Origin of the sequence: Rhizorhabdus dicambivorans, from assembly GCF_002355275.1 — a bacterium.
GTDB lineage: Bacteria > Pseudomonadota > Alphaproteobacteria > Sphingomonadales > Sphingomonadaceae > Rhizorhabdus > Rhizorhabdus dicambivorans.
On record NZ_CP023449.1, the window covers coordinates 3462426 to 3916380 of the forward strand.

Below are 453955 nucleotides of genomic sequence, written 5' to 3' on the forward strand. Positions count from 1 at the left end.
CAGGTCAAGACATCGGTTCTGTCCAACACAATGTCTAGAACATATCGTCGTCGATTGCCGGCTTCTTCGGATCGCCCGAGTTATTGGCTTTGTCCGCCTCCATCTTGGCCGCAACCTGCTCCAACTGATCGCCTGCAACGTTGTTGAAGAACCGCAAGGAGTCGGACTTGCCGGGGCAATGTTCCCCACGAATCGACATGCGACCTGCGTCCCACCACCGATAGGTGCAGCCCTTCTCGCTCGACCGTTCGGAACGGCCATACTCGGCATCGAGCAGCCCAATGAAGCGTTCATAATCGGCTGTCGATTCAAGGATGTAATCCGCCCGCAGCAAATGCCGGACGAAACCTTCGATGACGACTTCCCTGACGCCGCCAAGACCGACGGGCGGGGACAGCGTCCATTTGGGGAAGGATTCGCCGGTATCGTTGCTCGCAAGCACAGCGGAGCCGCGCCCCTCGAAGGCAGCCACGATGCCATACACATCGGTCGAGATCGGGCTGACGCCCGCGAGCTTCACGCCGGTCGATGGATAGTCGACCACGGTAATGCCATAAAGACCGTTCCACAGGCCCTTGACCCTGTCGTCCTCCCCGAAACTCTTGGTGTCACTGACGATGGCCGCCATTCCCTTGTCCAGGATCGAGGTGAGCGTCAGGCGCGGGCCGGTGAAGCCGAAGCTGATCCTGTCACGGTAGGCCACGTTGCCCGCCGAAAACTTCTCTCCGTCGCGAAGATCGCGCAAGCCGCACCGTCGCAGCACGTTGAGATCGGTCATCCCGAGCGAGAGCACCAGCAGGTGAATGCCCTGCCCTGGCTCCCGGATGAAATGGATGTGAACTGTCTCGAACTTGTCAGGCGTCGCGGGATCGTCTTCGCACACCCATTTGGCGCGGTGGGCGCTGTCGGTAGACTGGCGCGCGCAGCCGGTGAGCGCGGCGACCGTTGGCGCGAGCTTTTCGAAATCGCTTTCGAACCGGGGCGTGATTTGCGGCAGGCTGCACCAGTTCATGGCCTGCGCAGGCACCGCCGATACCGCCGCTGCCAGACCAACCAACGACAAAAACGCGCCCCTCATCCCCATTCACTCCTGCAACTCAATCCCGGATATCCGCATCGGGTTGCCCGGCCATCAGCGCGTTGATCCACAGCAGCGCCAGTTCGGGGCTGCGGTATCGGCCTGAATAACGGGCGCGCTCTTCACGCTCGACAGTCGGGAAGGTCGAATAGATGTAGCGAATATCTTCGCGCGATTTGACCGGGTTCGCGGCATCCCAGACGCCGTAGAGAATGAAGTAGAGCGCATCGAGCTTCGCCCGGAGCATGCAGCGGCGTTCCTCGTCCCACGCAAACGGTGGCTTCACCTGCCCAGCGCCATCCACGTGCCCGAGATCACGGGCGAAGGGTGCCAGATCATGGGCCGTGTATGACAATTCGAGCACCGCCTGACGCACGATGTCCGATGCGGATTTATCGCCAATCTGGCGCACATATGCGTCGGGCGGAATAACCGGTATCTGGGCTACAATGTACTTACTCAGGTGGCGGCTCTGGATCTTCTGCCTTGCGAGATAATCGGCAAAAATCGACGCCAAGTTACCTTGCAGAAGCGCCAATAAGTTAACGTCTGCGCTCTTCCCAGAAAGCAAAGGTAGTGTGTTGCCGTAAGCACCGCGAGGTACAATTGCACTTATCAGGCTACGATAATTATTTGTATTGCAGACATCATTGAATCCAATTGCGTAGTCAAATTCTGGATCGGCATCTTCTTCAAGAATCCAGTATCTTGGAACCGGAAGAAAATCCGGGTCTTGGAGTTGCTCGTCGCTACTGTGGACGGGGACACCCTGACCGCTAATGGATGTGGTCTGCCCCCGAACCCCTGCATAGCGGTGATTGTAGATTGAGACCATTTTGCCTTCGCAAAGTCGCAACCAACGGCCCTTTGCAGATTGATACTCCCCGGCATCGATTGGCCAAGCACCCTCTTCCTCGACCAGCATGTTCGCTGTCCGAAAGCCCCTGCTTCGGCTCGTCATGTTGACCATCTGTTGATACTTGAATGGGTAGACTGATCGCTCGGTTCGGCCCTGACCTTCGATGAGAATAGGAAATTGATCGTAGGCCTTTGTCAGCAGTCGAAGTCCATCTGTGGTCCGAAGGATTGGCATAGTTCCGGTGTTCGGGTTCAGCCGCTTCAACGTCGCCTTTGAGAACTGCACTGGCTGCGGCGCATTTTCATCCGTCGGAAGTTGGTGCAGCTTCACCGCATACTCGAATTTCGTGAACGACCTCGCGTCTCCACCGACAACGAAGACAGTTGGCTGGTCCTCAGCGTGGACATCTTCAAACAGCCAATGGCGACGATTTTCGAACGCAATGAAAGCGCGCAAATGGTCTGCGTCAGTAACCCGTTGAATGAATTCTGATACATTGTGATCGGTGCCGATGCCGATAGGAGTAAGGACTCCCACCATACCTTTACTTCCGATCATCTGGAGAGAACGCTCAACGAAAACCTTGTAAATGTTGAGTTTCCCAGAGTTCAACTCGGAATATATCTTGCCCGTCCGAACGACTCGGGATGCCTGCTGCCGCCGCTCCTGCGCCTCATTGTATTGACGCAGAAGATCAGGCCGTAGCTCCTTCAGCGCAGCGATCATGTCTTCTCGCTTGGCCTTTAGCGGCTCGCGAGCAATTTCAGGATCACGTGCCGCAAACCAAGGGACTTCCTCGAATTCGAATCTATCCCAGGGCGGATTGCCGACGATGGCATCAAAGCCGCCCTTGCGTTCCCCGCTGGCCCAGTCCTGCCACACGCCCGGAAAGGCAATCTGCCAGTTGAGAAACCGCTCTTCCTCGATCAGTTGGCGGGCGTTGCGCCATATTTCGGTGAAGGCTTCGACTTCTGCCGGGCGTGCCTTGCCGCCTTCCGGTTCCTTGCGACCGCGCGCAATGGGGATGGCATCGCCGAAGCGGCCATCGAGCCACAAGCGCACTAGCGCCTTCCCGTCCTTGTCGAGATTGAGCCAGTCCAGCGCGTGCATGAAGCTGACGAAGCCATCCAGCTCGCCCGTCATCAGCTCGACATCCTGCCACATGGCAGCGGAGCGGTGAGCCTCGGCAATCTCGGCGTCGGTCAGCGCTTCGATGGTCTTCATCGCCTCGGCACTGCGCTGGGCATTGCGCAGCGCCTCGTTCCAGAGCAGCTCGCCACCCAGCTTTGCCGCCTTGTCGATGGCATCGCGGACCCACAGGCCGAACAGGCTGTCACCGCACCGCAGGTGATGGTCAATGAAGGATAGGGGCGCGCCGACGGTGAAGGTGTGCAGCCACAGCGCGACCTTGGCCAGTTCCACCGCCATCGGGTTCTTGTCCACGCCATAGACGCAGCGCTTCAGCACCATGCGGCGCACGATGTGGCGATCATCGAGCTGGGATTCGTCAATCGCCCAGCCCTCTTCACGGGCGTTCTTCAGGATGGTGCGGCGGATTTCGCCGATCCTGTCAGCCAGTGGGCTGGCGTAATCAATACCTGCCTGTTCCGCCGCAGCCGAGGCTTCGGCCATGGCTTCCAGCACCTTGTCGGCCATGAGATCGACAAGACTGACCAGAAAGTGCCCGGACCCCATCGCAGGGTCGCAGACACGCAGCCGCAGGATGGCTTGTGCCGGATCGGCATCGCCCAGTTCGGCCCGGACATAATCTTCCGCATCGCCCTTCCTGATCCGGCCAATCGCCGCCACGAAACCGGCGTTCGCATCGGCGAACAACGGCTCAAGCGTCTTTTCCAGGATCAGGGTGACCAGTTCGTCGGGTGTGTAGTAGCTGCCGCTGTTCTTTCGCGCGAAGGCATTAGGCCGGACAGCGATTACGTCGTCCTCGCGAACCACCTCATGCTCCAGCAGTCGCTCGTAAATCGATCCGAGCTGCTGGACGGTAAGGTCGCGATAATTGATGTAGCGCCGATCACTGCCTTGCCGTTCGAACGAAAGCTTGTCGATGACCGGGGCAAGGACGCTGTCCGGCAATCGAACCTGGTCAAGCAGCGGGGTATTGGCGGGCGCGAACAGGCCGCCGTTGTAAGGCGGAATGCCGATGGAAGCATCACCCCGATCAACGATCCGGGACAGGTCGGCAATCCGGCTCCAAATCTGCGATGCAGTTAGGGAGAACGCATCGCCGCGCCCCATGCGGTCGCCGACTTCGAGCCGCTTTGGCCGAAGCGCATAATCATCATAGCCGTCGGAGTTGACCGGCAGCAGATCACGATCTTCGGCATAAAGGAGAAACAGCAAGCGATAGAGCAGGACCAGGGAAGCGTCGCGCACTTCCTCCAGCGGCGTCTGGGGCGATGCCCCCGCAACCGCCGTGGTCAGCGCAGGGAAGATTTCATCGAAAACGAGCTTGGACAGCGACTTGGCGACGCGCTCTTCATAGAACGCAGCCTCGGCCCGAGCGCGTTCGTGAAAGGAGCGGCCATCGGCACCGGTCTTGGCGAACGCGGTGCGCGAAAACACTGCCGCGAAGACTCGCAGGGCATGGTCGCGCGCATCATCATCGCTGGCGGTTTCGTCGCGGACATCGAGCGCAAGTGCACCAGCGAGATCGACCTCCAGAAACTCTTCACTGACTGACCGCGCGCCCGCCCAGTAGAGCCGCCAGCGTGAGCCATTGGTGAGGATGCCCCAACGTAAACCATGCTCGCTGTTGTCACCGATGCGGCGGAGATAGCGCAGCATCTGGGTGGAAGGCGCGACCGCATCTTCGCGTCCCACCGCACGATCCAGCGGCCTTGCCCAGCGCTTGCTCTCGACAACGGCAGCGCCATGTTCGTAGCGACGCCATTCCTCCGGCTGGGCATTGGCGCGATCCTTGGCGTCATCGTCAATGAACAACAGGCCATCGGGAACGTCGAGTCTGCCACCAGCGGAGAGATTCTGTTGCCTCAGGCTCTCCGACCAACCCAATTCGGCAAGAATTGGCCAGATGAAATCATCTTCCGTCTGGCTTTCGTTGGGCGATGATTCTCGCGGGAATCGGTCCGCGATAGCGATCAGGGCAGATCGAAGCGCATCAACATCAACCGCCCGGTATTCGGTCGATTGCCGGATGGCTTCTTCAAGATAATCAGTCGTTAGGAACGATCCGGCGAACAAATGCATCAGGACGGACTAGCAGCCAATTCCGTGTCGTTCCACGAAAGGTTTTCCACCAGTGCGCCTATGAGCTGCTTTCTGCTTCGAACGCTCGCTTGCCCTTCCGCTTCCACAGCAGCAGCGCCTGATCCCGTTCTTCGCCCCGGAGCTTGGCTGCGACCGTGAGAAACGCGCCGTAGAGCGTGGCACGATCATCGTCCGCGAGTTCGACCAGTCCCGCCTTCACGACCAGGCCGCCCAGTTCGATCAGTTGCCGCGTCCGTTCTCGCCGCTTGACCTGCCATTCGCGCATGTCGGTTCGTGCCTTCGCTGCCTCAAGCCGATGCCGCGCCGCCGTCAAGCGGGAGAGTGCCATCCGGCTGGCCTTGAGGTCCATCGCCACGCTTGCGCGCCTTGCTCTGAAAGAAGGCCGCGCCCCGCTTGCGCCACGCCTCCTTCCGTTGGGCTTCGCTGGTTTCCGCGACGACCAGCAGCGCTCCGGCCAGCGTTTCCGCATCGGTCGCATCGGCCCCGGTAGCGATCACCAGTTCGCCGAGCTGCTGCACGCGGCGTTCCTTCAGTTGCTTCGCCTTGTCGGCGAGCGCCTTCAGTTCCGAATCAAAGTCTCGTGGTTTGCGCATCGAAGTTCTCCATTGAGAGGCGATGCGCTGATGATAATATCGATGCTCTCCCAATGCTGTAGAGTCGTCGAGACGGCCTGACACTGGATAGTCCCGAGCAGGATTTTATCATGGGAGGGCGCGCTTATACGTCGTGCCGACGTCGCGCTCATGGCGTAGATGGATTGCCGTCATGGCGATCTTCCACCTCTCCGTCAAAGTCATCAGCCGGTCGAGCGGGCGCAGCGCCGTGGCGGCAGCGGCCTATCGCGGGGCCGAGCGGCTGCACGACGAACGGCTCAACCGTGACCATGACTTCACCAACAAGGACGGCGTCGTCCATTCCGAAGTGCTGCTGCCGGAAGGCGCGCCAGAGGAATTTGCCGACCGCGAAAAGCTCTGGAATGCCGTCGAGGCTGCGGAGAAACGCAATGACGCGCAGCTTGCCCGCGAGGTCGAATTCGCCATTCCGCGCGAGCTCACCAAGGAACAGGGAATCGAGTTGGCGCGCGAGTTTGCCGAGGCCGAGTTCGTCGAAAAGGGCATGATCGCCGACCTCAATGTCCATTGGGATATTGGCGCGGACGGCCAGCCCAAGCCCCACGCCCATGTCATGCTCACCATGCGCGAAGTCGGCAAAGACGGGTTCGGCGCGAAGGTGCGCGACTGGAACAAGGCCGAACTGGTCGAGCAGTGGCGCGAACGCTGGGCCGAGCATGTCAACCAGCGCCTGGCAGAACTCGATATCGACGCGCGGATCGATCACCGCAGCCTGGAGGCGCAGGGCATAGCGCTGGAGCCGCAGGACAAGATCGGCCCCGCCGCATCGCGCATGGGCGTGCGCGGGCTTGAGGCAGAGCGGATCGAGGAACACCGCGCCGTCGCGCAGCGTAATGGCGAGCGGATTATCGCCAATCCCAACGTCGCGCTCGACGCGATCACGCACAGCCAGGCCACCTTCACGGGCCGCGATCTGGCGATGTTTGTGCATCGACACAGCGACGGGAAAGAGCAGTTCGATTTGGCGATGAGCGCGGTTCGCGGATCATCCGACCTGATCGCACTGGGCAAGGACGGACGCGGCGAGGAGCGGTTCACATCGCGCCAGATGATCGAAACCGAGCAGCGGCTCGGTCGCGCATCGGAATTGCTGGCAGAACGCGAGCGGCATCAGGTCGAAGATCGTGGCCGGGAAGGAGCGCTGGCGCGGGCAGCGGAACGCGGCTTGATGCTGTCCGGCGAGCAGCGTGCGGCGTTCGAGCATGTGACCGACGGGCGCGGCCTCAGCGTTGTCGTCGGCTATGCCGGGACCGGCAAGAGCGGGATGCTGGGCGTGGCGCGCGAGGCGTGGGAAGGCGCAGGGTATACCGTTCGCGGTGCAGCGCTGTCTGGCATCGCCGCCGAGGGGCTGGAGCACGGTTCGGGCATTGCCTCGCGCACCATTGCCAGCCTTGAGCACCAGTGGGGCCAAGGCCGCGAATTACTCACGTCCCGTGACGTGCTGGTGATCGATGAGGCAGGCATGGTCGGCACACGCCAGATGGAGCGCGTCCTCTCCCATGCCGCCGATGCGGGTGCGAAAGTTGTCCTGGTTGGCGACCCGCAGCAGCTCCAGGCCATCGAAGCAGGCGCTGCGTTCCGGTCGATCCACGAACGGCACGGCGGCGTCGAAATCAGCGAGGTTCGCCGCCAGCATGACGGCTGGCAGCAGGACGCCACGCGGCACCTTGCTACCGGGCGCACCGGTTTTGCCATTCAGGCCTACGACGAACGCGGCATGGTGCACGCCGCCGAAACGCGGGAGGCCGCACGCGGCGAACTGATCGAGCGCTGGGATCGTGACCGGCAGGCCAGCCCCGGCGATACGCGAATCATCCTCACCCATACCAACGACGAAGTGCGGGAGCTCAATGACGCGGCACGAGAAAAGTTGCGAGCCAGTGGCGAGCTGGGCAACGACGTGTCGATCAGCGCGACACGCGGAGAGCGTCAGTTCGCCAGCGGCGACCGCATCATGTTCCTGCGCAATGAGCGGGGCCTGGGCGTCAAAAACGGCACACTCGGCACTGTAGAACAGGTGACGCCGCAGCGCATGGCCGTGCGCACCGACGATGGCCGCAACGTGGCTTTCGACACCAAGGATTATGCGCATATCGATCATGGCTACGCCGCCACGATCCACAAGGCGCAGGGCATGACCGTGGACCAGGTGCATGTGCTGGCGACACCGGGCATGGACAGCCACGGTGCCTATGTCGCGATGTCCCGCCACCGTGACGGCCTCGCCCTACATTATGGGCGCAACGATTTTGCCGATCAGTCGAAACTTGTCCGTACGCTGAGCCGCGAGCGTGGCAAGGACATGGCCTGCGACTACAAGCCCGAGCAGCAGTTTGCCGAACGGCGCGGGATCACCTTCCGCAAGCGTATCGTGGAGATTGCGAGGCAGTTGCCGGAGCGCGCGAAGTCGATCTTTGCTGGCTTCCGCCCTCAGGCCAACCGGCTCGAACCGCTGCCCACCGAACAGGCTGGCCTGTCCGATCAGCGGCGGGCGGTCGAACGCTATGCGCGTGCCGCCGCTGACATCGGGCAGATGCGCGAGCAAGGATTGCCGGTCCTGCCACATCAGAGCGACGCGCTGGAGAAGGCCGGAAAGGCGCTCGACGCGATCCGGCCCCATGGCACAGCCGACCTCGCCAGCGCCTTGCAGCGCCAGCCCTCGCTCGCCCGTGAGGCCGCCGATGGTCGCAGCCAGGGTGCAATCCGCGCCATGCAGCTCGAAGCCGAAATCCGCGTCGATCCCGCGCAGCGTGCAGACCGCTTTGTCAGCGACTGGCAGCGGCTTGGGCAGGCGCGCCAGGTCATGCAGCGCGATGGCGACAGCAAGGGCGCGCAGAGGCTCACCAACCGCATGACGGATTTGGTGAAGGGGCTGGAGCGCGACGCGCAGGTCGAATCCCTGCTGCGCAGTCGCACCCGCGAGCTTGGCATCAAGACAGAACTCGGTCGCGATCTGGCCCGCGACCTTGCCGCCTCCATCTCGATGGAGCGGAGCCGGTCAATCGGCATGGGCCTGTAGGAGAAACGCGATGGATACCGATACCGATGACGTAGAGCTGCCGCTCGACCTTGAGCCGGAGCCGGAACCCGACCCGGCCACCCTGGATACCGCTGGCGATCCCGCCGCCGAGGCGTTTGCCCGCCTTGAGGGCGAGATGGCCCTGATGCGCCGGGCGGTGCAGCACCTTGCCGCCGAGCGCGCAGACATTGTCATTCCCGACTACGGCGCGACCCTCACCGACCTGGCCAAGCGGATGGGCGCGATCAGCGAGAGCCTGAAGGGCATGGCCGGTCATCCGGCGATGCAGATGACCCCTGACAGCATTAGCCAGCGGATTGTCGCCGCAGCCGAGGCAGCGCGGCGCAGCGATCAGGACAGGATCACTCAGGCCCGGAGCGACTTGAGCCACGCCGCTCAGGAGATGCGCAGCGTCACGGCCCATGCGCGCACCGCCGCCGAGCAGCGTCAGCAGCTTAACCAGGTGGCAGGCGGGGCTTTGCTGGCTGGGATACTGCTTTGGTCCTTCCTTCCCGGCACCATTGCACGTGCCATGCCCGAAAGCTGGCACTGGCCGGAGCGCATGGCGGCGCGGATGGTCGGCGCATCCTCCCGCTGGAACGCGGGTGCACGGCTGATGCAAAGCGATAGCCCTGAGGCATGGAATGCACTGGTGCAGACCGCTGACATCCAGCGCGACAACCGCGATGCCATTGACACTTGCCGGAAGACCGCTGCTACATCGCAGCAGCCAGTGCGATGCAGCGTCAAGATTCGTCCAAGCAGTCAAGAAGGGGAAACAGCCGCAACGCCAGCGGGGACCGCGAAACGGTCCCAGAGAGGGGCATAACAGCCCATCCGGCTCGCACAAATTGTGGGAACGAATGTGGTTTCGATTTTCCGGAAAAGTCATTTTATCCTTTGAAAACAAAGCGATAAATGACTTGAATGGTAGCGGAGGAGGGACTCGAACCCTCGGCCCTGGGACCGCCTTTTCACGTCGCCGCGATGAGCTCTCGGACGACCGAATATGGCTCGAGGCGCAGACCTTCCAAAAGCCTACAGCGCCGCCCCTCGCAGACCGCCACGGGGAAGAATTACGAGTGAGAACTCAATCGCGGGAGCTCGAGGCTCGACTATTGAGCCGCTCACCGTCCGCATACCCATGGCCATACAGCTCACCGGATTGAGCCGGTCGCGCCTCTATCGGCTGATCCAGTCTGGCGAGATCAAGGTCATCAAGATCGGGCGATCGACGCTCATTTCGTTCGAAAGTCTCAAGAAGCTGGTCGAGAGGTGAAAGCAGCATGAGAGATATTGCGCCAACCGCAGCGGCATCATCGCCTTTCCTGTCGAACGACGAAGCGGCCTCCTTTCTGAGATTGTCACCTCGGACACTCGAGAAATTTCGAGTAACAGGTGGAGGTCCGAAGTTCCGAAAATTCCGACGCCGCGTTCTCTATGCCCTTACCGATCTCCGTGACTGGGCGGACCGACGAATCTCCGACTAGCCGGATTTCATCAAACACATCGGCTACGAATCTGAGGGTCGGACGTTCGAAATTCGTACCCTGTGTTTGCCGAGGGGGCTGAGGCGTAGCTGGGCGTATTGACCTTCAGATATCCAGTCTGAGTGTCAAAGCCGTGATCAGGCGGCCCGATTTGGGCATGTCAAGTTACGCTCCGAACCATGCCGGAAAACCGCCGCAGTGCTTTTAGCGGAGGATCATCGTTCTCATGGCGTCAGCGCCCCTGCCCTGCTCCATGTCTCAGGGTTTCTAATGACTTGGTCGGGTTTACCAGTGCGGGGTAAGAACCCGCATGAGCTAAAGACGCGGGAACTAGACTTACTCTGAGTTAAAGACTGATGCGTTGCCGCGCGATCCAACAACTGCAGATCGAGACCCGATAATATCGACCATTCGAAACCCGGTCGGCAATCTTGACCGGCGAAAATCATCAGTTCGCGAACAGCTCAGCGACCGACCCCGCATACTGATAGTCTTGACGATGGGGCGATTTCCTTACACGGTCAGGTTCGACCTCTGCGCGGCGTAATCCCGACGGCCGATAATGGTAGCCCCGGGATCGAACTGGCGCTCATCGCGCCGTTCAGACCTGGCCAATCCAGACAGTTCTGGAAATACTCGCTCCATTGATCTTCCGCCGGATCGCCGGCGGCGACGGGCTGTACGGCCCCATCGGGCTGCAGCCGGCAGGGCACCACGCTCACCGCATCGATGCCATCAGAGCCGACCGTCGCAAACGCGACCATCGTCAGCCTCATATCCTCATGCATCGGCAAATAAGGCCATCCATCGCGCGGCCCTACGACATAGGGCGCATCCCACAGGTCGCCGCGCGAAAGCTGCATTTTGAAAGCTTCGAGCTGATCGGGGGTGAGATTCAGGCGGAAGTCGAAAACGAAATGACCGAGGCCGTAGAGGATCGGCTTGCCGCAATACCATTCGATACCACGCATCGCATGATGGTGATGCCCGATCACCATGTCGGCGCCATGATCGATGCAGAAGCGCGCCGTCCGGGTCTCATGATCGGTCAGATGGAACGGTCGCGACTGGTCGCCCCAATGGAAGCTGGTGATGACGATGTCCGCGTCCTTGCGGGCACGGGCGATATCCTCGACGAGATTGGCGAGATCGCGTTCGTCGGGCACCGTCGACGCGATCGGCCTCGCCCCGGGCATGTGGAGATTGAAGAAAGCCGGCCGCCAATGGTCATAGGCTCGTATCGGCACGAGGCCCGGAATAGTCGCATAGGCCTCGTAACCGAACGGGAAAACGCTCGCATAGCCGAGATAAGCGAAGCGGATGCCGCCGCGATCGACGAGAGCCGGAGCCCTCGCATCTTCGAGGTCTGAACCGGCCCCGCAGGTTGCGACACCCATTGCCGCCAGGCGGGCGCGATTCTCCAGCATGGCCTCCGTGCCGACGTCGAGGATGTGATTGTTGGCCAATGACAACACGTGAAAGCCGGCGCGGCCTAGCGCCGCAAGGTTCGCTGCCTTTCCGCTGATCATGTCGAGCTGGCCGGGCGCCACATGCGGCGTATCGGTGTAGGCGCCCTCCATATTGCCGAACAGAATGTCGGCCTGGCCGAGCAACTCGCGCACGGGTACGAAGGGTGCGTCAGGGTCACTCCTGTTCACCAGTAGGTCGCCGACGAACCCCAGCAGAATATCCGCCATGAATACTTCCTTGTCAGCGCCAGCAGGCGCGGGCGATGCGCAACCAGTTGCCGCCCAGGATGCCGCTGATCTCGGCGTCGCTCAGTCCGTCGCGGATCAGACCTTCGGCAATCTGTGGGATGGCCTCCGGCGGGACCATTGCTATTGTGCCGTCCAGGTCCGTCGGAAACAGCGACGGATTGGCCCGGACGAAATCGTCGAGCTCCGTCCGGTCGAACACGAAATCGAGACCAAGTCCGACATACTCGGGGCCGACGAGATCTACGACATAGCGGATGTGACGGAGCAGCGCCGCCACGGGATCGGACGACACCCCCAGAAACGGACCGATGCCGCTCAGCCCGATCACCCCGCCCTTGGCGGCACAGGCGCGCATCACCGCATCATCGACATTCCGCGGGTGTGCCGTCGCTCCCGCCGGGTTCGAATGCGAGAAGATCGGCGGATTGCGCGCATGTTCGATGGCATCGAGCACGGTTCGGGCGCTCGAATGGCTGAGGCACAGCACCATGCCCACTCTTTCCATCTCATCGATGATCGCGCGACCGAGCGGGGTCAGCCCGCCGTCCTCGCCCATACATCCGCCGCCGGCCTGATTATCCTGATTATAGGCAATCAGCATCCAGCGGACGCCAAGTTCGTACAGTTCCGCCACGCGCTCGAGACTATGCTCGATCGGCAGCATGCCCTCCACATCGAACGAGATGCCGAGCCGCCCGGTGGCTTTTGCGAGAGCGACGTCCTCCGCCGTCGCAATCATATGATAGCGCTCCGGACGGGCCAGCACATATTGCCGGAAATGGCGGGCCATGCCGACATGGTCGGCCCAGCTCATCAACCCGTAACCGATGTTGATCGACGCGACCGTCGCCCCGGCGGCGCTATAGCGATCGAGCTGCGGTAGAAGCTCTTCGTCCGCGCGCATCGGCATACAACCGTGATTGTCCCACACGATCGATGCGGAGAGGATATCTCGCGCGCGCGGCGATACCGGGGTGATAATCATTGCCGGTCTAGCAGGGAGGCCAGCGCCTGTCCGGCTGGGATCGGCAGCAGGACATGCGAGGGATGATCGGGATCGCAGTATATGCTTTGCCGGGCGATGATCGGCTCACCCAGCTTCCCACCTAGATTGGCGTTGCGTTCGAAGCGGGGGAAGTCCGCCGAAGCGATATCGATCCGGATCCTATGCCCGACCTTGAACCGGTTCGCGGTGGCCCACATGTCGATCTCCAGCGGATATATCTCGCCCGGCTCGATCAGGGATGGAATATCGCCGCGGTGCCGCGCGCGCAGCATGCCGGACTGGAGCTGTATCGCCCTGCCGTCGGGAAAGACGTCGGTCAGACGCACGGTGAAATCGGTATCCGTGGCCGAGGAGGACGCAAAGAGGCGCATCGTCACCGGCCCGACCACGTCGAGATCTGCAGCCAGCGGCGGCGAGGTGAAGCACACGACATCGTCGCGTGCCTGTGCCGCCTGCACGTCCACGCTCCCCGGGCTGATGACGCTGGACAATATACTTCCACCCATGGTGGGCGTGGGATCGCGCGGATCATAAGCATAGCTTACCGCCCCGCCTTCCCTCGGCGCTTCGGCAGTCAGCGTTCCATCGGCGCCCAGATACAAGGGGGTGGGCGCATATCCGGGGGCGGGCCAATCGGCGGCGGTGCGCCATTCATTGGCACCCATCAGGTAATAGCTGACCCGCGCCAATCCGCCGGTGGCACCGGCGCGCACGGCCTCATACCATTCGAGCAGAAGCCCCGGGATCATCTCGGACCGGTAGGGTCGGCGCAACTCGGGATGATCACTCATGCCCTCGCGATAGCCGATGCTGCCGTGCGAGCCGGGGCCGATGACGAGACGGCTGCCTTCCGCCACTTCGGGCTGCGCCTCGCTCCGCAACAGGGCCCATGTCGCAAGCGCGTCGGGCAAGCCCCAATCATACCAGCCCGTCACCATCAGCGCCGGCGCCATGATCGCGCGCGCCATGGCGGCTCGGTTGGCATAGGGGATGGTGTGCGCGTCATGCGCGATCGACTGGCCGAATATGGCGGGAAGCGCCTCGATCTCGGCGATCGACACCCCTTCGACATCGAACAGCTCTCGAATGAAACGCGCCCGATCGATCGAAGGCATATCTGCATAAAGCTGCCATAACCGGATGCGTGCGGCCGAGGGCGCGAATTGGGCAAGTTCGGGGAAACGCGCGATCACCGTGTCGGGCAGAGCCGGATCGAGCGGCGCGTTGAACAGGCCGGTCGCCAACGTCTCGGCGAACATCCGACGTTCCAGCTCGCCATGTGAAACCGCTTGCTTGGTCGCGCCCTTGCCGACCGACCGCGCATAGCTGTTGATGAACAGATGAAGCGCGACGGTGTTCTGGGCGACGCCGAGGCCGCTGACTTCCGGGGCGATCGCCCCCATCTTCTTATGGGTCGCCATGCACCATTGGGTCTGGCCGTCATAGGAGCCGCCGAAGCTGGCGACGAACCCATCGCACCAGTCCTGCCCAGCAATCCAGTCGACGAGATCCGGGCTATCCTCGGATTCGAAGACATAATAATCCCAGCTTGCGGGCTCGCTTTCGCCGGTGCCCCGGCAATCCTGCAGCACGACAGCATAGCCGCGGCGAGCGAACGCCATGGCCAGGTTGACACGCTTGTCCGCCATCCGCCCATAGGGCGTTCGGGTCACGATAACCGGTGCCGGCAGGATCGGGGGAAGATAGACGTCGGTGGCAAGCCGCGTACCATCGCGCATCGCCACCCACTGCGTGCGGACCCCGATCTGCGCAGGGGCGTGGCGCGCCGGCGGCATGTCGCCGCTCAGACGAGCAGGCAGACCGGGTTGACGGAGCCCCTCAACCGCCATCGGAGCTTCTCTCCTCGAGAATCGCATTGAGCGCGACCAGTCCGCTGCCAAGCTGGACTCTGGCGAGCCTGTCATAGGGGATCGCCTCGAAGGCGTCGAAGTCGACATGGGCGGCAATCCCCGCCAGCGCTTCATCGAACGCGGCTTCAAGTCGAGGGATAGCCTGCACGATCGCCGGTGTCTGCTCGGACGCTTTGAGCAGGCGGACGAGTTGATAGCTGTGGCACAGGAACCAGAAGCCGCCTTCAACCATGCACGCCTGGAACCGGTCCGCTTCCTTCATTGGCCGGTCATAGAGGCTGTTGAACAGCAAATCCTCGGTCGGGTGCATCGCCATCGGCCGGCCGCCGAGGTTGAGATTTTCGCGGGTCGGGATGACGCCTCCGCCGATCACCGCGGCGTAGATCGGGTTATTCTGATCGACATCGTCCTTCACTCGCTCCCACACCTCGATCAGCAGCGAGGCGAGATATTTGCTGTCTGCATCGATGCGCAGCTTGAAGCGCCGGAGATTCTCGCCCGTATCGCGCTCGGAACCGTCGAGCGGATGGAGCACATAGCCGAGTTCGGTCGCCATACTGACCGCTTCGGGCTTGATCTGCTCCAGATAGTCCCAGCTCTGATTGCCGAAGGGGAAGACCCGCTCGGGCGCGTCCATCCGGGGCTCGAGATAGTCATAATGCTTTCGGACGGACCAGGTCTCCATGATCCCCTCGCCATATTGCTCGCAAATCCCCTGCCACATCGGCCGACGCTGCAGGGGAAAGGCTTCGTCGTCCAGCAGCGCATAGAGGCTGTCTCGGCAATCGGGGCCCATATCGCGATTAAAATAGTAGAAGGCGCCGCCGACCCAGGCATTGTGCAGGGAGTAGTAAAAGTCAGGACGTAGCCGATCGAGCAAGTCCTTTAGTATCTGTGCCTCGGGCGATGGCTGGTCCCAACGAAGCCTCTTGTGGTCGATCGGAAAGGAGCCGTCGACCTGGCTGGTGAGGGGCTGGACATAGAAGCTGCGCATGTAGCGCTCCATGTCGACCGGCTCCAACGACCAGCCCTCGTTGAGCAAGGCACCGTCGGGGTCGATGCAGGGAATGATATGCCATTCGACGCCGGTTGCGACGAGATCGATCGCGTCATGTTCGAGAAGATGGAGCAGCCCGGCGATGGTGAGGCTGCAGATCGGCTCCTTGCAATGGGGGAAACCAACCACAAGTGCCGTCACGGTGCCTGTTCCACAGGCAATATCGTAGATCGGCACGCCATTGGGGCTCGCACCGATCACCTCAACCGAGAAGCGCGGATCGGCGCGCAGCCGTTCGGAAAGTGCGTTCAGTTCCGCGACCGAACGGAAGCGATCGAAATGCGGAAGGGCGGCCAGTACGGCCCTGACGTCGATCATGCGGGCAGTCCCTCATTTTCAAGAGCGACATCGGATGCTACCGTGCGGCTGGCCCGCCACAAATGCCACGATGCCCAGAGATAGCCCGGGCAAAGCGCGAGCAACGCATAGCGCAAGGCCTCATCGCCATAACCGGGCGTCAACATATCGCTCAGGAAGCCGACCGCCAGCGGGCCCAGGCCCACCCCGATCAGATTAGTGAAGAGATAGGTGGTCGCCACCGCGACCGAGCGCGACCCCGCGGGCACGACGCTCTGGATCGTCGCGAACAGCGGGCCGGCGGTGCCATAATTGGCCATCGCGATCAGCAGCACGAAGCCGAAGGCGACATAGGGCGAGGTGACCAGGTAGATCGCCGCGCCGAAGATGCCGGACAGCAGGAAGACCGACGTTATCGCCTTGATCTGCAGCGCTTCGTTATGCGCGGCCCGGCGCGATGCCCATTCGCCTGCGGCGAGCGATCCGACGACACCGCCGACACCCCAGATCAGCGCAAACCATATCCCGAGCTCTGCGGTGCTGAAACCATAGCTGCGGATGAAGAAGGTCGGCAGCCACTGGATCACGCCGATCCCGAAAAAGGTCAGCAGCGAATAGCCGATGACGAGATGACGATAGGTGCGGTTGGACCATAGCAGCCGAGCCGTGCTCGCGCGCGGATGTTGCGGCGCCGCGGGCTTCGCCATCGGTCCGGCCGGCGCAGCGGCCGTTATCCGATCGCGCACCGTCAGGAAGAGGATGGCGGCAAGCAACAGACCCGGCGCCCCGAGCAGCACGAAGGTCGTCCGCCAACCGACCAGGTCATTCAGCCACCCGCCCAGAAAATAGCCGGCAATCGCACTGAGCGGATAGCCGAGCATGAACATCGAGGTAGCGCGTGGCCGACTCTTGCGGTCGAAGCGATCGGCGATGAGAGCGTTGGCCGGTGCGACGCAACCCGCCTCGCCGACCGCCACACCGATCCGGATGACGAGCAGCTGTGCGAAGTTCGACGCGAGCCCGGACAGGGCTAGGGCACCGCATTGCAGCGCGGTGGTGAACGAGATGATCCCCACGCGATTGCCGCGATCCGCGGCTCGCCCGATCGGCACGCCCAGCGTTGCATAGAACAGGGTGAAGGCGATGCCGGTGAGAAGGCCGAGCTGGGTGTCACTGAGCTTCAGGTCCGTCTTGATGTCCTGCATCATGACGCCGAGCGCCGCATGCTCCACCTTGTTGAAGACCAGCGTGAGCAGAAGGATAGCGATCAGATAGGATTTGCTGTTCTTCAACATGGATGACCTTTGCGTCGTGTCGGTCACTTGAGCAGAAGCAATGCGGCCCGGTCGATCCATATAACCGGGCCGCATCCGCTTTGTGCTATCGGGTCAGCTAGCCGCCAAATTTGTAATCGAGACGGATTCCCAAGGTCCGGGGCCGCAGGCGATAGCCGTAGAAGGCAGGCACGTTGACCGAGGTACCACGCGAGGCAAACGTATCCTCGTCGAACAGGTTACGCACGAAGAGATTGACACCAAGCCCCTTCAGCGTCGTCCCCGCCGACAGGTCAATCTTCACATAGTCGCTGGTCTTGATGCTGGGCCGGTTGACGATGTCGCCGTAGGTCGAGCCGACATAGATCGTGTCGACACGGAGGTAGCTGGAATTGCCGCCGATCGGGAAATCATACTGCAGACCCAGATTGGCATTGACCTTCGCCGAGCCGGGCAACTGGTTGCCCGCCATGGCGCCCAGCGAGGGGACATCGTCGACGATCCGCGCATTGGTGTAGGAAACCCCCGCGAGCGCGCGGAAGCCACCACCGAACTTCACCGCGCCGGAAAACTCGACACCGTCGGATTTCGCGTTGCCGGCATTGGCCTGATAGGACAGCAGGCAACCGGTCGGTGGCGGCGGTGCCAGGACGCGCACGGGAACACCCGCCCATTCCATGTGGAACACCGCGACGTCGGCCGACACTGCGCCGCCCAGGAAGCTGCCCTTCACGCCCGCCTCATAGCTCTTGATCTTGTCCGAGCTCAGCCGACCCGTCTCCGCGAGCGTGACGTTCGTGCCGTCGACGAGACCATCATTGTTGACGTCACAGCGCGATGCCGGGAGCTGCGCCTGTGGCGTACCGAGGCGGAAACCCTGTGAATAGCTTGCATAGACCAGCACGTCCTTGCTGGGCTTCGCGCTGACGCTGAAGCGCGGATTGACGCCATCCGACTTGACCGTGCCCCGGAAATTCGACGTGCCCGTGAAAGGTCCTACCCGAATATCGGAAAAGCGGCGCGTATAGTCATAGTAGCGGGCACCGGCGCTGAGCGTCAGCCAGTCGAACGGCTTCGCGAAGGCTTCGCCATAGACCGCTTTCTGGGTGAGCCGGCGGACGATGTCGGCATTGCCGATCTTGTCGAGGCTGCCGGGCGTGAAGCTGTTGGTTGCGGCCGATCCCAGCCAGTAGAAAGAGATATTGGCATCGTCGGTCAGCCGCTCGGCAAAGGCGCCCACGACCAGATTGATCGGCCCGTCGAGCTTCGTGGTCACGCGAAGTTCGCCGACATGCTCCTTGTGATGGCTCGGCTGGCCCTGCGAAATGGGCAGCGCCGAACCGAACACGCCGAAGGCCTGAGCATTGGCGGACCCGCTCTTCATGAACGAGTAGCTGGCGACCAGATCGGCCCAGCCGAGATCATATTCCGCGGTCGGATTGACGATCCCGACATATTGGTCGGAGAAGCCGTAGCGCTGCCCGCGGCGCACCTGGCGATCGTCGACGCGGTACAGATTCTGATCGAACTTGCCACTATTGGCCAGCGCGACGCCGTTCTGATGATTCTCTTGATAGAGGGCGTTCAGATTCAGCGTCAGTTGGTCGCTAGGTTCGAAGCGGAGCGCGGCCCGGCCTCCCCAGGTGCGGACCGCCCCGATATTGCCCTTGTCCCCGGTGCTGCGCTGGGCCTGGAATTGCGTCACCGGCCCGGCCTGGAAAGCGGCGTCGGAGCCCGACCGGTTCCGATAGTGGCCGCTCTCATAGCTGCCATAAGCGACCAGGCGGACTGCCGCCATGTCGCCCAGCGGCAGGTTGATCACGCTCTGCAGGTCGTAATTGCTCGAGCCTGGGCCACCGGTGTGACTGAAGGCGCCCGCCACCCGCCCTTCGGTCCGGCCGAGCTTCGGCGCATTGGGAATGATGCGGACCGCGCCGCCCAGTGAGGCGTCGCCGAAGGAGGTGCCCTGCGGCCCGCGCAGCACCTCGACCCGGTTGATGTCGACCGATTTGATGTCGATGCTGGTGCCGCCGGTAACGCCCGCGCTGTTGGTCGTCGGCGTCTCGCCAAAATAGCTCGCATAGGTCGGGCCGATGCCGAAATTCTGGGCGGAAGGCACCGTCTCGATCCCGCGGATGACGATCGATTGGCCGCTGTTGTAGCTCGTCGCCGACTGATTCACGCCGGGGATGCCGCGCAGATAGTCCTCGCTGTTGACCGCGCCGCGGTTGGTGAGATCACTGCCGCTTAGCGCCGAGATGCTGAGCGGCACGTCCAGCAATCGCTCTTCGCGCCGCCGGGCGGTGACGATGATCTCGCCGTCGCCGGCCACATCCTCCGCAGCGGCGGGCGCGCCCCTGGCCGCCGCCGCATTGCCCGACTGCGCCGCCAGGGGCGACGCAAAGGCTCCGACACAGGCTGTCGTCACCAGCAACACAAATCTTCCCGACCGCTTCATTTTTTTCCCTTTGTTGATCTCAGGATTATGACCGAAGTGACTAATGGATATTTTATCCAATCTCAATGGGCAAAATTTTGGACCTGATCTCGGTCGCCGCCGCAAGCAGCAATTGCGCGACCGCAAGATCGGCCATGCCAACCCCAACCGACTTGAACGCTATGATATCGCGGAGCTTTTCCTCGGCTGGCGTGCCGCCCCTCACCAGTTCGCCAAGGTCCTTGACCGGCCCCAGCAGCCCCGCCTGATACGGGCCGATCAGGTCCCCGCTCTCGCGCAACGCGTCAGGCGTATCGACGACGAGTCGTGCGCGCTCCATGAGTGCGTCATCGGTTTCCCGCATGTCGGGCGCGAAGCTTCCGATCAGCGAGACATAGCTGCCCGGCGTGACCCAGGCTCCGCGAACCAGCGGCTGGCTGCTGTTGGTGGCGCTGCAGACGATATGGGAGGACGACACGCCACGCTCCAGGTCCGCGATTACCTCGACGCGTGGCACCACGCCGCCGAGCCTGGTCGCGACCGCTTCCGCCTTCCTGCCGTCGCGGCCCCATATGAAGACCCGCTCCAACGGTCGGACCGCCGCATGCGAGCGCACAAGCGGCTCGGCCAGCGCCCCGGTCCCGATCATCAGCATGGTTCGCGCATCCGGCGGCGCGAGCAGCGACGCCGCGAGTGCCCCCACTGCCGCAGTACGGACGACGGTCAACGCGGCCGCGTCCAGCAGGGCGACCGTATCGCCCGTTTCCGCGTCAAGCAGGACATAGAGTCCATTTACCGAAGGGTGGCCCGTCCGGCCCCGTCCCGGCGCCACGGTGATCAGCTTCACGCCAACCTGCCGCTGGTCGACGCTCGGCATGACGAGCAGAACATTGCCTGGTTGAGGTAAGTCGTAATGTGCGCGGGACAGTTGCAGTGCCACGCTACCGAAAGCCTTCTTCAGCGCCGCCAGAAGCGCGGCCTGATCCGACAATCGCCCGATCGCATTCGCATCGAGATAGATCATAGAATTCCTATGTTAAGCCTAGACTTATGCCGTCTTCATCGCGGGAAGGCCGTCACCGTCCTGCTGGCTGTCGAGGAGCTCGAGAAGATCCAGCCGCGCCCTCTGGATATGGTCGCGCGTCAACGCCACCGCCTGGTTGACCGAGCGCTTGCGGCAAAGGTCGAGCAGCCCGCCATGATCGTCCTTGGCCTGCTCGACACCGGTGCCGAGAGTCAGGACGAGACGGGTGTAGCGGTCCGTATTGACCAGCAACCCCCTGATGATCTCGAGCGTCCGCTTGCGTCCGGACGGCGCGTATAGCGCCATGTGGTAGCGCAGGTTGAACTCGCCCCACATGCCGATATCGGCGGCATCGATCTCGCGGTTATACTCATCGAGCACGGCCTCCGCGGTCCGCAGATCGCCTTCGGTCATGGCGGGGATTGCGACCCGCAACAGCTCGGGCTCGAGTTGGGCGCGCAGGTCGAAAAGCTCTTCGATTTCCGCGCGGGACAAGGCCGTGACCACATATCCGCGATGCGGATAGCTCGCCGCCAGTCCTTCGCGCTCGAGGCGCGACAGCGCCTCGCGGACCGGAATGCGGCTGACGCCCAGCCGCTCGGCCAGCGCATCCTGTCGCAGAGGCACCCCGTCCGACAACTCGCCCGAGATGATCAGCTGCCGTAACTCATCGGTAACCGTGTCGGCTATGGTGGCCCTCGCCGGCGTATCGCCCCGCTTCATCACTCGGCCAGTCTCGCGGTTACTCACCTTGCGTCCCCTTGCTGCTGCTGCCGACATAGCGGGCCAACACCCACCTTGCAATTGGATAAAATGTCCAATAGCTCCGCACTGCTAATCGGTCTTGATAGGCCGTGGAAACCGGGAATGGCTCCCCGAAAGGCATGCTGACTCATGAAGGTGATCATATTGGGCGCTGGCGTAATTGGCGTCACCAGCGCTTATTTCCTCGCCGAACAGGGCTGCGACGTCACGGTGCTCGACAGCCAGCCCGGACCGGGCCTCGGAACGAGCTTCGCCAATGCGGGGGAGATCACGCCCGCCGCGGCCGCGCCCTGGGCGTCACCGGGCATCGTCGGCCAACTTGCCCGCTGGTTGATGAGCGAGCGTTCGCCGGTCGCGATCAGGCCGTCGCTGGATCCTGGCCTCCTGCGCTGGGTCGGCGCGTTCCTCGGACAATGCAATGCGGCAAGCTTCCAGCGGAATCGCGCGACGATGGTGGCGCTGTCGCGCTACAGCCGCGAGCAGCTCGGCGAACTCCGCGAGCGCACGGGAATCGCCTACGACCATGGGACGGGAGGCTCGCTCCACCTGTTCCGAACGGCGGAGGAACTGGATCGCGGCACGTCCGACCTCGAATCGCTGCGCCAACTGGGTCTTGCAGCCGAAATACTCGACCCCGCCCAATGTCTCCTCGTCGAGCCCGGACTGGCCAAAGGGTCCGCGGCCATGGCCGGCGGGGTTCGCTTCGCCGAAGACGAGACGGGTGACTGCTATCTGTTCACATGCGCGCTGGCGGAGCTGGCCGCGACCAAGGGCGCGCAGTTCCTATATGGTAAGAAAGTCGAACGTCTGTGCCGCGATGGCGCCTCGATTTCGGCGGTCGTGGCGAATGGGGAGCATCATACCGCAGATGCCTATGTCGTCTGCCTGGGCAGCCATAGCCCGGCCCTGCTCGGCACCATCGGGCGATCGCCGCTGATCTATCCCGTAAAGGGCTATTCGCTGTCTATCGACGCACGCCGCGCCGCGGCCGCACCACGGTCGACGATCATGGACGGACGCTTCAAGGTGGCCGTCACCCGGCTCGGCGACCGGATACGCATCGGCGGGATCGCCGCACTGTGCGGGTTCGACATGAGCCTGCCCGAGCGGTTCAGGAAAAGCCTCATCGCAACCTATCAGGAACTGTTCGGGCCAGCCGACTTCGCGGATGCCCGGCTATGGAGCGGACTGCGGCCCAGCACACCCTCGGGATGCCCGGAGATAGGGCGGTTCGCGGCAGACAACCTCTATATCAACGCAGGCCATGGAACACTTGGCTGGACGATGGCCTGCGGTGCGGGTCGCCTGCTGACCAGCATCATGACCGGCGCGGCATATCCGAAATCGCTGGATGCGGTGGTGAGGCGATGAGTCCTTTGCAGACCCCGACCGCATAATCATGGCGAATGAAAAGCCTGGCATGATAGGCATTGCGCATGAGCAGCGACGATCTGGAAGAGCCGCATAAATTGGGCCTGTTCCTTACCCGGGGACATGCATTGATGTCCTATGCGTCGGTGCTGGAGCCTTTTCGCGTGGCGAACGACTTCGCCCGCAAGCCGCTCTATCAATGGCGCCATATCTCGGTGGACGGCCAGCCCGTGCTCGGCTCGCACGGGACATCCACGGTGGTGGACTCATCGATCCAGGACGCCTTCGAATATGATACCGTCTTCGTCTTTGCCGGCGGCGATCCGTTCCTGTTCGACGACCGTGCTGCATTCGGCTGGCTTCGTCGCCAGGCCCGCTCGCGGGTCAGGATGGCGGGCGTATCAGGAGGGTCGGTTCTTCTCGCCAAGGCTGGTCTGCTTGATGGATATCGAGCGACCGTCCACTGGGAGCACGAAGCCATGTTTCAGGAATTTTTTCCGAGCGTAATGCTGGAGCCAGGCCTTTTCGCAATGGATCGCCGCCGTATGACCTGCGCCGGTGGCATCGCCGGGCTGGATTTTGCAATCGATCTGGTCGAGCGTGACTATGGGGTGACGCTCGCAAAAACGATCAGCGACTGGTTCATCCGTACCGATCCTCGCCATGCCGATCACCCGCAGCGGATGAGCTTGGGCGACCGCTACGGCGTACTCAACGACAAAGTCGTCCGGGTGCTGGCGGAGATGGAGGCCAATGTCGAAGAGCCCCGCAGCCGGGAAAGGCTGGCACGGATCGCCGGGGTATCGCTGCGGCAACTGGAGCGCTTGTTCGCGAAAAACCTCGGACGATCGATTGAGCAGACCTATCTCGCCATCCGGCTGGAGCAGGCCTTCCATCTGGTCCGTAGCACCGGCATGTCGGTGACCGAGATTTCGGTGGCTTGCGGATTCGGCAATGCCAGTCACTTCACGCGGAGCTTTCGGGGGCAGTTTGGGCTTTCCCCCTCGGCCGTCCGGAAGACGAGGATCGCGGTCGACACCCGACGCTGACGTGAAGGGGAACCAGACGCGATGTCGCTGTGAGTCTGATACCCGTCTTCCTCAGCACGGCACGCTGCCGAATCTTTAATTAGGCAATCCCCCTTCCGATCAGTCAGGATGAAGGGGGAAATGATGCGGTCGATATCTAAATGCCAGGACGGCTCGTCCGGTTCTGTGATCTTGCTGGCAACGGCTTCAGCACTAGCGATCATCGCCCTGGCGGCACCCGCTTCGGCGCAGAACCGTTCCGCCGCGGCGAACGCGAACGAGGGCGAGATCATCGTCACGGCGCAACGTCGAGAGCAGCGCCTAAGCGATGTACCTCTCAGCGTATCGGCGGTAACCGCCACCGACATAGCGCGGCGCGGCCTTGTCAGCCAGGGCGACTATCTCCGCTCGCTCCCGGGAGTGAACCAGATCGAAGCCGGAGCGGCCAACAGCTCGATCATCATTCGCGGTGTCGCTGCCAGTCCCCAGAACACCGATCGCGGGGCGAAGGCGACCGTCGGCTATTATCTGAACGACATTCCGTTGACCGGCTACGTCCTGCGCGGGGGCGCCGACGTCAAGCTGGTCGATCTGGAACGGGTCGAGGTCATTCGCGGGCCGCAGGGTACGCTGTTCGGCAGCGGCTCGCTCGGCGGCACCGTGCGCAATATCGCCCGGGCTCCCAATCCGGAAAGGCTGGAGGGCCATCTGCGCGGCACCATCTCGCAAACCGGCCGCGCCGGTAGCGACAATGAAGCCGTGGAAGCGGTCGTCAACGTTCCGATCATCGAGAACAAGGTCGCCCTGCGTGCCGTCGGCTATCTGTTCGAGAATAGCGGCTTCGTGGACAATGTGGCGGCGAGCACGCCCGCGGCCGTCGCCCGCGCCAATCTTTACGGTATCCCCGAACTTGCCCGCAACGACAAGGGCGTCGGCCGGGACCGCTATATCGGCGGCCGTATCGCCCTACTGGCGAAACCCACCGAGGATCTGAAGGGCACGATCACCTATCTGCGCCAGGATATCACTCAACATGGCCTGCCGGACGCCGAGCCTGCTATCGGCAAATTCCGCCAAGCCCGCCTCGGGCTGAGCGACAATGTGGGCGGGGGGAGCGAGCGCCTTGAGGATGTTCTCAAGATCCTCAACGCAACGCTGGATTACAGCTTCGACTGGGGCGCGCTCACATCCTCATCATCGCTCGTGAAAGAAACCTATCTCGAGAAGCGTGAGATCGGCACCTTCTTTGCCAACCAGCCGCCGGTCGCTCAGCGCAACGTGGCCGATACCGAGGCGTTCATCCAGGAATTGCGGTTTGCGTCAAAGTTCGCGGGCCCCTTTCAGCTCCTGACCGGCCTTTATTACGAGAATATCGACCGCGATTTCCTCAATCAAAATCTCTTCGGCGGGCGCACTAACCTCGCGCTGTCGGGCTTTCCGAGCGCGACGATCACGAACAATTTCGAAAAGAACAGCGTCACCCAGAAGGCGGTCTTTGGAGAGGCATCGCTCGAGCTCAGCCAGTTCAAGCTGACTGTCGGCGCCCGCCATTTCGATTATGACGACCGCACGATCACGACCAATCGGGTGTCGGGCGCGGTGACCCGGCTATCGGGCAGCAACAGCGGGACAACCTATAAGGCGAATATGTCGTGGCAGCCGAAACAGGATCTGCTGCTTTACGGGCAGTTTTCCCAAGGCTTCCGGCTTGGCAGTCCGGTGGCGCCGGCAATCGCGACGTGCGATCGGGATGGAAACGGAGTCATCGACGGCACCACGATTTCGGCCGGCCCTCGAACACTGGATCCCGACAAGCTGGAATCCTTTGAAGCGGGCGCCAAATTCACTACCGCCGGTGGCGCCCTCACTGTCAATGCCGCCGCTTATCACAACAAGTGGAAGGGCGTGCCGATCAATGTGATCGTGCCGTGTGGCGCAAACGTCGCGGACAATGCCGGCGAAGCCCGCACGCAAGGCATTGAGTTTTCGGCGGAGGCGAGGCCGGCCCGCGGGCTGCAGCTGAGCTTTTCGGCTGCCTATACTGATGCCGAACTCTCCAAGGACGCCCCGCGCATCAACGGCCTGAAGGGCGACCGTCTTCCCGGGTCGCCGCGCTATACGGCATTTCTCGGTGTCGGATATGAATTCGAGCTGGGGGGCCGGAAGAGTTTCGTCCGGGCCGACTACAGTTGGATCGGGGGCTTCTTCAACAATCTCAAGCAGACGGGCATCGAAGCGGGCGACTACAGCATCATCGGAGCGCGCATCGGCACGCGGTTCGGGCCGCTCGGGGTCGAAGCGTTCGTGAGCAATCTCACCAACTCGGCAAAGCCGACCTGGGTCGACTCCACCTTCACCGGACCGATCCAGCGCCTCTACCGGCTTCGCCCCCGCACCATCGGCCTGACCGGGCAGTTCAGCTTCTGAAATGGCCATCCTGATAGAGAATGCGACGGTCATAGACGGCGTCGCCGACACCGCCCGGGAGAATTGCTCGATCCTGATCGAAGGCGAGCGCATCGTGCAGGTCGGCGACGTCGATTGCGAGAAGCTTCCCGCCGGCCTCGAACGTATCGACGCGCGCGGCCGGTTCATCATCCCCGGCTTGATGAACGCCAATGTCCATCTGTTCATGGCGGTCAATCTCGAAAGCCTGTCGCGCTACTGGGACCGCTATGAGGATATCATCCTCGAAGCGTCCCAGGTGGCGCTCAAGCACGGCCTGACCACCGTGTTCGATACCTGGGGCCCACGGCGTTTCCTGATCGCAGCCAGAGATCGTATTGCCAGCGGCGAGACGGTCGGCGCGCGCTTCTTCTGTGCGGGAAACATCGTCGGTCTAGACGGCCTCTTCTCGCCCGACTTCTTCAGCCGGGCACAGGAGGTGGCCAGCGCGGTCATGACCCGGCGGATCAACGCGATCTGGGCCGAGGATATGGGCCGCCATCTGATGTGGAAAACGCCCGGGCAGGTGAGCGCGGCGATCGACGCCTATCTTGGCCGAGGCATCGATTTCATCAAATATGCTTCCAACGAACATTATCCGGGCGCCTTCTTGGCCTTCTCGCCCGATCAGCAGCGTGCGATCGTCGATGCAGCGCATGCCCGCGGCAAAACCGCCCAGGCGCACAGCATGTCGGTCGAGGGGCTTCGCATCGCCGTGGAGGCCGGATGCGACCTCATCCAGCATTGCAACAAGACCGGCCCCGTGCCGATACCCGGCGATACGCTCGACTTGATGGCGCGACGGAATACGGGAGCTGTCGTCTTTCCCCAGACCGACGCCGGACTCGCCTGGCTGCTCGAAAATCTTCCCGAAGAACAGCAGGAAAGCTGGCGGGTATCGCACCGCAATGCCTGCAATCTCGTCTCGGCGGGGGTCAAACTCCTGCTCGCCAATGACGGTGCAATCATGCCACCCGAATGGCCGACCGATCCGCAATGGGGCAAGAGCTGGGTCACCGCACCCGAGGCCTTCAACCTCGCCAAACTCACCACCGGCCATTTCGTGTGGTTCGAAGCCATGGCGGAGAAGGGCTGTCCGCCGATGGCGATGCTCCACGCGGCGACTCGCAATATCGCCGAAGCCTATGGCATGGCCGACGATCTTGGTACGATCGCCGCGGGAAAATATGCCGATCTGCTGATCTTGGAAAAGAACCCACTGCTCGATGCAAAAAATTATCGCACCATCCTCAGCGTTATGAAATCGGGCAAGATTATCGACCGCGAGGCGCTACCCGAACACCGGCTGATGAGCCGCGACATCGAAGCGCCGTGCGAAGAGGAAGGGCGCCACATACCCTTCCTCGGCAGCGGCGGTCGTTTCCCGTTCAGCTGCTGCTGATGCCATGAGCCGCAGCTCGCCAAACCACACCTTGCTGCTGCTGCTCATGCTCGGCCTGGCCTTCAACCAAGTCGACCGGCTCGCGCTTGGGTTGCTGCTGCAGGACATCAAGCACGAACTGTTGCTGTCGGACACCCAGCTGGGCCTTCTCAGCGGGATCGCCTTCGCCCTGTTCTATTCGATCATGGGGATCCCGATCGCCCGCTGGGCCGACCGGGGCGACCGGGTGACGATCATCTCGCTGACCGCCGCGATCTGGAGTCTCGCGGTCGCCCTATGCGGTATCGCCACGAGTTTCGCCCAGCTGTTGCTGATCCGTATCGGCGTCGCGATCGGCGAAGCTGGCTATATGCCACCCGCCAACTCGCTGATCGCCGACAGCTTTGGCCGGGACCAACGCCCCCGCGCCACCGCGATCTTCCTGCTCGGCGCCCCGGTCGGGGCGATCCTCGGCTATTTCGTCGCGGGCTGGCTCAACGAACTTGTCGGTTGGCGGATGACCTTCGTGCTATTGGGAGCACCCGGGCTGGCCTTCGCGATACTGTTCCGGTCGGTCCTTCGCGATCCGAGAAGCTCGGCGCGGTCGGCATCCCTACCAGCGGGTTTGTCCGAGCCCAGTCACAAGCCATCCATCCTCGCGGCATTCACAGTCCTGTCCCGCAATCGCACCTTCCTTCATTTGCTGATCGGCTATTCGATCATGTGCTTTTTCAGCCATGGCATCGGGTTGTGGAAATCGGCGTTTTTCATCCGCAGCCATGGGCTTTCAACCGGCGAACTCGGCACATGGTTCGCGCTCATCTACGGCGTGGGCGGCATCGCCGGGACAGCGCTCGGCGGCGAACTCGCGTCGCGCAGAGCCGCCGGCGATGAAGCGCTTCAGCTGCGGACGATGGCGCTGGTCACCCTCGCCTTCGGCGCGCTCTCCGCCCTCGTCTACCTGGCGCCGGACCGTTACATCGCCTTCGGCCTGCTGTTCGTCGGCGTCGTCGGCGTCAACACGGCCATCGCGCCGCTGTTCGCCACGATCCAGACGCTGGTGCCCCCGCACATGCGCGCCATGGCGATCGCAATCGTCTATCTGTTCGCCAATCTGATCGGGATGGGCCTGGGCCCGCTCGCCGCCGGGATGCTGAGCGACCTACTGACGGCGAGCCTGGGAAGCGAGGCGCTGCGCTACGCGCTGCTCTGCCTGTGCCCGGGCTATGCCTGGTGCGCCGCGCATCTCTGGCGCGCCAGCCACACCGTGCTCGCCGATATCACGCGCCAACAGCACGGCACCCATGGCGACGCGATATGACCGGTGCGATGCTGGCGCCCGCTGCATCCGGGGATCCGGCTGAGGATATCTTCGGTTCGCTGCGACACGAGGGCGAGCGGCTATATATCGCCGCCGCCTGGCCGGGAACCGGACGTTTCCACGATGCGGCCGAACTGGACGTTGCACCCGGCGGCGACTTCGTCCTGTTCACGGCCACCTTCTTGGATGATCGGGAGAGTCCAAAACGCACCGACCTCTGCGAGCTTCGCATCGACGACGGGGAACTCTCCCGCCTCTCCCCTTGCGAAACGGGATCGCGAAAGTCGGGAGCCTATGGCCCGTGCGGAACGATCATAGCCTGTCTCCGCGACTGGCAAGGCGACGGACATTGGCAGCTCGAACTGCTCGACCGGACCCACGGCCAATCGGTGCGTCCGCCCGCACTGCCGGGCTCCGTCGAATATCTCCGATGGTCGCCCTGCGGACGGAAGCTGCTGGTCGGCACGGTCGGTCCGGGCGGGGACCGGTCGAGTGTGGAAGGCGCCGTCCGCCGAACCGCCGAAGCGGCTTGTGCCCAGCCGTGGGAACCACGGATCGACCGCGGTTACGATGACGCGGCGTGGCGGCGCCTCCTGATATACTCGCTGGACACGGAAAGCTGGGAGCCGGCCATTAACGGCCCCGTCACGGTGTGGGAGGCTGATTGGTGCGGTGATCACGCAATCGCCGCGATCGTCTCGGACGACCAGGGCGAAGGTGCGTGGTTCGATGCGCGGCTTGAGCTATTTGCCCTCGGTGCGTCGGGCGGTCTTCGGCCGTCCGGCACCCTCGATCAGCTAGGCTGGGTTCGCGGCTCGGCCGACGGAAAATGGATCGCGATCGTCGACGCCGTGTGCAGCGACCGCTGGGTGGTTGCGGGCGACCTGATCCTGATCGAAGCAGGGAGCAATTCGGTACATCGCATCGATTGCGGCTTCGACGTCACCCATGTCGAATGGCGCGGCGCTGACCATCTGCTCGTCGCTGGCGTGGATGGCCTGGAGAGCGTCGCAGCCATGGTCACCCCGTCCTCGCGACAAACGTCCGAACTGTGGCGGAGCCAGGCGACTTCGGTTGCCGGACATAGCGTCAAGATCGCCGGGCGGGGTGACAGTGGTGATTTCGTTCTGGCCGGTGAAGGCTTTGCCCAAGCTCCCGAGATCGCACTGGTCAGCCAGGGTCTCTATCGCTGCCTCTTCTGCCTGTACGCGGACCAGCCGGGCGTCCTTCCGGCATTCGATGTCCGCGCCATGGAGTGGCGAGCCGGCGATGGATTGAACATCGAGGGCTGGCTGCTCACGCCAGCTGCTCCGCCACCCTGGCCGCTCGTCGTCCAGGTGCATGGCGGACCGGTCGCGCATTGGCGCCCTGCCTGGCTGGGGAGGCGCATCCCGTCCGCGCTTCTGTTGTCCCGTGGCTTTGCGGTGCTGCTCGCCAATCCGCGCGGCAGTTCCGGAAGGGGCCGCGCATTCGCCGGGGCCGTGCGCGGCGATATGGGAGGCGCGGATGCGGAGGATCTGGTCTCAGGTGTCGAAGAACTGATTGCAGCGGGATTGGTGGATCCCGCCCGCATCGGCATCACCGGCGTCAGCTATGGCGGGTTCATGACGGCCTGGCTTCTCACGCAAAGCCGACGCTTCGCCGCCGGCGTTTCAGTGGCGCCCATCATCAACCACCAGACTCACCGCTTGCTTTCCAACATTTCCCGCTTTTCGGAGCTGTTCGTGGGAGCACCGGAGCAATTCCCCGACGGGCCGTGGCGCGAACGCAGCCCGCTGTTCTTCGCCCGGCAGGTGCAGGTGCCGACCCTCACGATCTGCGGCGCGCTCGATCGATGCACCCCGCCCATCGAGGCTGAGCAATTTCACGCCGCGTTGCGCTGCGCAGGCGCCGTGTCCGAACTCGTCACTTATCCGCTCGAGGGCCACGGCATTCGCGGATTTCCTGCCGTAATCGACTATGCGGCCAGGCTCGTCGCCTGGTTCGTCGCGCACATGCCCGCCCAATCGTTCGCATATTCCGGGCACAGCCGGCGATGATCGTAGTGGATGCAGACCGGATCGAGGGCCTGTTGCCCATGGAGCAGCTGGTGGAGGCCTTGCACCGGGCCTTCGCGACCGAGGTTCGAGCCTATGAGCGAACGCAGGTGCCGGTGCCCGGCGGAGTGGATGAGCGCCTCTTGCGGACCATGCCGGCTTTCGGCCCGGACGGCCGTGTTATGGTGAAGTTGGCCACGGTGTTCCCGGGCAATCGCGACGCGGGCCTGCCAACGATCCAGGGCGCGCTTCTGATCTTCGATGCGCATGGGCGGCCGACCGCCCTGCTCGATGCCGCAGCGGTGACGCGGCGCCGCACCGCCGCAGCCTCGGCGCTCGCCTCCCGCTTTCTGTCGCGCCGCGACAGCCGTCGGCTACTGATCATCGGGACGGGTTGCCTGGCGCCCTATCTGGCATTGGCCCATGCGACGGTTCGGCCGATCGAAGACGTAATCGAGACCCAGCCCGACATGGGCGGGACCGACCAGATCAATGGCACAGCGAAGCTGCATCACTAAATTACCCACCGGATCCCCGTCACCTAGGAAAGGCCCGAAGCCGCTCAGCCCGATCACACCTCCCTTGTCGGCACAAGCGCGCAGCAATTGATCGGGCACGTTGCGCGGACGATCGAGCGCGCCCGCCGGGCTCGAATGCCAAAAGATCGGCGGATTGCGAGCATAATCGATCGCTTCGCTCACCGTCGTGTGCCCGCATGGGTCAGGCACAGCACCATACCGTCCCGCTCCATCTCGTCGATGATGGCGCGCCCCGCCGGGGTGAGGCCGGGATCGAGATCGAGACAGCCACCGCCGGCCGCATTGTTGCGATTATAGGCGATCAGCATCCAGCGGACACCTAGCGTATGGAAGCTCCGGACAAGGTCCGGCCGGTCGACGACGGGGTCCATGCCTTCGATATCGAAGCTGATTGCCAGCAGCCTCGCGGCGCGCGCTTCGACGATGTCATCGACACTTGCCACGAGCCGATAGCGATGCGGTCGCTCGCCGATCCATGCCCGCATGGCGAAAACGACGCGGATCTGCTCGGCCCAGCCAATCGGCCCGAAGCCGATGTTGAGTGAGACAATGTCGAACCCGCAGCATAGCGGTCGAGTTGGGGAAGACATTCGGTGTCGATGCGCAGCGGCATGCAGCCGTGATTGTCCCAGATCAGGGATGACCGGATCAGGCGGGACGCACGCGTCTGGACGGTCATAGCATTGCCCCGTGCCCCCGCTGATCGGGGCGCGATACCGGCATGTGATCGTCGAACCAGCACGAGAGACGGGCGGTGAAGTCGATTATTGCCGGAAAGCCGTGCACGCCATGGCCTTCCTCGGGATAGATGACGAGGGTCGACGGCCTGCCGCAGCGCACCAGCGCATCGTGGAATTGGCGGGCCTCTTCGGGTGGCGTGCACCGGTCGAGCGCGCCACAGATGCTCAGCATGGGCGTCCGCACGGCGGCGGCACGCGTCACCGGGCTTCGGTTGGTGCAGAGCCGGGGATCGGCCAAGGCGTTGGCAAGGAATAGTTCGACGAACTCGGGAATATTGGAGAGCGCCTGCTGGGTGTGGAGGTTGGCGATTGGTGAGACTGCTACAGCCGCTGAAAAACGATCGTCGACCGTCACCAGATGATAGCTCTGCATTCCGCCATAGCTGGTCCCGGTAACCCCGAGACGATCGGGATCGGCGATGCCGCTCTCGATCAGCAGGTCGAGCCCCGACCGGCAATCCTCGGCGTCAGCCCCACAGAGATCACCCAGCACCCGTTCGGCGAATCCCTGCCCCTTACCGTTGCTCCCACGCGGATTTGGAAAGAAGAGCGCATAGCCCGCGCGAGACAGCGCCAGAAGATACGGACTCCTTCCCAGCCAACGTGGCCGCGATTGCCAGATCGGGCCACCATGGACGACCATGATCAGCGGATGCGGCCCGTCGCCCGGCGGGCGGATCAGCCAGCCGTCGATCGCAAGGCCATCGCTCGCGGTCCATTCGACCAGTATCGCCTCCGGCAATGGCGGAACAGCGCTGCCACCGAGGTCGAGCGAGACGATGACGCGATAGCGGCCATCCTCGATGATCGCGATCTCGGGCGGGGTGAAGAAGCCTTCACCCACCAGCACGCAGTCGCCGCTTTCGCCAAAGGGCGCGATGGCCGGATAATAGCCGCCGGTCGAGAGCCGGTCGCTCGACCATCGCTCATCCCAGACACCACTATCTGGATCGAGCCTGGCGACGACAGTCTCGGCGCCGCGCTGCCCGGCGACGATCATCGCTCCGTCCGGCCGCCAGGCGATCTGCCCGACGTCGACCCCATGGGTGCCGACGGAGCGTATCGCGCCCGTCAGGTCGTCGCGAATATGGAGATCACCCGCGATGATCTTGCGGTCGCTGCACAGCGCCTCGACAAAGGCGAGCGAGCGCCCTTCGAGTGAGCCGGCAAGGCAGCCGATCTGGCGCACAGGCCGATGGAGTTCCCGGGTCGGGGCGCCATCGAGCGGGACGAGGGTCAGACCGGCGGAATACCACAGCCCCTCCCCCGCCCCCGGCGAAGCGACGACGGCCAACGCCTCCCCGCCGAGCCAGTCCAACTCCCAGATATTGAGGTCATCCGGGCCAACAGGATTGGATCGCCTCCCATCGCATTCATGAATCCAGGCGCGGCGCCAGCGCCAAGGCTCGATTTCGGTCTCGATGCGGGGCGCCCAGCTGGCAGGCGGCGCCTCAGCGCGAAGGGTCGCTATGGCGCCGTCGGCACCGGCCCGGTCCGCGCCATGCCCCGCCACGACCATCGCGATCCGCGTCCCATCGGGCGACCAGCGGAAATCCTCGACCCAGCCGGGCACGACCGGCGTCGCGGCCACGACACCCGAGGCCGCATCGCCGACGACGAGTTGATAGTTCCCGGAGCCCGCCGCATCGGCGAGATAGGCAAAGCGCTTCCCGTCCGGCGAATAGCGCGGAAGGCGCTCCGCGGCGGGACGGTCGCCGACCGGCTTGCTGACGCCCGATTGCAGGTCGATTTCATATATCCGCGCGACGAGATGCCCATCGTACAGAGCCATGACCCCGGCAAACAACGCCCTGCGCCCCCCGGGATGGACGCTGAACTCCCGGGCATCGCTGATCCGCGCCGCTCCAGGCCCACGAAGGTCGCGATAGAGATCCATGGTCGCCGCATAGGCACGCTCCAGGCGGTCACCGCGAAAGAGCCCGTCAGCTGCACCGGGTCGACGATCATCCACAGCTCATCTCAGCCTTCGTTCAGCATGTCGGCTGCGGCGAAGATTGCCTCCATCTGGATCGCGGTCATCGTCTCGACCGGCACCGGCTGCATATCGCCGAGCCTTTCGAGCTCCTCGAAAATGGCCTCGGCACGCGTTGCGCCATCGGTCTTTGCCGCAAGCGCCAACCCTTCCCGATCGCGGCCCGCCTCGACGATCATATCGGCAAGCCGCGCCACCATCGAATAGCCTCGCGCCGGCACGAGCCGGTGGAAGATGCCGTTGGGGAAATAGTCGCGCATCGACAACGACCGATCCGCATCGGCCGCGGCCTCACGCTCTTGGAAATAGGACGGATAATGCCCGCCCCACAGCACCATGTCGCCGACTGCCGCCAGAAGTTCCTTCTCATCGGGCGAAGCGACCAGTCGCCCGAGCGCATCGAGGTGGCGATCGAAGAAGGCCCCGAGCGCGATGAACTGCCGTCGAGCCTCGGCCGCCTGCTCACGGGCGGTATAGCCCGAGGGGCTCTCGTCGCGAAGGCGTGCATCGTCCCACAGCGGCACCTCGGTGACGATAGTCAGGGTTCCGAAACGATCCTCGCCATAGCCCGAACTCATCTCACCATAAGGCCAGACCTCGGCCGCGGCCTGACCCTTTTCCATGCCGGCGGCGATGATCTGTCGTGCCGAAGGATACAGCATCACGCTGGGGCTCACCCAGTCGATCGGCCAGCCCGCAATGTCGAAATCGCTGAAGCTGGTGAGACCATGATCCGCGATAATCCGGTCGAGAACCGGCGTCAGCCTGGGCTCCGCGCGGCTGAGCGCGTGCCAGGCTCCGCCGAAATCGCAATGATGAAGCGAGGCGTGGAGGATGGGACGGGTAAGCGCGAAAGCCTTTTGCCATGCGACGTTCTCGGGCGTCGATGCTTCGAAAACATGGCCGGGGCAATCGATCGGAAAGGTCGCATCGGGTTGCCGGTCGAGCGCGGGGCGAAAGACGTTGGCGTTGTAGTTCCGAAGCGTTCGGGGCTGCCTGAGCCAGGCGTCGTTGAGCCGCAGACCTTCGACATCGATCGCCTTGATGAAGTGCCACGCGAAACCGCGCCGTTCCCTTTCGCCATGGGGACCCAGCAGACGGGCGATCATCCGCTCGACGGTGACCGCGCCGGCCGGCTCGTTGGGGTGCGGCACCCCCACCACCAGCACGTTGCGATCGCCCTCGCCGATGCTGATCATCTCGATCGGGCGACCATTCCAGCTCTCGCCAAGCCGGGTGATGCGAACCTGGCCGCCGGCCTCGCGCTCCAGCCGGCGCGTGTTCGCGTCGAGTTCGTCAATGCCGAGAAGGGTATCGAACATCGGTCACTTCACTCCATTGGCTGTCGAACCGGACGCGCCATCACCGCCGCCTTGTCCAAGGGCGTCGCGCAAGCTGCCCGCCGTTACCGACAGCATGATATGCGAGGGGCGCGCGATATCGCGGAACACCCGCTGCTCCGCATCCAGCGGCGGGCCCGGATCGGCCCGGTTGGCATGACGGTCGAAACGCGGGAAATCGGCCGAAGCAATGTCGACACGCAACCGATGGCCCGCGGCGAAGCGCATCGCCGTCGCCCACATGTCGATCTCGAAGCGATAGGCGCGGCCGGGCTTCAGCGGTTCCGGCCGGTCCGGCCCGTCGCGATAGCGGGCGCGCAACACGCCATTCTGGATCTGGATCACGCGGCCATCGGGGTGCACGTCGCTCAGGCGCACGGCGAAATCGGTGTCGATCGCGCTCGAACTTGCATGGATCACCGCGCGGAGCGGACCGACAACGTCAAGATCTCGCGACAGCACGGCGCTTGTATAAACCAGCACGTCGCCGCGATCATGGAGTTCGGCGATGTCGATACTCCCGGGCGGACTAACATAGGAGACGATACTTCCGCCCAAGGTCGGCGTCGGCGCCTCCGGTTGATAGACATAATCGTCGGCTGCCAGCGTCTCGCCCGGAGGATCGAGCCCGAGCACGCCCTCCTCACGCAGGTAGAGCGGTTCGGCATGGCCGCGTCCGGGGGGCCAGGCCTCGGCGTGCCGCCATTCATCGGCCCCCATCAGATAATAGATCACCCGTGGCCACTGCGACAGCGCGTCGGCCGATGCGGCGCGGCACCAGGCATCGATCAGCGGCACGATCTCGGATGTCCGAAACGTGCGCCGCAGGGCCGGTTGCTGATCAGCGCCTTCATGATAGCCGGGCATATTGTGTGCGCTCGGTGTTATGATCAGACGGCTGTCACGCATGGGTGCGAGATGCTGATACCGCTGGACCGCGCCGAAGGTGGCGAGCGCATCGACGAGCCCCCAGTCATACCATCCGGTCACCATCAGCGCGGGGGCGTGGATCGCCTCCATTAGCGCCTTCTCGCCGGCCGCCGGCAAGCTGTGCGCATCATGTGCCACATTCTGGCCGAAGATCGCGGGCAACGCCTCCATCTCGACGATCGTGATCGCCTCGCTTCCGGTCGCGACCTTGATCAGCGCGGCCCGGTCGGCACAGGATGCGTCCGCATAGATCGACCATAGCTCCCGGCGCGCGGCGGCGTTGTCCAGCGATCGAAGCTCGGGATAGCGGGACAATAGCGCAGCAGGGAGCGGCGGGTCGAACGGTTCGCAGAACAGCCCTGTCGCCAGTGTCTCGTCGCGCATCTGCCGTTCGAGTTCGTCATAGCCGATGTCCAGCTTCTCCGCCCCCTTGCCCACTGATCGAGCATAGGCATCGAGAAACATGTGCAACCGCGTGGTCGGACAGGCAAAGCCGAGCCCGCTGACCTCGGGAATGATCGCGCCCATGCCGGGGTGCGTCGCCATGCACCATTGGACCTGCGCCGAGTAGGACGAGCCGCAGGCGCCGACGAAACCATCGCACCAAGGCTGTGCCAGGATCCAGGATATCGTGTCGAACCCGTCTTCCGGTTCCCTGACATAATAGTCCCAATGATCGGGCTCGCTGTCGCCGGTGCCACGGCAATCCTGCGCGATCGCGACATAGCCGCGCGCGGCCAGTTCGCCGCAGGTCCGCCGTACGCGCTCGCTGGTCCGGTCATAGGGTGTGCGGTGGACGACGACGGGCGCCACGGCCTGCACAGGCCGGTAGATGTCGGTCGCGAGGTGGATGCCATCGCGCATCGTCACCCTGACTGTTTCGGGCAGCGGAGATTCGCGGGTGACGGCATTTTCGGTCCGCGAAATGTCGTCGAGCAATTGGCGCAGCGCTGCGATATCGATGGTGGATGCTGTGGTCATGCGGGTTGTCCACCGGGAATGGCGGCTTCGATCGCCTCGACCTCGGCGCGAACCGACCGGCTCGCCCGCCAGGCGTGCCAGGCACCCCAGAAATAGCCGGGAGACAGGAACATCAGGGCATAGCGCAGCGACTCCTCCCCCAGCGCCGGCCGCAACCCATCGCTGATCGCGCCGGCGGCCAGCGGCCCGAGCCCCATGCCGATGAGATTGCCGAACAGATACAGGATCGCGATCGAGATCGCGCGCATCTCGGGCCGGACGAGCGTCTGGATCGTGGCGAACATCGGGCCTGCGATCGTGTAGGATCCGAGCGTCGCGAGTGCCATCAGGGTCAGCGCGACATAGCGGTCGGTCGAAAGATAGAGGGCGATCGAGAACAGGCCGAACGCCGCGTACATCGACGCGACGACGCGAAGCTGGAAGTCCTCCCTGCCCGCCGCCCGGCGCGACGCCCATTCCCCCCCGCCAATGTGCCGACCAGCCCGCCCCCACCCCAGACGAGCGCAAACCAGCCGCCCAGTTCGCCGCTCTGAAAACCGAAGCTGCGCATGAAAAAGGCGGGCTGCCACTGCAGCAGACCGTAACCGAAAAACGAAATGACCGAGAAACAGACGAGCAGATGGCGGAAGGCATGGCTCGACCACAGAACCCGTAACACCGCCACCATCGACGGCTCCGTTCCTGCACCGGTCTTGGACATCGCTCGCGCGACGGCTCCGCGCCGCGGCTCGCGCAAGGTCAGGAAGGCGAGGATGGCAAGTGCGAGCCCGGGTACGCCAAGCAGTATGAACGTCGTGCGCCACCCGTAAAGCTCGTTCAGCCAGCCGGCGCCCAGATTGCCGATCACCAGGGCCAGCGGCGCCCCCAGCATGTAGATCGCCACCGCGCGCGGCCGCGAAGCCCGATCGAAATGATCGGCGATGAGCGAATGGGCCGGCGGAATGCAGCCCGCCTCACCGATCGCGACGCCCACACGGATCAGGACGAGCTGAACGAAACTGGTGGCCGTTCCGCACAGCGCCACCATGACGCTCCACAGGGCCGCCGTGATCGTGATGATGACGACCCGGTCGCCACGATCCGCCCAGCGGGCGATGGGAATGCCCATCACTGCATAAAAGGCCGCGAAGGCGATGCCGCTGAGCAATCCGAGCTGGGTATCGCTCAAGGCGAGATCGGTCTTGATATCCTGCAGCAGCAAGCCGAGCGCAAGGCGATCGACATAGTTGAACGCGAGGATCACCAGCAGGAGACCCAGCAGATAATGGCGATAGGATAGCTGGGTCATCTACGGGCCTGGGAAATGCGGCAGTCGGCGGAACGGTGCGAGACGGGCGATGTGATCGGCCCCGCACCGATCGCATCGCCCGTTCCCCGGACCCGCACGATTGTTCGGGCCGGGGATTTCGTGATGAGAGCCATGCCGGTCATGATGGGCAAGAATGCCAGAATGGGCCGCTCGTGTAAGGCCGGATCACAATTTCGTGCGAAGGCTCACGCCCATGGTCTGCGGCTGAGAGATCGACGGCATCGCGGTGCCGCGCCAGTTGAAGGCAGACAACTGCCCACGCGTGTCGAGCAGGTTGCGGACATAGAGCTGGACGTCCACCGCCGAGAAGGAGACGCCTGCCCGCAGATCGATCGAGACATAGTCCGGCAGCCGATATTGAAGATAGGTCGGTGCGGCGTCGAAGCTCGCCGTGCGCTCGTCGACGAAACGCAATGTCCCCCCGATGGTAGGCCGCAACGGACTATCCACCAACGTATAGTCGGCCAGCAACGACGCGGTAAACCGGGGCACGTTGGGCAATGCCTCCCCCTTGACGCCACCCAGGCTGGGTTCGTTGCGCTTGAGTTCGCCATCCTGCAAGGCGAAGGCGCCGGTGATCTCCAGCCCCCGGGTCGGACGTGCCCTCAGGTTGAGTTCGCCGCCCTTGATCTTCGATCCCCCGGCCGCGTTTCCGATCGCCGAGAAGCCGCCATTGGTGACCGAGACATGCATGTCAGCCCAGTCGATATAATAGGCCGACAGCTCGATGCCGAAGGTCCGACCCGCGGTTTCGCCCTTGAACCCGATTTCATAGCTGGTGAGGCTATCGGACTCGAAGCTCAGCGGCGCGAACGGCTGGCCGGTTCCGGGGTTCACCGCCACGACATTGGGGCCGCCGGGGCGATAGCCGGTGGCAACCCGCGCATAGGCCATCGCCCTGTCGGTGAAGCGGTAGCGGACATTGGCCATCCAGGTGACGACGCTCTCGCTGGATTTCGTCGTCGGAGCGGACAAGCCCAAAAAGCCGGATCCGTCCTGCTTGTATCGCTGGTTGTTGCGCGCATATCGCAGCCCGCCCGACAGGTCGAATTTATCGGTCAGATGCCAGGTGGCGTTGCCGAACGCGGCAACCTCTTCGAACACCGAATTGTTGGTCGAGGTCAGCACGACATTCGGCGTCGGGTTGCCCGCCGTATCGAGCAACAGCAGCGGTTGCGTGAAGAACGACTTCTCATGCGTGTAGAAGCCACCGACCTGCCATTCGAGTTTCTGTTCGCCCTGCGAAGACAGCCTCACTTCCTGCGTGAATTTCTTGACCGACGCGGCGGTGTCGGCAGCAAAGCCGCCATAGACCAGCCCGAAGGACGCGAAGAGCGGCACGTAGAGCGGCGAAATATCCTGCACATAGCCGAGGCTGGTCTTCTGGTAGCTCGATATCGATGTCAGCTCGGCCCCGCCCAGATCATAGGTCGCCGTCCCACTGAGGAGTCGGAAGTTCTGCCGATAGGGCTCGTTGAAGATGCGGAACTGATCGAGCGGCCCGAACAGGGGGGCGCCCGAAAACTGATAGTCGACCGTGCCCTCACCATCGCGCCGGATATTCTGGGCGAAGCCCGTCAGTCGGAAACTGAACCGTTCGGTGGGTGACAGAAGCAGATCGAGGCGGCCCCCGTAGATATCCGCCGAGTTTACGTCGCTTTTGCCGAAGGCGACATTGTCGATATAGCCGCCGTCACGCGAATAGAAGGCGCTGGCCCTGACCGCCGCCTTGTCGGCTGCGATCGGCAGGTTCAGAGCGGCGCTGCCATCATAGTTCGTGCCGCCATGTCGCGTGTTCGACAGACCGACCCGGATATCCGCGGACAGGCTATCGGTATCGGGCCGCTTGCTCACATATTTGAGGACGCCACCCAGCGCGGCGGCACCGTAAAGCGTGCCCTGAGGACCGCGCAGCACCTCGATCCGATCGACATCGAACAGCCCGACGTCCAGCGTATGCTGGGATGCGCCCCCGAACACCGAACTCGAGCCATAGGGAACATCGTCGACATATATTCCGACGGTCTGGCCGACATCGACGCCCGAAGTCACGCCCCGGATCGATATCTGCGAATAGCCGGCACCGGCCGTGGAGAAGTTGAGCCCGGGCACCGCATTGGCGAAATCGCGAAACTGGGTGACGCCTTGGCTCGCCAGGCCATCCGCGGAAATCGCGGTTATCGACTGCGGGACGTCGATCAATCGCTCCTCGCGCTTCTGCGCGGTCACGATGATCTCGCCGCCTTCGGCCATTTCTTCGTCCGATGCCAGCACCGGGTGAGCGGTGACCAGAACGGCCACCGTCACCAACAGTTTACCCCGAAGCCTCGTTCGCGTTCTCATCTTGACCCCTGTTTTTGTCGCAGCCAGTGGGCACCCCACTTCTGATGTTGCGACATTATGACGCCCCAACTTCACGGGAAGGTGCGAAGAGATGAGAGATGGTGCTTTGAGATCACCATTTGTGCGGATTGGAGATAGTCAGAGCAGTTCGGCGACCTGTCGCCGAAGGAAAGTCCGCAGTGCGGCCAGAACCGGTGCGGACCAGCGGTCTTCCCTGGCAACCAGCACATATCCACCCAATATCTGCGGCCGCATCCCAGGCAGCGGGACTTCCACCAGATTCCCCTGGGCGAGGTCCTCGCCGACGAGAAAGCGACTTGCCAGGGCTATACCCCTGCCCTGCCGCGCGGCAGCCAACGCGAGGTGGGCATGATAGCAAAGCGGGCCGGGCAAACGTTCGGGAGGCTCTACTCCATTGAGCCTGATCCACGCCCGCCATTCAAGGTCGTTCTCTTCATGCAGGAGGGGGAGGGAAAGAACATCGGGTGTTATGGCGGCCGACAAGGAAGAGACAAGCTGCGGACTGGCCACGGCCATTACCTCGGGACGTGCCAGATCAAAACCGCGCAGGCCTCTAACCTCGCCGCGCGCTCGATCGCCATCCCGATAATAGCGAATGTCCGCATCGGCCTCATGGACCATCAGATTGGGCGAAACGTCGCTCGGTTTGAGCTCGATCCGCGAACCGGGATGGGTTCGCTCGAATATCGCGAGTTGACCCGACAGCCACTGGATCGCCAGCCCCGGTATGCACCAGAGGCGGAGCGGGGCATCATTGCGAAGGCCCGCCAGTTCCTCCGTCGCGATAGTGATTTCGGCGAAAGCCGCCGAAATTCTGGCATGGTAGCGCGCACCCGGCTCGGTCAAGCAGAGGCGATGGCCGCTACGCTCGACAAGTGGCAGGCCGAACCATTCCTCGATCAGCTTGATGTGGCGACTGACAACCGCGTGATTGACCCCCAGATGCACGGCCGCCTTGCGAATCCCGCCCAGCCTGAACACCGCTTCGAAGGCACGCAATGAAGCGAACGGCGGTGTCGCGATTGAGCCGGATTCCGCCATCAGCCGGCTTAGCCTCGGAAGCTCAGGGAAGGAAAAGGTGATAGCCAATCCATGATAGGACGGTGCCCCCACAGCACCATGCTGTCAATCTAGGCGACTTCTTCGAACGCTGGCCTTGGGGAACAGAGTGAGCACCGGGTCGCAGCGACTTGGAGAAACCGGGGGCACGGCAGCTTTTGACCAAAATCGCGCATGAACTGTTGATCGCCAGGGATCGGCAGCACCTCATCCATTCCGCGGTGCCGTGGTCGATGCACGAAGAGCGTGGCGCCACCATATTGAAATCCGGTGCGGGAATTTTCCTGACCGACGCGGATGGGCACCGGGTGCTCGACGGATTCTCCGGGCTCTGGTGCGTCAATATCGGTTACGGGCAGCAAAGCGTCGTGGCCGCGGCCGCTGAACAGATGGCCCGGCTGCCCTACGCCACTGGCTATTTTCATTTCTCCAACGAGCCTGCCATCGAGTTGGCCGCTAAGCTGGCGGACCGCGCACCCGGCGACCTGAAGCACGTTTTCTTCAGCCAGGGCGGTTCGGATGCGATCGACAGCGCGATCCGGCTCATCCGATATTATTTCAACATCACGGGCAGACCTTCCAAAAAGCACATGATCGCGGTCGATCGCGGTTATCACGGATCGAGCAGCATCGGAGCGGGAATCACCGGCCTCCCGGCGTTCCACGCGAACTTCGATGCTCCTGAGCCGACCCAGCACCACATTCCGGCCGCTTATCCCTATCGCTTCGACGGAGACGACGCGTCACTCATCTCGCGATCGGTCCGCGATCTGCAAACCATGGTCGAGACGCTCGGACCGGATAATGTCGCAGCCTTCTTCGCCGAACCGGTTATAGGGTCGGGAGGCGTCATCATTCCACCGGATGGCTGGTACCGCGCCATGGCCGCCACATGCCGCGACCTCGATATCCTCTTCGTTGCGGATGAGGTCATCACCGCCTTCGGTCGAACGGGGCCATTGTTCGGTTCGAACCATGACGATGTCGCACCTGATCTGATGACGCTGGCAAAGGGGCTCACCTCGGGTTACGCGCCGATGGGCGCGTTGCTGGTCTCGGACCGCATCTATCGCGCTATCGCCGATCGAACGCCGTCCGGAGCGATCATCGGGCATGGCCAGACTTATTCGGGCCACCCGGTGAGCGCCGCCGTGGGGCTCGAAGTCCTGCGGCTCTACGAGGAAGGCGGGATCATCGCGAACGGACGAAGCAGCGGCGAATATCTGGCCAGGGCGCTCGCCCCATTGCGTTCGCATCCGCTCGTCGGCAATCTTCGGCTTCGCGGCCTGCTGGCCGGTATCGAGATCGTCACCGACAAGCGCACCAAGACCCGGCCCGACCCGTCGCTGGGCCTGCCTGAAGCGCTGGCCAGGATCGGCTATGCCAATGGGCTCGTCTTTCGGGCATTTGGTGATGCGATGATCGGCATCGCTCCGCCGCTGATCATCACCACCGCGGAAATCGATATTTTGGTGGAGCGCCTCTCGCGCACTCTCGATGCCGCGCTGGAGATTGCCGAGGTGCGCGCCGCGCTCGACAGCCGACCAAGGTAAACGGTTGCCTCCGGTATCACTGTCCGAAAGGGTCGGACACTACCTCTTGCTCAGCTTCAGCCTGCGAGTTGCTCGGGCGCACCGGAGCCGTCCAGATACCCATTCTCCATTCGTTTCGCCTAGCGGGTGGCTTTCGCGAGATCCCTGCGCGCGCGGAGCTTAGGCTTATCAGGGCCGTTTCGGCCGCAGCACAGTCCGCAGAAGACCGCCTCTTGCCAGCGAGTCAGGACCACCATATGGTGCTTTTTGACGGGTTTCGTCGGAATGAAGTCGAATGATATCAGGTGCTTGCGGGTGCTTGGCAGTCCTCTGCCTGAGCACCATTTGTTCTTCTCAGAACATTTCATCCCAATCGACAAAACAGCGAAAATCTGCCATAATAAGGCTATCGCTCATCCCGGGATGTTCCATCGGATTTCATACCATCCGGTGCCACGAGCGGGGCCATAATGGCCCCACCGGAATTTTGATGGCACCACGGCTCTGCTGCACGTGATCTCGGAGCTGCTCCGGCGGAAGCCGAGGAGATTCGCACGTGCCCCTCAAGGAGGTACAGATCCGCAACCTCCGCCCGAAGGCGGCCATCTTCCAATACACAGATGAGAGAGGGTTGTATCTGGAGGTGCATCCCAATGCGCTAGGTCACTACCCGGAAATCAGCCTTGCTGAGGCGCGACATCGGGGAATTGAGCCTCGGCGTACAGCGGACGGACTATCGCAAGACCATCGATTGCCCGACATCGCGCCCGATGCCGAGCGACGCGACCGGTCTTGGTTGTTCAATATTGCAGCCGCTGGCTATGTCTCCGATCGGCTCGCCGTCTACGCTGGCTATACCCGAGGGCTGGAGGAAAGCGGGATAGCGCCGATCAACGCAGCCAACCGTAACGAGGCGCTGCCGGCGATCCGGTGGACAGCGTCAGCCTCATCGCAGGCTCGGTGCTGATGCGGCCGGCCGTCACTGGGCAGGGCGTCGAATTGGGGCGCGTCGGCGAGATCCCGCTCAATCAACCGGTACGCGTGCTGCGCGCCAATGGTGAGTGGCGCCCCAGCTTTCTGCCCGGCTTTTCAGTCGACGGCGCAATCGCCAACTTCGGCCGGCGCTCCGCCTCGCGTGAGAACACGATGTTCGTGCCGAGCTATACGCTGGTCGATCTGGGTGTCCGCTATCGCTTCAAGATCGGGGATGCTTTGGCAACCCTACGGTTCCAGGTCGCCAATGTGACGAACACGTTTTCGTGGAACATTGTCGATAGCAACAGCTACGGCCTTGCGGACAAGTGGCGGATGCTCCTTTTTCTGGCTGCCGATTTCTAGCCCCCTCTCAGACGATCAGGCGAAGCCCCGAAAAAATCGCTTTGCACTACGGGATTTATATGCGCGGCGATCATCCTTGGACTCGAAACCATATGCGGACAGGGTTAGCTGGAGTGGCTGAGGTGAATCATGATCTCTCGGCAGTCCCCGTCGAATCCAACGGCCGCACCGCATTCCGGAACGCCCCGCGCTCCAATAGCGCACCGTCGGGCTATCGCAGCCTATCCACGCTGGTTGAAGGACATCGGCATACGCTGCGGCGGGCTGATGCTCCTGCTGGTTTCCGCTCTCGCATTCAGCTGGCTATACCGCCTCGTTCATGTCGTTCCGCGCAGCGAAGGGACGCTCGGTCAATACGGGATCGCCGCCGTCGCGTTCCTGAGCGCCAGTGTCGGGCTGGGTTTGGTTGCACTCGGATATAGCATTCACGATCCCGTCGAGATTTCCGATCGCTGGCGCTCCCGCCTTTAAAAACATACGCGAAACATATGCGTTAGGCGGACCTCCATCTCGAAAACAAACGCTCTTGTCGCGCAAGTGATTTGGTTTGCGTCCCGGGTCGGCGCGCAGTTGTGAGGCGCGGTAATGGCGAGTGGGTCTGAATCAGGGCACGAGCACGGCGGGCATGCGCCCAGGGAGGGCTTCGCCGCGCTCGCGGTCGGCGCCATCGGCGTTGTCTTTGGCGATATCGGCACCTCTCCGCTTTATGCGCTCAAGGAAACCTTCGTCGGCCACCACCCGCTCGCCGTCGACCAAGCGCATATCCTTGGCGTCCTGAGTCTCGTCTTCTGGACGATGATGCTCATCGTCACGATCAAATATGTGCTTGTCGTGCTGCGTGCCGACAATCGCGGCGAAGGTGGCAGCCTAGCCCTCCTCGCCCTGATTGCCAGCAAGACCGAAGGGAGCCGCTGGGCACCGGCGCTGGTTATGATGGGCGTGATCGCCTCGGCACTGTTTTACGGCGACGCGATCATAACGCCCGCCATTTCGGTACTGTCCGCGGTTGAAGGGCTGTCGGTGGTCAACCCCGGCTTCACCCAATGGGTGCTGCCAATCGCTGTTGGCATCCTGATCGGCCTGTTCGTTGTCCAATCCAAGGGTACCGCGAAGGTCGGTATCGTCTTCGGCCCGATCATGCTGCTTTATTTCGCGACCATCGCGGTGCTCGGCTTGCTTGAGGTTGCCGAGAATCCCGCCATCGTCGCCGCGCTCAATCCCTGGTGGGCGTTCAACTTCTTCCTCCTCGACCCAAAACTGGCGTTTCTCGCGCTCGGCTCGGTCGTTCTGTCGGTGACGGGTGCCGAGGCGCTGTACGCCGACATGGGCCATTTCGGGCGCAAGCCGATCTCGGCGTCCTGGCTCTATCTCGTCTTCCCCTGTCTGATGCTGAACTATCTCGGGCAGGGATCGCTGTTGCTCTCCAATCCCGATGCCGCGCAAAATCCGTTCTTCATGCTGGTGGACGAAGCATGGCGGCTGCCGCTGGTGATCCTCGCGACACTGGCGACGATCATTGCGAGCCAGGCGGTGATATCCGGCGCCTATTCGGTCACCCGGCAGGCGGTCCAGCTCGGCTTCCTGCCTCGGTTCCACATCGCCCACACCAGCGCCAAGGCCGCGGGGCAAATTTACATGCCATCGGTCAACTGGCTGCTGCTGATCCTTGTCCTGATCCTGGTTCTCATCTTCCGCAACTCGAGCAACCTTGCCGCCGCCTATGGCATCGCGGTCACCGGCACGATGCTCATCACCGCCTGCATGGTCGGCGTGCTGACCTTTACCGTGTGGCGATGGAACCGTTGGCTAGCCGGCGGCGTCACCGCGCTCTTCCTGCTCGTCGATGGCGCCTATTTCGCTTCGAACGTCACCAAGATCCCCGATGGCGGCTGGTTCCCGCTCGTGGTCGCGGCGGTGATCTTCACCTTCCTCACGACCTGGGCGACCGGGCGGCGGCTCGTGCGTGCGCGCTTGCAGGAGGGAGCGATGCCGGTCGGAATCTTCATCAAATCCACGGCCCATCTTCAGCGCGTCAGCGGCACTGCCGTCTATATGTCGGCCTCCCCCGAAGGCGTGCCACCCTCGCTGCTCCACAATGTGAAGCACAACCGCGTCCTCCATGAGCGCAACGTGCTGCTCACGATCAGCATCGCGGACGTGCCTGTCGTCGAGGAAACCGATCGCACGGAAGTTCGGCCACTCGGGCCCGACTTCTATAGGATTACTCTGCACTACGGCTTCATGCAGGAGATCGACGTGCCGGCCGATCTGGCGGCAGTCGACATCTGCGGCACGCCGTTCAAGACGGTGGACGTCAGCTATTTCCTAAGCCGTCAGACACTGATCGCGACCGAGCATCCGGGGATGGCGCTGTGGCGGGAGAAGCTGTTCTCGTGGATGATGCGTAACTCGGAAACGGCGATGGAATTCTTCAAGCTTCCGAGCAATCGCGTGGTCGAATTGGGGAGCCAGGTCGAAATCTAAGTCTCAGCGCAGGACTTCGGCGAGATATGCGGCGATGCCGATGATCGCACATATGCCGGCAATCAGATTGAGCGGCTTCGTGGCGCCCAGGAAATCGATGATCCTGTCGTACGACTCATGCGCGACGCGCTTCGTCGCACTGTGGGCTCGTCCATCTCCAGGATCAGCGCATCGTCTTCGTCGTCCTTTTGCATGATCGGACCATGCGCGCGTTCAGCGTTGCATTGCCAGATCGCGGACCGAGCTTTCGCATAATGTCCGCATATGATCGCATCATCCCTTATGCGAACGATATGGAAAGCGATCTGCCTCGATCTCGAATCCCTATCCCGCGATCCTTAAAATCGAGGCTGGCGGCGCAACCCTGCCGCAATACTCTCTGGAGCAACAATGCCCACTCAATATGATGTCGGTTCCGCCCCATGCCTTGTCGTCGGGAGGGATCGCGCGGGCCACTGGCTCGTGCGCGAGATCCACGGCCTGCTCGGCGGAATTTTCGTTTCGCGTGAAGCGGCACTGCATTTCGCGCGACAAGAAGGATCGGCGCTGCCCGGCGCGACGATCCGCCTCAGTCGTGGGCACGTTGCGGCCTTCGAAACCGGCATATTGGAGAAAGCGGCATGAGGCGCCTCGTCAAACCAACCTCCAAACTGGCTGCGCCGCCGATTGACCCGGCCCCACGCTCACGGATTCCAGGGCGACTTTCGATGCAGGCTTTCTGGCGTGCGATCGATCCCGATCACGAGCCTGCCGACCCGCAACCTCAGCCGTCGGCCCCCAACAATCGATAGCCGACGCCCAACTCGTTGACGATGATGCGAGGCCGGCTCAGGTCGGCCTCGACCTTCTGGCGCAGGTTGCGGATCACAACGCGCAGATATTCGACATGCCGCTCATATTCATTGGGCCAGACGCTCTTGAGGATCTGGTCATGGGTGATCACCCGTCCGGGAAAACGGGCAAGCTCGGCCAGGACGCCGAATTCCTTGGGCGTCAGGTGCAGTTCCTCGCCATCGCGCCGGATTACCCGGTTGAGCAGGTCGATCTCCAGACTGCCGATCACCACCCTTAGTTGGGCACCGTCGGCGCTCTTGCGATTCCGGAAAGCGGCGCGCATCCGGGCAAGCAATTCCTCCGTATCGAACGGCTTCGTAACATAGTCGTCCGCGCCGAGATCGAGCGCGGCCACCTTCTGGTCGGTGGCTTCGCGCGCCGACACGACCAGCAAGGTCGCCTTCGACCGCTGGCGGATTATCGGCACCAGCTCCAAGCCATCGCGATCGGGAAGCCCCAGATCAAGCAGCACGATATCGGGATGCGCGCTGCCGAGCCGCTCGAGCCCCTCGCGTGCGCTGCCGGCTTCCACCACCTCATAGTCGGTGCGTTCCAAGGTCGTGCGCAGCAGACGCCGGATATGGGGCTCATCATCGACGATGAGGACTTTCGCGCGGCTCAAGTAACATTCTCCTGATCGATCTCGCGGACAAGCGCTTGTTCGGGAAAGATGATATCAAACCGGGCGCCGGACAATTCGGTGCGGTTGGACGCCCTGACCTGCAGGCCCATCGCCTCGGCGAACGCCTTGACGATGGCAAGGCCGAGCCCGCTGCCCCCCTTCGATCGATCCGACCCCTCGAAGCGCTGGAAGGTCTGGAAAACATCAGCTTCCCGTCCGACAGGGAGGCCAGGCCCCTGGTCCATCACAGACAAGACGAGTTCGCCGGGCGTACGCTCAGCCACGACATGGATCGGGCTATCCGGATCGGCATAGCGCCCGGCATTGTCGAACAGGTTGATCAACACATGATGGAAGAGCTGTGGATCGACACGGACCAGCGGCAGGCCCGGTGCCACGGCCAAGTCAATCTCGTGACCGACGAGCGCGGCGCGGGTATCGTGAACGGCGCTGGCAATCGCGTCGGTCAGGTCGGTCGATTCAAGATTGAGGCGCATCACCCCCGCCTCGACCCGGGCCATGTCGAGCAGATTAGCGACAAATCTGTTGAGCCGCTGCGCCTCTGCCTCGACGGTATCGACCAGGGGGGATGGCCGCTCGGCGCGCAGCATGTTCGCCGCCGCGAGGATAGCGGTCAACGGCGTCTTGAGATCGTGACTTACCGAGGACAGAAGCGCGGCTCGCAGCCGGTCCGTTTCCTTCAGTTGGGCGACATCGCGCATCTCGTCCTCGAACTGCATACGCTCGATCACCAGCGCCGACTGGTCGGTCAGGCTGAGGAGCAGCGAGGTCTTGTCGGCCGGGACCGGCATTGCGCCATCATCGCGCGTCAACCCAACGACGCCGACCACCCCGCGCGACGTCTTCAGCGGATAAAAAAGCCAATCCGAGCCGGTCAACGTATCGGAGCCCCGCCCGGTCGCGGTCCCCTTGTCCATCGCCCATTGCGCGGCGGCATGTTCCATCGTGTCGAGCTTGTCCTCGGGCGGCCAGGCGGCTCGCAGGGCGGGACCATCGGGGGAGGCGGTCAGCACGCAGACCCGCGCATCGAACAATCGCGCTAGCTCGGCGCAGATCGCCTGCATGAGTTCCTCGTCATTGCCGATCGTCGTCAGTTGTCGGGAGAAGCCCGCAAGGGCGGCATTGAGCCGTGCGCTGGAGGTTGCAAGGTCGGCCTGGGACCTTATCCGCGCCGCGAATTGGCTGGTCACCAGCGCGACGCCAAGGAGGACGACGATGGTGACGACATTTTCAGGATTGCTGATCGTCAGCGTGCCCGTGGGCGGCAAGAAGAAGAAATTATAGGCGAGCGAGGACGCGAAACCGGCGAACACGCCGGCGCGGAGGCCATAGAGGCTGGCAGCCGCCATCACCGGCAAAAGATAGAGCAGCGCGATGTTCGTGATATTGAGCGTCGTTCCCAACCCCAATCCCGCCGCGGTGACTAGCGCGACGACCAGGAGCGAGACGATATAGTCGCTCGGCTTGCCCCAATGTCCGGCCGGTCGTCGCCGATGGCGGACCGTCGCATCGTGCTGGTCGCCTGGCAGGACATGCACCGCCACGTCGGTCAGCCCGCGGACGAGTTGATCGACCACCGACCCGTGGCGCATCTCGAACCACCAGGGCCGCGCCGATTTGCCGATGACGATCTGGGTCGCACGTGCCTCGCGCGCATAGGAGATCAGACCATCGACCACACGCACCGCCGGGATGGTAGCGGTGGCGCCGCCCAGTTGTGCTGCAAGCGCCATCGCCTGATTAAGCCGCTTGCGTTCCTCATCGCCAAGCTGTGCTGTGCGCGGACTTTCGATGTGCAAGGCGGTCCATGGAGCGCCCAGCGCATCGGCAAGTCGCTTGGCAGCCCGCACCAGTTCCTGCGCGCTCGGCTGCTCGCTCACCGCGACGATCACCCGCTCGCCCGCAGCGAAGCTGCCCGCCAGAGCATGGGCGCGGACATAGTCGAGCATCTGCGCATCCACGGCCTGCGCGGCGCGACGCAGCGCGAGTTCGCGCAGGGCCGACAGGTTCGACTTGGAGAAAAAATGGTTGAGCGCGCGGCTCGCTTCGTCGGGGATATAGACCTTCCCCTCCTTCAACCGCTCGATCAGTTCATCGGGCGGAATATCGACCACCTCGATGTCGGCGGTCTCGAGGATGCGGTCGGGCACCGTTTCACGCACCCGCACCTTGGTGAAGGAGGCGACGACGTCGTTCAGGCTTTCGATATGCTGGATGTTGATCGTGGAATAGACGTCGATCCCGGCTGCCAGCAGCTCCTCGACATCCTGATAGCGCTTCGGATGCCGGGAGCCCGCCGCATTGGTGTGGGCAAGTTCGTCGACGAGGACGAGCGCGGGCCGACGGGCGAGGATACCGTCAATGTCCATTTCGGCCAGGGTGCGGCCCTGATAGGCGATGTCGATCCGAGGCAGGATCTCGTGCCCCCGGGTCAGCGCCTCGGTTTCGACGCGGCCATGGGTCTCAACGACACCGACGACGACATCGACACCCGCCTTCCGCTTCTGCATCCCCTCGCTCAGCATCTCGTAGGTCTTGCCGACGCCGGGGGCCGCGCCGAGGAACACCTTCAGACGGCCGCGACCCTCCTGCGCGGCGGCGCGCAGGAGGGCCTGAGGATCGGGTCGGTCGTCGCGGTCGTTCACCGCGACGGTTTTGCGCCGATTTGATCGAGCTGTCGATTGAGTGCGAAGACATTCACCCGCGGCTCACCGAGCAAGCCGAGCAGCGGTTCCTCCGTCGACGCCTCGACCAGGGAACGAAGCTGCGCCTTCGGCAAGCCACGCGCCCTGGCCACGCGCGACACCTGGGCAAGAGCGGCGGCAGGCGACAGATCAGGATCGAGCCCCGACCCCGAGGCCGTGACGAGATCGCCCGGAATGGGGCCGTTCACACCGGCCCCGCGCGCCTTCTCCACGTCGGCCTTGACGCGGTCGACGAGCGCCTGGCTGGTCGGGCCATAGTTGGACCCGGACGAAGAGAGACCGTCATAGCCCTTGCCGGCCGCGGAGGGGCGGGTCTGGAAATAGCGGTCGTTCGTGAACGCCTGGCCAATGACGGTCGATCCGACGATCTTGTCGCCATCGCGGACGAGGCGGCCATTGGCCTGGCTCGGGAAGATCGTCTGTCCGATGCCGAGCACCGCCATCGGATAGGCAACGCAGAGCAGGATCGCGAACAGGACCGTCATGACGATCGCCGGCCGCAGCGCGGATGTGAAATCATTGCCCATGGCGGGATACTCCTATGCGAGGCCGAGGCCGTTGACGGCCAGATCGATCAGCTTGATGCCGATGAACGGCGCGATCAGGCCGCCAAGGCCGTAGATGGCGAGATTGCGGGCGAGCAGCGGCCCGGCGCCGATCGGGCGATAGGTCACGCCCTTGAGCGCGAGCGGCACCAACAGCGGGATGATCAGCGCGTTGAAGATGATCGCCGAGAGGATCGCCGATTGCGGCGTCCCCAGCCCCATCACATTGAGCACCCCGAGATCGGGATAGAGCACGATGAACATCGCCGGGATGATCGCGAAATATTTGGCGACGTCGTTGGCGACCGAAAAGGTCGTAAGCGCGCCCCGCGTCATCAGCAGCTGCTTGCCGAGGCCGACCACCTCGATCAGCTTGGTCGGATCGCTGTCGAGATCGACCATGTTGCCGGCCTCGCGCGCGGCCTGGGTGCCGGTGTTCATCGCGACGCCGACATCGGCCTGAGCCAGCGCCGGAGCGTCGTTCGTCCCATCGCCGCACATCGCGACGAGTTTGCCGCCTGCCTGCTCCTTGCGGATCAGCTCCAGCTTGTCTTCGGGCGTCGCCTGGGCAAGGAAGTCGTCGACCCCTGCTTCGGCCGCGATCGATGCGGCGGTAAGGGGATTGTCGCCGGTGATCATCACCGTGCGGATCCCCATCTTGCGCAGCTCGCCGAAGCGTTCGCGAATGCCGGCCTTGACGATATCCTTCAGCGCGACCGTGCCGAGCAGCCGACCGTCCCGCGACACCGCGAGAGGGGTCATGCCGGCGCGAGCGATGTCGTCGGAAACCCGACGCAGCTCGGTTGCGACCGGGCCTTCGCCCGTGCCAGGGTTCGCGCGGAAAATCGAGTCGACCGCGCCCTTCTGGATGACCGAGCCTTCGGCCCTCACTCCCGAGATTCGCGTCTGCGCGGTGAACGGGATGATTTCCGAGCCCTTCGGAAGCTCGGCCTTGGTGACGCCGAATTTCTCGCGGGCCAGGATGACGATCGAGCGCCCCTCGGGCGTCTCGTCTGCAAGGCTCGCGAGCAGGGCCGCTTCGGCCAGCTCGCCGACTGATACCCCGCCCACCGGCCGGAACTCCGTCGCCTGGCGGTCGCCGATCGTGATCGTGCCAGTCTTGTCGAGCAGCAGCGTATCGATGTCGCCCGCCGCTTCGACCGCGCGGCCCGACTTGGCGAGCACGTTGAAGCGAACGAGTCGGTCCATGCCTGCGATACCGATCGCCGACAGAAGCGCCGCGATCGTCGTGGGGATGAGGGTGATCAGCAGGGCCGCCAAGATAGCAACGGGAATGCTGCCGCCCGCATAGCTGGCGAAGCCGGGGATCGTGCCGACCGCGATCAGGAAGATGATCGTGAGACCGACGAGGAGAATCGTCAGCGCGATCTCGTTCGGGGTCTTCTGCCGCTCGGCGCCTTCGACGAGCGCGATCATGCGATCGAGGAAGCCCTGGCCCGGCTCGGCGGTGACGCGAACCTTGATCTCGTCGGAGATCACCCGCGTGCCCGCGGTCACCGCCGAGCGGTCACCGCCCGCTTCGCGGATCACGGGTGCGCTCTCGCCGGTGATCGCCGCTTCGTTGACCGAGGCGACGCCGACGATAACCTCGCCGTCGGCGGGGATCAGTTCGCCGGTGGTGACCACCACCACATCGCCGGCGTGAAGCTGGCTTGCGGCGACCTTGCTGCCGTCTTCCCTGGTGGCGGTCAGTTCCGCCTTGGTGGCACGCAGCGAGGCGGCTTGCGCCTTGCCGCGTCCCTCGGCCAGCGCTTCGGCAAAGGTGCCGAACAGGACCGTCAGCCACAGCCAGATAACCAGCTGGAGCTTGAAGCCCGTGGTAAGCCCGTCATGGCCGACCACCAGCAGCACGGTCAGCAGCAAGGCGACGACCGCCGTCGTGAACATCACCGGATTGCGGATCAGTTCCTTCGGGTTGAGCTTGCGGAAGGCGTCGCCCACCGCCGGCCCGAGCAGCTCGGGCGTGAACATCGATGCGGATTTGGTTGCGGTTTTGCTCATGGCAAGTCCGATCAGAAGAGTTGACCGCGGATCATCGCGAGATGATCGGCGATGGGCCCGAGCGCGAGGCTGGGCAGGAAGGTGAGACCACCGACGATCAGCACGATCCCGACAAGCAAGCCGATCCAGAGCGGCCCGGTGGTCGGGAAGGAGCCGGCGGTTTCCGGCGTATATTTCTTCGCTGCGAGCGAGCCGGCGATCGCCAGCATCGGGACGATGATAAAGAAGCGCCCGATCCACATCGCGATGCCGAGCATCGCATTATAATAGGGCGTATTCGCCGTCAGGCCGGCAAAGGCCGAGCCGTTATTCCCCACCGCGCTGGTGAAGGCGTAGAGGATCTCAGAGAAGCCGTGCGGCCCCTTGTTGAGCGGCCCCGCCAATCCCTGCTCCAGCACCGAGCTGATCGCCGTGAAGCCCAGGATGATCAGCGGCAGCACCGCGATCGCCAGCACCGCGAGCTTTACCTCGCGGCTCTCGATCTTCTTGCCGACATATTCGGGCGTCCGGCCCACCATCAGCCCGGCGACGAAAACCGCCAATATAGCGAACAGCAGGAAGCCGTAGATGCCCGCGCCGACGCCGCCGATGACGACCTCGCCGAGCTGGATATTGAAGAGCGGGATCATGCCACCGAGCGCCGTGAAGCTGTCATGCATCGCATTGACTGCCCCACAGGACGCCGCCGTCGTTATGACCGAGAAGAGCGACGAGGCGGCGATGCCGAAGCGAACCTCCTTGCCCTCCATATTGCCGCCGGGGACTCCAAGGCCGTGGAGCACCGGGTTGCCGGCCGCTTCCTGCCAATAGGTGACGGTGACGCCAGCGAGGAACAGGATCACCATTGCCGACAGGATGGCCCAGCCCTGGCGGGTGTTGCCGACGGCCTTGCCGAAGGTCCAGGTCAGGCCGAAGCCGATCAGGAAGATCGACAGCATCTGCACCAGGTTGGTGATCGCGTTCGGATTCTCGAAGGGATGCGCGGAATTGGAGTTGAAGAAGCCGCCGCCGTTGGTTCCGAGCATCTTGATCGCTTCCTGGGTCGCGACCGGCCCGAGGGCGAGCGTCTGCTTGGCGCCTTCGAGTGTCGTTACGTCGACCGAGGCCGCAAGCGTCTGTGGGACGCCGTTCGCGACCAGGAAGATCGCGTAGACGAAGCAGATCGGCAGGAGCAGGTAGAGCGTGATGCGGGTGATGTCGGCCCAGAAATTGCCGATCGTCCCCGCCTGCCGCCGCGCGAAGCCGCGGAAGAAGGCGAACGCCAGCGCGATGCCAGTGCCCGCCGACAGGAAATTGTGGATGGTGAGGCCGACCATCTGGCTGAAGTTCGACAGGGTCGATTCTCCGCCATAGCTTTGCCAGTTTGTATTTGTGGTGAAGCTCGTCGCCGTGTTGAAAGCCAGATGGCCGCTCGCGCCCGAATAGCCCAGCGGGTTGAGCGGCAGGACGCCCTGCAGGCGAAGGATCGCATAGGTGAAAACCAGCAGCACGGCGTTGAAGATGAGCATGTGGACGGCGTAGCGCCGCCAGCTCTGCTCGGCCGACGGGTCGATGCCGGCAAGCTTGTAGAAGCCCGTTTCGATGGGACCGAGCACGGTGTGCAGCGGTGTGCGCCGGCCTTCGTAGAGCGCGAACAGCCACATACCTATCGGCTTGGTCAGCGCGAGGAGGATGGCAATGAATATGGCGATGAGGATCCAGCCCTGGATGGTCATGGGGCTCTCCGATCAGAAACGTTCGGGCCGGACGAGCACGGCTACGAGATAGAGAAGAAGCCCGCCTGCGGTGATCGCGGCGAGCCAGAGATCGATGGTCATGCGGCGCTCCTTACGCTTTTTCGCAGAGCCGGACGTAAGCCAGCGTCGCCATGAGCAATGTGAATATAAGAATGATCCACGGCAGATCTTCCATCGCCGCCTCCTGAAAGATTGACACTAGGCCGTAGACTCATAAGCGCGCAGCCTAGGGTGGAGGCATTAGGCATCTTCTGCATTGATTTTCGAGACGCGGGCAGCATCGATCGCATAAGTTTGACGTAAGTTTTTGCGGCAAGGCGTGATCCGCTGCCGGTTGGACCGATCGCAACCGCACGAGCATATCTTTTTTACTACGCGGAAGCGCGTTGCGAGCCGTAGAGTTCAAATGCCGGCCGGCCGATATAGGGGTCATCGAACGCGTTTTATCGAGACGCCTCAAATGCACGAATCACCCTTGTCGGGTCCATCGGAGCCCGTTTCTCTCTGCGAGCTCACTGCCGCTGCCTATGATGCCTACAGTGCCGCCTTCCTGAACCAGGTCGATGGTGAGCCCTGCAGCTTGCGCCTCGCCGGTCGCGGCAGTGGCGAAGTCGATCGCCAGATCTGGGCGCGCATCGACGGCGAACTCGTCGCCATGCGCTCGGCCGGCATAACCAGCGTCCGCATCCTCGATGCGGGATCCGGCCCTGGCCTGTGGCTGATCCAGACCGTGCAGCGCGCTCGGCAGCTCGGCTTCACTATGATCGAGGGCGAGGGCTTCGACATCTCACCCGAAATGATCGTGCAGGCCCACCGCCTCGCGATCGACCTGATCGACGATCATATCGCGCTTCGCTTCCACGTAGCGGATATCGCAAGCGCGAGGCGGAGCCTGCTGAACGGCAGCTTCGATGTGACGCTGTGCCTCTACAATGTTCTCAATCATCTGCCCGCGGACTTGCACGAAGGTGTCGCGCGCGAACTCAGCCGGATAACGAAACGCGCCGTGATCGCCACTGTCCGCACCATCAAGGGGCCGCCGACCATCTATGTCCAACCCATCGATCGCGCGCGCGCTTTCCAACAGGATAATCTTGCAGGCCGCATGGATGTCGTGATGGCGGACGGTCGCCACCTATCGATGGCATCGCATCTCTTCTCGTCGGATGAGCTGCGCCGTCTTTTCGCGCCCTATGTGTCGATTGCCGAGCTTTCCGGTCTCGACATCTTCCGGCAGCGTTTCGCTCCGCATCCGAACTGGGGCGCTGCGACGACATCCTCGGGCAAGCCGGATACTACACTCGACGTGCTCGAGCGCCGCTACGCGTCCGATCCCGCCTTCGTGGACCAGGCGGTCCACCTCCTCCTCGTCGGCCTGCCACACGCTCGCATCCCCGCTCGCTGACTACCGACCTCGCAGCTGACAACCGTTCCTCCCAGACTGCGGGCCCTGGGCGGGTGAGGCTCGTCCTCACCCGCTCCTTTTTATCTCGTGCGCGGCGGCGACGCGGCGCTGGCGCGCAGCGAGAAGACGCTCCAGCCTAGCACGAAAGCTATCGTCGGTTGACTGACGTTGGGCCGTTGCTGACTGGCAGCTCCTAGCGCAGAACTGGTCGAAACTGCCGTGCTAAGGTTGGGCTATCGCATGCTAATCCAGCGGCCTGACGGTCCGCTGGCGCAGCTCTGAGCGAGCGCAGTTCCGATGTGTGACGCGCGGGCGCTAACCCGAGACCTAGAAACTGGCGCGCGCCGTGACGCGGAAATCGCGCCCCGCGAGCGGTGCGAAATCCTTCAGGAAGGAGGCATGGCGGCGGGCATTCACATCGAAGATGTTGTTGGCCGAAAGCGCAAAGCTGAGCGGGCGGTCATTCCCCCAGGGACGGATGTTCACCTCGGCGTTGACCAGGGTGAAGCTGTCGGTTCGGGTCTCGAAAGCAGTGACGCGCCGCTGCTGATCGGTCCATTCGACCTCGATGCGGCCGTCAATCTTGGGCGAACGCGCAGTCAATCCGCCGAGCAGCCGCAGTGGTGGGATACGCGGCACCGGCCCGATATTGACGATATTGGCGTGGACATAATCGGCCAAGGCATCGGCGACGATCGTCGTTTCGCCGAACTTGGCGAGGTCGAGCGTTCCCTGGACCTCGAAACCGTAGAAGCGCGTCTTGCCCTGGTTGAACTGGTAGACGGGAAGGCCATCCTCGACCGCCCCGGTCAGGTCCTCATAGATGTAATTGGAGAACCAGCTGTGATAGGCTGAGGCTTCCAGTGTGTAGCCAGCGCCGCGACCGCGCAGCACCGCCTCGACACCATAGGAACGTTCCTTCGCGAAGTCCGGATTGCCGATCTCGAAGGCCTGCGTACCGGCGTGCGGCCCGTTGGCGAACAGCTCCTCGCCGGAGGGCGCGCGGACGGTGCGGGAAAGATTCACACCGAAACGCCAATCGCCAGCGAAACCGTAGGACGCTCCGATCGATCCCGAGACCGCATCGAACGTGCGGCGGCCATCGAAGAATTGCGGCTGGTTGATCGGCTTTGCTTCCAGCGAACTATATTCGTAGCGCCCACCCGCCTCGAGCTTCAGCGCGCCATAATCGAGCTGCTGCAGGGTAAAAACGCCGATCTGCATCGTCGAGTTCTTCGGAAGAAAGGCCTCGTCGCCGATCACATTGAAATCGCGCGAGTAATATTGGACGCCAGTAGCGCCCTTCCAAGCACCATGATCGGCCTGAACCAGCTCGATCCGGCCTTCCATGCCCTTATTGTAGAAAGCTGTGCCGACCGAGCCGTCCTCTTCGAGCTCGAAATGGCGATAGGAGGCATAGGCAGCCCGCGACTTGATCGCCTTGAGGATCGAGCCGCCTGTCTCAACCTCGGCGCGGAAGTCGAGCCGGTTCTGTTTGAGATCGATACGCGGCGCTTCCTGTTCCTGTCCGGGCAGGGTCGCATAGCGGACCGGCACGCCGTAGAGGCTGTCATAATGGCTATAGGCAAAGCCGAGCTGCCCCGTCTCGGTGATCAGCGCCGCGCCGACGCCCGCGGTCCACGTCTTCGACGCGCTGTTCGGCAGCTTGCCCTTGATTCCCGCATTCGCGGCGAAATCGATCGGCTCCTCGTCATCGGCATCGGGATCGGGCGGCAACAGGCTGCTCGCCAGCGCCTGGGCGCGGCCGGCCTGGGTCAACGCGTGCCCGCCGATGCGCAGATCATCGGTCTTCAGATAGCTGCCATCGGCATGGACGACGAACTTGTCGCCCAGCGGCACGGCAATCGCGGCACCGCCTGATCGCTCATTGGCCGCCGATCCATAGCTCGCCATGGCATCGACATGCACGGGTTCGTCCGGGATGCTGCGGGGAATGCGGGTGTCGATGACGTTGACGACGCCACCGATCGCGGAGGACCCATATAGCAGCGCCGCAGGACCGCGCAGCACCTCGATGCGCTCGGCGAGGAGCGGATTGACCACCACGGCGTGATCGACGCTGGTGTTCGATACGTCGATGGACCCGATGCCGTCAGTCAAAACGCGGACACGCTCACCCTGCAACCCGCGGAGAACGGGGCGCGAGGCGTTGGGGCCGAAGGAGGTGGCGGACACACCCGGCGTCTTGGCGATCGTCTCGCCGACCGTCGGACGAACCGACTGGGTCAGCTCTTCACCCTGCAGCACCGCGACACCAGACAACACATCGCGGCGATCACGCTGGAACGGGGCGGTGACGATGATGTCGGAGGACCGATCGCCATGATATCCGTCCTTCGCATCGCTTTGGGCCCAGGCGGGCGAAATCAGCATCGTAAGAAGCGAACTGGAGCAAAGGAGTCTGGAGAGCCGCATGAAATTGCCCTTTAGATAACGATATATCACCGCATCCGACATATACTGTCGTGACGGCGAGCCACGTCCATACCGCCACCCGATGCAAGATACAATATAACATTGCATGGAAGGTGGAACTTCGTTAGACGTCGGTCCCGCCGGGCGATTGCCAAGCCCCTAGCGGCACGCCGTACGTTCTATGATGGCCTGTCGGCCAAGATCACAATTCCTACATAAGTGAGGTCGAGCGCGACGAAGCATTCGATGACCAGCGCATGCGCAGTGCCAGCATCCACTTGCATTATATCGTCGGGCGCATCCAGGAATATGCGGATCGTCTGTAAGAGATGACCGTGCGCCGGCAACAAGCGGCCACTGCGACAGTGGTTGGATCGGAGGCCCGCGCGACATTTGAATCATGGCGGAGCGGGACAGCTGGCAGCCAAAAATATCGGCGAAGGGACTCGAACCTCATGGCCAAAAAATCTTAGGGCATCGAAGAGGGTATCGGCTCGCGGCATCCAAAATATGACTGTATTTCAACTCACTATAGCAGTTTTCGAGTCCTCTCTTGGCACCAACATCGCGGCAAACGATCGAACCGAGCCATTGGCAGAGGGACTGTCTTAGCATTTTCAGGCTCAGGCAGAGATAGCCGACGAGCTGATTCCGGTCGGGATGCCTCTGGTTCAGATGTTACGTCGGATCGCCGCAAATGGCCGCACCAACTGCTCAACAATCCGCGCCGGCTTTGGCGATGTTACCTTGTCGACGGCCCCCGGATTTACCGCTCGCCCGAAGGTACCGGCGCTAGCAGAGGGTCCGCGGATGGTGGTGCGAAGTCGGCGCTCGCGTCGCTTTCCCCGCGTGAGATCACCACGGCCGCAACGAGATCTCCTGTCACGTTGAGCGCCGTGCGGCACATGTCCAGAAAGCGGTCGACACCCAGGACGAGGCCGACACCCTCCGCAGGCACCCCGACCATGCCGAGGACCAGCGCTACCACAGGCAATGACCCTCCAGGCACACCCACCGCCCCAATCCCGCCCAGCGTGCAAACCAACAATACGACGAACTGCTGGAAAAGCCCGAGCTCGACTCCGAAGAACTGCGCCAGGAATAGGACAGTCACGCCTTCAAAGATCGCGGTTCCATTCTGATTGGCCGTCGATCCAATGGTGAGTACAAAGCGCGCGACACGCGGCGGAAGCAGCAGTTTGTGCTCGGCGACGCGGATCGAGGTCGGCAGGGTGGCATTCGACGATGCGGTCGAGAAGGCCATCACCATCGCTTCCTGGCTCTGACGGAAAAAATGGAGCGGCGACATTTTGCCCAAGGCCCGCACCATGAGCGGGTAGACCAGGAACATGTGGACTGAGAGCGCCAGCAGCACGACGCCAACATAGGCGCCGAGCCGCTCGAGCAATGCCCAGCCGAACAAAGCCGCCAGGTTGAACATGAAGCAGGCGACAGCAATGGGGGCCAGCCGGATCACCAGCCCGATCAGCCGCATCGTCACCTCGAACATGCCCTGTATAACGGTGCCAAGCTGATCTGATGCTGGGCTCTGTACCAGGACGATGCCGATGCCGAAGAACAGGGCGAAGAACATCACCGCCAATATATCGTTCGCGGCCGCAGCAGCGATTATGTTGGACGGCACGATCCCGACCAGCGCGGCCATTCCGTCCGGCCTGTCGCGCACGCCTGTCAAAATCGACTGCGCGCCATCCCTGGCATTGGCAAGCAGCGCTTGAGCCAGCGCCGGATCGCCCCCTTCGCCCGGGCGGAATAGGTTGACCACGGCAAGCGCGATCAGCACGGCAATGCAAGAGATGCTGATGGTGAATAGCAGCGTCTTCAGGCCGATACGCCTCAACGAACCAAGATCGCCCATCTCGGCGATGCCCATCACCAGTGCCGAGAAGAGCAGCGGTATCACCAGCATGAACAACAAGCGCAGGAATATCTGCCCGATCGGTTGGGTAATATAGATCGTCACCGTCCTCAGCCATGCCGCATCGGCGGCGGTGGCGTGGACGATAAGCCCGGCGGTCAGGCCGACCGCGAAGGCCACCAGCATCTTGCTCTGGAGAGAATAGCCCAACTTGCCGCCGCTCATGCTTATTACCCGCTTCTGCCGTCGGTCGCCAATGCCGCGCCTCACGACCGCTCGAACTCGTTTTCGAAATATTTCGGATATGGTCCCATCAGCAGCAACAGCAGTCCGCCGCCGGCGACGAGTGCAACCGATCCGATCTGCAGTATCAGCGAGTAGGTGCCGCTTTTATCGAAAGCATAGCCGTACAGGACCGTTCCCAGTCCGCCACCGATAATCGATACGGCGAAGAAGCCGCCGTAGAGAGTGCCGAACTGACGCTGACCGAAATAGCGGCTGACCAGATATGCGATCAGATCGAGTTCGAAGCCTGTCCCAAAGCCGATAGCCGCTACCCCCACCCACGCTTCCCATTCGCTTACCACCGGACGTGCCAGCAAAAGGCCTCCGGCGGCAGGCAGCAGGAAGATCATCATGCCGCAGAGCGGCGCCCATAATCGATCGAGCAACCATCCCCCCATCAGGCGGCCGGCCATGAGGGCGCCACCGAACATCGCTGCGATCCGCGCCACGGTAGGAAGATCAAACTTCAGCGACCGCAACATATTTTCCAGATTGGGCAGCGGCGCGGTCAAGGCGAAGGACAGGAGCAGGATCGCTACGATCATCACGCTGAACTGTCGGGTGGATGCCGCTTGCCGAACCGTCAGCCCGGGTCGCGAAACAATCGCAGGAGCCGTGATTGCGGGGTCCGCAGCCATGGTCGGGGAGGCTTCGCGAAACAGCAGGGCGACCAGCGGCACGCCGATGACGATGGGAATTGCGCCGATCGCCAAAAACGCTGTTTGCCAGCCAAAGGATTGCAGCAGCCAGGCGGTAAGGGGCTTGATGATCACGCCGGTTAGCCCCGGCCCCGCGCTGGCGATGCCGAGCGCCAGTCCGCGGTTGCGGTCGAACCAGCCGGTGACGCCATGGGCCCACGTGACCGTCAGCGTGCCAAGGCCTGCGATCGTCATCACCACCCATTGCAGGTAGAAGATCCAGATCGAGCCGGGGGTGAAAGCAAGGCTCGCATAGCAGATACCGAATAGCGCCAGCGAGACGAGGCCTACGGGCCGCGCGCCGTATCGGTCCACCAGCACTCCGGCCGCGGGGGCCGTCACGCCAAGGATGGCCGATTGGATCGCCACCACCGACATAAGCGAGACGAAGCTCCAACCGAACGCATCCGACAGGATCGGCGCGAACATGCCGATCGTGTATATCGGTATGGGGCCGACGCTTACGGAGATGCCAAGCGTCGCCCCTGCGGCGACCAGCCAGCCCCGCCTCGAATCTTTCCCTTCGGCCTGCACGTCAGCGGCCATCCCCCTGCCCCTCGATCTTCGCGACCGCTTGCTGCATGCGCTCTTCCCACGCCGTCATGAGACGATCATGGAAGGTCACATCTCTTCGGGGGCCAGTGGTGAATTCAATGATCCGCGCGCCGTCAGGCCCGACCACAAAGGCATAAGGTTCGTTCTTACGGGTCAAAAAGCCCTCGCCGGGGCCAATCTCCCGATTGCCCATCAGAAGCGATCCACGTTCGACATAGTAGACGCAGTCATCGGAATGGCTGTGGAGGGGCGTGCTGAGTCCCGCCGCCCATTCGAAAATGCCGATGTGCATGCCGGTGTCTTCGAAGTCGAACGACGCCGTCTTCATATGGCGCGCCACCAGCGCGCTGCCGCGCCTCAGGCTGTCCCGCTCTTCGTCGGTCTTGAAGCCGGTGATCGTCACATTCTCGACCTTCGCACCCTTCGCCTCGTCAGGGAGGTCATCGAGGTTTCTGGCGGAGAAGAACTCGCGCTTCCTGCGTGCTGGCGACATAATGGTCTCCTTCGCATCCTGTCGGGATCAGCTGTGAGTTGGTGACGCCGTCCTGACCGCTGCAAGCGCCACAGCCGGTTCGAGCCGGGTCGAAAAATCGCTATCGACATGGGCGAGCAGAATCGTCCCGTCACTGTCCACCACGTAGACGGCGGGGATGGGAAGGACCCATTCAGCACCGGAATTGATCGCGGGAAGATCGGTACCGGATCGCTCGTGAACCTGTATGACGTCTGCGGGAAGCTCGAAGCTGATACCCAATGCTTTGGCAAAGCCATTGCCGGGATCGGTCAGCACCGGAAATTTCAGCTGGTTTTTTTCGGCGGTCGAAAGCGAAGCGTCGGGATTTTGCGGGCTTACCGCGATCAACTGGGCGCCGGCTGCTTCGATCTCACCGAGTATGTTCTGGTACGCCCTGAGCTCCAGGTTGCACAGCGGACACCATCCCCCTCGATAGAAATTGATGATCATTGGCCCCTTTCGGCCGAGTTCGGCGATGCTTACTGGCTCGCCGAACGGATCGATAAGCGTCGCATCGGGCAGGGTGTCGCCGGCTTTCAGGGCGTTGTTCCCTATTCCGGCGGCCTCAAGGTCCCCGATCAGCTTGCGCATGACGGCGACCGCTTCAGCTGGCCCACCGGCCACAAGCCCCTCGATCAGCTCGGTTAGCATTTGACCCAATGACATAGAGTGTCCTTTCGGCGCAGGCGCCTTGGAGCGATCTCCAAGCGGACTGAAACATCCGCCAACTCGGAAATCACGTTAAAACAATGACCTAGGGCGACAGATCGGATGCAATTGGATCGTAGATCGCTCTAGCGCCCAGATTAATTCGCCCTCTTTCGGCCGCCCCGTCGGGGCGGTCGAGGATGGCAGAAACCGGTGTTCGGATCAGAAGGATACGCCGATTTTGGCGCCCCAGAGACGAGGCTCGCCGGTCTGCGCAATCAAAGATCCCGCCGAAAAGGTAGTCTCGTTCAAATTGGCGAAGTAATCCTTGGAGAACGCGTTGGTCACGAACAGCTGTGCGTTGTATTTCCGGTCCTCGGATTCCCACATGACGCGGAAATTAACGAGGCCGTAGGATGGCACATCCACGATGGGATCGTTGTTCAACACGAAATTCTGCTTCGCTTGGGCGCGTGCTTCGGCCTGGAGCGTGAACACGCCCATTCCGTCGACCGGGATATGATGCGCCAGCGTAGCGCTCATATTCCATTTCGGCGTCTGGGGGAGCGGTAGCCCTTCCAGCGGGATGACACCCAGCCGAGGACTGCTCAGGATCAAGGGCGTATCCGTGATCTTGGTGTGCAGCAGGCCACCCGACAGGGAGAAATCCCATCGGCGGCTCGGCGCATAACTCAGTTCGAGTTCCGCGCCATAAATTTCGGCTGTTCCGACGTTCAGGAAACGGCTGGTGGAGATGGGCACGCCGGTGCTCAGGTCCGCGACGCTCAGCAGTTCCTGCTTGCCGTCGAAAATATAATAGAAGGCCGAGGCGTTGAGCGTCAGCCTACGATCAAGGAAACGGTTTTTGCTGCCGATCTCAAACGCATCCACATGTTCCTGCCCCACCGGGCCGGTCAACGCGGCGTTGGCAGCGAGGGCGGCGGGCGATGGGTTGGAATAGAAGGTGCTGTAGGAGACGCTCTTCGCGCCGCGAGAATAGCTGGCGTAGATGCTGTTATCGCTCGTCGGCTCCCAGGTCAGGCTCAACCGGCCCGTTATATCCTTTGTGACCGGATCCGGGTCGCCGACCCGAGCCAGCACGTTCTGCGTCGGCAAAACGTTGAGCAGCGTGGCGTTGGCTATCTTGAGTTCGCGGTTCTCGACGGTGTAGCGCGCGCCGGCCGAGAGCGTGAACCGATCCGCGAATTCCCAGTCGGCCTGACCGAACACTGCACCGGACTTCGTGTCAACGCGGGCAACGGATTGAATGCGTTGAAGGGTCGCACCGGCATTGTTCCGCACGTTGATGAAGTTGTCGTTCGTCTTTCGGTCCTGATAATAGAAAAGCCCGACCACCCAGTTCAAACTGTTGGTCTCGCCCTGAATGCGCAGTTCATCGCTGAATTGCCGGGTACGATTGTTAAGCTGCACATAGACATTGCTACCGGCACGAGCACTGGGCGACGTCGATTGATCACCGTCAATTCCGATCCGGGACCGGAATTTCGAATAATTAGCGATGTTGATCAGTGACGCCGCGCCCAGCTCCGTTTCGAACTTCGCGGTAACCGACGTCAGGCCCTGAACGATCGCCAGTTCGTCGCGCGACAATTCGGTGATCGCATCCCCGGAATGGAATTTGCCTTGTGGGGGCTGGCCGCTCAGCACGACGGCGTCGACACATTTGCTACCGAAGATTTCCGAGCGGGAGCAGAGCGCCTTCGTAGCATCGCGCCATACGCCGAAACCGAAATTGGGCGTGGATTCCGAGTCTGTTTCCGATTTGGTTATCTGCAGGCGCAGCTTGGAAGTATCGCCCAGGTCGAAATCGGTGGTGCTGCGGATGCTCCAGACCTTCTTCGCCGCCAGCTTCTTCCGGATGCCGGGGATGGTGGCGAGATTCCTGTGATGGCCATCATGCCGTTCGAACTGGCCGGCGAGCCGTGTCCGAACATGATCGCCAAGCGGGCCGCTCACGGCAGCGTTGAGCGCGACCCAGTCGTCTGATCCATATAGCGCGCTGGCCTTGCCGGTGAACTCTGATGTGGGGACAGCGGACACGAACTGGACGAGGCCACCCGTCGTGTTCCGGCCGAACAGCGTGCCTTGTGGGCCGCGCAACACCTCGACCCGCTCCACATCGAAAATCTGGCCTGCAAGGCTCGTCTCGTCGCCCAGATATACATCGTCGACATAGACGGCGATCGAGCTTTCATTGAGGCGGCCGTTGGAGGCCACTCCGCGAATCCCGCGAATGGTCAGATCGGGCGTGGCATTGCTGCCGCGCGCATAGGTGATGTTGAAGTTTGGTGTCTGCTGCGCGACCGAGGTGAAGGTGGAAAGGTTGAGATTTTCAACCTGCTTCGCGTTGACCACGCTGACAGCGATAGGCACGTCGATGATCGCCTGCTCGCGCCGCTGGGCCGTCACCACGATTTCGCTGGTTTCCTGGCCGTAGGCCGCGCTGGCGCCTGGAATACAGGGCATGATAATTGCCGAATGGGCCAGCAATGTCGCCAGCGCCTTCCGCAAGAGGCTATTTGAACCAGCCTTTGGACAATTCGCGATCATAGGATTCCCCCCTTCCTGTGCGTCATTTGCAACGAGAAATCGCCGGTCGATCCCGTCAGATTGGCCGTTTTACGGGCGAGCAGATCAGGGTTCGGCCGAAGCCCGAAACGAAGAAACGATAAGATCCGCCGGATCGCTCGAACGGCACTCCGACTGTGGCGCCGGCCATCCGTTTGCCGTCGTCGATCCAGAACCGGCTCACCGGCTTCGCAGACTTGGGATCGATCCTCACGATCTGGGATGGCACCGGATTTTGGAAGGCACCGGTCTGAAGGTCGACCCGGCGTGATACCGCTTCCAGCACGAAGGTCATGAATTGTGGAAATGCCGCCACGAACACTTCGCCATCCGGCGATACACTGATGTTGTCAGGCGAGCCCGGCAGGTCATAATATCGCTCGAGCTTCAGCGCGCCGGAGCGGATATCGCGGCGATACTCGGCGACATTGTTCGCTGTCGTCTGGGCGACGTAGATCCGGCTGCCATCGGGCGACTGATAGATCCCATTCCCATGGGTGATCGGCTCTGCGACCGTGCGAAACTTCCGCCCATCGAAATAGACGATGCTGCCGGTGGCATTGCCCCCAGAAAGCGGAGCGCGCCGATGGGGTTCTTGTAGCGGGAGCCGCCCAGATGGGTCGAATTGACCACGTAAAACTGCCGCGAACCCACCGCCTGGATGTCGTTGGCGTCATATAAAAGCTCATCCCGGATATTTTCCTCCAGCGAGAGCTTCCCTTCCGGCGAAATGCCGAAGATCGTTATCTGATCATGACCTCCGCCATGATTGACGGCGAATAGTTTCCGCGGTCCTTTTTCTGGCGCATAGAGCGATATGCCGTGTCCGCGGAATGCTGTCGGTACGGGCATGTCGGGCGGGAGCAGTTTGACGGCCTCGCCGCCCCGGTCGATGTCATATCGCCTGAGGTCGCCGATGAGACCCCCAGATGAGATGAACGCCTGACGGTGCTTCCAGTCGACCGCTATGTCCTCACCGCCCTGCGTCCCGGGTACCGGAGCACATTCGAAGCCCCGGTCGGAAACGACGGTGTCGAAATGATTGTAGTGGTTGAGCAAGGACCAGGTCCAACCCCCGGCAATCACGAGGACCACGATCAATCCGGCCAGAATATATTTTGTCATTCTCCGCATCGATGGTGCTCCGCATGCCGCCATAACTCGCTCGGATGTGGCCGCCCGGTTCCGTCAGGAAGGATGCGACCGAAAGACTTCATTCGGCGAGAACGGCCGCCTGTTTGCGCGCATGTTCCGCCATCTTCCTCGCTCCCTCGGGGGTCCAGACGTCATACTCCACCAGTTCTCCCGTATCGGTGGGGATCAAGGCTGTGTGCGAACCATGATGGGTCGAGAATATCTCGAACGTCGTGCACCCTTCCGGCCCGGCTACACCCGGTCCGTAAACAACGCCGGGTTCCGAGATCATCACCGATCCTGGCCTGAGGACCCGCCCTTCCACGGTCAGGCTACCCTTGACGATGATCTCGAAGCGATGGCAGTCGTGGGCATGGCGAGGGAGCACGAAGCCGGGCTCCATACGCAGGCAGGTTACCGCTGGAGCATTGTCCTCGCGGCGGCCGAGCTCGAAGTAGGACACCCCCACTTCGCCATCACCCGCTTGGTCGAGGATTGCCCGGAACTCGTTGGGGATGCGGCCCCAGAAGTCGGCGTCGTCCACGGACAGAAACGGCATTGCTTTTCTCCTTGAGCATCGCGGATGTAGGCGCGCCGGGCAGATGCCCGCCGGGCGCTCCCCCGATCCACATCGGCTATGGCTGGGGAGCGATGTTCGCTCGCACGACCGATCCGCCCTTCATGACGAATTTGATGCGCTCCAGCTCGGTTATGTCGGCAAGAGGATCGTTCGCCGTCGCAACCAGATCGGCGTAGCGCCCCGGCTGGATCGTCCCGATATCTTCCGCAGCGCCGATCGCTTCAGCGGCCGAAGCCGTGGCGGTCTGGATCGCTTCCATCGGGGTGAGGCCGCTGCGTACGAGAAGCGCGAACCCCTGCGCATTCTGGCCATGCGGGACGACGCCGGCGTCGGTGCCGAAGGCGATCTTCACGCCGGCCTTGTGAGCCCGGCCCAGATTTTCCAGAAGCGGATCGATGGACAGAAGCTTGCTGGCGGCCGACGCACTGAACATCTCCGGTCGCGATCGAGCCACGTCGGCCTTGAACTTGGCAACCAGCGGCGTCGGTACGAACCAGGCCCCTTTCGCCTTCATCTCGTTGTAGTCGGCGGCATCCGCGAAGGTGCCATGTTCGATCGTGTCGACTCCCAACGCAGCGGCTCGTCCGATCGCACCGCGCGCCTGCACATGCGCGGCGACCTTCATGCCCAAAACATGAGCGGTATCCACCACAGCCTGAATTTCGGCGTCGCTCATCAATTGCGCGTGCGGATTGTCACCCTCGGTCGTCGTGCCTCCCGAGATGGTGATCTTGATAACGTCCGCCCCACCCTTGTGATGCTGGCGCACCGACTTCACAGCCTCGTCGGGGCCGTCGATTACCGCGTCGCGCCATTCGGCCTTCGATACCTGGGCATCGAAGCCGTTGCTGAGATCGCTATGCCCTCCCGTAGGACCAAGCGGCGTGCCCGAAATCCACATCCGGGGACCGGTTATGCCGCCGGATTTCACCGCGTTTTTAAGTGCCGCCATGGCCGGTGTGTAGCCCGCCACGTCCCGGACCGAAGTGAAGCCCGCCATCAACGTCCTACGGCCGCTTTCCACCGCCGTCAGCAACTCATCATAGCTGGATCGTTTGACGATCTGCAGCTGCGGCGGCAGCTTCACCGTGAACAAATCGAAGGACAGATGCACATGGCAGTCGATCAAGCCTGGCAGCACTGTTAGCCGCGAAAGGTCGACCACCTCGGCGCCCACTGGCGTAGTGAACCCCGGGGTTACCGAGATAATGCGATCGTCCCGGATCAATATCGTCATATTCGAACGCGGCGCTTTCGACACTCCGTCGATCAGACGTCCGGCGTGAACCGCAATATCCTTTGCCCAAAGCTGTGCGGGTGCGGCAAGCAGCAGCCCCATGATCAGGCCAGATCGGATGAGCTTACGCATCTTTCCCCCTCTCGGTTTTACACAGCTGTGTGATAACGACTCATGCCTTACACAGATGTGTAGTATTGTCAAACGCGGTATGATCGACGCGCCTTCTCAGCGCGCGCTGGGTTCAGGCGGCAGGGCTTTCAAAGCGGATCGGATTGGCTATCGACGTGATGGCGCCCCTGTGGGCGATGAAAAGCAGACGGCCGGCCTTATCGCCGCCGCCGGTTCATGCCGGAACGGCTGAAGATGATGTTGAAGCTCGTCTGCTCGCGGCGCTGAGCCGTTACGACGATTTCGTCAGGCGCTTGAGCGAGGCTGCGCCGGCGAACAGAATTGAAGGAACAACAATCGCAAAGCCCGCCAAAGCCGACAGCGCCTTTCGGGGCCAGCCACAGTTGGAGCTGGCCTCATAAGACTCATGAATCATTCAGGAATCTGGCGCTTACGCCCTTCTCCTCGCAATATTGCAAATACCTGTTTATAACTGCAGGACCGTCCACCACGCCGATAACCTGCAACGTTTCCGGATCGACGAACTCGGCCACCAGATCGCCGAAGAAAACCACCTCGGTTTCCTCAGGGCCGTTAAGGAACTGATGGACCACTCCAGGTGTCTCGAAAATGTAGGTGCCCGGTCTATAAAGATATTGATGGTCATGCCCCCAGGCGCCTCTCAACGTGAAGCCGCCAGTTCCTTTATTGATGGGATGCTTATGAAGCCCTGAGACACATCCAGGCTGGGCGCGAAGCTGCGTAACGTAAAAGTCATCTTTTACCCGCGCATGGAGGATGCGGATCTCCATGCCGGGAGCCGCAGGAATGTAAGGAATCTCCTCACTGTGGACATGGAGCGTTTTCTCCAGCTCCTTCATCATATCCAGCACGATCTTTTCCTCCTCCTGGCTTTATGGGAGATGCGGCTCTGTTACTTTGATTGAACCATCAACGCGGCGTGCATCATATTGAGTGCATCAACGAAAATCTCTTCTGCTTCGCCGAGGCCGCAGCGGAGATGGTCAATGAGGTGAAGCGCCGAATAGATCATATCGCTAACGATAAACAATCTATCGATCTTCGCCTGGCCGCTGCGCGTCGGGAGCGCCTTTCGCAGAAGCTCTCCGATCTCGGACGAAACAGGATAATCCTGCGCCAAGTTGAGACGAATATCTGCTCGATCGGCGCGCAAAAGGCTGGCTAGAAACGCTGCGTAGGAGCGCTCTCCTGCATCATTGGTTTGTTCGAGAAGCGGGCGATTAAGGCAGTCGAGCAAGTCCATGAGACCCACAGATCCTCGCTTTTGTGCCATTTCAAATAGTTCAGCACGACGTCGCTCGATCGCCGGCCCACGATATCTTATAATCTCCTCGACGAGGGCGTCCTTGGTGCCAAAATAATAGGTAACGATATTCGTATTGCTTGATCCGATCGTCGCACCGATTTGTCGAGTGCCCACGCTTTCTATTCCGAACCTGCCGAAAAGTGCCTCAGCCGTTTCGAGCAGCGCAACCCGCGTGGCCTCCCCTTGCAGGTTTGACCGCCGACGGCTCATATGAGCACGTCGCCCGCAAGAGCCCGATCCACGGCGCCACAGCCCACGAAACACTGAACTTCGTCACGACCGGACTTCGTAAAATATCGCATATGTCCAATCATTTTGACAAATTAACGCACTCGCCTTAATTGTCAAGTCCGCTTTTGCGCTTGGCCATCATCGATCCAGAACCGGCTCACCGGCTTGGCCGAGCCCCATAAGTCGGCGTCGTTTATGGATACGGCAGCCGTTCATGATGAACTTGATGCGCTCAAGTTCGGTGATGTCGGTGAGGGGATCGTTGCTCGTTGCGAATATATCGGCGTAGCGTTCCAGCTGGAGGGAGCCGATATCTTCGGGAGCTCCAATCAGTTCAGCCGATGAACTTGTCCCTGCCCTGCTGGCGAAGCATTTTCCCGCCTTAGGACGACAAGGCAAATATCTGGGCCCATTCCTGGCTGAATTGAATCAGCGCCTCATCGGCCCCGCCCGTAGCGACCGGTTGGCTGAACAGGGGCCCACTGCCCGCCCACTCGCGGCCGGCGCATAGTGCCACCATGGCGCCGACCATCATATGATAACGGTAAGCGATCCTGTCGGCTGGGATGCTCGGCGTCGATCGAGCGATTTCAGCGCAGAACCGGAGGTGGCTGTCGAGGAATTCCCCATGCATATATCTGGAGAAACCTTCATCCGGTTCGGCCATCGCTTCGCCGACAACCCGTAGGTAAATTTTGACGGTTTTCGCCAGCGGATGGTTTTCAAGCAGGAACGGCTCAGCGTAAATGCGGATCGTCTCGGCGGTCGGAATCAGGCCGCCGTGTCGCGCGAGCGATTTTTCCAGCGCCGCCAGACGCCAGGCGCAAATCTTCTGCGCGGCGGTGGACACCACCTCGCGAAGTAATGTCTCCTTGGGACCAAAATAATAGCCGAGCATGGCCGAATTCACATTGGCCGCGGTAGCGATCGCGCGAACGGACGACGGTCTCAGACCACGTTCTGCGCAATGCTTCTCGGCAGCCTTAAGTATCGCGGCCCGGGCCAGATCGCCCGCCTCAGGTTTCTTGCGCTTAGCCATCACACCTACTTGCAGAAAGCGCGGCGCTTCTCAAACGGCTGTCCCGTCCGGCGCCGGAGGGCCTCTAAGCAGCCGAGCCCCCGCTCTGTCAAGGATTTGGGAAAGCCTGGGCGCGCTTACGACTCTTGTGCAGGTACTGCTCATGGCTCGCCGCGCAAGATCACCACTGCGGCCGCGGGATCTCCCGTACATTGAGCGCTGTGCGGCACATGTCGAGAAACCGGTCCACGCCGAGCACAAGCCCAATCCCCTCGGGCGGCGCCGCGACGATTCCCAGGATCAGCGCCACAACCGGCGGGGCTCGGGCCGGGACGCACGCGCCCCCGATTCACGCTAGGCTGTAGTGACATTTTAGGGATTTACGCCGACGAAGGTTTCTGATTCAACGCTGGCTTTTGGAGGCTGGTGTGGAAGGCGAGGTTCTTCGAGACGATCAATGGGACCGTCTGCGAGAGTTCGTGCCGGGTGGTCGCAAGGGACGGAGAGGCCCACGCAGCGACGGCCGTCGCTTTCTAAATGCCCTTTTGTGGCTGGCGCGTTCAGGCGGTCGCTGGCGCGATCTTCCAGAGAGGTTCGGCCCCTACCAGACCGCCAAGCGGCGCTATTATCGTTGGGTCGAGCAGGGGGTGATCGACCGGATATTCGAAGCCGTGTCGGATGATCCCGATATTGAATGGCTGGCAATCGATGCGACGGTGATCCGCGCTCAAGCCCAAGCGGCTGGGGCAAGGGTAAAAAGGGGGGCGCTCAAGCCCAGGCTCTTGGGCGATCCAGAGGCGGGTTTGGCACCAAAATCCACGCCGTAGTCGATGCCCTTGGCTTGCCGATCCGCTTCATCCTCGGCCCTGGACAGCAAAACGACATGGCACCGGCCTGCGATCTGATCCGAGGCATTCCAGCTGAAAGAGTGCTGGCGGATCGTGCCTACGACGCCGACAGCTTGCATGACCTCATCTACGAGCAAGGCGGCGAGCCGATCATTCCGCCTCGCCGCCATCGCAAATATCAGCACCACTATGATCGCATTGCCTACAAGCAGCGCTGGGGCATCGAGGGCTTCTTCGCAAAGCTCAAGCAGTGGCGGCGCATCGCCACACGCTACGACAAAATTGCCAGAAACTTCCTCGGCTTCGTTAAACTCGCCAGCATCATGCTGTGGCTCAAATGATTAAATCGTCACCACAGCCTAGAACGTAAACCAGCAGAACCATGAACTGCTGGAAAAGTCCAAGCTCGACGCCGCAGAACTGTGCGAGAAAATTATGCTCACGCCTTCGAAGATCGCTGTCCCGTGCTGGTTGTGGATGTGAGCCGCTCCGCATGGCCACACTCGGTTTCCGATCGCGTTCTGCGAACACCAAGCGCCTTATTGCTTGTCTGAACGATACGATCCGAGGCGAACAATTCAACGCCACTTGCTGGCGAAATTCGGCCGTCCGGACGTTAAGCCATGGAGGTCGAAGGAGACCCCGTTCCATGTCACCGGCGGACACCCCGGCACTCCGCCAGAGTGTCCGCCAGCGAACCATATCGTCCGATCAGAACCAGGCGCGCAGACCGATGACGAAAGCCAGGCTATCGGCCTTCTCACCATCCGCCCGCCTGCTATCGGCAGTCTTGCCGAAGGCACGCTCATATTCGAGCCCCAGATAGGGCGCGAATTCGGGTACGACCTCGTAGCGCAGCCGCAATCCCGCCTCGATCGTGGACAGCCCCGCACTGATGCCGACCGACGGCACGTTCTGCGCCGACAGCTCGATCTCGGCACTCGGCTGAAGGATCAGCCGGTTGGTGATCCGCTGATCATATTCGGCCTCCAGCCGCGCGGTCAGGTCACCGCGGTCGGACAGGAAGGCTGCGACATCGACCTCGAACCAATAAGGCGCGAGGCCCTGAACCCCCATAGCCAGATGCGCCCGGTCGGGCCTGGGCCGGAAATCATAGCGCAGGCCGGTCTGCAGGTTGAACCAAGGGCCGATCGCCCGGCTCCACAAGGCCTGGACCTCGGCCGACTCGATCGCGCCACCGAAGCCGCCCTCGCCCTCCGTCTTGACCCAGAGGCGGTCGTAATCCCCGCCATACCAGCCTTCGCCTTCCCAGGCATATCCGTCACGGCCGTCCACCGAACGGTGTTCGAGCCGGTCGATCAACAGCTTGCTGCCGCGGAAGGCGCCATGTTCGGTGTAGACGGCCTTGCGAACCGGAGCCATCACATCCGCTCCCCATACCCCATCGGCGGCATATTCGGGACCGCTCGACGCCGCGGCAGACGGCCCGGCCGAAGGTGGCGCCGGCGGCGTGGGGACGGCGCCTGACGAAGATGGGGCGGTGGGTTCACAATGGCCCATCGCGGCATGTTCTGGCGGGCAGGACGGATCAACGGCGGGCCGCACCGGCGCGGCGGCTGCGGGCGCAGGCTTGCAATGGCCCATCGCCGCATGTTCGGGCGTACAACTCGGCGCGGCGTCCGACGCCGGCATCGCATGGCCCATATGGCCCGTGTGCCCCGTATGATCGGCATGCTGGGCAGCGGCAGGCGTGGCGGCGGCGAGCAGGCTCGCCGCGAAGAGGGTGCGGATCATGCCGCGCCTCCATCGTCGAGCGGTCGCACCTTCACGACGTTCATCATCCCGGCGTGCATGTGATACAGCAGATGGCAGTGGAAGGCCCAATCGCCCGGTGCGTCAGCCGTCAGGTCGAAACTCGCCTTGCCCCCCGGCATCACGTTCACCGTATGCTTGACCGGATGGCCGTGCGCCTGGCCGGTCACCAGTTCGAAGAAATGCCCATGGATGTGGATCGGATGGTTCATCATCGAATTGTTGATGAGGTTCACCCGCACCCGTTCATTGCGCTCGAAGCGGATCGGCTCGGCACCTTCGTTCATCTTCCGGCCGTCGAGCGACCACATGAACCGCTCCATATTGCCGGTGAGGTGGATATCGACGCTTCGCGCGGGCGGACGCGTATCGTGAAATGGCACCAGCGGCGCCAGATCATGATAGGTCAGCACGCGATGCGGCTCTTTCTCGAGCCCGAGCGGCCGATCCCCGGTACGATCGACCGGCATCGGCGCGATCATATCGACGCCCACGCCGACATCGACGCTGGCCGGGACCGATGCCTTGTCGCGCATGCTGTGCTGCATTGCCGCCGCGGGCTGGCCCGGCGTGCAGTGGCCCATGGCGGCATGTTCAGGTGCGCAGGTTCCGCCGCCGCCCATATCCATGCCGCCCATGCCCATGTCGCGCATCGACAAGGTCGGACGCGGGCGCAGCGCAGGCACCGGCGCGACCATCCCCAGCCGGGGAGCCAGCGTCGCCCGCGCCATCCCGGAGCGGTCGATCGTCTCGGCGATCAGCGCAAAGGCCTGGTCGGCAGTGGGCGTGACGATCACGTCATAGGTCTCGGCGACCGATATCTGGAACTCGTCGGTCTCGACCGGACGGACATGCTGCCCGTCGGCCTGGACGACCGTCATCGGCAAGCCGGGGATGCGGATGTTGAAGATCGTCATGGCCGACGCGTTGATGAAGCGCAGCCGCACGCGTTCGCCGGGCCGGAACAGCCCGGTCCAGTTCTCCGCCGGGCCATGGCCGTTGATCAGGAAGCTGTAGGTCGATCCGTTGACATCGGCGATATCGGCCGGATCCATCCGCATCCTGCCCCAGTTCGCCCGCTCGGCCGCGGTCATGGTACCGTCGAGCAGGGTTTGCTTCTGCCGGTTGAAATAGCCGCCCTTCTGCTTGAGCTTCACCATCACCTGATGCGGGTGCAGGAAGGTCCAGTCCGACAGGACGATCACATGCTCGCGATCATAAGGCGCCGGCTCGGCACCCGCCGGATCGATGACCAGCGGGCCATAATGGCCGATCTGCTCCTGCAGCCCCGAATGCGAATGATACCAATATGTACCCGACTGCTTGACGGGGAACTCATAGGTAAAGGTCGTACCCGGCTTGATGCCCGGGAAGCTGATGCCCGGCACGCCGTCCATATGGAAAGGCAGGATCAGCCCGTGCCAGTGGATCGATGTGTCCTCATCAAGGGCATTCTCGACATGCAACCGGACATTCTGTCCCTCGCGCAGACGGATCAGGGGCGCGGGCAGCACGCCATTGATCGTGATCGCATGGCCGGCACGCCCGCCGACCTTGAACATGTCATGGGCGATCCGCAGCCGGATATCCTGTCCGGTGAGTGTGGGCAGCTCTGCGCGCAGGCCGTGCGATCCGCTATGCGCCCAGGCGGGAAATATCGACTGGACGCCGAGGCCCAGCAGCCCGGCGGCGCCGGCGCGCAGCACGCCGCGTCGCCTCATCGTCATATGGGTCATGAATCTATCCTGTAATATCGGCACAGGCCGTTGGCGAGCGCCATCGGCTCACCCTTGTTCGATCATCGAGAACCGCGGAGCGGCCCAGTTCACGCCGATCGAATCAACGCGGAGGCGGCGTGTCGAAATCCAGGACGGTGCGTGGCAGCGAAGATATGCTTGCGGTGGGCGCCAGCGCCGGACGGGCGATGAAAGGAACGGACAAGCAGGCGATATCCACTCGACCGCGGAACAATTGCCGGTGCAACGTGCGGATTTCGCGAGCTCGCGCTGCTCTGCCCCGCCTGGCGCGCCGTGACAGGAAGTTGCTGCGGCGGGTTGATGCGCATAGGCCGGCATCATGACGATCGGCGCGGCGACCAGCCCACACCCTGCTCGCGGTATTGGCAGGAAAGTGAGGCTTCCCGTGGGCAGAATGGCATCGCTCGGCGACCGTGCTGACCGGTCGGCGGCGTCGGATCTTCGAGATCACCAGACAAGATCGAGATTGTCGATTCCCATGGTCTGGCTCTTGCGCACCACCGCCACATAGCCAGGCGCGGTGCGGAACGCGGGAATCGCGGCCAGCCACTCCTCCAGGCAGACCCGCAGCTCCAGCCGTGCAAGATGGATACCCGCGCAGGCATGCGGGCCTGTGTTGAAAGCGAAATGCCCGCGCGCGTCGCGATCGAAATCGACCTTCATCGGATCGGGCCATTGCCCCGGGTCGTTGCTCGCCGAGGGTAGCGCACCCAGCACATGATCGCCCTTGCGCAGCTGCACGCCGCCGAGCACCACATCCTCCATCACCCGCCGCCCGGTCAGAACGAAGGAAAAGCGCCGCAGCATCTCCTCGATAGCCTGCGGGATCTTCGCCGGATCATCGCGGAGCTGTTGCTGATGCGCCGGATTTTCTGCAAGGAACCGGGTGATGAAGGTCAGCGCGTTGGTGACGGTGTCGAGCCCTGCGGTGAACAGCAGGTTACAGATGTCGAGCACCATCTGCCGCGACAGCCGCTTTCCGTCTACCTCGGCGTTCAGCAGGAAGCTGATCGGGTCATCGCCCGGATGAATCGCGCGTTCGTCGGCGAGCGTGCCCTGATAGGCGTAGAGCTCCTCCATCACCTTGCCCCGGTCACCCGCGGAATAATGACCGATGATGACATGGACCCAGTTGATGATCTCCCGCCGCCGCGAGAAATCCATGTTCATGATCGCCATCCAGATGCCGACCGGCAGGCGCGACGAGAATTGCTCCACATATTCGCAGGCCGAGCCCTGGGCGACGATGTCGCGGATCAGCTCGCGCGCATAATCGCGGATGGTGCTTTCCATGCGGCGTACCACCGATGGCGCCAGGAATTTGTTGAGCAGTGCCCGGATCTTGCGATGGTCGGGATCGTCCATATCAAGTGGCGGAAAGGGCACGGCCAGCTCAGGCGGCGGCGCTGGGACGGCGATGCCAGTGCTGGAGAATATCTTCGGCGACAGCATCATCTCGCGCACGACATCGTGGCCGGTGGCGATCCAGTGGCCACCGTTGCGGCGGGTATAGAAAAGCGGCGGCGCGGCACCGTGCAGGCCAATATAGCCGTCGTGCAGATCATGATCGAGCGTCGGGTCCCGATGCAGATCGAAGTCATGGATCAGCTCGGGCGGCACATGCTCGGGCACATCCATCGTCTCGATCACCTGCGTCACGAAATCCTCCCCGTTCCTGTCTTGTCGAACAGGCGAAGCATAGGTCCGGGCCGGAAAGCGCCCAACGGCAAAGGCTTTTGCTTTTTAGCCTTCTATCGGCATTGCGTGCCCAGCCCGAGCATGCGGCGCGCCTCGGCAGTCGAGGCGACAGGCCGGCCGGCGATCTCCGCCAGTTGACACACCCGGCCGACCAGATCGGCATTGGTTGGCGCACCAAAGCGACTCTGTTCGCAATCGCCGAGACCGATGGCGATATGCCCTCCCATCAGCATTATGGTGCCGGCGAGCGGCAGCAGATCGCCGCCCGTGCAGAATACCGACCAGCCCTCCCCCGGCGGCAGGGCCGCCACCAGGGCCTGCAGCGCGGCGATGCCCGGCGCGGCGGCGATTGGCAGCACAGCGCCGCTGAACACAAGCTCCCAATGGATCGCCCTGGGCAACAGGCCCATGTCGCGATAGCGCAGGCCGGTGCGGATCGCACCGATGTCGGGGCAGGCGAGGGTGAAGGGCACACCCAGCGCGTTGGCATGGGCGATCACGTCCATCACATGGCCGCGCGTGTTGGCGTAGATCGCGTCGGTGGTCTTGAACCGGGCGCTCGCATTGTCCCAATAATCGGCGTTGGCCGTGAAATTGTCGATCGGGACTATGTCGACATAGGAACGATCGGCGGCCACCATCGCATCGATATGCGCCATCCGCGCGGCAGCACTGTCGCGGTTGAAGCCGAGCGTCGGCTTCAGGATGATGTCCGAGCTTTCGCGGATCGCGCCGGCTACCGCGATGAAAGACTGGATGTCGTCGACCGGCCTGTTGCTGACGGGATCGCGCGCATGCCAATGATAGACGCTCGCCCCCGCTGCCGCGCAGGCGCGCATGTCCGCGACGATCTCGTCAGGCGTGATCGGTACATTCGGTGCGAGCGCGCGCGGCATGCCCTCATTGCCGCGTATCTCGATGATCAGCGGCGTCATTGGTCCGCCTCAGATCTGAACGAAGGGCTGGCGCTCACCGCTGGCGGCGGCGCGCTCGATCGTCGCGAGCTGCTCGTGCCGTAGCACGCCGTGATCGAAATCGAGAGGGCCGGGCCGGTCTTCGAACAGCGCCCGGGCGAAATCCTGATACATCTGTGCGACATTGAGCGGCTGGGTGTCCGGCGTATCGTCCGGCGCCGTGCGATAGCGCGCCGGAATGGCTAGCGGCTCGAAGGACCCGCCGAGCCGATCGGTGCCGTAGATCAGATAATCGTTGGGCACGCCCGGATGCCGCTCGCTGGGATCGAGATCGCCATCGGTGGTGATGATGATCGCGCCCTTCGATCCGCTGATCTCCAGATGGAAGGGCTTATAGGTCGGCGAATTCTGCTTCATCACGACCGATGCGACCGCGCCATTTTCCAGCCGCCCCTGCACCAGGATATGGTCGCGGTGCGTCATCGGTACCACCGCGCCGGTGTCGATGCGGATCTCCTTCATGCCGATCTCCATATAGGCTTGGAGATCGGCGAACTCGCCGACATAGGCAGCGAGCGTGTCGAGCGCGTGGCCGCCCATGATCCTGAGGCCCGCATTGGCATGTTCGAGGAAATCGACATAGGCTTGGCTGACCGACATGCGCGCGGTCTGGTCGTTGGCACGATCGAAGTTGACCGACCAGAGCGTGCCGACATAGCCTTGCCCGATCAGGTCGCGCACGAAGGCAACAATCGGCGCGCAGCGGTTCTGCAGCCCGACCAGCGAGCGCACGCCCCGCGCCTTCGCGGCGTCCCGCATCTCGACCGCCTGCTGCATGCTGGTGCCGAACGGCCATTCGCAGAAGACATGCTTACCCGCCGCGATCGCCGGCATCACGAACTCATGATGATGCGCCGAGCTGGTGCTGACGATGATCATGTCGAGATCGGGCTGGGCCAGCATCTGGTGATAGTCGCCATAGGCGCGCGGGATGCCATGTTTGGCGGCCGCAGCATCGGCATTCTCCTGGTTGCGCGAGGCGACCGCGACCAGCTCATATTCAGGCAACGAGCGGAGCGCCGGGATATGTGCCGCGCTGGCCCAGGCAAACGGATTGGCGCTGGCACCCAAAATGCCCAGCCTGATCATCCTGCCCATCCCGCTCTCCTCTCCTCGACTGATGCCGCGAGCTTAGGCCGCGGCCACCAATAGGCCAGCGTTCCGGCGATAGAGATTGCGAGCAAGATTTTCGAAGGCTGAGCGTCAGCGGAGCGGATGGCCGGGAAGCTCGGCCAGCACTTTCATCTCGGTGAAGGTTTCGACCGAGGCGGTGGCGTTGAAGGCGACCGCGCTGAACGGCCCCTCGGGCGCCAGTTCCGCCAGCGGATCGAGTTCGAGCGAACCGAATTCGATCGACGCATCCTCCACCGCCCAGGCGCGCACCACCTGGTTGCTGCTGTCAGTGGGCGAGATGCACACCGAGCGATCCACGAAGCCCGTATATGTGACATCGGGTATCTCGCGCACCGTCAGCGTCCTGGTGCCGTCCCGATTAATCGCGGCGACCGCTGCCGTATCCATTTCGGCGCCGATCCGCATCCGCATCGTGATCAACCGCTGGCCGCGACGGCTGACGGTGACCTCGAATGCGTCGACGCTGGTCGGCACGAAGCGGATGTCCCCCAACTTCTTGAGCATGCCGAAATAGACCCCCCACGGACCCATGATGTCGATGTTGGTCTTATCGCCGTCGAGCGCGTCGATATATTCCCAGCCCGCGACCCCCCTCACGCCGTCATGCTGGGTGTGCGCCCGGAACTGGAAGCCGTGATAGGGCGTCACCCGGCCATCCATCGGCAGGGTGTTGCGGCTGGTGAAATACCAAGCATGCACCTCGGGCGGGCGCGACCGGTCCACCTTCAGCGGCGGCGGCAGGATCAGCTTCTCGATCGCTTCATAGCTGCTGCGGAAGGTGATCATATAGACGGCCATGTCGGGGAAGCTGAGGCCGGAATAGCGGAAAGCCTCACCGGGGCGGACCCCGGTAAGGTTGAGGACACCGCCTGTGAAGGGGCGATCCGACTGGTTCCCCGACATCAGAAGGAAAACAGCAGATCGAGACCGTAGGTGCGCGGAGCGCCGGGCATGGCCGAACTGCCGCGCGCGCCATCGCTCTGGATCTGCGCGACATAATATTTCTCGCGCGTTAAGTTCTTAGCCCAGGCGCGGATCGCGAAGCGATCGTACCGGCCCGGCAGGGTGTATTTCAGCTGCGCGTCGAGCAGCCCGTAGGACGACTGCCGCAGCGCATTGTCGGCATCCCAGGCGAAACCGTCATTATAGGCATAGTTTATGTCGAAATCGAACTTACCCGCGCTGGTTTCGATTCCATAGTTCAGGCCGATGTTGAACGTCCATTTTGGCACGCGGACCATATCGTTGCCGCTGGCGTCGAGCGGTGCGAAGCCGTTCACATAGCCCCCGACCGGGCCCAGCGCCGGATTGGTGTTGAGATTGGCCACCGGGGTCTGTGCGTTCGGGAAATCGGTATATTTGGAGTTCAGCCAGCCACCGCCGAAGCGCACGGTCAACCCGTCCGCCAGCGCCGCCTGCGCCTCCAGTTCCGCGCCGTAGATACGCGCCTTGGGCGCGTTGATGATCACCACGGTCGGCCCGCGGAACTGCTGGAACTGGGCATTCTTGAAGCTGTAGTGAAAGCCCGCGCCGTTGAGGCGCAGGCGCCGGTCGAACAATTCCGATTTGAAGCCCACCTCGCTGGCGTCGAGGATTTCGGGCTTGGCGGCGGTCGGCAGGAAGGGCAGTGTGTTGAACAGTCCCGCCTTGTAGCCCCGGCTCTGCGACGCATAGACCATCACATCGTCGCTGATCTTGTAATCGAGCGAACCCTTATAGGTGAACTTCTTGAAGGTATCGCGGCCGGTAATGGTCGGCGCGGGGATCACCGGGCTACCGACCAGATAGAAATCGCCCCGCCCTGCCCCGCTCAGCTTGTCCTGCGTGTAGCGGGCGCCGACCGTGAGGTCGAGCTTGTCGGTGAGGTGGACGGTCGCCTGACCATAGGCCGCGGCGGATTTGGTGCTGGAACGGCCATAGGTGTCGCTAACCGCGGGCAAGCCGCCAGCCGCGAAGTCGATCGCGAGGCCCGTGAAGCGGGAGGGCACATAGGCCGAGCGCGAGTTGAGATAGAAAGCGCCGAGCAGCCAGTCGAAACTCGACCCCGCCCGCGAAGCCAGCTGCAATTCCTGCGAGACCTGGCGCACCCGGCCGTAGAGATCGGCGCGGAGCAGATTGCTGCGGCCGAAGTCGGAATCGAACACGATATAGCTCTTGTCGCGCCGATAGGCGGTGATCGACGTCAAGGTCGCGAAGGACAGGTCATGTTCGATTCTGGCGGAAACGCCCCAGTTGCGGCTGCGGCTGACCGGGGTGTCGTTCGCCTCGATATCGTAGAAAGGCAGCTTGGGCTGCAACCCGAAGGGCGGCAGATCATAGCCGCGCTGGATGCCCGGCAGATACTGGCTCTGCGCTATGAAGTCGTTGTCCGAGCGGTTATAGTCGCCGGTCAGGGTGACGGTGGTGGTCTCGGACTTCCAGCGCAGCTTGCCGCGCACCGCCTTGGTGTTCTCGCGACCCCAGTCGCGCCCGGTGACGACGTTCTTGCCCCAGCCGTCACCCTGATCGATCAGCAGGCCGGTGACGTCGAAGGCCAGCCCCTCGGCGATTCCGGCCGATGCGTAGGCGCTGACGCGGATCATATTGTAATTGCCGTAACCGATGCTGCCCTCGGCCGTGGGCGTCTCGCTCGGATCGCGGGTGATGATGTGGATCAGGCCGCCGCTGGCGTTGCGGCCGAACAGCGTGCCCTGCGGCCCTTTCAGTACCTCGACCCGCGCGATGCTGTTGAGCTGCAACAGGGTGCTCGGCACGCGGACGAGGTAGACGCCATCGATATAGACCGCATTGCTCGCCTCGTTGCCGACCAGCGAGCCCGGATTGCCGATACCGCGCAGAAAGGGCTGTACCGATCCCGAGGTGGCGAAGATCGTCAGCGAGGGGACGATGCGGCCGAGATCGTTGGCGCTGGTGATGTTGGCCGAGGCCAGGGTGCCGCTGTCGACCGCACTGACCGCCACCGGCACTTCCTGCAGGTTCTGGCTGCGCTTCTGAGCGGTGACGACGATCTCCTGTAAGCCTTCGCTGTTATCGTCAGCGGCGGTCGCCTGCGCCCGGCCGGCGGCGGGCAGTACCAGGGCAACCCCGGCCAGGCTCAGCGCGATGCGGCGGCGGATTCCGAAAGCTGTGCGCATATCGTCTCTCTCCCTATTGCCGGGCGGCCGGTGCGATGCCGGCGCGCTCCTGCCCTGAGGTATGCGGGCGTTGATGATGTGACACGTTCCTTAGTCGTCACTTTTCGGCCGACAATCGAACCCGCACGATCACAAATGGAAAAGTCCAAATTCGAAAGTCGCTCTCTGCGGGTTTGGAACAGGACGCCACAACAATACGCGTTTCGCTACAATCGCGGCGATTGCGCTGGTATATCGAAGGGCTTCATAGGAAGCTGCCCGATCTGCCGGCAGGCTCATCGCGGACAATAAAGCGAGAACTGGTAAACCGGACGAATCGAGGCTGGGGTGTCGCTATGCAGACCGTTATCGAGAAATGCCCGTCGCGGGTAATCGCCGAACGTGTGCTGGACGAAGCCGAGGTGGGCATTGTCGACTATCACTGGAAAGAGTCCTTCATTTACCAGGACAAGGACAACAGCATCCACTATCGGCTGATGCCCTTCCATCTCGACATCCACGGCGCCTTCAATGGCGGATCGGGGCACCATATGGGCAATGTCTCGCTGCTGCCCGCCGGATCGGCACTGCGCGTATTTGCCGATGGCCGGCAACCCTATCGGGCGCGCACGCTGAAATGCAGCTTCGCACCAAGCTGGATCGAGCGGCTGCTGGGCCAGAGGTTCGACGCCAGCGGGTTGGAAATAGACAATTTTCTGGGGCTCAAGAACAGTAATGCCCGTGCCTGTCTGCATCGCATCGCGCTGGAACTGCTGGAGCCCGGCCTCGCCTCCAGCGCGCTGATCGAGTCCCTGCTACAGACTGCCGTCATCGAAATCATCCGCGATACGGGCCGCTTGTCGGCGGCATCTTTCGATGGGCCACGGTCCAACTCGACGCGGCTTTCGTCGGCACAGCTCGACCGGATCGCTGCGATGGTGGAGGATGGCCATGGCCGCATTCCCAGCGCCGCCGCCCTAGCGCACGAACTGGGCATGAGCGTATCGCATTTCCGCCGCCGCTTCCGCGCGACGACCGGCCAATCCGTGCACGAGTTCATCTCGGCCTCGGTGGTCGAGCATGCCAAGAGCCTGCTCGCCAACAGCCATCTATCGATGAAGGAGATCTCCTACCGGCTGGGCTTCACCTCACCCAGCAGCTTCTCAGTGGCATTCAAGCGGGTGGTGGGCTGCTCGCCCAGTTGGTTCCGCCTGCAGGCCCAGGCCTGACCGCTCAATCCTCCGGCAGTTCACGCATCAGCCGGCGCCCGCCGAGGAACAGCAGCGCCATGACCGGGAAGGACAATGCGCTGATCAGCGCGATCGACGTGCCCACAGCAAACGGATCGCGCATCACATAATCGGTCACGAGCGCCGTGGACACGGGCCCAAGGCCCGATCCGACGATAGCGCCAATCAGCACATAGGCGGCGGTCACCCGGCCGCGCACCGCACGGGGGGCGATCTTCTGCCAGGTCGAATATGAGCCAGCGGAGATGGCCCCGAACATGATCAGCCCGCCGCACAGCATCGCCAGCGCCACCGCCGGGGAAGCCACGAAATAGGCCCCGGCGAACAGCGGCGTAGCGATCAGTGAGGCGATGCCGGCGACCAGGAAATAGGCATCGGTGTGACCCCGGCGATAGATGCGATCCATCACCACCCCGCCGAAGAAAGCGCCGAATGCACCTGCCAGGCCGATGATCAAACCATAGGTCCAGCCCACATCGGTCGCCGTCCATTTGAACACGCGGATGAAATAGGTCGGCGTCCAGGCCGTGATAGCGTAGCTGACGAAGGCGGCGATCCCGAAGCCGCCATAGGCGATCGAGACGACCTTCCATCGTTCCCTGAGAAAGGCCGATACGCTGGCTTGCGCCGGTTGGGCGCGGATGGCGCGCAGATGCTCATTCGATCGCGGTTCATAGATCGCGAAGGCCAGCAGCGCGACCACGACGCCAGGAAGGCCGGTGGCAATCAGCACGGCCTGCCAGGGCGCCACCTGTCCCACGATCGGCAGCAGGACCGAAGGCCGGCCCGCGAACAGGCTGACCACCCATCCGCCGACGGTGAGCGCCACCCCGCCGCCGATATAGAAGCCGGCCGAATAGACACCGAGGGGCGTCGCCACCTTGTCGCGGGGGAACAGATCGCTGATCAGCGACACAGCGGTGGGCGCCATGCTGGCTTCGCCGATGCCGACAAAGGTGCGGCCGACGAACATCTGCCAGAAATTGCGCGCCAGCCCGCAGGAAGCCGAGGCGATCGACCAGATGGTTATGCCCAAGAACAGGATGATTCGGCGCGGATAGCGATCCGCTGCCCAGCCGATGGGCAGGCCGGCGACCGCATAGAGCAACGCGAAAGCGAGCCCCTGCAGCAGGCCCAGCTGGGTATCGGTCAGGCCCAGATCGGCTTTGATCGGATCGACCAGCAACGCAATGATCTGCCGATCGAGGAAGGAGAAGAGCGAAAAGATCAGCAATATGCCGACCGAGCCCCAAGCCGCGACAGGCCGATATGCCATCACCTCGCCGGGATCGGCCGAAACCGCCTTCACGCGGGCTGCCCCTTCGGAAAGATCGGACTGCTCGGGCGGCGCCGGTTCGGCCATCCTCATTCGACCTCATGCTCCAGATAAAGGAGGGCCGCCGGACGATAGTCGTCCGGCGGCCCGATCGTCACGTCAGAACTTGTACGATACGGTCGCACCGTAGGTCGCCGGCATGCCTGGGAACCGGACGATGACGTCGGACACGCGGATCACGTTGGTCCAGTAATATTTGTTGAAGAGGTTCTTGCCCCACAGGAACGCCTTCCAGCGCCCGTCGCCGCCGCTTACGCCGATCTGCCCATCAACCAGGGTGTATTTGTCGATCGCGAAGGGAGCGAGGTTCGGCTGCGGCGCATTCTGCGGCACGAACACCGCCGAGGTGGCACTGCGATAGGAGACGTTGACGCCAAAGAAGCCGTCGAGATCGGCGGTCAGGGGGCGCTCATAGTTCAGGTCGCCATTCAGGCTCCACTTGGGAGTGAAGTTGAACGGTGAGCCCGACTGGTCCTGCGAGATGCCGTCCACGGTCTGGCCGATATAACGCAGGATCTTGCTCTTGATATAGGTGCCGCTGCCGGTCAGTGTCAGCCCTTCAACCGGACGCAGGGTGGCCGAGGCCTCGAAGCCCTTCAGGCGCGATTTGGGGATCGTGTCCTGAGCGTTGATGTTGCCGAAAGGCGGGCCGACAAAGACGCGGGCGCGCAGCTGCTTGTTGATATAGTCATAGCGAAACGCGGCCGCCTCGAAGCTGAACATACGGCCCATGCGGAAACGGCCGCCCAGCTCGTAGGCCGTCAGCTTCTCCTGGACCACCGGGTTGTACGCGACGTGATCGGTGGTGTTAAGGGTGGAGAAATTGCCCGCCTTGAAGCCGCGGCTTACCCTCGCGTAGATCAGCGAACTCTGGGTCGGCTTGAAGTTCAGGTTGACGTTCCAGGGAACATTGTCCTGCTTCAGTGTACGGTTTGCAAAGCCCGGGGTCAGCAGCGGCAGACCAGCGGTGTCGTTCTGCTGGACTGCCGCGGTCGTATAAATCGCATAGCACTGACCGGCCGCCAGTTGCGGAATGGGCGGTAGGCCCGCCGGGGTGCGGAAGGCGTTGATGAGCGCGGTGTAGGCCGGAGTGGAGAAGCTATCGATCGGCGCGCCACAGCCGCGGAACTTGCGGGTGTCCTCACTCAGGCGGATGCCGCCGGAAAGGGTCAGCTGTTCTGTCAGTTCGGCATCGATGCTGGTGAAGATCGCCCAGTTCTTGATACGCTGGCTCGCCAGAATACGGCCACCGTTCGATGGGAAACCGAAAATATTCTGCACCGCCGAAGCATTGCGAAGGAACTGGGTCACGTCGTCATTGGTACGATCACGACCGTAATTTGCACCCACGAGCCAGTGGATATTGGCGAAATCGGCTGTCATGCGAACTTCCTGCGCGAACGACTTGATCTCGCCCTTTTGGAAGTTGCGCAGATTCTCTGAAGCCGCCGTACCGTCAAACTCCGAATTCTGGTCGCGCTTCAGATGCGCATAGGAGGTGATCGATGTCAGCGCGACCTGATCGTTGAGTTGCCATTCGGCGCGCACCGAACCCTGCCAGAACTTGTCGTCGCGATCGAAATTCTGTCCAGGATCCCAATCGGCGCGACGAGCGTTGCGGCCGGGCAGCAGATTGGGCCGGGTGATCACGGTGTTGTTCGCGGCGGTAACGCGGGTGCCGGTCGCAGCGTTGATCGGGCAGCCCGGCAGGCGGCCCGCCGGAGCGCTGCAGCTGGCGGAATTTACAGTATCGAGCACCACGAGATTGCGATCGACGTTGAAGGCATTCCCCGGGAAGACCGACACGAGTTGAGGCGCAACAGTATCGGACTTGTCCACCCAGCCGTTGAAGTTGAAAGACGCCTTGAAATTCTCGGTGGCCTCCCAATCGACGATGGCACGACCGGTGAAGTTCTTGACCTTCCCGAGCTTGTCGTTACGCGTGATGCTCTGCTGCCAGCCGTTGCCGAAACTGCCGCGCACGGCGACACGCGCCTTCAGGGTCGGCGCCAGCGGACCGCTGATGAAGCCTTCAACATTGCCGCGCATGAAGCGGCCGAGCGTCGCCGAGATGCCTGCCGAGAATTCGTCGGTCGGCTTGTTGGCGATGTAGTTGATGGCACCGCCGGTGGAGTTCTGGCCGTAGAGAGTGCCCTGCGGACCCTTCAGCACTTCGACGCGCTGCAGGTCCAGGGTGGTGCCTTGCGTCATCACCGGATAGGCGAGCGGGACTTCGTCGACATAGATGGCAACCGAAGAGCTGGAACCGATCGACGGCTCGTTAATGCCCACGCCGCGCAACGTGTAAATCGGGGTCGAGAAACCGCTGTCGCTGACCGACAGGCCGGGCACCAGCTTCGACAGGTCCGAAACATCGGTGAAGTTGCGGGTCTTGAGCGCTTCGCCGTTGATCGCGCTGATCGACATGCCGACGTCGGACAGGGCCTGTTCGCGGCGCTGCGCGGTAACAACGATCTCGCCGACGTCTACATCGTCAGCGGCGGCCTGCGGAGTCGCGTTCTGCGCGAAAGCGGCAACCGGCATCGCGATCATTGCGGAAGCCGTCAGCAGCAATATCTTTCTGGAAATCATCTTTCCGTCCCCTCTCTTGGCTTCGCCAGGCATTCTTCGGCCCGACGGCTCCGCCAGGGTGCATTATGAACCCGGCCATGCTGTCTTAGACCACCCCGACTATTTGACAGTGCCGTTTCGATTTTTGGATGAGAGCTTCATTTTGTATTTCGGTGCATAATGGCCCGATCCGCGCATGCCCTCATTATCCGGCAGGAAAATCGGCGGTTTTCCGCGGCTGCGGCACCTTGTCGGTATGCTGCACATCCATGGTCTGGTTGAGCACGGTGCGCCCGCCGTCGACGAAGATCGTCTGCCCGGTGATGTAGCTGGCATCGTCGCTGGCGAGGAAGGCGACCGCCGCCGCCTGCTCGTCGGGCCGGGCATAACGGCCGAGCGGGGTGCGCGCCAGCATCGGCCCCTTCATATCGGGATGCTCGAGCACCGGCTCCCCCGCCGGGGTGAGCGTCGATCCCGGCGCCACCGCATTGACCCTGATGCCATGGGGCGCCAGCGCCACCGCCATCGCGCGGGTCAGCCCGGCAAGCCCCGACTTCGACGCCGAATAGGCCACCTGCGCACCGGCCGCCAGTTCGGCGGCGACGGAGGTGATGTTGATGATCGACCCCTCGGCCTCGCGCTCGACCAGATGGCGGGCAACCCGCTGGCCCAGATAGAAGGGCCCCTTCAGGTTGACCTCCAGCTCACTCGCGAACATCGCGCTGGTCAGATCGAAGAAATTGACGAGCTGGATCTTCGCCGCCGAGTTGACGACGATGTCGGCCTTGCCGAAACGGTCGATCGTCTGCCGCACCAGCGCGTCGACCGCCGCCTCATCGGATATGTCACAGACGGTGAAGGCCGCCTCCCCGCCCGCGTCCCGGATCGCCGCCGCCGCGGCTTCGCCCGCCGCGCGCTGGAGATCGCACAACATCACGGCGGCGCCCTCCAGCGCCAGCCGTTCCGCACAGGCGAGGCCGATGCCGCTCGCCGCGCCGGTGACGATCGCCACCCGCCCCTCGAACCGCCTCATTTGACGGCGTGCGCCCCGAACAGGATACGGCGCTCATCCTCGTCCATCATGCCGTGGTTCTTCACCACCGGGCTTCCGGTGAAGGCGAACATGGTATCATAGGCACGCTTGACCGCCGGACGTTCGCGGATCGATAGGAACCAGCGCTTGAGATCGGGCAGGGATTCGAGATCGATCTGGTCGCGCCGGGCATGCGCGAAGATCCAGGGGAAGCAGGCCATGTCGGCGATCGAATAATCCCCGGCGATATAGTCACGGCCCTTCAGCCGGCTATCGAGCACCTTGAGCAGCCGGTCGTTCTCCGCACCGTAACGCTTCAGCGGATAGTCCATCGGCTCAGGCGCGTAGTTGCGGAAGTGGACGACCTGCCCACCGATCGGCCCGAGCCCGGCAACCTGCCAGATCAGCCATTGCAGCGCCTCCAACCGGACGAGCGGATCAGCCGACAGGTGGCGCCCGTATTTCTCGGCAAGATAGATCAGGATCGCACCCGATTCGAAGATGCTCACCGGCTTGTCCGATATCGCGGGCGCATGATCGATGATCGTCGGCAGCCGGCTGTTCGGCGAAATCTTCACGAAGTCGGGCGCATATTGCTCGCCCTTGCCGACATTGAGCGGCGTCAGCTTATGCTCGATGCCATTCTCCTCCAGGAAGATCAGTACCTTCTGTGCATTGGCCGACGTCCAGTAGAATAATTCGATCACCTTGCCCCTCTCCCGTTGCGATCGGATGGGACCATGCACACCGGATGGCCCGCTGGCGCAAGGCCAGGCTGCCGGAATGGGAAAGCTTTGCGCCTAAAAGCTAAGCCTATTTGCCTGCCGCGCCGGCACGCGCGGACTAATCACGGTGCGAGACCAGCCCAACGGAGGATCATCGCGGTGAAATTCGGCCTTTCCATCCCCACCCTCACCGGCTTTCCCCGCGCCAGCGAACCGGCGGGCGGCTGGAAGACGCGCTGGGAGCGCACCTATGAGCTGGCCGGGATGGCGGAGGAATTCGGCTTCGATTTCGGCACCGTCGGCCATCACCGTTTCACCCCGGAGCGGATCGATTCCCCGCAGCCGATGGTGGCGCTGGCGGCGCTCGCCGCGCGCACGTCGACGCTGCGACTGTGCACCAACATCTGCATCCTGCCCCTCCACGATCCGCTCGACATCGCCGAGCAGGTGGCGATGGTCGACGAGATTTCGGACGGCCGCATCATCCTCGGCGCCGCGATCGGCTATCGACCCTATGAGTTCGACCAGATCGGCCTCGACTACAAGAAGCGCGTCAGCCGCTTCGAGGAGGCGATCGAGGTGGTGCGCCGCGCCTGGAGCGACCAGCCGGTTCAATTCGAAGGGCAGCATTTCAGGGTCAACGGCGCCAATGTCTCGCCCAAGCCGGTGCAGAAGCCCTCGCCCCCGATCTGGATCGGCGCGCAGGTCGACGGCGCGATCGCGCGCGCCGCGCGGCTGGGCGATGGCTGGCTCACCGACAATATCGAGAGCGCAGCCTCGCTGGGCCCCAAGATCGCGCGCTTTCGGGCTGAGGCCCACGCCAATGGCCGGGCGGGCACGGTGGCGCTCAACCGTAAGATAGGCATCGGCGTCAACCGCCGGCAGGTCGAGGAGCAGTGGCTGCCACCGATCCTCGACGTCTATCGCGACTATGTCCGGCTGGGCGTGCCGTTCGACCAGCCTTTCATCGACAAGCTCGCCTCGGGCGACCGTCTAGGCCTTGCCGATCTACCCGCCGACCAGATCATCGGCGGCACCCCCGAGGATTGCATCGCGGCGCTCCAATCCTGTTTCCAGGCGACCGACAGCGACTATATCATCGTCGATTTCGGCCGCGGCGCCCATGGCGAGGACTATGAGCGGCTGCGCGCCCAGATCGACCTGTTCGGCCGCGAAGTGATGCCGGCCTTCCGATAGAAGGCACGGAGCCGGCGATCAGGCTGGCTCCATCGCGACGACCGGAATGCGGCGGGTCGTGCTGTTCTGGTAGGTGGTATATTGCGGGGTCTTTGTCTCGGCAAAGGCCCATAGCCGGGCATATTCGTCGGTGCCATGCTCGACGAAACGGGCCGACCGCATCGAGGTCTGCCGATCGATGATCAGCCGGGCACGAGGATTGGCGCGCAGATTCTCCATCCACAGCGGATCCCTCGGCTTTGCGCCATTCGAGCCGATCAGGTAGACGGTCCCGTCCATCTCGACATAGGGCATCACAGTCGAGCGTTCCTCGCCGCTCTTGCGGCCGATCGTGTAGATCATCAGCACCGGCATAGGCGGAAAGCCGACCATCGCCGAGAAGGTCTTCATCAGCAACGAAAAGCCCGTCGTCCGAACGAGAAATTTGTCGATCTTCTTGCCGGTGTTGCCGCGCATGAACTGCACGAACTGCCGCCCCGGCCTGGTCCTGATCATGGTCGACAACATTGGGAAAGCCCCATTTTCAGTCTCTGTTGGCCTGCGCTATCATGGCTGCGGAGGCGCGCGCCATTCCGGGCCGGGGCTTTTGATCGATCCCCAAACAAGTCGCCACTTCGCTTAAGACAGCGGCGCCCGCATTGGAGGCAGGTGCGATATCGGAAGGGCGACGCCATTTTGTGGAGACCGCCATGACGGGCGACCCGACGCATCGACCCAATGAGATTGACCGCCAGCTGACCGATCCCGAATTCTTCGCATCGGGCGGCCACCATGATCTGTTTCGCCGGCTGCGCGCCGATGAGCCGGTGCGCTGGACCAACGGCAGTGCTGCCCGCCCCTTCTGGTCGGTCAGCCGCCATGCCGATTGCGTCCACATATTGCGCGACCCGCATACGTTCAGTTCGCGTCTGGGCGGGCTTCTGCCGCTGAGCGCTGAGGAACCCGACGAGCACCAGCTGATCGCGGGCGGCTATGGCTCGATCCCGACCCACACCGACCCGCCCCATCACATGACCCTGCGCCGCCCGTTCAACAAATTCTTCTCCGCCCCGACGCTCGCGCCGATGCTCGGGCGGGTGCAGGCCTGCGTTGACCGGATCATGGACGAGATATTACCGCGCGGCGAATGCGATCTGGTCGATGACGTCGCCGCCCAGCTGCCGACCCGCATCGTCTGCGAGATGATGGGCGTGCCGCAGCAGGACCAGGCCCGCATCCGCCATTATTGCGCCGCCTTCATGGGCGCGCAGGATCCGGTCTACCAGATCGACGGCGATCCTCTGAAGACCCAGCAGACCAACATGCGTGCGCTGTTCGACTATATGTTCGAGCTGGCGATGCGGCGGCGCGGCACGCCGACCGACGACTTCACCAGCGTGATCGGTAATCTCGAGATCGACGGCGAGAAGCTGAGCGAGCGCGATGTGGGATGGTGGTGCTTCTCGATCGTCGCCGCCGGACTGGAGACCACCCGCGACACCGTGTCGGTCGGCATGCTCGAACTGCTCAACCAGCCGGCCGAGATGGCGCGGCTGCGCGCCGAGCCCGAACTGATGAACCTGGCGATCGACGAGATCGTCCGCTGGGTGAATCCGGCGATGCACAAATTCCGCATCGCCACCCGCGACGTGGAGCTGGGTGGCAAGACCATCCGCAAGGGTGACTGGGTGGTCGCCTGGCTGGTCTCCGCCAATCGCGATGAGGAAGCGTTCGACGAACCATATCGCTTTGATGTCGGCCGCAAGCCCAACGCGCATCTCGGCTTCGGCGTGGGCGAGCACAGCTGCATCGGTCGCCACCTCGCTCGCATGGAGATGCAGGCGATGATCACCGCACTGATCGAACGCACCCCCGACATGGCGTTGGCAGGCGAATGCGAATGGCTGGTGTCGAACAAGCACACCGTGCTCAAGCACATGCCGGTACGCTTCACCCCGCGTCCGCGAATGGCCGCCTGAGGAAGGAAGAACCATGGCCCTGTTGGAAGCCCGCAACCGCCTGAAAGCGATGATCGCGCGCGGCGAGCAGCCCTTCGGCATCTTCGTCTCGTCGCTCGATGCCGCGTCGACCGACATCATGGCCGATGCCGGCTTCGATTTCGTGATGCTCGACGGCGAGCATGGCCGGCTCGACCGGATCGCGGTTGAGCAGCATGTCCGCGCCGCCCGCGCCGGCGGGGTGATTGCCTTCGTGCGCGTGCTCGACAATGCGCCGACCCTCATCCAGTCCATGCTCGACGTCGGCGCCGATGGGGTGATGGTGCCGCATATCGACACCGCCGAGCAGGCACGCGCCGCGGTCGCCGCGAGCCGCTACGCGCCGCAGGGCAAGCGCGGCATGTGCCCGGCCTGTCGCGCCGGCCGCTACACGCTCGACGGCTGGCCCGAGCATGTCCACGCCTCGAACGAGAATGTGATGGTGATCCCGATCCTCGAATCCCGCCAGGCGATCGAGAATGTCGATGAGATACTCGCCGTCGACGGGATCGACCTGGTGATGTTCGGCCCCGGCGATCTGTCCGCCGACATGGCGATCGACTTCTCGAAGGACGGCCACCGCATGGAAGCCGCGTGGCGCCGCGCGCTCGACGCCACCCGCGCGGCGGGCAAGCATATGCTGGCCCCGGCGGGCTTCACCTATGACGAGGCCGACATGCTGATCGTCGAGATGGAACTGATGCTGCTGCGGCGCACGGTCGCGCGCCTGGTCGCCGACCATCGCACTGCCCGGGCCGGCCGCCGCGCCGCCGAATGAGGATGGAAAAGACGATGCCCCAGCCCTTCCGCGTCGCGCCCCTGCGCGACGATCTGCCGTTCGGCGCCGAGATCGCCGGGCTCGATCCCGCCACCCTGTCCGATCCCGCCGTCCGCCAGGCGCTGCGCGACATATGGACCGACAAGGGCGTGCTGGTGTTCCGGGGGCTGGAGGGGGAGCAGGTCCATCTCGATCTCAGCCGGGTGTTCGGCACGCTGGTCCAGCACCCGACCCGCGAGGCGCGGGCCGAGCATCCCGAGCTGATGACGGTGCGCTACAAGCCCGAAAGCGGCTGGCTGATCGCCGTCGACGGCGAGATGCGCGGAACCTGGCTGCCCTGGCATTCGGACCTGATCTATGTCGACCGGATCAACCGGGGCGGCATATTGCGGCCGATCGTGCTGCCCAGCCAGCTCGGCCAGACCGGCTTCATCGACAAGATCGGCGCCTGGCGCACCCTGCCCGACCGGCTGAAGCAGCGCATCGAAGGGCTCAGCGTCATCTACAAATATGATCTCGACGCCGCCCACCAGCGCTTCGGCCGCACCGCCGACGTCCATATGGCGCGGGTCAGCCCCGACGTCGCCAGCATCCAGGCGCGGCTCGACGATTTCCCGCGCGTCATCCACCCGATGGTCTACCAACAGCGAGAGACCGGCCGCAAGGTACTCAACGTCTCGCCCTGGTTCGCTGTCGGCATCCAGGGGATGGAGAATGCGGAAGGCGACGCACTGCTCGCCGAGGTCGCCGACCACATCGTCCACAGTGAGGAAGTCTATCTCCACGACTGGGCAATGGGCGACATGGTGCTGTGGGACAATTGGCGCGTGCTGCACAGCGCCACCGGCTGCCCACCCGATGAGGAACGCTGGATGCTGCGCACCACGATCGAGGGCGATTATGGCCTGGGCCGCACCGAAGCCGACGCGGCGATCGACCGCAGCGACTATATCACCGTCTGATTTCCGGAGAACCAATATGGCGAGCGTCCTCATCACCGGGGGCACCGGCCTGATCGGCTGGTGCGCCGTCGAAGCACTGATCGAACAGGGCCACGGGGTCGTGGTCTATGACCTGAAGCCGAACATGGAGAACATCGCCCATCTCGGCAACCGGGTGAGCGTGGTCGCGGGCGACGTCACCGATCTGCCCAAGCTGCTCAACACGATGCGGCTTCACGGCGTCGACCATGTCCTGCACCTCGCCGCCTTCATCACCGATCAGGCGAAGCTCGATCCGGCGGGCGCGTTCAAGGTCAACGCGGTCGGCACCGCCAACATCTTCGATGCGGCGCTGGCACTGGGCGTGCGCCGGGTGGTGTGGACGAGCAGCGTCGTCGCGCTCGGCGTCGGGCCGGGCTATGACGGCACGCCGGTCGACGAGAGCTACAGCGTCGTCTCGCGCTCGCCCTATGGCGCCTCCAAATGGGGCTGCGAGGTGATCGCCGAAGGCTATCGCGATCTGGGGCTCGATATCGTCGGCATCCGCCCCGCGCTCAGCTATGGGCTCGGCCGGCTGACCGGCGGCACCGGCGTGTTCAACAGCGCGATCCGCGCCGTCGCACTCGGGCAGCCAGCCGGAATCATGGGATCGCCGAGCGGATTGCATCAGCCGATGTATAATCGCGACATGGCGGGGCTGCTGATCGAGGCGATGCTCGGCCCAAAACCCGAACACGGCATCTTCAACGTCCCTGCCGAGCGCGATTACAGCGACGAAGATGTCCTCGCCATCCTGCGCCGCGTCTGCCCCGGAGCCGTCGTCCACACCGATCCGGTGCCCGCCTACATCCCTGCGATCCCGATGGTCGACGGCCGCCGCGCGCGCCGCGAGATCGCGTACACGCCGCGCTACACGCTGGAGGACGGGATCCGCGAAATGGTGGAGGCGTTCCGCCGGGAGGAGTGATGCCCTGCCCGCCCCTCACTTCACCTGGGTCTTCTCCGCCCCATAGTCGACGGGCACGTTGTAATAGTCGCCCTTGTAGAGCGTGAGGGTCTCCTCGCTCAGATTCTCCATACCGACCAGCCGCGCCCGCTTCACCGCCGGCCGCGCGCCCATCGCGTGGAACCAGCGCGCGACGTTCGGGAAATCGTCGAGCGACTGGGCGTGCATCTGATGGAACCAGACCCACCCCCAGCAGGCCATGTCGGCAATCCCATAGTCCTCGCCCGCCACCCACGCGCGCTCGGCGAGGTTGCGGTCGAGGACGCCATAGAGGCGCGCGCTTTCCTTCACATAGCGCTCGATCGCATAGCCATTGCCCTCGGGCGCGTAGCGGCGGAAATGGTGGGTCTGGCCGGCCATCGGCCCCAGCCCGCCCATCTGCCAGAACAGCCATTCGAGCGCGCGCACCCGTGCCGGGCCCGATGGCGCCAGGAAGCGCCCGGTCTTCTCGGCCAGATAGACGAGGATCGCGCCGGACTCGAACACCGGCTGCGGCTCCCCCGGTACGTCGTGGTCGACGATCGCGGGCACCCGGTTGTTGGGGCTGATCCTCAGGAAGTCCGGTGCGAATTGCTCGCTCTTGGTGATGTCGATCCGCTTCACGGCATAGGGAAGTCCCAGTTCCTCCAGCATGATCGACACCTTCCAGGTGTTCGGCGTCGGGAAATAATAGAGATCGATCATGGCTCAGAACTCCAGCGGCAAGCCGATATGGCGGCGATAGATCATGTCGCGGTGCGCGATGAGGATGGGATCGAGCGCCGCCGCGACCTCCGACCCCGCATCGGCATAGCGTTCGTGCAGCGCGGGCGGCATCGGCGCATCCTCCAGCGGCAGCGGCGCGATCATGTTCGAGAAACAGGCCCAATACAGGTCGCAGGCGCCGAGCCGGTCACCGACCAGATAATCGGAGCCCGCCGCGCGCTGGAGGTGGAGCCGATCGGCGAGCATGCCCATGATTGCAACCATGCGACCCGTCGCCGCTTCGGCCGCCGCGCCCGAATAGCCATATTGGCGACACATGTGCAGCACATGCGCGGGCGCCGCGGGCGAGACGTCCCCGGGGCCGTAAAGCCCCTGGAACATCACAAGGCGCCGCGACCAGCCGAAGCCGCCGGGCGCGCAGATCTCAGCGGAAATGCCTATCGACAGCGCGCGATCGAGCGGCGCCTCGGGCAGCAGCGAAGGACCGGTTCCTATTCGCTCGGCCAGCATCAACTGATCTAGCCAGTTGCTGACCGGCGGATCGGCATCGAGCATCGCGATCGGCGCGTTGCGTGAGCCGGTCCACGCCACCAGTTCCTCATTGGGTTCCAATATCTTCTGCTCGACCGGCCGGAAGCCTACCCCACGAGCCTTGAACACGGCCTTGGCGGATTCGCCCCATGGGCCCGGCACATGGGCCGACAACACCAGCCGCAGGCCGGTGAGATCGCGGGCCTCGGCGACGCTCAGATATTGCATGATGGGGCTCCCTCCCGATCCGTGTCCTGTCCGTCAATCTGAGGCGCCCACCGAAGATTTTCCACCGCCGCCGGGGCTATTGTTCCGATTGAACAACAGACGATCGAAATCCCCAACCGCCGGACGCTGCCGTGGGGCGGCGGGTGCCATAGAGCTAGGCTGACATCGGCACGAAGGCCGCAGCCCAGGAGAGACAGGTGAAGAACCTAAAGGACAAGATCGTGCTGATCACCGGCGGCGGGGCCGGATTCGGCAAGGCCATCGCCGCGCGTTTCGTCGCTGAAGGCTCGAAGGTGGTGATCGCCGATATTGACGTTAAGGCGGGCCAGACCACCGCCGACGCGCTGGGCGGCCATTTCATCCGTACCGATGTCTCCGATGCCGATTCGGTCCAGGCAGCGGTGGCGTTCACGGTGGAAACACATGGGCGGCTCGATGTGATGGTCAACAACGCCGGGGTCGAATCCGCGCAGGCGCCGATCCATGCCTGCTCGATGGAAAACTGGAATCGCGTCGTCGCCGTCAACCTGAACGGCGTGTTCTACGGGATGAAATATGCGCTCGCCCAGTTCGTGAAGCAGGGCAGCGGCAATATCGTGAACATCTCCTCGGTCGGCGGGATGATCGCCTTCCCGGGCCTGCCGGCCTATTCGGCGGCCAAAGGGGGCGTGTCCAACCTCACCCGCGGCGGCGCACTCGAATATGCCGCGCAGGGCATCCGCGTGAATGCAATCGCGCCGACCGCGGTCATGACCGAGATGAACGAACGGATGAAGCGCGACGCCGAGGATCCCGAAGGCTTCGTCGCCTATCTCAACGCGATGAATCCGATGCCCGGCACCCCCACAGCCGAGGATATCGCCGCCGCCGCCGCCTTCCTGGCGAGCGACGACGCTGCCTTCATCACAGGCGTCATCCTGCCGATCGACGGCGGCTTCACCGCGCAGTGAAACGAACAAGGCCGGCGGAGTTCAGGCTTCGTCCGGCCCGCGCATCGCCATGATGAAGCGCGTATGCGCCGAGGCATGGCGGAAGGGGATGCATCGGCCGTAGTCGGCCGATGCCATGAAGGCCTTCGCCCGGTCGAGCGAAGGGAATTTCAGGATGAACAGGTGGTTCGCGGGCGCTTGCCCCTCGAACAGGAAGGGGCAGTCGTCCCCCGACACCAGCTCAACGTCGCCCAGTGCGGCAATCAGCGGCAGCGCGCCCTGCCGATAGCGGGCATAGCCCGCATCGTCATGGACGTCGATCGCGCCGACCAGATAGGCGGCCATCGGTCAGAGCGTCGCGGTATAGCGCTGCTCCAGCGCGACATACTCGTCGAGCCGGGCCGCCCGCATCAGCTCCAGCGGATTATGATAGGGGCCGGGATGGGCGGCGAGATAATGCTCGTCGGTCCCCTTCTCGCGGATGTCGCGGAACACCTCCGCCACCGCATTGGCCGCCGCGCCCAGCGCGGTGCTGGCGAACATGGTGAAGGCATAGCCGGCATCGGCCAGATCGGCGGTTGTGTAGCCCGGCGGCGGGCTGCCGCCCATGTTCATCACCGGGCCGTCGACCTGCGATATCAGCTTGCGCGCCCACTCCATCTGCTCGGCTGGCGGCAGGCTGAAATAGGATTTGCCTTCGATCTGCATGATGATCGGCATCACCATGTCGGCGCCTGCCTCCAGGAACAGGTTGCAGCGCGCGACCACCTCCTCGAAGGAGATGGTGTCGCCGTCGGTGCGCGCGACGATCACGAAGTCGGGGTCGGTGCGGGCGTCGACCATCGCCTTCACCCGGTCGATCGCCTCTGCCCGGCTCACCACCTTGCGGCCGGCGAGCAGCGGACAATGCTTGGGCAGCGCCTGATCCTCGAGATGGACGCCGGCGACCCCGGCGCGCTCCATCTCCTGGATCGTCCGGCCGATGTTGAGCACGCCGCCGAAGCCGGTGTCGATATCGGCCAGGATCGGGATCGTCACCGCCTGCGCCATGCGCGCGGCATGCTGGACGATCTCGCTCATCGACATGAGACCCAGATCGGGCGCGCCAAGCTGGGCCGCCTCGACGCCGAGGCCGGTCATGTGGATCGCCTGGAACCCCGCGAGCTGGGCCAGCCGCGCCGACAGCGCGTCATAGCAGCTCGGCGCGACGACGAGGCCCTTGGCCAGCTCGGCGCGAAGCTTGGTGGACATGCGCATGTCGATATTCCCTTCCGGATCAGGCGGCCGCGACGCGGTGGAGCGCCCAGTCCAGGCTTCCCCCCGCACCGATGATGTCGAGGATGATCGGCGAGACCGGCTCGAAATCCCGGGTGGTGCCGCTGCTGTGGTTGATCGCCTTGCCGGTCGCCAGATCGATCTCGATCCGGTCGCCGGTCTCGGCGAAGTCGCTGATACCCGGGAACGCCCAGGTCAGCAGGCCGAGGTCGATCGAGGCGCGCTGGTAGAGCGCGTTGACCCCGTCGCACAGCAGCGCGGCGATGCCGGCTTCCTTGCAGGCCATCACCGATGCCGTGTAATAATGGGCATGCCCCCGGCCGAGATTGCGGCCGGCGATGACGATGTCTCCCCGCGCCACCGCCTCGCTGAAGCCGGGATCGACATCCTCCATCAGATGCTTGCGGCACTCGGCCCAGTCATGGGTCATGCCCAGCTTGTCATATTTGGCCGAGACGATGTCGGTGGCACCCAGGCCGTCGCCGAACAGCCAGGCCTTGCCTTCAAGCTTCATGGGCTGCCTCCATCGCGCGCGCCAGATAGGGGGTGGGATCGGCGATGCGCCCTTCGATCGCCGAGGCGGCGACCACCGCCGCGTTGGCCAGCATCACCTCGGACTCCTGGCTGCCCATGCGGCCGCGAAGCGTCTCGACCGAGGTCGAGATGCAACGCTCCCCGTCGCCGAGCTTGAGCGGCGAGAGATTGCCACTGTAGCAGGCGCCGCAACCGGGCTGGGTGACGGTGGCGCCGGCGTCGAGGAACACCTCCAGCAGCCCGGCCTTCGCCGCCTCTCTATGGGTGTCGGCCGAGATCGGCGTCACCACCAGCCGAACGCCCGGGTGGAGCTTGCGGCCGCGCAGCACATCGGCCGCCAGCGCCAGATCGGACAGCCGCCCGCTGGAGCAGGAGCCGATGTTCGCGGCGGTGACCTCCAGCCCTTCGACCTGGCCGAGCGGGCGGACCAGCTCGATGTCGTGGGGGCCCGCCACCAGCGTCTCGAAGCGTGACAGGTCGTAATCGTAGGTCGCGACATAATCGGCGTCGGCATCGGCCGCGACCGGCTCGAAAGCCTCGCGCGCGCGACCTTCCAGATAGTCTTCCAGCACCTGATCATAAGGGAAAATGATGGTCAGCGCGCCGATCTGAACCGATCCGTTGGCGATCGCCAGACGGAAGTCCATCGGCAGGCTGGCGACTCCCGGCCCCGCGAATTCGATCACCTTGCCGCCCACCGTCTCGCCCAGGTCCTGGATCAGGCGGTAGACGACGTCCTTGCCGTTCAGGCCCGGCGGCAGGCTTCCGGTCAGGGTGATGCGGACGCATTCGGGGACGATCATCCAGATATCGCCGGTCAGGATGATCGGATCGACCCCGAACAGCGCCGGCAGCGCGAAGCAGTTGGCCGCGCCCATCGTCGAGCTCTGCGTGTCCGCGCCGATGCACACCGCGCCAGGCAGCGCCCACCCCTGTTCGACCGGGATGTGGTGCGAGATGCCGTTGCGGCCGACATCATAGACATTCTCCGCCGGAACGCCCTGTTCCTTCGCGAACGCCTTGATCTTGGGGTGCTCCTTGCCGGCCTGCTGGGGGAACCAGTCGGGCTGGAAGAAATGATCGAAGCAGAAGATCAGCCGGCTGGGATCCCACACCTTCAGGCCGCGCTCGCGGAAGGTGTCGATGAAGGTCGTGCCGTCGAGACAGGTCATCAGGCTGACCTTGGCGAGCACGGCGCTGCCCGTTTCCGCGCGTTCCACGCCCGCGGCGCGCGCCAATATCCTGGCGGCCATCGTTGATCCCATGACGCGATCATCCCTCCTCAGGCCATCCTGTACCGTCGGGATGGCGATTTCCACCGGCTATCCTGTTTGCGTCGGGCAAGGGAGGGCGGACGGCTTGCGAAATCGGGGGATCGTTTTGGAGCGCTGATCCTGATCGGCGCCGGGCCGCAAAAAGCCAAACAATAGCCCGTTATCGCAAAGGCCGCGCGGTTGCGCCGCGCCCCCGCCCTGCCATGCTGGCCGGAAATCCTGGAAAAAGGGAGGATGGCCCGGCATGGCGGCAGAGGACAGATGGGCGGCGATGGAACGGACGCTGGATCGGATCGAGGCCCGGCAGGCAATCCACGACCTGCTGATGCGCTATTGCCGCGGGGTCGACCGGCTCGATCGCGACATGATCCTGTCGGTCTATCATCCCGATGCCTGGGACGATCATGGCTCGTTCAAGGGATCACCGGTCGAGTTCGCCGACTGGGTGATGTCCAGCCATCGCGGCAAGGTCATCAGCTGCACCCATTTCCTGGCGAACAGCCTGGTCAGCTTCGAGAGCGACGACGTCGCCCATGGCGAATCCTATGTCATCGCCGTCCATCGGCACATGCGCGACGGTGCGCTGCACGACATGATGGGCGCGGGCCGCTACATCGACCGGTTCGAGCGGCGCGGCGGTGAATGGCGCCTGTCCAGCCGAATCGTGATCGGCGATTGGGACCGGCTCGATCCGGTCGAACGGCAGGTGGCCGGCCCGCTGACCGAGGCGCTGGCGCAGCCCAGCCGCACGCCCAGCGATCCGTCCTATGCGTCGGGAAGGATCGGCGCATGATCGACAGGCGCCGATCGTCGCGGATTCGCCCCCGGCTCGCGGCGCTGCTGGAGATGCTGCCCCTCCCCGCGCTGATGGCGGCGAGCGAGACGCTGACCCTCGAAGGGCATGGCACGACGGTCACCTATTCGCCCAGCGTCCGGCTGCGGCTGGCGAGCGTCGACCGCGACCCGTGCCATTGCTGCCCCTCGACGAAACCGCCGCGCGACGCGCTGCTGAAGCTCGCCCGGGACGGCGCGGCGCTCGGCTGCCGGGAGGCGCTGCTGACCCTGGACGGGCGGCAGACCGCGCCGGGCGGCATCCCACGGCCGGCGCCAGTCGAGTTCGATCAGGCGACCAGCCTCTCCCATCTCGCCGAAATGGCGCGGGTGGTGCTCGACGAGACCGCGCTGCTGCCCCATCTCGATCCGGGCCTGCTCACCGCAGCCGACTATGTCAGGCTGCGGCCGCACGCGGCATCGATGCGGATCATGCTCGAAAGCGGCGCGGACCGGCTGTGCGATCCGGGTGGGCCCCATCATGGCTCACCCGACAAGGGGCCGGCCCGCCGCCTCGCCGCGATCCGGGCCGCCGGCCGCGCCCGGGTGCCGCTGGCCACCGGGCTACCGATTGGGATCGGCGAAACCCGGAGCGAGCGCATCGAGGCGCTGGCCGCGATCCGCGATATCCACCGCCGCCACGGCCATATCCAGCAGGTCGCCATCCACGACGCCCGGCCCGATGCCCCGGCGGAGGAGCATCTCTGGACGATCGCCGCGGCGCGGCTGATCCTGGGGCCACAGATGACGATACAGGCGCCCCCTGACCTGCGCACTCCGGACGCGCTCGGCATGCAGCTGCGCGCCGGCGTCAACGACTGGGGCAGTGTCCATCCCGACGCGGCCGAGCCGGCGCATCCCGAGGCGCCCTGGGCGCATCGCAACCTGCTCGAACAGCGGACCCGCGCTGCGGGCCGCCGACTGGTCGAGCGGCTGGCGATCGGACCGCGCCACGCGCTGGACGCCGACAAATGGGTCGATCCGGCGCTGGCGCCGCGCATCGGCCGAGCGATCGACGCGCGCGGCCTGCCCCGGCGGCGGCGTGCGCATCTGGTCGCCGTGACCTGACGGCTTCCCCAAGCCTTCGTCCGCAAAACCTAAAAGACAATGGCCCGCACGATGCCTCGCGCGGTTATCGTGCATCGATCGATGGAAAGGACTGGCATGGCCGCGACCGAACTCAAGCGCTATCAGATAACGCCCGACGGCTGGGAGGAATTCCTGGAGGTCTGGCGCCGCATCGTCGCGGTCCGCCGCCGGCACGGCTTTGGCATATTGTTCGCCTTCGCCGATCGCGAGCAGAACATGTTTACCTGGGCGATCAACCATGACGGCGATTTCGATGCCGCCGCCAAGGGCTATTATGAGGATCCCGAACGGGTTGAGCTGGAGATCGTCGGCAATTACGTGACCGGCTACGAGATCCGCAAGGTCGAGGTGCTCGACCTGCCCTGACCGGCCCTGCCCCGCCCCCACGAATGCTCCCGCTGGCGCACATTTTGGACAAAAGAGCGCCGCTATCGACATTTGACGCCTTGGCCCCCGCCACGCATGATTGTCCCATCATCCCCGCATCGCGGGCAAGGCAATGCAGCGGCTGACCGGGCGGCAGATGCCGGCGGCTGCTTGGCGAGAGGATCGAGCCATGATGGCGGCACAGGCCCAGCGGGGCGGCAAGGGCTATAACCAGCATGTCTTCGTCGAGCGCGCCACGACCGGCGCCTCGATCGAGATCGTGGACTATGAGTTCGACGGAAGCGAGCTCTCGGGCTGCGAGGATCGCTCGTTGCTGCGCTGGCGGCTGGCACCCGATTATTTCAGCTCCTCCTGGCGGCTCGCCCGCCAGCCCGAGTTCGTGAAGCTCGGCAAGCTGATGTTCCTGCCGGGGCGCGTCCCGTTCCGCGCCCAGCCCTCCAATCCGCTGCGCTCCAGCCGCAACCTCGTCTGTCATTTCCAGCCCGAGCTGGAGCAGCAGATCATGGGCGATCCCGATGACTGGAGCCCGGAGCAGCTGGCCGAATGCCAGGATATACGCTGCGGACGGATCGAGCTGACCCTGCGCCGGATGTGGCAGGAGATGATGCATCCGGGCTTCGCGAACGAATTGCTGCTCGATGGACTGCTGGCGACCCTCGCGGTCGATATCAGCCGCTATTTCCGCCGGATCGGGCCAGTCGGGGACGATAGTCCCAAACGGGCCAGCGCGCTGTCCAAGGCCGACCTGCAGCGGATCATCGACTTCATCCATAGCGCGCGGGGCGGCTGCCCGACGGCGAGCCAGCTCGCCAGCGTGTGCGGCATGAACCTGTCGAGCTTCCGCAACCGCTTCAAGATGACCACCGGCACCAGCGTCCACAGCTTCGTCGAGGACATCCAGCTCGAGCGCGCCAAGGGCCTGCTCGTGAACAGCGGCATGCTGATGAAGGAGATCGCCTATGAGCTGGGCTTCACCCACCAGGCGACCTTCACCTCCAGCTTCCGCCGCCTCGTCGGCATGTCGCCCAGCGAGTATCGGACGGCCCACCTCAACTGAGGCGGACAGGCGTCAATAAAGCTCGCGGGTGGCCTCGACCGTATAGGGCTTGAACGGCTCGCCGGTGCGCGCCCGCACTGCCCAGGCGGGATCGGCGATCAGCGAGCGGCCGACGCCGGCCAGATCGAACTCGCCACCTTCCATCCGGGCCATCACCCGCTCCAGCCCGCTTGCCGCGATGCCCTCTCTCGTCGAGGGGCGCTCGTACAGGTCCTTGCTCAGCCCGATGCTGCCGACCGCCATGGTCGGCCTGCCGGTAAGCTTGCGCGTCCAGCCGGCCAGGCTGAGATCCGACCCCTCGAAGGCCGGCGCGTCGAACATGCGGGTGCTGGCGTCGAGGATATCGACCCCGGCCTCGACCAGCAGGCCCAGCCATTCGCCCAGTTGATCGGGCGTGTCGGCGATTCGCGCATCGAAATCCTGCTGCTTCCATTGCGAGAAGCGGAACATGATCGGCAGTGCCGGCCCGACCTCGCGGCGGATCGCGCGGATCACCTCGATCGCGAAGCGAGCGCGCCCGGCCATGTCGCCGCCGAAGCGATCGTCGCGCAAATTGGTCTCGGCCCAGAAGAATACGTCGAACAGATAGCCATGGCCACCGTGCAGCGCGATCCCGTCGAACCCCGCCGCCTTCGCGTTGCGGGCGCTCCGCGCGAAGGAGTCGATCACATCGGCGATCTCGCCGTCGCTCATCGGCCGGGTCGGCGGCAGCATCGCCTCGACATAGTCCGCCGCGGAGGAGGTGCGGCGGCCCGCCGGCCCCCATATCCCCGAGGGACGCATCGATTCCGCCTCGGGATAGCGTCCGCTATTGGCCAGCCGCATCACGCCCTGGTGCCAGAGCTGCGGGAAGATCGTGCCACCCGCCTGGTGGACGCCATCGACGATGCGCTTCCAGGCGGCGAGCGGCGCCTCACCGAACATCTCGGGCACCGCCGATTCCCGCAAACCCGCATTGCCCACCGCCGATGGATGGTCGATGGCGACGCCCTCGGTGACGATCAGGCCGACGTCATTCTCCGCCCGGCGGCGATAATAGGCTGCGACATCCTCGCCCGGCACGCCGTCGGGCGATCGGTTGCGCGTCATCGAGGCCATCACGATCCGGTTGCGCAGCGTCACCGCGTCGTTGATCCGCAGCGGTTCGAACAAGGGGCTGGTATCGACTGGCATGGAATGTTCCGTCTTCAATCGACGCGGCGCGGCTGGGCGTGGACGGCGAGGCGCAGGCGCGACAGCCGGACCGAGGCGAACAGCCACTTGCCGCCGCGGCGGACATAGGTCTCGTGATAATGGCCCGCGCCATAGATCTCGCTGGCCCCGGCCAGGCCGCGCGTGCCGGGCGGGAAATGGAGCGCGTCCTGCATCGCCCAGATCGCGCGGGCATTGTCCTCGTCGAGTATCTCGATCTCGGGCGCCATCACATGATGGGCGGTGACGCCACCCTCCAGCGCGGGGCCGACGCCCTGCATGAAATCGCCGATCGTCGTGGCGCGGTCGTAATTCTCGGGGAAGAACAGGGTAGCGTCGTCGGCGAACAGCGCCCGGAAGGCCGGCCAGTCCTGGGTATCGACGAAGCGGCAATAACGCGCCTTGAGGACCTTGATCTCCTCGATGGCCATCAGGCGGCGGATATCCTCCATGGCGGAACTCCCTCTCTCTGGCCTCGTCTTTGCCGCAAAGCCGTGACGACACCAAAGCAGCCGCGTGTGCCATTTCAAGCAGCTTGTTGATTTTCCGGACAATCGCGGCTCCGGCTTACGCGAAAAAGCAAGATCACGGCGGCAAACCCAATCAACCGCCGTTGATCGCGTCGCCACGCCCTCCCAAGCTGCGGCCGACAGAGACTGGAGAGATACTTTGACCGAAGTTCGACTGGACGGGCGCGTCGCGCTGGTGACGGGGGCGGGCCGTGGACTGGGCCGCGCGCATGCGCGGCTGCTGGCGGCGCATGGCGCCCGGGTGGTGGTGAACGACCCCGGCGTTGGGCTAGGCGGCGAAGGCGGCGACCAAGCCCCGGCGCGCGACGTGGTGGCCGAGATCGAGGCGGCCGGCGGCAGCGCCGTCGCCAATTTCGACACGGTGGCGACCGAGGATGGCGCCCGGGCGATGATCCGGCAGGCGATCGACAGCTTCGGCCGGATCGACATCGTCGTGAACAATGCGGGCAATTTCTACACCCGCCACGGCTTCGACGAGACCAGCCCGGAAAGCTTCGCCCATATCTGGCAGGTCCATGTGATCGGCAGCGTCAACGTGATCCGCGCCGCCTGGCCGCACATGGTCGCTCAGAAATATGGCCGGATCATCAACACCGCATCGCACACCGGCTATCTCGGGTCGCGCAACAATCTCGAATATTCGGCGGCGAAGGCCGCGATCCATGGCATCACCCGCACTCTGTCGCTGGAGGCTGGCGACCATAATATCGCGGTCAACGCGATCGCACCGGGCGCTGTCACCCGGCCGGTCAGGCTGATCCCCGGAATATTGGACATGATGCCCGCCGGTGCGTTCGAACCCGAGCTGGTGGCGCCCACCGTCGTCTGGCTCGCGCATGAAGATTGCAAGGTGACCGGCGAGATCTTCGGCGTGATGGCCGGCACCACCACCCGCATCAAGGTGGTCGAGACGCCGGGCTATTGCTCGCGCAACCCCACCCCCGAAGCGATCCGCGACGCCTTCGAGGATGTGATCCTCGACCAGCGGCGCTTCGACGCCGCGGGGCTGGTGATCGGCAAGGAAGCCGAGCTGCGCGGCATGGACCTCGTCGAGCGCTTCACGGCATCGTGAGGGCACCCGGCGAGCTCACAGTGTCGACCATGTAGAGGGCGAGCGAGGCGCGATCGAGGAAGTTCTCCTCGTCGCGCCGGATCGGATCGCCGATCGTCGGATCGGTCAGCGCGTCGAGCATGCGCTGATAATCCGCCACGCTGGCGAAGCTGATTTCGGTCACCACATCGAAGGTCGGCCCGGCGAACCGCTCCTCGACATGGGCGGGCGAGAAGCTGTAGCCCGAATTGAGATAATTGCGCTCATAAGCGGTGAAGAACGGCAGCAGCCGCGAGATCAGCGGCACATGATTGGCCTCATAATAGTCGCGGAATTCCTGATGCGTCATTCCGGCCTTGCGCGTCAGCAGGCATAGCAGCTTCATGCCGCCTCTCCTTCATTATCGGTTATGGTGAGCAGCTCGAGCAGATTGCCGTCGGGATCGCGGAAATAGATTGAAAGACCTGCGACGCCATTGCAGGCATGGCGCTCGCCCGGCCCTTCGATGATGTCGATGCCCTTGCTGTCCAGCAGCGCGATCGCCTGGGCGATCGGGCCTTCCCAGCGGAAGCAGATGTCGGCCGATCCCGGCGTCGGCTTGCCCGCTACGATCGGATGCCCGTGCCCGGCCTGATGAATGTTGAGCATAGCCCCACCGAGATGAAACTGCCGGATCATCACCCGCCCCTCCAACTCATATTCGCGGATCTGCACCGCGGCGAGCACGTCGATGTAGAAACGGGTCGCGCAATCGAGATCGGCGACGGTGATGGCGATATGGTCGATGCGGCTGATCGGATGGGTCATGGGCGCCTCCCTCATCCATCGGGATAGCCGTCCGGCCTGCCGCCGGCCAAACCCCGTGGCTTAGGAAAGCGATCAGTCTTTTGGCCCGCTGGTCATCCGTGCCCGCCGCGCTTGCGCCGCTGTGAAAGCGGGTCCAATCCGGCCGCGTCAAACGAAGGAAGGCCGCATGAAACATCGTCGTCTCGGACCCAGTCTCTCGGTATCGGCGCTGGGCATCGGCTGCATGCCGATGTCGGGCAATTCGGTCGGCAATTACGGCGCCGCCGACGAGGCGGAAGCGATCCGCACCATCCACCGCGCCATCGATCTGGGCGTCACCTTCTTCGACACCGCCGAGGCCTATGGCCCCATCGCCAACGAGGCGCTGCTCGGCCGCGCGGTCGCGGGCCGCCGGGATGAGCTGGTGCTCGCCACCAAATATTCGATGCGCTTCGACGAGGCCGGCACCGTGCTGGGCGGTTTCGACGGCAGCCCGGCCAACGCCCGCCGCTCCTGCGAGGCGGCGCTGCGCCGGTTCGGCACCGACCATATCGATCTCTTCTACCTCCACCGCGTCGATCCCGACGTGCCGATCGAGGAGAGCGTCGGCGGCATGGCCGAACTGGTAAAGGAGGGCAAGGTGCTCCACCTCGGCCTGTCGGAGGCGGCGCCCGAGACGATCCGCCGCGCGCATGCGGTGCATCCGATCGCCGCGCTCCAGTCCGAATATTCGCTGTGGGAGCGCGAGGTGGAGGACGACATCCTGCCGGTGACGCGCGAACTGGGCATCGGCTTCGTACCCTTCTCCCCGCTCGGCCGTGGTTTCCTGACGGGATCGATCGCCTCGCGCCAGGATCTCGGCGAGGGCGACTATCGGCTGCACAACGATCCGCGCTACGCCGAGGGCAATTTCGACCGCAACCTGCTGCTGCTCGACAAGGTCCGGCAGGTCGCCGCGCGCCACGGAATCTCGCCCGCGCGCATCGCGCTCGCCTGGCTGCTCGCCCAGGGGGAGGACATCGTGCCGATCCCCGGCGCCAAGCGTCGCGTGACGATGGAGGACAGCGTCGCGGCGATCGATGTGGCGCTGTCGGCGGCCGATCTCGCCGAACTCGCCGAAGCCGCGCCGGTCGGCGCGGCCGCCGGTGATCGCTATCTCACGGCCGGCATGCAGATGGTGCGCCTCTGATCCGGTGAACGGGGCCCGGCGCCGAGGCCGCCGCGCCGGGCCGACGTTGCTACTGCGCGGCGAGCAGCTCGGCCGGCGTCGCCGCGCTGAGCGGCGCCTCGCCCAGCGCGGTGCTGTCGTCGACGGTGGCGACCCGGCGCATCTCGCGGCGCTCGCTCATGTCGAAGCGGCGGCCGCGATGCAGGACCGATCGGTTATCGTACATGACGACGTCATTGGGCTGCCAAACATGCGCATAGACCCGCTCGCGCTGCCCGATATGCTCGATCAGTTCATGCGCCAGCGCACGGCCCTCGGGGATCGACATGCCGGAAATCTCGCAGACCTTGCTGTCGCACCACAGCACCTTGCGCCCCGATCCGGGGTGCGTTCGGACCATCGGCCAGCGCACCGGCGGGAAGACCCTGCGGTCCTCCGGCCGGTCCTCGATGCCGAGCCACTGGCGGGTGAAGTGCGAATAGAAGGTCGCGGTGCGATCGGCGATCAGCGCCTTGGTGTCGTCGTCCAGCGCGTCATAGGCGGCACGCAGGTCCGCATATTCGGTGGCGCCGCCCTTGCTCGCGGCGGTCTTCGCGGTGAGGATCGAATAGCGGTAGGGGTGGCGATCATAGGATGAATCGCTGTGCCAGAAGCGATTGCCGACGTTCATCACCGCCTGCTTGTGCCGCCGGTCGGCGACGTCGCCCGAGGCGGCGTCGACATTGGAGATGTCGCTGATCGCGGCGCTGGCATAGCGATCCTGCACCTTCTTCATCAGCTTTTCCTGCAGGCCGACGTCGAGCGGGCCGAAGGTGGCGCCGAAAGCGACGAGTTGCTCGTCGGTCAGCGGCTGATCGTGGAACACCAGCACCGCATAGTGGTCGCTCGCCTTGATGATGGCCTCGACCGTCGCCGGGTCGAGCGGCTTGCTCAGGTCGACACCGCGTATCTTCGCGACATAGTCGGCGCCGACGGGTTCAATCTGCAGACTCATGCTTTTCCTTCCTCGATGATCACGCCGGCAGGGCGACGCTCTGGAGCTTGCGGCGCCGGAATTTCCAGACGCCTTCGTGCCGGACATATTCGTCGGCATAGACGCCGACGAAGCCGACCCGCATATCGTCCGACCCGATCCGGAACTCGGTATAGACATGGCCCGTGGCGCGATCCTCGCCGTCCAGATCAATCACATGGTTATGGGTGAAGGGCCAGGGGTCCATCGCCTCGTTGTTACGGGCGAAGGTCTCCGCGATCGCGTCGCGGCCCGAACGCACCCCGCCCTCGGCCATCACCGCCGGCATGTCGAACACGCCGTCTGGCGTATAAAGGCCGACGATGTTGTCATGCCGCCGCTCGCGCACATAATGGCAATAGCGTGCGACGAGATCGCGGATCGCGTCGCGCGCCTCCAGCGCGGCGATGCGCGCGGCGAGATCGTCATTGGGCATAGTCGGGGTCCTTCCGGTCGAGCAGCCGCAGCAGCGCCGCCCATTCGAGCCCCGATCCGTTCTGGAAGCGCGGATCGCGCGCGACCGGCGGCACGGTGGAACACAGATCCTGCGGCGGCATCACCAGCGCGCCGCCGGCCATCGCGTCGACCTGGATGCGGCAGGCGCTTTCGAGCTGCCAGGCGGTCAGAAAGGCGCGCGGCACCGTGCGGCCGACCGTTACCGTGCCATGGTTGCGCAGCAGCATCACGTCATGCGCGCCGAGGTCCGCGACCAGCCGGCGCCGCTCGTCGAGGTTGACCGCCGGTCCCTCGAAATCATGGTAGCCGACCTCGCCATAGAAGAACATCGCACTCTGCGACAGCGGCAACAGGCCACATTTCATCGCCGAGACGGCGGTGGCGGCGCGCGAATGGGTATGGATCACGCAGCCCGCATCCTCGCGCCCGCCATGGATCGCGCTGTGGATCACATAGCCGGCCGGGTTGACCGCGAACTCGCCCGGCGCGCGCAGCACGTAATTCCCGTCCAGGTCGATCTTGTGCAGGTTCGACGCGGTCACCTCGTCATAGAGCAGGCCATAGCCGTTGATCAGGATATGCTCGCTGCCCGGCACCCGCGCGGTGATGTGGTTGTAGATGAGGTCGGTCATCCCGAAATGGGCGAACAGCCGGTAGCAGGCCGCGAGCTGGACCCGCGTCTCCCACTCCGCCGCGCTGACCTGGTCGCGCACCGATGCGTCCCTCACCATGCCCGGCTCCGAACCCATTTTCGCTCCTCCGGCACCCGATATGGGTCTGCCTGAAGAGCTATCCCGCTGCGACCCGAACTCAATCGGCAAGTCTTGGGAAAAGCATCACCTTATTGTTGATCTGCGGCGGCCGTGCCCGGCGGCAAGCTCAGATCGCTTAATCAATAGCCCGCTTTTAAAAAGGATCGCGGTGCCGCCGCCGCGCGCAATCCCCTAAAAATCATGCTCGAAGTACCGGCGCCCCTGCCGGATTTGGAGAGTTCGAGATGAGCGATACCCTGGCGGAGGCCCCTGCGACCGGCGGCAAGTGCCCGATCACCTTCACCGATCCGGACACCCGCAAATGCCCCTTTCCCGCCTATCACGCGCTGCGCGAGGAGCATCCGGTCTACAAGGACCCGGTGAGCGGCAATTATGTGCTGACCCGCTATGAGGACGTCCGCAAGGCGGTGATGAACAACAAGACGCTGTCGTGCAAGACGGGCATCATCCAGACCCGCAAGTCCAGCGTCAGCGAAGAAGTGGACCGCATCTTCCGCGAGACCGGCTATCTGCCGATGGACACGCTGGTCACCAACGATCCGCCCTCGCACAAGATGTACCGTACCCTGGTCGACAAGGCGTTCACCCGTGACAAGGTGCTCAGCCTCGAACCCAATATCGAGGTGACCGCCAACGCGCTGATCGACCGCTTCATCGACAAGCCCGAGGTTGAGTTCTTCGACGAATTCGCGATGCGCCTGCCGCTGACCGTGTTCACCGACATCCTCGGCGTCACCGATCGCGACATCGACAAGTTCAAGCGCTGGAACGACGTCTCGCTCGAAAGCAGCAATCCAGCGCTCGATCCGCAGCGCGAGCTGGAGATCGTGCCGCAGGTGACCGAGCTGCATCGCTATCTCGCCAAGAATGTCGAGCGGGTTCGCGCCGATCCCGACGACAGCCTGCTCAGCACCCTGGTCCATGCCGAGGTCGACGGTCGCAGCCTCGACATGCGCGAGCTGATCTCGATCCTGTTCCTGCTGTTCCTGGCAGGCGGCGAGACCACCGCCAACGCGCTGGCGGGCGGCATCAAGCTGCTGATCGACCGGCCCGAACTGGCCGACGAGATACGGAGCAGCGACGCCAAGCTCGACGCCTTCGTCGAGGAGACGCTGCGCATCATGGCGCCGGCCACGGTGATGTTCCGCCGCGTGACCGCCGATATGGAGATCGGCGGCGTGGCCATCCCGGAAGGATCGATCATCGAAACGCGCTTCGGCGCCGCCAACATCGATCCGTCGATGTTCCCCGATCCCGAGCAGGTCGACCTGGAGCGCCCCAACATGCGCAGCCACCTGACCTTCGGCGCAGGCATCCACATGTGCATCGGCAACCAGCTGGCGCGTGGCGAGATGCGGATCGCGTTCAAGGCGCTGGTCAACCGCATGAAGAACTTCCGCGCCACCCGGGGGGAGGACAGCTACGACTATACCACCACCTATGTGGCGTTCGGCCTCAAGCGGCTGTGGCTGGGCTTCGACAAGCGCTGACGGACGAAGCCGACATGGGAACGACCGAGCGGACGTGGACCCATGAGGTCGACGTGGTCGTCGTCGGATCGGGCAATGGCGGCATGTCCGCCGCCATCGCCGCGGCCCGCGCCGGGGCGCGGACCATGGTGGTCGAGATCGACAAGGTGACGGGGGGCAGCTCGGCGATGTCGGGCGGCGGCATCCGCATCGGCGGCGCGAACAGCTATGACGAATATCTGGCGGTAACGCACGGGATGCACGATCCCGCCTTCAGCCGGGTCTATTTCGAAAGCTATCTGCGCTACATCGACTGGCTCCGAACCATCGGCGCGGCGATCCGGCCGAGCCCGGACGGCGGCATCGACATATGGATGGGCACGGACCGGGACGGGGCGTCCGAGCCGCAATGCCGCGCATATTTCGACAGCCTGGAACGCATCTTCGCCGATGCCGGCGGCCTGCTGCTGCTCAGGGCACGGGCACGGCGGATACTGACCGGGGACGATGGCGCGATCGTCGGGCTGCGGGCGAAGCGATGGACCTCCTCCCCCTTCGACGACACCGGCGAGACCGTGACCATCAAGGCGCGCAACGTGATCCTCGCGGCGGGCGGCTTCCAGAACAACAAGGAATTGTGCGCACGCTACATCGGCCCAGAGGCCGACCTGATCTCGGCGGTAGGATCGCCCTTCCATCGTGGTGAGGGCATGATCCTGGCGCAGGAGATCGGCGCATCGCTGAGCGGATCGATGAGCGGCATCTACGGCAGCCATATGAGCGCCTTCCCGGCGAAGCGACCGATGGAGGACGTGCGGCAATGGCTGGAGTTCGGCGAGGCCGACAGGACGCGGCTGTTCAACCTGCTCTGGTTCAACACGCCGCCGGGCTTCATCGCGGTCAACCTGAACGGCAAGCGCTTCATCGACGAGGTGGAGATCCGCTATCGCGTCAGCCAGGCCGTCGCCCGGCAGCCGCGCGCCACGGGTATCATGCTGTTCGACCAGGCGATGTATGACGAGGTTGCCGATCTGCGCATGCTCAGTCCGGGCACCGGCGCGACCGAGGCGGAGAAATTCGAGGCGCGGACCGCGCTGGAAGGGCCGACCCTGCTGAAGGCCGACACGATCGAGGAACTGGCCGACAAATTGGCTGAGCCGGGGCCAAACAGCACCTACCGGCCCAATCTGATGAGGACGATCGCCGAGTGCCATCGCGCCGCCGACGCCAGGAATCCCGATCTGGACATCCGCCGGTCCGAGTTGCGCAAGCTGGAAAAGGGCCCCTTCTACGCCTGGCCGTTCACTGCCGGCGTCGTCTACACGATGGGCGGGCTGGCGATTAACACCAGCGCGCAGGTCCTCGACCAGCAGAAGCTGCCGATCCCGGGCCTCTATGCGAGTCCGCCCTGCGCCGGCGGCGTGTTCCGGGATTATTATGGCGGCTCGATCGCGAGCGCGGGAACCTTCGGCTGGATCGCGGGCCAGCACGCGGCTGCCCGATCCGCGTAACCCTGTGCGCTATTCCCCCGGCCTGGCCGGGTGCCACAGCCGCCGGTCGGTCTCCGCCTCATAGCCCTTGCCGTTCGGGAAGCTGACCAGCTCTAGCTGCATCCCCCAGGGCGACAGGAAATAGACCCAGCTCTGGCCCGCGCTGGGCCCGGCGGTGCGGACGGTCGGCGCGCCGAGGATGCGGATGCCGTGCGCGCGGAGATGGGCGAGTGCGGCATCGATATCGTCGACATAGAGCGCCAGATGATGGCCCCCGACATCGCTGTTGCACGGCGGTTCGCGCCGCTGGTCGGGCGCTTCATACTGGAACAGCTCGAAATTGGAGCCATGGCCGCAGCGCAGGAATTTCAGCCGGCGCATCACCGCGCGGGGGTGGACGGCGAGATGCTCCGCCATCCAGTCGTCGTCGGACTGGAACGGGCCCAGCTCGTAGAAAGGCTCGCAGCCCAATATGTCGACGAAGAAGGCGACCGCCTCGTCGATATCCGGCACGGTGAAGCCGATATGATCGGTGCCCCTCAGCCCCGGCAATCCGCCCATCCTACGCCTCCAGCCCGCTATCGTTGATGCCGACGCTGTAGCCACCGTCGACCTGGATGGTCTGGCCGGTGGTGTAGCCCGCCTGGGGATCGGCGAGGTAGAGCGCGGCGCGGGCGATCTCCCCCGCCTCGCCGAGCCGGCGGACGGCCGTCTTGCCCTCGAAATAGCGCAGCATCGCGGGATCCTCGACGAACGGCTGGGTCATCGGCGTCAGGATGGTGCCCGGCTGGATCATGTTCGCGGTGATCCCGTGGCGGCCCAGCTCGATCGCCAGGTTGAGCGTGAAGCCGGTCAGCGCATGCTTGCTGGCATTGTACGCGGCGAAGCCGGGATTGGTCAGCCGCACGCACACCGATCCGATGTTGATGATCCGTCCCGCTCCCGATGCCTTGAGCGACGGGATCGCCTTCAGGCACAGCTCGACCGGGCCGGTGACGTTCGTCGCGAAGGTCCGATCCCAATGGCCGCGGTCGATCTGCTCGACCGGGGCCATTTCGAACAGGCCGGCGGCGTTGACGAGGATGTCGATCCCGCCGAACGCGTCCCGCGCCGCCGCGACGATCCGCCCGGCGGCGTCCGGCGCGGCGATGTCGGCGGCAAAGGGGGTGATCGCCGGATGCCCATCCGCCCCGCCGCCGCGCGACACCGCGAGAACGCGGGCGCCTTCGGCCGCGAACAGGGCGGTGATCGCCCGCCCCATGCCGCTCGATGCCCCGGTGACGATCGCGGCGCGACCGGCGAGACGACCGGCGTCGCTCATGCGGACTGCTCGACCTCGACCGCGCACACCATCACCCGGCTGCTGTCGAGGAATTTCGCTTCGTCGGCGGCGACCTGCTCGAAAACGGCGGGATCGCGAAAGGCGCTGAACCAGCGCTCGCACGCAGCGCGGTCCTCGAACTCCATTTCGGTAACCACGTCGAAGCCGATCTGGTCGTCGTCGCGCTTGAAGGGTTCGTCGAAGTTCAGGAAATTGCGCCGATAGACCGCCATCTTCGGCGCCAGCCGGCCGACCAGCGGCGCATGCTGGCCTTCATAATATGCGCGGAATTCCTCGCGCGAAATGCCCGGCTTGCGGGACAGGAACGCCATCACCTTGTACATCCCCTCACCTCTTCCTGTTTGCCCGGCGGTTCAGAAGGTCACTTTCACCGCGGGCGAGCGGGCGATCGCCTGACACGCCAGGATCAGCCCCTCGGCCAGGTCGCGCGCGTCGAGCACCTGGTTCTGCTGCATGTCGACTTCGCCCGCGTCGAGCTGGCAGATGCAGGCCCCGCATGATCCGGAGCGGCACGAATAAGGCGGGCTGAACCCCGCCTCCTGCATCGCGTCGAGCATCAGCGTGCCACCGGCCCAGTCTATCGTCGCCGTCCTGCCGTCGAGGGTCAGCTCCAGGCGCGACGCCTCGGCGGCGGGTTGATCACGGCTGGGCACGCTCGTCACCGGCTGCGGGGCGGCGAAGACGAAGCGTTCGAGATGGACCTGGTGGCGATCGACCCCGAGATGGTCGAGCGCGGCCGCGACCGCATCCATATAGGGGGCCGGCCCGCAGATGAAATGCTCGCGCCCCGCCAGATGGGCCGCGTGTGCCGCCAGCAGCTTCGGGGTCGGCAGGCCCTGCACCGTCTCCAGCCAGTGGGTGACCGAGAAGCGATCGGGATAGTCGGCCGCCAGCTGGTTGAGTTCGGCCTTGAAGATCACCGAGCGTTCGTCGCGATTGGCGTAGAACAGCGCCACCTTGCCGGCGGGCTGGCGCAGCCGGTCCTTGGCCAGCGAGATGATCGGGGTGATGCCGCTTCCCGCCGCGAACAGCGACAGGTCGCGTGTCGCATCCCGCGCCACGAACACCCCGGCCGGGCGCATCACGGCAAGGCGGTCGCCAGTGCGCACCCTGTCGATCATCCAGTTGGAGACCGGGCCGAACGGCACCCGCTTCACCGTGATGCGCAGATGCTCGTCCACGCCGGGGACGCTCGACAGCGAATAGCAGCGCTCCAGTTGGCCTTCCTCGGTGGCGAGGCGCACCGTCAGGAACTGGCCAGAGCGATAGCCGAACTGGTCCGCCTTGTCCGGCGGCACGGCGAGGACGAAGGTCCGCGCATCGTCGATCTCCTCGACGACATCCACGACTTCGAGCGCATGATAATTGTCGCTCACCCCACGCCCGCTCCCACGCCTTTGATCGATGGCCGGATTGTCTCAGCGGGGGCGTTGCGGCGGAAGGCGCATAGCCTTGGCCAAGCTGCGCAGAGCATTGCCAATCCGCACGCGCGCGATCGGCACCGCCGGGCGTCAAGGCTCAAAACGCTCATGCAGTGATCGGTTTGTCACAAGCTTGCCCAATGCCGTCGCTGCGGCGGCGGATTAAGTTCTTCCTCAATCTGCGACGGCATCGCCCGAGGGGCATCGGCCGACGGCAAGGAAGGATGGAGCGTCTATGGTGGAGGCAGCTTTGAAGGTGGTAGAGGGCGATATTCCGTCCGCGGCGGAGTTGGTGGAGCGCGCCCGCAAGCTGATACCCGTGCTGCGCGAACGCGCAGCCGCGGGCGATGCGGCGGCCAATGTCGTGCCCGAGACCATCGAGGACATGAAGAAGGCGGGCCTGTTCCGCGTCCTCCAGCCCAAGCGCTGGGGCGGCTATGAGATGAGCCCCAAGACGTTCTACGACGTCCAGATGGCGCTGGCCGAGGGCGACATGTCGGTCGGCTGGATCTACGGCGTGATCGGCGTCCACAACTGGCAGATCGCCCTGTTCGATGACCGCGCCGCGCGCGAGGTGTTCGAGAACAACCCCGACGCGATCATCGCATCGACCTACATGCCAAAGGGCAAGACCGAGGCGGTGGAGGGCGGATATCGCTTCTCCGGCCGCTGGCAGTTCTCAAGCGGTTCCAAGCATGCCCAGTGGTTCTTCCTGGGTGGCCTGTTCCCCGGCGCGGGCGAGGGTGTGCCCAATATGGGCACCTTCCTGATCCCGCTTGAGGATGTCGAGATCGTCGAGACCTGGGACACCCATGGCCTGAAGGCGACCGGCAGCCATGACGTGATCGTCAAGGACGCCTTCGTCCCCGACTATCGCACCCACACCCATCGCCAGGGTTTCGAGATCGACAGCCCCGGCAATGCGGTGAACACCGGTCCGCTCTATCGCCTGCCCTTCGGCCAGGTGTTCCTGCGCTCGGTGTCGACCGCCTCGATCGGCGCCTTGCAGGCGCTGCTCAACGAGGTGATCGCCTTCGGCAGCGGCAAGCTGGGCTCGTTCGGCGGGCGGACCTCCGAGAACCCGTTCGCGCAGCTGGCGGTGGCCGAGGCGGCCGCGACGATCGCCGATCTCAAGAATACGCTCTACGCCAATTTCGACCATATGGAACGACATGCCGCCGCCGGCACCGTGCCCGCGATGGAGGACCGGCTGCGCTTCAAATATCAGTCGTCCGAGGTTGCGAGCCGGTGCGCGGGCGTCGCTGCCAAGCTGTTCCGCGTCGCGGGCGGCAGCGGCCTGTTCCTTGAGAAGCCGTTCGCGCGCATCCTGGCCAACATCGAATCCGGCGGCCAGCACCAGGCGAACAGCTACGAACTGTGGGGTGCCAATTTCGGCGCCTCGCTGTTCGGCGCGGAAAACCAGGACATCTTCCTCTGACAATCCCGATCGGCGCCCGCTTCGGCGGGCGCCGGCAGACTGACCATCCGGCCGCCGCTCGCGCGGCCCGCGAGAGGATCGACATGAGTTTCATCGTAGCCGATGCGTCCGAATATGATGTGGTCGTGGTGGGATCGGGCGCCGGCGGCCTGCTGGCGGCGATCCGCGCGCATGATCTGGGCCTGCGCCCGATCGTCATAGAGAAGTCCGATCGCTATGGCGGCACCTCGGCGGTTTCGGGCGGAGCGATCTGGATTCCCAACAACGCCTTCCTCGGCGATCAGGACAGCCCCGCCAAGGCCCTCGGCTATCTGGAGAAGGTGACCGAGGGCAGGGTGCCGACCGCCAAGCTGGAACGCTACGTCCAGATGGCGCCCGAGATGGTGGCCTATCTCAAGTCGCTGGGCATCGAATATTACACCAACCCCTATATGCCCTATCCCGACTATTATCCGTTCGTGAAGGGCTCGCTGCCCGGCGGCCGGACGATGCTGGTCAGGCCGATGGACGGCGGCGCGCTGGGCGAGGAGTTCTTCCGCCTGCGCGAGAGCTATCCCGAGTTCAAGATGTTCGACAAGATCGCGCTCGACCTGCTCGACGGCGGGATCATCCTCAACCGGGTCAAGGGCTGGCAGAAGGTCGTGCTGCGCACCCTGTGGCGCTACTGGACCGACCTGCCCTTCCGCCGCCGCACCCACCGCGACCGGCTGCTGACGATCGGCAACGCGCTGATCGGCGGCCTGCGCAAGGCGATGATCGATCGCGGCATCCCGCTGGCGCTCAACACCGCGATGACCGGGCTGGAGACCAGCGGCGGCAACGTCGTCGCGGTCCAGGCCAGCGCGCAGGGGCGGCCCGTGCGGATCGGCGCGGGCCGGGCGGTGATCCTCGCCTCGGGCGGCTATGAGCAGTCACAGCAGATGCGCAACGAGAATTTCCCGCAGGCGACCGACCCGAGCTGGAGCGCCACGCCGCGCGACAACAATGTCGGCGATGCGCTGACCGCCGTGCGCGAGATCGGCGCTGCGGTCGAGTTCCTCGACGAGGCCTGGTGGGCGCCGACCGTCAACATTCCTTATCGCCACGCGCCCAACATTCAGCGGCATCAGGCCCTGTTCTTCGAACGCGGCTATCCGCACAGCCTGGCGGTCAACCGCCTCGGCAGGCGCTTCACCAACGAGATCTGCTCCTATCACCAGTTCGGCAAGGCGATGCTGCGCGACAATGCGGAGACCGGCGCCAACCTGCCCTGCTGGCTGATCTTCGACGCTGACTATCGCGAGAAATATCCGCTCGGCGGCCTCCAGCCCGGCTGGAGCCTTCCCGATCGCAAGGTGCCCCCCGACTGGTTCGACACCTTCTTGTACAAGGCCGAAACCCTGGCCGGGCTTGCCGCCAAAATCGGCCTGCCCGTCGACACGCTGGCGGCCACGGTGAGCCGCTTCAACGAATATGCGCTGAAAGGCGAAGATCCCGATTTCGGGCGCGGCCAGAATGTCTACAATCAGTTCTTCGGCGATCCCAACCACCAGCCGAACCGCAATCTCGGCCCCATTGCAAAGGCCCCCTTTTACGCGGTGCGGATCGACCTGGGCGATCTCGGCTCGAAGGGCGGCCCGCGCACCGATGAGGAAGCACGCGTCCTGCGCGAGGACGGCACGCCGATCAGCGGGCTCTACGCGATCGGCAATTGTTCGGGCTCGGTGATGGGCCCGGCCTATCCCGGTGCGGGCGCGACGCTCGGTTCGGCGATGACCTTTGCCTACGCCGCCACCGCCAACATCGCCCGCAGGAACAGCGTTCCGGAGGCGGCCGAATAATGGCGACCCACGACGATCTGACCCCCATGGCCCCGTGGCGCGAGATTCGCGTTACCGACGCCGACTGGGATGCGGCCGATCCCGCCCTGCTCGGCACGATGCTGACCGATCTGCACCTGATCCGCGCCTTCGAGGAGAAGGTGCTGCAGCTGGCGGCGCAGGGGCTGGTACATGGCCCCGCTCATAGCTCGATCGGCCAGGAGGGCGGCGCGGTCGGCTCGATCCGGCCCTTGCGATCCTCGGACCATATCAACGGCTCGCATCGCGGCCACCACCAGTTCCTTGCCAAGTCGCTGGCCCACCTGGCCGATGCGATGTCGCCCCGCGCAGCGTTCGACGAGCCGGTACGCGAGTTGATGCAAAAGACACTGGCCGAGATTTGCGGCCTCGCTCAAGGCTATTGCAAGGGGCGCGGCGGATCGATGCATCTGCGCTGGCTGGAGGCCGGCAACCTGGGCACCAACGCGATTGTCGGCGGCGGTGCGCCGCTCGCGGCCGGATCGGCTTGGGCGCACCGCCATGCGGGCACCAGCGACGTCGCGGTCAACTATCTGGGCGATGGCGCGATCAACATCGGATCGGTGCTGGAATCGATGAACCTGGCGGCGGCATGGAAGCTGCCGCTCTGCTTCTTCATCGAGAATAACGTCTATGCCGTGTCGACCCATGTCGACGAAGTGACCGCCGAGCCGCGCCTGTCCTCGCGCGGCCTGGCTTTCGGCATCCCCTCGTGGAAAGTCGATGGCATGAACCCCCTCGCCGTTCATCTGGCGATGGAGGAAGCGCTCGATGTGATGCGCAATGGTGGCGGCCCGACCATCATCGAAGCCGATTGCTATCGCTTCTTCCACCAGAATGGCGCGCTGCCCGGCAGCGCCTTCGGTTATCGTTCCAAGGAGGAGGAAGCCGGCTGGCGCGCCCGCGATCCGCTGGACATGGTCGCCGCGAAGATGCAGCAGCGCCAGCTGATCGGCGAGGAGGAGGTCGCGGCTTTACGCCGCCGCTGCCTTGCGCTGATGGATGAAGTGGCAAGCACGCTGATCGAGGATGCGGGCAACGGCAAGAGTCGCATCGTCCCCACCCTGTGGCCGCCCGCCGAGTTTCGTGACGTCGGCATCCGCGGTGACCTGTCAGAGTTCGACGGAGTCCGTTTCGAGGAGCTGGAGAGCTTCACAGGCGCGATCATCCCGGACCAGAAATATATCACCACCGTGGCCGACGTGATGCAGCGACGGATGTCGCAGGATTCGCGCATCGTGATCATGGGCGAGGATATCCACCGGCTGAAAGGCGGCACCAACGGCGCCACCCGGGGTCTTGCCGATCAGTTTCCCGATCGGGTGCTCGGCACGCCGATCAGCGAGAACGCCTTCTGCGGCCTCGCCGGCGGCATCGCCATGGATGGCCGCTTCCTGCCCGTGGTCGAGCTGATGTACCCCGATTTCCTGTGGGTCGCGGCCGATCAGATCTTCAACCAGATCGCCAAGGCCCGCCACATGTTCGGCGGCGAAAGCGCGGTGCCGTTGGTGATGCGGATGAAGGTGGCAATGGGCACCGGCTATGGATCGCAGCATTCGATGGACCCGGCCGGCATCTTTGCGACATCGGTAGGCTGGCGCATCGTCGCGCCTTCGACGCCGTTCGACTATGTGGGCCTGATGAACAGCGCGCTGCTGTGCCGTGATCCGGTGCTCGTGATCGAGCATGTAGACTTGTACAACGGCAAGGGCCCGGCCCCGGCCGAGGATTTCGATTACTTCATCCCGCTGGGCAAGGCGAAGGTCGTCAGGCCGGGCAGCGCGATGACCATTCTCACCTATTCAGCGATGGTGGCCCCCACCCTCGCCGCGATCGAGGAATCGGGGATCGATGCCGAGGTGATCGACCTGCGCAGCCTTGACCGCGCCGGCCTCGACTGGGAGACCATCGAGGCGTCGGTCCGCAAGACCAACAATGTCCTGATCGTCGAGCAGGGCTCGATCGGCACCTCCTATGGCGGCATGCTGGCCGATGAGGCGCAGCGCCGGCTGTTCGACTGGCTCGACCAGCCGATCCAGCGCGTCCATGGCGGTGAGGCGTCGCCCAGCATCTCCAAGGCGCTCGAAGCGGCCGCCTGCGCGAACAAGGACGATGTCGCCGACGGCCTGCGCCGGGTGATGCGCGACCAAGGCCGCCTGCTCGCGGCGGAATGAAAAAGGGGCTTCCGGCACATACCGGAAGCCCCTCCCCTATTCCGACGTCATCGGCGCGATCAGGAGCGCGCTTCCTCGATCCAGCGCATCGAGGCGATCCTCCACCCCTGCGGCGTGCGCACCAGCCTGTCGGCATAGCGGCCATAGGCGCGTTCGATCACGTCCGATCCCTTGTCCTTCATCATCGCGACGATCGTCCAGCGCGCTTCGGCGCTGTCGCCGTCGACGGCGACGAACGGGGTGTGGATGGCGTGCCAGAGCCAGCTGCGCACCGGGCTGATGCCATCGACCAGGAAGCCGATGATCGCATCGCGCCCTTTAAGCAGGCCGGCGCCATAGTCCGCGGTCGCATCGGCCGTGAAGACCGCCATCAGCGCCTCGGCCGCGCGGACCGCGTCGATGGGGAGGAGGTCGGCGCCCTCGCAATACAGCGCCTTGAGCGACTGGATCGCCAGCACGTCGGCCACGGCGGCCTCCGCCATCATCCTTGCTCCGCCAGGAAGGCGAGGCAGGCGCTGTTGAACAGCTCGGCCTCCTCGATCATGAACCAATGGCCGGCCTGGTTCGATATGATCACCCGGCAATGCTCGATCTTCTCCTGCATGATGAAGGCGTGGTTCACCGACAGGAACTGGTCATGATAGCCCCAGAAGGCGAGCACCGGCACCTTGATCTCGTGCAGCCGCTCCCACACCGGACGGTGGATCGCGCGCGTGTATATCTCGATCGGCTGGCTCTGCGCGATCGGCAGGCGTTCGGAGATCACCTGATCGGTCAGGTGGCGCTCGTCCTTGACGATCAGCTTGAGCAGTTCGCGGAAGCTTTCCCGGGTGAAGTTCTGCGGGCCCTTGGCCACCGCCGCGACCATCGCCTGCAATCCGGGTGAGAACGGCCGGGTGCTTTCCTCATGGACGCCGCCCGGCGCCATCGAGATGATCTTCGGCACCTCGTTGGGATATGTGAGCGCATAGGCGTGGCCATAGAAACCGCCCAGTGAGTTTCCGACCGGGATGACCTGACTGACGCCCAATTGCTGCATCAGTTCATGCAGCATGGAGACCTGATTCTCGGTGCTGTAGTCGAAGTCGCGCGGCTTGTCCGAATGGCCATAGCCCAGATAATCGACCGCGATCACATGATATCCGGCCTCGGCCATCACCGGATAATTATGGCGGAAATTGCTGTAGCCGCTGGCGCCCGGCCCGCTGCCGTGCAGGAATAGCAGGCTGGGCCGGCCGTTCGGGCGGTTCAGCTCATGATAGTGGAGCCGATATTCGCCGTTCCACACCCGGGCGAACTTGCCTACCGGAAAGGCCGTGTCCAGCACGGGCGCCTCGGTCGCCATGCTGCTCACTTGTTCTTGAACTTGGCCTGGTCGGCCGCCCAGCGCTCGAGCGGCACGGTCAGGTCCATGTCGAGGTGGAAACGCTCGGTCATCTCCGGCTTCACGTCGGCGACGTCGACATAGAATTGCTCGTACCAGCGGCGCAGCTGGTAGATGGGTCCATCGAACTCCGACAGGATCGGATTGTCGACCCGCGTCTTGGCCTTCCACAGCTCGACATCCTGGAAGAAGGCGTCGACCGCGGCCTTGCCGAACGAGCGGCCCAGCGCGATGCTCTCCTCCTCCGAAACGCCCTCGACCCGCTTGGTGGTGACGCCGGCGTGCAGCATGAAGCTGTTGGGCGACACCGGGTAATGCGCGTTGATCAGGAACAGCTCGACCGGCTTGCCCAGGTAATCGGCGGTCTGGTTCACGATCATGTAGGCCGGGCCGTAATAGGTCGCGGTGCTGCGGAAGTCGAAATCGCTTTCGGAGGTCTCGACCTCGCCGAAATTGACGTCCTTGCGCGCTTCGAACCACGCGTTCTGGGTCGCCATGTGGCGGTCGAAAATATTCTCGAAGCGGTTCACGCTCCAGCCGTGGACATAATAGAAATGGGTCGCGTCGGCGGCGTTGTCGATCAGTTCGCGGCAGTTGGTCGGGATGTGGATGGTCTGCCATTCCCAGGGCAGCGTCTCGCCGTTCATCACCGCGTCGATCGCAGGGATGGCGACTTCGGGCGGGGGCGGATTGCCCTCCGGATCATTATAGATGAAGACCTGTTGGTTCTGCTCCATCACCGGATAATGCTTGATCCGGGCCTTGCGCGGGATGCGCGGCGAATAGGGGATGTGGGCGCATTCGCCCTGGCCGTTCCACTGCCAGCCATGGAAGGGGCAGGCGACATTGCCGTCGACCAGCGTGCCCGTTCCCAGATCAGCGCCCATATGCGGGCAATAGCCATCGAGGGCAGCCAGCGATCCATCGGCCTGCTGGAAGATCACCACCTTGCCGCCAAACGCCTGCAGCGTGTGCGGCTTGCCGTCCTTGAACGGTGCGGCGAGCCCCATGCAGTGCCAGCCCCTGGCGAAACGCTGGGGCGGCAGATCGCCCCCCGCCTGGCCGAAAATGGTCCCTTCGCTCTGGTAATTCATGCTCACCCTACACCCGCTGCGGTGGATCTCCGCAGGCGGAAACCGACGATGGCGTCGGCGCCGCTGCTGTAACCCCCGGTCCTAAAACTGCGATAAGACTAGCGGTTTTGGCGGGGCGCTACAGCGCGGGGGCTTTTAGCGATCGGTGCATATTGTGTGAAAATTGATCGGGGGACGTCCGATACGGCCGCCCCCCGACGGGATCACTGGCGGAAGCGGTAGCGGTAGCCGCTCGGCGTCTCGCCCGAACTCCGCTTGAAGGTCGAGGAGAAGGTACTCGAATCCGCGAAACCAAGCCTGTAGGAGATTTCCTTGAGCGGCAGATCGGTCTCGGCGAGCAGCGCCTGCGCCTTCTTCAGCCGCAGTTCCTCGACATATTCGTGAACGGTCTTGCCCGTCGTCTTCTTGAACGAGCGGCGCAGATGCGCTGCGCTGATGTCGCACAGGTCGGCGATATCCTCGATGCTCGGGCAGCGGTTGGAGAAGCTGTCGACATATTCGTAGATGCGGTTGAGATCGGCCTGCGACAGGCGGCCGTCGCGGGTACGGACGCGTAGCGGCTCCTTCATGTCGCCGAAGTAGCGGGCGATCTCGATTGCGATCACCGTGGCCAGAGATTCGACCATCAACGCGCTCGCAAAGCCCGGATCGGCCGCCTCGGCGCCAAGCCGTTGTATCGCCTGTTCGATGCGCAGATTGCGGATGTCGAAGCAGCGGGCCAGTTCCTCGTTGCTCCAGTCGGACGAACCCGTCCAGACCTTGCGGAACCAGCTGGCATTGAACCGGCACATGATGTTCCGCGTCAGTTCATTGTTGTTGGCGGATGCAGTCTTCACCTCGACATCGGCCGGAAAGAACATCAGCTGGCCGAAATTGTGGAGATCGCCCTCCGCCAGGCGCGCCGCCACGCTCACCTGCGCCGGAAACGGCCGGTAGCGCAGGATGAAGTCATGCTCCAGCTCGCGAATCTGCTCGCCGGCGCTCCAGCGATAATCGAGCACCTGGATATCGATACCCGGCACTTCCATATGCGCCGCCACGTTAAATGCTCGTGCGGACATTTCTCTCTCCCTCCAACGCGCGGCGACCGTTACGGCAGGGTTTTTATTATCTTATCGTCGTAAATCGTCTGCAGCTCGTCAAATCCGACAGCCACCGCTCGCTTCTATTGTCTGGGCCGTGACCCAACTGGCCTGTTCCGACGCCAGGAAAGCCACGACGTTGGCAATTTCTTCTACCGAACCTAATCTACCCAGCGCCGTGAGTCCATGGACATAGGCTTTGGTGTCCTCCGACAACCAGCTGGCGTTCATATCGGTATCGACGATGCCAGGCACCACCGTGTTGACCGTGATGCCGCGAGCGCCGAGTTGCTGGGCCAGGCCCAACGCCATGTTCTCGATGCCCGCCTTGGTGAGACCGTACACCGACACCTCGGGATATGCGACCCGCGTGCAGTTCGACGACAGGTTGATGATCCGGCCGCCTTTGCCCATCCGCTCGATCGCGTATTTGGTGACGAAATAGGTGCCGCGCAGATTGGTGGAGACCACCTGCTCGAACATCTCCTCGGTCGTATCCTGGATATGGGCGCTGATCAGCGTGGCGGCGTTGTTCACGAGGATGTCGACCTTGGCGTCGCGCGCGTCCAGCGCGGCGAACATTGCCTTGATATCGGCCATGCTGGAAAGATCGGCCTGCACTGGAAAGGCTTGGCCGCCCGCCGCTTTGATCGCGGCAACGGTCTCCTCGGCAGCCTTGGCGTCACGGCCGTAATGGATGGCCACGGTGGCACCGTCGCGGCCCAGCCGCTCGGCGATGCCACGCCCGATACCGCGGCTGGCACCCGTCACCAACGCGGCCTTGCCGCTCAATCCACTCATCCACTCCCCTCCGAGGTCCATTCAACTTCGCGCAGTCTACTCCTATGCGCAGGCGGAGCGAGCCGCCAGACTGGCTGCGCGCTCCGCCCATATGTTGCTCATTTTGCCAATATGCCAGCCATGTCTCGCCGGGCGCCACGGCCCTAAATCGAGCTCGAAGAACCGTGCATATCGGGATGAGGGCCATGGGAATCAGCGAACTGGGTTATATCGTCGTGCAGGCGGCCGACATCGGCAAGTGGCGCAGCTACGCCGAGCAGGTGGTGGGCATGCAGGCGGTCGATGCGCCCGGCGGCGGGCTCTACCTGAAGATCGACCGGCGCAACCACCGCATCCTGGTGATCCCCGGCGACCAGGACCGCTATGTCGCCTCGGGCTGGCTGCTGCGCGACCGGGCGGAACATGACGCGTTCCGCGCCCGGCTCGAAGGGTTCGGCGTCGCACTGACCGACGGGACTTCCGAGGAAAGCGCACTGCGCAAGGTGCAGGGCTTTTTCTACTTCACCGATCCCGGCGGCAACCGGCACGAAGCCGGATGGGGCCCGATCTCCAATTTCCAGCCCTTCGTATCGCCAATCGGCAGCGGCCCGTTCGTCACGGGCGAGTTGGGTCTTGGGCACACGGTGTTGCCCGCGCTCGACATCGAGGCGACCCTGGATTTCTGGACTCGGATCGTCGGCTTCGAAGCCTCGGACAAGTTACTCCAGCCGATCACCCCCGATCTGTCAGTCCAGCTCTATTTCCTCCACTGCCGCAACCCGCGCCAGCACAGCTTGGCGCTGGCGCAGATGCCGAGCGAGGTGGGCTGCGTGCACATCATGCTCGAATATGCCGATTTCGACGATGTCGGCCGCGCTCTGGACCGGCAGCAGGCCCATAATATTCCGCTCGCCATGACCCTGGGCAAGCATGTCAACGACGACATGATATCCTTTTACATGATGACCCCGGGTAAGTTCATCCTCGAGCTCGGCTGGGGCGCGCCGCCCAAGCAATGGGATGAGGAGATCTTCTTCGAGACGACTCTGGGGTCCCACTGGGGACACAAATGGGTGCTGCAGGATCCCGATTTTCAGCTCGATTGAGCGGCAGTGAAATCATGCGCCGAAATCGAAAGAGATCGCTCGAATATTAAAAATAAGGCTCGCCAATCCACGGCGACCTAACGCGCTGAACCAGGCTGTACGCGCTAGAACACGTCATGAGATCGAGCCGCCGCGTCGGCAAAGGAGAAGGATCATCATGAACGACGTTTCATCGAAGCGCCGCGCCCGCCAGGAGCTGGCCGAATACCGCGCCGCCCATGTTCCGCTGTTCAGCGCGCAGCCCCTGAAGTTCGGGGTGTTTTCGGTGAATTCCAATGGCTCGGTGTTCATGAGCGATCCGCCCAGTTCGTTCGAGGTAAGTTGGCCGCATAGTCTGGCAATCGCCGAACAGGTCGACCGGATGGGTTTCGAGCTGATCGTACCGGTCGCACGCTGGCAGGGCTTCGGCGGCACCACCAACTGGGCCGGCGAGAATTTCGAGACGCTGACCTATGCCGCCGGCCTGGCCGCGCGGACCAGCAATGTCATGACCTTCGCCACGGTCCACGCCTCGGTGGTCAACCCGGTCGCCGCCGCCAAGGCGATCACCACGATCGACCATATCTCCAACGGCCGGGCCGGGCTCAACGTTGTGATGGGATGGAACGAGGCTGAGATGGCCATGCTCGGCGTGACGATGCGCGAGCACGGCGACCGCTACAAACTCGGTGGCGAATGGCTGGAGATCGTGGACCGTCTCTGGACCGAGGAAAAGCCCTTCGATTTTGATGGCGACTATTTCCAGTTGAAGGGGCTGGAAGCGGCTCCCAAGCCAATCCAGCTGCGCCCGGTGGTGATCAACGCGGGCGGATCGCCGGCCGGCATCGATTTTTCGGCGCGCTATGCCGACGTGAACTATACCGTGTTCGTCAACGCCGAGCAGGCCGGAAGCTATTGCCGCACCATCCGGGCCAAGGCGCATGCGGATTATGGTCGCGACCTGCAGATGGTGACGATGGTGATCGTCTGCTGCCGCGATACCGAGGAGGAGGCCAGGGCCGCCTATCAGTCGATCCTCGACCATGGCGACTGGGAGGCCGCCGGCAACTTCGCGCGCGGGTTGAACATCCAGACCTTCGGCGAGCATCTGAAGCCCGAACTCCTCGCCAAGTTCGTCGCGGGCTCCGGCGGGCACGCGATCGTCGGCACCCCCGAGCAGGTGGTCGAAGGCCTTCAAGAGGTGAAGGCGGCCGGCATCGACGGCGTCTTCCTGGGGCTGATCGATTATGTCGAGGAGCTCAAATATTTCGAGGAGCGCGTGATGCCGCTGCTGAGGCAGGCCGGCCTTCGACTCTGATCATGATGGAATGGAGAGAGATATGCGGCACGAAGAAATCGACATCGCCGTGGAGGAACTGCTCGACCGCGAGAAAATCCGCCACAATCTCGCCCGCTACAGCCGCGGGATGGATCGGCAGGACGCCGATCTGATCGCATCGACCTACTGGCCGGAAGGCTGGGACGATCACGGTATGATCGCAGCCGATGGCCGCGCATGGGCCGACGGGATGAAGCCGATGTGGCCAACTCTTAAGATGGGCCACATGCTCGGACAGAGCTGCATCGAGATTCACGGCAATTTCGCCAATTGCGAGACCTACTTCTTCGCCTATCACCGCATGGGCGAAGGCACCGCCACCCGCGACGTCCATCTCGGCGGCCGCTACGCCGACCGGCTGGAGAAGCGGGAGGGCAAGTGGAAGTTCATTCACCGCGTCGCGATTTACGACTGGTCCCGAAGCGCCGGCCCCAGCGAGCCGTGGGACGATGTCCTGTTCCCGTTCAGCGCGATGCCGAGCCGGTCATACGGTGCGCAGGCGGACGACTATAGCTGGGAACTGTTCGCCAACGAGCCGTCCAAGAAGGGCACCGAATATCCCGTCGGCCCGGCGGGCCGCAAATGAGCCAGGGTAAGCTGGCCGGCAGGATCGCCCTCATCACCGGATCGTCGCGCGGCATCGGTGCCGGGATCGCGCTGCGCCTAGCTGCCGATGGGGCCACTGTGATGCTGCACGCCCGCGCCGACCCGCGCGAGGCCGATGCGGTGGCCAAGGTCATCCGGGATGGGGGCGGCACGGCCTCGGTGGTGCTGGGCGATCTTTCAACCGCCGAGGCGCCGATCGACATCGTTCGTGCCACCGTGGCGACGCATGGCGGGATCGATATCCTGGTCAACAATGCAGCGGTTTCCCAATATGGGCTGGTGCGGGATTTCGCCGTGGAAAGGCTCGATTTCGAGCTGGCCTTGAACCTGCGCGCCGTTTTGCTCGCGACCTCCGAATTCGCACGGCAGACAACCAGTCCCCACGGCCGGGTGATCAACATCTCCTCGGCGGCGGGCAAGCATCCCGCCCATGGCCGTTCGGTCTATTCGGCGACAAAGGGGGCGATGGAGGCCTTCACCCGATCGGCGGCGCAGGAGCTGGGCGAGCGCGGTATCACCGCCAACGCTGTCGCACCCGGCACCACGGTGACGGAGCTCTTCGAGGAGAATGAGCGCAAGGACCCGCGCGACTGGCGCGCGCTGTTTGCGCGCTGGACTGCGCTTGGGCGGGTCGGCCAGCCCGCCGACATCGCCGACATCGTCGCTTTCGTTGCCAGCGACGATGCCCGCTGGCTGACCGGCAACACGCTGTCCGCCGATGGTGGACTCGTCACCACGGGCGTCAACATCGCCCGCAACTCGATGAAGGAAGACAGTTGATGCGCAGAGTGATCACTGGCGTCGACGCGGACGGCAAATCGGCGGTCCTCTATGACGGGCCGCCCCAGTCGATCCACCATGTCACCAACACCAAGGTCGGGCAGTTGCAGATGCACCATGCAGCCGCTTTCCCGACCGAAGTGCCCGAGGGCCATTGCGTCGCGGTCGACATTTGGGAAACGAGCGGCCTTCCGCGCATGACCGATGCCGACCCGATGGGCGAGCCGAGGCCATTTGCCATCGAGCCCGATGGCCAGGGCCTGCGCGTCCGCTACCAGCAATGGGGTGCCAACGTCGATTCCTCCGCAATGCATGCCACCGACACGCTGGACGTGAATATCATCATAGAGGGCGAGGTGCTGCTGCTGCTGGAAGAAGGCCGTACCGTCACCCTGCGTAAGGGGGACGCGGTGGTCCTGCCCGGCAACGAACATGGCTGGAGAGCCGGGCCGCAAGGCGTGACGATGATCAACATCATGCAAAAACTGGGCTGACGGGGCGCTACAATGGGCGAGAACGGCAAGCCGCATTCCGCGATCGCGCGGCGCATCTATGCAGCGGTACTGGCGCTGACAGCGCTGCCATTGCTGGCGGGCGGCGCCTATCTGCTCTCGCTCGGGGGATCAGCTTATTATGTCCTGGCGGGCACCGCGACACTGGCTGCAGGCCTCTGGCTGTGGCGAGGCCGCACCGAAGGGGCCCTTGCCTATGCGCTGCTGCTGTTCGTTACCCTCGCCTGGGCCCTGTGGGAGGCCGGTTTCGACGGCTGGGCGCTGATGCCCCGACTGGTCGCTCCGGCGGTGCTCGGCATCCCCCTGCTCTTTCCGGCAATCCGGCGCGGCATCGCCAGCCCCAACCCCATCGTCATCCGACTGGCGCGCCCCGGCGCGCTGGCGGCCGGTGCCGCGGTGGCGCTGCTCGCGGGCATCGGCCTTGCCCAGGTCCGCACGCCCGATCCGGCCGATCCGATCTATCAGACCGGAATGTTCCGCGGCGCCATCCCGGCTGCCTCCACCGATACCGAGACCGATGGCGACTGGCTGCATTATGGCCGCGATCCGGGCGGTAGCCGCTACAGCCGGCTTGCCCAGATCACCCCCGCCAACGTCGCCAGGCTCAAACCCGCCTGGACCTTCCGGGTCGGCGACACCAACGGGCTGGAGGTGACCCCGATCAAGGTCGCCGACGCGCTTTATCTCTGCACCGCCTATAACGACGTAATAGCGCTGGATGCCGAGACCGGCCAGCAGCGCTGGCGCTTCAATGCCAACATCGTGAAGGCCAACGTCCCCTATAATGTCTGTCGCGGCGTCGCTTACTACCGCGCGCCCGGCCTCGTCGGGGACTGCGCCGAACGCATACTGACCAACACCACGGACGCTCGGCTGATCGCACTCGACGCGCACAGCGGCCGCCTCTGCGCCAACTTCGGCGACAAAGGCCAGGTCTCGTTGCTCACCGGGCTAAGCAAATCTCCGGTCGGCTATTATGCCGTCACCTCCGCGCCCACGATGGTGGGTGGCAAGGTGGTGCTCGGCGGCTGGGTCAGCGACGGCCAATATTGGGGCGAGCCGGCCGGCGTGGTGCGCGCCTTTGATGCGGTGACCGGCGAGCTCAGCTGGGCGTGGGATGTCGGCCGTCCCGACCGCCAGACCCTGCCGCCGCCTGGAGAAACCTATACCCCATCCACCCCCAATGCCTGGGCGCCGTTCAGCACGGACGAAAGCCTGGGCCTCGTCTATGTGCCGACCGGCAATCCCGCGATCGACTATTTCGGTGGGCGCCGTCGCCCATTCGACGAGAAATTCGGTTCTTCGGTGGTTGCTATCGAGGCGGCGACCGGCAGGACCCGCTGGGTATTCCAGACCGCGCACCATGATCTGTGGGACTGGGACGTCGCCTCGCAGCCGACCCTGGTCGACATCGCCTATCCGTCGGGCGTGCGTCACGCGCTGATCCAGCCGACCAAGCGCGGCGAGATCTTCGTGCTCGACCGTGCTACCGGCCAGCCGCTCAGCCCGGTCAGGGAACAGCCGGTGCCGCAGGCGGGCGCGGTGCCCGAGGAGCGGCTATCGCCGACCCAGCCTTTCTCGATCGGCATGCCCTCCTATCGCGGGCCCGATTTCACCGAGCGCTTCATGTGGGGCATCACCCCGCTCGACCAGCTATGGTGCCGCATTCGCTTCAGGGAATCGCGCTATGAGGGCACCGCGACTCCGCCGGGATTGCAGCCGACGCTCGCCTATCCGGGTTTCAACGGGGGCGTCGACTGGGGCAGCATTTCGGTCGATCCCGAGCGGCAGTTGCTGTTCGTCAATTCTAACCGTGTCGCCAATTACGATCGGCTGCTGACCCGCGCCGAGGCAGACGCCCGCGCCAAGCAGTTCGTCGCGCGTGAGGTGGGCGGGCCAGTGCGCCAAGGGAACACGCCCTATGCCGCGCATATACAGATCTTCCGCACGCCGCTGGGTATTCCCTGCAACCAGCCGCCTTACGGGATGATCTCGGCGGTTGACCTGCGCTCGGGCAAGCTGGTTTGGGCGCAGCGCTTCGGCAATGGTCGCGCGGCGGGCCCTTGGGGCATCCGCTCGATGCTGCCGATTCCGGTCGGCACGCCGAACAACGGCGGATCGCTGGCGACCCGCAGCGGCCTGCTGTTCATCGGCGCGACCCATGACGGCGATTTCCGCGCCTTCGACACCAGCAGCGGCAAGACGCTGTGGCACGTCCGCCTGCCGGCGGGCGGCCAAGCGACGCCCATGACCTATGTCTCGCCAAAGAGCGGCCGCCAGTTCGTGGTCATCGCGGCGGGCGGGCACCCGGCGCTGAAATCGGTGCTGGGCGACTACATCATCGGCTACGCACTGCCGAAATCGGATGGGAAGCCGTGACCGGTCATGTGGTTTACTTCCAGCCGGCGACCTCGGTGCCGAACACGCGCTGGCTGATCACGTCTCCGAAGATGAAGTAGGGATAGGCGGGCGGCGGCGCGCTCGCCCGATCGAGCCGGGCCAGCTGTTCGGGGCTGAGCCGTACATCGAGTGCTTCAAGATTCTGGTGGAGTTGATCGATGCTGCTGGCGCCGATCAGGACCGATCCCACGGCAGGCCGGGCCGCGACCCATGCAAGCGCCGTCTGCGCCATCGACACGCCCGCTTCCTCTGCCACCGCGCGCAAGCTGTCCAATATGCCCCAATTCCGATCGGTGAACTTGCTGTCACCGAGGGGATTCGGGCCATTCAGCCGGCCTTCCGTGGCGGCGACCTGATCGCGGCCATATTTGCCGGTGAGGAAGCCGCCATCCAGCGGGCTCCACGGCACCACGCCGAGCCCGAAACGACGGGCAGCAGGGACATGCTCTTGCTCGATTTCTCGCGTGGTGAGCGAATAGCCGAGCTGCAGGGCGATCGGCCCCGGCCGGCCGTGCTGCTGCGCCAGCATCGCCATTTCCGCGACATACCACGCCGGCACATTCGACAGGCCGAAATGAAGTATCTTCCCCGCCGCGACCAGCCGTGCCAGCGCGTCGAGCACTTCGGCGGCCGGCGTGACGGTGTCCCACACATGCAGCCAATATAGATCGATATAGTCGGTGCCGAGGCGACGGAGCGAGCCCTCAACGGCACGGGCGATGTTCTTTGCTCCATTGCCGCCGCTGATGGGGCTGCTGCCAGCCCGCCATCCGAATTTGGTGGCGATCACCACGTCGTCGCGCAGTTTCCGCTCGGCCACGAAGCGGCCGACAAGCTCCTCGCTGCGGCCCTCCGAATAGGTTTCGGCGGTGTCGATGAAGTTGCCGCCAGCATCGATATAGGCATCGAACACCGCGCGCGACACGTCGCTGTCGGTGCCCCACCGCTCCCGCCCGAATGTCATCGCCCCCAGCGCCATCGGGCTGACCACCAGGCCCGAATGGCCGAGCGTGCGGAATCTGCCGAGCGTCATCGTCCACCTCCTGTCGCGATCTCCAGCGGCGTGCGATCCTTGCCCAGGCGGATCACGAGGTCCGCCCGGCGGGGCATCTCGGTCAATATGTGACGGGTCAGCCGCTCGTAGAAGCGGATGAAGCGTTCGACCTCGGCATCGCTCATCACGCCTTTCGCACCGACGGCGGCGGTGCGCGCGAGGCCATGCTCCTGCTCGACCCGCCAGTCGCGTACCGCCTCGAAGCCAGGTGCGGCGAGCAGCACCAGCAGGTCGATCCGGCCGAACAGCGCCTGATAGTCGCCCGCCAGCGCGGCATTGGCGGCGCGGCGCCAACGCCCTTCACCATCCTCCTCGCGTTCGAGATGGTTCACCGGCTCCGCGAGCGCTACGTCCGTCTCGGGCAGTGCGCCGACGCACCAGCCTTCGAGGATCAGCAGCGCGGTATCGCCCGGCGCCTCGATCCAGGTCGCCTCGGGCGCGCGATCGTCCTGCGCCTTGTCGAAGCGGGGCAGCTTCGCCACCCGCCCCTCTTCCAGCGCCGCGACGATATCCAGACCTATTCCCACATCATGAGTGCCCGGCACCCCGCGTATGGCGAACAGCGGGTGCACATCTTGCGCGAGTGCCGCGCGAGCGGCCCTGGTCTTGTAGAGGTCGTCGATCGAAAGCACCGCCGTGTTCACACCGGCGGCGCGCATCCGCTGGGCCAAGGCCTCGGACAAAGTGGATTTGCCGCTGCCCTGCGCACCGCAGATGCCCAGCACGAAAGGACGCACCGGATTCCGATTCAATGCTTCGCACAGCGCCGCCTCGGTCGCGGTCAGCGCGGTACCGGGCTCAGACGACACGGTTGGGGGGTTCTCGGCCCTCGAGCAGTGCTTCGAGGTTGAGCATCGCCTGCTGCCCCATCGCCTTGCGCGTCTCCAGCGTGGCGCTGCCGAGATGCGGCAACAGCACGACGTTCGGCGCAGCGAGCAATGCGGGATGGACCGCCGGCTCACGCTCATAGACGTCGAGCCCCGCGCCGCCAATCCGCCTTTCGACGAGCGCCGCCGCCAGCGCCGCCTCGTCGACCACCGATCCGCGCGCGGTGTTTATCAGCACCGCGTCGGGCTTCATCCGCGCCAGCATCTCCGCGTCGATCAGATGGCGCGTCTCGGCACCGCCAGGGCAATGCAGCGAGACGATATCGACCTGTGCGACCAGATCGGCCGCCGACGCCACATAGCGCGCGCCGAGATCGTCGTCTGTCGCGGGACGACGGCTATGGTATGCAAGCTCGACGCCAAGCGCGGCCTGGGCGCGGCGGGCAGTCTCGCGGGCGATGCGGCCATAGCCGATCAGACCGAGCGTCCGTCCCTTCATCGATCGGCCGATCAGGTGGGTCGGCCGCCAGCCGGCCCAGCCGCCAGCGCGCAGTTCGCGCTCGCCCTCGCCGGCCCGGCGCGCGACCATCAGCATCAGCAGCACCGCCAATTCGGCGGTGGCGTCGGTCAACACATTGGGTGTGTTGGTGACGGTGATGCCCGCCGCCCGCGCGGCCGCCAGATCAATATGATCGATCCCCGCGCCATAATTGGCGAGGACTCTGGCCCGGCCTGCCTCGCCGATCACAGCCGCGTCGATCCGGTCCGATACGGTCGGGCAGACCACGTCGAAATCCCGCATCGCCTGGGCCAGTGCGGCCTGCGACATAGGAACATCGGTCTCGTTGAGATGCACTTCGTGCCGGGCCGACAGTTCAGCCTCTACCGAAGCGGGCCAGCGCCGTGTGAGCAATATCCTCGCCAACAGTCCGCTCCGTCAGCCGTGGCTTGCCCAGGTGAAGGCTTTCAGCCCGGACTCGAAACTCGCGCGATAGGAGCCGCTTCGGATATCCTCGATTACGTCGATGTGACGCGGCTGCCAGCCCAGTTCCTCAACTGCCCGCTTCGCGATCGACCGGCTGTTCACCGCCAGCGCCAGATCGACCCAGATATTGCCCCACAGCGCGCAGGCCTCTTCATAATCCAGGCTTCTGGTGCCGCAACCGACGACAGTCGCCACCGCTTCGGCGATCGCACGGAAGTTCACCTCGCCGCAGACGGTATGGTAGAGCGCGCCCGGCGTCCCCTTCTCGACCGCGAGGCAATAGGCCTCGGCGAGATCCTCGACATGGACCGCCGAATAGAGATTGAGGCCATGGCCCAGATAGCAGGCAGATCCGGTCTTGCGCGCGGATTCGAATATCTGCGGGATTTGGATGCTGCCGGCGTTGCCGTAGATCAGCGGGGGACGGATGACATAGGTGCTGAGCGTGTCGGTAGATCCTTCGCGCACCACCGCCTCGGTCTGTATCCGCACCTCGCGATTGTGCCGCGCCGGGAAAGTATAGGGATCGTCTTCGGCGAAGGTGTACTGGCTCCATGCGCCGTCCTTGGCCTCGATCGAGAGCACGCCGGTGCCCGAGGTGAACAGCAGGTGCCGCACCCCGCCCTGCTGGCAGGCGCGGACCATGCTGGTCATGATTGCCAGTTCGTCCTCGAACGGTACCATGGCCGCCATCGCCACCACGTCATGGCCTTCCACCGCTGCGGCCAGCGACGCGGCATCGTCGATCCGTCCCTCGCGCGCCGCAAGAGCAGCGGCGGCCAGCCGCTCGCTGGTATCGGCATTGCGCGCGAGGCCGGCGACCTCATGGCCACGCGCCGCAAAGGCCTTGGCGACATGAGAGCCGACATAGCCCGTCGCGCCGATCACCAGGATTTTCATGACTGCACCTCTCCACTCTTCCTGTCGAAGGTCACGCTACCGCAGCCGCCGTCTCAGTCCCACAGCCGGAAAGCGCTCGATGCGCGCATTATATGGTTCTTCCGCGCGCAGAGGCGCGGAGGCCGCTTTCGCAAAGGGATGACCGAAAATGGAAAGCCTTCGATCACCACGGCCCGCCCCGAAAGGCTATGGATGATCAGCCTCCCCAAGGAGACTCCGCCGCGATGCGCACCGGTAACCCGGTCGATGCACCCGGTTCGCACCGCGGCGGCGATAAGACGATGCCAGGAGACGGATGGTCGCCATGCACGCTGGTCTACGGCCATGCCATGTGAGGGTCCTCGCGGAGCATCGCTCCGACGACGCGACCGTCAGCCTCGTCGATTATGAATGGCCGCAGACCTTCATCTTCCAGGATCATTACAACAGCGTCCATTACCGGCTGATGCCGGTGAACCTGGGCCTGCGCGGCACCGTCGGGGGGCAGGCCGAGCGCGACCTGGGCAATATGTCGCTTCTGCCCGCCGGATCGTTGCTGAAGGTATCTGATCACGGAGCGGATCATCGGGCACGGGCGCTGCGGTGTCTGTTCGCACCCGCCTGGATCGAGCGGCTGCTGGGCCAGCCGCTCGGCGAGCTTATCCCCGACAGCGACCGCTACCTGGGCCTGCGCAACGGCAATGCTCGCAACTGCCTGCATCGCATCGCACTGGAACTGCTGGAGCCCGGCTTTGCCTCTGGCGCGCTGATCGAGTCGCTGATGCAGAGCGCGGTGCTGGAAATATTGCGTGACGTGCAGGATCAGTATCTGCCGGCCCGCGCCACCGAGGCCGTCGCCTCCGCCAAATTCTCCCATTCGCAGATGCACCGCATCGTGACTATGATCGAGGACAGCCGCCAGGGACCACCCAGCGTTGCGGCGCTGGCGGCCGAGCTGGGCTTCAGCATCTCGCATTTCCGCCGCCTGTTCCGGGCGACCACGGGGCAATCTGTGCACGAATTCGTGTCGGCGCTGACCGTCGAACAGGCCAAGAGCCTGCTCGCCAACAGCCGCCTGTCGATGAAGGAAATCACCTATCGGCTGGGCTTCACCTCACCGAGCAGTTTCTCGGTGGCGTTCCGCCGCACGGTCGGCTGTTCGCCCAGTCAGTTCCGCAGCAGGGCCCGCTCCTGACGGTCTGCCGAAAGAGACCTATGTTAGACCTGTTCTTCGCACCAGCACCAACGCCTGCAAGATCATCATCGCGCTGGGGGAGCGGGAGCTATCCTAACGGCTCTGGCTCATCGACATCAGCATGGGCGCGCTGGCTGGAGAGGAATATTCGGTGGCCGACATCGCCTGCTATCCTTGGGAGGGCATGCTCCAGAGCATGATCACGACATGAGGGAGGCCGAGGCAATCACTCCGTTTCGCATTTCCATCAGCGAGGCGGCGCTGGACGACTTGCGCGAGCGGCTAGCCCGCACGCGCTGGCCGGAGAGCGAGACCGTCGACGGCTGGACCCAGGGCGCCCCGCTGGAGCAGGTCCGCGCGCTGTGCGACTACTGGCGCACCGGCTATGATTGGCGCCGCTGCGAGGCCCAGCTGAACGGCTATGACCAGTTTCGGACGGTGATCGACGGGCTGGGCATCCACTTCCTGCATATCCGTTCACCCGAACCCGATGCGCTGCCCCTGATCATGACCCATGGCTGGCCCGGATCAGTGATCGAGTTCCTGAAGGTGATTGGCCCGCTGACCGATCCGGTAGCCCATGGCGGAAGGCCGGATCAGGCTTTCCACCTCGTCCTGCCGTCATTGCCCGGCTACGGCTTCTCCGACCGGCCCGATCGGGCCGGCTGGACGGTTGAGCGGATCGCGGCCGCCTGGATCGAGTTGATGCGGCGACTGGGCTATGACCGTTATGTCGCACAGGGCGGTGACTGGGGCGCGGGCGTCACCGCCGTGATCGGTCGGCTGGCCCCACCCGCCTGCGCCGCAATTCACCTCAATGTCGCGCTGACCGAACCGACCGGCGCGCTGCTTGAGAACCTCACCCCTGCCGAAGAGGCTGCGATCGCCGATCGGGACGCATTCTATCATCGGGGTTCGGGCTATGCGGCGATCCAGGGCACCCGCCCGCAGACGATCGGCTATGCGCTGGCCGATTCTCCTGCCGCGCAAGCCGCCTGGATCTACGAGAAGTTCCAGGCCTGGACCGACTGCAACGGCGCTCCGGAAACCATCCTGACCCGGGATGAAATGCTCGACGACATCAGCCTCTACTGGCTCACCGGCACAGGCGCATCCTCGGCGCGGCTCTATTGGGAGAGCATGACCACCGCCTTCGTGCCGCAGCCGATCGCGATGCCCATAGGGATCAGCATCTTCCCGCGCGAGCTGTTCCGCTCCTCGCGGCGCTGGGCGGACGCGCTCTATCCGAACATCATCCACTGGAACGAGCTGCCGCGCGGCGGCCACTTCGCCGCTTTCGAACAGCCGGGACTGTTCGTCGACGAGCTGCGCGCCTGTTTCTTGTCGATCCGATAGGATACGCCTTCATGCTCGATATCGACCGTCTGACAGTTGGGTTGGCCGACCCAGCCTTCTTCCTGTAGCCCGAGTTCGCGGCGCTGTTGCGCCATCTGCGCGATGACTTCTGCTCGATGGCCGCGCTGGCCAAAGCCGAAGGCGGGTCAATGTCGCATGCCGAGGCCGCGTGAAACCCCTGGGCGATGCTTGCGGCGGGGCCGCTGGTCGCCTGATCGAAGCCCCGCGGCCCAATCAGAAAAGCATTGGTCGCTTCTGGAAAGACTCTCGACTGGCCTCCCGGCGATGCCTGTCGGAGAGTAATGTCGATCGAAAATCCCATTCCCCTTCGGCGTCCCCATCCGCCCGCGCGTCCTGCGCAACGGCAGACGTCGCGGCACGGTCCCAAAACGAGGAGCGTGCGGGGCTTTCGACAGACCAGGAGACCCCAATGAACGAACAGAGTTCCATCATCCAGGCCCGCCCGGCCTTCCTGAACGGCAAGCCCAAGAAGCTGCTGATCGGCGGCAACTGGGTCGAGGCGCAGTCGGGCCAGACCTTCGGCTCCTTCAATCCCTCGACCGGCGAAGCGCTCGATCCCGTAGCGCTGGGCGCCAAAGCAGATGTCGACCTGGCGGTCGCGGCAGCGCGGCGTGCGTTCGAGGGGCCGTGGAGCAAGTTCAAGCCCGCCGATCGCCAGCGCGTGATCCTGAAGCTGGCCGACCTGATCGAGGCCAATTTCGACGAGCTGTTCCTGCTCGATTCGATCGACATGGGCGCGCCGATCATCATGCAGCCCTTCATCCAGCGCCTGGTGGTCGACACCTTCCGCTTCTGCGCGGGCATGGCGGTGGGCATCCAGGGCGAGACACTTCCTAATTCGGTGCCCGGCAACATCTTCTCCTACACGCTGCGTGAGCCGGTCGGTATCGTCGCCGGCATCGTTCCATGGAACGGCCCGGTGTTCAACGCGACGTGGAAGATCGCCCCCGCACTGGCCACCGGCTGCACGCTGGTTCTCAAGCCCGCCGAACAGGCCTCGCTCAGCCCGCTGCGGCTCGGCGAACTGTGCCTGGAGGCTGGCATCCCCGAAGGGGTGATCAACATTGTCACGGGCTACGGGGATGATGCGGGCGCAGCGCTGTCGGCGCATCTGGACGTGGACAAGGTAGCCTTCACCGGATCGTGCGAGACCGGCCAGCGGATCGTGCAGGCTTCTGCCGGCAACCTCAAGCGCCTGACCCTCGAACTGGGGGGTAAATCGCCCGACATCGTCTTCGCCGACGCCGATCTGGACGCGGCGGTGCCTGGTGCGGCGATGGCCGTCTACGGCAATTCGGGCCAGGTGTGCAGCGCCGGCAGCCGCCTGTTCGTCGAGCGCAAGGTCTATGACGAGTTCACCGAAAAGGTCGCCGCCTTCGCCAAGGGCCTCAAGGTCGGCAACAGCCTCGATCCGTCGACGATGATCGGCCCACTGGTCTCACAAGGCCAGCTCGAGCGGGTCAGCGGCTATCTCGATATCGGCGCGAAGGAAGGCGCGCGCGCGATGGCGGGCGGCGCCCGGCTGACCGACGGAGATCTGGCCAACGGCTATTTCGTCCCGCCGACGCTGTTCGCTGACGTGAACGACGATATGACGATCGCCAAGGAGGAGATTTTCGGCCCCGTCATCTCCGCCATCCCATTCGACGACATCGAGGAGGTGGTGAAGCGCGCCAACAAAACCGTCTTCGGCCTTGGCAGCGGCGTGTGGACCCGCGACGTGAAGAAGGCGCACAAGCTGGCCGGCCTGATCCGCGCCGGATCGGTGTGGGTCAACTGCTATCAGGCGATGGACCCGGCGGTGCCGTTCGGCGGGTACAAGATGAGCGGTTACGGCTCCGAGAGCGGCAAGCACCATATCGACGAGTATCTCAACACCAAGTCGGTGTGGATCAACGTCGACTGATCTCCGGTCTTCCACTCCCTACGGAAGACTGCCCCGTCCGTCGGCAAGCGGGCGGGGCATTTTTGTCTCCTGACACCAGGCGAACGGCGCTACTCAGCGCGGCGCCGTTTTTGCGTCCGGATCGCCGCGATCGACCAGCTTGCGCGCTTCCTGGAGCAGGTAGGCGCGAATATCCTCGGCCCGTTCGGGCGAGACATATTGCGCGAAACTCACCATGCCCTTCTGCTCGAAGGCGCCATCCAGCACCACACCACGAAATATATCCGCGTCCTTGATGGTCTCCGAGCGGCGCAGGTCGGCGGTGTAGCGGCCGGTGGCGCTGAAGCCGTGGCAGACCAGGCAGGTGTCGTTATACGCCGCCAGACCGCGCACCGGATCGCCCGCCGAACTGACACCGGCGACGTTGACCGGCACCGGCGCGGGGATGTCATAGGGCTTCGCCTTCGTCTTGCCCCCCAAAGCGAACACCATCAGCCGGCCGGGCAGGCGCGGCCGATAGGGTACGATCGTGCCGTACATCGCGGTCGGCCCGCCATAGCCGACCATCACCGCGACATATTGCCGGCCATCGAGCGCATAGCTGATCGGCGGCGCGACGATCCCGTTAACGGTTCGGTACGACCAGAGTCTCTCTCCGGTCGACGCGTCATAGGCGTTGAGGTGGCCCTCCGCATCGCCCTGGAAGACCAGGCCGCCCGCCGTCGCCAGCACCCCGCCGTTGAGCATCGACGGATGCTTCACCCGCCAGCGTATCTTGTGCTCGAACGGATCCCACGCGATCAGTTCGCCATAGATCGAGGCCTTCATCTGCGCGAGCAGGGCCGGATCGTCGGGCACCGCCAAAGTTCGCGTGTCGATCGCCACGTTCATATGGCCGGGCCGGTAGGTGAAATCCGTCGATCGCGCATAGAGCTGCGACATCACCTGGGTGGGAATATACATCAGCCGCGTCTGCGGGCTGTACGCCATCGGATGCCAGCTGTGCGCGCCGAGACCCGAGGGCGACTGCAGGAACGGCTTTTCCTGATAATGGGCACCGGGCACGATGTTCGGCCTGCCGGTCTTCATGTCGACGCCGTTCGCCCAGTTCACTTTGGCATAGGGTTCGGCGGAGAGCAGTTCGCCGGTTATCCGATCCAGAATGTAGAAGAACCCGTTCTTCGGAGCCTGGAGCAGCAGCTTGCGCGGCCTGCCCTTGAAATCGGCATCGAGCAGGGTGATCTGCTGCGTAGCGGTGAAATCCCAGCTGTCCTCGGGCGTCGTCTGGTAATGCCATAGATATTCGCCCGTCGCCGCCTTCACCGCGACGATCGACGACAGAAAGAGATTGTCGCCCTTGCCCTGCGAGCGGATATGCCAGTCATAGGGGCCGCCATTGCCGACACCGAAATAGAGGATGCCCGTCTCGGCATCATAAGCCATCGAATCCCACACGGTGCCGCCGCCGCCAGCCTTGCGCCAAACGTCGCCGAACCAGCCGGGTTCGGCCAGTTCCCGCAAGGGCTTGTCCGAAGGCTGGCCGTCCGGCTTCCCATCTGGATTTGGCACGGTGTAGAAGCGCCAGACCAGCCGGCCGGTGGCGCCGTCATAGGCGGAGAGGTAGCCGCGCACCCCATACTCGGCGCCGGCATTGCCGATCAAAACCAGCCTGCCCACCGTCATCGTGGCACCCGTGATCGTGTAGGGTTTCGACTGGTCGACGGTGACGACCGACCAGAGCTTGCGCCCCGTCGTGGCATCAAGCGCGATCAGCCGGCCGTCGAGCGTACCCACATAGACCCGGCCGTTCGCCACGGAGACGCCCCGGTTGATCGCGTCGCAGCACCCCTTGGGCAAGGTCGCGGGCGGCACTTCGGGATCGAAACCCCATAGCCGCTTGCCGGTGCGCGCATCGAAAGCGAACACCTTCGACCAGGCGGTGCTGACATAGAGCACACCGCCGACCATGATCGGGGTCGATTCCTGCCCGCGGTCGGTATCGAGCTGCTGATACCAGGCGAGGCCGAGCGAACCGACATTGGCCTTATCGATCTGATCGATGGGCGCGAAGCGCAGCGCCGCGTTGGTGCGTCCATAGACCGGCCACTCGATAGGCGGCGGAGCGGGCCGGGCCGACACCAAGAGTGCAGCCGCCAGCGCCACCGCCGAATATTTCGCCCCTGCCTTGACGGCCTTCATGCCCGCTCCTCCCATCTCTCCGGCAAGTGCCAGTTCGCCAATCGGTCGAACTATAGATGGGGCAACATAATTGCCTATTGCTCAAATCAAATTTAAGCCATTAACAAACAAAAACGCGATAATTCACAAGAACACTGTGTACATAGTGTAGTCCATTTGCGAAAATTACGATCGTATTTCGAAAATCTACAAAAGAGAAGATCATTTTTCTTAATCTATACGCGCTTATGCAAAATCGGCTCTGCATCCTGACTATCCCAGAGAAGGCATAACGTCCCTGCCTGCTGCTGAATATGGGAGCCGGGCCTCCGCGAATGACCGTCACCAATGAACGGTCGCACTTTTTGGAGAGGGGACAGATATGCGACATCATATACATTGGCTGCTTACATCCGCCTGCTGCGGCGCGCTGCTTCATCAACCGGCCCGGGCCCAGACGCCGGACGAGGTCACCGGCCCGCAGATCGAGGAAATCGTCGTTACTGCGCAGAAGCGCACGCAGAAGCTGCAAGACGTGCCGCTGGCCGTCACCGCCTTCACCGGCGATACGTTGAAGGCCCGGGGCATCACCAACGTCGGCGAACTGACCCTGAGCACGCCGGGCCTGCAGATCCAGCCGGGCGGCGGCGGATCGGTGATCCCTTTCCTGCGCGGCGTGGGCAGTACTGCCGCCGCCGTCGGCAATGAATCGAGCGTCGCGGTCTATCTCGACGGGGTCTATTATACCCGCCTGCCACCGGGTTTCCTGACCCTTAACAACATCGATCGGGTCGAGGTGCTGAAGGGCCCGCAAGGCACCCTGTTCGGGCGCAACTCCTCGGGCGGCGTCGTCAACATCGTCACCCCGGATCCCTCTCAAACATTCAAGGCGCAGGGCAGCATCGGCTATAGCCGGTTCAAAACCATCCATGGCGATGCCTATGTCACCGGGCCGCTCGGCGAAAATCTGTCGATGGACTTGTCGGTCGGCGGCACCAGGCAGGGCGACGGCTGGGGGCGGAACCTCGCTACCGGCAACAGGGTCGGCTTCGTGGACGATTATACGATCCGATCGAAGCTGCTGTTCGAGCCCGGCAACGCCACCAAGCTGCTCCTGTCGGGATTCTATTCCTATTCGAACTCGGGCAGCCAGGGGAACACCTTCCCCGGCTTCACGCGCGGTACCCGCACCATCCCCGGCCTGATCACCCTGCCGCTGGACGATTTCCAGGATCATAATTCGGATATCGACGGCCGGCTGCGGGCCAAATTCTGGGGTGTTTCGCTGCGCGCCGAACAGGATCTCGGTTTCGCCCGGCTCACCAGCATCAGCGCCTATACCCACGACAGCGAACGATCCAAAGGCGATGGCGACTATGGTCCGGTCGCCGATTTCATCTATTACCAGAAGGCGAAACTGAAGCAGTTCACCCAGGAACTGCAACTGGCGGCCAATGCCGGCAGCCGGCTGAACTGGATTCTTGGCTTGTTCTATTATGATACCAAGACGGCCTATCCAAATGATTTCTCAGGACTTCTGTTCGACGCGACCATCTTCCCCGGCGCGCACCTTTATCTTGAGAATTTCCAGCATGTGAAATCCTACGCTGCCTATGGCCAGGCGACGTATGAGATCGCTCCGGGCCTGAGTCTGACCGGCGGCCTGCGCTACACCCGCGACAAGCTGTCCGGGAACGGCATTCAAAACCTGGCCACCCAGAATGTCGTGCTCAACCCCGGCACCCCGCTGATCCCGGTCGGCACGGCCGCCGACCGCAAGACCTTCGAGAAGGTCACCTTCCGGGCGGCGATCGACTATAAATTCACTCCAGGAATATTGGGCTATGTCTCGTTCAGCCGCGGCTACAAGTCGGCGGGCTATAATCTGATCCCCTTCTCGGCCCCGCCGCAGCGCCCCGAAACGCTGGACGCCTATGAAGCCGGCTTCAAGATGGACCTGTTCGAGCGGCGCGTCCGGCTCAACAGCGCGGCCTTCTACTACAAGGTCCGGGACCCGCAGGTGCAGCTGCTCCAGAACGGATCGCTGGCGCTGTCCAACGCCGACGGATCGCGGGTCTATGGCCTCGAACTGGACGGACAGGCGGCGGTCACCGAGGCGCTGACGATGCGGGCCAGCTTCACCTGGCTCGATTCCAAATATACCAGCTATGGATCGATCGTCGGCGGAGTCTGCGTCCGCTGCGCGCCGAGCGGCCCGCCCTCGCCCACCGGGGGGGCGGTCTCCCCGCTGCGCGATATCGTGGCCAACGGCAACCGCACCCCGCTAGCGGCCAAGGCGACGTTCAATGTGGGCGCCGATTACGGCTTCGATGTGGGCAGCGGACGCGTCACCCTGAGCGCAGATTATTATCACAACAGCGGCTATTACTTCGAGCCCGACAACCTGCTCCACCAGCCCCATTATGATCTGGTCAACGCCCAGCTCAAGTTCGCGCCGAACGATCATCTGGCGGTCCGGCTATGGGGCAAGAACCTTCTCGACAAGGAATATGTGGCGCTGGCCCTGACTCAGGAAGGCGGTCCCGGCTATCCCTATCTGGCCGGTGCTCCGCTCAGCTATGGCGTGTCAGTCGACTTCAGATTCTGACCGAAACCCAAAAGGCAATGGCTCCGGCATCTTCGTGCCGGAGTCCTTTGCCCGGAGTCCTCCACGCTCCGGGCCGACATGTTGAGTCGCTGAACTCGTGAGGCTGGGAAATCTCGGCGGCGGGCGTAGAGAGCCTCTATCCTGCCCCTTACCCGTCACGGGACTTCCCGCTCTTCCCTCACTCTCGGAGCCGTTGCCAGGACGGAGCCGCCGCAAAAGGCTCTGCTGCGGCTTCGGCGCGGCGGGGATGGCGCTCCCCGCATCTCTGGAGGCTTTCCGTGCAACATTGAGCTATCGGAACATGGCGGAAATCCACCGAAATCCGCGCAGTTTCCTTCGTGCAGCCGGATTGACTGCTGTCACACGGCAATCCGCCCACATGCGGGCATGAGCATTTATTTGGAGGAATTAGCGCCTGGATGCCCCGTGAGGATTCGAACCTCAATTGACGGAGTCAGAGTCCGTAGTCTTACCTTTAGACGACGGGGCACCAAGGCAGAGCGGCGCAAATAGGAGCGGTCGTGCGGCCTGTCAACGGCTGGCGTGCGCCCTTGCTCCCCCGTCCAACTCGGATTAGGCTCATCTCCAGGTTCCATGCGGATGTTCCGCCGCGTGGTGAGAGACGAGACATGACATGCCGCACGGTCCAGACCCGGCCGCGCCGCGCCCACCGCGTGAAGGGGGGCGCCGCGCGCATTATTCCCCGCATCATGCCCAGCAGCACCAGGGGGCACCCCGCAACAGCTATGCCGCGCTCGATCTCGGCACCAACAATTGCCGCCTGTTGATCGCGCGGCCGTCGGATGACGGTTTCGTGGTGGTCGACGCCTTCTCGCGCATCGTGCGCCTGGGCGAGGGGCTGGCCGCGACCGGCCGGCTTTCGGAGGCGGCGATGGACCGGGCGGTCAGCGCCCTGTCGGTCTGTTCGGACAAGCTGAGGCGCCGCCGCGTCTCGCTGGTCCGCTCGGTCGCGACCGAGGCGTGCCGGCGTGCCGATAACGGGCGCGAGTTCGTCCAGCGCGTCTATCGGGAGACCGGCATCGCGCTGGAGATCATCAGTCCGGAGCAGGAGGCCCGGCTCGCCGTGCTCGGCTGCCACGCGCTGCTCGAACCTGGCGAGGGCAACGCGCTGGTCTTCGATATCGGCGGCGGCTCGACCGAACTGATCCTGATCGATGCCGACCACAGCCCGCCGCGCGTGATCGACTGGTTCTCCGCCCCCTGGGGCGTGGTCTCGCTGTCCGAGACGGAGCCGCATGTCGGCAGCGACCGGGAAGGCCTGCTCGGCAGCTATGCACGGATGCGCGCGCGCGTGGCCGAGGGCTTCGCCCAGTTCGCCGCGCGCCTGACGCCCGGCAGCCAGCCCGGCCGCCTGCTCGGCACCAGCGGCACCGTCACCACCCTCGCCTCGGTCCATCTCGATCTGCCGAGCTACGACCGGCGCCAGATCGACGGGCTGATCGTCCCCGTCACCGCGATGCGGGAGATCAGTTCGCGGCTCGCCGGCATGTCGGTGTCCGAACGCGCCGAACTGCCCTGCATCGGCCAGGAGCGTGCCGATCTCGTGGTCGCCGGCTGCGCGATCCTCGATGCGATCCTCGATATCTGGCCGGCCGAACGGCTCGGCGTCGCCGATCGCGGCATCCGCGAGGGCATCCTTCGCTCGCTGATGGCGCGCGACAGAGCAAAGGTTATGATGTGACGCGCGGGACCGGCAGCCGCCAGCGGATCAAGACCGCCAAGGGGCGCAGCGCCTCGTCGATCAAGTGGATCCAGCGCCAGCTCAACGATCCCTATGTCCGCAAGGCGCAGGCCGAGGGCTATCGCTCGCGCGCGGCCTACAAGCTGATCGAGCTGGACGAGCGCTTCCACTTCCTCAAGGGTGCGAAGCGGGTGATCGATCTCGGCATCGCGCCCGGCGGCTGGACCCAGGTGGTCCGCCGCGTCTGCCCGCAGGCGGCGGTGGTCGGCATCGATCTGCTGCCGACCGATCCGATCGACGGCGCCACCATCCTCCAGATGGATTTCATGAGCGACGAGGCCCCAGCCCTGCTCGCCGAGGCGCTGGGCGGCCCCGCCGACATCGTCCTGTCGGATATGGCCGCGAACACCGTCGGCCACCAGCAGACCGATCATCTGCGCACCATGGCGCTGGTCGAGGCCGGCTGCCTGTTCGCCAGCGAGGTGCTGCGCCCTGGCGGCGCCTATGTCGCCAAGGTCCTCGCGGGCGGCGCCGATCACAGCCTGGTCGCCGAGCTGAAGCGCCTGTTCACCACCGTCAAGCATGCCAAGCCCCCGGCCAGCCGCAAGGACTCGTCCGAATGGTATGTCATCGCGCAGGGATTCAAAGGGCGGCCCGACGGCGCCAGCGAGGCCGCGGCGGAAGACTGAGCCGTCGCCCCGCCCGGCGGTGGAACGGCCCCGTCAGCGCTGCTTCTTGACGATGTTCGCGGTGAAATCGGGGTCCTTGTTCGCTACCCAGTCGACGAACTTGCGCAGCTGGGGGTTGGCCAGCAGGCCCTCCACATCCATCCCGTGCCGCTGCAGTTCGGAATTGGTGAAATTGGCCATCAGCGTCTTCTGGCAGATCGGATGCATCGGCACGACATCGCGCCCGCCCCGGCTCTTGGGCACGGGATGATGCCAGACGATGGTCTGCCCCGTCGGCCGCCCGCACAGCCAGCAGACCACCACCTCGGCGGGAGCCTCCTCCTCGCGGTGCAGTTCCCCATAGGGATCTTTTCTCATCTGCCTGCGCGACATATTCCCACCTCGATCGCCTGAACCTGCCAGCCCCCTATATCGCCGGAGCGCGCATGGCCACAGGACCTTGAGCAAAGCGGCCGGGCTGTTGCCATTCCATCCAGAATGGCAGGAACGGTTGGGAAGCGGTTAGTCCGCTTTGGAGCTTGCTTGGCTGGATGGCAGACGATGGCAGTGTTACGTCGCGCTGATCAACTCGGGGATAAATCGTGGTCCAGCATACGCTATTTGTGATCGGCGGGCATGATGATGAGCAGATTACGTTGACCCAAAACGAAATTGATCGAACGTGTCGGTTGGCGTGCACCGTCCGGGGGGAAACGCACTCCGTTGACGAAAGAGATTTCTTCGAGGCTCTGCGACTAATCCGACGTCGCGTCTTGGAACCAAAGGGCCTGATACCAGCTTGTTACGGAGCTAGCCTCAAGGTGTGGCCTTCGGGAATGGCACGAGACATGGGCCGAGGCTTGAAAGCGTATAAGATCGAGATCGGGGAGCAAGCATCCGAACTGGTCAGCATATTCGATAGCGGTTCGGACGTAATTCCATCACGGGTTGCGGCCCAAGAGGAATACGCTCGTGATTGGATTGCATCCCTGCGTCGCTAACCCCGCCTTCGGTGAGTGCGGATCGTCTACAACCCGGCGCGACAGAGCGCCGCTCTAACGTCCGCAATTGGGTCGAAAGCTGCCACCTCTCAACATCGTCATCCCGGACTTGATCCGGGATCCCGCTTTTCTTGCCGAAGCCGGCTGAAGAAGCAGGGCCCCGATCAAGTCCGCGCTAACGATAAGCCTACCGTATCCGCACCACCTGTTCGGGCAGTGCCCCGCCCTGGTGCGCCGGGCAGGCGCGGCGGTGGAAGCCCTTGTCCAGGCACAGCCACACCTCCTCCAGCCAGCCGGTCTTGCCGATGTTCAGCCGCATCTGGTCCGGCGCCATGCCCGGATTTGCGTCGGCGAACAGCTTCTGGAATTCGGCCGCCTTCATCGTCCGGCCGCGATATTGTTCCATCTCGGGGAAGCGCAGCTCGGCGAACAGCGCGCCGCTCCGCCGGAAATAATCGGCGGGCGTCTTCGCCATGCAGGTGCCGTGCTTCTCCCATTCATGCTGGATCAACTGTGGCGATGGCGTGCTGCACAGATGCGCGCGGATCACCGGCTCGGGCACCAGCCGGGTCGGCGTGCAATATTGCGGCCATTGCGCCCCCTCCCCGTCCGGCCACAGGCCATGCAGGGTGAAGCCGAACGGCTTCTCCGCGCCACAGCGGATGCGGTCCTGCGGGCTGGAGGCGCGGTTGACGCAATATTCGGGGGTCCAGCTCACCGCCAGCGTATAGCCGCCGATCGGCAATATCCGGCGCGGCTCGTCGATGCTCGGCCCCTCCAGCATCGGCCGCGGCAGATCGGCGGGGATATCGCAGGCGGGCGCATCCTTCTTCGCGCAGGCGGAAAGGAGCGTGGCGGCGAGAAGGATGGGAAGCCGCCCGCGCATCACAGCGCCCGGAAATCCAGCCCGATATCGGCCGCCGGGGCAGACTGGGTCAGCCGCCCGACCGAGATATAGGTGACGCCCGTGCGGGCGATCTCCTTGATCGTGTCGAGCCGCACGCCGCCCGTCGCCTCGGTCGGCACCCGTCCGCCGATCAGGGTGACGGCGCCGCGCAGGGTCGGCGGGTCCATATTGTCGAGCATCAGATGGGTCGCGCCCGCCGCCAGCGCGGGTTCGATCTGGTCGATCCGGTCGACCTCGACCATGATCCGCGATATCCCGGCGACGACCGCGCGGCGCACCGCCTCGCCGATCCCGCCGGCCACCGCGACATGATTGTCCTTGATCATCGCCGCATCGTCGAGCCGCATGCGGTGGTTGGTGCCGCCGCCCATCCGCACCGCATATTTCTCCAGCACGCGCAGGCCGGGGATGGTCTTGCGGGTGTCGAGCAGGGTCGCGCCGGTGCCCGCGATCGCGTCGACATAGGCGCTGGTCAGCGTCGCCACGCCCGACAGGTGCTGGACGGTGTTGAGCGCCGACCGCTCGGCGGTCAGCATCGCCCGCGCCTTGCCCCTCAGCCGCATCAGTACGCCGCCCTTCGCCACGCGGTCACCGTCGCCGGCCAGCCGCTCGATCTCGACATCGGGGTCAAGCGCGCGGAAGAAGGCCTCCGCGATCGGCAGCCCGGCCAGGCTGATCGCGTCACGGCTCGCCATCTCGCCCTCGAACAGCGCATCGGCCGGGATCGTCGCGGCGGAGGTGACGTCCCCCCCCTGCCCCATATCCTCGGCAAGGGTCGATCGGACGAAGGCGTCGAGGTCGAAATCGGGAAGTTTAAACGTCATGTCCCACCCTCAGCCGTCACCCTAGCGAAGGCTGGGGTCCATGTCTCTCACCGGCCAGATGCCATCTGAGAAGGAGGCAGACATGTATGCCAGCCTTCGCTGGCATGACGGAGTTATAGTTCAGATCTTCGGCCGGCCCACATCGGGACCCGAAAGCCCCCCGGTCATCTCCAGCATCCGGTCCAGCGAGCGCTTGGCCTTCACCCGCGTCTCCTCGTCGACATGGATCTGCGGCTCCAGGTCGCGCAGCGCGATATAGAGCTTCTCCAGCGTGTTGAGCGCCATATAGGGGCACATGTTGCAGTTGCAGTTGCCGTCCGCGCCGGGCGCGCCGATGAAGGTCTTGTGCGGCGCCGCCTTCTCCATCTGGTGGATGATGTGCGGCTCGGTCGCGACGATGAAGGTCTCGGCGTCGCTGTTCAGTACATAGTCGAGGATGCCGCGGGTCGATCCGACATAATCGGCATGGTCGAGGATATGGACCGGGCACTCGGGATGCGCGGCGACGGGCGCGCCCGGATGCTGGGCCTTGAGCTTGAGCAGTTCGGTTTCCGAGAACGCCTCATGGACGATGCAGCTGCCCTCCCACAGCAGCATCTCGCGTCCGGTCGTCCGCGCGAAATAGCCGCCCAGATGCCGGTCGGGCGCGAAGATGATCTTCTGGTCCAGCGGGATCTGCGACAGGATGGTCGCCGCCGAGGAGGAGGTGACGATGATGTCGCTATGCGCCTTCACCGCCGCCGAGCAGTTGATGTAGGTCAGCGCCAGATGGTCGGGATGCGCGGCGCGGAACCGGGCGAATTCCTCGGGCGGGCAGCTGTCCTCCAGGCTGCACCCGGCGTCCATGTCGGGCAGGATCACGGTCTTCTCGGGCGACAATATCTTCGCCACCTCGGCCATGAAGCGCACCCCGCAGAAGGCGATCACCTCGGCGTCGGTGGCCGCCGCCTTGCGCGACAGGTCCAGGCTGTCGCCGACGAAATCGGCGAGATCCTGTATCTCCGGGGCCTGGTAATAATGGGCGAGGATCACGGCGTTGCGTTCCTTGCGCAGCCGATCGATCTCGGCGCGCAGGTCGATCCCCGTCAGATTCTCGGTAACCGCATTCATCGCTTCACTCTCCAAGCCCGTCACCCCGGGCTTCACCCGGGGTCCCACTTCCTCTTCCGACTTTGCAGGAGAAGCGGGATCCCGGATCACGTCCGGGATGACAAAAAGAAACAGAACACGGCCCTACGCCGCCAAACTCCATAGATCGTCATCATTGCGAACGATACCACGCATCTGCAGGTCGATCAGATGCGCCAGCACCGACAGGCCGGCCGCCCCGTGCAGGCGCGGATCGACGCCCGAATACATCTGCTTCACCATCTCGGGGATCGCGGCTACATCCTTCTCCAGCAGGCGCAATATCTGGCCCTCGCGCTGCTTGCGGTGGCCGATCAGGCCACGGACGAAGCGGTGCGGCCGCTCGATCGGATCGCCATGCGCGGAGAAATAGAGGCTGTCCTGCTCGCGGGCCATCAGCCGGTCGAGGCTCGCCAGATAGTCGCCCATATTGCCGTCCGGCGGGCTGATCACCGATGTCGACCAGCCCATCACATGGTCCCCGGTGAACAGCACCTGCGCCTCCGGCAGCGCGTAGCAGATATGGTTGGAGGTGTGGCCGGGGGTATGGACAGCCTCCAGCGTCCAGCCATCGCCCTCGATCCGGGCCTCGTCGGCCATCGCCTCGTCGGGAACATAGGTCCGATCGAACGCCGCGTCGGCGCGCGGGCCGCTGTCGTCCAGCACCAGCGGCGCGCAGCCGATGATCGGCGCACCGGTCCGCGCCTTCAGCTCGACGGCGGCCGGGCTGTGGTCGCGATGGGTATGGGTGCAGACGATCGCCTTCAGCGGCGCATCCCCGATCGCGGCCAGGATCGCATCGACATGTCCGGGAAGATCGGGGCCCGGATCGACCACCGCCACATCGCGCGTCCCGACCAGATAGGTCTGGGTGCCGCTATAGGTGAACGGCCCCGGGTTGCCGGCCAACAGCCGGCGCACCAGGGGATGCTGCATCTGGGCGACGCCGACGATCTGTTCGCTCATGCGGGCCCATGTGGCATCGGCGGCGGCGGTTGTGAAGGGCCTGCGAAGATCTGACTTCCCGTCACCCCAGCCCTTCGACTGCCTTGCAGGCGCTTAGGATAAACTTCGGCAAAGCCGAAGGCTGGGGTCCATGTCTCTCTCCGCTGACGGCGCCATCTGAGAAGGCGACAGACATGGATTCCTGCCTGCGCAGGAATGACGATCATCTTTCTGCCATATCCCGCGCCGCCACCGCCTCGGCGGGAAAATCGCTGAACAGCCCGTCCACGCCATAGCCCAGGAAGCGGCGATACTCCGCCGCCGCGTCGCCGCGCGCCGCCTGGTCCTCGCCGATCCGGTCGCCTGCGGCCAGGAAGATGTTCTCGCGGCGGAAGGTCCAGGCATGGACCTGCAGGCCCGCCGCGTGCGCGTCCGCCACGAGGGTCGTCGGCGGCAGCGCCTGCCCCGCCGCGTCGCGCGGCTCGATCAGCAGCTTGTACGGGCCGATCGCATCGGCATAGCCGGCGATCGCCTTCAGCCCGTCGGGGCTCACCATGTCGGCGACGGTCATGCCGCTGCCCGCCTCGGTCTGGTCCCAGGGCGGCTCGTCGCCGATCAGCTGCACGAGGCGCAGGCTGGTCATCGCGCGCAGCGCCTTGAGGTTCGTCACCTCGAACGACTGGAGGAACACCGGATCGTCGCGCCCGGTGAAGCCCGCCCGCGCCAGCGCCTCGACCAGCGCCTTCTCCATCGGCTTGCCGATCGACGCGAAATAGCTGGGATGCTTGGTCTCGGGATAGATGCCCACCCGGCGCTTCGTGCCCCGCAGCAGCGCCAGCGCCTCGTCCAGCGTGGCGATCCGCTCCTCCAGCCAGCCCATATTCGCCGGGCGGATCTGCGGCAGCCGCTCGCGCGCATGGAGCGTCTTCAATTCGGCAAGGGTGAAATCCTCGGTGAACCAGCCGACCACCGGCTTGCCGTCGATCGTCTTGGCCGTGCGGCGGTCGGCGAACTCGGGATGGTTCGCGACATCGGTCGTGCCCGAAATCTCGTTCTCATGGCGGATGACGAGGACATTGTCCTTCGTCATCACCAGATCGGGCTCGATATAGTCGGCGCCCTGCTCGATCGCGCGCTTATAGGCCGCCAGCGTATGCTCGGGCCGCTCGCCCGATGCGCCGCGATGGGCGATGATGATCGGCTTGGCGTCCAGGGGAGCGGTCATGACCAGCGCCGCGAGCGCGAGGAGGAGCCGCATCTTCCGGTCACCGGGTCCCCAAATGTGCCATCCTTATTTCGTCATCCCGGGCTTCACCCGGGATGACGGTACATAGGTTCAGGCGTGGGCGATGCCCTTCTGGTCGAGCAGTTCGAGCAGCTCACCGGCCTCGTACATCTCCATCATGATGTCCGATCCGCCGACGAACTCGCCGCCGACATAGAGCTGGGGGATGGTCGGCCAGTCCGAATATTCCTTGATCCCGGCGCGGATCGCCGGGTCCTGCAGCACATCGACGGTCGCATATTCGACGCCGAGATGGTCGAGGATGGCGATCGCGCGGCTGGAGAAGCCGCATTGCGGGAACAGCGGCGTGCCCTTCATGAACAGCAGCACATCGGCCGACTTGACCGCAGTCGCGATACGGGTCTGGGCGTCGTCACTCATTGTCTTTTCCTCAATCGGGCGTCGCGGTGGTCAGCTGGAGCGCGTGGAGCACGCCCCCCATCCGGCCACCCAGGGCTTCATAGACGCGCTGGTGCTGGCGGACGCGGGGAAGCCCGCGAAACGTCTCGCTGACTACGCGGGCCGCATAATGGTCGCCATCGCCGGCAAGATCGGTGATCTCGACCAGCGCATCGGGCAGCGCCGCCTTGATCATCGCCTCGATCTCGCTCGCTGCCATCGGCATGGCTTATTTGCCTTCCATCAGCTGGCGGCGCGCTTCGATCGTCTTCGCGTCGAGCGCGGCCCGGATGCGGGCATCGTCGATGTCGACGCCGGCCGTGGTCAGGTCGCCCAGCAGCTTGCGGATCACGTCCTCGTCGCCGGCTTCCTCGAAATCGGCCTGGACGACCGACTTGGCATAGCCGTCCGCCTCGGCGGCGGTCAGGTTCATCAGGCCGGCGGCCCACTGGCCGAGCAGCCGGTTCCGCCGCGCGGTGATGCGGAAGGCCATCTCCTGATCATGGGCGAACTTGTTCTCGAAGGCCTGTTCGCGATCGTCGAAGGTTGTCATTGCGTCCCCGTCTGCCGGATTGTTGGATTTCAGATAAGCATGGCGGCAGCGGCGCGCAACCGCCTTGGGCGTCCTCAGCCCAGCGACACCACCAGCTTGCCGATGGCGCCGCGCCCCTTCAGCCGGGCGATGCCCTCGGCCGCGCGCTCGAACGGCAGGGTTTCGGCGATGCGCGGCGCGATCAGCCCCTGTTCCAGCCAGGCGAACAGCCGCGCGGCATTCGCCCGGTTTCCCTCGGGATCGCGCACCGCCCAGGCGCCCCAGGCGACGCCGCGCACATCCGCGCTCTTGAGCAGCGGCAGGTTGAGCGGCAGCTTCGGGATGCCGGCGGTGAAGCCGAGCACCAGATAGCGCCCGTTCCAGCCCATCGCGCGGAAGGCCGGTTCGGCATAGTCGCCACCGACGGGATCGACGACGATGTCGGCCCCCTCGCCGCCCACCGCCGCCTTGAAGCGATCGGCCAGCGCGCGCGACTGGTCCCGGTCGAACGGTGCCGCGCCGTAGACCAGCGCGTCGTCGGCCCCGGCGGCCCGCGCCTCGGCGGCCTTCTCGTCGCTGGACACCGCTGCTATCACCCGCAGCCCCAGCGCCTTGCCGACCTGGATCGAGGCGATGCCGACGCCGCCCGCCGCGCCCAGCACCAGCAGCGTCTCGCCAGCCTTCGCCTGGCCGCGGTCGACCAGCGCGTGGATCGCCGTGCCATAGGTCAGCAGCAGCGCCGCCGCTTGTTCGAACGATTGCCCCGCCTGCAGGCGGAACGCCTCGTCTACAGGCACCGCGATCTTCTCCGCCAGCCCGCCGTGCAGGGTGACGGAGGCCAGAGCGTCGCCCGGCGCCCAGCCGGTCACGTCCTCGCCCACCGCCTCGACGACGCCCGCGATCTCGCTGCCGGGGGCGAAGGGGCGTGGCGGACGGATCTGATATTTATCCTCGATCACCAGCGCATCGGGGAAGTTCAGCCCGCAGGCCTTCACGCGGACCAGCAGCTGGCCCGGCCCCGCCACCGGATCGGGAAGCTCGCGCAGGACCAGGCTTTCCGGCCCGCCGGTCGCTGCCGAGACGAGCGCCCTCACAGCCAGGGCCGCTCCGCCGCCATCTTGCTTTCGAAGCCGGCGATGATCGCGTCCTGCGCCAGGGTCATGCCCACCTCGTCGAGGCCGTTGAGCAGGCAATGCTTGCGGAACGGATCGATCTCGAAGGTGAAGCGGTCCTGAAACGGCGTCGTCACCGTCTGATGCTCCAGGTCGATGCCGATCGGGTCGGTCTTGGCGACTTCGAGCAGCCGGTCGACCGCCTCCTGCGGCAGCACCACGGTCAATATGCCGTTCTTGAAGGCGTTGCCCGAGAAGATGTCGGAGAAGCTCGGCGCGATCACCGCGTCGATCCCCATGTCGTTGAGCGCCCAGGCGGCATGTTCGCGGCTCGACCCGCAGCCGAAATTATCACCCGCGATCAGGATGTTGGCGCCCGCATATCCGGGATCGTCGAAGATGTTGCCGGGCTGGGCGCGGATCGTCTCGAACGCACCCTTGCCGAGCCCCTTGCGGGTGATCGTCTTCAGATAATGCGCCGGGATGATCACGTCGGTATCGATATTTTTCAGGCCCAGCGGGATCGCCCGGCCCTCGACCTCGCGGATCGGCTTCATCATTCGGCTCCTTGGGGAAAGGCGGGCAGCTTGGCCACGTCGCGCGGATCATGCTGGATGATCGCGATCGCCTTCAGCGACCTGGCGAGCTTGCGGAAACGGTCCATCGCCGCCAGCGAATCGGCACGATCGGTGTTGAAGGTGGGCACGCCGTCGCTGTCGAGATTCTCGTGGAAATGGGCGACATCGCCCGACAGCAGCACGGCGCCGGTCTTCGGCAGCCGCACCAGCAGGCCGTGATGGCCGGGCGTGTGCCCCCGCAGGTCAATCATCGTCACGCTGCCGTCGCCGAACAGGTCCTTGTCGCCCTCAACGGCTTCCACCTTGGCGCCCTCGCCCATCCACGGGGCCAGCGCCTTGGCGGTCGGCTCATGCTTGCGCGCGGCCGCCAGGTCGCCCGCGCCGATCACCAGCTTGGCCTTCGGGAAGTCGGCGGCCTGGCCGATATGGTCGCCATGATAATGGCTGATCCCGATCAGGCCGATCTGCTCGGGCTTGACGCCCAGCGCCGCCAGCTGCTCGAGGATCGTCCTGTCCAGCGTCGCGCTGATCGGCTTCACCGCGTCGATCGGCGCGCCCTTCAGCGACACCGGATAGCCGCTGTCCCACAGCATATAGGCGTCGCCATCCTTGATCAGGTAGCAGCTGGCGACCAGTTCCCGGGTCTGGCCCGTATAGGCCTGCGTGTCCGAGAACAGGTTGAGCTGGTTGACCCGGCTGCGGCCGCAATCGAGCCGCCACAGCTTGTCGACCGTGCCCGGCACCGGCGCGGCGCTCGCCGCCGAAGCCGCGAGCAGCGCCGCCAGCCCTGCCGCGATCAGCCTCATCCGACCGGCTCCAGCGCGCGCACGTCGGCCAGATGGCCGGTCACCGCCGCCGCCGCCGCCATGGCGGGGCTGACGAGGTGGGTGCGCGCGCCCGGCCCCTGCCGGCCGACGAAATTGCGGTTGGAGGTGGAGGCACAGCGCTCGCCCGCCGGCACCTTGTCCGGGTTCATCGCCAGGCACATCGAGCAGCCCGGCTCGCGCCATTCGAAGCCCGCCTCGATGAAGATGCGGTCCAGCCCCTCGGCCTCGGCCTGGCGCTTGACCAGCCCGGAGCCGGGCACCACCAGCGCCTGGCGGACATTGGCAGCCACCTTGCGGCCGCGCGCGATCGCGGCGGCGGCGCGCAGGTCCTCGATCCGGCTGTTGGTGCAGCTGCCGATGAAGACATGCTCGACCGGCACCTCGTCCATGCGGGTGCCCGGCGTCAGCCCCATATAGTCGAGCGACTTCTGCGCCGCGACCTGCTTGGAAGGATCGGCGAAGCCCGCCGGATCGGGAACCACGCCGGTGATCGGCACCACGTCCTCAGGGCTGGTGCCCCAGGTCAGGCAGGGCGCGATGTCGGCGGCGTCGATGATGACGACCTTGTCATATTGCGCGCCGGCATCGGTCGGCAGCGTCTTCCACCAGGCGAGCGCCTTGTCCCATGCCTCGCCGGTCGGCGCCATCGGCCGTCCCTTCACATAGACGAAGGTCGCCTCGTCGGGCGCGATCAGGCCCGCCCGCGCGCCGGCCTCGATGGACATGTTGGAGACGGTCAGCCGCCCCTCGATCGACATCTCGCGGAACACGTTGCCGGTATATTCGATGACATAGCCGGTGCCGCCGGCCGCGCCGATCACGCCGATGATGTGCAGGATCACGTCCTTGGGGGTCACGCCCGCGCCCAGCGTGCCCTCGACGCGGATCTCCATCGACTTGGACTGCTTGAGCAGCAGCGTCTGGGTCGCCATGACATGCTCGATCTCGGACGTGCCGATGCCGAAGGCCAGTGCGCCCAGGCCGCCATGCGCGGCGGTGTGGCTGTCGCCGCAGACGATCGTCGTGCCTGGCAGCGAGAAGCCCTGCTCGGGCCCCACGACATGGACGATGCCCTGCTCGGGCGCGGTCGCGTCGATATAGGGCACGCCGAACTCGGGCGCGTTCTTCTCCAGCGCGGCAAGCTGGCTCGCCGATTCGGCATCCGCGATCGGGATGCGCGCGCCCTGCGCGTCGACCCGCGCGGTGGTAGGAAGGTTGTGGTCGGGCACCGCGAGCGTCAGGTCCGGCCGCCGGAGCTTGCGTCCCGCGACGCGGAGCGCCTCGAAGGCCTGGGGGCTGGTGACCTCATGGACGAGGTGGCGGTCGATATAGATCAGGCAGGTGCCGTCTTCACGGCGCTCGACGACATGCGCGTCCCAGATCTTCTCGTACAGGGTGCGGGGCTTGCTCGACATGCGCGCCGCTCTAATCGAGGTTCCGCCAATGTCAAAGGAGAGAGCGCATCGGCCGGTCAAGCTGTGCTTTCAGCGCGCGGCGGGATCGGCCTTCCGCAGGCGCGCGATCCCCGGTCCGCCGGGGCATGCAATCGTTCGCGGGCGCATTGCAGGCGCCGGGGATCGCGCCTATGGCGGGCCGACACGGTTTTGGGGGAAGCTGTGAAGAAACCGTCATTTGATGATGCGGATGGCCGTCGCCTGTCGGTCCTCGTCGTTGAGGATGAAGAAGATGTCCGCCAGTCGGCCGTCTTCGCGCTGGAGGAATTCGGCTATGAGGCGCTCCAGGCGCGCGATGGCCGTGAGGGCCTGGCCCTGCTCGAGGCGCGGCCCGACATCGATCTGCTGTTCACCGACGTCCGCATGCCCGGGGACATTGACGGGGTGGAGCTGGCCTTCACCGTGCGCAGCCGCTGGCCGGCGGTCGCGATCATCATCGTCTCGGGCTTCCTGGATCTGCGCGGATCGCGCCTGCCGGCCGGCGCCGCCTTCCTGCCCAAGCCCTATCGCTTCGCCGCGCTGAAGGCGCTGATCGAGCAGCAGCTCGCCCGCCGCCCGCACGCGGGGCAGCCCTGACGGCAGCCTGATCGCCGCTATTTGTCCAGTTCGGTCCAGTCCTTGAACGGCAGGTGATAGAGCATGTCCATCACCTCCAGCTGCATGCCGGTCGGCTCCACCGCGGTCGAGTTCCACAGCATCCCCACCCCGGCCTTCAGCAGCGGATCGAACAGGATCAGCGAGCGATAGCCGGCGACGGCACCGCGATGGCCGATCACCTGCCGGCCCTGATAATGCCAGATCCGCCAGCCCAGGCCGTAGCTCGCTTCCTTCAGCGACTGGTCCAGCTCGCGCTGGCGGTGGATCGAAAAGGTACGGATGCGGGGCGAATGAATCTCCTTCAGCAGCCGCTTCGACAGCACCCGCGGCGCCTCGCCCATCTGCGCACGCATCCAGATGCCTAGGTCGATGATCGAGCTGTTCACCCCGCCCGCCGCCGGCGTCCGGTAATAGGCCTCGGCCACCTTGAGCTCGCGCCGTCCCTCATGCGGCCGCGCCCAGTTGGGGGAGGACATCAGCCCCTCGCGCGTCGTCGTCGCCGATTGCATGCCCAGCGGCCCGAACAGTTCCTGCTGGGTCAGCTCGGCATAGCTCTTGCGCCCGGCATTCTCGGCCGCCTCGCTCGCCGCGTCATAGGCGATGTTCTGATAGCTGTAGCATTTGCCCGGCGGGCACAGCAGCGGGATCTGGTTCAGCCGCCCGCGTATCTCCTTGGGGTCGCGCCCGTCCTCCAGGTCCTGGTCATAGGCGTTCTTCCAGATGCCCAGGCTCTGCGACAGCAGGTTGTCGATCGTCGCGACCTCCTGCGCATTCTCCGGCAGCTTCAGCGACGGCGCCCAGCGCGACACCGGATCGCGCAGCGACAGCTTCTTCTCCTGGGCCATCTTGGCGAGCAGGGTCGCGGCGACGCCCTTGGACACCGATGCCCAGCGGAACACGGTGTGCGCATCCACCGGCCGCCCTTCCTCGCCGTCGGTGGTCACGCCATAGCCCTTGGCGAAGCTGATCTGCCCGTTCTCGATGGTGACGATGGCGACGCCCACCACCGATCGCTTGTCCGCCAGCTGGCGCATCCGCCGATCTAGCCGGCCATAGTCGATCCTCAGCGGGCCCGGCTTGCTGATCCCGATCCGGCTCAGGTCGACCGACAGGCGCTCGGCGCCGGGTTTCGGCGCGGCCTCCTGCGCGCGGCGCAGATACAGGCCGCCCGCCGCGATGAAGGCGATCAGCACCGCCACGATCACCACCGCCGCGACGACCAGGCCGCGTTCGATCTGGATGACGGTGGGAACGGGCCGTTCGCTCGGCGCGGTGAAATCGTTTCTTGGGTCGTTGTCGGGATTCACGGATCAGGATCGGACCACATTGGGAAGGGAAAGCGGGTTTAGCAGGTCGGGCGGAGAGCGCCCGCGCTGCGAAGCACCGCTCGGCCCGTCACATGCACCATCCGGCGCGGCACCGAAAGAGCCCCCGGCGGATATTTTCCGCGCGGCGCCGTTGCCCCCTTCCGCCGTTCAAATCCTGCCGCACCGCAGCATAAATAGCCGGAAATGCGCCATTATTGCCACAGCAAGTCGGTAATCTCCCGGATTATTCGCCCGGACCGGCGCGCCGGCCGTTGACCGCCCCCCGGCCATGCGACAGGACGGCCCGGAAGAGGAGCCGTGATGATCAAGGAACTTGCGGAAATCGACATCAAGCCCGGTTGTGAGCAGGCCTTCGAACAGGCCGCCGTCCAGGCTCGGGAGCTGTTCCTCGCCTCGAAGGGCTGCATCGCTTTCCGCCTCCATCGCTCGCTCGAACAGCCCAGCCGCTACCGGATGTTCGTCGAGTGGGAGACGATCGAGGATCACATGATCGAGTTCCGCAATTCGGACGCCTTCCTCGAATGGCGCAGGCTGTGCGGCCCCTATTTCCAGAGCCCACCCCGGGTCGAGCATCTCGTCATCATCGTCGAGGGCCGCAGCGAGGACGCGCCTGCCGACGTGCTGGCGGCGGAATAAGCGGCGCGCACCCTACCCCTCGGTGCATCCCGCACCCTCTCTTCGTCATTCCCGCACTCTCTCTTCGTCATTCCCGCGGAGGCGGGAATCCACCGGGCAACCATCTCCAGACCATGAGGCGTTCGGCCAAACCGCCGCGCGGATGGCCTCTGTAGAGAGATACCAGCGAGAGGCGGGCCGAAGCCCTCTCACCCTTTTTCTCCCTCACCCTTCCTCGGTATAGCGCGTCCCGTCGCGATGCCGGTAAAACCCCTCCCCGGCCCGCGCGACCATGTCGATATCCGGATAATCGCAGGCATCCTCATCGGGCCGCCGCGTCCCTACCTCCAGATAGACGGCCTCCCGCCCGCTCCGGTTCTGCAGATGGTGCGCCCGGGCGGGATCGCCCGCCTTCCACCCGATGCAGTCGCCTGCGCGCAGCACATGCTCGCCCGTCTCCTCGACCGCGACCACCTCGCCTTCCAGCACCATCACGAATTCGTCCTCGACCGTGTGCCAGTGCCGCTGGCTGGACCATTTGCCCGGCGGCAATCGCACCAGGTTCACCCCGAAATCACTCAGCCCCGCCGCATCCCCCAGCTTCCGCCAGGTCGCTCCGATGCAGATATCCCTGAACGGATGCGGATAGCTGCACCCGCTGCTCAACGGGATGGAGTCGAGATCGAGCTTGGGCATGACGGCACTCCTTCTCGGCATTGGGAAAGCGGGCATCCTCCCTCCGCCATCCCGGATGTGAAGGAAGGTGCCGCACTCTCCTCTTAACGCCGCGTCAACCACCAACCGCAAGCCGATGTTCACCCGCCGATGCGACGGTGGCCGTAACGACATGATCAGGATGGGTTTGCCGTGCGGAGATTGCTGACGCTGCTGGATGACATCAGGGGCCTGGCCGCCATCGAATATGGCCTCGGCCTCGCGCTGGTGGCGATCGTGTCGATCACCGCCTGGGGCGCGGTCGGCAGCCAGGGCACGCCGGAGCCGGCCCCGGCACACCGGGCAGCCTGATCGCCCACCGTCCCACCTCGCCATCATTCCGCCACCGTCACCCCGGGCCTGACCCGGGGTCCCGCCATTCCCTTCCGATCGCGGTACATAGTCGTTGCGGTGAGAGGGCAACGGGGCCAAACATTCCCTCAACCCCATCGAAGCTGTAATCATGTGGCATGGCCGCCGCAGACGATGACCGAAACTGAAAGCTATTTGCGCGCGCCTGCGCCATTTTGGCGGGTCAGGCAAATGGACACGCATTGCCGATAATTCGGAAATTGGCTTCTCGGAACTTCGCTCCCGCCATTACTGTGCTCAGCGACTATGTCAGCGATGGCAAAGCTATCGCGCTTCTCCGCAGGTCAGCGCGCCGGGGTGATGCTACATCGGCTTATAACCTGGCCATCACCCACCGAAACCGAGGTGACATGCTTGGATACCGGATCGGGCTGCGACACGCGGCAAGGCTCGACTCGGATGCGGCGCAGGAACTTCGCAACTTCAAGACGCGGTTCCCCGAAAAGGTGATGAGCAAATTCAACAGGCTCGCTCCGGAAAGCGAATGACGCTCCAGGATTTTACGTTTTCAGGATTTGGGTAGCGGGCGGCGCATTATCCACAAACTGCCTGCCGCCCATTGCCAGGCCTATGCCAAGTTCCTGCTCGCCCTACCGGTCGACAACCCACCTCTTGCCCGCCCAATATAGGGACATCGTCCCCTGCTGCTGGACGAAGCCACCCCCTTCATAGCTTATCCTGATCCGGCATCCGGATCGGGTGGCTCTCACGAACCTATACAGCGGCACGCCCTTCTGCATGACGTCGCCCCGTTGATAGGGCTGGCCCCTGTCGGCCATGACGTTTCCGATCGCCTCCACGACGCCCCGAGGAAGATCCGCCTTTCGCTGATAGCTCTGTTCGTCCTGCTTTCCGCAAATGCCTGCGGCGCTGCCGGGACCTGCTCCAGAACCGATCGGCAGGAACATCATCAAGGAAAGAACCCCTCGTCTCATCAGGCAACAATCTATCAGCGCAGCAGGCGTCCGCAACGGAACGATCATCGAAGATGATCTGGCACTCAACCAACGCCGCCAAGAGGGATAGGGGCGATTTGAGCCGGGTTCGGCCGCAATTGTCCGGAGGCGACAATAGGGATGGCTACCCGCCACCGCCCCCATCCACAGCCTAAGCGCAAATACCTAAGTAGCCGCCACGTCGTTTCCAAACCAGCACGGGCACGTTCCATCCGTGCAGGAGTCGTGCGAGCCCGTACGGGGCCTCGCCCGCAGGGAACGATAGTCCGCTTATGACGGCATTGGACGCCATCACCACCGGACAGGGCGGCGTACACACCGCCGCACCCCGTCCCGTGCGGCCCCACGAGTACTCGTGATGCCTGGCGCCCGGCTGACCGAGGATGTCTACGCCGAACTGGTCTGCTCGCTGTTCGAAACGCTGGTGCCGACGATCATCATGGCGATCAGCTTCCTGCTGGTCGGCTGCTGGATCGTCTCGCAGCGGCCCGATCCGCTGCTGTTCCTGTTCTTCATGCTGGCGTCGGTCGCCGCGATGTGGCGCATCGCCCTCCTCCTCTTCTACCGGCACGAGGTGCAGGCAAAGGGTTTCGGCGCCGTCCGCGCGGGCCAGCTGGAGCGGCGGTTCGCCCTTCCCTATTTCGCCTTTGCCCTGTTTTTCGGGCTGTTCGCGGCACGGGGCTTCTTCGTCGGTGCCAATGAGCACCGGCTGCTGATCGTCGGGCTGATCTTCGGCTATGGCGCGGGGGTCGCGGCCGGGATCTCGCTGCGGCCATGGATCGGTATCCCCAGTGCCCTGATCGCCATCGTCCCGATGATCGTCGCCAGCTTCCTCGTACCCCAGCGCTGGAGCACCGGCCTGCTCACCCTCGCCTTCCTGCTCGGCGGGATCGAGAATATGCTGCGCCGCTATCAGGCCGCCTCGCGCCAGTTCGCGATGCAGCGGCTGCTGGCGACGATCGGCCGGCGCGATGAACTGACGGGCCTTTCCAACACCGTCAGGCTGCGTGAGCGGTTCGCCGAGATCACCGCGTCGACACCGCGCGCCGAAACCATCGCGGTCCACGTCCTCATTCTCGACGGGATCGAGGCGGTGAACGAAAGCCATGGCTATCCGGCGGGCGACGCCGTTCTCCAGGCGGCCGGCGAACGGCTCGACCGGCTGATGGTCGGCCGCAGACTGGCTGCGCGGCTGGGCGGCGTCATCTTCGCCGTCGTCCAGCCCGAGTTGTTGCAGCCCCGCCGCGCCGAGGAACTGGCCGGCGAGATGGTCGCAGCGGTCAGCCGTCCCTATACCGTGGGCCGTGCCGAGTTCGTCATTCGCGCCCATGTCGGATACGCGATCGACGTCCAGCAGGGCGCGGATCTGGACAGCCTTCTCAAGAAGGCGGAGGAAGCCGCGCACCGCGCCCGCCAGGACAGCCGCGACATCGTCGAACATAGCCGGCCGACCTGGGCGATGGATTCGCTCGCCCGCGGTGGCCCCCGCTTCGCCTGAACGGCACTTCGCAGAATTTGTTCTTATTTTGTTCTTGAATTTCACCTCAGGAAATGCCATGTTTGGCCGGTCCTGAACCAACGGGGATCATCCAGGATCGTGCAGCCCTCCATCCTCGCCGCATCGCGGCGCCCGCACCCGCGCCGGCACGCCCTGCCGCTCCCCCGCCGTCCACGGCCACCGGCGCTGCCGCATGCACGGCGGCAGGGGCAGCGGCGCGCCGCGTGGCAACCGCAATGCCTGGAAGCGTGGCGTGCGCTCCGCCTGGTTTCGGGAGATCAGCTGTTATGTGCGCGAAAGCGGTCGCTTCACCCGGCTCGCCAATGACATGCTGCGGCTGCAGACGGCCCGGCGGAAGGCCGCCGATGCCGCACGGCGGGCGCGGCTCTGCGAGGGACGACGTGCCGAGAAAAATAAAAAACGCACGATCAACCCCATGCACCCGGGAATTCGGCCTGCTTCACCCCTTTTCCCGTCGCTCCTGCGAAGGCAGGAGCCCATGTCTCTCGCCTCCTCGATGGCGCCTGACATGGGAACGGACATGGCTTCCCGCCTCTGCGGGAATGACGAGGCGGGCGCTGTTCTCGAACGAGGGCCGATCGACATTCTGTTCAGACCGGGTCGAAAATGGTGGTTTTCCGTGACCCGGAGCGCAGCATACTCAAATATATATGAGCACCGGAAGCACGGGAAACCGCCAATTTGCAGGCCGGTATGGGCTGAATGTCGATCGGCCCTAGATCAGCCCCGCCAGCGGGCTCGACGGATCGGCGTACATGCGTCGCCCCATCCGCCCGGCGCGATAGGCGAGCCGTCCGCTCTCCACCGCCAGCTTCATCGCCGATGCCATCATCACCGGGTTCTTGGCCTCGGCGATCGCGGTGTTCATCAGCACGCCCGCGCAGCCCAGTTCCATCGCGGAGGACGCTTCGGAGGCGGTGCCGACGCCCGCATCGACCAGCACGGGCAGCTTGGTGCCCTCCACGATCAGGCGGATCGTCACCCGGTTCTGAATGCCCAGGCCCGATCCGATCGGCGCGCCCAGCGGCATGATCGCGACCGCGCCGGCATCTTCCAGACGCTTCGCCGCGATCGGATCGTCGACGCAATAGACCATCGGCTTGAAGCCTTCCTTGGCCAGTATCTCGGTGGCGCGCAGCGTCTCGACCATGTCGGGATAGAGCGTCTTGGCCTCGCCCAGCACCTCGAGCTTCACGAGGTCCCAGCCGCCCGCCTCGCGCGCCAGCCGCAGCGTGCGGATCGCCTCCTCGCCGGTGAAGCAGCCGGCGGTGTTCGGCAGATAGACGATCTTCTTCGGGTCGATGAAATCGGTCAGCATCGGCGCCTTGGGATCGGCGACATTCACCCGCCGCACCGCGACGGTCACGATCTCGGCCCCCGACGCTTCGACCGCAGCAGCGTTCTGGGCGAAATCCTTGTACTTGCCGGTGCCGACGATCAGCCGCGACCTGAAGGTCCGCCCCGCCACCGTCCAGCTATCATCGTCCCCGCTGTCCACGCCCACCTGATGCTCCCCGTCGCCCCCCGCGACCGGATGGTCGCCACCACCAACGAAATGGACGATCTCAAGATCGTCCCCGTCCTCCAGCACGACCTGCCCGAGCGTGGAGCGCGGCACAACCTCCAGATTGCGTTCCACCGCGACCTTGGCCGGTTCCAGCCCCAGTTCCAGCGCCAGCTCGGCGATCGTCATACCCGCGATCACGCGGCGATGCTCGCCGTTGATACGGAGCTGGATCGTGCCGTCGGGGTTGGTCATCATGTCTCCTCGGCGCACCTGCTAATGCGCTTTCGCTTTCGGTCGGGGGGCCATATAGGGGTCCGGGTCGCAGCATCGCAACGGAAAGGCTTCGCGTGGCGGATCGTCCGGTCATCTATGTGCTCAACGGCCCCAACCTCAACATGCTCGGTACCCGTGAGCCCGAAATCTACGGGACGACCACGCTCGACGACATCGCCGGCATGCTGGAGGACCGCGCGCTCGAACTGGGGCTGGAGATCGACATGCGCCAGTCGAACCATGAGGGGCATCTGGTCGACTGGATCCAGGAGGCCAACGCCTCGGGCGCGAAGGCCGTCATCATCAATCCCGGCGCCTACACCCATACGTCGATCGCGCTGCATGACGCGATCAAGGGGGTGACGATCCCGGTGATCGAGGTCCATCTGTCGAACCCGCATGCCCGCGAGGCCTTCCGCCATGTGAGCTTCGTCGGACAGGCCGCGAAGGGCTCGATCATGGGCTTCGGCGCGCAAAGCTACATGCTGGCGCTGGACGCCGCCGCCCGACTCTGACAATGGCGTCCGCCACGGATCAACAATCTACGAGCAACTGATGGCCGAACAATCGCAGGGGAAAGCAATGCAGGTCGATCCCGAACTGGTGCGCCAGCTTGCCACGCTGCTGGACGATACCAACCTGACCGAGATCGAGGTCCAGGACGGCGAGCGCCGCATCAAGGTGGCGCGCAACATCACGGTCGGCGCCGCCGCGCCGGTCTACGCCGCCCCGGCCGCTGCTGCAGCGCCCGCCCCTGCCGTCGCGGCGCAAGCCGCTGCCGCCCCTGAAGCGGCCGCCGATCACCCCGGCACGGTCAAGTCGCCGATGGTCGGCACCGCCTATCTGACGCCGGAGCCGGGCGGCAAGGCCTTCGTCAGCGTCGGCGACAAGGTGGCCGCCGGCCAGACCCTGCTGATCGTCGAGGCGATGAAGGTGATGAACGCGATCCCCGCGCCGCGTGCGGGCACGGTGAAGTCCCTGCTGGTCGAGAGCGGCCAGCCGGTGGAGTATGACCAGCCGCTCGTCGTCGTCGAGTAAACGCAGATGGCCATCAGCAAGGTCCTGATCGCGAACCGGGGTGAGATCGCGCTCCGCATCCACCGCGCCTGCCATGAGATGGGCATCCAGACGGTCGCGGTCCATTCGACCGCCGATGCCGATGCGATGCACGTCCGGCTCGCCGACCAGTCGGTCTGCATCGGCCCGGCCCCTGCGTCGGAAAGCTATCTCAACATCCCCAGCATCATCGCGGCGGCCGAGATATCCGGCGCCGACGCGATCCATCCGGGCTACGGTTTCCTGTCCGAGAACGCGATGTTCGCGGAGATCGTCGAATCGCACAACATGATCTGGATCGGGCCCAAGCCCGAGCATATCCGGACGATGGGCGACAAGATCGAGGCGAAGACCACCGCCGCCAAGCTCGGCCTGCCGCTGGTGCCGGGATCGGACGGCCCGCTGACGTCGATCGAGGAGGCCCGCACGGTCGCGGCGCGCATCGGCTATCCGGTGATCATCAAGGCCGCCTCGGGCGGCGGCGGACGCGGCATGAAGGTCGTGAACGAGGAGAGCCAACTCGAAACGCTGATGGCGCAGGCCGGCAGCGAGGCGAAGGCGGCGTTCGGCGATGCGACCGTCTATATGGAAAAATATCTCGGCGATCCGCGCCACATCGAGTTCCAGGTATTCGGTGACGGCAAGGGCAACGCCATCCATGTCGGCGAGCGCGACTGTTCGCTCCAGCGCCGCCACCAGAAGGTGCTGGAGGAGGCCCCCTCCCCCGTCATCAGCCACGCCCAGCGCAACGAGATGGGCGCGATCGTCGCCCGCGCCATGGCCGATATGGGCTATCGCGGCGCCGGCACGATCGAGTTCCTCTACGAGAATGGCGAGTTCTACTTCATCGAGATGAACACCCGCCTGCAGGTCGAGCATCCGGTGACCGAGGCCATCACCGGCCTCGATCTGGTCCGCGAGCAGATCCGCATCGCCGAGGGCAAGCCGCTTTCGGTCGCCCAGGAGGATCTGGAGTTCCGCGGCCATGCGATCGAATGCCGCATCAATGCCGAGGATTGGCGCACATTCGCGCCGAGCCCCGGCACGGTGAAGGCCTTCCACGCGCCGGGCGGCATGCACGTCCGCGTCGATAGCGGCATCTACGCCGGCTATCGCATCCCGCCTTATTATGATTCGATGATCGCCAAGCTGATCGTCTACGGGCGGGACCGCGAGGGCTGCTTGCGCCGCCTGCGCCGCGCGCTCGAGGAGTTCGTGGTCGAGGGCGTCAAGACGACCATCCCGCTCCACCAGGCGCTGCTCGACGATCCCGAATTCCAGAAGGGCGACTATACTATCAAGTGGCTCGAGCAATGGCTCGCGAAGCAGGGGCCGGCGGCATGAAGGCGACCATCTGGCACAACCCGCGCTGCTCCAAGTCGCGCGAGGCGCTGGCGATCCTCCAGGGCGCCTCCGGCGTCGAGGTCGAGGTGGTCGAATATCTCAAGACCCCACCGACCCGCGCCCAGATCGCCGCGATCTACAAAAAGGCCGGGATCAGCCCCGCCGAGGGCCTGCGCAAGGCCGAGGAGGGCGCCAAGGCGCTCAAGGGCGCCAGCGACGACGCGATCCTCGACGCGATGGCCGCCGACCCCATCCTGATCGAACGCCCCCTGGTCGAGACGAGCAAGGGCGCGCGGCTGGGCCGCCCGCCGGAGAAGGTACGGGAGATACTGTAGCTACTCCGCCGCGAGCAGCCGCTCCGCGGCGCCGAGGTCGACCGACACCAGCCGGCTCACGCCGCGCTCGACCATCGTCACGCCGAACAGGCGATGCATGCGGCTCATCGTCACCGCGTTGTGGGTGACGATCAGGTAGCGGGTCTCGGTCTCCTGCGTCATCGCGACGAGCAGGTCGCAGAAGCGCTCGATATTGGCGTCGTCCAGCGGCGCATCGACCTCGTCGAGGACGCAGATCGGCGCCGGATTGGTCAGGAACAGGCCGAAGATCAGCGCGACCGCGGTCAGCGCCTGTTCGCCGCCCGACAGCAGGGTCAGCGATGACAGGTTCTTGCCCGGCGGCTGCGCCATGATCTCCAGCCCCGCCTCCAGCGGATCGTCGCTGTCGATCAGCGCGAGATGTGCCTCGCCGCCGCCGAACAGGGTCGCGAACAGCCGCTTGAAATGGCCGTTGACCGCCTCGAACGCCGCCAGCAGCCGCGCCCGCCCCTCGCGGTTGAGGCTGCCGATCGATCCGCGCAGCCGGCTGATCGCCTCGTACAGTTCGTCGCGCTCGGCGATGCTGGTGCCGTACTGCGCCTCGATCTCGGCGAGCTCGGTTTCGGCGACGAGATTGACCGGTCCCAGCCGCTCGCGGTCGGCGGTCAGCCGGTCGAGCCGCGCCGATTCGGCCTGGCCGTCGGCGACCTCGTCGCCCGAGAAGCCGATCTTCTCGGGCAGCGCCGGCGCCGGGCACTCGAAACGCTCGCCCGAGATGCGGCTCATCTCGACCCGGCGGAGCTCCTGATTCTCCAGCCGTGCCTGTGCCCCCGCGCGCGCCTCGCGGGCAGCGGCGAGCGCCTCGCCCGCCTCGGCCATACCGGCCTCGATCGCGCGCAGTTCGGCCTCGGCGAGCCGCTCGGCCTCGCGCGCGGCGGCATCGGCGGTCTCGGCGGCGCGGGCATCGGCGCCGACGCTCTCGATCAGCGCCGCCAGCTCCTCGGGCCGGCCTTCGAGCGCCTTGGTCTCCTTGGCGATCGCGGCGGCACGCGCATCCATCTCGGCGATGCGGTTGGCAGCGTCGCCCGCACGGGTCTTCCAGCTCTTTGCCTCGCTGCGGGCCGCCTCCTGCCGCTGCGCGTCGGCGGAAGCCGCCTGTGCCAGGGTCATCGCCTGGCCCCGAGCCTCGAACAGCCGTGCGCGCACCGTCTCGCTCGCCTGGCGCAGCCGGTCCACCTCGCTGCGGCTGGCCTCGCCGTCGGGCAGGGCCAGCATCGCCGCCATCTGGGCCTCGACCGCCTCGGTCGCCTCGTCGGCTTCGGCCTTGGCGCGCGCCTGCCGCTCGGCCATGGCCGCCTGCTGGGCCGCGAGCCGCTCGATCGCGGTGGTCGCCTGATCCTCGTCGCGGATCGCGTTGCGCTGCGCCGCCTCGGCACGGCTCAATTCGGCGCGGGCGGCATCGATCGCCGCCTTGGCCGACGCGGTCGCGCCATTGGCTTCGGCCAGCGCCGACTGCGCCGCCTCCAGCTCGGCGCGCGCGGCCGGAAGCTGGGCTTCCAGTTCGGAGAGCCGGTTGGCGCGTACCAGCCGCTCGGCCGCCGCCGCGCCGACATTGGCGGCGATGAAGCCATCCCAGCGACGCATCCGGCCATCGCGCGTCACCAGCCGCTGCCCGACCGCAAGCTGCACGCTGCCGTCATCGGCATCGACCACCGCGACCTGCGCCAGCCGCCGCGCCAGCTCGGCCGGACCCTGGACATGATCGGCGAGCCGCTCGGTCCCCGCCGGCAGCGCCGGATCGTCGCCCGCCACCGCTCCCGACCAGCGCAGCGGCCCCTCGCCGCCCACCGCCGCATCGAGATCGTCGCCCAGCGCCGCCGCCAGCGCGCGCTCATAGCCGCGCCCCGCCTTGATCCGGTCGATCGCACGGTCGCCCTTGCCGGCGCCGCTCGCCGCCTTCTCCAGCGAGCGTGCCTCGGATTCGAGCGCGGCAAGCGCGGCCCGCGCCGCGCTGCTCGCCGCTTCGGCCTCGTCGCGGCGCTGGGCGGCGGCGGCGCGCGCCTCCTCGCCCCCGCCGATCGCAGCCATCGCCTCGGCGATCGCCCGCTCGGCCGCCTCGCGCGCGGCGATGGCGGCGGCGCGACGTGCCACCAGCGGTGCCTCGTCACCCAGATTCCCGAGTTCACGAGCAATGCGCTGCGCCTCGGCCTGGGCCCGGTCGAGCCGTTGGCGTGCCGCCGCGACATTGGCCTGGGCGACGCGCATGTCGGCCTGCTCAGCGGCAAAGGCGGCCTGCGCCTTGGCGACCAGCAGTTCGGCCTCGCGCGCCTCGGCCTCCGCATCGCGGACCTGGCCGTCGATCGCGGCCTGGCGGAGCTTGGCCTCCTCGATCCGGCGGCCGAGTTCCTTTTCCTCCTCGGCCAGCGCCGACAGCGCCGCCGCCGCATCGATCGCGAGCCGGTCCTCTCGCGCCCGATCCCGGCTCAATGTGTCGCGGGACTGGGCGATGTCGGCGATCCGGCGCCGCACGCTCTCCAGTTCGCCGGTCAGGGTGGCGAGGCGATGGGCGAGCCCGGTCGCGCGCTCGCGTGCAGTCTGCGCCGCCGCGCGCGCATCGGCGACCTTGCGGGTCGCGTCGGCCTGGCGCGCGGTGATGCCGCGCTGCGCCTCGGCGGCCTGGTTGACCAGCGCCTCGGCGGTGGTCGCCTCCTTCTTCGCGGCTTCGGCGGCAGCAGCAGCATCGCGCCAGCGCGAGAAGATCAGCCGCGCCTCCGCCAGCCTGATCTGATCGCTCAGCGACTTATAGCGCTCCGCGGCCCGGGCCTGGCGGCGCAGGCTGGCGGTGCGCGCCTCCATGTCGGCGATCAGATCGTCGAGCCGGGTGAGGTTGGTCTCGGTCGCGCGCAGCTTGGATTCGGCATCCTTGCGGCGGACATGGAGGCCGGCGATCCCGGCCGCCTCCTCCAGCATCTGGCGCCGCTCGGCGGGCTTGGCGGCGATCACCGCAGCGATGCGGCCCTGGCTGACCAGCGCCGGGGAATGGGCGCCGGTCGCGGCATCGGCGAACAGCAGGCCGACATCCTTCTGGCGCACGTCGCGCCCGTTCATGCGGTAGGCGGAACCGGCGCCGCGCTCGATCCGGCGGGTGACCTCGACCTCGCGATCCTCGTCGGCCTCGGCTTCGGGGCGCTCGGTGAACAGCGTGACCTCGGCGAAGTCTCGCGCCGGCCGGCTGGTCGTGCCGGCGAAGATCACATCCTCCATGCCGCCGCCGCGCATCGACTTGGCGCTGGATTCGCCCATTACCCAGCGGATCGCTTCGAGCAGGTTGGATTTGCCGCACCCATTCGGCCCGACAATCCCCGTCAGGCCGCGTTCGATGATCAGCTCGGCCGGCTCGACGAAGCTCTTGAAACCTGAAAGGCGGAGCTTGCGGATGCGCATCGGCGGCTCAGCAGGCCTCCGTCACAGCGGTGACCGAGGCGCGCATCTCAGCGAACCTGCTCGCGCAGCTTGGTTTCCAGGCCGGGCCAGTCATAGACGCCTTCCTGCCGCACGCCATTGATGAAGAAGTTCGGCGTGCCGTCGACCTTCTCCTCATTGGCGGCGCGGTCGCGGATCTTGATCAACTCGTCGAGCGCGCCCTTGTCCGCAAGGCAGGCCTTGATCCGGCTGTCCGGCACGCCATGCGCCTTGAAGAAATCCTGGAGACCGGAAAGCTCGACCAGCTTGCTGAACTGTTCCTGCTGCGGCAGCGCGCCGATCGACTGGAGCGTCTTCTCGTCAACCGAGTTGAACTTGCCCACCCAATCGGCCTGGGTGGCATAGAGCTGCTCGATGAAGGGGAAGAAGGTGTCGGCGCCCTGGCAGCGCGCGACCAGCGTCGCCGCGACATCGAGCGGATTGAGCACGAAATTGCGATATTCCCAGCTCAGCTTGCCGGTGCGGACATAGTTGGTCTTGAGCGGATCGGCCCCGGCCTTGGTGAAGTCGCGACAATGCGGGCAGGTCATCGACGCATATTCGACCAGCTTCACCGGCGCGTCCGGATTGCCCATGCGGAAACCGCCTTCCGGCGTCTTGACGATGGTCTCGCTCCAGTCCTTCCCCGTGTAGGGAGCGGCCGGCGCCGCGGGAGCGGCCATGTTGGCGGTATTGGACTCGCCTTCCTTCTTGCCGCAGCCGGTGACGGCCAGGGCAAGGCCAAGGGTCATGAGAGCGAGCGTCTTCTTCATCTGCCTATTATCTCCACGCAGCGCGCACGGGGGGTATCGGAACAGTGATAGCGGGGGTCGCGACGGGCGCAAGGGTGCCAGGGCCTATCCGTGCGCTATTTCAGCGCCGCCCTGATCAGCGGTTCGAGATCGGCCCAGTCATGGACTCCCTCCTGCCGCTTGCCGTTGATCAGGATCAGAGGCGTGCCGGGAATCGCGTCGCGCTCCCAGCTGTTGCCGGCCATCTGCGCAAGCTGCTGCTGCGCCTTTTCGTCGGCCATGCAGGCGGCGAAGGCCTGCGGGCTCATGCCGCGCCTGGCGAAAAAGCTGTCGAAGCCCGAGGCGCGCGCCACGGCGAGCATCTTCTCATCGGACGACTTGCTGTCAAAGCCGGGCACGGCAGCCGCTCCCGCTCCCTTCTGCATCCATTGCGGCTGGGTCGCGAACAGCGCCTCGATCGATTCGAGATAACGGGCCGGCGGCTCGCAGCGGAGCAGCAGCGAGGCCGCGAAATCATAGCCGTCGCGCACGGCGTGGCGCACCTCCAGGCTGACCAGCCCCCTGGCGATGTAATCGCGCTGGAGCGGCGGCAACGCCTCCGCCGAAAGCTGCGCGCAATGCGAACAGGTCATCGACAGATATTCGACGAGTTTCACCTTCGCCGCCGGATTACCGATCACGATGGCGCCTTCGGCGGTGCGGCCTGCGGTCGTCAGCCAGTTGCGGGCGGCAGTCGCCTTGGCTTTCGGCTTGGCCGCCGGCGCCGCGAGCGCGGGTACGCAAAGCGCGGCCAGCAGCGCGGCCAGCAACAGACGGGATTTCACTTCTTGCTCTCTCCGGATGCGACGACGGGCGGGCCGCTGGTCGCGGCGAGCGCCCCGGCCAGCGATTCGAGGCAAGCGCGCAGCTCCGGGTCGCCGATCTCGCGCAGGCTTTCGCCCAGATCGAGCGGGACCGGCTGGAGCGAAGGCGGCGCCTTGCGCGCCTCGCGCGGGGGTTCGGCGCAGGCGCCCTGGCGGATGGCGAGCCGCGCGACCGCCGGATAGCCGAAGAAGCGGTTGACCCGCTCGACGATCGTCGGCGCGACATGCTGGAGCATCGGGCCATGCGCGCCCTCAACGATCAGGGTCAGCACCCCTTCGGACCGGCGCCCCTGCGGGAAGCGGATCGATTCGGGCACCGAGACGCGGGCATAGCGCTCCCCCACGATCTCGGCCCAGCGGCTGACCACCGAGCTCTGCACGAAACCGAACTTGCGGAAGGCCGCGCGACCGACATCGGGCAGCATGTCGGCCAGCTTGCGCGCCGCGCCGCCGCGCGGGCGAGGCTCGGCCGCCGGCTGCTTCGGCTTGCTCGCCACCTTGCGGGTCTTGATGGTTTCGCTCATCGCGCGCTTCATGCCATAGGCGCCCCATGCCCGTCGATGCCGTCCCCGAAAAATTGCTGAACTGGTACGACGCGCACCACCGCCGCCTGCCCTGGCGTGCGGGGCCGGGCGAGCCCCGCGCCGCGCCCTATCGGGTGTGGCTGTCGGAAGTCATGCTGCAGCAGACCACGGTCGCCGCGGTGAAATCCTATTACGCCCATTTCACCACGCGCTGGCCCACCGTCGCCGATCTGGCGGCCGCCGACGAGGCGGAGGTGATGGCCGCCTGGGCGGGGCTCGGCTATTATGCCCGCGCCCGCAACCTGATCGCCTGTGCCCGTGCCGTCGTGAACGACCATGGCGGCGCCTTTCCCGACAGCGAAGCCGGCCTGCGCACCCTGCCCGGCATCGGCGACTATAGCGCCGCCGCCATCGCCGCCATCGCCTTCGGCCGCCGCGCGGTGGTGGTCGATGCCAATGTCGAACGGGTGACGAGCCGCCTGTTCGCCTTCGATGGCCCCCTGCCCGTCGGCCGGCCCGCGATCCGCGAACTGGCGGACCGGATCACGCCGGACGAACGCGCCGGCGATTTCGCCCAGGCGATGATGGACCTCGGCTCCTCGATCTGCACGGTGCGCAACCCGCAATGCCTGATCTGCCCCCTCCACGGCGATTGCGCCGCGCGGGCCGCCGGCAATCCCGAAGCCTATCCGGTGAAGGCGCCCAAGAAGGCCAAGCCGCAGCGCCGGGGAACGGCCTTCTGGATCGAGCGCGACGGCCATGTCTGGCTGGTGCGCCGCCCCGCCAAGGGCATGCTGGGCGGCATGCGCGCGCTGCCAACCGGCCCCTGGACCGATGCCGATCCCGGGCTGGCCGAAGCCCCCGCCAAGGCCGATTGGGTGGAGGCGGGATCGGTCGACCATGTCTTCACCCATTTCGCGCTCAGGCTGCGGGTCGTCACCACCCGGAAACCTGCACCGCTCAATGAAGGCGAATGGTGGCCGATCGCGCGGATCGAGGAGGCCGGGCTACCCACCCTCTTCGCACGCGCCGCCGCCCGCGCTATCGCCGCCGCGCAAGACTAGGAAGAGATGATGTCCCTGATCCCCACCCCCGGCTTCACCGGATCGCCGCTGGTCCGCATCGATATCGAACGCGACAACCAGGATTATTTCGACCAGGCGGTCTCCAGCCTGTCGGCGCGGCTGCTCCGCCTCGACGGGCTCAAGCCGGTGCTGGAACCGGATGGGAGCCTCAGCTGGGGTTCGCTGGCCGAGGCCGATCCGGACGTTGACTTGGCCCTGCTGGGCCTGATCGACGGTAAGCCGCGCTTTGTCGCGCTGGCGCCAGTCGACATGCGGCAGGACCAGCGCATGGGCACGATCAACGGCGCGATGGCGATGACCGAGCCGGGGGCGCCCGCCACCTATGCCGCCGCCCGCTCGCTGGTCGACTGGCACAACCGCCACCGCTTCTGTGCCAATTGCGGGCAGCGGACGACGGTGCGCCGGTCGGGCTGGGCGCGCTTCTGCCTGAAGGATGCCGGGGGCTGCGGCGCCGAACATTTCCCGCGCACCGATCCGGTTGTGATCATGCTCGCCGAATATGGCGACAAGGTGCTGGTCGGGCGCAACAAGAACACGATGCAGGGCAAATTCTACTCGGCGCTCGCCGGCTTCCTGGAGGTCGGCGAATCGATCGAGGATGCGGTCGCGCGCGAGCTGTTCGAGGAAGCCGGGGTGATCGTCACCGAGGTGCGCTACCTCACCAGCCAGCCCTGGCCGATTCCGTCGCAGCTGATGATCGGCTGTGTCGCGAAGGTCGAGAGCAACGTGGTGACGCTGGACACCAACGAGCTAAACGATGCGATATGGGTCGATCGCGATCAGGTGCGGGCGGCGCTGGCCGGGGAACCCGACGCCCTGTTCACCATGCGCTATCCGCTGGCGATCGCGCATACCCTGCTGCAAGCCTGGGCCAACGGCGCCTGAACCATATCGTCGCCCCGGCGAAGGCCGGGGCCGCAAGAGTTGAAGCGCGCACCCAGCCGCTGGCGGCCCCGGCCTCCGCCGGGGCGACGCCCGGGAAGATCACATCCCCCGGTCGCGGGCCTGGGGGTAGGTGCCGAGCAGGCGCACCCATTTGGTGTGGAACGCCAGCTCCTCGAGCGCGCGGCGGACGTGCGGCTGTTCGGGGTGGCCCTCGATATCCGCGTAGAATTCGGTCGCCGCGAAGCGCGCGCCGCGCTGGTAGCTTTCCAGCTTGGTCATGTTGACGCCGTTGGTCGCGAAGCCGCCCAGCGCCTTGTAGAGCGCGGCGGGGATGTTCTTCACCTCGAAGATGAAGGTAGTCATCACCGGGCCGTTGTCCGGCGAGATGTCCAGCCCGGCACGGGCGAGCACGACGAAGCGGGTGGTGTTGTCGTCGGAATCGGCGACATTCTCCTCGATCACCTTGAGGCCATAGACCGCCGCCGCGATCGAGGGAGCCAGCGCCGCGACATGGGTGTCGCCTGCCTCGGCCACCGCCGCGGCCGCGCCCGCCGTGTCGGGATAGCTGATCGGCGTCATGCCCTGCGCGCGCGTCCAGTGCCGGCACTGGCCGAGCGCCTGGGGATGGCTCATCACCTCGGTAATCTTGCCGTGGTTCGGCAGCGCCATCAGCGTGTGGCGGATGTGCAGGAAATGCTCGCCGGTTATCACCAGCCCCGATTCGGGCAGGAGGAAGTGCATGTCGGCGACGCGACCGTGCAGCGAATTCTCGATCGGAATCACCGCGCAATCGGCGCGAAAGTCGCGCACCGCATCCAGCGCATCCTCGAAACTGAAGCAGGGCAGCGGCAGGCCGTTGGGAAAGGCCTCCAGCGCGGCGATGTGCGAATTGGCCCCCGGCGCGCCCTGAAACGCCACGGCGCGGCCCGGATCGGCGGCACAGGCGGCGGTCATCTCGGCGACGAGCGCCTGCGCGGGGGCGGGATAATTCTGCATATGGCGCGCGGATTAGGCGGGCCTCCGTTCCCGCGCAAGTCGCAGCGCAGCATATTAGCTTGTTCGAACGCTTGCGGAGGCCCACAAGCGATTCTAAAGGGGCTGCGAATTCGGCGTGGGTCCTCCCCCACGTGATCAACGGGAGCTCAAGGGGCACATGGACGATCGCGCAAACACGATTGCGGGCTGGGCGCTGGCTGGCGGCATTGCCGCGCTGGGCCTTTCGATCCTCAGCGGCGAATATTTCAAGGCCGAGCGCCCCGAGAAGATGGGCTATGTGGTCGAAGGCGTCGAGGAAGAGGGCGAGGCTGGTGCCGCCGAGGCCGAGAAGCCGATCGCCTTCTATCTGGCGAGCGCCGATCCGGCCAAGGGCGCCGACGTCTTCAAGAAGTGCGCGGCATGCCACAATGCGGAGAAGGGCGGCGCCAACGCGCTGGGCCCGAATCTGTGGGGCGTGCTGGGCGAGGGTGTCGGCCAGGGCGCGCATGGTTTCGCCTTCTCCGACGCGCTCAAGTCGAAGGGCGGCACCTGGGACTGGCAGAATCTCAGCGACTGGCTGAAGAATCCGAAGGCCTTCGCACCGGGCACCAAGATGACCTTCGCGGGTCTCTCCAAGCCTGAGGACCGCGCCAACATCATCGCCTATCTCAACCAGCAGAGCGACGCGCCCCGCCCGATGCCGGCGGTCCCCGCCGAAGCCGCGGCCCCGGCCGCCGAGGGCGCCGCCGCCGACAATGGCGCGGCCCCGGCCGAAGGCGGCAACGAAGCGGCGCCGGCCGCCAAATAAGCTTCAGCCTGGCGCCGACCAGATCAAGCCCCGGGGCGTTGCTCCGGGGCTTTTTCTTTGCCTTCCTACCGGCGCCGTTTTTGTCGTTCCCGCGAAAGCGGGAATCCACGGTTACGTCCGCTCCACCTTCCTGCCAGTCGCCGTCCATGGGTTCCCGCTTTCGCGGGAATGACGCCGGGAGGAACGCTAACTACCTGATATTCCTCCATTCGCCGCCGTAACGATTTTTGTGCGCCGCACCCATTCGGTCATTGACTTGCCGCAATCCATCTCTAGAGACGGCGGCGGGCCACGCTGTCCCAACGCAGCGCGTGCTCTCTGTGAGGAGAGTCTTAAATGACTGAATATCTGCGCCCGGCGGCGAAGCCGGCACGTCCCCATTTTTCTTCCGGTCCCTGCGCCAAGCCTCCCGGCTGGGCTCCTGAGAAGCTTGCCACCGGCTCGCTGGGCCGCTCGCACCGCTCCAAACTCGGCAAGGCCCGGATCAATCACGCGGTCGACCTGACCCGCGAGATCCTCGGCATCCCCGCCACCCACCGCATCGGCATCGTCCCCGGTTCCGACACCGGCGCCGTCGAGATGGCGCTGTGGAGCCTGCTCGGGGCCCGCAAGGCGACGATGGTCGCTTGGGAAAGCTTCGGCGAGGGCTGGGTCACCGACGTCGTCAAGCAGCTCAAGATCGAGGCCGATGTGGTCAAGGCGCCCTATGGCACCCTGCCCGATCTCGCCGCGCTCGATCAGGACACCGATATCGTCCTCACCTGGAACGGCACCACCTCGGGCGTCCGCGTCCCCAATGGCGACTGGATCAGGGATGATCGCGGCGGCCTGCTGATCGCCGACGCCACCTCGGCCTGCTTCGCCATGGACATGCCGTGGGACAAGCTCGATGTCGTCACCTTCTCCTGGCAGAAGGTGCTGGGCGGCGAAGGCGCGCACGGCATCCTCGTCCTCGGCCCCCGCGCGGTCGAGCGGCTGGAAAGCTACACCCCCGCCTGGCCGCTGCCGAAGATCTTCCGCATGACCAAGGGCGGCAAGCTGATCGAGGGCATCTTCAAGGGCGAGACGATCAACACCCCGTCGATGCTGGCGGTCGAGGATTATATCCACAGCCTCGAATGGGCCAAGCAGCTGGGCGGCCTGAACGGGCTGATCGCCCGCGCCGACGCCAATGCCGCAGCGCTCGACGCCTGGGTGCAGAAGACCGACTGGATCGACCATCTCGCCGCCGATCCGGCATCGCGTTCGAACACCTCGGTCTGCCTGAAGTTCGCGGACGGCGCCGTCACCGGCCTCGACGACGAGGCCAAGCTGGCGCTCGTCAAGAAGATCGCCGGCGCGCTGGAGCTGGAGGACGCCGCCTATGACGTCGCCGGCTATCGCGACGCCCCGCCGGGCCTGCGTATCTGGTGCGGCGGTACGGTCGACACCGCCGACATCGAGGCGCTCGGCCCGTGGCTCGACTGGGCCTGGGCCCAGGCCACCGTCGCGGCCTGAACGCAGCCTCTCCATTATTCACGTCACCCCAGCGAAGGCTGGGGTCCATGTCTCTCTCCGCACGGGATGACATCGCGGAAGACGACAGACATGGATGCCAGCCTCCGCTGGCATGACGGTTCACTTCAAGGATGAACTGACATGCCCAAGGTACTGATTTCCGACAAGATGGATCCGCTCGCCGCCCAGATCTTCCGCAATCGCGGGATCGAGGTGGACGAGATCACCGGCAAGACCAAGGACGAGCTGATCGCGATGATCGGCAAATATGACGGCCTCGCCATCCGCTCGGCCACCAAGGTCACCAAGGATGTACTGGCCGCCGCGACCAACCTGAAGGTCGTCGGCCGCGCCGGCATCGGCGTCGACAATGTCGATATCCCCGCCGCCTCGGCCAAGGGCGTGGTGGTGATGAACACCCCGTTCGGCAACTCGATCACCACCGCCGAACATGCCATCGCGCTGATGTTCGCCCTCGCCCGCGACCTGCCGGAGGCCGACAAGTCGACCCAGGCCGGCAAGTGGGAGAAGAACCGCTTCATGGGCGTCGAGGTGACCAACAAGACCCTCGGCCTGATCGGCGCGGGCAATATCGGCTCGATCGTCGCCGATCGCGCGATCGGCCTGAAGATGAAGGTCGCCGCCTATGACCCCTTCCTGACCCCGGAGCGCGCGGTCGAGATGGGTGTCGAGAAGGTGACGCTGGAGGAGCTGCTCGCCCGCGCCGACTTCATCACCCTCCACACGCCGCTGACCGATTCGACCCGGAACATCCTGTCGAAGGAGAATCTGGCCAAGACCAAGAAGGGCGTGCGCATCGTCAACTGCGCGCGCGGCGGGCTGATCGACGAGGCGGCGCTGAAGGAAGCGCTCGACAGCGGCCATGTCGCGGGCGCCGCTCTCGACGTCTTCGTCACCGAGCCGGCGACCGAATCGCCGCTGTTCGGGACGCCGGGCTTCATCTCCACGCCGCATCTCGGTGCCTCGACCAACGAGGCGCAGGTCAACGTCGCGATCCAGGTCGCCGAGCAGATGGCCGATTTCCTGCTGTCGGGCGGCGTCACCAACGCGCTCAACATGCCGTCGCTGTCAGCCGACGAAGCCCCGAAGCTGAAGCCCTACATGGCGCTGGCCGAACATCTCGGCGGGCTGGTCGGCCAGCTGGAGGGCGATGCGATCAAGGGCGTCGCCATCGAGGTCGAGGGTGCGGCCGCCGAGCTCAACCAGAAGCCGATCACCGGCGCGGTGCTGGCGGGGCTGATGCGCGTCTATTCGGACACGGTGAACATGGTCAACGCGCCGTTCCTGGCCAAGGAGCGCGGTCTCGACCTGCGCGAGGTGCGCCACGACCGCGAGGGCGACTATTCGACCCTCGTGCGCGTGACCGTCACCACCCCGGAAGGCGCCAAGTCGGTCGCGGGGACGCTGTTCGCCAATGCCGAGCCGCGCCTCGTCGAGATCTTCGGCGTCAAGGTCGAGGCCGACCTGACCGGCGAGATGCTCTACATCGTCAATGTCGATGCCCCCGGCTTCATCGGGCGGCTCGGCTCGACCCTGGGCGAGGCGGGCGTCAACATCGGCACCTTCCACCTCGGCCGCCGCTCGGCGGGTGGCGAGGCGGTGCTGCTGCTCTCGGTCGACACGCCCGTGGACGACGCGCTCAAGGCGAAGATCGCCCAGCTCCCCGGCGTGAAGAGCGCCAAGGCGCTGCGCTTCTAGGCTTTGATAGTCGCCCCTGCGAAGGCAGGTGCCCATGTCTCTCCCGGCTAGGCGGTGATCTCGTCATAGAGATCGCGCCAGCCGGGATTGGCTTTTTCGCTCAGGTCGAGTTTCCAGGCGCGCCGCCATCACTTCAGTGACTTCTCCCGCCAGATGGCGCCTCCGATATCGTCGTGGCGCTCGACATAGACCAGACGGGTCAGGCCATGTGCCCGGCAGAATTCAGAACCCTGACCGATACGGTGCAGATATATGCGCTGAGCCAGATCGGCTGGCACACCGATATAGAGCGTTCCGGAAACGCCGTTGGTCATGATGTAGACGTAGCCGCCCTTCATCCGCCGCACCTTGCGTGGAAACAGACATGGGCACCAGCTTTCGCTGGTGCGACGAACATGTTGAATGAAACACACATGCCGCTATGAGCCTGCACCGATGACCATCGCCCCCGGACTCCTGCCCGAAGGCCTTCGCGATCGCCTGCCCCCGCAGGCGGAAGCCAGCTCTCACCTGCTGCATCGCGTGATCGTCGCGATCGGGCGTCATGGCTATGCGCGTGTCTCGCCGCCGCTGGCGGAGTTCGAGGAGGGGCTGGTCGGCCAGCTCAAGTCGGCTGGATCGCGCGACCTGTTCCGCTTCGTCGACCCGGTCTCGCAGCGGACCCTCGCGCTGCGTCCCGACATCACGGCCCAGGTCGGCCGCATCGCCGCGACCCGCATGGGCCACCGCCCCCGCCCCCTGAGGCTCGCCTATGGCGGGCCGGTGCTCAAGCTCAAGGCCACCCAGCTCCGTCCCGAGCGCGAACTGACCCAGACAGGGGCGGAACTGATCGGCACCGACAGCGTCGCCGCGGTGATCGAGATATTGCAGGTCGCGATCGAGGCGCTGGAGGTGGCCGGCGTCACCGGCATCACCGTGGACCTCACCCTGCCCGATCTGGTCGAGACGCTGGCCGCCGGCGCCATGCCGCTGCCGGCCGGGAAGATCGATGCCGCGCGCGACATGCTCGACGCCAAGGATGCCGGGGGCCTCGCCGGCCTTGGCGCCTCGGCCTATCTGCCCTTCATCGAAGCCGCCGGGCCGGTTGCCCCCGCCCTCGCCAAGCTTCGCGCGATCGAGGGCGCGCAGGCGCTCGACAAGAGGCTGGAGGCGATCGAGGCGATCGTCGTCGCGATCGGCGACCGCGTCAGTCTGACGCTCGACCCGACCGAACGGCATGGCTTCGAATATCAGCGCTGGATCGGCTTCTCGCTGTTCGGCGAAGGCCTGTCGGGAGAGATCGGCCGGGGCGGCACCTACAGCATCGTCCATCCTGACGGATCGGAGGAGAAGGCGACGGGCTTCTCGCTCTATCTCGATCCGCTGGTTGATGTCGGGCTCGGTGCGGTCGAGCACAAGCGCGTCTTCCTGCCGCTCGGCACCGATCCGGCGACGAGCGCGAAGCTGCGCGCCGAAGACTGGATCACCATCGCCGCCGTGTCCGAGGCGGACGATGCCGCAGCCCTGGGCTGCACCCACATCCTGCGCGACGGCCATCCCGTCGCGCTCTGAACGAAACGGAAAGCGTTAATGGCCAACGTCACGGTGATCGGCGCCCAATGGGGCGATGAGGGCAAGGGCAAGATCGTCGACTGGCTGGCCGAGCGCGCCGATGTCGTGGTGCGCTTCCAGGGCGGGCACAATGCCGGCCACACACTGGTCGTCTCGGGCAAGACCTACAAGCTCAGCCTGCTGCCCTCCGGCATCGTGCGCGGCACCCTGTCGGTGATCGGCAACGGCGTTGTGTTCGATCCCTGGCACTTCCGCGACGAGGTCGCCAAGCTCCAGGGCCAAGGCGTCGAGATCGGCCCCGACAATCTGCAGATCGCCGAGACCGCGCCGCTGATCCTGCCCTTCCACCGCGACCTCGACGGGCTGCGCGAGGATGCCAGCGGATCAGGCAAGATCGGCACCACCCGGCGCGGCATCGGCCCCGCCTATGAGGACAAGGTCGGCCGCCGCGCGATCCGGGTCTGCGACCTCGCCCATCTCGACGATCTGGAACTGCAGCTCGACCGCATCTGCGCGCACCATGACGCGCTGCGCGCCGGCTTCAACGAAGCGCCGATCGACCGCGAGCAGCTCAAGGCGCAGCTGGCCGAGATCGCCGACTTCATTCTGCCCTTCGCCAAGCCGGTGTGGCTGACCCTCAACGAGGCGCGCAAGGCCGGCCGCCGCATCCTGTTCGAAGGCGCGCAGGGCGTGCTGCTCGATATCGATCACGGCACCTATCCGTTCGTCACCTCGTCGAACACCATCGCCGGCACCGCCTCGGGCGGCTCGGGCCTCGGCCCGTCGGCGGCGGGCTTCGTGCTCGGTATCGTCAAGGCCTACACCACCCGCGTCGGCTCCGGCCCCTTCCCGTCCGAGCTGGAAGACGAGATCGGCCAGCGGCTGGGCGAGCGCGGCCATGAGTTCGGCACCGTCACCGGCCGCAAGCGCCGCTGTGGCTGGTTCGACGCGGTGCTGGTGCGCCAGTCGGCCGCCGTCTCGGGCATCACCGGCGTGGCGCTGACCAAGCTCGACGTGCTCGACGGCTTCGACGAGTTGAAGATCTGCATCGGCTACAAGCTCGACGGCAAGACCTACGACTATCTGCCGCCGCATCCGCAGGATCAGGCCCGGGTCGAGCCGATCTACGAGACGATCGGGGGCTGGAGCGAGTCGACCGCCGGCGCGCGCAGTTGGGCCGAGCTTCCCGCCCAGGCGATCAAATATATCCGCCGGGTCGAGGAGCTGATCCAGTGCCCGGTCGCGCTGGTCTCGACCAGCCCCGAGCGCGAGGACACGATCCTGGTCCGCGATCCCTTCGCGGATTGACCTTCGGCCTGCCGGGCACCGGAACTCGGTGCACCGGCAACCCGAAAGACAAACCGCCTATCCCTGGGCGAGCACCGCCTTCGTGCGGGCCTCGACGAGCCGCTCCATCACGGTAAGCGGCATCGCGCCGCTCTTCAGCACGTCGTGGAAATATCGGATGTCGAACTTCGCCCCCAGCGCCTTCTGGGCGTTTGCACGCGCGCGCACCCAGGCCATGTGACCGACCTTGTAGGAACAGGCCTGCCCCGGCTGGGTGCAGTAGCGCTCGACCTCGCGCTGGGAGCGCGGCTGGGCGAAGCCGGTCGTCTCCACCATATAGGCGGTCGCCTTCTCCCGATCCCATTTCTTGGTGTGGATACCCGTGTCGACCACAAGCCGCGCCGCGCGGAACAGGAAGGACTGGAGGTAGCCGGCCCGCTCGATCGGCCCGGCATAGCCGCCAAGCTCGTCCGCCAGCTGCTCGGCATAGAGCGCCCAGCCCTCGCTGTACGCGCCGAAGAAGCTGATCTTGCGCAGGGTGGGGATATCCTTCGATTCCTGCGCCAGGCTGATCTGGAGATGATGGCCGGGCACGCCTTCATGATAGGTCAGCGAAGGCAGTGTATATTTCGGCCAGTCGCCGGTTTCCTTGAGGTTGATGAAATAGATCGCCGGGCGCGAGCCATCGAGCGTCGCGCGCTTGTAATAGCCGTTCGAGGCGCCGTCCTGGATGTCGACCGGTACCGCGCGGATCTCCAGCGGGGCGGACGGGACATGCGAGAAGACCTGCGGCAGCTTCGCATACATCGCCTTCACCCCCTCGTTAAGCGACGCGATCAGCGCGGCGCGGCCCTCGGTGCTGTCAGCGTAGAGCTGCTTCGGATCCCGGTTAAGCGCGATGAGCCTTTCGCCGACGCTGCCCTGGGTCAGGCCTTCGCCCTTGAGGATCGAATCCAGCTCGGCGCTGATCTGGGCGACCTGCTCGAGGCCCATCTGGTGGACTTCCGCGGGCGTGAAATTGGTGGTGGTCGCCTGGGCTAGCGCGGCGGCGTAGATCGCGTCGCCCTGCGGCACCCGCCAGATGCCGGCGCCGGCCGGCGTTTTGCCACGCAGTTCCTTCATCAGTGCGATCTGGCGGTCCAGCGCGGGATAGACCTTGTCGCGGACCAGCGCCGCGGCCGGCGTGGCGAAATCGCCCTCGATGCCCTTTTCCCGCGCGCGGCGAACCAGCGATCCAACCAGGCCGTTATTATCGGCCGGCGCGTTGCGCAGCTTCTCCATCTGGCCGATCGTCAGGTCGATCGAGAAATCGGGCGGGATGAAGCCGCGCTCGGCGCGGGCACGGGCCACCTCGGTATCGCCATCGAGCACCCCGGCAAAGGCCTCCAGCCGCGCGAGATAGGCTTCGCAATCGGCCCGGTCGGCGATGACATGGGTGGCGTTCAGGAAATCGGGAATCTCGAAATAGGCGCCGCCCTGCTGGAAGATGCGATAGGGCCTGATCACGCTGTCGATATCGAACTTCTCGGACGGCAGTATCTGGTTGCGCGCCGAATAGATCACGATCTCGCGATTGAGTGCTGCAGCGGGGGAGAGCCCGGCCGTCGGGAACGCCTCCAGTTCGGCCAGCCACTTGCGGTTGCGGGCAAGGTCTTCCCGCATGTCGGCCTCGCGATTGCCGTCGAGCCGGCTCTTGGCGGCCTTGCGGGCGCCCTTGTCATAGCCGAGCCCGGTGGCGAACTCGGGAGAATGATTCAGCGTGTCGTTGAAGATGCGCTCGAACAGCGCATTGAGCGCGGCGTCACTGCCCGGTTCCGGCGGTGCGGCAGCGCTGGCGGCCTGGGCGAATCCGGCGGTAGGAAGAAGTCCGGCGATAAGCGCGGCGGTACCGGCCGTGGCGATGAAACTGCGACGATCCATGGAAAGAAATCCTTCGAAAGCAATCTGCTGACAGCCTTGTAGGCGCAAGTGCAACCGAATGGCCAGACCGTATTAGCCAGGTAGGGCAGTGTCCTGGCGACGGACCGAGACGCTCTGCTCGATCAGCTCCGCTGTGCCGAAGATCGTCATGAAGGCGATGTCGGTGGCGTCGCGCCCCACCGCGATCCGCACCAGCCCGTCGTGCGGGGCAAGTTCGGTCGGATCGACCAGATACCAGTCGCCGGCCAGCCACACCTCCACCACCGCATGGAAATCGGGCGGGTCGAGATCCCAGGCATAGGCCGACACAAGCCGCGCCGGAACGCCCGCCGCCCGCGCGAAACTGGCGAGCAGATGGGCGAAGTCGCGGCACACACCCTGGCGCGAGACGAACACGTCGACCGCCGTCGTCCGCGCATCACTCGCCCCTGGGCAATAGTCGAGATGCTCGCGAATCCATTTCGCCATCGCCAGCACGCGCGCGCCGTGATTGGCACCCGGAAACTCCCGCTCGACAAAGGCCTCGAACCGATCGGCCTCGCAATAGCGGCTCGGCCACAGATAGGGGATCACCGAGGCCGGAAGCTCGCGGCGCGGAGTGATGGGCAGTTCGTCGATCGTCACCGGGCGCCGGTCGAGTTCCACCTCGGCGCTGTAGCGTGCCTGAAAATCGCCTTCGGCGCGCATCCATGTGCGCCGGCCTATGCCGTCCTCGCCATCGATGGCGCGCAGCGGCCCAACACCGTCGATCACCAGGCGGTCGCCGATCAGCGCCTGATCGGGGAGCTGTGCCACCTCGACGGTCAGCAGTACGTCGGCCGGTTCGGCGAAATGATAACGAAGATCGGTTTCGATGGTCAGGCGCACGGGGGTTCCTCCGTTGGCCATGACCCGGGACGGGGCGGAAAGTTCCGGTTTCGCTATGAACTGCGGGCGGACACGCTATCATGCCGCGTCCAACAAGGGAGAGCGAAACATGACGATCGCGGCCATATTGTTCGCGGCAATCGCCTTCCTGGCGATCATCTTCGTCTTTTCGGCGGTCACGGTGGTCCGCCAGGGATTCGAATATACGATCGAGCGGTTCGGCCGCTACACCAAGACCGCACAGCCCGGCTTCACGCTGATCATGCCGTTCATCGACCGGATCGGCCGCCGCATCAACATGATGGAGCAGGTGCTCGACATTCCCGGGCAGGAGATCATTACCAAGGACAATGCGATGGTCTCGGTCGACGGGGTCGTCTTCTTCCAGGTGCTCGATCCGGTGAAAGCGGCCTATGAAGTGGCCGACCTCTATCGCGCGCTGCTCAACCTGACGACGACCAACCTGCGCACGGTGATGGGCTCGATGGACCTCGACGAGACGCTGTCCAAGCGCGATGAGATCAACGCACGGCTGCTCAGCGTCGTCGACCATGCGACCAGCGCCTGGGGCGTCAAGCTGACCCGCGTAGAGCTCAAGGACATCCGCCCGCCTGCGGACATCGTCAACGCGATGGGCCGCCAGATGAAGGCCGAGCGCGAGAAGCGCGCGCTGATCCTCGAATCCGAAGGCCAGCGCGCCTCCGAGATCCTCAAGGCCGAAGGACAGAAGCAGAGCCAGATACTCCAGGCCGAGGGCCGCCGCGAGAGCGCCTTCCGCGACGCCGAGGCACGCGAGCGCGCCGCCGAGGCGGAGGCCAACGCCACCCGCGTCGTTTCCGAGGCGATCGAGAATGGCGAGGCGCTGGCGATCAACTATTTCGTCGCGCAGAAATATGTCGAGGCCGTGGGCAAGTTCGCGACGTCGCCCAATGCCAAGACGATCCTCTTCCCGGTCGAGGCGACCCAGCTGATCGGCACGATCGGCGGTATCGGCGCGCTGGCCAAGGCGGCGCTGGGCGAAGACGGTTCGCCCGTCCCGCCGCCCCCGGCCACCAGGCCCCGGCAGCGCGGCGCGGTTCCCTCGGTGCCGTTTTCGACGGACGGGCCGGCATGAGCGAGCTTTTCGCCCAGATCGACCCGCGCTGGGGCTGGCTGGTGGCGGGCGCGCTGCTCGCCACGGCCGAACTGGTGGTGCCCGGCGTCTTCCTGATCTGGATCGCGCTGGCGGCGTTCCTGACCGGACTGATCGCGCTGCTGTTCGCACCGCCGCTCGCGGTCGACTTCGCGATCTTCGCGGTGGCGGCAGTCGCCTCCATTTACGGCGGCCGCTTCCTCTACCGCCGCGCAGCCGACGAGGCGCCCGAACCATTGCTCAACAAGCGCGCCCAGCGCACGATCGGCAAAAGGGTGACGATCTGCGAAGCGATAAGCGGCGGCTATGGCCGCGCCACCGACGGCGACAGCTTCTGGGCCGCGAAGGGACCCGACATGGCCGCCGGCACGATCGCGACGGTGGTGGCGATGGAGGAGAATATGCTGGTGGTGGAGCCGGCGGTCTGAACCGTCGCGCCTGCCTCAGACGAAATCGTTAAGGTCGATCGACGTCGCGTTGGTCGCTATCACCCGAACGGCCGAATCCACCGTCGCGCCGCCCGTGCTCGAATAGAAGAGATAGGTGTCGCTGCCGATGGTGAGCGCCGCCACCTCGCCAAGGCCGGCACGATTGTCCAGCAAGGTCTGGGCGGTATCGGCCGCGCTGGCGACGCTACCCTGCCGGCCTGCCGACAGCACAGCTGCGACGCGGAAGCCAAGATCGAATTTATCGGAGCCATTGGCGAAGTCGGAGACGACGTCCGGCCCCGCCCCGGCGAACAGGGCCGTGCCGCTCGTGAAGACGAACCGGTCCGCCCCGCTGCCGCCACGCAGCGTGTCGACACCCAGATCACCACTCAGCGTGTCGTTGCCGATCCCGCCCGAGAGCGAATCATTTCCCTGTCCGCCGCGCAACAAGTCGTTGCCGTCGCCACCGTCGAGCGTATCGTTGCCGAGGTTGCCATTGATGCTGTCGTTCCCGGCGCCCCCGCTGGCGCTGTCATTGCCCTGGCCGCCCTGGATGCGGTCGACGCCCGCGCCGCCATCCAGCGTGTCGTTACCGGCATTGCCCTGGAGATAGTCATTGCCGTCCTCGCCCAGGATCCGATCGTCGCCGTCCACGCCGCCCTCGGCCGACCGGCCGTAGATATGGTCGTTGCCGGCCCCGCCCTGCAGCGTATCGGCCCCCGCGCCGCCATAGAGATTGTCGTGCCCGCCAAAGCCGTTCAGAAAGTCATCGAAGCCGGTGCCCTGCATCATGTCGTCACCGCCGAAGGCGACACCGAGTGCCCCGGCGTCATTGTCTTCGCGCGCGAGCTTGGTGAAGCGGGAGGCCAGGGTCGTCAGACCCGTAACGTTCAGCAGCGTCTCGCCGCCCGCACTCAGGTCCAGCAGGAACAGCTGGCCGCCGTCCAGCCGGTCGAAGTCGTCATAGGTGAAGGAGACGCCGCGCAGGGTGAGGATATTGCCATGGCCCTTGTCGAACGACAAGGTAATCGAACTGTTCTCGATCGGGTCCCCCTGGATCAGATCGCTGACGTCGATCTGGTCCATCCGGATGGCGGCCACCGTCCCGCCCGATACCTGCGCCATGGAAAGCCCCACCCCTCAACCGGTCCATCATAGGGCAAGCCGCGCCGGAAATAAAATCCTGTACGGCACAGTTCCTGTCCCGCGATGGGCGTGACGATCGTTCAGGCGAGCGCCGCCAGCCCGAGCAGTGCGGCCTGCATCCGGGCTCCGTCTTCCGCCGAGCCGGCGCGCTCCGCGCGCCGCGCGGCGATCAGCCGGTCGAGCCAGGCCGGGCCATATTCGAAATGATGATCGATGCAGAGGCTCTCCACCGCGCGGCGCACATCGCGTCCGCAATCGTCCAGGATCGCCAGCCGCCGGTTGAGCGCGGCTTCCAGCTGCGCCGCGCGCTCGATATTTCCGCTCGCACCCGTGCGGACCACCCCGCGCCCGGCCAGCTCACGATAGAGCCCACCGCTCGGCGCGAGTTCGGCATAATGCGCCCAGTAGAGCTTGAAGAGCACGCGCCCCGCATCGCGCATCGCCTCGCCATCACGGGCGGGATGGTCGAGCAGCCCCGCCAGCCAGGCACGGCCGACAGCATCCACCGCCTGACCGTGATCCCCGGCACCGATATCGGCGACCGCCTCCTCCGCCCTTCCCTGCTGCCACAGCCGCTCGGCCGCCCCGTCGAGCCGGCCGGCGCGCCGGGCACGGTGCAGCCGCAGTTCGGCGGTGCCGCGATCGATCCGCACCGCCGTGCCTGCAATCAGCCGCCCCGCCTTGGTCCGCGCCCCCGCCTTGCGCTTGCGTCCCGCTCTCGCCATCCCGCCTTGCTCCATCAATTAGACAAATAACTTGCACATTCATGTTCAAAGATTACGGATCAGGCATGACGCTTCCCCATGAAATCATGCGCGGTCTCCGCGCCCGGTCCGGCCTGTCGATGCGGGCCTTCGCTGCGCGTCTCGGTGCCCCGCTCGACACGCGCTACGCCTATTATGAGGAAAAGCGCTTCACCGGCCCGCTGCCGATCGAGGCCGCCCGCCGTATCGCTGCCGCATTGCAGCCCTTCGGCGTCGAACCGCAGGAGGTGCTCGAGCTTGCCGGCCTGTCGGCCGAGGAAGCCGCCGCCGAAGCGGCGTCGGCAGAGCCCGCCGTCCAATATGTCCGCCTTGATGTCGCCCTCCCTAATGCAGCAGCACTGACGCGCATGTTCGAGACCATGCTGGAGGGTGAGCTTCCGCCCGCCCGGCGGGACGCGCTCGCGCGAACGCTCGCTCTGCGTCTGCCAGCCGCGCTTCAGCGTACGTCAGCATCGCCGCCGGTCGCGGTGCGGGCAGGCCGCGAAGATGCTCCAGCGCCCGCCAGGCGTCGTCCGCCTCGCCAGCCAGTATCGCGCACATGATATCGCAGGCCGGGCACGCCAGCTCGCAGCCGGGCGATGCCCGGAAAACGGGTTTTCCCATGATCCGACTCGATAGTTTGTTCCTTATTTGTTCTAATCCTGCATTCCTACATGTCTAGGATTTTTCCTATCGGTCGAGCAAAAAAAGACCCGCGGCCGACGGCGGCGCGGGTCGGTACTCAACGCAACGGAAGGCTCAGGAAAAGCGCGGGACCTCCCGGACCGAGCGATAGGGCGCGGTCTGGCTGGCGGAACCGGCCGCCTGCGGCGCGCGCGCGGAAATCGGCTCCTCGATCTCGCGGAAGCTGGGGGCGATCATCCACGCCGGCGGCTGCGGCCGCGGCGTTTCGATGATGCGCATCGCCATCCCCATGAGCGCATCGGGGGAAAGGCTCTCGGCCCGGTCCCACATATCCGCCGTCATCATGTTCATCGCGACTCACCTCGCCCCTGTCCGCCCCCTCTTTGCGCCGCTCTATCGTCCAAGGAAATAGGACTGGACGCGAAGTTACAATTGTTGACAGGAGACAGAAAAGCGGCGGATTTTTATGGGTGTCGAGTTGAACCTGGTGACGGGCCACCTTCATCGTCGACCAAGACTCATCTTGACATTTTACAAGATTCTTGTATATATCTGCGCAACAACCCGGAGCTGCGATGACCGCCTGCCAGCCGATCGGCGCCGAGGACCGCGAGGTCGCCGAGATCGATACCCTGCAACGCGCGCTGCGCGGCCTGCGTCACTGGGCAGCCACCGCCCAGGCCCGCCGGCACCTGGCCGGCGAGCAAGGGCGCCGGCTGCACGCCACCGCACTCCGGCTCCATGACGAGGCCTGGTCGGACTGCCTGGCCGCGGCCTATGGCCTGTTCGAGATCGACGCGATCCACCAGGCCTGGGTTGAGGCGGGCGGGGGCCGCGAATGACCGACGGGCTCCGCCTGGAAGAGCTGTTGGCCGAGATCGCTGCGGCCGACAGCCGGGCCCGGCTCCACGACAGGATCGACGACGATCGCGAGGCCCATGCCGAGGCCGCGCAGCGGGCTGACGAGGCCGCCGAGGAAGGACGACGCGCCGCCCGCGCGATGATCGAGGCCGCCTTTCCCGGGATCAGCTGGGCGATGATCGCCCGCGCCGCGCTGTGATGCGGCTCAGCTCATTACCAGCTTGAGGCCGGTGACGAACAGGATCACCGCCAGCGCCCGCTGCACGATCAACTCGTTGAGATGCAGGGTCAGTCGCGATCCGATGATGATGCCCGGGATCGATCCGATCAGCAGCGTCGCCAGCAGCTTCAGGTCGACCGCGCCCGCCAGCATATAGCCCAGCCCCCCGACCAGGGTGAGCGGCACCGCGTGCATGATATCGGTGCCGACCAGCTTCCGCGCGGTCAGGCGCAACGGATAAAGCATCAGCAGCAGCGTCGCGCCCAGCGCCCCCGCCCCCACCGACGTCAGGGTTACCAATGTCCCGAGCACCGCCCCGGCCAGCGCGGTCAGCACCGGCTGGTAGCGGACGAAGCGGCGCACGCGCGCCTCGTCGTCGACGTCGATCATCGCGGTGACGAGCTGGCGGCGGAACAGGGTCGCGACCGAGGTGATGAGCAGCATCCCGCCGAGCATCGTCACGATCAGCCCGTGCTTCACCTGGTGCCCACCGGCTTCGAACAGGAAGAACAGGGTCAGCAGCGCCGCCGGGATGCTGCCCGCGCACAACCAGCCGACAATGGCCAGATCGGCGCTTTCCTGGCGATGATGGACCACCGAGCCCGCGGTCTTGGTCGCGGCGGCGAACCACAGGTCGGTGCCGACCGCCGTCGCCGGAGCCACGCCGAAGACCAGGATCAGGATCGGCGACATCAACGAGCCCCCGCCGACGCCGGTGATCCCGACGATGATGCCGACCAGCAGGCCGGCCAGCGCGTTGAGCCAGTCGATCATGGGGGCGTTCCGATCAGGCTGCCTGGTTCAGGTCGCCGACCAGGCGGAGTATCTCCTCCGCCAAACCGGCGGGACAGATCAGCAGGTCGGGCAGCCAGGGATTGGCGTGGTTGTAGGTCAGCCGCGATCCGTCGATGCGCGAGCAGTGCAGCCCGGCCGCCCGCGCCACAGCGACTGGCGCGCAATTGTCCCACTCATATTGGCCGCCCGAATGGAGGTAGATGTCGGCCTCGCCGCGCACCACCGCCATCGCCTTGGCCCCCGCCGAGCCCATCGGCACCAGCTCGGCGCCGAGCGTCCCGGCCACGGCCACCGCCTCGGCGGCGGGGCGGGTGCGGCTGACCAGCATGCGCAGGGTCTGCGCGGCGGGCTGCAAGGCGGGGGGCGCCGCGGAGTCGAGGGTCAACCCCAGGCCCGGCAGCGCCACGGCGCCGATGCTGGGCTGGCCGCCGATTGCGAGCGCGACATGAACCGCCCAGTCGGCGCGGCCCTCACCATATTCGCGGGTGCCATCGAGCGGGTCGACGATCCACACCCGCTCGACCGAGCAGCGCGCGGTGTCGTTGACCTCCTCCTCGGACAGGATCGCGTCATCGGGCCGCTCACGCCGCAGCGTCTCCATGATGAAGGCGTTGGCGATGCGGTCCCCCTCGACACCAAGCGCCTTGCCCTCGAATCGTCCGGAACCGCGAAGGTCGAGCAGCATCCGTCCCGCGCGGTCGGCGATGTGGATCGCCAGCTCGACGTCGTTCATCATTCCTCGCCCAGCAGTTTCGCGATGATCAGCTCGGCCGCCTCCTCGGGGGAGGTGGCCGCGGTGTCGATCCGTATCTCGGGCGTGTCGGGTGCCTCATAGGGGCTGTCGATGCCGGTGAAGTTCTTGAGCTCGCCCGAGCGCGCCTTCTTGTAGAGGCCCTTCACGTCGCGCTTCTCCGCCTCGGCCAGGCTGGTGTCGATATGCACCTCGACGAACTCGCCGGGCGCCATCATCGCCCGCACCATGTCGCGCTCCGCCCGGAAGGGAGAGATGAAGGCGGTGATGACGATCAGCCCGGCGTCGGTCATCAGCTTCGCGACCTCGCCGACCCGGCGGATATTCTCCACCCGATCGGCATCGGTGAAGCCCAGATCCTTGTTGAGGCCGTGACGGACATTGTCGCCGTCGAGCAGGAAGGTGTGCCGGTTCATCCGGGTCAGCTTCTTCTCGACGATGTTGGCGATGGTCGACTTGCCGGCGCCTGACAGGCCGGTGAACCATAGCACGGCCGGCTTCTGGTTCTTCAGGTCGGCGCGCTTCTCGCGGCTGGTGTCGGTCGCCTGCCAGTGGACATTCTGCGAGCGGCGCAGGCAGAAATGCAGCATACCCGCCGCGACGGTGGCGTTGGTCAGCTTGTCGATCAGGATGAAGCCGCCCAGCGTGCGGCTGTCGGCATAGGGCTCGAACACGATCGGGCGATCGGTGGTGAGGTTGGCCACGCCGATCGCGTTGAGCCCCAGCGTCTTCGCCGCCAGATGGTCCATGCTGTTCACATCGACCTGATATTTCGGCGCCTGGATCGTGGCGGTGACGGTCTGGGTGCCGAGCTTCAGCCAATAAGGACGACCTGGCAGCATCTCCTGCTCCGCCATCCAGACGATGCTCGCCTCGAACTGATCGGCGACCTGCGGAGGCTGATCGGCGAGCGCGATGACGTCGCCGCGCGAGCAGTCGATCTCGTCGGCGAAGGTCAGCGTCACCGACTGGCCGGCCACCGCCCTGTCGAGATCGCCATCCAGCGTGACGATGCGGGTGACGGTGGAGGTCTTTCCCGAAGGCAGCACCCGGATCGCGTCGCCGGGCTTCACCTCGCCGGTCGCCACCAGGCCGGAAAAGCCCCGAAAATCGAGATTGGGGCGATTGACCCACTGCACTGGCAGGCGGAACGGCCGGGCGCGGTCGGCGGCGACATCGATCTCGACGGTCTCGAGATGATCGATCAGGGTCGGGCCCTGATACCAGGGCGTCCGATCCGAGCGGGTCGTGATGTTGTCGCCGGCGATCCCCGAGATGGGGATGGCGGTGAAGCTGGTGATTCCGATCTCGGTCGCGAAGGCGCGATAGGCCAGCAGGATGCGGTCGAACACACCCTGATCATAATCGACCAGATCCATCTTGTTGATCGCGAGCACGATGTTCTTCACGCCGATCAGATGCGCCAGATAGCTGTGCCGCCGCGTCTGGGTCAGCACGCCCTTGCGCGCGTCGATCAGGATCACCGCGAGGTCGGCGGTCGAGGCGCCGGTCACCATGTTGCGGGTGTACTGCTCATGCCCCGGCGTGTCGGCGACGATGAACTTGCGCTTCGGGGTCGAGAAGAAGCGATAGGCGACGTCGATCGTGATGCCCTGCTCGCGCTCCGCGGCGAGCCCGTCGACGAGCAGCGCGAAATCAATGTTCTGGCCCTGGGTGCCAACCCGCTTGCTGTCGGCTTCGAGCGCCGCCAGCTGATCCTCGAAGATCATCTTCGAATCGTAGAGCAGGCGCCCGATCAGCGTCGACTTGCCGTCGTCCACCGAGCCGCAGGTGATGAAGCGCAGCAGCGACTTCTCGCGCTGCTGTTCCAGATAGGCGTCGATATCCTCGGCGATGAGGGCGTCGGCCTCGTACTCGTAGCCGTCCGCCATCAGAAATATCCTTCCTTCTTCTTCTTCTCCATCGAGGCGTCGCCGGCATCCTTGTCGATGGCCCTGCCCTGCCGCTCCGAGGTCGTCGTCAGCAGCATCTCCTGGATCACCTCATTGAGGGTCGCGGCCTCGCTCTCGACCGCGCCGGTCAGCGGGTAGCAGCCGAGCGTGCGGAAGCGGATCGAGCGCTCCACCGGCGTCTCGCCGGGCTTGAGCGGGAAGCGGTCGTCATCGACCATCAGCAGCAACCCGTCACGCTCCACGGTCGGACGCCTGGCCGCGAAATAGAGCGGGACGATCGGGATGTCGTTGAGCTGGATATATTGCCAGATGTCCAGCTCGGTCCAATTGCTGATCGGGAAGACGCGGATGCTCTCGCCCTTGGCCTTGCGGGCGTTGTAGAGGTTCCACAGCTCGGGCCGCTGGTTCTTCGGGTCCCAGGCATGGCTGGCGGTACGAAAGGAGAAGATGCGCTCCTTGGCGCGGCTCTTCTCCTCGTCGCGGCGCGCCCCCCCGAAGGCCGCGTCGAAGCCATATTTGTCGAGCGCCTGCTTTAGCCCCTCGGTCTTCCACATGTCGGTGTGCAGCGGGCCATGGTCGAACGGGTTGATCCCGCGCTCCCTGGCTTCCGGGTTATGATAGACGAGCAGTTCCATGCCGCTCTCCTTCGCCATCCGGTCGCGCAGCTCGTACATCGCCTTGAACTTCCAGGTCGTATCGACATGGAGCAGCGGAAAGGGCGGCGGCGAGGGATAGAAGGCCTTGCGGGCGAGATGCAGCATCACCGCCGAATCCTTGCCGACCGAATAAAGCATCACCGGGCGTTCGCACTCGGCAACGACCTCGCGAAGGATGTGGATGCTCTCGGCCTCTAGCCGCTGGAGATGGTTCAATCTGTCGCTCATGCCGTGGCCTCCTACCGAAGCGCAGGCGTCAGCGCCCGAAAATTAAAGTTGGAAAGCCGGTAGGAAATGTGGCGCCCCGCCAGCATGGTGGCGCCGACGGCGCCGCTGCTGTAACCGGTTGGGCCTGTCCGGCATCCGGGGGGACGTCGCTTGAGACTTGCAAGATTATCGCTGGTCGCGCCGCTGGCCCTGCTGTCGGCCTGCGAAATGACAGTGGAGGTCGCCGGCATGCTCGGCGGAACCGAAGCTCTTACCGGATCGATGACCCATTATGACGACGGCGGCACGATCGAACTGTTCGGCGGCCCGAATACCCACTGCATCGGCAATTTTGAATATCATCGCCGAAACCGGGGGATAGGCGGCGAAGGCACACTGGTCTGCGACGATCGGCGCATGGGACCGTTCAGCTTCGCGCTGAGCGGGATGCGCCATGGGGTCGGCTATGGAACGCTCAACGGCGTTCCCTACAGCTTCCGCTTCTGAAACGGCAAAGGCCGCCAGCGAAGGTCTGGAGTCCCTTCGGCTGGCGGCCTTGCTGGAGGCCATCGGATCGGCCGCTTAGCGGGCGGCGAGCTGCAGGTCCGAAACCTTGTTCACCGCCAGCTTGGCCTTGGCGGCGCCGATCGCGTCGCGGCGGCAGTTGGCGACCTTGATGCTGGTGCCCAGATCCGAAGCGCCGCAGGCCTGATAGGCCGCCTTGCGGATGCGGGCGTCGAGCTTGGCGGCGCCGGTGTCGCTGGCGACGTTCAGATCGCCATAGGCAACAGGAACGCTGACCGGTTCGGCACGCAGCGGGGTCGCCGCAGCGACGGTGATGAAGGTGGCGACAACCGCGAAGCTGGCGGCGACGGTGTTCTTGAAGCTCTGCATTTTAACGTCCCTTTCGATGTGCGTTGTGGATGCACACACTTCAGCAGGAACCGTGCCAAATGTAATTTCGCTGAAAATTCCGTATTTTTTCTAAATCGCGGCGGAATATGATTGCCAATTATCTGCAATATTCACCGATCATCGGGGTTTTACACCATATCATCGCCTGCGCAGCGCTGTTACTTCGATCTCCACCTTCATCTCGGGCTTAATCAGTCCCACGATCAGCGCCGTCGCGGCCGGCCGAATGTCGCCGAACGCCTCGCCCAGCACCGGGCCGACCTCGTCCCAATAAGCGGCATCGGTGAAATAATAGGTGGCCCGCACGACATCGGCCATCGCGAAGCCCGCGCCTTCCAGCGTGCGCCCGATCAGCGCCAGCGCGTTGCGCGCCTGCTCGGCCGCGCTTTCCGGCATGATCCGGGTTTCGGGATCATAGCCGGTCGTCCCGGCGACGAAGGCCCAGTCGCCGTCGACCAGCGCGCGGCTGTAGCCGACCTGCTTCTCGAACGGCGAACCCGACGAGATCAGCGTACGCGGCATCATTCCTCCTCCACATAGACGATGCGGACCTTCGCCGCCGCCGCCCGCGCCGCCGCGCGAGCCTCGTCGGCGCCGCCTTTGCGCGCCAGCGCCAGCGCCACGCCCATCCGCCGGTTAGGCCGGGTCACCGGCTTGCTGAACAGCCGCACGTCGGTTTCAATGCCGGGCATCGGCGCCAGCGCCTCGGCGACGCCTTCGAAATGGAAATCCTCGGCATGGCGATCGGCGAGGATCACCGCCGAGGCGGCCGCGCCGTTGAGGTGGATGTGCGGGATCGGCAGCCCCAGCACCGCGCGGGCGTGGAGATCGAACTCGGTGAGGTTCTGCGAGATCAGCGTGACCATGCCGGTGTCGTGCGGACGCGGCGACAGTTCGGAGAAGATCACCTGTTCACCCGCGACGAAGAACTCGACACCGAACAGCCCGTAGCCGCCGAGATTGTCGACCACCTTGCGCGCCATGTCCTGCGCGGCGGCGAGCGCCTTCTTCGACATCGGCGTCGGCTGCCAGCTTTCCATATAGTCGCCGCGTTCCTGCCTGTGGCCGATCGGCTCGCAGAAGATCACACCCTGGCGGGTGCGGATCGTCAGCAGGGTGATTTCATAGTCGAAGGCGATGAACGCCTCGACGATCACCCGCTTGCGGTCGCCGCGCATCCCATCGACGGCATAGTCCCAGGCCGCATCGACCGCGCCCTCGGCGGTGACGATGCTCTGGCCCTTGCCCGACGACGACATCACCGGCTTGACGACGCAGGGAATGCCGACCTTCGCCACCGCCGCGCGCATCTCGTCGAGGCTCTCGGCATAGAGGAAGCGCGAGGTGACGAGGCCCAGTTCGTTCGCCGCGACGTCGCGGATGCGGTCGCGGTTCATCGTCAGCATCGTCGCACGCGCCGACGGCACGATCGAATAGCCGCGATCCTCATAGTCCTTGAGCACCTCGGTCCGGATCGCCTCTACCTCGGGCACGACATGATCGGGCTTGTGCTTCTCGATCACGGCCGCCAGCGCCTCGCCGTCGAGCATGGAGAACACCTCATGCTCGTCGGCGACCTGCATCGCCGGGGCACCGGCATAGGAATCGCACGCGATCACATGCGCGCCCAGCCGCTTGGCGGCGATCACGAACTCGCGGCCCAACTCGCCCGAACCGAGCAGCAGGATCTTCGCAATGGGGGTCATCAGGGCTTCTCCTTGAAAGCAGCCGATAGACGGTCGGCTCCGCCAGGTGAAGCGGGCAGGCCGCGATTTCCCGGCGGCAGCCACAACTTCATTTTACCACGGCCTCCTAAGGGTTTATGGAGAGGGGAACGATAATCAGGGGAGCGATCCGGCCGCGTGTCGGTAGATGCATTCATCTTTGCGATACTGCTCGTCGTCAATGCGCTGATGGCGCTGGCGATGCTGCTCGCCGCACGCACGCTGGGCCAGCCCAGGATCGCCTATATCCTGGCGTGCACCTTCGGCATCAACGTGCTGCTCTACATTGTCGATGCGATCTACATCTTCCTGTTCCGCGGCAATCTGGCGCTCAACCTGATCGTCAGCATGATCGCGATGACGCCGCCCATTTTCGCCGCAACCGCCTATCGGCTGCGCTCGGGACTGCCGCTCCACCTTGGCCGGCTCGCCGCAGCCCACCTGGCGGCGACCGCGCTGATCCTGTGGTTCAGCTATTTCGACCCGAACCGGGGATATCGCAGCGCGATCGTGCCGCTGTTCGCAGCCTCGGTGCTGATCTTCGGCACCACAGCCCTGGTAAGGCCCGGCCGCCGCCTGCGGCTGGGCGAACGGCCGATCGTCATCACCAGCTATGCGCTGGCGGCGATCGAGGTCGCCGGCGGCCTCGTCCTCGCGGCGATGCGCAACTCGCCCACGCCTGCGCTCGAACGGGCCTATACGATGATCGTCTTCCTCGGCCTGCCCGGGCTGACCGTCGCGGCCGGCATCTTCTCGCTCTATCTGCTCGCCGGAGACCTGGCCGAGCGGCTGCGCGTCGCCGCCGACACCGATTCGCTGACCGGCGCACCAAACCGCCGCGCGATCGAGGTGACGGGGGCGCGGCTGATGGACGAGGCGCGGATCGCCGGACGGCCGCTCACCATCGCCATCTGCGACGTGGACCATTTCAAGGAGATCAACGATCTCCATGGCCATGGCCATGGCGACGAGGTGTTGTGCCGGCTGACCGGCCTGTTCCGCGAGCAGCTCGCGGAAGGCGGCGACTATGGCCGCTTCGGCGGCGAGGAATTCGTCCTGTTCTTCCCTGGCAGCAATCTCGAGCAGGCCCGCCGCCGGGTCGAAGCGCTGCGCGAGCGGATCATGGAGATCAGCATCGGCGATCTTCCGATCCGGCTAACCGCCAGCTTCGGTGTCGCCGGCATGAGCCTGACCGACCAGAGCCTGGCCGACATCGTCCGCCGCGCCGACCGCGCGCTCTATGCGTCGAAGGAGGCCGGCCGCAACCGTACGACGGTGGACCGGCAGGGGCAGCTGGCGGGATAGGCGTCACCCCCGCTTCCGCCGGGAGCAACGATCTTTTCAGCCCAGCTTCGCCTGATAGGCATCGGGCTTGAAGTCGACGAGCAGGTCGCCGTCGACGTCGAGCACCGGCCGCTTGATCATCGAGGGCTGCGCCTCCATCAGTGCGATCGCCTTCGCCTCGTCGATGCCGGCCTTGGCGGAATCCGGGAGCTTCTTGAAGGTCGTGCCCGCCCGGTTGAGCAGCACCTCCCATCCAACCTTTCCAGTCCAGCCCTTCAAGGTCTGCGCATCGATCCCCGCGGCCTTGTAGTCGTGGAAATCATAGTCGCGGCCGCGCCCCTCCAGCCAGGTGCGCGCCTTCTTGATCGTGTCGCAATTCTTGATGCCGTACATGGTGATCGCCATGATGAAGGTCTCCTCTCGAAGGATGGCGTGTTCAGGGCAGGCCGATCAGCGATATCTGCCGGCCATAGCCGGTCTCGCCCCTGTGGGTCGCGCGGCGAAAGCTGAAGAAGCGCTCGGGCTGGGCATAGGTGTCCTCGCCGAGCGCGATCACCCTTCCCACCCCCGCCGCCCCCAACCGGTGGGCGACATAGGCCTCGATGTCGAACTGGGCATGGCCGGGGCGGCGGCCGTCGGCGAAGAAGCGTTCATTGGCCGGGTCGTCCGCCTCGAAGCGGCGGACGAAACCCTCGTCGACCTCATAGCTTGCCCGGGCGATGCATGGCCCGATCGCGGCGACGATCCGCGCGCGGTCGGCGCCCAGCTTCTCCATCTCCGCCAGGGTCGCGTCGGTTACGCCGGTGATCGCGCCCTTCCAGCCGGCATGCGCCGCACCGACCACCCCCGCCGCCGCGTCGGCGAACAGCACCGGCACGCAATCGGCGGTGAGGATGCCGAGCAGCAGGCCCGGCCTGTCGGTCACCAGCGCGTCGGCATGCGGCCGGGCATCGTCGGGATAAGGCGCGGTGACCGCCACGGCATCGGACGAATGGACCTGATGAAGGGTAACCAGCTTATGGCCCGGCGCCACCGCGGCAACAGCGCGCCGGCGGTTCTCGCGGATCGCGTCGCGATCGTCGTCCGATCCCAGCCCGACGTTCAGCCCGGCATGGATGCCTTCGGAAACCCCGCCCTCGCGGCCCAGAAAGCCATGTGGCAGGCCGTCGAGCGCAGCGATCCGGATGGGGCGGACATTCATACCGTCGGCTTTTGGCTGAAGCCCTGCGCGACCACGCCAGGGGTCTCCTCGACGATCACCGCATCGACCCGCGACGGCGGCGAACCGCGATGCATCCGGGCGATCAGTTCCTCGACCTTGTGCACGGGGCCGGCCGCGACCGCCTCCACCGATCCGTCATGGCGGTTGCGAACCCAGCCGTCGACGCCCAGATCGGCCGCCTGCTCGATCGTCCAGGCGCGGAAGAAAACGCCCTGCACCTTACCCTTCACATGGATGCGGCGGGCGATACGATCTTCCTGCGTCATCCCACCTGCGCCCGGTGCAGCAGCTTCTGGTCGGCCAGGACCAGCGCCACCATCGCCTCCAGCACCGGCGCCGCGCGGATGCCGACACAGGGGTCGTGGCGGCCCTTGGTGCGGATGTCGGAGGCCTGGCCATCGCGGCCGATCGTCTCGACCGGGGTCAGGATCGACGAGGTCGGCTTCAACGCGATGCGGACGATCAGCGGCTGGCCGGTCGAGATGCCACCGGCGACCCCGCCGGCATGGTTGGCGAGGAAGACCGGCTTGCCGTCGTTGCCGGGCCGCATCGGATCGGCGTTTGTCTCTCCGGTCAGCCGCGCGGCGTCGAAGCCGTCACCAATCTCGACGCCCTTGACCGCGTTGATCGACATGCATGCCGACGCCAGCTCGCTATCGAGCTTGGCATAGAGCGGCGTACCCCAGCCGGCGGGCAATCCTTCCGCCACGCATTCGACGATCGCGCCGACGGAGGAACCGGCCTTGCGCGCCTCATCGACGATCGTTTCCCAGCGCCCCGCCGCCGCGCGATCGGGGCAGAAGAAGGGATTCTCGTCGATCGCGGCATCATCGAAGGCCGCGCGGTCGATGGTATCGCCGCCCAGCTCGACCAGATAGGCGCGGATCCGGACTTCGGGGATCACCAGCCGCGCGACAGACCCCGCCGCGACCCGCGATGCCGTCTCGCGCGCCGAGCTGCGCCCGCCGCCGCGATAGTCGCGAAAGCCATATTTGGCGTCATAGGCATAGTCGGCATGGCCGGGCCGATAGGCCAGCGCGACCTCCGAATAATCCTTCGAGCGCTGGTCGACATTCTCGATCATCAGGCTGATCGGGGTGCCGGTGGTCCTGCCCTCGAACACGCCCGACAGGATGCGGACCTGATCGGGCTCCTGCCGCTGGGTGGTGAAGCGCGAGGTGCCCGGCCGACGCTTGTCGAGCCAGGGCTGGATATTGGCCTCGCTCAGCGCCAGCCCCGGCGGGCAGCCATCGACCACGGCACCGATCGCGGGCCCATGGCTTTCCCCCCAGGTGGAGAAACGAAAGACGCGGCCGAAGCTGTTGAACGACATCTTACCAATTCTCGCTCGCCATTGCGCCTCGCGCCCTAGGGCAAATTGCTCCGGCCGTCATCCCCGCGGAGGCGGGGATCCATATTCCCTGACGCAGGAGGTTATGGATTCCCGCTTCCGCGGGAATGACGAACGGAGATATGTTTCCCCTCCCTCTCCCCTGAAGGGAGAAGGAGATTCTCAGGCCAGCGCGATATCAGGGGCGTCCTCGGCCTTCATGCCGATGACGTTGTAGCCGGCATCGACATGGTGGATTTCCCCGGTCACGCCCGACGCCAGATCGGACAGCAGGTAAAGCCCGGCCCCGCCAACATCCTCTATCGTCACGTTGCGGCGAAGCGGCGAGTTCAGCTCGTTCCACTTCAGGATATAGCGGAAATCGCCGATGCCGCTGGCCGCCAGCGTCTTGATCGGGCCGGCCGAGATCGCGTTGACGCGGATATTCTCCGGCCCCAGGTCCATCGCGAGATATTTGACGCTGGTCTCCAGCGCAGCCTTGGCGACGCCCATGACGTTGTAGTGCGGCACGACCTTCTCGGCGCCATAGTAGCTCAGCGTCAGCACCGAACCGCCATTCGGCATCATCGCCCGCGCCCGCTTCGTCACCGCGACCATCGAATAGGTCGAGATGTTCATCGTCATCAGGAAATTCTCGAGGCTGGTATCGACATATTTGCCGCGCAGCTCGTTCTTGTCCGAGAATCCGATCGCGTGGACGACGAAGTCGATCGTCGGCCAGCGCTCGGCCAGCGTGCCGAACGCCACGTCCAATGCCGCCATGTCGGACACGTCACACTCGATCAGGAAATCCGAGCCCACCTCCTCGGCGAGCGGGCGGACGCGCCGTTCCAGCGCCTCGCCCTGATAACTGAACGCCATCTCGGCCCCTTGCGCGTGGAGCGCCTTGGCAATCCCCCATGCCAGCGAACGATCATTGGCCAGACCCATGATCAACCCGCGCTTGCCTTGCATCAAACCCGCCACGACATCTCCATCACTTTGTGGGCGCAGGGTCCTTTACAGAAGTTTCCGGGCTTTCCGCTAGAGCCGCGTTGAGATGTGCGCCGAAAACCAGTCCGAGCCCCACCAGCCAGAAGAACAGCAGGGTGACGATCACCCCTGCCAGGCTGCCATAGGTGCGGCCATAGCCCCCGAACAGCGATACGACCATGGGCAGCAGCATCGTCACCGCCATCCACCATAGCGCGGTGAACAGCGCACCCGGCCATTTGGGACAGGGGGACAGGCGGTATTTGAGCGGAGTCAGCGTCGCGAACATCGCATAGAGCGCGGCCATCAGCATCAGCAGCGGCGCGATCCGCGTCAGGCTGATCAGCGGCTGGACATCGGCGCCGAAGGGCAGCAGCCGCCAGACGAACTGTTCGATGCCGGTGAGCACCACCTGGGCGCTGAAGGCCGACATTGCGAGCACGACCGACGCAAGAATGATCAGGATCGACCCGGCACGATAATGCCAGAAGCTTTTCGAAGGCTTGGTGCCATAGGCGCGCTGGAGGATATCGCGGATCGTCTCGACGAAGCTTCCCACCGTCCACAGGCCGACCAGCGCACCGAGCCATAGCAGCGCGCCACTATTCTGCGCGGCGAGCACATCCTCGATCGGTTTGGCGACAAGCTCGCGGACCGAGGGGGGCACGGTCGCCAGGAAACCATAGACTGCGTGCTGGACATCGGGGGTGCGGCCGAACAGCTGCGCCAGCGCCGCCATTACGATGAAGAAGGGAAACATGGTCAGCAGCGCCAGATAGGCGATGTTGCCGGCGTGGATGAAGCCGTCGGCATAGACGCCCAGGGCGGCCCGACGGACGACGGCATAGAGCCGTCCACCGGGCCGCATTTCGTTGAGATGTTTCTCGAACGGGCGCCTGTGCCGTGCTTCGGGGGATTCGTCGCTCACCAAAGCATCGGTTCCTGTCCCCTTGGCGATCCGGCCTGCCCGCTCAAACGCCTAGACTAGCCCTCGGGTTGCGCTGGCCCTTGCCCGGCCAGGATTCGATGAAGGCCTCCAGCGCCGCATCGTCGGCGGGAATGTCGATCATCACCGTGACGAGCTGGTCGCCGCGCGATCCGTCCTTGCGGTGAAATCCCTTGCCCTTGAGCCGCAGCGTCTTGCCCGAGCTGGTGCCCTTGGGGATCGCCAGCATCACCGCGCCATCGACGGTCGGTACCTTCACCCTGGCACCGGCCACCGCCTCGTCGATCGCGACTGGAAGATCCAGCCGGACATCGTCCTCGTCGCGGCGGAAGAAGCGGTGCGGGCGCACCTCGATCGCGATGATCGCGTCGCCACGGCCGCCCTGCCCTTCCTCGCCCTGGCCGGCAAGGCGCATATGCGTGCCGGTCTCGACCCCGTTGGGCAGCTTCACGTCGATCGTCTTGCCGTTCGACAGCGTGATGCGCTGCGGCTTCAGCGCCGCGGCATCCTCAAACGGAACCGCCAGCCGGTAGTTGACGTCCGCGCCCTTCAGCGGCCGGCCGCCGCCCTGTGTCCCGAAGCCGCCGAAACCGCCGCGCCGGCCGCCGCCCGCGCTACCGCCAGCGCGGTTGCGGCCGAAAATTCCTTCGAAGATGTCGCCGAAATCAGAAGCGTCGCCGCCGAATTCGAAACCCGCGCCGCCCGGCCCCGCGCCCGGATGGAAACCGCCGCTTCCGCCGCCGCGTCCGCCGAACCCGAAGGGACCGCGCGGATTGCCCTGCTCGTCAATCTCGCCGCGATCATATTGGGCACGCTTGTCGCGGTCGGACAGCAGGTCATAGGCGGCGGTGACTTCGGAAAAGCGCTCCGCCGCCTTGGGATTGTCCTGATTGCGGTCGGGGTGCAACTCTTTGGCGAGCTTGCGATAGGCCTTCTTGATCTCGGCCTCGTCCGCCCCGCGCTTCACACCCAGCTTCGAATAGAGGTCCGCCATGGTTGTCGTCGTCATCCTGCCGCCACGCCTGTTGCAAAAATACAACAGATGAGATGTGGTCCCCCTTGCCATTCCGCAAGTGAAAAAATCCTTTTCGCGGCAACCCGCCGGAACCCGCAGCGTTCTTGCGGCCTGATCGTTCCAACTGCAAGCGGCTTACCCCATCCATGGCGCCCTATCCCTGTCCGAACTGCAAACGCCTTCTCCACTTCGAGGTGCGGGTCTGCCCTGCCTGCGCCTTCACCCTGGGTTACGACCCCGCGTCGGACGGCTTCCTGTTCCTCGGCGATGGAGCAACGACGTGGCGAGACATCGACGGCCGGGCGCATGATTTGGCCGTCTGCGCCAACAACAACGCATATGAGGTCTGCAACTGGCTCGTCGCGACGGGGGATGACACCCCCTATTGCCGGGCCTGCCGCCACAACCGGACGATCCCCGACCTGACCGTGCCGAGCGTCCCGCCGCGCTGGCGCAAGATCGAGGAAGCGAAGCGGCGAATGTTCCACACGCTGATCCGGCTGGGCCTGCCGCTGGAGACCAAGGCGGAGGAGGCCGGCAGGGTGCAGGGCCTCGCCTTCGATTTCCTTTATGATCCGCTGGCCGAGGAGCAGGGCCAGACCCAGATCACCACCGGCCATGACGGCGGCGTGGTGACGCTCAACCTGATCGAGGCCGACGATGTGCTGCGCGAGCGGATGCGCCGCGACATGGGCGAGCCCTACCGCACCCTGCTCGGCCATTTCCGGCATGAGGTCGGTCATCACTACTGGTCGCGGCTGATCGAGACCGATCCGGTCGAACTCGCGGCGTTCCGCAACGTCTTCGGCGACGAGACGATCGACTACGCCCAGGCCCTGCAGGACCATTATGGCCCCAACAGCGCGAAGGTCTGGACCGACGACTATGTAAGCTTCTACGCGACCGCCCATCCATGGGAGGATTTCGCGGAAACCTTCGCCCATTATCTGCACATGGTCGATACATTGGCGACGATCGGCGGGTTCGACATGCGGATGGCGGCCTTCCCCGGCCCCGAAAGCCATGGTGGGCCAGCGGTGAACTTCGATCCCTACACCGCCTCGACCGATGCCCTGAGCGCGCAGATGGTGCCGTGGAGCTTCGCGCTCAACGCCGCCAACCGCAGCATGGGGCAGCCCGATCTCTACCCCTTCCGCCTGTCGCCCGCAATCACCGGCAAGATCGACTATGTGAACCGGCTGGTAGCGAAGGCGGCAGGACGCGGCCCGCAGGCGGCGAAGGCGGCCTGACCGTCATGCCCCGATCGCGGCCAGCGCCGTTTCGATCCGCGCGTCGATCGGCCCGCGGATCAGGGTGAAGGGCTGGCCGGTGCGGACAAGCTCCGCCTCGTAGAAATCATGCTGCTGCTGGCGAAAAGCCGAATCCTCGCGCCAGCCATCCTGCACGAACGGGAAATCGGGTGCGCAGAGCAGGCTGTGGTCGTAGCGCCGCTCCGCCAGCGCCGCCAGCCGCGGATCGACCCTTCCGAACAGCGCCTGGCTGTAGAAGGCGGTGACCAGCGGCGTCGTGTCGCAGAACAGGAACCGTTTCGCCCGGGCCGCCGCCTTGTCCTCTCGGATCACCTGCACCTCGCCGATGTGGAGCAGGTCTTCGAAATCCAGCGCGCCATCGCGCTTCACCCAGAGTTCGCGGCCATATTCCTCGACCCACAGCGTATCGAGCCGCGTTGCCAACCCGGCCGCGAGCGTCGACTTGCCGCTCGATTCGCCGCCCAGCAGGGCGATGCGGCCGACCGCGCTCATGCCGGCACCGTCGCCCCGGCGCGGTGCATCTCGCGCCGCCAGACCCACAGCCCGTAGATGTTGCTGGCCAGATAGCAGGCATAGAGAAAGGCGGTCAGTTGGAGGTCCCTCGACAGGTAGAGCGGCACGGAGATCATGTTGACCGCCAGCCAGATATACCAGTTCTCGATCATCCGCCGCATCAGCAGAAGCTGGCCGATCACGCTGAGCACCAGCACGGACGAATCGACGAAGGGTGCATAGGCGTTCGTGAACCGATGGAGCAGCGCGCCATAGCCCAGGCCGACGACCAGCCCGGCAAATCCCATCGCCGGCAGCAGCGCGGGCGGCGCGTGGCGGATCGGCAATGGCGCCCCGGCATTGCCCCGCAGCCACATCCACCACCCCGTCGCGCTGATGCCGATGAAGAAGAATTGCAGGGTAACATCGGCATAGAGCCGAGCGTCGTAGAAAAGGACGGCGAACAGCGTGCAGCCGATGATGCTGGTCCACCAGCCGTGGATGCTGTTGCGCGCCGCGAGCAGGATAGAGGCGGTCGCGAACGCATTGGCCGCGATTTCAAGCAGATTCACGCAACCCGTCCCCCGCGCGTCCCCCGACGCGCTTCAAAGCAGGCGCGCGCCGCCGCGTCAAACCGCCAGGGCGGGGCATCATAATTTACACATGTTGACACGCCTTTGCCCGCCGGATCGGCTAGATCGGCACCATTCGGACGAGATGGGAACGGGATGATGTACGAGCCGGTCATACACTGGGGCGCGATCGCGATGTTCGGATCGATCCTGTTCGGCTGGATCGCCATCAACCTCGTCATGCAATGGCATGAAAGGCGGAAACGCCGCCTCTCGCGCGGCTTTCGCAGCATGAAGTCGGTCGCGAGCCGGCAGCGGGAGCGCGCCCGCCGGGTCAAGTGGGCCGATCCCCGCCCCGCCGCCGCCCGCGGCCCTGCGCAACGCAATGCTGGCTGGCGCTGACGGGCGGGACCTTCGACCGGCCTAACCCAAAGGCTCCACGTCGACCGACACGTCGATCTTCTGCCCTTCCTGGCCGGTGAACACCCCGTCGATCGGGGCGACATCGGCATAGTCCCGCCCCATGGCGGTGACGATATGGTCGCTGCCGACCATGCAGGCGTTGGTCGGATCGAAGCCGAGCCAGCCGCGCTCCTTGCCGCACCAGATCACCACCCAGGCGTGGGTGGCATCTGCGCCGACCAACCGCTCCTTGCCGGGCGGCGGCACGGTGCGCAGATAGCCCGAGACATAGGCAGCCGGCAGCCCCGCCCCGCGCAGGCCCGCGATCATGATCTGGGCGAAATCCTGGCAGACGCCGTGGCGCTTCTCGAACGCCTCGATCGGGCTGGTGTCGACGGTGGTGGCGCTGCCGTCATATTTGAAACGGTCATGGATGCGGGTGGCCAGCGCCAGCCCCGCGTCGACGATCCCGCGTGCCGGATCGAGATGCTCCGCACACCAGGCAGTGATGGCTGAACTCAGCGGGATCGAAGGCGAGGGATAGAGATAGTTGGCAGGGCTCTCCACGCCCATGTCGATCGTGCCGCGCGCGGCCCCCGCGATGGCGGCGATGCTCGGATCGCCGGGGCGTGGCGTAGGGGTCGGGCGGTCGACCCGCATGCGGAAGCGGCTCTCTATCACCAGCTCGCGGGTCGGCTTCTCCATCACCATGCGGCTGACATGGCCGAGATAACCGATCGGCCGCGTGCCGGTGATCCGCGCTACCGGCGACAGTTCCAGCTCATAGCGCTCCAGCGTCTGTCCGGCCCATTCGACGGGGCGGAGACGAAGGTTGCAGCGCGCGAAGCTCACCGGATAGGCATAGCGGAAGCGTGTCTTGTGGCGGACCTGATAGTGCATCACCGGCCGCCTCCTTTCCAAATATCGTCGCCCCAGCGACGGCAAGGGACAGCCCCGCTCACGCCAGGGTCATGCCGGCCATGCGGAAACCCTCATTCCCCTGCAGGAAGAAGCGGGTGCTGATCGCATTGGACAGTTCCGACAGCATGTTCTCCAGGCTCAGCATCATCGTCCCGTCCATGGTTTCGGCGGTGGCGGTGCGTAGCGCGGATTCGATCCTGTAGAAGATCATCTCGTGCGGTTCGGACATGCCGTCGTCGCGCAGCGCGGGCAGATTCTGGAGATGGTTCGAGATACGCTCGACCTGGAAGGCGATCGAGCGCGGATTATAGGGGTCTAGCGCGACCAGATCGCGCACCGGCTCCAGCGCCAGCCCCGCGAGATAGCGCGCGCGATAGCTGATCTGGCTATCGCACAGGTCGAGCAGGGTGGTGAGATCGTCGGCGGAGGCATCGGCGCCGCCGAAGCTGCGCACCTGCCGGCAACCCCACATCGCCCGTTCGATGCGGCGCCCCATGTCGTGGAAGCGCCAGCCGGCGGTGCGGCCCATATTCTCGGCGGCGAGGCCTGCCAGCGCCGAGAAGCGCTCCTGCAGATCGACCGCACGGGCCAGTGTCGCCTCGGCATCGGCCGAGGTCGCCTTGGGCAGCGGCGCATCCACCAGCCGCCAGACGTCGGCCGAAAGGCGGTCGCGGGTGCCGCTCGCGATGTTGCGGGCATAGCGCATCAGCGTGGCGACGCTCGCCGGTCCGTCGCCGTCGAGCGCCAGCTGCGCCAGTTCGCGCAGGTCGTGGATTGCGCCATGGCTGTTCTCGGGCGCGTCCTCGTCCTCCTCCTCGTCCTCGTGTTCCTCGGGCACGACGGCGCCCGAGGAGATCAGCATCGTGCCCAGCCGGTCGAGGGTCAGGGGGAACAGCGCCGCGCCGCCATCGGCGACGATCGATCCGCCCAGGGTGGCGCGGATCAGCCGCAGCGTGGCCTCACCCCGCTCCAGATAGCGGCCGAGCCAGAACAGATTGTCGGCGGCCCGGCTGGTCAGCGTGCCCGGATTGCGGCGGATCGGCACCTTCTGCGGCAGCAGCGACACCGGCTCGACCGATTTGGAGCCAACCACGCAGACATCGGCGGAGAAGGCGCCTTCGCCCATCACCGTGACGCGCGCGTCCGACACGTCGCCGATCCGGGCGAAGCCCCCAGGCATCACCGTCCAGCGCCCCTCGCCGTCGCGGGCCGCGAACACGCGCACGGTGAAGGGGCGCGGCACCAGTTGCCCGTCCAGCACCGCCGGCGTGGTCGAGAGATGGACGTCCTCCATCGCGACATAATCCATCGGGCGGCGGCGCATGTCGGCCAACAGGGCGGCGCGTTCGGCACCGGTCATGTTCGCCGCGATGGCGGGCCGGCCGCGCGGCAGGCCGACCGGCGCTTCGGAGAAGGCTGGCGCGATCAGCAGCTCGTCCAGCCGCGCCTCGACCTGGGATCGCGGGCCGTCCTGCCCGCACCACCAGGTGGCGATATTGGGCAGCAACAGGTCTTCGCCCATCAGCCGACGTGCCAGCGCCGGCAGGAAGGCCGCAATCGCGGTGGATTCGACGACGCCCGCGCCCGGCGCATTGGCGATTACGGCCTGTCCGGCCGCCATCGCGTCCATCAGCCCGGGCACGCCGATCGCCGACGTGGCATCGAAGGCCAGCGGATCAAGCAGCCGCGAATCGATCCGGCGCCATAGCGCATCGATCCGCTTGAGCCCCTCGATGGTGCGGACGAACAGCCCGTCTTCGCGCACTGCGAGGTCACTGCCTTCGACCAGCAGGAAACCCAGATAGCGCGCGAGATGCGCCTGCTCGGCATAGCTCTGGTTGTATCGGCCCGGGGTCAGCAGGCCGATCCGCGGTTCGGAGCGGCGGCACACCGCCGACAGCCCTTCGCGGAAGGCGGAGAAGAAGGGCGCCAGCCGCTCGACGTGAAGCCTGGTCTGGAGCGCCCCCATCAGCCTGGTCGCGGCCAGGCGGTTCTCCAGCGCATAGCCCGCGCCGACCGGGGCGCGGACATGATCGTCCAGCACGCGCCATTCGCCGCTGGGATCGCGGCCGAGATCGGCGGCATAGATGTGGAGACGATAACCGCCCGGCTTGACCCCGACCTGCGAGCGCCAATAGGCGCGGCTGCCGGTGATCAGCGCGGCGGGCAACGCGCCCGAGCCGACCATCTCCTGATCGCCGAATATGTCGTCGAGCAGTCGTTCGAGAAGCTCGGCGCGCTGCGCCACGCCGGCGGCGATGATCTCCCAGTCGTCCTCGCCGATCAGCAGCGGCATGGCCGATACAGGCCAGGGCCGCTCGCGCTCCTCGCCCGGCAGGCGGAAGGCGGTGCCCAGTTCCTGCACCTGCCGCGCCATGCGCTGCTGGAGTAGGTCAAGCCGGCCCTCGGTCATCCGGCCGATCCCTTCGAACAGCGCCTGCCACCACTTGGCTCCGCGCCCGACATCGCCGCGCAACGCGTCGGCCGTCCCCGCCTTGGCGATATAGCTTTGCAGCCAGCCTTCACCGAGGCTGGGCATGCCCGGCAGTTCGGCCGTCATGTCTCCCTGCACCGCCGCACCTACCACGTTGGCGGCGCGCGAAGATCGAGTGTCACGGGAAACTCGCTGGGTCTTTCCATGATCGGGATCGTCACCGCGCCCGGCGTGTGGCCATGGTCCTGGAAGCGCGCCCTGCGGCGCGCCTCGGCCTCCAAGTCGTTGATCGGAACCGCGTCATAATTGCGTCCCCCCGGATGCGCGACATGATAGACACACCCGCCTAGCGAACGTTGGTTCCACTTGTCGAGGATGTCGAAAGTCAGCGGCGCATCGGCATCGAGCAGCGGATGGAGGCAATTGGCCGGCTTCCAGGCCTTGTAGCGCACCCCCGCCACCGCCTCCCCGGGCACGCCGGTCGGCGTCATCGGCACGGCACGGCCGTTGACCGCGACGACATGGCGGCCCGGCACCAGCCTCGATGCCTTGACCTGCAACCGCTCGGTCGAACTGTCGACATAGCGGACGGTGCCGCCGATCGCGCCGGTTTCGCCCAGCACATGCCATGGCTCCAGCGCATGGGCGATCTCCAGCGTAACCCCACCCGCCGAGACGGTGCCATGGACCGGGAAGCGGAACTGGCGCTGCGCCTCGAACCAGGCCGGATCGAAATCATAGCCGGCATGGCGCAGGTCGGAGAGCACCTCCATGAAATCGGCCCAGACGAAATGGGGCAGCAGGAAGCGATCGTGTAGCGCGGTGCCCCAGCGGACCAGCCCTCCCTTCTGCGGCTCGCGCCAGAACCAGGCGGTGAGCGCGCGCAGCAGCAATTGCTGGGCGAGACTCATCTTGGCCTCCGGCGGCATCTCAAAACCGCGGAACTCCAGCAGGCCGAGCCGCCCGGTCGGTCCATCCGGCGAATAGAGCTTGTCGATGCAGATCTCGGTACGGTGTGTGTTGCCCGTCACGTCGACCAGCAGGTTACGGAACAGCCGGTCGACGACCCAGGGCGCGGGTGGCTTGCCCTCGCCGGGGGCCGGCACCTGCGCCAGCGCGATCTCCAACTCATAAAGCCCGTCATGGCGCGCCTCGTCGATGCGCGGCGCCTGGCTGGTCGGGCCGATGAACAATCCCGAGAAGAGATAGCTGAGCGCGGGATGGCGCTGCCAATAGAGGATGAAGCTCTTGAGCAGATCCGGCCGCCGGATGAAGGGCGAATCGTTCACCGACCGGCCGCCGAGCACGATATGGTTGCCGCCGCCAGTGCCGATCGCGCGGCCATCGACCATGAATTTGTCGGCGGTCAGCCCGGTCTCGCGCGCCATCTCATAGAGGCTGGTGGTGATGTCGACTGTCTCGCGCCAGCTTCCCGCGGGCTGGACGTTGACTTCGACCACGCCGGGATCGGGGGTGATCTTGAAGACATTCAGTCGGGGATCGGGCGGCGGGCCATAGCCTTCGATCCGTACCGGGGTGCCGGTGCGCGCAGCGGTGGCCTCGATCTCCGCGACCAGCTCCAGATAATCCTCCAGCCGCTCGGTCGGCGGCAGGAAGACCGCGATATGGTCGCCCCGCGCCTCGGTCGTCATCGCGGTGCGGACCGCGCCCTCGATGATCGTCTGCTCCTGCCGCTCCTGCGCCGCCACGCCGCCAGCGACCGGCGCCACCGGCTCGGCCCGCTGCGCGGGCGCCTCGCTGCGTTCCGCCGCGAAATCGGGCAGCGGACCGCGTATCTCGGTCGTGTCCTGGATATGGAGATAGGGATAGTCGGACTTCGGCACATAGGGCAGCGAACCGAGCGGCAGCCGATAGCCGATCGCCGCGTCGCCCGGCATGACGAACAGCTTGCCGCGCCGCACCTGCCAGCGTTCCGAGCGCCAGCGGCGCGGCTCAGGCGCCTGCGCCGCCTGCCAGCGCTGGATCGGCAGGACATGGCCAACCGGCTTGCTCAGGCCATGCTCGAACGCCTTGACCATCCGATGCCGCGCCTCGGGGTCATCGATCTTCGGATCGGTTGGATCGACATTCTCAGGGAGCTGGGCTTCCTTGACGGCCCATTCGATGCCGTCCTCATAGGCCTCCTGCACCATATCGCCACCGACGCCCAGCCCATCGGCGATCGCCACCAGGAAGCGGCCCGCATCGTCATTGCCCACCGACTTGCCGGTGTCGGCCCCGGCGATCAGTGAGGCATCCTTCCACATCGGTACACCATCGGCGCGCCAGTAGACCGAGTAGCCCCAGCGCGGCAGGCTTTCGCCCGGATACCATTTGCCCTGGCCATGGTGGAGCATGCCACCCGGCGCGAAGCGATCCCGCATCCTACGGATCAGCCGGTCGGCATAGCCCGCCTTGGTGGGGCCGACCGCGTCGCCGTTCCATTCGGGCGCTTCCGGATCGTCGAGCGCGACGAATGTCGGCTCGCCCCCCGTCGTCAGCCGCACGTCCTGCGCCTGCAAGTCGGCATCGATCTTCTCGCCCAGCGCGTCGAGCGCTTCCCAGCGGGCATCGGTGAAGGGCTTGGTGATGCGCACCGCCTCGGCGATACGCTGCACGTTCATGTCGAAATGGAAATCGACATGCGCCGGTTCGAGCAACGCACCCTCGATCGGCGTAGCCGAACGATAATGTGGGGTTGCGGCGAGTGGGATATGTCCCTCGCCAGCGAACATGCCCGATGTCGCATCCAGCCCGATCCAGCCCGCGCCGGGCAGATAGATTTCAGCCCAGGCATGCAGATCGCAGACGTCGGCCGCGACCCCCTTGGGGCCGTCGATGGGGATGATGTCCGGCGTCAGCTGGATCGAATAGCCCGACACGAACCGCGCCGCCATGCCGAGCCGCCGGGCCGCCTGCACGAGCAGCCACGCCGAATCGCGGCAGCTGCCGCTCCCGATCGACAGCGTCTCCTCGGGCGACTGGACGCCATGCTCCATGCGGATGACGTAGTTGACCCGCTGGTTGATCGCGACGTTGAGGTTGACGAGGAAATCGATCGTGCGGAGGCGCTGGTCGGCGAACTCGGCGACAAACTGCTCGAACAGCGGCCCTTGCGGCTCGATATCGAAATAGGCCGCCAGATCGGTGGCGATCTGCGGCGCATAGGTGAAAGGCCGTTGCTCGGCATAATCCTCGACGAAGAAGTCGAATGGGTTGACCACCACCAGATCGGCGATCAGATCGACCGTCACCGAGAATTCGTTGGTCCGCTCCGGGAACACCAGCCGCGCCAGCCAATTGCCGTGCGGATCCTGCTGCCAATTGATGAAGTGATTCTCGGGCGCGATGCGCAGCGAATAATTGTTCACCGAGGTCCGGCTGTGGGGTGCCGGGCGCAGCCGGATGATCTGCGGCCCCAGCTGGACCGGCTGATCATAACGATAGATCGTCTGGTGATGCAGTGCCGCCTGAATCATGGCGACAAGAGTCAGCACATCCCGTTGTGCAGTGCAATGAACTTTGCTCGACTTCCCTGGAGGGTAGGCAGATGTCAGGCCGGCCCCGCCAATTCGATCAGCCCCGGCACCAGCGAGGCGACCAGCAGCAGCGCCATCCCGATGTTGAACGTGCGGAGGGCACCAGGGCGGGTCAGCAGCTGGCGGACCATCGTGCCGCCGCCCGCCCACAGCGCGATGCAGGGCAGGCCCAGGGCCACCAGCACGAGCGCGACGATCAATATGTCGGCGGTCAGATGCTCGGGCCGCGCGAAGCCGGTGGTGGCGCCCAGCGTCATCGCCCAGGCCTTCGGGTTGACCCACTGGAAAGCCGCCGCGTCGAGGAAGCTCAGCGGTCGCCCGCGCGACGCCCCGGCGCCGACGCCGGTCGAGGTCGCGATCCGCCACGACAGATAGAGCAGATAGCCGGCCGAGGCGATATGCAGCACGGTGTATAGCCACGGCACCCGCGCGATGACGCCGGACAGGCCGAAACCGAGCAGCAGCACCATGATCGCGCATCCGATGCTGATCCCCAGCATATGGGGGATCGTGCGCCGAAAGCCGAACGTGGCTCCCGACGACAGCAGCATCATGTTGTTCGGCCCCGGCGTCACGGTCGACACCACGCAGAATGTCACAAGGGCGATCAGGATATCGGGCGACATTGTCATCGCTTCATTCGCATGGCGAGCTGATACTGCGCCTCGACCATCATCGCCCGGCCAGCCGGGCGCGCGTCGATATCCGCCGAGGTCGCTATTGCAGTGGCCGAAACAACCGCCGCAAAGCCTATCAGCACGAAACTAGCGAGCGCTGTCGTCCATATCCTTGTCATGATCCCTGTCCTGAATGTCATGGTGCCAATTCACCTTGACGCGGCGCCACTGCGCCCTATTGTATCGCGAGTCAAAGACGATATTGTCATAGTGACATTAAAGGCCCGCCACGATGATCTGGACGCCGATCCTGCAGGACGATGCCGATACCGTTTCCGGACGGCTGCTGGCCGCGCTCCGCCGCGACATCGAGGGCGGCGTGCTTCCGCCCGGCGCGAAACTGCCCCCGCACCGCGACCTCGCCCATCGCCTTGGCATCGGCATCGGCACCGTTACATCGGTCTATGGAGAGGCGGCTCGGCAGGGCCTGCTCACCGCGACGGTCGGCCGAGGCAGCTTCGTCGCCGACGCCCCCGCCGCGCTGCGCGCGCAGGACGGGCCGATCGACCTTGCCCGCAACCTGCCCCCGCTCGCTTCCACCCAGCGCCGCTTCGCTGCCACCCTGGCCAAGCTGGGTAAGCGTCACGACCTTGCCGCCTGCCTCGATTATGCGCCCCCCGCCGGGGTCGAGGCGCATCGCCGCATTTCGGCCGGCTGGCTGCGGCGGATCGGCGGCCTGGCGGAGATTAACGCCGACCGGCTGATCATCACCAGCGGCGGCCAGCAGGCGATGATGCTGGCGGTCGATTCGCTGTGCCGGCCCGGCGACACGATAATGACCGAGGCCGCGACCTATTTCGGGGTCCGATCGATCGCGCAGGCCGGCGGCTATCGCACCCTCGGCCTCGCGATGGACGAGGAGGGGCTGCTGCCCGAGGCGCTGGAGCGCGCCGCCGCCGGGGGCGCGCGGGTGCTCTACACCCTCCCCACCCTGCAGAACCCCACCGGCCGGATCATGAGCGCCGGGCGCCGCGCCGAGATCGCCGCGATCGCGCGCAAATATCGACTATGGATCATCGAGGACGATCTCTATTCGGCCTTCGCCCTGGGCAACGCGCCCCCGCCGCTTACCTCCTACGCGCCCGAGCGCTGCTTCTATATCAACGCGGCATCCAAGGCGCTCGCCCCCGGCCTGCGCACCGGCTACCTGCTGGTTCCCGACGATGCGGCGATGGACCGGGTGCTGCGGCTGATCCGCGCACGGGTCTATTCGCCGCCCGCGCTGGGGCCGATGGTCGCCTGCCAGTGGATCGAAGACGGCTCGGCCGACGAGATCATCGCCGAAACCCAGGCCGAGATGATCGCCCGCCACCGGATCGCCGCGGAGAAGCTGGGCACCGCGATGCCCCGACCGGGCGACCCCCGCTGCCCACATCTCTGGCTGCCGATGTCCGAACTGGCGGCCGAACGGATGGTCGCGCGGGCCATGCGCGCCGGGGTCGAGCTGACGCCGCCCTCGGCGCCACTCATCGAACCCTCGCTGATCTCGGGCGTGCGGCTCTGCCTGGGTGTCGCCGCCGACCGGACGCAGCTCGCGCTGGCGCTCGACCGCGTCGCGACCGCGCTGGACACGAGCGGCACCGAACCGGCCGACGCGGTGATATGAGCTTGACTTACACCATCGCCCCGGCGGAGGCCGGGGCCGTCATGATTTTTGCTGCGACCTGACCGCAAGAACCGGTTGCGGCCCCCGGCCTCCGTCGGGGGGACGCGCGTTTGAAGGATGTTGTATGACCACCGATCCCCACGCCCTGTTCGAGGACTGGTTTGCCGAGGCCCGCGCTTCCGAGCCCAATGATCCCGAGGCGATGGCGGTGGCGACGGTCGGCACCGACGGCCAGCCGTCGGTCCGGATGGTGCTGCTCAAGGGCCATGATCCGCGCGGCTTCGTCTTCTATACCAATTATGAGAGCCGCAAGGCCGGCGAACTGGACGCCACTCCGCGTGCCGCGTTGCTGTTCCACTGGAAATCGCTGCGCCGCCAGGTCCGCATCGAGGGGCCGGTGAGCAAGGTCAGCGAGGCCGAGGGCGACGCCTATTTCGCCACCCGTCGTCGCGATTCCCAACTCGGCGCCTGGGCTTCCGATCAGTCGCGACCGCTCGACAGCCGCGCGACCTTCGAAGCGCGCTTCGAGGCGATGAAGGCGCGTTTCGAAGGCGGTCCGGTGCCGCGCCCGCCGCACTGGTCGGGCTTCCGGGTCGAACCCGAACGGATCGAATTCTGGCAGGACCGCGCCCATCGCCTCCACGAGCGGAGGCTGTTCACCCGGGACGCCGACGGCTGGATCGAAGGCCTGCTCTATCCATGAGCTGGGCCAGCCGCCTCGAGCCCAATGAGCGTGCCGGCATCGCCTCGGTCTCGGTCGCGGCGATCCTGATCCTGCTCAAGGGCTATGGGAGCTGGGAAACCGGGTCGGCAGCCGTGCTGGGCTCGCTGGCCGATACCGCGCTCGACCTTATCGCCTCGATCGTGACCTTCTACAGCGTCCGGCTGGCCGCGACGCCGGCCGATCGGCAGCACCGCTACGGCCATGGCAAGGCCGAGGCGATTGCGGCCTTCTTCCAGCTGGTACTGATCAGCATCTCCGCCTTCGGCATCATCGTCCGCTCCGCCCAGCAGTTGATGGCCGGGGCCCGGCCGCAGGCCGCCGAAACCGGCATATCGGTATCGGCGATCGCGCTGGTGCTGACGCTGCTGCTGGTCGCCTATCAGCGGCGGGTGATCGCGCGGACCGGGTCGCTCGCCATCGGCACCGACAAGATCCATTATCAGAGCGACGTCATGCTCAACCTCGGCGTCATCGCGGCGCTGGTGATCGAGCATTATATGGGCATAAGCGGGGCCGATGCCGTGGCCGGGATGGCGATCGGCGTCTGGCTGCTCTACGGCGCCTGGCACGCGTCGCGCCGTGCCATCGACCAGCTGATGGACCGCGAATGGCCCGAGGAACGCCGCCGCGCCTTCGCCGAGGTGGCGGGCAGGCATCCCGAACTGCGCGGGATCCACAATCTGCGCACCCGCACCTCAGGCGGCGACGATTTCGCCGAATTCCACGTCTGGGTCGATGCGGGGATGACGCTGGGCGAAGCGCACAGGGTGATGGACGAGGTGGAAAGGAAGCTGGGCAAGGCCTTCCCGGGCGTCGACATCACCATCCACCCCGAACCTGAGGGGCATCTCGATCCCGGCGAGGAGAACCATCCATGAGGATTCCCTTCCAGCAGGTCGACGCCTTCGCCGACCGCCCCTTCACCGGCAATCCCGCCGCGGTGATGCCGCTGGAGGCATGGCTCGACGACGCCACGCTCCAGGCCATCGCTGCCGAGAACAACCTGGCCGAAACCGCCTTCATAGTCCCATGGGCGGGGCCGGAAGCCGATTTCGAGCTGCGCTGGTTCACCCCGATGGTCGAGGTGGTGCTGTGCGGCCATGCGACCCTGGCCACCGGCCACGTCCTGCTGTCGCGCGCCGATGGGATCGACAAGGTCCGCTTCATGACCCGCAAGGCCGGCCCGCTTGACGTGACCCGCGACGGTGAAGGCTACCGCCTCGCCCTCCCCGCCTGGGCAATGGCGCCCAGGCCGCTGCCGGATCATGTCACCGCCATCGGCGGCGCGCCGGTCGAGACGCTGTGGCGCGAGGGTGGCTATTCGCTGCTCCGCTACGAAAGCGCGGCGGAGGTGGTGGCGCTGGAGCCCGATTTCCGCGCGATGCGCCCGATGGGCGACATATTGTTCATCGCTACGGCACCGGGCACCGACACCGACATCGTCAGCCGCGTCTTCGCGCCCGGCGCCGGCATCGACGAGGACCCCGTGACCGGATCGGCGCACTGCCTGCTCGCCACCTATTGGGCGAAGGCGCTGGGGCGGAACAGGTTCACCGCCTATCAGGCTTCCTCGCGCGGCGGCCATCTCGACGTGGAACTGGCCGGCGACCGCGTCATCCTGGGCGGGAAGTGCGTGACGGTGATCGAGGGGGCGTTCACCCTGGGGTGACGGTTCAGTCGCCACCCATAGCCCGGGGCGACGGCCTCGGATGATCAAGCCGCCGCGACCAGCTCCGCCGGCATCGTCTCCCTGATCCAGCCGCCGCCGAGTACCCGGTCGCCCGCATAGAGCACCGCGGCCTGGCCCGGCGCCACGCCATATTCGGGCTGGTCGAAATGGACGGCCCCTTCCTCGAACCGCGCGGACACCGGCTTGGCGAGCGAACGGACCTTGGCGGTCACCGGGCCTTCATGCCCCTCGCCGATCCAGTTGATGTCGTCGAGCATCGCCCCCGACACGGCGAGCGCGCGGCGCGGGCCCACCACCAGCCGCCTGGTCGCGGGCTCCAGCCGGACGACGTAGAGCGGCTCCGGGCTGCCGCCGATCTCGATGCCGCGACGCTGGCCGACGGTGAAATGGATCAGGCCGCGATGCTGGCCCAGCACCGTCCCGTCGAGGCCGACGATCTCGCCCTCCTCGGCCGCTTCGGGGCGCAGCTTCTTGACGATGCCGGCATAGTCGCCATCGGGTACGAAGCAGATGTCCTGACTGTCGGGCTTGGCGGCGACGCCCAGCCCCAGCTCGACCGCGATCTCGCGCACGCGAGGCTTGGGCATCGCGCCCAGCGGGAAGCGCAGATAGGCGAGCTGCTCGCTTGTCGTGGCGAACAGGAAATAGCTCTGGTCGCGCGCCGGATCGGCGGCGCGGTGCAGTTCGGGGCGGCCGCCTTCACCCAGCACTCGGCGGACATAATGGCCGGTCGCAAGGCAGTCCGCGCCCAGGTCCCGCGCGATGCCGAACAGGTCGGTGAACTTCACCCCCTGATTGCAGCGGACGCAGGGGATCGGGGTGCGGCCGGCGGCATATTCGTCGGCGAAGTCCGCGATCACCGATTCCCGGAAACGGCTTTCATAATCAAATACATAATGGGCAATGCCGAGCTTGTCGGCCACCGCGCGGGCGTCGCGTATATCCTGGCCCGCGCAGCATGCCCCCTTGCGCCCCACCGCCGCGCCATGATCGTAGAGCTGCAGGGTCACGCCGATCGTCTCGGCGCCGCTCGCCGCCGCCAGCGCGGCCACCACCGAGGAATCGACCCCGCCAGACATCGCGACGACGATCCGGGCGCCCTTGAGCGACCCGTCGGGGTGGTTTTCAAGCTGGAATTCCGGGTTCATCGCGGCGCCTCTACCACTTATGGCCAAGCCCCGCAAAAAGATGCGCTTTTTGCCTAAAGATTTGCCGCGCGGAGCCGTTCCTTGTCCTGTCACGGGAAACGGGCGAAACGGATATGAAGATCAGAATAGACGAATTCCGGATCGACACCGCCCAGCCGGCCGAAGCTCCGCTCGACTTCGTCACCCTCTGCGCATTGCTGGCCGAACATCAGGCGGCGACGCCTACGGCCCGGTGCGCGCGGGATGGCCAGTCGGTGCTGCTGCCGGATCCCAGCCATCCGGCGGTCGCCATCCTGCTCGCGGGGCCAGGGCAGGCGGCGACCTCCGGCAGCGTGCCCGGCAGCTTCCATGCCGCCGCGGCCGCGCTGTTCAGGGACGGATCACGGTAACAATCATGATCCGCCCATTTACCCTTCCCGGCAAAGCTTCCTTGATCGGGGCGACGCTAGGGAAGGCGCCGGAAGTTTGTTGGGCAACGCCATTCGGTCGACCGACCATGTTCGAGGTATCGCATGCTTGAGAATCAGAAAATCCGTCCCCATCAGGTCATCGGCCCCCTCGGCGAGCCGCTTACGCTCGACTCGCTGCCGCCGCCCGGCACCACCCGCTGGGTCGTGCGCCGCAAGGCCGAGGTCGTCGCCGCCGTGAGTGGCGGGCTGCTGACGGTGGACGAGGTATGCGAACGCTACGACCTGACCGTCGAGGAATTCGCCGGCTGGCAGCGCGCGGTCGAACGCTCGGGCATGCCCGGCCTCCGCGTGACCCGCATCCAGCACTATAAGTCTCTGTACGAGCGCCAACAGAAATACTGACGCGCCCGCGCAACACGTCGATCGGGCCCGTCCCCTTCCGGGGGCGGGCCTTTTTCTTTCGGGGCTGGAACAGCCGGCCTCAGGAGCGCAAAAGGAACAAGGTCGGTTCTGAAACGTACTGACTCCAAGGCTTTCCGCACAGACGGAGAACCTCTCGACAGGTGGCAGGAGGACGCAATGAATCTGATCATTTTCCTGATCGTAGGCGGCATCATCGGCTGGCTGGCCAGCATCGTCATGCGCACCGACGCGCAGCAGGGAATCATCCTCAACATCGTCGTCGGCATCATCGGATCGTTCATCGGCGGCGTGCTGTTCGGCCCGAGCCTGGGCGGCGGCGGCGTCTATGGTTGGCTCAGCGCCTTCCTGGGCGCAGTGATCCTGCTGGCGATCGTCAATCTGGTGCGTCGCGGCTCGATGCGCTGACGCGATCGTCGGTTTCATCGTCCGGCCCGCCCGCTCACCAAGCGGGGCGGGCCGGTTGCGTCAGGCTGGCACCCGCCCCGCGCATCGACTAACTAGGTCCGACGACGCGGCCCAGAGAGTCTGTAGATGAAACCACGCCCCCGGATCGAGGCCTTCAGAGCACAGCTCCCCACCTTCGATCTCGTGCCGAGCGCCCCCGACCGGCAATGGATGGACGAGTTCAGCGATCGCCACGCCTATCGCTGCCTGCCGCTGTCGATCGCCAATACCCATGGCTGGGATATCCTCTGCCCGGCCGATGTCGAGATCGAATGGAACGGCAAGCCGGCCAAGGAGGATCTGGTCGTCCGGGCCACGGGCCCGCTGCCCGAGGGCGTGGCGCTCGACGATTTCTTGCGTTCGCACTTCACGCGCGGGGTCGTGACCTTCCACACCACCTATATGTTCCGCACCCCGCCCGGCTGGAGCATCCTGGTCAGCGGCCCGTTCAACCATCCCAAGCACGGCATCGCGCCGATGACCGGCATCGTCGAGAGCGATTGGCTGCCCTACCCCTTCACGATGAACTGGAACATGACTGCGCCGGGCACCGTCCGCTTTGCCAAGGGCGAGCCGATCTGCACGATCATGCCGATCCCGAAAAACTATCTCGGCGATTGGGACGTCGTCATCCACGACATGCGCGACGATCCCGCGATGGGGATCGAGCATGAGGCTTTCCGGCGGGAGCGCGACAGCTTCCAGAAGCGGATCGATGCGAAGGATCCGGAGGCGATCAAGCAGGCCTGGCAGCGCCATTATTTCGTCGGGCGCCATCCCGACGGCACGATGGTCGAGGACCATACCAACAAGATGCGCCTCGCGAGCCCCACCGATGCCAGCGGCCAGCGGCCGGCCTATGCCAAGCCCGATCCTGCGGCGGCCGTCACGCGGCTGTCGCTGACGATGAACCAGGCCGCATCGGCGCTGCTGAGCGGCGGAGCACTGTCGGGCGGCCCGCAGCGATCCTCCATGACCAGGATCATCGCCGCGCCGAGGGCCGATCCCTGGCAAGCCGACAGCCTGCTTGCCCGCCTGGAGACCGGGCAGACCCCACGCAACGTCGCGGGACGCGACCGCCTGAAGGACGGGCTGCTGGCCGATGCGGAAGGCGTGACCGACCTCAGCGGCGATCCCGGCCGTGCGGGGCTCGATTTCCTCGTCATCCCAGATTTCCTCGCGCCCGCGGAATGCGGGGCCCTGGCCGATTATGCACGCGGCGAGGATTTCACCAGGAATCATGAGGACATAGGCGAAAGCTACTGGAAGAGCCGGCTTCTTTTCTATTCGGACGTACTGGAGCGGCGGCCCGACATGGCGGCGCTGATGCAGGCGGCGGACCGGGCCGCGACCGAGGCCATCGCCCGCTTCTACCGGCTCGACGCACCGATCTTCGCGGACACGATGCAACTGGTCCGCTGGAGCGAGGGGATGCACATGCCGCCCCATGCCGATCGCGCCCATCCCGACGGCTCCGCCCACGCCTTCGCCTATCGCGACTTTGCGAGCGTGGTCTATCTCAACGACGAGTATGAGGGCGGCGAACTCTATTTCACCGCACAGGACCTGATGCTCAAGCCGCGCGCCGGCATGCTGGTGGCCTTCACCGGCGGATGGCGGCACGAGCATGCGGTGCTCAAGGTCCGTGGCGGCGATCGCTTCACCATGCCGGCCTTCTACAGCTTCGACCGCTCGAAGCGGGACCGCCCCCTCTATGGCGAAGATCGCGACTGAGCCGCCGGCGCGCGCAATCCCGCTTTTCCGCAGGCGCGAATAGGTTTATGACAAAGCCGTTGCAGCCGTTCGTACCAGCTGCCGGGGCAACGGCAGTGCGGCGCACCATGTCCAGCGTAGCGTGATGTACCGGCGGATATGGAGCACCCCGTCATGAACAGTCAGGACATCAGGTGGATCATCGCGGGATTGTTCGTGGCCTTCCTGGCCGTGATCGTCCTGTCGGATCTGGTCAAGCGCAAGCCTAAGGGCCCCAGGACCAAAGCGAGAAAGGCGCCGAAGGCGCGCGGCTTTCGCACGATGCGCACCGACCGCCCCGCACCGGGCGGGGGCACCTGGAAAAACCCCGGCCGCCGATAGAGTCGCGGCCCCTCCCGCCGCTGGAAGGGGCCGGCCTCGTCACATCAGTTCGAACGTCACCGACAGGCTGATCGCGATCTTCTGCTCGCCCGCCTCGATCATCGTGTCGGCGGCCTTCTCGGCACGTGCCATCGCCATCATCGGCATCGGCCGGACGATCGGCATCGGTTCGAAGGACCCCTCGCTGATCGCGACGATCCGCTTCACCTGCAGGCCCGCCGCGCGGGCATAGAGCGCCGCTCGGGCGCGGGCCGCGGCAACCGCTTTCTCACGCGCCTGATCGAGCAACGGCTCGGGCTTGTCGATCGACAGGGTCGGGCCGTCGATCTGGTTGGCGCCGGCCGCGACCAGGGAATCGAGGATCGGACCGGCCTTGCGCACATCACGGAAGCGCACGCTGACGCGGGTCGAGGCCTGATAGCCCACGATCGCGGGGGGCAGGTTCTCCGCATAGCGATATTGCGGGCTGAGGCTGACCGAGGTCGTCTGGATATCGCGATCGGCGACCCCGGCCTTGCGGATCGCGGCGACGGTGGCGGCGGTGCGCTGGGCGTTCTCGGCCATCGCGGCGGCGGCGGTCGGCGCCTGGGTGACCACGCCCGCCCCGATCGTCGCGATATCGGGCACCGCGCTCACCTCGCCGCTGGCCACCACGTCCAGCCGCGTGCCGGCCAGCATGTGCGATGGTGCGGGCGCTTCCTGCGCCATCAGCGGGGCCGCCCAGGCCAGCGCCAGCGGCAGCGCGACGCTCCATCTTGGTGATCTTACGGTCATTTCGGTTGTTCTCCTGCTTTGCCGCGCCGTCCGTGGCATGCTAACACGCTTGTAGGAACCTCGCTGCACAAGGCCTGAACGCCTTTCGGCCACGAAACGATCCCTATCGGCGGAGAGTTCGTGGCGATGTTGCGCCGCTCTCTTGAGCGAGGTGACATATTGATATAATACAGCTCGAACGGACAAAGGGGCCCGTCGGGCCGGCAATGGAAAGACATGGGGATGAACGTCGAATCCGGCATCCAGAGCGATTACGCGGCTTATGATTATGATGACGTGCAGGCCCGGCGGCGGCGGCGTATCGTCATCGGCATCGCCGTCGCCGTTCTGATCGGCGTCATTGCCGCGACCATGATGTTCTTCGGCGGCAAGAAGCCCGCCCCCGCCGCCCCGGCCGCGCCGGGCGTCACCGTGATCGTGCCCGGCAGCGCCAGTGTCGATGCCACCGTGTCCGCCACCGGCAGCCTGTTCGCCAAGCGCGAGATGCCCGTCGGCGTTGCCGGTGAAGGTGGCATGGTTCAGTCGGTGCTGGTGGAACCCGGCAGCTGGGTCGGCGCCGGACAGACGCTGGCGGTGATCGAGCGCTCGGTGCAGACCGAGCAGGCCAATTCGCTCGCCGCCTCGGTCCGCGTGGCGCGCGCCGATGCGCAGCTTGCCCAGGCCGAACTCGATCGCGCCAAGGCGCTGGTCGCGCGCGGCTTCATCTCCAAGGCCGATATCGACCGGAGGACCGCGACGCGCGACGCCGCCGCCGCCCGCGTCGCGGTGGCGCAGGCCCAATATGGCCAGCAGCGCGCAACGATCGGCCGGCTGATCATCCGTTCGCCCGCCGCCGGACTGGTGCTGACCCGCGCGGTCGAGCCGGGCCAGGTGGTAGGCCCGGGCAACGGCGCATTGTTCCGCGTGGCCAAGGGCGGCGAGATGGAGCTGCGGGCACAGCTCGCCGAGCAGGATATCGCGCGCATCCGGGTAGGCAATGGCGCCGAGGTGACGCCGATCGGCAGCAAGCGTGCCTTCAACGGCACCGTGTGGCAGATTTCGCCGGTCATCGATCCGCAGACCCGCCAGGGCGTGGCCCGCGTCCAGCTGGCCTATGATCCCGCATTGCGGCCCGGCGGCTTCGCCTCGGTCGTGATCAAGAGCGGCACGACCCAAGCGCCGATGCTGCCCGAATCCGCCGTGCTGAACGACGAGAAGTCCGCCTATGTCTATGTCGTCGGCCCCGACAACAAGGTCGTGCGACGGGACGTCAAGGTCGGGGACGTCTCCGATGCGGGTGTGGTGATCCTGTCCGGCATCCAGGGCAATGAGAAGATCGTGCTGTCCGCAGGCGCCTTCCTGAATCCTGGCGACAAGGTGACACCGCAACTCTCCGCCGCCCCAACCCGCTGATCAACCGGAGCTTTCGGGCATGCGCAACATATCCGCCTGGGCGATCAAGAATCCGATCCCGCCTATCGTCCTGTTCCTGGCGCTCACGCTCGCGGGGCTGATCAGCTTCGCGCGCATGGACATCAACAACATGCCCGACATCAGCTTCCCGGGCGCGTCGGTCAACATCAGCCAGCCCGGCGCCGCACCGACGGAGATGGAGACCCAGATCACCCGCAAGGTGGAAGCCGCGGTTGCATCGGTCGGCAACGTCAAGTCGATCACCTCCTTCGTCAGCGAAGGCACGTCGGGCACCAATGTCGAATTTCAACTCGGCACGCCGGTGGACCGCGCCGTCAACGACGTGCGCGACGCCGTCGCCAAGATCCGATCCGACCTGCCCGAGGGGATTCTCGAACCGCAGATCCAGCGTATCGAAGTCGAGGGCGGCCCGATCGCCTATTATTCGGTCGAAGCCGTCGACATGACGCTGGAGGAGTTGAGCTGGTACACCGACAATACGGTGATCAAGCGGCTGCTCTCGATCCCGGGCATGGCGGGCGTCTTCCGCGGCGGCGGCGTGAGCCGCGAGATCCGCGTGGTGCTCGATCCCGCGCGGATGCAGGCGCAAGGCGTCACGGCCGCGCAGGTCAACAATGTGCTGCGCAGCGTCAACCTGAACGCGGCCGGCGGCCGGGCCGAAGTGGCGGGCGCCGAGCAATCGGTTCGCGTGCTGGGCAACGCCGCCAGCGCCTATGAGCTGAGCCAGACGCAGATATCGGTCGGCTCCGGCCGGACGGTGCGGCTCGCCGACATCGCCACCGTCCGCGATGCCTATGCCGAGCAGCGCAACATCTCCCGCATGGATGGCCGGCAGGTGCTGTCCTTCGGCCTGCAGAAGGCCAAGGGCGCGTCCGACGTCACCGTCTATGATGAGGCGGTGAAGGTGCTGGAACAGCTTCGAAAAGAGAATCCGAAGGTCAAGTTCAGCCTGCTCTATGACGGCGTGAAATACACTAAGGCCCAATATCATTCGGCCATCGACGCGATGGTCGAGGGGTCGGTGCTCGCCGTGATCGTGGTCTTCTTCTTCCTGCGCGACTGGCGCGCGACGGCGATTTCCGCCCTGGCGATCCCGCTTTCGGCGATCCCGGCCTTCTGGTTCATGTCGCTGATGGGCTTCACGCTCAACACGATCAGCCTGCTGGCGCTCAGCCTGGTCGCGGGCATCCTGGTCGACGACGCGATCGTGGAGATCGAGAACATCGTCCGCCACATGCGGATGGGCAAGACCGCCTATCAGGCGTCGATGGACGCCGCCGACGAGATCGGCCTGGCGGTGGTCGCCACCACCATGGCGATCGTCGCGGTGTTCGTACCGGTGTCGTTCATGCCCGGCATCCCCGGCCAGTTCTTCGAGCAGTTCGGTCTGACCGTGGCCGTCGCGGTGCTGATGAGCCTTGCCGTCGCCCGGCTCATCACCCCGATGATTGCCGCCTATTTCCTGAAGGCCGAAGGCGTCAGGGAACATGGCGGCGGCCCGGTGATGGAGAAATATCTCGATCTTCTGAAATGGTCGCTCCGCAACCGCTGGAAGACGATCGGCATCGGCGTCCTGGCGCTGGTGCTCACGGTGATCATCTTCGGCATGTCGAAGCAGCAGTTCCAGCCAGCGTTCGATCAGGACAACAGCGTCGTCAAGATCGAACTCCCACCCGGCGCCCGGGTCGAGGAGGATACCGCCCGCGTCGCCGAGCAGGCCGCCGACATCATCCGCCGCCAGCCGGAGACCGAGAAGGTGTTCGCGGATATCGGCGACAATGGCGATACACGCTTCGCGTCGCTCTACATCACGCTCAAGCCTGCCAGCGAACGGGCGCGGACCAGCACCGAATTCGAGCGGGAAGTGGCACCCCAGCTGGCGAAGATCCCGGACGCGCGGGTCAATTTTCAGTCCCAGTCCGGCGGCTTCGGCCGCGACCTGACGGTCATGCTGGCCGGCGACGATCCGGTGAAGCTGCAGCGCAGCGCCAATGCGCTGATCGAGGAGATGCGCAAGAGTCCGCTGATCCGCGATCCCCGCATCGATGGCGACATCCAGCGGCCCGAGCTGATCATCAAGCCACGGCTCGATCTGGCTGCCGATCTCGGCGTCACCACCGCGGCGCTGAGCCAGGCGATCCGCATCGCCACGCTTGGCGACATCGAGCAGAACATGGCCAAATTCTCACTGAGCGACCGGCAGATTCCGATCCGCGTGTCGCTGAGCGAGGATTCGCGGCGCGACCTGTCGACGATCCAGAACCTGCCGGTGCAGACCAGCTTCGGCGGCACCGTGCCGCTGCGGGTCGTCGCCGATATCCATTTTGGTGCGGGCCCGTCCAAGATTCGCCGTTACAACCAGGTCCGCCGCCTCGTCATCGGCGGCGACCTGACCCCGGGCTCGGTGAGCGGCGACGCTTATAAATATATCTATGCCACCCCGATCATGAAGAACCTGCCCGCCGGCGTGCGCGAGGTGAAGTTCGGCGAGCAGGAGTTCCAGGGCGACCTGATCAGCGGCTTCATCATCGCCGTCGTCTCGGGCATCCTGCTCGTGTTCGCGGTGCTGATCCTGCTGTATAAGCGCGTGCTACCGCCCTTCGTGAACATGGGTTCGCTGCTGCTCGCGCCACTGGGCGGCCTGCTGGCGCTGCTGATCTTCGGCATCCCGATCTCGATGCCGGTCTATATCGGCCTGCTGATGCTGTTCGGCATCGTCGCCAAGAACTCGATCCTGCTGGTCGATTTCGCGATCGAGGAGATGCGCCACGGCGTCGACCGCTTCGAGGCGATCCTCGAGGCTGCCCACAAGCGCGCCCAGCCGATCGTGATGACCTCGGTCGCGATGATCGCGGGCATGATGCCGATCGCGCTGGGCCTGTCGGGCGACGGCAGCTGGCGCTCGCCGATGGCGATCTGCGTGATTGGCGGCATCGCCATGTCCACCCTGCTCACGCTCATCATCGTCCCTGCCGGCTTCACCCTGGCCGACGACATGGAGAAGTGGCTGGGCCCGCGGCTGATGAAGTTCCTCGTCAACAGCGAGGAGCACAAGCCGGGCGGGTCGGTCCCCCAGGCGGCGGAGTAATCCGCCGTCGCCCCGGCGGAGGCCCCGGGGCCGCAACAGGCTCCTGCCATCAACTCGCCGAAAACTCCGACGGCCCCGGCCTTCGCGGGGGCGACGACGTGCATTCTTGATCGTTTCGGTTGAACATTCCGCGCCACCGTCCATTTTGATTGAATGAACCTTCTCCAGATCACCGGGCTCGACCGCTTCAATCCGGCCCAGGGCGGCGTACGCGGGATGCGTGTGGTTGCGTCGGGCCTGCTGGTGATCATGGCCGGTCTCTATCTGCTGGCCCGTGCGCAGCAGGGGCCCGGCGCCCCGATAGCCTGGGGCTATCTGCGCGCCTTCGCCGAGGCGGCCATGGTCGGCGGGCTGGCCGACTGGTTCGCGGTGACGGCCCTGTTCCGCCACCCGCTGGGCCTGCCGATCCCGCACACCGCGATCATCCCGCGTAACAAGGATCGGATCGGCGACAGCCTGGCCGGCTTCCTGCGGGTCAATTTCCTTACCGCATCGGTGGTGGCGCGGCGGATGTCGAAGGTCGACGCCGCAGCGGCGCTCGGCCGGCTCCTCGCCACCCCGCCGCAGGGCGGCAAGACCCGGGAAGGGATTGGCCGCGCGCTGGCGACCATCCTCGAATCGCTGGGCGACGACCGGCTCGGATCGATGATCAAGGGCGCCCTTGCCAGCCGGCTGCGCGGCTTCGACATCGCTCCGCTGCTCGGCCGCACCCTTGGCGCCGCGATCGTCGAGAACCGCCATGCCGAGATGCTCGACGGGCTGATCGGCTGGGGCAGCCGTGTCCTCCTCCACAATGAGGGGATGATCCATGACATGGTGCAGGCGCGCACCGGCAAGTTCATGCGCTGGACCGGCCTTGACGAGAAATTGTCGGGTGCAATCGTGGAGGGATTGCACAAGCTGCTCGACGACATGGCGACCGACCCGGAACACCCGTTGCGCCTCAAGGCGCAGGAAGGGCTCGAACAGCTCGCTGAAAAGCTCCAGCACGATCCCGAGACCCGCACCCGGGTCGCCGAGATCAAGGCCGAACTGATCGACAGCCCCGCAGTCACGGCCTGGCTCGACACGCTTTGGCAGAGTGCGCGCATCAAGCTGATCGACGCGGCGCGCGATCCCAATGCGGCGCTCGGCGGGCAGGTCGGCGAGGCGCTCAAGCAATTGGGCGCGACCCTCCAGACCGACGCGCCGCTGCGCCAGACCGTCAACCGCTTCGTCCGGCGGATGACGGTGGGCCTCGTCGCCGACTATGGCGACGGTATCGTCAAGCTCGTTTCGGAAACGATCCGGGGCTGGGACGCTCGCACCGTCACCCTCCAGTTGGAGAATGCGGTCGGCCGCGACCTGCAATATATCCGGGTTAACGGCACGCTGGTCGGCGGACTGATCGGGATTGGCCTGCACGCGATCGACCAGCTTCTCTGAGCGGCGAATCGCAGACGTAATGACCGGTGGAGGTTGGTGATGCCGGCGGCGCTGAAACCTGGCCTGCCAGGGCAAGACAGGCCGGCCATGCGGAGGGGGAGCAACCCTTCCGCCGGCACCCCCGATCTCTCGCGGCTGCCGGCATCACCATATTAACCATAACGCTGCATCTAGCTGAAATTCTTGTAAACAATTGTTAAATTTGCAGTCCGTCACACTTGTTCCGGGAACTTCTTGGTTAACAGGGTTCCGTTCCAGGGCAGAACGGAGCTGATTATGGGCAAGGCGCCTCACCACGGGCTTGGCTTCCGACGCGACGGCGGGCATTGTCGCCGCCATGGCAGCGAACGGACCGGCCGACAAGGCAGCAGGCGATAGCATGCGTATCGCCGTTCTCGACGACGAAGCCACCGCGCGCGCCTTTGTCACGCAGACGCTGATCGAGGCTGGGCATTTCGCCTATGAATTCCCCAACGCCCGCACGCTCGTCACGCGGCTGCGCCAGGATACGTTCGACCTCGTCATCCTCGACTGGAACATGCCCGACAAGAGCGGGCCCGAGATCATCACCTGGATGCGCGAGAATATGGACAAGCCCGTCCCCTCGCTGCTGCTCACCAACCGCAACAGCGACGCCGACATCGTCGCGGGGCTGGACGCGGGCGCCGACGATTATGTGATCAAGCCGGTCCAGCCGCCGGTGCTGCTCGCCCGCATCGCCGCGATCCACCGCCGCACCGGGCCTCGCGAGGCGACCGGCGCCAACGAGACCTACGGCCCCTATCAGCTCCAGCCCGCGCGCCAGACGGTCATCGTCGATGGCGAGACGATCGTGCTGACCGCCAAGGAGTTCGAACTGGCCGCGACGCTGTTCCGCAACATGCACCGACCGCTGTCGCGCTCCTATTTGCTGGAGATCGTCTGGGGCCGCAATCCGGACCTGCCGACCCGCACCCTCGACGCGCATATCTCCCGGATCCGAGCCAAGCTGGGCATCCGGCCCGAGCGCGGCTTCCGGCTGGTGCCGGTGTACAGCTACGGCTACCGCCTCGAACCGCTCGAACCCGAAGAAGGCTGAGGCAGACCAGTGGGGAAACGGCATCATATCCTTCTGGCGCTGGCCACGGTGGCAGCCGCGTTCGCCGCCGCGCCGGCATCCGCGCAACAACCGCCCGACACCCTGTTCCGCTATCGGGTCAAGCCGGGCGACACGTTGTCGGCGATGGCGCGCGATTATTTCGTCAATGGCGACTATCGTACCGTCCAGCAGCTCAACCGCGTGGCCGATCCCCGGCGCCTGCCGATCGCCTCGACCCTGCTGATTCCCACCCGCCTGCTGCGGGTGGCGCCGATCGACGCGCGGGTCAGTTCCTATCGCGGTACGGTCACTGTCGACGGCAGGCCGGTCGCCCTCGCCCAGCAGGTGCGCGAGGGCAGCCGGGTCGAAACCGGCGCCAACGCCAATGTCACCGTCACCCTCGACGACGGCAGCGCCATCTCGCTCCCCTCGCAGAGCCGCATCCGTATCGCCCGGCTGCGCCGCATCCTTCTGACCGGCAGCGTCGACCGCAATTTCGTGATGGAGGCGGGCCGCAGCCGTTCCTCGGTGACGCCGTTCAAGGATCCGGAGAGCAATTTCCGCGTGACCACGCCGCTGTCGGTGTCGGCGGTGCGCGGCACCGATTTCCGCGTCGCCGTCGACGAGGGCGGAGAGACCGTGCTGACCGAGGTGGTCGGCGGCACCGTCGGCGTCGCAAAGGACGAGGAAGCGGACGAGACCGGGGTCGGGCGCGGCTATGGCGTCGCCGCCACCCCCGCCGGGGTCCAGAAGCCCGTCCCCCTTCTTCCGCCGCCGCCTCTGGTGTCGATGGCTCGGACGCCCGCTGGCGTCGCGATTGCGGGCAAGGAGGTCGAGGGCGCGGCGCGGTACCGCATCCAGCTCGCCACCGATCTCGCCTTCCGCGACGTGATCGACGAGGTGATAAGCGACAAGCCCGACGCCGATTTCGCGCTGCAGGACGGCGCGACATTCTATGTACGGCTGACCGCCATCGCCCCGTCGGGCATGGAGGGTCTGCCCGGAACCTACGCCCCCGGCGTCCGTGCCGGGTCCTGATCCGGCCTCGCGACGGCCCGGCCAAGGCTGAGCGACCATGGCCGAAACGCCCAGCCGTCCGTCCGCCTCCACCCGCCTCTACGCCGAATGGGTTGCGGTCGCGCTGATCGCGACCCTGCTGGTCACAGGGCTGGTGCTGGGGCGGCTGACCGAACGGCTCGATCACATCATCTACGATAATGCGCTGATCGCGTCGGGCCGCCCGCCCCCCGACGACATCGTCATCGTCGCGATCGACAACCGCAGCCTCCAGGCGATCGGCCGCTGGCCCTGGCCGCGCCGCGTCCATGCGCAGGCGCTGGACCGGCTGGCGGAGGCGAAGCCCCGGGCGGTCGGCTATGACGTCCTGTTCGTGGAGCCGACCCCCGAGGATCCCCTTCTCGCCGCCTCGGTGATGAAGACGCCGACCTATCTGCCGATGGTAATAGACGTGCCGGGGCCGAACGGGGCCGCCTATGCGACGGCCCTGCCCGCCGGCCTGCTCAAGGATGCCGCCGCCGGCATCGCGCAGGTCAGCCTGCACTTCGACGGCGACCGGATCATCCGCAAGGCCTATCTGGAGGAAGGCGGCGGCGGCCGATCCTGGCTCCAGCTCGCCGCGCTGATGGCCGGGATCGAGCCACAAGGCGCGCCCGGCCGCCGCAGCGAGGGGCTGTGGCAGGAACGGCCGGTGATGATCCCCTATGGCGGCGCGGCCGGCCATATCCGCACCATTTCCTTCGTCGACCTGCTCGAAGGCCGGGTGCCGGCCGAGATCGTCGCGGGGCGTTATGTGCTGATCGGCGCCACCGCCGACGGCATGGGCGACGGCTACCCCACCCCGACATCGGGCGAGACCAGCGTGATGGCCGGCGTCGAGATCCAGGCGCAGTTGCTCGATGCGCTGCTGCGCGATCAGGCGATCGTCCCGGCATCGGATCATTGGCAGCTGGGCCTCGCCATCGCCGCGCTGTGGACATTGCTGATCGGCTTCCTGCGGCTCAGCCCGCGCGCCACGGCCAACCTTGCGGTGGGCCTGGCCCTCCTGCTGCTGCTGCTCACCTTCGGCCTGTTCCGCTTCGCGCATGTCTGGCTGGCGCCGTCGGCGGCGCTGATCGGGCTGCTGTTCGTCTATCCGCTGTGGGGCTGGCGGCGGCTCCAGGCGATCAGCAGCTACATGACCGACGAACTGCGCGACCTTCAGGCCGAGGGCGATGCCTTCCCGCGTCAAACGCGTGGCTCGGGCAACCGTGAAGTAACCCAACAGGCGAGCCTGCTCCGCCAGGCGATCGACCGGCTGCGCGACCTCCGCCGCTTCCTTTCGGACGCGATCGGGCGGCTGCCCGACGCGTTGTTCGTCACCGGGCTTGATGGCCGGCTGGCGCTGACCAACGCCGAAGGGCGGCGTCTGGCGCGGCGGCTCGGTGCCCCGATCGAGACCGGCGGCGACCTGCGCGCGCTGCTCGGCCTGTTCCGCGTGACGGGCACCGGCCATCTCTCCCCCTTCGCCGCCGACGCCCCCGCGCAGGGCGCCGCCGAGGCGGTGACCGAGGGCGGCGGCTGCTATGAAATCCGCTATGTCGCGCAGCGCGACGCCACCAATGCCCATGTCGGCTGGATCATCCGCATCGTCGACATCAGCCCGCTGAAACAGGCCGAGCGCCACCGCGAGGAAGCGCTGCAACTGCTCAGCCATGACATGCGGGCGCCACAATCGGCGATCATCTCGCTGCTCAAGGGGCCCGAAACCGGCATCCCCAAGGCGATCGCCAACCGGATCGAAGGCCTGGCCAACCGCACGCTCGACCTGGCCGAGGATTTCGTCCAACTCGCCCGCGCCGAGGCCAAGCCGCTGGCGATCGAGCCGGTCGACCTCAACGACGTGGCGATCGACGCCGCCGACACGCTGTGGCCGACCGCGCGGGCGCGCAACATCCGGGTCGAGGTCGAGGGCGCCTATGAAGCGCCGCACCTCGTCGACGGCGACCGCCAGCTGCTCACCCGCGCGCTAATCAACCTGATCGGCAACGCGATCAAATATAGCGATCACGGCATGGTGGTGCGCTGCACGCTGACCGAAGCCGACGACCATGTCCGCGTCGGCATCGCCGACCAGGGCGCGGGGATGAGCGAGGAGCAGCTCGCCAACCTGTTCGCGCGCTTCCAGCAGGGGCCGCGCGAAGGCGTCGGGCTCGGCCTTGCCTTCGTCCGCACCGTCGTCGCCCGCCACCATGGCACGATCGACTGTACCAGCGCGCCCGGCGAGGGGACGACCTTCGTCATCGGCCTGCACAAGAGCGATGCCGATCCCTATGCGGAGGTGGAGGAGTAGGGCGGCCCGGGCTTGCGCCCGGCGGCTCCCCATGCTTGGGGCTGGATATGGCCATCCGCACCCTCTTCGTCACCCGCCTCTACGAGGCGATGATCGGCAGGCCCGATCTCGTCGCCGACCTGGAGCAATCCGTCCGGGCGCTCGCCGAGGAGGACCGGGCCGGCCGGGCCTGGTCGAAAGCGCACGGCTATCGCGGCTACACCTCTTATGCCTCGCTGAACGACCTGCCGACCCGCGATCCCGCGTTCTCCGATCTGGTGAAGCTGCTCAACGGCCATGTCCGCAGCTTCGCGGAGGCTTCGCACATGAACCTCGGCCGCCGACTGCGGCTCGACAGCCTGTGGGTCAACCTGATGAAGCCGGGCGGCACCCATTCGGGGCATCTCCACCCGCACAGCATCGTCTCGGGCACCTTCTATGTCGCGGTGCCACCGGGATCTGGCGGCCTGAAGCTGGAGGACCCGCGCCTGCCGCTGATGATGGCCGCCCCGCAACGCACCGACGACGCGCCCGAGGACAGCCGCCCCTTCGTCTATGCCGAGCCGCGGCCCGGCATGGTGCTGCTGTGGGAAAGCTGGCTGCGGCACGAGGTGCCACCCAGCGCCGCAAAAGGCGACAGGATCAGCGTCAGCTTCAACTATAGCTGAGCCCGTAAGGAACGGCGACAGATCAACCCACTCGTCATTCCCGTGAAAGCGGGAATGAGGTGAAGAGGAGCCGATCGTCTATTCCTTCCTGTTCCCCACCAGCGCGAACAGCGCGCCCTGCGGATCGACGGCGTTGATCACCCAGACGCCGCCGGGAACCTGCTCCGGCCCCATCAGGATGCTGCCGCCATTGTCCTTCACCCGGCCGACAGCGGCGTCGATATCGTCGACATGGACGTAAAAGGTCCAATAGGGCCGCGAGGCGCCGGGGTCCGTCATCATCCCGCCGGCGGTCGTCTCGCACGGACCATCGCCCTCGACAGGTTCCATCGCGAAGAACTGGTAGGTGCCCATCGGCCCCATATCCATCGCCCCGGTGCCGGACCAGCCGAACTGCGCCTTGTAGAAGGCAAGCCCCGCCTGCCAGTCGCTGCTGTGCAGTTCGTGCCAGTCGACCCCACCCGCCGTGCCCATCGGCAGGTCCGGCAGCTCGCCCTGGGTTGCGGGCTGGAGCATGTTGAACATCGCTCCCTGCGGATCGGCACAGACGGCGAAGCGGCCGACCGTGGGAATCATGTCCGGGCCATGATGGACCGCGCCGCCATGCGCCTTCACCCCGGCCACCGCCGCATCTATGTCGGTGACATGGATATAGCCGACCCAACAGGGCTTCGCCCCGTTCGCGGCGGCCTCCTCGGGGATCGGCATCAGGCCGCCGACGCCACGCCCGCCCGCCTCGACGACCGTATAGGGATGGCCGTCCCCCGGAAAGGGTGTCAGCGTCCAGCCCACCACCTTCGAATAGAAGGCCTCGGCGGCCGCATGGTCGCTGGTCATCAACTCGTACCAGAAGAATTTGTTCGCCATTGCGCTTCTCCCTTTAGAGTTTCGCTATCGCCCGTTCGATCGTCGCGATGTCGATCTTCACCATCTTGAACACCTCGGTCGTTGCCGCCTTTGCCTTGGCCGGATCGGCCATGATATCGGTCATGTTGGCGGGGACGATCTGCCAGTGCAGCCCGTAGCGGTCGGCCAGCCAGCCGCACTGCTGGGCCTTGCCGCCCGCGAGCAGCCCCTCCCATACCCGGTCGAGCTCGGCCTGGTCCTTCGCGCCGAACGACATCGAGACCGACAGATTATATTCGGCATGGATGCCGCCATTGATCGCCTGCATCTTCTGCCCGGCCAGGGTGAACTCCACCAGCAGCAGATCGCCCACCTTCGGGCCCGGCGAGTCGACCGTGGCGTAGTGGATCCTGTCGATCCAGCTGTCGGGCAGGATCGAGCAGTAGAAGCGCGCGGCCTCCTCGGCCTGGTCCTTGAACCACAGGCAGGGGGTAATCCTCGACATCGCAACCTCCTTCGTCTTGTCGGCACGCCATTACGACGGATGGGCGATCCCTTATCCGACACTCCGGCGAATTTTTCGCGGCAATTCTCATTGCGCAACCGAGCGGGACAGACGGTCCGCCTCCGCAATTTTGCGGAGGGGGCAAGCCCGTAACGCCATGATCTAAAGGTATTTCAAGAGACAGAGCCGGAGCCGGCCATGCGCATCGCGACGATCACCAACTGGGCCTATGGCATCACCCTGTTGCTGACGTTCGGGTCGGGCGGGGCCTTCATGGCGGCGATGCGCGCCGACACCGACGAGCGAGAGGCTGTCGAGCGGCGCTCCGCCTATGTGCGGATCGCCGACGATGTCGAGCTGATCGTCGAACGCATGACCGAACAGGCGCAGCTCTACGCGGCGCGCGGCGAGCCCGCCCATAAACGCGCCTGGCAGCGCGACCGCGAGGGCATCGCCGTGATCGACCGGACGATCGCCCAGCTGCGAAACACATCGCTACCCCGCTCGCTCTATAATGAACTGGCCATCGCCGATGAGGATGCGGACCGGATCGAGGCGATCGAGCAGGCTGCGATCGCCGCCGTGGATCGCGGCGATTCCGCCGCCGCCCGCGCTCTGCTCTACGGCAACGATTATATCACGCTGTCGGCGCAGCTCAGCCGGGCGGTGGACACGTTCAAGGCCGATGTCCGCGCCTGGGCCGACCGCGACCTGGCCGCCGCGCGCGACCGCGCCGACCGCTGGGACGACATCGCCCGGCTACTGCTGGGGCTGACGGCGGCCCTGTTTCTTTCGGTGCTCTATTTCATCCTCGCCCGCCGCGTCGCGCGGCCGCTGGCGAAGATGAGCGGTGTGGTCACCCGCATGGCCGAGCGCGATTATGAGACCGATCTTCCCGACGACCGTACCCAGGACGAGATCGGCGAGGTCACCCAGGCACTGCGCCTGTTCCGCCGCAACAGCATCGAACGCGAGCGGCTGGAGCGCGAACGCGACGAGGACCGCCGCGTCAAGGACCTCATCTCCCGGATGATGCACCGCATGCAGGGCTGCGATATCGAGGCCGAGCTGGCCGATGTCGTGGCCTGCTACGCGCCCCAGATATTCCCCGATCTCGCCGGCCATATCTTCGTCTATGATCATGCGCGCGGCCGGCTGGACACGATCGGACGCTGGCAGGGCCCACGGCTCAGCCTGCCCGATTTCGCTCCGACTTTCTGCTGGGGCCTGCGCCGCGGCCATTCCCATCGCAGCAATGCGCGGGGCGAGGATATCTGCTGCCAGCACCTCGGCGACATCACGGACGAGGATTGCCTGTGCGTGCCGCTGATGGCCCAGGGTGGCACCGTCGGCATGCTCTATTTCGAGGCGGCTCAGGGCGACGGGCGCTTCCCCGATCGCGCGATCTACATCGATCTGATGTCGGAGAATATCGGCCTGGCCCTCGCCAATATCCAGCTCCGCGCGACGCTGGGGGCGCTGGCCACGCGCGATCCGCTCACCGGCCTGTCGAACCGCCGCCATCTCGACGAAATGTTCAACATCGAGCGCGCGCTTGCCGAGGGCGAAGGCATCCCTCTGGCTTGCCTGATGATCGACATCGATCATTTCAAGCGCTTCAATGACGAGTTCGGCCATGACGCTGGCGATCTGGTGATGCAGCATGTCGCGCAGGTGCTGAAAAGCCACGCCCGGGAGCGCGACCTGCCCTGCCGCTATGGCGGCGAGGAATTCACACTGCTTATGCCCGGCCGCGACAGCGCCGCCGCCGCCGAACGCGCCGAGGATATCCGCCAGACCATCCGCAAGGTCGGCCTTGCTTGGCGGGGACGCCCCCTGCCCCCCGTCACCGTCTCGATCGGGGTGGCGAGCTATCCGGTCGAGGCCGATGCGGCGAGCCTGATCAGCGTTGCCGATGGCGCACTGCTCGCAGCCAAGGAAGGTGGCCGCGACCGGGTCGTGATCGCCGGCACCGAACCGCCTGGATCGCCCAAGCGGATGCGCGCGGCAGGCTGAGCAAAACCCGTCCCCTTCCCAAGCGCCCGCGCTTGCGCCAGTCTCACGCCATCGACTTCGATAGGGGGCGAAGACCGATGAAGGCACGGCTGACCGCATGGCTCTGTTTCGGCTTGGCCGCCTCCCTTGCGGCGCCCGCCCCCACGGGTGGTCAGATGTCCGGCCGGCCGGCCATGCAGCGCCCGGGCTCCGCCGCCGTCACCGATCTCGACCGCCGCCGCCTCGCCGACGCGGCCGACGCGCTGGCCCCCCAGCGGCCCGGCACCGTGGACGCCTATGTCGTGGTGGCCGCGCTCGACAGCGATCCCGTGTTCGCACGCGAAGCCCGGGAGGCGGCCCGGGTACTGGCTCGGCGCTATGATGCCGTCGGGCGGACGCTGCTCCTCGCCGGTTTTGACGGCCGCAACATCGACCCCCTCCCGCGCGGCAGCCTCGAAACCCTCGAGACCGCGCTGAACAGGGTGGCGAAGACGATGGACCCGGCAGAGGACGCACTGATCCTCTACATCACCGCGCACGGCACGCCGGCCGGCCTTGCCTGGCGCGACCAGGGCGATTTCCTGGCCACCCTGCCGCCCACCTGGCTCGACTATGTCCTGAAACATGGCGGCCTGCGGAACCGGCTGGTGATGATCAGCCCCTGCTTCTCGGGCCTGTTCGTACCGGCCCTGGCCACGGCCGAAGCGGTTGTAATCACCGCGGCGGCGGCGGACCGCACCTCCTTCGGCTGCGCCGCCGAAAATGACTGGACCTTCTTCGGCGATGCGCTCGTGAATCACGCCTTGCGCAAGAACCAGCCCCTGGCCACCGCCTTCGGCGAGGCCCGCACCCTGATCGGCAACTGGGAAACTCGCGGCAAGCTGATCCCGTCCGATCCGCAGATCGCGTTCGGCGCCAGGGCCGCGCTATGGCTGCACCCGATCGAGATGCGGATGCCCAGGGCGCCCGGCCTTCCGGTCGGCCGCCCGGCGACCGACGCGATCGATGAGGCAATAGCAGCGAACCATTAGTTCTGTAGGGCATGGCCGACAGTTTGCCGCGAGACGGAGCATGAAAATCCGTAGGAGCGCTGCTTGGCTGGGGCGCCAGGATTCGAACCTGGGAATGGCGGCACCAAAAGCCGCTGCCTTACCACTTGGCGACGCCCCAGCATCGCACGGCGAAGCGGCCTTATAGGCATGATCGTGGCAATGGGAAGCCCCCACTCGCAGGATCGGCTCGAAGATCGGTTTTACTGGGCCGCCCAACGGCTTAAGGATGGCGCATGGCGATTCTGGTCACCGGCGCCGCCGGCTTCATCGGCATGCATGTCTCGCTTCGCCTGCTCGCACGCGGCGAATGCGTGATCGGAATCGACAATCTCAACGACTATTATTCGGTTCAGCTCAAGCAGGACCGTATCGCGGCGGTAGAGGCGGCGGGCGGGGACCGATATCGCTTCCTGCGCTGTGACTTCGCCGATCATGCGGCGCTGGACGCCGCGCTGGCGGGCGAGGATTTCGACCGGATCGTCCATCTCGGCGCGCAGGCCGGCGTCCGCTACTCGATCGAGAACCCGCGCGCCTATGCGCAGAGCAACCTCGTCGGCCATCTCAACATGCTGGAGCTGGCGCGCCGGCGCGGGACGGCGCACATGGTCTACGCCTCCTCCTCCTCGGTCTATGGCGGCAATGACGCCCTGCCCTTCCGAGTGGAGGACCGGGTCGATCATCCGCTGTCGCTCTATGCCGCGACCAAGAAGGCCGACGAGTTGATGAGCGAGACCTACGCCCATCTCTACCGGCTGCCGCAGACGGGGCTGCGCTTCTTTACCGTCTACGGCCCCTGGGGCCGGCCCGACATGGCGCTGTGGCTGTTCACTGACGCGATCCTGGCGGGACGGCCGATCTCGGTATTCAACGGCGGTGAGATGCGGCGCGACTTCACCTATATCGACGATATCGTGACCGGGGTGGTCGCGGCGCTCGACCGTGCCCCCACCGACGATGGCAGCGAGAAGGCGGGCGGCAGCCACGGCCCCCACGCCCTCTATAATATCGGCAACCACCGTTCCGAGGAATTGACCCGGCTGATCGCGCTGATCGAGCAGGCCTGCGGCCGCGAGGCGATCCGCGAGATGAAGCCGATGCAGCCCGGCGACGTACGCGAAACCTTCGCCGAAATCGGCGCGATCGAGCGCGACCTGGGCTTCCACCCGACGACGAGCATCGACGAGGGCGTGCCCTGCTTCGTAACTTGGTATCGTGATTATCATGGGGTTTGAAACTATGCGCCGTTCGCTGATCGCCGGGCTGATCCTGCTGGCGCTTCCCGCCTGCGGGAAGGAGGAGGCCACGGCGCCCGAGCCCGCCGAGGGCGGCGGCCCGCAGATCGCCACCAGCCTCGAGGATTATGCACTGCCGACCGACAAGTCAGACCAGATTACTGCGATCGACGCGGCGACGGGCGACGGCGCGGGCATGCCCCGTGACGGCGGCGCGGTGGTGCGCACTGCGAAACCCGACGCGCGCCCGGCCGTTGAGCCGTCGGCGGAGAATGCGACGGCTCCGGTCGCGGCACCGCCGCCGCTGGTCATGCCGCCGCCCGTGACCCAGCCTGCCCCGCCGCCCGCCGGCAACTGACGACCAGAAAGGGCTCTGACGATGAACGACGACGATCTGAAGGCCCGCGCGATCGCGCTGTACGACCGCTTCACCCATAGCGCGCAGGACCGGCGCGCTTTCATGGCCGACATGACGAGGCTCGCCGGCAGCGCCGCCGCCGCGCAGATGCTGGTCGCCTCGATCGCCGCCGATCCCGCCGCCGCCGCGATCATCGCCGAGGACGACAAGCGGCTGACCGCGAAGATGGTCCACTGGCCGGGGGCCGATGGCCGCAAGCTGTTCGGCTATATGGCGATCCCCCGGAAGCACGCGAAGAAGCCGGCGGCGGTGCTGGTCATCCACGAGAACAGGGGCCTCCAACCCTATACCAGGGATGTCGCGCGGCGGCTGGCGGTGGAGGGCTTCGTGGGTGTGGCGCTCGACTTCCTGGCCCCGGCCGGTGGCACCCCGCCCAATGACGAGGATGCAGCGCGCAAGCTGATCGGGGCGCTGGATCTAGGCGCGGCGACCGCCGACGGCGTCGCCACGATCGACTGGCTGGCAGCCAACCGGCTGCTGAGCGGCAAGGTCGGCGCTGTCGGTTTCTGCTGGGGCGGCGCGATGGCAAACCGGCTGGCGGTCGCCGCCGGGCCGAAGCTGCAGGCTGCCGTCGCCTTCTACGGCCCTCCCCCGCCCCCGTCCGAGGCGGGGAAGGTGAAAGCCGCGCTGATGCTCCACTATGCCGGCAGCGACGATCGCGTGAACGCCGGCGCAGGCCCGTGGGTCACGGCGCTCCAGTCCGCCCATGCCGATGTCCGCCGCTATGACTATCCCGGCACCCAGCACGCCTTCCACAACGACACGTCGGCGGCGCGCTACGACGCGGCGGCGGCGGCGCTGGCCTGGGATCGCACGATCGCCTTCTTCCGGGCGAAGCTGGCATAAGGATCGAGCGGATCAGTGCCCACCCGGCCTGTCGGCAGAGGATGTTTTCCCAAACCGCCAGGCCAGCAGGAAGATGCGCGGCCCGTCGACCAGATAGCGTCGCCACAGCCGGCGGGGATTGACCAGCAGACGGTGAAGCCATTCGAGCGCAAACCGCCGCATCCAGCGCGGTGCGCGGCTCTCACGGCCGGCGATATAGTCGATGGAGGCGCCAACGCACAGGCCAGTGCCCCGCGCGCCTGCCATCCCGTGCATCTCGGCGGCGATCATTTCCTGCTGCGGCGAGCCGACCGCGATCAGGGTGAAACGCGCGGCGGCCTCCACCGCGAACCGCGCCGCGCGGGTGCGCGCACCGGCATCGCCGCGCAAGCCCATCGGCGGGATGTGCTGGACGAAAACGGCCTCCGGCCGCATGGCCTGTAGCAGATCGACGTCGCCGGCCTCCCCGCCGATCAGGCAGACCCGGTCGCCGGGCTCGATCACATCGCGCAGCAGCCGATGGATGATATCGCTTCCCGGGACGACCGGCAGGGCGATCCCCTGCAGGGAAGCGAGCAGCGACAGGACCCGGCTGTCGCACAGCCGCCACGCCGCCAGCAGGTAGGCGCGCGCCTCGGGCGCGTCGTCATCCAGTTCCGACAGGCGGACGACATGATCGACATTGGGGGTGACGAGATAGGCGAACGCCATGTCGGCGCGGCGGCCGCGCAGCAGCGCCGTTGCCGCCTCCTCGTCGATCTGCTCGAAGCTCAGGCCCAGATAATCCATCGGCTCCCCCGTGCCCCGAGCATATCCTGCGGGCGGCAAAGAAAAAGGCCCGGCGTTTCCGCCGGGCCTTCGATCTTTCCCTTCGCTTCGGATCAGCGGCGATCGCCGAGGAACTGCAGCAGGAAGGTGAACATGTTGATGAAGTCGAGATAGAGGGTGAGCGCACCCATCACCACCGACTTGCCGGCGAAATCGGTGCCGGCGACATAGGCGTACATGCTCTTCAGCTTCTGCGTGTCATAGGCGGTGAGGCCCGCGAACAGCAGCACGCCGATCGCGCTGATCGCCAGCTGCAGGCCCGACGACTGGAGCCAGATGTTCAGCAGCGACGCGATGAGCAGGCCGACCACGCCCATGATCAGGAAGGTGCCGAAGCCCGACAGGTCCTTCTTGGTGGTGTAGCCCCACAGGCTGAGCGAGGCGAAGGCCGCCGCGGTCGCGAAGAAGGTCGTCGCGATCGAGGTGCCCGTGTAGATCAGGAAGATCGACGACAGCGACAGGCCCATCGCCACGGCGAAGGCCCAGAACAGCGCCTGGGCGGCGGTGGTCGACAGGCGGTTGATGCCGAAGCTCAGCACCATCACGAAGGCCAGCGGCGCGAGCATGATCACCCAGCGCAGCGGCGTGACCAGCACCTGCTCGGCCATGCCGGAGCTGGCGAAGCCCAGCGCGACGATGCCCGTCAGCAGCACACCCGACGCCATGTAATTGTAGATCGAGAGCATGTAGGACCGCAGGCCCGCGTCGAAGACTGCGTCGGCCACACCCGCCCTTGTCGCGGCAGGCGCGGCATTCACTCGGGGGTCAGACCAGTTTGCCATGATGTTGATACTCTCCAATAATAGCGGGGACAGGCCCGCCCGATCCCCAATATCGGCCGAACCCGGCATATTTTCAAGCGTATCACGGCGCAAACCCGGTTGAAGGGGCTTGCGTTACCGTCACACGGGGCATCATCTGCGCGAATGCATCGTCTGTTCGTCGCCCTTCGCCCGCCGCCGCCCATGCGCGCGGCGCTGCTCGCCCTGAGGGATGACATAGCCGAGGCGCGGTGGCAGGACGAGGATCTGCTCCACCTCACCCTGCGCTTCATCGGCGAGGTCGACCGCCATCTGGCCGAGGATATCGCGGCGGCGCTGGGCTCGGTATCGCACCCCCCTTTCGATCTCAGGCTCGATCGCATCGGCTGCTTCGACCGGCGCGGCAGGATCGACAATATCTGGGCAGGGGTGGCACCGCAGGAGCCCGTCCGGTCGCTCCACGCCGCCGTCACCTCGGCACTGACCCGCGCCGGCATCAAGCCGGAAGAACGGGCCTTCATGCCCCATATCACCCTCGCCCGCTTCACGCGTGGGCCGACGTCGTCCGACGCGCTGCCCATCGACCGGATGTGGCCGGCGCCGGTCGAGGCGCGCTTCGATCATTTCCTGCTGTACGAAAGCGAGTTGGGGGCGACGGGGCCGACCTATTCGGCGGTGGCGCGTTATCGGTTGGACTGACCACGCAAAGCCGCGATCAGGCCGCCCACCCCCGACATGATATCATTCCAGGCGGTCTCGAACCCGGCATCCTCGCCGAAATAGGGGTCCGCGACATCCTCCCCCTCCCGGCCCGGCGCATGATCGAGCAGCAGGGAGAGCACCGCGCCGCCGGATGGGGGCGCGAGCCGACGCAGGTCGCGAAGGTTGTTGCGGTCGAGCGCGACGAGACGATCGAAGCGGTGGAAATCCTCCGCCTTCAGCTGCCGCGCACGCAGGCCGCCGATGTCGAGACCATGGCGCGCGGCGGTGGCGATCGCGCGGGGATCGGGCGGCCGCCCGACATGCCAGTCCCCGGTTCCCGCCGAATCCACCTCGATCGCGATGCCGGCCAGTTCGGCCATGTGGCGCATCGCACCCTCGGCCAGCGGCGAACGGCAGATATTGCCGAGGCAGACGAACAGCAGCCGCGGCGGCGCGCCTTCGGTCATTCGGCCTTCAGCACACCGCAGGCGAGCCGGCCACCGGCATTGCCGGTCGGATCGGTCTTGTAGTCGTCGGCAGCGGCATGGATCACGATGGCGGCGCCATCTGCATCGAACAGCGGCGCCTCTCCGCCCTTCAGCATGGCGTCCTTCACGATCGCCTTCAGTTCGCCGGTGCCGTCCGCGCCCACGGTCATATTGGGCATGTCACCCATATGCGCGCCCGCCGGATTGTCATGGCCATGCTGCTTGTGGGCCGGGTTCCAGTGGCCGCCCGCGCTGGTGAAATCGGGCCCGGTGCAGGTGCCGATGGTGTGGATGTGGACGGCGTGGACGCCGACCGGCAGCCCCACGGCCTTCACGTTGACATGGATCCCGTCCTTGCCCTGGCTGAGCATCGCCTTGCCCTTGGTCTGGCCCTGGCCGTCGATGATGTCGGCGGTGGCGGGATGGTGGCCGCCATGCGCCCAGGCGGCGGCCGGCGCGGCCAGCGCGGCCGACAGCGACATGAGCAGCGCTAAATGCGGAAGATGGGATCGGGACATGGTCGTCTCCTCGGTGATTGGCCGCCCCCGGCGACGCCATCATGCCGCATCGGCCACGGGCGATAAAGGCCTGAAGACAAAGAAAAAGGGCCGGCCCGAAGGCCGACCCCAATTCTTTGGCCATCATCGGAAACCCGATGATGAAGCCGCTTACATGCCGGCGCCGAAGGTGATTTCGACGCGACGGTTCTGCGGCTCGCGGACACCATCGGCGGTGTCGACCAGCGGACGGCTTTCGCCGAAGGCTTCGGTCGCGATCGCCGAGTCAGGCACGCCCTTGCCGGCCAGATAGGCCTTAACGGCATCGGCGCGACGCTGCGACAGACCAACGTTATACTGGTCGCCACCCGACTTGTCGGCGTGGCCGGCAAGCTGGACGCGGGCCTGGCCGGTCGTGGCATAGGCATTCGCGGCGTTGTCGAGGATCGACGCGGCTTCCGCCGTGATGTCCGACTTATCCCAGTCGAAGAACACGATGAACGGACCCGGAGTCTCGACCACCGGCGGAGGCGGCGGCGGAGGCGGCGGGGGCGGAGGAGGCGGCGGCGGGGGCGGCGGCGGAGGCGGCGGAGCAGCCGGCTCACCGAAGTTGTAGACGAGGCTCAGCAGAACGCTGTGCGAACGCCAGTCACCCTTATATTCCGCGCCGGCGCGGTCGAAGACCTTGACCTTGTCGACGTTGAAGTAACGATACTTCACACCGACATCGACATTGGTCGACACCGGATAGCGGACGCCAGCGATCGCCTGCCAGGCGAACTTGGAGTCGCTGTCGTTCAGGAAGTCGTCCGTCGACACATTGTAGCCGCTGTACTTGACGCGGGCGATACCGCCGCCGGCGCCGATATAGGCACCGAAGCCGTCATCGCCGCCGAAGTCGAGCAGAGCGTTCATCATGAAGCTCAGCGCGCTGTTCTTGCCCGAGGCATCCTGATAGGTGCCGGCGGGCGCACCTGCGCCACCGATGTTCGCGGGCGTCCGGGCTGCGGTGGTCGAGAAGCTGTCGACGCGAGCGCGGCGATAGCCCACTTCACCTTCGACGCGGACCATGCCGAAGTCGTAACCGACGATGCCGTCTACGTCGAAGCCGGTCGAAGTATCGGCAGTGGCACGGCCACCACCCGGCGCGAGCGTCGAAGTGCCCACGTCAAACTTCATGTCCTCGATCATCATGCCGCCGCCTTCGACGCCGACATACCAAGCATTGTCACGAGCAAAGGCCGGCGCAGCGAGCGCGGTAGATGCTAGCGCTGCCAAGATGGCAAGCTTGCGCATATCATTCCCCTTTCCAACAGGTTCCAAATGGAACTGTGTTCACCTAAACCAATCACCCGGACACGCGCAAGCGCATCCGTTTCTGCAGTGTACCGACTTGGCAACGCTTTCCATTCCGGTGCCGCATCGGTTTACCCAGACAGCCGCTAAACGACCGTTTCATGAAAGGGTTGCCTGCGCTGGAAAAAATTTCACGAGTGTTCCGACCTGTGGCTTTTCAGCAACAGTCAGCGCTTTCCGTCAGCGTCATCGGCGAGCGGGATCAGCACCTCGTTCGGCAGCGCCGTACCCGGCTTCAGCGGCGAGTTGTAATAGCCATGCTCGGGGCCGCCGGCAGCGACTCTGCCCCGTGCCTTGATCCAGCGCCGAAGCTCGGCGGTGCGCGCGGAGAACAGCCGGTCGCTCGGCTTGCCGGGCACCGATATCACGGCCACCTCGCGCGCCGGGATTTCGGCGATGGCGATCCCCTCCCCCGGCGGTTCCAGGCTTTCGCGGGCGATGCCCTGCGGGATCAGGAAGCGGACCCGCCAGCCACCGTCGCCGAACGGTTCGGCCAGCACCGGCATGGTGATCGGAATCTCCTCCCCCTCGCGTCCCTCGCCGAACATATAGTCGGCCAGCACGCCGAAGCCGTTGCCGAGCGCCCGGTCCCGCGACCCGTATTGCACGGTTTCGACCACCAGCAGCGCGGGATAGCGGCGGATCTCGAACCCGCCCTCGCTGGCCAGCGTCTCATGGAGCGGCGCGCGGGCGGCGCGCTGCTTGAAGTAGATATAGGCCGCCCCGGCGGCGGCGGCGGTGGCCACGCCCGCCAATATCCTGCCCCAGCCGATCTTCGCCATTACTGCTCCACTTCCTGTCGCGCCCATAGGCCGGACAACGGCGAAATGCCAGAATCTTCCCGGTTCCGGACCGCCTGTACCGCGGCCGCCGGGCGGGCTATGAAACGCTGCTGGCGAGACCGGTTGGTGGGAAGGGGCAAATGAAGACCTGCATCCGCGACGTGCGGCACGCCATGGGCATGACGCTGCAGGACGTGGCCGATCGCTGCACGCCGCCGACCACCGCCCAGACCATCGGCCGGCTCGAAACCGGCACCCGCACCGTCTCGATCGCCTGGCTCAACCGGATATCGGCCGCGCTTGGGGTCGAGGCGACCGATCTGCTGCGGGTTCCGAAACGGGCCGGGCCGGAGGTCGACATCCTGCTCGGCCCCGAGGGCGCCGCCATTCCGCGCCAGCCGAGGCACGCCGCCCCGCCCCGCCCCGCCCAGGACGGGCTGACCATGCTGGTCGAGTTCAGCGTGGGGGAATATCGGCAGGGCGACATGGTTTCGCTGGAAAAGCTGGAGCGCAAATCCTTCGGCCGGGCGCTCAACCGCGACGTGCTGGTGCCGCGCCACGGCGGCCGCCTCGCCTTCGGCCGGCTGATCGATCGCGATGCCAACCGACTGCAGATCCAGCCTCCGGCCCAGGGTTCGCGCCAGCAGGTGATCGTCGATCCGCCGTGGATCGCGATGGCGGTCCAGTTGCTGCGCCCGCTGGGCTAGCGCCCATCGCATCGCCGGCCCGCGACAACGACGCCGGCGGAACATCCGCGACTGCCGTTCGCTTGCCAGCCAGGGCGGCGAGGCGCATCCTCCTGCCATCAAAAATATATTCGCAGGAAGACGATGTCCAAACCCACCGAACACACGCTGAGCGGCACCACGCCGCGTCGGCGCCCCAAGGCCGAAATCCTCGAAGTCGGCGGCCGGCGGCTCAAGCCGTCCACGCTGATGATGGGGCATGGCTATGATCCGATGCTGTCGGAAGGCGCGCTGAAGCCGCCGATCTTCCTGACCTCCACCTTCGTGTTCGAAAGCGCCGCCGCCGGCAAGCGCCATTTCGAGGGAGTCACCGGCAAGCGGCCCGGCGGGGCCGAGGGCCTGGTCTATTCGCGGTTCAACGGCCCCGACCAGGAGATATTGGAGGATCGCCTGGGCATCTGGGAGGATGCCGAGGATGCACTGAGCTTCTCCAGCGGCATGTCGGCGATCGCAACCCTGCTGCTGGCGCTGGTGAAGCCTGGCGACGTGATCGTCCATTCGGCGCCGCTCTATGCCGCGACCGAGACGCTGATCGGACGCATATTGGGTCGCTTCGGCGTGTCCTGGCTCGATTTCCCGGCGGGCGCCACGCCCGAGGAGATCGCCGCGGTCATCGAAGCGGCCAAGGCCAAGGGCCGGGTCGCGCTGATCTATCTCGAAAGCCCCGCCAACCCGACCAACGCGCTGGTTGATGTGGAGGCGGTGCGCGACGCGCGTGACCGTCTGTTCGCCGGAGAGGAAGAGAAGCCGCCGATCGCGATCGACAACACCTTCCTCGGCCCGCTCTGGTCCAAGCCGCTGCGCCACGGCGCCGAGCTGGTGGTCTATTCGCTGACCAAATATGCCGGCGGGCATAGCGATCTGGTGGCCGGCGGGGTGGTCGGGGCCAAGGCGCTGCTCGATCCGGTCCGGGCGATGCGCAACACGATCGGGACGATCACCGATCCGAACACCGCCTGGATGCTGCTCCGCTCGCTGGAGACGCTGGAACTGCGGATGAGCCGCGCGGGCGAGAATGCGGCCAAGGTATGCGAATGGCTGCGCGGCCAGAGCAAGGTGGAACGGGTCGGCTATCTCGGCTTCCTGGAGCCGGGATCGCGGCAGGCCGACATCTATCGCCGCCATTGCGAAGGCGCGGGGTCGACCTTCTCGCTCTACCTGAAGGGGGGCGAGCCCGAGGCCTTCGCCTTCCTCGACGCGCTCAAGATCGCCAAGCTCGCGGTCAGCCTCGGCGGGACGGAAACGCTCGCCAGCCACCCGGCGGGCATGACCCACCTCTCGGTGCCCGACGAGCGCAAGAAAGCGCTCGACATTGGCGACAATCTGGTCCGGATATCGATCGGCATAGAGGATCCGGACGATCTGATCGCCGATTTCGAGCAGGCGCTGAAAGCCGTCGGATAGACAGCTCGGGGGAAGGGCTGGTCAGCCCTTCCCCGCCCGCGCGGCGTTGGCGAAATAGGTCATCATCGCGTGCGCCGCCCGGTCGGTCAGCTCGATGAAGATGCGGCGGCCGTCATCGGGATCGGCGACCCTGCGCAACAAGCCCGAATCGGTCAGTTGCTTGATCCAGCGCAGCGCGGTCGTGGCCGGCACGGCGGCCGCGATGCACAGGCTCGACACCGCCACCGAACGCCCCTCGATCCGCGCGGCCGTCAGGTCGAGCAATATATCCCATGCCGGATCGGCGAACAGGCCAGGGCCGAACAGCTCGTCCCGCAGGCGGCGCGCGCGGATCAGTTCGCGGATCAGCCCCGCCTCGACCGGCGCGACCTCATCGATCTCCCGCGACGGGGGCTCCAGCGAACGATCGTCGCCGCGGAAAGCATCGTCGTCCTGCCCATCCGCGGCGCTGCGCGCGAACCGGGCAAGCTCCTCCAGCAGATTCTGGATCGGCTGTCCCTGGCCGCCATCGCTGGTGTCGCGCAGCTGTGGCTCGGTCCAGCGGAGCCGTTCGCCGATCGCCAAGGCCAACGCCTCCTCGTCGGGCCCGACGAGAAGGCTCACCCCCTCATGCGCGATCCGAGCCGAAACGATGTCGATCAACTCCGGCGCAACGACGATGATGCTGGCGAAGCGGCCCTGGACGGACCCCGCCTCGATCCGGTCGAGCAGCCGGTCGAGCTGCGGGCCATGATCGGTCCCGACATCAGCTATCACCAGGTCGACCGCCACCTGGAGGTCGAGGCGTTCCGCCGCGCCGACGACCGGCAGCTCTCCGGCGACGCGCCCGCCAAGGGCAGTCACGCTGCGCAACGCGACCGCCCGGCCTTCCGGCGAATCCCCAAAGATCAAAATCGTCGGAGCAGAGCCCCAATCCGCCATTTCATCGTCTCCAGCACGCGACCATGACAGCCCCCGCCCCCGCGTGCGCCATTCCCCCGAATTCTAGCGGGCATCCCGTCGCCGATCAGCAGCCGAATAGTCCGGAATGGATCATCTTGTTCCCCGGCGGAACATCCGAGCCCGGAGGTACGTTCCTTCGGCTTCAGCCAGGACGAGGGAGATGAGGCCATGGCGGGCAAATATGCCGCACGCAACACCGAGGGACGCCATGTGGTCGCACAGGATGATCCGCTGGCGATCAGCCTGCTGAAGGAAGAACATCATGTCTTCCGCACCTTGTTCGACGAAGCCGAAACGGCGGGAGAGGCGCGGCTGGCGCAGATAGCGGGTGAGCTGTGCATGCGTCTGGCGGTGCATATGGCGATCGAGGAGGAGATTCTCTATCCCGCACTGAAGCCGATTATCGGCGACGATGAAGTGAACGAGGGCATCGTCGAGCACCAGTCTGGCAAGCGCATCGTCGCCGAGCTCGAGCAGCTCGACGGAACCGAGGAGCTTTTCGCCGCGAAGGTCCACGTCCTGGGCGAGGAAACCGTCCACCATATCGACGAGGAGGACGAGGACCTGTTCGAGGACGCCAAGGCCGCGCACGAGCGGGGCGAGATCGATCTGAACGCGCTGGGCGAGACGCTGCGAACCCGCCAGGCGCAGCTCTATGACGAGATCGAAGCGACGGGCGAGACCGGCAAGACCCGCGAGGCGCAGCCCGACGAGGTGGAGAAGGCCGGCTAGCCCGGTTGCGGGGCGGCGCCTCCCCCTTCCCTTTGGCCGTCGCCTCGCCCTATAGTCGGCTTCAATGTCCGACGACGATCTCTTCGCCTCCGCTCCGTCCACCAGCTCCGGCAGTTACGACGCCTCGCAGATCGAGGTGCTTGAGGGGCTGGAGCCCGTGCGCCGCCGCCCCGGCATGTATATCGGCGGCACCGACGAGCGCGCCTATCACCATCTCGCCGCCGAAGTGCTCGACAATGCGATGGACGAGGCGGTCGCCGGCCATGCCAATCGGATCGAGGTGTCGCTCCAGCCTGGCAACCGGCTGACGATCATCGACAATGGCCGCGGCATCCCGGTCGATCCACATCCCAAATTCCCGAAGCAGTCGGCGCTGGAGGTGATCCTCACCACGCTCCACTCTGGCGGGAAGTTCGATGGCAAGGCCTATGCGACCTCGGGCGGACTGCACGGCGTCGGCGTGTCGGTGGTCAACGCGCTGTCGACCGAGACGGTGATCGAGGTGGCGCGCAACAAGGAGCTGTTCCGCCAGCGCTTCTCGCGGGGCCATGCGGTGAGCAAGCTCGAGAAACTGGGCGCCGCCCCCAACCGGCGCGGCACCAGCGTCTCCTTCTCCCCCGATCCCGAGATTTTCGGCGCCAGTGCGCATTTCCGCCCAGGCAGGCTGATGCGGCTCGCCCGTTCCAAGGCCTATCTCTATGCAGGGGTCGAGATACGCTGGAAATGCGACCCCTCGCTGATCGGCGACGATACCCCTTCGGAGGCAGTGTTTCAGTTTCCCGGCGGCCTCGCCGACCATCTCAAGGAGCAGATCGGCGGTCGCGAATGCGCGACCAGCCAGTTCTTCACCGGCAAGCAGGTCTTTCCGGGCGAAAATAACGGGCAGGTCGAATGGGCGGTGGCCTGGCCGCTCTGGTCCGAAGGCTCGTACAGCTATTATTGCAACACCATCCCGACCCCCGATGGCGGCACCCATGAGGCGGGCCTGCGCGCGGCGCTGGTCAAAGGCATCCGCGCCTTCGCAGACTTGGTGGGCAACAAGCGCGCCAAGGATGTCACGGCCGACGACATCGTCACCGGCTCCGAACAGATGCTGTCGGTGTTCATCCGCGATCCGCAGTTCCAGAGCCAGACCAAGGACCGGCTCACCTCACCCGACGCCGCGCGCCTCGTCGAGAATGCGATCCGCGATCATTTCGACCATTTCCTCGCCGACAATATGGAGCGCGGCAAGGCGCTGCTCGCCTTCGTGCTCGATCGCATGGACGATCGCCTGCGCCGCAAGGCGGAGAAGGAGATCAAGCGCAAGACCGCGACCTCGGGCCGCAAGCTGCGCCTGCCCGGCAAGCTCACCGACTGCGCCAATGACTCGCCCGAGGGCACCGAAATCTTCATCGTCGAGGGCGACAGCGCCGGCGGCTCGGCGAAGCAGGCGCGCGACCGCAAGACCCAGGCGGTGCTGCCGATCCGCGGCAAGATCCTCAACGTCGCCTCGGCCAACAGCGCCAAGATCGGCGCGAACCAGGAGATTGCCGACCTGATCCAGGCGCTCGGCTGCGGCACCCGCGACAAGTGCAATGTCGATCTGCTGCGCTACGAACGCGTCGTTATCATGACCGACGCCGATGTCGACGGCGCGCATATCGCGACCCTGCTGATGACCTTCTTCTTCCAGGAGATGCCCGATCTGGTGCGTGAGGGGCATCTCTACCTGGCCCAGCCGCCGCTCTACCGCCTGACCGTCGGCAGCAAGAGCCTCTACGCGATGGACGACGCCCACCGCGCCGAGATCGAGGCGAAGGAGTTCAAGGGCAAGAAGGTCGAGGTGGCGCGCTTCAAGGGCCTCGGCGAGATGAACCCGCAGCAGCTGCGCGAAACGACGATGGACCCGAAGACCCGCACCATGCTGCGCGTCACCCTGCCCCAGGAATATGAGGAACGCGCCAGCGTCCGCGATCTCGTAGACCGGCTGATGGGCAAGAACCCCGAGCATCGCTTCGCCTTCATCCAGGCCAATGCGGCGACGGTGGATGAAGAGGTCATAGATGCCTGACCCGTTAGATCCTCCCTATCGCACAGCGATTGGGAGGGGGACCGTTCGCGAAGCGAATGGTTGAGGGGTCTGCAACCTCTCGGTAAGCGCATCCATTGGCGTTGGATTACCCCTTCACCACGCTCTTCGAGCGCGGTCCCCCTCCCCGTCCTTCGGACAGGGAGGATCTAGAAGAGTGGCGGCGTCAGCGCTTCATCTCTGAGCCCACGCCACACCCGGATCGCCTGCAGCGTCTCCGGCACATCATGCACCCGCAAGATCTGCGCCCCCATCTGTGCGCCGTACAGCGCCAGCGCGACCGAACCTCCCAGTCGCTGGTCGACCGGCGCCTCGTTTGACAGTGCGCCGATGATCCGCTTGCGGCTGGCGCCGAGCAGGATCGGGCAGCCCAGGCCGTGGAACAGCGCCAACCCATTCAAAAGCTGGAGATTATGCCGCAGCGTCTTGCCGAAGCCGATGCCGGGATCGACGATCAACCGGCTCCGCGCGATGCCAGCGCCCTCGGCAAAGGCGATCCGCTCGGCCAGCCAGTCATAGACCTCGATCAGGGCATCGTCATAATGCGGCCGGTCCTGCATCGTCTGCGGATCGCCCTGATGGTGCATCAGCACCACCGGGCAGTCGTGGCGTGCCAGCAGGGCCACCGACTGCGGATCATGGCATAGCGCCGACACATCGTTGACGATCGCCGCCCCCGCCTCCAGCGCCGCCTTCATTACCGCCGCCTTGCGGGTGTCGATCGAGACGATCGCGCCGCCCGCCGCCAGCCGCCGCACGACAGGCTCGACCCGGGCGATCTCATCGCCTTCCCACACCGGCTGCGCGCGCGGCCGGGTCGATTCCCCGCCGACATCGACGATCGCCGCGCCAGCCTCGACCATCGCGAAGCCGGCATCGGCCGCCGCCGCCGGATCGTCGATCAGCGCACCGCCGTCCGAAAAGCTGTCGGGTGTCATATTGAGGATCAGCATGATCTGCGGCTGATCGAGCGGAAGCACGCGGTTGCCGAGATGCAGCGCGGGGCGCTGCGCGGTGATCCGCGCGATCGTCGCCCGCGCATCCCCGGCCTGTTCCTCGGTCAGCGTGCCAAGGAAACCGTCGACCGCCTCGACCGGCACCAGCCGGCTCGCCATCCGCCTGCCGCCATCGACCGCGATAACTTCATAGGCCGAGAACCAGAGCAACCCGCCCGCCAGCCGCGCCACCCGGCCATCGAGCCCGAAGGGCGCCGCGACGAAGGCGGTCGGCTGGAAATAGAGGCGGGCGTAGCGGGAGATGGCGGTCATTTCCTGGCTTTAGGCTCCGGCTTCTCCGGCGGCAATTCGATCGGGCCGGTTTCGATAGCCGGCATGTCCCATCCTGAAAGTGCTTCGGCGCCGCGCTCGTTGATCCGGTCGAGCAGGCGGCGCGCGCCGTTGTTTGGCGGGGCGTGCGGGTTGAACGCCAGCGGGCTGAGCAGTTGCTTCGCTTCCTTGATCTTCCTGTCGCGCAGATATTGGCCGATCAGCATCATCCGGACATTGTCATCCTGTGGCACCAGCGCGACACCCCGCTCCAGCGCCGCGACAGCGTTCGGCGTCGGCTTGCTCCCCTGCTGGATGAAGCTCCGGTAGAACAGGATGAGCGGCCAGGCCGCGTCGTTCTCGATCTTGTTCGCCTTGAGCAGCCAGTTCCGCGCCCCACGCCAGACCATATCGTCATGGCGGTTCGCCTGCTCGGCGCGGTGCATGATCGCCAGCGCCTTGTAGATCATGGCGGCACCATATGCCGGGTTCGCGGACAGCGCGCGATCCGCTGCCGCTTCGGCGGCATCGTCGTTGCCGGCATCATATTCGGCCTCGGCGAGAATGATCTGTGCACCGGGATCGGAAGGCCAGGGCGCCGCCAGCCGCCGCGCCTCCTCCGCCACCCCCGGTGCCGTCTCTTCATCGACCATACGCTTCGACTGGAGCCGAACCGGCATCAGCGCTTCCTCGCCGGGATCGAGGCGACGGACGCGAATCCGTTCGGGCGGGATCGGCGCGACGATGACGGGCAGATACGGCATCTTGCCGCGCATGTAGCGCTCCAGTTCCTTGTCGAGGACGTCGAAGTCGCCGAATATCCTCGCGGCGGCTTCCGCGTTGGGCTCGCCCTTGTTGATGGCCTGGAGATATTCGGTCAGTTCGGTTTTGCGGCTCGGGCCCAGGCTCAGATAATGGGTCAGCAGCCAGGCCCGCCCATAAAAGATCACATGATCCACCGGCGACAGGGTCGATGGGTTGACGGTCAGTATCTCGCGCGCCGGCATCGGCCGCTGCTCGAACAGCGAATAGGCACGGCTGAAAGCGGGCAACCCGATGCCGACTTCGCCCGGCCTGTCGAGCTTCACGTTGGACAGGAACTCGGCAAAGCCCTCCACATACCAGGCGGGGTAGACGGCCAGGGAATTCGCCAGCAGCAGGTGATGGGCATATTCGTGGAAGAGGATCGTCTGCGCGCCGAGCGACAGGGGGGATCCGCCGCCCGCCGATCGCGGCACGAAGGCCACCGATCCCTCGGCCCGGCCGTCATAGAATCCGGCGACATAGCGGCACGCCTTGTCGGCCCTCGCCTTGTCCGCCTTGTCCTTGCCCTCGCCGCCTTTGCACAACTTGACGATCGCATCGACATTGTCGACGACGAAGATCGTCAGCGGATTGGGATCGTCGCCCTCATAATCGCCATAGCTGAGCAGCTTGCGGGCCGCCTGGTCGAACCGCTCCAGATCGGTGACGAACCTGCGGACCGTATCGGGAGAGCCCTGCGAATAGACGATGAAGTGCGGCGCGCGGACCTCATTCCACGCCGCCTGGAGGGGTGCAGGAGGCCCGAGCGCGGCCAGGGCCGCCATCCATTTGCCGAAACCCATGCGCGTCCCCCCAACGCCTGTCAGGCGACCTTCCCGACACAGCAGACATCAGGGAAATTCGTTGCGGAATCCAGCCGGAATCCGGTTCATTCCGAACCGGATTTCGCTATTCGCCCAACTGGGCGAGATGCCGCTGGCGCACCGCGTCGATCGGCTCCAGCCCCGTGGGTGTCTCGATATGCCAGAAGCTCCAGCCGTTGCACGAGGGCGCGCCCTGAAGCTGGGCGCCGAGGCCGTGGATCGAGCCGGTGGCGCCGTTCGGCCCCGCCAGCACGCCATCGGCGCGCACCATCGCCGACCAGCGGCGCTTGCTGTCGGTCACGGTCGATCCTGGCGGGATCAGGCCGCTTTCGACCAGCAGGCCGAAGGCGACGCGCGGGGCGGCCTTCTTCTCGGGGATCGACATCATCGCGCTCTCGTCGAGCGGCAGGGTCGCCTGGATGCGCTGGGTCGCGACCTTGATATATTTGTCCTCGCGCTCGATGCCGATCCAGCGGCGGCCGAGGCGACGCGCGACGGCGCCGGTGGTGCCGGTGCCGAAAAAGGGGTCGAGGACCAGATCGCCCGGCTCGGTGCAGGCCAGCATCACCCGGTAGAGCAGGCTTTCGGGCTTCTGGGTCGGATGTGCCTTGTGGCCATCGTCGTCCTTCAGCCGCTCGCCGCCCGAACAGATCGGCAGGGTCCAGTCCGACCGCATCTGGATGTCGTCGTTGAGCGCCTTCATGGTGCGGTAGTTGAAGGTGTATTTCGCCTTCTCGGCCTTGGAGCACCAGATCAGCGTCTCATGCGCGTTGGTGAAGCGGGTGCCCTTGAAATTGGGCATCGGGTTCGCCTTGCGCCAGACGATGTCGTTCAGAATCCAGAAGCCCTCGTCCTGCAGCGCCGTGCCGACGCGGAAGATGTTGTGATAGCTGCCGATCACCCAGATCGTGCCGTCGTCCTTCAGGATGCGGCGCGCCTCATGCAGCCATTCGCGGGTGAAGCGATCATAGACCGCCAGGCTGTCGAACTTGTCCCAGTCGTCGTCGACCGCGTCGACCTGGCTTCCGTCGGGGCGGTGGAGATCGCCGCCGAGCTGGAGGTTGTACGGCGGATCGGCGAAGATCATGTCGACGCAGCGATCCGGAAGCGCGCGCATCGTCTCGATACAGTCGCCGCGCAATATCTCATTGAGGGGAAGCCGCGCCGGTGCCTCGACCGCGCGCTTCGCCCGGCGCGCAGCCGGAAACTTCTCGAGAACACCCATGGACGATCACCCCCCTTCGAACTTCGTCAAGGGTGAGTCATCCGGACTCTTCGGTCAAGAACAATAGTTTGGCTGCCGAACCTGACAGAAATCCGAGGCAAGGCGAACGAAAGGAGTCCGATACTTCATATGGAGTCTCAACCCGGCGACTGGACTCAATCCCTAGTGGTGTGGCGCGAAGGACTCACCCATGCCTTTTTGATCGAAAAATCCCCGGAACGGCGGCGCCGGCACGTCGTTTTGCCGCCATGGCCATGCTGTCGCCCCGCCGGATGTCTCCGCCGATACTGTGCGCCGTTGTCGCGATCGCGGGCGGCTTGGCCGCCGGCATGGCGACGGTCAACGGGCTCCACCAGAAGGTCTACGGCCCTGCCGAGGCACCTTCATTGTTCGCCCGCGCCGAGGCGGCGACTTTCGGCGAGGAGGATGGGCGGGGCCGGTTGGACGATTCCCGCGGCGGCTCTGACAGCGACACGGTGGCGCAATGCGATCGTTGCTCCGAACGCGACCTCGGCTATCGCTGGGCGGTGCTGGCCGCGATCAGCGTGCCCGATCAATGCCCCAGCGACAGCTGGGGCTTCCGGCGCGGCTGCCTCGACTATGTCGGGGGAATTTAGCCGAACAGCGAATATTGCGCGATCGGTGCGAAGCTCTTGCGGTGGAGCGGCGAAGGACCCAGCCGCGACAGCGCATCGAGATGTGCGGGCGTGCCATAGCCCTTGTTCTGCGACCAGCCATAGCCGGGATGATGCGCGTCATAATCGGCCATCATCCGGTCCCGCTCTTCCTTGGCGATGATCGACGCGGCGGCGATCGACATGCAAAGCGCGTCGCCCCCGATCACCCATTGCGACGGGCGGCTCCAGCGCGGCAGGCGGTTTCCGTCGACCAGCACCATGGCCGGTTCGACGCCCAGCGCCGCGACAGCGCGCTCCATCGCCAGCATCGACGCCCAGAGGATGTTGATCTCGTCGATCTCCTCGACCGTGGCGATGCCGACGCCGACATGGGCGACCGCACGGATCTTGGCGCAAAGCTCGCCCCGCGCGCCGGCATTGAGCTTCTTCGAATCGTCGATCCCCCTGGGCACCCGCCGCCGATCGAGGATCACCGCGGCCGCGACCACCGGCCCGGCCAGCGGCCCCCGTCCCGCCTCATCAACTCCGGCGAGCGGCAGGGGATGTGGTTTTTCGAGCTTGAAACTGGGGCCGGGCATGGAACGGCTCTTAGCCAATTGATGCGCCGACCTCCAGCAGGTGCAGACTGAACAATTCCCTCGCATCGCACCACATTTCGCGCGGACGGAAACCCGCGCCACGGGCAAGCGCCTGGAAATCCTCTACCGAATATTTCCAGCTGTCCTCGACATGCAGCGCCTCGCCCTGGGCAAAGCTCACCATCGATTCGCCGACGCGGACCTGCTGCGGCCCGAGGCTGACCAGATCGGCGCGGACGCGACCGCGATCCGCGTCGAAGTGAACTTGATGCTCGAACAGGCGCACGTCGAAATTCGCTGCCAGTTCGCGGTTTGCCCGGCGAAGCACGTCGAGCACGAGCGCCGCATTGAGCCCATGCGGATCGTCATAGGCCGATTCCAGGATCAGCACGCTCTTGCGCAGATCGACGCCGATCAGCAGCAGCCCGCCGGGCCGCAGTTCGCGCGCCCAGAGCGAGAGCAGACCCAAGGCCTCGGTCGGATCGAAATTGCCGATCGCATTGCCCGGGCAATAAGCGATCCTCCGCCCTCCCCCGGCATTGGGCGGCAGGTCGAAAGCGTTGCGCATGTCGGCGCGCACCGCCTCCACCCACAGCCGGGGATAGCGATGCTGGACGCGGCGGGCGTCCTCCAGCAGCGCATCGCGGTCATGGTCGATCGCGACATAGGCCCACGGACGATCCAGGGTCGCGAGCAGCAGCGCCGTCTGCGCGCTGAAGCCGCGCCCGAAATCGACCAGCTGCGCATCGGGGCCGATCGCACGCGCCAGCTCCACCGCGCGGTCGCGCAATATCTCCAGCTCGGCCCGCTGCAGATAATATTCGGGCAGCGCGCAGATGCGCCGGAACGCGGGCGAACGCCGGTCGAGCAGCATCTGCCCGGCCAGGCTGCGCGGCGTGCGTGCGAGGCCCGCCAGGAACAGCGCGCCGAAGTTCGGCGGCGGCGGGCCATGGTCATGAAAAGCGACGATGTCGCCGCGTTGCCGCGGCGCTTCGTCCGAAGGGAAGTCGGTCAAGCGTGCCTCCAAGCCGGCCTGGGCAGCGCCCCGGCCTGCCGGCCCCCCGACAGCCGACATCCACCTGAATTCATCAAGCTTGTAAATAGACTCTGAGTTCTAATGGTTTCCGCTTCGAAAATTGTTTGCGGGTTGCGACACCGTGGCAGGGCCCCGGTGGCACCGATCAGCCGCTGCCGGGCGGTGGATCAGCAGCATTTCCCGCCGTTGCGGCCGCCGTAGCGCGCCTCCTGCCGGCTCCGGAAGAAGGCGCGTTCATCCATCACCGGCGCGCCGGGATGATGCGCTGCCATATGGTCGAGATAGGCGCGGTACGAGCTCTGGCCGACCATCAGCCGGCCGGTCTCGGCAATCAGTCCCAGCGCGGCTCCGATCAGGCTCATGCCATCGCCTCCCCGCCGGGAAGCTCGCGCGCGGTGGGCCGATCGGAGGCCAGCGCCGCAATGCAGGCGCGGATGCCGAACAGCAGGACCGAAAGCAGCACCAGCATGAACAGCGCGGTCAGGGCGGCATCGATCCGGTCGTTGAACAATATCGCCCGCATCTCCTCCATCGACTTGGCGGGCGCCAGCACCTGCCCCTTATCGATCGCTTCCTTGAACTTCGCGGCATGGGCCAGGAAGCCGATCTTCGGATCGGGGCTGATCAGCTTGAGCAGGCCGGCCGACAGGGTACACACCAGCAGCCAGGCCGTCGGCACCATCGTCACCCAGGCGTAGCGGTGGCGCTTCATCCGGAACAGCACGACCGTCGCCAGGATCAGCGCGATCGCCGCCAGCATCTGGTTGGAGATGCCAAACAGCGGCCACAGCGTGTTCACCCCGCCCAGCGGATCGGTGACGCCCTGGTAGAGGAAGAAGCCCCAAGCGGCGACGCACAGCACCGTGCCCACCAGCGACGGCAGGAAGCTGCTGGCGTTGCGGAAGGATGGCACGGCCAGGCCGATCAGGTCCTGCAGCATGAAGCGGCAGGCGCGGGTCCCCGCGTCGACAGCGGTGAGGATGAACAGCGCCTCGAACAGGATCGCGAAATGATACCAGAAGGCCATCATCGCCTTGCCACCGATCAGTTCGCTGAAGATATGCGCCATGCCGACCGCCAGGGTCGGCGCGCCGCCCGCGCGCGAGATGATCGTCGTCTCGCCGACGTCGCGCGCCATCGCCGTGATGGCGTCGGGGGTGATCGCGAAGCCCATCGCGCTCACCGCCTGCGCGGCGCTGGCCGGATCGACGCCGACGATCGCCGCAGGGCTGTTCATCGCGAAATAGATGCCGGGATCAATCACCGAGGCGCCGACCAGCGCCATGATCGCCACCATGCTCTCGGCCAGCATCGCGCCATAGCCGATCAACGGCGCGTGGGATTCATTGGCGATCAACTTCGGCGTCGTGCCGCTCGCGATCAGCGCGTGAAAGCCCGAAACAGCACCGCAGGCGATGGTGATGAACAGGAAGGGGAACAACGGGCCCGACCAGACCGGCCCGTTGCCGGCCGCGAACTGGGTGATCGACGGCATCCGCATCGGCGGCGCGACGATCAGGATGCCGATCGCCAGCGCCAGGATCGCGCCGATCTTCAGAAAGGTGGACAGATAGTCGCGCGGCGCCAGCAGCAGCCACACCGGCAGCAGCGAGGCGACCGCGCCATAGCCGATCAATATCCAGCAGAGCTGCACCGCCGAGAAGGTGAACATCGGCGCGAGCGTCGCGGATTCGGCGACGTCGCGGCCATAGACGATCGCCAGGATCAGGCCGACCAGGCCGAGCAGCGACACCTCACCGATCCGGCCGGGGCGGATCCAGCGGCTATAGGCGCCCATCGCCAGCGCCAGCGGAATGGTCGCGGCGACGGTGAACATGCCCCACGGGCTCTGCGCCAGCGCCTTGACGACGATCAGCGCCAGCACCGCCAGGATGATCACCATGATCAGGAAGGCCCCGAACAGCGCGATAGTGCCGGGGATCGTGCCCATCTCCAGCCGCACCAGTTCGCCCAGTGATCGGCCCTCGCGCCGCATCGAGATGAACAGGATCAGGAAATCCTGCACCGCCCCGGCCAGCACCACGCCCGCCAGCAGCCACAGCATGCCGGGCAGATAGCCCATCTGGGCCGCCAACACAGGCCCGACCAGCGGCCCCGCCCCCGCGATCGCCGCGAAATGATGGCCGAACAGTACCCGCCGGTCGGTGGCGACGAAGTCCAGCCCGTCGGCGCGCGTGATCGCCGGCGTCGGCCGTGCCGGATCGAGCCGCAGCACCTTGTTCGCGATGAACTTCGCATAGAAGCGATAGGCGATCAGATAGACGCAGGCCGCGGCGATCACGATCCACACCGCGTTGACAGTCTCGCCCCGCGCCAGCGCCACGATCCCCAGCGCCACCGCCCCGAGCAACGCCACCGCGCTCCAACCCATCGCCTTAAGCACGATCACCGCCCCCTCCAGAGCGATTTCAAACAGATGGAAGCATCTGTCCGCTCGGAAATCGCGGTAAAACAAAGCCGTAGAGCGGCCGTCCTGATACAGTCAGATCGCTGGCCGCTCCAGCCTTATTCGGCATCGACGACTCAGCCGACGATACCCTGCTCGCGAAGCGCCTGCACCGCGTGGCCTTCCAGCCCGATCAGCGCCAGCACCGCGTCGGTGTCCTGGCCGATGCTTGGCGCGCTGCTCGCGGGCGGCGGCGCTCCGCTCGACGCATGCGCCGGCCCCGCCACATAGGCGCCGCGGGCGCCCTGGCTGGTCTCGCGATAATGTACGGCTCCGGTCGCGGTAACCTGTTCGGACGCCAGCACCTCGTTCATCATGCGGACCTCACCGGCCAGCAGCCCGCGCGCCTCGAGCGCGTCGATCCAGGCGCGTCGCGGCCGCGTCGACAATATCCGCCCGACCACCTCGGTCAGTTCCCCGACATTGGCCGATCGATCCGCGGCGGTCGCGAAGCGTGGATCAGTGGCAAGCTCCGGCTCGCCCGCGATCTCGCATAATATGGTCCAGTCGGGATCCCAGTAGAGGCCCATATACAAGGGGCCGTCCGCGGCCTCGAACACGTTCGCCAGCGGGTTGCGCCCGGCCTGCGCAGCCTGGTCCAGCATCTTGCCGGTAAGGCTGTACTGCAGGATCGGGCCCGACTGGATGTAGAGCGCCATGTCGAACAGGTTCAAGTCGATATGGTCGATCCGACCGGTCCGGTCGCGCTTCATGATGCTCGCCATGATCGCCGAGGTGAGCGCCAGCCCCGCCGTCACATCGACGAAGCTGAGGTTCGGGATCAGCTTGCCCTGAATCTGCACCAGTCCCGATTCCGCCTGGGCCAGGGCATCGACCCCCGCCCGCTTCGCGCCGGGCCCGCTCTGTCCAAAGGCGGAAAAGGACGCGTAGATCAGCTTCGGGTTGATCGCGGTCAGCTCTTCGCGGCCGAGGCCCAGCTTGGCGACCACGCCCGGCCGGAATGCCTCCACCACCACATCGCTGATCCGCGCCAGGTCGCGTACGATCCGCACCCCTTCCGGCGCCTTCAGATTCACCGCCAGCGATTTCTTGTTGCAGTTGAACGCCTCGAACACGCCCGGCGTCAACGCGCGGGTGAAATCGCCCTTCTCCGGCGGTTCGATCTTGATCACCTCAGCGCCATAGTCGGCCAGCAGCTTGGTCGCCGATGGGGCCGCCAGCGCGTGGCTGAGGTCCAATATGCGAATGCCTTCCAGTGCTCCGGTCATGGTTCATGTCCCGCTGATGATGGTGTTGCCGTGTCGCGCATGGCGCCGGCGGTGATGAGATCGGCCACCGTCCGTTCCGGAAAACCCCAGTCGCGCAGCGCATCCCGGTTGTGCTCACCGATCGCCGGAGGCGGCCGCTGGATGGCACCGGGGGTTTCCGAGAAGCGTGGCGCCGGGCCCGGCTGGAGGATTCCCTCCACGTCGACGAAGGTGCCGCGCGCGGCATTGTGCGGATGCCGGGGCGCCTCATCCAGGCTCAGCACCGGCGCGAAGCAGACGTCGGTCCCCTCCATCAGCGCGCACCATTCCGCCTGCGTCCTGGTGGCGATCAGCACCGCCATCCTCTCGCGCAGCGCCGGCCAGGCCGCCTTGTCCATCCGTCGCGCCGGATCGCGATCGTCAAAGCCTGTCTTGTCGAGCAGCAACTGATAGAATTGCGGCTCGAACGACGCGATCGACACCCATTTCCCGTCGGCGCAGCGATAGGGATTGTAGAAATGCGCGCCGCCATCGGACAGGTTCGCTTCGCGCTCGCCAACCCAGCCGCCGACGGCGTGGCGCCCATAGATCATCGACACCATCGATGCGGCCCCATCGACGATGGCCGCATCGACCACCTGGCCCCGGCCGCTATCACGGGCCCGGACGATGCCGGCCAGCAGCCCGAGGGCAAGGTAGAGCGCACCGCCGCCGATATCGCCCAGCGTCGCGAGCGGGGGCACCGGCCTGTCCTTGACGCCGATCAGGCTCAGCGCGCCGCTGAGCGCGACATAATTGATGTCGTGGCCTGCCGCCTGGGCCAGCGGCCCGGTCTGCCCCCAGCCCGTCACCCGGCCATAGACGAGGCGCGGATTCCGGGTCAGGGCGATGTCCGGGCCCAGCCCCAGCCGCTCCATCACGCCGGGACGATATCCTTCGATGAGGGCGTCCGCCCGCTCGATCAGGTCCAGGCAAAGGGTCATGGCGGCCGGGTTCTTGAGGTCGAGCGCGACAGAGCGGCGCCCTCGCCCCATCACCTCGCCCGGGCCGCCGCCGCGCGCGCCAGCCCGGTCGATGCGGATCACGTCGGCACCGAGATCCGACAGCAGCATCCCGCAGAATGGCCCCGGCCCCTGCCCCGCGAACTCCAGCACCTTCAGGCTGGTCAACGGCCCCCTGCGCGGGCTTTCGCTCATCTCGCCTGATCCATCGCGCGCCCAGTCCAGTACGATGGCGGCGCGCTCCCTTTTCCTTCAGGGAAAGCGCCGCCCTGCACCGCCGTCCCTTATTCGCCGCCGAAGCGCTTCGTCAGGGTAAGGCCGAACTGGCGCGGCTCGCCCACGAAGGCGGCGTTGAAGCCGAAGCTGCTGTCGGCCGCGACGCCATTGATGAAATATTTCTTGTTCGTCAGGTTCTTGCCATAGACCGCGATGTCGGCATCGATCGCATCGATGGTGGCCGAAAGGCGACCACCGAGCAGGCCATAGCCCGGCTGCACCACCGTTCCGAGATATTTGGCGGTGGGCGCAAGGTTGACCCTGCTGTTCCAGCTATAGTTGAGCGACGCCCCGGCGGTGCCGAAGGACATCGGCACTTTATAATCCACGCTCGCCGCCCAGCTATATTTGGGAAACTGGAAATCCTCTCCCGAACGGTCGCCGCTACCGTCGACATATTTCTTGTACTTGGCATCGACGATCGCGCCCGACAGGCGGAAGGTGAGCCCGGTCATCGGGCGGACGGTCAGGTCGCCTTCCGCGCCCTGGATGCGGGCCTTGGCCGCGTTGCTGATGACACTGGCCAGGTTGCCTGCCGCGGTCGGGATCAGCGCGGTACGCTGGATGTCCTTGTAGTCCGCATAATAGACGGCCGCGTTGAAGCGGACCCTCCGGTCGAACAGGTCGGTCTTCACGCCGACCTCATAGTCGGTGACGGTCTCGGGCTTGAAGGGGGTGAAGGATTCCACCGAGCCGGCGGTGCCGCGCAGATTCTGCCCGCCGCCCTTGAAGCCCCGCGCGGTGCGCGCATAGAGCATCGTCGCCTCGGTCGCCTGCCAGTCGATGCTCGCCAGATAGGACGCATCCGAATAGATGTTCTTGAACTGCGCCAGGCATTGTCCGCCGATGCGGACCGCGACCGGGATATTGCAGGTCGCGGCCGGGCCGATGAAGTTGCGTGCGCGGATTTGCCGCAGTTCCTCGGTCCAGCGCAGGCCAAGCGTGGCACGCACCGTGTCGGTCAGCTTGATGTTAGTCTGCCCGAACACCGCCCAGCTGCCGTTCTTCACGTCCGCGCCGGTGACATTGGGATTGGTTGTCGGATTGACCGTGGCCAGACTGTTCGAGATGGTACCCTCGAAGCCGGTCTCCTCGTTGACATAGGCGCCGACGATCCAGTCGAACCAGCTGTTGCCGGAACTGACGAACTGGATTTCCTGGCTCAGGTTGCGGACACCGTTCTGGAAATTGGTGGAGTCGACCAGCGCATAATGCGACCCGTCGAACTCGTTCGGGCTCCTCACCTTCGCCCAGCGGGCCGCGCTGATCGACCGGAACTGGAGATTGTCGAGCAGATCGACGCTGAAGTTCGACGACACGCCATAGGTCCGCCCCAATATGTTCCGGGCGATATTGGTCGGCGTATCATAGAAAGGCGCGTTCATTTCGGCGACCAGCAGAGGCCGCGCCAGCGCCGCGGCGGCGTTGATCGCGGCGGCGTTCGCGGTGCGGTTGGCCAGCAGCGCGGGATTGAGCAACCCGGCCTGGATCGCCACCGCGATATAGATCGGCGCGGTCGCCGGAGTGCCGGCCAGCGTGCTCGGAAGCGGATTGAGAAAAGTCAGCCTCGCGATGGCGCCGCTGCCGGTGGTCTTGGTGTAATCGCCCGACACCGCCCAGCGAACCGATCCGCTCTCGAACAGGCCGTTGACGCGGAAGGCGTCCTGGTTCTTGGTGTTGAGTTCGCGCCCGAAGAAATCCTTGCCGAAGCCGCCGCGCTCGCGATGCGATCCCATGACGCGGATACCGAGCTTGTCCTTGACCAGCGGCAGGTTAAGCACGCCCAGCGCCTCGTAGGTGTCATAATTCCCCACGGTGCCGATGACATAGCCGCCGAACTCGCCCAGTTTCGGCTGCCGGGTGGTCACGCTTACGGCGCCGCCGGTATTGTTCTTGCCGAACAGCGTTCCCTGCGGCCCCTTCAGTACCTCGACCCGATCCGCATCGAGGAAGGCGGTTTCGAGGTTGGAGGTGCGGGCGTAGTTGACGCCATCGACATAGATGCCGATCGGCGAGTCCGTGGTCAGCAGTCGATCCTGGGCGGAAACGCCACGGATGGTCAGTATCACGGCGGTGGCGTCGCCCGCGCCCACCAGCGCCTGGAAACTCGGCGTGAGACGCGCGAAATCGCGGAACTCGGAGACATTGGCCTCCTTCATCGCTTCGCCCGTGACGACGCTGATCGCCAGCGGAACCTTCTGCGCGGTCTCGTTCGTCCTCCGGGCGGTTACGACGATGTCCTCGATGCCCTCCGGCGCGCCCGCCTCGGCGGCGGCTGGCGCAGCGGCCGGTTCCGACTGGCCGGCCCACGCCGCCTGCGCATGGAACAGCACCAGCGATCCGGCGAGAATGCTTGCACCACCCTTCATGATCCGCTCTCCCTTTTGGATTTTTCAGCTTTATGCCCCGGGTGAACAGCGCGCCGCCCGGCCCTATCCGTTAACGATCCGGGGAGTTCCGGCCTGGCGCCCGGCTGATTCCGAGCCGACGGTGGCGCCACACCTCTCCCGCTAATTTTTTGAACGATCGTTCAGTGCTTCCTTTGCCCGAAACAGTCAAGATATTTATATCTACGTACAAATAATCTTTGCTGAACCAACAAGGTGCATCGGACCCGACGCACAACCGCCCCTCCCCGATGCGGGCTGGGTGCCAGCCGGCCTTCCGATGTGCATTCGCTCTTGCCCGAACAGGCTTGGCGTCAGCGCTTACGCCGGTTCGGCAATCCTGTTGCCCATCGCCTTCCAGTCGGCGGAGCTCAGCGTCGGCGTACCCTCGACGGTGATCCGCTCCAGATAGCGGTCGCCCGCCTGGTTCGCGACGGCATAATGCTGGACCAGCCGGTTGTCCCAGATCGCCAGCGCGTCGGGCGTCCATTTGAAGCGGACCTGATATTCGGGTCGGCGGAACTCGTCGGACAGCTCGCGGATCAGCGCCATGGCCGCCTCCTGCTCCATGCCGACGATGCCCATCGAATAGGCCTCGTTCACGAACAGCGTCCTCTCACCCGTCTCGGGATGGATGCGGACCACCGGATGGTCGCAGGGCGGGTATTTCAGCCGCATCTCCGCATAGCGCTCGGGCGAGGCATGCACCGATCGCCGCGTCGCATAGAGGATGTCGGTGTTGTAGCGGAGATGCCCGATCCGCTCCTTCATCTCGTCCGACAGTCCGTTATAGGCGGCCACCGCGCTGGCGAAGCAGGTGTCCCCGCCAAGACGCGGCACCGTGATCGAGCGAAGCAGGGAGACCGATGGCGGGATCGCCTGGTAGCATGCGTCGCTGTGCCAGCGGTTGGCCGACTGATCCCTGGCGCCGCCGGCGCCCTTGACCATGAAGATCTCGGGACGGCTCTGATCCTGGCCGTCGCGGATCACATTGCCGAAGAAGCTCGCCAGTTCGACATGGCGCTCATAATCCAGCCGCTGGTTTCGGAAGAACACCACGCCGTGGCGAAGCAGCGCGGCCCTGATGTCATTCCCGGTGTCCGTGCGCAGCGGCTGCGACAGATCGACACCGGAAAGCTCGGCGCCGATCTCCGGCTCCAATATCTTCACCGTCATGCCGGTCGGGGTACGGTAGGTTTCCGCATAATCCTCGACATTGTAGGTTTCGGCCTGGGCGCTCATCGCCACTCTCCTGTATCGCTGGATTTCCTGATCGCTTCGCTCATTCGGCGGGCTGCATTGCCCCCTTGGCGCGCCTTTCCTGCATCGCGCGGAAAAGGCCGATCCGCCATTTGTTGAAGTCCTGGGTGGTACGCGGCGTGAAGAAGGGCTCGGTGCTGTGGGCCCGTTCGCGATGTTCGCGGATACGCTCCATCGAAAACAGCTCCGGATCGTCCTGAAAGCCCTCCGCGACGCCCGGGAACACCCGACCCAGCCGCCCGGAACTGCTGGCGAAGAAGGCGCCGGTCAGGCCGCACTCCTCATGCACCAGCCAGGCCGCGGTCGGCCCGACGAGTTCGGCGCGCATGTCGATGTCGAGATTGGGGCTGATCGTCTGGTCGACGACGTTCACCGCATGCTTCACCATGCCGGTGAAGGCGCCGGGGAACAATCCGTTGACCTTGATGCCAAACGGCTCCCCCTCCAGCGCCAGGTTGCGGGTGAGACCCGACAGCGCGCCCTTGCACGTGTCATATGCGGCATGGTTGCTGTTGCCGACGATGTTGCCGCCGATCGAGGCGACGTTGAGCACATGGCCGCCGCCCTGCTTGCGCATATGCGGCCAGGCCCGCTGGATGATCTGGAAGGCGCCCTTCACATGCACATTGAAGGTCGTGATCAGATCATCGATCGGGAAGGTCTCGAATTCGCCGAGCAGCAGGCATCCGGCATTGTTGATGATGATGTCGATGCTGCCGAACGACAGCGCATCGTCGACGATCGACGCGGCGCCCTCCGCCTCCGCAACCGATGCCAGATTGGCCTTGGCCCGTCCGCCGCTGGCGACGATTTCCTCGACCACCTGCGCGGCCAGGTGGCCCGCACCATCCTCCGTCCTCGCTATGTCGTTGACGATCACGGCGGCCCCGCGCGAGGCCAGTTCCATCGCGAAGGCACGTCCCAGCCCCTTGCCCGCGCCGGTGACCACCGCGACCTTGCCGTCGAAGCGCAGCGGCGCACCCGTCAAACCTGTTTCGCCTTGCAACACAGCCTCCTTTTCTTGGCACCCATGGCCATGGGATCGCGCCGGAATTCCGGCCTTTGCCGATCATAAACAGTTATACGTACACTCAAATCTGTTAAGCCAACGTACGGGCCTCAATCCCCAGATCAACCCTCGCTACGGGGCGAATTTCGGCTCGCGAAGCCGGTAGTCACCCAAGGAATAAACGAGGATCGCGCTGATCAGGAAGGCCGGCACCGTCATGATCAGGAACAGGTCGTAGCTGCCCGTGAGATCATAAATGAACCCGGCAAGGGTCGGCCCGAGCCCATTCGCCAGTCCCACGCCACCCATGATCGTGCCAACCAGCGTCCCATAGTTGCGCAGACCGAAATAGCGGCTGGTCAGGTAGGAGATGACGTCCATCTCGGCGCCGAGTGCCAGCCCCTGCACGAAGGCGATCGCGCATGCGACCAGGGTGCCCCCGCCATAGTTCAGCAGGCACAGGGACGAGAGGGCGGGCAAAGCGAAGAAAATGGCGCCGACGATCTGGCCACGCCACCGATCCATCAGGAAGCCACATATCAGACGCCCCATGATTGATCCGACGCCGATCATCCCGGCCACATAGGCGGCGGTCGACAGCGACATCCCCTTCTGCGTGACGAGAGGAACGAAGTGGACCTGAAGGCCTATCGTCGCGATCGTCATCACGATCGTGCCGATCGCCAGCCGGAGGAAGCGCCCCGATCGCAGCGACGACCACAGCTCGGCATTTCCCGCCGCGCGCTCGGCCTCGGCGGTCACGGTCGGACGCGCGCCGTCCGGACGGCGATCCTCGTCGCGGAGAAAGGCCAGAATGAGTGGAAGCGTCAGCACCGCGGTGCCCGCGCCCAGCACGATATAGCTCGTCCGCCAGCCGAACTCCGCAATTAGCCGGGTGACGATGGTCGGCATGATGATCAGGATCACGCCCGATCCGCACATGGTGATAGCCAGGGCCAGCCCGCGCTGCACATCGAAACGCTTCGATACCGCCACCGCCCAGAGCGTAGGCTTTACCAGGACATAGCCGATGGCGACGACGATCCAGATCGCCCACCACTGCCAGCGCTCGGTTCCACTGCAGCCGATAAGGGCCAGGCCGATGCTGTACACGATCATCCCGACGATGCCGACGCGACGGGTGCCGGCGGTATCGATCAGGCGCCCCACGAAAGGGGCGGCAAAGAAGCTGACCGTGCTGAGCACCAGCAGCGCCGCGCTGATCTCGCCCCGACCCCAGCCGAACTCGCGCTGGATCGGTTCGATGAACAGCCCCATGCTCCAGCTCGCGATGACCGCAACGCCGACGCCAAGAAAGGAGGTCGCGACGACGGGATAGCCCTTTCGCCACTCCGCTCCCCCGCCCCGACTGATGACCGCGCCGCTCATGCTGGACCAACTCTCCCAAAGGCGCCGGTGTCAGGCCGCGCGCATCTCCGCCACGATCGCATCGACCGTGAGGCGATAGCTTTCGCGGGCCTCATCGGTTGCGGTGTGGGAGGTGACCAGTTGAAGCCGGTCGATGCCCAGGGCCGCGATCTCCCGCAGCCGGCCAACTGCGGGTTCCGGGTCGCCGGTCAGGCCAAAGGAATCGATGAAATCGGCGTCGAGCGCCTTGGCCTGGGCGCTGCCCGCCTTGCCATGACTGTCCATGTCATAGGCGCCGGCAAGCCGCTGGAAATTGGCGCGCTGCTCCTCGGTGGCGGGGCCATTCACCTTGTTGGTCATCACGCCGAAGCGGGCTTGGGCGGTGATGTAGCCCTCCGCCAGCTTGCGTGAGACCTCCCGGTCACGATGGGGGAAGCAGGGTATATGCGCACCGAAGGAAACACTCGCCGGATCGCGGCCGATCCGCTCCATCTCCGCCGTGGCGACGCCGATCGCCCATTCCAGCCGCCGGGCATCGGCACCGAAGGCGAAGGTGATGTAGTCGGCCTTCCGTGCTGCCAGCTCGATCACCTTGGGCCCGGTAGCGAACACGTCGAGCGGCGGCACCTCATGATCCGCGGTGATCCACTTGATCAGGCTGCCTTCAGGCGCGTGATGCATCGCCAGATTGTCGCCAAACCCTTCCTTGGAGTTGCGCGCCAGCGCGGTGGCCGCCATCTCGATCGGCACCACCTCGCCGCGCATGTAGCTACGGATCATGTCGAGGCCGGTTTCGAACGCCTTCACCGACACCGGAGAGCCGCCCATATAGGCCAGCGGCGAATCGCCACGGCCGATGCCGATCACCACCCGCCCCTTCGACAGCGCGTTCAGCGCCATCATCGCCGAAGCCGTCACGCCGGGATGCCGCGTCGCGGGGTTGGTGACGCCGGTGCCGAGCCGAAGCCGGCTGGTCTCCATCGCCACCGCCGTCAGCACGACATAGGCCTCCATGTTCTGGAAGTTCGAGTCCGGGAAGGTGGCACCGTCCCAGCCGTCCGCCTCGAGCATCTTCGCCCGGTCCAGCAGCTCACCCGGATCGCCCCGGTTTAGACTGGTCAGGTTGGTCCAAAGTTCGAGCGGGCGCATCCTGTTCCTTTCTCTCGCTCAGCACTTCCCGGATCCGCGTTTTCGCGCCGCCCAGGCACATGCGGACCCTCGGGATGGGCCATTATCGCCGACATCCCTAGTCACGCCACCGGCATTTAGCAATATAATTTGAACGTACATATAAAATTTGTTGAAGCGACGCGACGCCGACGATAAGCCCTTCCGAGCTTTCCGTGCCAGCCAGGGGCGCACCGCAAAGCCAGAACATGCGCGACAGGAGAGACGGCCGTGGACCTCAACTACAGCTTCGAGCAGGCCCAGTATCGCGAAGGCGTGCAGCGCTTCGTCGCACGGGTGCTCACCCCGCTGGTCAACGACAAATATGATTTCTCGCGCGCGCTGACCCGTGAGGAGATAGCCAGGCTGCGCGCCGATATCGCCGGCCACGAGATCGCGACCGAGCCACCGCTGGACGAGAACGGCAATCTCGACCTGATCTGTCTGGGCATCTTCATGGAGGAGCTGGCCCGGCTGCGCATCGGGCTGGTGTCGCTCGCCACCGCGCTCTTCTTCCCGGTGTGGGACCTGGGCGGCCTGCTCAAGGACGGGCAGGTCGACAGCTATGGCCACATGTTCGCACCCGGCGAGATGGTGGCGATGGGGATGAGCGAACCGAACGCGGGATCGCACATCGCCGGGGTACAGACCACCGCGCGACGCGACGGCGACGAATGGGTGCTGAACGGCAGCAAATTGTGGACGTCGCACGCCACGATCGCCGCCGGCATCATCGTCCTCGCGCGCAACCTGGAGACCGGCCGAGTCTCGCTGTTCATCGTCGACCGAAAGCGTCGCGACTATCATGTCGAGCCCGTCAAGATGATGGGGTTCGATAGCATATCGACCTGTGCGGTCTCGTTCGACGACTTCCGCCTGCCGAGCGACGCCGAACTGACGCCGGACAAGGGCGGGCTGCGGACCGCGCTCAGCTTCATCGAGCAGGGGCGTCTGCGGCTGATGTTCATGGCGGTGGGCGTTGCCCAGGCCGCGCTCGACCTCGCCGTCGATTATGCGAAGGTGCGTACCCAGTTCGGCAAGCCGATCGGTGCGTTTCAGCTCGTCCAGGACATGCTGGCCGACATGGCGATCCACACCGAGACCGCTCGGCTGATGGCCTATCGTGTCGCCTCGCAGATGATGACGGGCGAGCCGTGTCGGAAGACGGTGTCGATCGGCAAGGCCTATACGACCGAATCGGCGGTCAAGGTCGCCTCGCTCGGCGTCCAGGTCCACGGCGCGATCGGCCTTACCACCGAATGCGCCGCCGAGCGCCTGCTGCGCGATGCGCGGATGCTGACGATCCCCGACGGAACCACCCAGATCCACAAGCTGACCATCGGCCGGGAACTGACCGGCCTCGATGCCCTGCAGTAGGACAAGCGGCGGCGTGTTGCGATCCCAGGCCTAGGCGTAGCGGAAGGAGCAGCTGCCGATGCCGCCGATCGTGGTCCGCACCTCATCGCCGGGGTTGAGAGCGACCATCGGGCCGAGAGCACCCGACAGCAGGATGTCGCCCGCCCGCAGCGGCTCGCCGCGCGCGGCCAGCGTGCGTGCCAGCCATTGCGCGGCATTGAGCGGATGGCCGAGGCAGGCCGCCCCCGCGCCGAGCGAAACGACCGCGCCGTTGATCTCCATCACCATGCCGCAGCTGTAGAGGTCGAGCCCGTCGAGCCGGAGGCGGTCCTTCGCCAGCACGAAGAAGGCCGAGGAGCCATTGTCGGCGACGGTGTCGGCGAAGGTGATCTTCCAGTCGGCGATGCGGCTGTCGACGATCTCGATCGCGGCCATCGCCTGGTCGATCGCCGCCACGACCGTTTCCACCGACGCATCCGGATCGTCGATGTCGCGGCCCAGGATGAAGGCAATCTCCGCCTCGGCCTTGGGCTGGATCGCCCTGGCAGGGTCGAGCGTGCCGCCGTCCGGTATCTCCATGTCGGCGAACAGTGCGCCGAAATCGGGCTGTCCCACACCCAGCTGCGTCTGGACCGCCTTGGACGTCAGCCCGATCTTGCGCCCCACCAGCCGGCGGCCGTCCGCCAGCCATTGCCGGGTGTTGATCGCCTGGACCGCATAGGCCCCGTCGACATCGGTGGGTTCCAGATAGTCCCGCAAGGGGGCAACCGGGCTGCCTTGATAGGCGTCGCGCAGCATCTGCGCCGCAGATTGGTAGTCCTTCTCCATGCGCGATGCCTAGATTTCGCAGGGAGACGGGTCAAACTCGATCCGCCTCACTTTCCCATATCGTGGAAAATCTCTCGCCATGCGGCGGCCGAGCCTAACCCAGCAATATCTCGTTATGCGCCGCGCCGGCCGGCATCATCGGATAGCAGTTCTCGAGGTTCGCCACCCGGCATTCGACCAGCACCGGCCCAGGCGTCGCGATCATCCGCGCGATCCCGGCGTCGAGTTCGGCAGCATCCTCGATCCGGATGCCGGTCCAGCCATAGGCCTCCGCCAGCTTCACGAAATCGGGGAGCACCGTCGAGACGCTTTCCGAATAGAGCCCGCCATGGTGGAGCTGCTGCCACTGGCGCACCATTCCCATATGGCCGTTGTTGAGGATGAACAGCTTGACCGGCAGATCATATTGGATCGCGGTCGCCAGCTCCTGGATGTTCATCTGGATCGACGCCTCGCCGGCCACGTCGATCACCAGCCGATCGGGAAAGGCGATCTGCGCGCCAATCGCGGCAGGCAGGCCATAGCCCATCGTGCCGAGCCCGCCCGACGTCAGCCAGCGGTTGGGCGCTTCGAAACCGAAATGCTGCGCGGCCCACATCTGATGCTGGCCGACCTCGGTGGAGAGGATCGGGTCATGCGGGTGCGCCAACGCGTGCAACCGGCGGATCGCATGTTGTGGCAGGATCGCGCCCGGACCCTGACGGTAGGCCAGGCAATCATGCCCGCGCCAGGCGTTGAGCTGCTCCCACCAATTGTCGAGCGCGCCGGGCGCGAGAGGCGAAACCGCCGCGCACAGAGCCTCCAGCACCTCCCCGGCGTCGCCGACGATGCCGACATCGACCGGCACGATCTTGCCGATCTCGCTCGGATCGATGTCGACATGCACCTTGCGCGCATGCGGCGCGAAGTCGGCCACGCGGCCGGTCACCCGGTCGTCGAACCGCGCGCCGATGCACAACATCAGGTCGCAGCCATGCATCGCCAGATTGGCCTCATAGGTGCCGTGCATCCCGGGCATACCCAGCCATTGCGGATCGGAGGCGGGAAAAGCACCCAGCCCCAACAGGGTGGACGTGACCGGCAGCCCGGTGCGCGCGGCGAAGCGGCGAAGCGCCTCGGCGGCGCGAGGCCCGGCGTTGATCACACCGCCGCCGCTGTAGATCAGCGGCCGCCGTGCCTCGCGCAGCATGGTCGCCACCGTCGCCACCGCATCGCCATCCACGGCGGGCGTCGCCGCCACGCTCAGCGGCGGCAGATCTCCGTCGAACGTCTCGGCGGACGCGACCATCGCCTGGATGTCCTTGGGCAGGTCGATCAGCACCGGCCCGGGCCGGCCTCCGGTCGCCAGATCGAGGCAGCGGCGCAGCAGCGGCCCCACTTCCCCCGGCTCGCGCACCGCGACGTTATATTTGGTTGCCGCGCGCGACAGCGCGACGGTGTTCGCCTCCTGAAAGGCGTCCGTGCCCTGCAAGGGCCGCATCACCTGTCCGGCGATGCACAGCACCGGCACCGAATCCATCAGCGCGTCGGTCAACCCGGTGATCGTGTTGGTCGCCCCCGGCCCCGACGTGACCAGCGCCACGCCGACCCGCCCGCTGGAGCGGGCATAGCCCTCGGCCGCGTGGATCGCCGCCTGTTCATGACGGACGAGGATGTGGCGGATGCGATCCTGCCGCGCGATCGCCTCATAGAGCGGCAGCACCGCGCCGCCCGGATAACCGAAGATGGTGTCGATTCCGGCATCGGCCAGGAAATCGAGCAGGAAGGCGGCACCGCTGCGCTCCGCCGTCCGCGCCTCCGGCAGGCGCTCGGCAAGGACGGTCATCACGCGGCGTTCAGTTCGTCCGCACGGCGGACACCGGGAATGGCGCGCATCTTGGCAAGCAGCCGCGCCTCGGCCGAGGTGCCCTCGGCCAGCGACAGGGTGACGGTCATCGTCGTGCCCTCACGCGCCAGGTTCATCCGCTGTGGAAAACGGTTGTGGATCACCAGCAGGTCGAGCAGCCGGCTCGTCACCCCCAGGTCGACATCGGCCTCGACCTCGATCTGGGTGGAACGCTGGCCAAGCGGCGCGGCGATGACGGTCACAGGCATATCCTCATCCGGAGTGGAAGCGAGCCTTCTACCGCGTCGGGCGCGAAAAGACTTTCTCCATTTGAGGGTTTGCGCGGATTTTTGCAAAAACTGTTTCGGTTTCTGGGAATTATTGAGTATATTTTTTTCCATGAACCTTGACAGCCACGAACGAAAAATCCTCGCGCTGCTCCAGGAGGATTGCTCGCTTTCGGCCGCCGAGATCGCCGAGCGGGTCGGCCTGTCTACCACCCCTTGCTGGCGCCGTATCCAGCGGCTGCGCGAAGCGGGGATCATCGCAAAGCAGGTGGCGCTGGTCGACCGGCGCAAGATCGGCCTGAACGCACAGATCTTTGCCCAGGTGAAGCTGAACGCCCACGGCCGCCAGCATCTTGACGAGTTCACCGCGGCGATCCGTGGCTTTCCGGAGGTGCTGGAGGCCTATGTGCTGATGGGCCCGGTCGATTTCCTGCTGCGCATCGTGGCCGCTGATATCGAGGCCTATGAACGCTTCTTCTTCGACAAGCTCAGCAAGCTCGACGGCGTCCAGGAGATCAACTCGATCGCTGCCCTGTCCGAGGTCAAATACACCACCTCCCTGCCGGTGGACCAGGCATGACTCCTCCATCTCCCCGGATCTGGCCCCCAGACGGTCGAATGAATTCGGCGGGGAGCATCCCGACCGCCAACGCGTTGCAGGCAGAGAGATAGCCATGAACACCGACACTCCCATCGTCCCCTGCCCCGCCTGTGCCACGCTGAACCGCGTTCCCGCGGCGAAGCTGGGTGCGGGCGGCACGTGCGGCCGCTGCGGCCAGCCGCTGTTCGCGGGCAGGCCGATCGACCTGACCGCTGCCAGCTTCGACGCCCATGCCGCGCGCGGCGATCTGCCGCTGCTCGTCGATTTCTGGGCATCCTGGTGCGGCCCCTGCCGGCAGATGGCCCCGGCCTTCGCCGAGGCCGCCCGCCAGCTCGAACCGACGATGCGGCTTGGCAAGCTCGACACCGAGGCCGAACAGGCGATCGCGGCCCGCTATGGCATCCGCTCGATCCCGACGATGATCCTGTTCCACAAGGGCCGCGAGATCGCGCGGCAATCGGGCGCGATGCCGGCCTCCACGATCGTGCAATGGGCACGGAATGCAGCCCCTGCCTGAGCCGCACGCCTTTCCGGGGGTGGCCCTCCACCGGTAGGCGCGGTGACGATCGCGACGGGCACGCGCCGACGCGCCGCAGCAGAGGACGCAACGACGTTTCCTTCCGGGCAAAGGACGACAGGATCAGGCGGTGACGGTCGTCTGGTCCACCCGCAGGATGGAGATCCTGTGCTCCCTTCCCCCACGATCGGGCCACATGATCGACTGACCTTCGCGCAATCCTATCAATCCTGCGCCGACAGGCGTCAGGATCGAGATGCGGCCGTTCGAGATATCCTCGTCCTGGGGCAGGACGAGCTGCACGGTCCGGTGCTGGCCGGTGCTGTCGCTGACGAACTCGACCGTCGTTCCCATGATGACGACATCGCGCGGGATATCGCCGGCCCGGCGCACCTCGGCCCGCGCGATCTCGTCGAGCAGCAATTCGCTCACCTGCGGGAGGCGTTGCTCGACACTGATCGCCAGATTGGCCAGCATGTCCGCCTCACTGTCGATGAGCTGGATCGGTGGCCTGTTCATGCCCGTGCTCCCGGGTGGAACGCGGCATGGCCGCTCCCAACCATGCCGCCCTCGGCCGCTCCGGGACAGGCCGCCCTGACCGCCCGGAGAAGAGCCCGGAAGCGGGGGAAGACCTGGTTTTCTAAGCGATGCAGAAACGGCTCCGACGCGAAGAAGCGGAACCCTCCCTTGCAGCGCACGGCCAGCCCCACCGCGCGGCCGGCAGCCTCCACGATGAAACGTTCAGACATCTGATTTCCCTCCGATTCCGATGGGTCTTGTTGTCGGCGCGGCATTCTCACGCCGCCGCCGGGCGCAGACCGGCCCAGAAGCGATCGACGCACCGGGCGATGAAGGCGCCGGGCACCTCGCCCCCGATCACATCCTTCAGCACGGCCGCGAGCCCGTCGCCAAACGCGCTGGCATACCGGCGCAACAGGGGGTCCTCCAGCGCGCGCGAAGGCGGGTTGCCTTCCATCGCCGCCAGGACGATGTCCACGAAACTGTGGGTCGCGGCCCGCTCCTCATCGGTGGCGCCGCTTGCGCGCTGCCCCGCGAGATGCCGGGCCATGACCGCTTCGATGATGTCGCGCCGCGCGATCAGGACCGACAGGTGATCGCGGGTAATCATATCGCTGTGCATGCTTCTCTCCTCGACAGCACATCGCATCGCCGACGGAGCCGAACGGCCCTGGCGAGCGGATCATTGGAGTTGTGAGAAGTGCCTCGGGCGCCCGAGCGCGAAACTATCGGCCGCGGAGCCCCGAGGCCCGCAGCCGCGTCATGAGGCTACCACCGTGAGCCGCGAACCGACGAAAGGAGCTTTGGTAAGCCATGTAACCGATATAGGTCATTATCCGGTCGAAACAAGCCTCGGCCAATCCGCCGGCCGACCGATACCTGCCGGTCGCCAGGCCGGATGCCCGTTCACGCCACCTGGACATCGAAGGAGAACCACTGGCTTTCGCCGTGATCGTAGAGCTGTGCCTGCCGCTCGCCGACGGTGATCGAATAGTCGGTCGATGAGCCCCGATCATGGCCCCGCGCGGTCGCGCCATCGATCTCCATCGAGACGAACACCTTGCTTCCAGCGTCATAAATCTCGGGCAGCGTACCGCCGAACCGCGCGTCGCGGTCCCCGTCATAGCCCTGCAGATGCTCTCCGCGCGCTTCCGCCGCGATCCGCAGATGCCGTGCGGCGGCATGATCGTAGAGACCGGCGAGCTTCCTGCCGCTGATCAGGGCATAGGCGGCCGCCACGGCCATGGCGCAGGTTTGTGGTGACATGACCTCTCCCTGACACCGGCCGAGCGAGAAAGGCAAGCCGCCTGCCCGAAACGCCCTCCACGAGCGCGGTCAGGGCGGCCCCGCCCGGGGCGCAAGCCTCCCCTCCCGCATGCGGGAGGGAGAGGGATCAGTGCGCCATGGCCTTGACGATTTCCTCGACCATTTTCTTGGCGTCGCCGAGGAGCATCATGGTGTTGTCCATGTAGAAGACGTCGTTGTCGACGCCGGCATAGCCGACACCGCCCATTGAGCGCTTCACGAACAGCACGGTCTTGGCCTTCTCGACGTCGAGGATCGGCATGCCGTAGATCGGCGAGGTCTTGTCGGTCTTAGCGGCCGGGTTGGTGACGTCGTTGGCGCCGATCACGAAGGCGATATCGGTCTGCGAGAACTCGCTGTTGATATCCTCCAGCTCGAACACCTCGTCATAGGGGACATGCGCTTCGGCCAGCAGCACGTTCATATGGCCGGGCATGCGCCCCGCGACCGGGTGGATCGCATATTTGACCCGAACGCCCGCCGCCTTGAGCTGGTCGCCCATCTCGCGCAGCACATGCTGCGCTTGGGAAACCGCCATGCCGTAGCCGGGGACGATGATCACCTGCTCGGCCTGCCCCATCAGGAAGGCGGCGTCCTCGGCGGAGCCGCGCTTCCACGGGCGCTGCTCCTTGGGAGCACCGTCGCCGGCGCCGCCGGCATCGCCGCCGAAGCCGCCCGCGATCACGCTGATGAAGCTGCGGTTCATCGCCTTGCACATGATGTAGCTGAGGATCGCGCCCGACGAGCCGACCAGCGCGCCGGTGATGATCATCGCGCTGTTGTGCAGGGTGAAGCCCATCGCGGCGGCGGCCCAGCCCGAATAGCTGTTGAGCATCGACACGACCACCGGCATGTCCGCGCCGCCGATCGGGATGATCAGCAGGAAGCCGATCACGAAGCTCAGCGCTGTGATGGTGAAGAACACCCACTGCGCGTCGTCGGTCACGAAATAGGCGATCAGGCCCAGGATCGCGGCGAGCGTGCCGAGATTGATGACATGGCGCGCGGGCAGCATGATCGGCGCGCCCGACATGTTGCCGTTGAGCTTCAGGAAGGCGATCACCGATCCCGAGAAGGTGATGGCGCCGATCGCGACGCCCAGCCCCATCTCGATCCGGCTGACCTGGTTGATATGGCCGGTCGCCATGTCGAGAATGCCGAAGGCGCCCGGATTGAGGAAGGCGGCTCCCGCCACCAGCACCGCCGCGAGGCCGACCAGCGAGTGGAAGGCGGCGACCAGCTGCGGCATGTCGGTCATCGCGATCTTGCGCGCGGTGACGAAACCGATCGCACCGCCGATCGCGATGGCGATCCCGATCTCGACCAGGCCGGTGCCGTGCAGGATCAGCGTGGTGACCATCGCGATCAGCATGCCGACCATGCCGAAGCGGTTGCCCCGGCGCGAGCTGGCCGGGCTGGAGAGCCCGCGCAGCGCCAGGATGAAGAGAATGCCCGAGACCAGATAGGCGAGCGATGCCCAGGCGGGCGTGGCGGTCAGTTCATGCATGCTATCTTACCCCCGAACCGCTCAGCTCTTCTTTTCTTTTTTCTTGTACATCGCCAGCATCCGCTCAGTGACCGCGAAGCCGCCGAAGATGTTGATGCTGGCGAACACCACCGCCACCAGGCCGAGATATTTGGCCGTGGCGCTGCCGCCCGCCGCGCTGGCGATCAGCGCGCCGACGATGATCACCGAGGAGATCGCGTTGGTCACCGCCATCAGCGGCGTGTGCAGCGCCGGCGTCACCGACCAGACGACATAATAGCCGACGAAGCAGGCCAGCACGAAGATCGAGAGGATCGAGATGAAATCCATGGTTCTTCCCCCTGGGCCCGCTCAGCCGAGCAGCCGCGGATTGACGACCTTGCCGCCCTGCGTCAGGCGGATCGCATTGCCGATCTCCTCGTCGAGCACCGGCTTGCCTGCTTCCTTGTCCCAGAAGGCGCTGAGGAAGTTGAACAGGTTGCGCGAGAACAGCGCCGAGGCGTCGGCGGCCAAGGTGCCCGCCATGTTCTTCGCGCCGATGATCTTGACGCCGTGCTTGATCACGGTCTCGCCCGAGACCGCGCCCTCGACATTGCCGCCGCTCTCGGCGGCCAGGTCGACGATCACCGAACCGGCCCGCATCGTCGCGATCTGGGCGTCGCTGATCAGGCGCGGCGCGGCGCGCCCCGGGATCAGCGCGGTGGTGATGACGATGTCCTGCTTGGCGATGTGGCTGGAGACCAGCTCGGCCTGGGCCTTCTGATATTCTTCCGACATCTCGGTCGCATAGCCGCCCGAACCCTCGCCCTCGATGCCCGCGACCTTCTCGACGAAGATCGGCTTGGCGCCGAGCGACATGATCTGCTCCCTGGTCGCCGAGCGCACATCGGTCGCCGAGACCTGCGCGCCCAGGCGCCGCGCGGTGGCGATCGCCTGGAGCCCCGCGACGCCGACGCCCATAATGAAGGCCCGCGCGGCCGACACGGTGCCCGCCGCCGTCATCATCATCGGGAAGGCGCGCCCATATTCGGCCGCCGCCAGCAGCACCGCCTTGTAACCGGCGAGGTTCGACTGCGAGGAGAGGATGTCCATCGACTGCGCGCGGGTGATGCGCGGCATGAACTCCATCGCCAGCGCCTCATGGCCCCTGGCCGCATAGGCGTCGATCCGCGCACGGTCCCCGAACGGGTTGAGCCCGGCGACGATCCACGCCCCCGGCTTGGCACCACCCAGCGATTCGGGATCGGGGCCCTGGATACCGAGGATGATGTCGGCCTCCTTGAGCGTCGCCGCGCGGTCGCCGGTCCTGGCACCAGCAGCCTCATAATCGGCGTCCGAGATCGAAGCGCCTTCACCGGCCCCCTTCTCGACCGCCAGCTCGGCACCCAGACCAATGAACTTCTTCACCGTCTCAGGCGTGGCGGACACACGGCTTTCTCCAGCCGCGCCCTCCTTCAGCACTGCAATCTTCAAGGGATCAGCCCTTGGGCGCGATCAGGAAGATCACCAGCAGTCCGGTCAGCGCGCTGAGCACGGTGCCGACCTTCAGCAGGGTCAGAAAGCCCGAATAGGTGTTGTTATGGGCCTTGTAATCCATCGGCGCACCATGATCGTCGGACATGTCTTTTCCCCACAAGCTCTCATGCTGATTTCGGCGCCCTTCTAGACGGAAGCGGGCGCCAGCCTCAAGGCCAAATGGACTGCTTCTTTGGTCAGCTTTGGGGGATTTAAATTTGCTTAGCTTTTCAATGCTAAAGCCCAGGCTGAAGGGAGTAGCGGATGCGTCGCGACAGCCCCCCGGGGCTTTTGCTGATCGATGCCGAGCCGGCGCAGGCCGGACTGATGAGCGCGCTGGCGCAGCGCGCCGGCTGGCGCGTGCTGCGCGCATCCGATGTCGATACGGCGATCGAACAGGCCGGCCGGTCGGACATGCGGCTCGATGCAGCGCTGCTCGATCTCTGGTCCCCCGACGACGAAGCGGTCCGCTCGGTCGCCCTGCTCAGGCGGCGCCGGCCCGATCTGCCGATCATCGTCGTCACCGCCCAGCATTCGGTCGATCTCGCCGTGCGCGCGGTTCGCGCCGGTGCGCGTGACGTGGTGATCAAGCCGATCGCCGGGGATCGCCTGCTCGCCGCGCTCGACCATGCCGCGGCCGAAGACAAGCAGGTCGGGGAACTCAGCCCGCTGGCCGAGAAATGGTCGCAGGCGCTTGACTTCTCCGAGATGGTTGGCTCGGCGCCGGCCTTCCGCCGCGCGATCGACATCGCGATGCGCGCCGCCGCCACCCCCGCGACGATCCTGATCGAAGGCGAGAGCGGCGTCGGCAAGGAGGTGCTCGCCCAGGCGATCCATAACGCCTCCGACCGGGGCAACGGCCCGCTGGTCACCGTCAACTGCGCGGCCATCCCCGCCAATCTCGTCGAGAGCGAGCTGTTCGGCCATGAGCGCGGCGCCTTCACGGGTGCGTTCGAGCGGCGGCTGGGTCTGTTCGCCAATGCCGATGGCGGCACCATTTTCCTCGACGAGATCGGCGATCTGCCAGCCGAGGCCCAGGCCAAGCTGCTGCGCGTCCTCCAGTCGGGCGAGATCCGACCGATCGGCGCGGCCCATCCGCGTCAGGTGTCGGTCCGTGTCGTCGCGGCGACCAACCGGCGGCTGTCCGACGATGTCGCGAAGGGCCGTTTCCGCGAGGACCTGTTCTACCGGCTGGCGGTGGTGCCGGTCACCCTGCCCCCGTTACGCGCGCGCGCAGGGGATATCGGCCCGCTTGCCGATCATCTGCTCGACCGTATCGCCAGCCAACTCGGCATGAAAGCGCTGATGCTCGACCCCGGGGCACTGGCGCTGCTCGAAGCCTATGACTGGCCGGGCAATGTCCGCCAGCTTCACAACGTCCTGTTCCGCGCCGCGATCTTCGCGCGCGGCGGTCGCCTGACCGCCGCCGATCTGCCGCAACTCGCCCAGGGCTGCCTGTCCGGCCATGAGGCCGCGAACGACGACGGGCCGCTGGCGGGGGCCACCTCGCCCATGCCCGGCAGCTTCCCACTGTTCGGCCCCGACGGCCATGTCCGCCCGATCGAGGATATCGAGGCAGACCTGATTCGCCTCGCCATCGGCCATTATCGCGGCCGCATGACCGAGGTGGCTCGCCGGCTGCGCATCGGACGCTCGACCTTGTACCGCAAGCTGGGAGAACTGGGCATCGAGCAGGCTGGCTAACGCGCCCGCCCTGTGGGACAAAGCGCGATGCCGAGCGTTGCCCCCCGATGACCGCGCATATCCACGCCATCGGCACCGCCGTGCCCGACCATGACGTCCACAGGCTGTTCATCGACTGGGCCGCCGTAAGGCTGGAGGGCCGCGACAGGGCGCTGTTCCTGCGCATGGCGGGCCGGGCCGGGATCGAGCATCGCTACAGCGTCGTGCCGCGCGATCCGATCGAGACGGGCGGCTTCTATGGCGGCGGACGGATGCCCCCGACATCGGAGCGGATGCGGGCCTATGCCCGCGAGGCGCCCGAACTGGCGCTGGCCGCGATCACCGACTTGGGCGAACGCGCCGCCATCGACGGGATCACCCATCTCGTCGTCGCCAGCTGCACCGGCTTCGTCGCGCCCGGCATCGACCAGATCATCGCCCGCCGCCTCGGCCTCGACGGATCGGTCGAGCGGACGCTGGTCGGCTTCATGGGCTGTTATGCGGCGGTCGCGGCACTGCGCGTCGCGCACCATATCGCCCGCTCCGATCCACAGGCGCGGATCCTGGTCGTCACCGTCGAACTCTGCTCGCTCCACATGCAGGATAGGCCCCAGCTCGAATCGCTGCTCGCCCAGCTCCAGTTCGCCGACGGAGCCGCCGCCGCGCTGGTCAGCTCAGAGCCCGGCGGCATCGCCATCGACCGCTTCTTCGCCGCCACCCTGCCCGACAGCGCGGACCTGATCCGCTGGGACATCGGCGATGAGGGTTTCGTCATGCACCTGTCGGGCGAAGTGCCGGGCCGCATCGCGCAGGCGCTCGACACACCCGACCTGCGGCGCGCCATCCTCGGCAACCGGACGGCCGAGGAGATTCCCAGCTGGGCGGTCCATGCCGGCGGCCGATCGATCCTCGACGCGGTCGAGCATGGCCTGGGCCTGGGCGCAGATGCGCTGGCCGCCTCGCGCGAGGTGCTGCGTCGCCATGGCAACATGTCCTCCTCCACCCTCCTGTTCGCGCTGGCGGCGCTGATGGCCGGGCCTTCAGCGATCGACGGCATCGCGGTCGCCTTCGGCCCCGGCCTCGCCGCCGAGGGCTTCGCGATCGCCTCGCTCTGATGCGCAAGCTCGACCATCCGGCGCAGGAAGAGGAGCAGATGGATGCGGCGGACCTCGACCCCGCCATCTATGCCCGGGTCCTCACCGACCTGGCCCAGGTCAACCGCTGGACCTTCGCGGCCCGCCCCACCCTGGATTTCGTCGCCCGCGCAGTCGGTGACGCGCCGTGCTTCTCGCTGCTCGACGTCGGCTTCGGCGATGGCGACCTGCTGCGCGCCATCGCCCGCTGGGCCGAGAAGCGCCGCATCCGCGCGGCACTGACCGGGATCGACCTAAACCCCGGAAGCGCGCGGGTCGCCAGCGGGGCGACACCCGACCGCCTCGACATCGCCTATCTGACCGGCGACTATCGCGCGCATCTCGAAACCGCCGCCCCGCGCGGCGGCTATGACCTGATCGTCAGCAGCCTGGTCGCGCATCATATGAGCCATGCCGAACTGATCGACTTCCTCCGGACGATGGAAGCGAAGGCACGGCGCGGCTGGCACATCAACGATCTCCACCGCCACATCTTCTCCTATCTCGGCTTTCCGCTGCTCGCGCGGATCATGGGCTGGCACCGGATCGTCCGCGAGGACGGCCAGCTTTCGATCGCACGTGCCTTCCGGCCCGGCGAATGGCCGCCGCTGCTTGCCGAAGCCGGCATCGGGCCCGCAGCCGCCATCAAGCGCGTCTTCCCCTTCCGGCTGTGCGTCGAACGGCTGCACTGATCGCGGGCGGCGGCCCGGCCGGGGCCGCGACCGCCATCCTCCTCGCCCATGGCGGGGCGATGCCGGTGCTGATCGAGCGCCATGCCGAGCCACATGACGTGGTCTGCGGGGGCTTCCTCGCTTCGGACGCGATAGCGATGCTGGGCAGGATCGGGATCGAGGTAGCGGCGCTCGGCGCACGCCCGATCGATCGGGCAAGGCTGGTCGCCGGACGCCATGTCGCCGAGGCGGCCTTGCCCTTCCGCGCCGTCGGTCTGTCGCGCAATCGGCTCGACGCGGTGCTGCTCGAAGCCGCGCTTGAGCAGGGCGCGACAATCGAGCGCGGGCTGGCCGTACGCCGGGTCGAGCCGGGAACCGCCTGCCTCCATCTCAGCGATGGCGCGACGATCGCCGCCGAAGCGCTGTTCCTGGCGACCGGCAAGCATGATCTGCGCGGCGAACCTCGCACCGCCCTGCCCGATGCCGATCCGGCGCTGGGCCTGCGCATAAGGCTGGAACCCACGCCGGCGCTGCAGGCCGCGCTTGCCGGAACGATCGAGCTCCATCTTTTCCGGGGCGGGTATGCCGGGCTGCTGATGCAGGAGGACGGATCGGTCAACCTCTGCCTGTCGGTGGCGCAGTCGCGGTTGAAGGTGGCGGACGGCCGGCCCGAGCGGCTGATCGAGGCGCTGCGCGGCGAAGCGCCGTTGCTGGTCGAACGCTTCGACCGCGCAGCGGGCCGGGGCGCCTGGTCGAGCGTCGCGCGCGTTCCCTATGGCTGGCGTGCCGGCGAGACCGGACCCGGCCTGTTCCGGCTGGGCGATCAGGCGGCGGTGATAGCCAGTCTCGCCGGGGACGGCATCGCCGTTGCGCTCTCGAGCGCGATCCGCGCCGCCCACGCCTTCCTCCACGACGGGGCGGAGGGCGCCCCCGCCTTCCAGGCCGCCTTCGCCCGCCGCACCCGTCGCCCGATCGGCCTTGCCAACCTTCTGCGCCACTGGGGCGAGACGCCGTGGATCACCGGCCCGCTGGTGGGCCTGCTCGGCCGGATGCCGGGCCTGATGCGACAGGCGGCGGCGATGACGCGGGTGGGGGCGGGGTGAGCACGACCAAACCAAAGCGGATCAGAATCCGGTGACCATATCTTGACGGCATGACACTTCTCTGATCCTCCTCTTGGCGAGCGGTCAACGCCGCTCGAGGGGGCATCATGAAGACATCATTCCTTTCCATCGCGGTGGCGCTGGGCCTTGCCGCATATGCGCCACTGACCGCGCAAACGCCGCTGGTCATCGGCAATCAGCAGGGTTCGACCACGCTCAAGGCGGGGACCCAGGTTCCGCTTAAGCTGATCAGCGAACTGACCACCAACGGGAAGCGGCTGCGCGTCGGCGATCGCTTCAATCTCGAAGTGTCGGAAGCGGTCCGGCTCAACGGCCGGACGGTGATACCGGCCGGGGCCATGGCCGTCGGCGAGGTCACGAGCGTGCGCAACAAGGGCATGTGGGGCAAATCCGGCAATATCGATGGCCGTATCCTCTATGTCCGCGCCAACGGTCAGCAGATCCGGCTGAGCGGCGGCCTCCACGACAAGGGAGCCACGGGGACGGCCGCCGTGGTCGGCTCGATCGCGCTGCTACCGCTGGCCGGATTCTTCATGACCGGCACCAGCGCCACCCTGCCCGCGGGCACGCAGGTGATGGGCTATCTGGATGAGGATCTTCCAGTCGTCTTCGCCGCCGACAGCATGCCGGCCGCGCCAATGGTGATCCCGGCATCGGCCGCAGATGCCGCGAAGGCCGTGGATACCATCAGCAACGACGCAATCTCTCACCCGAAATGAGGCCCGGCGGGGAAGCTGATGGCTTCCCCGTCGCTCAGGCGGGCCCAGCCAGGAAAGCGTCCAGCACATCGAAATTGCCGCCCCAGCCGCCGTGCATCGAATCGAGCGCGTCGCGGAAGGCGGCTTCTTCCTCGACGGCCGCGTTGAGCGGCGTGGAGGTCAGGCGGATGCGGGTGTCGGCGCCGGCATCCTCGAAGGTCACGCTGTTGAGCAGTCGCTTCGGCCAGGCGCCGCCAAAGGGTGAGCCCGCGATATCGCCCCCTGGATCGGAGAAGCTGTGCTCCCATTCGAGGCGGATCAGCGGTTCGACCTCGCGATAGACGAGCTTCGCCCAGATACGGGGGCCGTCGGGGAAATCCATATGGCAATGGACGTGCCCGCCCGGACGAATGTCCGCACTGACGATGGTGGTCGTGACGCCCTTTGGACCGAACCATCGGGCCAGAAGCTCGGGCTCGGTCCAGGCCGCCCATAGCCGGGCACGCGGCGCCTTGAAGAGGCGGGATATCACCAGCTGGTCGGCCATCAGCAATCCTCCCCCTTCTCCGTCGCGAGCATCTCGTCGAGCCGATCGAAACTTTCCTGCCAGAAGCTGGCGACCTGATCGAACCAGGCGCCGGTCTCGCGCAGCGCTTCGACCTTCAGGCGGCGTGGGCGGGTCTGCGCGGCACGGCCCTGCTCGATCAGGCCCGCCGCCTCCAGCACCTTGAGATGGCGCGAGATAGCCGGCTGGCTGATACCGAACGGCTTCTGCAGTTCGGCAACGCTCGCCTCCCCGCGCGCCAGCCGGGCGACGATCGCCCGGCGCGTCGGATCGGCGAGCGCCGCCAGTTTGAGACTCAGAGAATCTTCCATAACCAACTTATTATATAAGTTTTAGGTTATTAATAGAGGGTATCGGCGAAGGATATGCTACTCGCTTTGACCAGCGATTTCAGATGCTTGTCCGCTTCACAGCAGACCCAATCAGTCGCCGCGGTGCTCGCGTCGCCATTCCTTTTCGGCGCGCTTGCGCTCCTTGCGTTCGCGCTCCTCCTGCTTGCGCATCTCGCGGCCACGATTGCGGTCGGCCTCGTCCTGGCTGGTCGTCGCCCAGTCGACACCCTTGCCAACCACCTTGACCGGCGCGGTGACGATCGATCCGACCGTACTGACACAGCCGGCAAGAAGGCAGGCGGACAGGATCATCAGGGCGCTGCGCATCACCATCATTCCCAACACCCCTTAACAGAAAAGGCCGGGCCATATTGCACAGCCCGGCCTTTCCCGGTGATGAATTCGTGGAAACCGTCAGGCCGGTTTGGGTTCGCCCCACCCGCCGCCCGGCCGCCGGCTTTTCGGGATCGAGGAGCCGCCGGTACTGAGCGCGGCCGGGGCCCGGCTGTTGCCATCGTCGCGACCGATATCATCGCCCTTGATGATGCGCTTGGCCTCCTCGCCAGACAGCGTCTCATATTCGAGCAGCGCCGAGCCGAGCCGGTGCAGCTCGTCAAGATGTTCGGTCAGCACGGTCCTGGCGGTATGTTCGGCCTCCTCGATCAGGCGGCGGACCTCCTGGTCGATCAGCTGGGCGGTCGCTTCGGAAACGCTCTGGTTGCGTGCGACCGAATGGCCGAGGAACACCTCGTCCTGATTGTCGCGATAGCGCAGCCAGCCGAGCTTTTCCGACATGCCATATTCCATCACCATCGAACGGGCCATGTCGGTGGCTTGCTGGATGTCGTTGGAGGCGCCGGTGTTGAGTTCGTCGTTGCCATAGATGATCTGTTCCGCGATTCGGCCACCGAAGCACAGCGCCAGACGCGCCTTCATCTGCTTCATCGTCATCGAATAGCGGTCGCGCTCGGGCAGGTTCCAGGTGACGCCCAGCGCCCGGCCGCGCGGGATGATCGTCACCTTGTGGAGCGGATCGCAGCCCGGGACATGGAGCGAGACGAGGGCATGACCGGCCTCATGATAAGCGGTCGCCTTCTTCTCATCCTCGGTCATGACCATGGACTTCCTCTCGGCACCCATCATGACCTTGTCTTTGGCCTCCTCGAACTCCTTCATCGCAACGAGCCGCTTGCCCTTGCGCGCGGCCAGCAGCGCGGCCTCGTTCACCAGGTTGGCGAGGTCGGCGCCCGAAAAGCCCGGCGTGCCGCGCGCGATGGTGCGCGAATTGACGTCGGGAGCGAGCGGAATCTTCTTCATGTGAACGGCGAGGATCTTGTCGCGGCCCTCGATATCGGGGCGCGGCACCACGACCTGGCGGTCGAAACGGCCCGGACGCAGCAAGGCGGGATCAAGGACATCGGGCCGGTTGGTCGCGGCGACGATGATAATGCCTTCGTTCGCCTCGAAGCCGTCCATCTCGACCAGCAGCTGGTTCAGGGTCTGCTCGCGCTCGTCATTGCCGTTGCCGAGGCCGGCGCCGCGATGGCGGCCGACCGCGTCGATCTCGTCGATGAAGACGATGCAGGGGGCGTTCTTCTTCGCCTGCTCGAACATGTCGCGGACACGGCTCGCGCCGACGCCGACGAACATCTCGACGAAATCCGAACCCGAGATGGTGAAGAATGGCACGTTCGCCTCGCCGGCGATCGCACGGGCGAGCAGCGTCTTGCCGGTGCCGGGAGAGCCGACCAGCAGCGCGCCCTTCGGAATCTTGCCGCCGAGACGGGCGAACTTGGTCGGGTCCTTCAGGAAATCGACGATCTCCTGCAGTTCCTCACGCGCCTCATCGATGCCGGCGACATCGTCGAAGGTGACGCGGCCATGCTTCTCGGTCAGCATCTTGGCCCGGCTCTTGCCGAAGCCCATCGCGCCCGATCCAGCATTCTTCTGCATCTGGCGCATCACAAAGAAGGCGATGCCAAGGATCAGCAGGAAGGGCAGCGACTGATAGAGCATGATCATCCAGAAGCTGGTCTGTTCGGCGGGCTTGGCGCGGAACAGGACGTTCTTCTCGGACAGCCGCTGGATCAGCATCGGATCGTTGGGCGCGTTGGTGGTGAAGGCCGCGCCGTTGTTGAACTTGCCGTTGATCACCCCGTCGCCGATGTCCGCCTCGCGCACCGCGCCGTCGTTAACGCGGGCCAGGAATTCCGAATAAGCGATCTGATCGCCCGCCGCCGTGCGCGACGAGCTTTCGAACATGGAAACGAAAACGACGAGCGCGAGCAATATGCCCATCCAGATGGCGAGGCTCTTCATCCACGGGTTTGGCTGCTTCGGCTCTTTCTCGTCGTTCATGTCTCAAATCCAAGGTGTACGGCGCCAAGATAGGGGCCGCCACGTTAATAACAATGGAACAGATCGTCCGGGTCCCTGCTTTCAACGGCGCGGGGGCGCTTTTTCGATCGATACGCGCCGGCCGGGCGACAATTTGAGCACCCCAAGCGTCGCGACCAGCCCCGCGTCGAGCCGCGCCATCGCGGTATCGAGAGTCGGGCCGTCCACCGGCGAATCGCCCTCTTCGACCAGCCGCGCGAGTATCCTTCGCGCGATCTCACGCGGCAAGCCCTCGATATCGGCGAGGATGCGTCCATCGGCGCATCTCTCGACCCGCGAGCGAACCGCTTCCGAGACGATCCATTCCAGCGCCTCGTCCGCCTGAGCGAGATGGGCGGCGCTGGCGGCGATGCGGAGGGGATCGAGCCGGTCGCCCAGGGCCGCCAGCAACGCCCGGGCGTGGGTACGATCATAGCGCGGATCAGCGTTGCTGGGGTCATCGGCCGTCTCGACATCGGCCACGACCGCCGCCAGCTCGGAACGACGCCAGCCGATCAGCGGGCGAACGAGAAGCACTCCGCCAAGATCGCGGCGCTCGCGGATACCACCCAGACCGGCAAGCCCGGCGCCGCGACCCAGCCGCATCAACAGGGTTTCGGCCTGGTCGTCGGCATGGTGGGCGGTGGCGACGGCGCCAAGGCCGCGCTCGCGGGCCCAGGCGGCGAGTGCTTCGTAACGGGCGCGGCGGGCGGCGGCCTGAAGGCTGGCTTCGCGGGCGACGTCGACATGAAGGATGGCGTGGGGCACGCCGAGCGCCTCGGAGGCGCGGCCGACGAGCGCGGCCTCGGCGGGGCTGCCGGCGCGCAGGCCATGGTCGACGGTGGCCGCTTCGATCCGCCCCGGAAACGCGACTGCGGCGAGATGGAGCAGCGCCATGCTGTCGGGACCGCCCGATACGGCGATGCCGAGGCGGGCGGCAGGATCGGGCAGCAGGCGGGTGAGATTGGCAGCGAGGCGATCGCGCTGCAGGGCGGTGATGGGGGTCATCTACCCCAACCGTCATGCCAGCGGAGGCTGGCATCCATGTCGGTGGCCTTCCCAGATGCCGTCTGGCTGACGAGAGACATCGACCCCAGACTTCGCTGGGGTGACGTGGGTGGGGAGGTCAGCCCTCCCCCGCCCTCATTTGCATTTGGCATCGGCCTTGCCCTTGGCGACCATCACCTCCAGCGCGCCGGTCACCTTGTCGGGATATTTGGCCGCGAGCACCTCATAGGCCTGGCAGGCCTTGTCGAACAAAGGCGGCTTCCGCTTCATCAGCGCCTGGGCCATGAAGACATAGCTGTGCGGCGCACGCTCTCCATCCTCGATCTTGGTGTTTTCGAAGAACTCGCGGATCGCCTCGTTATACTGGGCATTGTCGAGATAGGCGCGGCCGGCGAGGTTGCGGGCGTAGCTGGCATATTTGTGCTTGGGATATTTCGCGTACATCGCCTTCAGCGCCGCAACCGCCTCCGGATATTTCTTCGCCTCCCACAGCCGATAGCCGGCCATATAGGCATCATAGCCCGGATCGGCGCTCGCAGCGGGAACGGCGGCAGCGGGTGCCGCCGGGGCCGGCGCGGTGCCGCCCGCCGGCTTGGGCGCGGGCGGGACGACATAGGGCAGGCTCGCGCCGGGGGCGCCGCCCCCGGCGACGGGCGCGGACTTGCCCTCGAGCGCGTTGAGGCGGAACTCGGCATCGCCCCTCATCTTGGCGAACTGATCCTCGAGCTTGCGCAGGTTGAAGCTGTTCTGTTCGACCTGGCCGGTCAGCGCAGCCAGGGCCTTTTCCAGCGCATCCACCCGGCGCGTGAGATCGGCGCTCAGCGTGTCGGCAGGCGTGCCGACCGGCGCGGGCGGCGCAACCTGCGGCTTGATCTCCGGTTCGAAATATTGCTGCGCACCGCCGGGGAAGACCTTGCGCTGGACGGCCTTCATCTCCTTTTCGAGCTTGTCGACCCGCTTGTCGACCGTCATCGGCGCGCTCGCCTGCTGGGCGAGTGCGGGCGCGAAGCTGGCCGGTGCGGTAGCGGACAGGAGCAGGAGGGCGACGATCGCCTTCTTCATGACGCGGACTTTCCCATATTCGTTACGCTGATGATAATGCCGTGGCTGCAGGCCCAAGATCAAGGCTGCGGGCGGCGATCGGAGTCGGGTGCGGGGTCAGCCGACAATCCCGGCAGTACCTCCGGCGCGTCGGCCACATTGCCGTCGGCCGCATTGGCGGGATCGGTAGCCGCCGCCGCGGCCTCCATCACGATCGCGACCAGAGTGCCACGCTTGAGGCTATAGTAGCGCACCAGCTGGTCCGGCCTGCCGACCGGAGGCAGTTCGGTCGTACCGATCATAACCTTGAGCGATTGCGGCCGCCCCGTGCGGAGGACCGGATCGACCGCACCATCGGGGACCGTGAAGCTCTGGCCCGCGACCAGCACGTCCATGAAATAGGTGTTGCTGCCGTCGCGCTCGGACACCTTGATCCAGACATCCTCGATCGCCGCGACGCTTATCGGACCGGTCGGCGCGACCGGGCCGGTGGGAACCGGCGGCGCAACCCGCCTGGCCGGGATCGGGCGATTGTCCTGGACCGTGTCGGCGGCAAGCTTGGCGAGATCGCTGCTGTCGCCTTCGAAACGCAGCAGAAGATAGGCCATGCCCAGCAGCAGCGCCACGCCCAGCGCGATCATCGCCAGCAGGCGCGACGGTACGCGGGTAGGATCGACCGGCTCATAGGCCTCGGGTTCGAAATGCGCGCGCTGGGCATCGCCGACCTCGTCGCGGAACGCACGCGACAGCGCCTGGCCATCGAGCCCGAGCATCATCGCATAGCTTTTCACGAAGCCTGCCGAATAGGGCAGCGCCGGCAGGCTGGCACGATCGCCGCTCTCGATCGCCTCCAGATGACGCAGCGGGATGCGGGTACGCGCGGCTACGTCGCTCAGTTCCAGCTGCTGCCGCGCGCGCTCAGCCGCCAGTTGCTCGCCCACGCTGCGGGGAAACAGGCCTCGATCGTCGTCCGCGCCTTCGCTCATTGCGCTCTTTCCTCTACACTTCGGCGCAGCGACGCAAGCGGCCAATCACAAAAAATCGGCCCTTGATCGCCGACGGAAGCGTACCGTTCCCCTGGCGTCAACGGTCTGCCGTGCAAATCAGGCGACCGCAACCCCATTGCTGTCCGCCCACGCGGAAAGATCGGCCCGCAAGCTGCGCAGCGGGCGGGAAAGGAAGTCCGCCATCCGCTCGCGCAGCGCGGCGGCATCCAGGCTGCGGATCATCGCCTTGACCGGGCCGATCGCCGCGGGCGTGATCGAAAGCCGGCCGATGCCGAGCCCGATCAGCGCCATCGCCTCCAGCGGCCGCCCCCCCATCTCGCCGCAGACGCCGACGGGTACGTTCGCCTCGCAGGCCTGCCGGGTGACGCGGCCGAGGAAGCGCAATATGGCCGGGCTCAACCAATCATAGCGCTCGGCGAGCTTGGGATTGGCGCGGTCGGCGGCGAACAGGAACTGGGTCAGGTCGTTGGTGCCGATCGACAGGAAATCGAGCTTGGGCAGGATCATGTCCAGACTCTCGGCCAGCGCCGGAACCTCCAGCATCGTGCCATAACGGATCGCATTGGGGACGCCGCGACCATGATCGTGGATCCATTTGCGCTGCGCCTCGAATAGCGCGACCGCCTCGTCATATTCCCAGGGCTCGGACACCATCGGGAACATGACGCTGAGGGTGCGCCCCGCCGCCGCCTCGATCAGCGCGCGCGCCTGGACCTTCATCAGCGCGTCGCGCTCCAGACCCAGACGGATCGCGCGCCAGCCGAGCGCGGGGTTCTCCTCATCGGCTTCGTCGTCGGTGTTGAGATAAGGCAGCGCCTTGTCCCCGCCGATGTCGACCGTGCGGAAGATCACCGGCCGGTCGCCCGCCGCCTCCAGCACCTCCCGGTAGAGGCGCTGCTGGCGCTCGCGCTGCGGCAGGGTCGCCGAGACGAGGAACTGGAACTCGGTGCGGAACAGGCCGACGCCATCGGCGCCGGTGACGTCGAGCGCAGCCATGTCGTCACGCAGGCCGGCATTGACCATCAGTTCGATGCGCAGGCCGTCCTTCGTCTGCGCGGGCAGGTCACGCATCGCGGCAAACTCGGCCCGGCGCTTCTGCCCGACCATCATCTGGGCCTCGAAAGCCTCTTCCATGGTGGCGTTCGGGCGGACCACCACCGAGCCGACGGTGCCGTCGAGCAGCAAGGTATCGCCGTCGTTGATGGTGCGCCGGACATCCCTGACGCGGCCCAGCACAGGCACGCCCATCGCCCGTGCCACGATGGTGACATGGGCCGTCAGCGAGCCCTCCTCGAGCACCACCCCCTTCAGGCGGCGGCGATCATATTCGAGAAGTTCGGCGGGACCCAGGTTGCGCGCGATCAGGATTGAATCCTGGCGCAGGCCGAGTTGCGCCGCAGTGCCGAGCTGGCCCGAAACGATACGGAGCAGCCGGTTCGACAGGTCCTCCAGGTCGTGCATGCGATCGGCGAGCAGCGGATCGCCGATCTCACGCATCCGCATGCGGGTGCGCTGCTGCACGCGCTCGATTGCCGCCTCGGCGGTAAGGCCGGCGTCGATCGCCTCGTTGATGCGTCGTATCCAGCCCTCGTCATAGGCGAACATCTTGTACATCGCGAGGACGTCCTGATGTTCTCCCACCGCGCCGAAATCGGCCTCGCGGGTCATCCGGTCGATCTGGTCGCGCATCTTGGCGAAAGCGGAGATGACGCGGTGCCGCTCGACCTCGATATCCTCGGCGACGGTATGCTCGATCTCGATGCGCGGCTGGTGGTAGACCGCCCTGCCCCGCGCCATGCCTTCGACCAGCTTGAGCCCGGCGAGGCGCACCGGCCCGCTCTCGCGCGCATCCTTCGAACCGGAGCTGCCCTCGTCGATCAGGCCCGCGCCGGCGATCAGCTCGGCCAGCACCATCGCGACGGTCTGCAGCGCCTCGATCTCTACATCGTCGAAGCGGCGCTGCTCGCGATGCTGTACCGCAAGCACGCCTACCGCCTGCTCGCGCCGGACGATCGGCACGCCCGCGAAGCTGTGGAACAGTTCTTCGCCGGTTTCCGGCTTATAGGCGAAGTCGGGGTGGCTGGTCGCCTCATCGAGGTTCAGCGTCTCGACATTCTGGGCGATGGTGCCGACCAGACCTTCGCCCATCCCAAGCTTGGTGACATGGACGGCGGCCTGCTTCAGGCCCCGGGTCGCGAACAGCTCCAGCGCCCCATCACGCAGCAGATAGACCGAGCACACCTCGGTATCGAGCGCCTCACCGATGATCTGGACGACATGGTTGAGCTTGCTCTGCGCCGCCGAGCGCGATGCCATCACGTCGTGCAGGCGCGTGAGAATCGTGCGCGCGGCAGAGGTGGCGGTGATCGGCGACATATTCGCCCGCTATCAGAAAGAGGGGGGGGATTCCAACGATGGAATCTTCCTGGCAAGCGTCGACCCGGCGGAGACCGAGCCCGGACCGGGACGCCAGAGACGTCACCGCAAGAACCTGTGACGGCCCCGGCCTCCCCGGGGCGACGAGAATATCAGGCGGCTCTACGCTCCAGCGCCGCCGCCGCTTCCTCAATCAGGGTCTCGACGATATCGGCCAGCGGCTCTTCCTTGGTGACCATGCCGACCGATTGGCCGGCCATCACCGAACCATGCTCGACGTCGCCGTCTATCACTGCGCGGCGGAGGGCACCGGCCCAGTAATGCTCGATCTGGAGCTGGGCCTCGCCCATCTCGACCTTGCCCTCGTCAAGTAGCTGGGCAACTTCACGCTGCTTCGCGGTGAACAGCTCGGACGAAGCATTCTTGAGCGCGCGCACCGGAATCACAGGCAGGCGCGGGTCGATCTGGACGCTGGTGATCGCGTCACGCGCCGAGGCGCGGATGAAGGCCTTCTTGAAATTGGCGTGGGCGATCGATTCGGTCGCACAGACGAAGCGGGTGCCGAGCTGGACGCCCGCCGCGCCCATTTCCAGATAGCCGGCGATCGCCTCGCCCCGGCCGATGCCGCCCGCGACGAACACCGGCAGGTCGGCGGCGACGACCGGCAATATCTCCTGCGCGAGGACCGAGGTGGTGACGGGGCCGATATGGCCGCCCGCCTCCATGCCTTCGATGACCAGCGCATCGATACCAGAACGGATCAGTTTCTTTGCCAGGGCCAGCGCGGGGGCGAAGCAGATCACCTTGGCGCCCGACGCCTTGATCTTCTCGATCGCTCCGCCGGGCGGCAGACCGCCCGCGAGCACGACATGGCCGACACCATGCTTCGCGCAGACCTCGATCAGCTCGAACAGGTCAGGGTGCATGGTGATAAGGTTGACGCCGAACGGCTTCGATGTCAGCGCCTTCGTCCCCGCGATCTCGGCATCGAGCAGTGCCGGGGTCATCGCGCCGCAGGCGATCACGCCGAAGCAGCCCGCGTTGGACATCGCGGCGACGAGGTTGCGCTCCGAGACCCAGCTCATCGCGCCGCCAAGGATCGCGTATTCGCTGCCCAGCAGGGCCGCGCCGCGCGCCATGAGCTCGGTGAGGCGGGCCTTGCCACTCATCAGGCGGCGTCCTCCGCGTCGAGGCCATAAGCCGTGTGGAGGACGCGGACCGCGAGTTCGGTGAAATCCTCGTCGATCAGCACCGAGACCTTGATCTCCGACGTGGTGATGGCGAGCACGTTGATACCGCGCTGGGCGAGCGCTTCGAACATCTTCGAAGCGACGCCCGCATGGCTGCGCATGCCGACGCCGACCACCGAGATCTTGGCGACCTTGGTGTCATGGATCAGCTTCTGGAAGCCGATCGTGCCCCGCTCGCGTTCCAGCACGTCGAGCGAGCGGGCGAGCTCGGCCGAGGGAACGGTGAAGGTCACGTCGGTCGATCCGGTGTCATGCGCGACATTCTGGACGATCATGTCGACATTGATGTTGGCATCGGCCAGCGGCGTGAAGATCGATGCCACCGCACCGGGGCGATCGGGCACTGCGACCAAGGTGACCTTGGTCTCGTTCTTGTCATAGGCGATGCCGGTGATGAGCTGGCGTTCCATGGCGCTTCCTTCGAGTTCTTCCTCGCCGACGATCATAGTGCCGGGGGTGGGATTGTCCGTTGGCTGGTCGAAGGAGGAGAGGACCTGGACCCTCACCTTCTCCTTCATGGCGAGCCCGACCGAGCGTGTCTGCAGCACCTTCGCACCGACCGAGGCGAGCTCCAGCATCTCCTCATAGGTGACCTTGGCGAGCTTGCGTGCCTTGGGCACGATGCGGGGATCGGTGGTGTAGACGCCGTCAACGTCGGTGTAGATGTCGCAGCGATCGGCCTTCATCGCCGCAGCCACGGCCACGGCCGACGTATCCGAGCCGCCACGGCCGAGGGTCGTGATCCGCTCATCCTCAGTCAGGCCCTGGAAACCGGGGATGACCGCGACTTCGCCGGCGGCCATCGCCTTGCCGATCGCGTCCGAATTGATGTCCTGGATGCGGGCCGAGGCATGGGCGTCGCTGGTCCGGATCGGCAGCTGCCAGCCCATCCAGCTGCGCGCCTTCACCCCCATCGACTGGAGCACGATCGCCAGCAGGCCGCTGGTGACCTGCTCGCCAGAGGCGACGACCACGTCATATTCGCGCGGATCGTACAGCGGTGACGCCTCGCGACAGAAATTCACGAGACGGTCGGTCTCGCCCGACATGGCCGAAACGACCACCGCGACCTCGTTGCCCAGTTCAACCTCATGTTTGACCCGGTTCGCGACGTTGCGAATTCGCTCGATCCCCGCCATCGAGGTCCCGCCGAATTTCATAACGATGCGTGCCATTGCCTACCGTCTGTCCCATGGGGCCGAAAAGGCCGGAAAAGCCCTTGGGTTCAAGGGCGCGGCCCTGATAGAGAGGGGCCGCTATGAACGCAAGCGCACAGAAAAATGGCTCGGTCGTTGCTGAGGAAGCGGCGCATTTCGGCCGATTGGCGGCGGAATGGTGGGATCCGAAGGGCTCCTCCGCGATGCTGCACAAGCTCAATCCGCCGCGGCTGCGGCATATCCGCGCGACGATCGACGCGCATTGGGGAACCGATCCGGAGTCGCTGAAGCCGCTGGCGGGCCGGCGCGCGGTCGACGTCGGCTGCGGCGCGGGGCTGCTCGCCGAACCGCTGGCCCGGATGGGCGCGGCGGTGACGGGCATCGACGCCGCGCCCGAGAACATCGCGGTGGCGCGGCTCCATGCCGAGAAGCAGGGCCTGTCGATCGGGTATCGCGCCGGCGGGGCCGAGGCACTGACCGGCGAGACGTTCGACCTCGTGACGTCGATGGAGGTCATCGAGCATGTCGCCGATCCGGCCAGTTTCGTGACGACGCTTGCGCGGCTGCTCGCACCCGGCGGGATCATGATCCTGTCGACGCCGAACCGCACGCCGCTGTCGAAACTGGCGATGATCACCTTGGGCGAAGGGCTGGGCATGGTGCCAAAGGGAACGCATGACTGGCAGAAGTTCCTGACGCCCGACGAACTGGCCGGCCATATCGAGGCGGCGGGGCTGCGCGTGATAGAGCGCAAGGGGCTGAGCTTCTCGCCGGCGGTGGGCTTCCACCTGAGCGACAATATGGCGCTCGACTATTTCCTCACCGCGATCCGGTGAGCTTCAAGGATCATTTCTCGTCCCATGCTGCGGCCTATGCCGCCTATCGGCCCACCTACCCACCCGAACTGACCGCATGGCTGGCGTCGACCACGGCGGATCGCGGGCTTGCGCTCGACGTCGGCTGCGGCTCGGGGCAGTTGACGCTGCAACTCACGGCGCATTTCGACCGGGTCGTGGCGACCGATCCCAGCGCGCAGCAAATAGCGAATGCCGTGCAGCATCCCAGGATCGACTATCGCGTCGCCCCGGCCGAGCGGAGCGATCTGCCCGATGGCGCGGCCGATCTGCTGACCGCCGCGCAGGCAGCGCACTGGTTCGACCTGCGCGCCTTCTTCGCCGAAGCGCGGCGAACGCTTAAACCCGGTGGGAGTCATCGCGCTGATCAGCTATGCGGGCATGGAGCCCGCCGGCGAGATCGAGCGGATCGTCGATGATTTCCGGCTGGTGACGCTCGGCGACTACTGGCCGCCGGAACGCGCGCTGGTCGAAAACCATTATCGCGACATCAGTCTGCCATTCGAGCCGATCGCAGCGCCGCCATTCTTCGTGGAGGCGCAATGGCCGCTCGCAGCCTTGATCGGCTATCTCGATACCTGGTCGGCCGTACGGGCTATGGAGCGGCACATCGGGCGGGCGCCGCTGGAGGCGGTATCCGCCGATCTGGCGAAGGCGTGGGGAGATCCGGAGACGCTGCGCAGGATCCGCTGGCCCTTGACGATCCTCGCCGGACACGCCTGATAGGCCGATATGTATCCTGCGATTCCCGCCGCCACCCTGATCCTGTTGCGCGACCGCCCAGGCCTGCCGCCCGAGCTGCCGATGGTCGAGCGCGGCTCCCACCTCGCCTTCGCCGCGAACCGCATGGTGTTTCCCGGCGGCCGGGTCGACGAGGACGACCGCATCATCGCGGTCCGCAGCGAATTGCTGGTCGCGGGACCCGAGATCGATCCGGAAGACCTTGCCCACCGCATCACCGCGATCCGCGAGACGATCGAGGAAATCGGGCTGGCGCCGGGCATAGAGGGGATCACCGCACCCGAGCCGATCGCCGCGATCCGCGCCGCGCTGCACGGCGGAGAACCGTTCAGCGCGATCCTGGCCCGGGAGGGCCTGCGGATCGACCCGCACGGCATCCACCCCTATTCGCGCTGGCGCCCAGACCATGAACTGTCCCGGCGCTTCGACACCCGTTTCTACATCGCCCGCGCGCCCGAGATCGGCGAGGCCGTCGCGGACGGGACCGAGAGCCACCATTGCGTCTGGGCCAGCGCCGAGGAGCATCTTATAGCCGGCGGGCTGATCTTCCCCACGGTGCGCCATCTGGAGCGACTGAGCCAGATCAGCGATTTCCCCGACGCGGTGGCCTTCGCCGGGCGCTATCCGATCGTCACCATAACGCCCTGGCATGAAGAACGGGACGGGCAGCGCTGGCTCGTCATCCCGGATGACCTGGGCTATCCGGTCACCGCTCAGCCACTTGCAGAGGTCGATCGGGATTCCGATCCGACAAGGCCTTCGAGAACCCGCACGCCCGGATAAGCAACATAGATGGTGCTGCCCGGAGCGATATCGATCGAGGCAGCACCCTCCACGATCAACGCATCCCCCAGTTCGACGGCGCGACCATCGATCGCCGCGCTGCCCTCCACCGGCAGCACCCAGACCGTGGCGCTGCCGGTGCCGATCATGAAGCTGCCCGCCATCGTCCAGCGTTCGAGGACGAATTTCTGCCGCTCGGCGAGGATGGTGCGACCCGGCGCCATGTCACGCGGCGCCGGATTGCCGGCGAAGGGTCCGAAATCGGAAACCTCCATCGCCTCGTCCAGATGCAGCTCGCGATCCGATCCATAATCGTAGAAGCGATAGGTGAGATCGAGGTTCTGCTGCACCTCCACCACCCGCAGCCCCTTGCCGATCGCGTGGATGGTGCCGGCCGGCGAATAGATCACCTCGCCGGCGACGACCGGCTTCCAGTGCAGCATCGACTCGATCGAGCCGTCCAGCGCCCCGGCGCGCACAGCCTCGGCTTCCATCTTCTCGTGGAGACCGAGTGCGATGGTGGAATCGGCCTCCGCGGAAAGGATGATCCACGCCTCGTCCTTGCCGCGCGGGAAACCGCGCGATCGGGCGGCAGTGTCGTCAGGATGGACCTGAACGGACAGGCGCTCGCTGGTGAAGAGATATTTGACGAGCAGTTCGCGCGGCTTGCCGGACGGATCTTCATACCAGATCTCGCCGATGGCCGGACGGTCCGCCGGCTGATCGGCAAACAGCGGGGCAAGATCGTGACGGCCCCACGGCTTTTCTACTCGGTGCGTGGTAAGGGCCGTGACCGCCAACTCGAATCTCCCGCTAGCTGAGGCACAAAGCTAGGGCGGGAGACTCGTTCCGCAAGAGGAGGGAAAAATAAGGCGGGTCGCCGCAATGGCGCCCGCCCGATGCTCAGTTGGGCAGACGGGCTTCCACCTTGTCGACCCATTCCGGATAGAAAACCGGCTCCCGGTTCGACCAGCCCGGCGCGGTCGCCGCAGCCTCGCTGATCGACTGGAGCAGAACACGCCGCTTCTCGGGATGAAGATGCGGCAGAGCCGCCGCCGCGCAGAAGGCGCCCGGCAGCCAAGGCCGCACATTGGCCCCGATCAGCCGTTCATAGAGAAAGCGATAGGCACCGAAGCTGGCGAGCCGATCCTGCCCAAGATCGAAAGCGGAAATGGTGATCAGCGGCGACAGGAAAGGTTCAATGGCATCAAGGCCGCTATCATCGGGCACGAGCTCCCGGATGTGATCGAGCCGGGTGTAGACCCGCGCCTGCGCCATGATGCTGGCAGATTCGATGACATCGCGTGACCAGCGCGCCAGCGCATCCTCTCGGCTCAGCCCGATATCGAGTGAACGGCGAATATAACGCTGGGTGGAGGCGGGGAAGCTGGCAAACTCCTTCATTTCCGCCAGCGTCATAGCGCCGTCTGCAGGTCTCATATGCGTGCCCATACCAAAACCCCCTAACTGGAAGCCTAGGATGGCATCATGCGTCCATCATGGTTTACGGACGCTTAAGCCCTCGTAAGGCCTCTGTTCAGGATCGAATCATGTTTCTTGCTGCATTGCAACAAGCAAAGCTTCGCAGGGTTCCGCAAACCGCAATATTCTGTGGATAAACTTCCGGCAGGGCTTGCGCGGGCGCAACAGAGGCCGGTGCGTGGCCAGACGCGATGCCATAAGCCTAAAGTCTTATTCCTTGCCCTGCATCCGGGCTTTCTCAGCGGCTTCGTCATAGCCTGAGGAGGGAGCGGGATCCTTGCCCTTGCCCGGCTGCGTGTTGGACGGCGCATCGGAAGTGGGGAAGGTTTCATCAAGGGCCACGTCAAGCTTGGCGTCCTCGTCGCTGGGATTGCGGGCGAGCTTCTTGTCGTCGCTCGCGTCGTGCGCCGTCCGGATGTGCGGCGTACCACGATCCTCCTTGTTCGGCGCGTCGATGGTCATGGCGTTCATCCTCTGCCAATGTTCTGGAGGGATTCAACGAATGGGCCAGCGGGCTGTTCCGGGCACGAAGCGGAGGCTAGAAGCTGAATCTTCGATGAACGACATGGGCTGTTCGACCAACGCCACAGCCTGACAGGAGCGTACTTACACCAGTGAATATATATAAAGGCCATGACATTGAACAATGATGGCCCGCGCGGTGTTGCCGTGAGCCCGCGGGTGGCGCTGCTGTCGATCCTGTGTTTCTGGCTCGTCTATTTCACGGTGGCGACGGTGCGGTCGTTCACGATCGACTGGGGACACCAGGCCGAGATGCTGGCCGCGCGATCCTTCGTGACGATCGGATCGATGGTGGCGACCTATATCGTCTACCTCGCGATGCGCCCCCTGTCGGGCAAGTCGCTTGCGGTGAACGTCACCGCCGTGGCCCTGCTCGCCATTCCGGCGGCCGTGGCCTACAGTTCGATGAACTGGATGGCCTTCCGCCAGGTCGACAAGCAGATCGCGATCGAGAAGGCGCGGGCGGCTGAGGAACGCAAATACTGGCCCACCGACCAGAATGTTGCCGAGGCGCGCGAGCAGGCGCGCGAAGCCATCGCCGCCGCCCGCGATGCGATCCGCGAGGCCACCGCCCAGGCCAAGGCCGCCGCCGATGCCAAGGCGGAGGCTCAGCGCGCCGCCGCAGCTGCGCAGCGCGAGATCGAAAAGAAGAACGCCGAGATCCAGCGCGTCCGCAAGGCGGCCGAGCAGGAGCAGAGCAAGACCGGCAGCGCGATCAGCCGGGAGGTCGACGCCGCGCGGCGGGAAGCGCTGCGCGAGGCCGAAGCGGCCCGGCGCGAGGCGTTGCGGGAAAGCTTTGATGCCCAGAGGGAGGCCTGGTCCGCCCAGCGCGATGCGTATCGCGAGGCCTTCGCAACCTATCGCGAGAATTTGCGGGAGGCCCGGCAGGCGGCCGAGGAGGCCAAGCGCCACGGCGTCGACATCGACATCGACGGCATCCTTTCGAGCATTCCCGCTCCGCCCAAACCGCCGGCTCCGCCGGTAATGCCCCACATCGCCAGCGGGGCCGGGACAGGAGCCGGTGCGAATGCCGGCGCGACGCTCCGGCCCATGCCGCCTTCCCCGCCTGCCGCGCCGGCCACTCCGGCGCCTGCGGCGCCTGCGCCCAAATCGGTGCAGATCAAGATCGACCCCTCCAAGATCGTGATCCCCAATCCGGTGATCGCCGATCCTACCCCGGGCACGGTGATGATCCAGGTGGGTCAGGCGCCCGACCCGCACAGGGAGAAGGACCTCAGCATCGCCGGCCAGATCGCCGACCAGGCGCTGAACGGCTATTTCTTCTTCGCCGCCTGGGGCGCGCTGTTCCTGGCGCTGACCTATGCCGCGGCGGTTCGCGCCGCCGAGCGCGAGGCCGCCGGCTATCGTGCCGCCGCGCGCGATGCCGAGCTCCGGGCGCTGCGCTATCAGGTCAACCCGCATTTCCTGTTCAACACGCTCAACTCGCTCTCGACGCTGATCCTGAAGGATCATCGCGACGAGGCCGAGAAGATGATCCTCAACCTGTCGACCTTCTTCCGCACCAGCCTGACCGCCGATCCAACCGAGGACGTGGTACTGGCCGAGGAGATCAGGCTGCAGCGCCTGTACCTCGACATCGAGGCGGTACGCTTCCCCGAGCGGCTGATCGTCGAGATCAGCGTGCCTCAAGCGCTGGCCAATGCGTGCGTGCCCTGCTTGATTCTCCAGCCGCTGGTCGAGAATGCGATCAAATATGGCGTATCACGGGCCAAGCGCCCCGTGACGGTGAAGATCAGCGCGCGCGAGGATTCGCACGGCCTGGTCCTGAGCGTCGAGGACGACGGCGACCCGCTGGGCGACGACGACAAGCTGCACGGCACCAGCGTCGGCCTGAAGAATGTCAGCGACCGGCTGAAGGCCCGCTTCGGCGACGAGGCGGCGTGCCGTTACGGGCCGCTCGCCAATGGTGGTTTTGGCGTCACGCTTTTCATGCCATTGATCAGGAATGGCCTCTGATTCACCCATAAGAACCCTGGTCGTCGACGATGAGCCGCTGGCGATCGAACGCCTCCAGATCCTCTGCGCGCGCGAACCGCTGATCGACCTGGTCGGCACCGCTTCCGATGGCGAGGCGGCGCTCCGCCTGATCGAAGCGCTGGAGCCCGAGATGCTGCTGCTCGACATCGCGATGCCGGGCCTCGACGGGATCGGTGTCGCCAAGGCGGTCGAGAAGCTCGACCGGAAGCCCGCGATCATCTTCTGCACCGCCTTCGATCAATATGCGGTGACAGCGTTCGACCTGTCAGCCACCGACTATCTGCTGAAGCCCGTGGCGCAGGACCGGCTGGCGCGCGCCGTCGCGCGGGTGATAGAGCGGCGCAAGGCCCCGCCCGAGGAGAAGGGTGCTTCGGAATACGCCCAGGAATTCTGGGTACCGCACCGTTCCGAGATGATCCGCATCGCAGCGCAGGACATCGATCGCATCGAGGCCGAGCGCGACTATATGCGGCTGCATGTCGGGGCACGCAGCTTCCTGCTTCACCAGACGATCACCGAACTTGAGCGGCGGCTCGATCCCGCGCAGTTCATCCGCCTCCACCGATCGACGATCATCCGCCGCGACCGCATCGCCCGCCTGAGCCATGACGGCATGGGCGTGTGGCATGCGGTGCTGACCGACGAGGAACGGATCCGGATCGGCCGCACCTATCTGCCAGCGGCCCGGACGCTGATGGGGCGGTAGGGCAAGCGTCGCCCCGGCGGAGGCCGGGGCCGCAAGAGACTGGCGATCCGGCCGTCGCAGGAGCCGATAACGGCCCCGGCCTCCGCCGGGGCGACGGAAATGTCAGAGCGCCGCCAGCACCGCGTCGCCCATCTGGGTGGTGGTCAGCTTGCCGCCCAGGTCCGGGGTGCGGGCGCCGTTCTCCAGCGCCTTGGCCACCGCCATGTCGATGCGATCGGCCTCGGCACCCATGCCGAGCGAGTAGCGAAGCATCATCCCGGCCGACAGGATCGTCGCGAGCGGATTCGCCTTGCCCTGGCCGGCAATGTCGGGAGCAGAGCCGTGGATCGGCTCGTACAGACCCTTCTGGTTCGAATCGAGCGAAGCCGAGGGCAGCATGCCGATCGAGCCCGCGCACATCGACGCCTGATCCGACAGGATATCGCCGAACAGATTGCCCGTGACGATCACGTCGAACTGGCCGGGATTGCGCACCAGCTGCATCGCGGCGTTGTCGACATACATGTGGCTCAGCTCAATATCGGGATAGTCGGCCGCAAGTTCGATCACGACGTCGCGCCAGAGCTGCGAGGTTTCGAGCACGTTCGCCTTGTCGACCGAGCAGAGCTTGCCGCGACGCGCCCGCGCGGTCTCGAAACCCACCCGGGCGATGCGGGCGACCTCGTCCTCGTTATAGGACATCACGTCATAACCCTCGCGGCGGCCCGAGGCCGTCTTGCGCATGCCCTTCTCGCCGAAATAGACGTCGCCATTCAGTTCGCGGACGATCACCATATCGATCGCCTGCGCGACTTCGGGGCGTAGCGCCGAGGCGTCGGCCAGTTCCTTGAACAGGGTCGCGGGGCGGAGATTGGCGAACAGGGTCAGTTCCTTGCGGAGGCCGAGAATCGCCTGCTCGGGCCGCAGATGGCGCTCCAGCCGATCGCAATCGGGGTCACCCACCGCGCCGAACAGGATCGCCCTGGCGCGCTTCGCAAGATCGAGCGTCTCGGGGGGTAGCGGATGACCGGCGCTCTTGTACGCCGCGCCGCCGACCGCGCCGGTCTCGTAGCTGAGCTTGTCGCCAACCACCTTGTCGAGCACGCGGACCGCTTCGGCGATGACTTCGGGACCGATGCCGTCTCCCGGCAACAAGGCAATCAACATGGGCGCTTTCCCCCTTCTGGAACCTGGTCGCCGCCCCCTGCCCTGCCATGCGCCGATGTGCAATGCGTTTATGTTCAAGCCAGCCTTGCGATCCGCGTGACCATCCGTTCACGCGCGTCCAGCGCGTCGGCGCGGCGATCGACGAGGATGTCGCGGGCAAGGAAATGACCGGTCAGGCGCAGGCCAGCGACGATATCGGACCAGTTCGTCTCCGCGCCCGCTTCGACCAGAAAGAGCGGGAGCGGAAGCAGCCGACGGGCATAGGGCTCCCCTGCCCCACGCGAGACCGCGGCGCCGCTCTTCGGGCTGACGAAGGCGAGATCGGAACGGGACCCCGTGGCAGTGCAGGCGGACAGGTCGAGCGCGTAGCCGAGTTCGGCCAGCAGCAGCAGTTCGTATCGCACCGCCGCCGCCGCCCAGCCCCGGGCCGACGGCGCATATTCGATAGCCGCAAGTGCGGCATCCAGCATGTCGTAGAGCCGCGGATAAGGCTGCCCTTCGGCCAGCGCGACGGCGGTAAGCGTGGTCAGCCAGTCGATGGCGGCGGCGGCCAGCGGTTCGGCGAGGAGCCCGGCCCGGCTGTGGGTCAGTTCGACGGTGAGGCCGGGAAGCTGCTCCTCGGTTCTGGCGCGAAAATCGGCCTCGACAAGGTTGCCCGGCACCAGCACCGGCCGCAATCGCCGCGAACGACCGCCCCGGACATAACCGGCGAGCAGCCCATTGTCGGGGGTCAGCGCCCGCACGATCGCGCCATGCTCGCCATGCGCGCGCATCGCGCAGATGATGGCTGGAGTGCGGACCTGCATGAGAAAGCTTCAACCGCCTATCGCGGCGCCACGCAAGCTCCGTTCGCACGCCGCCCGATCAACTGGCGGCGTGAAAATGATCATGGATCGCCCGCGCCATGGCCTGGGAAACCCCGGGCGCGCGTTCGAGATCCTCCAATGACGCGGCTCGAACCGCGCGAGCCGTTCCGAAATGCATTAGCAGCGCCTTCTTGCGCGCCGGGCCGATTCCCGGAACGTCATCGAGCGGGCTTCGCGTGAAGTTCGCGGCCCGCTTGGTACGATGCGCGCCGATCGCGAAGCGGTGCGCCTCGTCGCGGAGCCGCTGGAGGTGAAAGAGCAGCGGCGAGTTGAGCGGGAGCATCGCCTCCCGACCGCCCGGCAGATGGAAATGCTCCCGGCCCGCATTCCGATCGGGCCCCTTGGATATGCCGACGATCGGCACGTCCTGGACGCCCATTTCCTCCAGCACCTCGCAGACCGCGCTCACCTGGCCCTTGCCGCCGTCGATCAGCAGCAGATCGGGCCATTCGCCGCTGCGGCGTTCGGGGTCTTCCTTTTCGAGGCGGGCGAACCGGCGCTCCAACACCTCCCGCATCATCGCGAAATCGTCTCCCGGAGCGGTGTCGGGCCGCTTGATGTTGAACTTGCGGTAGCTGCCCTTCCGGAACCCCTCGGGACCGGCGACGATCATCGCGCCGATCGCGTTGGTGCCCATGATGTGGCTGTTGTCATAGACTTCGATGCGTTCGGGCGGCCCCTCCAACTCGAACAGGTCGGCCATCTCCTGGAAGATGCGCCCCTGGGTGGTGGATTCGGCGAGCCTCCGGTCGAGCGCCTCGCGCGCGTTGCGCCGCGCCTGTTCCATCAGTTTGCGCTGCTCGCCGCGCTGGGGAACCTTGATCTGCACCTTGCGGCCGGCGCGTTCGGACAGCGCCTCGGCCAGCAGCGCGCACTCCGCCGGCTCACCGCCGACCAGCACGAGACGGGGCGGCGGCACCTCCTCGTAAAACTGCATCAGGAAGCTCGCCAACACCTCTGTCTCGGGCACATCGGCGGTATGGGCGGGGAAGAAGGCGCGATGGCCCCAATTCTGACCGCCCCGGATGAAGAAGGCCTGGATGCAGACCGTGCCGGCCTTGCAATCGAGCGCGAAGACATCGGCATCGGCGACGCCCTCCGCATTGATCGCCTGGCTGCCCTGGATGAAGGTGAGCGCGCGGAGCCGGTCCCGATAGACAGCAGCCAGCTCATAATCCATCGCCTCGGCGGCGGCGCTCATCGCCTCGCCCAGCTTCTTCTGGACCTGGGTCGACTTGCCGGTGAGGAAAGCCTTGGCGTCGTCGACCAGCTCGCCATAGGCATCCGGGTCGATCCGCTCGACGCAGGGCGCCGAACAGCGCTTGATCTGGTATAGCAGACAAGGCCGGTCGCGATTGGCGAAGAAGCTGTCGGTGCAGGAGCGCAGCAGGAACAGCTTCTGGAGCGCGTTCAGGGTGCGCGTGACCGATCCGGCGCTAGCGAAGGGGCCGAAATATTGTCCCTTGGCGCGTCGCGCGCCGCGATGCTTCTGGATGCGCGGGAAATCATGGTCCTCGCGCAGCAGGATGAACGGGAAGCTTTTATCGTCGCGCAGCAGGACGTTGTAAGGTGGCCGATACCGCTTGATCAGCTGCGCTTCGAGCAGCAGCGCCTCCGCCTCGCTGTTGGTGGTGACGATCGTCATCGAACGGGTCTGAGCGACCATGCGGCTGAGCCGCTTGGGCAGGCGGCCGACCTGGGTATAGTTCGACACACGGTTCTTGAGTGCGCGGGCCTTGCCGACATAGAGCACGTCGCCGCGCGCATCCTGCATCCGGTAGACGCCCGGCCGCACCGGCAGCGTCTTGAGCACATTGCGGATCGCGGCGATGCCAGCGTCGAGATCGGGAGCATCCGAACCGCGCACGGTGTAGACGCTCTTTTCCTCGTTGAACCGGTCGTTCGAAATGGTGTCGCTCACGGCCCCCAATCTAGGGCTCGTGAACCAATGTCGCAACGGCGCTCTCCGCCGGTCTATGCGGAGATCAGCCCGATCATTGCGTCGGGCCGCGATATTCCGGCCACGGCCAGCGCGAAGACCGCTATGCCGCCCCGGACCACAGCCGAGGGCGCCCAGGCGCCGAACAGGCCGTTCTCGCGGTTCCACAACAGCGGCAGGGCGACCAGGCCCGAGACGATCATCCCGCAGATCAGCTCACGCGGCAGCGATTGCGCGAGATGCGCGCGCACCCCGCCCAGCAGCATCAACCACGCCCAGATCCAGCCGATCGCACCCATGATCGGCGTCCTAACCCGGCATGGGTGAGAAAAAGGTAAATGCCCGCCGCCCGGCAAGCCGAGGCCATGGCTCCGGTCAACACCATTTTGCCGGCACCTCGACGCATCGCGCTGGCATGATAGCCGGCCCGCCGCCATCTTCGACATCGATATTCGAAGAGAGGAGAAGCCAGTGCGCAGGATGTGGAGCCGCGAACATCTGATCCGCCGGGTCGATCGATATTATCTCCTCGCGGCCGGCGCGAAACTTCCCGAGTTGAGAAAGCGCTATCTGAAACATGCCCGCCATTATCGCGGCCTGCTGTCGATGACGCTCGTCCCCGCCGCCTGATATGAAAAAGGCCCGCCGATCGCTCGGCGGGCCCTTTCCCAGCTTATATCCGACCCTTCAGAGCCGGACGTCGCCCAGCCCGTCGATCACCTGATCGATCAGACCCTTGTCGGTCTTGGCATCGTTGCGCTCCGCGATCAGCACGGAAGCGGCGGCGGTAGCGGCAGCGGCAGCCTTTGCGCGGACCTCGGCGATCGCGCCACGCTCGGCAGCGGCGATCTTGTCCTCGGCCATCTTGCCACGGCGTTCGATCAACGCGGCGGCGTCGGTCTTGGCCTGGGCCACGATCGCGTCGGCCTCGGTGCGGGCATGTGCCAGCATCTCCTCGGCCTCCTTCGCGGCGGCCTTGGCCTTGGCTTCATATTCGGCCTTGATTTTCTCGGCATCGGCGCGGAGCGACGCGGCCTCGTCGAGATTGGCGCGGATCGAAGCGATCTTCTTGTCGAGCGACGACCCGATGATCGCCGGCACCTTCTTCCACAGCAGGAGAAGGATGACGACGACCATCGCCAGCGAAACCCAGGCGGTGGCGGTCATCCCCAGCGCGGCGGGGTCGACATGATGCTCCTCGGTACCCGCGGCGGCATGACCGACGCTGACATTCTCGGGCATCCCCTCAAGGGCGGCGGCATCGGCCAGATTTTCGGCGACGCTCTGGGAGGCATTCACAGACATGGTGTGTCTCCCCTCAGGCGGCCAGCGCGGCTTTCACCGCACCTTCGGCAGCCGCCTTGTCGACGGTGATCCCCGATACCTTCGCGACGACCTCCTGTGCAGCCTCGGCGGCCACATTCTCGATCTCGGCGAGTGCCTTGGCAGAAGCCGCCTTAAGCGCCACGTCGGCCTCGGCCGCCTTGGTCGCCAGTTCCGCGTCGGCCTTCTTGACGCGCTTCTCGGCTTCGGCGGTCGCCTTCGCCTTGGCGTCCTGCGTCGCTTTCAGAGCGGCGGCGCGGGCTTCCTCGATCTTTGCCCGATAGGACGCTTCGGTCTCGTCGGCCTTGGCACGAGCGGCTTCGGCGGCGGCAAGATCGGAGGCGATCTTCTGGTCGCGCGCCTCCACGGTCGCTTCAATCTTCGGCAGCATCCCCTTCCCGATCACGAAATAGATCAGGCCAAAGACGATCAGGAGCCAGAAGATCTGCGAGGCATAGGTCGCGGCGATCTGGGCGATCTGAGGCATCGGTACTTCCTGTTGGTCGTTGCAGTCATGAGGGGCCGGGCCAGGTGAATCCCGGCCGGCCCCGCAACAAACTGTTAGGCGACGAACAGCAGGATCATCGCTACGACGAACGCCAGCAGGCCGAGAAGCTCAGCGGCGGCGAAGCCGATGAACAGACGGCCCTGCTGGCCATCGGCAGCGGCCGGGTTGCGCAGCGCGGACTCGAGGAACGAGCCGAACACGTTGCCCACGCCCAGCGCGGCCATGCCCACGCCGATGGCGGCCAGACCGGCACCGATCAGCTTTGCGGCTTCTGCGTCCATGATAAACTCCTTAGCGTTAAACAGGTTGATAATAGTCGTTGAAAACTCAGTGCAGGTTGATCGCGTCGTTGAGGTACAGCGACGTCAGCAGCGCGAACACATAGGCCTGGATGGCGCACACCAGCAGTTCGAGCAGGGTGATGCCGATCATCAGGATGAAGCTGGGGATCGAGACGATGGCGACGGTCAGCGCGCCGGCGTTGATGCCGTTGATCACGAAGCCCGCGAGCACCTTCATCAGAATGTGCCCCGCGGTCATCGCGACGAACAGTCGCAGCCCCAGCGAGAAGGGGCGGATCAGGAAGGAAAAGAGCTCGATGAGGAAGATCATCGGGATCATCGGCACCGGCGTGCCATGCGGCACGAACAGCGAGAAGAAATGGAAACCGTGCCTCCAGAAACCGACGATCAGGACGATCGAGAAGCTGATCACGGCGAGGATACCGGTGACCGTCAGGTGGCTCGTCACGGTGAAGGGATGAACGCCGACCACGCCGGTAGGCATCATGCCCAGGATGTTGGCGATCAGGATGAACATGAACAGCGAGAAGACATACGGCGTAAACTTCTTGCCCTCGGGCCCGATATTCGTCGCCATCATGCCCGAGATGAAGCCGGTGAAGCTTTCCACCATCGCCTGCCAGCGGCCGGGAACCAACTCACGCTTCATGCCGCCGACCATGAAGATCAGCAGCGCCGCGAGCGTCACCACCATCCACATCGCCGAATTGGTGAAAGCGATGTTATGGCCTGCAATCACCCAATCCTTACCGAACAACGGTTCGATCAGGAACTGGTGCATCGGATCGATCTTGCCCGATTCGGCTGCCACGCTTGCCTTACCCCTGCTTATGCCAAAAGCGTCCGGAAGCTATTCCGGGCGCTCCTGAGAAATCCGTATGATGTTCCTGAAGGCGACGCCAATCCCTAGGAAGAGCATCACCAAAAGGAGCCAGGGCGTCGTCCCGAGCCAGCGATCGAAGCACCAGCCCAGCAGACCTCCGCCGGCAATCCCCGCGATCAGTTCGGTCAGCACGCGATTGCCCTGGGAATATCCCTTTTCAGGCTTTTTCTGCGCGCTCGCCGTTCTGACCTTCTCGGCGTGCTGGATCGCCCGCAACCGCTCATCGAGCGACGTAAGACGTTGATCCCCCACGCTTTCCGGTTCCTGCCCGGGACCGTTCTCCGTCATGGCGCACACCCTCCCCTTGCGCGGACGGTAGCGTCATGCCGACGAGCGACCCCGCCAAGGCGAGGCCCCTTTAGGAAGGGGGGTCTCCCGAGTCAACCGGGCTGAGGGACGGCACGGGCGCAATAGCATCGCCCGGGATCGAAAGCGTTCCCGGGCATCCGGATTCCAACGCTCCACCGACGGCGCCGCCACCCGGCCGCATCGGGGCTCTCCGCGCTGCCGGGCGATGCCATCGGCTCATCCGTCCCCGCCCCGGGGAACTACGTGTTTTCCGTGGGTTGATGTCGCTACGGAACGCCGTGCATCCCGCATTCGGGGACATCCAGGCAGGGGGGCTGGGAATATGCCGTCGATCGTCCGTCTGCGGGTCCCCGTACGCCTCTGCACGCGCACGGCGATATTAGCGGTGCTTTCATGCTGGACCGGCACCGGAATGGCGCTCGACCTCAACAGCATGTCGATCGAGGAACTTGCCCAGATCGAGGTCACGTCGGTCACCAAGAGCGCCCAGCCGCTGAGCGAGGCCCCCAGCGCCATCTATGTCATCACCCGCGAGGAAATCCTCCGCTCCGGTGCGCCCAATCTGCCCGAGATGCTTCGCCTCGCCCCCAACCTGCAGGTCGCCCAGACCAGCGCGAGCCAATATGCCATCACCGCGCGCGGCTTCAGCGGCAGCCCGGCGGCACAGAATTTCGCCAACAAGCTGCTGGTGCTGATCGACGGCCGCAGCGTCTATACCCCGCTCTATTCCGGGGTCTATTGGGACATGCAGGATATCCTGTCCGAGGATGTCGACCGCATCGAGGTGATCAGCGGGCCGGGGGCGACACTGTGGGGCGCCAATGCCGTCAATGGCGTGATCAACATCATCACCCGCCCCTCGGATGCGACCCAGGGCGCGGTGCTGAGCGCGAATGGCGGATCCAACGAACGCAGTGTGGGCTTTCGCTATGGCGGCAAGGCGAGCGAGGCGCTGTCCTACCGCGTCTATGTGCGCGGCTATGAGGACGACCAGACACGCACGGCGGCCGGCGTTCCGGCTCAGGATGGATGGTCGCGCGTGCAAGGCGGCTTCCGCGTCGACTGGGAGGCATCGGCGCAGGACTCGCTGACCGTGCAGGGCGACCTGTACGATGGCGACCGCAGCCAGTTCGGCGCGCCGGACGAGGATATCGAGGGGCGCAACCTGCTCACCCGCTGGAATCGCGGCTTCGCCGACGATTCGGCGCTGCAGGTCCAGCTCTATTATGACCGGACCGAACGGAAGAGCGGCGGAGGCGGAGGCGGCTTCAGCTTCGAAACCTATGATCTCGACGTCCAGCACAGCTTCGCACTCGGCACACGCCACGATCTGGTGGTGGGCAGCGGCGTGCGCGTCAGCCGCTACGACATCGTCGGCAATTTCGCGCTCGACTTCGAACCGGCCAAGCGGACGCTCCGCCTGGCCAACGCCTTCGTGCAGGACAGCATAAGGATCAGCGATGCCGTGCGCCTTGTCCTGGGCCTGAAGATCGAGGATTACCCCTATGCGGCTTCCGCGCTGCTGCCCAATGTGCGGCTTTCCGTCCGGCTGGGCGAGAGCACGATGGTCTGGGCCGCCGCATCGCGCGCGGTCCGCTCGCCTACGCCGTTCGACCGCGATGTCCGCGAGCGGATCGGGACGACCCTGTTCCTGATCGGCGGCCCCGATTTCACCACCGAGAAGCTCACCGCCTTCGAGCTGGGCGGCCGGGCGCAGCCCAGCGAGCGGCTCTCCCTCTCCGCCTCGGCATTCTACAACCGCTATGACGACCTGCGCAGCGCGGAGTTCAATCTCCTCACGCTATTGCCGCTCGAATGGGGCAATATGATCCGCGGCCGCACCTACGGAGTCGAAGCCTGGGGCAGCTACGGCGTCACCCCCTGGTGGAAGCTGTCGGCAGGAGTGAACGTGCTGAAGGAGCGCTTCAGGTTCAAGCCGGACGCAACCGCGCTGCTGTTGCCGGGCCTGCCCGGGGTGGAGCAGCAGGGCAATGATCCGGAATTCCAGGCGTCGATCAAATCGGCAATGAACCTGGGGTCGCGTGCGACGATCGACCTTGCGCTACGCCATGTCGGCCGCAGGCCGCTGCCGCGGGTCTCTTCCTATGTCGAACTGGACGCACATGTCGCCGTCGACCTCGCCCCCGGCTGCAGTTGACCCTGACCGGACGCAACCTGCTCCATGCCCGCCACCAGGAATATCAGGCGGAGAGCGCCAATCCGGTGACCCGCAAGGTCCTTGCCGGAATCCGGTGGCGGCTATGAGCGCCCGCCGCCTCACCGCTCTGGCGATCGCCGTGATCGCGCTGGCCGGCGGCGCGACGGCGGCACCGTCGGCGATGCCGGACATCCAGGTAAAGGCCGCCTTCCTCCCCAAATTCGCCGCCTATGTGAACTGGCCACCCGGGGCCACCGGTGGCACGAGCGCCCCGATGCTGCTCTGCGTGATCGGCCAGGATCCGTTCGGACGCAACCTGGACGAGGCGGCCGGCAACCAGCGCGTCGACCTGCATCCGATCCAGATTCGCCGCCTCGACAGCACAGCCGGGGCGGAACATTGCAATATCGCCTTCCTGGGCGGATCGACGCGGCAGAGCGCCGCCGCGATGCAGGAGGCACTGCGCGGCCAGCCGATCCTGACAGTCACCGATGCCAGCCTGGGCGCGGGGCGCGGGATCGTTCACTTCGCGCTGAAGGACGGCCGGGTGCGCTTTCACATCGACGATGCGCTGGCAGCCCGCAACAACCTGTCGATCAGCGCGCGACTGCTGAGCCTGGCCCTCAGTGTCAAGTCGCGGACCCGCGCGTCGTGAAGCTGATGGCCGCCCTCCCACGGCCGCGCGCCGCCATGTTCGTGCCGCTGGCCGTGCTGCTGCTGCTGAGTGCAGGCCTGTGGATCATATTCCAGAACGAGCGGAGCTACCGCGCCGAGCAGCAGCACGCCACCGAGGTACAGGCCGACATATTGGCTGCGAGCGTGACCGCCGCGCTCGACTTCGGCGACCCCGCGGCGGCGCAAGAATCGGTCGATGCGCTGCGGGTGAGCCCGCAGATATTGGCGGCCGGGGTCTATGACGTGAAGGGAGTCCAGTTCGCCGGCTATGCGCGCGGCCGGACCCCGCTGCCGGCCCGGTTCGCGGAGATCGGCAAAGCCAAGGTCGCACCCTTCCAGGCGATCGCGCCGGTCATGCGGAGCGGCACGAGGATCGGGACGGTCTATCTCGGCGGCGCGATCGAGCCGCTGTCTCGGCGGCTGGCGCGCTATGCGATGATCGTGCTGCTGGTAGGGATGACCTCGCTGGTGCTGGCGGTGCTGGGCTCCGGCCAAGCCGCACTGCGCAAGGTCAACCAGACGCTGGCCGAGGCCAATAGCGAGCTGCAGTTCCAGATGGAGGAACGCATCCGCACCGAGGAGCAGCTTCGCGAAGCACAGAAGATGCAGGCGCTGGGCAAGCTGACCGGCGGGGTCGCGCACGATTTCAACAATCTGCTCGCGGTGATCCACGGCTCCGCCGAGATGCTGCAGCGACCGAACCTGACCGAGGAGCGGTTGAAAAGGTTCAGCCAGGCGATCATCGACGCCTCGATGCAGGGATCATTGTTGACCGGCCAGCTACTGGCGTTCGCGCGCCGGCAGCCGCTGAAGCCCGAACTGATCGACCTGAACCAGAGCATCCTCAAGATGCTGGTGATGCTGCAGCCCACGCTCGGCCCGCGGATCGAGCTTTCCACCCATCTCGAACAGGGCCTGCCGTCGGTCGAGGTCGACCCCGGTCAGTTCGAGGCGGCGTTGCTCAACATCATCGTCAATGCCCGCGACGCCATGCCCGAAGGCGGCAAAGTGACGATCCGGACGCGCAGCGCCGGCGCGGCGCCAACGGGCGACGGCAGCGTGACGGTGACGATCGAGGACAATGGCAGCGGCATCGCGCCCGACAAGCTCGCCCATGTGTTCGAGCCCTTCTTCACAACCAAACCGGTCGGCAAGGGAACGGGGCTGGGCTTGAGCCAGGTCCATGGTTTCGCTGCGCAATCGGGCGGCGAGGCGCGGATCGAGAGCAGGCTTGGCCGGGGCACGATCCTGACCATGCAGCTCCCCGCGAGCAGCTACGAGCCGTCTGCGGCCGACCCCACGCCCGCCGTAGCGGCAGCCAGCGAAATATCCGGGCGCGTGCTGCTGGTCGAGGACAATGAGGAGGTCGGCAACCTCGCCGAAACCCTGCTGGGCGAGCTAGGCCATGCGGTGCTTCGCGCGCGCAGCGGCTCCGAGGCGCTGGATATCGCCGACAAGGGCACCGCGTTCGATCTGGTGTTCAGCGATGTGGCGATGCCAGGCATGGACGGGCTGGAACTCGCCGGGGCACTCAAGCAGCGGCGCCCTTCGCTGCCGATCATCCTGACGACGGGCTATAGCGAACATATCTCGGTGGCGGGCACACGGGGTTTTCCGCTGGTCCGCAAGCCCTATCATCTCAAGGCGTTGGCCGATGCCGTCGATCAGGCGCTGGCCACGGCCCGCGCCTGATCCGCCCGGCTGACAACCACGCCCCCGATCAGCCGCAATAATCGGGGGTGATCGATTCCGATCCGACGCGGGTGCGCCAGCCGCCGTCCTTGAGCTTATAGGCCTGCCCGGGCTTGACTGCGCGCAGCGTGGAACAGGCGGTTGTCTGGGCGAACTGGTCGACCGTCACGTTACGGGCGGCGGCGATCTGGGTATAGCCGGCGCGGCGCTTGATGTTGATCGCGTCCACGGCGTGCTTAAGATCGCCCGAAGGAGCCGAGACAAAGCCGATATAGCCGTCCCACTGCTCGCCGATCGTGCCGGCGGACAGCGCCTGCTCGACGATCGGATCGGCGGCGAGCGCGGGTGTGGCCACGGCCAGCGCGGCGGCGATCAGCGTGGTCCTGGACCACATGGCATTAAACGGGCGCATCATTTCGGAAACAGCTCCGGATTGTTGGCGATGAAATCGTCGGCGTCCTTCTGGAGCCGAACGACCACCTCCTGCTTCACATTGACATTGAGGTTGATCTCGATCGGCTTGTCGGGCGCCGCGACGTTGATGCAGCCTGGCAGCATCAGGACCGCGACGGCCAGCGTACCCATCGATGCGAGCTTCGTACCTGTCATCTTCCGAGGCTCGCATTGCAACGCTTCATCGTCAATGTGGCTATGTTCATCGCATGCTCTCGCTTTACCGGGGCTGAATGGAGGTCGGGGGCGTAACGGGATCGACGGGCTGGGCCTGTACAGCCCCCGAAGCGGTGTTACGCAGCACGATCGAGGGATCGACAAAGGTCTGCGCCGAATTGACCAGCCCGCGGAACGGCGCCGTAATGGTGATCTTGAAGCGGAAGGGCAGCCGGGTGACCGGGGCCAGAATGCGGCCGACGATGCCGCCCCTGCGCACGGTTTCCTGCGGCTGGTCGTTGGTACCGTCGAAGCGGACCTGGCTGACGATCTCTCCGTCGAGGCTGCCGTTGAGATCGATCGTCAGCCGGTCGTAACGCATCGACTTCAGCGCATCGAAGGCGATTCGTGCCATCCGGCCGAGATCGGCGTTGGTGACATCGCCGACATAGGAGAGCGTGCCGCCTCCGGGCCGCACCCTGAGCACGCCATTTTCGATCCGCCCGCCCTGCGCATCGAATATGATTGGCAGGACGCCATCGAACTTGCCGGTAACGGCGATGTTCTTGAACTCGAGCTGCTGGACGAACGTCGCCGCATCGAGGCCGTCGATCCGGAAGGTCAGCCTCCGCGCGACGGGCTGCCCCATGTCGAGCACAGTCGGCTCCAGGGTGAGGGTGCCGCCGGCGAAGGGCCAGCGGCCATCGGCAACCGCCAGCTTGCGGTCGGGCAGGATGCGATAGCGGATCACACCTTCAGTGACCGCGACGCCCGGGTTGACCTCGGCGATGCGCACCTGCTGGTCGGGGGCGGTGACAAGGCCAAGCAGGTCGGTGAAGCGGATCGTGCCGCTCAGGCCCGTGACCGGGCCAAAGGCGGCGGCGAGGTTGAGGCCATCGGTACGGAACTCGCCATCGCTTACGACATTCCCGCCGGCCCAGCGAATTCGCCCCTGTCCGTTCAGCGTGCCATAGACATTGGCGATCATGCCGAGGGTGAGCGGGGTGACCGCTTCGGGCTGCAGCGCCTTGCCGAACCGCAGCCGGTCCACATCGAGCACGGCGTCGCCCGCGCCCCGTGACAGATCGTGGCGGACGGCAACCTTGGTGACTGCTACGCCCGATCGTGGTTCGCGCAAGGTGGCGGTGGCGGCGATGCGGCCCCCGAGCAGGACAAGCCTGACGTCGCTGGAGACGAGCTGACGCAAGCGCGGCGACGCCGTCTCGGTATCGTCAACCTTGATGCCGCCGTCGAGGGTGAAGCGACTGCCGGCAAGCGCCCAGCGCCCCGCCCCGTCCGAGATCAGCAGGGGAACCGCCGCGAGCTTGCCAGCCGCCTCCTCGAAGCGGCCCGACAGGCCGTTTGCGCCGGCCTGACCGTCCAGCATGGCGACATCGAGCCGGGTCGGCGCCATCGGATCGCCCAGCCGAACCGCAAGCGCATCGAGCCGGAAACCCGGCCGCGCCACCGCGATGTCGAGCGAGCGCGCGGCCAGCGTCAACGGCTGACCGCCCACCGCGCCGCGCAGCCGGGGTGCCGCTATCCGGGCACCGCCATAAATGCGGCCGGCAGCGGTGCGCCCGAGCAACGCGCCCTGAACCGGGCAGACCGGCAGGCTGGCCCGGCCGATCACGGTTCCAGCGATAGCAAGGCGGTTGAATGCGAGCGGCGCGCAGCCTGGATTGAGCGCGAAACGCCCGTCTCCGGCGAAGGCCAGCCGGATCGGCAGATCCAGCCCCTCGATACGGCCGTCGGCGAGGGGACCGTCCATCGTCACCCGAGTCGAGACCAGGGTCTCGCCGCGCCGGCCCGGGCCGAACAGGATCGGGGCGAAGGCCAGCCGCGCGCCCGCGGCGCGCGTCGGCGCGATAGTCGCAGACCCGCTCAACGGCGCGCCCGGGACGGCCTGGCGCAGGCTCATCGACAATTGGGGTAGACCGCCGCCCGACAGCTCGATGCTGGCATTCGCGACGGCGCCGCCCTGCGGCCAGCGCCAGCCCAGGCCTTCCGATCCCTCGGACCGCACCAGCAGGCGCCCGCCGCCTGCAGCAGCCCCATCGATGCGCTCGATCCGCAGGCCGCCGCCTTCTGGAGCATGACTGAGGGAGAAGGCGGCGATCCCGTCGACCCCGCGCGCGGACCGCCGCAACGCCTGCCCCCATGCCGCCAGCACGGGGCCGACGGGAACACCGTCCACCGCCAGCTGTCGCGCGATGCGATCAACTACCATCGGATCGAGCCTGCCACTGATCAGACGCAGGTCGCCTTTCGCCGACGCAGTGTGCGCTCTGGGGTCGGCCTGCCAGTCGGCAGCCAGCACCAGGCGATCGGCGGCCATAGCGGCGTGGCGGAGCCGCTCCGCACCAAGCCGCGCATTGCCGGCCAGCCGCTTCGGCGAAAGATCGAAACCGACCGATCCGAACAGGCGCCCTGCTTGCGTCGGACCGGCGATCAACTGCCCCCGTTCGATCCCGAGCGTCCCGCGCCAGCGCGTGAGATCGCCGTCGCCGCGCGCGTCGATCGCAAGCGTGGGCGCCATGATCGTCGCCTGGGGACAGCCGATTCTCCGCGCGCTTGCCGGCCCCTTGGCGAAGGGTTTTCCCCCCGCCATATGCAGGCCGATGCGTGCCGTGACGCCGGTGACGGTACATCCTCCGGCCGCCAGGCGATCCGAACCCAGGTCGAGCGTGCCGCGGAATCCGTCCTTGAGATTGCCCCGGCCATCCAGCGTCGTGCGAACCATCCCCTGGGGTGTATCCACATCGAAGCCCATCCTGCGTGCGGTGAGACCGATATCGGGCAAGGCGAAGGGCTGATCGCTCTTCGTTTCCGGCAGCAGTCGGTCGATCGCGCCCAGCGACAGCTTTCCGTCGACCAGTCGCCCCCGCAGCCGCACGCCGCCGGCATCGATCGCGCGGACGCGAACCCCTGTCAGCCCGACGGCCAGTTCGATCTCGGCCCAGTCGGCGGTCAGATCCGGGTGGGCGGGGTCGCCGATGCGGATGGCCTCGATCCGCTGGGTACGAAACCCGACACGGGTGAGGCGATAGCTGGCCGGCACCCCCTTCGCCGCCAGCGCCTCATCGATATAGGAAGCGGCGATGGGCGTCCGCTCGGTCCATAGCCAGACTGCACCGCCAACGAGCAGCACCGTCCCAGCACCGATCGCCAGCAGCGGGCGGGACAAAACTCTGGACGCAACCTCCATCAGCGCAGGCTAGGGGCCAAATGCGTGTCCCGCAATGGCGGGCGCGCCTTCCAGAACATGGTTAACCAACCCTCAACACCTTGCCCGCATAACGGCACGCAGAGGAAACAGATGCCGCGCGGGGCCGGTTCCGCGCCGGCTTCCCCGGGTCCGTGGAGAACCGAGTGTCGATCCAGAATGCCAACGCCCTCGTCCAGCGGCTGGGCCCCTGCCGCATCGCGCTCGACCGGCAGGCGCATGCCGATCTGGCCCGCGAACTGGCGCTGATGGGTTGCGAGACAATCGACGTATCCGCCCTGTCCGCCGCCGCCCGGAATCGTGGAACGACCGCAGGCTTCCTAGCGTGGACCCAGCCAGATGCGGGCGCGGATTTCGTGCAGGCGCTTCGCCCCTTCCGACAGACGGACATATTGGTGTTGCAGAGCGCGGGCCAGGATCGCCCCGCGCTGGAACGCACGTTGTTCGACGCCGGCTGGCAGCGCCACCCGGGCGGGATGGCGATGGGAGATTATTCGTCCTGGACGGCGGAGATGATGCCCGGCGCGACGCTGTGGCAGCGTGCGAAGGGCAAGGATCCGTCGTGGCTGCGCAAGGGCGTCGAGGCCGATGCGCTGATCGCCCGTTACGTGGCGGCGGCAAACCATGTCCGCCCCGGTGATCGCATCCTGGTTGACGGCCAGGGATCAGCCGATGGCAGCGCAATCCTGATGGCGCTGTCGCGCGGCGGATCGACGGTACGGGTGTCGAAGGACAGGGGACAGTGGAACGGCGGCGGCGAGACCGTCGATGCGGGCCTGAGCCGGCTGGCCGATCACTCGATCGACCTCATCGTCGCGCTGGAGCCTGCCGTTCCCGAGGATTGGATCGCCCGGCTCGACGATTATGCGCGGGTGCTGAAGCATGACGGCCGTATCGTCATCGGCTGGCAACAGCGCGCGGACGACCCCGCATGCCCTTCCGACTGGGCCAGCTTCAGCGATGCCGTTTCCGAATATTTCCTGCCCGAGAAGCGCTATGTGCAGTTTCCGGTCAGCCCCAATCCGGCAGGGCCCCACGCCATCATGGCCGTGGAGGCGGAACAGGCCGCCGCCACCGAATGGCTGATCATGGTCGCCTCCGCCAACCCGCTGATCGGTGCGGCCGCTGCCGAAACCTACGACAATCCGGCCTTTCCCGCCGCCAGGGGACCGCTGCCGGCCCTTGTCGATTTCGGTGCGGCCTATGATAATCCCTGGCTCTACCGCAGCCTGGTGCAGATGGGTGAGCGGATCGACCATGAGGTCAAGCTCGCCCGGCTCGCCGAATGCGTGATCGAGGATTCGCGGGAGGATTCGGCCGATCGCGGCGCCGCCATCGCGGTGCTCGGCTATCGTGTGCTGGAGATGCGCCGCGCCGACCTGGCGATGGCGATGCTGCCACTGATACAGGCCTATGCCGGCCGGCACCTGGCGGAGGACACGCCCGTCCATGTGCGCCGCTGGCGCATCTCGCTCGCCTTCCTGGCGGGCCGGCTCAACGAGCTGATCGAGGATCGGGCTGCCGCCAGGCGCTGGTATCGCGAAGCGGCCGAAGCCGACTGGGCAGACTTTTCGCCGCTGCTCGCCACCAAGACCATCGCCGCCTCATTCTACGAGGCGCGTATCCATCTTGCCGATGGGGATCCGCAGACCGCGCTCGCCTGCTTCCGCCATGGCGCCGACACAGCGCTGAAGGCCGCGGCTTTCCCGCACGAACAGCAGATGGGCGCCGACGGCCAGCCGCTGCCCTTCTACCTGCAGGAACTGGCCGAGGTGATCGACATGGGATCGCAATGCGCCAACGCGCTCGCCCATTTCCCGCTGTGGCAACGCGACCCGGGCCTGTTCTGGCGCCAGGTCGACATACGCCGTTTCGGCCTCGCCTCCTGGGCGCGCGACCTGGAACGTGAAAATGCGCAGCTGCGGGCTGCCTGAGGGAGATTATCGATGAACGCCCCGCTGCACGACTTCGCCCTCCCCGGCCTCAAGACGATCCACGCCAACGGACATGCGATCCATTATCTCGAACAGGGAGCCGGCTGGCGTTACGACACGCTGCTCGACAAGGAACCCGAGACGATCGAATGGATCGACGGCTTCGAACCCGGCGACACTCTGTGGGACATCGGCGCCAATGTGGGCATCTACAGCATCTACGCAGGGGTAAAGGGGGTCCGCACCTTCGGTTTCGAGCCGCATTTCGCCAATTACCACCAGTTCTGCACCACGATCGCGTTGAACGGGCTGCAGGATGTGGTGACGCCGCTCTGCCTGGCCTTCGCCGAGGGCAAATCGATCGCCGAGATGAACCTGGCGAGCCTCGACATCGGAACCTCGATGAGCAATTTCGGCGAGGCGCGGGACTTCCGGGGCCAGCCCTTCGAGCCTGCTTTCCGGCAGGGAATGGTCGGTTACGACATCGACAGCTTCATCGCCGATTTCGGCATGGAAGTGCCGACCCATCTGAAGATCGATGTCGACGGCATCGAACTGCCGATCATCCGTGGCGCGCGCCATACGCTCGCCGACGCGCGGCTCCGCTCCGTTTCCATAGAATTGATCGACAGCGACGAGGCACAGGTTTCGGCTGTCACCGCCATCCTCGAAAAAGCCGGCCTGCACTTCGTGCACAAGCGGCAGAATGCGGCCTTCGCCACGCCGCAGACCCGAGACGTGCTGAACTTTCTTTTCCATCGCGATCCGGCGAGCCTGGCCAAGCGGCCCGAACCGGCTGCCGAGCCCGTCGCGAACGAGGATTTCACGACCGACCAGCTGATCGAGCGGATCGCGAGCCGTATCGCGGCAGCGCCGCTCGATGATCAGCCCTGCGGCAATATCTTCGCCGAGGATATGTTTCCCGAACCTGTCTATCGCGATCTTCTGGCGATGCTTCCAGCCGACGAGGCCTATGACCCGATCGAGCATCCCGATGCCGTTGCGGCTGACGGAAGCATTACCCGCTATCTGCTCGATCTGACCTATGACTCGCTCGACCGCCTGGCGCTGGAGACGCAGCCGTTCTGGGAAGCGATGATCGGCGTATTCACCGCACCCGCCATCACCGACGCCATCGTCGCCAAATATGGCGACACGCTCCGCAAACGCTTCGGCGACGCGATCCCGGAACTGATCCCGGTGCCCATCCTGTATCGCGATCTGCCGGGCTACCGGATCGGAATCCATCCCGACGCGACGAGCAAGGTGGCCACGCTGCAATTCTATCTGCCCGAGGATGACAGCCAGCTTCACCTGGGAACGGTGTTCCACAAGCGCAGCGGGGACGGATTCGAACGCCTCAAGAAGAACCGCTTCCAGCCCAACACGGCCTATTCCTTCGTCCGCACGGAGGAAAGCTGGCACAGTGTGGACGAGATCGGGCCGGATGAGCGCGTCCGTAATACGCTGGCCGTCACATTCTACATAAAGGGCCAGGAATATCGCTCCCGGACCATGGCGGAAGCAGATCCGAACATCCGCTGGTCGCCGGTCTACACGCCGCAGATGAGCCGCGCGCTGAAGGGCCTGACAAAGGATTTCACGCGCCGCGACGATGTCGCATCGCTGTTCGCCGAAGGCGGGATCGGGATCGAGCTGGGCGTGGCGGCAGGCGACTTTTCGGAGCGGATACTGCGCTATCCCCATATCGGACATCTCTACAGCGTCGACATGTGGGCGGGCGATCGTGGCCATGGCATCGAGCAATATCGGGAGGCCGTTGCCCGGCTGAGCCCCTATCGCGAGCGGAATACGACGCTGCGAATGCGCTTCGACGAGGCGCTCTGCCTGTTCCCCGACGAGTATTTCGACTTCATCTATGTCGACGGCTACGCGCATGATGGCGAGCTCAATGGCGCAACCTTCCGCGAATGGCTGCCCAAGCTGAAACGAGGCGGGATCATCGCGGGCGATGACTATGCGCCGGACTGGCCGCTGGTCGTCGCTGCCGTCGATGCATTCTGCGCCGACAATGGGCTCGAACTTCATGTCATCGATTGCCATGAGGATTCGTGGAACTCGATGTACCCGACATGGTTCGCGATGAAGCCCTGAGGCCCGCAATGTACCATCATCTCCTGCTGAAACCCGATCGCGCGGCGTCCACGACACGGGCCGCGATCCTGGACCATGGCCGCACGGTGCTGGAGGTCGAGTCGCAGGCGCTGGCCCTGCTGCGCGACGTGCTCGACGAGGAGTTCGCCGACGCGGTGGAGCTGATCCTGGCGACACGAGGGCGCGTCGTCGTCAGCGGCATGGGGAAATCGGGCCATATCGCCCGCAAGATGGCGGCGACTTTTGCCTCGACCGGCACACCGGCCATCTTCGTCCATCCGGGCGAGGCGGCGCATGGCGATCTCGGCATGCTGCTGGCGGGCGACCTGCTCGTTCTGCTGTCCAATTCGGGGGCCACCCCCGAACTGCGGCCGATCATGGATTATGCGCAGAGCCTTGCCTGTCCGATCGTCGCGATCAGCTCACAGCGCCATTCACCGATGGCACAGGCGGCGCGCGCCGCGATCATCCTGCCTGCGGTGCGGGAAGCCTGTCCGGCGAATATCTCCCCCACCGCCTCCACCACGCTGATGCTCGCCCTGGGCGATGCGCTCGCGGTCGCGACGATGAGCGTTCGCGGCATCACCCGCCAGCAGCTCGAACGCCTCCATCCTGGCGGAGCGATCGGGCTGAGGCTGCTGCCCATCAACGAGATCATGCATAGCGGGGACCAGCTACCGCTGGTCACCGCCGGCGCCCCGATGCGCGATGTGCTGGTGACGATGACCGAAAAGAGCCTTGGCATCGCCGGAGTGATGGATGAGGAAGGCCGGCTGATCGGCACGATCACCGATGGCGATCTTCGCCGCAACATCGATCGGCTGCTGCTTAGCAACGCCGCCGACGTGATGACCCGCCACCCCAAGACGATCCCCGATGGTACCTATGCCGAAGACGCGCTGGCGATGATGAGCGCCAACAAGATCACGGCGCTGTTCGTCATGGATCATGCGACGCCGGAAAGGCCGGTCGGCCTCGTCCATATCCACGATTTCAGCCGGATGGGGGTCGGCTGAGCCGGACGGCTGGCGCCGCCGGAAAAATCGGCTAGCTTGCGCCGCGATGGCGACCAGTCAAATCGATCCTGCTCATGACGCCAGCGGCCATCGCGCCCGCCTGCGCAAGCGCCTGATCGAAGGCGGCCCCGAGGCGCTCCAGGACCATGAACTGGTCGAATATCTGCTCGCCCTTGCCATCCCGCGCCGCGACACCAAGCCGATGGCCCGGCGCCTGCTCAAGGAATATGGCGGCCTAGGCCCCCTGCTATCGGCCGATCCCGAATCGCTCGGCCGGATGGAGTTGAGCGAAGGAGTGATCGCGGCGCTCAAGATCGCCGAGGCGTCCGCGCTCCGACTGTTGCGCAGCGAGATCGAGCAGGGCGACATCCTGTCGAATTGGCAGGCGCTGAGCGATTATCTGCGTGCCGACATGGCGCATCGCTCGATCGAGCGGGTCCGCGTACTGCATCTGAACAGCAAGAACAGGCTGATCCGGGACGAACTGGTTTCCGAGGGATCGATCGACCAGGCGGCCGTGCATGTACGCGAGGTCATACGCCGCGCGATCGAACTGAGTTCGGTCGCGCTGATCATCGTCCATAACCACCCCACTCACTCATTTCGATCCCGCAGGATCACGTTCAAACACGTTGAAACACTAGAGAAATCGCCCATTTTTGGCATTGCGTAGTGGGGACGGTTTTGGCAAATTGGGGGCGGTTGAAGGGATAGAAAACGGCTTTCCGCTCCCAGTAAACGATCCCCGTTTCTCCTCGACCGATCCCAGTTGCGGACAAGGAGGAAACGCCATGCCAGCCCTGACCGACACCGCTATCCGACATGCGCTGAAGCGCGTCGAGATCAGCCGCAAGCAGGAGAACCTTGCCGATGGCGAGGGGCGCGGCACTGGCCGGCTCGTCCTTGTTCTCAAGCCGATGCCGAAGCGCGTCACGGCCGACTGGATGGCGCAGCAATGGCGTGACGGCAAACGCACCAAGAAGAAGATCGGTGCCTACCCTTCGACGTCGCTCGCGGAGGCTCGTGAGGTTTTCAAGCGCGACTATGCCGACGTGATCCAGAAGGGCCGGAGCATCAAGATCGCATCCGACACCCGCCCCGGCACTGTCGCTGACCTCTTCGAAGGATACGTCGCGTCACTCAAGGCTGCCGACAAGCCCTCCTGGAAGGAGACTGAGAAGGGCCTCAACAAGATCGCCGACACCCTTGGGCGCAACCGCCTCGCCCGCGAGATCGAGGCCGAGGAAGTCGTCGAACTGATCCGCCCGATCTATGAGCGCGGCGCCAAGTCGATGGCCGACCATGTGCGCTCCTACCTCCATGCGGCCTTTGGCTGGGGCATGAAGTCCGACAACGACTATCGGCAGCAGTCGGCTCGCCGCTTTCGCATCCCCTTCAATCCGGCGACAGGCATTCCGACCGAACCTAAGGTCAAGGGCACTCGCTGGCTCGACGAGGACGAGTTCGTGCAGCTCTATCGTTGGCTGGAATGCCCCGACACGCCGGTTCACCCGCCCTATACCCGCGCCGTCAGGATCATCATGCTGACCGGCCAGCGCGTCCAGGAGATCGCGAGCCTTCACATCGACCAGTGGGACGCGAAGGAAAAGATCATCGACTGGTCCAAGACCAAGAACAATCAGCCCCATGCCGTTCCTGTGCCTGAGTTGGCCGCAGAGCTACTCGCATCCATCAACGTCAACGAATATGGCTGGTTCTTCCCGTCGGCCACAGACCCGTCCAAGCCCGTCAGCCACGGCACGCTTTACTCGTTCATGTGGCGCCAGCGGGACCGCGGCGTGATACCCTATGTGACAAACCGCGACCTGCGCCGGACCTTCAAGACGCTGACCGGCAAGGCGGGGATCTCGAAAGAAATCCGCGACCGCCTTCAGAACCATGCTTTGCAGGACGTCAGCTCCAAGCACTATGACCGCTGGCACTACATGGTGGAAAAGCGCGCGGGCATGGCGAAATGGGACAAGTTCGTCCGCGCCATGCTCGCCAAGAAGCGCCTGAAAGCAGCGGCATGAGCCTCCGGCGCCCCCTAAAGCGGAAGTGAGAAGCAACTATGCGTATCGTAATCGGCCTGGCGTTGCTGGCGGCGCTGGCCACGGCGACCGCGGCCAAGGCCGATCCCTGCAAGGCCATTCCCGACCGCGGCCCGATGCCGTCCTATCTCCACCGGGGCGCGCACTTCTCCGGTCCTGTGGTCTATGTCGGCGATGGCGACTCCCTGTGCGTGGCCGTGGGCCAAGGGCCAGCCAACTGGGTGGAGATCCGGCTGAAGGATTTCTACGCGCCCGAACTCCACTCCCCCACCGGCCCTGCTGCCAAGGCCGCGCTGGAAAGACTTGCCATTGTCAACGCCGGGATAAAAACGGGCCAGGCACCGGTTTAAAATGGGGCCAGTTGGTTTGAACAAAAAGCCCCAAGGTTGAGGCTGGGCAGCATCGGCAGCGGGGAAGCGGCTGGAGCGGAGCGGAAGCCGATTTCCCGCTGCCGATGGCCGCCCGTTCTTAGGTCATTTATCCTCCCCCTTGTCCTTCTGGCGCTTGCGGCTGCTGGCGAGACGGAAGCTGTCACCATTCATCTCGAGAATGTGGACGTGGTGTGTCAGCCGGTCGAGCAGGGCGCCGGTCAGGCGTTCGGAGCCGAACACCGATGTCCATTCATCGAAGGGCAGATTGCTGGTGATCAGCGTGCTGCCGCGTTCATAGCGCTGGCTGAGTACCTCGAACAGCAACTCGCCGCCCACGGCGGTGAATGGTACATATCCCAACTCGTCGAGGATCAGCAGCTTTACAGATGCCAGATGCTTTTGCAGGCTGCGCAAGCGACGCTCGTCGCGAGCCTCCATCAGGTCATGGACCAACGCCGCGGCCGTTGTGAAGGCCACGCTGTGCCCTTTCTGGCACGCAGCCAGTCCTAGCGCGAGGGCGGTGTGGGTCTTACCGGTGCCGCTGGGGCCCAGCGCAATGACATTACGCCGCCGCTCGATCCATTCACCGCGCGCCAGTTCCAGAACCAAGGCCTTGTTCAGTGATGGCTGGGCTGCAAAGTCGAAGGTGTCAAAGCTCTTGGTGTGCGGGAAGCGAGCCATGCGGATACGGCGCTCCACCATCCGGCGCTCGCGATCAATCCGTTCAAGTTCGCACAGGCGCAGCAGATAGCGGGGGTAATCGGCCCGATCCTGCGCGGCCTCGAAGGCGACCTTCTCATACTCGCGCACAAAGGTGGGCAGCTTGAGCGCTTTGAGATGGTTGGCCAGTAGTACAGCGGGCGGCACGCTGGTGGGTTCGGCCTCGATGGCTGGCAGCGGCATCATGGGATCACTCATGCTGCCACTCCCGTCGCTGGAGTGCCTGCCTGCGAGAGCAGGCCCATGTAGGTGCGCGGATCGGTACGCCCGACATTCGCGCGCGGCAAATGCGGGTAAAATTGCAGATCGAGGCGCGGCACACGCTGTTCGAGGCGGGCCAGCGCGATCATCTTGATCGCATCGAAGCTGATTGCCCCCATCTCCAGCGCGCGGGCCACTGCCCATTCCACCAGGGACTGCTCGAAGCGTTCGCATAGCCGCAGCACCTGGATGAACTCGCGCCGTCCCTCTTTGCCGCTGCGCGCCTCCATCAGTCGTCGGATGCGATGCATCGGTTCAGCCAGCACCCAGCCATCGAGCGGCGCTGCCTGATCAAGCGCGCGGGGTTTCTGTTCTAACAGCGCCAGATAGTGCAGCGGGTTGGCAATGAAGTCCTCCCGCTCATAGCTGCGCGGATGCACTGCGATCAGCTCCCCGCCACAGATGATCGCAACCCGATCGACATAGCCTTTGATTACGACCTCCTGGTGGGCATAGGCCGTCGGCACCGAATAATCATTGGTACGATAGCGCACCAGCGACATCGACGAGGCCCGCCCCGTCACCATATGGCAGGGATCGAACGGCACCGCCGGTAGCGGCATAAAGGCCGCCAGATCAGCCACCAGCCTGTCACCGATGCTGCGCTCATGCCCGCGCAAGATGGCCTGTCGTCGCTCCATGCATTGTTCGACAAAGCGCGCGTTCAGCGCATCAAAGCTGGGCGCCTCTGGCCTCGGCACCATGAAGTGGCGCCGGGAATAACCGACCAGCCCCTCGACCTTGCCCTTGTCGTTACCCTTGCCGGGGCGCCCGAATTTGTCTTCGAACAGGTAATGGCTCTGGAGGGTCGAGAACATCCGGCTGCGCTCGCGCTTCCCGTCGCCCAGGATCTGCGCCACTGCCAGCTTGGTGTTGTCATACAGGATCGACTGCGGGATGCCGCCGAAGAAGGCAAAGGCCGCCACGTGCCCTTCGCAAAATGCCTCAGCCACCTCGGCAGGATAGGCTTTAACGAACGGCGCATCGCTGTGCGGCAGGTCCATGCAGAAATAGTGGAACCGCACCAACTTGCCGTCGATGATCCCGTCCGCCTCACCAAAATCCACCTGCGCATGCCCCGGCTTGTGGCTCAATGGTATGAACACCTCGCGGCTGCGCAACTTGGCGCCCGCCACATAGTCGCGAACAATGGTGATGCCGCCGGTGAAGCCATGTTCATCGCGCAGACGCTCGAAAATACGCGCGGCAGTGTGTCGCTGTTTGATGTGAACCTTGCGGTCATCCACCAGGATTTGGTCAATGATGTCGGTAAATCCGGACAGCTTGCGGCTGTAGGTTTGCCCGCTCCGGCCGTGCGCTGCTGGCTCTGGAAAGCACAGCATCTTGTCGACGGTCTTGCGATTGATCCCAAAATACCGGGCGGCAGCGCGACGGCTCATCCCGTCAATCAGCACGGCGCGGCGGACCTTCTGATAAAGCTCCACTCTCTTCATCCTCCACCTCCGCCCAAAAACGGAGGTCTAGCAGGACTGGCCCCTTTTTAATCCGGTGAGACTGGCCGATCCGTGGCCCCTTTTATTCCCGGTGTTCTCAGCCATGGGCCGGAACGCGGAATGCATCGCCAACCATAAGTCCTACGACCGTGTGGTGGCCACCTGCCGGATTGGCGGACGCTCCGTCGGGGACCTACTGAAGGCGGCAGGAAACGTCGAGGGCGGCAACGGATACGACCAGAGCAAGCGTTAGCCCGACCTTTGGTGGCGCTTAAATGCGATCTGAAAACCGATCATAGGCATCGATCCGCCGGACCGGGAGATCGACCTCATACCGATAGATTTCCGATCTCAAGAACCGAAGCTCAGCCTCGCGTTGGGCTTCGGGAACGTCGATATACCAAGCGCGCGGCTGCGGGCCGGGATCGCCGTTCCAACGGTATCCCCGCGCCTTGAGAACATCCTTGAGGTCGAAGGGCGAGTTCTCCGCCCAGATGCGCCAGGCGACAGTACGAGCGCCGGCCAGAAGGCGGCTAAGGCCCGTAACGCCAGATCGGGGCAGCCGCATCGCCAACAGCTCGATCGTCGCAAGACAGTCGTGCATCGCACGGTGACGGTCATAGAAGAAGCCGGCCGCCTGAGCGAGATAGGCGAGCTTCGCGCCCTCGAATCCTTCCGCCGCCCAGTCGACCTGGCTGAGCGAGCAGGCCCAGGGCTTCGTCGAGAACACGTCGCTGAAGCGCTCGAGGAAGCGGCGGTCGAACGCCGCGTTGTGCGCGATGACGAGCGAAGCTGGCGCCGCGAATTTGGCCACCAGGGCGGGATCGATGATCTGGCCAGCCACCATCTCGTTGGTGATGCCTGTGATCGCGGTGATCTCCGGGAGAATAAGCTCGCTCGGCTGATGCAGCCCTTGGAAGCTGTCGCCCACACTGAAAACGGTGCCATCCAAGCCGTAGCTGAATGGCGTCATGGCGAGTTCTATGATCTCGTCGCGCTGGGGATCGAGCCCCGTTGTCTCCACATCCACCACCATGCCGAGTCGGACGGGAGTTTCGGGAGACGGCATATTGGATGGACGCGGCTTAAGACGCCGGATGACGCGATAATCGCCGGTCGCCTCTAGCGTCTGCGCCATGGACTCCAGATGGTCAGAAGAGGTCGTCATCTTGCACTTCATACCCAGAGGCTTGGGTCATGCCGGTCCAGGCCTGAGCAAAACACAGACCTCATCGCTTGGTGTCATGATTGTCGTGCGCGCCCTTGCGCGTGTGACGCTGACCCGAAAATTCTGACGCGCCTGCGTCATCGCCCCATCGTGGACATTGCCGGAGACGATCCGATCAGGATTAGCCACGATTTCGCCCTTGAACCGTTTTGGCCATCCTTCAAAGATCACAACCTCGTCGAATTGCTTTCCCTTCGCCTTGTGCATGTTCATCACCACGATGCCGGATTCAGGCTTGTGGGCCGTTGCGAAATGCTCCTGAACAAATGACTGGCGGGTGATCGCAAGCGCGTTGCTATAGCCGCCGACGTCACGCCAGTCCTGCGCCAACCCCTGACGGAGCTGCGTACCGCGCTCGAGCAGACGCACGTTACGGACGTCCTTTGCGACATCATTCAGTCTCTGACAGGCCCCGGCGTCCAGCACGCCGCGCACCGCAACCCAATCTGCACCCGGATCGCCCGTGAGCGTCAGCGCAGCAGTTGCCTGATGTACGGCATAGGTTCCCTGCAAGACACTGTTGCCAGGCGTCGGTCGTCCTTTCTCTAGACATTCGTTCCACTTGGACAGCGCCTTCCGGAACCGCGCAGCCTCGTCCATGTCGCCCTTGGTCGGCGTGGCGCCACCTCGACCGTGGAAATAGCTGCACATCAACTCGACAAATGCGTCGAAACATCCGTCATGCCCGCGCTGTTGGAGCAGGAAAGCAATGATCTCTGCGGCAAGGATCGGGCCTTCCATATCGACAGCTGCTGAGTGGGAAATCGGCGGAACATTGCCGAATGGCTCGCGCAGGACGTCAGACACCATCCGCGTCATTTTCTTGGTCGGCACGAGAATCGCCAACGACCAGTTGCGCCGGCCAGACTCAACCAAGCGCTTCCGGGCCTGCAACACTTGGCCAACCAGTGAAGCGTAAGCCTGGTTGGTGTTCGACGCGAACGGCGCGTAGCCGATCCCCTGGTATTCCTTCTGCCGAAAATTGCCGGTCAGGATGTCATTGCCGAATAGAGCAATCTCAGTCCCCTTACTCCGATGGTTGTCACCGGCGAGATCGTGAGCCGTTGGCGCGAAGGCTGCCGTGAAGTGGTTCAGCCTTTCCGGATCGGCGCCGATGAAATCGAAGATGCGCTGCTCCGGGTCGGCAAGAGCGATCAACGTGCTGTTGGCGCCGAGGGCTTGGACCACCCGCCATTGATCGGCGCTGGTGTCCTGAAACTCATCCAGGATAATGTACGGATACATCGTAGAGATGAGCCCTCGAACCTTATCCGAGCCATGAAGCAGGGTCGCCACGCGGCCTGCGAACAGGTCGAAGCAGACCTTCCCTTCTTCGGTCGCCAACCGGACACGCTCCGCTTCCTCCTTCGCGCGCTTCTCGGCCTTTTCTTCGTCCGACAGATTCTTGGCCGCCTTGTAGCCGCTTCGAACCGCCGACAATGCAATCGCCTCATTCGGAGGCGTGAGGATCGTCATCCGTCGTGGAAAACCGACAAGGTAGCCGTGCGTTTTAAGGATGCGCCAGAAGAACGAATGGTAGGTATCGACCTCGATCCGTCGCCTCTCCTCTCGCGTGATTGCGCTTTCCTCGTCGATCGCCTCCAGCACGCGGGAAACGGTTGCGCGCGCGAAGCTGAGGAACAGGATGCGCTGTCCTGGCTTCAATTTCTCCCGCGCGATCTTGGCCGCTTTGAGGATAGAGACGGTAGTCTTCCCCGAACCGGGGCCGCCGGTGACGAGTTGATGCCCAACCGCTTGTAGAATTTCCTTCTGCGCTTCTGTCAGGTCGACCACAGCACAATCGCCTATCCTAACAGATCAGCAAAATCGTCTTCGCCTTCGGCGTCGGCTTCGACTGGCTGTGGAGGCGGATCGCACAGCGCTTTCAAGGTGACGCAGGCATCGCGGAGCCACTGCGGGATTTCGGCTTCAGAGCACTGGGCCAAAAATTCGGCTATTCCCCAATTGCCTTTCGACCAGCCAAAATAGTCCGCAAGCGCCGCAGCCGCCTGGGCCTTAGGATCGGGGTATTTCGCGAGCAGATGCTGCGGCCAATCGAGCTGATCGGCAAACCGCTCCAGTGCGGCCGGCGCGGTGTTCTTGAGGATCAGATCCTCGACACCCTTCTCGTCGTGCATGAACAGGCGTTCCACCTGCGCCTCAATGGCTGCTTTGGCAGCATCCGTCTGCTTGTCGCATAACGCAAAGGTCCGTTTTCCGAGACTTTTGTACAGCGCCCCAAGGTCGGCGATCTGGGTCTCGCTTCCGGCGTCGATCACGCAGACGCCCAAGGCTTCCAAAGACGCATAGGTCGCGGGATTGAGCTCCGCCAATCGGCGCGCGACGACCGGAAAGGAGGTCGCCTCCGTCGCACCTTCGGCGATGAGGACACGGCGCGAAAGGAGCCCCTCGCAAAACCGGGTTCGGAAATCCTGCCGATAACGCTTGTGCTTTATGCTCTCCGGCAACTCGATTTTGGATTGGTTCAGTTGGCCATTGTCCGATCGCGAGAGGATGACGGTTTCGTCGAGGCTGAATTCTTCGAGCACATACGGCGAGTGCGACGTGAAGAGCGACTGCGCCGACAGCTTGCGCAGCTCATGGACAATCCGCTTCTGCGCGTATGGCGGAATTGCCGTTTCGGCTTCCTCCATCGCAAAAATGACATTCTGCTTGTCCTCGGCGATCTGTGACAGCATCGCGAGCACCAGCATGTTGATCGTCCCCGTTCCCTGCCGAAAGAAGGGAGCGGCATGATCGCCCGCGCCTGTGGCGATGAACGCGGTGATGACCTTGCGCAAATGCTCGCGTGTCAGGTTCGACACCTTAAGGTGCGGCTTCACTCCCCATTCGCGCGGGACGTATTTCTTCAGCGACTTGTCGATGCTCTCGAGCACGCCCGAGATGCCAATGGCCGGGTCGCTCGCGACATCGTAGGCTGCAAGCGTTCCGATCGTCCCTTCCCACATCTGCGGCCGGATTTCCTTCAGCCGGAGGATTATGTCCAGCAGGCTGCCATGTTCCAAGCTGAGCGCCCGAGATCCTGTCCTCAACGACCGCAGGAAAAGAAATCCGCAGTGCTGCTTGTCCTTCTTCGAGAACGATGCAGGTGTCTCATCCTCTGACAGGCTGCGCGTGAAATAGCTGTTGCCGACGAAGTCATCCTCATCAGGATCGTATTGGCCGACGAATGTGACGCGCAGCGCGGCCTTGATCTCGGCAGTATCGACCCCAGCCGGGTCGGCCTCCTGATAGAAGTCTCCGGTAGTAGTGTTCAGCCACTCGACGTTGGCTCCAAATCGTGCCTCCTGCTCCGGCGACAGATTGGTGATCGTCACCTCGACCGTGATTTTCGGTGCGGGACCTGGCTCCGCGTCCTCGGGAGCATCGGGGTCTGGACTGGGAAGATAGCGCCCTTGATAGAAATCATGTTCATCCACGGGTGGTCGCCGGCTCAGCCGGTCCGGCCCCAAGGCGAGATCGATCGCCTCGAATACTGACGATTTGCCAGTATTGTTGTCGCCGATCAGTACGGCGTGATCAGGCAGCACCAGTTTGGCCGACTGGATGCCGCGAAAATTTTCGATCACTACCGAGAATATCTTCAACGCCCTGCCCCCCTTTAGGCCCCCATTCGGTTAGCCCGCGCAGCTATATCTGTACATCGCGCCATGAGCGCCTCGAACGGCTCTCCGTCATCGAAGAGCAGCCCATCCTCGACCATGCGGGCATAGTCGTCCCTCAGCGCCTTCGCGCCATCGCCGACCGGCACGAGCTGTAGGCCGCCGCTGACGGCCGCTGCATAGTTGATCGGCGTGCGGTCGGCGGCCTTCTCCGCAAAGAACATCGACTTGTGCCGGGCGACAGCGTTGGCCAGTTCGCGATCGGCGAAAGCAGCTTCCGCGAAGCCGGCTTCATCCAGCCGGACGACATCGTGCCAGTGTCGCGCGAAGCGGTCGCCGCGCAGCCGCTCCTGGAGGCAGAAGACGTGAATGGCGGTCGCCTTCTCCCAGAAGGTCCGCTCCGCATGCATGACTCGCGGCCGCGCCATCGGGAATACCAGTCCGTCGATCAGGCCGGCGGCGTCGCAGGAGACATCGCGCAGGCTCGCCGGTTCGCCCGTCGAGCGGGCGCCAAACTCCAGCATGACGCTGGGCGCGACATAGCCTGACCCGGCCGCGGTCGCCTCATAGTCGATGAAGAGCCTGTCATCCTCGACGCGGATAGCCGCCGCCAGTCCTTCGGCGGCCAGCGCGTTCGCGATCACGGGCTGCACGGTTTCCGCGACCCAGGCCGGCAAACGCCGACGGACCTCGCTGGACCAGCGTTTTTCCTCGCTCCGCGTTTTCGGCACACCCTCGCCATTGTCCCCGACCAAGTCGGGCGCAATCGCTCGAATGTCGTAGGTCAGATCGACATCTTCGGAAAACCGATGGATGACCTGATAGGCTTTCGACAGCGATGTGCCGCCCTTGAACACCAGATGGTCACCAAGCGGCGCCGCGTAGAGCGTGCTCAACGCCCACACCACCCAGACGTCCTTTTCGAGCAGATGCGCGGGCCGCCCCGAACGATCAGCCGCGACGCCAAGGGCGTCGCGGCGATCCTGAGCCGAGAGGAGCAGGAAGGTTTCAGCCATAGGCCGCCTTCCCGACACTCTGCGCCAACCATGTCGGAAGCTGCGGCGCGGCCGCCACCAATTCGCCAAATGCGCTGGGCGGCAGCTTTCGCTTCAATGTCCTGAGCGCAGTTTCGGCTTTCTCCGGGCCGAGCCAGGCCAAGGCCCGGACGGCCTCTCCCGCCGGCCGGTTGGCCAGAGCCAATTGCCAGCGCGGGGCATGGCGCAATTCCACGACCTGCTTGCCGAGATTCATCTTCCGGCTGCGCCCAGAAGTCAGATAGACCGAGCGAACCGGCACCTGTGTCGTCAGGCCAAGGGCGTTTGCGGCCGCCGCACCGTTCGAGACAATGGTCTCGCCACGCTGGCTGGCAAGGGCCTCCACAGCCTGTTCGACCGACGGCGCGCGCGTCCCGAACCGACTGGCGACGGGGCGGAGATAGACACCGCGCCCAGCCCGGATGAGTTGCTCGCGTTCGGCCAGACGCGACAAGGCCTGGTCCACTGCGGCGCGATTGCCGAGATGGAGCAGCCCCTTAGCGGACACAGAAGCGCCCTCGGGCAAACCCGCCATATGCGACAGAATCTGTTCGGTCAGCCGTGTCATTGTCTTTCTCCTGTCAGGAACATACGCAGTTTTCTGACAGTTTTCAAGGAAAGCGCCTTCGGTGCGGAAAAGCACGGACAAGGGGGGAAAGCCTTCCCCTGCGGTCGAGCCAAAGGGTCTCGCCCGACCCCTTCTGCGGGGAGATCCCCGCAACGCCCCCATAGAGTGAGAGTGCGGACGGGTTTCCCGTGACGGGTTGAGGGCTGGAGAAGAGGTTTCCGGCGCCCGTCGCGGAGAACCGCGATGTTCAGCAAAAACCACAGTGCCCGCGCCAGTTCAGGCCGGACGAGCCTCTATGACGACATCACCGACAAGATCATCGCCGAGCTTGAGGCGGGCCGTGCGCCCTGGGTCCAGCCATGGGGATCGGCCGCGGCCAAGGCGCCGCTCGCCATGCCCCGCAACGCTGCGACCGGACGGCACTATTCCGGCATCAACGTGCTCATCCTCTGGGGGGCGGTGATCCAGCACGGCTTCCCCGGCCAGAGTTGGCTCACCTTCCGCCAGGCACTGTCGCTGGGCGGCAATGTCCGCAAGGGTGAGCATGGCACGACCGTCGTCTATGCCGACCGCTTCACGCCGGAGGACGAGAAGCGCCGAGCCCGCGAGACCGGCGAGGACGCCGCCGCGATTCCGTTCCTCAAGCGCTTCACCGTCTTCAACGCCGCGCAATGCGACGGCCTGCCGGACAACATCGCCGCCATCGCTCCACCGCCGCCACCCGGCCTCATCGAGCCGCGCGTCGAGGCTCTGATCGAAGCGACGGGCATCGATTTCCGCATCGGCGGCGATCGCGCCTTCTATGTGCCGGCGCACGACTATGTGCAGGTGCCGCCGCCGCAGGCCTATTTCGAGCCGATCAACTGGCACCGCACGGCCCTACACGAACTCGGGCACGCCAGCGGCCATGCCTCCCGACTTGGTCGCGACCTGACCGGCGGCTTCGGCACGAAGAAATACGCCTTCGAGGAGTTGGTGGCCTTATCTGGACAGTCTGCGCCGCTCGCAACTTTGCAGTAAGGTCGGCGATGGACGCCCACGGTAGGCAGTAATCAGGCTGGCCGTAGCGCTGACCCAAGAGCTGGCGGAGGCCAGCCTGATTGCTGCCGGGTCATAGTGCGCAACGGTGTGAAGGTCAGCTTCCCGGTGGGGGGGCCGGGGGGAGGGCTTCGCGCCGGTGTCGATCATTACTGTTTGCGAGCGCCGCGAGGCCAGGGGCCTCGATGCGCATGTGCCGCTGATCCTGCGCGGCGACGCGCTCTATGATCCCGATCTGGATCGCTTCTTTCTCGACCTGCCGTTGTCGGGCGTCCGCTCGCGGCACTCGCTTCGCGCCTATGCCTATGATGTCGTTGTCTGGCTTCGCTTTCTCGATGCCTGCGGCAAGACCGTGTGGGCTGCGACCCGCGACGATGTCGACGCCTATCATCGTGAGCGACGCCGCGACGAGGCCGATCACCGGATAACGGCCGCAAGCTGGAACCGCGCCGTCGCCAGTCTCGATCGCCTTTACCGATGGGGTGAGCAGCACGGGCTGATCACCGACGCGCCGTTCAGCCGCCGCGCCGTGTGGCGACCGGCGCATGGTGGCCGTCGCGGCATGATCGCGGCGCGCAATGACGCCTATGAACGTGTTGCCAGGCGATCAGATGTGCGGTTCGTCACGATGGACGACTACCGTATTTTCCGCGAGGTCGGCCTGCGCGGCCTTACCCCTGACGGCACCGAGCGCCCCGGCGCGCGCGACCGGAACGGGCTGCGCAACGCGCTGTTTGCCGATCTTCTCGTCACCACCGGCCTGCGCCTCGAAGAGGCGTCGGGCCTGCTCGCCGCCGAGCTCGCGGCGATCGACCGCGAGGACGGCGATGCCCAACAACTTTGGCTGCCTCTCCCGCCACCGCTGACCAAGGGCGACCGGGGACGCAGCGTCCTGCTCCCGCGTCGGCTGCTTCGTCAGATTGCCGCTTACGTCGCCGTCGAGCGCGCAGCGGGCGTGGCCAAGTTCGCCGCGCGAGACGGCGCGACCAAGCTCGAACGATCGATCCCTGTCACCCGCGCCGGTCTCGACCGCATGCGCGATATCTGCACCCCGGAGGAACGATGCCGCCTGATCCTGTACGACGAGGATGGATCGCCCCGCGAGCCGGCGGCGCTGTGGCTGACCGAGGTAGGGCAGCCTGTTCGGCCCAACTCGTGGGAGGTGATCTTCACCCGCGCCTGCAACCGGTGCGCGGAGAACGGCTTCCCGCTGTCGATCAACCCGCACCAGCTTCGCCACACATTCGCAGTCCATATGCTCGCCTTGCTGATCCAGCAGCGGTTGCGCGAAGCGGCATTGCCGGTCGGACCGCTGGAGAGCTATCGGCTGATCCTCGGCGACCCGCTGCAGCAGGTGCAACGCCTGCTTGGCCACGCCAGCCTCACCACCACCTATATCTACCTCGACCATATCGCGACGCGCGCCGATACGGTGGACGCGGCCGTCGAGGAGCTGCTTGCGCTGCTGCCGGGACCGCAGGGCGCATGAGCGGCCATCCCCGCAAGGGCCGGCCTGTCGCCTTCGCGCCGATCACGCCGGAGCCACAGAAGCCCGATCCGGTGCTCGGCCTCAAGTTCACCATCGAGGCGCGGCATGGCGGAACGGTCCTGGTCGATATGGCCGCACTCGATCCCCGTCCGCTCGCTATCGCCTTCGCCGGCGCGCTGCGTCGATCGGCTGCGCTCGGGGGACCGATTGGTGCGGCCAGCGTCATCAAGCAGTATGTGCAGGTCTATCGTCACTTCTTCGCCTGGCTTGGTGATGGTGCGCCGGGGGTGACCGGCGTCAACGACCTGCGTGCAGTCCATATCGATGGGTTCGCCTCCGCGCTCGAACAGCGCGGGATGGGCGCGATCCACCGGCACATATCGGTCGGCAAGATCGTCAACACATTGCGCGCGATCGAGGCAGACCGGCCCGATCGGATCGCGCCCGACCTGCATGAGCGGCTGCGCTACACGCTGGCCACATCGGCGGGCCGCTCGACCCCACGCGATGCTTATAGCCCCTTCGTCGCCCGCGCGTTGCGCGACGCCGCGAGGACCGACGTCGAAGCGATGTTCCGCCGTCTCGGTGCCGACGACCGCACCGATGAGGGCGACCCGGTCATCGCCAGAGCGCGGGCCGACGTCGAAGCGATCATCGCGCGGCAGGGCTTTATCGTTGCAGACCACCCGGCGCTGAAGAGCCTCTATTTCATGCGCATGCGGCGCGGATTGCCGATCAGCACGCTCATCGATGATCTGCATGGCCGCCATCACCCGCTTGCGCGCGATCTGCCGGCGCTGCTCGTGCTGCTCACGCTCGATACCGGCCTCGAGCCCGAGTGCCTGAAGACGCTGACCACAGATTGTCTCACCAACCCCCATGCCGGCACGGTGGAGCTGCGCTATCTCAAGCGCCGCGCCTGCGGCGCCGAGCACAAGAGCATGCGCGTGCGAGATGGCGGTGGGGGCACGCCTGGTGGTCTGATTCGTCGCCTGATTGAGGTCACGGCGATTGCCCGCAAGCATCTGAACGACGATCGTCTTTGGGTTTATCACAACGCTGGCGGCCTGCGGGTAGGCATCCGCCACCCGACGGAACGGATCGATGCCTGGGTAGCTCAGCACGCTATTGTCGATGACGACGGCGAGCCGCTCCACTTGCTGCTCTCGCGGCTCCGCAAGACCCACAAGGCGCTGTGGTACACCAAGACCGAGGGGCACATGACCCGCTTCGCGGTCGGCCACTCGCGCGAGGTGGCGGCGCGCCACTATGCCGATCTGCCGTCGCTCCGGCCCGTGCACGAGACGGCCGTCGCCGACGCCTTCCGCGCGGCGGTCGCCGCCGCGATGCCGACCGTGCTTCCGCCCACCGCCGAGCAGACGTTGCGCGAAGCACCCGAACAGGCCGCGCCGCTGATGCCGCCCGATACCGTGGGTCCGTTGCTCGACGGCGAACAGGATGTCTGGCTCGCAGCCTGCGCGGGCTTCCACAACAGTCCCTTCGCCGAGGCCGGATCACCCTGCGCGCAGCCCTTCTGGGGCTGCCTTGATTGCCCCAACGCCGTCATCACCGTGCGCAAGCTCCCCGCGATCCTCGCCTTCCTCGCCTTCGTCGAAGAGCAGCGGCTGAGCCTGCCCGCGACCGACTGGGCGGCCAAGTTCGGCCGCGTCCATGCCCGCATCACCGCCCAGGTCCTGCCGGCCTTCTCCGATGCCGTCATCACCGATGCGCGCCGGCAGATGGAGGGCGAACGGCTTTATCTGCCGCCGGAGGTCCGCGCATGACCATGCCCGTTCATGCCCAGGCGCCCGCTTTCGACGATCGCCCCGTGCTGGCGAGCGCGCCACTCAAGGAAGGCCATACCCGCGAGGCGCTATCGCGCGTCGGCGACCCGAGCTGGGATCTCGGTCCCGCCGTCTTCCGCGAGAACGCCCGGCGCTGCCACGTCACCGTGCATTTCCACGTGCTCGAACATGCCGATGTGCAGGCGGCGATGCGCGCCTATCTCTACGCCCGCCTCAACGCCGATCTCCCCGGCTATCGGACGAAGTTACCACCCGCCTGTATCCGCCAGGCATTCAACCGTGCCCGCCGGTTCTTCGCCTTCGCCCGCGAGCGGCTCGGACGGCTCGACGTTTCCCGTATCGATCAGCCATTGCTCGATGCCTATGCCCGTCATCTCCGTGACGATCCTGCCCGACGACCCGTCATCGTCGGCCACCTCCTCGAAGTGGTCTCAGATCTCTATTACTATCGCGACCACCTCGATAGCGGAGGCCTTGCATTCGAGCCTTGGGCCGGACAGGCGCCCGCCCGCGTTGCGGGCTACCGCCATGTCCGGGAGAACCGCACGCCGCGCTTCCCGGAAGAGGTCATCGCCGCGCTACTCGCCTGGTCGTTGCGCTACGTCACCATATTCGCGGACGATATCCTCGCCGCCCGCCGCGAGCTTGCGCGGCTCGAAGTGCGCCGGGATCGCCTTGCCGCCGCCGATGCCGGCCTTCCAGACCCTGATCGCCGGCAACGTCGCCGCACCCGCCTGAAGGCCTATTTCGGCCGCCGACGCCGCGAGGGGCGCGGCGCGCCGATCTGGGGCACCGCTCATAACGGCAAGCTGCGCGTCGACCCCAACACCGGCGCAGTGACCCCACCGATCAACGCACATCTCCTGCATCTCCATGTCGGGATCGACGTGCAGGCCGAGCCTGGCGCGCATCTTCTGCTGACAGGCGGTGAAGCGAGGTTGATCGACGCAGTGGCGGCCGAGCTGGGGGTAGAGGTCGGCGGCATGGACACGCCGATCACGATCGATCCTGACAGCGGTCGGCCGTGGCGCGAGCGCTTCGATGCGAAGACTCTCGCACACGAGGAACGGATGCTTCAAGCCGCTGCCTATATCGTGTGCGCCTACCTGACCGGCATGCGCGACTGCGAGGTGCAGGCGATGCGGCGCGGGTGTCTCTCTATCGCGCGCAGCGAGGACGGCCTGATCGAGCGCCATCGCATCCGGTCGACCATCTACAAGCGCCGGGCGGCGGTGGGCGAGGCGGCGAGCTGGGTGACGATCGAGCCGGTCGCCGCCGCGATCATGGTGCTCGAACGCCTGTCGGCAGGGCCGGCGCGCGCCAGCGGCAGCGATACGCTCTGGCCGGTGCTGCGCGCGAGCGCCGTCTCCAAGACGCATCTGTCGAGCGAGGTGGTCCGCCAGCTCAACACCTTCCGCGACCACCTCAACAGCGCCTTCGGCACCCCCGATGAGCCGGTCATCCCGCCCGGACCCGATGGCAAGCCGTGGCGCATCACGACGCGGCAGTTCCGGCGCACGATCGCGTGGCACATCGCCAACCGTCCGTTCGGCACCATCGCCGGCATGATCCAGTACAAGCACGCCTCGGTCGCCGCGTTCGAAGGCTATGCCGGGACCAGCGCATCAGGGTTTCGCGCCGAGGTCGAGGCGCAGCGTCGGCTCGGTCAGATTGACGATCTGCTGGACTATTTCGACCGGCGTCAGGGCGGCGCATCGCTCGGTGGACCGGCGGGACCGCGCATCGCGCGGACGCTCGACGATGCCGCCGTCAGACAAGGGCCTTTGCCCGCCATGATCGCCGATCGCGCCCGCCTGCGCGTCATGCTCGCCAGCGTCGCGCGCACCTTCCATGTCGGCCCGCTCGCGGATTGCTTCTTCGATCCCGCGACCGCGCTCTGCCTCAAGCGCGTGACGACCCCCGATCCGGCAGGGCCGCTCACTGCCCTGTGCGAGCCGACCCGCTGTCCCAACGCCTGCATCACCGCCCGCCACAGGCCGGCCTGGGAACGCGCGGCGGCCGATGCCAGGGCGCACTTACGCGAACGGCGCATCTCCGATCTCCAGCGTCAGGCTCTCCAGCGCGAGCTGGATCGCCTGAGCGTGGTGATTGCCGGGATCGACCCTCCCGCGCCGTAGACCACCCCGGTTGTTGGCGGAGTCCTGCGCCGGTCGGCGCGCCCGCGCAACGGCTTCGCCGTCCTTCGCTTCGCTGCGGCCCTGACGGGTGCGCGAGCCCCCCTGTGCCCGGCGCGAACGGGCCTCCGCCGCCGGGGATGGTCCCCGGCGCGAGAACGGAGAACAGATCATGTCAGCCTCACAACGCTCAGACGTCTATGCTCGCGTCACGCAAGCGATCGTCGACGCCATCGAAGCCGGCACCGGCACCTGGCGCATGCCATGGCATCATTCCGGCGCCGACGTCACCCGCCCGACCAACGTCGCCAGCGGCAAGCCCTATCGCGGCATAAATACGGTCTCGCTCTGGGCGGCCGCCTATGGCAGCGGCTATGCGAGCGGGGTCTGGGGCACCTATCGCCAGTGGCAGGCGCTCGGCGCGCAGGTCCGCAAGGGTGAGCACGCCAGCCTCGGTGTCCTCTGGAAGGAGTTTCACGCGAAGGGCGACGACGCCAGCGACGATGACGACCATCGACGGCTTTTCGCCAAGGCGTTCGGCCTGTTCAACGCCGATCAGGTCGATGGCTATGCGCCCAAACCGGGGCCGGACCTGCCCGAGAGCGAACGCCTCGCCGCCGCCGAAGCCTTCATCGCCGCCCTCGGCATCGATACTGTCTACGGCTCGGCCAGCGCCTATTATCACATCGCCGAAGACCGCATCCACATGCCGGATTTCAGCGCCTTCCACGACGCTCACGGCTTCTATGCCACCCGTATTCACGAGGCCGCTCATGCCAGTGGCGCAGCCCATCGGCTCGACCGGGATTTCAGCGCCAAGTGGACCAGGCACGCGCTCGCGATGGAGGAAGCGACCGCCGAGCTGACCGCCTCGTTCCTGCTCGCCGATCTCGGGATCGCCCACGAGCCGCGGCCCGACCACGCCGCCTATATCGCTTCCTGGCTCCAACTCCTGAAGGATGAGCCGCGGGCGATCTTCACCGCAGCCAGCAAGGCGCAGGCCGCCGCTGACTGGATGCACGCCCAGCAGCCATGAGCGTCGTGCTCATTGACTCGATGATATTACGGATATACTCGTAGTGTCATCGAGTCGTTATCAGGAGCCATTCCATGAAGCGCATCCATCTGCACGTCAGCGTGCCCGATCTCGGCGCGTCGATCCAGTTCTACGAGACGCTGTTCGGCGCCGCGCCCGTCGTCGTGAAGGACGACTACGCCAAGTGGATGCTCGACGATCCCAAGGTCAACTTCGCGATCTCCGAGCGCGCGCGCGCGGCCGGCATCGACCATATCGGCATCCAGGTCGACAGCGCCGATGAGCTCGGCGCGCTCGCCGGTCGCCTCAAGGCCGCCGGGGCGGAGACGTTCGATCAGGAAGCGACCACCTGCTGCTACGCGCAGTCGGACAAGAGCTGGGTCCGCGATCCCGCCGGCGTGCGCTGGGAGACCTTCTTCACCTTCGGTGAGGCGACCAGCTACGGCGAGGACGAGGTGCTGCCCGAGCCCGCCGCGGCCTGCTGCGGCCCCGCCGATGCGCCCGCGCCAAAGCAGGCGTGCTGCTGATGGACGCGAACGCTGCCGTCGCCTCGCTCTCGGCGCTCGCGCATCCGGGCCGCCTCGAGGTCTTTCGCCTGCTGGTCCGCGCCGGCGCCGAGGGCATGGCCTCGGGCGATATCGCGCGCGCGACGGGCCATGTCCCGCAGACGCTCTCGGGCAACCTCAACATCCTCGGCCACGCCGGGCTCGTGTCGTCGCGGCGCGAGGGCCGGTCGATCATCTACACCGCTGATTATGCCCGCATGACCGACCTGCTCGGCTTCCTGATGGAGGATTGCTGCGGCGGCGCCCCGGAGATCTGTGCTCCGCTCGCCGACGTGGTCACCAGGGCCGCCTGCTGCCAACCCGGAGCCGTTCAATGACCGACCGTGTTTTCAATGTCCTGTTCCTCTGCACGGGTAACTCGGCCCGCTCGATCCTCGCCGAGAGCGCACTGAACAAGCTCGGCGAAGGCCGGTTCCGCGGCTATTCCGCAGGCAGCTTCCCCAAGGGCGCGGTCAACCCCGACGCGCTGAGGCTGCTGGAGCGCATCGGTTACCCGACCGAAGGCCTTCACTCGAAGAGCTGGGAAGAGTTCTCCGTGCCGGACGCGCCGGTGATGGATTTCGTGTTCACCGTTTGCGACGATGCGGCGGGCGAGACGTGTCCGGTCTGGCCCGGCCATCCGATGACCGCCCATTGGGGCATCGAAGATCCGAGCCATGTCGAGGGCAACGACATCGAGCGCGAGCGCGCCTTCGTGACAGCGCTGCGCTATCTCGAGAACCGCATCAAGCTGTTCATGGCGCTGCCGTTCGACCAGCTCGACGTGATGGCATTGAGGGCACATGTCCGCGAGATCGGTCAGGGCGAAGGCGCGAGCAACCGGCGCGGGGACGCCGCGTGAGCGATGCCGCCGCGGCGGCGAAGCCCGCGATCGGCACCTTCGAACGCTATCTCAGCCTCTGGGTCGCGGCCTGCATCGTCGTCGGCATCGCGCTCGGCTATGCGCTGCCCGGCTTGTTCGCGCGCGTCGCCGCGGCCGAGATCGCGAACGTCAACATCGTCGTCGCGGTGCTGATATGGCTGATGATCGTGCCGATGCTGCTCAAGATCGACCTGGGCGCGCTGGGATCAGTCAGGCGGCACTGGAAGGGCGTCGGTGTCACGCTTTTCATCAACTGGGCGGTGAAGCCCTTCTCGATGGCGCTGCTCGGCACCTTCTTCCTCGGCTATCTGTTCCGCCCCTGGCTGCCCGAGGCCGAGATCGGCTCCTATATTGCCGGCCTCATCCTGCTCGCCGCCGCGCCTTGCACGGCGATGGTGTTCGTCTGGTCCAACCTGTGCGAGGGCGAGCCTAATTACACGCTGAGCCAGGTCGCCTTGAACGACGTCATCATGGTGTTCGCCTTCGCGCCGATCGTCGCGCTGCTGCTCGGGGTCGCGTCGATCACGGTGCCGTGGGACACTTTGCTCATCTCGGTGCTGCTCTACATCGTCGTGCCGGTAATCGCCGCGCAGCTTGTCCGTCGCGCGCTGCTGGCCTCTGGCGGACAGCCGGCGCTCGATCGCCTGCTGGCAGCGCTCGGCCCCGTATCGCTGATCGCGCTGCTCACCACGCTGGTGCTGTTGTTCGGTTTCCAGGGCGAGGCGATCATCGCGCATCCGCTGGTCATCGCGCTCATCGCCGTGCCGATCCTCATCCAGGTCTATTTCAATGCCGGGCTCGCTTATTGGCTGAGCCGCCGCTTCGGCGTCGCCTGGTGCGTCGCCGCGCCCGCCGCGCTGATCGGCGCGTCCAACTTCTTCGAACTCGCCGTCGCCGCGGCGATCAGCCTGTTCGGCATCGGATCGGGCGCGGCGCTCGCCACCGTCGTCGGCGTGCTGGTCGAGGTGCCGGTGATGCTCTCGGTCGTCGCGCTCGTGAAGAAGACGCGGCCCTGGTATGAGCGGTCGTTGCCTGCATAATCCTGCGCGGCGCGTTCGCGATCATCAACGATAGAAGACCTGGGCGGCCGCTCTCTCTCGGGATCGGCCGCCCAGTCGCATAGGCGATCGGCACGGGCTTCGCCCGCACCCAGCGGTCGCCGCTGGCGCGGCGGCGCTGTTCGTCGGGCCTCCCTCAAGGCGGGAGTGGTCGGCGCTCCCTTCTAGGCCCGCCACGGCGCGCTGCAAGTCCGGCTGCGCCGGACTGCTCCATTGCATTTCGCCCCTGCGGGTGCAGCCCGCCGCTTCGGCGGGCCTCTCCGGTCGCTCTCGCCGCCCACCCCCGCCTCGGGGGAGGCCATGGGGTTTTGGGCAGTGCTGGAGGCACCGATGGATTTCACCTTCCAACCGCCGTTTTTGGCTGGACTGTCAGGATATGTGGCCGAAATGGGATCGGCTTTCCTCTGCGCTGCACTCGGCATCGTGCCGACCGTTCGCCATGCCGATTATATCGGCGCATGGCTGGAGGTGCTGCGCGAAGACAGCCGCGCGATCTTCCGTGCCGCCAGCGCCGCGACGAAAGCCGCCGACTGGCTGCTGTCCCGGCATCAGGAAGCGCGATCCGCGCGTGAGGATCAGAAGCCCGATGCGGACGCATGGCTGAGGAGGGCGGCATGATCCTCCTGACCCCCGACCTCCTGTTTGCGCTGCGCGCTAACGACATCGCCCGCCGTGCCTGCGAGGCGAAGGGCGAGCGCTTCGATCCAGTCCCGGTCGTCAAGCTGTTCAACCCGGTTGGAGCGGCGACATGGCTCGTGACCGAACTGGCCGAGGATGGCGATGCCCTGTTCGGCCTTGCCGATCTGGGCTTCGGCTGCCCGGAACTCGGCTATTTCAGCCTCTCGGAAATCGCCCGCATCCGGCTGCCCTATGGCCTGTTCATCGAACGCGATCTGGCATTCGAGAGCGAGCACCCGCTGTCGGTCTGGGCGCAATGGTCGCGCCGGGCCGGATCAATCCTGTGGGCGCAGACCCTGCTGCGCCGTGCCGCCGAAACTGGCGCTGAGCCTGCATTGCCGAACCGTTCGGACGAACCGGACGGCGACTGACGCGCGGCGCGTTTCGCCGCTTTGACTGCTGGTCCGTCGTGGTCCCGTGGAGGGGCGGCGGACCGGCAAGGGAGCCAGATGCCTCCCAAATCCTAAGAAGGAGTGCGTGTGATGAAACTCGACTTTATCGACCGTGACCGGCTGTTCATCGACAAGACCAATATGCGCTTTGGCCGCAAGGCCCCGGACGTTTCCGATATCCTGCCGACCGTCCGCAAGCGCGGCATCATCCAGCCGCTGATCGTCAAACCCGCCAATGACGAGGGCCGGTTCGGCATCGTTGCTGGCCGCCGCCGCTGGACAGCCGATGCCGCCGCCTGTGCCGAGGGCATCGACCATGGCCCGCTGCCCTGCGCTATTCTCGAACCGGGCGACGATGCCGACGCCATCGAGGCGTCGCTGATCGAAAACCTTGCCCGGCTCGATCCCGACGAAGTGACCCAGTGGGAAACCTTCACCCGGCTGGTGAAGGAAGGGCGCGGCGTCGATGATATTGCCGTCACCTTCGGACTTCCTGAACAGACCATCACCCGCGTCCTTGCGCTCGGCAATCTGCTCCCCCGCATCCGCAGCCTCTATGCGTCGGAGAAGATTGACCGGGCGACCGTTCGCCATCTCACCATGGCGAGCAAGAGCCAGCAGCGCGACTGGCTGGCGCTGTTCGATGACCCGGAAACCCATGCACCGCACGGCCATCAGTTGAAGGCATGGCTGTTCGGAGGGCAGTCGATCCCGGCGCGCTTCGCCCTGTTCGACATGGAAGCGTTCACCGGCACGACCATCGCCGACCTGTTCGGCGACGACCGCTATTTCGCGGACGCCGACGCTTTCTGGAACGCGCAGAACGAGGCCATCGAAACGCGCCGCGCTGCCTATCTGGAGGCGGGATGGAGCGATGTCGTTATTGTCCCGTCTGCCGAGCATTTCAGCCAGTGGGAATATGAAAAGGCTCCGAAGCGCAAAGGCGGGCGCGTCTATGTCGATGTCCGCTCCTCGGGCGAAGTCACCTTCCATGAGGGCTATGTGACGCGCAAGGAAGCCCAGCGGATCGCCCGTGGCGAAGCACCGGAAACGGACGGAAAAACTGCTCGCCCGGAGATTACCTCGACCATGCAGACCTATGTCGATCTGCATCGCCATGCCGCCGTGCGGGCCGCGCTGCTGGACCATCCATCGGTCGGGCTGCGCATGATGGTCGCCCATGCCATTGGCGGATCGCATCTCTGGCGCATATCGCCCGAGCCGCAATCGACCCGCAATGACGCGGTGCGCGAAAGCCTCGAAACCTGCCGCGCCGAAACCCTGTTCGACGCGCGCCGCCGCGCCATTCTCGCTCTGCTGGACTTCCCGGCCGAGGAACCGACCGTGACGGGAGGCAATGGCGACGACTATGGCATCGCGGGGATTTTCCTGCGGTTGCTTGATCTGCCCGATGCCGCGATCATGGAAGTCATCACCATCGTCATGGGCGAGACGCTGGCCAGCGGCGGCGCGCCGGTGGCGGCGCTCGGGCTGGCCATCGGTGTCGACATGGCCGATTGGTGGCAGGCGGACGACGCATTTTTCGAGCTTGTCCGTGATCGGCAGGTGCTGACCCGGATGGCCGCCGAAGTCGCGGGCGAGACGGTCGCGACCGCGAATGCCGGGGACAAGGCGAAAACCCTAAGACGGATCGTCCGTGACCATCTGGATGGCGCGGAGGGCCGCAAAAAGGTCGAGCGCTGGGTGCCGCGCTGGATGGCCTTCCCGGCATCGGCTTACACCGAGCGCGGGGGCGTCGCTACCGTTGCAGCCCATGGCAAGGTCGAGGCGGCGCGGAGCGTCCGGCAGGCGACCGATCCGCAGCCGGAGCCGCTTGCAAGGGCCGCGTGATATGGAGGACGGGCGGCTCATGCCGCCCGTCATTCTGCCCGTGAAAAATCGCGCCACATGGTCTCCGCCCGATAGGCGTTGGCCATGTGGCGCGCATCTCGTCGGGCAGACGACCGAGATGGGAAGAAGGGCGGGCGCTGGCTGGCCAGCACCGGCTGGTGGACTTAGCGGGCCTGTCGCCCCCGCCCGTTCTGGCGGGCGTGTTCGCATGACGGAAGCGGCGCATCCTGCCCGATCACGCTATGGTTTGGGGCTTTGCCGCCGGGAAACGGGGTTGCGATGCGGCTATGCAGCCGCGGAATATTGCGCCAGCAGCCCTCAAATCCACCACAGCCGCCATGATCCCATGCGATATGCAGAGGCACGGCGCTTGCCGTCCCGCCCGCAGGTAGGATGGCGGGGATGCCAGGCTCAGGCACAGTCATCGCCCGGTGCGATTCTCGCCGATCGTGCAAAGCCAATCCCGTTGCAGTGACCTCCCCGCATGTCCTGCCGACCTCAATCGGACCTCTCGAACGGCGGGTCTGGCGGGGGCTGCCGATGCCGCAACGGCGTCGCCAACCTTCTTCCCCGGCTTGCTGCGCAAGCCTTCCTCGCGAGGCAAGAAGCCCGGCTTTGGCCGTCCTCCGCTGCGCTTCGGCCCTTCAGGTGCGGGATCGTCATCCGCCCGCCTGATCGACCGCCTGTCGAGGCCGCATGAGGCGGCATCGCACCACCCGCAAAGGAGATCATCATGGCACAGATTGGCAGCTTCACCCGCGACGACAAGGGCATCTACACCGGCGAAATCCGCACGCTTTCGCTCCGCGTCAAGGCCACCATCCGGCCCTGCGAACGCGAGAATGACAAGGCACCCGACCACCGCGTCAGCACCAGTGGGGTCGAGTTCGGCGCGGCCTGGACGAAGGCGGCGCGCGAGACCGGCGCGGAATATCTGAGCCTCAAGCTCGACGATCCGTCCTTCCCGGCACCGATCTACGCGACCCTGACCCAGGGCGACGATGGCGAGCATAAGCTCATCTGGTCGCGCTGAACCGTCCGGCCCCGTGCCAGCGCGCACGGGGCCTCGACATGCGATCGGGTCAGGGGTGTCGAAATCGGCCTCGCCATTTCCGACACTGCCGAGGCGAGGTCGCGCCCGTCATGTCCGGTGCCGTTGGCGGCAGTCTGCCGTTCCCTCCAGCACCGGACATGACAGATGGACAATGACGATGACATTGCACGGGCGAATCGCGCCAAACGCGGCTCGCCCTATCTCAACACCGATCAGGCGGCGGCCTATCTGAAACTGTCGGGCAGGCTGCTCAAGCGCATGCGGCGCTCGGGCAAGGGGCCGGTATTCCGCCGCCATAGCCGCTTCGTCCAATATCATATCGACGATCTCGACGCCTGGTCCAGGGACCAGTCGGCGCGGGAGATCGGCCATGACTAAACACCGGACCAGCCTATCCAACGCGCCGCACCTGGCCTGGGGCGATCAGCTTCGCGCGGCGCGCGCCCGGCGTCGGGCACTCGGCCGCAGGGCCGCCATTATCGCGTCGGGCATCGCTCTGCTGGGCGGCACGATGATCTTCCCGCCCGTGCCCCGTCTCCTGTGGAATGCCAGCGCCAGCGCGCCGATCGGCCTTTATGCTGTCACTCCGGGAGCCTCAATCGACGTCGGTGACATGGTCGTTGCCCGCGTGCCCGAGCCATGGCGTGCGATGGCGGCACGGCGACATTATATCCCGGCCAATGTCCCGCTGGTGAAGCGCGTCGCGGCCGGGCCGGGTGACGAAGTCTGCGCGCTCGGTCAGGAAATTACGATCAATGGCCAACACGTTGCCGATCGCCATATCCGGGATGGCCGGAACCGGACCATGCCCGTCTGGTATGGATGCCAGCACCTGCGCGGGAAGCAATATTTTCTGCTGATGAGCGGCAATACGGCGTCCTTCGATGGCCGCTATTTCGGGCTGACCGACGAGAGCCTGCTTATCGGAAAGGCTCGGTTGCTATGGGCGCGCTGAGGCTCCTGGCCCCGGCCTTGCTATTGGTCTCCACTCCAGCCCATGCCGAGAATGTCGGCCGGTGGCGCGCCCATATCGAGGAAGCGTCGCTGCGTTTCGGCATTCCTGTCGGCTGGATCGAGGGGGTCATGCGGGCCGAGAGCGATGGGCAGACCATGATGGCGGGACGGCCCATTCGCAGCCGTGCCGGAGCGATGGGCCTGATGCAGCTGATGCCCAGGACATGGAATGACATGCGCCGCCGTCTTGGCCTCGGAGCCAACCCGGATGAGCCGCGCGACAATATCCTCGCGGGCACATATTACCTCCGGCTGATGTATGATCGGTTCGGATATCCCGGACTGTTCGGTGCCTATAATGCCGGTCCCGGCGCTTATGGTGACTGGCTCGCTGGCAGGCGGAAGCTCCCCGGCGAGACGGTCGCCTATCTGGCGAATGTCACGGGACGCGATGCGCCGGTCGTGACGAACAGGCCGGCTCCGGTTCCCCTGTTCGTGGTCGGCCGGGAGGTCACGCCACCACCGCTGTCGTCGTTGTTCGTGGTGCGCCGCGATGTTCCGTGAAACCGTGAGGTCGGAGGGAGCTCGTCTCGACAGGCCTAGCATGACGGCTGCCGGAGCGGCTCTCAAGGCCCGCGGGTACCCCCCGATTTTCTGCGAAAATCGGCTCCCCCCACGTCCGCTGCGCGGCGCGGAGCGAGGCTCCGCGGCCCTGACAGCCGCTCCGCCACCCGTCTCCGGACTATTGTTCTCATTGAGGAGAACGGCAGCGAAGGAGTTCATCATGAGCATGTTTCAACCCGTTTCACTGGCGTCAGATCGCGTGATGTCGGCGCTGGTTTCCGGTCTGGAAATCGAGTTCGGACCGGGTGCCGGAGCGACACTGGCGGTGCGGTTCCTGGAGGCTGAAGAGGTTGATTTCCACTGGGATGCCAGGGTCGAGGAACGCTGGATCGGTAGCTGGGATGGCGCCGATGACGAGGGACTGGAGCTGGATCGCGTGAAGGTTCTGGGGCGGCTGGACGGGCTGTGGTTCGTTGCGATCATGATCGTCGATGGCGACGGCAATGCTCATGGCATGATGGGCAAGCGCGGCTTCAGCAGGGCGCGCGATGCACGGCTGGCGTTCACGGATGCGTGACGCAGCTTCCATCATCGGCCGGGATCTGGTGCCAGGGCGGCATCGGATCCCGGCCTTTTTTCTGGTCCTCATGAGGGAGGGAATGGGGATGGAGAGGCAGGAAAAGGGAAAACAAGATAAAGGCACTGTCTCGCGACCTGTGCCAAGCCCTTGTCTGCACATCCTTTTTTCGCGAGACATGCGTCTCGCGCAGAGAGACAGGAAGCGCAAGACTGGCGGAAAACCGCCATTTTCCGCCGGAAATCGCGAGATATGCCGCCAATCGGAAACAACCCGATGAGCGATGACGATTTCGACCCGAAGGTCAGCGGCAAGCGGACAAAAAGCGGCAAGAAAGCCGCCAGCTATGCCGGTCGGATCATCGCCGCCACGCGTCTTGCTGGCAAGGCCTCCGGGGTTCGCTCGCGGCGCTTCGATGGTAGCCGGATCGGGCGCGGCGCCAGCATGGGGCGACTGCTCTCCAGCCGTGACCGTCTGGCGGGCTTCCGGGCACGCCGGGCCATCGTCAAGACGAGGCTGGTTCGGCTCGGGCAAAAGGGCATGAGGACGGCCCGCGCGCACCTGCGTTACATCCAGCGTGACGGAGTCACCCGCGAGGGCGCGCCGGGCGAACTTTACTCGGCCGATCGCGATGCCGCCGACGGCAATGCCTTCCTCGAGCGCTCCGGCGGCGATCGCCACCAGTTCCGCTTCATCATATCCGCCGAGGACGGCGCCGAATATACCGACCTCAAACCCTATGTCCGGCGAATGATGACGCAGGTCGAGGCTGACCTCGGAACGAAGCTCGACTGGGTCGCGGTCGATCATTTCAACACAGAGCGTCCGCACACTCACGTCATGCTGCGCGGTATCGATGACCAGGGCCAGAATCTGGTCATCGCCCGGGAGTATATCTCCCATGGGTTTCGGGAACGGGCGGCCGAACTGGTGACGCTCGATCTCGGCCCCCGGACCGATCGGGAGATCGAAGAGCGGCTGCGCCATGATGTCGATCAGGAGCGGCTTACCGCCATCGATCGCCGCCTGCTCCGGCGCATGGATGCCGACCGCGTCGTGACGGCGGCGGAGAATGATCCCGTCCAGCAATCGCTGGCGGCAGGACGGCTCCGTAAGCTGAAGGCCATGGGGCTTGCCGAGGACATTGGCGGCGCATGCTATCAGCTTGCCGACGGGCTGGAGGATACGCTTCGCCATATGGGCGAGCGCGATGACATCATCCGCCTCATGCAGCGGGAGCTGACGGCGCGTCGCCTCGACCGCCCGGGCGTCGATCAGGTAGTGACGACGGAAGTCCGGGAGCCCATCATCGGGCGGCTGATCCGGCGGGGCTTCTCCGACGAGCATCGCGACCGCCATTTTATGATGGTCGATGGCATCGATGGGCGGGTCCATTATCTCGATATCGGCCGGGCTGATGCGGTGCCGTCCGTGCCTGAAAATGCGACGGTGCGGATCGAGCCGAGCAGGCTTGGTGTGACGCAGGCCGACCGCACGGTCGATGTGGTGGCTCGAGCTCATGGCGGCCGCTATTCGATCGACATCCATCTGGCGCATGATCCGCAGGCCAGCGAAGCCTATGCCGCGAGCCATGTCCGGCGACTGGAGGCCATGCGGCGGGCAAGTGCCGGGCCGGAACGACTGGAGGATGGAAGCTGGACAATCCCCGAGGACCATCTTGCTCGCGCCGGGGCATATGCTGCCCGGCAACAGCGCGACCGGCCGGTGGCGGTATCGGTCATGTCACGCGCGCCAGTCGCCGAACTGGCAGCGAAGGATGCCCCGACATGGCTCGACAGGGAGCTGGATGGAAGCGGGGGAAGCGCCGTGCGCGATGCCGGTTTCGGGCGTGAGGTCCGGACCGCCCTGGCGGCACGCCGACAATGGCTGGTGGAGCAACAGCTGGCCGATCCGGACGGGACCATGCTTCGCTTTCGGGAGGGGGCGATGGACAGGCTGCGCCAGCGTGAACTTGCGCAGGCTGGCGACCGGCTTGCGCAGCAGGTCGGCAAGGCGTTCGCGCCCGCCAGCACGGGGGAGCGGATCGAGGGCGTGATCGCCCGCCGTGTCGACCTTGAAGGGGGCAGTTATGCGCTGGTCGAACGGTCACGGGATTTTACCCTCGTGCCCTGGCGTGATGTGCTCAAGCGCAACATGGGCAAGGCAGCATCCGGCATCATGCGGGCGGACGGGATAAGCTGGCGGTTCGGGCGCGGTCGATCGGGGCCTTCAATCAGTTGAAGCGGTAGGTTTGGCTGGCCGTGGACATGGCGGACCGGGTTGCCTTCCGTTGAAACGGAACAGTACCCACCTTGGGCATGACTTCCGGTGGAGATTATGATGGTCGACACACTTACGCCCGCGGAGCGGGGAAAGCGCATGTCGCTCATCAAGGGGCGCGATACCAAGCCGGAGATGATCGTTCGCCGGATGCTGCATGCGATGGGCTATCGCTATCGGCTCCAGGCCAAGGATCTGCCTGGCAGGCCTGACATCCTGTTCCGGACGCGGCGCAAGGCGATCTTCGTTCATGGCTGCTTCTGGCATCGCCATCCCGATCCATCTTGCAAGCTTGCCAGGATGCCCAAGAGCCGCCTCGAATTCTGGGAGAGCAAGCTCGAAGGCAACCGCGCGCGGGACACCGCTAACGAAGCCAAGCTGGAAGAAATGGGTTGGAAAGTGCTGACCGTGTGGGAATGCGAGTTGCGTGATCTGGAACAATTAGGCAACAAGCTTTCCGGATTCATCGGGGAGAAATCATGAAGGCGATTGAACTTTTCGCGGGCGCTGGCGGCCTTGCCCTTGGCGTGTCGCGTGCCGGGTTCAAGACGCTGGACGTGGTGGAATGGGATCGCTGGTGCTGCGATACGATTCGCGAGAATCGGTCGCGCGGCAACGCGGGCATGGGCAAGTGGCCCAGCCCTCGCGAGGGCGACATCCGGGATTTCGCCTTCACCCAGTTCGAGGGGCAGTTGGATCTCGTGACGGGCGGGCCGCCTTGTCAGCCATTCTCCCTGGGGGGGCGGCATCGCGCCTATCAGGATGACCGCGACATGTGGTCCGAGGCTGTTAGGGTGGTGCGCGAAACGAAACCGAACGCCTTCATTTTCGAGAATGTGAAGGGCCTGACCCGCGCCACTTTCGAGACCTATTTCAGCTATATCTTCCTTCAGCTCTCCTATCCCGAGATCGCGATCAAGGATCAGGAAAGCTGGTTGGATCATCGCGCGCGTCTGGAGCAGCATCATAGCTCCAAGGGGAGTTCGGCGCTGTCCTACCAGGTGTTGCCGCCCAAGGTTCTGAATGCCGCGAATTTCGGCGTGCCCCAGAAGCGCGAGCGGGTGTTCTTCGTGGGCTTCCGTTCCGACCTGGGCGTCAAATGGTCTTTCCCCAAGGAAACCCACTCGCGCGAGGCGCTGCTATGGGATCAGATCCATGGCGATTATTGGGATCGTCACCGGGTGGCCAAGCGGGATCGGAGCGACCTCTCCAGCCTGGCCCGACGCCTGGGTGATCGTCCGGCGCTCAAGCCGTGGCGGACGACCCGTGACGCCCTGATCGGTTTGCCCGATCCCGAGCTGTCGCCGCGTGAAAAATCAGAGTTCGTCGATCATCGCTATCAGCCTGGCGCGCGTAGCTATCCTGGTCACACCGGCAGCCCTCTGGATGAGCCCGCCAAGACACTCAAGGCCGGCGTCCATGGCGTTCCCGGCGGCGAGAACATGCTTCGTCGCCCGGACGGGTCGGTGCGCTATTTCACCATCCGTGAAAGCGCCCGGCTTCAGACCTTCCCCGACCAGATGATATTCCATGGTTCCTGGTCGGAAACGATGCGCCAGCTCGGCAATGCCGTGCCTGTCGATCTGGCGCATGTCGTGGCCAAATCCACCTTCGAGCATCTGCAGGCGCAGTGCGGTGGCAAACGGCCGCGAGGTGCGGCCCAGTGAAAGGCTATACCGAGTTCGAATTTGACCTCCCGAGCGCGCTGCTATCCCGGCTCATTGAAGTGATCGACGCCATCGAGCCGGAGCAGCTCAATGCCGCCAATCTCATCGAGATTCCAGAAGAGCAGGGCGTGTATCAGCTCTTTCTGGATGGACGGCTCGTCTATGTTGGGAAAACCGACGCCGATGCCGGGCTACGCAAAAGACTGACGCGGCACGCGCGCAAGATCATGCACCGCGTGGCGCTCGATCCAGCCCGTGTGGGTTTCAAGGCGGTCCGCATCTTCGTGTTCACGGCAATGGATCTCGAAAGCGACCTCATTCGCCATTACGGTGGCGTCAAGGCGATCGACTGGAACGGCAGCGGGTTCGGTTCGAATGATCCCGGCCGCGAGCGAGACACCACCAAGGTCGATCCGAGCAACTTCGACGCGGTATTTCCGATCGATATCGATCGGGAGATGGCCTTCGCAATCGAAGAAGGGGAGCACGCGGCGGATGTGCTTTCGAGGTTGAAGGACGCGCTGCCGTTCACGTTCAGATTTCAGGGCGCGGGCGCGCGCAGCCGTAAACCCCATCCGGACATGGACGCCATCATAACTCAGGGCGCGGCTGGCCCGATGACGCCGAGAGCCGCAGTCGCCCATATCGTATCGGCTCTTCCTGCTGCGTGGCAGGCGACGGCGCTCCCTGGGTACATTATACTCTACAAGGAAGCGCCGAGAGAATATCCGCAGGCGCAGGTCATCGCGATCAGCGGCGGTAATTGACTTTGGCAACGCTGGGGAGGGGCTATGGTTAAGCTGGGGCTTTCGGAAGCGCTATGCCTCTAACGCTAGTACCGATATCTCACGGAACGCTGTGTCACGGGTCGAGATGGACGGTTGCCGACGAGGGTGATCTTGCCAGCAAGGTGGCGAGGCTGGCGCTCGGTCAGGCACGGCATGTCGCGGCGATATTGAGTGGCATCGACAAGAGACCACCTGCGACCCGCGCCGACGCTGCGGCGGGAGCGATCAAGCTTTTGACTGTGCCGAAGGACAAACCGCCATATCATCGGGATGGTTGGGTGTTCCAGGCGATCTCATGGATCGCCGCACACCACGCCGAAGCCGGTGCGGTAATCCGCGCACCGCATATGATTCATGCCCATAAAGGGTTTGACGGTTTCCAGCTGAAACTCGATGAAGCCGGCCAGATCATCACAGCTGTGGTGATCTTCGAGGACAAGGCGACCGAAAACCCACGCACCACGATTGCTGGCGATGTGTGGAAGGGCATCCGTGATCTTGAAAGCGGGCAGCGCATGAACGAGTTAATCCCGGAAGCTGGCGGGCTACTCGAAGCACATCAGCAACGCTATCCTGAGATCGATATTGATGGTGCGGTAGAACGGATTGCTTGGGAGGAGGCCCGACATTTTCGTGTCGCCGTGACCGCTGACACCACTCACGATGATGATGTCGCCCGCGCTGCCCTATTCAAGGGGTTTGACGAGGTGGCACCCGGGTTCGCTGCCCGCCGCCAAGCTGAAACCATTGCAATCCCAAAGCTCCGGGACTGGATGAAGGCCTTTTCCGCAAAGGCGATCAAGCAAATCGAGGAGTGGCGCGACGATGTTTGATCCTGTCACGATCGATCTGATTAGTCGCGCGCCACCGCTTGGCGACCTCGACTTTTCCGAGCTGCCGCAACGCTTCACAAACGCCTTCGCAGAGATCGTGGCGGCGCGAGTCCGGTTGCGCGGTGTCGCGAGCCTTGAACAGCGCGGCGAAGCCGTCACTGAACTCCTCGCTGAAATGGGACGCCTGGCGGCGGCGCAGGAACTGCTCGTTGCCACCGCGCCCGAGCGTGCCGACCGAGCGTCAGCAGCGTTCGTGGCCGGCACTGCCCTCCAGCTGTGCCTTATGGCCGAAACCGTCGTTGCGGACGGCGCACCGCGCTTTTCCAGCATAAACGCGATCCATGCCGATCATGATATTTGCGCGACGCTGCTGTTCCTGATTGCGGATTCGCAGAGTGACGCTGCCGAGATGGCCAAGAGGCTCAAGCGCCCGGATGGCGATCTGGGCGCTGAAGGGCGACTGGTGACGGCGATCGGCAACCTTGCCTCCGGCCGCTTGCGCGAGGTGATTGCCAGCCAGGTCGATGAGGAGAATTTTGAATTCTATGACCCGCCGTCCGATACTAGCGCGAGCGGTGTCGCTGTGGAGGCGTTGCTGCGTCGGCTTCACGCAGGTGTGATCCAGCTCGCGCGTGAGCTTCTAGTCGCACCACGCGAGGGCGTTACTGCGGATACCGTCCCTGAATCGCGCCGCATCTTTGCCCAGGTTCGTGACCTGTCCATCGCGGCAATTGATGACGTGTTCGACGAGGAAGGTCCCCAGGTCTTCAGCGCCTTCCCTGGTCCGCTACATGTAGCAAAGTTGCTGCTGGCGGTGTCGGGCGATCTGGTCGAGGCAGCATTGTGCCGAGTTCCCGCGCCGGACGGTGTTGATCCTGGATCATGGTGGCAGATCATCCGTCGTGCCGCGCGCAAGCGTCCCTATCTCTGGCGAAATCACCGGGAGGCGCTGGAGAAAGGCTATCTCGCGAAGGGTGTGTCCGCTGCGGTCAGCTTCCCAACCGGGGGCGGCAAGTCGACACTGGCCGAACTCAAAATCGCGGCGGCGCTGCTCGGCGGCGGTCAGGTGGTGGTGCTCGCGCCGACACTGGCACTGGTTGACCAGACTGCCTTCACGCTCGGCAATGCATTCAAGGACTACACCGTCTTCGGTGACCTTGACGACGAGATCACCTTTTCCGACGTACTCGAGTTGCCAGAGATCATTGTCACCACGCCTGAGCGGTGTCTTGTGCTGCAGTCGATACAACCGGAAGCGTTCGCGGAAGTCGCGCTTGTGGTGTTCGATGAGTGCCATCTTCTCCATCCACGAGAATCCGATCGCAGCCGGCGGTCGATCGACGCGATGCTGTGCATCCTCAATCTCACCAGCTATGCGCCTCACGCCGATCTACTACTTGTATCGGCCATGATGCAGAACGCTGGAGAGATGGCCGGATGGGTGGCAGAGCTCACCGGTCGTCCGTGCCTCCCGCTGGATCTCGCCTGGAAGCCCACCCGCCAAGCCCGCGGCTGCGTGGCCTATGAAGACGCGCGTATTACTGAACTCCACGAGCTTCTAGCCACGGAGCAACTTACCGCGACCACCAAGGGCGTTCCCAAGCATGTCGCAAGCCGCCTTGATGCGTCGCCCTTCGCCTTCTTCTGCCTACGGCAGACATGGGCGACCCGTAGTCGTGACGACTACGCGCTGATGGCGCTGCTCGACGACGCTGTGCCTTTTGCTACCGGTGTGTCCGAGAAGTCTGGCGAATGGTATATGACTCCGAATGGGAACGTCGTCGCAGGGACGATCGCAGCGGCTGCGGCCGAAGACGGCCTCAAGACCCTGACCTTTGTGCAAAGCACTGTCGCCGCTGAATCCACTGTCCGTCATTTTCGTAGCTTGTTGCCCAAGCGCCGCGTTGTGCTCAACGAGGAGGAGCAAAGCTGGCGCAAACTGGTCGAAGAGGAGATGGGCGGGCCACAGCACTGCTACCTCAAGTTGGACACCTCCGGACAGGTCGATGGGAGCGCGACCAGTCACCACGGCCAGTTGCTGAAACCCGAACGTATGTTGCACGAGTCGCTGTTCAAGCGACGTGATGGTGTCGATGCCTTGTTTGCTACCTCTACGCTGGCGCAGGGCATGAACCTGCCTAGCGACGTGGTCCTGATCGCTGGCGACAGTCGTTGGGACGTGTCCGACGACAAGTTTAAACAGCTCGACGCACACGAACTGCTCAATGCCGCTGGCCGAGCCGGTCGTGCCGGCGAAGGCGGCCAGGGTTTCGTTTTGGTTGTGCCGAGCAAGATCATCAACATCGATGACGATGACAACACGATCAATCGTCACTGGATGTCACTTCAGAGCATTTTTTCCCAGTCGGACCAGTGCTTGAAGATCGATGACCCTATCACTGGGTTACTCGATCGCATTCACATGCAAACCCACGACGGCAATGAGGATTATTTTCTCGCGCGCCTGCCGGTTGGTGAGGATGGTACGCCGGACGAACCTGCCAAGGCGATGATTCGACGATCTTTCGCTGCGTACCGTAAGCGGCAGGAGGGCAAGGCCGAGTGGATTGAAAGCCGTATCGACGCAGCGCTTGCACGTCGCGAAGAACTGGCCCCAAAAAAGGATTTGACCTGGCTTGAGCGGGTCGCCGCGTCAGCGGGCCTTCCCTACGAGGTGGTCACCAGCCTGGCAGAGTTGATTGAGGCCGGTGCATTCGACGGTGACAGCACTGACTGCATGAACACGCTGTTCGACTGGGTCGAGGCGCATCCGGCTTGGCTGATGCACCTGATCCGGCCAAACGATATCGAAGGGTTGTTCGGCAAGGACTACCGGGCGATTGCCGGGAACGCCGCTAAAGCTAAAGTCGCGCTCCCGCAGATCAGGCCGCTCCTGACCGCATGGATGGCAGGCAAGCCGCTTTGCGAACTCGAACGAGCGATCGGTACCAAGGAGCACCTCATCAAAACCTGCGAGACCGCGCGGCATTTTGCGGTTCGTCTAGTTCCGGATCTGGCTTTCGTCGCCGGCTTGCCCGCGCGCATCCTTGCGGCCAAAGCGGTGGCTGCCGGAGAGGAGCCTGCCATACCGATTGTCTTGCAGACTTTGAGCGGGGTGGTCCGGAAGGGATGCGCGAGCCCAGAACAGCTTGCGAACGCGGTGCATCTTAAGTCGGAATCACGGCCCAGTGCTCGTGCGAGGTTCGCCGAAATCCAACATTACATTTCGGCCAGCGACCTCTTCGCATCTTTTGAAAGCGTTCTTGATCGGGTCCGGCAGGCCCATGCGATCGCTATGTTTGATGACCTCTAGTATTCATCCATTGAATCTGGATTAAAGTATCAGCGATAGCGGGAGCACCGCCTCAATTTAGAATAACTGATAGAAGCTTCGCTGTGGCTTTAACTTAATAGTATCATTCACGTTTATCGCGTTCGCCTTGCGGCGTGCGCCGCCATATTTGGTGATGACCTCAATATCCGGATTGTCTATCAGCGCGGCATGAATGTCGTGCGTGTGGGCGGGTGTAAGATTGTAGATGTCCTCGTAGAATTCGAGAACGCCCCGCGCATCGCCGGCCTTTGAAATCAGTCGGGGAACGTCCTCCATCAACTGGTCTTTGGCCTGCTGGCGGCCAATTTCGTCGAAGAGGTAGAGCGAGCCCTCGTCTCGCGGATCGTAGCTGAGCATGTGCAGGCCAGGCCGACCGTAATGGGCCTGCTGCGACGCATTGTTATGAAGGATGTCGTTATAGACCTGCCGCGCGCGATAGGAATTGGCGAAATGGACAAACCAGTATCGCCAGCCATTGGGGTTGTGGATCGAGAAAGGGCTCACATAGGGCGCGCTGTTCCCGAGAGCTTCGAAGACAATGCGTTCAGCAACGCCAAGCCATTCCTTGCGGCTCATCGCACCCTCAAGCGCGATCAGATCATTAGGCGACAGACTGAGATAGCTGAGCTGGCGGGCCAAAAGCGCGGGATTTTGCTTGCGTAGGAAAGCGAGCAACGCCTCGATCATAAATGTATAGAAAATCTCGACGGACCGGCGAGAGCGCATGATCGCCATGATGGTGGTCAACTGAACGTGGCTGTGACCGCACTGATCCAAGTTGAAGACAACATTGGTGTAGCCCTCGTTCGAAAGCGTCGTCTCTATCTGCGGATAGACCGCCTCAAACAGCCCATTGAGATACTGGGTGCGGATATGGAGCTTGGAGCATTCTTGGCGAGCCAACGCAAGCGCGGGGGCCATGTTCTGTTTCAGGAGCTCGACGGCATCACGTTCGCCGTCGTTGAGGATAAGAAGGCACTCGATCTCCACCAGCGCCAGCCCCTCGGCCGCACGCCGAATGTTGACCTCGTTGAGGGTGCTGCGAAGCACATCGACGAAGATCAGCGGCGATCCCGGCGACCCGCATTTGTATGTACCGGCACCTGCAAAGCCATCGACGATTGCGAAGCGGAACTTAGTTTGCTGGGGGTGCCCTAGGCGAACCTTCAGGTATTGCGTGAAATACTCACGCAGGATGCGGTGCTTACGACGCGAGTGTTCCTCAAGCGTTGCACCATCTACCCATCCGTAAGCCTTTTCGACCATTTGCCCCCTGCAGTCCTTTTCAGATATGCATTTGAGCAACCTGAGGCATCTCATCCCAGGTCTGCCCCCGATAGATTCGGCCGTTGGCCTTCTTCGAGCGCCGCTTGTTGTCCTTCCCCCAGGTTCCCCATTGTTTAAAGAAGAACGCTGTATCGTAGTCGCAGCACTGATCGTGGATCTCGTCGATCCATTCCTCCCGAATTGGTCGCGCAGATCGCCCGCTTTCACCGCCAACAATCGCCCAATGGATTCCAGAGAGATCGACGTGTCCAACGGGCCCTATCAGCGGCTCGAAAGAGATGAAGCGGATTGAGGCGGGAACCTGTCTCAGATGCTCGATCCGGACTGTGGCGTCGGCATCCTCGACGCTGGTGCCAAGCCATACATTGGGCAGCACTGGTGCCGGCATTCCACCCAGCAATTGCGCCATACGCTCAGGGCGTTTGGTGAGGATCTGGTAAGAATGACGCGGAGTTTCGCGCATGACCTGCCATACTTTTGCGATAAAATCGTCGCTGACATCGTCATGGAAGAGATCGCTCATCGAATTGACGAAAATTTTGCGGGGCTTCTTCCACTTGTAGGGAATATCGAGTGAAGCGTGATCCTCGCGCGCTGTCCCTGTCCAGATGGTGCGCTTACCGCTTTTGCGCGTGAGGCCGACATATTTCTCGACCTTCATAGCTTCGAGGCGGCGGGCCATTTCCATCGCGTAGCAATGGGTACAACCTGCTGATACGATGGTGCAGCCAGCCACCGGATTCCAAGTGGCGTCCGTCCATTCGATCTGCGTTTCAGCCACGTCCGCGCGCTCCCATGCTCCCAAGCCCATTATTGCCTGTGATGGCAGCCACAGCAACGCCTTGGCCAAACTGATTACGGGTGTTGCTCCCTGATGACAGCGGTGTGGAAAACCGAGGTGGTGACGAGCTTAGAAACATATAAAATTCGCATTGCCAGACAGGATGAACCTGCAATGCCAGCCTTGTCGGCCTCTGTCACTTCGATATTGAGCGGCGAGGGTGTTAAAGGGCTTGTCATAAAGGCAGAATTTCGCCGCGAAATGAAATAAATGGGCGCGCTGGAGGAATAAGGTAGTCTGAATAATGTCTTCGCAAATAATGGACCCCGCTCCTGGCTCCATAGCGATCGGGAGCCTTGCTCAAGCAAATAGGCATAAGCGACGATTTGATGCTGTCATCACTCTTGAAGATCCAAACGCACGTCAGAATTTGAGGCTTCGATTTAGTCGGAAGCCTGCGCCAGCGCACCTTGTTCTCACTTTCGAAGATGTGGATGTCACGAATTTGGGCATCCGGGTCGCGACCGTCGAACAGGTTCGCGAGGCGATCGAATTTGCTCGAGTTAATGCGGATGGATCATTATTGGTTCATTGCTTTCATGGCGTTGGGCGCTCGGCTGCGATCGCTCTGGCTATAATCGCTGATCGGCTCGGTCCCGGGGCCGAACGCGAGGCGCTTGATCACCTGCTGATGGTCCGCCCCGAAGCTACGCCAAATCTTGTTGTTGTGGAATTGGCCGATCAGATTTTGCATCGATCAGGGCGGTTGGCGTCTACCGTGGCAGTCTGGGAGGCGACCGTGCCTCGACTCGCGGTAGCGAGAGCTGCCAGGCTGCAACTGGCGCAGGCACGCCCCGATCTTTATGCTCGTCTTGACATCGGTCGCTTTGTACAATGACTTAAAAATGCTGCATTATGTCGATATTTTTATATTATGCTTCATAAGTGACGCATTGTATGTTTTGCAGCCGCTGTGGCATCGATGATCGATATATCCTCAAATGTGAGGAATTGTTCTTGATATTTGCGGATAACAGCTCATATTAGAGGTGTTATGCAAATCATGTCCGCAATGCCTGAGGCGACAAAGCTGGCCGAACTCGGCCAGCGTGCGCAGCAATATCGCGTTGGAATGAATCTCACTCAGGTCGAACTGGCCAGGCATGCTGGGGTGTCGCGCAGCACGGTCGAACGATTCGAAGCAGGAAGTTCGGTTCAGCTCGACAAACTGCTGCGGATATTGGGAGCGCTCAGGCTGTCCGACAATCTCAACCAGTTGATTCCAGAGGCAGGCATTCGTCCGATTCAACTGGCAGATTCCAAGGTCGAGACCCGGCAGCGCGCCTACAAGCGCAGGAGCGCTTCGGCGAAGGAGCAAGGCTGGACCTGGGGCAAGAAGACGTGACGACCGCTGAAGTCTGGTTGTGGGGCAGCCGCATCGGGGCGGTGACGCTGCCCACCGGCGAACGGTTCGCAAGCTTTGAATATGATCCAGCATTCCAACGAAGCGGGATCGGTCTGTCTCCGTTGAACATGCCGCTAGGCGGTGTTGTATATCGGTTTCCAGCGTTGCCCACGCAAAGTTTCCACGGCTTGCCCGGTATGCTCGCCGACGCCTTACCCGACAAATATGGCAATGCCCTGATCGACGCATGGTTGGCGACCCAAGGCCGCACAAGTACGGATTTCAACGCGGTCGAGCGCCTTTGCTATACTGGCACACGCGGTATGGGGGCGCTCGAGTTCCGGCCTGTTCAAGGACCTACATCAACCAAGGCAGATTCCGTCGAGATCGAGGACCTAGTCAAGCTCGCTTCCGAAGTGCTCGTCCATCGCAAGGATCTGCGTGTCACGTTCGCGAGCGATGAAAAGGCGGAGGCGCTGCGCGAAATCCTGCGCGTCGGTACATCCGCTGGCGGGGCGCGCGCGAAGGCGATTATCGCCTGGAACGCCGACACCAACGAAGTGCGTTCCGGGCAGGTACAGGCGCCGGAAGGCTTTGGCTACTGGCTGATGAAGTTCGACGGCGTTGCGAATAACAAGGATCACGAACTTGCTGATCCCCAAGGATTTGGGGCGATCGAATTCGCCTATTCGAGGATGGCGGCGGCGGCCGGCATTGAGATGGCAGAATGCCGGCTGTTCGATGAAGGCGGACGGCGGCATTTCATGACCCGCCGCTTCGACCGGCAGGCCAATGGGGATAAGCTGCACATGCAGTCGCTCGCGGCCCTCGCCCATCTCGATTTCAATGAGCCGCGTGCCAATACATATGAGCAGGCATTCACAACGATCCGAGCACTGGGGCTCGGTCAGGACGCGCTCGACCAGCAGTTTCGTCGGGCCGTATTCAACATCGTCGGGCGTAACCAGGACGACCATGTTAAGAACATCGCCTTCTTGATGGATCCCGCTGGCAACTGGCGGCTCGCTCCGGCGTTCGACATTGCCTACGCCTACAATCCAGGCGGCGATTGGACTTCTCAGCATCAAATGTCACTGGCGGGCCAGCGCGATAATTTCACACTCGACAGCCTGATCGCCGGTGGCAAATCCGCTGGTGTATCAGCGCGAGCCGTCAGGACGGTCTTGGGTGAGGTAACGGAGGCGATTGCGCAGTGGCGTGTCATCGCCACGGATGTCGGAGTGCCGCCCGGCTTTGTCGATGACGTCGAAGCCCACTTCCGGCTCGATCTTAGATGATCCAGCAATGCTTAAAGGCATCCAGCAAGTAAGTTAGAAGGACTTGCGATTCCGGGCGATGCTGTTATTATGACTTTCAGCGAATTTCCGATGAAAATCCTGCTTTAAATTCAATCGCTTAGATGTCCATTTCTTCCTCTCTTCTGGAAACCATGCAGCATCAGCGCGTCGCGCGAATGACCGGCAATGGTGCAGAAATGGTCGTTCACCATCAGGAACCGGCCGTCGAGCGCCACATGGGCGATGCCGACCGGCGCCTGATCGAAGGTCGCACGAAAACGGCGCTCGCTCTGGCGCGCATGACTGGCGGCAAGATGCGCGCGCGCGGCATTTTCGATCGACAGAAGGACAAGGTCGAGCAGCGCTTCGGCCGCCGGCCCGCCATGTTGCAATCCGACGGTGCCGATGATCTGTCCGTCGATGCGCACCAATGTTTCGAGGCCCGCATCGGCACGATCACCATCACCAAAGGCGATCCGCTCGCCCTGCCAGCGCAGGTCGATCCACAGCGCCATGCCGTCCGTCAGCGATCCGGCGATGCGGATATAAAGTTGTTCCACCCGATGCCGGAACGCTTCCAGCGGCAATATGCCATGCGCGTCTGCCGGAATCGGTGCGGCTTCGGCCAAGGCAACGGAGAGGGGAACGAACCGCATCCGACGTTCCATGGCCCGGTTCTGGTAAAGGTCGCGTTACTGTTGATGGTCGTTAACCGCGATTCCCTTTCGCGGCCTTTCGCGCTAGATGATCTGCAATGACTTCCAGCAGCTTCATCGACATTGCGAGGCGGCGATGCGCGCTGCGCTGAACATCGGCCGTTCGATATTGGGCCAGCCCTGGCATTGGCGCGGGCTGTCGGCGGACGGGCGCGATGCGGATTTCCGGCCCGACGATCTGGTGACGCAGATATTACTGGCGCGCGGCTGCACACGCGACGATCTGGAACGGCAGCGCGCGCCGACCATCCGCGCCTTCATGCCCGATCCGTCGCTGTTCCGCGACATGGACCGGGCGGCCGAGCGGATCGCCGATGCCGTGATGAAGCGTGAGCGCGTGACCATCTTCGGCGATTATGACGTTGATGGCGCGACCAGCGCGGCGCTGCTCATTCGCCTGCTCGCCGACCTTGGCCTCCAGGCCCAAGCCTATATCCCCGACCGCCTCATGGAGGGCTATGGGCCGTCGGGTGAGGCGCTGGTGCGGCTGGCAGAGCAGGGCAGCAGTCTGATCGTCACCGTCGATTGCGGTGCGCAGGCCTTCGATGCGCTGGCCGCCGCCCGTGCGGTTGGTGTGGACGTGGTGGTAGTCGACCATCATCAATGCGCGGCGACGCTTCCCGACGCCTGGGCGCTGGTCAACCCCAACCGGCTGGACGAAAGCGAGGAAGGGGCCGCGCATGGGCATCTGGCTGCCGTGGGCGTGGCCTTTTTGCTCGGTGCTGCGCTGATCAGGGTTCTGCGCGCGCGCGGCTGGTTCCGCGACCGGGCGGAGCCCAAGCTGCTCGACCTGCTCGATCTGGTGGCGCTGGGCACGGTGGCGGATGTGGCACAGCTGCGCGGGCTTAACCGGGCCTTCGTGGCGCAGGGGCTGAAGATAATGGGTCAGCGGCGCAATATCGGGCTTGCCGCGCTGATCTCCGCGTCGCGGATCGACCGTGCGCCGGAATGTCGTGATCTGGGCTTCGCGCTCGGCCCGCGCATCAATGCTGGTGGCCGTGTGGGCCGGGCGGATTTGGGTGTGCGCCTGCTCACCACGAGCGATGCGGGCGAGGCGGCGACGATCGCGGCGGAACTGGACCGCCTCAACGAGGAGCGTCGCGCCATCGAGGCGCTGGTGCAGGAACAGGCGGCCGAGGCGATGGCCGGGCAGCATAATCGCTCCGTGGCGGTGGTGGCGGGGCAGGGCTGGCATCCCGGTGTTATTGGTATCGTCGCCGGGCGCCTGAAGGAAAGCAGCGCCAAGCCCAGCATCGTCATCGCGCTGGATGAACAGGGCGTGGGCAAGGGTTCCGGCCGGTCGATCACCGGCGTTGATCTGGGCGCGGCGGTGCTGGCGGCGAAAGACAGCGGCCTGCTAGTCGCCGGCGGCGGCCATGCCATGGCGGCGGGCCTGACCGTGGAAGCGGGCAAGGTGGAGGCACTGGCCGATTTCCTGGACCAGCGTCTTGCCGCCGACGTTGCCCGGTCACAGGAGGGGCGCGCGCTGTTGATCGATGCGCTGCTGGCGCCGCGCGGGGTCAATCCCGATTTCATCACCGCGCTGGACGATGGTGGTCCCTATGGCACGGGCTGGCCGGCGCCGCGCATCGCCACCGGACCAGTGCGAATCATCAAGTCCGATATTGTCGGCAACGGCCATGTTCGCGCCATCGTCGCGGGGGAGGATGGTCGGTCGATCAAGACCGTCGCCTTCCGCCACGCCGAAACCGAATTGGGCCAGGCGCTGCTCGCCGCGCCGCGCGACCGGCGGCTGTGGGTGGCGGGTCGGGCCAAGATCGACGACTGGGGCAGTCGCCCTGCCGCCGAACTCCATCTGGAGGATGCAGCCTGGGCGGACGGGTGAGCGGATGGATAATTTGCCCGCACAGGGTTGACCGGTGGCATGGAGTTGCGTATCGGCCCCTCCACCCAATCGGTGCTGGCACGTCCGGCACCGCGATGGCCCCTTCGTCTAGCGGTTAGGACGCGGCCCTTTCACGGCTGAAACACGGGTTCGATTCCCGTAGGGGTCACCAGCTAAGTAGTTGATATTGTTAGGGGGAATCGCGAAAATGCGGTTTCCGTGGCACTTTCGTGGCACATTTGGCGTTTTTCGAGGCCACCCCAGCCCCCGTTCCAGGCTCTTTTAGATCACCTCAATAGCTGCCCAGTAGACGAGGGATTCGTTCGCGGCAGCCGCCACCGACAGGCAAGCCCTCCCCACAGACCAGCCAGACATCCGCGTCAGGAACCGTAGATCTGATTGAGCTTGGCTGCTTCGCGGCCATAGTCCGCGTGATCGATCCATTTCGAGTAGTGCCGGAACAGCATTGCCGCGCTCTTGTGGCCAAGCTGGCGGGCGATATAGGCCGGGTTCACCCCGCCCATCAGCGCCGTCGTCGCGTAAGTGTGGCGCGTTTGATAGGCATCACGGCTGCGGATGCCGAGCGCACGCAGTGCGGGATGGAAATAGAGCTTCCGCTGATCCTGCACGTCCGGCCACGGCGTGTTTGTGACCGGGTTGATGAAGATCGGCGAATCGAGCCCCCGCATGAAGCTGTGCGCCTTCTGGCGTCTAAGCACGGCCATCATTCGCGGAGTAAGATCGACGTCGCGCACGGTCCTGGTCTTGGTCGATTTCTCCACGGCCCGGACGCGGGCACGCTCGACCCGGATGGACTGGCGCTTCCAGTCGACGTCGCGCCACTGGACGACGATCTGTTCGCTGGGACGCATGCCGGTCCCGAAGGCGAACTCATACCAGTTCCAGACCTGCTCGTCGTAACGCTCGTGCATATAGGTGAGGATGCGTTCGGTCTCTTCCCGGTCGAACGGGTCCGGCTCGCGTTTCTGATGCTTCTGGCTCTTGATCCGTTCCAGCGGCGAGCGGTCGATCAGCTCGTCGTCGAGAGCCATCTCGAAGATGCCGCGCAGCGGAATGACGTTGTTGTTGATCGTCTTGCCGCTGACCTGCTTCGCCCGGTCGGCGATGACCTTCTTGATCTCGCTCGGCTTGATGCTCTTGAGTTGCCGCTCACCGAAAGCCGGCGACCAGACATTATTGATCGCCGACACATAGTCGGACATCGTCGATTTCTCGACTACGAGCGTTGCGAGCCACTCTTTCGCATAAGTCTTGAAGCCCGCGTATTTGTTCCGGTCGGGTTTGGCATCACCCTTGGGAAACGTGCTTTCATAATCGAAGACGCCGAGATCGATTTCCTGATGGACACGGGCCATCAAGCGCTCGGCCGCCTTGATGTTAGCGGATGTGGGTTGGAGCTGGAGCGTTTCGCGATAGAGCCGCCCGTTCCAGCGGAAGCGGACGCGAATGCAGCTTTTCAGCGGCTCGACGCCAGTCCCTGGCCGTTTTCTACCCATTTGTGGAAGCCTTCGAGGTCGATGCAGATGCTGCCATCGGGAGCGCGGCGATATTCGCGGCCCTGAATCCACACGCCGTCGGCGATCTTTCGATAGACCGCTTTCTCGGTGTAGCCGGTCAGCTCGGCGAAGCGCTTGATGCGCACGTAGCGCGCGCCCGTCATGACAGTGCTCCGGTTGAGGAAAGGAAACCACGGACAGCCAACCGTCCGCTGCTTCCTCTCTCCTCCCGCTCCCTTCCCTTCCGGCCGATCTGCGATGACCGCATGGCCGGCCGACCAGGACGGGCAGGCGCTCGCGAACGTGGGTCTGGATAATCCTCGCAGAAATGGCGCATGGATCGCTGGCCTGTTGGGCAGCGCAAGCAGGCCATGACGCGACGTCAGTCTAGCATTTCGATCCTGGTCCTAAAAAGAGGCCAAGATCGCATATTTGGGCAACCCACTGCCTAATCTCGTGCTTTCGCCTGTCAGCCTATTGGCGTTGTCGCGCCTTGGAAGAGACTCGCAGCGTTCCACTCGCCGTTGTTGATGGCCTCGAAGAATGGGACAAATGATCGGGACGCATGGCGGCCTGCCGCGCGCGATCGCGGGCGCGCTGATTGACAGGAGGGGGTGGAGCCTCGATCGTCTCGGCGTCATCGTCAACATGACCGGTCCGCTCGCCGGCATGGCCTCCGCAATGCTCACCGGGTGGCTGGCCAACAGGCTCGGTCGGCGGCGGATACTTCTTGTCGCAGCGGCCGTTCAGCTTCTAGCCGTTTTCGCCGTGGCGGCAGCGGTCATGGCGACGGCAATCCCTGCCGCTGCCGTCGCCGCATGTGCAGTCGGTTATTTTCTCCTCTACACGCCCGCCGCAACCGCCCTCGCCGTCGTCATGATGGACCGCACCGCCGGTGAGGCGCCGGCCACGGACTATTGTCAGGATGTTTGCCGGGCGCGCGCCGCGATACGCTTGCGGGCCATGCCGATATGCTTAACCGGCGGAGCGTCGATGCCGCGTTCTTCGTTGGACCGATGATCGACGCGGACATCATAGCCGAGCGCCGCGAACTTATCGTTCAGCATCATCGCCCAGGCCGCGCGGATTTCGAGCAGCTTCACGCGGCTGTTCCATTCGCGCGGTTTCCGGCCGAACATGCCGTCGACAATCGGACGGGTCGGTATCAGCACATAGCCATGGTGGCGCTTGCCTCTGGGCGTATCGCCCATTTCGATCAGTGTCAGGTCGGCGGCAAAACCCGCGATGCAAAATATCTCGCTGGCGAAACGCTGCAGAACCGCGATCGACGCCGGCAGGTCCAGTTCATCGGGCAGCGCCACGTCGAACTGACGGCCAAGCTGCGCATCCTTGCGGATTTCGGCGGCTTCGAGCGCGTTCCAGAAACACTCGCGATCCTCCCACTGCGCGGGGCCCCCGGACGGCAGTATCAGCGCAGACCAGGCAACCGCCCGCTTGTTCACGAAATTGGAAAACCGGCCGTAGCGCTCATCGTACAGGCGGCAGCTGTTTTGCCATGCCGCGGCCGCGACGATACTGCGTCCGGCGCCGCGGCTGATGATATTCACATGGAAATGAAAGATCGCCATCTTTTCCGCCTGTCCCAGCGTCACGCCCGAACCGGACCGTCAATTTTCATGACTGGTCCTTCCCGCCGTCCCGCTACCATTCGGGTGAGAGGTCCTGTTTCAGCCCGGCGATCACCGCATCCGAGATCGCCTCAATGCATGTGCGTTCGATGCTGGCCAGGTCACCGTGGATCAGTTGCCGCGGGAACCGCATGCGTTGGCCCGCATAGAGGACAGGCAGCGCGATATGCGCGGTCGATGCACCGAGCCGGAGCAGTGCGATCAGATGATCCTCCAGCCTAATCCCCGGATCGCCGGACTCGATCGCGCGATACCAGCGCAGGCTTCCGCCCATTTCGGTGGCGACCTCCAGCTGCGTCAAACCGAGCGCCTTTCGCGCCTGCCTGATCTTCTCGCCGGAGAGCTTCTTGAGTTCCTTGAAGATCGACAGGTCGACGTCGGCGAATTTTCCATCGGATGCCATATGTCCTTCCTCCCCGGTTCGGCCCGTCGGGCTCTGTGGGTAATCCGGCAAAGGTAGGATCGTGGAGTAACCAGCATCAAGAATAGATGCCGATGATTTTAGAGGAATATCTCTGCCCATTTATAGCGGATGCGCGACCATATTTATGTTTCGACGCACAATGAGCAGTTAATTTCCATTTTCCTCCAAATCGGATCATTCAGGAACTTTATTGCCGAACCGGCACCAGATCAGTCCATGTGATCCCGAAAGCGAATTTATAAGGCTAAGTTCGCATATTTACGGCTAATATCGCCATTTCAGGCACCCCACTGCCGGGGCCTGTTGCAATCCTCTTCGTTTCAAATCACTCAGATCGTGTTGCGAGGGTTCAAGTCGAATCGGACCTGATACTTCGGACCATTAAGTATTCATCAACCATGGCGCGGGGCGCCAACATGGAGTCGTGCATGATGCCGATTGCCAAAGCGATGACGGCTGCCCTGGGCACACTGATCGTCACGACGACAGCCTGTGCCGGACCCGGCGGACATGGCCGACAGACAGTTATAGCGCCGGTGGCCGAGCAGCCGCGCATCGTGGTGGCGACGGTCGATGGGTTCGTTCTGCGCGCCGCCGTGACGAACCGGATGGAGTCGATGCCCGCACCCGTCACTGCCGAGCACATCCCGGTGGGGTCGGGCACGCATGTCGATGCGCGCCTGCTCTCCCGCCCTGCCAGCACTCTTCAGGAGAGATCGCATGCACATCCATAAGCCCACCCGCCTGTTTGGTGCGGCAGCCCTCGTCCTCCCCTTGTTGCTCGCTGCTCAAGGCGCAGCGTTCGCGCAAGCCGCCGATCCGCTTACCGCCGCCGCGCGCGATGCCGAAAGCGAGTTGCGGCAGACCTTCGTCAATCTGCAATTCGAGGATTTCGGGCCGGCGCCCGTCAAGGGCCCGATCTATCAGGCGACGGCGGGCGGCCGCATCATCTACTATGCGCCTGACAGCGAACATCTGTTGTTCGCGGAAATCTACGACCGCAACGGCCAGAACCTCACCGCGCTGGCGCAGAACGCCGCTTCAGCGAAGAAACTCGCCGGGATCGACACCGGCATGGCCCTCGCCATCGGTCCGGCGGGCGCGCCCACGGTGATTGAGTTCACCGATCCCGACTGTCCCTACTGCCGGGCGCTCGACCGCTTCTGGGCGGCGAAAGCGGCCGAAGGCAAGCCGGTGCGGCGCCTGATCTTCTTCGTCTCCGGCATCCACGCCGAGGCCGCCGCCAAGGCCGAGCATGTCCTTTGCTCCCCGGACAAGGAAGCGGCGTTCAAGGCGATCTACGCCGGAACCGCGCCCACGCCTTTGCGCACATGCGCGGAAGGCAAGGCCAGGGTCGAGGCGCATGCCGGAATCGTCGGCAAGACCGGCATCACCGGCACGCCGACCCTGATCGCGGACGGACAGATGATTTCCGGTTTCCGGCAGGCCGAGATCGAGGCGTTCCTCGACGGTAAGAAGGCGCTCGCCAATGCCGGCCGCTGATCGCCTTCCGGCTCCTCACATCGCGAACGCGCGGTGCATCGGCTCTGCCGCTGCCGCGCAAATCCCAATGCCGGCGGCGGGACCCGAACCGGGCCGTCCAGCCTCGCCGTCGGCCGACAGCGATCCTCATCGATGCCGGCAAGCAGTCCCCGGAGCGGCCCATCTTCCCTGGAGCAAGTGCATGTTGAAAACACTCGGCAGACAATCCGCCTCAATCGCCAATGTCGGCATTCCCGTAACCCTGCTCGCGCTGCTCGGGGCCGGTGGGGCTCACGCCTTCTCGGCGCCGGCGGCCGGCGACCTCGGCTACGACATCTACGATATCGTGGTCAATCAAGGGGTCAAAGGCCCGCTCGGCTTCGTCGGCGGCGTCGCGGCCTTCCTGTTCGGCGTGAGCAGGCTCTTCTCGAACATCATGATCGGCATCCCGACCATCGTGGCGGCCGTCTGCCTGATCAAGGCGGACTCGATCCTCCAGACATTCGGAATGGTCATCTGACGGATTGGTCCGCCGCCGCGCCTGGGCGCGGTCGGCGGACCTCAACGGGCCAGGGCGCATGAGGCGCACTGGCGGGACAACCCCCGAAGTTCAACCAGCTTCGCAGGGAGGTCACGACGCAAGGAGGAGAAGGCTCGTGGACGAGCGGCTACCCCAATATCTGCACAAACCCGTCCAGATCCTGTGGTTCGGATCGGACGAGTTCGTGCTCGTGATCACGGTGATCTTCGTCGCCGTGATCGTGGGCGGGATGCTCGGTTGGGCGCTCGTCGCGGGTCTTCTCCTTTTCGTTCCCTGGCTCCGCACCAAGCCGCGCGGCTTCATCCCGCACATGGCCTGGCGCTGGGGCCTGGTCCGCTGGTCCAACTATCCGGGTCCGACCCAGACTCGGTTCTACGAATGAGGCGGGCCATGTTCGGACGCAAATCCCCCGGCACACCCCCACGCGATCCGCTGATCGGCAAGCCGGGCAGCTATGGCATCCACCGCTACCTGCAAGGGGCGAGCAACCTGTTCGAGGAGAACCGGCTGTTGAAGCTCGCCGTCATCGGCCTGTTCGGGATCACGGCGGTGCTGGGCACGGTGATCTACACCTCCAACCAGAACACCCGGACGATCATCGTCCCCTACGGCGCGGGCGGCGACCTCTATGTCACGGGCGGCGAGCCGTCCGAGGCCTATCTGCGCTCGATCACGCGCAATGTCGTGTCGCTCTCGGGCACCTACTCCGCCTACTCCGCGGATCGGCAGTTCCAGGAACTGCTGAGCATCACGCACCCCTCGACCTACAACAGCCTGCGCGACAGCCTCAACCGGCTGCTCGACGAACTGGCCAATAATCCGACGCTCTCGATCGCGACCTATATCCGCCCCGACCAGCCCGTCACCTGGACCCGGACCGAGATTCTCGTGCCGGTCGAGAAGGTCCGGGTGATCGGCGGGGTGATCCGCAAGTTCCGGGGCAATCTTCGGATCCGTTACGTGATCGACAATGGCCGCTTCTGGCTGACCGCCCTCAATGAGGAAAATTTCGATGTCCAGCCTCGCTAAGTCCGCGCGGCCGAGCCTGATGCTGCTCGCCCTGTCGCTTGCCGCTCCGGCCGCCGCGCAATCCATCATGGTTCTGCCCGACCAGACCAGCACGATCCGCCTGTCAAACCGCGACATCAACCATGTCATCTGTTCGGGCGGAGAAATCGAGGACGTCAGGTTCAGCGCCGAAAAGGCGATCGCCGTGGAGCGCGCCGGTTCCGACGCCTGGATCAAGTTCCTCGTTCGCGAGATCGACGACGCCGGGATGGTGACGCGCAGCTTCGTCACCGTGCCGTCTGAGTTCTTCATCACCTGCAACGGCGCGGTCTATGCGCTCTATGCCGAGCCGTCGGATATTCCGGCGCAGACGGTGATGCTCCAGCCCGGCGCTCCCCAGCGCGCCCGCGCCAATGAGGAACTGCTAGGACCCCTGGTCGAAGAAGAGCGTGCAGTCTCGATCACGCTCTCGATGCTCCAGGACCGGATCCCGGCGAGCTTCACCAGCGTTGCGCCCCGATCCGGGCCGATCCGGCTCGCGACGCTGCCGGGCGCCACGCTGGAGGAACGACGCCGCATCGAAATCGACGGGTCCGGCCTCTCGGCATCGGAATATCTGGTCTCTGCCGCCGGCGGCGCGCAGCTCGACGAACGCGGTTTTCTCGACGGCGCGCTCGGCGCCAACATCTTCGCGATCACCCTCGACCGGGGCAATATCGAGGCCGGGGAAGCCGCGCGGCTGATCGTCGTTCGCCGGGGAGCCGGGCAATGAGCGGCGGGGACTCTCGCGGCGGTCGCGGGCCCCGCGGGCGCGGTCCTGCCGATCGCGCGGAGGAACTCGACCTCGACGGCTATGAGGCGGACCGCCCTCGTCCTGGCGAGAATACGCGCGGCCCCGCGCTGCTCGATCTCAAGACGCGGTGGCAAACGCTGACCGCACGCCAGCAGCTGCGTTTGAGGCAGCTTGGCGTTGCCGGTGCGATCGGCGTGCTGGGGCTCGGCCTCTACACGGCCAGCGGCGACAAGACCGAGCAGGCCGCGCCATCGCCCAGTTCGAAGCTCGACATGGGCGCGGGGCTTCGCGGCGACAGCCTAGAGGTCAAGCTGCGCGGCGACCTGCAGAAGATTCTTGATGGACAGCAATTGCTCGGCGATCGCGTCTCCGCCATCGAGGAAGGCAAGGTCGCGCCCGGTTCCGGCACGCCGCCCCATGCGCTGGACGGCGATCTTCCTCCGGCGATCCCCGGCTCGGTTCCCGACTTTCCCGAACCGCCCGCGACCGGTGACATCGATCCTTCCGTCGCGAAGCCGCCCGCGCCGCCCGCCGCGCCGCCAGCGCCTCCGGCCCCGCCGGTCGAGAAGACCGTGGGCGCGATCGGCGCCGCGACCAGTCCGGTCGCGGCCGCCGATGGGGCACAGGCCGCTAAAAAAAAGACGCGGACCATCTATTTGCCACCTGGTTTCATGAAGGCGCGGCTGCTGACCGGGATCGATGCGCTGGCGAGCCGGGATGCGACCAACAATCCCGAACCGTTGATCGCGCGGGTGCAAGCCCCCGCCGTCCTGCCCAATGACGTCAAAGCCAACCTCGCCGGCTGCTTCGTCATCGGCAACGCCACCGGCAGCCTCGCGAAGGAACGGGTCGAAGTCCAGTTGGTCAGCCTCTCTTGCGTCGATTTCGACGAACGCTCGGTGGTCGACCAGCCCATCAAGGGCTTCTTCGTCGACGCCGACGGCAAGAAGGGCCTCTCCGGCAAGGTCGTCACCCGCGCCGGCGCGGCCCTTGCCCGCGCGTTCATCGCCGGGACCATCACCGGGGTCGCCGATACGGTCCAGAATACGGTCGGCGACGTCTCGACCTCGGCGCTGGGTTCGGTGCGCACGCTCGATGCGGGCGACGCCGCCAAGGCCGGCATCGCCGGCGGCCTGTCGCGATCGTCCGAGAAGCTCACCGATTTCTATCTCGATCTCGCGCGCCAGGCGGGGCCGATCGTTGAGGTCGGCGCGGCGAAGGACGTCGTGGTTGTGATCCAGGAGGGCGTCACCCTCGATATCAAGCCGACCGCCGGAAGCAAGTTCTGATGCGCCGGCTCCTCATCCAACAGGGAGTATCGCCCATGCGGCCTCTATCGCCCGCGCGCCGATCGCGCGCCCTCTCCCCGCTTCTTCCGGTCTGCGCCGCCTTCATGCTGAGCGGCTGCGCGACGATGGGCTCGATCATGTCGCCCTATAGCGAGAAGTTCAGTTGCAAGAACGACGATCACGGCCAGTGCATCCACCCTGAGAAGGCCTATGCCGATGCCGTTGCGGGCGTCGCGTCGAAGTCCGATCCGGCGGTCACCAGGGACAGGAAGTTGCTCAGGGACGGCAAGGCCGCGCGCGGTTCCACTGGAACAACGTCGGGCGCCTTCGCCGGTTATCGCGATAGCGTCTATCGCGAGCTCCAGGGGCTGATCGAGCAGCCGGTCACGCCGATGCTCAAGCCCCCGCGTTCGGTCCGGACGCTGATCCTGCCCTATGCCGACCGCCAGCGGCCCGACCGGCTCTACATGCCGCGCTATGTCTATTCGCTGGTCGAGCGCCCGCAATGGGTGGTCGGCGACTATCTTGTCGCCCCGGTTTCGCCCGCGTCCCGCGCGAACGTGCTCGAACAGGTCAGGGACCGCCCCGACGATGGCCAGAATGATGCGGGGGCCCGGCCATGACCAGCTATCAATCGGGCATGACGCTGGCGCGGCTGCGCCGCAGCGTCGAGCGCGACAGCTATTCCGATTTTCTTCCGCTCGCCGCCTGGGTCGAGGAAGAACAGGCCTTCCTCACCATCGACGATGGCTGGGGCTATAGCTGGGAGCTGATCCCCTCCCCCTACATGTTCGCCCATGTCCATGAGGCGCTGCTGGGGCTGCTCAACGTCAATTTTCCCGAAGGCACGATCCTCCAGCTCCAGAGTTTCGCCGACCCGCTGATCGACGATGCGCTCGACGCCTTTCTCGACCTCAAGACACGGCCCGATCCGCTCATCCAGGCCTCGGCCCGGCGCACCTTCGACTATCTGCGCGCCGGCACCATGGGCTTGAAGGCCCTGCATGGCATCCCGATCCGCGATTTCCGCGCATTCCTGTCGGTCAAGACGCGCGCGCCGATGGACAGCGACCTGCGCCGCCAGATCGAGGAGCAGCTCGCCAAGCTCGGCATCCGCCCGATGGCGCCGAGCGAGATCATCTCGCTCTACCGGCGCATTTTCAACGGCGTTCATGCGCCCGCGCCCGGCGTCTTCACCCAGACCGCCGACGTGCCGCTGCGCCGCCAGATCATCGATGCCGGGCCGGCGCTCCGCTTCGACGGGCCGGAAGTATATCTGGGCAACCAGGTGGCGCGCTGTCTGACGCCCAAGTCGCCGCCGCGGCGGATCACCGCCGAACGTGCCAATCGTCTCACCGGCGGCATGCGCGGGTCGTCCGAGGACAGCGACCAGATCGGCGGGCCGTTCCTCTATACGCTCAATGTCCTCTTCGATCACTCGGCCTTCGAGATCCACAAGCGCGCGCAGATTCTCTCGGCGCAGAAGGCGGCGGGGTCCTTCGCGGTCGAGGTCGGCAAGCAGATCGAAGAGATCGGGTGGATCCTGGACGAGGCCGGAAACACCCGGTTCGTCTCGGTAATCCCCACCAAGTGGGTGTTCGGCCGCGACCGCCATCAGGCCCGCGAGATGGCGGCGCGCGCCAAGCGGCTGTGGGAGAGCGAACCGCTGCCGTGGATGGTCCAGGAGGAATCCTACCTCAACCCGATCCTGCTGGCCGCGAGCCTGCCCTTCGGCCTGTACCCCGAGCGACGCACGATCGGTATGCTGCAGCGCGATTTCCGCGTGCCGGTGCGCGCGGGCGTGCTGATGTCGCCGATCCAAACCGATTTCCGGGGCGGCGGGCGGCCGGCGCTGCTCTACACGGGCCGCAAGGGGCAGCTCATCACGCTCGACCTCTTCGATCCGCGTATCAACAACTACAACTTCATCGTCTCGGCGGAATCGGGCGCGGGCAAGAGCTTCCTGCTCAATAACCTGTGCCAGCAGTATTTCGCGCAGAACGCGCTCATCCGCATCATCGACATCGGCGGCAGCTACAAGAAGCTCTGCACGCTCTGCTCGGGCCGTTACATCGATCTGGGCGAAGAGCATCTCGTCCTCAATCCGTTCGACCTGGGGCTCGCTCTCGACGGCGACGATCGAGAGTCCGCGATCTCGATGGCGGTGTCGATCGTCGCGGAGATGGCCAACGCCGGGACGCGCAAGGGCGTCACCACGTCCGAATGGAACCTGCTCAAGTCCGCCGTGCAATGGGCGATCGAGAGCGGCCGCGCGGAAGCCGGGATCGATGCGGTGCGCGAATGGCTCGGCTCCTATCCGGCCAACACCGTCTCCGATCTCGACCGGGTCGACCACCTCGTGCCCACGGCGCGCGAATTGGCCTTCAACCTGCGTGATTTCGGGTCGGACGGAGCCTACGGCCATTATTTCAACGGTCCCAGCACGTTCGACATCTCGAACGATGAATTCGTGGTGCTCGAACTCGAGCGCCTGAAGGCCATGCCTGACCTGTTCAACGTGGTCGTCATGGTGGTGATCAACGCGGTAACGCAGGAACTCTACCTGTCCGCCCGTGATCGCCCCCGCTTCGTGCTGTGCGATGAAGCCGCGCAGTTCATGACCCGCGAAGAGGGCCAGGACCTGTCGCGCCTCGCCGAGGCGATCAGCCAGGGCTATCGCCGCGCCCGAAAATATCGCGGCAGCTTCGGCATCATTCTCCAGAGCATGAACGATCTGCTGCTGTTCGGCGGCACGGGACAGGTGATCCTGGAAAATGCCGCGACGCGCTTCCTCCTGCAGGGATCGACCTATGACAAGGCGGTCGAAAACAAGATCCTCGACTATTCGGGTTTCGTCCTCGACCTCCTGAAATCGGTCCGCAACAACAAACCGAACTATTCGGAAGTCTTCATCGACAGCCCGCTTGGCCTCGGCATCGCCCGGCTCGTCGTCGATCCGTTCAGCTACTGGATCAACACCTCCGCGCCCGAAGACGTGGCCGCGTTCGAGGCGCTGGTCCGCGCCGGACGCTCGCCGCTCGAAGCGGTGTGCGATCTCGCCGGCGTCGATCCCGCCGGGATAATCGGCACGTCCTTCGATGACGCAGCGCCGCTGAAGCGGAGCGCGCTGTCATGACGCGGCGCTCCCCCTCCCCCGACCAGTTGCCGCTCCGGCTCGTGGAGAGCCCGGATGAGGATATCGAGCGGATCATCGAGGCGCGCGTCGCCGCACGGGCGGAAGCCGACGCATTGCGCTGGCGCTTCCGCCTGGTGGTCATCGAATCCGTGATGATCGCATCGCTCGTGCTCGCGGCCGGGCTGGTGCTCGAACAGCCCGCTGGCATCGTTCTTCGCGGCGCGGCGATCGTTGGCGGCGGCTGTTTCCTGACCGGGCTCATCCTCATCGGCCTGACCGGGGCCGCGGGCCGCTTGCTCGCAAAACTCAGGAGGAAAAGATGATGCTGGACATACTCCCGCCCAGTGGCGGCAATGAGCGCCTGACCCTCGTCGTGCGCAGGCCGGACGAATCCCTTCACGACTACCTGGTCCGCTGCCAGTGGGAACTGGGCGACCGGGTCCGGTTCCTCGCGTCCGTTCGCGATGCGCAATGGACCATCCTAGAAAGCGAGCGCCAGCGCTGGCGGCGGCACGCTCTCCTGCTAACCTTCACCGGGCCGGTCATCACCGCCCTGGCCTATGCCGCTCTTGGCTTGTGCGGGGCCGCGGACAGCGTGCTGCCAGTGCCGCTCATGGCCGGGCTGATCGCCTGTGCCGGAATTGCCGGCGCCGCGCTGGCGATCGGCATCGCCCGCATCATCGACAGCATCCCGAATTGGCTGGTCACGCGGAGGGCACGGAGATGGGCATGAACGGCAGCTTCTCCGGCTCGCCCGACCCGTCGTCGATCCGGCCGCTGATCGGCGACATGATCCGTTGGCTTGCCCGACAGATCGACGGCGGGATCGACGAAATCCCTCCTCGTCCCGGAAAACGGCCGGAGAATCTTTTGATCCGTCCAGGGATGGCCCCGCGCCTGCCGGGCGAGACGCAGGAAGCCTACGTCGAACGCCTGCATCGCTCGAATGAAGCCGTGCTCCTGATCATGACCCGTTCCGCGCTTGCCATGGAATATACGTCCGGTCGGGACGAGAGGATCGCGGCTCTGCGCTTTCGGCAGATCGTGGGCCTCGAAGCGGCGGCGGCCTCGATCATCGTCGGCCTGTTCCTGCTCGTCCCGGAAATGCCCCTGTTCATGCGGGCGGCCATTCTTGTCCTGACGCCGATCGCGCTTGTGCGGGGAGGACTTTGGTTCCTGCACCGCGCGTCGAGGATGGCAAATGCCCTCGCCCGACATGCCGAAAGGTGGGGCCGATGAACGGCATCTTCTCCGGCGCGCCTTGTCCGTCATCCATTCGCCTGCTGGTCGGCACCCATCTGCTGTTGATCCTCCAGTCTTCGCTGGTGCTCTGGTCGGCCCCCGACCTCGGCGGCAGCCAGGCGCTGATCTGGCTCACGCTGTTCCTGGGCGTCACCGCGTTCATCTGCGCGGTCTGCGGCGAGAGTCGTACGCCTGCCGTTCCCTGGAGGGAGCGCCGCCGTGGTCGATAGACGTGTCCCCCAAGGCTGGCATGTCCTCGCCATCCAGTCCGCGCTCATCGCCGGGTGTCTGGCCGGCGCGCTGATCGTCGCGGGGGTGGCCCACGCCGAGACATCGACCATTGGTCGTACATGGCCGATCGCCGAGCCCGACGCGATGGCCGAGATCGAGGCGCGTGCCGCAAAGCAGCCGCCCAATATGGCCGAAAAGTTCGGGCCGCGTTCGGGCTGGAGCGCATTGAAAGGCGCGACGCTCGGTGTCGCGCGCCAGAACCAGGTTCGCAGCGTTGTGCCGTTCTACACGCTCGATCAGGAAATCCGGCTGCCGGACGGCAAGCTGCTCTATCCTGCGGGCTTCACCTTCAACCCGCTGACCTATGTGTCGCTGCCGCAGAAGCTGGTGGTCGTGCATCCCCGCGATCTGGGCTGGGCGCTGAAGACCGCCGCGCTCACCGACTGGATCATCCTCACCGGCGGTGGGGACGCAAAGGACGATGCGCTCTCGCTTGGCGAGAAGCACGGCCGTGCCCTCTTCATTCTCGAGGAGCGCGTGAAGGAGCGGTTGGGCCTCACCGTCGCGCCCGTGATCGTCCGGCAGGTCGGCCAGAAGCTGGAGCTGACAGAGGTGCGCGTCGATCGCGCTCCCGTACGAAAGGCCATCCCATGAGTCGGCTCATCTCGATGCTGCGCACCGGCGCGGCGGCCCTCGCTCTGGCGCTCGTCGCGCCCGCCACGCCTGCGCATGCCTCCAAATGCGAGGCGGGCACCGTGTTCAATCCGATCACCAAGGTGCGCTGGAACTGCATCTTCCCGATCACGATCGGGGGCGTGCGGGTGGGCTCCTACGATAAGCTCGACAAGGAACTGGACGCCCAGTCGGCCTCCAAACCGCTCTGCGCCTGCCGCAAGGGTGCGACCTTCTGGTTAGGGGTCAAGGTTTCGTTCTGGTCACCCAATCGCATGGTTGATGTCGTGACCGAGCCGGGCTGCATGATGGCGCTCGGTGTCGATCTCATGCCGACCGGTGGGAAATTGCAGGGCAGCCAGTCGTCGATCTCGGACGGCACCAACACCCGCAAGATGTTCGCGCAGGCGCATTATTACATCTCGCCGGTCTGGAAGATGCTCGACATGTTCACGGACCTGCCGTGCATCGAGGATGATGGCTTCGACGTCGCGATGATCACCGAGGTGCTGCCGACCTGGCAGTCGGGCACATTGGGCGCTATCATCCAGCCCGAAGGCATCCTGTTCGGCAATCCGGCGGCCGGCCTCGCCTGTATGGCCGACAGCGCCGCCGCAGCTGCTGGCAAGGTCATCGATCCCCTGTTCTGGTGCATGGGCTCCTGGGGCGCGACCTATCCGGTCGCCGGCGACATCCATTTCGGGGACAGCGTCGAGGCCTGGGCGGGTCTCGCCGCGCGCTCGACGTTCATGATGGGCAGGCTGGGCGCTCTCACGATCCACTCGGCGGACGGCTGCTCGTTCAAGCCGCAGCCGATCTGGACCAAGAGCCGCTACAAGATGCAGATCATGGAGCCGGTCAAGGGCGGCAAGTGCGTCAACATCGGCCGTCCCGGCGCGCTCTGGACATCGGGCAAGCACGCGCCGGGCAAGGACAATGCCCAATTCATGTTGTTCGAGAAGGCGATCTGCTGCGCGGGGATTTCCACGCCATGAGCAGATCGCTTCCCCCAAACCGTGCGTCTCGCGCGGGTAGCTGCCCCGCTCGTCACGGAACGCTCCCCACCGTGAGCGGGCGCGCGGAAGGAGCGGCGGTGTGCCTTTCAACCGCCGCTCCCCCCTCGGTCAGCGCGGCCGAAAGCCCCCCGCCGGGGCCGGCAATGCCCCCTCCCGCCGTATCTCCGGTGGCGGCCGCGCTGACCATTTTTGAGGGACAGGCCGTCTTCAGGATACTCTCGCCCGGATCCAGCGCGTTCCGGGCGGGAGACGTGCTGCGCTTCGCCCATGGCTCGCGAACCACCCGCGCGAGGACGCCATGGTGAAGCGCGGCATCCTCCTCCTCGCGGCCAGCGCTCTGGCGCCGGCGCCGCTCTCGGCCCAGACGGTCGAGGACCGCGCCCGCGCCGCCGCCGAAGCATCCCGCGCGAAGACCTCGGACAGCGATGCGATCCAGCAGAATTATCTGACGCCGGGGCTTGCCGGACAACCGATCTCGACAGTCGACAACAGCCGGACGTTCAACCCCAATATAGCGTGCCAGAAGACGGCGACGCTGCTCGAACTGATCGCGCAGCCGGCGGCGACCGGCGATATCGGCACGCTGCGGATATCGCGCGACAAGGATCTCGACGGCACGGTCGACCAGACATTGACCCTGCCGGTGCCGGTATCGGGCATTTGCGCCAATGGCGTCGTCTCCTGTCAGCCGGGCACCTGGAACCAGTGCAAGAGCTTCAAATGGGATGTTGCGTCAGGCGGCGATCTCAAGCTCGCGCAAGTCGACCTGACCGATCTCGCCGGTTGCTACTGCATCAACAACAGCTGCGGCAGCAACCTCGTCTGGGGCAATATGGCCTCGGTGCTGAAAGACCTGGGCGGCGGCGTCATCGGCGCGCTCACCACGGCCGATCCGCGCGTCGGCGTCGCGCAGGCGGTGATCGACGGCCCGGCCATCCGTTACACTGGCGCCCAAAGCACGGCCTGCTCGCCCAACCCCGCGCTCCCGCAGACGGCCTATCGCGCCAGTCCCGCCACGATCCAGGGCGATGCCGCGAGCGTCGCCGCATCGAACAGCATCTTCCAGGCGCTCAAGGGCTCGCCCGCCGGCGTCGGCAAGGCCGAGCAGATCCGGTCCTGCACGATCACGCGGGAGGTGTCGTTGAACGCCGTCAAGGCGGACGATGTGATCGCGCATCTCGGCGGCGCCTATGCGATCTATGCGCCCGCACCCGATCAGCTCACATTGCAGATGGGCTCGCCGCGCGACGACAGCCTGCGAGGCGGGAGCTGCCGCATCTTCGAGTTTTCCATGCGGCTGCGGATCGATGATCCCGATCGCCTCGCGCAGTTCCGGCTCTCGCACTATTTCTTCGACGACTGGCTCCAGCTTCGCATCGACGGCGAGCTCGTGCTGTCCAATCCGGCGAACTGGACCGGGACCGGCCTGCCGCCCGGCAAGTGCGAGCGGAAACGGACCTGGCATGCCTATCCCAATCTCGACCTCAAGCCGTGGCTGACCCGCGGCGAGCATGTCATTTCCATGCGCATCGCGGTCGGCGGTGAAGGAGAGGCCTTCGCGCAGTTCGATGCAATGCTCGACCTCAGTTGCAACCCGACCGAGCGGATCGTCGACCTGTGCGCGGGCTATGCCGGCGACGTCAATTGCGCGCTTCATGACGAAAGCGTCGATGGCGTCGAGACGTTCCGCAACGGCGTCGGCACCGGCCTTACACCCCTCCCCCAGGCACGCCTGTTCGAGAGCGGCGCCTGCTCGCTCCGTCTCGCGCGGCCATGGTTCGAGCGTCAGCGCCGTTATCGTTGTACCGTCGATACCGGATCGATGCCGGAACCTGATCTGAGCCGCGGCGCCTATATCATCGACCATTCGACCGAGACCATGCTGGCCGACCGGACGAGGACCTCGGACGGGGGTTATGCCACCGCGTCACGGCCCTTCGCGCTGCCCGATCGCGGCTCGGTTCCGGCCTGCGAGCCGGTCTGCAAGACCCGCGCGCCCGCGCGCAATACGGCGGCTACCCTCGACGGAGTGGTCGGCACGAAACAGAATGCGCCTGTCGGGTGGGACACCTTCTACCATGCCTGCACGGCGGCAGGCGGCGGCGATGTCTGCCCTGTGGGTCCGGGCGAGGAAATCGTCTCGGCCTGCGGCTGCCTCGACGATTTTCCCGAAGCCGTCGTCATGATGCAGACCGTCCGCCTCGGTGGGGCCGACATGGTCTGCACGGGGGAAGTCCGATGATCGGGCGCCTCCTTCCCTGGCGGAAGCGCGCACAGCTGCTTGCGCTCGGCCTGTACGGCTTGCTGCTCGCGGGGCATGTCACGCCAGCGCAAGCGCAAACGCTCCCGGTCTGCGCGGTCGATCTCGATGGCAACGGCGATGCCGGTGATCCTGGCGAGGTCGCGAACTGCACGATCATGGCGGATGAAGAATGGCTCTGCCCGATCCAGCAAGTGATGTGCGTGGCCGATGCCGAGGGCGCGTATAGCTGCCCGCTCGGCAGCCAGCACTCATGCCTGACGCCGGTCGGCGGCGGCACGCCGATGTGCTCGCCCAATGCCTGCACCGGCAGCGACGGCACCGGAATTGAGGACGATCCCATCGTCGACGATCCCGGCGCGCCTGCCGATGGCGAAGTCGATGCCGAAGGGCATTGCCTCGGCAATATCGAGATATTCGCGGGACGCGCGGTGCGCTGCCGCCCAGCGGGTCTCAAGACCACCTTCTCGAACTGCTGCAAGGACAAAGGCAAGATCGTCAAGGACGGGATGGGCTCGTCCATCTCGTCGATCGGCACTAAGATCGCGGTGGCGAAAGGCGTCTTCACCGGCATGAAGGCCGCCTATGGCGCGTTCAAGGCGGGCGCGACCGCCGGCCAGGCCGCGAGCTCCGGCGCGAACGCGATCATCGCCGGGATCGATCCGACCTCGATCGCCATCAGTCTCGCGATCAATTTCATGATGGATTTCCTCCTGTCCGGCTGTGACCAGCAGGACATGGAAGTGGGCATGCTGCGCGGGTCGGGCATGTGCCACGAGGTCGGGACGTATTGCTCCTCGAAGATCCTCGGCATCTGCGTGCAGAAATCCAAGGGCCACTGCTGCTTCAACACCAAGCTTGGCCGCATCATCCAGGAACAGGGTCGCCCGCAGCTCAAGAGCTTCAACGGCCTTGGCTGGGGCACGCCGAAGAACCCCTATTGCCGCGGATTCACCCCCGAGGAATTCCAGGCGCTGGATTTCAGCAAGATGGACCTCTCCGAATATTATTCCGAAATCGAGGCCCGCGCCCAGGCCGACATCCAGATCGACATGAAGGACAAGATCGATGCCTATATGCAGGTCATCGGCCAATAACGCGCGCGTCTCGCTCGCGCTGGCCGGTATCGCTTTCCTCTCCACCTCCGCGCCAGCGCAGGACACCGCTCCGCCGGTAAGCGCGAGGGAGCGCGCGCAAGAGCAAGGCGACACGGCGATGGACCGGCTCGAACGCGCCACCGCCGCGCGCAAGGCCGAAGCGGAAATGCGCGGTCCGACCGCGCTGCCGACGCCATCGGACGAGACCCGCCGCCGCGCTTTCGAGGGGCTGCGCAAGCGCGCTCCGTCGCCGGCGATGGATGCGCGGGCGCGAACCGCGCTCGACAACGGCAAGGAGGCCATGGCCGCCGAGCACGACGCCATGGCCAGACGGCTCGGCCAGGCGCTCGGTCTCGATGCGCCCGACATGCAGGCCGTAGCCGGCATCACCACGCCTCCCGAAACCAAAGGCTGGGTGCCGGTGCTGTTCGTCTCGTCCTCGATGCCGGTGACGACATTGCGCATCTATGCCGGGCAGCTCGAACGGGTCGGCGGCGTGCTGGCCTTTCGCGGGATGCCCGGCGGGCTCACGAAGGTCGCGCCGATGGCGAAACTCTCCGCGGAAATCCTGCGCCATGATCCGGGATGCGAAGGCCCGGCCTGCGCGATGCGCGACGTGCAGTTGATCGTCGATCCGCTCATTTTCCGCCAGCACGGCGTCACCCGCGTCCCCGCACTCGCCATGGTGCCCGGCGATCCGGCGCTGCCCTATTGCGAGCGCGAGGATGATGCCCCGCGCGCCGCGCATGTCATCTACGGCGACGCCGCACTTTCAGGATTGCTCGAAGAATATGCCCGCCTCGGCGGCAAGCAGGAGGTGCGCGATGCTCAGACTCGCCTTCAGGGCCGCTAGATCCGGCTGGGCCGAACTGAAGCTGCTGCCGCTCAAGGCCGCGGTCGCGCTCGGCAGTTCGGGGCTCGGCCAGCCACCCCGACCCGAACAGTTGTGGAAGGCGTTCGGCATCGTCCTGCCGGTGGGCCTGCTGACGTGGTGGGCCATTCCCCAGGCGACGATCGTGATGAGCCCGTCGATCGACGCCTGGCTCGTCCGCAAGGCGCCGGGGCCGATCCATCGCGGCGATTTCGTATCGTTTACCCTGTCGCATCCGCTCGCCGGTCCCAAGCCGGTCGATGTTACCAAGATGGCGCTGTGCCTGCCGGGCGACCGCATCGACTGGATCGAGAAGCCGTCGTCTGCATCTGGCCCCATACATCCCGGCGAATGGGATGGCTGGTACTATTGCAACGGCAAGCTGCTCGGGATCAGCAAGCCTTATGGGCACAATGGGCAGAAGCTCGACCATTGGCGTCCGATGATCGGAACGATCCCGCCGGGCATGATCTATGTCGGCTCGTCGCACGCCAGCGGGTTCGACAGCCGCTACTACGGCCCGGTCGAGATCGAGCGGCTGAAGCGCATGGAGAAGCTGCTGTGATCCGCCTCGCCCTCCTCATCGTGGCGGTGCTCCTGCCGATCCTGCCTGTCCATGCGCAGACCGGCGAGCAACGCACCGGCTACTGGTGGTATCAGGCGCCGCCCAAACCCACGGAAGAGGATGCCGATCCCGACGCTCTCAAAAAGCCGGTGATCCCGCCGATGGTCGAACTGGCCACCTGGACGCCGCCGAAGATCAGGAAGCTGATCGAGGAACAGCGCGACTACGCGGCGACCGTGCTCACCGTCGATGCGGTCGCGGATTTCTGGCGTCTGCAGGACTTCGCCCGGCGCAAGGCCCGAGCCTTCGCCGGTGTCACGCAGATCGCCATGCTGCAAAATCCCGAACTCAACGCCAAGTCCGCCAATCCGATGGTCGGCGAGGCGCGTGACCAACTCTCCGCTCAGAAGGATCAGGTCCGCCGCCAGTATCTGCGTAGCCGCGCCAATGAATTCGCGCTGGTCATGTTCTCGCGTTCGACCTGCGGCTACTGCCGCGTCCAGTGGCCGATCGTCCAGCGCTTCCAGGACGAGATGGGCTGGCAGGTCACACTTCAGGACATCGACCGCAAGCCGGAACTCGCGCAGCGCTTCGGGGTCGAGGTCACGCCCACGACGATGGTGATCCGGCGGGGCAGCCAGCAGCGCATGGTGATCGCCAGCGGGGTCGAGGCCTATCCCAACCTCATCCAGATGGCCTACCAGGCGGTCCGGCTGCTCGCGGGCGATATCCGGCCCGAACAGTTCCTGACCGGCGCGGGCGAGGAAGACGGGTTCTTCGACGCGCTCGCCAACGGCCCGGTCTCCGCCACCGATCCGCGCGTCCTGGGCGGCGATCTGGTGGACGTTCGGATGGGACCCCGGCCATGATCCGCTTTGCCCCCATCCTGCTTACGGCGATGCTCATGGCCAATGGATCCGCGCACGCGCAGGCGCCGACGCACGAACAGGCGATGCGCGCGGCGATCCACCCGGTCGCCACCGACGCGAAGATGCGCCAATGGCTCGCCCGCGTTCCGGTGACGCGCGACTGGCCGCCCGACTTCGCCGAAACCATGAAAGGCCAGGCCCCCGCGTTCATCGTCGAGATGAGCACGGCGCCCGGCTGCATCCCCTGCGCCGATCTCTGGGCGCGGCTCGGCACATTGGGGCAACGCTATGGCTGGAAGGTCCGCACGATCGGCAGCCAGGAAGCGATGCTGCGCTCCGGGCGCCTCGGTCTGCCATGGGTCGGGCATCCGGTCGCCTGGGTCCGCCCTGTCGCCGATTCCAATCGCATCATTCCCGTCGCGATCGGCACCGATCACGCGCCCAACCTCGCGCGCAATCTCTACCTCGCCGCCAAGATGCTGACCGGGGTGAAGCCCGCTGTCGGCGTGCGCGGCATGGCGAAGTTCACCGGAATCGTGGCCGCGCCCACGCCTCCATCCTCCAACCGAGCAAGGAACTGACATGGGGAGCCAGACCCTTGCCCGCGCAAACGAAAGCTGCCCGCCATGGCAAACCCGCGCCGCCGCCTGACCCTGCTCGCCTTGCCCCTGCTGGCTTGCGTTGCCTTCGCCACACCGGCTTGTGCGCAAAGCTGGGCCGAAAGCTGGTTCGACAATGTGACCTATACCAGCCCCGGCTCGTTCGAGGACCAGACCCGCGGCTATATCACCGCGGGCGGCATGTCGGGCCGGATCGATGTCCATAACGACTATCTCATGTCGGTCACGCTGCCCAAGGTCCGCGCGGGCTGCGGGGGAATCGACATGTTTTTGGGCGGCATGTCGTTCCTCGATCCCGACTATCTCGTCCAGAAGCTCGAAAGCATCCTTCAGGCCGCCCCGGCGGTCGCTTTCCAGTACCTGCTGGAAACCCTCGATGAAAAAATGGGCAACATCATCTCGAAGATGGAGGCGGCGACCAACTTCCTCAACTCGATCCAGGTCAACGATTGCCGGCTCGCCAACCGCATGGTCCAGATCGCCCGGGGCGACGACAATATGTCGGGCATCATCGAAGAGATGACCGGCTACAAGAGCGTCCGCGAGGGCTTCTCCAAGAGCTATCAGCAGAGCCGCGAAAAGATTCAGGCGAACCAGGGCAATCCGACCGAGGATCTGCGCGACGCGCTGGAAAACTGCCCGGCCGAGGTCACCGACATCTTCAAGACCGGCTCGCTCCTCGCCCATGCCGCCGCGCGTGTCGGCGCGTCCGACTGGGCCGGCGTCATGCGCGCCCGCGTCGGCGACGTCTATATGCGCTGGGACCCGGCGGACAAGGTACCGCTGTTCACGGCTATCCCCGCCTGCGCGCGGCAGGACACCGAGAGCGTCGATGATTTCCTGACCGGCAAGGTCCAGACCCGCGCGATCGCGGTGCCGCCGACCTCGGCCGACTGCTCGACCGACGGCAGCGGCAAGGGCGCGCTGGTGCTCGCGCGCGGCCGGATGGAGTCGATCGCGATCAAGATCCGCACGCGCGCCGCGCTGACGGCGGAGGAACGCCAGTTCGTCGCCAATGTGCGCACCCTCCCCGTCTATCGTCTTCTGGAATGGGGCGTGCGCCAGGGGCTGGTCGAGAGCGTGATCGGCGATACCGACGAACTGGTCGCGTTGACGCTCGCATACCAGATGCTCAACGACCTCACGCGTAGCATAGATTTTGCCGTGTCCAATGCCGAACGTGGCGTGACCGCCGCCGGCGCGGCCGATGCCGGCAGCGCCCGGATCTGCCAGACCCGCATCCTCGCCAAGGGCATTGAGCAATTGAGCGGGCTACGCGACGAGGTGCTGCGCCAGCGCGCGCAGATGCGCCAGTCCTACATGGCCGCCCTCAACCAGGCGAACCTCTCGGCCAACTATGCCGGGGTCGTGCGCCAGCGCGACCGTGATGCGCGCGACGCCGCCGGCGCCGCCGCCAACCGCAACCGCTGACGGAGGGCCGCGTCATGCACCGCTTAGTTCGCGCGATCTCGGTCCTGATCGCTCTCTTCTCGGCCAGTCCCGCGCTGGCGATCGATGCGAGTTTCCACACCTATGACGGCTTTGCGGAGACGGTGGACGCCTTCCGCCTCGTCTCGATGATCTTCGGGGATTCGCGTTACGAGACATTGGTGCTGATCGTCGCGGTGGTGGGCATCGCGCTCGGCGTCCTGCTCGCCAGCATCCGCGGGCAAGGCATGGGCATCGTCGCCTTCGGGTTCCAGATGCTGATCGGCGTCGGCCTGTTCGTCGGCCTGGTCGCGACGACGGGCACGGTCCATGTCTACGACCGCGTCCGCAACGCCTATCAGCCGGTCGGCGACGTGCCGAACCTCATCGTGCTGGTCGCGGGCATGACCAACATGATGGAGCGCGCGCTCGCGGAAGTGATCGACGACAACACCACCGATCCCCATGCCAAGCTTGAGTTCGGGGCGGGCGGGCACAGTTTCGACCTGTTCCTCAATGCAGCGAGCCCGCGCGGCCCGATGACCGACACGTTCCTTGACGCGACGATCAAGGACTATGTCCGGCAATGCTATCCGGTCGCGCGGGTCTCGCCCGCCTATGGCGTCGACGACGATCAGCTGTTCCGCACGGCGACCGATCTTCCTGCCGCCTTTGCCGCGATGGCGGGGCCGGCGACCTTCAGCACGGTGTTCACGTCCACCGACAAGGGCGGCACGACGGTGAGCTGCAACGAGGCGTGGGAACATATCTCGACACGCCTCTCCGAACCTGCGCTGTTCGACAATTATGTCGCGCAGGTCTGCACCCGCACCGGCTACGACATCGGCAATGCGACCCAGCTTCAGCGCTGCCGCTCCAACATCGGCGAACTTGGCCAGATGATGATGGATACGCCGCTCTCGCTCCAGCAGTTCCTGACCAATGTGATGCTCGGCAGCACGGTGGGCGATGTGCTGTTCGAGGACAGTCCTGCAACGGCGGCGCGTGTCATGGCCAATCGCGCTGTCGTCTCGTCAGGCCTGGCCACCATGTCGACGGCCAACGAGTGGATGCCCACGATCCGGGCGACGGTCTTCGGGATCATGCTCTTCATGATGCCCGTCGCGCTGCTGTTCATCCTCACCCCGATCAATCTGCGCGTGGCTTCCTTCGCCCTCGGCCTGTTCGTCTTCGTGGCGCTCTGGGGCGTGATCGACGCCGGGATCTATCAGCTGACGCTCGGCCGCGCGACCGATGTGCTGGCCGAGATGCGCGCCAACCATGTCGCGGCCAATGCCTGGATGCTGGCGCCGTCGTCCGCGATGAAGGCGCTCGCCATCTTCGGGAGTTTCCGCACCGCGTCCGCGGGTCTTGCGGGGGCGTTCGTCTTCACGGTTTTCCGGTTCTCCGGTAATGTGTTCACCTCGTTCACATCCGGCGCGCTCGGTGTGCAGGGTCAGGGCACGGCAGCCGCCGCACCGCTTGCCACCAGCGAAGGCTATGCCGGCGCGCTCGAGGCGCAGGCGGGAGCAGCGGGCACCATGGCGCGGCGGGGCGCGGCTTCGAACTTCGGGGATTTCGGGGAGCGCTCGGCCTTCGGCGCAACCCGTGCGTTCGGTGCCGCGAGCAGCGTGCTCGGCGAACATGGCGGCGGCGCCAGCGGGACGGCCGCATTCGGCATGGGCAAGCTCGATGCGGCACGCGAACTGGGCGGGCTCTCCCCTGCCCTCACCGGCCGCAGCCTCACCGATCCCGCGACCGTGCGCGCCGTGCGCGACAATGCCGCGACCAGTGCGATCCATAATTTTGCCGAGAAGGATGCGCTCCGCAGCCTTGGCACCGGCTATTTTGGCGAGGGGCAATCCGGGGAACGTTCGTTCGCGGCCTTCACGCAGAAGATGGTCCAGTGGAAGGCGTTCGGGGATACGCGCGCCTATGACATGATGCTGTCCGGAGCCCAGCGGCATTTTGAGAGGAACGGCTACGACCAAAAGGATGCCGCGCTCAAAGCCTCGACGGTGATCGCCCAAGCGTCGGCTGATCCGACCTTCGCCAAACTGATCGCCAATACCTTCGACCAGGAGCAGATGCTGCGCAACGATCTTACCGGCGCGCAGATTCAAGTCGGCGCGATGGAAGGCCGGCGCGATTTTGCTGGCGACAATGTAAGGCGGATCGAGCGCGGCAATGTCGCGACCGAGCAGGCGCATAGGACCGGCAGCAATGAGGGCCAGCGCAACGCCGCCTCCATGCTCGGCCTCTCAGTCCAGGAAACCTCCCGCCGCATCGCCTTTATCAATGCGCTATCCGGAGAGGCTCGGTCGACAGCCATTTCCCAACTCTCCCGCGCAACCGGCCGCAACGAGGCGCAGGTCATGCGGGCGCTCGAAACCTACAATGCCGCCGTGCAGGTCGGCACCGCCGACGGTGCGACCGTCGAGGCCGCGCGCGAGGGCGCCAGCGTCTATGGCCGCACCCGCGAGGCAGCGGGCTTCGATTTTGCGGAGCGGTCGGGCAAGCTCGACGCGCAGCGTGAGGTCGGTCACGACGGTACGCGCTCGGCCGCCCGGATCGGGGAGCAGCGGCGACAGGCCGACAATGCCGGGTTCGCGGAAGGCGCGGCCGCCGCGGGCATGTCGGTGCGCCAGGCCGCACATCTCGACAGCTTCATCCGCACGCTGTCGCAGGGCGCCGGCAATCAGGTCGACATGGCCGAAGGTGGTGCGGCCGGGATCGCTGACCGCGCTCGCAACGAACGGATGACGCGGATCATCGATAATGAGCGCCTGACGCGCATGCAGAAGCTGCTGGCCGATCATGGTGTCGACATGTCGAAGCGGCAGATCGCCATGGCGCAGAATGGCGATCTGAGCCTCAATCTCACCCCGGAGACGGCGGCGCAGATGTGGCGCGGCGGGCTCATCAACGAGAGCCAATTGGGCGCGGTCGCCAATGGCGGGCGGGCAAGGTTCTCGTTCGCCGACAACGATCTTCTCGTCTCCAGCTCGGTCGGGTTCCAGCAATCGGCCCGCAACGATACCTCTACGCGGTTCGAGGCAGGGAAACAGGCCGGGCCCGACACGATCGAGCATTTCCTCAGCAGCGGCGAACAGGGCCAGGCGATGATGCAGAACTGGCTCAAGGGCGGGTTCGAGATGGACCGTCATGGCAACTGGCGTCTGAACCCGCAGGTGGCCGATACGCTTACGCGCGACGTGCAGGCGATCATCGCGCAGACCGGGTGGCAGCGCGGGCTCTCGCGATCCGCGCAGGATAATGTCACGATCGGTACAAGCGTCGGCGCTCAACTCGGAGGCTCGGTTGGGGTCGATGAATCGGAGGCGATAGGCGGTCGCGGGCAGCCTGCAGAGAAAGGCAAGCAAGCGGGCCAAGCGCAGTCGCCACAGAAGACCACGTCGACCTCAGGTCGAGTGGGCGCCAGTCTTGGTTTTGAAAGTCGTGACGTCGGAATCAGCAACGAGACAGCACAGTCGTCGATTGACATCGTCAACTACGACGTGCGCGAAGCGATTGCCGCCGCCGAGCGCGAAGCCGCGCGCTCGAGCGACCCGGCGGCGACCTTCTCGCGTGAACTGTCGGACCGGATTCTTGGCCCGGATGGCATACGCAACCGATATCTCCATGATGCGGATTCCGGCCGGGCAACTTTCGACATTACCGGGCCCCTGACTTCGGTCGAACAGAACTCCGTCCTGAAGAGCGGTAGATTTTCTACGGACGTGGATGGCAGCCCCGGCGATGGCGACAGCAGCTTCAAGAATCGTTAGTGCTTGAAGAACCGACTAGGGTGCTGAAGGCTCAGCGGGTTGCCGATGTAGAGACCTCCCGACCGTGGATCGAATATATCGGTGCCAGCACGAAGGTCTTCCATTCCTCGCTCATGTTCCTCCCACATTCTTTTGGAGGTTCTGGCCACCGCTTCATCGGACACAGGCGTACCCTCGCCCGTCGATGAAAACCCGGCCACCCACTGCTGCACATAGCCGAGTCCAAGCACCATGAGTGCCGTCATCGGAAAGAACAGGAGGTTGAGAAAACCGGCCGCCGCACTGTCGTAGAACGCCTCAAGCGGCGCGATCCTGGTCGATGTAGCCATGCCAATCCACCAGACCGGAATTGCCGACCACCACAGCTTCGCGTACCACGGACGCCAGAGCCAATCGGACGGTTTCAGCCGAGGCGATGCCGGTTCGGGCGCTTGAATATGGGCGGCGTTGTTCATCGCTATATCCTCACTGGAGGACTATAGCAGAATTCTGTCGGTGTTCCATCATTTGTGAATCGGCTCGATCTGGAAACCGATTGGGAACAACGCTTCTAATCTATCGGCATTGACCCATCTTTGCGAACAGGGATCGATGTGGCGGCGTCAATTCCAGAGAGAGGGTATTGGCGCCGCCGCAATAACCGTCACCAATGTCAATGCATGACGGTCGTTCTTGCCAGTTCCGGTAAATGTCGCGGTTGGGACAGCTTTTGCGGTGTCCAACACGGACTGCGTCTCAGCCGCTTCTGCTGGGCATATGACTTACAAGGTCGGCACGAGACCGTGCATTTTCCATATCTCGAGCATCTCCATCCCCGGGCAACCCCATTCTCGGCACCTCCGCTGATGCGAGCGGCGGCGCGACCTGTAAGGCTGGCAGTCATGATGTTTTCAAAATCTGAAGTCCGGCTAACGGCTCGGAAATCATAAAATAGCGCATGGCACCTTCGCGCAAAAAGCCAGCGCACAACAATATCCAAGTTGGGGGTTGTTGTTGATGAAAATCCCGCGATTTCTGTCATGCTCCTCTGCAACTAAGAAGGAGGTGAGAGCATGGGGAGCGGTAACGAGCCGGGCAACGACGAATTGAAAGAACAAGCGCTGGAAATGATGGAGCAGTCCTTGGCGATCCTATACGCCTTGCAGGAACCCGCTGCTGCCGATCTCCACGATGTGATTGAGAGGGTCATGGGGTCGTCGGGCAAGATGGGGGAAGAAGGCGAGGTATGGGATTCTGTTTTTACCGATCTACCGCACCTGACCATGCGGGCCTTGTTCCTTCATCGCAATGACGGCTTTACCGTTGGCCAGATCGCACGCCGCCTCCGCATCAGCGAGGCCGACGCGGCGGAGCGCCTCGACCACGCTGTGCGCTATGTTCGCGCGCCTGCATCACCAAGAATATAGGCAGCGCTAGCGGAAAGACATTGCCCGGCCATTCCGCCAAAATCCATGTCGAACCGTAAGCCTTCAATGTACCTGCTGGTCCCAAACGCGAGCGGCTCCCTCTCCCATCACCTCCACCCTTTCCTCGCTGCTCCCGCACTTCACCTAACCACCACCCTTCCGCGCTGCTCGCCGCAAACAGGCTGACCTGCAGGCGTCGGAGGGGCGCCTGACCTATCCCGGCAGCAATTGCTTCTCCAACGCGGCAACAAGCTCCTGCCTCTTGCCAGGGTCCAACCGGTCCAGGTTACGTTGCTTCCACAAGACCGCGGGCAGTCGCCTCGCCTCATCAATGCCCGCAAGCGCCCAGTCCGGTTCACCACGCTTGAAGCCGACAAGGAATTGCCGATGAGTGTCAGGCATCCCGGCAACCATGCGCGCGATGATGTCTTCACGCGCTGATTCCAGTTCCGCCAGAGTGATCGGCTGGTGAGTCATTCCGACGAAACCGCGCTCGAACTCCTCGGCGAGCGGTTTACGGGCGGGAGCGAGAACCTCGGCCATCGGGCGATTATGGCTGGCGAGGTAGACGAGAAATGCACGTCGCAAATCGTCTGTGACGCCTTCGTTCGCCAGCAAGTCGCGGACGTCGAAGAGGTCGCGAGGGTGCTGCCGGTCGAGCGCCGCCACGATTTTTCCCGCATAGAGATCGGCGAAGGACACCACCTGAATCTCAGCAAAACCAAAGGCGTCCTCGACTGCGGGAACGACACCCATAACGACGGGATCATAGACCGTCCCGCGCAACACTGGCGTGACCTCGATCTTGATCTGCACATCATCCGCACGAACGATGAGCTTGGTGACGATTTTTTCGTCAGCGGAACGCGACGCATGAATCCTGGCTCCGACCAGTCCTTCCTTGATGCGTTCCTTGATCCGCAGCATCGCCGCATCGATCGTGGCGAGCGAGGTCGCGCGGTCCTCGATCGGCAGATAGGTGAGGTCGATGTCCACCGAAAGTCGCGGCAGGTCACGCACGAACAGATTGATCGCTGTTCCGCCTTTCAGCGCGAAGATATCCTCCTTCGCGACGTGAGGCATAACACGCAGAAGAAGAGCGACCTGTCTCCGGTAGCCGTCGAGAAACGCCATACAGCTATTCTCCCGCCAGGTCGGAGGGCACGGTGATGTTGTAGCGCCGGTCGAGCTTCCCTCCTTTGACCAGGACGCGTTTGCCCGATCCGAGATCCAGGCGGGAAACATCGAGCTTCGAACGCCAGGCATGGCCATGGCGATCCGCGAAGAAGAGGAAGAGACGCTTCACTTTTACGCTCGCGCACGCCTCAAGAAGTGTCTGAAGGCGACGTGGGCTGAGGTCGCTCATTCCTTCCATCAGCATGTCGACCTGATGGAAGCTCTCATGGGGAAGCTCATCGAGCAGTTCGAGAACGGCGCGTTCCTTGCTCGAACAGCGGATCGGCAAGGTCGTGCCGGCGGTGCTGGACATCCGGGGCGCAGGCTCGGGAGGAATCTCGCCGTCGACTGGAAACAGCCGGAGGCTGTTATGCCAGCGGAACGAGACATCGAGTGGCAGGCTGTCGAGCCATGTCGGCGGCCGGCTTGGCCCATAGAGATGGACTTCGCGCACCGTTATGGAGAGATAATGAGCGTAGCCCTGCTGTTCGAGCGCTGTGCGCCCGCCAACTGTCAAAGGCAGGTCCAACAGGGATTGCAGTGAGATAACGGCCTGTTCCCAGGTGAGCGGTCCACGCGAGCGGCGATAGACGCGCCGGGTCGGGCTATCGAGCCATCCCGCGCGAACATATTGGCTCCGCAGCGATGATGAGTAACCATGGGCTTCCATCCATGCCGCGTCGACCAGCAGGCTCTCTGGGAGATCCCGTTGCAGCCGGTTTAATTTTCCTAATGTTTGCGAAGCCATGCTATGCATTTTGACAGATTGGGAAACTACTGTCGAGTTTATTAATTTCGAAATTGGCTAAGCCTTGCTTGGCATTATCAGAGCTCGGCAAACTGGATCGTGCGACCGTAGGTCAATACACTTATCCGCCCTAGGCATGGCGATTCGCGGGCCAATTGACGGGATGCGCAACACGGCGACACCGACAGGACTGTCAAGGACTGCGCCGTTTCGCCCTGTGGCGCGGGCGGCGGGGTCCAGCCTCAATGATCCCTTGGTCGTTTCGAAGGATCTGCGCGTCGATGAGCGCCCTGGCGACAAGCTCTGAGCGCTTGTAGACGCCGTAACGCTGCTTTGCGTGGGAGACGAAATAGCGCACCGAGGTCTCGCTCAGACCGAGTATCTGGCTGATCTCCCAATCGCTCTTGCCGACGGCGACCAATGCCGTGCATTGAGCTTCGCGGCGCGTGAGCCTGGGTACGTCATGTCCGCGCGAGGCATGATGTAGTCTGAGGCCCGCCTTGAACCCGAAGGCAGCGACGATGTGGAGCGTCGTCAGTAGCGATGGCGAAGCCATGATCGGCTCCGCGCGTGCGAAAGTGCAAGACGCATGGGATTCGCTCGGTATGTGGAGCGGCACGGTGACACCGTGGACGAGACCATGCAGCCGCGCTTCTTCGAACAGGGCTGATTGTGTGCCTGTGAGATCGACATAACCGGGAATCTCGTCCCAGCTGAACGGGCGGTCCAGCAACTGGCTCACCTCATAGACTGGATCGATGACGTACGCGTGGCTCTCGGTGTAGAAACGCACGAACTCCGCCGGATAGTTGGTAATAACCAGCGCCCGTTCGACCAAGCGTGGGAGGCCGCCATGTTGGATCATCGCGACATAGGGGAAGCCCATTTTCGTGGCGGCATCAGCTAAGGCGGCGAGCAGCGCTTCCATTGAAGAAGCGGCATTGAAGCGTGAGAGTGTCTCACGCATTCTGGCATTGACATACATGGCATCCTCCTTGGGTTGTGTTGGCCGTGCACCGGCAAACGTGCCAGAAGAAGCCGTTGTGATACCTATGGGAGATAGGGGGCATTCACAGCCGTCAGCCAGCGCTATGGCTGACGCGTGAGGCTGCTAGGGCAATCGTGGATTCGCTGTTTCGAAAACCTGGCTCAGGATCCGCGACACCGCCGCCGGTATTATTCTCCTGCGAAACCTGCGCGGAACCGTTCGGCAATCGTTAGTCTGAAGCATCGTTACGATGTCCCACGCAATTTGGTGTTCTGACATTCGACTGCCTCCTCACGCCATCGTGCCGATGGTTCGCCGGAACCGCGCCAACGCAATGGCGAAGAAGATCGCGCCGATAGCAATGATAGCCAGGAACTGGGGCCAGACCACGTCAAAGCCCGCGCCCCGGTAAAGGATGGCCTGCGCCATCTTCACGAAATGGGTGGTGGGCGCGGCCAACATGACCGTCTGGACGAACTCCGGCATGCTTTCGCGCGGCGTCGAACCGCCGGACAGCATCTGCAACGGCAGCAGCACCAGCATCAGCAACAAGCCGAACTGCGGCATGGAGCGCGCGATCGTCCCCATGAAGATGCCGATGGAGGTCGTGGCGAACAGGTGCAGCCCCGCTCCGGCGAGGAACAGCGCGATCGACCCTTCGACGGGAACGGACAGTACCCCTTCCACCATCACGAAAAGCGCGAAAGCGCAGGCGACCAGGACAACGAGCCCCATGGCCCAGACCTTGCTGGCCATGATCTCGAACGGCGTCACCGGCATCACTAGCAGGTGTTCGATCGTGCCGTGCTCGCGCTCGCGGATCAGGGCCGCGCCCGTCAGCACGATCGACAGCATGGTGACGCTGTTGATGATTTCCATGACCGCGCCGAACCAGCTTTGCGCCAGCGTAGGATTGAACCGCACGCGCAGCGCCAGCTCGACCGGGACCGGCGTGCTCGCACGCGTGCCTTTCATGAATTCGGCAACTTCGCCCTGCACGATCTGCTGGATGTAGCCGCCGCCCGTGAAAGCCTGGCTCATCCGCGTAGCGTCAACGTTGAGCTGCAAGCCGGGTTGGCGTCCCGCAAGTACGTCTCGCTGAAAATCGGGCGGGATGTCGAGAGCGAACGTATAGCGCCCGGCATCCAGCCCCTTGTCCACTTCGTTCAGTCCCACGATCGAAGGGGGCGTGAAGTGCGGCGGATAAAAGGCGCCGGTTATCCGGCTGGAAAGCTGCGACTGGTCTTCATCGACGATCGCGATAGGCGCCTTGTGCAGCGTTTCCGGCATGGCGGTTGCCGCGACGTAGATCCCCACCGAGAACGAATAGAGGATCAGGAACAGCATCATCGGATCGCGCCACAGGCTGCGCAGTTCCTTGATGCCGAGCCGGTAGATGTTGGCCGCGTGGCGCATATCAGCTCTCCTGCTTACGCAGCAACGCGACACACAGCGCCAGGATGACGGGAAACGTCGCGAACAGCACGAGAAGGTCAGGCCAGAGGTCGGCGAAGCCCAGCCCCTTGGAAAAGACGCCGCGGCAGATGGTGACGAACCAGGTCGCGGGATATATCGATCCGATCACCGCGCCCGCCCCCTCGAGCGAGGACACCGGGTTGATCAGGCCGGAAAACTGCACGGCGGGCAGGATCGTGCCGATGGCGGTGGCGAACATCGCGGCAATCTGGCTGCGCATGAAGATGGAGAACAGCAGGCCGATGGCCGTCGCCGACAGCGTATAGAAGAGAGCGCCCAGCGTCATCGCGAGGAAACTGCCCGTCAACGGCACACCGAACATCGTGACGGCGAGGAACACCAGCAAGACATAGTTCAGCATGGCGAGCGCGACATAGGGAAGCTGCTTGCCCAGCAGGAATTCCACCTTGCTGATCGGCGTCACGTAGAAATTGACGATGGAACCCAGCTCCTTTTCCCGCACCACGCTCAAAGCCGTCAGCATCGCCGGGAACAAGAGCAGCATCATCGGAATCACGGCCGGCGCGATGGCTACAAGGCTTTTCACGTCCGGATTGTAACGATAGCGCAGCTCGATATTGACGAGACCCATCGATGGCCGCGCACCTGTTTCCTGCACGGCCATTTCACTGAGCCAGTGGGCATGCAGGGCCTGGACATAGCCTTGCACGGTCTCGGCCCGCTGCGGCATGGCGCCATCGACCCATACACCGATCTGCACCGGCACGCCCCGGCGCAGGTCGCGCGCGAAATTGGGCGGAATCTCCAGGGCCACGCTCAGTTCGCCCGAGCGCATCCGCCGGTCCAACTGGCTATAGTCGGTGATCGGCGGCCGTTCGATGAAATAGCGCGATCCGGCCAGGTTGAGGACGTAGTTCTCGCTGGTGGTCGTGCCGTCGCGGTCCAGCACGGCGAACGGCAAGTCCTCCACGTCCATGCTGATGCCATAGCCCATGATGAACATCAGGATGACGCTGCCCAGCAGGGCCAGGGTGGCGCGGATGGGATCGCGGCGCAATTCCAGCCCTTCGCGCCGGGCATAGCTCATCATCCGGCGCCGCATGAACCATGGGGAGCGGGCCGGTGCAGCCGAAATGTCCTGATCGGCCGCGGCAGGCGCGCCCGCAGGAACCGGATCGTCCCTCTTTTCTGTCGGCGTCTCGCCGCTCGCATCCTGAAGATAGGCGATGAACGCTTCTTCCAGGTCCGCCGCGCCGCGGTTCTCGACAATGGCGGCGGGGGTGTCGCTGACCAGCACCTTGCCCGCATGCATCAGCGATATGCGGTCGCACCGCTCCGCTTCGTTCATGAAGTGCGTGGAAATGAAGATCGTCACCTTGTCGCGCCGGGACAGGTCGATCATCATCTGCCAGAACTGGTCCCGCGCGATCGGATCGACGCCGGACGTCGGTTCATCCAGGATCAGCATTTCCGGCTTGTGGATCATGGCGACGGCTAGGCTGAGCCGCTGGCGCTGGCCCAGCGGCAAGGCGCCGGGCAACGCATCCATGATGCCATCCAGGCCGAACCGCTGCGCCATTTCCCTCACGCGGGCCGGCACTTCCCCGGCGGGAACATGGAAGAGCTGGGCATGCAGCTCGAGGTTCTGCCGGACCGTCAGTTCCGAGTAGAGCGAGAAGGCCTGGCTCATATAGCCAACGCGCCGGCGCGTCGCCATGTCGTCATTCTCGACCTCGCGGCCGAACAGCCAGGCCTGGCCTTCGCTGGCTTTCAGCAGGCCGGTCAGCATCTTCATGGTGGTCGACTTGCCGCAGCCGTTGGAGCCGAGGAATCCAAAGATCTCGCCGCGCTCGATGCGAAAATCGACATGATCGACTGCCGTGAAATCACCGAAACGCATGGTGAGCCCCTGCGCCTCGATGGCGATCTCGGCCTCGCCGCCGTCGCTGCGCGGCGGAATCTCCACCGGCTTGTGCCCGCGGCGGCGCTCCTCGGGAAGCATCGAGATAAACGCCTGTTCCAGCGACTGTTCGCCGGTGCGTGCATAGAAGTCGGCTGCGGTGCCGGTGGCCAGCACCTTTCCCGCGTCCATCGCGATTAGCCAGTCGAAGCGTTCGGCCTCTTCCATATAGGCCGTGGCGACCAGCACGCTCATGTGCGGGCGGTTCGCGCGGATGCGGTCGATCAGATCCCAGAATTGCGCGCGCGACATGGGATCGACGCCGGTTGTCGGCTCATCCAGCAGCAGGAAATCGGGATCGTGGATGAGCGCGCAGCACAAGCCGAGCTTCTGCTTCATGCCGCCCGAAAGCTTGCCCGCCGGGCGCTTGCGGAACGGCGCGAGGCCCGTGCTTTCGGTGAGGTCGGCAATGCGGCGCTCGCGTTCGGCCGCGTCCTGCCCGAACAACCGCCCGAAGAATTCGAGATTTTCGTCGATGGAGAGCGTAGGATAGAGGTTCTTGCCCAGCCCCTGCGGCATATAGGCGATGCGCGGACACACGGCGTTGCGGTGGCGGGCCTCGGCCATGTCGCCGCCCAGCACCTCGACCCGGCCCTCCTGGATGGCTCGCGCGCCCGCGATCAGGGAAAACAGGCTGGACTTGCCGACGCCGTCCGGGCCGATCATCGCCACCATGCGCCCGGCGGGGATTTCAAGATTCACATCATCGAGCGCCAGCACCTTGCCGTAATGCAGGCTCACGCCCGAAACGCGGGCGACAGCTTCCGTCATTGCGGCACGTTGACGGTCAGTTTCGCGGGCCATTCGGATTTCGGATCGATCCGCACATAGGCCATGCCCGGAAGGCCGGTCTTGACCTGGGTGATATAGCGATCGAGCAACTTGCGATCGATCTGCGCCTTCACGCGGAACATCAGTTTCTGGCGCTCGCTTTGCGTCTCCACCGTCTTGGGCGTGAACTGGGCCACATCGGCAACGAAGCTGACTTTCGCAGGGATCGCACGATCCGGAAGCGCATCGAGCACGATGCGTACATCGCTGCCCAGCGCCACCTTGCCCGCGACCGTTTCCGGCAGGAAGAAGGTCATGTAGACGTCGCCCAGATTGACCAGGTTGAGCACGCGCCCGCCGCCACCCACGACTTCGCCCGGCTGGGCGACGCGATATTGCACGCGGCCGGCCGTCGGCGCCTTGAGGTCGCTGTCGCGGATATCGGCCTCGATCCGCTGGATGGTGGCGCGCACGGCATCGACCTGCGAACGCGCGCCGATCACCTGGTTGCGCGCCGTCGTGATCGCCGCGTCGACGGCCGCGAGTTGGGCGCGAGCGGCCTCCACTGCCGCCGCCGCGCCTTCGACGCGGGCCTGATCGTCATCCCGTTCCTGCACGGCGGTCGCACCTTCTCGCGCCAGCGTTTCCGATCGCGCCAGCCGCTTGCGCGCCGCGTTCAGCTCCGCCTCACGCTGGCGGACGCCGGCGAGAGCCGCCGCCCGGTTGCTCTGCTGCTGCGCGACCTGGCTGGTCGCGATCTGGATGCCGTTCAGCGCCTGCGCCAGTTGCGCTTCGGCTTCGGCCCTCTGGGCACTCAGCACGTCCGTATCCATATGGGCGACGACTTGCCCCGCCTGCACGAACGCGCCTTCGTCGACCAGGATTTCGCGGATGCGGCCGGGCGATTTGGCGGAAACGTCGATTTCAACCGCTTCGATCCGGCCGTTACCGCCGACGATGCCTTCGGGCAAATCGCCGGGCTTGAGCACCTGCCAAAGGAGCAGAGCTACAACGACGAGCGCCGCCGCGATGCCGCCCCTGATGAGCCATGTCTTCCGGGACGCCGTCATCGCCTGTGTTCTCCGCCTTGATCGTTGCTGTCGTGGACGACTTCGGCGGGAAAGCCCCCGCCAAGCGCCGCGTAGAGGGCTATGCCGCTCGCCAGATGAGCGCGGCGCAACTGGATCAGCGCCTGTTCGGTGTCGAAAAGGTCGCGTTGCGCGTCCAGCACTTCCAAATAGGCCGAACGCCCGTTGTCGAACCGCAACCCGGCCAGCCGAGCCCGTTCGCGCAAGGCGTCCAGCGAGCTGCGCGCGGTGTCGATCCGCAACGCCAGTTGCCGGCGCCGGACCAGCGCGTCGGAAACATCACGAAACGCGCCCTGCACGGTCTTTTCATAGCTGGCCACGGCTTCGACCTGCCGCGCTTTCGCCAGATCGAGGTTGCCGGAAAGGCGGCCCGCATTGAACAGCGGCAGGGCGATCGTCGGGGTGAAGCTCCACGCGCGGCTCCCGTCGCCGAACAGCCCGTCGAGATCGGAACTCGCCGTGCCGAAGGCACCCGTCAGGCTGATATTGGGAAAGAACGCCGCCCGCGCCGCGCCGATATCGGCGTTGGCCGCCCGCAATTGATATTCCGCCGCCACGATATCAGGCCGGTTGACCAGAAGGTCGGAGGGCAAGCCCGGCGGAAGGGCGATATCCGGTCCGGTTTCGGCAAGACCGAGGGGCCCAGGCACGATCTCCACGGGCCGCCCGACCAGCAGCGCCAGCGCGTTGCGGTTCACGTCGCGGTCCTGCTCAAGCGCTTGCAGCGCATCCTGCGCCTGCGCCAGCAGCAACTGCGCCTGGGTCATTTCGAGCTTCGAGCCGGACCCGACTTCATAGCGGCGGCGCATGATCCGCAGTGAGTCCTCGCGCGTGACGATCGTCCGCCGGGCAAGCGCGAGGCGTTCCTCATATTCGCGCTCCAGCAGATAGCCATTGGCGACCTGCGCGATCAGGCCGGTGGCAACGGCGCGCTTCGCCTCTTCCGTCGCCAGATAACGATTGCGCGCGGCGTCGTTCAGGTTGCGCAGACGGCCCCAGAAATCGATTTCCCAGCTCGCGCTCACCTGCGCGGTGACCTGCTTGATGTCATAGCTCTGCGTGCCTGCGCCCGGCAGGCTGATGATGGAACGACCCCGCGTGCCGGTGCCGACGGCGTTGAGTTCGGGATAGAGCGCCGATCCCTCGATACGCCAGGCCGCGCGCGCCTGATCGACGCGGGCCGCGGCGATACGGATATCGCGGTTGTTCTCCAGCGCGGCCGCGATCAGCACACGCAGATGCTCTTCCCGGAAGAAATCATGCCAACCGATCCGCGCGATGGACGCGCCCAGCGCGGCTGGCGCGGGATAGTCCTGCGGCACCGGCTGGGCCGGCCGGACATTGGGCGGCGCGAAGGAACAGCCGGACAGGAAAGATGGCACGATCATCGCCGCCATGACGGCCCGGAACCCGCATAAACGGCCAGTAATATGAGCGCTGCGAGCCATCTAGTCCGGTTCCATTCTGGTTCAAACAGGCGGTACGCCTATGGGCAAGCACCTCTCCGGACTATTAGTATCTACACTTAGTGGTTTTGATATTGCCCGGTATCACTTGCCGATCAAGCGCGAAAGCTGGAATGAAGCAGCGATGGGCCGCGAGCGATTCATGAAAGATGACGGCGCCGCATCGGGAACCGGCTCGCGTCTGCCTGCCCGCGATCCCAGGGGAGGAAGGCCGCCACAGGAGGTCGCAGCCCGGCTTGGACATCATATCCTCGAGACGGCGCTTGCCCAATTCATCGCCGGCGGCGTCGAGGGTACGAGTATGGAAGCTATCGCCGCCGCCGCACAGACATCGAAGCGAACGCTCTATTCCCGCTTCGGCTCAAAGCTCGCCCTGCTCGTCGCCGCCATGGAACACAGCCTTGCCCGCTATCTCGATCCGATCGCGGCATCGGTCCCTCGAGGAAGCACCCGCAAAAAAATCGCCTATATCGCTCGCAGGATGCTCGACCTGTCGCTTCAAGGCGATGTCGTGGGCATCGAAGCGCTCATCATCTGGCTGGCAAACCACAATCCGGGCATGATGCGGGCACAGCCCGCGATCGGCACCCAGTTCGGCATCGATCTGATGCAGACGATCCTTGCCGAGGCGAGCGAACCGAACAGCGAGGAAGCAGGCGATCTTCCGTTCCTCGCTGCTTTTCTCTTCGACGCGCTGGTCACCGTGCCGCGCCAGCGCATCCTGCAGCGCCATGATCTGCACAACACCACCCGGACAAAGGCTGCCTATATCGAGCGAGCGCTCGACCTCATGGCAAAGGCCATTCCGTTCCTGAACGAAGGGCGCGGTAACCGCCTCACATCCTGAAGCCCTCGCCAAGATAGCGATGCCGGACTTCGGGGTTGTCGAGTACCGCTTCTGGGCCGCCCTCGAACAGCATCCTGCCCTGATCGATGATATAGGCCCGCTCGACCAGTTCGAGCATCTCATGCACATTGTGGTCGGTCAGAAGGATCGCCACGCCTTCTCGCTTGAGCTTTCGCACCATCGCCTTGACGTCGGCGATCGACATGGGATCGATGCCCGCGAACGGTTCATCGAGCAGGATGACCGAGGGCGCTGCCGCCATGGCCCTGGCGATCTCGCAGCGCCTGCGTTCCCCGCCGGACAACCGCTGTGCGGGAACGTCGCGAATGTGGGCGATATTGAACTCGGCAAGAAGTTCATCGAGCCGCGCGGCAGCTACATCGCGATCGGCGATATGCAGTTCGAGCACGGCCGCGATATTCTCCGCAGCCGTCATGCCGCGGAAGATCGATCCTTCCTGGGGAAGATAGCCGAGGCCCAGCTTCGCTCTTCGATCCATGGGAAGCGCGGTGACATCCTGACCGCCAATCTCGATCCTGCCGGCATCCACGCTCATCAGGCCGGCAATCGCATAGAAGCAGAGCGTCTTGCCGGCCCCGTTTGGCCCCAGAAGCCCCACGATTTCGCCTGCCCGCACTTCGAGCGCGACATCGTCAAGCACCTTCCGCTTGCCAAAGGACTTCTCGATCCCGGCGATCGAAAGAACCGTCGGCGCGCGCTCGACTGCGACCGGTCCGATTGACGCGGGCGCAAGCGGCTCGCTCTCCGAACGCGCGGCCGGCGATACGAGTTGGGCATCATGCCCGAGATTTCCGCCAAGGTCCCTCAAAAGCCGGGTCAGTACGCGTCTCCATCCCGGCCGGCCAGCACCAGCGCAACCGCTGCCATCATGGCGATCTCGCGGATCATCCATTCTCCTTCAATTTCCCGCAAAATTGCCCGGGATGACGACCGCCGTACACTGTATCTCCAGGCAATGCATCGCCATCGTGAACTATACCTAGTGGCTTTACGCTCAATGATTGAGGCTCCTTTTTCTCCAGCAGGCCATGGCCGAATATCCCCGCGCCCGCGGTTGCGACTGGCCGTCAGACAGCCGTCCGGTCGCAACCAAGCTCCGTGCGGCTTGCATTCTATCTTACCTATGCAGTACCGTTCGGCATAAGAAGAACCGGGAGGGGCGGCCCAAACATCTGCTGTGGAATCCTGTCGGAGAGACGAGGCACCTTCCAGCGGAACTCGGAGTATATAGTCATGGCCACGTCCCCTCCGCCTTCCGACGATCCGCTGGACGGAATCAGCGAAACGCTCGACCGCACGGCATCGGCGGCCATCGCGCAGACGACTTTCGGCCTTTCGCCGGCCACGCTCCTGCTTGCCATGGCCGATTGGGGGATTCATCTCGCCACGTCGCCGGGCAAACAAATGCAGCTTGGCGCCAAGGCCATCCGCAAGCATGCCCGGCTTTTCGACTATCTGCAGCGCCGCATGGAAGACAGCGAGGCCGAACCGGCCATCGAACCATTGCCGCAGGACCGGCGCTTCGCCGATCCCGCCTGGAAAGAATTACCTTTCAATCTCGTCGCTCAGGCCTTCCTGCTCAACCAGCAATGGTGGCACGCCGCGACGACAGGCATTGGCGGTGTCTCGAAACATCATGAAGACATGGTGGAATTCGCCGCACGGCAGATGCTGGACATGCTCGCGCCGACCAACTTTCTCGCCACCAATCCCGTTCTCCAACACAAGATCGCGGAAACAGGTGGCCAATGCCTGGTCGACGGCTTCCGGCACCTGGTCGAGGACATGCAGCACATGGCGCGCGGCCTGCCGCCGGTCGGCGCCGAAGCCTTTCGCGTGGGCGAAAACGTCGCCACGGCCAAAGGCAAGGTCGTCTACCGCAACAAGCTGATCGAACTGATCCAGTATGAACCGACCACGGACACCGTGCGGCCCGAGCCAATCCTGATCGTGCCCGCGTGGATCATGAAATACTATATTCTCGACCTGTCGCCCGAGAACTCGCTGGTCCGCTGGCTGACGGCGCAAGGCTTCACCGTGTTCATGATTTCGTGGCACAATCCCGGCAGTGCCGACCGTGACCTCGACATGGACGCCTACCGGCACCTCGGACCGATGGCGGCGCTCGATGCGGTGACGGCGATCACCGGCGCGACGGGCATCCATGCCATGGGCTATTGCCTGGGCGGCACGCTGCTCTCGATCGCGGCCGCGGCCATGGCGCGCGACGGAGATGACAGGCTCGCCAGCGTCACACTGCTGGCCGCACAGACGGAATTCAGCGAGCCGGGGGAATTGGGCCTGTTTATCGACGAAGGCCAGCTCAACCTGCTGGAGAACATGATGTGGAGCCGGGGCTATCTGGACAGCAGCCAGATGGGCGGCGCCTTCCAGATCCTGCGTTCCAACGATCTGGTCTGGTCGCGTGTGCTCGCCACCTACCTGATGGGCGAGCGCGAACCGATGAACGACCTCATGGCCTGGAACGCCGACGGCACACGGATGCCCTATGCCATGCACAGCCAGTATCTGCGCCGCCTGTTCCTCGACGACGACCTGGCCGAAGGAAAATACCGGGTGGATGGGCGAACCATCAACCTTGCCTCCATCCGCAAACCGCTGTTCGTGGTCGGAACCGAGCGCGATCATGTCGCGCCATGGCATTCCGTCCACAAGATCCACCTGCTGACCGGGGCCGAGATCACTTTCGTCCTGACCAGCGGCGGGCACAATGCCGGCATCGTTTCGGAACCGGGCCACAAGGGCCGCCGCTACCGCGTGTTGACCCGCGAGGTCGACGGCACCTCCTACGATCCCGAAGAATGGGCAAGCCGCGCCGAGCAAAAGCAAGGCTCATGGTGGACGGCGTGGGGAGAATGGCTGGCCGCGCGTTCGGGAGAACCTGGTGCGCCGCCGCCCATGGGCGCAGCGGACAAGGGCTATGCGGCGATCGCCGATGCTCCCGGCCATTATGTGCTGGAGCATTGAGCAATGACTGACGGAACCATGATCGAGAACCGCACCTTCGACGAGATAAAAGTGGGCGATACCGCCAGTATCTCGCGCACGCTGACCGAAGAGGACATCCAGCTTTTCGCGCTCGTGTCCGGCGACGTGAACCCGGCGCATATGGACGCCGACTATGCCGCGACCGACATGTTCCGCCGCGTCATCGCGCACGGACTATGGGGCGGCGGTCTCATCTCCGCCGTGCTGGGCACCGAACTGCCCGGCCCCGGCGCGATCTATCTCAGCCAGTCGCTGCAGTTCACGCGGCCGGTAGGCCTTGGCGACACGATCACGGCGTCGGTGACGGTGGCGGAAAAACGCGCGCACCATGATATCCTGTTCGATTGCCGCTGCGTCAACCAGGACGGCGAGGAAGTCATCAGCGGCCAGGCCGAAGTCAAGGCGCCGGCCGAGAAGGTCCGCCGCCCCCGTGCGGCGCTGCCGGAGGTCAGCCTGCGCGACCATGACGGCTACCGCAAGCTGATCGAGATGACCGCCAATGGCGTGCCGGAACCGACGGCGGTGGCTCATCCCTGCAGCGCGGCCGCCATGCTGGCCGCGATTGAAGCCGCCGAAGCCAATCTCATCATGCCGATCCTGGTCGGGCCGGAAGCGAAGATCCGCAAGGCGGCCGAAGACGCCGGCAAGGACATTTCGCCTTTCCGCATCGTATCCGCCGCCCATAGCCACGAAGCGGCGGCAAAGGCCGTGGACCTGGTGCGCGGCGGCGAAGCGAAGCTGTTGATGAAAGGCTCGCTCCATACCGACGAATTGATGGGCGCCATCGTGCGCTCCGCCACGGGCCTGCGAACCGAGCGCCGGATCAGCCATGCCTATGTCATGGACGTCCAGAACCATCCGACACCGCTCATCATCACGGATGCCGCGATCAACATCGCGCCGACACTCGAGGAGAAGGCGGACATCATCCGCAACGCCATCGACCTTGCCCATGTCATCGGCATCGCGGAACCGAAAGTGGCGATCCTTTCCGCCGTGGAGACTGTCAATCCCGCGATGCAATCCACACTCGACGCCGCTGCCCTGTGCAAGATGGCCGATCGCGGTCAGATCACGGGCGGCGTGCTGGACGGACCCCTGGCTTTCGACAATGCGATCAGCGAAGCCGCCGCGAAGGAGAAAGGCATCGTCTCGCCGGTGGCGGGCAAAGCGGAAATTCTCGTCGTGCCAAACCTGGAGGCTGGCAACATGCTGGCCAAGCAACTCACCTTCCTGGGCGGTGCGGACGCGGCAGGCATCGTGCTGGGCGCGCGCGTGCCGATCATCCTCGCCAGCCGGGCCGACAGCCTGCGCACCCGCCTCGCCTCCTGCGCGGTCGCGGTGCTGATGGCGCGCGCCGCCACCAAGGCCGCGCCCGGCCTGCCGGGGACGGCGAGCGCATGAAAGCCGTCGTCGCGATCAACTCCGGTTCGTCCAGCATCAAGTTCTCGCTGTTCACGCTCGATGGCCGGGACGGGCTGACGCTCTCGGCAGGCGGCAAGATCGAGAAGATCGGCATCGCGCCCAGCCTGCGGGCCCGCTCCGCGACGGGAGAAATCCTCATCGAGCGGGACTGGCCGGACGGCGCTGCGCTCAGCCATGCGGATCTCCTGGCGGACCTCTTCGCCTGGGCGGGAGATCATCCGCTGGAAGGGCGGGACGTGATCGCCATCGGCCATCGCGTGGTGCATGGCGGCCTGGACTTCGTCACGCCCCGCCTGGTCGATGCCGACCTGCTGGACAGGCTGGAAACGCTGTGCCCCCTCGCCCCGCTGCATCAGCCGCACAACCTCGCGGCGATCCGCGCGATCGCGAAGCTGAAACCCGACCTGCCGCAGGTCGCCTGCTTCGATACGGCCTTCCACCACGACAAGCCGGACGTCGCCTCGCGCCTGGCCATCCCGCGCAAGTTCCACGATCAGGGCATCCGCCGCTACGGCTTTCACGGCCTGTCCTATGAATATGTCGCAATGCGTCTCGCGGAGATCGACCCGGCGCTGGCCGCGGGCCGCGTGGTCGCGGCGCACCTGGGCAACGGGGCCAGCCTCTGCGCCATGCGGGACTGCAGGAGCGTCGATACGACCATGGGCTTCACTGCGCTCGACGGCCTGGTGATGGGCACGCGCTGCGGCACTATCGATCCCGGCGTGATCCTGCACTTTCAGCTCCGCATGGGCATGAGCGCGGCCGATGTGGAGGACATGCTTTACCGGCAGTCCGGCCTGCTCGGCGTGTCCGGCCTGTCGAGCGACATGCGGGCGCTCGCGGCCAGCGATGCGCCGGAAGCGGAAGAGGCGATGGCGCTGTTCGCCTGGCGCGCCGCGCGCGAGACGGCCGCGCTCGCCTCGTCGATGGGCGGGCTGGACGGCATCGTCTTCACCGCCGGGATCGGAGAGAACGACGCCGCGATGCGCCAGCGTATCTGCGCACGCCTCGCATGGCTGGGCGTGGAACTCGACGAACAGGCGAACGCTGCCGGCGCCCCGCTTGTCAGCACGCCCGGCAGCCATGTCGCGGTGCGCGTCATTCCCACCGACGAGGAACGGATGATCGCGCTCCACACCTTGCATGTGCTGGGGGAGAATCCATCATGAGGCGCGCGATAAGCCTTGCCGCCATCGCGCTTGCCACCCCTGCCGCGGCTCATGCCGCATCGCCCGTCGAAATCCTGATCAGCGATGCCGGGCAGGAGGACGAAACCGGCGCCGTTCTGGTCGATCTGCGCCTGCTCAATGACAGCGGCGATCCGCAGGGCATGGCCCTTCCGGACCGCATCGAAGCGCAGGTGGAGCAGAGCGGCGTCTCTCGCACCGTCTGGCTGGAGCGCATGGCGACGACGCCTCCAAACCCGATCATTCCACCTGGCGGTTTCACGCGCGCGACCTACCGGCTTGCGCGGAGGACCAATCTGTCGCTGGAAGGCGCCGCGATCTCCGTTCCCGCATGGGGCACGCGGCAGATCACGCTGGCATTGCGGCCCGCGGACCGAGGGGCGCAAATAGCCACGAACACCTCCGCGCAATCCGGGCCTCCCAACGCGCCGGGGTTGGAAAACAAGGCTGTGCCGCCTCCCTCGGACCGGTCGGCGGGCAACGCCTTTTTCGCCAACCTGTCGGCCTATGAACCGATCTATGCTGTCTATGGTCCGAGCACCGACAGCGCCGCACGCATCCAGATCAGCTTCAAATATCAGATTTTCGGAACGAGACGCGCCCAGGGCTTGCCACTTTCCTGGCGCGACGGACTGCATTTTGCCTATACCCAGCGCATGTTCTGGGATCTTGGCGCGGATTCCTCGCCGTTTCGTAACATCGACTATCAGCCGGAACTCTTCTACCTGACCCCTTCAGCTACGTTGACACGCGGCATCTCGCTGAGCGCACAGGGCGGCTTTCGCCATGAATCCAACGGTCGCTCCGGTCTCGATTCCCGCAGCCTCAACACGCTCTATGTGGCGCCGATGGCCGCCTTCCCACTGGGCGGCGGCTATCGCCTGTCGGTAGCTCCGCGCTTCTCCCTCCTTGTCGGCGACAAATCCGACAATCCCGATATCCGCCGCTACAGGGGCAATAGCTCGCTCTTCCTGGAAGTCGGGAAAGATGACGGCCTACGCCTTACGACATCCACGCGGTTCAGCGTCTCCAGCGGCAAAGGCGCACTCGCCGCCGATCTTTCCTATCCGCTCTCGCGGCTATTGGGTGGGGGACCCGACTTCTATCTCTTCGGCCAGAGCTTCATCGGCTATGGCGAGAATCTGCTCGACTATGATCGCCATACGACCCGTTTTCGTCTGGGCGTGGCACTGGTGCGTTGAAACCCGCCTTCATGCACATCACGCACTTGAGCGACGCCTCCTGCGACATCAGCGCTTCCTGCTCGACTTGAGGTTGCACTCTGGCAATAGTCGACACGCTCACAGCAAAAGTTCCGAGTCACCAAGAAGGAGCCCTTCACATGCCGTCACAATCGAGGCGCTATTCCAGCCCCTATGGTATGGCCGACCCGGCATTGGAGACCAGTTGGGGCTGGGTCCTGGCTTATGGGCTGCTCGTGATCCTGATCGGCGTTTTTGCGCTCCTCAACCCAATCGCGACGGGCTTCGCGACAGGTGTTTTCCTTGCCGTGGCGCTCCTCATATACGGAATACTGGCTATCGCGGCCGGGTTGTCCTCGCTCTCCCGGCGCGCACGCTGGATCGAGATCCTCCTCGGCGTGCTGAGCCTCGTCGCGGCCGCCATCACTTTCTTCAATCCCTTCGCCGGGGCCTTGACGCTCGTCGCGCTGATCGGCGCCTGGTTGCTCATCATCGGCGTTTTCGAAATCGTCGGCGCATTCCAGTCTGCGCATGACCGGGGCTGGCGCCTGCTACTCGGCGTTCTCGACACTGTTCTGGGCGGTCTCCTCCTGTTCAGCGATCCCGCGACCGGACTTGCCTTCCTGGCATTGGCGGTCGGCCTGAGCTTCCTGCTGCGAGGAACCTTCCTCATCATCCTCGCCATGGGTCTGCGCCGCATCGGTAAGCTATAGACTTAGTGCGGCAAGGGTGCCCTGCCCCGAACAACAAAGGAAACGCCAGGATGATCGGAGGATACAAACCGCTTTCGGTCTTGCTCATCCTGGCGGCAACGGTCGGAAATGCTCCGGCATCGAGCATTTCCGGGACTATCTGGCGCAACCCTGCAAACAGTGTGCATATCCGCGCGCAACCGTGCGACGACAGGATGTGCGGTGTCGTCGTCTGGGCTAACGACAAGGCGAAAGCCGATGCGCGCAAGGGCAGCCCGGATCCTCTGGTGGGCGCACAGCTGTTTCGTGATTTCGAGCAGGAGCAGCCCGGCGTGTGGCGCGGCCGCGTTTTCGTGCCCGATATCGGCCGGACCTTCACCGGGCGCGTCACGGTACTCGACAGCAACAGGCTCGAGGCGAACGGCTGCCTCGTCGGGCGCATCGGGTGCCGGTCGCAGATCTGGACGCGCGTCGAGAAGTAGACGCATGGATTGACAGGCTGAAAGACATCTCTCCCATCCGGCTCGCTGACCCTGCGCAAATGCGATAACGCCGAAGGCGAAATGACCGCGTGCCTGATTCTCTTCCTGATCGTCCTTGGTATCAACCTGTTGCCCGCGTTCGGTCCCCCGACATGGTCGATCATCGTTCTCTATGGCCTGACGACCGATCTGCCTGTCGCCTTGATCGTGTTCATTGGCGCGCTCGCGGCCGCTCTTGGACGTTTGCTGCTTGCCTGGGGCTTTCGATTTCTCAAGGACTATTTGCCCGCGAAACAAAAGCGCAACCTCGAAGCAGCGAAAAAAGTCGTCGAGGACCGACCGAAAAGCGCGATTTTCGGGCTCGCACTGTTCGCTCTCTCTCCGCTTCCCTCGGCGCAACTGTTCGAAGCGGCCGGCCTTGCGGGTATCAGGCTGGGGAAGTTCACAGCAGCGTTTTTCGTCGGGCGTCTCGTCTCCTATTCGATCTATGCCGCGACAGCAGGCGTGATCCGCAAATCGAGCCTGGGTGACGTCTTTACCGAGCGCCTCACCAGTCCGTGGGGCATCGCGATGCAGATCGGCATGATCATCCTGCTTGCTGCGCTCGCCCAGATCGACTGGAGCAGATTTCTGCGCTCCGACAACGATCCGCGCTCAAGCGCATGATCTCAAGGAAACAGGTCCCCGTCGCAGACGGTCCATTCGTCGGCAACACGCAAAATTGAAGACGGCGCCGAAAGCCTGCTTGGGTCAAAGCTGCGATTCCAGCGGCAGAAGGCCAATGGCCTGTGCGGTTAGTCTGCGCCAGAACGAGGCTTCCGGTTCCCGGTCGTATCGGACGGGCACGCCGTTCCGGCTCCCGGCCCATTCCACGTCGCCATCCGACGTCAGACAGACCTCATAGCTGCGGGAGGGCGCGGTATCGCGCTGCCAGATGGCAGCCATCTTCCGGGCCAGGGCCTCGGACTCGAAGAGGACGCCCATTTCCGTGTTGAGGGAAGCCGAACGAGGATCCAGGTTCATCGAGCCGATGAACCCCATATGCCCGTCGGCAGTGAAAGCCTTGGTGTGCAGGCTTGCCCGGCTCGATCCTCGCAGGGAAAAGTCCCGCTCCTGATGCTCGGGCCGCAATTCCCAGAGCTTGATCCCTGCCTCGAGCAGCGGAACACGGTAGCGCGCATAACCGCCATGGACCGCGGCGACATCGGTTGCCGCAAGAGAATTGGTCAGGACCGAGACCGAAACCCCCTTTGCCGCAATCGCGGCGAGCGCCGCCGTGCCTTCCTCGCCGGGGATGAAATAGGGCGAAGTGATTTCAAGCCTTTCCCGCGCCGCATCGAAGACCGGCAGCAGGTCGTGCATCAGCCAGTTCTTGCCCTCCTTGCCCAGCACTTTGCGCGGCGGATCGGCGATCACGCGGGCGGCGCGAGTCCAGTCGGGCCGCGTGGTCTCGGGATCGAGAAGCGAGAGCCGTTTGGCGATGCGCTCCAGATAGGGGCGCGCGGCAGCCTCATTGGCAGCGTTGCTCAATTCGGCGGCGATCCGCGTCAGCGCCACGCCAGGATCTTTCAAGGGCGAAAGCCTATCGACCGGCAACGCCAGGCCGCTGTTCCAGTAATCGTCGAAGATCTTCTCCGTCTGGGCGACGGCTGGCCCCATCACCAGCACGTCCATGTCGCGGAAATTGGTTTGCGTCGCGGCATCGAAATAGGCGTCGCCGATATTGCGCCCGCCAAGGATGGCGACGCGGCCATCAGCGATCCAGGCCTTGTTGTGCATGCGCCGGGTCACGCTGAAGGCGCGCAGCATCATTTCGATGCCGCGCCGCAAGCCGCCCTGCCGCGCCCGGGTCGGGTTGAAGATACGGATCTCGATATGCGGATGATGCGCCATGGCGATCATCGCATCAGATGTATGGCTGGTGCCGATGTCGTCGATCAGGATCCGCACCCTGACGCCGCGATCGGCCGCGGACAGGGCCTCGGCCAGAAGAAGGCGGCCGGTCAGATCGTCGTGCCAGATGTAATACATCAGATCGAGCGAGCGCTCGACCTTGCGCGCCGACAATCCACGTGCCGCGAAGGCGTCGAGATTCTCGTCCAGCAAAAGCAGGCCGCTCTCACCGGGGTGCGCATCCGTCGTGGCGCCAATACGCTGATCGAGCGGCGTCCGGCCGCGTTCGATCGACAGTGCGTAGGAAGGCTCCCCCTGCGCGCGACTGGCGAACAGGCCGTAGACCCAGGTCGCGAGCATCGACGCCGCGACGAAGCCCAGGCAGGCAAGGATGACGATCCGGATCAGACGGCAGCATCCGCCTGCGGCTGCTGGCGCACGAGCAGGACATCGCAATCGAGACGGCTGAGCAGCGCCCGCGCCGTGCTGCCGAGCACCGCCACCGTCAGGGCCGATCGACCGTGCGTTCCGATCACGGCCAGGTCGGTTTCGCTCAGCTTCACATGATTGCGGACAACCTCGCAAACCTCGCCATAGTCGACATTGATATCCAGCCTGTCGCGTGCGTCGGCGGGCAGATCGGTCCTGTCCAGAAAGGCATCCAGATCATAGGCTATCCTGGCCTGCAGCGCAGCTGCCGGCCCTTCCCGGCCCCGAAGTGCCTCCAGCGGCACGTGATAGGCGTGAACGAGAGTGATCTCGGCAGCGGGGAATGCGGCCATGGCCGTGCGAAGCGCCTGGGCCGAGCAGCCGGAGAAATCGGTTGCGACCAAGACCCGGCGATAGTGGTGCTGAGTCTTTTCCTTCACGATAAGCACCGGCGCATGAGCATGGCGTATCATGCGCTCCACGGTCGTGCCGATCAGGAAATCCCCGATATCGTCATGGCGCGAGATGCCGGTCACGATGAGATCCGCCCCGCATGCGGTTGACGCTTCCAGCACCGCCTGCGAGACGGCGCCGGTGGCGAGGCGTGTCTCGACCGGAATATCCGGGTCCGCCACCTCCGCCCGCAAGCGGGCATGAAGGCGACTCTCGGCAGCCTGCAGTCCGTCGAGCATGTCTGCGGGATCGGGATCCCTCTGAACATGGAGAAGAACCAGATGTGCGCGCCACTCGCTCGCCAGCTGTATCGCGCGGTCGCGGGCTCGGTCGCAGCGACCGCTAAAATCGGTTGGAAACAGAATCGTTCGCGGGGTCATATCGACGCAACATAGCAGCAGTGGTCCGCCAACCAAGGAACGTGTCGCCGTGTATTTGCAGGACGGACAGAAATGTTCTTCGGCAAGGATTCGCTGGCCGTCGCGAAGCAGACCGATATTATGGCCTGATCAGAAGAGGATGGATAAGATCACAACACCAGACATCATATTGCGAACCCCGACGCTCACTGCCGTGGCAACGGCCGGCGCATCCCACGCACCATCGACACGCTTCTCGCGCCGAACGCTTCTTGCCGGCACCATGACTGCCGCGCTCTGCCTGACCGCCGCTCCGATCCGCGCTATGGCGCTTGATCCAGGATCGATCGCGGCGAGCGTGGAAGCGTTACGGCCAGGAGAGTTCCTGTGGGCGCCCGAAACGGCTCCCGATGGTCCGGTGGTCATCATCGTCAGCCTCGCCAGGCAGCGGGCCTATGTCTATCGCAACGGCGTCCTGATCGGCATCTCGACCGTTTCCACCGGCGCAGCCGGCCACGAAACGCCCACCGGGGTTTTCACCATCCTCCAAAAGAAAGTCGCGCACAGATCGAACCTCTACAATGACGCGCCGATGCCCTACATGCAGCGCCTCACCTGGGACGGGATTGCCATGCACGCCGGCAATCTTCCGGGCTATCCCGCCTCGCACGGATGCATCCGGTTTCCCCTGACGTTCGCCGAGCACCTCTATGATGTCACGCAGCTTGGCCTGACGGTCATCATCACGCAGGCAAGCGAGATTCCGCGCTTTGCCCCAGCTCCCCGTATCCTGCAGGATACGGCCCGGCGCTCGTCGTTCGGGAATGCCTTTTTGACGGTCTGGCAGCCAGAGAAAGCACTCACAGGGCCGATCTCCATAATCGTCAGCGCGGCGGACCAGCGCGCCGTGGTGTTGCGAAACGGCATCGAAATCGGTTCGGCGCCTGTCGCCATCCGCGGCAAGATCTCCGGCCTTCAGGCCTTCAACCTCGCCTCCATCGACGAACACGGGACGCATTGGATGTTCCTCCCTGTATTTGGCGGTGCACAGACGGGGGAAGTCTCGCGGCAGGACCGGGAGCGGCTAATCCTTCCCGAGGACTTCAGACGGGGCCTGCTGTCGGTGCTCAAACCGGGAAGCACGCTGATCGTCACGGCCGATACCCTCGAAAGCGGGAGTACAGGCACATCCCTGACCGTGCTCACGGGCGAGGATGCCCAAGCGGATACAAACGAACGATGACGTTGTGCAATCCCGACTTCGCGTCCATCGCAGCGTCTTACCGCCTGATTCCAAACAATCCCCTGCCGTAATTGCGAAGACCGGCCTAATTACGACATACTCACCAGAGGATTTGACTTCGATGTCCCGATCATTGCGCGTTCCAGTTTCCCTTGCCGCCGCCATCCTGCTGGGGCTGTCCTCGGCGGCTCCGTCACTGGCTGAAACCGCGCCCGCTGCGCCACCTTCGGCCGACGCCACGGCAATCGCGGTACCCGACGGATTTGAGTTGGCGCCGGACGGCACAACTCTTGTCCACGTGGCCAGCGGCCTGCGCTTCCCGGAGGAATTCGAGGGCTTTACCCGCCTCAGGGAACGGGCATTCGATCCGGGCGGCGAGTATATCGCCATCGGCTACGACCGGCCACTCGGCACCGGCGACGATCGCATCGTGGTGCGGATGGCGGTGGTCCATATCGACCAGATGCCGCCACGCGACCACTATATGATCATGCGTCAGGCTACGATGTCCCATTTTGCCGCGCCGACCATCGTGTCGGAAGGACCGGCGACGATCCCAACCAATCGCCGCCTCAAGGCCTATCGCGGAACTTTCACCGGCTATCGCGACGGCAAACCATGGCGTTCCAGCCTGACGACAGTCGACTATGGCTATTGGAGCGGACGCATGACGGCCGCCTATCCCGAAAGCGAAGCTGCCGAAGCTGAGAAATATCTTGGCGTGCTGCTGGCGGAAATCCGCGCGCAGCGCCCAAAGGCGCCGAAACGGTAGACTGGGGACGATGCCCGCGCGAAACCGCTCACTTTGACGGAGCAAGCAGCGAGAGGAGGCGCCGCCAATCTTGTTCGATCATCCGCCAGCGAAAAACGGCAAGCATGTGGGTCAGCAATCGGGAAAGATAATTCCTTTCCCGTGATCGGGCTACGATTTCGTGGACCTCCCTTTCGGTCCACGGCTTCCATTGTCCAGCGACGGCGATCATGTTCGAGCGGAAGGCCGTATCGCTTCATCTCGCAATATACGCTCGGTTTCCGTTATCCGAATGGGGATTGCCGCAGTTATTGAGCGACGTAGTGCAAGTTATCCTTGCCCAGTTCGGCTCCCGTTCCGCTATTTCCTGGGCTGGAAGCTGATGCGGCTTGTAAGCCCCTCTAACGCGCCTCTCACTCATACGCGACGTTCCGCAGCGATCAAAGCGGCCTGATAGGCCGCATCCTCACCCATAATCGCACGCGCTGTCGCGATTAGTTCAGGACTCGCATTACGTGGACGACCCGTATCGAACGGGGGGCTGGATCATATTCGATCGCGAGTTACGTAATTTTTGCAGTCTCTTCACCCCGAAGTTTCGCAAGAAGACGGATTCCGAAATCGATCCCCGCGGTCATGCGAAGGCCAAAGCTGTGAACATAGCCGTCATGCACGTCGAAACCATATTGGAGGCAGCCGTCGAACCGGATGATCTGGAATTGGCGCTGCCTCTCATGAGCCGCCTGCAGGAGGCCATGATCACATGAACTAGGCCGGGTCTCTCCAATCTCTATGGATTCAAGCGTGACGGCCCCTTCACCGAGTGCCGATTTCAGCGTGGTGCGACAAATGTAGACCGATTCAAGTAGGGATTGCTGAGCTATGCCGGCTACCAATCATCGTCAGGGTTTCGTCAGGAAAGACTGTTGAACTTTTTCACGGCATTTTACGAAGGACACCATGAGCCGACTAAGATCCCATCCCGAACGCCATGCGGTGTCACGCATCGGCTGGCTACGCGCGGCAGTGCTGGGAGCCAATGATGGGATCGTTTCGACCGCGAGCCTCATCGTCGGCGTCGCAGCCTCCGGCGCGGGCAAGGCCAATATCCTGGTCGCAGGGATGGCGGCGCTGGTGGCAGGCGCCATGTCGATGGCCGCCGGCGAATATGTCTCGGTCAGCTCTCAGGCGGACACGGAGAATGCCGACCTCGCCCGGGAAAGAGGTGAACTCGCCGTTCAACCGGTGCTCGAGCATCAGGAACTGGCGGACATCTACGTCAAACGCGGTCTGAATGAGGAACTGGCCCGGCAGGTAGCCGACGAACTAATGGCAAAGGATGCGCTGGCCGCGCATGCCCGCGACGAACTCGGCATTTCCGAAGTCGTGACCGCCCGCCCTATCCAGGCCGCGCTCACATCCGCCGCAACTTTCAGCACAGGCGCCCTCATGCCCCTGATGTTGGTCGCCGTCGTTCCGCATGATAGCCTCGTCGCAATCGAGGTCGCGGCAACCCTGTTGTTTCTCGCACTGCTGGGCGCGCTTGGCGCCTGGGCCGGGGGCGCCCGCCCCATGAAATCAATCCTACGGGTCACATTCTGGGGCGCGCTGGCCCTGGCTGCGACCGCGGGCATCGGGAGGCTGTTCGGAACAGTGGTTTGAACCACGCTGCTCACATCGTCAGGATTCGGTCAGTGAACACCCGTAGCCCTTCCAGCTGGAAAGGCGAACGTGATGACAAATTCTGAATATACAAGGACATTCAAGGTTTGGGACACGCCGCTACGGCTATTCCATTGGCTGCTGGTCCTAGCGATCTCGATCGCGTTTCTCTCTTCCGACGACGATAGTCCGATCGCATCGTGGCATATGGTCGCAGGATGGTCTGCTGCTGCCTTGCTTGCGTTCCGTCTGATCTGGGGCTTCGTCGGAGGCGAGCATGCCCGGTTCGTGAATTTCATTCGGCCAACAGCAATCGCCACCCATGCACGCGACCTTCTAGCTGGCCATCCTCGACGTTCCGTGGGTCATAATCCACTGGGCGCGATCGCAGTCGTGGCGCTGATCGGATTGACCGGAATCGTCATCTGGAGCGGCAGCAGCGTTGCGGCAGGCGGCATGGACAAAGACCTTCATGAAGCCCTCGCCTACAGCCTGCTTGCTTTGATCGGGCTTCATGTCGGCGCCGTGCTGTTGATGTCGCTGCTCACCGGCGAAAACCTTGTTCGCGCGATGATCAGCGGCCGCAAGAAGAACAGCCTCTATCCGAATGTGCGTGAGGCTCGGGGACCAGGCTTGTTTGCGGCTCTACTTGGTGCCGCAGCGATCGTTCTGGCAATCATCGCCATTGTCATGGTGGATCCGACCGCCTTCGCGCCGCAGCAACGCCATTCCCATCACGGTTCGCACGAGGAAAGGGATTGAAAACATCGGTTGATGGTCTGGTAGAAAGCTTCAATCCTTCTTGCCTTTCGTTCCTGGTGGAAAGTCTACATTAAACCCATGCGCCTTCTCATCGTCGAAGATAATGAGCGAATGGCGGCACTGATCGCCGACGGTCTTCAGCGCCGGGGCTTCGTGTGTGTCAACGGCGGTCTGATTCCAAGCCAGCGGGGCGGAGTAAAAGCAGGCCATTGTTGATGCAGGGATGATGATATGAAGAGGGCCCCGATCGGGGCCCTCTTCATATCATTGTTGTCTTTGCCGATCAGGTGGTGGTGATCTGGCCGGTGTCCGGGTCGATGGTGTCGCTGGCCGGGTATTGCTCCGCCCTGGCGGCGGATCGGCGGCGGCCGGCGGACTGCTTCAGCCGGTAGCTGTCGCCGTTCATGGTCAGAATACTGACGTGGTGGGTCAGCCGGTCGAGCAGCGCGCCGGTGAGCCGTTCGGAGCCCAGGACCTGTGTCCAGTCCTCGAAGGGCAGGTTGGACGTGACGATGGTCGAGCCGCGCTCGTAGCGCTGCGAGAAGACCTCGAACAGCAGTTCGGCGCCGGTCGCCGTCAGCGGCACATAGCCCAGCTCATCGACGATCAGCAGCTTGACCGCGGCAAGCTCGCGCTGGAGCTTGAGCAGCCGGCGCTCGTCGCGCGCCTCCATGAGTTGGTTGACCAGTGCGGCGGCGGTGGTGAACGCGACCGTGAACCCCTTCTGGCAGGCCGCCAGGCCCAGCGCGAGCGCGGCATGGGTCTTGCCGGTGCCGCTGTTGCCAAGTGCGATGACGTTCTCGCGGCGCAGGATGTACTCGCAGCGGGCCAGCTCGAGCACCAGCGGCTTGTTGAGGCTGGGGATGGCGGCGAAGTCGAACGTGTCGAAGCTCTTCACCGCCGGGAACCGGGCGGCCCGGATGCGTCGCTCGACCGTGCGCCGTTCGCGGTCGATCAGCTCCAGTTCGATCAGCCGGAGCAGGTAGCGCGGGTGATCGACACCATCGCGGGCGCACTCGCGGGCGACCTTGTCATACTCGCGCAGCACCGTCGGCAGCTTCAGCTGCTTGAGGTGATGGGCGAGCAGCACCTGCGGCGCCGTGCTCATCGTGCCCGTGGGCATCGGGTCATCAGCCCGGGTCATGCCGCCAGCACCGCATAGTCGGCCGCCGACGTCGTCTTCACCGCGGTTCTGGGCAGATGCGGATAGGCCGCCAGATCGAGCCGGGCGGGCCGCCGCTCGATGCGCGCCAGCGCGATCAGCTTGACTGCGTCGAAGCCGGGCGCGCCGATCTGGATCGCCTGGGTCACCGCAGCGGTGACGATATCGAGCGGCAAGGCCTCCAGCAGCCGCAGGACCTGGATGAACTCGCGCTTGCCGCGATTGCCCATCCTGGCCTCCAACAGATGCCGCAGATGCTGGAACACCTCAGGCAGGCGCCAGCCCTGCAACGCAGCCGCCTGGTCGAGCGCCCCCGGCTTGGTCTCGATGAGGGCGAGATAGTGGAGCGGCTCGGCGATGAACGCACCTTCGGCGTAGCAGCGGGGATGCCGGGCGATCTCCTGCCCACCGCACAGGATCACGACCTCATCGACGAAGCCCTTCACCACGACGTCCTGGAACCCATAGGCCGTCGGCACCGAGTAGTCGTTGGTCCGGTAGCGCACCAGCGCCGTCGAGGAGACACGCGCTGCCCGCTTCTCGCACGGTTCCAGCGGCACCGCCGGCAATGGGCGCAGCGCTGCCAGATCGGCCACCAGGCGCTCACCGATGGTCGCGGTGTGCCGGCCGGCACGCTCGGCCTGGCGCGCGCGGCAGCGATGCTCCAGTTCGGCGTTGAAGGCATCGAAGCTCGCCGCGTCAGGGACCGGCGTCATGAAGCAGCGCCGGGCAAACTTCACCAGTCCCTCGACCTTGCCTTTGTCGTTGCCCTTGCCCGGACGGCCGAAGCGGTCTCGGAACAGGTAATGGCTGACCAGTTCGGTGAAGGCCCGCGTCCGCTCGCGCTTCCCGTCGCCGCAGATCTTCGCCACCGCGATCTTGGTGTTGTCGTACAGGATCGATAGCGGCACTCCGCCGAAGAAGGCGAACGCCGACACGTGCCCGTCGAGGAATGCCTCGGTGGTCTCGCGCGGGAACGCCTTCACGAAGCAGGCGTCCGACTGCGGCAGGTCGATACAGAAGAAGTGGATCTTCTGCCGCACCCCGCCGATCACCCCGACCGCTTCGCCAAAATCGACCTGCGCATGGCCCGGTGGGTGGGCCAGTGGCACGAACGTCTCGCGCCCGCGGGCTCGGCTGATCCGGACATAATCCTTCACCACCGTGTAGCCGCCTGCAAAGCCATGCTCGTCGCGGAGCCGCTCGAAGATCCGCTTGGCGGTATGCCGCTGCTTCACCGGCGCGGTCCCATCCGCCGCCAGGATCGCGTCGATCACCGGTAGCAGAGGACCCAGCTTCGGCTTCTCCACGGGCTTGGTCCGCGTGTAGCCCGGCGGTAGCGAGAACCGGCACATCTTCCCCACCGTCTCCCGGCTCAGCCCGAAGACCCGCGCCGCCTCGCGCTGGCTGTGACCCTCGATAAACACAAAGCGCCGAACAGCGGCGTAGCTCTCCACGGCAAACATCCTTGGCCGACCTCAAAAAGGTTCAGCCTAACCAATGGCCGGATTTTACTCCGCCGCGCTCAGCACAATGCCGGCGCTCCACTGGCTGGTTTTGTCACCGCCATGCACAGGGCCGGGCGGTTCTGGCCGTCACGCTGCTGTCCAATGAGGCGTTCGATCCCGCGCGCGATGCTCAGGTGATCGCGGAACTGCGCGATGTATGTGGTGACATCACCTTGGCGCTCGGGGGTAGTCCGCCAAAACCATGATTGCTTGAGCGCTGTTCCAAGAGGTGGGGTTATTCGAACCATGCCTCATTGTAGAATAAATTTCATATTGCGCAATAACTGATCATCTCTTATCTCTCCTGTTACCGCCGGAGAGCGGATGGCGCTGCATGTGTGGCGTCGTTCGCGAGGCAGGGGAGGAATTATGCAGCCAGTATTGGCCAATGATCAGCAGGCTCAACTCACTGCGCTTTATGATGAAATGCGGCCGGCTGGGCTGAAGCCGTTGTGGGAAGTGCTGCATGCTCTGGTGCTGGCGGAACCGGCGTCGCTCGCGCGTGCGCATCATTGGCATTATGGTGAGGTTCGCGACTTTTTACTGCGGTCCGGCGATCTGATTTCTGCCGAGCAGGCGGAACGACGCGTGCTGATTCTGGAAAATCCGGGTCTGGAGGGATCGTCGGCCATAACCCCCAGCCTCTATGCCGGGCTTCAACTCATTTTGCCGGGCGAAGTCGCCCCATGTCATCGCCACACGCAATGTGCGCTGCGGTTCATTCTCGAGGGGGAGGGGGCCTATACCGCTGTGGACGGCGAGAAAGCTGTGATGTCGCCTTTCGACCTAGTCCTCACCCCTGGCGGTCAATGGCATGACCATGGGAACGGGACGGACCAACCGATGATCTGGCTCGACGGGCTGGATATTCCAACGGTGCGCCATTTCGACGCCAGTTTCGCGGAAAAATGGCCGCAGGCGCAACATCCTGAAATGGCCCCGCCTGGGGACAGTCTGGCGCGCTATGGGCATAATTTGCGGCCGATGCGGGGCACCAGCGCCGACCGCCGACCGACCAGTCAGCCGCTATTCCATTATCCCTACAAGCAGTGGCGACCCGCGCTTGATCATCTGGCATCGACTGCGCAGGTCGATCCGCATCTTGGTCACGCACTCGAATTCACCAATCCTGCGGATGGCGGACCGGTGATGGAAACCATTTCCGCCCATGTGCGACTGATCCCGCGCGGCATGGAAACCGCGCCGCGCAGGTCGACCGACGGCACGATCTTTGTCGTCGTGGAGGGGAAAGGACAGGTCGAGATCGACGGAGTTTCGACCCGTCTGTCTCCCCGTGATGTCGTGGTCATCCCATCCTGGAAACGACATCGATTTCACGCCGAAGACGAACTCATCATCTTCGGCTTTTCAGACAAGGCCTGCCAGCAAAAGCTCGGGCTGTTCCGAGAGGAAAATCTATGACCATGGTTTTTGACCCGTCTGCTCCGACATTGGCGCAGGTAAGCGACGGACGCATTTTCCCCGTGCGCAGGATATTCTGTGTCGGGCGCAACTATGCCGAACATGCGCGCGAGATGGGACGTGACCCGGATCGTGAGCCGCCCTTCTTCTTCACCAAATGGGCGGAAACCATCGTGCCTTCGGATGTCGAGGTCGCTTACCCGTCCGCAACCGCCAATTTTCATTATGAAGCCGAACTGGTGGTCGCCATCGGGCTGGAGGGCAGGGATATTCCGGTCGAGACCGCTCTCGACCATGTGTTCGGCTATGCCACCGGCCTCGATATGACCCGCCGCGATCTGCAGCTCAAGGCGCGGGCCGAGGGTCGGCCATGGGATACAGGCAAGAATGTCGAGCAATCGTCTCCCTTGGGATTGCTTCATCCTGTCGCCGAATGCGGCCATCTGTCCACCGGCGCGATCAGCCTGACGGTCAATGGCGAAGTCAAGCAGAGCGCCGATCTGGCAGACCTGATCTGGCCGGTTGCGGACATCATCGCCTTTCTTTCGGGCCTTTACCGGCTCCTGCCGGGCGACCTCATCTACACCGGCACACCGGCCGGCGTGGGGCCGGTCGTCCCCGGCGATGAAATCGATGTGCGCATCGATGGTCTCACACCCACCCGCATTCGCATAGCCGAGCCGGCGCGCTGAGGCACGAAACCGAACACGGGGCACGACCCGACTTTCCTCCCCTAAGGATATATCTATGCTCGAACTCTATCATGACTGGCGGTCCTTCTGCTCGATCAAGGTGAGGCTTTGCCTCGCCGAAAAACAGCTCCCTTGGGAAAGCCGGTTCGTCGATTTGATGAAGCTGGAGCATACGCGGCCGGAATATACCCGGCTCAATCCCAATGGGGTCGTGCCCACCCTGGTGCACAATGGTGTTCCGATCATCGAATCCACGATCATCAACGAATATCTGGAGGAGGTATTCCCGGAGATATCGCTGGTCCCCAGCGATCCGGTCGAGCGTGCGAGAATGCGCGCCTGGGTGAAGTTCGAGGATGACGTCCTGCATCCGTCGATACGCCCGGCAACCTTCACGCTGATGATGAGTCAGGAACTGGCAAAATTGTCGGATGTCGAACTGGATGAGCAACTGGCAAAACATCCCAACCAGCAGCGCGCGGAAGAATATCGGATTGCTGCACGCTCGCCCGTCGATCATGCTGCGGTCGAGGAGGCGAAGGTCAAGATGAGCAAGGCGCTGGATCGGCTGGAAAAGCAGCTCGACACCACCCCCTATCTCGCCGGTGACAGCTATTCGCTCGCCGATGTTGCGGCAGCGCCCTTTGTCGATCGGCTGGAAGAGTTGAATTTTGCCCGGCTATGGGACGACCGGCCCAGCCTGAGCGCCTGGATCGCTCGGTTGAAGTCGCGTCCTTCTTTCAGCGAGGCGGTGCCCCGCAGAGACCAGCGCTTCGCTGCGGCCGTCATCGCCTGACCTTGAGACGTACCGCCATAGGGCTTTGAACATGTCGGATTATGATTATGACCTCATCGTCATCGGTGCAGGTTCGGGCGGGGTGCGCGCCGCCCGCGTAGCAGCAGCGCATGGTGCGCGGGTTGCGATCGTCGAAGAATATCGGGTCGGCGGTACATGCGTCATTCGCGGTTGCGTGCCCAAGAAACTGCTCATCTACGGTGCGCATTTCGCGGAAGACCTGCGAGATGCCCGACAGTTCGGATGGCAGGTGCCGGATTGCCAGTTCGACTGGCCGACGCTGCGCGACAATGTGCTAGCTGAAGTCGATCGGCTGGAAGGTCTGTACCGCAATACTCTGGGCAGTCACGGCGTGACGATCTTGCCGGGAAGGGGGACGATTATCGGACCCCATGGCGTACGGATCGCCGGCGGGCAGGATGTCACGTCACGCATGATCCTCGTGGCAACCGGCGCGCGGCCGTTGCTGCCGTCTTTTGATGGCGCCGAACATGGGATCAGCTCCAACGAAGCCTTTCATCTGGACGATGTACCAAGGCGTATTGCGATCGTTGGCGGTGGCTATATCGCCAACGAGTTTGCCGGAATATTCAATGAACTTGGCTCGGCGGTCACGGTCATCAACCGCAGTGGCCAGCTTTTGCGCGGTTATGACCATAGCGTACGCGACCGGCTGGTCGAGATCTCGACGCGCAAGGGGATCGCATTTCGCTTCGATGCAAGCTTCGAGAAAGTCATAAAACTGGCCGATGGCTCGCTGAGCGTTCAGCTCGCGGGCGAAGACGCATTCTCCGTCGATTGCCTGATGTTCGCTATCGGAAGAGTGCCCAATAGCAGTGATCTTGGACTGGAGGAGCAAGGGGTCGAAATCGATCCTCTGGGCGCGATCATCGTCGATGACGATGGCCGCTCGACAGTGGGTTCGATCTTCGCTGTCGGCGACGTGACGAACCGCATCCAGCTTACCCCCGTCGCCATTCGCGAAGGGCAGGCTTTTGCCGATACGCAGTTCGGCGGGAAACCGCATCGCGTCGACTATCGCCATGTTCCGTCGGCCGTCTTCAGTCATCCGCCCATCGCTTTCGTCGGATTGACCGAGCAGCAGGCCCGCGATCAGGTCGGCGAGGTCAAGATATATACCTCCGATTTTCGCCCGATGAAGAATGTGCTGGCGAAGCGCGACGAGCGGGCGCTCTATAAAATGATCTGCGACGCAGATACCGATCGCATCCTGGGCCTGCATATGATCGGGCCGGATGCTCCCGAAATCCTGCAGGCTGCGGCCATTGCAGTCAAAGCGGGTCTTTCCAAAGCGGCATTTGACGAGACGATAGCCCTCCATCCGACGATGGCCGAAGAGCTGGTTCTGTTGAGATGACAATGCGCGATGTCGGCGCGCCAGCCGAAAAAGTGGCGCAGGCGCGCTTTGAGATGGTTTCCATCGGGCATGACGAGTTCGAAGCGCTGCGCAAGAGCCTTTCGGCCGCAACGGCTCAGGGCCTATATGAAACCTATCGGATCAGTCAGAACACCTGGTATAAATTGCGCGACGGCAAGCCGGTAAAGCGCAAGACGCTCGACCAATTGCGCGCGCGCTATCGGGCGCTGAGCAGGTCCGATTGAACCGCGATATTCGACGTGGTTCTGGCAGATGATGCGCTTGCACAAATAGCCGTCTCTCAGTCCGCAAACCTGACGAAGAGGTTGAGCCTGGCCATCGCGATCAAAGCGATCAGGGCCAGAGCGACTGGCAGTGCACCCAATGTGAACGCACCGGCTGCACCGGGTGATGCGGCCATGACCAGCGACCCGGCAAATGGTGCGCCGATTGCTCCAAGGCGCCCGATACCCGATGCGTATCCCGCACCCGTGGCGCGGATAGCTGCGGGATAGGCCAGATTGATCACGGCGGAGAGGCAGAATTGCGCGCCGACTATCGCCGCGCCTGCAAGCGCCAGCATGATGTAAAAACCGGTGCCGACTCCGTCCTGCATTGTGGATCGGCGTGGAAAAGGGACCCCGGTAGCGGGGGTGATCGGCGTCGAAAAAGGACCCCTCATCCCGGTGGTCTAGGCTGTTCGCTTGGCGGTGTGTCAGGCGGCGAGATCGGGATGTTGGTATTGGAGACGGTGTTGAGGATCCGGCGCGAACACGCGGCGGGGAAAGCCATCAAGGCAATCATGCGAGACCTGCATTTGTCTCGCAAAGTAGTGCGCAAGGCGATCCGGTCGCTGGAGGCGGACATGGGCTACCGGCGTGAGGTTCAGCCACTGCCCAAGCTGGCGCCGTTCCAGGCGCGACTGGACGCGTTGCTGGAGGAGGACGAGGCGCGGCCGCGGCGCGAGAAGCTGCGGCTCACGCGCATCCACGATCTGCTGCTGCGTGAGGGGTTTGACGGCTCGTACGACGCGGTGCGCCGCTATGCAGCGCGCTGGCGGCAGGTTCGGCGTCGCGACGTGATGGATGCGCCGGCATTCATCCCGCTGCTGTTCCGGCCGGGCGAGGCCTATCAGTTCGACTGGAGCCACGAGGACGTGGAGATCGCGGGCAAGCCGATGCGCGTGAAGGTCGCGCATGTGCGGCTGTGCGCATCACGGGCGATGTACGTGCGAGCCTATCCACGCGAGACGCAGGAGATGTTGTTCGACGCCCATGCGCGGGCGTTCGCCTTCTTTGGAGGCGTGCCGACGCGCGGCATCTACGACAACATGAAGACGGCGGTGACGAGCGTGTTCACCGGCAAGGAGCGGGTCTTCAACCGGCGCTTCCTGGTGATGGCCAACCACTACATGGTCGAACCGACGGCATGTTCGCCGGCAGCCGGCTGGGAGAAGGGCCAGGTCGAGAACCAGGTGCAGACCGCGCGTGGCCGCTTCTTCCAGCCACGCCTGCGCTTTGCCAGCATCGAGGAGCTCAACGGTTGGCTGGAGGCGGAGTGTCGCCGTTGGGCCGAGCTGCACCAGCATCCCGAGCAGAAGGAGCTGACGGTCGCCCAGGCCTGGGCTGCCGAACGGGCGGTGCTCCAGCCTGTGGTCGCGCCCTTCGACGGCTTCCATGAGAGCGAGCACGCGGTGAGCGGCACGTGCCTCATCAGCTTCGACCGCAACCGCTACTCCGTCTCCGCCAGGGCGGTGCGGCGTGCCGTCCAGGTCCGCGCCTATGCCGACCGCATCATCGTGCGCTGCGACGGCCAGGTCGTCGCCGACCATCCCCGGTTTTTCGGGCGCGACCGGACCATCTACGACCCGTGGCATTACCTGCCGGTGCTGGTGACCAAGCCGGGTGCCCTGCGCAATGGCGCGCCGTTCCAGGGATGGGAGTTGCCACCTGCGCTTTCACGGCTGCGGCGCAAGCTCGGCGCCGGGGATGATGCCGACCGGCGGTTCGTGCGCGTGCTGGCGACGGTGCTCGACGACGGGCTGGAGGCGGTGGAAGCGGCCGTGCGCGAAGCATTGCTGGCCGGCACCGCCAGCGACGATGTCATCGTCAACATCCTGGCCCGCCGACGCGAGCCGCCCCGGCCGCTGACCATCGTCACGCCCGAGGACCTGGCGCTGCGCCATCCGCCCCGCGCCGACTGCACCCGCTACGACAGCCTGCGAGGCCTCCATGCAGCGGCATGAGATGATGACGGCCATGGCCGAGTTGGGGCTGAAGGGCATGGCTGGCGCCTTCGACGAGGCGGTCACCACCGGTCTCCAGCGCAAGCGCACGACCATGGAGGTTCTGACAGACCTGCTGCGTGCCGAGGCGACGCACCGCCATGCGGCGTCGGTCCGCTACCGGATGTCGGCCGCCAGGCTGCCGACCGTAAAGGACCTCGACGCCTTCGTCTTTGACGATACTCCCATCAACGAGGGGCTGGTGCGCTCACTGCACAGTGGCTCGTTCCTTCCCGGCCGGCGCAACGTCGTGCTGGTCGGTGGAACGGGCACAGGCAAGACGCACCTTGCCACCGCCATCACCGCCAACGTGGTACGAGCTGGCGCCCGCGGGCGCTACTTCAACACGGTCGACCTGGTGAACCGGCTCGAGGAGGAAACGCGCCTCGGCAAGGCCGGCACGCTGGCAGCCCAGCTATCCCGCCTCGACCTCGTGGTGCTCGACGAGCTCGGCTACCTGCCCTTTGCCCGCTCCGGCGGTCAGCTGCTCTTCCATCTGGTGAGCAAGCTCTACGAGCGCACCTCGGTCATCGTCACGACGAACCTCGCCTTTGGCGAGTGGCCGACCGTCTTCGGCGACCCCAAGATGACCACCGCGCTGCTCGACCGCATTACCCACCACTGCGACATCGTCGAGACCGGCAACGACAGCTGGCGCTTCAAGCACCGCAGCTGACGCCTGGGGCACCCCGCAGAGAACGCTTCGCGCTGGTTGCGCCTCCGGTCGGGCTACGCCCGCCCTACGCCACAACCAGCGCGAACGGCGCGCCCGTCATACCCGTCACGCTGCTCGACGAAGGGGGTCCCTTTTGCACGCCGATAGGGGGTTCCTTTTGGACGCCGATTGACAAACTAGGCGAGCAAGCGTTGGCGCAGGCGCGCCGCCAGGCATCGTCGCCGTGGGACATCATAGCACGCGACGCCGATCAGGCGTTTTCGGGTGACAAAACCGGCCTCAGCCCCTGGTGGGCGATGGAAGGCGCGGAACTAAAGCGGCATTTGTTCGCGCTTCCCCAAAGTCGCGACATTGATCGATTCGCAAAGTTGAGGACGCAGAGGCTGCTCTATCGCCTTGCTTTGGGACAGCCAGACCAGGAGGATCTTGTCGAGCTGTTGACGCATCACGACGAGGAAACAACGCGGTCGCTTCAGGCGCTGACCCTCGATCTCTCCGCGTTCTCCCGACAGGAAAACCTCGATGAATAGCGGCGGGCCGGCCGCGCCCCGGCACGCCCGTCCTATTCATGCGGAGCAAGCTCCCCCTCACGCGCCGGACCACATGACGAGCCTGGCTTGGGCTTCATGCGGTCTCCCGCCAATTTATATCCATTGTTAGCCGCACTCCCTACGCCGGAAGATTGATACTTCCCTGACTGCTTCCCCGCGCTCATGTTTGGTCATGCAGGAGCGTGCCCCATTGAGGCTCGGCGAGCGTCTTGGTGTCTCTGAATGACCGGCGCATTCCGAAAAGCGTCTCACACGCTCGACCATCAACGATCAACACCGGCGGATCATCTGTCGAAGGAGGGCGTATGTCAGAGACCACATTTCTCACGCCGGAAGAGGTGGCCGAACGCTATCGCGGCAGCGTTTCCATCGGCACCCTTCGGAACTGGCGCGCGATGAAGATCGGGCCGTCATTCGTCAAAATCGGTAAAGCGGTTCTCTACCGGGTGGATGAGCTTGAAGCGTGGGACCACAGGAATCGCGTGCAATGCCGCGCTTCAAGGGAAATTGAGCAAAACGCCCAGGATCGCTCGTGATCGCTCAGTCCAAATGGCGGGCGCGCTGGTCGGCGCTCTCAGCGCGCCCGCCCGCCCTCAGTTCATGGGAAGCAAACTGCCCCTCATGCGGCCGGATCTTATGGCGACCGACCTAGTGGGCTTCATGCGGGTTCGCCGCCACTCCCACCGCCATGCTTGATCCGCTCCACAGTGCGGCGTCTCCCATGGTCCCCGCGCTTTTCGGGTCCGGGTCCCCAAATCTTTTCAGGCCGCCGGAGGTTCCGCCGTCGGACCAAGCGTGTCGATCTCGGCGATCTTCTGAAACTCGCCGAGATAATCCTGCTGGTGTGTCGCCAGCCAGCGGACCACCCTGTTGTTCGCTAACAGCTTGGCGATGTATCCGCGCGCGACGGTCAGATGCAGATTGTCGATGCCGTAGGTCTCCTCGACCGACTTCACCTGCGTCTGGAGCGCCGCCAACTCGCGTTCCATCCGGGCGATCTGTTGGCCCGAAGGCGTCGGCTTGCCGCCGCCCTTGCCCTTCTTGGCCGTAGCGAGCTGATTTTCGGATGTGGCCGCGCGCAAGGCTCGGGCGAACATCACCGTGAAATTGTTCTGACCGATCATCAGGTCGGCGGCTTCGATCTGACGGACGGAAGTCATCTGGCGCAGAATGTCGAACACCTTCATCGAACAGGGCGTGTCCTTCAGCATCTCGGCCGCTTCGGGACTGATCCCTTCGAGCAACCGAAAACGCCGCAGCACCGACTCGACCTGAAGATTCAAGGCGGCGGCAATGTCAGTCGATGCGACGCCCCGGTCCATCGCACGCGCGATCATCCGATGCTCCTGGATCGGTGGAATGCGGTTGACCCGCTTGTTATAGGTATAGGTGTCGTCGTCTGCGGCGAGCAGGCACTCGACTTCGGCGATGCCAAGTTCCTTCAGCGCCTCGAGCCGCAAATGGCCATCGAGGAGATACCACACCCCGACGTTTTTGGCGTCGGCCATCACGACCGGCGCTTCGATCAGGCCGATCGCCTTGATCGAGCTGAGTACTTGGGCATAGGAGCGGCCCGCCCTGGCCCCGTCGGGCAACGTCTTGAGCGGAACGATCGACGCCACCGGGATGGTCAGGAAATCCCGATCGAATGCAAGATGGATATGGCCGTCCTCTCGACCTTTCATGTCGTCAGCCATGGTCGTCTCCCGACACACGCCCCTTGAGCGCCCGCGGCATGGTAGCCAGTCCTTCCGCTCTCAGCAGATTGACGAAGCCATCATCGGCGAGCAGGTCTTTCAACGCCTCGACGACAAACAGCAGACGAGTCTGGGTGAAATCGGATTTCTTGACGAGCAGCCGCTGCTTTTCCGCCTCGCGCTGGTAAACCTGCATGAGGTCCGCCGCCGTCATTCGACGGCTGCTGGCTTTCCGGCCAAGACGGCCGGCCGGCAAACTACCCCGCCGCTGGCTTTGCATGCGCATTTCGAGCAGACGGCGGACAGCGGCCAGCTTCTTGCCCCTGAGCTTGCCGGTCTCATAGGCGTCGAGGAGCAGATTCTGCGCCTCTTCCGTCTCGGCCTTGGAAATCTCCATCGCCAGTGTGATCGGTATGAGCCCGGTTTCGACCGCGGCGACGAGCCGTTCCTCGCCCCGCTCGAGAAGCGAGGCGATCATGTTCACCCAAGATGCTCCAACGCCGATCTTCTCCGCGATTTCGGCATCGCTGTAACCGCGAGAGCGTAAGGCGCCGATCTCTTTCATGAGGTCTATGGGCCGCGGAGTGCGCCGCGCGATGTTTTCGACCAGGCTCATCACGAGACATTCGCTCTCGCTGGCCTCGATCACTACGGCCGGGATCTCCGTCTGCCCCAGCATCTGGAAGGCTTCAAGGCGGCCTTCGCCGCAGACGAGATCGTATCGCGGTCCCCCAGCGCCATCCCGGCGACTTACCGTGATCGGCCGCTTCAGACCGATGGCCTCGATATTGTTCACGATCTCCCGGTGCTGGCGCTTGTTGCGAGCGCGCGGGTTCAGAACCGTGATCCGGGAGATGGGGATCATTTCGATCCTTTTTGGTCGAACAGTGGACATCAGGCGGCCTCCCCAAGCGGTATTGGCGTCGCGATGTCGTAGAGAAGGTCGAGGCTGTCGAAACGGTAGGCGTCGAGCCCGAGCGCGTTGTCCTCCGCGAGCCGCAGCTTTTCGGAGAGCATCTCGATCCGCGGGAACAGGTAGTAGTCGAGCGGTGCGCGATTGGCGCTGTCCATCCGCACGACGATCGTGATGTCGGGCGTGAGCGAGGTATCGAAGCGCAGGTTCCATCGAAGGAGCCCCGTCGGCGTCTCCATGCAGCGGGCCACCACCACGGAGACGCTGAACTCGCCGTTGACGATCACCCGGTCGGTCTGGATATCCTGCCAGGCATCGCTGCCCGTGGCCCGCAATCCGTCGAGCACCTCTCGGAGAATGCCGGGATGGAGCTTTCGCAGCTCGCGGTTGATTTCGACATAGCGGTAATCCCGATCCGGCGTGAAGCCTACCAGACCGTAGGCGCGAAGCAGGCTGCCAAAGCGGGCGCTGTAGGCGCTGCTGGACGGCATCCCGTCGCATTCGTCGATGACGATGCCGGAGAGCAAACCCCTTTGTTGATAGAGCTTCCTCAGAGATTCCAGCATCTCCTCGTCACTCAGGCGGAAGGAGCGCGCACCGATGATGGTCCTGGCCGCCTCGAACAGCTCGCGCTCGACGACGGCCGCGAAGGCATCCTGCGCCCTGATCCACATTTCGGGATCATTTTGGACGCGCTTTTTCTTCAGCTTGAAGGACCGGCGATTCCATACGTTGTCGCCGACATATTTCTCATTGATAAGAATCTGATGGACGGTTCCCCTCGTCCAGGACCGCCCGAGATCGGTGGAAATGCCCCGTCTGTTGAGATCGCACGCAATCTCGCTCTCGCTGTATCCCTGATGGACGAATGCCCGATAGATCTCGCGGACCAGCTCGACTTCCTCGGCGGGGCCGAGCGTCAGGATCACCCGATCGGTCTGGATGCTCTTGTGCTCACCTCGTGCGAGAAACCCCTTGGTGGCCCCATGCTCGTCGATCAGGGTCCGCCGCAGGCCGAAGCCCGCCGGTCCACCCTGACGATAGCCCTTCTCGATCAGCCGGCCCTGACCCGCGAACACCTTGGTTGAGAGCTCACGGCTGTATTCGCCGGCCATCGCGCGCTTGACACCCTTGACGATGGTAGAGATCGGGCTGCCATCATTGTCGAATTGCTCGGCGCAATACTCCACGGCGATGCCGGCGCGGCGGCATATATATTCGTAGTAGGCGCTCTCATCGGCGTCCTGAAAGCGCCCCCAGCGGCTGACGTCATAGACAACCACCAAAGTGAAATCGGCGTTGCCGGACTGCACATCGTCGATGAGCTGCCTGAGCGCGTCGCGACCCTCGATCTTGAGGCCGCTCTTGCCAGCATCGGCATATGTTTTGACGATCTCGATTCCGCGCGCTTCGGCATACTGCTTGATCGCGTCGGATTGGTTTTCCGTCGAATACTTCTGATGATCCGTGGACATGCGGACGTATTCGGCAGCCCGAAGAGCACGTTCGGGCTGCCCTGACCGATCATCATCCCAACGTCTCCGGGTCATCACATTGCGCCCTCGCGAAACTGCCTGCGGCGGTCCGGGCGACCTACCGCCGCAGTGCATGACGGGCCGCTGCCGCCACTCCGCACGGAAACAGCTTAACTGCGGAGAGAACGGAAGATGTTGCCGAAAACGGGCAGGAAATTACCCCTATGGAATGGCGTTCTCGGGGGACGTGAAATCTATGCGCGCACCATCGCCGAGTTGCTGCGCAAGGAGCATGGCGATAGTCATCGCGCGATCAAACAGCTCATGCGGCAGACCGATGCGAGCGAGAGAACCGTCAAACACTGGCTCTCCGGGCAGCACGGGCCGGACACACTGTATTTCCTGCGTCTCGTCGTTTCTTCGCCGGTTATCAGAGCCTTCTTTCTCGGCCTAATCGAAAGCCCGATGGCGACCCCGCCGAACGATCCGGTAGATCGCATTTCGGTTGCACGAGCCCGAGAAGCCTATGCTGCCGGCGAGGCCGCTGGAAGGGACGTAGCGGCACACAGGCCGAAAAATGACCCTAATCATGTCCCTGAACGTGACCCTATAAATGTCCCTGATCAAGCGGAACTCAACGAGCGGCAGCGCTGGTTTCTTGATCGAGTCGCAGAGAAACGCAGCGACGCCCAGGAAATCGCGGCAGTTTGGGCAGTCAGCGTGAAAACGGCGCGGCGGGACATTGCCGGGCTCAAGGCGGCTGGTCTCATATCCTACGTCGGCTCCCACCGAAAAGGGCGATATCGGGTCATTGCCCACAATCGATCGCTGTAGGTTCAACAACGCCGGTGCTCAGGCATCTGACCGCAGCTTCCATGAGATCACCGATCATGAAGACCGCCATAACGACTTTGGAACGGTGTCGTGGCTATATGGGCAGATGAAAACGCGAAACGATATTGAATTCAAACGAGTCGTAGCGCTCACCGATGCCCCAGGGCGACTGGTGCAATACGTCCCCAGACGGGTGGTTGCATGATCGAATGGATCATCGGCGCGGCGCTTCTCGCTGGTGGTCTTTTTGGCACCGGCAAAGCGAAGCAGCCAAGTGCGCGACCTACGCCGAGCCCTCGCGAGGATTTTCCTGCCAAGGTCGCGCAGTGGCGCGCCAGCTGGGAACCGGCTGTCGATCGCTCGCGCTGGATCCCCAAAAGCATGGCATCGCGCATCATCGCTCGTTTCCCACCTCCCAAGCGCTCAAGCATCTCCTTTTCATGGCTGGGAGGCGATCGCGTCGAGCAGGAGCTGCTCGCCGAATTTGCCACGCATAATATCGCCTATCTGGCAAAGCAGAAGGAGCGGCTGAAGCCCTTCTTCGATACTGTCGAGAAAAACCCGCTCACCGACGACCAGATGGATGGATGCATCTGCATGGACGATGCGGTGCAGATCGTGGCTGCGGCGGGGTCGGGCAAAACGTCGACCATGGTCGCCCGGGTGGGCTATGCCCTCCACGAAGGCATCGTGACGCCCGAGCAGATACTCGTTCTCGCCTTCAACCGGGCCGTGGCTGAAGAACTCCAGACCCGGATCAAGGCGCGGCTGGCAGGGTTCGAAGGCATCGATGCCGTGACCGTAAAGACGTTCAATGCCTTTGGTCTGGGCGTGATCGGCAAGGCGACGGGGCGCAAGCCTTCGCTCGCCGAATGGGCCGAACCGGGACGGGATGGGGCCATGATCGTCGAGATCATCGACAATCTGCGGACCAGTGACGACAAGTTCCGTCACGACTGGGATCTGTTCCGTACAGTTTTCGGCCGCGACATTGGTTCATGGAACGAGCCTGCGCGGCCCAACGCCCACCGCGACGGGCGGCGAGGTATTCTCACCGCCAATGGCGAGATCGTCAAAAGCGAAGAGGAGCGGATGATCGCCGACTGGCTCTTCTATCATGGAGTCCAGTACCAATACGAACGCCCCTATGAGCATGATACCGCCACCGAGCACCATCGGCAGTATCGTCCTGATTTTTTCTACCCGGAGATCAATCTCTATCACGAGCATTTCGCGCTCGACGAAAAGGGACAAGCACCTGCACATTTCGGGGGGGATTATGTCAGCGGTGTCCACTGGAAACGCGGACTTCATGCCGAAAAAGGCACACGGCTCTTTGAAACTACTTCCCATGGGATCAGGCGCGGCGAGGGCTTCGCAAGCCTTGCTAATGAGCTGAAACGGAGCGGGATCGTTCTCCAATATGATCCTGACCGCCCGGGCAAAGGGCAACGACCCATCACTACCGAACAGCTCGCCGCGACAATCCGGATTTTCCAACAGCACGTCAAAAGCAACGGTCTCTCCCCCGCGCAACTCCAGGGCGCCGCCGCCAAGGATGCGCAAGGCCATACCGACCGAACGGCCCGGTTCCTGGCGCTCTTCGAACGTATTGCGCACGAGTGGGAACGCCGGCTTCGTGACGCGGACTGTATCGACTTCGACGATATGCTGCTCATGGCGATCGAGCATATTGAGAGCGGTCGGTTCGCGAGCCCCTATTTGATGGTGCTGGCCGATGAATTTCAGGACACCTCACGTGCCAAGGTACGCATGCTGAAGGCTCTGCTGAAGAACGCTGGCGAGGAGTCGCATCTATGCGTTGTTGGCGACGACTGGCAGGGCATCAATCGATTCGCAGGGGCCGATATCTCGGTCATGACCGAATTCGAGAAGGTATTTGATCATTCGACCCGGCTCATGCTGAACACGACGTTCCGCTGTCCCGCGCAGTTATGCGAGGCCTCGAGCACCTTCGTTCAGACCAACCCCCGGCAGATCAAGAAGACGGTCGAGACGACGAATCCCTATGCGAAGAAGGCGCTGCATGCCTTCGCCGCGGACACGCCGGCATTGGCGCAGGAACGGCTCGAGCAGGATCTGCAAAGCATGTACGATTTTGCTCGGGACGGGCGGCTGAGCACGGATGTCGGCGGCCGCATCAGCGTGATGATGCTCGGCCGCTATAACAGTGACGAACCCCCTGGCTGGCGACGATGGCAACGACGCTTCGGCGAGTTTCTGAGTATCGAGTACCGCACGGTCCATTCCTCCAAGGGCCTCGAAGCCGACTATGTGATGCTCCTAAACCTCGTGGAGGGCATGATGGGCTTTCCAAGCCAGATTACCGACGACCCGGTCCTTCAAATCGCGATGCCTGAACCCGATTCCTATCCCTTGGCCGAGGAGCGCCGCCTCTTCTACGTTGCGCTCACACGGGCTCGTCGCCAGGTGCGCATCTACACCCAGGCAAACGCACCTTCACGCTTCCTGAGCGAACTGGCGAGAATCGGCTCGGTAGAGGTGGAGACGGAGGGAGGAGTGCTTTCCCCGTGCCCGAAGTGCGGCGAGGGTGCGATGAGGCGGTACGACGGGCAATATGGCCCGTTTGAAGCGTGCAGCACCCACCCGCGCTGCGATTTCAAGCGCAACCTCTCGGTGGAAAGTCCCCGTGGAGGGGCGCCGTCCAACCGGGTGAGAATTGCACGCTCGATGTCTGCTGGAGAATCCTGCCCCACCTGCGGCGATGGATTAATGGTCGTTCGTTCCAGCGGAGCATATCAACCGTTCCTGGCTTGCTCGGGCTATCCTTCCTGCAAAACTACCGCTGCCCTTGACGGAGGCACTGAGGGTAGCGCAACTCGGGCACAGACATCGCCCGGTTGATCACCTAGCCGGAACCGGCTCGCGGACTGCCCAAGCGGCTACGCCGAATCGGTGAGATAGGAGAGTAAGGCGCAAGAGATTGGGTTCAGAGCCGTGCATCAAAGGAATTCACTGAGCGCGCCGATGATCGCTCGTGACGATCACGATAGCGCACTTAATGCCGCTCCCTATTCCCGGCACCACCCATGGAGCCACACAGAAAAACGACTTATATTTCAAAAGGATAGATTACGCCGTCGGATGATCCACAACCATCCGTCGGGCGATCCCGAGCCAAGCCGCCAGGACGTTGCCCTCACCCGCGAACTGATCGCCGCCGCGAAGCCCTTGGGCATCACCATTCACGACCATATCGTCGTCGGTGCCCAAGGTCAGACGAGCCTGCGGAGCCGCGGCCTGATTTGAACGAAAAAGGGCGGCCCACGGACCGCCCTTCCGTCCGGCAAGGATCGATCAGGCCGAGAGGAACACGGCCAGTTCATTCGGCGAAATAGCGCGATCCTTGTCGGTATCGGCCTTGGCAAAGTCCGATGCGGTGGCGTTGAGCACCTTCACCGCGGGCAGATTGGACTTCTTGCTCGTCTTGGTCTTCTCGACCTGGGCGGTCATGTCCTGCCCCTTGGCCGCCAACAGCCAGGTGCCGAACTCGAGCGCCGTGAGCTTGCCCTTGTTCCCTTCATCATATTTCGCCCAGTCCGCATTGACCTTGGCAGCTGCGTCCGCGGTGGCCGTGGGCGCGGCAGGCGCAGCAGCCGTGGCGGTTGTCGCAGCCGTTCCTTCGGTGCTGGCCGTGGCGGCAGGCGTCGACGGCGTCGTGGCCGCCGCGTCGGCAGCGGGTGCGGTCGACTGCGCTACGCTTGCGGCGGGCGCGGCATCGGGGGCGGCAGGTGCGGCGGCGGCCGTGTCGGCGGGAGCGCTCGATTCGGCCCGCGGCGGCGATGCGGTGGCGGTATCGGGCGCGGGCTCGCTGCCGGCGCTCTGCGCGAAAGCCGCACCGGACAGGGCGAGCATCGCAGCGCCGCCCAACAGGATCAGCTTGGTCATATCATCTCTCCTGATCTGGATCAGAGGCGTTGTCGGGAGCAGTGGCTGCCCCGATGATATTGAAACCAACAACCGCATCTCGGGTTTCCCGATTCGGAACCGCAACGTATGCGCATGGCCACATCTTCGACGAAGCGGGCGGTTTGCGGGCCCAACACTCGTTCCGCCGGAAAAAATCGGACGGAAGCCCTATGGAATGAACCTGTCCCGCGCGATTGCCCCTCCCCCTCCCCTCTGCTAGGCGCCCCGGCATCAAATCCGCTTGCAGCAAGGACGGCCCATGATCCCCCGCTATTCCCGCCCCGAGATGGTCAAGATCTGGGAGCCGGAAACGCGATTCCAGATCTGGTTCGAGATCGAGGCGCACGCGACCGACGCGCTGGCCGATCTGGAAGTCGTACCCAAAGAAGCGGCCAAGGCGATCTGGGAAAAGGGCGGCTTCGATGTCGCCCGGATCGACGAGATCGAGGCTGAAGTGAAGCATGACGTGATCGCCTTCCTCACCAGCGTCGCCGAGCATGTCGGCGAGCCGGCGCGCTTCATGCACCAGGGGATGACCTCCTCGGACGTGCTCGACACCTGCCTCGCGGTGCAACTGGCCCGTGCATCGGACATATTGATCGCCGATCTCGACAAGCTGCTCGAAGCGATCAAGCGCCGCGCCTATGAGCACAAGATGACGCCGACCATCGGCCGGAGCCACGGCATCCACGCCGAGCCGGTGACCTTCGGCCTCAAACTCGCCCAGGCCTATGCCGAGTTCGCGCGCAACCGCGAGCGGCTGATCGCCGCGCGGGCCGAGATCGCGACCTGCGCGATTTCGGGCGCCGTCGGCACCTTCGCGAATATCGATCCGCGAGTGGAGGCCTATGTGGCCGAGAAGATGGGGCTGACCGTCGAGCCGGTCTCGACCCAGGTGATCCCGCGTGACCGGCACGCCATGTTCTTCGCGGTGCTGGGCGTGATCGCCTCGTCGGTCGAGCGGCTGGCCACCGAGGTCCGCCATCTCCAGCGCACCGAGGTGCTGGAGGCGGAGGAATATTTCTCGCCGGGCCAGAAAGGTTCGTCGGCGATGCCGCACAAGCGCAACCCGGTGCTGACCGAGAATCTGACCGGCCTCGCCCGGCTGGTGCGCGGCTATGTCACCCCGGCGCTGGAGAATGTCGCGCTATGGCACGAACGCGACATCAGCCATTCGTCGGTCGAGCGGATGATCGGCCCGGACGCGACAGTGACACTCGATTTTGCCCTCGCCCGCCTCACCGGCGTCATCGACAAGCTGCTCGTCTATCCCGCCCGGATGCAGAAGAATCTCGATCGAATGGGCGGGCTCGTCCATTCGCAGCGCGTGCTGCTGGCACTGACCCAGGCCGGCATCAGCCGCGAGGACAGCTATCGCATCGTCCAGCGCAACGCGATGAAGGTGTGGGAATCAGACGGCCAGCTGTCGCTGCTCGAACTGTTGAAGGCCGATCCGCAGGTGACGGCGGCGATCAGCGCTGCCGAGCTCGAGGAGAAGTTCGACCTCGACTATCATCTGAAGCACGTCGACACGATCTTCGCGCGCGTCTTCGGCTGATCCGCCGGGCGCAGCGATTGCAAGGAGCGGGAATGCCGGGCATCTGTTCGGCATGAGCCCCGCGCCGATCCTGGTGCTGATCGTCAATTACCGCACGGCGGCGCTGACGATGCGCGCGGTGGAGGCAATCCTGCCCGAAATCCGCGCACGCGGGGATGCACACATCCTGATCGTCGACAATGGATCGGACGACGGCTCGGTGCAGGCGATCGCCGCTGGAATCGAGCGACTGAAGATCGCCGATTGCTGTTCGTTGCTGGCGCTCGACATCAATCTGGGCTTCGCGGGCGGCAACAATGCCGGGCTCGCCCGGTATCGCGATGCGAGTGGCGGCCGGTGGCCCGAATTCATCTGGCTGCTCAACCCCGATACCGAAGCGGAACCCGGCGCCCTCAATACGCTCGTCGATTTCCTGGCTGATCATCCTGGGGCGGGGCTGGCGGGCGGGCGCTGCCTTCGGCCGGATGGCAGCATCCGGCACAGCGCCTTCCGCTTCCACAGTCCGCTCACCGAGTTCGTCACCGCGCTCGATTTCGGACCGATACGCAGGGTGATGTCGGATTACGACGTGGTGCTTCCCATCGGGCAACGGCCTTGCCGCACCGAGTGGCTGTCGGGATCGCATCTCATGGTGCGGGGCACGGTGTTCGAACGGATCGGTCTGCTCGACCCCGCCTATTTCCTCTATTTCGAGGAAACCGATTTCTGCGCCCGCGCCGCCGATGCGGGCTTCGAGGCGTGGCACGTGCCAGCAAGCCGGATCGTGCATCTCGGCGGCCAGTCGACCGGCGTTACGGAGGCGCAGCCGCGCGGCCGGCGCCCGCGCTACTGGTTCGCCTCACGCGCGCGCTTCCTGCTCCGCCGCCACGGCGCGGCAAAGACTCATCTCGCCAACCTGCTCTGGCTGGTGGCGACTCCGATCGGAAGCGTGATCGCTCACCTGCGCGGCCGGCCCCGCCAGGAACCGCCCCGGCTGTGGCGCGACTTTCTCTGCCATTATTACGGCCCGAGGGGGTTGATGTACCGAACGCGCGAGTTGGCCGCATGAACCGGCCTCGCCTGCCCGATTTCGTCATCATCGGCGCGATGAAGGCCGCTACGAGCACGCTACACATGCAACTCGCGGCGCAACCGGGGATCTTCATGGCCACACCGAAGGAACCCAACTTCTTTGGCAACCCTGACCGATGGGCGCTAGGGCTGGGCTGGTATCAGGGCTTGTTCGCAGCCGCCCGCACCGACGATCTGTGCGGCGAAGCCAGCACCCACTACACCAAGCTGCCGACCCTGCCGGATGCCCTGCCCCGGCTACGCGACACGATCCCGGACGCGCGCCTGATCTACATGATGCGCCATCCGATCGAACGCCTTGTCTCGCATTACAGCCATGGCTGGCTCGAACGCTCAATCGACGGGCCGATCGAAACGGCAATCGAGCATCATCCCGAACTGATCGACTACGGCCGCTATGCGATGCAGATCGCCCCGTGGATCACCGCCTTCGGGCGCGACGCGATCCTGCCGGTCTTCGCCGAACGGCTGGCCATCGCCTCGCAACAGGAGCTCGAACGCGCCTGTCGCCATATCGGCTATGCAGGGGAAGCGCGGTGGGATGAGTCCATCGCTCGGCAGAATGTCTCAGGGGAAAGGCTGCGCGACAGCCCCTGGCGCGATCGGCTGGTCGACCACCCGCTGGTCGGGGCCATCCGCCGCCGCCTCGTCCCGCGATCGGTCCGCAATCGTATCAAGCGCCATTGGCAGATGCGCGAACAGCCGGCGCTGAGCGACGCCCTTCACCGGCATCTGACAGGGATTTTCGATCACGACCTGGCCGACCTCGGTCGCCTGCTCGGCACGCCACTTGATTGCGCCCGTTTCAGGGACGTGGTCCGCGAGCGCCCGCTAAGCTGGGCCTAGAGCGATTTCTAGGCAGATGGGAACATCCGCCGACTCGGAAATCGCGGTAAAACAACAAGGTAGAGCCGACGAGCCGATGCAGTCGGATCGCGAAAGGCTCTAGGAAGCCCGCGCAGCGGCCGCCAGTTCGGCATTGCGCCGCGCCGCCGCCGCCAGTGTCTCGCGCATCAAATGCTTGAGCCGGTCTTCGGCGTCGAGAACATTGAGCCCTTCGCGCGTGCTGCCGCCAGGGCTCGCCACCCGATCCGCCAGGACCTCCGGGCCTTCGGTCGACTGCGCGGCGAGCAGTCCCGATCCCTTCACCGTCGCGACCGCCAGCCGCATCGCCTGATCGGCCGGAAGCCCCAGCGCCTCGCCGGCGCTGGCCATCGCGTCGATGAAGCGGAACAGGAAGCCCGGCCCGCAGCCCGAAAGCGCGGTCACCGCATCGAACAGGGCTTCGTTATCGATCCACTCGATCAGCCCGAGCGGCGCGACCAGCCCGGCCGCCTCGGCCCGCACGCCATTATCGGCGGTGCCCGAATAAAGCGCCGTCACCCCTTCGCCGATCGACACCGGCAAATTGGGCATGGCGCGGACGCTATGCTCCACGGAAAATGCCTGCCTGAGCGTCTCCGTCTCCACGCCGGCCAGGATCGACAGCAGCAGCCTGGGCGCGCCCGTCTTCTGCTCGAACACGCCGCGCACGGCATCGAGCTGCTGCGGCTTGACCGCGAGCACCAATATATCCGGCTGCTCGTCGCCCGAGGGCAGTTCGCGCAGCAGGGTCACGCCCTGCGGCACCTGCTCGATAAAGGGATCGATGACGGTGATCGGTCGCTGCAATCCCGGTGCCGCCAGCCAGCCGCGCAGCATCGCGCCGCCCATATTGCCGGCGCCCACCAGCCACAATGCGCCCTCGGACATCGGCTCAGGCTTCGCCTTGGGTCTCGATCATCGCGGCGGCGATGGCTTCCTGCGGGGTCTTGTCGCTCCACAGCACGAACTGGAACACCGGATAGAAGCGCTCGCATTCGTCGATCGCCGTCTCGATCAGCGTCTCGGCCTGGTCGAGGCTCAGCACCGCATCCCCGCCCTGCACGTCGAGCAGGGCCGCATGGCGGAACAGCACCATCGAGGAGCTGGTCCACATCTCGAAATGGCCGAGCCAGAGCTGCTCGTTGATCAGCCCCATCGTCTCATACATCGCGGGGCGCTTGTCGGCCGTCACACGGATATCGGGCAGGGCCAGGAACTGAAGGACACGATCCTCCTCGCGCCATACGGCGCGGAGTTCATATTGCGCCCAGCTGCCCTGGAATTGAGCGACGATCTCCTCATCGCCCCCGCGCTGATATTCCCATCCGCGCGCGGCGAAATAATGTTCGAGCATATCGATGGGGGCGCTTGCATCGCGCGCCGATTCGAAATCGTCGACGTTCATCAGGGGCTAACTCCATTGCCCTGGCACGATCAGCTCGCGCTCTGCCCTACCCATTCTTCCGTGACGTGGAAAGGTGCGCAGTTCAACCCGCAAAGCCCACATATCTGTGGATAGCTGCGGATCAGCTATCGGCTTTGGGGGCCTCCGGAGACACAGCGTCGAGCCGGGCCTTCAGCGCCTCGACCTCGTCGCGCGCCGCGGCGGCCATTGCCTTGACGGCTTCGAACTCCTCACGGCTGACGAGATCGAGCCCGCCAACCCATTCCTTGACCCGCTCCTTGAACGCCGATTCGGCCTCGCGACCCATGCCGGCCAGGGTTCCCGCGGCGCCGTTCATCATCTTCACGAAATCGTCGAACAGGCGATTCTCGGACTGCATTCGTCCCATTCCTTCTATGGCCGCACGGGCGCTTCTTCGATGATGATCTGGGTATTCCCCTGCCCCGGCGCAAGGGCCGCTCCGTCTGGATTGAGCCTGTGTATCTGCCAGTTGAGGACACCCGCGAACATCAGCCAGGCCAGATAGGGCAACATCAGCAGCCCGGCAACGCGCCGAATCCGCCAGAAAAGCGCGGTGGCGGCCCCCGCCCATAGCAGCATCGCGATGATCAGGCCGAACGCCAGCATGATCCGGTGTTCCTTGAAGAAGACCGGCGACCAGGCCAGGTTGAGCGCGAGCTGGACTAGGAACAGGGTCACCGCGATCCCGCGCCCCTTCGTGTCGCGCGCGCCCAGGACCAGGGCCAGGGCGAGCCCCATGACGATGTAGAGGATCGACCAGGCAAAGGGGAAAACCCAGCCGGGCGGCATCAGCGCCGGCTTGGCCAGCCGGTCGAACCAGAGATTGCCATAGCCCGAATCACCCAGCCTTGCGGACAGCATCCCGAGCAGCAGGATGACGGGGACGGTGATCACCACCCAGCGGATCCATCCGCGCGAAGCCTTCGATCCACTATCGTCCATCGGTTCCCTCCGTCTCGCCGCTCACCGCGCCGATCAGGAATTCCACATTGCCCTCCGGCCCTGTGATCGGACTGGTCGTGATTCCCGCGCTCCGCC

The 453955-nt window shown here is 64.9% G+C and carries 427 protein-coding genes, 3 tRNA genes and 3 pseudogenes (1 of these 433 running past the window's edge); 206 read left to right on the forward strand and 227 right to left on the reverse strand.

Annotated features, from left to right (window positions below):
- Positions 1-34 precede the first annotated feature (34 nt).
- From CMV14_RS16300 to traD (CMV14_RS16315), 4 genes are read right to left on the reverse strand one after another with little or no spacing between them, the layout of a single operon-like run.
- Entirely contained in the window at positions 35-1078 is a 1044-nt protein-coding gene (locus CMV14_RS16300) for a hypothetical protein (RefSeq protein WP_139114730.1), read from the reverse strand.
- 19 nt (positions 1079-1097) lie between these two features.
- Positions 1098-5165 carry an Eco57I restriction-modification methylase domain-containing protein gene (locus CMV14_RS16305; RefSeq protein ID WP_066965241.1) on the reverse strand — a complete coding sequence of 1356 codons (4068 nt, stop codon included), beginning with the start codon at positions 5163-5165 and terminating at the stop codon, positions 1098-1100.
- A 58-nt stretch (positions 5166-5223) separates the two neighbouring features.
- Positions 5224-5451 (reverse strand): conjugal transfer protein TraD, encoded by a 228-nt coding sequence (gene traD, locus CMV14_RS16310; RefSeq protein WP_066965238.1) that lies wholly within the window; start codon positions 5449-5451, stop codon positions 5224-5226.
- A 22-nt stretch (positions 5452-5473) separates the two neighbouring features.
- On the reverse strand, positions 5474-5779 hold the full coding sequence (traD, locus tag CMV14_RS16315; protein WP_066965234.1) for a conjugal transfer protein TraD: 306 nt from the start codon (positions 5777-5779) through the stop codon (positions 5474-5476).
- 172 nt (positions 5780-5951) lie between these two features.
- Here traD (CMV14_RS16315) and traA point away from each other — a divergent pair, with 172 nt between their 5' ends.
- The 4 genes from traA to CMV14_RS16335 all read left to right on the forward strand — a co-directional run bounded on the left by traA (position 5952) and on the right by CMV14_RS16335 (position 10327).
- Complete coding sequence (gene traA, locus CMV14_RS16320; protein ID WP_066965231.1) at positions 5952-8837, forward strand: Ti-type conjugative transfer relaxase TraA; 2886 nt, start codon at positions 5952-5954, stop codon at positions 8835-8837.
- 10 nt (positions 8838-8847) lie between these two features.
- Positions 8848-9666, forward strand: a complete 819-nt coding sequence (locus CMV14_RS16325; RefSeq protein WP_066965228.1) for a DUF6118 family protein — start codon at positions 8848-8850, stop codon at positions 9664-9666.
- Between the two features lie 315 nt (positions 9667-9981).
- Complete coding sequence (locus CMV14_RS27190; RefSeq protein WP_238147065.1) at positions 9982-10116, forward strand: helix-turn-helix domain-containing protein; 135 nt, start codon at positions 9982-9984, stop codon at positions 10114-10116.
- Between the two features lie 7 nt (positions 10117-10123).
- Complete coding sequence (locus CMV14_RS16335) at positions 10124-10327, forward strand: helix-turn-helix domain-containing protein (RefSeq protein WP_083215933.1); 204 nt, start codon at positions 10124-10126, stop codon at positions 10325-10327.
- A 521-nt stretch (positions 10328-10848) separates the two neighbouring features.
- Here CMV14_RS16335 and CMV14_RS16340 read toward each other — a convergent pair.
- The 8 genes from CMV14_RS16340 to CMV14_RS16370 all read right to left on the reverse strand — a co-directional run bounded on the left by CMV14_RS16340 (position 10849) and on the right by CMV14_RS16370 (position 21761).
- Positions 10849-12024: a CapA family protein gene (locus tag CMV14_RS16340; protein ID WP_066965225.1), complete on the reverse strand. Its 1176-nt coding sequence runs from the start codon at positions 12022-12024 to the stop codon at positions 10849-10851.
- A gap of 13 nt (positions 12025-12037) precedes the next feature.
- The gene (locus CMV14_RS16345; protein ID WP_066965222.1) at positions 12038-13030 is read right to left on the reverse strand and encodes a dipeptidase; all 993 of its coding nucleotides are present in this window, start codon (positions 13028-13030) and stop codon (positions 12038-12040) included.
- On the reverse strand, positions 13027-14901 hold the full coding sequence (locus CMV14_RS16350) for a CocE/NonD family hydrolase (RefSeq protein WP_066965219.1): 1875 nt from the start codon (positions 14899-14901) through the stop codon (positions 13027-13029). The genes CMV14_RS16345 and CMV14_RS16350 overlap by 4 nt, the downstream gene beginning before the upstream one ends.
- Positions 14891-16297 (reverse strand): M14 family metallopeptidase, encoded by a 1407-nt coding sequence (locus CMV14_RS26840; RefSeq protein WP_066965216.1) that lies wholly within the window; start codon positions 16295-16297, stop codon positions 14891-14893. The genes CMV14_RS16350 and CMV14_RS26840 overlap by 11 nt, the downstream gene beginning before the upstream one ends.
- Positions 16294-17571 carry a spinster family MFS transporter gene (locus tag CMV14_RS16355; protein ID WP_066965214.1) on the reverse strand — a complete coding sequence of 426 codons (1278 nt, stop codon included), beginning with the start codon at positions 17569-17571 and terminating at the stop codon, positions 16294-16296. Before CMV14_RS16355 ends, CMV14_RS26840 begins: the two co-directional genes overlap by 4 nt.
- A gap of 97 nt (positions 17572-17668) precedes the next feature.
- Positions 17669-20008 (reverse strand): TonB-dependent receptor, encoded by a 2340-nt coding sequence (locus CMV14_RS16360; protein WP_066965211.1) that lies wholly within the window; start codon positions 20006-20008, stop codon positions 17669-17671.
- A gap of 52 nt (positions 20009-20060) precedes the next feature.
- A complete protein-coding gene (locus tag CMV14_RS16365; protein ID WP_066965207.1) occupies positions 20061-21011 on the reverse strand; it encodes an ornithine cyclodeaminase family protein in 951 nt (316 codons plus the stop codon).
- A gap of 24 nt (positions 21012-21035) precedes the next feature.
- Positions 21036-21761: a GntR family transcriptional regulator gene (locus tag CMV14_RS16370; RefSeq protein ID WP_176489083.1), complete on the reverse strand. Its 726-nt coding sequence runs from the start codon at positions 21759-21761 to the stop codon at positions 21036-21038.
- 144 nt (positions 21762-21905) lie between these two features.
- On the opposite strand from CMV14_RS16370, the gene CMV14_RS16375 reads away from it, so the two are divergent.
- From CMV14_RS16375 to CMV14_RS16405, 7 genes are all read left to right on the forward strand, one after another.
- Positions 21906-23147: a D-amino acid dehydrogenase gene (locus CMV14_RS16375; RefSeq protein WP_066965201.1), complete on the forward strand. Its 1242-nt coding sequence runs from the start codon at positions 21906-21908 to the stop codon at positions 23145-23147.
- 65 nt (positions 23148-23212) lie between these two features.
- Complete coding sequence (locus CMV14_RS16380) at positions 23213-24196, forward strand: GlxA family transcriptional regulator (RefSeq protein WP_066965198.1); 984 nt, start codon at positions 23213-23215, stop codon at positions 24194-24196.
- Between the two features lie 165 nt (positions 24197-24361).
- Entirely contained in the window at positions 24362-26602 is a 2241-nt protein-coding gene (locus tag CMV14_RS16385) for a TonB-dependent receptor (protein ID WP_066965195.1), read from the forward strand.
- A 1-nt stretch (position 26603) separates the two neighbouring features.
- Positions 26604-28022, forward strand: coding sequence for an amidohydrolase family protein (locus tag CMV14_RS16390; RefSeq protein WP_066965191.1), 1419 nt, complete (start codon positions 26604-26606; stop codon positions 28020-28022).
- A 4-nt stretch (positions 28023-28026) separates the two neighbouring features.
- Positions 28027-29322 carry a spinster family MFS transporter gene (locus CMV14_RS16395; protein ID WP_066965188.1) on the forward strand — a complete coding sequence of 432 codons (1296 nt, stop codon included), beginning with the start codon at positions 28027-28029 and terminating at the stop codon, positions 29320-29322.
- A gap of 494 nt (positions 29323-29816) precedes the next feature.
- Positions 29817-31361 (forward strand): alpha/beta hydrolase family protein, encoded by a 1545-nt coding sequence (locus tag CMV14_RS16400; RefSeq protein WP_192876292.1) that lies wholly within the window; start codon positions 29817-29819, stop codon positions 31359-31361.
- A 38-nt stretch (positions 31362-31399) separates the two neighbouring features.
- Entirely contained in the window at positions 31400-31876 is a 477-nt protein-coding gene (locus CMV14_RS16405) for a hypothetical protein (RefSeq protein WP_408014386.1), read from the forward strand.
- On the opposite strand, the pseudogene CMV14_RS16415 reads toward CMV14_RS16405, so the two are convergent.
- From CMV14_RS16415 to CMV14_RS16445, 8 genes and pseudogenes are all read right to left on the reverse strand, one after another.
- Positions 31868-32487 (reverse strand): annotated as a pseudogene (locus CMV14_RS16415) (dipeptidase); the annotation flags it as partial. The gene CMV14_RS16405 and the pseudogene CMV14_RS16415 overlap by 9 nt on opposite strands.
- Positions 32488-32572: 85 nt before the next feature.
- A complete protein-coding gene (locus tag CMV14_RS16420; RefSeq protein ID WP_139114729.1) occupies positions 32573-34609 on the reverse strand; it encodes a S9 family peptidase in 2037 nt (678 codons plus the stop codon).
- Positions 34610-34617: 8 nt separating this feature from the next.
- The gene (locus CMV14_RS16425; protein ID WP_066965172.1) at positions 34618-35952 is read right to left on the reverse strand and encodes a M14 family zinc carboxypeptidase; all 1335 of its coding nucleotides are present in this window, start codon (positions 35950-35952) and stop codon (positions 34618-34620) included.
- Between the two features lie 3 nt (positions 35953-35955).
- Positions 35956-37881 carry a CocE/NonD family hydrolase gene (locus tag CMV14_RS16430; RefSeq protein ID WP_066965169.1) on the reverse strand — a complete coding sequence of 642 codons (1926 nt, stop codon included), beginning with the start codon at positions 37879-37881 and terminating at the stop codon, positions 35956-35958.
- Entirely contained in the window at positions 37878-38279 is a 402-nt protein-coding gene (locus CMV14_RS26845; RefSeq protein WP_192876293.1) for an MFS transporter, read from the reverse strand. The genes CMV14_RS16430 and CMV14_RS26845 overlap by 4 nt, the downstream gene beginning before the upstream one ends.
- Positions 38213-39169 carry an MFS transporter gene (locus tag CMV14_RS16435; RefSeq protein ID WP_096367774.1) on the reverse strand — a complete coding sequence of 319 codons (957 nt, stop codon included), beginning with the start codon at positions 39167-39169 and terminating at the stop codon, positions 38213-38215. Before CMV14_RS16435 ends, CMV14_RS26845 begins: the two co-directional genes overlap by 67 nt.
- 186 nt (positions 39170-39355) lie before the next feature.
- On the reverse strand, positions 39356-41497 hold the full coding sequence (locus CMV14_RS16440; RefSeq protein WP_176489081.1) for a TonB-dependent receptor: 2142 nt from the start codon (positions 41495-41497) through the stop codon (positions 39356-39358).
- Positions 41498-41671: 174 nt separating this feature from the next.
- Positions 41672-42595 carry a LysR substrate-binding domain-containing protein gene (locus CMV14_RS16445; RefSeq protein WP_066965159.1) on the reverse strand — a complete coding sequence of 308 codons (924 nt, stop codon included), beginning with the start codon at positions 42593-42595 and terminating at the stop codon, positions 41672-41674.
- Between the two features lie 251 nt (positions 42596-42846).
- On the opposite strand from CMV14_RS16445, the gene CMV14_RS16450 reads away from it, so the two are divergent.
- The 5 genes from CMV14_RS16450 to CMV14_RS16470 all read left to right on the forward strand — a co-directional run bounded on the left by CMV14_RS16450 (position 42847) and on the right by CMV14_RS16470 (position 48591).
- Entirely contained in the window at positions 42847-44166 is a 1320-nt protein-coding gene (locus CMV14_RS16450) for an aminotransferase class III-fold pyridoxal phosphate-dependent enzyme (protein WP_202820863.1), read from the forward strand.
- A gap of 909 nt (positions 44167-45075) precedes the next feature.
- Positions 45076-45483, forward strand: a complete 408-nt coding sequence (locus CMV14_RS16455; RefSeq protein ID WP_066965156.1) for a TonB-dependent receptor — start codon at positions 45076-45078, stop codon at positions 45481-45483.
- 267 nt (positions 45484-45750) lie between these two features.
- Positions 45751-45954 (forward strand): hypothetical protein, encoded by a 204-nt coding sequence (locus CMV14_RS16460; protein WP_139114727.1) that lies wholly within the window; start codon positions 45751-45753, stop codon positions 45952-45954.
- A gap of 114 nt (positions 45955-46068) precedes the next feature.
- Positions 46069-47967, forward strand: coding sequence for a potassium transporter Kup (locus CMV14_RS16465; protein WP_066965149.1), 1899 nt, complete (start codon positions 46069-46071; stop codon positions 47965-47967).
- Between the two features lie 390 nt (positions 47968-48357).
- The gene (locus CMV14_RS16470; protein ID WP_066965146.1) at positions 48358-48591 is read left to right on the forward strand and encodes a hypothetical protein; all 234 of its coding nucleotides are present in this window, start codon (positions 48358-48360) and stop codon (positions 48589-48591) included.
- A 139-nt stretch (positions 48592-48730) separates the two neighbouring features.
- Here the strand turns inward: CMV14_RS16470 and CMV14_RS16475 are convergent, their stop codons facing one another.
- From CMV14_RS16475 to CMV14_RS16500, 6 genes are read right to left on the reverse strand one after another with little or no spacing between them, the layout of a single operon-like run.
- Positions 48731-49423 (reverse strand): response regulator, encoded by a 693-nt coding sequence (locus CMV14_RS16475; protein WP_066965143.1) that lies wholly within the window; start codon positions 49421-49423, stop codon positions 48731-48733.
- Positions 49420-52089, reverse strand: a complete 2670-nt coding sequence (locus CMV14_RS16480; RefSeq protein ID WP_066965141.1) for a DUF4118 domain-containing protein — start codon at positions 52087-52089, stop codon at positions 49420-49422. Before CMV14_RS16480 ends, CMV14_RS16475 begins: the two co-directional genes overlap by 4 nt.
- A complete protein-coding gene (gene kdpC / locus CMV14_RS16485; protein ID WP_066965139.1) occupies positions 52086-52676 on the reverse strand; it encodes a potassium-transporting ATPase subunit KdpC in 591 nt (196 codons plus the stop codon). The genes CMV14_RS16480 and kdpC overlap by 4 nt, the downstream gene beginning before the upstream one ends.
- 12 nt (positions 52677-52688) lie before the next feature.
- The gene (kdpB, locus tag CMV14_RS16490) at positions 52689-54716 is read right to left on the reverse strand and encodes a potassium-transporting ATPase subunit KdpB (RefSeq protein WP_066965136.1); all 2028 of its coding nucleotides are present in this window, start codon (positions 54714-54716) and stop codon (positions 52689-52691) included.
- Positions 54717-54727: 11 nt separating this feature from the next.
- Entirely contained in the window at positions 54728-56431 is a 1704-nt protein-coding gene (kdpA, locus tag CMV14_RS16495; RefSeq protein ID WP_066965132.1) for a potassium-transporting ATPase subunit KdpA, read from the reverse strand.
- 12 nt (positions 56432-56443) lie between these two features.
- Positions 56444-56533, reverse strand: coding sequence for a potassium-transporting ATPase subunit F (locus CMV14_RS16500; RefSeq protein ID WP_056377342.1), 90 nt, complete (start codon positions 56531-56533; stop codon positions 56444-56446).
- Positions 56534-56912: 379 nt separating this feature from the next.
- On the opposite strand from CMV14_RS16500, the gene CMV14_RS16505 reads away from it, so the two are divergent.
- Positions 56913-57857 carry a class I SAM-dependent methyltransferase gene (locus CMV14_RS16505; RefSeq protein WP_066965129.1) on the forward strand — a complete coding sequence of 315 codons (945 nt, stop codon included), beginning with the start codon at positions 56913-56915 and terminating at the stop codon, positions 57855-57857.
- A gap of 327 nt (positions 57858-58184) precedes the next feature.
- On the opposite strand, the gene CMV14_RS16510 is transcribed toward CMV14_RS16505, so the two are convergent.
- From CMV14_RS16510 to CMV14_RS16550, 10 genes and pseudogenes are all read right to left on the reverse strand, one after another.
- Positions 58185-60251 carry a TonB-dependent receptor gene (locus CMV14_RS16510; protein WP_238147066.1) on the reverse strand — a complete coding sequence of 689 codons (2067 nt, stop codon included), beginning with the start codon at positions 60249-60251 and terminating at the stop codon, positions 58185-58187.
- An 808-nt stretch (positions 60252-61059) separates the two neighbouring features.
- Complete coding sequence (locus CMV14_RS16515) at positions 61060-62397, reverse strand: dicarboxylate/amino acid:cation symporter (protein ID WP_066965120.1); 1338 nt, start codon at positions 62395-62397, stop codon at positions 61060-61062.
- A 41-nt stretch (positions 62398-62438) separates the two neighbouring features.
- Positions 62439-63701, reverse strand: coding sequence for an MFS transporter (locus CMV14_RS16520; protein WP_066965118.1), 1263 nt, complete (start codon positions 63699-63701; stop codon positions 62439-62441).
- Positions 63691-64113 (reverse strand): cupin domain-containing protein, encoded by a 423-nt coding sequence (locus tag CMV14_RS16525; protein WP_141396745.1) that lies wholly within the window; start codon positions 64111-64113, stop codon positions 63691-63693. The genes CMV14_RS16520 and CMV14_RS16525 overlap by 11 nt, the downstream gene beginning before the upstream one ends.
- A 117-nt stretch (positions 64114-64230) precedes the next feature.
- Positions 64231-64890 (reverse strand): peroxiredoxin-like family protein, encoded by a 660-nt coding sequence (locus CMV14_RS16530; protein ID WP_066965113.1) that lies wholly within the window; start codon positions 64888-64890, stop codon positions 64231-64233.
- A 204-nt stretch (positions 64891-65094) separates the two neighbouring features.
- Positions 65095-67443: a TonB-dependent receptor gene (locus tag CMV14_RS16535; RefSeq protein ID WP_083215925.1), complete on the reverse strand. Its 2349-nt coding sequence runs from the start codon at positions 67441-67443 to the stop codon at positions 65095-65097.
- A gap of 55 nt (positions 67444-67498) precedes the next feature.
- Positions 67499-68008, reverse strand: coding sequence for an SMP-30/gluconolactonase/LRE family protein (locus CMV14_RS27720; RefSeq protein WP_096367775.1), 510 nt, complete (start codon positions 68006-68008; stop codon positions 67499-67501).
- 128 nt (positions 68009-68136) lie between these two features.
- Positions 68137-68619, reverse strand: a pseudogene (locus CMV14_RS27725) (hypothetical protein); the annotation flags it as partial.
- A gap of 55 nt (positions 68620-68674) precedes the next feature.
- Positions 68675-69154: a cupin domain-containing protein gene (locus tag CMV14_RS16545; RefSeq protein WP_066965092.1), complete on the reverse strand. Its 480-nt coding sequence runs from the start codon at positions 69152-69154 to the stop codon at positions 68675-68677.
- 76 nt (positions 69155-69230) lie between these two features.
- A complete protein-coding gene (locus CMV14_RS16550) occupies positions 69231-70544 on the reverse strand; it encodes an amidohydrolase family protein (protein WP_066965089.1) in 1314 nt (437 codons plus the stop codon).
- A gap of 143 nt (positions 70545-70687) precedes the next feature.
- On the opposite strand from CMV14_RS16550, the gene CMV14_RS26515 reads away from it, so the two are divergent.
- Positions 70688-70945, forward strand: a complete 258-nt coding sequence (locus tag CMV14_RS26515) for a hypothetical protein (RefSeq protein WP_139114726.1) — start codon at positions 70688-70690, stop codon at positions 70943-70945.
- A gap of 3 nt (positions 70946-70948) precedes the next feature.
- On the opposite strand, the gene CMV14_RS16555 is transcribed toward CMV14_RS26515, so the two are convergent.
- Together CMV14_RS16555 and CMV14_RS16560 are read right to left on the reverse strand one after the other, a co-directional pair.
- The gene (locus tag CMV14_RS16555; protein WP_066965085.1) at positions 70949-71407 is read right to left on the reverse strand and encodes a cupin domain-containing protein; all 459 of its coding nucleotides are present in this window, start codon (positions 71405-71407) and stop codon (positions 70949-70951) included.
- Between the two features lie 50 nt (positions 71408-71457).
- A complete protein-coding gene (locus CMV14_RS16560; protein ID WP_066965082.1) occupies positions 71458-72081 on the reverse strand; it encodes a TetR/AcrR family transcriptional regulator in 624 nt (207 codons plus the stop codon).
- Positions 72082-72297: 216 nt separating this feature from the next.
- Between CMV14_RS16560 and CMV14_RS26850 the strand changes: the two genes are divergently transcribed.
- The gene (locus CMV14_RS26850) at positions 72298-72447 is read left to right on the forward strand and encodes a hypothetical protein (RefSeq protein WP_176489080.1); all 150 of its coding nucleotides are present in this window, start codon (positions 72298-72300) and stop codon (positions 72445-72447) included.
- Positions 72448-72484: 37 nt separating this feature from the next.
- Here the strand turns inward: CMV14_RS26850 and CMV14_RS16565 are convergent, their stop codons facing one another.
- Both CMV14_RS16565 and CMV14_RS16570 read right to left on the reverse strand, forming a co-directional pair.
- A complete protein-coding gene (locus tag CMV14_RS16565) occupies positions 72485-73141 on the reverse strand; it encodes a TetR/AcrR family transcriptional regulator (protein ID WP_066965079.1) in 657 nt (218 codons plus the stop codon).
- Positions 73142-73301: 160 nt separating this feature from the next.
- Positions 73302-73430 carry a cation:dicarboxylate symporter family transporter gene (locus tag CMV14_RS16570; protein ID WP_238147069.1) on the reverse strand — a complete coding sequence of 43 codons (129 nt, stop codon included), beginning with the start codon at positions 73428-73430 and terminating at the stop codon, positions 73302-73304.
- 118 nt (positions 73431-73548) lie between these two features.
- On the opposite strand from CMV14_RS16570, the gene CMV14_RS16575 reads away from it, so the two are divergent.
- A protein-coding gene (locus CMV14_RS16575) for an IS5 family transposase (RefSeq protein WP_096367834.1) occupies positions 73549-74309 on the forward strand; the annotation gives its coding sequence in 2 pieces (ribosomal slippage) (positions 73549-73873 and positions 73873-74309; 762 coding nt in all).
- A 370-nt stretch (positions 74310-74679) separates the two neighbouring features.
- Here CMV14_RS16575 and CMV14_RS16580 read toward each other — a convergent pair.
- The 7 genes from CMV14_RS16580 to CMV14_RS16610 form a co-directional block, all read right to left on the reverse strand.
- A complete protein-coding gene (locus CMV14_RS16580; RefSeq protein WP_083216136.1) occupies positions 74680-75723 on the reverse strand; it encodes a copper resistance protein B in 1044 nt (347 codons plus the stop codon).
- A complete protein-coding gene (locus tag CMV14_RS16585) occupies positions 75720-77477 on the reverse strand; it encodes a copper resistance system multicopper oxidase (RefSeq protein WP_066969469.1) in 1758 nt (585 codons plus the stop codon). Before CMV14_RS16585 ends, CMV14_RS16580 begins: the two co-directional genes overlap by 4 nt.
- A 468-nt stretch (positions 77478-77945) precedes the next feature.
- A complete protein-coding gene (locus tag CMV14_RS16590) occupies positions 77946-79157 on the reverse strand; it encodes a cytochrome P450 (protein ID WP_066969471.1) in 1212 nt (403 codons plus the stop codon).
- Positions 79158-79249: 92 nt separating this feature from the next.
- Positions 79250-80131, reverse strand: coding sequence for a beta-keto acid cleavage family enzyme (locus tag CMV14_RS16595; RefSeq protein ID WP_066969473.1), 882 nt, complete (start codon positions 80129-80131; stop codon positions 79250-79252).
- A 9-nt stretch (positions 80132-80140) separates the two neighbouring features.
- Positions 80141-81268, reverse strand: a complete 1128-nt coding sequence (locus tag CMV14_RS16600; RefSeq protein WP_066969475.1) for a Gfo/Idh/MocA family protein — start codon at positions 81266-81268, stop codon at positions 80141-80143.
- A 105-nt stretch (positions 81269-81373) separates the two neighbouring features.
- Positions 81374-82207, reverse strand: a complete 834-nt coding sequence (locus CMV14_RS16605) for an acetoacetate decarboxylase family protein (protein ID WP_066969477.1) — start codon at positions 82205-82207, stop codon at positions 81374-81376.
- On the reverse strand, positions 82207-84438 hold the full coding sequence (locus CMV14_RS16610) for a TonB-dependent receptor (RefSeq protein ID WP_066969479.1): 2232 nt from the start codon (positions 84436-84438) through the stop codon (positions 82207-82209). The genes CMV14_RS16605 and CMV14_RS16610 overlap by 1 nt, the downstream gene beginning before the upstream one ends.
- A 335-nt stretch (positions 84439-84773) precedes the next feature.
- Here CMV14_RS16610 and CMV14_RS16615 point away from each other — a divergent pair, with 335 nt between their 5' ends.
- Entirely contained in the window at positions 84774-85646 is an 873-nt protein-coding gene (locus CMV14_RS16615) for a helix-turn-helix transcriptional regulator (RefSeq protein WP_066969481.1), read from the forward strand.
- A gap of 4 nt (positions 85647-85650) precedes the next feature.
- Here the strand turns inward: CMV14_RS16615 and CMV14_RS16620 are convergent, their stop codons facing one another.
- The 4 genes from CMV14_RS16620 to CMV14_RS16635 form a co-directional block, all read right to left on the reverse strand.
- Positions 85651-87036, reverse strand: coding sequence for a spinster family MFS transporter (locus CMV14_RS16620; protein ID WP_083216137.1), 1386 nt, complete (start codon positions 87034-87036; stop codon positions 85651-85653).
- Positions 87037-87102: 66 nt separating this feature from the next.
- A complete protein-coding gene (locus CMV14_RS16625; RefSeq protein WP_176488981.1) occupies positions 87103-89595 on the reverse strand; it encodes a TonB-dependent receptor in 2493 nt (830 codons plus the stop codon).
- A 184-nt stretch (positions 89596-89779) separates the two neighbouring features.
- Positions 89780-90607: an SDR family NAD(P)-dependent oxidoreductase gene (locus CMV14_RS16630; protein WP_066969488.1), complete on the reverse strand. Its 828-nt coding sequence runs from the start codon at positions 90605-90607 to the stop codon at positions 89780-89782.
- Positions 90604-91314 (reverse strand): glutathione binding-like protein, encoded by a 711-nt coding sequence (locus CMV14_RS16635; protein ID WP_066969490.1) that lies wholly within the window; start codon positions 91312-91314, stop codon positions 90604-90606. The genes CMV14_RS16630 and CMV14_RS16635 overlap by 4 nt, the downstream gene beginning before the upstream one ends.
- Before the next feature lie 177 nt (positions 91315-91491).
- Between CMV14_RS16635 and CMV14_RS16640 the strand changes: the two genes are divergently transcribed.
- Entirely contained in the window at positions 91492-92529 is a 1038-nt protein-coding gene (locus CMV14_RS16640) for an LLM class flavin-dependent oxidoreductase (RefSeq protein WP_066969492.1), read from the forward strand.
- An 18-nt stretch (positions 92530-92547) separates the two neighbouring features.
- Here the strand turns inward: CMV14_RS16640 and CMV14_RS16645 are convergent, their stop codons facing one another.
- Complete coding sequence (locus CMV14_RS16645; protein WP_066969495.1) at positions 92548-93036, reverse strand: nitroreductase family deazaflavin-dependent oxidoreductase; 489 nt, start codon at positions 93034-93036, stop codon at positions 92548-92550.
- 182 nt (positions 93037-93218) lie between these two features.
- Here CMV14_RS16645 and CMV14_RS16650 point away from each other — a divergent pair, with 182 nt between their 5' ends.
- The 4 genes from CMV14_RS16650 to CMV14_RS16665 are packed head-to-tail and all read left to right on the forward strand — an operon-like array spanning position 93219 to position 97191.
- On the forward strand, positions 93219-94487 hold the full coding sequence (locus CMV14_RS16650; RefSeq protein ID WP_066969497.1) for a cytochrome P450: 1269 nt from the start codon (positions 93219-93221) through the stop codon (positions 94485-94487).
- 13 nt (positions 94488-94500) lie between these two features.
- Positions 94501-95283, forward strand: coding sequence for an HpcH/HpaI aldolase family protein (locus tag CMV14_RS16655; protein ID WP_066969499.1), 783 nt, complete (start codon positions 94501-94503; stop codon positions 95281-95283).
- A gap of 14 nt (positions 95284-95297) precedes the next feature.
- Positions 95298-96245 carry a TauD/TfdA dioxygenase family protein gene (locus tag CMV14_RS16660; RefSeq protein WP_066969527.1) on the forward strand — a complete coding sequence of 316 codons (948 nt, stop codon included), beginning with the start codon at positions 95298-95300 and terminating at the stop codon, positions 96243-96245.
- A gap of 16 nt (positions 96246-96261) precedes the next feature.
- Positions 96262-97191, forward strand: a complete 930-nt coding sequence (locus CMV14_RS16665) for an NAD-dependent epimerase/dehydratase family protein (RefSeq protein ID WP_066969501.1) — start codon at positions 96262-96264, stop codon at positions 97189-97191.
- A gap of 15 nt (positions 97192-97206) precedes the next feature.
- Here CMV14_RS16665 and CMV14_RS16670 read toward each other — a convergent pair whose 3' ends face one another.
- Positions 97207-97914, reverse strand: a complete 708-nt coding sequence (locus CMV14_RS16670; protein ID WP_066969503.1) for a glutathione S-transferase family protein — start codon at positions 97912-97914, stop codon at positions 97207-97209.
- Between the two features lie 3 nt (positions 97915-97917).
- Positions 97918-98694 (reverse strand): glutathione S-transferase family protein, encoded by a 777-nt coding sequence (locus tag CMV14_RS16675; protein WP_066969505.1) that lies wholly within the window; start codon positions 98692-98694, stop codon positions 97918-97920.
- A gap of 197 nt (positions 98695-98891) precedes the next feature.
- On the opposite strand from CMV14_RS16675, the gene CMV14_RS16680 reads away from it, so the two are divergent.
- A complete protein-coding gene (locus CMV14_RS16680) occupies positions 98892-99644 on the forward strand; it encodes an SDR family NAD(P)-dependent oxidoreductase (RefSeq protein WP_066969507.1) in 753 nt (250 codons plus the stop codon).
- Positions 99645-99665: 21 nt separating this feature from the next.
- Here the strand turns inward: CMV14_RS16680 and CMV14_RS16685 are convergent, their stop codons facing one another.
- The 4 genes from CMV14_RS16685 to CMV14_RS16700 are packed head-to-tail and all read right to left on the reverse strand — an operon-like array spanning position 99666 to position 102697.
- Positions 99666-99968 (reverse strand): DUF1330 domain-containing protein, encoded by a 303-nt coding sequence (locus CMV14_RS16685; protein ID WP_066969509.1) that lies wholly within the window; start codon positions 99966-99968, stop codon positions 99666-99668.
- 3 nt (positions 99969-99971) lie between these two features.
- Positions 99972-100880 carry an isocitrate lyase/PEP mutase family protein gene (locus CMV14_RS16690; RefSeq protein WP_066969511.1) on the reverse strand — a complete coding sequence of 303 codons (909 nt, stop codon included), beginning with the start codon at positions 100878-100880 and terminating at the stop codon, positions 99972-99974.
- A gap of 19 nt (positions 100881-100899) precedes the next feature.
- On the reverse strand, positions 100900-101412 hold the full coding sequence (locus CMV14_RS16695) for a 3-isopropylmalate dehydratase small subunit (protein ID WP_066969513.1): 513 nt from the start codon (positions 101410-101412) through the stop codon (positions 100900-100902).
- Positions 101402-102697, reverse strand: coding sequence for a 3-isopropylmalate dehydratase large subunit (locus CMV14_RS16700; protein WP_066969515.1), 1296 nt, complete (start codon positions 102695-102697; stop codon positions 101402-101404). Before CMV14_RS16700 ends, CMV14_RS16695 begins: the two co-directional genes overlap by 11 nt.
- A 253-nt stretch (positions 102698-102950) precedes the next feature.
- Here CMV14_RS16700 and CMV14_RS16705 point away from each other — a divergent pair, with 253 nt between their 5' ends.
- The 4 genes from CMV14_RS16705 to CMV14_RS16720 all read left to right on the forward strand — a co-directional run bounded on the left by CMV14_RS16705 (position 102951) and on the right by CMV14_RS16720 (position 106070).
- Complete coding sequence (locus tag CMV14_RS16705; RefSeq protein ID WP_083216141.1) at positions 102951-103499, forward strand: nuclear transport factor 2 family protein; 549 nt, start codon at positions 102951-102953, stop codon at positions 103497-103499.
- Entirely contained in the window at positions 103496-104605 is a 1110-nt protein-coding gene (gene cofG / locus CMV14_RS16710) for a 7,8-didemethyl-8-hydroxy-5-deazariboflavin synthase CofG (protein WP_066969519.1), read from the forward strand. The genes CMV14_RS16705 and cofG overlap by 4 nt, the downstream gene beginning before the upstream one ends.
- A 96-nt stretch (positions 104606-104701) precedes the next feature.
- Entirely contained in the window at positions 104702-104992 is a 291-nt protein-coding gene (locus CMV14_RS16715) for a hypothetical protein (protein WP_066969521.1), read from the forward strand.
- A 190-nt stretch (positions 104993-105182) separates the two neighbouring features.
- The gene (locus CMV14_RS16720) at positions 105183-106070 is read left to right on the forward strand and encodes a helix-turn-helix transcriptional regulator (protein WP_176488982.1); all 888 of its coding nucleotides are present in this window, start codon (positions 105183-105185) and stop codon (positions 106068-106070) included.
- A 12-nt stretch (positions 106071-106082) separates the two neighbouring features.
- Here CMV14_RS16720 and CMV14_RS16725 read toward each other — a convergent pair whose 3' ends face one another.
- The gene (locus tag CMV14_RS16725) at positions 106083-107243 is read right to left on the reverse strand and encodes an NADH:flavin oxidoreductase (RefSeq protein WP_096367776.1); all 1161 of its coding nucleotides are present in this window, start codon (positions 107241-107243) and stop codon (positions 106083-106085) included.
- 14 nt (positions 107244-107257) lie between these two features.
- Complete coding sequence (locus tag CMV14_RS16730) at positions 107258-107713, reverse strand: nuclear transport factor 2 family protein (RefSeq protein WP_066968980.1); 456 nt, start codon at positions 107711-107713, stop codon at positions 107258-107260.
- Positions 107714-107930: 217 nt separating this feature from the next.
- Here CMV14_RS16730 and CMV14_RS16735 point away from each other — a divergent pair, with 217 nt between their 5' ends.
- The gene (locus CMV14_RS16735; RefSeq protein ID WP_176488983.1) at positions 107931-108863 is read left to right on the forward strand and encodes an SDR family NAD(P)-dependent oxidoreductase; all 933 of its coding nucleotides are present in this window, start codon (positions 107931-107933) and stop codon (positions 108861-108863) included.
- Here the strand turns inward: CMV14_RS16735 and CMV14_RS16740 are convergent.
- Together CMV14_RS16740 and CMV14_RS16745 are read right to left on the reverse strand one after the other, a co-directional pair.
- Positions 108850-109227: an EthD domain-containing protein gene (locus CMV14_RS16740; RefSeq protein ID WP_066968984.1), complete on the reverse strand. Its 378-nt coding sequence runs from the start codon at positions 109225-109227 to the stop codon at positions 108850-108852. The two genes, CMV14_RS16735 and CMV14_RS16740, sit on opposite strands and share 14 nt — an antisense overlap.
- Entirely contained in the window at positions 109224-109649 is a 426-nt protein-coding gene (locus tag CMV14_RS16745; protein ID WP_066968986.1) for a VOC family protein, read from the reverse strand. The genes CMV14_RS16740 and CMV14_RS16745 overlap by 4 nt, the downstream gene beginning before the upstream one ends.
- Before the next feature lie 166 nt (positions 109650-109815).
- Here CMV14_RS16745 and CMV14_RS16750 point away from each other — a divergent pair, with 166 nt between their 5' ends.
- Positions 109816-110817: an aldo/keto reductase gene (locus tag CMV14_RS16750; RefSeq protein WP_066968988.1), complete on the forward strand. Its 1002-nt coding sequence runs from the start codon at positions 109816-109818 to the stop codon at positions 110815-110817.
- A 49-nt stretch (positions 110818-110866) separates the two neighbouring features.
- Here the strand turns inward: CMV14_RS16750 and CMV14_RS16755 are convergent, their stop codons facing one another.
- Genes CMV14_RS16755 through CMV14_RS16765 form a run of 3 tightly spaced genes read right to left on the reverse strand, consistent with a single transcriptional unit; the run spans position 110867 to position 113013 of the window.
- Complete coding sequence (locus tag CMV14_RS16755; protein WP_066968990.1) at positions 110867-111790, reverse strand: TauD/TfdA dioxygenase family protein; 924 nt, start codon at positions 111788-111790, stop codon at positions 110867-110869.
- 19 nt (positions 111791-111809) lie between these two features.
- The gene (locus CMV14_RS16760) at positions 111810-112244 is read right to left on the reverse strand and encodes a nuclear transport factor 2 family protein (RefSeq protein ID WP_066968992.1); all 435 of its coding nucleotides are present in this window, start codon (positions 112242-112244) and stop codon (positions 111810-111812) included.
- Complete coding sequence (locus tag CMV14_RS16765; protein ID WP_238147070.1) at positions 112234-113013, reverse strand: class II aldolase/adducin family protein; 780 nt, start codon at positions 113011-113013, stop codon at positions 112234-112236. The genes CMV14_RS16760 and CMV14_RS16765 overlap by 11 nt, the downstream gene beginning before the upstream one ends.
- Positions 113014-113261: 248 nt before the next feature.
- On the opposite strand from CMV14_RS16765, the gene CMV14_RS16770 reads away from it, so the two are divergent.
- Positions 113262-114527 (forward strand): cytochrome P450, encoded by a 1266-nt coding sequence (locus tag CMV14_RS16770; RefSeq protein ID WP_066968994.1) that lies wholly within the window; start codon positions 113262-113264, stop codon positions 114525-114527.
- A gap of 14 nt (positions 114528-114541) precedes the next feature.
- On the forward strand, positions 114542-116017 hold the full coding sequence (locus tag CMV14_RS16775; RefSeq protein ID WP_066968996.1) for an FAD-binding protein: 1476 nt from the start codon (positions 114542-114544) through the stop codon (positions 116015-116017).
- A 9-nt stretch (positions 116018-116026) separates the two neighbouring features.
- Here the strand turns inward: CMV14_RS16775 and CMV14_RS16780 are convergent, their stop codons facing one another.
- The 4 genes from CMV14_RS16780 to CMV14_RS16795 are packed head-to-tail and all read right to left on the reverse strand — an operon-like array spanning position 116027 to position 118714.
- Entirely contained in the window at positions 116027-116557 is a 531-nt protein-coding gene (locus tag CMV14_RS16780) for a VOC family protein (RefSeq protein ID WP_066968999.1), read from the reverse strand.
- Position 116558: 1 nt separating this feature from the next.
- Positions 116559-117317 (reverse strand): SDR family NAD(P)-dependent oxidoreductase, encoded by a 759-nt coding sequence (locus CMV14_RS16785; RefSeq protein WP_066969001.1) that lies wholly within the window; start codon positions 117315-117317, stop codon positions 116559-116561.
- On the reverse strand, positions 117314-117661 hold the full coding sequence (locus CMV14_RS16790) for an EthD domain-containing protein (protein ID WP_066969003.1): 348 nt from the start codon (positions 117659-117661) through the stop codon (positions 117314-117316). The genes CMV14_RS16785 and CMV14_RS16790 overlap by 4 nt, the downstream gene beginning before the upstream one ends.
- Positions 117662-117691: 30 nt before the next feature.
- Positions 117692-118714 carry a ferredoxin--NADP reductase gene (locus tag CMV14_RS16795; RefSeq protein WP_066969005.1) on the reverse strand — a complete coding sequence of 341 codons (1023 nt, stop codon included), beginning with the start codon at positions 118712-118714 and terminating at the stop codon, positions 117692-117694.
- A gap of 280 nt (positions 118715-118994) precedes the next feature.
- On the opposite strand from CMV14_RS16795, the gene CMV14_RS16800 reads away from it, so the two are divergent.
- From CMV14_RS16800 to CMV14_RS16810, 3 genes are all read left to right on the forward strand, one after another.
- Positions 118995-120197 carry an acyl-CoA dehydrogenase family protein gene (locus CMV14_RS16800; RefSeq protein WP_066969007.1) on the forward strand — a complete coding sequence of 401 codons (1203 nt, stop codon included), beginning with the start codon at positions 118995-118997 and terminating at the stop codon, positions 120195-120197.
- Positions 120198-120280: 83 nt separating this feature from the next.
- Positions 120281-122017 carry an FAD-binding protein gene (locus CMV14_RS16805; protein WP_066969009.1) on the forward strand — a complete coding sequence of 579 codons (1737 nt, stop codon included), beginning with the start codon at positions 120281-120283 and terminating at the stop codon, positions 122015-122017.
- Positions 122017-124209 (forward strand): alpha-ketoacid dehydrogenase subunit alpha/beta, encoded by a 2193-nt coding sequence (locus tag CMV14_RS16810; protein WP_066969011.1) that lies wholly within the window; start codon positions 122017-122019, stop codon positions 124207-124209. Before CMV14_RS16805 ends, CMV14_RS16810 begins: the two co-directional genes overlap by 1 nt.
- Before the next feature lie 59 nt (positions 124210-124268).
- Here CMV14_RS16810 and CMV14_RS16815 read toward each other — a convergent pair whose 3' ends face one another.
- The 5 genes from CMV14_RS16815 to CMV14_RS16835 form a co-directional block, all read right to left on the reverse strand.
- The gene (locus CMV14_RS16815) at positions 124269-124694 is read right to left on the reverse strand and encodes a nuclear transport factor 2 family protein (RefSeq protein WP_083216099.1); all 426 of its coding nucleotides are present in this window, start codon (positions 124692-124694) and stop codon (positions 124269-124271) included.
- Positions 124691-125554 (reverse strand): alpha/beta fold hydrolase, encoded by an 864-nt coding sequence (locus CMV14_RS16820; protein WP_083216100.1) that lies wholly within the window; start codon positions 125552-125554, stop codon positions 124691-124693. Before CMV14_RS16820 ends, CMV14_RS16815 begins: the two co-directional genes overlap by 4 nt.
- A 5-nt stretch (positions 125555-125559) precedes the next feature.
- Positions 125560-126687 carry a 3-ketosteroid-9-alpha-monooxygenase, oxygenase component gene (locus CMV14_RS16825; RefSeq protein WP_066969014.1) on the reverse strand — a complete coding sequence of 376 codons (1128 nt, stop codon included), beginning with the start codon at positions 126685-126687 and terminating at the stop codon, positions 125560-125562.
- Between the two features lie 203 nt (positions 126688-126890).
- Entirely contained in the window at positions 126891-127748 is an 858-nt protein-coding gene (locus CMV14_RS16830) for a helix-turn-helix domain-containing protein (protein WP_083216101.1), read from the reverse strand.
- A 78-nt stretch (positions 127749-127826) separates the two neighbouring features.
- On the reverse strand, positions 127827-128561 hold the full coding sequence (locus CMV14_RS16835; RefSeq protein WP_202820864.1) for an SDR family oxidoreductase: 735 nt from the start codon (positions 128559-128561) through the stop codon (positions 127827-127829).
- Positions 128562-128755: 194 nt separating this feature from the next.
- On the opposite strand from CMV14_RS16835, the gene CMV14_RS16840 reads away from it, so the two are divergent.
- The 6 genes from CMV14_RS16840 to CMV14_RS16865 all read left to right on the forward strand — a co-directional run bounded on the left by CMV14_RS16840 (position 128756) and on the right by CMV14_RS16865 (position 135250).
- Entirely contained in the window at positions 128756-129655 is a 900-nt protein-coding gene (locus CMV14_RS16840) for a VOC family protein (RefSeq protein WP_066969021.1), read from the forward strand.
- A 157-nt stretch (positions 129656-129812) separates the two neighbouring features.
- Entirely contained in the window at positions 129813-130952 is a 1140-nt protein-coding gene (locus tag CMV14_RS16845) for an LLM class flavin-dependent oxidoreductase (RefSeq protein WP_066969023.1), read from the forward strand.
- A 22-nt stretch (positions 130953-130974) separates the two neighbouring features.
- On the forward strand, positions 130975-131559 hold the full coding sequence (locus CMV14_RS16850) for a nuclear transport factor 2 family protein (protein ID WP_066969025.1): 585 nt from the start codon (positions 130975-130977) through the stop codon (positions 131557-131559).
- On the forward strand, positions 131556-132359 hold the full coding sequence (locus CMV14_RS16855) for an SDR family NAD(P)-dependent oxidoreductase (protein WP_066969027.1): 804 nt from the start codon (positions 131556-131558) through the stop codon (positions 132357-132359). Before CMV14_RS16850 ends, CMV14_RS16855 begins: the two co-directional genes overlap by 4 nt.
- Positions 132359-132853, forward strand: a complete 495-nt coding sequence (locus tag CMV14_RS16860; protein WP_066969029.1) for a cupin domain-containing protein — start codon at positions 132359-132361, stop codon at positions 132851-132853. The genes CMV14_RS16855 and CMV14_RS16860 overlap by 1 nt, the downstream gene beginning before the upstream one ends.
- A 12-nt stretch (positions 132854-132865) precedes the next feature.
- A complete protein-coding gene (locus CMV14_RS16865) occupies positions 132866-135250 on the forward strand; it encodes a membrane-bound PQQ-dependent dehydrogenase, glucose/quinate/shikimate family (protein ID WP_066969031.1) in 2385 nt (794 codons plus the stop codon).
- 13 nt (positions 135251-135263) lie between these two features.
- Here the strand turns inward: CMV14_RS16865 and CMV14_RS16870 are convergent, their stop codons facing one another.
- Genes CMV14_RS16870 through CMV14_RS16885 form a run of 4 tightly spaced genes read right to left on the reverse strand, consistent with a single transcriptional unit; the run spans position 135264 to position 139037 of the window.
- Positions 135264-136304, reverse strand: a complete 1041-nt coding sequence (locus CMV14_RS16870) for an aldo/keto reductase (RefSeq protein ID WP_066969033.1) — start codon at positions 136302-136304, stop codon at positions 135264-135266.
- Complete coding sequence (locus tag CMV14_RS16875) at positions 136301-137134, reverse strand: nucleoside/nucleotide kinase family protein (protein ID WP_066969035.1); 834 nt, start codon at positions 137132-137134, stop codon at positions 136301-136303. Before CMV14_RS16875 ends, CMV14_RS16870 begins: the two co-directional genes overlap by 4 nt.
- On the reverse strand, positions 137124-138077 hold the full coding sequence (locus tag CMV14_RS16880; RefSeq protein WP_066969037.1) for a 2-hydroxyacid dehydrogenase: 954 nt from the start codon (positions 138075-138077) through the stop codon (positions 137124-137126). Before CMV14_RS16880 ends, CMV14_RS16875 begins: the two co-directional genes overlap by 11 nt.
- Before the next feature lie 12 nt (positions 138078-138089).
- The gene (locus tag CMV14_RS16885) at positions 138090-139037 is read right to left on the reverse strand and encodes an NAD-dependent epimerase/dehydratase family protein (RefSeq protein ID WP_066969039.1); all 948 of its coding nucleotides are present in this window, start codon (positions 139035-139037) and stop codon (positions 138090-138092) included.
- 331 nt (positions 139038-139368) lie between these two features.
- Between CMV14_RS16885 and CMV14_RS16890 the strand changes: the two genes are divergently transcribed.
- From CMV14_RS16890 to CMV14_RS16900, 3 genes are all read left to right on the forward strand, one after another.
- The gene (locus CMV14_RS16890) at positions 139369-140211 is read left to right on the forward strand and encodes a helix-turn-helix domain-containing protein (protein WP_066969041.1); all 843 of its coding nucleotides are present in this window, start codon (positions 139369-139371) and stop codon (positions 140209-140211) included.
- Between the two features lie 207 nt (positions 140212-140418).
- A complete protein-coding gene (locus CMV14_RS16895) occupies positions 140419-141567 on the forward strand; it encodes an epoxide hydrolase family protein (RefSeq protein ID WP_066969043.1) in 1149 nt (382 codons plus the stop codon).
- 430 nt (positions 141568-141997) lie between these two features.
- Positions 141998-143494 (forward strand): aldehyde dehydrogenase family protein, encoded by a 1497-nt coding sequence (locus CMV14_RS16900; RefSeq protein ID WP_066969045.1) that lies wholly within the window; start codon positions 141998-142000, stop codon positions 143492-143494.
- Positions 143495-143587: 93 nt separating this feature from the next.
- Here the strand turns inward: CMV14_RS16900 and CMV14_RS16905 are convergent, their stop codons facing one another.
- Positions 143588-145672: a PQQ-dependent dehydrogenase, methanol/ethanol family gene (locus CMV14_RS16905; RefSeq protein ID WP_238147071.1), complete on the reverse strand. Its 2085-nt coding sequence runs from the start codon at positions 145670-145672 to the stop codon at positions 143588-143590.
- A gap of 361 nt (positions 145673-146033) precedes the next feature.
- On the opposite strand from CMV14_RS16905, the gene CMV14_RS16910 reads away from it, so the two are divergent.
- Positions 146034-148259: a TonB-dependent receptor gene (locus CMV14_RS16910; RefSeq protein ID WP_066969050.1), complete on the forward strand. Its 2226-nt coding sequence runs from the start codon at positions 146034-146036 to the stop codon at positions 148257-148259.
- Between the two features lie 416 nt (positions 148260-148675).
- Here the strand turns inward: CMV14_RS16910 and CMV14_RS16915 are convergent.
- Positions 148676-148749: transfer RNA gene (locus CMV14_RS16915), tRNA-Gln, on the reverse strand.
- 144 nt (positions 148750-148893) lie between these two features.
- On the opposite strand from CMV14_RS16915, the gene CMV14_RS16920 reads away from it, so the two are divergent.
- Both CMV14_RS16920 and CMV14_RS16925 read left to right on the forward strand, forming a co-directional pair.
- A complete protein-coding gene (locus CMV14_RS16920) occupies positions 148894-149961 on the forward strand; it encodes a Ppx/GppA phosphatase family protein (RefSeq protein WP_066969052.1) in 1068 nt (355 codons plus the stop codon).
- A complete protein-coding gene (locus CMV14_RS16925) occupies positions 149958-150650 on the forward strand; it encodes an RlmE family RNA methyltransferase (RefSeq protein ID WP_066969054.1) in 693 nt (230 codons plus the stop codon). Before CMV14_RS16920 ends, CMV14_RS16925 begins: the two co-directional genes overlap by 4 nt.
- Positions 150651-150683: 33 nt before the next feature.
- Here CMV14_RS16925 and CMV14_RS16930 read toward each other — a convergent pair whose 3' ends face one another.
- From CMV14_RS16930 to leuC, 13 genes are all read right to left on the reverse strand, one after another.
- Entirely contained in the window at positions 150684-151007 is a 324-nt protein-coding gene (locus CMV14_RS16930; protein WP_408014336.1) for a hypothetical protein, read from the reverse strand.
- 810 nt (positions 151008-151817) lie between these two features.
- Complete coding sequence (locus tag CMV14_RS16935) at positions 151818-152516, reverse strand: ribonuclease T2 family protein (protein WP_066969058.1); 699 nt, start codon at positions 152514-152516, stop codon at positions 151818-151820.
- Positions 152516-153361, reverse strand: coding sequence for a carboxylating nicotinate-nucleotide diphosphorylase (nadC, locus tag CMV14_RS16940; protein WP_096367777.1), 846 nt, complete (start codon positions 153359-153361; stop codon positions 152516-152518). The genes CMV14_RS16935 and nadC overlap by 1 nt, the downstream gene beginning before the upstream one ends.
- 120 nt (positions 153362-153481) lie before the next feature.
- Positions 153482-154471, reverse strand: coding sequence for a quinolinate synthase NadA (gene nadA / locus CMV14_RS16945; protein WP_066961990.1), 990 nt, complete (start codon positions 154469-154471; stop codon positions 153482-153484).
- A gap of 123 nt (positions 154472-154594) precedes the next feature.
- The gene (locus tag CMV14_RS16950; protein ID WP_066961995.1) at positions 154595-155455 is read right to left on the reverse strand and encodes an MBL fold metallo-hydrolase; all 861 of its coding nucleotides are present in this window, start codon (positions 155453-155455) and stop codon (positions 154595-154597) included.
- Between the two features lie 202 nt (positions 155456-155657).
- Positions 155658-156659, reverse strand: coding sequence for a glycerophosphodiester phosphodiesterase (locus CMV14_RS16955; RefSeq protein ID WP_238147072.1), 1002 nt, complete (start codon positions 156657-156659; stop codon positions 155658-155660).
- 111 nt (positions 156660-156770) lie between these two features.
- Positions 156771-157100 (reverse strand): Grx4 family monothiol glutaredoxin, encoded by a 330-nt coding sequence (gene grxD, locus CMV14_RS16960; RefSeq protein ID WP_066962001.1) that lies wholly within the window; start codon positions 157098-157100, stop codon positions 156771-156773.
- Between the two features lie 10 nt (positions 157101-157110).
- On the reverse strand, positions 157111-157344 hold the full coding sequence (locus tag CMV14_RS16965; RefSeq protein ID WP_066962003.1) for a BolA family protein: 234 nt from the start codon (positions 157342-157344) through the stop codon (positions 157111-157113).
- Between the two features lie 3 nt (positions 157345-157347).
- Positions 157348-157671 (reverse strand): DUF1476 domain-containing protein, encoded by a 324-nt coding sequence (locus CMV14_RS16970; protein ID WP_066962006.1) that lies wholly within the window; start codon positions 157669-157671, stop codon positions 157348-157350.
- Positions 157672-157745: 74 nt separating this feature from the next.
- Complete coding sequence (locus tag CMV14_RS16975) at positions 157746-158744, reverse strand: NADPH:quinone oxidoreductase family protein (RefSeq protein WP_066962009.1); 999 nt, start codon at positions 158742-158744, stop codon at positions 157746-157748.
- A complete protein-coding gene (gene leuD, locus CMV14_RS16980; protein WP_066962012.1) occupies positions 158741-159319 on the reverse strand; it encodes a 3-isopropylmalate dehydratase small subunit in 579 nt (192 codons plus the stop codon). Before leuD ends, CMV14_RS16975 begins: the two co-directional genes overlap by 4 nt.
- Positions 159319-160146, reverse strand: coding sequence for an N-acyl homoserine lactonase family protein (locus CMV14_RS16985; protein WP_066962015.1), 828 nt, complete (start codon positions 160144-160146; stop codon positions 159319-159321). The genes leuD and CMV14_RS16985 overlap by 1 nt, the downstream gene beginning before the upstream one ends.
- On the reverse strand, positions 160143-161582 hold the full coding sequence (leuC, locus tag CMV14_RS16990; RefSeq protein WP_066962019.1) for a 3-isopropylmalate dehydratase large subunit: 1440 nt from the start codon (positions 161580-161582) through the stop codon (positions 160143-160145). Before leuC ends, CMV14_RS16985 begins: the two co-directional genes overlap by 4 nt.
- A gap of 201 nt (positions 161583-161783) precedes the next feature.
- Between leuC and CMV14_RS27205 the strand changes: the two genes are divergently transcribed.
- Positions 161784-162197: a response regulator gene (locus tag CMV14_RS27205; protein WP_066962021.1), complete on the forward strand. Its 414-nt coding sequence runs from the start codon at positions 161784-161786 to the stop codon at positions 162195-162197.
- A 17-nt stretch (positions 162198-162214) separates the two neighbouring features.
- Here the strand turns inward: CMV14_RS27205 and CMV14_RS17000 are convergent, their stop codons facing one another.
- The gene (locus CMV14_RS17000) at positions 162215-163525 is read right to left on the reverse strand and encodes a serine hydrolase domain-containing protein (RefSeq protein WP_066962025.1); all 1311 of its coding nucleotides are present in this window, start codon (positions 163523-163525) and stop codon (positions 162215-162217) included.
- 321 nt (positions 163526-163846) lie between these two features.
- Between CMV14_RS17000 and CMV14_RS17005 the strand changes: the two genes are divergently transcribed.
- Entirely contained in the window at positions 163847-164182 is a 336-nt protein-coding gene (locus CMV14_RS17005; protein ID WP_066962028.1) for an antibiotic biosynthesis monooxygenase family protein, read from the forward strand.
- Between the two features lie 204 nt (positions 164183-164386).
- Here CMV14_RS17005 and CMV14_RS17010 read toward each other — a convergent pair whose 3' ends face one another.
- Positions 164387-164857 (reverse strand): cupin domain-containing protein, encoded by a 471-nt coding sequence (locus CMV14_RS17010; RefSeq protein WP_066962031.1) that lies wholly within the window; start codon positions 164855-164857, stop codon positions 164387-164389.
- A 171-nt stretch (positions 164858-165028) separates the two neighbouring features.
- Here CMV14_RS17010 and CMV14_RS26855 point away from each other — a divergent pair, with 171 nt between their 5' ends.
- Complete coding sequence (locus tag CMV14_RS26855; RefSeq protein WP_176488984.1) at positions 165029-165187, forward strand: Flp family type IVb pilin; 159 nt, start codon at positions 165029-165031, stop codon at positions 165185-165187.
- Positions 165188-166561: 1374 nt separating this feature from the next.
- Positions 166562-167701, forward strand: coding sequence for a GGDEF domain-containing protein (locus tag CMV14_RS17020; RefSeq protein ID WP_066962037.1), 1140 nt, complete (start codon positions 166562-166564; stop codon positions 167699-167701).
- 736 nt (positions 167702-168437) lie between these two features.
- Here the strand turns inward: CMV14_RS17020 and thiS are convergent.
- Entirely contained in the window at positions 168438-169484 is a 1047-nt protein-coding gene (thiS, locus tag CMV14_RS17025; RefSeq protein WP_408014337.1) for a sulfur carrier protein ThiS, read from the reverse strand.
- A 92-nt stretch (positions 169485-169576) separates the two neighbouring features.
- Here thiS and aroQ point away from each other — a divergent pair, with 92 nt between their 5' ends.
- The 4 genes from aroQ to arsC are packed head-to-tail and all read left to right on the forward strand — an operon-like array spanning position 169577 to position 172237.
- On the forward strand, positions 169577-170017 hold the full coding sequence (aroQ, locus tag CMV14_RS17030) for a type II 3-dehydroquinate dehydratase (protein ID WP_066962041.1): 441 nt from the start codon (positions 169577-169579) through the stop codon (positions 170015-170017).
- Positions 170018-170057: 40 nt separating this feature from the next.
- Complete coding sequence (gene accB / locus CMV14_RS17035; protein WP_066962044.1) at positions 170058-170540, forward strand: acetyl-CoA carboxylase biotin carboxyl carrier protein; 483 nt, start codon at positions 170058-170060, stop codon at positions 170538-170540.
- Between the two features lie 6 nt (positions 170541-170546).
- Positions 170547-171902, forward strand: a complete 1356-nt coding sequence (gene accC / locus CMV14_RS17040; protein ID WP_066962047.1) for an acetyl-CoA carboxylase biotin carboxylase subunit — start codon at positions 170547-170549, stop codon at positions 171900-171902.
- Entirely contained in the window at positions 171899-172237 is a 339-nt protein-coding gene (gene arsC, locus CMV14_RS17045) for an arsenate reductase (glutaredoxin) (protein ID WP_066962407.1), read from the forward strand. Before accC ends, arsC begins: the two co-directional genes overlap by 4 nt.
- Here arsC and CMV14_RS17050 read toward each other — a convergent pair whose 3' ends face one another.
- The 4 genes from CMV14_RS17050 to CMV14_RS17065 form a co-directional block, all read right to left on the reverse strand.
- Positions 172238-175660 carry a chromosome segregation SMC family protein gene (locus tag CMV14_RS17050; RefSeq protein WP_066962050.1) on the reverse strand — a complete coding sequence of 1141 codons (3423 nt, stop codon included), beginning with the start codon at positions 175658-175660 and terminating at the stop codon, positions 172238-172240.
- 47 nt (positions 175661-175707) lie between these two features.
- Positions 175708-176451: a thioredoxin domain-containing protein gene (locus CMV14_RS17055; protein WP_066962053.1), complete on the reverse strand. Its 744-nt coding sequence runs from the start codon at positions 176449-176451 to the stop codon at positions 175708-175710.
- 95 nt (positions 176452-176546) lie between these two features.
- The gene (locus CMV14_RS17060) at positions 176547-177254 is read right to left on the reverse strand and encodes a DsbA family protein (RefSeq protein WP_066962056.1); all 708 of its coding nucleotides are present in this window, start codon (positions 177252-177254) and stop codon (positions 176547-176549) included.
- A complete protein-coding gene (locus CMV14_RS17065; RefSeq protein ID WP_066962059.1) occupies positions 177251-177829 on the reverse strand; it encodes a DUF721 domain-containing protein in 579 nt (192 codons plus the stop codon). The genes CMV14_RS17060 and CMV14_RS17065 overlap by 4 nt, the downstream gene beginning before the upstream one ends.
- A gap of 14 nt (positions 177830-177843) precedes the next feature.
- Between CMV14_RS17065 and CMV14_RS17070 the strand changes: the two genes are divergently transcribed.
- Entirely contained in the window at positions 177844-178881 is a 1038-nt protein-coding gene (locus CMV14_RS17070; RefSeq protein WP_066962062.1) for an A/G-specific adenine glycosylase, read from the forward strand.
- A gap of 9 nt (positions 178882-178890) precedes the next feature.
- On the forward strand, positions 178891-179787 hold the full coding sequence (gene nudC, locus CMV14_RS17075; RefSeq protein ID WP_066962410.1) for an NAD(+) diphosphatase: 897 nt from the start codon (positions 178891-178893) through the stop codon (positions 179785-179787).
- A gap of 99 nt (positions 179788-179886) precedes the next feature.
- On the opposite strand, the gene CMV14_RS17080 is transcribed toward nudC, so the two are convergent.
- Complete coding sequence (locus tag CMV14_RS17080) at positions 179887-180783, reverse strand: prephenate dehydratase (RefSeq protein WP_066962065.1); 897 nt, start codon at positions 180781-180783, stop codon at positions 179887-179889.
- Between the two features lie 157 nt (positions 180784-180940).
- Here CMV14_RS17080 and CMV14_RS17085 point away from each other — a divergent pair, with 157 nt between their 5' ends.
- The 3 genes from CMV14_RS17085 to serA all read left to right on the forward strand — a co-directional run bounded on the left by CMV14_RS17085 (position 180941) and on the right by serA (position 184786).
- Positions 180941-181570 carry a c-type cytochrome gene (locus CMV14_RS17085; RefSeq protein ID WP_066962068.1) on the forward strand — a complete coding sequence of 210 codons (630 nt, stop codon included), beginning with the start codon at positions 180941-180943 and terminating at the stop codon, positions 181568-181570.
- 336 nt (positions 181571-181906) lie between these two features.
- A complete protein-coding gene (locus CMV14_RS17090; RefSeq protein ID WP_066962072.1) occupies positions 181907-183067 on the forward strand; it encodes a phosphoserine transaminase in 1161 nt (386 codons plus the stop codon).
- A 141-nt stretch (positions 183068-183208) separates the two neighbouring features.
- Positions 183209-184786, forward strand: coding sequence for a phosphoglycerate dehydrogenase (gene serA / locus CMV14_RS17095; protein WP_066962077.1), 1578 nt, complete (start codon positions 183209-183211; stop codon positions 184784-184786).
- A gap of 128 nt (positions 184787-184914) precedes the next feature.
- Here serA and CMV14_RS17100 read toward each other — a convergent pair whose 3' ends face one another.
- Positions 184915-185124 carry a GIY-YIG nuclease family protein gene (locus CMV14_RS17100; protein WP_408014338.1) on the reverse strand — a complete coding sequence of 70 codons (210 nt, stop codon included), beginning with the start codon at positions 185122-185124 and terminating at the stop codon, positions 184915-184917.
- A 97-nt stretch (positions 185125-185221) separates the two neighbouring features.
- Here CMV14_RS17100 and CMV14_RS17105 point away from each other — a divergent pair, with 97 nt between their 5' ends.
- Positions 185222-186337 carry an ATP phosphoribosyltransferase regulatory subunit gene (locus CMV14_RS17105; RefSeq protein ID WP_066962080.1) on the forward strand — a complete coding sequence of 372 codons (1116 nt, stop codon included), beginning with the start codon at positions 185222-185224 and terminating at the stop codon, positions 186335-186337.
- An 18-nt stretch (positions 186338-186355) separates the two neighbouring features.
- Positions 186356-187645: an adenylosuccinate synthase gene (locus CMV14_RS17110; protein ID WP_066962083.1), complete on the forward strand. Its 1290-nt coding sequence runs from the start codon at positions 186356-186358 to the stop codon at positions 187643-187645.
- Positions 187646-187702: 57 nt separating this feature from the next.
- On the opposite strand, the gene CMV14_RS17115 is transcribed toward CMV14_RS17110, so the two are convergent.
- Positions 187703-189544, reverse strand: a complete 1842-nt coding sequence (locus CMV14_RS17115) for a DUF885 domain-containing protein (protein ID WP_066962086.1) — start codon at positions 189542-189544, stop codon at positions 187703-187705.
- A gap of 72 nt (positions 189545-189616) precedes the next feature.
- The gene (locus CMV14_RS17120; RefSeq protein WP_066962413.1) at positions 189617-190411 is read right to left on the reverse strand and encodes a transglutaminase-like domain-containing protein; all 795 of its coding nucleotides are present in this window, start codon (positions 190409-190411) and stop codon (positions 189617-189619) included.
- A gap of 109 nt (positions 190412-190520) precedes the next feature.
- Between CMV14_RS17120 and CMV14_RS17125 the strand changes: the two genes are divergently transcribed.
- Both CMV14_RS17125 and CMV14_RS17130 read left to right on the forward strand, forming a co-directional pair.
- Positions 190521-191525 carry an SPFH domain-containing protein gene (locus CMV14_RS17125; RefSeq protein ID WP_066962416.1) on the forward strand — a complete coding sequence of 335 codons (1005 nt, stop codon included), beginning with the start codon at positions 190521-190523 and terminating at the stop codon, positions 191523-191525.
- A complete protein-coding gene (locus CMV14_RS17130; protein ID WP_066962090.1) occupies positions 191522-191971 on the forward strand; it encodes an NfeD family protein in 450 nt (149 codons plus the stop codon). Before CMV14_RS17125 ends, CMV14_RS17130 begins: the two co-directional genes overlap by 4 nt.
- A 15-nt stretch (positions 191972-191986) precedes the next feature.
- On the opposite strand, the gene CMV14_RS17135 is transcribed toward CMV14_RS17130, so the two are convergent.
- A complete protein-coding gene (locus CMV14_RS17135) occupies positions 191987-193096 on the reverse strand; it encodes a calcium-binding protein (protein ID WP_066962093.1) in 1110 nt (369 codons plus the stop codon).
- Positions 193097-193197: 101 nt separating this feature from the next.
- Positions 193198-193842: a hypothetical protein gene (locus tag CMV14_RS17140; protein ID WP_139114699.1), complete on the reverse strand. Its 645-nt coding sequence runs from the start codon at positions 193840-193842 to the stop codon at positions 193198-193200.
- 65 nt (positions 193843-193907) lie between these two features.
- On the opposite strand from CMV14_RS17140, the gene CMV14_RS17145 reads away from it, so the two are divergent.
- Positions 193908-194423, forward strand: a complete 516-nt coding sequence (locus tag CMV14_RS17145) for a hypothetical protein (protein WP_066962099.1) — start codon at positions 193908-193910, stop codon at positions 194421-194423.
- Positions 194424-194619: 196 nt separating this feature from the next.
- Here CMV14_RS17145 and CMV14_RS17150 read toward each other — a convergent pair whose 3' ends face one another.
- Positions 194620-194784, reverse strand: a complete 165-nt coding sequence (locus CMV14_RS17150; protein ID WP_238147073.1) for a hypothetical protein — start codon at positions 194782-194784, stop codon at positions 194620-194622.
- Positions 194785-195080: 296 nt separating this feature from the next.
- Between CMV14_RS17150 and CMV14_RS17155 the strand changes: the two genes are divergently transcribed.
- Positions 195081-195347 carry a hypothetical protein gene (locus tag CMV14_RS17155; protein WP_066962105.1) on the forward strand — a complete coding sequence of 89 codons (267 nt, stop codon included), beginning with the start codon at positions 195081-195083 and terminating at the stop codon, positions 195345-195347.
- Entirely contained in the window at positions 195344-195565 is a 222-nt protein-coding gene (locus CMV14_RS17160; RefSeq protein ID WP_066962108.1) for a hypothetical protein, read from the forward strand. Before CMV14_RS17155 ends, CMV14_RS17160 begins: the two co-directional genes overlap by 4 nt.
- 6 nt (positions 195566-195571) lie before the next feature.
- On the opposite strand, the gene CMV14_RS17165 is transcribed toward CMV14_RS17160, so the two are convergent.
- From CMV14_RS17165 to cysD, 4 genes are read right to left on the reverse strand one after another with little or no spacing between them, the layout of a single operon-like run.
- The gene (locus CMV14_RS17165) at positions 195572-196360 is read right to left on the reverse strand and encodes a sulfite exporter TauE/SafE family protein (protein ID WP_066962111.1); all 789 of its coding nucleotides are present in this window, start codon (positions 196358-196360) and stop codon (positions 195572-195574) included.
- Between the two features lie 13 nt (positions 196361-196373).
- Positions 196374-197114: a 3'(2'),5'-bisphosphate nucleotidase CysQ gene (locus tag CMV14_RS17170; protein ID WP_066962419.1), complete on the reverse strand. Its 741-nt coding sequence runs from the start codon at positions 197112-197114 to the stop codon at positions 196374-196376.
- On the reverse strand, positions 197114-199024 hold the full coding sequence (cysN, locus tag CMV14_RS17175) for a sulfate adenylyltransferase subunit CysN (protein ID WP_066962113.1): 1911 nt from the start codon (positions 199022-199024) through the stop codon (positions 197114-197116). Before cysN ends, CMV14_RS17170 begins: the two co-directional genes overlap by 1 nt.
- Positions 199024-199929 (reverse strand): sulfate adenylyltransferase subunit CysD, encoded by a 906-nt coding sequence (gene cysD / locus CMV14_RS17180; RefSeq protein WP_066962116.1) that lies wholly within the window; start codon positions 199927-199929, stop codon positions 199024-199026. Before cysD ends, cysN begins: the two co-directional genes overlap by 1 nt.
- Before the next feature lie 150 nt (positions 199930-200079).
- Between cysD and CMV14_RS17185 the strand changes: the two genes are divergently transcribed.
- Positions 200080-200415: a hypothetical protein gene (locus tag CMV14_RS17185; RefSeq protein ID WP_096367778.1), complete on the forward strand. Its 336-nt coding sequence runs from the start codon at positions 200080-200082 to the stop codon at positions 200413-200415.
- 75 nt (positions 200416-200490) lie between these two features.
- On the opposite strand, the gene CMV14_RS17190 is transcribed toward CMV14_RS17185, so the two are convergent.
- The 3 genes from CMV14_RS17190 to purT all read right to left on the reverse strand — a co-directional run bounded on the left by CMV14_RS17190 (position 200491) and on the right by purT (position 202529).
- Complete coding sequence (locus CMV14_RS17190) at positions 200491-200802, reverse strand: UrcA family protein (RefSeq protein ID WP_066962122.1); 312 nt, start codon at positions 200800-200802, stop codon at positions 200491-200493.
- 159 nt (positions 200803-200961) lie between these two features.
- Positions 200962-201348: a RidA family protein gene (locus CMV14_RS17195; protein WP_238147074.1), complete on the reverse strand. Its 387-nt coding sequence runs from the start codon at positions 201346-201348 to the stop codon at positions 200962-200964.
- Positions 201345-202529: a formate-dependent phosphoribosylglycinamide formyltransferase gene (purT, locus tag CMV14_RS17200; RefSeq protein ID WP_066962125.1), complete on the reverse strand. Its 1185-nt coding sequence runs from the start codon at positions 202527-202529 to the stop codon at positions 201345-201347. The genes CMV14_RS17195 and purT overlap by 4 nt, the downstream gene beginning before the upstream one ends.
- 156 nt (positions 202530-202685) lie before the next feature.
- On the opposite strand from purT, the gene CMV14_RS17205 reads away from it, so the two are divergent.
- Positions 202686-203852, forward strand: coding sequence for a GGDEF domain-containing protein (locus CMV14_RS17205; RefSeq protein ID WP_066962126.1), 1167 nt, complete (start codon positions 202686-202688; stop codon positions 203850-203852).
- A 36-nt stretch (positions 203853-203888) separates the two neighbouring features.
- Here the strand turns inward: CMV14_RS17205 and CMV14_RS17210 are convergent, their stop codons facing one another.
- The 7 genes from CMV14_RS17210 to CMV14_RS17240 all read right to left on the reverse strand — a co-directional run bounded on the left by CMV14_RS17210 (position 203889) and on the right by CMV14_RS17240 (position 209316).
- Positions 203889-204236 (reverse strand): ArsC family reductase, encoded by a 348-nt coding sequence (locus tag CMV14_RS17210; protein WP_066962129.1) that lies wholly within the window; start codon positions 204234-204236, stop codon positions 203889-203891.
- Between the two features lie 31 nt (positions 204237-204267).
- Positions 204268-205032, reverse strand: coding sequence for a peptidoglycan editing factor PgeF (pgeF, locus tag CMV14_RS17215; RefSeq protein ID WP_066962132.1), 765 nt, complete (start codon positions 205030-205032; stop codon positions 204268-204270).
- Positions 205029-205319, reverse strand: coding sequence for an acylphosphatase (locus tag CMV14_RS17220; RefSeq protein WP_066962136.1), 291 nt, complete (start codon positions 205317-205319; stop codon positions 205029-205031). Before CMV14_RS17220 ends, pgeF begins: the two co-directional genes overlap by 4 nt.
- The gene (gene aroC / locus CMV14_RS17225; protein WP_066962139.1) at positions 205316-206386 is read right to left on the reverse strand and encodes a chorismate synthase; all 1071 of its coding nucleotides are present in this window, start codon (positions 206384-206386) and stop codon (positions 205316-205318) included. The genes CMV14_RS17220 and aroC overlap by 4 nt, the downstream gene beginning before the upstream one ends.
- Before the next feature lie 180 nt (positions 206387-206566).
- A complete protein-coding gene (fabI, locus tag CMV14_RS17230; protein ID WP_066962142.1) occupies positions 206567-207370 on the reverse strand; it encodes an enoyl-ACP reductase FabI in 804 nt (267 codons plus the stop codon).
- A 10-nt stretch (positions 207371-207380) separates the two neighbouring features.
- Complete coding sequence (locus CMV14_RS17235; protein ID WP_066962145.1) at positions 207381-208304, reverse strand: YihY/virulence factor BrkB family protein; 924 nt, start codon at positions 208302-208304, stop codon at positions 207381-207383.
- A 43-nt stretch (positions 208305-208347) separates the two neighbouring features.
- Positions 208348-209316: a DnaJ C-terminal domain-containing protein gene (locus CMV14_RS17240; RefSeq protein WP_066962148.1), complete on the reverse strand. Its 969-nt coding sequence runs from the start codon at positions 209314-209316 to the stop codon at positions 208348-208350.
- Between the two features lie 167 nt (positions 209317-209483).
- On the opposite strand from CMV14_RS17240, the gene CMV14_RS17245 reads away from it, so the two are divergent.
- Positions 209484-210587, forward strand: a complete 1104-nt coding sequence (locus tag CMV14_RS17245; RefSeq protein WP_066962151.1) for a zinc-binding metallopeptidase family protein — start codon at positions 209484-209486, stop codon at positions 210585-210587.
- A gap of 3 nt (positions 210588-210590) precedes the next feature.
- Here CMV14_RS17245 and CMV14_RS17250 read toward each other — a convergent pair whose 3' ends face one another.
- The gene (locus CMV14_RS17250) at positions 210591-211100 is read right to left on the reverse strand and encodes an ATP/GTP-binding protein (protein WP_066962154.1); all 510 of its coding nucleotides are present in this window, start codon (positions 211098-211100) and stop codon (positions 210591-210593) included.
- Positions 211097-211672: a nicotinamide riboside transporter PnuC gene (gene pnuC / locus CMV14_RS17255; protein WP_066962157.1), complete on the reverse strand. Its 576-nt coding sequence runs from the start codon at positions 211670-211672 to the stop codon at positions 211097-211099. The genes CMV14_RS17250 and pnuC overlap by 4 nt, the downstream gene beginning before the upstream one ends.
- Positions 211673-211867: 195 nt before the next feature.
- On the opposite strand from pnuC, the gene CMV14_RS17260 reads away from it, so the two are divergent.
- A complete protein-coding gene (locus CMV14_RS17260) occupies positions 211868-212074 on the forward strand; it encodes a hypothetical protein (RefSeq protein ID WP_238147075.1) in 207 nt (68 codons plus the stop codon).
- Between the two features lie 21 nt (positions 212075-212095).
- Here CMV14_RS17260 and CMV14_RS17265 read toward each other — a convergent pair whose 3' ends face one another.
- The 4 genes from CMV14_RS17265 to CMV14_RS17280 form a co-directional block, all read right to left on the reverse strand.
- Positions 212096-212974 (reverse strand): transglutaminase family protein, encoded by an 879-nt coding sequence (locus CMV14_RS17265; protein ID WP_066962160.1) that lies wholly within the window; start codon positions 212972-212974, stop codon positions 212096-212098.
- A 58-nt stretch (positions 212975-213032) separates the two neighbouring features.
- Positions 213033-215555 carry a circularly permuted type 2 ATP-grasp protein gene (locus CMV14_RS17270; protein WP_238147076.1) on the reverse strand — a complete coding sequence of 841 codons (2523 nt, stop codon included), beginning with the start codon at positions 215553-215555 and terminating at the stop codon, positions 213033-213035.
- A gap of 20 nt (positions 215556-215575) precedes the next feature.
- The gene (locus CMV14_RS17275; RefSeq protein WP_066962166.1) at positions 215576-218908 is read right to left on the reverse strand and encodes a transglutaminase family protein; all 3333 of its coding nucleotides are present in this window, start codon (positions 218906-218908) and stop codon (positions 215576-215578) included.
- A 74-nt stretch (positions 218909-218982) separates the two neighbouring features.
- The gene (locus CMV14_RS17280; protein ID WP_066962169.1) at positions 218983-219594 is read right to left on the reverse strand and encodes a LysE family translocator; all 612 of its coding nucleotides are present in this window, start codon (positions 219592-219594) and stop codon (positions 218983-218985) included.
- Between the two features lie 283 nt (positions 219595-219877).
- Between CMV14_RS17280 and CMV14_RS17290 the strand changes: the two genes are divergently transcribed.
- The 4 genes from CMV14_RS17290 (at position 219878) to CMV14_RS17305 (ending at position 223644) form a co-directional block, all read left to right on the forward strand.
- Positions 219878-221251, forward strand: a complete 1374-nt coding sequence (locus CMV14_RS17290) for an aminotransferase-like domain-containing protein (RefSeq protein WP_066962175.1) — start codon at positions 219878-219880, stop codon at positions 221249-221251.
- Positions 221252-221375: 124 nt separating this feature from the next.
- Positions 221376-221954, forward strand: a complete 579-nt coding sequence (pdxH, locus tag CMV14_RS17295) for a pyridoxamine 5'-phosphate oxidase (RefSeq protein ID WP_066962178.1) — start codon at positions 221376-221378, stop codon at positions 221952-221954.
- Entirely contained in the window at positions 221951-222853 is a 903-nt protein-coding gene (locus CMV14_RS17300) for a cation diffusion facilitator family transporter (RefSeq protein WP_066962181.1), read from the forward strand. Before pdxH ends, CMV14_RS17300 begins: the two co-directional genes overlap by 4 nt.
- Positions 222850-223644: a PhzF family protein gene (locus CMV14_RS17305; protein WP_066962184.1), complete on the forward strand. Its 795-nt coding sequence runs from the start codon at positions 222850-222852 to the stop codon at positions 223642-223644. Before CMV14_RS17300 ends, CMV14_RS17305 begins: the two co-directional genes overlap by 4 nt.
- A gap of 44 nt (positions 223645-223688) precedes the next feature.
- Here CMV14_RS17305 and mnmA read toward each other — a convergent pair whose 3' ends face one another.
- Positions 223689-224813, reverse strand: a complete 1125-nt coding sequence (gene mnmA / locus CMV14_RS17310) for a tRNA 2-thiouridine(34) synthase MnmA (protein ID WP_066962186.1) — start codon at positions 224811-224813, stop codon at positions 223689-223691.
- A 113-nt stretch (positions 224814-224926) separates the two neighbouring features.
- Here mnmA and CMV14_RS17315 point away from each other — a divergent pair, with 113 nt between their 5' ends.
- The 5 genes from CMV14_RS17315 to CMV14_RS17335 all read left to right on the forward strand — a co-directional run bounded on the left by CMV14_RS17315 (position 224927) and on the right by CMV14_RS17335 (position 228184).
- On the forward strand, positions 224927-225202 hold the full coding sequence (locus CMV14_RS17315; RefSeq protein ID WP_066962189.1) for a hypothetical protein: 276 nt from the start codon (positions 224927-224929) through the stop codon (positions 225200-225202).
- 123 nt (positions 225203-225325) lie between these two features.
- A complete protein-coding gene (gene sciP / locus CMV14_RS17320; protein ID WP_066962192.1) occupies positions 225326-225625 on the forward strand; it encodes a CtrA inhibitor SciP in 300 nt (99 codons plus the stop codon).
- Positions 225626-225802: 177 nt separating this feature from the next.
- Positions 225803-226051, forward strand: a complete 249-nt coding sequence (locus CMV14_RS17325) for a GlsB/YeaQ/YmgE family stress response membrane protein (RefSeq protein WP_066962195.1) — start codon at positions 225803-225805, stop codon at positions 226049-226051.
- Positions 226052-226177: 126 nt separating this feature from the next.
- Positions 226178-227824 (forward strand): DUF6065 family protein, encoded by a 1647-nt coding sequence (locus CMV14_RS26860; RefSeq protein WP_176488986.1) that lies wholly within the window; start codon positions 226178-226180, stop codon positions 227822-227824.
- Between the two features lie 138 nt (positions 227825-227962).
- Positions 227963-228184, forward strand: coding sequence for a hypothetical protein (locus CMV14_RS17335; protein ID WP_066962198.1), 222 nt, complete (start codon positions 227963-227965; stop codon positions 228182-228184).
- 39 nt (positions 228185-228223) lie between these two features.
- Here the strand turns inward: CMV14_RS17335 and CMV14_RS17340 are convergent, their stop codons facing one another.
- Complete coding sequence (locus CMV14_RS17340; RefSeq protein ID WP_066962201.1) at positions 228224-228958, reverse strand: SIMPL domain-containing protein; 735 nt, start codon at positions 228956-228958, stop codon at positions 228224-228226.
- A 222-nt stretch (positions 228959-229180) separates the two neighbouring features.
- Here CMV14_RS17340 and CMV14_RS17345 point away from each other — a divergent pair, with 222 nt between their 5' ends.
- From CMV14_RS17345 to CMV14_RS17375, 7 genes are all read left to right on the forward strand, one after another.
- A complete protein-coding gene (locus CMV14_RS17345) occupies positions 229181-230350 on the forward strand; it encodes an efflux RND transporter periplasmic adaptor subunit (RefSeq protein ID WP_066962204.1) in 1170 nt (389 codons plus the stop codon).
- Positions 230351-230369: 19 nt separating this feature from the next.
- Positions 230370-233459 carry an efflux RND transporter permease subunit gene (locus CMV14_RS17350; protein ID WP_066962208.1) on the forward strand — a complete coding sequence of 1030 codons (3090 nt, stop codon included), beginning with the start codon at positions 230370-230372 and terminating at the stop codon, positions 233457-233459.
- A gap of 153 nt (positions 233460-233612) precedes the next feature.
- Positions 233613-234884: a DUF445 domain-containing protein gene (locus CMV14_RS17355; RefSeq protein ID WP_066962211.1), complete on the forward strand. Its 1272-nt coding sequence runs from the start codon at positions 233613-233615 to the stop codon at positions 234882-234884.
- A gap of 379 nt (positions 234885-235263) precedes the next feature.
- Positions 235264-235962, forward strand: a complete 699-nt coding sequence (locus tag CMV14_RS17360) for a response regulator transcription factor (RefSeq protein WP_066962429.1) — start codon at positions 235264-235266, stop codon at positions 235960-235962.
- Positions 235963-235971: 9 nt separating this feature from the next.
- Positions 235972-237000, forward strand: coding sequence for a FecR domain-containing protein (locus CMV14_RS17365; RefSeq protein WP_066962214.1), 1029 nt, complete (start codon positions 235972-235974; stop codon positions 236998-237000).
- Between the two features lie 37 nt (positions 237001-237037).
- Positions 237038-239311 (forward strand): CHASE2 domain-containing protein, encoded by a 2274-nt coding sequence (locus CMV14_RS17370; protein WP_066962217.1) that lies wholly within the window; start codon positions 237038-237040, stop codon positions 239309-239311.
- A gap of 47 nt (positions 239312-239358) precedes the next feature.
- Entirely contained in the window at positions 239359-239958 is a 600-nt protein-coding gene (locus CMV14_RS17375) for a TIGR02466 family protein (protein ID WP_066962220.1), read from the forward strand.
- Positions 239959-240036: 78 nt separating this feature from the next.
- On the opposite strand, the gene CMV14_RS17380 is transcribed toward CMV14_RS17375, so the two are convergent.
- Both CMV14_RS17380 and CMV14_RS17385 read right to left on the reverse strand, forming a co-directional pair.
- On the reverse strand, positions 240037-240825 hold the full coding sequence (locus CMV14_RS17380; RefSeq protein WP_066962222.1) for a VOC family protein: 789 nt from the start codon (positions 240823-240825) through the stop codon (positions 240037-240039).
- Between the two features lie 13 nt (positions 240826-240838).
- Positions 240839-241309 carry a VOC family protein gene (locus CMV14_RS17385; RefSeq protein WP_066962225.1) on the reverse strand — a complete coding sequence of 157 codons (471 nt, stop codon included), beginning with the start codon at positions 241307-241309 and terminating at the stop codon, positions 240839-240841.
- 198 nt (positions 241310-241507) lie between these two features.
- Here CMV14_RS17385 and CMV14_RS17390 point away from each other — a divergent pair, with 198 nt between their 5' ends.
- Together CMV14_RS17390 and CMV14_RS17395 are read left to right on the forward strand one after the other, a co-directional pair.
- On the forward strand, positions 241508-243325 hold the full coding sequence (locus CMV14_RS17390) for a diguanylate cyclase (protein ID WP_066962228.1): 1818 nt from the start codon (positions 241508-241510) through the stop codon (positions 243323-243325).
- A 155-nt stretch (positions 243326-243480) separates the two neighbouring features.
- A complete protein-coding gene (locus CMV14_RS17395; RefSeq protein WP_176488988.1) occupies positions 243481-244335 on the forward strand; it encodes a C13 family peptidase in 855 nt (284 codons plus the stop codon).
- A 64-nt stretch (positions 244336-244399) separates the two neighbouring features.
- Here CMV14_RS17395 and CMV14_RS17400 read toward each other — a convergent pair.
- Positions 244400-244474, reverse strand: a tRNA-Gln gene (locus CMV14_RS17400).
- A gap of 115 nt (positions 244475-244589) precedes the next feature.
- Between CMV14_RS17400 and CMV14_RS17405 the strand changes: the two genes are divergently transcribed.
- From CMV14_RS17405 to CMV14_RS17415, 3 genes are read left to right on the forward strand one after another with little or no spacing between them, the layout of a single operon-like run.
- Positions 244590-245588 (forward strand): NAD-dependent epimerase/dehydratase family protein, encoded by a 999-nt coding sequence (locus tag CMV14_RS17405; RefSeq protein WP_066962235.1) that lies wholly within the window; start codon positions 244590-244592, stop codon positions 245586-245588.
- Positions 245578-245946 (forward strand): hypothetical protein, encoded by a 369-nt coding sequence (locus CMV14_RS17410; RefSeq protein ID WP_238147077.1) that lies wholly within the window; start codon positions 245578-245580, stop codon positions 245944-245946. Before CMV14_RS17405 ends, CMV14_RS17410 begins: the two co-directional genes overlap by 11 nt.
- Positions 245947-245967: 21 nt before the next feature.
- A complete protein-coding gene (locus CMV14_RS17415; protein ID WP_066962240.1) occupies positions 245968-246852 on the forward strand; it encodes a dienelactone hydrolase family protein in 885 nt (294 codons plus the stop codon).
- 12 nt (positions 246853-246864) lie between these two features.
- On the opposite strand, the gene CMV14_RS17420 is transcribed toward CMV14_RS17415, so the two are convergent.
- Complete coding sequence (locus tag CMV14_RS17420) at positions 246865-247620, reverse strand: WecB/TagA/CpsF family glycosyltransferase (RefSeq protein WP_066962242.1); 756 nt, start codon at positions 247618-247620, stop codon at positions 246865-246867.
- A gap of 92 nt (positions 247621-247712) precedes the next feature.
- On the reverse strand, positions 247713-248441 hold the full coding sequence (locus CMV14_RS17425; protein ID WP_066962432.1) for a Bax inhibitor-1/YccA family protein: 729 nt from the start codon (positions 248439-248441) through the stop codon (positions 247713-247715).
- 144 nt (positions 248442-248585) lie between these two features.
- Here CMV14_RS17425 and thpR point away from each other — a divergent pair, with 144 nt between their 5' ends.
- Positions 248586-249119: an RNA 2',3'-cyclic phosphodiesterase gene (gene thpR, locus CMV14_RS17430; RefSeq protein ID WP_066962245.1), complete on the forward strand. Its 534-nt coding sequence runs from the start codon at positions 248586-248588 to the stop codon at positions 249117-249119.
- Here thpR and CMV14_RS17435 read toward each other — a convergent pair.
- The 4 genes from CMV14_RS17435 to CMV14_RS17450 form a co-directional block, all read right to left on the reverse strand.
- Positions 249104-249589, reverse strand: a complete 486-nt coding sequence (locus tag CMV14_RS17435; RefSeq protein WP_066962248.1) for a low molecular weight protein-tyrosine-phosphatase — start codon at positions 249587-249589, stop codon at positions 249104-249106. The two genes, thpR and CMV14_RS17435, sit on opposite strands and share 16 nt — an antisense overlap.
- Positions 249586-250128 (reverse strand): superoxide dismutase family protein, encoded by a 543-nt coding sequence (locus CMV14_RS17440; RefSeq protein WP_066962251.1) that lies wholly within the window; start codon positions 250126-250128, stop codon positions 249586-249588. The genes CMV14_RS17435 and CMV14_RS17440 overlap by 4 nt, the downstream gene beginning before the upstream one ends.
- A 150-nt stretch (positions 250129-250278) precedes the next feature.
- A complete protein-coding gene (locus CMV14_RS17445) occupies positions 250279-251403 on the reverse strand; it encodes an OmpA family protein (RefSeq protein ID WP_066962254.1) in 1125 nt (374 codons plus the stop codon).
- 227 nt (positions 251404-251630) lie between these two features.
- A complete protein-coding gene (locus CMV14_RS17450) occupies positions 251631-252245 on the reverse strand; it encodes an SOUL family heme-binding protein (protein WP_066962257.1) in 615 nt (204 codons plus the stop codon).
- Positions 252246-252385: 140 nt separating this feature from the next.
- Between CMV14_RS17450 and CMV14_RS17455 the strand changes: the two genes are divergently transcribed.
- Positions 252386-252952: a helix-turn-helix domain-containing protein gene (locus CMV14_RS17455; protein WP_066962260.1), complete on the forward strand. Its 567-nt coding sequence runs from the start codon at positions 252386-252388 to the stop codon at positions 252950-252952.
- Positions 252953-253075: 123 nt separating this feature from the next.
- A complete protein-coding gene (locus CMV14_RS17460) occupies positions 253076-254395 on the forward strand; it encodes a cystathionine gamma-synthase family protein (RefSeq protein ID WP_066962262.1) in 1320 nt (439 codons plus the stop codon).
- Between the two features lie 21 nt (positions 254396-254416).
- On the opposite strand, the gene CMV14_RS17465 is transcribed toward CMV14_RS17460, so the two are convergent.
- Positions 254417-255238: a winged helix DNA-binding protein gene (locus CMV14_RS17465; RefSeq protein ID WP_238147308.1), complete on the reverse strand. Its 822-nt coding sequence runs from the start codon at positions 255236-255238 to the stop codon at positions 254417-254419.
- Positions 255239-255505: 267 nt separating this feature from the next.
- On the opposite strand from CMV14_RS17465, the gene CMV14_RS17470 reads away from it, so the two are divergent.
- Positions 255506-256069, forward strand: a complete 564-nt coding sequence (locus tag CMV14_RS17470; protein ID WP_066962266.1) for a hemerythrin domain-containing protein — start codon at positions 255506-255508, stop codon at positions 256067-256069.
- A gap of 64 nt (positions 256070-256133) precedes the next feature.
- On the forward strand, positions 256134-258122 hold the full coding sequence (parE, locus tag CMV14_RS17475; RefSeq protein ID WP_066962269.1) for a DNA topoisomerase IV subunit B: 1989 nt from the start codon (positions 256134-256136) through the stop codon (positions 258120-258122).
- 167 nt (positions 258123-258289) lie between these two features.
- On the opposite strand, the gene folP is transcribed toward parE, so the two are convergent.
- From folP to CMV14_RS17490, 3 genes are all read right to left on the reverse strand, one after another.
- Complete coding sequence (gene folP / locus CMV14_RS17480; protein WP_066962272.1) at positions 258290-259408, reverse strand: dihydropteroate synthase; 1119 nt, start codon at positions 259406-259408, stop codon at positions 258290-258292.
- The gene (locus CMV14_RS17485) at positions 259405-261012 is read right to left on the reverse strand and encodes a hypothetical protein (RefSeq protein ID WP_066962275.1); all 1608 of its coding nucleotides are present in this window, start codon (positions 261010-261012) and stop codon (positions 259405-259407) included. The genes folP and CMV14_RS17485 overlap by 4 nt, the downstream gene beginning before the upstream one ends.
- Before the next feature lie 106 nt (positions 261013-261118).
- A complete protein-coding gene (locus CMV14_RS17490; RefSeq protein WP_066962278.1) occupies positions 261119-262258 on the reverse strand; it encodes a site-specific DNA-methyltransferase in 1140 nt (379 codons plus the stop codon).
- Positions 262259-262512: 254 nt separating this feature from the next.
- Between CMV14_RS17490 and CMV14_RS17495 the strand changes: the two genes are divergently transcribed.
- Positions 262513-262875: a hypothetical protein gene (locus tag CMV14_RS17495; protein WP_238147078.1), complete on the forward strand. Its 363-nt coding sequence runs from the start codon at positions 262513-262515 to the stop codon at positions 262873-262875.
- Here the strand turns inward: CMV14_RS17495 and rnhB are convergent.
- From rnhB to CMV14_RS17550, 11 genes are all read right to left on the reverse strand, one after another.
- Entirely contained in the window at positions 262872-263474 is a 603-nt protein-coding gene (rnhB, locus tag CMV14_RS17500; RefSeq protein WP_066962281.1) for a ribonuclease HII, read from the reverse strand. The genes CMV14_RS17495 and rnhB overlap by 4 nt on opposite strands.
- A gap of 10 nt (positions 263475-263484) precedes the next feature.
- Positions 263485-264489, reverse strand: a complete 1005-nt coding sequence (locus tag CMV14_RS17505) for an L-histidine N(alpha)-methyltransferase (protein WP_066962438.1) — start codon at positions 264487-264489, stop codon at positions 263485-263487.
- Between the two features lie 188 nt (positions 264490-264677).
- Entirely contained in the window at positions 264678-264872 is a 195-nt protein-coding gene (locus tag CMV14_RS17510; RefSeq protein ID WP_066962284.1) for a YbdD/YjiX family protein, read from the reverse strand.
- Positions 264869-266902, reverse strand: coding sequence for a carbon starvation CstA family protein (locus CMV14_RS17515; protein WP_096367864.1), 2034 nt, complete (start codon positions 266900-266902; stop codon positions 264869-264871). Before CMV14_RS17515 ends, CMV14_RS17510 begins: the two co-directional genes overlap by 4 nt.
- A gap of 152 nt (positions 266903-267054) precedes the next feature.
- The gene (locus tag CMV14_RS17520; RefSeq protein ID WP_066962286.1) at positions 267055-268206 is read right to left on the reverse strand and encodes a CaiB/BaiF CoA transferase family protein; all 1152 of its coding nucleotides are present in this window, start codon (positions 268204-268206) and stop codon (positions 267055-267057) included.
- A complete protein-coding gene (locus tag CMV14_RS17525) occupies positions 268203-269381 on the reverse strand; it encodes a CaiB/BaiF CoA transferase family protein (protein WP_066962289.1) in 1179 nt (392 codons plus the stop codon). The genes CMV14_RS17520 and CMV14_RS17525 overlap by 4 nt, the downstream gene beginning before the upstream one ends.
- 89 nt (positions 269382-269470) lie before the next feature.
- Positions 269471-271831 (reverse strand): TonB-dependent receptor, encoded by a 2361-nt coding sequence (locus tag CMV14_RS17530; protein ID WP_066962292.1) that lies wholly within the window; start codon positions 271829-271831, stop codon positions 269471-269473.
- A gap of 339 nt (positions 271832-272170) precedes the next feature.
- Positions 272171-273091, reverse strand: coding sequence for a TauD/TfdA dioxygenase family protein (locus CMV14_RS17535; protein WP_066962295.1), 921 nt, complete (start codon positions 273089-273091; stop codon positions 272171-272173).
- Between the two features lie 40 nt (positions 273092-273131).
- Positions 273132-274115 carry an SDR family NAD(P)-dependent oxidoreductase gene (locus CMV14_RS17540; protein ID WP_066962298.1) on the reverse strand — a complete coding sequence of 328 codons (984 nt, stop codon included), beginning with the start codon at positions 274113-274115 and terminating at the stop codon, positions 273132-273134.
- 135 nt (positions 274116-274250) lie between these two features.
- On the reverse strand, positions 274251-275507 hold the full coding sequence (locus CMV14_RS17545) for an MFS transporter (protein ID WP_066962301.1): 1257 nt from the start codon (positions 275505-275507) through the stop codon (positions 274251-274253).
- A 30-nt stretch (positions 275508-275537) separates the two neighbouring features.
- A complete protein-coding gene (locus tag CMV14_RS17550; RefSeq protein ID WP_066962304.1) occupies positions 275538-276635 on the reverse strand; it encodes an LLM class flavin-dependent oxidoreductase in 1098 nt (365 codons plus the stop codon).
- A 249-nt stretch (positions 276636-276884) separates the two neighbouring features.
- Here CMV14_RS17550 and CMV14_RS17555 point away from each other — a divergent pair, with 249 nt between their 5' ends.
- Positions 276885-278030, forward strand: a complete 1146-nt coding sequence (locus CMV14_RS17555; protein ID WP_066962307.1) for an acyl-CoA dehydrogenase family protein — start codon at positions 276885-276887, stop codon at positions 278028-278030.
- A gap of 30 nt (positions 278031-278060) precedes the next feature.
- Here CMV14_RS17555 and CMV14_RS17560 read toward each other — a convergent pair whose 3' ends face one another.
- The 3 genes from CMV14_RS17560 to CMV14_RS17570 all read right to left on the reverse strand — a co-directional run bounded on the left by CMV14_RS17560 (position 278061) and on the right by CMV14_RS17570 (position 280925).
- Entirely contained in the window at positions 278061-278837 is a 777-nt protein-coding gene (locus CMV14_RS17560; protein ID WP_066962310.1) for a 2-keto-4-pentenoate hydratase, read from the reverse strand.
- A 94-nt stretch (positions 278838-278931) separates the two neighbouring features.
- Positions 278932-280662 carry a biosynthetic-type acetolactate synthase large subunit gene (ilvB, locus tag CMV14_RS17565; protein ID WP_066962313.1) on the reverse strand — a complete coding sequence of 577 codons (1731 nt, stop codon included), beginning with the start codon at positions 280660-280662 and terminating at the stop codon, positions 278932-278934.
- Positions 280662-280925: a hypothetical protein gene (locus CMV14_RS17570; protein ID WP_153046164.1), complete on the reverse strand. Its 264-nt coding sequence runs from the start codon at positions 280923-280925 to the stop codon at positions 280662-280664. The genes ilvB and CMV14_RS17570 overlap by 1 nt, the downstream gene beginning before the upstream one ends.
- A gap of 136 nt (positions 280926-281061) precedes the next feature.
- Here CMV14_RS17570 and CMV14_RS17575 point away from each other — a divergent pair, with 136 nt between their 5' ends.
- Together CMV14_RS17575 and trxC are read left to right on the forward strand one after the other, a co-directional pair.
- Positions 281062-281529, forward strand: coding sequence for an Lrp/AsnC family transcriptional regulator (locus CMV14_RS17575; protein WP_066962319.1), 468 nt, complete (start codon positions 281062-281064; stop codon positions 281527-281529).
- Positions 281530-281623: 94 nt separating this feature from the next.
- The gene (gene trxC, locus CMV14_RS17580) at positions 281624-282067 is read left to right on the forward strand and encodes a thioredoxin TrxC (RefSeq protein WP_066962322.1); all 444 of its coding nucleotides are present in this window, start codon (positions 281624-281626) and stop codon (positions 282065-282067) included.
- Between the two features lie 123 nt (positions 282068-282190).
- On the opposite strand, the gene rnk is transcribed toward trxC, so the two are convergent.
- The 8 genes from rnk to CMV14_RS17620 all read right to left on the reverse strand — a co-directional run bounded on the left by rnk (position 282191) and on the right by CMV14_RS17620 (position 286998).
- Positions 282191-282586, reverse strand: a complete 396-nt coding sequence (rnk, locus tag CMV14_RS17585) for a nucleoside diphosphate kinase regulator (RefSeq protein WP_066962325.1) — start codon at positions 282584-282586, stop codon at positions 282191-282193.
- A complete protein-coding gene (locus CMV14_RS17590) occupies positions 282583-282816 on the reverse strand; it encodes a hypothetical protein (protein ID WP_066962328.1) in 234 nt (77 codons plus the stop codon). The genes rnk and CMV14_RS17590 overlap by 4 nt, the downstream gene beginning before the upstream one ends.
- A 47-nt stretch (positions 282817-282863) precedes the next feature.
- Positions 282864-283208 carry a hypothetical protein gene (locus CMV14_RS17595; protein WP_066962331.1) on the reverse strand — a complete coding sequence of 115 codons (345 nt, stop codon included), beginning with the start codon at positions 283206-283208 and terminating at the stop codon, positions 282864-282866.
- 284 nt (positions 283209-283492) lie between these two features.
- A complete protein-coding gene (locus tag CMV14_RS17600; RefSeq protein ID WP_066962334.1) occupies positions 283493-283852 on the reverse strand; it encodes a hypothetical protein in 360 nt (119 codons plus the stop codon).
- Between the two features lie 127 nt (positions 283853-283979).
- Positions 283980-285398 carry an NAD(P)(+) transhydrogenase (Re/Si-specific) subunit beta gene (locus CMV14_RS17605; RefSeq protein WP_066962337.1) on the reverse strand — a complete coding sequence of 473 codons (1419 nt, stop codon included), beginning with the start codon at positions 285396-285398 and terminating at the stop codon, positions 283980-283982.
- Positions 285399-285419: 21 nt separating this feature from the next.
- The gene (locus tag CMV14_RS17610) at positions 285420-285707 is read right to left on the reverse strand and encodes an NAD(P) transhydrogenase subunit alpha part 2 (protein ID WP_066962340.1); all 288 of its coding nucleotides are present in this window, start codon (positions 285705-285707) and stop codon (positions 285420-285422) included.
- A 21-nt stretch (positions 285708-285728) separates the two neighbouring features.
- Positions 285729-286850, reverse strand: a complete 1122-nt coding sequence (locus tag CMV14_RS17615; protein ID WP_066962344.1) for an NAD(P) transhydrogenase subunit alpha — start codon at positions 286848-286850, stop codon at positions 285729-285731.
- A gap of 4 nt (positions 286851-286854) precedes the next feature.
- Positions 286855-286998, reverse strand: a complete 144-nt coding sequence (locus tag CMV14_RS17620; protein WP_083215812.1) for an aa3-type cytochrome c oxidase subunit IV — start codon at positions 286996-286998, stop codon at positions 286855-286857.
- A gap of 158 nt (positions 286999-287156) precedes the next feature.
- Here CMV14_RS17620 and CMV14_RS17625 point away from each other — a divergent pair, with 158 nt between their 5' ends.
- From CMV14_RS17625 to CMV14_RS17645, 5 genes are all read left to right on the forward strand, one after another.
- Complete coding sequence (locus CMV14_RS17625; RefSeq protein WP_066962347.1) at positions 287157-288596, forward strand: sigma-54-dependent transcriptional regulator; 1440 nt, start codon at positions 287157-287159, stop codon at positions 288594-288596.
- Positions 288597-288643: 47 nt separating this feature from the next.
- Positions 288644-289690, forward strand: a complete 1047-nt coding sequence (locus tag CMV14_RS17630) for a type III polyketide synthase (RefSeq protein ID WP_066962350.1) — start codon at positions 288644-288646, stop codon at positions 289688-289690.
- A complete protein-coding gene (locus CMV14_RS17635) occupies positions 289690-290400 on the forward strand; it encodes a methyltransferase domain-containing protein (protein ID WP_066962354.1) in 711 nt (236 codons plus the stop codon). The genes CMV14_RS17630 and CMV14_RS17635 overlap by 1 nt, the downstream gene beginning before the upstream one ends.
- Positions 290379-291482 carry an NAD(P)/FAD-dependent oxidoreductase gene (locus CMV14_RS17640; RefSeq protein ID WP_066962356.1) on the forward strand — a complete coding sequence of 368 codons (1104 nt, stop codon included), beginning with the start codon at positions 290379-290381 and terminating at the stop codon, positions 291480-291482. The genes CMV14_RS17635 and CMV14_RS17640 overlap by 22 nt, the downstream gene beginning before the upstream one ends.
- A 107-nt stretch (positions 291483-291589) precedes the next feature.
- Entirely contained in the window at positions 291590-292222 is a 633-nt protein-coding gene (locus tag CMV14_RS17645) for a hypothetical protein (protein WP_176488989.1), read from the forward strand.
- A 34-nt stretch (positions 292223-292256) separates the two neighbouring features.
- On the opposite strand, the gene CMV14_RS17650 is transcribed toward CMV14_RS17645, so the two are convergent.
- The 10 genes from CMV14_RS17650 to CMV14_RS17695 form a co-directional block, all read right to left on the reverse strand.
- Positions 292257-292748, reverse strand: coding sequence for an SRPBCC family protein (locus tag CMV14_RS17650; RefSeq protein ID WP_066962361.1), 492 nt, complete (start codon positions 292746-292748; stop codon positions 292257-292259).
- Entirely contained in the window at positions 292748-293077 is a 330-nt protein-coding gene (locus CMV14_RS17655; protein ID WP_066962365.1) for an ArsR/SmtB family transcription factor, read from the reverse strand. The genes CMV14_RS17650 and CMV14_RS17655 overlap by 1 nt, the downstream gene beginning before the upstream one ends.
- Before the next feature lie 111 nt (positions 293078-293188).
- A complete protein-coding gene (locus tag CMV14_RS17660; RefSeq protein WP_066962443.1) occupies positions 293189-293425 on the reverse strand; it encodes a hypothetical protein in 237 nt (78 codons plus the stop codon).
- 87 nt (positions 293426-293512) lie between these two features.
- A complete protein-coding gene (ftsH, locus tag CMV14_RS17665) occupies positions 293513-295456 on the reverse strand; it encodes an ATP-dependent zinc metalloprotease FtsH (protein WP_066962368.1) in 1944 nt (647 codons plus the stop codon).
- 81 nt (positions 295457-295537) lie between these two features.
- Positions 295538-296482 carry a tRNA lysidine(34) synthetase TilS gene (tilS, locus tag CMV14_RS17670; RefSeq protein WP_066962371.1) on the reverse strand — a complete coding sequence of 315 codons (945 nt, stop codon included), beginning with the start codon at positions 296480-296482 and terminating at the stop codon, positions 295538-295540.
- Positions 296483-296617: 135 nt separating this feature from the next.
- Positions 296618-297544: a tol-pal system YbgF family protein gene (locus CMV14_RS17675; protein ID WP_066962446.1), complete on the reverse strand. Its 927-nt coding sequence runs from the start codon at positions 297542-297544 to the stop codon at positions 296618-296620.
- Between the two features lie 59 nt (positions 297545-297603).
- Positions 297604-298509: a helix-turn-helix domain-containing protein gene (locus CMV14_RS17680; RefSeq protein WP_066962374.1), complete on the reverse strand. Its 906-nt coding sequence runs from the start codon at positions 298507-298509 to the stop codon at positions 297604-297606.
- A gap of 117 nt (positions 298510-298626) precedes the next feature.
- Complete coding sequence (gene ptsP / locus CMV14_RS17685) at positions 298627-300906, reverse strand: phosphoenolpyruvate--protein phosphotransferase (protein WP_066962377.1); 2280 nt, start codon at positions 300904-300906, stop codon at positions 298627-298629.
- A gap of 152 nt (positions 300907-301058) precedes the next feature.
- Positions 301059-302075: an NAD(P)H-dependent flavin oxidoreductase gene (locus CMV14_RS17690; protein WP_066962380.1), complete on the reverse strand. Its 1017-nt coding sequence runs from the start codon at positions 302073-302075 to the stop codon at positions 301059-301061.
- On the reverse strand, positions 302075-303331 hold the full coding sequence (locus tag CMV14_RS17695; RefSeq protein ID WP_066962383.1) for an aspartate kinase: 1257 nt from the start codon (positions 303329-303331) through the stop codon (positions 302075-302077). The genes CMV14_RS17690 and CMV14_RS17695 overlap by 1 nt, the downstream gene beginning before the upstream one ends.
- Before the next feature lie 83 nt (positions 303332-303414).
- On the opposite strand from CMV14_RS17695, the gene ubiG reads away from it, so the two are divergent.
- Genes ubiG through CMV14_RS17710 form a run of 4 tightly spaced genes read left to right on the forward strand, consistent with a single transcriptional unit; the run spans position 303415 to position 305691 of the window.
- Positions 303415-304149 (forward strand): bifunctional 2-polyprenyl-6-hydroxyphenol methylase/3-demethylubiquinol 3-O-methyltransferase UbiG, encoded by a 735-nt coding sequence (gene ubiG, locus CMV14_RS17700; protein ID WP_066962386.1) that lies wholly within the window; start codon positions 303415-303417, stop codon positions 304147-304149.
- The gene (locus tag CMV14_RS27210; protein WP_238147079.1) at positions 304146-304586 is read left to right on the forward strand and encodes a class I SAM-dependent methyltransferase; all 441 of its coding nucleotides are present in this window, start codon (positions 304146-304148) and stop codon (positions 304584-304586) included. The genes ubiG and CMV14_RS27210 overlap by 4 nt, the downstream gene beginning before the upstream one ends.
- 10 nt (positions 304587-304596) lie before the next feature.
- Complete coding sequence (locus CMV14_RS27215) at positions 304597-304890, forward strand: hypothetical protein (protein WP_238147080.1); 294 nt, start codon at positions 304597-304599, stop codon at positions 304888-304890.
- A gap of 9 nt (positions 304891-304899) precedes the next feature.
- A complete protein-coding gene (locus tag CMV14_RS17710; protein WP_066962389.1) occupies positions 304900-305691 on the forward strand; it encodes an NUDIX hydrolase in 792 nt (263 codons plus the stop codon).
- On the opposite strand, the gene CMV14_RS17715 is transcribed toward CMV14_RS17710, so the two are convergent.
- From CMV14_RS17715 to CMV14_RS17725, 3 genes are all read right to left on the reverse strand, one after another.
- Entirely contained in the window at positions 305622-306491 is an 870-nt protein-coding gene (locus CMV14_RS17715) for a class I mannose-6-phosphate isomerase (RefSeq protein WP_066962392.1), read from the reverse strand. The two genes, CMV14_RS17710 and CMV14_RS17715, sit on opposite strands and share 70 nt — an antisense overlap.
- A gap of 103 nt (positions 306492-306594) precedes the next feature.
- Positions 306595-307143 carry a hypothetical protein gene (locus CMV14_RS17720; RefSeq protein ID WP_066962395.1) on the reverse strand — a complete coding sequence of 183 codons (549 nt, stop codon included), beginning with the start codon at positions 307141-307143 and terminating at the stop codon, positions 306595-306597.
- 240 nt (positions 307144-307383) lie between these two features.
- Positions 307384-307635, reverse strand: a complete 252-nt coding sequence (locus CMV14_RS17725) for a hypothetical protein (protein WP_066962448.1) — start codon at positions 307633-307635, stop codon at positions 307384-307386.
- A gap of 981 nt (positions 307636-308616) precedes the next feature.
- On the opposite strand from CMV14_RS17725, the gene CMV14_RS17730 reads away from it, so the two are divergent.
- Positions 308617-309672, forward strand: a complete 1056-nt coding sequence (locus CMV14_RS17730; RefSeq protein ID WP_408014387.1) for a sensor histidine kinase — start codon at positions 308617-308619, stop codon at positions 309670-309672.
- Complete coding sequence (locus CMV14_RS17735; RefSeq protein WP_066962401.1) at positions 309662-310399, forward strand: LytR/AlgR family response regulator transcription factor; 738 nt, start codon at positions 309662-309664, stop codon at positions 310397-310399. The genes CMV14_RS17730 and CMV14_RS17735 overlap by 11 nt, the downstream gene beginning before the upstream one ends.
- A gap of 102 nt (positions 310400-310501) precedes the next feature.
- On the opposite strand, the gene leuB is transcribed toward CMV14_RS17735, so the two are convergent.
- From leuB to CMV14_RS17755, 4 genes are all read right to left on the reverse strand, one after another.
- Entirely contained in the window at positions 310502-311545 is a 1044-nt protein-coding gene (gene leuB, locus CMV14_RS17740) for a 3-isopropylmalate dehydrogenase (protein ID WP_096367781.1), read from the reverse strand.
- Between the two features lie 74 nt (positions 311546-311619).
- Positions 311620-312351 (reverse strand): DNA repair protein RecO, encoded by a 732-nt coding sequence (gene recO, locus CMV14_RS17745; RefSeq protein WP_066969873.1) that lies wholly within the window; start codon positions 312349-312351, stop codon positions 311620-311622.
- A 58-nt stretch (positions 312352-312409) separates the two neighbouring features.
- Positions 312410-314332: an excinuclease ABC subunit UvrC gene (uvrC, locus tag CMV14_RS17750; RefSeq protein ID WP_066969871.1), complete on the reverse strand. Its 1923-nt coding sequence runs from the start codon at positions 314330-314332 to the stop codon at positions 312410-312412.
- Between the two features lie 53 nt (positions 314333-314385).
- Positions 314386-314649, reverse strand: coding sequence for a hypothetical protein (locus tag CMV14_RS17755; RefSeq protein ID WP_066969869.1), 264 nt, complete (start codon positions 314647-314649; stop codon positions 314386-314388).
- A gap of 172 nt (positions 314650-314821) precedes the next feature.
- Here CMV14_RS17755 and CMV14_RS26865 point away from each other — a divergent pair, with 172 nt between their 5' ends.
- Complete coding sequence (locus tag CMV14_RS26865) at positions 314822-314980, forward strand: hypothetical protein (RefSeq protein ID WP_176488990.1); 159 nt, start codon at positions 314822-314824, stop codon at positions 314978-314980.
- A gap of 57 nt (positions 314981-315037) precedes the next feature.
- Here CMV14_RS26865 and CMV14_RS17760 read toward each other — a convergent pair whose 3' ends face one another.
- The 5 genes from CMV14_RS17760 to CMV14_RS17780 all read right to left on the reverse strand — a co-directional run bounded on the left by CMV14_RS17760 (position 315038) and on the right by CMV14_RS17780 (position 317654).
- The gene (locus tag CMV14_RS17760) at positions 315038-315655 is read right to left on the reverse strand and encodes a F0F1 ATP synthase subunit B family protein (protein WP_066969867.1); all 618 of its coding nucleotides are present in this window, start codon (positions 315653-315655) and stop codon (positions 315038-315040) included.
- Between the two features lie 13 nt (positions 315656-315668).
- A complete protein-coding gene (locus tag CMV14_RS17765) occupies positions 315669-316160 on the reverse strand; it encodes a F0F1 ATP synthase subunit B family protein (protein ID WP_066969865.1) in 492 nt (163 codons plus the stop codon).
- A gap of 74 nt (positions 316161-316234) precedes the next feature.
- Positions 316235-316462: a F0F1 ATP synthase subunit C gene (locus CMV14_RS17770; protein WP_012050658.1), complete on the reverse strand. Its 228-nt coding sequence runs from the start codon at positions 316460-316462 to the stop codon at positions 316235-316237.
- A gap of 46 nt (positions 316463-316508) precedes the next feature.
- On the reverse strand, positions 316509-317294 hold the full coding sequence (locus CMV14_RS17775; RefSeq protein ID WP_066969863.1) for a F0F1 ATP synthase subunit A: 786 nt from the start codon (positions 317292-317294) through the stop codon (positions 316509-316511).
- Positions 317295-317333: 39 nt separating this feature from the next.
- A complete protein-coding gene (locus CMV14_RS17780; protein ID WP_066969861.1) occupies positions 317334-317654 on the reverse strand; it encodes an AtpZ/AtpI family protein in 321 nt (106 codons plus the stop codon).
- A gap of 343 nt (positions 317655-317997) precedes the next feature.
- Between CMV14_RS17780 and CMV14_RS17785 the strand changes: the two genes are divergently transcribed.
- The 3 genes from CMV14_RS17785 (at position 317998) to CMV14_RS17795 (ending at position 322200) form a co-directional block, all read left to right on the forward strand.
- On the forward strand, positions 317998-319833 hold the full coding sequence (locus tag CMV14_RS17785) for a TOL_0244 family TonB-dependent receptor (protein ID WP_192876294.1): 1836 nt from the start codon (positions 317998-318000) through the stop codon (positions 319831-319833).
- Between the two features lie 103 nt (positions 319834-319936).
- Complete coding sequence (locus CMV14_RS17790) at positions 319937-320488, forward strand: TOL_0243 family YfiR-like periplasmic protein (protein WP_066969857.1); 552 nt, start codon at positions 319937-319939, stop codon at positions 320486-320488.
- Positions 320489-320493: 5 nt separating this feature from the next.
- Positions 320494-322200, forward strand: coding sequence for an ATP-binding protein (locus CMV14_RS17795; RefSeq protein ID WP_066969877.1), 1707 nt, complete (start codon positions 320494-320496; stop codon positions 322198-322200).
- Positions 322201-322228: 28 nt separating this feature from the next.
- On the opposite strand, the gene CMV14_RS17800 is transcribed toward CMV14_RS17795, so the two are convergent.
- From CMV14_RS17800 to CMV14_RS17810, 3 genes are all read right to left on the reverse strand, one after another.
- Positions 322229-322615 carry a YdbL family probable chaperone protein gene (locus CMV14_RS17800; RefSeq protein WP_066969855.1) on the reverse strand — a complete coding sequence of 129 codons (387 nt, stop codon included), beginning with the start codon at positions 322613-322615 and terminating at the stop codon, positions 322229-322231.
- On the reverse strand, positions 322612-322809 hold the full coding sequence (locus CMV14_RS17805) for a YnbE family lipoprotein (protein ID WP_066969853.1): 198 nt from the start codon (positions 322807-322809) through the stop codon (positions 322612-322614). The genes CMV14_RS17800 and CMV14_RS17805 overlap by 4 nt, the downstream gene beginning before the upstream one ends.
- A gap of 64 nt (positions 322810-322873) precedes the next feature.
- Positions 322874-325996, reverse strand: coding sequence for an intermembrane phospholipid transport YdbH family protein (locus CMV14_RS17810; RefSeq protein WP_066969851.1), 3123 nt, complete (start codon positions 325994-325996; stop codon positions 322874-322876).
- A 185-nt stretch (positions 325997-326181) separates the two neighbouring features.
- Between CMV14_RS17810 and CMV14_RS17815 the strand changes: the two genes are divergently transcribed.
- The 6 genes from CMV14_RS17815 (at position 326182) to CMV14_RS17840 (ending at position 333501) form a co-directional block, all read left to right on the forward strand.
- On the forward strand, positions 326182-327969 hold the full coding sequence (locus tag CMV14_RS17815) for a hypothetical protein (RefSeq protein ID WP_066969849.1): 1788 nt from the start codon (positions 326182-326184) through the stop codon (positions 327967-327969).
- A 12-nt stretch (positions 327970-327981) separates the two neighbouring features.
- Positions 327982-330084 (forward strand): class I SAM-dependent methyltransferase, encoded by a 2103-nt coding sequence (locus tag CMV14_RS17820; RefSeq protein ID WP_066969847.1) that lies wholly within the window; start codon positions 327982-327984, stop codon positions 330082-330084.
- 8 nt (positions 330085-330092) lie between these two features.
- Complete coding sequence (locus CMV14_RS17825; RefSeq protein WP_066969844.1) at positions 330093-331100, forward strand: KpsF/GutQ family sugar-phosphate isomerase; 1008 nt, start codon at positions 330093-330095, stop codon at positions 331098-331100.
- 46 nt (positions 331101-331146) lie between these two features.
- Positions 331147-331773, forward strand: coding sequence for a JAB domain-containing protein (locus CMV14_RS17830; RefSeq protein ID WP_083216168.1), 627 nt, complete (start codon positions 331147-331149; stop codon positions 331771-331773).
- 118 nt (positions 331774-331891) lie between these two features.
- Positions 331892-333133, forward strand: a complete 1242-nt coding sequence (locus CMV14_RS17835; RefSeq protein WP_066969840.1) for a tyrosine-type recombinase/integrase — start codon at positions 331892-331894, stop codon at positions 333131-333133.
- 38 nt (positions 333134-333171) lie between these two features.
- Positions 333172-333501, forward strand: a complete 330-nt coding sequence (locus CMV14_RS17840) for a hypothetical protein (RefSeq protein WP_176488992.1) — start codon at positions 333172-333174, stop codon at positions 333499-333501.
- A 123-nt stretch (positions 333502-333624) separates the two neighbouring features.
- Here CMV14_RS17840 and istB (CMV14_RS17845) read toward each other — a convergent pair whose 3' ends face one another.
- From istB (CMV14_RS17845) to CMV14_RS17880, 7 genes are all read right to left on the reverse strand, one after another.
- Entirely contained in the window at positions 333625-334425 is an 801-nt protein-coding gene (istB, locus tag CMV14_RS17845) for an IS21-like element helper ATPase IstB (RefSeq protein WP_066970386.1), read from the reverse strand.
- 11 nt (positions 334426-334436) lie between these two features.
- The gene (istA, locus tag CMV14_RS17850) at positions 334437-335957 is read right to left on the reverse strand and encodes an IS21 family transposase (protein ID WP_096367681.1); all 1521 of its coding nucleotides are present in this window, start codon (positions 335955-335957) and stop codon (positions 334437-334439) included.
- Positions 335958-336228: 271 nt separating this feature from the next.
- Positions 336229-337137, reverse strand: a complete 909-nt coding sequence (locus tag CMV14_RS17860) for a 3'-5' exonuclease (RefSeq protein WP_217992416.1) — start codon at positions 337135-337137, stop codon at positions 336229-336231.
- A 15-nt stretch (positions 337138-337152) separates the two neighbouring features.
- A complete protein-coding gene (locus CMV14_RS17865; protein WP_066970308.1) occupies positions 337153-338979 on the reverse strand; it encodes a UvrD-helicase domain-containing protein in 1827 nt (608 codons plus the stop codon).
- Between the two features lie 11 nt (positions 338980-338990).
- Positions 338991-340793 carry an ATP-dependent nuclease gene (locus tag CMV14_RS17870; RefSeq protein WP_066970305.1) on the reverse strand — a complete coding sequence of 601 codons (1803 nt, stop codon included), beginning with the start codon at positions 340791-340793 and terminating at the stop codon, positions 338991-338993.
- A gap of 14 nt (positions 340794-340807) precedes the next feature.
- Complete coding sequence (locus tag CMV14_RS17875) at positions 340808-341824, reverse strand: nucleotidyl transferase AbiEii/AbiGii toxin family protein (protein ID WP_066970302.1); 1017 nt, start codon at positions 341822-341824, stop codon at positions 340808-340810.
- A complete protein-coding gene (locus CMV14_RS17880) occupies positions 341817-342410 on the reverse strand; it encodes a DUF6088 family protein (protein WP_066970298.1) in 594 nt (197 codons plus the stop codon). Before CMV14_RS17880 ends, CMV14_RS17875 begins: the two co-directional genes overlap by 8 nt.
- A 243-nt stretch (positions 342411-342653) precedes the next feature.
- Here CMV14_RS17880 and CMV14_RS17885 point away from each other — a divergent pair, with 243 nt between their 5' ends.
- From CMV14_RS17885 to CMV14_RS17995, 23 genes and pseudogenes are all read left to right on the forward strand, one after another.
- The gene (locus CMV14_RS17885; RefSeq protein WP_096367784.1) at positions 342654-343430 is read left to right on the forward strand and encodes an ArdC family protein; all 777 of its coding nucleotides are present in this window, start codon (positions 342654-342656) and stop codon (positions 343428-343430) included.
- 157 nt (positions 343431-343587) lie between these two features.
- Positions 343588-344937 (forward strand): tyrosine-type recombinase/integrase, encoded by a 1350-nt coding sequence (locus CMV14_RS17890; protein WP_096367745.1) that lies wholly within the window; start codon positions 343588-343590, stop codon positions 344935-344937.
- Positions 344934-346721, forward strand: coding sequence for a hypothetical protein (locus CMV14_RS17895; protein ID WP_066970282.1), 1788 nt, complete (start codon positions 344934-344936; stop codon positions 346719-346721). Before CMV14_RS17890 ends, CMV14_RS17895 begins: the two co-directional genes overlap by 4 nt.
- The gene (locus CMV14_RS17900) at positions 346718-348880 is read left to right on the forward strand and encodes an integrase (RefSeq protein ID WP_066970285.1); all 2163 of its coding nucleotides are present in this window, start codon (positions 346718-346720) and stop codon (positions 348878-348880) included. The genes CMV14_RS17895 and CMV14_RS17900 overlap by 4 nt, the downstream gene beginning before the upstream one ends.
- Positions 348881-349049: 169 nt before the next feature.
- The gene (locus CMV14_RS17905; protein ID WP_066970288.1) at positions 349050-349913 is read left to right on the forward strand and encodes an ArdC family protein; all 864 of its coding nucleotides are present in this window, start codon (positions 349050-349052) and stop codon (positions 349911-349913) included.
- Positions 349914-349987: 74 nt separating this feature from the next.
- Positions 349988-350440: an ArsI/CadI family heavy metal resistance metalloenzyme gene (locus CMV14_RS17910; protein ID WP_066970291.1), complete on the forward strand. Its 453-nt coding sequence runs from the start codon at positions 349988-349990 to the stop codon at positions 350438-350440.
- Complete coding sequence (locus CMV14_RS17915; protein ID WP_066970295.1) at positions 350440-350796, forward strand: ArsR/SmtB family transcription factor; 357 nt, start codon at positions 350440-350442, stop codon at positions 350794-350796. Before CMV14_RS17910 ends, CMV14_RS17915 begins: the two co-directional genes overlap by 1 nt.
- Entirely contained in the window at positions 350793-351320 is a 528-nt protein-coding gene (locus CMV14_RS17920) for an arsenate reductase ArsC (protein WP_096367739.1), read from the forward strand. The genes CMV14_RS17915 and CMV14_RS17920 overlap by 4 nt, the downstream gene beginning before the upstream one ends.
- Positions 351317-352381: an ACR3 family arsenite efflux transporter gene (arsB, locus tag CMV14_RS17925; RefSeq protein ID WP_066970392.1), complete on the forward strand. Its 1065-nt coding sequence runs from the start codon at positions 351317-351319 to the stop codon at positions 352379-352381. Before CMV14_RS17920 ends, arsB begins: the two co-directional genes overlap by 4 nt.
- Positions 352382-352777: 396 nt before the next feature.
- A pseudogene (locus CMV14_RS17930) lies at positions 352778-353017 on the forward strand (zincin-like metallopeptidase domain-containing protein); the annotation flags it as partial.
- Positions 353014-353448, forward strand: a complete 435-nt coding sequence (locus CMV14_RS17935; protein WP_066962728.1) for a DUF2958 domain-containing protein — start codon at positions 353014-353016, stop codon at positions 353446-353448. The pseudogene CMV14_RS17930 and the gene CMV14_RS17935, both read left to right, overlap by 4 nt.
- 111 nt (positions 353449-353559) lie before the next feature.
- A complete protein-coding gene (locus CMV14_RS17940; protein ID WP_066962697.1) occupies positions 353560-355320 on the forward strand; it encodes a ParB/RepB/Spo0J family partition protein in 1761 nt (586 codons plus the stop codon).
- Positions 355321-356053: 733 nt separating this feature from the next.
- Positions 356054-356353 (forward strand): DUF736 domain-containing protein, encoded by a 300-nt coding sequence (locus tag CMV14_RS17945; protein WP_066962694.1) that lies wholly within the window; start codon positions 356054-356056, stop codon positions 356351-356353.
- 165 nt (positions 356354-356518) lie between these two features.
- Positions 356519-356752: a helix-turn-helix domain-containing protein gene (locus CMV14_RS17950; protein ID WP_066962692.1), complete on the forward strand. Its 234-nt coding sequence runs from the start codon at positions 356519-356521 to the stop codon at positions 356750-356752.
- The gene (locus CMV14_RS17955; RefSeq protein ID WP_066962689.1) at positions 356745-357329 is read left to right on the forward strand and encodes a S26 family signal peptidase; all 585 of its coding nucleotides are present in this window, start codon (positions 356745-356747) and stop codon (positions 357327-357329) included. The genes CMV14_RS17950 and CMV14_RS17955 overlap by 8 nt, the downstream gene beginning before the upstream one ends.
- On the forward strand, positions 357317-357892 hold the full coding sequence (locus CMV14_RS17960; protein WP_066962686.1) for a lytic transglycosylase domain-containing protein: 576 nt from the start codon (positions 357317-357319) through the stop codon (positions 357890-357892). The genes CMV14_RS17955 and CMV14_RS17960 overlap by 13 nt, the downstream gene beginning before the upstream one ends.
- Positions 357893-358112: 220 nt before the next feature.
- A complete protein-coding gene (locus CMV14_RS17965; protein ID WP_238147081.1) occupies positions 358113-358469 on the forward strand; it encodes a hypothetical protein in 357 nt (118 codons plus the stop codon).
- A gap of 276 nt (positions 358470-358745) precedes the next feature.
- A complete protein-coding gene (gene rlxS, locus CMV14_RS17970; protein WP_066962680.1) occupies positions 358746-360710 on the forward strand; it encodes a relaxase/mobilization nuclease RlxS in 1965 nt (654 codons plus the stop codon).
- A gap of 138 nt (positions 360711-360848) precedes the next feature.
- Positions 360849-361232, forward strand: a complete 384-nt coding sequence (locus CMV14_RS17975; RefSeq protein WP_238147082.1) for a very short patch repair endonuclease — start codon at positions 360849-360851, stop codon at positions 361230-361232.
- Positions 361229-362416, forward strand: a complete 1188-nt coding sequence (locus CMV14_RS17980; protein ID WP_066962676.1) for a DNA cytosine methyltransferase — start codon at positions 361229-361231, stop codon at positions 362414-362416. The genes CMV14_RS17975 and CMV14_RS17980 overlap by 4 nt, the downstream gene beginning before the upstream one ends.
- A complete protein-coding gene (locus CMV14_RS17985) occupies positions 362413-363183 on the forward strand; it encodes a GIY-YIG nuclease family protein (RefSeq protein WP_066962673.1) in 771 nt (256 codons plus the stop codon). The genes CMV14_RS17980 and CMV14_RS17985 overlap by 4 nt, the downstream gene beginning before the upstream one ends.
- 143 nt (positions 363184-363326) lie before the next feature.
- Positions 363327-364037 (forward strand): hypothetical protein, encoded by a 711-nt coding sequence (locus CMV14_RS17990; protein ID WP_238147083.1) that lies wholly within the window; start codon positions 363327-363329, stop codon positions 364035-364037.
- Positions 364030-367350 (forward strand): DEAD/DEAH box helicase, encoded by a 3321-nt coding sequence (locus CMV14_RS17995; protein WP_066962667.1) that lies wholly within the window; start codon positions 364030-364032, stop codon positions 367348-367350. Before CMV14_RS17990 ends, CMV14_RS17995 begins: the two co-directional genes overlap by 8 nt.
- Positions 367351-367407: 57 nt before the next feature.
- Here CMV14_RS17995 and CMV14_RS18000 read toward each other — a convergent pair whose 3' ends face one another.
- Both CMV14_RS18000 and CMV14_RS18005 read right to left on the reverse strand, forming a co-directional pair.
- Positions 367408-368637, reverse strand: a complete 1230-nt coding sequence (locus tag CMV14_RS18000) for a three-Cys-motif partner protein TcmP (protein ID WP_066962664.1) — start codon at positions 368635-368637, stop codon at positions 367408-367410.
- Positions 368638-368656: 19 nt separating this feature from the next.
- On the reverse strand, positions 368657-369439 hold the full coding sequence (locus CMV14_RS18005; protein WP_066962722.1) for a DUF5131 family protein: 783 nt from the start codon (positions 369437-369439) through the stop codon (positions 368657-368659).
- Positions 369440-369944: 505 nt separating this feature from the next.
- On the opposite strand from CMV14_RS18005, the gene CMV14_RS18010 reads away from it, so the two are divergent.
- From CMV14_RS18010 to CMV14_RS18020, 3 genes are all read left to right on the forward strand, one after another.
- On the forward strand, positions 369945-370337 hold the full coding sequence (locus CMV14_RS18010) for a dual specificity protein phosphatase family protein (protein ID WP_176489030.1): 393 nt from the start codon (positions 369945-369947) through the stop codon (positions 370335-370337).
- 156 nt (positions 370338-370493) lie between these two features.
- Positions 370494-370844, forward strand: coding sequence for a type II toxin-antitoxin system RelB family anti-toxin (gene relB, locus CMV14_RS18015; protein WP_066962661.1), 351 nt, complete (start codon positions 370494-370496; stop codon positions 370842-370844).
- Positions 370841-372142: a type II toxin-antitoxin system HipA family toxin gene (locus CMV14_RS18020; RefSeq protein ID WP_066962658.1), complete on the forward strand. Its 1302-nt coding sequence runs from the start codon at positions 370841-370843 to the stop codon at positions 372140-372142. Before relB ends, CMV14_RS18020 begins: the two co-directional genes overlap by 4 nt.
- Positions 372143-372252: 110 nt before the next feature.
- Here CMV14_RS18020 and CMV14_RS27220 read toward each other — a convergent pair whose 3' ends face one another.
- A complete protein-coding gene (locus CMV14_RS27220) occupies positions 372253-372810 on the reverse strand; it encodes a PAS domain S-box protein (protein WP_066962656.1) in 558 nt (185 codons plus the stop codon).
- 124 nt (positions 372811-372934) lie between these two features.
- Here CMV14_RS27220 and recJ point away from each other — a divergent pair, with 124 nt between their 5' ends.
- Positions 372935-374704, forward strand: a complete 1770-nt coding sequence (gene recJ / locus CMV14_RS18030) for a single-stranded-DNA-specific exonuclease RecJ (RefSeq protein WP_066962719.1) — start codon at positions 372935-372937, stop codon at positions 374702-374704.
- 97 nt (positions 374705-374801) lie between these two features.
- Positions 374802-374876 (forward strand) — tRNA-Glu (locus tag CMV14_RS18035).
- 208 nt (positions 374877-375084) lie between these two features.
- Here the strand turns inward: CMV14_RS18035 and CMV14_RS18040 are convergent.
- From CMV14_RS18040 to CMV14_RS18055, 4 genes are all read right to left on the reverse strand, one after another.
- The gene (locus tag CMV14_RS18040; RefSeq protein ID WP_021246312.1) at positions 375085-376221 is read right to left on the reverse strand and encodes an Arm DNA-binding domain-containing protein; all 1137 of its coding nucleotides are present in this window, start codon (positions 376219-376221) and stop codon (positions 375085-375087) included.
- Positions 376182-376385, reverse strand: coding sequence for an excisionase family protein (xisR, locus tag CMV14_RS18045; RefSeq protein WP_021246311.1), 204 nt, complete (start codon positions 376383-376385; stop codon positions 376182-376184). Before xisR ends, CMV14_RS18040 begins: the two co-directional genes overlap by 40 nt.
- Positions 376386-377141: 756 nt before the next feature.
- The gene (locus tag CMV14_RS18050; protein WP_021690788.1) at positions 377142-377810 is read right to left on the reverse strand and encodes a MobA/MobL family protein; all 669 of its coding nucleotides are present in this window, start codon (positions 377808-377810) and stop codon (positions 377142-377144) included.
- A gap of 73 nt (positions 377811-377883) precedes the next feature.
- Entirely contained in the window at positions 377884-378273 is a 390-nt protein-coding gene (locus CMV14_RS18055) for a helix-turn-helix domain-containing protein (RefSeq protein ID WP_021246309.1), read from the reverse strand.
- A 449-nt stretch (positions 378274-378722) separates the two neighbouring features.
- On the opposite strand from CMV14_RS18055, the gene CMV14_RS18060 reads away from it, so the two are divergent.
- From CMV14_RS18060 to CMV14_RS18170, 23 genes are all read left to right on the forward strand, one after another.
- On the forward strand, positions 378723-379028 hold the full coding sequence (locus CMV14_RS18060) for a DEAD/DEAH box helicase family protein (RefSeq protein ID WP_037484342.1): 306 nt from the start codon (positions 378723-378725) through the stop codon (positions 379026-379028).
- A complete protein-coding gene (locus tag CMV14_RS18065; protein WP_021246307.1) occupies positions 379015-379797 on the forward strand; it encodes a DsbC family protein in 783 nt (260 codons plus the stop codon). The genes CMV14_RS18060 and CMV14_RS18065 overlap by 14 nt, the downstream gene beginning before the upstream one ends.
- Positions 379798-379978: 181 nt before the next feature.
- Positions 379979-380296, forward strand: a complete 318-nt coding sequence (locus tag CMV14_RS18070; protein ID WP_013846818.1) for a hypothetical protein — start codon at positions 379979-379981, stop codon at positions 380294-380296.
- A 136-nt stretch (positions 380297-380432) separates the two neighbouring features.
- Complete coding sequence (locus CMV14_RS18075; protein ID WP_013846819.1) at positions 380433-380699, forward strand: type IV conjugative transfer system protein TraL; 267 nt, start codon at positions 380433-380435, stop codon at positions 380697-380699.
- Between the two features lie 8 nt (positions 380700-380707).
- On the forward strand, positions 380708-381346 hold the full coding sequence (locus CMV14_RS18080) for a TraE/TraK family type IV conjugative transfer system protein (protein WP_021246306.1): 639 nt from the start codon (positions 380708-380710) through the stop codon (positions 381344-381346).
- Positions 381330-382097, forward strand: coding sequence for a type-F conjugative transfer system secretin TraK (locus CMV14_RS18085; RefSeq protein WP_021246305.1), 768 nt, complete (start codon positions 381330-381332; stop codon positions 382095-382097). The genes CMV14_RS18080 and CMV14_RS18085 overlap by 17 nt, the downstream gene beginning before the upstream one ends.
- Complete coding sequence (locus CMV14_RS18090; RefSeq protein WP_021246304.1) at positions 382094-383407, forward strand: TraB/VirB10 family protein; 1314 nt, start codon at positions 382094-382096, stop codon at positions 383405-383407. The genes CMV14_RS18085 and CMV14_RS18090 overlap by 4 nt, the downstream gene beginning before the upstream one ends.
- 35 nt (positions 383408-383442) lie before the next feature.
- Positions 383443-384030: a TraV family lipoprotein gene (locus CMV14_RS18095; RefSeq protein ID WP_031291881.1), complete on the forward strand. Its 588-nt coding sequence runs from the start codon at positions 383443-383445 to the stop codon at positions 384028-384030.
- Entirely contained in the window at positions 384027-386543 is a 2517-nt protein-coding gene (locus tag CMV14_RS18100; RefSeq protein ID WP_066962653.1) for a TraC family protein, read from the forward strand. The genes CMV14_RS18095 and CMV14_RS18100 overlap by 4 nt, the downstream gene beginning before the upstream one ends.
- A complete protein-coding gene (locus CMV14_RS18105; protein WP_013846825.1) occupies positions 386540-386866 on the forward strand; it encodes a hypothetical protein in 327 nt (108 codons plus the stop codon). The genes CMV14_RS18100 and CMV14_RS18105 overlap by 4 nt, the downstream gene beginning before the upstream one ends.
- On the forward strand, positions 386863-387276 hold the full coding sequence (locus tag CMV14_RS18110; RefSeq protein ID WP_021246300.1) for a hypothetical protein: 414 nt from the start codon (positions 386863-386865) through the stop codon (positions 387274-387276). Before CMV14_RS18105 ends, CMV14_RS18110 begins: the two co-directional genes overlap by 4 nt.
- Entirely contained in the window at positions 387273-387782 is a 510-nt protein-coding gene (locus tag CMV14_RS18115) for a hypothetical protein (RefSeq protein WP_037484338.1), read from the forward strand. Before CMV14_RS18110 ends, CMV14_RS18115 begins: the two co-directional genes overlap by 4 nt.
- Positions 387779-388015 carry a hypothetical protein gene (locus tag CMV14_RS18120; protein ID WP_021246298.1) on the forward strand — a complete coding sequence of 79 codons (237 nt, stop codon included), beginning with the start codon at positions 387779-387781 and terminating at the stop codon, positions 388013-388015. Before CMV14_RS18115 ends, CMV14_RS18120 begins: the two co-directional genes overlap by 4 nt.
- Positions 388005-388670 carry a conjugal transfer protein TraW gene (locus tag CMV14_RS18125; RefSeq protein ID WP_021246297.1) on the forward strand — a complete coding sequence of 222 codons (666 nt, stop codon included), beginning with the start codon at positions 388005-388007 and terminating at the stop codon, positions 388668-388670. Before CMV14_RS18120 ends, CMV14_RS18125 begins: the two co-directional genes overlap by 11 nt.
- Positions 388667-389683, forward strand: coding sequence for a TraU family protein (locus CMV14_RS18130; RefSeq protein WP_021246296.1), 1017 nt, complete (start codon positions 388667-388669; stop codon positions 389681-389683). Before CMV14_RS18125 ends, CMV14_RS18130 begins: the two co-directional genes overlap by 4 nt.
- A gap of 319 nt (positions 389684-390002) precedes the next feature.
- Positions 390003-391946, forward strand: coding sequence for a hypothetical protein (locus CMV14_RS18135; RefSeq protein WP_013846831.1), 1944 nt, complete (start codon positions 390003-390005; stop codon positions 391944-391946).
- Entirely contained in the window at positions 391943-393061 is a 1119-nt protein-coding gene (gene traN, locus CMV14_RS18140) for a conjugal transfer protein TraN (protein WP_021246295.1), read from the forward strand. Before CMV14_RS18135 ends, traN begins: the two co-directional genes overlap by 4 nt.
- Positions 393033-393914: a type-F conjugative transfer system pilin assembly protein TrbC gene (locus tag CMV14_RS18145; protein ID WP_021246294.1), complete on the forward strand. Its 882-nt coding sequence runs from the start codon at positions 393033-393035 to the stop codon at positions 393912-393914. Before traN ends, CMV14_RS18145 begins: the two co-directional genes overlap by 29 nt.
- Positions 393886-394497 (forward strand): S26 family signal peptidase, encoded by a 612-nt coding sequence (locus CMV14_RS18150; RefSeq protein ID WP_021246293.1) that lies wholly within the window; start codon positions 393886-393888, stop codon positions 394495-394497. The genes CMV14_RS18145 and CMV14_RS18150 overlap by 29 nt, the downstream gene beginning before the upstream one ends.
- On the forward strand, positions 394494-395366 hold the full coding sequence (locus CMV14_RS18155) for a conjugal transfer protein TraF (RefSeq protein WP_021246292.1): 873 nt from the start codon (positions 394494-394496) through the stop codon (positions 395364-395366). Before CMV14_RS18150 ends, CMV14_RS18155 begins: the two co-directional genes overlap by 4 nt.
- The gene (locus CMV14_RS18160; RefSeq protein WP_021246291.1) at positions 395363-395947 is read left to right on the forward strand and encodes a hypothetical protein; all 585 of its coding nucleotides are present in this window, start codon (positions 395363-395365) and stop codon (positions 395945-395947) included. The genes CMV14_RS18155 and CMV14_RS18160 overlap by 4 nt, the downstream gene beginning before the upstream one ends.
- 45 nt (positions 395948-395992) lie before the next feature.
- Positions 395993-397417, forward strand: coding sequence for a conjugal transfer protein TraH (locus tag CMV14_RS18165; RefSeq protein ID WP_021246290.1), 1425 nt, complete (start codon positions 395993-395995; stop codon positions 397415-397417).
- A gap of 14 nt (positions 397418-397431) precedes the next feature.
- Positions 397432-401202 (forward strand): conjugal transfer protein TraG N-terminal domain-containing protein, encoded by a 3771-nt coding sequence (locus CMV14_RS18170; RefSeq protein ID WP_021690792.1) that lies wholly within the window; start codon positions 397432-397434, stop codon positions 401200-401202.
- Here the strand turns inward: CMV14_RS18170 and CMV14_RS18175 are convergent.
- On the reverse strand, positions 401199-401657 hold the full coding sequence (locus CMV14_RS18175) for a hypothetical protein (RefSeq protein WP_021246288.1): 459 nt from the start codon (positions 401655-401657) through the stop codon (positions 401199-401201). The genes CMV14_RS18170 and CMV14_RS18175 overlap by 4 nt on opposite strands.
- Positions 401658-402254: 597 nt before the next feature.
- Here CMV14_RS18175 and CMV14_RS18180 point away from each other — a divergent pair.
- Positions 402255-402608, forward strand: a complete 354-nt coding sequence (locus CMV14_RS18180; protein WP_013846840.1) for a hypothetical protein — start codon at positions 402255-402257, stop codon at positions 402606-402608.
- 213 nt (positions 402609-402821) lie between these two features.
- On the opposite strand, the gene CMV14_RS18185 is transcribed toward CMV14_RS18180, so the two are convergent.
- The 7 genes from CMV14_RS18185 to CMV14_RS18215 form a co-directional block, all read right to left on the reverse strand.
- Entirely contained in the window at positions 402822-403742 is a 921-nt protein-coding gene (locus tag CMV14_RS18185) for a nucleotidyl transferase AbiEii/AbiGii toxin family protein (RefSeq protein ID WP_037484334.1), read from the reverse strand.
- Positions 403743-403746: 4 nt separating this feature from the next.
- The gene (locus CMV14_RS18190; protein WP_021690794.1) at positions 403747-404532 is read right to left on the reverse strand and encodes a type IV toxin-antitoxin system AbiEi family antitoxin; all 786 of its coding nucleotides are present in this window, start codon (positions 404530-404532) and stop codon (positions 403747-403749) included.
- Positions 404533-404725: 193 nt separating this feature from the next.
- Positions 404726-405517, reverse strand: coding sequence for a helix-turn-helix transcriptional regulator (locus tag CMV14_RS18195; RefSeq protein WP_021246285.1), 792 nt, complete (start codon positions 405515-405517; stop codon positions 404726-404728).
- 294 nt (positions 405518-405811) lie between these two features.
- A complete protein-coding gene (locus CMV14_RS18200; protein ID WP_021246284.1) occupies positions 405812-406936 on the reverse strand; it encodes an ABC transporter permease in 1125 nt (374 codons plus the stop codon).
- Position 406937: 1 nt separating this feature from the next.
- On the reverse strand, positions 406938-409688 hold the full coding sequence (rbbA, locus tag CMV14_RS18205) for a ribosome-associated ATPase/putative transporter RbbA (protein WP_021246283.1): 2751 nt from the start codon (positions 409686-409688) through the stop codon (positions 406938-406940).
- Positions 409685-410758 (reverse strand): HlyD family secretion protein, encoded by a 1074-nt coding sequence (locus tag CMV14_RS18210; protein ID WP_021246282.1) that lies wholly within the window; start codon positions 410756-410758, stop codon positions 409685-409687. The genes rbbA and CMV14_RS18210 overlap by 4 nt, the downstream gene beginning before the upstream one ends.
- Complete coding sequence (locus CMV14_RS18215; RefSeq protein WP_037484510.1) at positions 410755-412164, reverse strand: efflux transporter outer membrane subunit; 1410 nt, start codon at positions 412162-412164, stop codon at positions 410755-410757. The genes CMV14_RS18210 and CMV14_RS18215 overlap by 4 nt, the downstream gene beginning before the upstream one ends.
- A gap of 100 nt (positions 412165-412264) precedes the next feature.
- On the opposite strand from CMV14_RS18215, the gene CMV14_RS18220 reads away from it, so the two are divergent.
- Positions 412265-413089 (forward strand): TetR/AcrR family transcriptional regulator, encoded by an 825-nt coding sequence (locus tag CMV14_RS18220; RefSeq protein ID WP_021690795.1) that lies wholly within the window; start codon positions 412265-412267, stop codon positions 413087-413089.
- Here the strand turns inward: CMV14_RS18220 and lptB are convergent.
- The gene (gene lptB / locus CMV14_RS18225) at positions 413079-413828 is read right to left on the reverse strand and encodes an LPS export ABC transporter ATP-binding protein (RefSeq protein ID WP_047169120.1); all 750 of its coding nucleotides are present in this window, start codon (positions 413826-413828) and stop codon (positions 413079-413081) included. The genes CMV14_RS18220 and lptB overlap by 11 nt on opposite strands.
- Positions 413829-414343: 515 nt before the next feature.
- Here lptB and CMV14_RS18230 point away from each other — a divergent pair.
- The 7 genes from CMV14_RS18230 to CMV14_RS18260 all read left to right on the forward strand — a co-directional run bounded on the left by CMV14_RS18230 (position 414344) and on the right by CMV14_RS18260 (position 421773).
- Positions 414344-416098: a PHA/PHB synthase family protein gene (locus CMV14_RS18230; protein WP_021246278.1), complete on the forward strand. Its 1755-nt coding sequence runs from the start codon at positions 414344-414346 to the stop codon at positions 416096-416098.
- 3 nt (positions 416099-416101) lie between these two features.
- Positions 416102-417523, forward strand: coding sequence for a bifunctional enoyl-CoA hydratase/phosphate acetyltransferase (locus tag CMV14_RS18235; RefSeq protein ID WP_021690796.1), 1422 nt, complete (start codon positions 416102-416104; stop codon positions 417521-417523).
- Positions 417520-418713: an acetate/propionate family kinase gene (locus CMV14_RS18240; protein ID WP_021246276.1), complete on the forward strand. Its 1194-nt coding sequence runs from the start codon at positions 417520-417522 to the stop codon at positions 418711-418713. The genes CMV14_RS18235 and CMV14_RS18240 overlap by 4 nt, the downstream gene beginning before the upstream one ends.
- Entirely contained in the window at positions 418710-419933 is a 1224-nt protein-coding gene (locus CMV14_RS18245) for a phospholipase A (RefSeq protein ID WP_021246275.1), read from the forward strand. Before CMV14_RS18240 ends, CMV14_RS18245 begins: the two co-directional genes overlap by 4 nt.
- Positions 419934-420073: 140 nt before the next feature.
- A complete protein-coding gene (locus CMV14_RS18250; protein ID WP_021246274.1) occupies positions 420074-420646 on the forward strand; it encodes an HdeD family acid-resistance protein in 573 nt (190 codons plus the stop codon).
- A 50-nt stretch (positions 420647-420696) separates the two neighbouring features.
- Positions 420697-421107: a DUF2147 domain-containing protein gene (locus tag CMV14_RS18255; protein ID WP_021246273.1), complete on the forward strand. Its 411-nt coding sequence runs from the start codon at positions 420697-420699 to the stop codon at positions 421105-421107.
- An 81-nt stretch (positions 421108-421188) separates the two neighbouring features.
- Complete coding sequence (locus tag CMV14_RS18260; protein WP_021246272.1) at positions 421189-421773, forward strand: hypothetical protein; 585 nt, start codon at positions 421189-421191, stop codon at positions 421771-421773.
- Between the two features lie 84 nt (positions 421774-421857).
- Here CMV14_RS18260 and CMV14_RS18265 read toward each other — a convergent pair whose 3' ends face one another.
- Both CMV14_RS18265 and CMV14_RS18270 read right to left on the reverse strand, forming a co-directional pair.
- Positions 421858-423360: a phospholipase D family protein gene (locus CMV14_RS18265; protein WP_021246271.1), complete on the reverse strand. Its 1503-nt coding sequence runs from the start codon at positions 423358-423360 to the stop codon at positions 421858-421860.
- A 44-nt stretch (positions 423361-423404) separates the two neighbouring features.
- Entirely contained in the window at positions 423405-424262 is an 858-nt protein-coding gene (locus CMV14_RS18270; protein ID WP_021690797.1) for a universal stress protein, read from the reverse strand.
- Between the two features lie 139 nt (positions 424263-424401).
- On the opposite strand from CMV14_RS18270, the gene CMV14_RS18275 reads away from it, so the two are divergent.
- Positions 424402-425484 carry a L,D-transpeptidase gene (locus CMV14_RS18275; protein ID WP_021246269.1) on the forward strand — a complete coding sequence of 361 codons (1083 nt, stop codon included), beginning with the start codon at positions 424402-424404 and terminating at the stop codon, positions 425482-425484.
- A 121-nt stretch (positions 425485-425605) separates the two neighbouring features.
- The gene (locus CMV14_RS18280; RefSeq protein ID WP_021246268.1) at positions 425606-426256 is read left to right on the forward strand and encodes a hypothetical protein; all 651 of its coding nucleotides are present in this window, start codon (positions 425606-425608) and stop codon (positions 426254-426256) included.
- 28 nt (positions 426257-426284) lie between these two features.
- Here CMV14_RS18280 and CMV14_RS27700 read toward each other — a convergent pair whose 3' ends face one another.
- A complete protein-coding gene (locus CMV14_RS27700) occupies positions 426285-426467 on the reverse strand; it encodes a hypothetical protein (protein WP_062066092.1) in 183 nt (60 codons plus the stop codon).
- Between the two features lie 283 nt (positions 426468-426750).
- On the opposite strand from CMV14_RS27700, the gene CMV14_RS18285 reads away from it, so the two are divergent.
- From CMV14_RS18285 to CMV14_RS18295, 3 genes are all read left to right on the forward strand, one after another.
- Positions 426751-427002 (forward strand): hypothetical protein, encoded by a 252-nt coding sequence (locus CMV14_RS18285; protein WP_021246267.1) that lies wholly within the window; start codon positions 426751-426753, stop codon positions 427000-427002.
- Positions 427003-427195: 193 nt separating this feature from the next.
- Positions 427196-427897 carry a VIT1/CCC1 transporter family protein gene (locus tag CMV14_RS18290; RefSeq protein ID WP_021246266.1) on the forward strand — a complete coding sequence of 234 codons (702 nt, stop codon included), beginning with the start codon at positions 427196-427198 and terminating at the stop codon, positions 427895-427897.
- Between the two features lie 72 nt (positions 427898-427969).
- Positions 427970-428659, forward strand: coding sequence for a cytochrome b/b6 domain-containing protein (locus CMV14_RS18295; RefSeq protein WP_021246265.1), 690 nt, complete (start codon positions 427970-427972; stop codon positions 428657-428659).
- A 283-nt stretch (positions 428660-428942) separates the two neighbouring features.
- Here the strand turns inward: CMV14_RS18295 and istB (CMV14_RS18305) are convergent, their stop codons facing one another.
- Both istB (CMV14_RS18305) and istA (CMV14_RS18310) read right to left on the reverse strand, forming a co-directional pair.
- Positions 428943-429782, reverse strand: a complete 840-nt coding sequence (istB, locus tag CMV14_RS18305) for an IS21-like element helper ATPase IstB (protein WP_037487499.1) — start codon at positions 429780-429782, stop codon at positions 428943-428945.
- A gap of 17 nt (positions 429783-429799) precedes the next feature.
- On the reverse strand, positions 429800-431287 hold the full coding sequence (istA, locus tag CMV14_RS18310; protein ID WP_037487497.1) for an IS21 family transposase: 1488 nt from the start codon (positions 431285-431287) through the stop codon (positions 429800-429802).
- Between the two features lie 2 nt (positions 431288-431289).
- On the opposite strand from istA (CMV14_RS18310), the gene CMV14_RS26525 reads away from it, so the two are divergent.
- From CMV14_RS26525 to CMV14_RS18335, 6 genes are all read left to right on the forward strand, one after another.
- Positions 431290-431535 carry a hypothetical protein gene (locus tag CMV14_RS26525; RefSeq protein ID WP_114214349.1) on the forward strand — a complete coding sequence of 82 codons (246 nt, stop codon included), beginning with the start codon at positions 431290-431292 and terminating at the stop codon, positions 431533-431535.
- 163 nt (positions 431536-431698) lie between these two features.
- Positions 431699-432751 (forward strand): gentisate 1,2-dioxygenase, encoded by a 1053-nt coding sequence (gene gtdA / locus CMV14_RS18315; RefSeq protein ID WP_066962647.1) that lies wholly within the window; start codon positions 431699-431701, stop codon positions 432749-432751.
- The gene (locus CMV14_RS18320) at positions 432748-433443 is read left to right on the forward strand and encodes a fumarylacetoacetate hydrolase family protein (RefSeq protein WP_096367786.1); all 696 of its coding nucleotides are present in this window, start codon (positions 432748-432750) and stop codon (positions 433441-433443) included. The genes gtdA and CMV14_RS18320 overlap by 4 nt, the downstream gene beginning before the upstream one ends.
- 55 nt (positions 433444-433498) lie before the next feature.
- On the forward strand, positions 433499-434239 hold the full coding sequence (locus CMV14_RS18325; RefSeq protein WP_066962641.1) for a glutathione S-transferase family protein: 741 nt from the start codon (positions 433499-433501) through the stop codon (positions 434237-434239).
- Between the two features lie 31 nt (positions 434240-434270).
- On the forward strand, positions 434271-435617 hold the full coding sequence (gene gorA / locus CMV14_RS18330) for a glutathione-disulfide reductase (protein ID WP_066962638.1): 1347 nt from the start codon (positions 434271-434273) through the stop codon (positions 435615-435617).
- A 2-nt stretch (positions 435618-435619) separates the two neighbouring features.
- Positions 435620-435862 carry a hypothetical protein gene (locus CMV14_RS18335; protein ID WP_066962628.1) on the forward strand — a complete coding sequence of 81 codons (243 nt, stop codon included), beginning with the start codon at positions 435620-435622 and terminating at the stop codon, positions 435860-435862.
- A 56-nt stretch (positions 435863-435918) separates the two neighbouring features.
- On the opposite strand, the gene CMV14_RS18340 is transcribed toward CMV14_RS18335, so the two are convergent.
- Complete coding sequence (locus tag CMV14_RS18340) at positions 435919-436233, reverse strand: MFS transporter (RefSeq protein ID WP_066962626.1); 315 nt, start codon at positions 436231-436233, stop codon at positions 435919-435921.
- A gap of 117 nt (positions 436234-436350) precedes the next feature.
- On the opposite strand from CMV14_RS18340, the gene istA (CMV14_RS18345) reads away from it, so the two are divergent.
- From istA (CMV14_RS18345) to CMV14_RS18360, 4 genes are all read left to right on the forward strand, one after another.
- Entirely contained in the window at positions 436351-437862 is a 1512-nt protein-coding gene (gene istA / locus CMV14_RS18345; RefSeq protein WP_083215826.1) for an IS21 family transposase, read from the forward strand.
- Positions 437849-438577, forward strand: a complete 729-nt coding sequence (gene istB / locus CMV14_RS18350; RefSeq protein ID WP_066962620.1) for an IS21-like element helper ATPase IstB — start codon at positions 437849-437851, stop codon at positions 438575-438577. The genes istA (CMV14_RS18345) and istB (CMV14_RS18350) overlap by 14 nt, the downstream gene beginning before the upstream one ends.
- 191 nt (positions 438578-438768) lie before the next feature.
- Positions 438769-439107: a hypothetical protein gene (locus CMV14_RS18355; protein WP_066962617.1), complete on the forward strand. Its 339-nt coding sequence runs from the start codon at positions 438769-438771 to the stop codon at positions 439105-439107.
- A gap of 326 nt (positions 439108-439433) precedes the next feature.
- Complete coding sequence (locus CMV14_RS18360; protein ID WP_066962615.1) at positions 439434-439664, forward strand: helix-turn-helix transcriptional regulator; 231 nt, start codon at positions 439434-439436, stop codon at positions 439662-439664.
- 225 nt (positions 439665-439889) lie between these two features.
- On the opposite strand, the gene CMV14_RS18365 is transcribed toward CMV14_RS18360, so the two are convergent.
- From CMV14_RS18365 to CMV14_RS18375, 3 genes are read right to left on the reverse strand one after another with little or no spacing between them, the layout of a single operon-like run.
- Complete coding sequence (locus CMV14_RS18365; protein ID WP_066962611.1) at positions 439890-440825, reverse strand: plasmid partitioning protein RepB C-terminal domain-containing protein; 936 nt, start codon at positions 440823-440825, stop codon at positions 439890-439892.
- Positions 440818-441690 carry a plasmid partitioning protein RepB C-terminal domain-containing protein gene (locus tag CMV14_RS18370; RefSeq protein WP_524539027.1) on the reverse strand — a complete coding sequence of 291 codons (873 nt, stop codon included), beginning with the start codon at positions 441688-441690 and terminating at the stop codon, positions 440818-440820. The genes CMV14_RS18365 and CMV14_RS18370 overlap by 8 nt, the downstream gene beginning before the upstream one ends.
- Positions 441691-441719: 29 nt before the next feature.
- Positions 441720-443213, reverse strand: a complete 1494-nt coding sequence (locus tag CMV14_RS18375; RefSeq protein ID WP_066962604.1) for a recombinase family protein — start codon at positions 443211-443213, stop codon at positions 441720-441722.
- A gap of 192 nt (positions 443214-443405) precedes the next feature.
- Here CMV14_RS18375 and CMV14_RS18380 point away from each other — a divergent pair, with 192 nt between their 5' ends.
- From CMV14_RS18380 to CMV14_RS27515, 3 genes are all read left to right on the forward strand, one after another.
- Positions 443406-444047 (forward strand): Fic family protein, encoded by a 642-nt coding sequence (locus tag CMV14_RS18380; RefSeq protein ID WP_083215823.1) that lies wholly within the window; start codon positions 443406-443408, stop codon positions 444045-444047.
- A gap of 201 nt (positions 444048-444248) precedes the next feature.
- On the forward strand, positions 444249-446933 hold the full coding sequence (locus CMV14_RS18385) for a UvrD-helicase domain-containing protein (RefSeq protein ID WP_066962598.1): 2685 nt from the start codon (positions 444249-444251) through the stop codon (positions 446931-446933).
- Between the two features lie 123 nt (positions 446934-447056).
- Positions 447057-447338, forward strand: coding sequence for a JAB domain-containing protein (locus CMV14_RS27515; protein ID WP_083215822.1), 282 nt, complete (start codon positions 447057-447059; stop codon positions 447336-447338).
- Positions 447339-447386: 48 nt separating this feature from the next.
- Here CMV14_RS27515 and CMV14_RS18395 read toward each other — a convergent pair whose 3' ends face one another.
- Positions 447387-447977: a hypothetical protein gene (locus CMV14_RS18395; RefSeq protein WP_066962595.1), complete on the reverse strand. Its 591-nt coding sequence runs from the start codon at positions 447975-447977 to the stop codon at positions 447387-447389.
- Positions 447978-448257: 280 nt separating this feature from the next.
- Between CMV14_RS18395 and purB the strand changes: the two genes are divergently transcribed.
- From purB to CMV14_RS18410, 3 genes are read left to right on the forward strand one after another with little or no spacing between them, the layout of a single operon-like run.
- A complete protein-coding gene (gene purB / locus CMV14_RS18400; RefSeq protein ID WP_066962592.1) occupies positions 448258-449556 on the forward strand; it encodes an adenylosuccinate lyase in 1299 nt (432 codons plus the stop codon).
- A gap of 52 nt (positions 449557-449608) precedes the next feature.
- Complete coding sequence (locus CMV14_RS18405) at positions 449609-450604, forward strand: glycosyltransferase family 2 protein (protein WP_066962589.1); 996 nt, start codon at positions 449609-449611, stop codon at positions 450602-450604.
- Positions 450601-451473 carry a sulfotransferase family protein gene (locus tag CMV14_RS18410; RefSeq protein ID WP_066962586.1) on the forward strand — a complete coding sequence of 291 codons (873 nt, stop codon included), beginning with the start codon at positions 450601-450603 and terminating at the stop codon, positions 451471-451473. The genes CMV14_RS18405 and CMV14_RS18410 overlap by 4 nt, the downstream gene beginning before the upstream one ends.
- 99 nt (positions 451474-451572) lie before the next feature.
- Here CMV14_RS18410 and proC read toward each other — a convergent pair whose 3' ends face one another.
- From proC to CMV14_RS18435, 5 genes are all read right to left on the reverse strand, one after another.
- Complete coding sequence (gene proC / locus CMV14_RS18415) at positions 451573-452379, reverse strand: pyrroline-5-carboxylate reductase (RefSeq protein ID WP_066962583.1); 807 nt, start codon at positions 452377-452379, stop codon at positions 451573-451575.
- Positions 452380-452383: 4 nt separating this feature from the next.
- A complete protein-coding gene (locus tag CMV14_RS18420) occupies positions 452384-452896 on the reverse strand; it encodes a type III secretion system chaperone family protein (RefSeq protein WP_066962580.1) in 513 nt (170 codons plus the stop codon).
- A gap of 121 nt (positions 452897-453017) precedes the next feature.
- Positions 453018-453275: an accessory factor UbiK family protein gene (locus tag CMV14_RS18425; protein WP_066962577.1), complete on the reverse strand. Its 258-nt coding sequence runs from the start codon at positions 453273-453275 to the stop codon at positions 453018-453020.
- A gap of 14 nt (positions 453276-453289) precedes the next feature.
- On the reverse strand, positions 453290-453859 hold the full coding sequence (locus tag CMV14_RS18430) for a TspO/MBR family protein (protein WP_066962574.1): 570 nt from the start codon (positions 453857-453859) through the stop codon (positions 453290-453292).
- Positions 453849-453955, reverse strand: partial view of a TlyA family RNA methyltransferase gene (locus CMV14_RS18435; protein ID WP_066962571.1) — the 3' end only. The gene runs 655 nt beyond the window's last position; only the last 107 of its 762 coding nucleotides appear in the window; its start codon lies off the right edge, out of view; its stop codon occupies positions 453849-453851. The genes CMV14_RS18430 and CMV14_RS18435 overlap by 11 nt, the downstream gene beginning before the upstream one ends.

What these genes read in the sequence shown, in the direction of transcription:
- CMV14_RS17965 (WP_238147081.1), top strand. Translation starts at nt 358,113, where the DNA reads ATGAGCATGTTTCAACCCGTTTCACTGGCGTCAGATCGCGTGATGTCG.
- CMV14_RS16870 (WP_066969033.1), bottom strand. Translation starts at nt 136,304, where the DNA reads ATGACGCTCGGCAGATTCCGCACGCTCGGCCATTCGGGCCTGGTGGTC.
- CMV14_RS18150 (WP_021246293.1), top strand. Translation starts at nt 393,886, where the DNA reads ATGCTCAGACTCGCCTTCAGGGCCGCTAGATCCGGCTGGGCCGAACTG.
- CMV14_RS16775 (WP_066968996.1), top strand. Translation starts at nt 114,542, where the DNA reads ATGGGAACGACCGAGCGGACGTGGACCCATGAGGTCGACGTGGTCGTC.
- kdpB (WP_066965136.1), bottom strand. Translation starts at nt 54,716, where the DNA reads ATGAGCAAAACCGCAACCAAATCCGCATCGATGTTCACGCCCGAGCTG.
- CMV14_RS27190 (WP_238147065.1), top strand. Translation starts at nt 9,982, where the DNA reads ATGGCCATACAGCTCACCGGATTGAGCCGGTCGCGCCTCTATCGGCTG.
- kdpC (WP_066965139.1), bottom strand. Translation starts at nt 52,676, where the DNA reads ATGGGCAATGATTTCACATCCGCGCTGCGGCCGGCGATCGTCATGACG.
- CMV14_RS17625 (WP_066962347.1), top strand. Translation starts at nt 287,157, where the DNA reads ATGCGTCGCGACAGCCCCCCGGGGCTTTTGCTGATCGATGCCGAGCCG.
- CMV14_RS17675 (WP_066962446.1), bottom strand. Translation starts at nt 297,544, where the DNA reads ATGAAGAAGGCGATCGTCGCCCTCCTGCTCCTGTCCGCTACCGCACCG.
- CMV14_RS16715 (WP_066969521.1), top strand. Translation starts at nt 104,702, where the DNA reads ATGGCCGCGACCGAACTCAAGCGCTATCAGATAACGCCCGACGGCTGG.
- CMV14_RS17335 (WP_066962198.1), top strand. Translation starts at nt 227,963, where the DNA reads ATGGAGCACCCCGTCATGAACAGTCAGGACATCAGGTGGATCATCGCG.
- CMV14_RS16460 (WP_139114727.1), top strand. Translation starts at nt 45,751, where the DNA reads ATGCTCCTGCTGGTTTCCGCTCTCGCATTCAGCTGGCTATACCGCCTC.
- CMV14_RS18210 (WP_021246282.1), bottom strand. Translation starts at nt 410,758, where the DNA reads ATGACGGCGTCCCGGAAGACATGGCTCATCAGGGGCGGCATCGCGGCG.
- trxC (WP_066962322.1), top strand. Translation starts at nt 281,624, where the DNA reads ATGAACACCGACACTCCCATCGTCCCCTGCCCCGCCTGTGCCACGCTG.
- CMV14_RS18370 (WP_524539027.1), bottom strand. Translation starts at nt 441,690, where the DNA reads ATGATCCCCATCTCCCGGATCACGGTTCTGAACCCGCGCGCTCGCAAC.
- CMV14_RS18170 (WP_021690792.1), top strand. Translation starts at nt 397,432, where the DNA reads ATGCACCGCTTAGTTCGCGCGATCTCGGTCCTGATCGCTCTCTTCTCG.
- CMV14_RS16930 (WP_408014336.1), bottom strand. Translation starts at nt 151,007, where the DNA reads ATGAGAAAAGATCCCTATGGGGAACTGCACCGCGAGGAGGAGGCTCCC.
- CMV14_RS16865 (WP_066969031.1), top strand. Translation starts at nt 132,866, where the DNA reads ATGGGCGAGAACGGCAAGCCGCATTCCGCGATCGCGCGGCGCATCTAT.
- rbbA (WP_021246283.1), bottom strand. Translation starts at nt 409,688, where the DNA reads ATGACGGAAGCTGTCGCCCGCGTTTCGGGCGTGAGCCTGCATTACGGC.
- CMV14_RS16470 (WP_066965146.1), top strand. Translation starts at nt 48,358, where the DNA reads ATGCCCACTCAATATGATGTCGGTTCCGCCCCATGCCTTGTCGTCGGG.
- CMV14_RS16770 (WP_066968994.1), top strand. Translation starts at nt 113,262, where the DNA reads ATGAGCGATACCCTGGCGGAGGCCCCTGCGACCGGCGGCAAGTGCCCG.
- recJ (WP_066962719.1), top strand. Translation starts at nt 372,935, where the DNA reads ATGCGCGCTGCGCTGAACATCGGCCGTTCGATATTGGGCCAGCCCTGG.
- CMV14_RS18395 (WP_066962595.1), bottom strand. Translation starts at nt 447,977, where the DNA reads ATGACCAAGCTGATCCTGTTGGGCGGCGCTGCGATGCTCGCCCTGTCC.
- CMV14_RS17875 (WP_066970302.1), bottom strand. Translation starts at nt 341,824, where the DNA reads ATGGCTGAAACCTTCCTGCTCCTCTCGGCTCAGGATCGCCGCGACGCC.
- CMV14_RS16840 (WP_066969021.1), top strand. Translation starts at nt 128,756, where the DNA reads ATGGGAATCAGCGAACTGGGTTATATCGTCGTGCAGGCGGCCGACATC.
- traD (WP_066965234.1), bottom strand. Translation starts at nt 5,779, where the DNA reads ATGCGCAAACCACGAGACTTTGATTCGGAACTGAAGGCGCTCGCCGAC.
- CMV14_RS16505 (WP_066965129.1), top strand. Translation starts at nt 56,913, where the DNA reads ATGCACGAATCACCCTTGTCGGGTCCATCGGAGCCCGTTTCTCTCTGC.
- CMV14_RS17245 (WP_066962151.1), top strand. Translation starts at nt 209,484, where the DNA reads ATGGCGCCCTATCCCTGTCCGAACTGCAAACGCCTTCTCCACTTCGAG.
- CMV14_RS17190 (WP_066962122.1), bottom strand. Translation starts at nt 200,802, where the DNA reads ATGCAGAGCTTCAAGAACACCGTCGCCGCCAGCTTCGCGGTTGTCGCC.
- CMV14_RS17470 (WP_066962266.1), top strand. Translation starts at nt 255,506, where the DNA reads ATGGCGGGCAAATATGCCGCACGCAACACCGAGGGACGCCATGTGGTC.
- CMV14_RS18190 (WP_021690794.1), bottom strand. Translation starts at nt 404,532, where the DNA reads ATGGCTTCGCAAACATTAGGAAAATTAAACCGGCTGCAACGGGATCTC.
- CMV14_RS16365 (WP_066965207.1), bottom strand. Translation starts at nt 21,011, where the DNA reads ATGATCTATCTCGATGCGAATGCGATCGGGCGATTGTCGGATCAGGCC.
- CMV14_RS17630 (WP_066962350.1), top strand. Translation starts at nt 288,644, where the DNA reads ATGACCGCGCATATCCACGCCATCGGCACCGCCGTGCCCGACCATGAC.
- CMV14_RS16500 (WP_056377342.1), bottom strand. Translation starts at nt 56,533, where the DNA reads ATGACCATCGATCTCTGGCTCGCCGCGATCACCGCAGGCGGGCTTCTT.
- thpR (WP_066962245.1), top strand. Translation starts at nt 248,586, where the DNA reads ATGCATCGTCTGTTCGTCGCCCTTCGCCCGCCGCCGCCCATGCGCGCG.
- CMV14_RS18335 (WP_066962628.1), top strand. Translation starts at nt 435,620, where the DNA reads ATGCGCGATGTCGGCGCGCCAGCCGAAAAAGTGGCGCAGGCGCGCTTT.
- CMV14_RS17945 (WP_066962694.1), top strand. Translation starts at nt 356,054, where the DNA reads ATGGCACAGATTGGCAGCTTCACCCGCGACGACAAGGGCATCTACACC.
- istA (WP_096367681.1), bottom strand. Translation starts at nt 335,957, where the DNA reads ATGAAGAGAGTGGAGCTTTATCAGAAGGTCCGCCGCGCCGTGCTGATT.
- CMV14_RS17590 (WP_066962328.1), bottom strand. Translation starts at nt 282,816, where the DNA reads ATGTCTGAACGTTTCATCGTGGAGGCTGCCGGCCGCGCGGTGGGGCTG.
- CMV14_RS18200 (WP_021246284.1), bottom strand. Translation starts at nt 406,936, where the DNA reads ATGCGCCACGCGGCCAACATCTACCGGCTCGGCATCAAGGAACTGCGC.
- CMV14_RS16675 (WP_066969505.1), bottom strand. Translation starts at nt 98,694, where the DNA reads ATGCAATATCTGAGCGTCGCCGAGGCCCGCGATCTCACCGGCCTGCGG.
- CMV14_RS27220 (WP_066962656.1), bottom strand. Translation starts at nt 372,810, where the DNA reads ATGGAACGTCGGATGCGGTTCGTTCCCCTCTCCGTTGCCTTGGCCGAA.
- leuB (WP_096367781.1), bottom strand. Translation starts at nt 311,545, where the DNA reads ATGTTGATTGCCTTGTTGCCGGGAGACGGCATCGGTCCCGAAGTCATC.
- CMV14_RS17605 (WP_066962337.1), bottom strand. Translation starts at nt 285,398, where the DNA reads ATGCATGAACTGACCGCCACGCCCGCCTGGGCATCGCTCGCCTATCTG.
- CMV14_RS17165 (WP_066962111.1), bottom strand. Translation starts at nt 196,360, where the DNA reads ATGATCGACTGGCTCAACGCGCTGGCCGGCCTGCTGGTCGGCATCATC.
- CMV14_RS17280 (WP_066962169.1), bottom strand. Translation starts at nt 219,594, where the DNA reads ATGTCGCCCGATATCCTGATCGCCCTTGTGACATTCTGCGTGGTGTCG.
- CMV14_RS18280 (WP_021246268.1), top strand. Translation starts at nt 425,606, where the DNA reads ATGTCCCGATCATTGCGCGTTCCAGTTTCCCTTGCCGCCGCCATCCTG.
- CMV14_RS18295 (WP_021246265.1), top strand. Translation starts at nt 427,970, where the DNA reads ATGACAAATTCTGAATATACAAGGACATTCAAGGTTTGGGACACGCCG.
- CMV14_RS18095 (WP_031291881.1), top strand. Translation starts at nt 383,443, where the DNA reads ATGCGGCCTCTATCGCCCGCGCGCCGATCGCGCGCCCTCTCCCCGCTT.
- CMV14_RS16900 (WP_066969045.1), top strand. Translation starts at nt 141,998, where the DNA reads ATGAACGAACAGAGTTCCATCATCCAGGCCCGCCCGGCCTTCCTGAAC.
- sciP (WP_066962192.1), top strand. Translation starts at nt 225,326, where the DNA reads ATGCTTGAGAATCAGAAAATCCGTCCCCATCAGGTCATCGGCCCCCTC.
- CMV14_RS17515 (WP_096367864.1), bottom strand. Translation starts at nt 266,902, where the DNA reads ATGGGTTGGAGCGCGGTGGCGTTGCTCGGGGCGGTGGCGCTGGGGATC.
- CMV14_RS18165 (WP_021246290.1), top strand. Translation starts at nt 395,993, where the DNA reads ATGGCAAACCCGCGCCGCCGCCTGACCCTGCTCGCCTTGCCCCTGCTG.
- pgeF (WP_066962132.1), bottom strand. Translation starts at nt 205,032, where the DNA reads ATGAATGTCCGCCCCATCCGGATCGCTGCGCTCGACGGCCTGCCACAT.
- accB (WP_066962044.1), top strand. Translation starts at nt 170,058, where the DNA reads ATGGCCGAACAATCGCAGGGGAAAGCAATGCAGGTCGATCCCGAACTG.
- CMV14_RS18000 (WP_066962664.1), bottom strand. Translation starts at nt 368,637, where the DNA reads ATGGTCGAAAAGGCTTACGGATGGGTAGATGGTGCAACGCTTGAGGAA.
- CMV14_RS17260 (WP_238147075.1), top strand. Translation starts at nt 211,868, where the DNA reads ATGTTCGGATCGATCCTGTTCGGCTGGATCGCCATCAACCTCGTCATG.
- proC (WP_066962583.1), bottom strand. Translation starts at nt 452,379, where the DNA reads ATGTCCGAGGGCGCATTGTGGCTGGTGGGCGCCGGCAATATGGGCGGC.
- CMV14_RS17305 (WP_066962184.1), top strand. Translation starts at nt 222,850, where the DNA reads ATGAGGATTCCCTTCCAGCAGGTCGACGCCTTCGCCGACCGCCCCTTC.
- CMV14_RS16530 (WP_066965113.1), bottom strand. Translation starts at nt 64,890, where the DNA reads ATGTCATTGGGTCAAATGCTAACCGAGCTGATCGAGGGGCTTGTGGCC.
- CMV14_RS26840 (WP_066965216.1), bottom strand. Translation starts at nt 16,297, where the DNA reads ATGATCGACGTCAGGGCCGTACTGGCCGCCCTTCCGCATTTCGATCGC.
- CMV14_RS17360 (WP_066962429.1), top strand. Translation starts at nt 235,264, where the DNA reads ATGCGTATCGCCGTTCTCGACGACGAAGCCACCGCGCGCGCCTTTGTC.
- CMV14_RS17210 (WP_066962129.1), bottom strand. Translation starts at nt 204,236, where the DNA reads ATGGCGATCACCATGTACGGCATCAAGAATTGCGACACGATCAAGAAG.
- CMV14_RS26850 (WP_176489080.1), top strand. Translation starts at nt 72,298, where the DNA reads ATGGATACGGCAGCCGTTCATGATGAACTTGATGCGCTCAAGTTCGGT.
- tilS (WP_066962371.1), bottom strand. Translation starts at nt 296,482, where the DNA reads ATGACCCCCATCACCGCCCTGCAGCGCGATCGCCTCGCTGCCAATCTC.
- CMV14_RS17720 (WP_066962395.1), bottom strand. Translation starts at nt 307,143, where the DNA reads ATGGGCACGCATATGAGACCTGCAGACGGCGCTATGACGCTGGCGGAA.
- CMV14_RS17425 (WP_066962432.1), bottom strand. Translation starts at nt 248,441, where the DNA reads ATGGCAAACTGGTCTGACCCCCGAGTGAATGCCGCGCCTGCCGCGACA.
- CMV14_RS17420 (WP_066962242.1), bottom strand. Translation starts at nt 247,620, where the DNA reads ATGGATTATCTGGGCCTGAGCTTCGAGCAGATCGACGAGGAGGCGGCA.
- CMV14_RS18290 (WP_021246266.1), top strand. Translation starts at nt 427,196, where the DNA reads ATGAGCCGACTAAGATCCCATCCCGAACGCCATGCGGTGTCACGCATC.
- CMV14_RS17825 (WP_066969844.1), top strand. Translation starts at nt 330,093, where the DNA reads ATGTACCATCATCTCCTGCTGAAACCCGATCGCGCGGCGTCCACGACA.
- CMV14_RS17490 (WP_066962278.1), bottom strand. Translation starts at nt 262,258, where the DNA reads ATGGGTGTTCTCGAGAAGTTTCCGGCTGCGCGCCGGGCGAAGCGCGCG.
- nadA (WP_066961990.1), bottom strand. Translation starts at nt 154,471, where the DNA reads ATGAATGCGGTTACCGAGAATCTGACGGGGATCGACCTGCGCGCCGAG.
- CMV14_RS18240 (WP_021246276.1), top strand. Translation starts at nt 417,520, where the DNA reads ATGAAAGCCGTCGTCGCGATCAACTCCGGTTCGTCCAGCATCAAGTTC.
- CMV14_RS17800 (WP_066969855.1), bottom strand. Translation starts at nt 322,615, where the DNA reads ATGATGCGCCCGTTTAATGCCATGTGGTCCAGGACCACGCTGATCGCC.
- CMV14_RS18425 (WP_066962577.1), bottom strand. Translation starts at nt 453,275, where the DNA reads ATGCAGTCCGAGAATCGCCTGTTCGACGATTTCGTGAAGATGATGAAC.
- CMV14_RS16405 (WP_408014386.1), top strand. Translation starts at nt 31,400, where the DNA reads ATGGAGCAGCTGGTGGAGGCCTTGCACCGGGCCTTCGCGACCGAGGTT.
- CMV14_RS18090 (WP_021246304.1), top strand. Translation starts at nt 382,094, where the DNA reads ATGAGCGGCGGGGACTCTCGCGGCGGTCGCGGGCCCCGCGGGCGCGGT.
- CMV14_RS16935 (WP_066969058.1), bottom strand. Translation starts at nt 152,516, where the DNA reads ATGCGCGGGCGGCTTCCCATCCTTCTCGCCGCCACGCTCCTTTCCGCC.
- CMV14_RS17755 (WP_066969869.1), bottom strand. Translation starts at nt 314,649, where the DNA reads ATGGGTGCGATCGGCTGGATCTGGGCGTGGTTGATGCTGCTGGGCGGG.
- CMV14_RS17460 (WP_066962262.1), top strand. Translation starts at nt 253,076, where the DNA reads ATGTCCAAACCCACCGAACACACGCTGAGCGGCACCACGCCGCGTCGG.
- pdxH (WP_066962178.1), top strand. Translation starts at nt 221,376, where the DNA reads ATGACCACCGATCCCCACGCCCTGTTCGAGGACTGGTTTGCCGAGGCC.
- CMV14_RS17085 (WP_066962068.1), top strand. Translation starts at nt 180,941, where the DNA reads ATGGACGATCGCGCAAACACGATTGCGGGCTGGGCGCTGGCTGGCGGC.
- CMV14_RS17660 (WP_066962443.1), bottom strand. Translation starts at nt 293,425, where the DNA reads ATGCGCAGCGCCCTGATGATCCTGTCCGCCTGCCTTCTTGCCGGCTGT.
- CMV14_RS18110 (WP_021246300.1), top strand. Translation starts at nt 386,863, where the DNA reads ATGATGCTGGACATACTCCCGCCCAGTGGCGGCAATGAGCGCCTGACC.
- CMV14_RS16520 (WP_066965118.1), bottom strand. Translation starts at nt 63,701, where the DNA reads ATGGCCGCTGACGTGCAGGCCGAAGGGAAAGATTCGAGGCGGGGCTGG.
- CMV14_RS17195 (WP_238147074.1), bottom strand. Translation starts at nt 201,348, where the DNA reads ATGATGCCGCGTACGCTGATCTCGTCGGGTTCGCCGTTCGAGAAGCAG.
- CMV14_RS18230 (WP_021246278.1), top strand. Translation starts at nt 414,344, where the DNA reads ATGGCCACGTCCCCTCCGCCTTCCGACGATCCGCTGGACGGAATCAGC.
- CMV14_RS16580 (WP_083216136.1), bottom strand. Translation starts at nt 75,723, where the DNA reads ATGATCCGCACCCTCTTCGCGGCGAGCCTGCTCGCCGCCGCCACGCCT.
- CMV14_RS17495 (WP_238147078.1), top strand. Translation starts at nt 262,513, where the DNA reads ATGCTGTCGCCCCGCCGGATGTCTCCGCCGATACTGTGCGCCGTTGTC.
- CMV14_RS16765 (WP_238147070.1), bottom strand. Translation starts at nt 113,013, where the DNA reads ATGGGTTCGGAGCCGGGCATGGTGAGGGACGCATCGGTGCGCGACCAG.
- CMV14_RS18250 (WP_021246274.1), top strand. Translation starts at nt 420,074, where the DNA reads ATGCCGTCACAATCGAGGCGCTATTCCAGCCCCTATGGTATGGCCGAC.
- CMV14_RS16345 (WP_066965222.1), bottom strand. Translation starts at nt 13,030, where the DNA reads ATGATTATCACCCCGGTATCGCCGCGCGCGCGAGATATCCTCTCCGCA.
- CMV14_RS16790 (WP_066969003.1), bottom strand. Translation starts at nt 117,661, where the DNA reads ATGTACAAGGTGATGGCGTTCCTGTCCCGCAAGCCGGGCATTTCGCGC.
- CMV14_RS18180 (WP_013846840.1), top strand. Translation starts at nt 402,255, where the DNA reads ATGGGGAGCGGTAACGAGCCGGGCAACGACGAATTGAAAGAACAAGCG.
- CMV14_RS16700 (WP_066969515.1), bottom strand. Translation starts at nt 102,697, where the DNA reads ATGGGATCAACGATGGCCGCCAGGATATTGGCGCGCGCCGCGGGCGTG.
- CMV14_RS17710 (WP_066962389.1), top strand. Translation starts at nt 304,900, where the DNA reads ATGTATCCTGCGATTCCCGCCGCCACCCTGATCCTGTTGCGCGACCGC.
- CMV14_RS17055 (WP_066962053.1), bottom strand. Translation starts at nt 176,451, where the DNA reads ATGAAGAAGACGCTCGCTCTCATGACCCTTGGCCTTGCCCTGGCCGTC.
- CMV14_RS16705 (WP_083216141.1), top strand. Translation starts at nt 102,951, where the DNA reads ATGGCGGCAGAGGACAGATGGGCGGCGATGGAACGGACGCTGGATCGG.
- CMV14_RS17725 (WP_066962448.1), bottom strand. Translation starts at nt 307,635, where the DNA reads ATGACCATCGACGCGCCGAACAAGGAGGATCGTGGTACGCCGCACATC.
- CMV14_RS17065 (WP_066962059.1), bottom strand. Translation starts at nt 177,829, where the DNA reads ATGAAGCGCGCGATGAGCGAAACCATCAAGACCCGCAAGGTGGCGAGC.
- CMV14_RS18085 (WP_021246305.1), top strand. Translation starts at nt 381,330, where the DNA reads ATGTCCAGCCTCGCTAAGTCCGCGCGGCCGAGCCTGATGCTGCTCGCC.
- CMV14_RS17405 (WP_066962235.1), top strand. Translation starts at nt 244,590, where the DNA reads ATGGCGATTCTGGTCACCGGCGCCGCCGGCTTCATCGGCATGCATGTC.
- CMV14_RS16560 (WP_066965082.1), bottom strand. Translation starts at nt 72,081, where the DNA reads ATGAGCCGTCGGCGGTCAAACCTGCAAGGGGAGGCCACGCGGGTTGCG.
- CMV14_RS18385 (WP_066962598.1), top strand. Translation starts at nt 444,249, where the DNA reads ATGATCGAATGGATCATCGGCGCGGCGCTTCTCGCTGGTGGTCTTTTT.
- ptsP (WP_066962377.1), bottom strand. Translation starts at nt 300,906, where the DNA reads ATGTCGCCGATCACCGCCACCTCTGCCGCGCGCACGATTCTCACGCGC.
- CMV14_RS16615 (WP_066969481.1), top strand. Translation starts at nt 84,774, where the DNA reads ATGCAGACCGTTATCGAGAAATGCCCGTCGCGGGTAATCGCCGAACGT.
- CMV14_RS17830 (WP_083216168.1), top strand. Translation starts at nt 331,147, where the DNA reads ATGGCGACCAGTCAAATCGATCCTGCTCATGACGCCAGCGGCCATCGC.
- CMV14_RS17435 (WP_066962248.1), bottom strand. Translation starts at nt 249,589, where the DNA reads ATGACCGAAGGCGCGCCGCCGCGGCTGCTGTTCGTCTGCCTCGGCAAT.
- CMV14_RS16465 (WP_066965149.1), top strand. Translation starts at nt 46,069, where the DNA reads ATGGCGAGTGGGTCTGAATCAGGGCACGAGCACGGCGGGCATGCGCCC.
- CMV14_RS17960 (WP_066962686.1), top strand. Translation starts at nt 357,317, where the DNA reads ATGGGCGCGCTGAGGCTCCTGGCCCCGGCCTTGCTATTGGTCTCCACT.
- CMV14_RS17080 (WP_066962065.1), bottom strand. Translation starts at nt 180,783, where the DNA reads ATGCAGAATTATCCCGCCCCCGCGCAGGCGCTCGTCGCCGAGATGACC.
- rnk (WP_066962325.1), bottom strand. Translation starts at nt 282,586, where the DNA reads ATGAACAGGCCACCGATCCAGCTCATCGACAGTGAGGCGGACATGCTG.
- CMV14_RS17980 (WP_066962676.1), top strand. Translation starts at nt 361,229, where the DNA reads ATGAAGGCGATTGAACTTTTCGCGGGCGCTGGCGGCCTTGCCCTTGGC.
- CMV14_RS16825 (WP_066969014.1), bottom strand. Translation starts at nt 126,687, where the DNA reads ATGAATTACCAGAGCGAAGGGACCATTTTCGGCCAGGCGGGGGGCGAT.
- CMV14_RS17595 (WP_066962331.1), bottom strand. Translation starts at nt 283,208, where the DNA reads ATGCACAGCGATATGATTACCCGCGATCACCTGTCGGTCCTGATCGCG.
- grxD (WP_066962001.1), bottom strand. Translation starts at nt 157,100, where the DNA reads ATGAGTGACGACGCCCAGACCCGTATCGCGACTGCGGTCAAGTCGGCC.
- CMV14_RS16390 (WP_066965191.1), top strand. Translation starts at nt 26,604, where the DNA reads ATGGCCATCCTGATAGAGAATGCGACGGTCATAGACGGCGTCGCCGAC.
- CMV14_RS16510 (WP_238147066.1), bottom strand. Translation starts at nt 60,251, where the DNA reads ATGCTGATTTCGCCCGCCTGGGCCCAAAGCGATGCGAAGGACGGATAT.
- CMV14_RS18100 (WP_066962653.1), top strand. Translation starts at nt 384,027, where the DNA reads ATGACCAGCTATCAATCGGGCATGACGCTGGCGCGGCTGCGCCGCAGC.
- CMV14_RS17020 (WP_066962037.1), top strand. Translation starts at nt 166,562, where the DNA reads ATGCCTGGCGCCCGGCTGACCGAGGATGTCTACGCCGAACTGGTCTGC.
- CMV14_RS16610 (WP_066969479.1), bottom strand. Translation starts at nt 84,438, where the DNA reads ATGCGCACAGCTTTCGGAATCCGCCGCCGCATCGCGCTGAGCCTGGCC.
- CMV14_RS17975 (WP_238147082.1), top strand. Translation starts at nt 360,849, where the DNA reads ATGTCGCTCATCAAGGGGCGCGATACCAAGCCGGAGATGATCGTTCGC.
- CMV14_RS16905 (WP_238147071.1), bottom strand. Translation starts at nt 145,672, where the DNA reads ATGAAGGCCGTCAAGGCAGGGGCGAAATATTCGGCGGTGGCGCTGGCG.
- CMV14_RS16800 (WP_066969007.1), top strand. Translation starts at nt 118,995, where the DNA reads ATGGTGGAGGCAGCTTTGAAGGTGGTAGAGGGCGATATTCCGTCCGCG.
- CMV14_RS18430 (WP_066962574.1), bottom strand. Translation starts at nt 453,859, where the DNA reads ATGGACGATAGTGGATCGAAGGCTTCGCGCGGATGGATCCGCTGGGTG.
- CMV14_RS17645 (WP_176488989.1), top strand. Translation starts at nt 291,590, where the DNA reads ATGAAGACATCATTCCTTTCCATCGCGGTGGCGCTGGGCCTTGCCGCA.
- istB (WP_066970386.1), bottom strand. Translation starts at nt 334,425, where the DNA reads ATGCCGCTGCCAGCCATCGAGGCCGAACCCACCAGCGTGCCGCCCGCT.
- CMV14_RS17050 (WP_066962050.1), bottom strand. Translation starts at nt 175,660, where the DNA reads ATGCGCATCCGCAAGCTCCGCCTTTCAGGTTTCAAGAGCTTCGTCGAG.
- rnhB (WP_066962281.1), bottom strand. Translation starts at nt 263,474, where the DNA reads ATGCCCGGCCCCAGTTTCAAGCTCGAAAAACCACATCCCCTGCCGCTC.
- CMV14_RS18215 (WP_037484510.1), bottom strand. Translation starts at nt 412,164, where the DNA reads ATGATCGTGCCATCTTTCCTGTCCGGCTGTTCCTTCGCGCCGCCCAAT.
- CMV14_RS16755 (WP_066968990.1), bottom strand. Translation starts at nt 111,790, where the DNA reads ATGAGTCTGCAGATTGAACCCGTCGGCGCCGACTATGTCGCGAAGATA.
- CMV14_RS16820 (WP_083216100.1), bottom strand. Translation starts at nt 125,554, where the DNA reads ATGGCGACCGAGGCGCCCGTGCTGGACACGGCCTTTCCGGTAGGCAAG.
- CMV14_RS16630 (WP_066969488.1), bottom strand. Translation starts at nt 90,607, where the DNA reads ATGAGGCGGTTCGAGGGGCGGGTGGCGATCGTCACCGGCGCGGCGAGC.
- leuC (WP_066962019.1), bottom strand. Translation starts at nt 161,582, where the DNA reads ATGTCGAGCAAGCCCCGCACCCTGTACGAGAAGATCTGGGACGCGCAT.
- CMV14_RS18055 (WP_021246309.1), bottom strand. Translation starts at nt 378,273, where the DNA reads ATGGCATCCGATGGAAAATTCGCCGACGTCGACCTGTCGATCTTCAAG.
- CMV14_RS16965 (WP_066962003.1), bottom strand. Translation starts at nt 157,344, where the DNA reads ATGCCGATGGCAGCGAGCGAGATCGAGGCGATGATCAAGGCGGCGCTG.
- CMV14_RS16855 (WP_066969027.1), top strand. Translation starts at nt 131,556, where the DNA reads ATGAGCCAGGGTAAGCTGGCCGGCAGGATCGCCCTCATCACCGGATCG.
- CMV14_RS17130 (WP_066962090.1), top strand. Translation starts at nt 191,522, where the DNA reads ATGAGCGAGCTTTTCGCCCAGATCGACCCGCGCTGGGGCTGGCTGGTG.
- recO (WP_066969873.1), bottom strand. Translation starts at nt 312,351, where the DNA reads ATGCAGGTCCGCACTCCAGCCATCATCTGCGCGATGCGCGCGCATGGC.
- CMV14_RS16350 (WP_066965219.1), bottom strand. Translation starts at nt 14,901, where the DNA reads ATGGCGGTTGAGGGGCTCCGTCAACCCGGTCTGCCTGCTCGTCTGAGC.
- CMV14_RS16695 (WP_066969513.1), bottom strand. Translation starts at nt 101,412, where the DNA reads ATGAAGCTTGAAGGCAAGGCCTGGCTGTTCGGCGACGGCCTGGGTGCC.
- CMV14_RS17145 (WP_066962099.1), top strand. Translation starts at nt 193,908, where the DNA reads ATGACGCTTCCCCATGAAATCATGCGCGGTCTCCGCGCCCGGTCCGGC.
- CMV14_RS17440 (WP_066962251.1), bottom strand. Translation starts at nt 250,128, where the DNA reads ATGTCCCGATCCCATCTTCCGCATTTAGCGCTGCTCATGTCGCTGTCG.
- CMV14_RS16660 (WP_066969527.1), top strand. Translation starts at nt 95,298, where the DNA reads ATGCCCCAGCCCTTCCGCGTCGCGCCCCTGCGCGACGATCTGCCGTTC.
- CMV14_RS16545 (WP_066965092.1), bottom strand. Translation starts at nt 69,154, where the DNA reads ATGCCGTTTCTGTCCGTGGACGACGCCGACTTCTGGGGCCGCATCCCC.
- CMV14_RS17170 (WP_066962419.1), bottom strand. Translation starts at nt 197,114, where the DNA reads ATGAACGACGTCGAGCTGGCGATCCACATCGCCGACCGCGCGGGACGG.
- CMV14_RS17880 (WP_066970298.1), bottom strand. Translation starts at nt 342,410, where the DNA reads ATGACACGGCTGACCGAACAGATTCTGTCGCATATGGCGGGTTTGCCC.
- CMV14_RS17940 (WP_066962697.1), top strand. Translation starts at nt 353,560, where the DNA reads ATGAAACTCGACTTTATCGACCGTGACCGGCTGTTCATCGACAAGACC.
- CMV14_RS17545 (WP_066962301.1), bottom strand. Translation starts at nt 275,507, where the DNA reads ATGAGCGGCGCGGTCATCAGTCGGGGCGGGGGAGCGGAGTGGCGAAAG.
- relB (WP_066962661.1), top strand. Translation starts at nt 370,494, where the DNA reads ATGCAAATCATGTCCGCAATGCCTGAGGCGACAAAGCTGGCCGAACTC.
- CMV14_RS18325 (WP_066962641.1), top strand. Translation starts at nt 433,499, where the DNA reads ATGCTCGAACTCTATCATGACTGGCGGTCCTTCTGCTCGATCAAGGTG.
- ftsH (WP_066962368.1), bottom strand. Translation starts at nt 295,456, where the DNA reads ATGAACGACGAGAAAGAGCCGAAGCAGCCAAACCCGTGGATGAAGAGC.
- CMV14_RS18420 (WP_066962580.1), bottom strand. Translation starts at nt 452,896, where the DNA reads ATGAACGTCGACGATTTCGAATCGGCGCGCGATGCAAGCGCCCCCATC.
- CMV14_RS17900 (WP_066970285.1), top strand. Translation starts at nt 346,718, where the DNA reads ATGACCATGCCCGTTCATGCCCAGGCGCCCGCTTTCGACGATCGCCCC.
- CMV14_RS16340 (WP_066965225.1), bottom strand. Translation starts at nt 12,024, where the DNA reads ATGGCGGATATTCTGCTGGGGTTCGTCGGCGACCTACTGGTGAACAGG.
- CMV14_RS16430 (WP_066965169.1), bottom strand. Translation starts at nt 37,881, where the DNA reads ATGACCACAGCATCCACCATCGATATCGCAGCGCTGCGCCAATTGCTC.
- ilvB (WP_066962313.1), bottom strand. Translation starts at nt 280,662, where the DNA reads ATGACCGTCCTTGCCGAGCGCCTGCCGGAGGCGCGGACGGCGGAGCGC.
- CMV14_RS17790 (WP_066969857.1), top strand. Translation starts at nt 319,937, where the DNA reads ATGAGCGCCCGCCGCCTCACCGCTCTGGCGATCGCCGTGATCGCGCTG.
- cofG (WP_066969519.1), top strand. Translation starts at nt 103,496, where the DNA reads ATGATCGACAGGCGCCGATCGTCGCGGATTCGCCCCCGGCTCGCGGCG.
- CMV14_RS17070 (WP_066962062.1), top strand. Translation starts at nt 177,844, where the DNA reads ATGCCCGTCGATGCCGTCCCCGAAAAATTGCTGAACTGGTACGACGCG.
- CMV14_RS18080 (WP_021246306.1), top strand. Translation starts at nt 380,708, where the DNA reads ATGTTCGGACGCAAATCCCCCGGCACACCCCCACGCGATCCGCTGATC.
- CMV14_RS17110 (WP_066962083.1), top strand. Translation starts at nt 186,356, where the DNA reads ATGGCCAACGTCACGGTGATCGGCGCCCAATGGGGCGATGAGGGCAAG.
- CMV14_RS16655 (WP_066969499.1), top strand. Translation starts at nt 94,501, where the DNA reads ATGGCCCTGTTGGAAGCCCGCAACCGCCTGAAAGCGATGATCGCGCGC.
- CMV14_RS27700 (WP_062066092.1), bottom strand. Translation starts at nt 426,467, where the DNA reads ATGATCGCCGTCGCTGGACAATGGAAGCCGTGGACCGAAAGGGAGGTC.
- thiS (WP_408014337.1), bottom strand. Translation starts at nt 169,484, where the DNA reads ATGATGACCAACCCCGACGGCACGATCCAGCTCCGTATCAACGGCGAG.
- arsC (WP_066962407.1), top strand. Translation starts at nt 171,899, where the DNA reads ATGAAGGCGACCATCTGGCACAACCCGCGCTGCTCCAAGTCGCGCGAG.
- ubiG (WP_066962386.1), top strand. Translation starts at nt 303,415, where the DNA reads ATGAACGCAAGCGCACAGAAAAATGGCTCGGTCGTTGCTGAGGAAGCG.
- CMV14_RS17220 (WP_066962136.1), bottom strand. Translation starts at nt 205,319, where the DNA reads ATGACGCAGGAAGATCGTATCGCCCGCCGCATCCATGTGAAGGGTAAG.
- CMV14_RS17655 (WP_066962365.1), bottom strand. Translation starts at nt 293,077, where the DNA reads ATGGAAGATTCTCTGAGTCTCAAACTGGCGGCGCTCGCCGATCCGACG.
- CMV14_RS17915 (WP_066970295.1), top strand. Translation starts at nt 350,440, where the DNA reads ATGGACGCGAACGCTGCCGTCGCCTCGCTCTCGGCGCTCGCGCATCCG.
- gorA (WP_066962638.1), top strand. Translation starts at nt 434,271, where the DNA reads ATGTCGGATTATGATTATGACCTCATCGTCATCGGTGCAGGTTCGGGC.
- CMV14_RS17785 (WP_192876294.1), top strand. Translation starts at nt 317,998, where the DNA reads ATGCCGTCGATCGTCCGTCTGCGGGTCCCCGTACGCCTCTGCACGCGC.
- CMV14_RS17300 (WP_066962181.1), top strand. Translation starts at nt 221,951, where the DNA reads ATGAGCTGGGCCAGCCGCCTCGAGCCCAATGAGCGTGCCGGCATCGCC.
- CMV14_RS16760 (WP_066968992.1), bottom strand. Translation starts at nt 112,244, where the DNA reads ATGCCCAATGACGATCTCGCCGCGCGCATCGCCGCGCTGGAGGCGCGC.
- CMV14_RS17395 (WP_176488988.1), top strand. Translation starts at nt 243,481, where the DNA reads ATGTCCGGCCGGCCGGCCATGCAGCGCCCGGGCTCCGCCGCCGTCACC.
- CMV14_RS17010 (WP_066962031.1), bottom strand. Translation starts at nt 164,857, where the DNA reads ATGCCCAAGCTCGATCTCGACTCCATCCCGTTGAGCAGCGGGTGCAGC.
- CMV14_RS16355 (WP_066965214.1), bottom strand. Translation starts at nt 17,571, where the DNA reads ATGTTGAAGAACAGCAAATCCTATCTGATCGCTATCCTTCTGCTCACG.
- traD (WP_066965238.1), bottom strand. Translation starts at nt 5,451, where the DNA reads ATGCGCGAATGGCAGGTCAAGCGGCGAGAACGGACGCGGCAACTGATC.
- CMV14_RS17600 (WP_066962334.1), bottom strand. Translation starts at nt 283,852, where the DNA reads ATGTCACCACAAACCTGCGCCATGGCCGTGGCGGCCGCCTATGCCCTG.
- CMV14_RS16955 (WP_238147072.1), bottom strand. Translation starts at nt 156,659, where the DNA reads ATGACCGCTCCCCTGGACGCCAAGCCGATCATCATCGCCCATCGCGGC.
- CMV14_RS16740 (WP_066968984.1), bottom strand. Translation starts at nt 109,227, where the DNA reads ATGAAGCTGCTATGCCTGCTGACGCGCAAGGCCGGAATGACGCATCAG.
- CMV14_RS16920 (WP_066969052.1), top strand. Translation starts at nt 148,894, where the DNA reads ATGCCGCACGGTCCAGACCCGGCCGCGCCGCGCCCACCGCGTGAAGGG.
- aroC (WP_066962139.1), bottom strand. Translation starts at nt 206,386, where the DNA reads ATGTCGTTCAACAGCTTCGGCCGCGTCTTTCGTTTCTCCACCTGGGGG.
- CMV14_RS17840 (WP_176488992.1), top strand. Translation starts at nt 333,172, where the DNA reads ATGCGTATCGTAATCGGCCTGGCGTTGCTGGCGGCGCTGGCCACGGCG.
- CMV14_RS16690 (WP_066969511.1), bottom strand. Translation starts at nt 100,880, where the DNA reads ATGCGCATGTCCACCAAGCTTCGCGCCGAGCTGGCCAAGGGCCTCGTC.
- CMV14_RS16425 (WP_066965172.1), bottom strand. Translation starts at nt 35,952, where the DNA reads ATGTTCGATACCCTTCTCGGCATTGACGAACTCGACGCGAACACGCGC.
- CMV14_RS17795 (WP_066969877.1), top strand. Translation starts at nt 320,494, where the DNA reads ATGGCCGCCCTCCCACGGCCGCGCGCCGCCATGTTCGTGCCGCTGGCC.
- CMV14_RS16450 (WP_202820863.1), top strand. Translation starts at nt 42,847, where the DNA reads ATGCACGAAGAGCGTGGCGCCACCATATTGAAATCCGGTGCGGGAATT.
- CMV14_RS16625 (WP_176488981.1), bottom strand. Translation starts at nt 89,595, where the DNA reads ATGATTTCCAGAAAGATATTGCTGCTGACGGCTTCCGCAATGATCGCG.
- CMV14_RS18380 (WP_083215823.1), top strand. Translation starts at nt 443,406, where the DNA reads ATGTTGCCGAAAACGGGCAGGAAATTACCCCTATGGAATGGCGTTCTC.
- CMV14_RS17135 (WP_066962093.1), bottom strand. Translation starts at nt 193,096, where the DNA reads ATGGCGCAGGTATCGGGCGGGACGGTGGCCGCCATCCGGATGGACCAG.
- CMV14_RS16395 (WP_066965188.1), top strand. Translation starts at nt 28,027, where the DNA reads ATGAGCCGCAGCTCGCCAAACCACACCTTGCTGCTGCTGCTCATGCTC.
- CMV14_RS17140 (WP_139114699.1), bottom strand. Translation starts at nt 193,842, where the DNA reads ATGGCGAGAGCGGGACGCAAGCGCAAGGCGGGGGCGCGGACCAAGGCG.
- CMV14_RS17375 (WP_066962220.1), top strand. Translation starts at nt 239,359, where the DNA reads ATGGCCATCCGCACCCTCTTCGTCACCCGCCTCTACGAGGCGATGATC.
- CMV14_RS17560 (WP_066962310.1), bottom strand. Translation starts at nt 278,837, where the DNA reads ATGGAGAAGGACTACCAATCTGCGGCGCAGATGCTGCGCGACGCCTAT.
- traA (WP_066965231.1), top strand. Translation starts at nt 5,952, where the DNA reads ATGGCGATCTTCCACCTCTCCGTCAAAGTCATCAGCCGGTCGAGCGGG.
- CMV14_RS16605 (WP_066969477.1), bottom strand. Translation starts at nt 82,207, where the DNA reads ATGTCGGGGAACCAGTCGGATCGCCCCTTCACAGGCGGTGTCCTCAAC.
- CMV14_RS16550 (WP_066965089.1), bottom strand. Translation starts at nt 70,544, where the DNA reads ATGCGTAAGCTCATCCGATCTGGCCTGATCATGGGGCTGCTGCTTGCC.
- CMV14_RS16565 (WP_066965079.1), bottom strand. Translation starts at nt 73,141, where the DNA reads ATGGCTAAGCGCAAGAAACCTGAGGCGGGCGATCTGGCCCGGGCCGCG.
- CMV14_RS26860 (WP_176488986.1), top strand. Translation starts at nt 226,178, where the DNA reads ATGAAACCACGCCCCCGGATCGAGGCCTTCAGAGCACAGCTCCCCACC.
- CMV14_RS16300 (WP_139114730.1), bottom strand. Translation starts at nt 1,078, where the DNA reads ATGAGGGGCGCGTTTTTGTCGTTGGTTGGTCTGGCAGCGGCGGTATCG.
- CMV14_RS17650 (WP_066962361.1), bottom strand. Translation starts at nt 292,748, where the DNA reads ATGGCCGACCAGCTGGTGATATCCCGCCTCTTCAAGGCGCCGCGTGCC.
- CMV14_RS18270 (WP_021690797.1), bottom strand. Translation starts at nt 424,262, where the DNA reads ATGACCCCGCGAACGATTCTGTTTCCAACCGATTTTAGCGGTCGCTGC.
- CMV14_RS17345 (WP_066962204.1), top strand. Translation starts at nt 229,181, where the DNA reads ATGAACGTCGAATCCGGCATCCAGAGCGATTACGCGGCTTATGATTAT.
- istB (WP_066962620.1), top strand. Translation starts at nt 437,849, where the DNA reads ATGCAGCGGCATGAGATGATGACGGCCATGGCCGAGTTGGGGCTGAAG.
- CMV14_RS17485 (WP_066962275.1), bottom strand. Translation starts at nt 261,012, where the DNA reads ATGGGTTTCGGCAAATGGATGGCGGCCCTGGCCGCGCTCGGGCCTCCT.
- parE (WP_066962269.1), top strand. Translation starts at nt 256,134, where the DNA reads ATGTCCGACGACGATCTCTTCGCCTCCGCTCCGTCCACCAGCTCCGGC.
- CMV14_RS17950 (WP_066962692.1), top strand. Translation starts at nt 356,519, where the DNA reads ATGGACAATGACGATGACATTGCACGGGCGAATCGCGCCAAACGCGGC.
- CMV14_RS18260 (WP_021246272.1), top strand. Translation starts at nt 421,189, where the DNA reads ATGACCGCGTGCCTGATTCTCTTCCTGATCGTCCTTGGTATCAACCTG.
- CMV14_RS16910 (WP_066969050.1), top strand. Translation starts at nt 146,034, where the DNA reads ATGCGACATCATATACATTGGCTGCTTACATCCGCCTGCTGCGGCGCG.
- mnmA (WP_066962186.1), bottom strand. Translation starts at nt 224,813, where the DNA reads ATGAACCCGGAATTCCAGCTTGAAAACCACCCCGACGGGTCGCTCAAG.
- CMV14_RS17920 (WP_096367739.1), top strand. Translation starts at nt 350,793, where the DNA reads ATGACCGACCGTGTTTTCAATGTCCTGTTCCTCTGCACGGGTAACTCG.
- CMV14_RS17690 (WP_066962380.1), bottom strand. Translation starts at nt 302,075, where the DNA reads ATGAGTGGCAAGGCCCGCCTCACCGAGCTCATGGCGCGCGGCGCGGCC.
- CMV14_RS16950 (WP_066961995.1), bottom strand. Translation starts at nt 155,455, where the DNA reads ATGAGCGAACAGATCGTCGGCGTCGCCCAGATGCAGCATCCCCTGGTG.
- CMV14_RS17250 (WP_066962154.1), bottom strand. Translation starts at nt 211,100, where the DNA reads ATGAGCGCGGTCGGCCGCATCGCCCTGCTGGGCGGCGAATCGAGCGGC.
- CMV14_RS17885 (WP_096367784.1), top strand. Translation starts at nt 342,654, where the DNA reads ATGTTCAGCAAAAACCACAGTGCCCGCGCCAGTTCAGGCCGGACGAGC.
- CMV14_RS17955 (WP_066962689.1), top strand. Translation starts at nt 356,745, where the DNA reads ATGACTAAACACCGGACCAGCCTATCCAACGCGCCGCACCTGGCCTGG.
- CMV14_RS16335 (WP_083215933.1), top strand. Translation starts at nt 10,124, where the DNA reads ATGAGAGATATTGCGCCAACCGCAGCGGCATCATCGCCTTTCCTGTCG.
- nudC (WP_066962410.1), top strand. Translation starts at nt 178,891, where the DNA reads ATGTCCCTGATCCCCACCCCCGGCTTCACCGGATCGCCGCTGGTCCGC.
- CMV14_RS17340 (WP_066962201.1), bottom strand. Translation starts at nt 228,958, where the DNA reads ATGACCGTAAGATCACCAAGATGGAGCGTCGCGCTGCCGCTGGCGCTG.
- CMV14_RS16665 (WP_066969501.1), top strand. Translation starts at nt 96,262, where the DNA reads ATGGCGAGCGTCCTCATCACCGGGGGCACCGGCCTGATCGGCTGGTGC.
- CMV14_RS18220 (WP_021690795.1), top strand. Translation starts at nt 412,265, where the DNA reads ATGGGCAAGCACCTCTCCGGACTATTAGTATCTACACTTAGTGGTTTT.
- CMV14_RS16325 (WP_066965228.1), top strand. Translation starts at nt 8,848, where the DNA reads ATGGATACCGATACCGATGACGTAGAGCTGCCGCTCGACCTTGAGCCG.
- CMV14_RS18245 (WP_021246275.1), top strand. Translation starts at nt 418,710, where the DNA reads ATGAGGCGCGCGATAAGCCTTGCCGCCATCGCGCTTGCCACCCCTGCC.
- CMV14_RS16805 (WP_066969009.1), top strand. Translation starts at nt 120,281, where the DNA reads ATGAGTTTCATCGTAGCCGATGCGTCCGAATATGATGTGGTCGTGGTG.
- CMV14_RS17115 (WP_066962086.1), bottom strand. Translation starts at nt 189,544, where the DNA reads ATGGATCGTCGCAGTTTCATCGCCACGGCCGGTACCGCCGCGCTTATC.
- CMV14_RS17910 (WP_066970291.1), top strand. Translation starts at nt 349,988, where the DNA reads ATGAAGCGCATCCATCTGCACGTCAGCGTGCCCGATCTCGGCGCGTCG.
- CMV14_RS17410 (WP_238147077.1), top strand. Translation starts at nt 245,578, where the DNA reads ATGGGGTTTGAAACTATGCGCCGTTCGCTGATCGCCGGGCTGATCCTG.
- CMV14_RS17315 (WP_066962189.1), top strand. Translation starts at nt 224,927, where the DNA reads ATGAAGATCAGAATAGACGAATTCCGGATCGACACCGCCCAGCCGGCC.
- CMV14_RS17820 (WP_066969847.1), top strand. Translation starts at nt 327,982, where the DNA reads ATGAACGCCCCGCTGCACGACTTCGCCCTCCCCGGCCTCAAGACGATC.
- CMV14_RS17935 (WP_066962728.1), top strand. Translation starts at nt 353,014, where the DNA reads ATGATCCTCCTGACCCCCGACCTCCTGTTTGCGCTGCGCGCTAACGAC.
- CMV14_RS16645 (WP_066969495.1), bottom strand. Translation starts at nt 93,036, where the DNA reads ATGTTGTCGACCATGATCAGGACCAGGCCGGGGCGGCAGTTCGTGCAG.
- kdpA (WP_066965132.1), bottom strand. Translation starts at nt 56,431, where the DNA reads ATGACCATCCAGGGCTGGATCCTCATCGCCATATTCATTGCCATCCTC.
- CMV14_RS16435 (WP_096367774.1), bottom strand. Translation starts at nt 39,169, where the DNA reads ATGACCCAGCTATCCTATCGCCATTATCTGCTGGGTCTCCTGCTGGTG.
- CMV14_RS17450 (WP_066962257.1), bottom strand. Translation starts at nt 252,245, where the DNA reads ATGGCGAAGATCGGCTGGGGCAGGATATTGGCGGGCGTGGCCACCGCC.
- cysD (WP_066962116.1), bottom strand. Translation starts at nt 199,929, where the DNA reads ATGAGCGACAGATTGAACCATCTCCAGCGGCTAGAGGCCGAGAGCATC.
- CMV14_RS17680 (WP_066962374.1), bottom strand. Translation starts at nt 298,509, where the DNA reads ATGAGCGAAGGCGCGGACGACGATCGAGGCCTGTTTCCCCGCAGCGTG.
- CMV14_RS16515 (WP_066965120.1), bottom strand. Translation starts at nt 62,397, where the DNA reads ATGAGCGGCGGCAAGTTGGGCTATTCTCTCCAGAGCAAGATGCTGGTG.
- CMV14_RS17995 (WP_066962667.1), top strand. Translation starts at nt 364,030, where the DNA reads ATGTTTGATCCTGTCACGATCGATCTGATTAGTCGCGCGCCACCGCTT.
- CMV14_RS18105 (WP_013846825.1), top strand. Translation starts at nt 386,540, where the DNA reads ATGACGCGGCGCTCCCCCTCCCCCGACCAGTTGCCGCTCCGGCTCGTG.
- CMV14_RS16670 (WP_066969503.1), bottom strand. Translation starts at nt 97,914, where the DNA reads ATGATCGATCTCTATTATTTCCCGACGCCGAACACCTGGAAGGTGTCG.
- CMV14_RS16445 (WP_066965159.1), bottom strand. Translation starts at nt 42,595, where the DNA reads ATGGCGGAATCCGGCTCAATCGCGACACCGCCGTTCGCTTCATTGCGT.
- CMV14_RS17240 (WP_066962148.1), bottom strand. Translation starts at nt 209,316, where the DNA reads ATGGCGGACCTCTATTCGAAGCTGGGTGTGAAGCGCGGGGCGGACGAG.
- CMV14_RS16730 (WP_066968980.1), bottom strand. Translation starts at nt 107,713, where the DNA reads ATGGAGGATATCCGCCGCCTGATGGCCATCGAGGAGATCAAGGTCCTC.
- CMV14_RS16780 (WP_066968999.1), bottom strand. Translation starts at nt 116,557, where the DNA reads ATGGGCGGATTGCCGGGGCTGAGGGGCACCGATCATATCGGCTTCACC.
- CMV14_RS17150 (WP_238147073.1), bottom strand. Translation starts at nt 194,784, where the DNA reads ATGCGCATCATCGAAACGCCGCGGCCGCAGCCGCCGGCGTGGATGATC.
- CMV14_RS26845 (WP_192876293.1), bottom strand. Translation starts at nt 38,279, where the DNA reads ATGTACGCGGCGTTCGGCCTGTTCTCGATCGCCCTCTATCTTTCGACC.
- CMV14_RS17455 (WP_066962260.1), top strand. Translation starts at nt 252,386, where the DNA reads ATGAAGACCTGCATCCGCGACGTGCGGCACGCCATGGGCATGACGCTG.
- leuD (WP_066962012.1), bottom strand. Translation starts at nt 159,319, where the DNA reads ATGAAGCCGATCCGCGAGGTCGAGGGCCGGGCGATCCCGCTGGGCCTG.
- istB (WP_037487499.1), bottom strand. Translation starts at nt 429,782, where the DNA reads ATGCCCACGGGCACGATGAGCACGGCGCCGCAGGTGCTGCTCGCCCAT.
- CMV14_RS17525 (WP_066962289.1), bottom strand. Translation starts at nt 269,381, where the DNA reads ATGAGCGAAAGCCCGCGCAGGGGGCCGTTGACCAGCCTGAAGGTGCTG.
- CMV14_RS27515 (WP_083215822.1), top strand. Translation starts at nt 447,057, where the DNA reads ATGATCGCTCGTGACGATCACGATAGCGCACTTAATGCCGCTCCCTAT.
- CMV14_RS18145 (WP_021246294.1), top strand. Translation starts at nt 393,033, where the DNA reads ATGCCTATATGCAGGTCATCGGCCAATAACGCGCGCGTCTCGCTCGCG.
- xisR (WP_021246311.1), bottom strand. Translation starts at nt 376,385, where the DNA reads ATGACGGGCGCGCGCTACGTGCGCATCAAGCGCTTCGCCGAGCTGACC.
- traN (WP_021246295.1), top strand. Translation starts at nt 391,943, where the DNA reads ATGATCGGGCGCCTCCTTCCCTGGCGGAAGCGCGCACAGCTGCTTGCG.
- CMV14_RS17155 (WP_066962105.1), top strand. Translation starts at nt 195,081, where the DNA reads ATGACCGCCTGCCAGCCGATCGGCGCCGAGGACCGCGAGGTCGCCGAG.
- CMV14_RS16745 (WP_066968986.1), bottom strand. Translation starts at nt 109,649, where the DNA reads ATGACCCATCCGATCAGCCGCATCGACCATATCGCCATCACCGTCGCC.
- CMV14_RS17380 (WP_066962222.1), bottom strand. Translation starts at nt 240,825, where the DNA reads ATGGCGAACAAATTCTTCTGGTACGAGTTGATGACCAGCGACCATGCG.
- CMV14_RS16830 (WP_083216101.1), bottom strand. Translation starts at nt 127,748, where the DNA reads ATGTCCGCACGAGCATTTAACGTGGCGGCGCATATGGAAGTGCCGGGT.
- CMV14_RS17005 (WP_066962028.1), top strand. Translation starts at nt 163,847, where the DNA reads ATGATCAAGGAACTTGCGGAAATCGACATCAAGCCCGGTTGTGAGCAG.
- rlxS (WP_066962680.1), top strand. Translation starts at nt 358,746, where the DNA reads ATGAGCGATGACGATTTCGACCCGAAGGTCAGCGGCAAGCGGACAAAA.
- CMV14_RS17350 (WP_066962208.1), top strand. Translation starts at nt 230,370, where the DNA reads ATGCGCAACATATCCGCCTGGGCGATCAAGAATCCGATCCCGCCTATC.
- CMV14_RS18255 (WP_021246273.1), top strand. Translation starts at nt 420,697, where the DNA reads ATGATCGGAGGATACAAACCGCTTTCGGTCTTGCTCATCCTGGCGGCA.
- CMV14_RS16895 (WP_066969043.1), top strand. Translation starts at nt 140,419, where the DNA reads ATGAGGGAGGCCGAGGCAATCACTCCGTTTCGCATTTCCATCAGCGAG.
- CMV14_RS17735 (WP_066962401.1), top strand. Translation starts at nt 309,662, where the DNA reads ATGGCCTCTGATTCACCCATAAGAACCCTGGTCGTCGACGATGAGCCG.
- CMV14_RS16970 (WP_066962006.1), bottom strand. Translation starts at nt 157,671, where the DNA reads ATGACAACCTTCGACGATCGCGAACAGGCCTTCGAGAACAAGTTCGCC.
- CMV14_RS17355 (WP_066962211.1), top strand. Translation starts at nt 233,613, where the DNA reads ATGAACCTTCTCCAGATCACCGGGCTCGACCGCTTCAATCCGGCCCAG.
- CMV14_RS17415 (WP_066962240.1), top strand. Translation starts at nt 245,968, where the DNA reads ATGAACGACGACGATCTGAAGGCCCGCGCGATCGCGCTGTACGACCGC.
- istA (WP_037487497.1), bottom strand. Translation starts at nt 431,287, where the DNA reads ATGTTTGCCGTGGAGAGCTACGCCGCTGTTCGGCGCTTTGTGTTTATC.
- CMV14_RS17385 (WP_066962225.1), bottom strand. Translation starts at nt 241,309, where the DNA reads ATGTCGAGGATTACCCCCTGCCTGTGGTTCAAGGACCAGGCCGAGGAG.
- CMV14_RS18340 (WP_066962626.1), bottom strand. Translation starts at nt 436,233, where the DNA reads ATGCAGGACGGAGTCGGCACCGGTTTTTACATCATGCTGGCGCTTGCA.
- CMV14_RS17620 (WP_083215812.1), bottom strand. Translation starts at nt 286,998, where the DNA reads ATGTCCGACGATCATGGTGCGCCGATGGATTACAAGGCCCATAACAAC.
- CMV14_RS16785 (WP_066969001.1), bottom strand. Translation starts at nt 117,317, where the DNA reads ATGAGCGACGCCGGTCGTCTCGCCGGTCGCGCCGCGATCGTCACCGGG.
- istA (WP_083215826.1), top strand. Translation starts at nt 436,351, where the DNA reads ATGTTGGTATTGGAGACGGTGTTGAGGATCCGGCGCGAACACGCGGCG.
- CMV14_RS18130 (WP_021246296.1), top strand. Translation starts at nt 388,667, where the DNA reads ATGAGTCGGCTCATCTCGATGCTGCGCACCGGCGCGGCGGCCCTCGCT.
- CMV14_RS16850 (WP_066969025.1), top strand. Translation starts at nt 130,975, where the DNA reads ATGCGGCACGAAGAAATCGACATCGCCGTGGAGGAACTGCTCGACCGC.
- CMV14_RS17835 (WP_066969840.1), top strand. Translation starts at nt 331,892, where the DNA reads ATGCCAGCCCTGACCGACACCGCTATCCGACATGCGCTGAAGCGCGTC.
- CMV14_RS18040 (WP_021246312.1), bottom strand. Translation starts at nt 376,221, where the DNA reads ATGGGTAGAAAACGGCCAGGGACTGGCGTCGAGCCGCTGAAAAGCTGC.
- CMV14_RS17325 (WP_066962195.1), top strand. Translation starts at nt 225,803, where the DNA reads ATGAATCTGATCATTTTCCTGATCGTAGGCGGCATCATCGGCTGGCTG.
- CMV14_RS17125 (WP_066962416.1), top strand. Translation starts at nt 190,521, where the DNA reads ATGACGATCGCGGCCATATTGTTCGCGGCAATCGCCTTCCTGGCGATC.
- CMV14_RS18135 (WP_013846831.1), top strand. Translation starts at nt 390,003, where the DNA reads ATGGTGAAGCGCGGCATCCTCCTCCTCGCGGCCAGCGCTCTGGCGCCG.
- CMV14_RS17770 (WP_012050658.1), bottom strand. Translation starts at nt 316,462, where the DNA reads ATGGACGCAGAAGCCGCAAAGCTGATCGGTGCCGGTCTGGCCGCCATC.
- serA (WP_066962077.1), top strand. Translation starts at nt 183,209, where the DNA reads ATGCCCAAGGTACTGATTTCCGACAAGATGGATCCGCTCGCCGCCCAG.
- CMV14_RS16810 (WP_066969011.1), top strand. Translation starts at nt 122,017, where the DNA reads ATGGCGACCCACGACGATCTGACCCCCATGGCCCCGTGGCGCGAGATT.
- CMV14_RS17610 (WP_066962340.1), bottom strand. Translation starts at nt 285,707, where the DNA reads ATGGATTTCATCTCGATCCTCTCGATCTTCGTGCTGGCCTGCTTCGTC.
- folP (WP_066962272.1), bottom strand. Translation starts at nt 259,408, where the DNA reads ATGACCGCCATCTCCCGCTACGCCCGCCTCTATTTCCAGCCGACCGCC.
- CMV14_RS17635 (WP_066962354.1), top strand. Translation starts at nt 289,690, where the DNA reads ATGCGCAAGCTCGACCATCCGGCGCAGGAAGAGGAGCAGATGGATGCG.
- CMV14_RS18070 (WP_013846818.1), top strand. Translation starts at nt 379,979, where the DNA reads ATGTTGAAAACACTCGGCAGACAATCCGCCTCAATCGCCAATGTCGGC.
- CMV14_RS18235 (WP_021690796.1), top strand. Translation starts at nt 416,102, where the DNA reads ATGACTGACGGAACCATGATCGAGAACCGCACCTTCGACGAGATAAAA.
- CMV14_RS18120 (WP_021246298.1), top strand. Translation starts at nt 387,779, where the DNA reads ATGAACGGCATCTTCTCCGGCGCGCCTTGTCCGTCATCCATTCGCCTG.
- accC (WP_066962047.1), top strand. Translation starts at nt 170,547, where the DNA reads ATGGCCATCAGCAAGGTCCTGATCGCGAACCGGGGTGAGATCGCGCTC.
- CMV14_RS16375 (WP_066965201.1), top strand. Translation starts at nt 21,906, where the DNA reads ATGAAGGTGATCATATTGGGCGCTGGCGTAATTGGCGTCACCAGCGCT.
- cysN (WP_066962113.1), bottom strand. Translation starts at nt 199,024, where the DNA reads ATGGCGGACGGCTACGAGTACGAGGCCGACGCCCTCATCGCCGAGGAT.
- CMV14_RS17160 (WP_066962108.1), top strand. Translation starts at nt 195,344, where the DNA reads ATGACCGACGGGCTCCGCCTGGAAGAGCTGTTGGCCGAGATCGCTGCG.
- CMV14_RS18160 (WP_021246291.1), top strand. Translation starts at nt 395,363, where the DNA reads ATGATCCGCTTTGCCCCCATCCTGCTTACGGCGATGCTCATGGCCAAT.
- CMV14_RS16815 (WP_083216099.1), bottom strand. Translation starts at nt 124,694, where the DNA reads ATGATGGCGGAGGCCGCCGTGGCCGACGTGCTGGCGATCCAGTCGCTC.
- CMV14_RS17520 (WP_066962286.1), bottom strand. Translation starts at nt 268,206, where the DNA reads ATGACCGGAGCACTGGAAGGCATTCGCATATTGGACCTCAGCCACGCG.
- CMV14_RS18175 (WP_021246288.1), bottom strand. Translation starts at nt 401,657, where the DNA reads ATGAACAACGCCGCCCATATTCAAGCGCCCGAACCGGCATCGCCTCGG.
- CMV14_RS16600 (WP_066969475.1), bottom strand. Translation starts at nt 81,268, where the DNA reads ATGGGCAGGATGATCAGGCTGGGCATTTTGGGTGCCAGCGCCAATCCG.
- CMV14_RS17575 (WP_066962319.1), top strand. Translation starts at nt 281,062, where the DNA reads ATGAACCTTGACAGCCACGAACGAAAAATCCTCGCGCTGCTCCAGGAG.
- CMV14_RS17550 (WP_066962304.1), bottom strand. Translation starts at nt 276,635, where the DNA reads ATGCGCCCGCTCGAACTTTGGACCAACCTGACCAGTCTAAACCGGGGC.
- CMV14_RS17270 (WP_238147076.1), bottom strand. Translation starts at nt 215,555, where the DNA reads ATGACGGCCGAACTGCCGGGCATGCCCAGCCTCGGTGAAGGCTGGCTG.
- CMV14_RS18185 (WP_037484334.1), bottom strand. Translation starts at nt 403,742, where the DNA reads ATGGCGTTTCTCGACGGCTACCGGAGACAGGTCGCTCTTCTTCTGCGT.
- CMV14_RS16555 (WP_066965085.1), bottom strand. Translation starts at nt 71,407, where the DNA reads ATGATGAAGGAGCTGGAGAAAACGCTCCATGTCCACAGTGAGGAGATT.
- CMV14_RS17535 (WP_066962295.1), bottom strand. Translation starts at nt 273,091, where the DNA reads ATGAGCGCCCAGGCCGAAACCTACAATGTCGAGGATTATGCGGAAACC.
- nadC (WP_096367777.1), bottom strand. Translation starts at nt 153,361, where the DNA reads ATGACGTTTAAACTTCCCGATTTCGACCTCGACGCCTTCGTCCGATCG.
- CMV14_RS17760 (WP_066969867.1), bottom strand. Translation starts at nt 315,655, where the DNA reads ATGTCTGTGAATGCCTCCCAGAGCGTCGCCGAAAATCTGGCCGATGCC.
- CMV14_RS16845 (WP_066969023.1), top strand. Translation starts at nt 129,813, where the DNA reads ATGAACGACGTTTCATCGAAGCGCCGCGCCCGCCAGGAGCTGGCCGAA.
- CMV14_RS17905 (WP_066970288.1), top strand. Translation starts at nt 349,050, where the DNA reads ATGTCAGCCTCACAACGCTCAGACGTCTATGCTCGCGTCACGCAAGCG.
- CMV14_RS17860 (WP_217992416.1), bottom strand. Translation starts at nt 337,137, where the DNA reads ATGAAGTGCAAGATGACGACCTCTTCTGACCATCTGGAGTCCATGGCG.
- CMV14_RS17780 (WP_066969861.1), bottom strand. Translation starts at nt 317,654, where the DNA reads ATGACGGAGAACGGTCCCGGGCAGGAACCGGAAAGCGTGGGGGATCAA.
- CMV14_RS18195 (WP_021246285.1), bottom strand. Translation starts at nt 405,517, where the DNA reads ATGTATGTCAATGCCAGAATGCGTGAGACACTCTCACGCTTCAATGCC.
- CMV14_RS18275 (WP_021246269.1), top strand. Translation starts at nt 424,402, where the DNA reads ATGGATAAGATCACAACACCAGACATCATATTGCGAACCCCGACGCTC.
- CMV14_RS16685 (WP_066969509.1), bottom strand. Translation starts at nt 99,968, where the DNA reads ATGGCCGCCTATCTGGTCGGCGCGATCGACGTCCATGACGATGCGGGC.
- CMV14_RS17370 (WP_066962217.1), top strand. Translation starts at nt 237,038, where the DNA reads ATGGCCGAAACGCCCAGCCGTCCGTCCGCCTCCACCCGCCTCTACGCC.
- CMV14_RS17445 (WP_066962254.1), bottom strand. Translation starts at nt 251,403, where the DNA reads ATGCGCAAGCTTGCCATCTTGGCAGCGCTAGCATCTACCGCGCTCGCT.
- CMV14_RS18365 (WP_066962611.1), bottom strand. Translation starts at nt 440,825, where the DNA reads ATGGCTGACGACATGAAAGGTCGAGAGGACGGCCATATCCATCTTGCA.
- CMV14_RS17105 (WP_066962080.1), top strand. Translation starts at nt 185,222, where the DNA reads ATGACCATCGCCCCCGGACTCCTGCCCGAAGGCCTTCGCGATCGCCTG.
- CMV14_RS17390 (WP_066962228.1), top strand. Translation starts at nt 241,508, where the DNA reads ATGCGCATCGCGACGATCACCAACTGGGCCTATGGCATCACCCTGTTG.
- CMV14_RS18115 (WP_037484338.1), top strand. Translation starts at nt 387,273, where the DNA reads ATGAACGGCAGCTTCTCCGGCTCGCCCGACCCGTCGTCGATCCGGCCG.
- CMV14_RS17100 (WP_408014338.1), bottom strand. Translation starts at nt 185,124, where the DNA reads ATGAAGGGCGGCTACGTCTACATCATGACCAACGGCGTTTCCGGAACG.
- CMV14_RS16720 (WP_176488982.1), top strand. Translation starts at nt 105,183, where the DNA reads ATGATGGCGGCACAGGCCCAGCGGGGCGGCAAGGGCTATAACCAGCAT.
- CMV14_RS18405 (WP_066962589.1), top strand. Translation starts at nt 449,609, where the DNA reads ATGAGCCCCGCGCCGATCCTGGTGCTGATCGTCAATTACCGCACGGCG.
- CMV14_RS16595 (WP_066969473.1), bottom strand. Translation starts at nt 80,131, where the DNA reads ATGACGCCGCTGATCATCGAGATACGCGGCAATGAGGGCATGCCGCGC.
- CMV14_RS18320 (WP_096367786.1), top strand. Translation starts at nt 432,748, where the DNA reads ATGACCATGGTTTTTGACCCGTCTGCTCCGACATTGGCGCAGGTAAGC.
- CMV14_RS17090 (WP_066962072.1), top strand. Translation starts at nt 181,907, where the DNA reads ATGACTGAATATCTGCGCCCGGCGGCGAAGCCGGCACGTCCCCATTTT.
- CMV14_RS16650 (WP_066969497.1), top strand. Translation starts at nt 93,219, where the DNA reads ATGACGGGCGACCCGACGCATCGACCCAATGAGATTGACCGCCAGCTG.
- CMV14_RS16585 (WP_066969469.1), bottom strand. Translation starts at nt 77,477, where the DNA reads ATGACCCATATGACGATGAGGCGACGCGGCGTGCTGCGCGCCGGCGCC.
- CMV14_RS18410 (WP_066962586.1), top strand. Translation starts at nt 450,601, where the DNA reads ATGAACCGGCCTCGCCTGCCCGATTTCGTCATCATCGGCGCGATGAAG.
- CMV14_RS17530 (WP_066962292.1), bottom strand. Translation starts at nt 271,831, where the DNA reads ATGAAGGGTGGTGCAAGCATTCTCGCCGGATCGCTGGTGCTGTTCCAT.
- CMV14_RS17290 (WP_066962175.1), top strand. Translation starts at nt 219,878, where the DNA reads ATGATCTGGACGCCGATCCTGCAGGACGATGCCGATACCGTTTCCGGA.
- CMV14_RS17275 (WP_066962166.1), bottom strand. Translation starts at nt 218,908, where the DNA reads ATGATTCAGGCGGCACTGCATCACCAGACGATCTATCGTTATGATCAG.
- CMV14_RS18065 (WP_021246307.1), top strand. Translation starts at nt 379,015, where the DNA reads ATGCACATCCATAAGCCCACCCGCCTGTTTGGTGCGGCAGCCCTCGTC.
- CMV14_RS17765 (WP_066969865.1), bottom strand. Translation starts at nt 316,160, where the DNA reads ATGCCTCAGATCGCCCAGATCGCCGCGACCTATGCCTCGCAGATCTTC.
- gtdA (WP_066962647.1), top strand. Translation starts at nt 431,699, where the DNA reads ATGCAGCCAGTATTGGCCAATGATCAGCAGGCTCAACTCACTGCGCTT.
- CMV14_RS16860 (WP_066969029.1), top strand. Translation starts at nt 132,359, where the DNA reads ATGCGCAGAGTGATCACTGGCGTCGACGCGGACGGCAAATCGGCGGTC.
- CMV14_RS17895 (WP_066970282.1), top strand. Translation starts at nt 344,934, where the DNA reads ATGAGCGGCCATCCCCGCAAGGGCCGGCCTGTCGCCTTCGCGCCGATC.
- CMV14_RS16985 (WP_066962015.1), bottom strand. Translation starts at nt 160,146, where the DNA reads ATGAGGCTGATCGCGGCAGGGCTGGCGGCGCTGCTCGCGGCTTCGGCG.
- purB (WP_066962592.1), top strand. Translation starts at nt 448,258, where the DNA reads ATGATCCCCCGCTATTCCCGCCCCGAGATGGTCAAGATCTGGGAGCCG.
- CMV14_RS18265 (WP_021246271.1), bottom strand. Translation starts at nt 423,360, where the DNA reads ATGCTCGCGACCTGGGTCTACGGCCTGTTCGCCAGTCGCGCGCAGGGG.
- CMV14_RS18050 (WP_021690788.1), bottom strand. Translation starts at nt 377,810, where the DNA reads ATGGCGATCTTTCATTTCCATGTGAATATCATCAGCCGCGGCGCCGGA.
- CMV14_RS16750 (WP_066968988.1), top strand. Translation starts at nt 109,816, where the DNA reads ATGAAACATCGTCGTCTCGGACCCAGTCTCTCGGTATCGGCGCTGGGC.
- CMV14_RS17695 (WP_066962383.1), bottom strand. Translation starts at nt 303,331, where the DNA reads ATGGCACGCATCGTTATGAAATTCGGCGGGACCTCGATGGCGGGGATC.
- CMV14_RS16305 (WP_066965241.1), bottom strand. Translation starts at nt 5,165, where the DNA reads ATGCATTTGTTCGCCGGATCGTTCCTAACGACTGATTATCTTGAAGAA.
- CMV14_RS17805 (WP_066969853.1), bottom strand. Translation starts at nt 322,809, where the DNA reads ATGACAGGTACGAAGCTCGCATCGATGGGTACGCTGGCCGTCGCGGTC.
- CMV14_RS18360 (WP_066962615.1), top strand. Translation starts at nt 439,434, where the DNA reads ATGTCAGAGACCACATTTCTCACGCCGGAAGAGGTGGCCGAACGCTAT.
- CMV14_RS16380 (WP_066965198.1), top strand. Translation starts at nt 23,213, where the DNA reads ATGAGCAGCGACGATCTGGAAGAGCCGCATAAATTGGGCCTGTTCCTT.
- purT (WP_066962125.1), bottom strand. Translation starts at nt 202,529, where the DNA reads ATGACCCCCATTGCGAAGATCCTGCTGCTCGGTTCGGGCGAGTTGGGC.
- CMV14_RS16360 (WP_066965211.1), bottom strand. Translation starts at nt 20,008, where the DNA reads ATGAAGCGGTCGGGAAGATTTGTGTTGCTGGTGACGACAGCCTGTGTC.
- CMV14_RS18375 (WP_066962604.1), bottom strand. Translation starts at nt 443,213, where the DNA reads ATGTCCACGGATCATCAGAAGTATTCGACGGAAAACCAATCCGACGCG.
- CMV14_RS16535 (WP_083215925.1), bottom strand. Translation starts at nt 67,443, where the DNA reads ATGATCGCGAATTGTCCAAAGGCTGGTTCAAATAGCCTCTTGCGGAAG.
- CMV14_RS16620 (WP_083216137.1), bottom strand. Translation starts at nt 87,036, where the DNA reads ATGAGGATGGCCGAACCGGCGCCGCCCGAGCAGTCCGATCTTTCCGAA.
- CMV14_RS17265 (WP_066962160.1), bottom strand. Translation starts at nt 212,974, where the DNA reads ATGCACTATCAGGTCCGCCACAAGACACGCTTCCGCTATGCCTATCCG.
- CMV14_RS17510 (WP_066962284.1), bottom strand. Translation starts at nt 264,872, where the DNA reads ATGAGCCTGATCGGAGCCGCGCTGGGACTGATTGCCGAGACCGGCCGG.
- CMV14_RS16885 (WP_066969039.1), bottom strand. Translation starts at nt 139,037, where the DNA reads ATGAAAATCCTGGTGATCGGCGCGACGGGCTATGTCGGCTCTCATGTC.
- CMV14_RS16725 (WP_096367776.1), bottom strand. Translation starts at nt 107,243, where the DNA reads ATGCCAGTCGATACCAGCCCCTTGTTCGAACCGCTGCGGATCAACGAC.
- CMV14_RS18060 (WP_037484342.1), top strand. Translation starts at nt 378,723, where the DNA reads ATGATGCCGATTGCCAAAGCGATGACGGCTGCCCTGGGCACACTGATC.